Genomic DNA, 442,508 nt, shown 5'->3' with positions numbered 1-442,508 from the left:
CTCAACACCGATTTCTATGGCCGCGGCCTTGCCCGCGTCATCATCATGCTGCCCTGGGCGGTGTCGCTGACCATGACGGCGGTGGTCTGGCGCTGGGCGCTCAGCGGCGAAAGCGGCATGCTGAATTCGGCGCTGCTTGGCCTTGGCCTGATCGACCACAACATCCAGTGGCTGGCCAGCGCCGAGACGGCGTTCCCGATGCAGGTGCTGATCGGCATATTGGTGACGGTGCCGTTCACCACGACGATCTTCCTCGGCGGCCTGTCGTCGATCCCGGACGATCTCTACGAGGCGGCGGCGCTCGAGGGCGCCACGCCGCTGCAGCAGTTCCGCGAGATCACCTTTCCGCTGCTGAAGCCGTTCATCAACATCGCCATCGTGCTGAACACCATCTACGTCTTCAACTCCTTCCCGATCATCTGGGTGATGACGCAGGGCGGGCCGGCCAACTCGACCGACATCCTGGTCACCCACCTCTACAAGCTCGCCTTCCGCATCGGCAAACTGGGCGAGGCCTCGGCGGTGTCGCTGGTGATGTTCGCCATATTGCTGGTCTTCACCATGATCTATGTGCGGTTGGCGATGCGGGAGCAGCGCGCATGACAAATAAGCTCATGACGGGCAAGCTCAAACGCACCGTCATCGCCTGGCTGCTTTTGGCGCCGCTGATCGTGGTGACGATCTTTCCCTTCGCGGTGATGTTCCTCACCGCGGTCAAGCCGCGCCAGGAGGTGCTGTCGCCGACATGGTGGCCGAGCGAGTTCCGCTGGTCGAATTTTGCCGACATGTGGGTGGCGACCGGCTTCGGCCAGGCACTGGCCAATTCGCTCTATGTCTCGGTCATCGCCACCGTCGGCGCCATCCTTATCTCCGTTCCCGCGGCCTACGCGATGTCGCGCTTTCGCTTTGCCGGCTACGGCGCCTTCCGCCAGTTCCTGCTGATCTCGCAGATGATCTCGCCGATCGTGCTGGTGCTCGGCCTGTTCCGGCTGATGGCCGCATGGGGGCTGGTGGAATCGACGACGGCGCTCGGCTTCATCTACATGGCCTTCAACGTCGCCTTCACCGTGTGGATGCTGCAGAGCTATTTCGACACCATTCCGCGCGACCTCGAAGAGGCCGCCTGGATGGAAGGCGCCGGCCGCTGGCTGACCTTGCGCAAAGTGTTCCTGCCGCTCTGCCTGCCGGCCATCGCGGTCACCGCCATCTTCACCTTCATCAATGCCTGGAACGAGTTCGTCGTGGCGCTGACCATGCTGCGCAGCCAGGAAAGCTATACGCTGCCGATCCAGGTCTTTTCTCTCGTCGCCGGTCGCTACACGATCGAGTGGCATCACGTCATGGCGGCGACACTGCTGGCGACATTGCCGGTAGCGATCCTGTTCATCTGGCTGCAGCGCTACCTCGTCCGGGGCCTGGCGCTCGGGGCCGTCAAATAGCCTGATATCGTGGAGTTTTCATGCGCATCTTCACCGCCTCGCTGGCGACGGAAACCAACACCTTTTCGCCGGTGCCGACGGACCGGGCCTCGTTCGAGATGGCCTTCTATGCAGGACCGGGCAAGCATCCGGAGACACCGACGCTGTGCTCGTCGCCGATCGTCGCCTTGCGCCGGCGTGCGGCCAAGGAAGGGCTGACCGTGATCGAAGGCACCGCGACCTGGGCCGAGCCCGGCGGCCTGGTGCAGCGGCAGACCTTCGAGGCGCTGCGCGACGAGATCCTCGACCAGTTGAAGGCGGCACTGCCGGTCGATGCGGTCATTCTCGGGCTGCACGGCGCCATGGTGGCGCAAGGCTATGACGATTGCGAAGGCGATCTGCTGGAACGTGTGCGGGCGATTGTCGGGCCTGACGTGGTGATCGCCTCGGAATTCGATCCGCACAGCCATCTGACGCCCAAGCGCGTGGCGGCGTCCGATATCATGGCCTATTTCCTCGAATTCCCGCACACCGATTTCTACGAGCGCGGCGAACATGTCGTCGAGCTTGGGCTGGCGGCCGCGCGCGGCGAGATCAAGCCGGTCATTTCGACGTTCGACTGCCGGATGATCCAGGTGCTGCCGACCAGCCGCGAACCGATGCGCTCCTTCGTCGACCGCATCAAGGCGTTGCACGGCAAGGACGGCGTGCTGTCGGTTTCCGTCATCCACGGCTTCATGGCCGCCGACGTGCCGGAAATGGGCACGCGCATCCTTGTCGTCACGGACAATGACAAGGCCAGGGGCGACGCGCTGGCGGAGAGGCTGGGACGCGAGCTCTACGAACTGCGCGAAAAGACGGCGATGACGATGCTCGATACCGCCGACGGTATCGACCGGGCGCTGGCGGTGCGTGCAGAGAACCCCGGCAAGCCGGTGGTCATCGCCGACATCTGGGACAATCCCGGCGGCGGCGTTCCCGGCGACGGCACCTTCGTGCTGCGCCAGATGCTGGCGCGCGGCCTCGACAATGTCGGCGTGGCGACGATCTGGGACCCGATCGCGGTGACCTTCTGCCTGGCGGCCGGCGAGGGCGCGGTCATCGACCTGCGTTTCGGCGGCAAGGCCGGGCCGCAGGCGGGTGAGCCGATCGACGCCCGCGTCAAGGTGCTGAAGGCTGTTGCCGAGGGCTGGCAGAGTTTCGGGCCGAGCCGGGTGACGCTCGGGCCGACCGCGCTGATCCGCATCGAAGGCACCGAGGTCGATATCATCCTCAACACCAACCGCACGCAAACTTTCGAGCCGGACATTTTTTCCAATATCGGCGTCGATCCGCTGGCCAAGGATATGCTGCTGATCAAGTCGACCAACCATTTCTATGCCGGCTTCGAGCCGATCGCGGCGGAGATCATCTACGTCACGGCGCCGAGTTCATATCCCAGCAATCCGGCGGTGACGGATTACAAGAAGCTGAGGCGGCCGGTGTGGCCTAGGGTGGCGGATCCGTGGAGGGATGAGGCTCACCCTTCTCCCTTTGTGGGAGAAGGTGTCGCCGAAGGCGACGGATGAGCGACTATCTGAGGTGTCAAGTTGCATTTGCGAATTCGTTACGCGCGTCGCGTGCTTTTGCATTGAGAATGACGAGCAGCTTGCGGGCGAGCGCAATGCGGATGACCATTTTCTCCTTTCCGGCAGTCTGCAACCGTTGCTTGAAAGCTGCCAGATGCGGATCATATTTGGCAACGATGCTGGCAACGAGAAAGAGGACGCCGCGCGGCCCTGCCCGACCGCCGCGCACTGGTCTTCGACCGCTGCGCTTGCCACTGTCATTGGCGATCGGCGCCAGGCCGGCCAACTTGGCGATGGCCTTGTTGGAGAGGATGCCGATCTCCGGCAACTGCGCCATCAGCCGCGCCACGGTGCGAGAGGCAACACCCTTGAGCGAGCGGAAGGCTCGGTCGAGGCATGCCCACAGCGGATCGTCATCGATGAGCGTGGCGATCTCACCTTCGAGCCTGCGGCTCTGGCGCGCAAGCAGCGCGATCACTTCATCGAGGCTGGCGATAGTTTCGGCGTCGGCGGTGCTCTTGCGCTGCTTTTGAATGGTGAGATCTCCTCCCACCTGGGAAAGCCGCGCAACCAGCGCCTTGAGCCGCTGCTGGGCCGCGCTCGGCGGCGGCGTCGGCTTGAGCCGCTTGACGGCACCATAACGGGCAATCACGGCGGCATCGATTCTGTCGGTCTTCTCCAGGAAACCCATTGCCTCGGCGAAGTAGCGAACGCTCCTCGCGTTGGCCATGCCGCAGGGTTGGCCCATCTCCCACAAGAGCAGGAAGGCCAGCCGTTCGTAGCCGCCACTGGCCTCCATGATGACGAGTTCGACATCATGGTTCTGACACCAGGCGGCCAGATCGGCGATGCCTGCCGCATCGTTGGCGAAGCGGTTTGCCGCTCCCATCGGCTCGATATGGGCGTCGAGCCAGTCCTTCGAAATATCTATTCCACAGAGGGTCGTGTTCACGGTAACCTGCCTTGTGCGTGCGATTGGAGCCAAGCGACTATTCGGTCGTGCGTGACGAAGACGAAGATCCCAGGCTCATCCACGGTTGTAGCCGCAGGGGTGTCGGGCGACTTCGCCAAGCCTCGAATCGGATGGCCGTCCGGTTCGAGGCTCAGTCGCTTCCATCGCACAAAGTCTCCTCCGTGCAGATACAAGGGGTACTCCAGCGGAGTGAGGCGTTAGCGTTCCCTGGAACACCCGCGCGCCATCCACCTTCTCCCACAGGGGGAGAAGGAAAAAGCCGGCGCTACACCAGCCCGCGCTTCACCATCATCGCTTCCGGCGAAGGCATCTTGCCGCGAAACGCCGTGTACAGCTCTTCCGGATCCTTCGAGCCGCCGGCGGCGTAGATGTTCTTGCGCAGCCTTTCGGCCAGTGCCGGGTTGAAGGGATCGCCGGTTTCCTCGAAGGCGGCGAAGGCATCGGCATCCAGCACTTCCGACCACATGTAGGAATAGTAGCCGGCCGAATAGCCGTCGCCCGAGAAGACATGGCCGAAATGCGGGGTGCGGTGGCGCATCGCGATGGTGTCGGGCATGTCGAGTTTTTCCAACGTTTCGGCTTCGAAACGAAGCGGCTCGAGCGGAGCATCGGGCCGGGCGTGATAGGCCATGTCCATCAGGGCGGAAGACGTGAATTCCACCGTGGCGAAGCCGGCGCCGAAGGTCCGCGTGGCCAGCATCTTGTCGAGCAGCGCCTTCGGCATCGGCTTGCCGGTCTTGACGTGCAGCGCGTGCTTTTCAAGCACCGCCGGCACCGTCAGCCAATGCTCGTAGAGCTGCGAGGGCAGTTCGACGAAATCGCGGCTGACCGAAGTGCCCGCAACCGACGGCCAGGTGACGTCGGTCAGCATGCCGTGCAGCGCGTGGCCGAATTCGTGGAACAGCGTCTTGGCCTCGTCGACCGACAGCAGGGCCGGCTCGCCGGCCGGCGGCTTGGCGAAGTTCATGATGTTGTAGATCACCGGCTTCGAGCCGTGGCCGAGTTTATAGCCGGACTTCAGCGCGCTCATCCAGGCGCCGGAACGCTTCGAGGGCCGCGCGAAATAATCGGCGAGGAACAGTGCGCGCTCGCTGCCATCGGCGTTTTTCACAACGAAGACGCGCGCATCCGGGTGCCAGGCGGCGATGTCCTTTCTCTCCTCAAAGGTGATGCCGAACAGTTTGGTCGCGACGTCGAAGCAGGCGTCGATCACCCGGTCGAGCTGCAAATAGGGTTTCAGTTCCGCCTCATCGAAAGCGAATTTTTCCGCGCGCAGCTTCTCCTGGTAGAAGCGCCAGTCCCAGGCGGCGAATTTCTCGTTGCTGCCGGCTTGCGCCGCCAGCCGCTCCAATTCCTTCTGGTCGGCGGCGGCCTTTTCCAGCGCCTTTTCCCAGACCGGATCGAGCAGGTCGTGCACCGCCTTCGGCGTCTTGGCCATGGTGTCGTCGAGCTTCAGCGCGGCAAAGGAGGCGTAGCCGAGCAGCCTGGCCTTTTCGGCGCGCAGCTTCAGCATGTCGCGCACCACTTCGGTGTTGTCGCTGGCGCCGCCATTCTGGCCGCGCATGGTGAAGGCTTTGAAGGCGATCTCGCGCAGGTCGCGGCGTTCCGAGAAGGTCGTGAACGGCTCGTAGATCGAGCGCGACAAAGTGACGGCGTAACGCCCCTTCTGGCCGCGCATCTCGGCCGCCTCGGCCATCGAACTTTTCAGGAAATCCGGCAGACCGGCAAGGTCAGCCTCGTCAAGAAACAGCGCCCAGTCGCGCTCGTCGGCCAGCACGTTCTGGCCGAAAGCCGTACCGAGCGAAGACAGCTCCTCATTGATCCTGGCAAGCCGCTTCTTGCCTTCGGCATCGAGCTGGGCGCCGGAGCGGACGAAACCCTTCCAGGTCTTCTCCAGCACCCGCAGGGTCTCGGCGTCGAGGCCGAGGTGCTCGCGGCGCTGGTAGAGGTCGTCGATGCGGGCAAACAGCTTCTCGTTCATCGAGATCGCCGAAAAATGCCTGGACATCTTCGGCGAGATGTCGCGCTCCAGCGCCTGGATGGTCTCGTTGGTGTAGGCGCCGGCGCGGCACCAGAAGATCGACGAGACATGATCGAGTGCCTCGCCGCCAAGTTCCAGCGCGGCAAGCGTGTTCTCGATGGTCGGCGCGTCCTTGTTGCCGGCCATCGCATCGATCTCCGCCTCATGCGCCTTCAACGCCGCGTCGAAGACCGGGGAAAAATCGCCGTCACCGATATGGGCAAAATCGGGCAGGCCGAGCGGCCCCTGCCACGCGGTCAGCGGATGGGCGGCGAGGTCGACGGTTTTCGTGGAGGGCATGAAGGGTCCTTCGCTGGCGTCAAGGAGGAGGGTGTCACCGATGTAGGACGCGGTCCGCGTGCCCGCAATATGGCAGTTGGCCGACCCGCCTCAATAGGCTTCGCAGTTTTCGGCGATGGCCGCCTGCGAGCTGGCGGTGATGCGGTTGTCGGTCACCGCGAAGGTTTCCTGCATCAGCATGTCATTGTCGGGGAAGTCGTAGCAGGCGATCACCGTGGTGATGCCGTCCTCGCTCTTCTCGATGCGGTGGCGGATCGCGGCACCGGCAACCGCGCCTTTCCATTCGTCGAGCGCGGCGATGAATTCCTGCTTGCTCTGGACGACGCCGAGGTCTTCGAGCTTGATGCGGACGTCGTCGGCAAGCAGGTCGGCGAGTTCGGTGCGGTCGGCGACCAGCAGCGCCGAATACCAGCGGCTGATGATGGCGCCGTCATCGGCGCGCGCGGCAACGATCGCTATCAGCAGGGCGGCGGCGGTGAAGACGACCGGCCGGACGTTCCTCACCGGGCGCGCCTTACCGTTCATTCCAGCACCGGCCGCTCGAAATCGCCGGTCTCCTTGTTCATCACCCAGAGCTCACCGGTCGAAATGTCGAACCAGGCCCCGTGCAGCGACAGCCGCCCCTTGCCCTCGAGGATCGAGACACAGGGAAAGGTCCGGAGGTTGGCGATGGAATAGCGGATCGAGATGCGTTCAAGCGCTGTCTGGCGCTCGGCCGCCGTCATGAAGGTGCTGGAAGAGACCGTTTCGGCGGCGGGCGCGATCAGGCTCATCCATTTGCCGATGAAATCGCCGGGAGACAGCGGCGCGGCATTGGGGTCGAGCGCGGCGCGGATGCCGCCGCAGCGGCCATGGCCCATGACGACGATGTTCTTGACCTTGAGGCTCTGCACCGCGAATTCGAGCGCCGCCGAGGTCGAATGGAACTCGCCGTCCGGCTCGTAGGGCGGCACCAGATTGCCGACATTGCGCAGCACGAAGAGTTCGCCCGGCCCGGCGTCGAAGATCGCTTCGGGGGCCGCGCGGGAGTCGCAACAGGCGACGATCATCGTTTCCGGGGCCTGCCCCTCGCGGGCGAGCTCGCGATAGCGGCCGCTCTCGGTGAGGTAACGGCCATTCATGAAATTGCGATAGCCGGCGAGGAGGTGTTCGGGAAGATGAGGCATGGGCGGCTAAGGCCTTTCCGGGGTTGGAGGCGGCAGCTCGTTGCGGTCGAGAAAGCCTCTAGCGGCAAAAGCCTGTCACGAGCAATGCAGAATTGTGGGGTCTGGCCATAAACGCCATGCACATAGGCGGGACGTCCGCCGACATTGTCATGCCCAGATGGCGACCGGTATGCCAAAACCGTCAGCGAGTGGCGGGTTGGGAAATGGCTTCGCGCTGCCGCTGGCGATGCGGCCGGCGATCAGCATCATGACCGCCGCATCGAGGAAATCGTCGGCGGCCGCGCCACGCGGCGGTGGCTGGTCGAGGAAGTCCATGGCATAGCCATGCCGGCACAGCAGCGCCTTGCGCTCCGCCATGCCGGCCGGATTGACGCTGCCCTTGATCTTCTTGGGCAGCTGCATGGCCTGGTCGCCATTCAGGCGGCAGAAAGCGACTTCGGGATGCGATTCGAAGACGCGGCCGCGCAGATCGGGCCGCGCGATCAGCAGGGCGTCGATCTCGCGGATCTTCGAAAAGATGCCGAAGGCCTGGATCGAAACGCCGCGCGGCGGGTCGGATGTGGCCCTTGCCACCGCGCTTGCCCTGCGATGCGCGGCATACCAAGCTTCGATTGTGGTGAAATCGCTGGTGTCGGCATAGAGCGCGGCGCGGGACGGGATCGAAAACACGCTGGACTGGCGCGCGCCGAGCAGCGGCCTGACCAGCGCTTCCGGTCCGCGGCCGCCTTTGCTGGACAATTCGGGCAGGCCGATCGGCATGTCGACGGCGACAACCGCATTGTCGGGAGTTGCCGCGAGCAGCGCCGCGAAACTGGCGAAGATTTCAACCGATGGCGCTGAACCAGGGTTACGAGGTGTCGAACCGGGGTTACGAGGTGTCGAACCGGGGTTACGACGTATCGAACCGAGTTCGCGCCGCACGGCGATCCAGCCGGCCTTGCAGCCGTCGGCGCCGACGAGTACGGCCCCGGCCGAAGTCACGCCCGGCGATCCCGCCCCGGATGCGTGAGATGGCGCAGCTGCACCATGGCCATCGGGTGCGACAGGCTCTGCGCATCGGTTTCGAGCTGCAGCTCGTCGCCGCCGCGTTTTGCCGTGCGCGCCAGGATCTCGTAGACCGCCGCGGTGGTCGATTGCAGCGCCTTGATCGGTGGTTGGCCGGAAAGGATGCGGGCGAGGTAGACGGCCGCCGTCAGATCGCCCAGGCCGTTCGGCGGCTTGTCGATCAGGCGATGTTCGGCCAGCAGCGCCTGGGTGCCGTCGAGAAGCAGATTGCCGGTGCCGCCAATCATCATCGATTGTGCCGAGGTGACCAGCATTGTCGACGGCCCGGCGTGGAGTGCTGCCGCGATCACCGATTTGAGGTCTGGCAGCGGCGCGCCGGCCATCCATTCCAACTCATAGCGGTTGGGCGTGGCGATGTCGGCGATCGGCATCAGCCGGTCTCGCATGGCGGCGGCGGTGGGCTCAGGCACGTAGAGCCCGCCGGAATCGCCCATCACCGGATCGCAGATATAGACGGCATCAGGCGTCCTGGCCTTGACCGCGGCGACCAGCGAGGCGACGGCCTCGGCCTGGCCGGCCTCGCCGAGATAGCCCGACAGAACCGCGCCGACCTCGCCCAGCCATGGCGCGCGCTCGAGGTCGGCCATCAGCGCCTTGAACTGGTCGAGCGGCGGCACGATGCGCGTCGCGCGCCCATGACCGGGATGCCAGGGCAGGATGATCGTCGGAACCGCCCAGACTGGAAAGCCAAGTGTTTCGAGCGCAAAGACGGCAGCGCGGTTGCCGACCGAACCACGGGCGACATGGCTGGAAATGACGATGACCGCACGCGGCGCGTCGGGTTTTTCGGCGCTCATTGTCTTTTGATTCCTAGCTGCCCCGGGTGAGGAAAAGCACGAGCCAGACCATCAGGCCCAGCGCCAGAAGCAGGCCGAGTATCCTGCCAATGCGCGTGCCCCAGACCTCGATCGGGTCGGTGCGGTCGGCGTCGGCGGCGGCGACATGGTCGCGCACGCCTTTCGTCGTCCGCGCCACGAAGGAGGCGCCCGCCGGATCGGTCTCCTGCGCGACGCGCTCGAGGATGCGGCGCGATTCCCTGTCGCTGTCGTGGCGTTGCGCCATGATGATGTCCCGTTTTGACCGGACCTTATCGCGTTCGCGCGGCCAATCACAGGGCCTTGCGGCAAGGCGATGGATGCCGTCGCTGGTCCAGAGGCCGAGGCCGTTTTCTTGCGCGCCGATTGTGGTAATGCTTCGCATGCAACTTCTATCGAGGGACCCCATCATGCTTGCCCAGCGCCTTGCTCGCCCATCGCCATTCCGCACGCTGCCCGCCTTCCTGATGATGGCAATCGTCCTGCCGCTGCTTGCCGGCTGCGGCTACAACACGATCCCGACGGCGGAGGAAAACGCCAAGGCGGCCTGGAGCGAGGTGCTGAACCAGTATCAGCGCCGCGCCGACCTCATCCCCAATCTGGTCGAGACGGTCAAAGGCTATGCCTCGCATGAAAAGGACACGCTGGACGCGGTGGTCGAGGCGCGCGCCAAGGCGACGCAGATCACGGTGACGCCGGAAACGCTGAAGGATCCCGAAGCCCTCAAGAAGTTCCAGGATGCCCAGGCCGGGCTGACCAGCGCGCTGTCGCGGCTGATCGCGGTGTCGGAGGCCTATCCCGACCTTAAGGCCAATCAGAATTTCCTGGCGCTGCAGGCGCAGCTCGAGGGCACCGAGAACCGCATCGCGGTGTCGCGGCGCGACTACATCCAGGCGGTCAGGGACTATAATCTGACGCTCAAGACCTTCCCGTCGGTGCTGTGGGCTACCTTCTGGTTCCGCGGCAACGAGCCCTTCGCCAACTTCACCGTCGACGAAGACAAGATGCAGCCGCCGAAGGTCGATTTCGGCACGAAGCAGGGCGGGTGAACGATCAAATTAGCGGGTCTGGTCCTTGTTGACCTTGAGTTCCGTCACACCCCCCTCTGTCCTGCCGGACATCTCCCCCGCAAGGGGGGAGATCAGCTGTCGTTTCGGCTTTCGCCAATTTTCGGCGTTTGAAGGTTTGGGCCGACGGCAAAGCTGCCAATCTCCCCCCTTGCGGGGGAGATGGCCGGCAGGCCAGAGGGGGGTGCGAAGGAACGCCGCCCTCAATTTTCTTGGCCCGCTTTTCCTCCTTGTCTTCTTCCTCCCCCTAACTGCCCTCGCCGCCGATCTCCCGGCGCTTACCGGCCGCGTCGTCGACAATGCCGGCATCATCGATGCCGGCACCAAGGCGGCGCTGACACAAAAACTCGCCGACTTCGAGACCAAGGGCTCCGACCAGATCGTCGTGGCGACGATTCCCAGCCTCGACGGCGAGGAGATCGAGCCCTATGCCAACCGGCTGTTCCGCTTCTGGAAACTCGGCCAGGCCGGCGAGAACAACGGCGTGCTTCTGCTGGTCGCCAAGAACGACCACAAGATGCGCATCGAGGTCGGCTATGGGCTGGAAGGCACGCTGACCGACCTGCACACCAAGCTGATCATCGAGAACGACATGGTGCCGGCGTTCCGCGCCGGCGATTTCCCAGGCGGCATCTCCAAGGCTGTCGACGACATGGTCATGGTGCTGGAAGGTCATCCGGAGGAGCTGGAAGCGCGCGGCAAGCGCAACCAGCAGGCGCCGTTCAATTCCGACGACCTGTTCTTCGCCATTTTCATCAGCATCTGGGCGATCATCTTCTTCGGCAGCATCGCCGCCTCCATCCTGCCGCCGATCTTCGGCAAGAAGCTTGGACCCGGCCGCTATCGCTGGCTCGGCATGACGTTCGAGCCCGGCCGGCGCTCCTCAAGCGGCGGCTGGTCCTCCGGCAGTTCCGGCGGCGGCTGGTCTTCGGGCGGCGGTGGCTTTTCCGGCGGCGGCGGTTCGTCCGGCGGCGGCGGCTCCTCGGGAAGCTGGTGACGGCATGACGACACGCCGCCTGCCGAGGCCCGGCTATTTCAACCCGACGATCCACGTTGTCCTGGGTGTTCTGGCGCTGCTGTTGTCCTGTTTCGCGGGTTTTGCCGCCGAATTGCCAGCGCTCACCGGCCGCGTCGTCGACAATGCCGGTATCATCGATGCCGGCACCAAGGCGGCGCTGACACAAAAACTCGCCGACTTCGAGACCAAGGGCTCCGACCAGATCGTCGTGGCGACGATTCCCAGCCTCGACGGCGAGGAGATCGAGCCCTATGCCAACCGGCTGTTCCGCTTCTGGAAACTCGGCCAGGCCGGCGAGAACAACGGCGTGCTTCTGCTGGTCGCCAAGAACGACCACAAGATGCGCATCGAGGTCGGCTATGGGCTGGAAGGCACGCTGACCGACCTGCACACCAAGCTGATCATCGAGAACGACATGGTGCCGGCGTTCCGCGCCGGCGATTTCCCAGGCGGCATCTCCAAGGCCGTCGACGACATGGTCATGGTGCTCGAAGGTCATCCCGAGGAACTGGAAGCGCGCGGCAAGCGCAATCCGGCCGACAGAAGCACCCCCATCGATCCGATCGTCGCGGTGTTCCTGATCCTATGGGCGACGATGTTCTTCGGCGGCCTGGCGATGGCGTTCCTGCCGCCGATGTTCGGCACCAAGCTGTCGCCGGGCGTGTATAGATGGCTGGGCATGACGTTTCGTTACGGCAGGGGGCCGAGCGGATCCTCGGGCCGCAGCGGCTGGACGACGGGTTCGTCGGGTGGCGGCTGGTCGTCGGGGAGTTCCGGCAGCAGCTGGTCGTCAGGATCGAGCAGCAGCGGCGGCGGGTTCTCGGGGGGCGGCGGCTCGTCCGGTGGTGGCGGTTCTTCAGGAAGCTGGTGAGACAATGGCAACACGACCGATCAGTCCCGAAGATCACGAGCGCATCGCCGATGCGATCCGCGCCGCGGAAACCAAAACCGACGGCGAGATCTACTGCGTCGTCGCGCATGCCAGCGACGGCTATTTCGCTCCGGCCGCCATGATGGCGACGCTCGGCATGCTGGTCGTCAGCCTCGCCGTCGCCTATGGGCTGGAGGCGTGGTGGCTCACCATCCGCCTGCCGCATTTCGTCGTCGCGCAATTGCTGGCGCTGGCCTGCGTGCTTGCCCTGTTGTGGGCTGTTCCCGGGCTGCGCATCCATATGGTGCCAAGGCGGCTGCGCTATCAGGCGGCGCACGCCAATGCGATCAAGCAGTTCCTCGCCCGCAACGTCCACCGCACCACGGCGCGCACCGGCGTGCTGGTCTTCGTCTCGATCGCCGAGCGCTATGCCGAGGTGGTCGCCGATTCGGGCATCGACGCCAAGGTCGGCCAGCATGTCTGGGACGGCGTGGTGCGTGACCTGACGGCGCATGCCGCCGACGACCGGCTTGCCGACGGCTTCGTCAAGGCTATCGAGCAGGTGGGGTCGGTGCTGGCCGAGCATTTCCCGGTCACGTATGGCGATACCAACGAGCTGGACGACCATCTGGTCGAAATTTGAGAGCCTGCTGGTAGACACCACTTTACCGATCCGGCCTGTTTGCGGACAGGCTTTGCGCAATGTCAGCAATGTCAGGATCGGCTGTGAGAAAGCGGCCGGCGGGTCACCCGGACTCTTGCAATCGGCCGATGCGGGTTTATGGTTAACAAATCATGAATACGCTGACGATCGACATCCGGAAAGCCGACCCGCGCGATGCAGGCGCCATTGCCGAAGTGCATCTGGAAGCATGGCGCGGCGCCTATTCCGGCATCATTCCACACCGCACGCTGACGTCGATGATCAACCGCCGCGGCGCCGACTGGTGGGCCAATGCGATTCGCCGCGCCGCCACCGTTCTGGTCGTCGAAATCGGCGGCACCATCGCCGGCTATGCGACGATCGGCAAAAACCGCGCCCGGGAACTCAAGCAGCAGGGCGAGATCTACGAATTGTACCTGCGCCCGGAATATCAGGGCATCGGTCTTGGCCGGCGGCTGTTTTCGGCGGCCAGGGCGCGTCTTGCCGACCATGGCCTGAAGGGCATGGTGGTGTGGGCGCTGGAAGACAACCAGAACGCGCTGGCCTTCTATGCCGGCGCCGGCGGCCGCGATGTCGCCGAGGGCGTCGAGATCTTCGAGCAGAAAGCGCTGAAGAAGGTCGCCTTCGTCTGGGAATGACCGCCGATCGCGCAAAGCAAGGCCGTACGTGGTGCGTATCCCCGTGAAATCACGACGCTGAAACATCTTGTGGCGATGATTGAACGCATGTGACGCCATCGCGTCCCGCTTGACGTTCACCAGCACCATTCGCCGCATTGCGCCCTTGTGCGCCGCCCGCTATCTCCTCCCAACCGAGAGAGGGACAAATCCATGCGCATTGAAGCCATAGCCACCGGAAAGAATCCGCCCGAAGACGTCAACGTCATCATCGAAGTGCCGATCGGCGGCGAACCGATCAAGTATGAGATGGACAAGGAGGCCGGCACGCTGTTCGTCGACCGCTTCCTGCACACCTCGATGCGCTATCCCGGCAATTACGGCTTCGTGCCGCACACGCTGTCGGGCGACGGCGATCCGATCGACGTGCTGGTCTGCAACACGCGCGCGCTGGTGCCGGGCTGCGTCATCAATGTGCGGCCAATCGGCGTCTTGATCATGGAAGACAATGCCGGCCAGGACGAGAAGGTCATTGCCGTGCCGTCACCCAAACTGACGCTGCGCTACGAGAACGTTACCGAGTATACGCAGCTGCCCGACATCACCCTGCAGCAGGTGCAGCACTTCTTCGAGCACTACAAGGATCTCGAGCCCGGCAAATGGGTCAAGATCGAAGGCTGGCACGATTCCAAATATGCCAAGAAGATGATCGTCGACGCGATCGAACGGGCGAAGAAGAGCAAGTAGTCCGAGTCCGAACGGTCAGTTATCCACCCGGCCGAAAGCCGGCACATTGCCGATGACGGTGTGCCGGTCCTTGCCGCAGGCGAAGGTTCGCGCCTTCTCGTCGGCGAGTTTTCGCGCCTGGTCGTTGGCTTGCGGGTTGCCGGTGGCCAGCACAAGGCCGACCGTGCAGCTTTCCCGCGCATCCATCTGGCCGACCTTGGCGACAAGCAGCACGTCTGTCGATTTGTTCTGATCCTCGGCATTGCTGATCGTGCGGCGGTGGATGACCGCGAAGGGCACGGCCTTGTCGCCATTGGTTTCGATGCGCCATTCAACTTTGGCCGCGGACGAATTGAAGCCTGAAAAACTCTCCCAGACGGACGTCATGTCGCCGCCGGGCGGAAAACCGTAGAACAGCGATTCACGGGCGTCGTCATAGGCGATGAGCACGGGATAGCCGCGATAGCCCGAACAGGCGAGATCGGCCCAGTCGCCATCGCCTTCTGCGGCCTGCGCATAGGTCACGCAATCCTTCTTCGAATCGAGGTCGGTATAGGTGCTGGATATGTCGCCGGCACGAGCCACCTGACACAGGCCGGCAAGCGCAAGCAGGATCAGAATGGCACGCATGACGACAATCTCCAGTTAGGCCGGAGCAACGTATCGCCAAACGCTATTTCTTCAAGCTCGCTTCTATCAGCAGATCGGCGTTCGTCGCCACCGACTGAGCGGGGCCGCCGAGACCAAACAGCTGGCCGCTGATATAGGCGCCTTCGATCAAAAGCAGCAGCCCATCACCCAGAGTGTCGGGGTCCTGCGCGCCCATCGCGGCGGCCATGGCGCGCAAGCGGCGGCGCAGCTCCTGCTTGTTGGCCTCGCTAACGACACGCGCCGGATGGCCGCGCTCGGGATATTCCACGGCCGCGTTGGTCATGCCGCAACCGCGGTAGTCGGGCTTTTGCGTGCGCTTGCCGACGCGGGTCAGGAAGGCGCCGATCTGCGCGCGCGGGTCGCCGGGATGGGCGTCGACCGCCTCGTCGAAACGCTCCCAGAATTCGTGGTCATACTGACGCAGATAGGACGCCGCCAGCTCGTCCTTCGACGGGAAACTTCGGTAGAGGCTGGGTTTGGTGACGCCGGCGCGTTTGACGATCTCATCGACGCCGATTGCCCTGATGCCGCGCCGGTAGAAAAGGTCATACGCCACGTCGAGGATCTTCTTGGCCGCCTTCGGCGGCGCCGATGCATGATCGTCGCTGATGGACAGTTCAATATTTTTGTCAGTTGGCATCATGGAACTCGATTGACAATGTTACCGATCGGTACGTATACGTGCTCCCATCTTGCAACGTACCGGTCAGTAACATGATAGCTCAATCCCGTCCGTTTGGCCAGCGTTACGCCTTCGTGGTGGTCGGTGTCATCTTCCTTTGCCTGCTGATCGCCGCCGGGTTGCGCTCGGCGCCCGCCGTCATGATGCTGCCGCTGGAAAACAGCTTCGGCTGGCGGCGCGATGTCATCTCGCTGGCCGCAGGCGTCGGCATCCTGCTCTATGGTCTGACGGGCCCGTTCGCCGCCGCGTTGATGGAGCGGATCGGGCTGCGGCGCACGCTGATCGCATCGCTGCTGGTGATGTCGGGCTCGACCGCTCTCAGCCTGCTGATGACCAAGCCCTGGCATCTCTTCATCACTTGGGGCGTCTTCTCGGGCATCGGCTCCGGCGCTGTTGCCAGCGTGCTTGGCGCCACCATCGTCAACCGGTGGTTCAAGACCAATCGCGGCCTGGTCATGGGATTGATGTCGGCCTCCAGCGCCACCGGCCTGCTGGTGTTCCTGCCGCTGCTCGCCTCGCTGGCGCAATCGGGCGGCTGGAAGCCGGTCGCCATCGCCGTCGCGGTCGCCACGGCCTGCCTGCTGCCGCTGGTCTGGCTGCTGGTGCCGGAGCGTCCGGCTTCGATCGGCATGGTGCGCTATGGCGCCGAGGCCGACGACGTGCCGCCGGTGCCACCGGCATCGCAAGGCAATTTCCTGGCGCATACGCTCAATACGCTGCGCCGCGCCGCCGGCACGCGGGTGTTCTGGTACCTGTTCGCCACCTTCTTCGTCTGCGGCTTCACCACCAACGGGCTGGTCGGCACGCATCTCATCGCCTTCTGCGGTGACATGGGCATCGGCGAGGTGCAGGCCGCCGGCCTTTTGTCGATGATGGGCATTTTCGACCTGATCGGCACAACGCTGTCGGGCTGGCTCACCGACCGTTTCGATCCGCGCAAGCTGCTCGGCGTCTATTATGCCATCCGCGGCCTGTCGCTGATCTACCTGCCCTATTCGGGCTTTTCGGCGACCAGCCTGATCATCTTTGCCGTGCTCTACGGCCTCGACTGGATCGCCACCGTGCCGCCGACGCTGCGGCTCGCCAACGAGGCGTTCGGCGACCGCAGCGGCCCGATCGTGTTCGGCTGGATCGTCGCCGGCCATCAGGTGGGTGCGGCCACTGCGGCCGCCTTCGGCGGCACGATGCGCGAGCTGCAGGGCAATTACGAGCTCGCTTTCCTCATCGCCGGCATGACGGCCATCGCGGCGGCCTGTATCTCGCTGCTGATCAACACCAGCCGGCCGGCGTTCGACTCGGAACCGCAAGCCGCCTAAGGCGGGATAAGGCTAAATTCAGTCAAGGCGATCTGACGGCCGTCAGATCGCCTTGACTGTTCCAGGGCGTGTCAATGGTTGCCGCTGTCAGGGACGGCAATTATGGGCGGTCAATCCGGGTAGCAGACCATCGGAATGTTCGGCCACACCGCGCTGTCGCAGTTGGCGCTGACTTGCCTCTGTTTGAAGGCGGTGCTGACCGGTCCCGTCACCATCGGGTCAACGCCATCAGGCGCATCGGCAAAGGCCTGTTCGGCGGTCTGGGTGTCTGACTGCGCAACGGCGCGCGCGCCTTTCTGGGTCGCGGCAGCCGACTGCGCGGCGTTGGCCGCCAGCAGCAAGGCAAAGGCCACCGAAGCGATGAGCGGCCAAAATCTGTTGAGTTTATCGGTCATGACGGTCGAACTGCCCGGGCCCTGAAAGGTTCCCGCCTTGGTTAACAAAATCATCTCACACGCAGATGCTTAAGATTTGATGAGTATTTGGTGTCGCGCTTCCCCTTTCGCAACTGCGAAAAACCCTGTATGAGCCGCGCAACCGAAAGAGGCAGCGCCTTTGGCCTGCTGCCTGCAACGCTTCCGAGACCCAGAACATGAAACTCCGTAATATCGCGATCATCGCGCACGTCGACCATGGAAAGACCACCCTTGTCGACCAGCTTTTGAAGCAGTCCGGCTCCTTCCGCGACAATCAGCGCGTCGCCGAGCGCGCCATGGATTCCAACGACCTGGAAAAGGAGCGCGGCATCACCATCCTGGCCAAGGCGACCTCGGTCGACTGGAAGGACACCCGCATCAACATCGTCGACACACCCGGCCACGCCGATTTCGGCGGCGAGGTCGAGCGCATCCTGTCGATGGTGGATTCGGCCATCGTGCTGGTCGACGCCGCCGAGGGCCCGATGCCGCAGACCAAGTTCGTCGTCGGCAAGGCGCTCAAGGTCGGCCTGAAGCCGATCGTCGTCATCAACAAGATCGACCGCCCGGACGCCCGCCATGTCGAGGTGGTCAACGAGGTGTTCGACCTGTTCGCCGCGCTCGACGCCACCGACGAGCAGCTCGACTTCCCGATTCTCTACGGTTCTGGCCGCGATGGCTGGGTTTCGGAAAATCCGGAAGGCCCGAAGGACCAGCAGCTTGGGCCGCTGTTTGATCTCATCATCAAGCATGTGCCGGCACCGACCGTCCATCCCGGTCCGTTCCGGATGATCGGCACCATCCTGGAAGCCAACCCCTTCCTCGGCCGCATCATTACCGGCCGTATCGAATCCGGCACGCTGAAGGCCAACCAGGCGGTCAAGGTGCTGCACCATGACGGCACCCAGATCGAAACCGGCCGCATCTCGAAGATCCTGGCTTTCCGCGGCCTCGAGCGCCAGCCGATCGAGGAAGCCCAGGCGGGCGATATCGTCGCCATCGCCGGCCTGTCCAAGGGTACCGTCGCCGACACGTTCTGCGACCTAGCGGTGACCGAGGCGCTGCATGCGCAGCCGATCGATCCGCCGACCGTGACCATGTCCTTCCTGGTCAATGACAGCCCGCTCGCCGGTACCGAAGGCGACAAGGTGACCAGCCGCGTCATCCGCGACCGCCTGCTGCGCGAGGCCGAAGGCAATGTCGCGCTGAAGATCGAGGAATCGCCCGACAAGGATTCGTTCTTCGTCTCCGGTCGTGGCGAATTGCAGCTCGCCGTGCTGATCGAGACGATGCGCCGCGAAGGCTTTGAAATCGCCGTGTCGCGCCCGCGCGTGGTCATGCAGAAGGGCGAGAGCGGCGAATTGCTGGAGCCGGTCGAGGAAGTCGTCATCGACGTCGACGAAGAGCATGCCGGCGTGGTCGTGCAGAAGATGTCGGAGCGCAAGGCCGAGATGGTCGAACTGCGCCCCTCCGGCGGCAACCGCCAGCGCATCGTCTTCCACGCGCCGACGCGCGGCCTGATCGGCTACCAGTCGGAGCTTCTGACCGACACGCGCGGCACCGCCGTGATGAACCGGCTGTTCCATGCCTACGAGCCCTACAAGGGCGAACTGCCCGGCCGCACCAACGGCGTGCTGATCTCCAACGAGCAGGGCGAATCGGTCGCCTACGCCATGTGGAACCTGGAAGACCGCGGCCCGATGGTCATCGATCCGGGCGTCAAGGTCTATCAGGGCATGATCATCGGCATCCACTCCCGCGACAACGACCTCGAAGTGAACGTGCTGAAGGGCAAGAAGCTGACCAACATCCGCGCCGCCGGCAAGGACGAGGCGGTCAAGCTCACCCCGCCGATCCGCATGACCCTGGAACGCGCGCTGGCCTGGATCCAGGACGACGAACTGGTCGAAGTGACGCCGAAGACCATCCGGCTGCGCAAACTCTATCTCGACCCGAACGAGCGCAAGCGTTTCGAGAAGTCGTCCAAGGCGGTCGGCGCGGCGTAATTTCTTCTTCCGACGATTTCCGAGAGGGGCGGGGCACTAGGTGCTCCGCCCCTTTCTCGTTTTACCCGCCGGCTGCGGAGATGATCGCTTCGTGGTCCGGCTCGCCGGCCAGGTCGATCCGGACCGTCATCCCCTGGCGGGCCGGCTTGCGTAGGGCTTTGTCGCCGTCCGGATCGACGATCAGCAGGCGTCGTTCCTCCAGCGCCTGAAGCCGCGAGCGCGAGATGCCAAGTTCGCTGGCGAGCAGACGATCAAGCCGCAGCGATGTCGGCATTTCCAGCCCAAGCCGGAGTTCCAGCGCCGCCGCGCGGTCCCTGGCGCCGCCTAGCAACCGCTTATGCACGGCGACATCGGGAAACTCCTCGACGCGCCCGACCTGGTTGCGCAAGGCGACCATGTCGAAGGCATGGCGCCGCGCCAGTCCCGGGTCGTTGCTTTCGAACGCCTGCAGCAGGGCCGGTTCGATGTCGCGGCGGTTGCAGCGTTCGAAAATGCCGAAATTCCAGGAATTGTCGCAGTCGACGCAGCGGTAGATCAGCCACACGTCGATGCGCTTGCCGTTGGCGTTGACGCGGAATTTTCCGCTGCAGCGATAGGCCTTCATGCCGCCGCAGCGATTGCAGTTGATCAGCGGTTGAGGTGCGATTTGGGGCGCGATCGCCCAGTGGATGCGTAAAGTGCCGGACATGCCGGTAAGCCCTTCCCGTCGGGAAGTTCATCAGGTCGGCACGATCGAGATGCCCATGCGGGCGCGGCGTGGCGGTAGGCTGTGGGGATGGTCAGGTGTCGCCGGCGGAAAGCGCGCGACAGCGGTTCAGCAGTGCCAAACCGGTCTCGAACCGCCGCCCAGAAGAACACATGAATATAAGCCAGGCACCGCGGATGCGGCGCCATGCGAGTGTGTTGGGGGAGTTGACGAGACCGGCGGTTACTGAGGCAAAGTGAAGCTCAAAATTGTTTCGTGGCAGGTCTTCTAGCCGTAGCCAACGAGGACGGCAAGGCAGACCAACGAATGATGGCTTCCGACTTTATTCGGGGCATTCGGAGACGTCCGGCGGGAAACTACCGTCGGTTCCATGCACTGGCGATCACCGATCTGATGGCGCTGGTGCCCAGGGGAGGTACGCTTTCTATGTCTTCAATGGTTCGCAAGACGGAATAGTGATCGATCCTTTCGGAGTATCGCCCTGGTTCAACTCGAAATCCGTAGAATAAAGTAAATATATGATTCTCTGTATGGTAGTCGTCTTCATCGAATGTCACGATAAAAAGGCTGTTATTTTTCTTCGACCAAGCCGCGTAGCCCCCAAGGTAAGTTTTTAACCAGGCATCCGCCGCCTCTATTGTGCCATCATGCATGTCATTTTCGAGATTGGGGATTACGAAGCTAACGGATGGTAGCTTCGCATAGTCGCGAGGGAACTGGGCCAAAGGCTTCTCAAATCCCTTTGAATCCGCAAACGATTCCCAAGGATTGTGTTTTCGCGGCGATTTGGCTTCGACGTAGCCCGTGAACGTCTTGCCGTGAGCTCGAAGACGAGCGGCCAGGTTCGGTGCTGCAAAGCTATGCATGCCATCGTCATGGACGCCTTGTGTCAAGCCGCTGAACAGGGCGAAGTAATCGGGTTGGCTGGGGTGAGCAACCCCGTAGGACCGATCGAACAGAGCGCCGCCTTTTGCCAGCCTGTTCAAATAGGGAGCACCTCGCCCCGCCAGAGAAATCTGCTCAAAGGTGTGGTTTTCCATGATCACGACAACGACGTGATCATATTTCGGCGGCTTCCTTGACGATGTTACAGCCTGCGGCGCTCCGGTCAGCGTCATGACGGCTACCAGGACAGCCGGCATGGAGAACCGTCGAAGGACAGCGCGCCAACTTTGCACAGCCACGAGAACTCCTCCTCCCGCCTGCTCGGCAAGATCAACCTGACTGCAAGCCACCGACGTTGCAAGCGGCGATGTCGATCGGATATCGTCCGCCCTTCAACCGCTTGGAAGGCAGTGCCATGCATCTCACCTCGCTCCTGATCTTCGCCGCCGCCTTGTTCGTTGCCGCCGGCTCGCCCGGTCCGTCGATCGCGGCACTGGTCGCACGCGTCATCGCGAAGGGCTTTCGCGACGTGTTCCCGTTCCTTCTCGCCATGTGGATCGGCGAGGGCATCTGGCTGTCGCTGGCGGTGTTCGGACTTGCCGTCGTGGCGCAGACCTTTCACTTTGCCTTTGTTGTCGTGAAATGGGCAGGCGTCGCCTATCTCGCTTACCTTGCCTGGAAGATGTGGACGGCGCCCGTCGACGCGAAAGAAGGCGAGATGCCGCGCGAGGATTTAGCCGTGAAGCTGTTCTTCGCCGGCATGGCCGTGACGCTCGGCAACCCCAAGATCATGATGTTCTACCTGGCGCTGCTGCCGACCATCATCGACCTCGCTTCGGTCAGCATCGTCGGCTGGGTCGAGCTGACGGTGACCATGGCGGTGGTGCTGATCGCCATCGATCTCGCCTGGGTGCTCGCCGCGGCGCAGGCGCGCAAGCTCTTGAAGAGCAAGCGCGCCATGAAGATCGCCAACCGCGTCAGCGCCACCACGATGGCCGGCGCCGCTGCCGCGATCGCGGCGCGGTCTTGAGCATGATCCTGAGGCGAGGCGTCAGGCCATCATATTGATGATCGGTGCGATCTCGACGTTGCAGTTCGGCATGGCCAGCATCGGGCAGCCTTTGGCCTTTTCGGCGGCATCGTCGATGTCTTTGGCCTCGATGATCGAGTAGCCGCCGGTCGGGTTGCTGCCGCCGTTGTTTTCTATCTTGCCGCCAGGCAGGACGGTCTTCGACATGCCGACTGGATTGCCTGGATCGACAACGGCCGAGCCAAGCTTTCCGAACCAGCCTGTCCAGGCGTCGGTCATCGCCTTTCGCTCGGCTTCGCTCGTCGGCATCTTCCCGGAGCCGTGATAGACGTAGAGAAACTTCGCCATGTTCTCCTCCCTTGATGAGCGGCATTGAACCGGCATGCGGTCATGCCGCCTGCCGATCATCGGACCAAACCGACAAACACGCAACGGAAATGAGGGGTGGCTAATATAAGGCGCGGCTAGGGCCCGCCTCAACGCGCCATGGCGTGGTACTCGTCGTTCGGCCGCATGTCGATTGCCGCCGCCACCCGGTTCGACATATTGAAGAAGGCCGCGGTCGAGGCGATGTCCCAGATGTCGCGGTCGCCGAAGCCGACCTTTCGCAGCGCTGCCCGGTCGGCCTCGACGATCTTGGCCGGCTCCTCGGTCAGCTTGACGGCGAATTCGAGCATCGCTGTCTGCCTGGGGGAAAGCGCGGCGGCACGGAAGTTCATCACCATCATCTCGCCGAGCGCCGGGTCGCCCGACAGCTGTCGCACCGCGGCGCCATGCGCGGTCAGGCAGTAGTAGCAATGATTGATGGAGGACACGGCAACGGCGATCATCTCGCGCTCCAGCTTCGACAGGCCGGACTCGCCCAGCATCAGGTCGTTGTACATGTCGGTGAAGGCGCGCAGTTTCTTGTCGTCGAAGGCATAGGCCTTGAGCACGTTGGGAACCAGGCCGAGCTTCTCCTGGCATTTGGCGAAATAGGCCTTTGTCGGCTCGCTCAGCTCTCCCGAGGCCAGATCCAGTGCTGAAATTTTGCCGGTCATGGGTCACTTCTCCTCGTCGGGCGCTGTCTTGTGATCGAATTCCGATAATTCATGGCAAGCCGTCAAACCTTTGTCGCCAAACAGCGGTCATCTGCTACGATAGTCGTAAAAGCATTCGACGGGAGGGAATAGCGTCATGGCCAGCGTGAAATCCGCAGCGAAGCCGAAGAAAAAAGCCACATCGGCGACAAAGACCGAGGAAAGGCCAGCCAGGCTTGCCGATTACCTGCTCGCCCGGGCACCGGCGGAAGACATCGCCGCCTATGAGGCGGCCGATCTCGAACGCGCCGCCGACCTCGCGGGCCAAGCGGTCGCCGGCCACAAGAAGGGCGCGTGCGTGGTTGCCGTCGAGACCGATTCGGGCGTCGTCCGCGAAGGCCGCCCGGTCACGGTCATCACCGTCGTCAACGACAACATGCCGTTCCTGTTCGATTCCATCCTCGGCGAGATCACCGAGACATCCGGCGAGCCGACCCTGGTCACCCACCCGGTCATCACCGTTCGCCATGGCAAACGCGGTGTCGAGGAAATCCTCGGCGACGGCAATTTCGCCAAGGACGATGGCAGCCACGACCGGCTGAGCGTCATCCATGTCCACATACCGCGGCTGACGGTGGAAGCGGCAAACGCCCTGACCGAGCGGCTGCGCAAGATGCTTGGCCAGGTCCATGCCGCCGTCAAGGACTGGAAGCCGATGCTCGCCCGTCTCGACCAGGCGATCTCGGAATTCCGCTATTCGGCGGTACCGCTCGACAAGAACAGCGTCGCCGAGGCGATCGCCTTCCTGGAATGGCTGCGCGACGACAATTTCACCTTCCTCGGCATGCGCGAGTTCAAATACTCCGGCGGCGAGGAAAGCGGCAATCTCGAGCGGGCCGACAAGCCCGGCCTCGGCATTTTGTCCGATCCCGATGTGCTGGTGCTCAGGCGCGGCACCGAAGCGGTGACGACGACCCCTGAGATTCGAGCCTTCCTGCATGGGCCGGAGCCGCTGATCGTCACCAAGGCCAATGCCAAGTCTTCCGTGCACCGGCGCATCTATCTCGACTACATCGGCGTCAAGACCTATACCCCGAAGGGCACGCTTGCCGGCGAACTGCGTATCGTCGGCCTGTTCACCTCGACCGCCTACACGCGCTCGGTGATGAAGATCCCGTATCTCAGGTCCAAGGCCGAAACCATCATCGCCAAGTCCGGCTTCGACCGGCACGACCACTCCGGCAAGGCGCTGATCAACGTGCTGGAAAGCTATCCGCGCGACGAACTGTTCCAGGTGCCGGTGCCGATCCTGCGCAAGCATGCCGCGGCCATTCTCGGCCTGATAGAGCGGCCGCGCGTCCGGGCGCTGGTGCGCGCCGACCAGTTCGACCGCTTCGTCTCGATCCTCGTCTTCGTGCCGCGCGACCGCTACGACAGCGTCGTGCGCGAGAAGATCGGCGCCTATCTGAAAAACGTGTTCGAAGGCCGGCTGTCGGCCTACTACCCGGCCTTCCCCGAAGGCGGGCTGGCGCGCGTGCATTTCATCATCGGCCGCTCCGGCGGCAAGACGCCGAAGGTCGAGCAGGCGACGATCGAGGCGGCGATCCGCGACATCGTGCGGACATGGGAGGATGCCCTTTCCGACGCGGCGGATGCGGGTGGCGGCGACCAGGCGTTGAAGGCCATCGCCGCAAGGCTGCCTGAAAGCTACCGCGATTCCTTCAGCGCCGCGGTGGCGCTGGCCGATGCCGGGCGCATCGCCAGGATTAGCGCCGATAATCCCATCGCCATCGACTACTATCGCCATGCCGAGCAGAAGCCGCACCAGGCGGCGCTGAAGATCTATCACCATGGCAGCCCGGTGGCGCTGTCGCGGCGCGTGCCGGTGCTGGAAAACATCGGCTTCCGCGTCATCAGCGAGCGCACCTTCGAGGTCGGCGACGATGCGACCGACATGGTCTTCATCCACGACATGGAACTGGAGAACAGCTACGGCAAGCCGATCGACCTTACCGATGGCGGCGCGCTGTTCGAGGACGCCTTCCTGTCGGTGTGGCGCGGCGATGTCGACAATGACGGCTACAATGGCCTCGCCCAGACCGCCGGCCTGTGGTCCGGTGAAATCACCATTCTGCGCGCCTATGGCCGCTATCTGCAGCAGGTCGGCATTCCGCAAAGCCAGGATTTCATCGCCGCGGCGCTCAACCGCTATCCCGATATCGCGCGCGGCCTGCACGCGCTGTTCATTGCCCGGCTCGGCCCGACGGCGGAAACCGAGGGCGTGGTGGCGGCAAAGCACCTCAAGGCCAAGATCAAGGACGCGCTGGAAGATGTGCCCAACATCGATGACGACACCATCATCCGGCGCTACCTCAATCTGATCGAAGCCTCGCTGCGCACCAATCATTTCGTTGCCGATACGAAGCAGAAGAGCCAGTCGCTGGCGATCAAGCTCGAGTCGCAGGCGGTCGAGGGTCTTCCGGCGCCACGACCGTGGCGCGAGATCTTCGTCTACGGTTCCGAGGTCGAAGGCCTGCATCTGCGCTTCGGCCCGGTGGCGCGTGGCGGCCTGCGCTGGTCGGACCGCGCCCAGGACTACCGCACCGAAGTGCTCGGCCTGGTCAAGGCGCAGCAGGTCAAGAACGCCGTCATCGTGCCGGTCGGCGCCAAGGGCGGCTTCTTCCCCAAGCGCCTGCCGGTGGGCGGCAGCCGCGACGCGATCTTCGAGGCTGGTACCTCGGCCTACAAGAATTTCGTCTCAAGCCTTTTGTCGATCACCGACAATATCGGGCTGGACGGTGTCATTCCGCCGGCCGGGGTCGTGCGCCGCGACCAGGACGATCCCTATTTCGTCGTCGCCGCCGACAAGGGCACGGCGACCTTCTCCGACACCGCCAACGCCATCTCCGAGAAACATGGCTTCTGGCTCGACGATGCCTTCGCCAGCGGCGGCTCGGCCGGCTATGACCACAAGAAGATGGGCATTACCGCCAAGGGCGCCTGGGAAGCGGTCAAGCGGCATTTCCGCGAGATCAACCGCGACATCCAGACCTCGCCCTTCACCGTCGTCGGCGTCGGCGACATGTCGGGCGACGTTTTCGGCAATGGCATGCTGTTGTCGCCGCAGACAAGGCTGATCGCCGCCTTCGATCATCGCGACATCTTCATCGATCCCGATCCCGACATGACGGCCTCGATGGCCGAGCGCGAGCGCATGTTCGCGCTGCCGCGTTCGAGCTGGCAGGACTATGACAAGACCAAGCTGTCGGAAGGCGGCGTCATCGTCTCGCGCAGCCAGAAGTCGATCACCTTGCCGGCGGCCGCCGCGGCGGCGATCGGCCTCAGCAAGACCACCGCCACGCCGGCCGAGATCATGACCGCCATCCTCAAGGCGCCGGTCGACCTCCTGTGGTTCGGCGGCATCGGCACTTACTTGAGGGCCTCCACCGAAAGCAATGCCGAGGTCGGCGACCGCGCCAATGACGCCATCCGCATCACCGCGCTCGACGTGCGCGCCAAGGTGATCGGGGAGGGCGCCAATCTCGGCGTCACGCAGCGCGCCCGCATCGAGTTCGGCATGAATGGCGGTCGCTGCAATTCCGACGCCATCGACAATTCGGGCGGCGTCAACTGCTCCGACGTCGAGGTCAACATCAAGATCGCGCTGGCGTCGGCCATGCGCAAGGGATCGCTGACGCGCCCGGCCCGCAACAAGCTGCTGGCCGAGATGACCGGCGAGGTCGGCGGGCTGGTGCTCTCCAACAACTACCAGCAGACGCTGGCGCTTTCGATCGCCCGCAAGCGCGGCCTTGCCGACATCGCGCACCAGGCCCGCTTCATGTCAGCGCTCGAAGCGCGCGGCCTGCTCGACCGCGCCGTGGAGACGCTGCCGTCGCCGGCTGCCCTTGCCGAGCGCGAGGCGCGCGGCGAGCCGCTGACCAGGGCCGAACTCGGCGTGCTGCTCGCCTATGCCAAGATCGTGCTGTTTTCCGACATCGTCGCCAGCGATGTGCCTGACGATGCGCATTTCGACCGTGACCTGATGGGCTATTTCCCTGACCGGATGGCGAAGAAATACGCCGCCGAAATCCACGGCCACAGGCTGCGCCGCGAGATCATCGCCCGCGTCGTCGCCAACGACCTGGTCAATCGCGGCGGCCCGTCCTTCGTGAACCGGCTGCAGGAAGCCACCGGGCGCACCGCCGCCGACGTGGTGCGCACCTTCGCCGTGGTGCGAGACGGCTTTGCGCTGCCGGCGCTCTATAGCGAGATCGATGCGCTCGACAGTCAGATCGACGGCCAGGTGCAGCTCGATCTCTACCAGATGGTCAGCCGGCTGATCTACGTGACCAGCGGCTGGTATCTGAAGAACGATGCCGGCACGGCGCCGCTCGGCCAGCGCATCGCCGAGCTGCAGGACGCGCGCAAGGCGCTGGAGCCGAAGCTCGTTTCGCTGCTGCCGGCTTTCTCGCGCGAGCGGATCGAGGAGAAGCGGCACGGGCTGTTCAAGGCTGGCGCGCCGGAAAAGCTGGCCGAGCAGCTGGCGCTGAGCGAGGTGGCCGAACTCATCCCCGACATCGCGCTGACGGCGCGCACGGCCGGTGCTGACATCGTCGCGGCGGCACGAGCGTTCTTCGCGGTCAGCGATGCCTTCCGCATCCCGCGTGTCGAGGACGCGGCGCGCTCGATCACGCCTTCGGACTACTACGACCAGTTGGCGCTATCGCGCGCCACCGACACGATCGGCGCGGCGCGTCGCGGCATTGCGGTGACGGCGCTCACCGGCCATGCCAAGGCAGCGGATCCGGTGGCGGCCTGGCTGGAAGCCGGCGGCGAGCGCGTGGCGCGCATCCGCGAGCGTCTGCAGGCGCTCACCGAAGGCGGCGAGATCACCGTGTCGCGGCTGTCCGTGGCGTCTGGGCTGATGAGCGATCTGACCGGGATGTGAGGGTTCTTGCGGAGGTTCGCGCCGCCCCTCATCCGGCTGCCGCCGTTCGTTGTTCGAAAAGCCAAGCAATTGGCTTTTCGTCCGCTACGCGAGCCACTCCTCACCTCCCGTATAGTGACAGGGAGAAGGGAACTGGTCGCGAGGCCGGCGCCCATTCTGCGACGTCGACAATTGGCGAAAGCCTTCGCGACAGCGTCTTTCTCCCCGTCACTATACGGGGAGAAATGTCCGGCAGGACAATGAGGAGCGGCGCAACGCTTGTCATTTGCATGGGCATCAGAAACATGCAGACATGGCGCCCGACGCGGGTGGGGCCGAGGGAATCATCATGGCGGTAGAGACAATGCAGCGGGCGTCCGGGCGCGGCATCTGGGGATGGATGTTCTTCGACTGGGCGGCGCAGCCGTTCTTCACGGTCGTCACCACCTTCATCTTCGGTCCGTATTTCGTCTCGCGCATGGCTGGCGATCCCAACACCGGCCAAGCGGTCTGGGGCTACGGGATCGCCGCGGCAGGGCTGGTCATCGCCGTGCTGTCACCGATCCTCGGTTCGATCGCCGACCAGACCGGGCCGCGCAAGCCGTGGATCGCTTTCTTCGCCGCGATCAAGATCACCAGTCTCGCTCTGCTCTGGTTTGCCGCACCCGGCTCGAACCTGTTCCTGGTCGTTGCGCTGTTTTCGCTGGCTTCGGTGGCGGCGGAATTCTCCACCGTGTTCAACGATTCGATGATGCCGCGGCTGGTGCCGAAGAGCGAGATCGGCCGCATCTCCAACACGGCCTGGGGGCTCGGCTATCTCGGCGGCATGATCGCGCTGATCTTCGTCGTCACCTGCCTCGCCGGCTCGCCCGAGACCGGCAAGACGATCATCGGCATCGACCCGCTGTTCGGCCTCGACCCGAAGCTTGGCGAGGATGCGCGTGCCACCGGGCCGCTGTCGGCCGGCTGGTATTTCCTGTTCATCCTGCCGATGTTCTTCTTCACGCCGGACGCCATCAAGGGCATTCCGATCGGGCCGGCGGTGCGCGAGGGCCTGTTGGAACTGAAATCCACGCTGGCCGAGGTGCGCAGGCGCGGCGGCATCTTCCGCTTCCTCGTCGCCCGCATGATCTACCAGGACGGCGTCAACGCGCTGCTGGCGCTCGGCGGCACGTTCGCGGCTGGCATGTTCCATTGGTCGATCACAGAGATCGGCATGTTCGGCATCATCCTCAATGTCGTCGCCATCTTCGGCTGTTGGATCGCGGCACGCCTCGACACCGCGCTCGGCTCCAAGGCCGTGGTGATGATCGCACTGGTCATGCTGTCGGTCGCCACCATCGGCGTCGTCTCGACCGGCCCAGGCTTCACGTTGCTCGGCCTGATCCAGCTGCCGACCACCGATTCGGGCGGGCTGTTCGGCACGGCGGCCGAAAAGGCCTACATCATGTATGGCCTGCTGATTGGCCTTGCCTTCGGCCCGGTGCAGGCGTCGTCACGCTCCTACATGGCGCGCAGCGTCACGGCGGCGGAATCCGGCCGCTATTTCGGCATCTATGCGCTGGCCGGGCGGGCGACCAGCTTCCTGGCGCCGTTCCTGGTGGCGACCATCACCGCGCTCAGCGATTCGGCGCGGCTCGGCATGGCCGTGATCATCCTGTTCCTCGGCATCGGCATGGCGATCCTGGTCAGGACGCCCTATCCGGCGGATCGGCCGGCGGAATAGCGCCTTACTCTCCCCTTGTGGGGAGGGTGGATCCGCGAAGCGGAGCGGGGTGGGGGTCAGCGCCATCACCCCACCCCGGCGCGCTCGCAAGCGAGCGCACCGACCCTCCCCATCAAGGGGAGGGTAAACGTGCTCAGTGCCGGAAATGCCTCACGCCCGTAAACACCATCGCGATGCCATGTTCATCGGCCGCCGCAATGACGTCCTTGTCGTTCATCGAGCCGCCCGGCTGGATGACGGCGGTGGCTCCGGCGGCGACCGCGGCAAGCAGGCCGTCGGCGAAGGGGAAGAAGGCATCGGAGGCGACGACCGAGCCCTTGGTCAGCGGTTCGACCATGCCGGCGGCCTCGGCCGCGTCCAGCGCCTTGCGGGCGGCGATGCGGGAGGAATCGACGCGGCTCATCTGGCCGGCGCCGATGCCGACCGTGGCGCCGTCTTTTGCATAGACGATGGCGTTCGACTTGACGTGCTTGGCGACGCGGAAGGCGAATTTGAGATCGGCCATCTCCGCCGGCGTCGGCGCGCGCTTGGTCACCACTTTCAGTTCGAGATCGTCGACCACGGCGTTGTCCCGGCTCTGGACGAGCAGGCCGCCGGCAACGGATTTGACGGTCGTGCCGGGCGAGCGCGGGTCGGGCAAGCCACCGGTGACCAGCAGGCGCAGGTTTTTCTTCGCTGCAACGATCGCCGCGGCCTCGTCCGTGGCATCGGGCGCGATGATCACCTCGGTGAAGGTCTTCACGATGTCCTGCGCCGCTTCGGCGTCGAGGGTGCGATTCATTGCGACGATGCCGCCGAAGGCCGAGACCGGATCGCACGCAAGCGCCTTGGCGTAGGCCGATTTCAGCGATGTGCCCTCGGCGACGCCACACGGGTTGGCGTGCTTGATGATGGCGACCGCGGCGGAGCGGCTGGGATCGAACTCGCCGGCCAGTTCGAAGGCGGCGTCGGTGTCGTTGATGTTGTTGTAGGAGAGCTGCTTGCCTTGCAGCTGCCGCGTCGTGGCGACGCCAGGGCGCTTGTCGCCATTGACGTAGAAGCCGGCGCTCTGGTGCGGGTTTTCGCCATAGCGCATCACTTCGGTCAGCCTGCCGCCGAAGGCGCGCCAGGTCGGGTGCTCGATCTCCAGCGCCTCGGCGAACCAGCTGGAAATCGCCGCGTCATAGCTGGCGGTGCGCGCAAAGGCCTTGGCCGCCAGCTTCTTGCGGAAATCCAGCGACAGCGAGCCGATGTTCATTTCCAGTGCGTTCAGCACCGAGGCGTAGTCGCCTGGATCGGTGACGATGGCGACATAGGCGTGGTTCTTGGCCGAGGCGCGGATCATCGCCGGGCCGCCAATGTCGATGTTCTCGACGATTGCTGCATAGTCGGCGCCGGAGCGGCGGACTTCCTCGAACGGATAGAGATTGGAGACGAGGAGGTCGATCGGCTCGATGCCGTATTTGCGCATCGCCGCCGCATGCTCGGGGTCGTCGCGCACGCCAAGCAGCGCCCCATGCACGGAAGGGTGCAAGGTCTTGACGCGGCCATCCATGATCTCGGGAAAGCCGGTGAGTTCGGAGACATCGCGCACCGCCAGGCCGGCCTCGGCGATCGCCTTGGCGGTACCGCCGGTCGAGACCAGTTCGACGCCGGCCGCGGCCAATGCCGTGGCGAAGTCGATGAGGCCGGTCTTGTCGAACACCGAAAGCAAGGCACGGCGTACGGGAACGAGGTCCGGGGCGGGAATTTTCTTGGCGGCGACGGCCATGGGCTGGCGGCCTTTCACGGCTGGAGGGGCAAGCCCGCGCCGTAGCACATGACATCAGGAAATCAAGCGGCAAGCTTGGTGGTGGCCGGCACTCTCAGTTGTTTTCCGGATAGCCGGCAATGCTGGTGCGCGTCAGCTGCCAGTGGACTTCGGACACGTCGGAGGCCTTGAAGGCAAGCACGATCTGCCGGCTGCGGCGCGGGCCGCCGAGACCGGCGAAATAGATCGATTCCTCGACCTCCGGCACCACTTCGCCTGAGGTGAACACCCAGCTGTCGGCCTGGTCGGCGGTCAGCACCAGCCGGTCATGTTCGTCCTGCAGCAAGTTGATGTCGGGATGGACATGGAAGCGCACGGTGATGAAGTCGCGGCCATTGTTGCGGATCGCGGCATTGCCGGGCCGCTGGAACCGGTCCCTGCCGGCCAGGACATTGCCGTTCGACGACAGCTTAAGCTCGCGCTCGTGCAGGAAGCCGAAGCGCGCGACGTAGCCGTCATGGCGGGCGATGAAGCCCTGGATGCCCTTCTGGTCGATGCGCTTGCACTGCACCTGCTGCGGGCCGCCGATCAGCGGCGAGCCCAGCAGGCCGTTGACGCGCAGCGAATGGCTGAAGCGCGCCGACGAGGTGTCGTTGATGGTGGCGGTCGAGTGCGCGGCGGTGGCGCGCGCCAGCGGCCGGAACTCGGCGGCGCCATAGGTGTCGATGCCGGCATTGACGATGTAATGCTGGCGGCCGGACGACAGTTCGAAGGCGAGGCAGCCGGCGTGCGCCGCGTTGGACACGTCGACCGGCGGCGGCAGGCCGGTGTCGGCGATGACGGTGACCCCGCCCATCGACAGCCGCTCATAGCCCGAATGCGGCGCGTGCAGCAGCGGCGCGCCGGCGGTGTCGTCATGCCGCAATATGGTGGCGATGCGGTCATGGATGGTGGCGCCCATGCCGTTGAAACGGGCGAGGCTGCCATCCTGGTGGCGGAAGAAGCGCAGCGCCGGCAGCATGCGGTCGATGGCGCCGATCAGCGCCTGCGGCGGGGTTTCCGCCTGGTTGGCGTAGGTCTGGCGCAGCGGCAAAAGGTCGGCGAGGATTTCCAGCACCGACATCGGATTGCGTGAGATATGGCCGCCATCGGCGAGGATCTGGCGGTTGAGTTCCTCGGCGAGGTTGCGGGTGGCGCCGCGCAGCGCCGAAGCCGGCGCCGGCAGGGAAAGGGCGGCGAAGGCAAGTGCTATGCGGGCGCGCAGCCGGTCCTTGCCGTCGGGCATCTCGCGCGCCATCGACCTGAGATAGCGGATCTGGACGGCCAGCGATTTCAGGAAGGCGCGATAGAAGGGGAATTCGGCGCCCTGCAGCACGACGGAGGAATGCTGCAGCCAGGCGATGATGCGCTTGGCCGTCGTCCCGGGCTCCCAGGCGATACCGGCAATGTTGTTTCCGTGCATGGCGATCCAGTCGGACACCAGGGCACGCGCATTGGCGGCGGCAAGTTCGGTGCCGGCGGCGCGCATGTGGCGCAGCCAGCGAAAGCCATGCAGCGTCTTCTGCCAGCCATGATTGGGCACGTTGATCTGGAAGGGCGACTTGCCGCCGGTCTCTACCAGGTGCCCCGACAGGGGATAGCGGCCGTAATAGATCTCCAGCGCGATCTGCGGGTCGGCCAGCCGCAAGTCCGGCGGTGCAATCAGCACGCGTTCGGGCGTGCGGCCGGAATAGCGCCAGCGATAGACCGGCCCGGCGCGCAAGCGCCGGCGCGTCTTGCGCCAGAACTCCTTCGCGACAAGCGTCCACAGACGCGTCGTGTTGCTGGCAGCCAGTGCCAAAAGCCCTCCTGGTCCGTCCTCTATCCCGGCGCAAGCTTATATGATTCAAGAACTTATGCGAAGGCGGATTTCTTCCAACCGACCCACTTCACGCGGCCATGGCCGGGATCGTCCCTAAAAAAGTCGTCTCTGCCGCGACTTATGTCCTCTTGCGGCGGCGGCGAAACTCGCTGGGCGAACGGTTTTCGAGGTCGTGAAAGATTGCTCTAAAGAGCGCGGCGCATGCGCGCAGCGAAGAAGCCGTCCAGCCCCGAGCGCTCCGGCGTGCCGAGATCAAGGTCGGCGGGCGTGGTGCGCAGCGTGCCTTGCGCCGTCAAGAAAGGGTCGATGCCGGCGACCTCGCCTTGCCGCAGCGGATCGTCGACTGCGGTTGTTTCGTTGAGAAAGGCACGATGCAAATCTTCGCCTTCGAGCGGGTCGAGCGAACAATTGGAAAAGACTATCCGGCCACCGGGCCTGACCAGCGTGACGGCGCGGGTGAGCAACCGCCTTTGCAGGTCGGCGAGCTTTTCGACATCGGCCGCCGTCTTGGTCCATGGCACGTCGGGATGCCGTCGCACCGTGCCCGTCGATGAGCAGGGCGCGTCGAGCAGCACCGCGTCGAACAGCTCCGCCGGCTCGTATTTGAGCAAGTCGGCCTGGACGATCTCGGCTGACAGGCCGAGACGGTCGAGATTCTGCGCCAGCCGGGCCAGCCGGTTCTTCGATGTGTCGACCGCCGTGACCCTGGCACCGGCCAGGATCAGCTGGGCGGTCTTGCCGCCGGGCGCGGCGCAGAGGTCGGCGACACGCAATCCGCTGACATCGCCGAAGAGCCGCGCCGGCAGGCTGGCAGCCGCATCCTGAACCCACCAGGCACCTTCGGCGAAGCCGGGCAGGTCGGTGACGGCTCCGGCAAGATTTTCCACGCGCACCGTGCCGGTCGGCAGCACGATGCCGCCAAGCTTTTCGGCCCAGAGTTCGGGGTCGGCCCTGACCGAGAAGTCGACGGGCGCCTCGTAACGGTGCGCGGCGAGGATCTGCTTCGCCTTGTCGGCGCCATAGGCGGCCTTCAGCCGGTCGGAGAACCATTCTGGCGCTTCGTCGGTGACGGCAAGAGCGGCGGGCAGTTCCGTCTCCTTGGCACGCGCCAGCGTGCGCAGCACACCGTTGACCAGGCCGGAAAAGCGCTGGGTGCGCGGATCGGACTTGGCATGGGTGACCGCGAGGTCGACAGCGGCGCTGTCGGGAATGTCGAGGAACAGGATCTGCGCCGCGGCCACATGCAAGATGTGTGACAGCGCCGTAGCGTTGGGCGGCAGCGGCTTTTCCAGGCGTCGCGCCAGCAGCCCGACGATGGTCATGCGGAAGCGCAGCGCGGTGACCAGAATGGCCCGCACCAAGCCACGGTCGCGCAAATCGAGCGCCTTGTATTGCGGGTGGCCGTTCTCGTGGTCGGTCAGTCCGTCGAGCGGTGTCCTGGCGTCTATGACGGCGGCCAGCAGCCGCGCCGCCGCCTTGCGGGCGGCGAGACCGGCGACGAATTCGCCGCCGTCTCTATGGTCCTGATCGCGTGAGCCTGTGCGTCGAGGTGCTCCCACGCTCACGACCATCGGCCCTTGGGCCCGGTCGGGTTGCGCCCCCATGGGTTGGCCTTCGGCCTTTCCGGCTCCCCCGGCTGTTCCGCTTGAGGGGCCTGGCCCCACGGGCCGGACGGCTGCTGTTCTTCGGCGTGCCGAGGCGTAGGGCGCGGGGCGGCCTGGGTGCCGCCCGCCATCTGCCGCGCCATTTCCTGCAACGCGGCGATGCGGTTCTCAGTGCTGGGGTGGGTGGAGAACAGATTGTCCATACGCTCGCCGTGCAGAGGATTGATGATGAAGAGATGCGCCATCGCCGGATTGCGCTCCGCATCGGGGTTGGGAATGCGTTCGGCGCCGCGAGCGATCTTGTCAAGCGCCGATGCCAGCCACAGCGGGTCTCCACAGATTTCGGCACCACGCCGGTCGGCCTCGTATTCGCGGGTGCGGCTGACCGCCATCTGCACGATCATCGCGGCAAAAGGCGCCACGATCATCGCCGCCAGCACGCCGACAAAACCGAACGGGTTGTTGTTGTCGCGGTTGCCGCCGAGGAAGAAGGCGAAATTGCCGAGCATCGAGATGGCACCGGCAAAGGTGGCGACGATGGTCATGGTCAGCGTGTCGCGGTGCTGGACGTGCGCAAGCTCGTGCGCCATCACGGCCGCGACCTCTTCATGGGTCAGCCGCTGCAACAGTCCGGTGGAGGCGGCGACCGCCGCGTTCTGCGGGTTGCGGCCGGTGGCGAAGGCATTGGGCTGCGGATTGTCGATCAGATAGGTCCGGGGCATAGGCAGCCCGGCCTGCTTGGCCAGCGCCTGGACGATGGCGTAATATTCGGGCGCGTTCTTCTCGTCGACCTCGACGGCGCGGTTCATCGACAGCACCATCTTGTCGGCGTTCCAGTAACTGAACAGATTGGTGCCGGCGGCGATCAGCAGCGCGATCATCATGCCGCCCGAACCGCCGATCAGGAAGCCGACGCCCATGAACAGCGCCGTCATCGCGGCAAGAAGCATGGCGGTGCGAAGTGTGTTCATCGTCTGCTCCTGTCGTGGTGGTGGCAAAAAGGGGTCGATCGTGACAGCGCCGCGCGTCCTTTCGGACGCGCAAAGGACGCTGTAAGGTTTTATTTGCGCATGATCCTTTCCGAAAATCGATTCCGATTTTCGGGGTCATGCGTGGGTTCATGGCTATATGATGGGAAACACCTGACGCTGTTTCAATCCGCGTGGAATATCGCATGACCGACGAAACCAGTAAAACGCCAGCCGGCCCGGATGACGATGTGCCGGCAAGAGACCTGTCGCCCGCCGCGCGGCGCGCACTGGCCGAGGCGGAGGCACGGCGCACCGCGTATCGCGAGAAGGAAGCCGGCCTGCCGAAAGAAATCGGCGGCCGGGGCGGCAAGGAACCCGGCCGTTATGGCGACTGGGAGGTCAAAGGCCTGACCAGCGATTTTTAGGGACTGGTCTCAAGCAGCGTCGCGCTGGGCCTCGAGCGCCAGCCAGCCGCGCTCGTCGATGGTGATGCCGACATTGTCATAGCCCGCGATCGCGGCATGGGGCGTCGGCAGCGGATGCGAATGTGTGGCGCTGATCACCATGACTGCGGCTTGCGCGGCCTCGGCCGCCGCGATGCCGGCCGGAGCATCCTCGAACACCAGGCAGTCGCGCGCATCGAAGCCGAGCCGTTGTGCGCCAAGCCGGAAGCAGTCGGGGGCCGGCTTGCCCCGGGAGACGTCTTCAGCCGCGACGATGACCGCGGGGACAGGAATGCCGGCAGCCTCCATGCGCGCTAGCGCGAGGGAGCGCGGCGCCGAGGTGACGATCGCCCAGCTTTCGCCAGGCAGCGCCTTGAGAAACGCCACGGCGCCGGCGATCGGGACAATGCCGTCGAGATCGGCCGCCTCGGCCTTCAGCAGCAGGTCGGCCTCATGCGCCGGGTCGACGCCTGGAAGAGCAAGGTTGGTGATGGTCTCGATCGCCCGCACGCCGTGGATCGTCGGCAGGAAGGCGGCGACGTCGAGGCCATGGCGACGCGCCCAATCGCTCCACACCCGCTCCGCCGAGGCGATGGAATTGATGAGCGTGCCGTCCATGTCGAAAAGGAAGGCCGCGAATTTTCTGCCAGCAAACATGATTTTCCTTGAAGTCCGGGGGAGCGTGTCGAGGGAGGGCGCAACCGTAACGTCAAGGCGCGGGCATGGAAAGGCATGAGGGCGTATTTTGCGGCGGTCCAGGGAACCACTGCCATCTCGCGACGTTTCAACGGCATTCTTTTCCATGACGATCGAAGGGGACCTGTGATGCTGATCCGGCTCGGCTACGAAATCGCCATTGAATGCGCAGAGGCCACCCCGGTGATTTCGCTGCTCGAGATCCACAAGGACAGGCAAGCCGACATCAAGCGGCAGACCCGGGTGCTGACATCGCCTTCGGTGCCGACCAAGCTCTACCATGACCTGCATGGCAATGGCTGCCGCCGCTTCACCGCACCAGCCGGCACCTTTCGCATCCTCTATGACGCAGTGATCGAAGACAGTGGCGAGACGGACGAGGTCAACACGCTGGCCCGGGAAGTGCCAGTGGCCGAATTACCCGACGAGGTGCTCTTCTATCTCCTGGGCAGCCGCTATTGCGAGACCGATCACCTCAGCAGTCTCGCCTGGCAGCTGTTCGGCCATCTTCCCTCCGGCTGGGCACGGGTGCAGGCGATCGTCGACTATGTCCACAACCGGCTGTCGTTCGGCTATGGCTATGCGCGTTCGACCCGCACGGCGGCGCAGGCGCATGAGGAGCGGGTTGGCGTCTGCCGCGACTTCGCCCATCTGGCGATCACGCTCTGCCGCTGCATGAACATTCCAGCGCGCTATGTGAACGGCTATCTCGGCGATATCGGCGTGCCGATCGATCCGGCGCCGATGGATTTCTCGGCCTGGATGGAAGTGTTCCTCGACGGCAAATGGTACACGTTCGATCCACGCCACAACCGGCCCAGGACCGGTCGTGTCGTCATCGCACGCGGCCGCGACGCCACCGACGTGCCCTTGCTGCACAGTTTTGGTCCACACCGGCTCAGCCTGTTCAAGGTGTGGACCTATGAGCAGGAAGGCAATCTGTTCAATCCGCCCCATCACGGTATCGACAGGACGGTCAGCGCACAGATGCTGGCCTAAGGCATGTTGATATTCAGGTGATGCCGGCCTGCAAATGGCTGATACCTGCGCTTCCGGTGCTCACGTACGAATAGTACGCTCCGCTCCGGTTCTCGGCATCAACCATTTTCGGCTCGGCCTGACCTGAATCTCAACACACCTTGGTTCCGTTCGCGCCCCAACTTACTCAGCTATCTCGGGACAACTGCTCCTCTTCGGCACAGAAGGCCTGTGCCGCAACAGGACGTCGCGGAGCAGTCCGCGATTGCTTCGATTCCAGCATGGTAAGCAGTCCGTAAACGCGGATGAAGCCGTGACTTTCCGTTTACCAGTCATTCACCTTCGAAGCAGCCGAAATTCAACAAAAACAATAGGTTGACGGGTCACAGCGCGTTTCCGGCGCTCGACCGGCGACTTCCGGCCGGAATCCTGCATTGCCATCATTGCGGCGACGAGGCCGAGGCAAGCGGAGGCTGTTGGATGCGAAATTACGGGGGTCTTGTTCACGCGGTCGGCGGGTTCGCCAGACACAGGGGTGGAAATTTCGCAATCCTGTTCAGCTTTGCTGCCTCGGTCTTGGTGCTAGCCGCCGGCTTCTCGGTCAACGTCGCGCAGCTCTATAATGCCAGATCGAGCCTGCAAGGCGTGGTCGACGCCGCGGTGACATCGACGGCGCGCGACCTGACGACCGGGGTCATCAAGGAGGCCGACGCCAACAAGGCGGTGCAGAACTTTCTCGTGGCCAACAGCATGGCCGGCATCCTGACGGCTGACCAAGTCGTGCTGGACAGGCTCACCGTCAACCCGACGGCCAGAACCGTGCAGGCGGATGTCCATGTCGATGTCAGCCTTTATTTTCCGCTGTTCGGCATCAGCGACATGCGGCGCGTCGGCGCTTCCACCACAGCACTCTATTCGGACAAGCAGGTCGAGGTCGCCATGATGCTCGACATCACGGGATCGATGGCGAAAAGAGGTAACGTCGACAAGATCGGCGATCTGAAAGCGGCGGCGAAAAACGCGGTCCAGACGATGCTCCAGAACCAGGACCCGAAGAACCCCCGCATCCGCGTCGCGATTGTGCCTTACGCATCTGGCGTGAACGTCGGCAATCTGGCGGAGAACGTCTACGCCGAGGGGCAGGCGAGTTCTGATCTGCCGCCGGTCGCCGGCAGTTCGCTTCTCGTCGCAAAGACGGGAAAGACGACGTTGCCGTCCTTCGGCGACTACAAATCCATTGTCGGCGCGGCAATGCCAAAGACCGACAATTGCGCGACGGAGAGGAAGGACAAGAACGGCAATGCGGATTTGAGTGATGACGGCCCGGACACGGTTCGCACCCACAAGACCGGCAAGAACTACTATGCCCTGGTCAACAGGGATGATCATCTGGGTGGCGGGAGCATGAACAGATGCCCAGACGCAGAAGTGATCCCGCTGACGGCCGATTCCGGCGCTTTGCTTGATTCGATTGGTGCCTTCCGGGCCGATGGTTATACGGCCGGCGCGATCGCCATCCAGTGGACCTATTATATGCTGTCACCGCAATGGCGGGCTGCGATCAAGAATGCCGGTCTCGGCAACGGCGCCTCGGATGCCAATGCGAAGAAGATTGCCAAAGTCGCGATCCTGATGACCGACGGCCAGTTCAATACGGCCTTCGCCGGAGCCGGGGGGAACTACAACGGCCAGGGCAACCTTGCACGTGGCAACGCCGAAGGCCTGTGCGGCAACATGAAGAATGATGGCATCGAGATTTTCGCGATCGGCTTCGATCTGAACGACAAGGACATGTCACCAACCGAGCGGGACCAGGCAAAGGCGGTGCTGAAGGGCTGTTCGTCGAAAGACGCCTCCGCCGCGGACAGGCATTATTTTGAGGTGTCCACCGGAGTGGAATTGGACGCCGCCTTCCAGGAAATCATCCGCAATACCGAAAAGGTCGCACTGACCCAGTAATCCGCAAAAGGAAAAGGCCGCCGCTTCTTTCGAAGCCGGCGGCCTTCCGTGTTTCCGTCCATGGCGCGGCCTGTGGCGACAACCCTTCGGGTTACCTGCCGCGCATCTCGCGCCTTAACGGGAAGACTGCTTCCCGAAAGTGCAATCCGCTGAGGCCACGTTCTGGAAAACGAAATCACTCGACATCGGATCACCTCCTTTCGATTTGTTGAACACATCCTCATGATGGGGTGCGTCGCAGCAAATGACATGGCGGGCTGAAAAAGGCGTCCCGCCGGAAAATGCGGCGCAGTCGGGCCAGCGTGCTTCGGCTTGCGATCCGCAGCCCAAACAGACAACATGGCGTTATCGGTCACGGGAGGGACCATGGACGCCACCGAGAGAGCCGCGCGCATCGTTCGAACCGTGATCGGGGCGCTGAAGCCGGGTTTTGCCGTCAGGCTGTGGACCGGGGAACGGATCGGCCCAGCCGGCGGCCCGGTGCTTGCCATCAACGACCAGGACATCGTCTGGCAACTGGCCCGCCGGCCGAATTTCTCGACGCTGCTCGAAATGTGGATTTCCAAGGCGATCGATGTCGAGGACGGCTCGCTGTTCGATCTCTATGCCCTGCCGTCACAGGGCAAGCTGAGGCTGAAGGCGCTGCCCAAACTGGCGATCCTGCGCGACCTGCCGGCCGTACTGTTTTCGCGGCGGCAGATGACGAAACGGGCCGATCTTGCCGGGCGCAACCCTTTCGTCAGCGGCTCGAACAAGCAGGCGATCGAGCATCACTACGACATTTCGAACGCCTTCTACCGGCTCTTCCTCGACGAGCGCATGGTCTACACCTGCGCCTATTTCACCGATTTCACCAACGGCATCGACCAGGCGCAGAAGGACAAGCTCGACCATATCTGCCGCAAGCTCAGGCTGAAGCCGGGCGACCGGCTGCTCGATATCGGCTGCGGCTGGGGCGCGATGCTGATCCACGCCGCCAAGCACTATGGCGCCATCGGCCATGGCGTGTCGCTGTCGGAGGAACAGACCCGGCTGGCGCGCGAGCGCATTCGTGCCGAGGGGCTGGAGGACAGGATCACCATCGACATCAAATCCTACACCGAGCTCGACGGCAGCTATGACAAGATCTCGTCGATCGGCATGTTCGAGGCGGTCGGCCTCGCCAACCACGCCACCTATTTCTCGACCGTCCACCGGCTCTTGAAGCCGGGCGGCATCTACCTGCACCATGCCATCACGAGGCGCGGCAAGGGCGGCACGCGCAAGACCTTGCGCAAGGGCGCCGAATACAAAGCGCTGATCAAATACATCTTCCCCGGCGGCGAGGTCGACACGATCGGCATGACACTCGGCAATCTCGAGGCGCACGGGTTCCTCGTCGCCGACGTCGAGAATTTGCGCGAGCACTATGCCCGCACCTGCAGGCTGTGGGCCGAGCGCCTGCACGCGCGTTTCGATGAGGCGATCGCCGAGGTCGGCGAGCCCAAGGCACGGCTGTGGCTGCTTTATCTGACCGGCTGTTCGATCACCTTCGATCGCGGCTCGGCGCAGATTTTCCAGACAGTCGTCACCAAGCGAGCGCGGGGGCCAAGCGGCCTGCCGCCGACGCGAGCGGATCTTTATCGGTAGCTACAGAAAACGCATCGCGTCGCCGACCTTGATACCGGCCGGCCGATCCACCGTGCAGTAGACGCCGAGATTGTGCGCGTTGTGGCGGACCAGATTGCGCAGGATCGCCGGGTCGTCGTCGAAGCCGTCCTGGGCGATGATGGTGAAACCGCAGCGGCGGCAAGGCTCCGAGATGGTCACTAGCAATTCGCCGATGGCGAGCTTGCGGCCGATCCATTCCGTTTCGGGAAACGAGCCATCGACCGCCGCCATATCGACGACGATGTTGGGGCGGAAGCGGCGCGGGTCGGCGGCGCCATCCGGATGCAGCGCCTTCAGCCGCGCCAGCGACGCCGTGGTCAGGAGGTGGATCGGCGCCTTGCTGTAGCGGGCGGCGGTGACCGGACCGGCATAGGCAGGCGGGGCATTCTCCCGGCCGAACGGCCGGATCGAGGCGGCGAAGCCGAGATAGGCCGATACTGCGCGGTCGCATTCGACCCCGGGGGCGCTCAGCCAGTCGCCGTCAGGGACGGCGATCTCAAGGTTGCGATCATTGGCCAGCCGGGTGCGGATGCGCGGCACCTTGTGCCATTTCGCCTCGCGGTCGGGCCTGGCGATCTCATTGTCCGAGACATCGACGAGGCCGAACATGCGGTCGCCTGCCATGCCCGCCGGTTCGACCAGAATGGCGTCCTGGCGCTCGCCGGCGAGCGAGCTTGCCGGATAGCGCCAGAGCTGCGCGACAGTGCCAATATCATTCATTGCGATGGTCTCTCGTTCGCCGGGCTTCCCGCGACCTTCGACCAGTCGTTTTCAGCCCTTCTTGTTCTGCCGGTTGGCGATGAGATCGTCAACGACGGCCGGATCGGCGAGCGTCGAGGTGTCGCCAAGGGTGGCAAAATCGTCCTCGGCGATCTTGCGCAGGATGCGGCGCATGATCTTGCCGGAACGCGTCTTGGGCAGGCCGGGGGCGAACTGGATCTTGTCGGGCGAAGCGATTGCGCCGATCTCCTTGCGGACATGGGCGATGAGCTCCTTGCGCAACTCCTCGGTCGGCCCCACCCCCTTCATCAAGGTGACATAGCTGTAGATACCCTGGCCCTTGATGTCGTGGGGATAGCCGACGACGGCGGCCTCCGACACCTTGTCATGGCTGACCAGCGCCGATTCGACCTCGGCCGTGCCCATGCGGTGGCCGGAGACGTTGATGACGTCGTCGACGCGACCGGTGATCCAGTAGTAGCCGTCGGCGTCGCGGCGGCAGCCGTCACCGGTGAAGTACTTGCCCTTGTAGGTGGAGAAATAGGTCTGCACGAAACGGTCGTGATCGCCATAGACGGTGCGCATCTGGCCCGGCCAGGAATCGGTGATGCAGAGATTGCCGTCGGCGGCTCCTTCCAGCACCTTGCCTTCGCCGTCGACCAGCTGCGGCTTGACGCCGAAGAAGGGCCGCGTCGCGGAGCCTGCCTTGAGGTCGGTGGCGCCCGGCAGCGGCGTGATCAGGATGCCGCCGGTCTCGGTCTGCCACCAAGTGTCGACGATCGGCACCTTGCCGTTGCCGACGACGTTGAAATACCACTCCCAGGCTTCCGGGTTGATCGGCTCGCCGACCGAACCGAGCACGCGCAGCGATTTGCGCGAGGTCTTCGTCACCGGGTCGTTGCCGGCGCCCATCAGCGCGCGCAGCGCGGTCGGGGCGGTGTAGAAGATGTTGACCTTGTGCTTGTCGATGACTTCCCAGAAACGCGACTGCGACGGGTAGTTCGGCACGCCCTCGAACATCAGCGTGGTGGCGCCGTTGGCGAGCGGGCCATAGACGATGTAGCTGTGGCCGGTGACCCAGCCGACATCGGCGGTGCACCAGTAGATATCGCCGTCATGGTAGTCGAAGACATATTGGTGGGTCATCGACGCATAGACGAGATAGCCGGCGGTGGTGTGCAGCACGCCCTTCGGCTTGCCGGTCGAGCCTGAGGTGTAAAGGATGAACAGCGGGTCTTCCGCCTTCATCTTCTCGGGCTTGCACTCGGCTTTCACCGTCGCGACCTCGTCGTGATACCAGAGGTCGCGGCCTGGCGCCCAGCCGATCTTGCCGCCGGTGCGGCGCACGACGAGGACGTTCTTCACCATGACGAAGTTCTTCGCGGCGATGTCGATCGCCTTGTCGGTGTTCTCCTTTAGCGGAATCGACTTGCCGCCGCGCAGGCCTTCATCCGACGTAATGACGAAGGTCGATTCGCAGTCGACGATGCGGCCGGCCAGCGCATCGGGCGAGAAGCCCCCGAAGACGATCGAATGGATGGCGCCGATACGCGTGCAGGCCAGCATCGCATAGGCGGCTTCCGGGATCATCGGCATGTAGATGGTGACGCGGTCGCCCTTCTTGACGCCGTGCTTCTTCATCACATTGGCGAGCCGGCAGACATGCTCGTAGAGCTCGTTATAGGTGATCTTCTTGTCGTCGTAGGGGTTGTCGCCTTCCCAGATGATGGCGGTCTGGTCGCCGCGCTTCTTCAGATGGCGGTCGATGCAGTTGTAGGAAACATTGGTCAGCCCGTCCTCGAACCATTTGATCGAGACCTTGCCGTCGAAGGAGGTGTTCTTGACCTTGCTGAACGGCTTGAACCAGTCGATGCGCTTGCCGTGCTTGCCCCAGAACTTGTCCGGGCTCTTGATGCTGTCGGCATACCATTTCAGGTAAGTGTCGTTGTCGATCAGCGCATTCTTCTTCCACGCCGGCTGGACGCGATGGACATGAACCTCGGACATTCCTGACTTTCCTCCCAAACCATACGCCGGCTTGAACCGCCGGCGGGATCGCGGCGAAGCGGCCGCGAATTCGGCGGCATTATTACCAGTTCCGGCGTTCCGGCAATATTAGACGTTGGGTTTGCGTGGCGGGATGCCGCAGGGGCACGGGCTCGCGTTGTCAGCACTCAGGTTAGCTCGCTGCTAACTGTATGTTTTCGCGTCGAAAAGCCTGTTTCGATCAGGAAAAATCAATAGACAGTTAAGCAACGGCGCGCACAATCTGACGTTGGGAGGAAAGGAGATTCAACCAAGGGACCGCCAAGGGGGCAGCAATGCGCGACCATGCCGAAATGGACCTGATGCTCAAAGGCTATGGCCTGACCACGGCCAAGATTCTTTATCATTTCCCCGATCATCCGCATCTCCTGCAGAGCTTCATCTGGCAGGACTACGACATCGCTCCGACGTTTCCGGTGCTGATCAAATTCATCGAATTCTGGAAGGCCAAGCTGGATGGACCGCTGCACTCGGTTGTCTACACCCACCAGAAGCTGATCGCGCCGAATGAATGGCGCAAGGTGGATGGCGAGTTCGTACTGCATTAAGGCGCAGAAGTGTTGACGGAGTGCTTGCGTGATGTATCGCATGCGTTGGTGGTTAGCGGAAATGCGCCCATCGTTTCGTCATCCTCGGGCCTGACCCGAGGATCCATGCCGTGACCTTTGCCGTGGAGTGCAACGGAGCAGAATTCTGCACCGTTGCAACGCCTTGAAGTCGCGGCATGGATCCTAGGGTCTCCGCGACGGAGCTGCGCTCCTGCTTCGCCCTAGGATGACGAACCTCCGAGACCGTGGCCAACTACCAGCGCTTGCGCTGACTCAGCCGGCGCTCAAACGGCCGGCGGGTTCAGCCTGGCGAAACCTTCCTGGCGGCGATAGGGGAAATACGGGTAGGGCGCAGTCACTTCGCTTGCGGCGTCGAGTTTCTTCACCTGCTCCGGCGTCAGCGACCAACCGACGGCGCCGAGGTTCTGGCGCAGTTGCTCCTCGTTGCGGGCGCCGATGATGACGGAGGAAACGGTCGGGCGCTGCAACAGCCAGTTGATGGCGATCTGCGGCACGGTCCTCCCGGTTTCCTGCGCCACCGCGTCCAGCGCATCCATCACCCGGTAGAGATGTTCGTCCTCGACCGGCGGGCCAAAGCTTGCGGTGTCATTCAGCCGGCTCTTTTCCGGCAGAGGCTGGCCACGGCGAATCTTGCCGGTCAGCCGCCCCCAGCCGAGCGGGCTCCACACCAGCGCGCCGACGCCCTGGTCGAGGCCGAGCGGCATCAGTTCCCACTCATAGTCGCGGCCGACCAGCGAATAGTAGACCTGGTGCGCGACATAGCGCGGATAACCGTGCTTATCGGCCTCCGCCAGCGACTTCATCACTTGCCAGCCGGAGAAGTTGGAGACGCCGACATAGCGCAGCTTGCCGGCGCGCACGAGCTCGTCCAGCGTCGACAGCACCTCCTCGATCGGCGTGCCGGCGTCGAAGGCATGCAGTTGCAACAGGTCGATGTAGTCGGTGCCGAGGCGCTTCAGCGCGGCGTCCACGGATTTGATCAGGCGCGAACGCGAAGAGCCGTAATCGGCCGGCCCGTCGCCCATCGGCAAGGACGTCTTGGTCGAGATCAGCACGGCATCGCGCCGGCCCTTGATGGCTTCGCCGAGCACCTCTTCCGAGGCGCCGTTCGAATAGACGTCGGCGGTGTCGAACAGATTGACGCCGGCGTCCAGGCAGATGTCGACCAGCCGCCGCGCTTCCTTGGCGTCGCTGTTGCCCCAGGCGCCGAACAGCGGGCCGGAGCCGCCAAAGGTTCCCGCGCCGAAGGAGAGTGCGGGCACTTTCAGGCCCGACGCGCCGAGACGTCGATAGTCCATGATTTTGTCCTTTCAATTGCTGGATGAAGTCAGTTGCCGGCTGCTCAATTCTTGATCAGTTGGCCGAGATCGATGGCCGCGGCCATGGCCCGGTTTCCCTTGTCGCCCGGATGGAGGTGGTCGCCGGAATCGAACTCCGGCAGCAGGCGTGTCGGGTGCACGGGATCGCGGAGCAGCAGGTCGAAGTCGACGACCGCATCGAAGGCACCGCTGGTTCTGATCCAGTTGTTGACCTTCTGGCGCAACGCTTCTTTTTCAGGCGTGTAGTAGGCATCGAGCGGCGTGCCGCTCAGCGCGCCCTCAAAGGGCGTCAACGTGCCGCCGATGATGATCAGATTATGGGCGTGGGCCTGGGCTGCGAGTTGCAGGTATCCAGTGGTGAGTGCCGCCAGAGAGGGCAGGGATTTCTCAGGTGCGAATGGCGTGCCGGGCCAGCTGATATCGTTGATGCCGATGAGCAGGATGACTGCCTTGACGCCGGGCTGAGCCAGCACGTCACGGTTGAAGCGCGCCGAAGCCTTCACGCCCATCGCATCATCCAGCAGCCGCGCTCCGGATATGCCTGCGTTGAGCACCGACACTTGCTTCGAGACGAGGCGCTCGGCGAGGACGTCCGGCCACCGGTTGTCGGCGTCCAGCGTGGCGCCATTGCCGTCGGTGATCGAATCGCCGATGGCGATGACGGCGCCATTATTTGCCGGCGCATCGACCAGGATCTCGCTGACCAAGGTACGCGCGTCGGTGGTCTGCGCGGCCGCGATGGTTTCGGAAGCCGTCTGGTTGCCGTCGCCGATATAGGCGGTCTGCTTGCCGTCCCAATGGAAGGTGGCGATCGGTGTGGGCTGCGGCAGATAGACCGATATTGAAAGGCGGCTCAAGGCGTCGAGGGGCAATTCCACCGGATCGCTGACCAAAGGCGCGCCTGCCGGAACTGTTGCCTTTGCCTGACCGCCGAATGTGACGGCTCGATCGGTGCCGGCGGTGATTTTCGAGTCCTCGCCAGCTCTCGCCGCACGTATTTCGCCGATCTGGATCGGCACGTTTGAATATTCGTTCGACAGGACGATGCGGAACCGCCTGCCGCCAACGCTGGTCCTGACCGTCTGGCGTATGGTCTGGTTCTCGAGCTTTGGCACCATTTTCACCGGCAAGGCAAAATCGGTTCCCCATGTCGGTTGAGGGCTGGCCGTCCAGGTGCCCACCCAATCCTGTTTCTCGTTGGCAATTGCCGGGCTGACCATCGACGAAGCCGCCAAAGCGAGCGCGCCCAGCGTCAGGCGCGTTGCCAGCAGGGCAACGGTGGTGCGGCGGATCGGAAGCGTCATAGGGTTCTCCTCTCGGGTCTGGTTTCGGGGCGTCTGTCGACGGTCGATATCGGTGCTGCCATCACTTCATGGAGGCGGTGCCGGCAGCAGCCGGGATCAGCCGCTCTTCATGTCTGTCGAGGCGCAGGGCCAGCCCGGCCACGGCGAGTGCCGCGACCGGCAGCAAGGCGGCGACCCAGGTGAGGGAACCCAGCCCAAGGCCATGGGCGATGACCGCGCCGCCGAGCCAGGCGCCGGCGGCATTGCCGAGATTGAAGGCGGCGATGTTGAAGGAGGAGGCAAGGCTCTGGCCGGCGCCTTGCGCCTTGTCCAGCACCCACATCTGCAACGGCGCCACGGTGCCGAAGGCGGCGGCCCCTAGCAGACCGACATAGATGACGGCCAGGACCTGGCTGTGGATGGCGAAGCTCATGGTGGCGAGCACCGCCGCCAGCACCACGAGACTGCCCAGCACCGCCGGCACCAGCCAGCGGTCGGCGACCTTGCCGCCGGCGAGGTTGCCGGCGATGAGACCGCCGCCGAAGACGAGCAGGATCGGCGACACGGCGGCTTCCTTGAAGCCGCTGATCTCGGTCAACAGCGGAGCGATGTAGGTGAAGACGGCGAAGACGCCGGCATAGCCAAGCACGGTGGTAGCAAGGCCGAGCAGGACCGGCGTGCGACGCAGCACGGCGAGATCGGCGCGCAGGTCGCTCTTCTCGGGCGCGACCTGGCTGCGCGGCACCAGGGCCAGGATGACGGCGAAGGCCGCGAGGCCGACCGCGGTCACCGCCCAGAAGGTCGCGCGCCAGCCGAAGGCCTGGCCGAGCCAGGTGCCGAAGGGCACGCCGAGGATGTTGGCGATGGTGAGCCCGGTGAACATCAGCGCGATCGCCGACGCCTTCTTGTTGGGCGCGACCAGGCCGGTGGCGACGACAGAGCCGACGCCGAAGAACGTGCCATGGGCAAAGGCGGTGATGATCCGGGCGCCCATCAGGGTCCAATAGTCGGGCGCCAGCGCACAGGCGAGATTGCCCAGCGTGAAGATCGCCATCAGCGCCAGCAGCACGGTCTTGCGCGGCCAGTTGCCGGTGGCGATGGTGAGCAGCGGCGCGCCGATGACGACGCCCAGCGCATAGCCCGAAATGAGCTGGCCGGCAGCCGAGATCGAGACGCCGAGGTCCTTGCTGACATCGATCAGCAGACCCATGATGACGAATTCGGTGACGCCAATGCCAAAGGCACCGGCGGCGAGGGCGTAGAGAGCAAGAGGCATGGCGGTTCCCACTTTGGCAACGACGAGCGCCTTGTCCAAACCGCGCTCCGGCCCGAAAGATCGTGTCGCCATGCACTGTGAACCAGACTTGTGTTGGGCACATTTTCTGTGAAATAGATTCACAAATGGCCAGACCCGACATCAACCGCTCCGGCGAGATCGAAGTCTTCGTGCGCGTTGTCGAGGCGGGCAGCTTCTCGGCGGCTGCGCGCACGTTGCGCATGACGCCATCGGCCGTCAGCAAGCTGATCGCGCGTCTGGAGGCTCGGCTCGGCGCGCGGCTGGTTAGCCGTTCGACACGCAAGCTGCAGCTGACGCCGGAGGGAACGGCGTTCTACGACAGCGGATTGCGTATCCTGGCCGACATGGCAGCGGCCGAGCGCGAGGCGGCGGCGGGTGCCGCACCGCGCGGGAGGCTGCGCGTCAACACCTACGTGCCCTTCGGCGTGCACCGGCTGATCCCGCTCTTGCCGCGCTTCCTTGAACGCTATCCCGAAATCTCGATCGATCTGGTGCTGACCGACAGCGTCATCGACCTGATGGCCGAACGGGCCGATGTCGCAATCCGCGCCGGGCCGCTCGGCGAATCGCGGCTGGTGGCGCGCAAGCTCGGACAGAGCCCGGTGGTGGTGGTTGCGGCCCCGTCCTATCTCGAAGCGCACGGCAAGCCTCTGACGCCGGCCGACCTCGATGGGCATAATCTCATGGGCTTCGGCTTCGTCAGGCATATCGATGGCTGGCCGTTTGTCGACGCTGAAGGCCGCGCGGTCATGGTCCCGATCACCGGCAACACGCTGGTCAGCGACGGCGAGGCGATGCGGCTGATGACGCTGGCCGGAGCCGGGATCTCCCGGCTGGCGCGCTGGCATGTCGCGGCCGATATCGCTGCCGGGCGGCTGGTGGCACTGCTGGAGGATTTCAATCCGGGCGACGAGGAGGCGACCCACGCCGTCTATGTCGGCCAGGGCCGGCATCTGCCGGCGCGGGTGCGGGCCTTTCTCGATTTTCTGGCCGAGACCGTGCGGCTCTGAGGAAACGCAGGTTTTCAAGGTCCGTTCGACAACCCGACAGGGGCGGGATATGGAATCCCCGTCCGTTCATCATCACGGGCGCCTCGCGCCCAGGCACGGAGCGCGTTGGCATTCAGGAGGCGTGAATTGGTCCGCTCGTCCTTGGTCACGGCATCCCTGCTTGCCATCGTGACATGGCTGCATGCTCCGACGATCTGCGAGGCTGCCGAGGCCGCCCCACCTGCCGCGAACGCCAGCGATGACGACGTCAAGCAACTGCTCTCTGTGGTTCTGGCGGAAACGGAGCATTTCTGGGGCGCCACCTTCAAAGCTGGCGGATCGACCTATGAGGAGCCCAAGCTGGTGCTGTTCACCGGCTCCATCGCAACCGCATGCGGTGCTGTTTCAGGGACATCATACTGCGCGGCCGACCACAGAATTTATCTCGATCCGGCGTTTCCCGGGCTTCGAGAGATTGGGTCGACCGGTGACTTCGCCAAGGCGCTGATTCTCGCCCGAGAAGTTGGGCACCATGTGCAGAATATCTCCGAAGTTCCACACCCTGATGTAACCGACGGCAACCAGCAAGCCGCGATCATCCGATCGGAACAGGTCGAGCTCCAGGCCGATTGTTTTGCAGGACTGTGGAGCCGCTATGTCCGGGACCGGCACCTGCTTGAAGATACCGATCTGACGCAGGCCAGGGGGCTCCTTCGAGCTCTCGGAGACGATCAGCCCGCCAACGCCTCAAGAAATTCGACGGCGAAGAGGTACGGCACCTCGGAACAGAGGATCCGCTGGTTTGATCGAGGCCTTGCCGGAAAAGCCATCGCGGACTGCAACACGTTTGCCGATCCGCTTTGATGCCGACCCACCCGTCGCCCTGCCGGGCGAGTTGCGCCATTACTGGCCGATAGACTTCGAGGCGTTCCTGATCGCGCGGCCCTGGCGAAGCGCGAAAAGGCCGCGCGTCCGAAGGGACGCGCGGCCTTTTGGAAATCGCGTCGTGTCGGAGACGGACTACCCCTTCGCCACGAACGGCGCCGGGCGACGGCCGGCCGCCTGGCGCTCCAGCATCCAGCCGGGATATTCGGACGGCAGCGCGCTGACCTCGTCGAGCCTGGCGAGATCGTCCGCGTCGAGCTTTACTCCCGTCGCGGCAAGGTTCTGTTCGAGCTGGTCCATGCGGCTGGCACCGATGATGACGCTCATCACGAAGGGCTTGGCCAGGACATAGCCGAGCGCCACCGTGGCAACGCTGACGTCATGCTTCCCGGCAATCTCGCGCATGACGGCGACGGCCGCCCAGGCGCGGTCCTCGTTGACCGGAGGGAAGTTGAAGGATGCGCGGCGGCCCTCGCCATTGCCCGGCGCGCCAGGACCGTATTTGCCGGAAAGCAGGCCGCCCGCCATCGGCGACCACACCATCAGGCCGAGTTTTTCTTCGCTGATGAGCGGCACGATCTCGCGCTCGAGGTCGCGTCCGGCGATCGAATAATAGGACTGGATGGTCTCGAAGCGGGCGAAGCCCTTGCGGTCGGCGATGCCGAGCGCCTTGGCGATGCGCCATGCCGCCCAGTTGGAAACGCCGACATAGCGGACCTTGCCGCTGGCAACGAGGTCGTCCAGCGCCCGCAGCGTCTCGTCGATCGGCGTCACCGCGTCGGTACCGTGCAGCTGATAGAGATCAATATGGTCGAGCTGCAGCCGTTCGAGGCTGGCATCGACCGAATCCATGATGTGGCCGCGCGAGGAGCCACGCTCGTTCGGACCCTGGCCCATGGTGCCATGCACCTTGGTGGCGATGACGACATCCGAACGTTTGACGCCGAGGTCCCTGAGCGACTGGCCGAGCAGGCGCTCGGACTCACCGAAGGAGTAGACGTCGGCCGTGTCGAAGAAATTGACGCCGGCGGCGATCGAGCGGCCGACGATCTCGTTGACGCCCTTCTGGTCGAGGCTGGCGATCAGGCCCCATTGGGCATTCTGGCCGGCGGCGCCGAAAGTCATGGTGCCGAGGCACAGTTCGGAGACGAACATCCCCGTATTTCCAAGCTGGTTGTAACGCATGGCGAAGGCTCCAGGAGAAATGTGTGATGACACAAAACAAATAGGAACGGAACGTTTCGTTTCCAGCCGTGGCGCAACCGGCTTGCCGAACTGGCCCAAAGGCGTGCGTATCAGCGGCTGCCGAAGATCGCCGAGCCTACCCTGACGCTGGTGGCGCCGAAGGCGATGGCCGTCTCGTAGTCGCCGGACATGCCCATCGATAGTTTTTCGACGCCGGCCTCGCGGGCAAGCTTTTCCAGCAGGGCGAAATGCGGGCCGGGGTTCTCGTCGGCCGGCGGGATGCACATAAGCCCTTCGATGGCGAGGCCGTGGACATCGCGGCAGCGGGCAACGAAGGCGATCGCGGCGCGCGGCTCGATGCCGGCCTTCTGCGGCTCGGAGCCGGTGTTGACCTGGACATAGAGTTTTGGCGCGCGGCCTTGCCTGGCGATTTCCTTGGCGAGTTCGGCGGCGATTTTCTCGCGGTCGACCGTCTCGATGACGTCGAACAGCGCCACCGCCTCCTTGGCCTTGTTCGACTGCAGCGGACCGATGAGATGCAATTCGATATCGGCGAAGGCCTGCTTCAGATCAGGCCATTTGCCTTGCGCTTCCTGCACGCGGTTCTCGCCGAAGACCCGTTGGCCGGCCTCGATCACTGGCCGGATGTCGGCGGCGTCAAAGGTCTTGGAGACGGCCACCAGCGTCACCGCGCCGGCCTCGCGGCGGGCTTCCCGCTCGGCGGCGGCGATCTTCGCCTTGACCGCGAAAAACTGCTGAACGGTGTCACCCATGTGCAAATCCCGCTGTTTTGACCCGCGTTTTTAGCCGCTGCGATGCCCATATGGTTGACGGGTTTGCCAAACCATGGTGAACACCCGGACCACATTCCTTGGACCGCCGGGCCAGTCGCCCGCGGTTCGCGCCTGCTTTTAAGTGAAAAACGTCCCATGGCAACCGAACGATACAATCCGCGCGCGTCAGAACCCAAATGGCAGAAGGCCTGGGCCGAAAAGAAGCTGTTCGAAGCGCACAATGACGATCCGCGCCCGAAATACTACGTGCTCGAGATGTTCCCCTATCCGTCGGGGAAGATCCACATCGGCCACACCCGCAACTACACGATGGGCGACGTGGTGGCGCGCTACAAGCGGGCCAAGGGTTTCAATGTGCTGCACCCGATGGGCTGGGACGCTTTCGGCATGCCGGCCGAGAACGCGGCGATGCAGAACAAGGTCCATCCCAAGGAATGGACCTACCAGAACATCGCCACCATGCGCGAGCAGCTCAAGGTCATGGGCCTGTCGCTGGACTGGGCGCGCGAATTCGCGACCTGCGACGTCGACTACTACCACCGCCAGCAGATGCTGTTCCTCGATTTCGTCGAGAAGGGGCTGGTGACGCGCAAATCCTCGAAGGTCAACTGGGACCCGGAGGACATGACCGTGCTCGCCAACGAGCAGGTCATCGACGGTCGCGGCTGGCGCTCCGGCGCGCTGGTCGAACAGCGCGAGCTGACGCAGTGGTTCTTCAAGATCACCGACTTTGCGCAGGACCTGCTGGATTCGCTCGAAGGCCTCGACGAATGGCCCGAAAAAGTGAAGCTGATGCAGCAGAACTGGATCGGCCGTTCGGAAGGCCTGCTGATCCGCTGGCCTCTGGCCTCTGACGTTGCCGGCGAACATGAGCTGGAAGTCTACACGACGCGGCCCGATACCATTTTCGGCGCCTCCTTCATGGCTGTCGCCGCCGATCATCCGCTGGCCAAGAAGGCGGCCGAGACCAATCCGGCGCTGGCGAAGTTCATCGACGAAGTCCGCCATATGGGCACTTCGGTGGCCGCACTAGAGACGGCCGAGAAGAAGGGCTTCGACACCGGCATCCGTGTCGTCCATCCCTTCGACGACAGCTGGACGCTGCCTGTCTACGTCGCCAATTTCGTGCTGATGGAATACGGCACCGGCGCCATCTTCGGCTGCCCGTCCGGCGACCAGCGCGACCTCGACTTCGCCAACAAATACGGCTTGCCGGTGATCCCGGTGGTGATGCCGGAGGGCGGCGATGCGAAGTCGTTCCAGATCACGGAAGAAGCGTATGTCGACGACGGCGTGATGATCAATTCGCGCTTCCTCGACGGCATGACGCCGGACCGCGCCTTCGACGAAGTGGCGAAGCTGCTGGAGCAGAAGACGATCGGCAACCGGCCTATGGCCGAGCGCAAGGTGAATTTCCGCCTGCGCGACTGGGGCATTTCGCGTCAGCGCTACTGGGGCTGCCCGATCCCGATGATCCATTGCGAGGATTGCGGCGTGGTGCCGGTGCCGAAGGCCGACCTGCCGGTCAAGCTGCCCGACGATGTCGATTTCGACCGGCCGGGCAACCCGCTCGACCGGCATCCGACCTGGCGGCATGTGAAGTGCCCGCAATGCGGCAGGGATGCGCGGCGCGAGACCGACACGATGGACACGTTCGTCGATTCGTCCTGGTATTTTGCCCGCTTCACCGCGCCCTGGGCCAATGAGCCGACCGAGCCCAAGGCCGCCGACGACTGGCTGGCGGTCGACCAGTATATTGGCGGCATCGAGCACGCGATCCTGCACCTGCTCTATTCGCGCTTCTTCACCCGCGCCATGCGCGCGACCGGGCATCTCGACCTTGCCGAGCCGTTCAAGGGCCTGTTCACGCAAGGCATGGTGGTGCACGAGACCTACCGCGTCGGTGGCGCCTCGAACAATGGCCGCTGGCTGTCGCCGGCTGAGGTCAGGATCGAGGATGCCGAAGGCAAGCGCCGCGCCATCGAGATCGCCACCGGCGAAGAGGCGGCGATCGGCTCGCTCGAAAAGATGTCGAAGTCGAAGAAGAACACGGTCAGCCCGGAAGACATCACCGACGGCTACGGCGCCGACACCGCGCGCTGGCTCATGCTGTCGGATTCGCCGCCCGAGGGCGACGTCGAGTGGACCGACGATGGCGCCGCCGGCGCGCATCGCTTCATGCAGCGCATCTGGCGCCTGGTGTCTACGGCAGCCGAAACGCTGGCAGGCGTCGAGCCCGTGGCGGCCAATTCCGGCGAGGCTGCAGCGGTCTCCAAAGCCGCGCACAAGATCCTGAAGGCGGTCGGCGAGGACATCGAGAAGCTCGGCTTCAACCGTGCCATCGCCCGCATCTATGAACTGGCCAATGTGCTGACAACGCCGCTCAACCAGGTAGCGGAAGGCAAGGCCGATCCGGCACTGCAGGGCGCCTGCCGCGAGGCGGTGGAGATCCTGGTGCATCTGATCGCGCCTGTCATGCCGCATCTGGCCGAAGAGTGCTGGGAGACGCTCGGCGGCACCGATCTGGTCGCCGAACGGCCATGGCCGGTCTTCGACCCGGCGCTGGTCGTCGACAACGAAGTGACCTATCCAGTGCAGGTCAACGGCAAGAAGCGGGGGGATTTGACAATTGCCCGCGACGCGGACCAAGGTGCGGTCGAAAAAGCGGTACTGGCTCTCGACTTCGTGCAGAAAGCACTCGAAGGTAAGGCTCCGCGCAAGGTGATCATCGTGCCGCAGAGGATCGTCAATGTCGTTGCCTGATCGGGAAAAGACAGAGCTGAGCCGTCTGCTGCGCCGCGTGGCGCTTGTCGGCTCGCTGGCGCTGGTTTCGGCCTGCACGGTGCACCCGCTCTATTCCAGCGCGCCGTTGTCGACGGGCGCGAGCGCCAATGCCGAGCTGGCGTCGATCGCCATCAAGCCGGTCAGGACGCGTTATGCCCAGCAGGTGCGCAACAATCTGATCTTCGGCTTCGGGCGGGGTGCCGGCGAACCGGCGTCGCCGCTTTATTCGCTTACTCTCAGCGTGACCGAAGCTGTTGAATCCTCGGCCCTCGTGCAGGTCGGCACCGATGAGGACGAGCCGACCGCCGGCTCGGTGACGCTGACCGCCAACTATACGCTGACCGATGCGAAAACCGGCGCCGTCATCACCGTCGGCAAGCGCTCGATCACCTCGTCCTTCGACAGGCCGCGCCAGGAATTTGCCTCGTACCGGGCGCAGATCGATGCCGAGAACCGCGCCGCGCGCGAACTGGCCGAGGCGCTGCAGCTGTCCATCGCCCAGGATCTGGTCCGGCACGGGAAGGCGGCCAGCTAGCGCCACCTTCTTTTCAGGGAAAACGCTGCCTCGATCCTGGTGCATGGCCCGCTTCGCGATGGCCGAGCGTTCTCTTTTTGACCCGACGCATGTGCGCGAGCGGATGATCGTGAGGTGACGATCATCGGCTCGAATCCGGCTCGTGTGCCATCGCCGCGAAAGATATTTTTCGGCCGCTCCAAAAGCGCTGACGGGAAGCAACTGTTAACCACTCGCTCCCTATTGCTCAGCAGACATTTCAGAGTGAGTCTTGAGAATGGAATCCAAGCGTTTTCCTCGGGTCAATTCATTGAAGCCAGCTTCGCCCGATGACCCCGAGGGAAAGCGTTTCAACGGCCCGGGCGGCAAGGCGGGCGGCCAGCAGACCGGCGCGGCCGCGGCCGGCAATTTCCCGCCACCTGTCGATCTCGGCGGCAACGAAAGCCCCGCCTGGCAGGAATATTTCTTCCTGGCGCCCAATGTGCGGTTTACCCGCACCCCGGACTATGAAGCCAGCCCGCGCCATCCGCGCCAGGTCACCTCCGAGCAAGGCGAACCGCCGGCGCGGCAAGCCGTCGCACAGCCTGCCGCGGCCGCGACGTCGTCCGCAGTCTCATCCTCGTCATTGTCTGCGGCGATGAAGAGCCGGAACGCCGCTGTGGAAGCCGCCCGGCCGCCCGCCGGCGACAAAGCCGCGATGCATGAAAGATCGCCGGCCTCCGTTGCGCCAAGGCATGCCAGCGAAAAGGCGCGGACCGTCGTGACGGCCGGTCCGAGGATGGCCGCAACAGCACGGGCATCCGCACCGGCCGCGTCTGCCCAGGCAATGGCGGCGCCAGTCAGGACGACAGGCCGCGAAACCGTCCGCTGGCCCTATCTGTCGGATCACGTCTTCTTCGAGCTCATGGCGCCCTACATGATCGAAGGTTCGTCGCAGACGTCGCGAGCCGTCCCGGTCCCGCGCGCCGCCGCGCCAGTTGCCGCCGGTCGGATCGATGTCCGCGCCGCGCCCTCGGCCGACCCGACCGCGTCGTTCCGCGTCATCGACTGGCTTCCAGGCCAGCAAGCCCCTGCCGCTTTGCCGGATGTCCGGCCGGCCAACTCCAACGAAGCCGCGGTTCAGCCGGTAGCGGGTGGTGTGCCGAAGCGAGCCCAAGCGCGGATGGCAACCTCTGTTGTCGCGGGCAAGGCCGCTCCGGCGCAGGTCGCGCAAGGCGCCGAGGAGACCGTGCAGGCTCCGGCCGTGCGCGCCTCTTCGCCGCTGCCTTTGGTCGGCAAGATCGTGCCGGCCACGACCGGCGAGGCGTATGAACTTCCCTCGGAAGAGCTGCTGCAGCAGCCGCCGGAAGGGCAGGGCTTCTACATGTCGCAGGAGCGGCTCGAGCAGAATGCCGATCTTCTGGAAAGCGTGCTCGAGGATTTCGGCGTGCGCGGCGAGATCATCCACGTTCGCCCCGGTCCAGTCGTCACCCTCTATGAGTTCGAGCCGGCGCCGGGCGTCAAATCGTCCCGCGTCATCGGCCTTGCCGACGACATCGCCCGCTCCATGTCGGCGATTTCGGCGCGCGTCGCCGTCGTGCCCGGCCGCAACGTCATCGGCATCGAGCTGCCGAACGAGACGCGCGAGACCGTCTATTTCCGAGAACTGATCGAATCGCAGGGTTTCCGCAAGACCAGCTGCAAGCTGGCGCTTTGCCTCGGCAAGACGATCGGCGGCGAGCCCGTCATCGCCGAACTGGCGAAGATGCCGCACCTGCTCGTCGCCGGCACCACCGGCTCCGGCAAGTCGGTCGCCATCAACACCATGATCCTGTCGCTGCTCTACCGGCTGAAGCCGGAAGAATGCCGGCTGATCATGGTCGATCCGAAGATGCTGGAGCTCTCCGTCTATGACGGCATCCCACATCTTCTGACGCCCGTCGTCACCGATCCCAAGAAGGCCGTTACGGCGCTCAAATGGGCGGTGCGCGAGATGGAGGACCGCTATCGCAAGATGGCGCGGCTCGGCGTGCGCAACATTGACGGCTACAATGAGCGCGCCGCCCAAGCCCGCGACAAGGGCGAGGCGGTCGTCATGACCGTGCAGACAGGCTTCGAAAAGGGCACCGGCGAGCCGCTGTTCGAGCAGCAGGAAATCGATCTGGCGCCGATGCCCTACATCGTCGTCATCGTCGACGAGATGGCTGACCTGATGATGGTCGCCGGCAAGGAGATCGAAGGCGCGATCCAACGCCTGGCGCAGATGGCGCGCGCCGCCGGCATACATCTGATCATGGCAACGCAACGCCCCTCGGTCGATGTCATCACCGGCACGATCAAGGCCAACTTCCCGACCCGCATTTCCTTTCAGGTCACCTCCAAGATCGACAGCCGCACCATCCTGGGCGAGCAGGGCGCCGAACAGCTGCTCGGTCAGGGCGACATGCTGCACATGATGGGCGGCGGGCGCATTTCGCGCGTGCATGGCCCCTTTGTCTCCGACGCCGAGGTCGAACACGTCGTGGCGCATCTGAAGGCGCAGGGCCGCCCGGAATATCTGGAGACCGTGACCGCCGACGAGGACGAGGAAGAGGTCGACGACGATCAGGGCGCGGTCTTCGACAAGGGATCCGTCGCGGCCGAGGACGGCGATTCCAGCTATGACGAAGCGGTCAAGGTGGTGGTGCGCGACAAGAAGTGTTCGACGTCCTACATCCAGCGCCGGCTCGGCATCGGCTACAACCGCGCCGCTTCCCTGGTCGAGCGCATGGAGAAGGAAGGCCTGGTCGGCGCGCCCAACCATGTCGGCAAGCGCGAGATCATCATGGGCCGGCGCCCGCCGGCGGCCGCGCCTGACGATGACGGCACGGAATGATCGGCGGCCCTTTCGACAATCGGACATCTTCCGACGGATAATAAAAAAGGCCGGTTGCCCGGCCTTTTCTCATTGAAACGGTACGATCTCAGCCGATCTTCTGGCCGGTCTTGGCCCAGTCGGCGAGGAAGGCGGCGAGACCCTTGTCGGTCAGCGGATGGTTGACCAGCGCCTTCAGCGTCGCCGGCGGCGCGGTGATGACGTCGGCGCCGATCAGGGCCGCCTGCTTGACGTGGTTCACCGTGCGCACCGAAGCGGTCAGAATCTCGGTCTGGTAATCGTAATTGTCGTAGATCTGGCGGATCTCCTGGATCAGCTCCATGCCGTCCGAGCCGGTGTCGTCGATGCGGCCGACGAAGGGCGAGATGAACGAGGCGCCGGCCTTGGCGGCGAGCAGCGCCTGGTTGGCCGAGAAGCACAGCGTGACGTTGACCATGCGGTTCATCTGGGTGCGGATCGTCTTGCAGGCCTTCAGGCCGTCCAGCGTCAGCGGCACCTTGATGCAGACATTGGGCGCGATCTTGGCCAGCACCTCGGCCTCCGCCATCATGTCCTTGTACTCGGTCGCCACGACTTCGGCCGAAACCGGACCCTGGACGATGTCGCAGATCTGCTTGGTGACGTCGGCGATCTTGCCGCCGGATTTGAGAATCAGCGACGGATTGGTGGTGACGCCGTCGAGCAGCCCCAGATCGTTGAGTTCACGGATATCCTTGATGTCGGCGGTATCGACAAAAAATTTCATGGCGGGTCTCCTGAAGATTCTTATGTGCATGCCATGCACATTCGGGGTCGGCCTTTGATCTAGACCAAAGTCAGGGCAAGGTCACGCCTCATGATCGAAGATTCGCCCTTTGTCGCAGCCGCGCCGGTGCTGGTGCCGATGCCTGCCGAACGCCCTTACACCTATGCCGTGCCGGCCGGCATGCGCGTCGTGCCGGGGTCAATCGTGCGCGTGCCGCTCGGGCCGCGCCAGGTCGCCGGGATCGTCTGGGACGCCGCGGTCGAGACTGTCGATGCGAAAAAACTGCGCCCGATCGAACAGGTTTTCGACTGCCCGCCGATCGACCGTTCGATGCGCCGTTTCGTCGACTGGGTGGCGCAATACACGCTGTCGGCGCCCGGCATGGTGGCACGCATGCTGCTCAGAGCGCCGGAGGCGTTCGACCCGGAACCCTGGATCGAGGGGCTGCAGCGCACGCTTATCATTCCCGACCGGATGACGGATGCGCGGGCGCGTGTGCTGGAGACGGCCGAAGGTGGGTTGGCCTGGACGCGATCGGGCCTCGCGCATGCGGCCGGTGTGTCGTCGACGGTGATCGAGGGGCTGAAGGCGCAAGGCGTGTTCGAGGCGGTGATGATCCCGCCGCGCCCGGTCGTGGCAGCACCTGATCCGAGCTATGCCGTGCCGGAATTGATGCCGGACCAGAGCGACGCCGCATCGATGCTGCGCGCCAATGTCGCGGCCGGCGCCTTCAACGTCGCGCTGCTCGACGGCGTCACCGGGTCTGGCAAGACGGAGGTCTATTTCGAGGCGGTGGCGGCGGCGCTCGACCAGGGCAAGCAGGTGCTGATCCTTTTGCCGGAAATTGCGCTGACCCACGCTTTCCTCGAACGCTTCCAGCAGCGCTTCGGCGCCAAGCCGGGCGAATGGCATTCCGACCTGCCGCCCAGGATGCGCGAAAAAGTCTGGCGGCAGGTGGCGGAAGGCACGGTGCGCGTCGTTGCCGGCGCGCGCTCGGCGCTGTTCCTGCCGTTCAAGGAGCTTGGCCTGATCGTCGTCGACGAGGAGCACGACCCTGCCTACAAGCAGGAGGACCGTGTCTTCTACAATGCGCGCGACATGGCGGTGGTGCGCGGCCATATTGGCGGCTTTCCGGTGGTGCTGGCGTCGGCGACACCTTCGGTCGAGAGCCGCGTCAATGCGAGCCAAGGCAAGTACAACAGGGCCATCCTTTCCGCCCGCTTCGCCGAGGCGGCGCTGCCGCAGCTGAAGTCGATCGACATGCGGCGCGCGCCACCGGCGCGTGGCGGCTTCCTGTCTCCGGTGCTGATCGACCATATGCGCAAGACGCTGGAGAAGAAGGAACAGTCGCTCCTGTTCCTCAACCGGCGCGGCTATGCGCCGCTGACGCTGTGCCGCGTCTGCGGCCACCGTTTCGGCTGCCCGGTCTGTTCGGCCTGGCTGGTCGAGCATCGCTTTCGCGGCCAGCTGGTCTGCCATCATTGCGGGCACAATGAACGCCGCCCCGAAGCCTGCCCGGAATGCGGTACGCTCGACCATCTGGTCGCCTGCGGCCCGGGTGTCGAGCGCATCGCCGAGGAGGTCGTCACGCATTTCCCCGATGCGCGCACCATCGTCTTGTCGTCCGACCTGATGGGCGGGGTGCGGCGGCTGCGGCTGGAACTGGAAGCGATCGCCGATGGCGAGGCCGATATCGTCATCGGCACGCAGCTCGTGGCCAAGGGCCACAATTTTCCCAACATGACGCTGGTCGGCGTCGTCGATGCCGATCTCGGTCTTGCCAATGGCGATCCGCGCGCCGCCGAGCGCACCTTCCAGCTGCTCAGCCAGGTGACCGGCCGCGCCGGCCGCACCGGCAAGAAGAGCCTCGGCCTGCTGCAGACTTTCCAGCCCGACCATCCGGTGATGCGGGCGATCGTCTCGGGCGATGCCGAGGCTTTTTACGAGCGCGAGATCGCCGAGCGGGAGCGGGCGGCCCTGCCGCCCTTCGGCCGGTTGGCCGGCGTCATCGTCAGCGCGGTGACGCGAGCGGAAGCGGAAGGGCATGCACGCGGCCTGCGCCGCGCTGCGCCCGAGGCGTCGGACCTGTTCGTGCTGGGGCCGGCGGAAGCGCCGCTCTCCCTGCTCGGCGGTCGCCACAGGTTCCGCCTGCTGATCCAGGGCGAACGGCGCGCCGACATGCAAGGATTTATCCGCGCCATGCTGGCCAATGGGCCGAAGCAGCGCGGCTCGGTCCGGGTGCAGGTCGACATCGACCCGCAGAGCTTTTTGTAAGGTCGCCATATCGGCGATAGGCTGCTGGCCAGCGAGAAACGGAAGATCACATGAAAACCCTTGGCTTGCTCGGCGGCATGAGCTGGGAATCGACCGCCATCTACTATCGCCTGCTCAACGAGATCGTGCGCGATCGCCTTGGCGGGCTGCATTCGGCGAAGCTGCTGCTCTGGTCGTTCGACTTCGCCGAGATCGCCGAGCGGCAGCATCATGGCGATTGGGACGGCGCCGGCGTGCTTCTGATTGATGCCGCGCGCAAGCTGGAGGCGGGCGGCGCCGAAGGGCTGCTATTGTGCACCAACACCATGCACAAACTGGCTGACCAGGTGCAGACGTCCGTCTCCATCCCGCTGATCCACATTGCCGATGCCACGGCGATGGCGATCGAGCGCGCCGGCATGCGGCGCCCGGCGCTGTTGGCGACGCGCTTCACCATGGAGCAGGATTTCTACAAGGGCCGGCTTGCCGAGAAATACGGCCTCTCGCCAGTGGTGCCCGATGCGGCCGGGCGCGACATGGTGCATCGCGTCATCTATGAGGAGCTCTGCCAAGGCATTGTCAGCGAAGCCTCGAAGGCCGCTTATGTGGAAGAGGCCGAACGCCTGCGCCGCGAAGAGGCCGCCGACAGCATCATCATGGGCTGCACCGAGATCACCATGCTGATCGGACAGGATGATTTTGATATTCCGGTGTTCGACACGACACGCATCCATGCCGAGGCGGCGGTGGAATTCGCTCTGGCTTGATGCGTTTCTCCTAAAGTGCCTGATGCCACCTGGCGCGCATTCTTTCCTTCGCTAGAATGCCGGCAATTTCAAAACAGGCATTTTGAGGGGACAAGATGGATTTTGCGCTTCCATGGCCGACGAGCCAGGGCGAATGGCTGGCCTGGTCGAGCGCCGTCTTCACCGTGCTCCTCGGGCTTCTGTTCTTCCTGGCGCCTGGCTTGGCCTTCCGCATCCTGCGCCTGCAGGCGAAGCCGGAGAAAGCGGCGGCGATCGCCGAGGGGCGCGGCAGGATGTCGGGCTTCTATCTCGGCGTCGGCCTGTGCTGCATCCTCTTGGCGCAGCCGCTGGTTTACATGGCGCTCGGCTTCTCCTGGCTGTTCACGGCCTTCGGCCGGCTGCTGTCGATGATGTCGGATGGCGCCAACACACCTTTCAATTGGGTTTCCATTGTGGTGGAATTGGTCCTGGCGGCGTTGCCGCTTGCCTTTGCCTTCGGCTTTGTGCCTTGAATCGCTAGCTATTCCGTGGCGCGAGGCGAGACTCTTTCGCCGGATGCGACAATAGTGCCTGAAAAGCATGCGGAACGACGCATTGCGGTCTTAAAATGCCTGTGCTAGACGGCAATCGACTTTCGGCCGGGGATAGCGGAAGCCGCGCCTCCGTGCTTGAAAAAATGCAGTAAGGTCAAAGATTTAGCCAGAGTTTTTGCTCGCGCCAACAATCTGCGGCCTGTCAGACAAGAGAAAAGACGGTCCGTGGCCCAATCGTCATCGCCAATCTCAGGTGTCGCAGAACGCTACGCGGGTTCGCTGTTCGAACTCGCCCTGCAGGCAAATTCCGTGGCCAAGGTCGAGTCCGACCTCAACAGTTTCGAGGCGATGCTGGCTGGCAGTTCCGACCTGACCCGGCTGATCAACAGCCCGGTGTTCTCCAGCGAGGAGCAGGCCAAGGCCATCGCGGCGATCGCCGACAAGGCTGGGATCACCGGCCTCACCGGTAATTTCCTGCGCGTCGTCGCCCGCAATCGCCGGCTGTTCGCCGTGCCCGGCATGATCAAGGCGTTCCGCCAGATCGCCGCCGAACACCGTGGCGAGACCGCTGCTGAAGTGACGTCGGCTCACGAGCTGACGGCTGCCCAGCAGACCGAACTCAAGGCGGCGCTGAAAAGCGTTGCCGGCAAGGACGTGGCCATCTCCGTCACCGTCGATCCGTCGCTGCTCGGCGGGCTGGTGGTCAAGATGGGCTCGCGCCAGATCGATACGTCGCTCAAAACCAAACTCAATTCGCTCAAGCTTGCACTGAAAGAGGTCGGCTGATGGACATCCGCGCCGCGGAAATTTCCGCAATTCTGAAAGACCAGATCAAGAATTTCGGCAAGGAGGCTGAGGTCTCCGAAGTTGGACAGGTGCTGTCCGTCGGTGACGGTATCGCCCGCGTCTACGGCCTCGACAATGTCCAGGCCGGTGAGATGGTCGAATTCCCCGGCGGCATCCGCGGCATGGCGCTCAACCTCGAAGCCGACAATGTCGGCGTCGTCATCTTCGGCGCCGACCGCGACATCAAGGAAGGCGACACCGTCAAGCGCACCGGCGCCATCGTCGACGTTCCGGTCGGTCCGGGCCTGCTCGGCCGCGTCGTCGACGCGCTCGGCAATCCGATCGACGGCAAGGGCCCGATCAAGGCGACCGAACGCAAGCGCGTCGACGTGAAGGCGCCCGGCATCATCCCGCGCAAGTCGGTGCATGAGCCGATGTCGACCGGCCTCAAGGCCATCGACGCGCTGATCCCGGTCGGCCGCGGCCAGCGCGAGCTGGTCATCGGCGACCGTCAGACCGGCAAGACCGCCATCATCCTCGACACGATGCTCAACCAGAAGTCGGTGCACGACAACGGCCCCGAGAAGGAAAAGCTCTACTGCGTCTACGTCGCCGTCGGCCAAAAGCGCTCGACCGTCGCGCAGTTCGTCAAGGTGCTGGAAGAGCGCGGCGCGCTCGAATATTCGATCATCGTCGCCGCCACCGCTTCCGATCCGGCGCCGATGCAGTTCCTGGCGCCGTTCGCCGGCTGCACCATGGGTGAATATTTCCGCGACAACGGCATGCATGCGCTGATCAGCTACGACGATCTGTCGAAGCAGGCCGTCGCCTATCGCCAGATGTCGCTGCTGTTGCGCCGCCCGCCGGGCCGCGAAGCCTATCCGGGCGACGTCTTCTATCTGCACTCGCGCCTGCTCGAGCGCGCCGCCAAGCTCAATGACGATCTGGGCAATGGCTCGCTGACGGCTCTGCCGGTCATCGAAACCCAGGCCAACGACGTGTCGGCCTACATCCCGACCAACGTGATCTCGATCACCGACGGCCAGATCTTCCTCGAAACCAACCTGTTCTTCCAGGGCATCCGTCCGGCCGTCAATGTCGGCCTGTCGGTGTCGCGCGTCGGTTCCTCGGCGCAGATCAAGGCGATGAAGCAGGTTGCCGGCTCGATCAAGGGCGAGCTCGCGCAGTACCGCGAAATGGCGGCCTTCGCGCAGTTCGGCTCGGATCTCGACGCCGCCACGCAGCGCCTGCTCAACCGCGGATCGCGCCTGACCGAACTCCTGAAGCAGCCGCAGTTCTCGCCGCTGAAGACGGAAGAGCAGGTCGCGGTGATCTTCGCCGGCGTCAACGGCTATCTCGACAAGCTGCCGGTCAACCAGGTCGGCAAGTTCGAGCATGGCCTGCTCAGCCACATGCGTGCGGCGGGCAAGGACGTTCTCGACGCCATTCGCAAGGAAAAGGCGCTGTCGGACGATCTGCGCGCCAAGCTGAAGGCAGAGATCGACGCTTTCGCCAAGACCTTCGCCTGAGCGAAGCGACAAGACGGGATCAGGTTTGAAGCATGCCTTCATTAAAAGACCTTCGTAACCGTATCGCCTCGGTCAAGGCGACGCAGAAGATCACCAAGGCGATGCAGATGGTCGCCGCGGCGAAGCTGCGCCGTGCGCAAGAGGCAGCGGAAGCGGCGCGCCCCTATTCGGAGCGCATGGGTTCCGTGCTGGCCAACATCACCCAGGCAATCGGCGGCGGCGGCGATGCCCCGGCGCTGATGACCGGCACCGGCAAGGACAACGTGCATCTGCTCGTCGTCTGCACCGCCGAGCGTGGCCTGTGCGGCGGCTTCAATTCGCAGATCGCCCGCCTGGCCCGCGATCATATCCGGCGGCTTCTGGCCGACGGCAAGCAGGTCAAGATCATCTGCGTCGGCAAGAAGGGTTTCGATATCCTGCGCCGCGACTATGCCTCGATGATCCTCGACCGTGTCGACCTGCGCGAGGTCAAGACGCTCGGCTTCGTCAATGCCGACGCGATCGCCAAGAAGGTCATCCACCTCTTCAACGAGGGCGCCTTCGACATCTGCACGCTGTTCTATTCGCAGTTCAAATCGGTGATCAGCCAGGTCCCGACCGCGCAGCAGATCATTCCCGCCGGCGTCGCTTCGGCTCCCGCCGCGGCGGTGGATGGCGGCAATGCCGTCTACGAGTACGAGCCGGAGCCGGGCGAAATCCTCTCCGACCTCATCCCGCGCAACATTTCCGTGCAGGTTTTCCGGGCGCTGCTCGAAAACGCGGCCGGCGAAATGGGCGCCAAGATGAGCGCGATGGACAATGCGACGCGCAACGCCGGCGAGATGATCAACAAGCTGTCGATCACCTATAACCGCCAGCGGCAGGCGCAGATCACCAAGGAACTGATCGAAATCATTTCGGGCGCCGAAGCGCTCTAGGCGCGGTTCGCGGGCCATCGGCCCGCTACCGGACCGCGTGAGAAACAAAGGACGAAAAAGGGTAAAGACGATGGCGAAAGCAGCGACCCCCAAGACGGCGGCCCCCAAGGCCGCAGCCCCCGCAAAGGCGGCCAAGGCTCCGGCAGCCGCCGCGAAGGCAGCTCCGGCAAAGACGGCGGCAGCGCCGGCCAAGGCCTTGGCGGCCAAGACTTCGGCCGTGGCCGCCAAGGCAACCGGCGTTGTCGGCAAGGTCCGCCAGGTCATCGGCGCCGTCGTCGACGTGCAGTTCGGCGATCACCTTCCGGCGATCCTGAACGCGCTCGAGACGACCAATGTCGGCAATCGTCTGGTGCTCGAAGTTGCCCAGCATCTGGGTGAAAACACCGTTCGCTGCATCGCCATGGACTCCACCGAAGGTCTGGTGCGCGGCCAGGAAGTGCGTGACACCGGTGCGCCGATCACCGTGCCGGTCGGCCCGGGCATGCTCGGCCGCATCATCAACGTCATCGGCGAGCCGGTCGACGAAGAGGGTCCGGTCGACGCGATCGAAATGCGCTCCATCCACCAGCCGGCTCCGACCTATGTCGAGCAGTCGACGGAAGCGCAGATCCTGATCACCGGCATCAAGGTGCTCGACCTGCTGGCACCTTACGCCAAGGGCGGCAAGATCGGCCTGTTCGGCGGCGCCGGCGTCGGCAAGACCGTGCTGATCCAGGAACTGATCAACAACATCGCCAAGGCACACGGCGGCTATTCGGTGTTCGCCGGCGTCGGCGAGCGCACCCGCGAGGGTAACGATCTCTATCACGAGTTCATCGAATCCGGCGTCAACAAGAAGGGCGGCGGCGAAGGCTCCAAGGCGGCTCTCGTGTACGGCCAGATGAACGAGCCGCCGGGCGCGCGCGCCCGTGTCGGCCTGACCGGCCTGACGGTGGCTGAATATTTCCGCGACCAGGGCCAGGACGTGCTGTTCTTCGTCGACAACATCTTCCGCTTCACGCAGGCGGGTTCGGAAGTGTCGGCTCTGCTCGGCCGTATCCCGTCGGCCGTGGGCTATCAGCCGACGCTCGCCACCGACATGGGCGCGCTGCAGGAACGCATCACCACCACCACCAAGGGCTCGATCACTTCGGTGCAGGCCATCTACGTGCCCGCCGACGACTTGACCGATCCGGCACCGGCGACCTCGTTCGCCCACCTTGACGCCACGACGACGCTGAACCGCGCCATCGCCGAGAAGGGCATCTATCCGGCGGTCGATCCGCTGGACTCGACCTCGCGCATGCTCGACCCGATGGTTGTCGGTGAAGAGCACTATGCGGTTGCCCGCCAGGTGCAGTCGATCCTCCAGCGCTACAAGTCGCTGCAGGACATCATCGCCATCCTGGGCATGGACGAGCTGTCGGAAGAGGACAAGCAGACCGTGGCCCGCGCCCGCAAGATCGAGCGCTTCCTGTCGCAGCCTTTCTTCGTCGCCGAAGTATTCACCGGCGCGCCGGGCAAGCTCGTCGACCTCGCCGACACCATCAAGGGCTTCAAGGGCCTCTGCAACGGCGACTACGATCACCTTCCGGAAGCTGCCTTCTACATGGTCGGCGGCATCGAGGAAGCGGTCGAGAAGGCACAGCGCCTGGCGGCCGAAGCGGCCTGATGAAAGATGGAGGACCCGAATACGCTCAAGGCGATCGGGTCCGGTTACTTCGACTCAGCGATGAGTTTCTTTCTGGTCTTCCAGAAGAGGACGTCGCAGAGCTAAACACCCTCATCGGTCGGGAGTGGACTGTGGAGGAGTGGCACGAGGAACTCGGTCAGTTGGAGATCTCCAACGCTCTGAGCCAATCGGCAACCATACATTTTGCGTGGGTGCCGCCCGAATGGGTTGAACGGATACGATAATGGCTGAAGCTTTCAAATTCGAACTGGTCTCGCCGGAACGCCTGCTGGTTTCCGAGCAGGTCGAATCCGTCGTCATTCCGGGCGCCGAAGGCGAGATGACCGTGATGGCGCATCACGCGCCGGTCATGACCACGATCAAGCCGGGTGTCGTCACGGTGAAGACCGCCTCGGGCGGCGAAGAACGCTATGTCGTGTTCGGCGGTTTCGCCGACATCGTCCCAGCCGGCTGTACGCTGCTGGCGGAATCAGCTGTCGCGGTGAAAGATGTCGACCGGGCCGATCTCGCCCGCCGCATCCAGGAAGCCAAGGAAGATGCAGCCGACGCCAAGGACGACCAGGCGCGCAGCAAGGCCGAGCAGTTCCTCAGCCAGCTGACCACGCTGGAAGGCGCGATTCTTCCGGCCTGAAATCCGCATCAGATGACTTGATGAAAAGCGGGGCTTTGCCTCGCTTTTTTCGTTTAGATGCCCAAGGCGGCGAAGGCCAGAATCGGACCGTCCCGCCGCAAATGCACCAGATGCACCGCCGTGAGCTCGATCAACGTCTGGCGTTCGGCGTGATCCCTGGCAAAGCCGGCCAGGTCGAACACGGCCGTTACGGTTTCGTTCGCCGGCAATTGCTGGTCCAAAAGTGCCGTCAGCGCCGCATCGAGCGGATCGGTGAAATGGTTTTCAGGCAAGGTTTTTCCGCGCGCGGCGCAGGCGGCGATCCAGGCCGCCACCACCAGCGTGAGATGCACGAACTCGGTGCCGGCTTCGAGGCACTCGATGGCGGAAGCGATGATGCGCTGCGGCAGTTTCTGGCTGCCATCATTGGCGATCTGCGCCGTGCGGTGGGCGAGCGCGGTGTTTGAAAAACGCTCGGCAAGCTCGGCTGTGTAGGTCGCCGTATCCAATCCGGCATCTTCAGGCAATGTCGGGATGGCCTCGGCCCAGAGCCCGTCGACAAATCGCCGGATCGCCGGATCGGCGAAAGCGCGGTCGACGGTGGCATGGCCGCTGAGCAGGCCGAGATAGGCGATGCCTGAATGCGCGCCGTTGAGCAGCCTGAGCTTCATGTCCTCGAAGGGGCCGACATCGCCGACCATGGTGACGCCGAACTTTTCCCAGTCCGGCCTGCCGGCGGAGAAATTGTCTTCGACCACCCATTGGCGGAATGGCTCGGTCATCACCGGCCAAGCATCGTCGACACCGAGTTCGCCGGCAATGCGTGTCCGGTCGGCGTCGGTGGTTGCCGGTACGATGCGATCGACCATGCTCGACGGGAAGGCGACCTGGTTTGCGATATGGTCGGCGATTCCGGTGTCGCCTGCTGCGGAGAGGCTGCCGTCGCGCAACGCAGCGAATTCGGTCAGCAGCCGGTGCAGCGTGGCGCCGTTGGCAGGCAGGTTGTCGCAGCACAGCACGGTGAAGGGCGGGGTGCCGGTGGCCAGTCTGCGGGTAACCGCCTCGGCGAGGAAGCCATGCGCCGTCCTCGGCATTTGCGGATTGGCCAGATCGTGGATGATGTCGGGATGGGCGGTGTCCAATCCGCCGCCCGCGGCCCTGAGATAGGCTTTTTCGGTGATGGTCAGCGTGACGATGCGGGTGCGCGGATCGGTCAGCGCGGCCAGCACAGCGCCCGGATCTTCCGGCGCCACCAGCATCGACTGGATAGAGCCGATGACGCGCAACTCCTCCTCGCCACTGCTGCGGATCGCCAGCGTGTAGAGCCCGTCCTGCGGCGACAGCGCGTCGCGCGTATCGGGGCTGCGCAAGGAGACGCCGACGATGCCCCAGCCCGTTTCGCCCGCCGCCAGGCACTCGTCGACATAGGCGGCCTGATGGGCGCGATGGAAGGCGCCGACGCCGAGATGCACGATGCCTGGAGCAACGCGGCCGCGGTCATAAGCAGGGATTTTGGTCCCGGCGGGCAGCTTGTGGAGCGTGGCGTCGGATAGATGGCTTCTGGTCATCAGCATACCGGGGCTGGGGGCTGTGGATGACAGGCGGGGTAACACCTGTTCGAGCCTGCCGCAAGGATGCCGCTTTGCCGACGCACATTGACATCGCCTAGGCCCGAACGTACCGGTATCCAGACTGGAGGAGCCGCTTTCCCCATGGTCGCGCTGACCGATCCGGACCTGCTGTTTCCGCCCGAAGCGCATTCGCGCTCGCTTGCCCGCGGCCTTTACGCCGGCATCAAGGACCTTCCCATCGTCAGCCCGCACGGCCACACCGATCCGCGCTGGTATGCGCTGAACGAGCCGTTCCCGGATCCAGCGCAACTGCTCATCGTGCCCGACCACTACATCTTCCGCATGCTGTTCAGCCAGGGCGTGCGGCTGGAGGATCTCGGCGTGGTCAGCCTGGATGGCGCGCCGGTGGAGACCGACGGCAGGACGATCTGGCGGCGCTTTGCCGAGCACTATTACCTGTTTCGCGCCACGCCGACCCGGCTGTGGTTCGACCATGTGCTGGCGCATCTGTTCGGCATCGAAGAGCCGCTGGATGCCACGACGGCCGACCGCCACTACGACACGATCGCGACGGTGCTGCAGTGGGAGAATTTCCGCCCGCGCGCCCTGTTCGAGCGCTTCAACATCGAGGTCATCGCCACGACCGAAGGCGCGCTCGACGATCTCAAATGGCATAAGATGATCCGCGACAGCGGCTGGGAAGGCCGCGTCGTCACCGCCTATCGGCCGGACGCGGTCATCGACCCCGATTTCGAAGGCTTTTCGGCCAATCTCGACCGGCTTGGCGAGATCACCGGCTGCGACACCGGCAGCTGGGCCGGCTATCTCGACGCGCATCGGCAGCGGCGCGCCTTCTTCAAGGATTATGGCGCGACCTCGTCGGATCATGGCCACCCGACGGCGGAGACCGCCAATCTTTCCGACGCGGCGGCGCAGGAGCTGTTCAACCGCATCCGCCGCGGCTCGGAGGATGAGCGCGAGCGCAAACTGTTCCGCGCCCAGATGCTGACCGAGATGGCCAAGATGAGCCGGGATGACGGGCTGGTGCTGCAGATCCATCCCGGTTCCTGGCGCAATCATTCGCCTTCTGTCTTCCAGAGGTTCGGCCGCGACAAGGGTTTCGATATCCCGATGCGGACCGACTATGTGACGGCGCTGAAGCCGCTGCTCGATTGCGTCGGGCTGGAGCGTGAGCTGACGGTTATTCTCTTCACGCTCGACGAAAGCAGTTACGCGCGCGAGCTGGCGCCGCTGGCCGGTGTCTACCCGGCGCTGAAGCTTGGCCCCGCCTGGTGGTTCCATGACAGTCCGGAAGGCATGCGCCGGTTTCGCGAGATGACGACGGAAACGGCCGGCTTCTACAACACTGTCGGCTTCAACGACGACACCCGTGCCTTTCCCTCGATCCCGGCCCGCCACGACGTGGCGCGGCGAGTCGACTGCGCTTTCCTCGCGCGCCTCGTCGCCGAGCATCGGCTGCGCGAGGACGAGGCGCATGAGCTGGCACGGGACTTGGCCTATACGCTGGCGAAGAAGGCGTACCGGCTTTGATGGCGGCGGCCCAATATCTCAACGGCGCCGGTGGTTGGATCAGCGTGACAGGCTGACATGAACAGCACCGGCATCGATCTCTCCGCCTTCAGCCTGGCCGGCAAGCGCATCCTGGTCACCGGCGCCAACACCGGCATCGGACAAGGCATCGTCCTCTCGATCGCGCGCGCCGGCGGCGCGGTGGTCGGCGTCGGTCGTTCGTCGATGGACGATACGGCGAGCAAGGTCGCGGCCATCGGTGCCAGGTTCGAGGCGGTGAGCGCCGACCTTGCCGACACGGCGGCCGCCGGTCCGATGCTGGATCGGGTGTGGGACGAAAGCGGGCCGCTCGACGGGCTGGTCAACAATGCCGGGATCATCCGGCGCGCCGATGCCGTCGATCTGGCCGAGACCGACTGGGACGACGTCATGGACGTCAATTTGAAGACGGTCTTTCTGCTTTGCCAGTCCTTCGCCAGGCGCGCGCTTGCCGAAGGTCGCCGGGGCAAGATCGTCAACATCGCTTCGGTGCTGAGTTTCCAGGGCGGCATCCGCGTCGCCTCCTACACCGCCTCCAAGCATGGCGTGCTCGGCATCACCCGGCTGCTCGCCTGCGAATGGGCGGCCAAGGGCATCAACGTCAACGCCATCGCGCCGGGCTATGTCGAGACCAACAACACGCAGGCGCTGCGCGCGGACCCCGACCGCAGTGCCGCCATTCTCGGGCGCATTCCGGCGGGGCGGTGGGGCGAGCCGTCGGACATTGGCGATGCCGCCGTCTTCCTGCTGGCACGGGCTTCCGACTATATGCACGGCGCGGCGGTGCCGGTGGATGGCGGCTGGCTGGCGCGATGAGGAGAGGACGATGACGAAGCCCAAGATCTTCGCGCATGCCGATGAGGGCGCCTGGACTCCGACGCCAGACGGCAACAGGCGGCGCGTTCTCCTCTCCACCGATGAGCTGATGCTGGTCGAATTCGGCTTTGACAAGGGCGGCGTCGGTGCCTTGCATTCGCACCCGCATGTCCAGTCAAGCTATGTCGCCGAAGGCCGTTTCGAGGTGACCATCGACGGGAGGACGGCGATCCTTGAAGCCGGCGGCAGCTTCATCGTGCCGTCCGGCCTGGTGCACGGCGTCAAGGCGCTGGAAGCGGGACGGCTGGTCGATAGCTTTACGCCGCACCGTGCCGATTTTCTTGCTATAAATCAAAGAGATAGCCCGTGATGTCGTCCGAAGCCGCTTCACACTTTTCGGCATCATGCTTTGGCCGATGATTTGCCTAGCCAAGACTGGACGATCGAGTGCGGGCGAATGACCCGCGCCCCAAAAGAGGCGCGGGTTGTTGCCTGGGCGCTTGTGGCGCCGCGGTACTCAAGACATGACCGCAGGATGTGAAGCCTGCCGCATCGTGGTGAAGATCAGCTTAATGCGCCGTACAACCGATGGCTGTCCCAGAGCGGTTCCTGGAATTGCTCTGGGTCAGGTGATGTGCCGGAGAAGGCCGAAAAGCCGCTCGAACGTCTTGCCGTAGGGCGGGCGCAGCAGGGCGCCGGCGCTCAGGCGCGACTGCAGGAAAACCGGCTTCTCCTTGCTGAAGGTGCGGAACCCCCATTCGCCGTGATAGGCGCCCATGCCGCTGGCGCCGACGCCGCCGAAAGGCTGGTTCTCCTGCACCAGATGCAGCATGCAGTCGTTGATGGTGACGCCGCCGGCGGCGGTCTCGCGCAGGATGCGCTTGCGGTTGGTGCTGTCCTTGCCGAACCAGTAGAGCGCCAGCGGCCGGTCGGCCTGGTTCACATGGCTGATCGCCTCGTCGATGGCGGCGTATTCGACGATCGGCAGCACCGGACCGAAAATCTCCTCGCGCATCAGCCGCAAATCCGGGCCGGCATTGCTGACCAGGGTCGGCAAAAGCTTGCGGCTCGTGGCGCCGAAGTCTTCGCCGGCCGGGTTGATTTCGACGACATCGGCACCGGCATCGCGGGCTTCCGCGATCATGGCGCGCAGGCGTTGAAAATGGCGGTCGCTGATGATGGCGGTATAGTCGGGGTTGTCGCGCAAGGTGGGATAGAGCCGCGCCACCGCCGCAGCGAGCTTGGCGGCGACCGTGCCGGACTGTCCCTTGGGCACCAGCAGATAGTCCGGCGCGATGCAGGTCTGCCCGGCATTGAGCAGCTTGCCATAGGCGATGCTGGCCGTTGCCGCATCGAGATCGCAGGAGGGATCGAAGATCGCCGGCGACTTGCCGCCGAGTTCGAGCGTGACCGGGGTCAGGTTGGCGGCGGCGGCGACCGCGACCTGTCGGCCGACCGCGGTCGAGCCGGTGAACAGCAGGTGATCGAACGGCATCGAGACGAAAGCCTTGCCCATCTCGGCATCGCCGGTGATGACGCTCAACTCGTCGGGCGAAAAATGTTCGCTGGCCAGTCCGGCGAGCAGCGCCGAGAAGGCCGGCGTCAGTTCGGACGGCTTGACCAGCACGCGGTTGCCGGCGGCGAGCGCTGCCGTGACCGGCGCGACGGCAAGCTGGAAGGGGTAATTCCACGGCGAGACGATACCGACGACACCAAGCGGCTGCGGCAGGAGGCGATTGCGGCCCGGCAGGAACGGCAAGGTGGTGGCGACACGACGCTCGCGCATCCAGCCGCTCAGATGAGACAGTGTGTGGCGGATGCCGGCGCGCACGACAAACAGTTCCGCAAGGCGCGTCTCATGCGCCGAGCGGCCGCCGAAGTCGGCGTCGATCGCGGCGCAAATGTCGGCCTCATGCCGCTCGGTCAGGGCCAACAGGCGCTTCAGGCGGTCTTTCCGAACGCTTAGATCCGGAAAGGGCTGCTTTTCGAAGGCGGCGCGTTGCAGCTGGAACCGTTCGCCCAGGACATCCTGTCTCACCTGCAGCATCGCGCCCTCCCTGGCTCGTCCGACCAAGCTTACATCCTGGCGCGTGAAGGAATCCAGCAGGGGTGCGGGTGTCGCAGGGGAAGGCGTGCCTTCGCCAGCCGCTGCCAATCAGTCCGCCGTCAACATGGGATGACTGTTCCGGTTGTGTTCCGAGGGCGGCTGCGCTACTCCAAAGCGTCACGCGGAGAGCATCTTGATCGATTCCCACATCCTCTCCCATCCCCGAAAAATCGCTTCCCGTCCGGTGTCCGCCTGATGTCGGCACAGGCAGCGAGTGTTCGGGCGGAGGATCCCAAGCAGCGCGTCCTGAAGGACGTGTTCGGCTTCGACGATTTCCGCCCCGGCCAGGCAGATGTCATGGACGCGCTGCTCGGCGGGCGCCATGTGCTGGCCGTCATGCCGACGGGTGCGGGCAAATCGCTCTGCTACCAGGTGCCGGCGCTGGTCATGGGTGGGCTCACCCTGGTCGTGTCGCCGCTGGTGGCGCTGATGCAGGATCAGGTCGCGGCCTTGCGGCTGGCGGGCGTTGGCGCCGATACGATCAATTCCTCGCTCGACCGGGAGGCCAATGTCGCCGCCTGGCGACGCGTGGCATCAGGCCAGACGCGGCTGCTCTATCTGGCGCCGGAACGGCTGATGACCGAGCGCATGCTCGAGGCGCTTTCCAGGCTCGAAATCAGCCTGATCGCCATCGACGAGGCGCATTGCATCTCGCAATGGGGTCCGGCGTTCCGGCCTGAGTATGAGGATTTGTCGCGCCTGCGCCACATCTTCCCCAACGTGCCGATCATCGCGGTGACGGCGACGGCGGACGAGAGCACGCGCAGCGATATCGAGGCGCGGCTGTTCGCCGAGCGGGTCGAAACGCTGGTGCTGGGTTTCGACCGGCCAAACATCAAGCTCGCCATCGAATCCAAACAGGACAGCAAGCGGCAATTGCTGCGTTTCATCGAGCGTCACCCGGGCGAGAGCGGCATCGTCTACTGCCTGTCGCGCAAGAAGACGGAGGAGATGGCGGCCTTCCTCGAGAAGAACGGCGTCACCGCGCTCGCCTATCACGCCGGCATGAGCAAGGACGCGCGCGAGGCCAATCAGAACGCCTTCATGACGCTGTCCGGCGTCGTCATGGTGGCAACCATCGCCTTCGGCATGGGCATCGACAAGCCCGACGTCGCCTATGTCTTCCACACCGACATGCCGGGCAGCCTGGAGGCCTATTATCAGGAGATCGGCCGTGCCGGCCGTGACGGGCGCAAGGCCGAGGCGCATATGCTGTATGGGCTTGGCGACATCCGCATGCGGCGGCTGTTCATCGACGACGAGGATGCTGCGGTCGAGCACAAGAAGGGCGCGCATCGCCGGCTCGACACCCTGATCGGCTATTGCGAGACTGCGCAGTGCCGCCGCCAGGTGCTGCTTGGCTATTTCGGAGAAGAAGCCGAGCCCTGCGGCAATTGTGACAACTGCCTCGAGCAGGTGCCGCGCGCCGATGGCGGCGCGGAAGCACGCATCATCCTGGCCGCGGTCGCGCAGAGCGGCGAGCGCTTCGGCGCCGCCCATGTCATCGATATCCTGCTCGGCCATGAGACCGAGAAGATCGTGGCCCGCGGTCACCAGAAGCTTGCCAGCTTCGGCAGCGGCGCGGCGCACAAGAAGGATCTCTGGCAATCGCTGATCCGGCAGCTCGTCGCCGGCGGTTTCCTCGAGCCGGATCCGAGCGGTCATGGCGGCCTCGCCATCGCCGAGAAAGGCCATGCGCTCGGCCGTGGCGAGATCCCGTTCCACTATCGTGTCGAGATGCGCAGCCGCGCCTTGCGCAAGATGCGAGCCGCGGAGGGTTCGGGTGCCGAAGGCGTCGATGCTTCGCTGCTGGCGACGCTCAAATCCCTGCGGCTGCGCCTCGCCAAGGAACGCCAGGTGCCGGCCTATGTGGTGTTCTCCGACCGCACGCTGATCGACATGGCCGAACGCCGCCCGCGCGACCTCGACGCCTTTGCCGAGGTCAATGGCGTGGGAGGGGCCAAGCTCAAGGAGTTCGGGGAGATTTTTCTGAAGGCGATTGCCGCGCACCGGTCCGAAGGATCGGTCTGAAAGCCCTAACCAGATCCTGCAGCAATCGTCACATCTGGATCGACGCCATCGACGGTCAGGCGGGCGTTTGCCCCTCAATTCGCCTTCCGCACATCGCGCCCAAAAAGCTAGATCAACCCGCCGCTACCGTGAATGAGCGGCGGGATTTTGTGTTGGAACTTTAGTTAGAAAGCGGCCCAGCATCGTGTTAGCTAAAATACAAGGAATCAAACCAGCGTGAATGCTTTGACGGCTTGCGCAAAGCAACCAACCCCTCCGCCGCTCGTTGACCTAAGCTGGGATGATCCCTGGCCACCTCTTGGCCCGCCCTTGGTCCCCATTCCGGGCGGGCTCTTTTTGCCTATTGGGCGCCAGCATTTCGATGCCGGGCAAGAACGCATCCTCAGCTCGTCCCTTGCTTTTTCGAGGAAGGTCGCCGCCGTGCAGTTGCCGGGGAGACCAAATACCTTCGTCGCGACCGCTCGACCTCGCGTCGCAATAAAAGTTTCGGAACCATTTTAGTGTATGCTAATTGAATCGCGATTGTCGCGGCCAGTTTATGCGTTTCGCCACAAGATTTCGGGAGGAATGAAAAGGTGAGCGGCAAACCCGATGATCCACCAATCGAACGACGCTCACTTCCCCGGGCGGCCGTTCTAAAGGATGGAACCATCATCACGGAGGATACGACGATCGCTTGCTCCGTCAGAAATCAGCACGCTCATGGTGCGGAGCTACGGGTGGAGCCGGGCGTGGTTGTTCCCGAGCGGTTCGTCCTGTACGTCCCTGCGGATGGTGTCGAATATCGTGCGGTGGTGCGATGGAGGAAGAACGAGCGGCTTGGCGTACAGATCCATTGAAACAGGACGCCATTGACTAATCGGACGACGGAACCCAGGCAACTGGCCGAATTTATCGCGTCATCAGCACTCGCGGAGTGCGCGATCCTCGATGCGATTGGTCATTGGTGGCGGGAGAAGTGGTGCAAAACAACGAACCCTGAAAACGTGTGGAACATCAATGTGTTAAGGCGATCTCTCGGCACCGTTAGCGTTATCAAAGAGCGTTCAAAGGAGATAATATCGCTGTACGAGAGCGGCCTGGGGCAGAGTCGGATTGCCAGGATGATTGGAATAGGAGCAACTTCAGTCCATCGCGTCCTAGTCGCATCGGGCATCGAAAGACGGCCGACAGGTGGCCAGAAGAAACGACACTCATAGTAGTGCTTCTGCAGGAATGTGTCGAGATTTGGCACCGAATTCAAATGCAGCGTCGAACGAAACGAATCCTTTGGCCACTGGCTAGCCGGAAATGACTTAAGTCCGCCAAACCCAGGCATCCGATGTACGCTATGTGATTGGCTGCTTTCCTGCGAAACCACACAACAGGCGGAGTTACGTCGAGGTGCGATCGACGGGGCTCCATCAACAAGATCGAGGCGAAAGGCATTCCAGACGTCATGCTGAAAGGTCACTTTTCAGTTTCCCATTTTCGGACCGATATATTTTTTGTGGGGGGCGGCGGTCCCGAACCGCCTTGCCCATTGGCTTGACCTCCCCCGGGGACTATCCAAACTGAGTCTCAAAGGGATGATGGGGGAATTGATACCAGCGGGTTTACCCACATGGGTCCAGTGGCACAGTAACAGCACTTGTGGCGGCCGCTGTGGATCGTCGCTTATCGACAGTGGCGAACCGCCCGTGAGAAGCTAGTCCTAGACCTTTTTGATCGCCGTTTCGATTTCTATGCCAAAACGAAGGAGGCGATCGAACAACTTCTCGGAAATCCGCAGGTCTTTCTGGGGGGCACGTAGGGAAAGCGGGTTGGAACCCATCAAATTAATGTCTCGGCTTGGGCCAATTCCTGTTTGGTGATGACGTGGTGAGATGCACGAGTGTACAGCGCGATGGTCAATTTACGGTTGGGGCACACGATGTCATCGATGGACGACGCATCGAAGGACTGGTCTCAGGTGATCCACCAAAATTTCAAAGTCGTGACTGCCTTCTACGATGAGTTTCCGGAGATCGCCGCGCCCTATATGCGCATGACGCAGAAGCTGTAGGCTACCGCCGACGGACGCTAGGAGGGCCGATGGTCGAAGGTGAATTCCACGTCGTGGCGCATTGCCCCGTCTGCGGGGTGCCTGCGGAAGCCTGGCTTGACGAAGTGCCCGCTCCGGACCTCACTGCCGAGTCTGCGGCCGACGCGATCTCGACCGGAGATATCGAGCTCGAATGTGAGACCTGTGGGAACGAGTTTCCGGTAACTGTCACGGCTCATTTGTTCGGAAGATGGGAAGCACATCTAACCGACGATCCCAAGACGAAGGTCGAAATCGAACGCCTCGACTATTCCTACGACGACTGGCTCGAGGACATGGAGCCGGAGCCTCATCCTCGCGAGATATTCGACGCGGCAATTGGCGAATGGTTCAATCTACTTCGCGGAATGGGCGATAGGAAATCCGGGGCAGCCGGCATCAACCGAATGCTACTCGTCCAACTGTTTTCGATCCTCGAGGCGTACCTCTCGGACGCTGTTATCAAACTCGCCTTCGATGATTTGAAAGTCGCCAAAGCGATCGTCGAAAGCCATCCTGAACTGAAAAAGCAGACCGTGACCCTGATAAAGGTGGCCTCAGAACCGAACTTCGTGCGTGACACGGTAATCGCGCAGCTTCGGCAGACTCAGTTCCACCGCTTTGAGTTTCTAAACGGGATACTACACAAAGCTATTGGCCATTATTTATTGCCAAAGGAAAAGGTGATGCGTGACCTGGTCCTTCTGTCTGTCCAAAACCGTCACCATTGCGTTCATCGAAACGGCCGTGACGCTGATGGCAATACCTTGGACAGCCTCACTATAGATTACCTAACCCAGTTAGCTGGATGCTTCATGGCGATGGTTGCAGACCTGGCACCGGCCATCGAAGAGCTGGAGGCGAAACGCAACTTAAGTCTAGATGTACCTTGGTGACTTCGGGCGAGCGAAACCCTGATCACGCGCGGTGCATTGGCTGTGGTGGGGCTTGCAGAAGGACCGGAGATTGCACCAAGCCAGCCGCAAGTGGGGGAAACTGCGGACGCTGAGGATGTGGTCGACTTCATTGGCGCGATCGACGCACAGCCAGGATGCGAGCACTTGGGGTGCGCAGCCAGGATCCAGGCCGCACGGGCGCCGTCTTCCTCAATCTGTGCGACGGTCTTGGGTGCCGCGCTCATATGGCGATCTCCGGCACGCCGGCATCGGTGAGGAGCTGGTAGAGCTCGGCGACATTGTTGCGCGCACCGCGTTCCTGGCAGAACGCGAAGATGGCGCGCTGCTTGGCGCGCGAGAGGGCGATGAAGAAGGCCGCTACTCCCTCGGGATCTCCGGGAACATGCGCCCACCAGGCTTGGTCATCGAGGCCAACAAACACGATCGTGTCATATTCCAATCCCTTGCTTTTGTGCACGGTCATCATCGGGATCTGGTTGACGCCCTCGAAGGCGTCGAGACATGCGGTCCAGTCGGGGGCGCCATCGGCCGACGCGAAGAAATGCAGGCAGAAGGCCTCAAGGATGATTTGGAGGAGGTCACCGACACCGTATTCGGCATAGGTTCGGGCGATGGCTGCCAGATCGAGATATTCAAAGACTCGCGTCGCGAAGTCAGCGGCACTATTCCGAGAGGGAGCAGTCGCCGCCATTTCGGCGCGAAGCGCGGCAAGGAAGGCGGTCAGATCTGCCTCGACCTTCGCCGCGCCGATGTCGTCGTCGGCTACGACCGCCCGGAGCGCCAGAACTTCGGACGAGGCCAACTGCCAGGCCGCAGGCGCGCGGCGTGTCGCTCCGAGGCGGAATATTGCCATCGCGAGGCGACAGAGGTCGTCGGAGAGGAGATCCTGAAGCGAGGTTTTCCCGAGAGCGTGGCTCTCGTTGCGGACGCGCAGGCCATCCGCGACATCTTGATGTCGGTCAATGCATCCCGGCTTCGCCCCCGCATAGTGGAGGATGACGAGTTTTATTTTCGATCGTCTATCGCGTTTCATCGTTCAAGGATCGGTCAATGATCAGGTTCGCTATTGTTTTCGAGCTGGCAGGCTTGTTGGCGTCACTGGCCTCAGCATCGCAGGCGCGCCCTCTCAACTCTTCGGAGCGGGCGGAGTTCGCGAGGGACTTCTCCGTCGGATGCATGACAGGACCGCACATCAAGTCGATGATCGAGAGCCTTGGCGGCAAGAATCGCGAGCGACGCGAGTACTGCGACTGCGCAGGCAGTTATTTTGCCCGGAAACTGACCATCGAGCAGGCGTCCAATTCCAAATCCGTCGCGCCTTCACTGCACGCTCAGGCTCGCGACTACTGCGTGAAGAAGTTGTTTGGTGGAAACCGGAAAGCAAAGTAGTCGGCCAGGGCGCTTTCGGCCAGGTTGGAAACTTAGCTATTTCCGCCATGGTCGATTCACGAGCGGCTACGGCGCTGCGCCCTCGATTGAGGTTGAACTTCAGTGTCACGCCCGGCCGCCGATGTTCTGGGTCACAACATGAAGTGTTCCCGCAGACACGTTGAGGTCGAACGGAGCGAAACATTCTGCGATCCGAAGCCAGAAGCCTTCGGGTCTGGCGCTCCGCATCACGGCCACAGATATGCCCCAACTGAGCGACACGTTGCTTGAGCAACGTGTCGCGAATGTTTCTGCCCGCCATACGCCTTCGGTCGATTGCTTCGGTCCGAATGATGACGCCGCGCTTCCCTGCGGACCGGCGGTGCTATCGGCCTTGCATCACTCGCGTGTCCTGCGGGCTGTGTGTTACGATGTCCTCGTAGCTCAGGCGGCCATTGGCGATACCGTTGATGAAGCGCGTGCAATAAATTCTTGCGACATTGCTTCTCGGACTGACATTCATCTTCTTCGCCCAGAAGACCTTGTGGTCGGCTGACCATCGATTTGACTCGCGGTAGCAGCCGTCGATGGCGTCGCGCCTCATTGCAGGGCTGCCGCGCAAGAACTCCTGCTCTTTCGGATAGAAGCTCTCCTCTGACTCGCACCCGGCCAACGCCGCAGAAATGACGATCGCTGAAACGATAGAGACCAGTCCCATTTTCCTCTCCCTTGCCGTCGACACGAGTTGCTTTGAATCGGCGTCCACGACATCGTGACCCGTTCCGCCCCGCATGCGGCATCTGAAGAGCGCAACGAGCGATGTCTTGGCGATATGGAGGGTGACAAGCTACCTGCCTTGCATGAGGCGAATAAACCGCGGGCTTAGTGTCCTCATGTCCTCGGAGGTTACGCGGCCACTGGCGATACCGTTGACTGCTCGCGTGCACCAGATTCTTGCGATATTGCTTCCGGCCCGGACGTTGAGGCTTTTCGCCATGTTTCTCGCCCACTCGGCGTCGTGGCCGGCCAAGGTCGGCCTTATGTGGCGGTAGCACTCGTCGATGGCATAGCGCTTCATGGCAGGGCTGCCGCGCAAAAGCTCCTGTCCTTGCCGATAGCCGTTCTCCTCCGACACGCACCCGGCGAGCGTCGTAGAGATGACCATTGCTGAAATGATAGAGGACAGTCTCATTTTCCCCTCGCTCGCCACCAATTCTAACGGTATGCGCCTTTTTTTCGACTTATAAGAAGAGAAGCAGCAAACGCCCCGCTACTGCGCGTGTTTGGCGACCAGCTTGGCGAGCAGCTGATCTTCTTGCACGTTCCCAGCCTTGAACTCGTTGACGATGTCCAGCGTCAGAACCTCAGCCTTGTACGACTTGGGTGCGTACCCGAGCTTCCCGCGGAGCTGGTTAAAAACCCTCTGCATCATCCTCACGTCCTCAAGCGAAACTGAAGAGAGGAATTCGCGCGCGACCATTCGAGCGGCCTTGCGTCATCTCAAACAGGGCACGGGATTGGCTGCTTGAACCCCTTGTAGCCCTTCACGGGACAGTCGCAGTTGGGGTCGAACTTCCCTAGCGGTTCATGTCGCTTACACCCGAGTTCTGTCTTATAGGCATGGTTTGGAGGGGGGCCATAGCAGCTTTCGCTCACGCATCCGCAAAGCGTCAGGCCGAGTGCGGATAGGACGAGGACTTTCATGTGTAACTCCCGACTGTCGACAACACATGCGATCGCTTGTCGCATGTCGCAGGAGCGGCGAATTTGTCGAATATCAAATCTGCTAAAGTTTAATCGTGTCTCCTCCGCCTTGTACCTGCCCGCACGGCGTTAGTAGACCGCAACATGCCGAACTTGACTTCCATCTTGTCGTCGATGGAACGGCTAGAGGACTGCGGCTGCTAGCTGGGGGCCAGCGAGGGGGCCAGCCCGCACTTCAGAATGCGAACGAGAGTCCGTAGCGGTATCTTCTCCGACATCGGACCTTACGGCCGTGCCGACCTCGGACACACAAACACCTTCAGCGCGGCGAGCAGCGCCTTCGGATCGGATCGAGCCTGGTAGACCGGCGGAGGTGCCGGGCCGCGTTTGAGAAGGATGTAGATCGCTTCCCATGCCGCGCGAGCGGAATACTCAATGGTGAACGCCACGTCGCGCGACAGCTCTACGTACTGGCCAAGGAGACCGAGATTGGTCGCGCCCTTCGGAACCGGAGGAGGGCGGTCGGAGTGCGGCATCCAGATGTTGTTTGCGTAGGGTAGATCGCATGGGATGTAGATTGACGTTTCAATGATCCGGTCACGGTTCCGATCGAACTGCAGTTGCCGCAGCACTTCCTCCAGGATCTCTTTGCCGGTGCATTGGTCCATGCGCTTCTGCACGTATTTCCCGGTCATTTCCGGAAGCAGGCCGTAGCCCCACCAAAGGTAGGTGCCGTCCGGCTGGCCGATGATTTCGGGCTGATGGAAGACCGAAAGCGACAGGACCCAGGGCGAGTCGATCAGGCTCACCAGCCCGCCGCGTCCTGTCTCTCTGCCCGTTAGCGCATGGCGGATGCGCGCCCGGAGTTCGGCAATCCCGCCGCGTTCTTCGGCGATGCGCATGTGCCCAACTCGCACTGGGTGAGCTTCACGGTCACGACGACTGGCACGGAATTCCTCGACGTCCGCGACGTCGGCCTCGCACCGTCGCTCGACCATATCACCGTCATCCAGCTGGATTATGAATGGGACGGCATGGCGACCTCGATTGTGGTGGCGCCGGAGGACATCGTATTGCTGACCTTCGGATCGCAGGCCGTCGACATGTCAGTCGGGTCGATGACCGCGCCGCCGCCGCGGCAGCGCGAAGGACGCTCCTGGGCGCTCTGGAAGCGTTGTACCCGCTCTGCGCGTCGCCGCCCAGAAAAAAGCCGCCGCCCATCTGGGCATCGGCCTCGTAGATCGTGATGTCGGGACGGGCACGCCGGCGTGGCGGATGAGATAGCCGGCCGCTGCCAGTCCTCCAAAGCCGCCACCGACGATATGGGCCTTCATCGATCCAGCCTCTGGATTACCTTGCGCTCGTCTTTAAGCATGCTCAACGTCGAAAAAACGAGTACCCTTCCTGCGCAACGGCACATTTCCTCACTTGGCCATACGGTCCATCGCGCGTCTGAGCTCTTCAAAGACCGGAACTGCCAGGCCATGGACCGGAAACCAGAACTTTCCGTTGTCGGTAGATACGAGAATGTTGCCTGAGTTGCCCGATGCCCAGATCGTCGGTCCAGCCGTGATGGCGAGCGAATAGATCGTCAGCCAGTTCTGCGGAATCCCTTCGAAGCGCTGGAGGTGCCAGCATTCTCCGCCATCCGTGGTGGCGAATATCATCCCGTGTAGGCCGGCTGCCCAGCCGTGCGAGCTGTCGGCAAATCTAACCGCATTGAGCCTGACTTCGTCGACTGGAAAGTGAGGTGGAAGCTGTATCGTCTGCTGGTGCCAGGTCTTTCCGCCGTCGTCCGTGCGCATTACGAGGGCATCGTTGCCCACAACCCAGCCGGTTCGCTGATCGACGAAATGGATGGCGCGGAAGCGCTTGCTAGCGTCGTGAAACAGCAAGGTCCAATTCTCGCCGGCGTCAGTGGTTCCGGCAATCTCCCCGCCAAGACTGACCGCCCACCCGTTCGATCCGACAAACTGGATTGCATTGATCGGACTTGCCGCTGGCGTGCTTTGTGGCGACCATGCCCATTGAGAGATTTCACGACGGTAGATTGCATTTGGCTCGTCGCCGGCGACCCAGCAAGTGCGTGCCGCATCGCAGAATACGGCATCCGGAACGTGAAAATATGCGAGCGGAGATGTCTCCCAGTTCTCACCTCCGTCTCGGGACTCGAGAATACCTGCCGGACCGACAATCAGGCCGAACCGGTCATCGGCAAAATGCATGCTTCGAAACATCCCGTCTTCGGGCGTGAGACCGGGCACCCACGCGTCAACCAGCCGGGTGTCGGTCCAGGTCACCCCTCCATCGGACGTCCTGTGGAAGCGTCCGTTCCAGTCCATTGCCCATCCTAGCGCTGAACCATTGAACTGGATCGCATGCAGATACTCCTGGTCCCGCTCGCTCTGCGGCTTCAGTTTCTCAAGGGCCGGCGCAGCCGCAGCGAGGACCTCCGCCTGCTGCTGTTTCGACAATGCGCCAAAGCGAGCCAGCGTCTCATGTGCGGTCTCGCGCATTGTCGCCAGGTCCGACTTGCGCTGCTGCATGGTGGCCGCCGCCGCCTCGGCTGGTCCCCAGGGGCGCTTTCTTCGCGCTGCATCGAACAGTGTCGCCTGCACCCAGCTGCCGATCGCGGCGTCGGCGCTCGATTGCGGCTGGGAAACGCAGGGCTTCGGCTCGCCCGCATGGGCGTTGCTTGAGGTCAACATGAGAATGATAGACGCGATACGTGCGAATGAAGCGTTTGTCAGACGAGACATTGACTGATCTCCCACCAAACGACGCATGCTGCTCTTTTTTTGCGCGCGGGTGATTGATTCACGTCAATGAAGTGGAGCCAAGGTTCGGCAGGATAGCCGCCGCAAACCGGAGACTACTTGCACCATGAATGCCGCAGTCAGACTTCTACTGGCTGCCCTGCTTGTGTCGGATACTGTTCCGGAGCGCATATGTCTGCGGAGAACGCGCGGGCGACGCCATCATGCCCGGTCATCTACCGTATCTGACTGCGGGGCTTCTGGGTGCTGCCGCCGGTCGGGGATAACAACGCATTGACCCCCTATGGGATCCTTCCTTTGGCGACGGTGCTGCTCATGACATCGGGGCAGCTTCCATGTTGGCGTCCATTTTCCTGATCCTCGTCGGGATGCCTGGCGCCGCGCGATTTGACCCGCGTCAAGGCGCCGGCATCGGAGAGGCAGGATTGTCGCGGCGACAACCGGAAGGGACCCACTCATGGATGCCCGGATTGGATTCGTGGCGGCGGCCCTGCTTTTGTTGGGGGCCACCCAGCAGTGCATGTCTGCGGAGAACGCGCAGGCGAGGCCATCATGCCCCGTAATCTACCCCGATCGCATCTGGCTACGAGGATTTTCGGTGCAGCCGCCCGTTGGGGACCGGTGGTGCCGGGCTTCTCTCAACGCCGGCAACTGGGCTTTGCTCTATTGGAGAGAGAGCGGCTGGGAAAGCGAGACCGGCTGGGAACGTCCGCCGAGGGCGCGGGATCGTACCCATGGCTTCTTGATGTGGGCGCGTCCGGATGAGGTTGATGGCGGTGTGCCGAACTCGATCGCGCAGCTGACGAGTTTCGCCAAGAAATGGATAGGCGCGGGCGGAATCAGCGTTGTCCAGCTTTCCGGCAAAACCCGGCTGACGCTGAAGCGGCTGCCCGGGGCCACGTTGAAACGCGGCCGCGCTGAGCGGGACGACAGTCTGGGAACGCAATGCGTCCGCTATGACCTGGAGTTCGATGAACGGAACAACAAGCTGTTCTCGGGCAATGTGGTAACGTACGAAACGATCGGCTTTCTCTGCCTGGATCTTCTGCATCCCGATGAAGTGATCGACCTCAGTTTTTCGGAGTGGTTCGTCAAGGATGAGCCACCCGCAGTCTCGTTGATGAAAAGCCTCGAGCCGGAGGCCGACTCATTCGTTCGCAGCCTTTGGATCGACAGGCCAAGTGATGCCGCAACGGTCGAGCGCTACACGGCAGCTGCCGACGCGGGATCGGTCCAGGCGCAGTTCGGCTTGGCTTTGCATTTCCAGCTAAACGGCCAGTTTGTCGATGCCGCAAAGGGGTTTCGCGTTGCCGCGGAGAAAGGCCATCCAGGAGCCCAGAACAATCTCGCCGCGATGTACGCGGAAGGCAAAGGCGGCCTGCCGCGTGACGCAGCGCTGGCCGCCCACTGGTTCCGCCTGTCTGCCGAGCAAGGTGTTCCGGAGGCGCAGTACCGGCTTGCCGGACTCTACTTCTCAGGAGACGGCGTTGAGAAGGATGCCGCCGAGGGAATGAAGTGGCTGCGCCGCGCGGCCGACCAGGGATTACCGATGGCGCAGATTAGCTTCGGGAAGAGGTGTCAGGAAGGCGACGGCGTGCAGTCGAATCCGGTTCGCGCCTATATCTGGCTCAAGCTCGGGCTTTGGCGAGCTACGGACGCTGACGAGCGGAAGCTCGCAGAGGAACTGCTCAAGAAACTAACCGTGGCACTGACGCCGAACCAGGTCGTGTATGCGGAACGGCGTGCGGCAGCGTGGAGGCCGGGCCAGGAATAGAAACGGTACTCGGTTGGCCGATGGAGCCTGAGTCCTTAGCGGCCATCGGCCGATTCGTCTTTCAATTCCCTGCAGCTCCGATTGACGCGTATCAAGGAGCGGGCGCCGGAGAGGCCGGCGGAAAACGGTTTGGGTATCCCGGAGAAGCCAGGAGAGCAGTGCGTTTGTCAGCGATCCGGAGGGAAATGCGAACGGTCTTTATCATTTCTGCGATGGTCATTTGCGCAGCGCTGCTGGATGCGAGGTGGATGGCGTTAAATCCGACCGCTCCAGCGTCGAGATCCGCCATTTGGGTTGCGCTTGGGTGACTTCGAAATCAGTTGTTGTGGTCACTCGGCGCGAGTGACCGATGAAACAGCGCCGATTGGTGGGCCGTCAAGACTTGCCCCTGGGTAGGTAATGGGTTGCTGGTCGCCAGTGCTCATTATTGTTCGTATTATTCGCCCACTCGGCCGTGCTGCCTTTTTTGCTGGCACAGAAGAATAAGTTGTTTGGCAGCGCAAAATTTCGCGCCTACCGAATAGGCGCGGCCGATTTGCATCTTTCCGTAGTTTATGCGCTGCCGGCGATACCAATGAGATCGCCACTACTGATAAAAGAGACGACTTAAACGCGACATTTCTCCCAGCGGTTCTTTTGTCCACCTAAAAGATCATGTCAGTGAACGTAATAATACCAGTTGGATATGCGTTGACCGAAATTAAAGCGCGAGAAATTTGCACGAAACGGCAGCTTTGGAATTTTAGCAATTCTTGATATGGGACAAATCCACCGCTCCGGCCACGTCCGACAAGCGCCCACGCAATGTTGGTCAGGAGTTAAAGATGATGAAATATCTCGCCTTTGCTGCGCTTGGACTGGTCCTTTCGGGATGTGTCAGCGAAAGCTGCAAAGGCCCTCTCAGAACCATCCCTGCAAGATGGAACGGGACTGCAAGCTTCACGAACCTCGCGGGAAATGTGCCCAGCCTGCGATTGCGCCATTAAGGGTTACAAGAACTTTAAGCAACCGATCCTGTGCATTAGTCTCAAATCATCGAAGAAGCTCCGCGCTACCATCCGTCTGCACTCCGTGATTCACACTGGACAGGGTATTGGCGGGCTGAAGCCCTTGTAACCCTTTGCGGGGCAATCGCAGTGGGGATCAAACTTCCCAAGGGGTTCGCGGCGCTTGCACCCGCGTTCCGTCTTGAAGGTATGGCCGGGAAGGTAAATGCATGAATTCTCGCTGACGCAGCCGGCAAGCACCAAGCCCAGCGAAGCGACTAAGAAGACTTTCATTTGCTTTGCTCCTGACAGATCGACAATAACGAAAGCGCTTATGGCATGTTGTCGAATCAACCCCTTTGTCCGAGATCAAATCTCTGATGGCGGCAGCCGGAGAGAGCCAAGGCTATCATCCTCACGACGTCACAAAAGCTATATAAAAGAGATACTTAGCGGATGCATTCCGGCCATCCCTCAAACCCAATCACCAGATTAGTCGGGCTTTTTCTCATTATGTTTGATCGAGCCTTGCCCGGATGTTGGCTGCGGCTTGTACCGTGACGTCCGGGACTTAGCGGTCCAGCGCGGTCACAATGGCAAGAACACCTTTGGTCTTCCTCGATGGTCACCCTGTTTGGGTCGCCACGAACGGCACTGCACTGCCTTGAAGCTGCATAATTCGCCTGCAGGAGTCAGCTATTGTTGAGAGGAATTCCCGCCGACGTTATCATTCCAGCTCAATGTCGGTATATCGCTCTTATCCCCGACTTACGCTGGGTTTGTCGGCCTCTATCTGCGAAAGCTTTGTCCGTTCCTCGTCCAGCAACTGCAAAAGCATCTTCCGGGTCGCGAGGTCGGATTCCGTCTCCAGCCTCTCTTCGAAGTGCTTGATGTTTTCCAGGTGCACAAACTCAGCGTATCTGTGCGGCATCAGCCCCCCCCTCGACGAACCGAAACGTGCCTTAGGCACCTTTAAGTCAGCGGCGCCTAGGTGCATAAGCGCCTCGGAATGGTGACGGTTGAGTACACGTTGCTCCGATCGCGCAAAGCTGCGCTTACGCGCAATTTGTGCCCCGACGAGGTTCGGCGTCTGCCCGGTACCGTGCACAGCCATTTCTTGAGTGCGACTATGTGGCTTTGCTTGCCATTTTGATACGCGCACAGCCTACTTATTGCCTCATCGCCGGTCACGATAAGGCTTCGACGACTGAGAGTTAGCTGCGCTCCCGCCTTTTCCAGGAGAGCGCCATGGTAACCCTCTCGCCAAATCATTCATTGTCGTCGCTGACGCCGGAAGCGTTCGAATTTCTACGCCCTCACCTGAGAACCGTAGAATCGGTGCAAGGAGCCGTCCTGGTCGAAGGCGGCGGCGAGATTTTCAAGCGTATTTTCCCCATGGCGGGATCATTTCCATGGTGGCGAGGCTCGAAGCGAGCAGGTCAGCCTGTTTGATCCTCATCAAGGCCACAACCAGCTCATCCAGGCAGTCTGAAACCGGAGGGCTTTCGTTCTGGAAAGGTGCGACAATGAACGACAATATTTTACGGCAGAACATCATCGATGAATTGGAGTTTGAGCCCAGCATCGACGCGGCCAATATCGGCGTCGCCGTGGACAACGGCGTGGTCACGCTAACCGGTCATGTTTCGACCTTCGCCCAGAAGGCTACCGCGGAAAATGCGGCACTTTCCGTCAAGGGTGTGAAGGGCCTTGCGCAGGAAATCGAAGTGCGGCCTTACGGTTCAAATGTCACCACAGACGAGGAGATCGCCAAGCGTGCTCTCCACACCATCTCCTGGAACACGGTAATTCCCGAAGGAGCTGTTCAGGTCAAGGTCCAGAATGGCTGGGTAACCCTGACTGGAAAGGTCGACTGGCAATACCAGAAAGCCGGCGCTGCCAACGCCATTCAATATTTGGCGGGCGTACTCGGTGTCTACAACAACATCGAGGTGAAACCCCACGCGTCAGTGTCTGATGTCAAGAAGCGCATCGAAGATGCACTGAAGCGCAATGCCGAAGTCGAGGCGAAGGCAATAAATGTAACCGTGTCCGACGGCAAAGTCCGGCTCGACGGCAAGGTGCATACCTGGGCCGAGCGGAGTGCGACGGTAAGGGCCGCCTGGGCCGCGCCCGGGGTTCACCTGGTCGAAGACCGCATTATGATCGCGTGAAGTGATTTGGATGTTAAGGGAAGCGAAACATGCCGCTTCCCTTCTTCTTCTGCAGGCCTGACGGCAGTGTGGAGCGTCGCCACTCGAAAGGTCGGCACAACCTTGAAGCTAACCGACAGCCTCGATCCAGGTCCTGGATTGGCACGATCGAAGTGAACGTCGTGTTCCACCGCTGGTTTCGCGAGCGGAGAATCTTATCGACTCGGATTCGGGGCCGTTGGCGTTCCTTCGCGACCGCAGCTTGACGACGATCAAGTCTCTTCTCACGCCTGCCGCTAGAGTGACATGTAGTGGAGTGACATCATGAGAGATTTCAAAGGGAAGACTGCGATCGTGACCGGGGCCGGATCAGGCATCGGCGCGGCAATTGCAATTGAACTGGCGGCACGCGGTGCGCATGTCATTGCCGCAGACATTGATTTAGTGGCTGCAGAAACAACGGTGACGAAAATTGCTTCGACGCTTGGCAATGCGCGTGCCTTTCGGGTCGATGTCGCCGATCCGGGCTCGGTCGAGCAAATGGTGGCGTTCGCGGTCGAGACATTTGGCGGGCTCCAACTCGCCGTAAACAATGCCGGCATCGGCGGGCCAAGCGAGACCACGGCCAATTATCCCCTTGATGACTGGCGCAAGATTATCGATGTCAATCTGAACGGCGTTTTCTACGGTCTGAAATACGAGGTCGCCGCCATGCTGAAATCGCGCGGAGGCGCGATCGTCAATATGTCGTCTATTTTAGGCTCGGTTGGTTGGGAGAATGCCTGTGCCTATGTCTCGACCAAGCACGCGCTCATCGGGCTGACAAGGACGGCCGCCATGGAATATGCCGGCGACAATATTCGCATCAACGCCGTTGGTCCCGCCTTCATCGATACGCCATTGCTGACGAAAAACCTCGATGCCGAAACGATCGGACAATTGGCGGCCTTGCATCCAGTAGGTCGCCTGGGGACACCGGAGGAAGTCTCGGCGCTGACGTGCTTCCTGTTGTCAGCCAACGCCAGCTTCATCACCGGCAGCTACCATCTGGTGGATGGTGGGTACACCGCCAAATGATTCAGTTGCCACTGAAAAATGCCCACTGCAGTCGTACTGAAATCTATATCCGAATGGGAGTGCGACACATATCGCTTCCCTCTCGCTGTTGATGGGAGGCAGTCGCGCGGCTGACTTGGCGCAGCGTTCGCGCAAGTCATGGCAATCGACCTATCTATGATAACCCTCTGCTGATCTGATTGAGCGCTTATAGGGCGGGTGGTTGGTGATGTTTAGGAGTTTCGCCTTTTCTTCGTCAAGCAGCTTCAAAAGAAGCTTCCGAGTTGCCGGGTCCGTTTCCGTCTCCAGCCTCTTTTCGAAGTGCTTGATGTTCTCGCGGTGCACGAACTCAGCTTCGCTGCTTGCCATCGTGCGCTCCTCCTCTTGGAGCCTTTCAAGGCTAGGTAAACTACGCCCTTCGCGCCAATGGGTCTAGAGCGTCGCCCAGCCCAGGGGAAGGCGGCAATCCGAGACAGCCTTCAAAACTTTATCAACAATTCAGCCAAGGCCAGGAATTCACCGCAGACTGACAAGTCGCCGGCGTTTCTCTCGGGTCGTCGGCTCAAGCGAGCTTGTGACCCGCCGCCTGAATCGCGAACCGCCGTCTCCGTCTTGATTATCGCCCCGGATTTTTCGCGCGCGTGGTTTTGGGCGGACCAGCCGGCACCGAGAAGGGCATGCCAAGGTTGATGGATGTCGGCGGTACGCTACCCGTCGTCGAGAAGGGCACCACGGCCGGTGCTGGCGATGCGCCGACACGGACGTCTGCAGTTGGATCCTCGGCAAGGAGTTGTTGCGCGGCTATTTCCTGTGTCCATACGGCAAGGACGCTCTGCTGCGTTGTCACGGTGACGACGCAGTAACCTCGGGGATCCAGGACGAAAAGCGCAGCGCCGTCTTCGCTATGAATTTTTTGGAAAGCCCGGTCGATGACTTGCAGGCAGGCAACCAGGCGCTCCAAGTCCGGCAGGTGTGTGTGGCGAAGCATATCCACAAGCCTGAAGGCTTGCACGCCGCCTTCAGTGATCTTCGCGCCTTCGCGGCCAAGTTCGAAGAAGACGTTGACGACAGGCAGCATACCCCTGACCGAGTCATAGACCGCCATGGCTTCCTGGGGACTGCATGCCACCAGGTGCGACGCGTCGGAGGCCATCGTGTCGGAAACTGGGTGCAGGCCCAGCGAACGGGCGATCTCATGTTCTAGCCATTGCCGCACTTCCGGCGGAGCGGATCGAATCTGTTCAGGGCTCAGTGTGATACCGACCATTTTGAAGTCTCCCATTCGCCTGGTGTCGCCACGACAACAGAGAGCCGACACCACGACCTTGATCCGCATCAATCAACGGGCGAGTGACCTTTGGTTGCACGCAACCTTCCGCGTCGGGTCACGAGAGACAGAGATGGCAGTGTAGGACGGCAGACCAATGTTTAACGGCAGGACGCTTCGCGTTGGCAGGCCACCTGCGCCGATCATCTTGTTCGTTTGATCCGGCTCAAAGCACGCCGTTGCCGATCGCGCTTAAAAAAAGCCCTGCCACCTGCAAAGGAGAAGGAGCGTCACATGAGCTACAAGGATATCCTGGTCTTCCTCGACGGTTCTGTCGAAAACGCGGCACGAGTGGATTTTGCCCTTTCTTTGGCGAGGGCGCATGGTGCGAGGTTGACGGGCGTCGATGTCGACTCCGCGGCGGCGTTTGTCGGCGAGTGGTCCGAACGCGCGAAATCGCTTGAAGAAACATTTCACGCAAGCGCCGAACGGTTCGGTGTGGACGTCCGCTTCAGGGTCGCAGAGCAGAGCTCGGGCGACTGGAAGAGCTACTATACGCCGTATGCGGATCTGGTGATCGCCAGCCAGCCCAATCCCGAGGTCGCCGACAAGATCCTGCCCGAAGTGCCAGGGGATTTGCTTATGTCCGCGGGCGTGCCGATGATCCTACTCCCACGGGACTGGCGTCCGACGCCAGTTGGAGAAGAGATCGTGATTGCCTGGTCACCAAGCGGACAGGCCGCGCGCGCTGTGCACGATGCGATGCCCATACTGACCCAGGCGCGAAAGGTAACCGTATTCAAATTTGCGCCTCCGGCCGACGCAAAGGATGCGGATGTTGACCTGCTGCGCGACCATTTGCGTATGCATGGCGTCAAAGCCGAGACCGACCGCTGGACGGACACTGGCGATCTATCGGCAATCGAGGCGCTATTTGCTTCGCGAGCAATGGAGGAGGCAGACCTTATCGTTGCCGGCGCTTACAGCCATTCGCGAATCCGTGAGGCCTTGTTCGGCGGGATGACCAAATCCCTGCTCGACCAATTCTCCTTGCCGGTGTTCGTCTCGCACTGAATGCGAACCCAATTCGGCAAGGGTCGGGCCACCACAAGCAGGTGAGAACTGGGTGACGGCAGCGGCTGGTACGGCTTGTCAGGTTGAGCCACTTCCCAAATTTTCCGTCTCCAGCTTCTTTTCAAAGTGCTTGAGATTCTCGCACGAACTCAGCTTCTGGCCATCGTGCGCTCCTCCCTCGTGGAGCATTTATGCGCTGCGTAAACTACGCCTTTCCTAAGTTTGAACTCGAAATAGCGAGGCCGAAAACGGGTTGGCAGCGTCACGACAAGATCGGTGACCCGTATCCACTTGGCGCAAGTGCCTCGCAGAGTAACCCTGTGTCCGAGGGCCTTCTCCGCCGCCTCGAAGGGCGTTCGCCCGCGGGCGTCCAACGTCGAAACGACGGATACTCCATCCGGCGGCGATGGATCGCAGCGTCGGAACCCAACCCGGCTATCGAGTATGAGATGGCTGGATAGCAACACAATGGGTCGGCGCTGCCCGAAAGCTCCAGGTTTGGCACTGTTCTCCGCTCAGGTTTGGCACTGTTCTCCGATCCGAGGCCGGCTTGCGCTTCGATCGCTGTCAACAGAGAAGGGCGAAAGCGGCGGGCGTGGCGCCTGCTGCGCGCGTTGGAGCCTCTTGTATTCCGCATCCAGCAAACGGGAAATATGCCGACGCTTGGGTGGATCAAGTTGGGCAGCCATCAGTCCTTGCCAGTAATAGGCAATGTTCGCCTTATGGATCAAAGCCGCCTTCGACTGTGCCATGGATGCTGAGGCTGAACTTTACCAAGGTTCCGAAATATAAGCGAAGATTTGCCGCCGCTCAAGTTCCTGCGCGACTGCCTCGGGAAGCCGACAGCAGTTGCAGTGGACCGCATGCCCCAAATGCCAGAACAGACCGTCATTGGAAGTCTGCTCGGCGGGTGCTGGGTTTTCGCTATGCCACTGCACGTTGACGGGTCTGGCAAACCTAAAATGTAATCGCTCGTGCAACATCGAAGGCCTCCCTTTTTGGAGAAGCCTATCTTCGGGCACGTCTGTCGGGGTTGATCTGAGTCAAGCGTGTCCACGGTCGCGCGATTTATCGTTCCCGCTTCCGTTGAATGATTTAGCGCCGGATGTCGAAGATGACGCTTTCTGAGAGCCTGACTTCTGTCGATCTGACTTTCCAATGTCCGACCTGCAAATTCCCCATCGTCAAGCGCGGGAGCTGGTTCCGCGTCGTGTCCAAATATCGATGCGAAGGTTGCGGGCGCACGATCCGGATTGGCTACCCTGAAAAGCAAAGGCTATTCCAAAAGCACGCCCACCTAGGCGGCTCTGCGCAAACCAGTCGCTTTCGTGGTGCGACTTAGATCTACTCCCTAGCGCACCGCTCCAATCGGGTCTGGTTGCGGCCAATATAAGAGCTTCAGGATTGATCGTGCTACGTTGGGAATGCACTATACTCGATATACAACGGACTGGTGGCCGGTCCAGATGCGGCCAGAGCTTAGTGCAGAACGTTTGTCTGTTCACCACCATGCCTATCTTGAATGCCAACGCCTCTTCTTTCCGCTTTCAGAGCCGGCGGCCGGCAGTGGCGATGCCGATCGTCAGGATCCTTCGTTGTCTCTAACGTCGGAGAGATAGCCTTGTCATTGGACGCCTTGGTTCAGCGAATGCGCAGTATACCGTTGGGCGACGCCGAGCGAGATGCTCTGGCGAGAACGATGACGAGCACAAGGAGTTACAGCCGTGGCGAGACCATCTTTGATTCCGACGAGGATAGTTCAGAGCTTCACATAATGTCGGAGGGCTGGGCCGCCCGCTCCGTTTCGTTCAAGGACGGATCCCGGCAGATTACGGATTTTCTTATCGTCGGCGATCTGTGCGACCTATCGGCATTGGGGAAGGGTTCTGTCGGACGCGTGGCCGCACTCACCCCGGCCGTGGTTACGGTTCTGAATCGGCAGGCCGTGACCGCGGCGATGGCTAGCCATCCCAACCTCGCGAGAGCTTTCATAAGTATCGCCTTGATCGAACAGGCAACCTTGCGGGTTTGGCTGGCATATATGGGGCGGCACGAGAAAACGACGCATCTTGGACATCTCTTTTGCGAGCTGCATGCCCGCCTTCGACGCGTCGATCTTGTGGGGGATCATTCCTTCGATCTGCCATTGACCCATGAGGTCCTGGCTGACGCCACGGGAATGAGTGGCGTTCACCTCAACCGCGTCCTGCAACAGATGCGCAAGGACGGGTTGATCACCCTTCACAAGCATCATTTGGAAATACTTCAGCCACAGCGGTTGCGGGAACTGGCGGAGTTTGATCCTGGTTATATCCGCCCTTTATAGCCATGGGACGGTTGAAGTTGGGAGTTGTTCTCACCATCCACAAGACCACCCCATGTCCAGTCACCGAGCAGTTGGCTGGAGCGAGTCGCCAACTTCCTGCTTGCGCCACGGCGAGGGACGGCGCTCCGCGCGGGACCACTTAGGGGAAACACCGATCAGTCCCTCGTCGGGATGTCGCCCGTTCGCCTCGCCATTCCGCAATAAGCCGGACGCAGCCCGAACGCGATAGCCCAAACAGTGGCAGCGTACTCAACGGGCAATTCCATGCTCGCGAGACCAACCCATGTAAGTGTTTTCTCGGAGCCTATCTGCATAAATGCATGCTCGCAATTGAGGGTGAGTGGGCATTCGTACGCCGATAACAACGACATCTGACACATAGGGACACTGAGGAGGGAGGTTGCCACGTCGAGGCTCCTGCACTGTAGCGCGGGTTCGAGATGAGGTGCCTCCGACCTATTGGCGACGACTTGTTGATGCGCCGCAGGTTTAGCCGCACGCTCAAGACGGCTGCGGCTAAGGGAGGAGGAGATGAGGCGCGATGCAATCGCGGCCATCCATAAAGCTATCTCGCCGTAACCCCGACAAAGGGGGGCGCACCTTGATTGGTGACTGGCTACCCACCTTCACTTGATAACTGCGATTTCGGAGCCCTCGAAAAAGCAGATCTCCTCCTGAAATCGGAGCGCGTTGCCCCAACATGCGCCCCGGTAGGCCGGCGCCTTCGCCCACTCTACCCCAATGAAGGCGCCGGCCGCTCCCACATGCGAGGTGGTGATGGTGATGAACGGCCGCAAATTCGTCCACGCCGACCGTTCGATGATATCGCCCTTGAGCAGAGCCGGTCGAGGCGACGACAGTCAGCGTTGCGCCAAGCGGTCACTCAGGAGTGGAACCGAATCGCTTCGTCCAGCATCTAGAGCCCCTCATTTGGGGAACACTCTCTCCAGGGGCCACGGCACTGCCATTGATTTGGATCAATGGCGCCAACCCTACTTCGAGATATTTTCTTAGAAAATTTTGCGAGCTGCCCTTGCGTTACAGGTCGTGGAAATCGCTGGCGCCTGCTGCCCATAAAAAGGAAACGTGGAAAGGACAAACCTGATGTTTGGCGACAAGGAGACGCGCCTGGTCGAGGCTGGACTGCTTCTGGCGGTCCCTGTTTCAATCTTGGTGGCGGTGTTGCTCGCCGGTCTTTCGTTGGCCTGAAACACGGACTATCTATTTTCACGTTCCTTGGGATGAGGCCCCCTTGAGTACTGGCGAGATGAACTTCTCTGAAGACGATCGATGAGCACCACATCGACCGGGCATTGAACCCGCGGGTTTCATCCCTCGCTGTAGGGTCAGGTCATTCTTGAGAGTGTTGAGCCGATAGCCGAGCCAAGTCGAGAATAGTTCGTCTCAACTTAATAGTTGGAGGAGCCTATGAACGGCAAGATTTTCGATAAGCCCGTTTTGGTCAAGAACGGGCAGCATATTATCGAGGAGATTGAAAGCTTGGCTGATGCTTTCCAGTTCCTTGAAAAGTGGCCGGAGAGCCGACGGGGGCCGATCTACCAGACTGCTATTCGTGCCTGTCAGCGCGCCTGTGATGGTTACGTGCCACTTTCCGTTGCGCGCGACGCATTCGCCGGGTTTGCCCGATCAGTCAAGATTTCTAGAAGACGTAAGCACGGTGCTGCCGTGGACAGAGAGGACGAATTCCGGCCGCGGCGGCGTACCAATATAAACAGGCGATCGCCATTGGCACTGAGGGCTATAGCGCGCCGATCAGGTGCGCTGAGGACCACCAGCCGAGGCAATCAAGCTTGAGGCTTCCTGAGCAAGGTGGATCACCCGATGGATTGCAAATAATGCTCCCGAGAAGACGAAGGCCGATGGCTTCTCTGTCGAAGACCGCACAGCCAAGGTGATCGCAGACCCAAATCTGTCGGCATCAAGCTCTGCGAGATCCAAGAAGTCGATCCCACACGCCTGCTTTGCGCCAACGCACGAAGCGATTGTCGCAGGTGCTGCGGGTCCATAGCGCTCTGGGAGGTTGCGCCATGGCGCACCGGATCGCAGCACCCAGAAGATGCCAGTCAGCCCGCGGCCAACCTCGACGCGGGAACGCCCTCGGCTTCCGAACGGTGATCAGCTGCGAGTTCCCGATGTTGGGCTGCCAGGCTCTGCAAGGTCTGCCGTTTCATTGGCCTGACGCCCGGACTTGGTCTCACGATTTTGCCTCGGCTCCGGCACGGTTCTCCGCTAGGCAAGTTGAAGATGGTCGGTAGGATTCCCGGGCCATGCGGCGGCTCGCATCCTTGACGCGCGTCAATCCATTAGCCCTCCAAACCGGATAGAAGAAAACATGCGTTTCTTCGCTCTCAAAGGTTCGGAACAACTTGGCGCGGCCGTAGCGCAAGTGCTTTCGATCGAACTCGACCCTCATGAAGAGAGAGATTTCGAGGATGGGGAACACAAGGCTCGCCCGCTGGTCAGCGTACGCGGCAGGGATGTCTACGTGCTGCACAGTCTGGCTGGAAACGGCGGCGCCTCTGCCAACGACAGACTGTGCAAGCTCCTTTTCTTCCTGGCGACATGCAAGGAGAACGGTGCTGCGCGTGCAACGGCAGTCGTTCCCTATCTCGCCTATGCGCGCAAGGACCGGCAAACCAAGGCGCGCGATCCCGTCACCACGCGCTATGTCGCGCAACTCTTCGAGGCTATGGGCACCGACCGGATCGTCACGCTCGACGTCCACAATTTCGCGGCTTTCCAGAATGCCTTTCGATGCGAGAGCGTGCATCTCGATACGCGAAAGTTGTTTGCTCCGCTGATAGGCAAGCTGGCCGGCGACCTGCCGGTGACCATCTTCTCGCCCGATGGGGGTGGCGTGAAACGCGCGCAACTGCTCAAAGAGGTTCTGGAGGCAGAGAGCGATAAAGAAATCGGATTCGGCTTCATGGAAAAGCGCCGCAGCCGGAACGTGGTTTCCGGCGAACTGTTCGCTGGCGACGTCGTCGACAATGCCGTCTTCATCGTCGACGACATGATTAGCACCGGTGGCACCATGCTGCGCGCAGCACTTGCGTGTCGCGAACGCGGTGCCCGGGCCGTTCATGCGATCGCCACGCACGGACTGTTTGGTAAGGGTGTCGAAATGCTGTTCGGCAGTCAGGCGATAGACCGCATCACCGTCACTGACAGCGTGGACTTGGCGTCAGCTGCCAAAGCCCGTCACCCGCAAGCGCCCCTGGACATTCTGCCGATCGGTCGCCTGATCGGCAAGACAATCAGGCGTCTCCACACACAGGGGTCGATTTCCGACCTGATCGGGATTGATGACTGAAAATCTCGCGCTCCGCCTGCCTGATGTAGCCGATCGCCTGCGGGCGCCATTTTTCTGGATGACGGATAGGTGTCTCAAGGAGATGCGCGAGCCCCAAACGGGCCTTTAGCAACGCTCGGAAACCGCCATAGAGCGCCAGCAATTCGGCATCAGGGCGGTCCGGCAGCCGGCCCTCCAGAGCCTTGACCAGGAGCGGCCGAATCCATGGCGCGCCAAGCATCTCGCATTCCAAGCCGAGATAGTTGATCTCGTCATAGGGATCGACGATGCGCATCGATCGGTTGAACTCGAGGCAGTCGATGATTTGGGGTGGCTGACCAATGCAGACGTGTTCGGGGCGCAGGTCACCATGCCCCTCGACGATGGCGCCGCGAAGGATTCGTGCTTCGATCCGAGACCTTAATCGCTGCAGCAGACTGTCTACTGTGTCCAAAGTGCCGGACACCATTTCCACCAACGCGAATTCGGGCCGGAGCAGAATGGCGCGGTTGATGCGCTGCTCTTCAGAAAGGTGGCGCAGATAGGCGCCGCCGCCGTCAATTTCAGCTTGGCGTTGCGCATAAAAGGCCGCCAGCGCTTTGGCGACGTCGTCTATCTCAGTCGCCGCCAGGCGTCCGAGGGCGATGCGCTCGTCCAGCATGTCGCCGTGCGGCAGGCGCTTCATTTCGACCAGCCAGTCTACGACGCGGCCACCACCGCCGAGGGTTAGTCGGCCTGATAGGTCGCGGCGAAGAGGAACGACCCGCCGATAGGTTTCGGCGGCTAGGCGAGCGTTCAGCCGCAATTCCTCGCCACAGTAGAAGTGCCGCTTCGTGATGGTGCTGAAGTCGAGGAACGCATGCCTGACCGGCTTCTTGAGCTTGTAGACCAGATCGTCCGTGAGGAAGACCCAGGACATATGCGTCTCGCGGACATCCACATGTGTCGTTCCAACCCCGTATGCCGCCGGATCGCTGAGAAAGCTCACCTTCGCCGCCAACTCCGCAAATTGCCGATGTCCCATCATCATCATCGTCGGCACAATGGTGGCCAGAAGCGATCCGTACTTTGACGCGTGTCAAGGACGTGCCCGCTGGCCGTGACATTTTGGGTGCAATTCCGGCTGCATGTCATGGAGCGCAACACCATCGGCGATCTTTGTCTGTATCTGGATGGCGTTTTTCCGCGGGTTCGCCGGCAAGGCATGGCCTGATCAATATCGGCAAGTCGAAAGCGCAGGTCTATCTGCAGGCAAGACCGGATTGACTTTGAAGACGTGGCGGGCGGCCGCCCGCAATGCGAGAGAGGCTTGATCCCATGCTGTTCGCAGATCGCTCCGAGGCAGGAAAACGGCTTGGCAAGGCCCTTGATCGCTATCGAGGCGATAATGTCGTGGTACTGGCCTTGCCCCGCGGCGGCGTCCCGGTGGCGGCAGAGGTCGCCTCCCATCTGAAGGCTCCTCTCGACCTGCTTCTGGTGCGTAAGATTGGAGTACCAACCCACCCCGAACTTGCCATGGGCGCGATCATCGACGGCGATGATCCCATCGTTGTGCGCAACGAAGATGTCATTCGTCTAGCCTGGGTTTCGGCGGCAGAGTTTGACAAGTCATGCGAAAGGGAACTCGCCGAGATCGAGCGCCGACGTCGTCTCTACGTCGGCAATCGCCATCATGTCGATGTCAAGAGCAGGATAGCAATCATAGTCGACGACGGGATCGCAACGGGCGCAACCGTTCGGGCTGCGATCCGCGGCCTACGACGGCGCAAGCCCTGCAGCATCGTAGTGGCCGTTCCTGTCGCCCCGCCTGAAACGATCGAGGAACTGAGGAAAGAGGCCGACGATGTCATCTGCCTTGAAGAGCCCGAATTTTTCCAGGCGATCGGCCTTTATTATCGCGATTTCCATCAATTGAGAGACGAGGACGTGATCGCCTTGATGGGCGCTGCACAGGGCAGGGCATCTGCGGGACGCTCGTCGTCGGTCGACGAATAGTGCTTCAGCTATCCCCGATGGGTGGACAGCGCCCATGATTGCAATCATCGCTGAAAGCGGCCGATTTGGACTTCAAAATCGGCATGCCTAACGACTACATTTGTGTTGAATGCTTCGAGGGCCATGCGTTTTTCCAGAGGCGCTCATCATTGAAGCTCAAGCAACGGCACGGGCTGCCCGTTGACGTGAATCAAAATGGCTTTGGGTGCCTGTGCTAACATTCATGCTGTTGGGTGGCTGGTGGCGTCGTCGTTGTACGCTGCCTTGAGCCTATCCATTTGAAGTGAGTGTTGGAGACATGACGCTACCCGATAAATCTCGCACCGCTCTTGTGGCTGACATAGGCGGGACCAACGCGCGGTTCGCGATTGCGGACATCGATGAGCTCACAATCAAACATTTCGCCAGTTTCCAGTGCGACCTGTTCCCATCGCTCCAGGCCGCGGTCAAAGCCTACATGGATTGCATCCCGCATCGGCCCTCGATCGCTGGTTTTGCGATTGCCGGTCCCGTTGCGGAAGAGACCGTCCGCATGACAAATCTTCCATGGTCCTTCTCGCGCAAGGATCTGTGCTCGGCAAGCGGCGCCAAGTATGTTCATTTGGTCAATGATTTCGAGGCGCTCGCCCTGTCTCTGCCCTTTTTGGGCCCACACGACCTCCACAAGATCGGCGGAAGAGAGCCCGTGGATCGCGCGCCGAAGGTCGTGCTTGGACCTGGCACGGGTCTGGGCGTCGCGGGCCTTGTCCTGTCTCCGTCAGGATGGATCTCAATTGCCAGCGAAGGAGGCCACATTTCCTTTGCGGCCGAAGATGCGGATGAGCTCTTACTCATCAAGCGCATCGCAAAGAACGAAAAGCACGTGTCGGCAGAGCGTCTGATTTCGGGTCCAGGGCTCGTGCAGATCTACAAGGCGCTGGCCGAGACGCAGGAGGGGGCAGCGGTACTGGCCTCGGCACCTGAGATCGTGGAGCAGGCACTGCACGCCGAGAATCGTCTCGCCCTTGAGGCTCTCGGATATCTTGAGAGATGGCTCGGCCGTTTCGCCGGAGACATGGCCCTTGTCTACGGTGCCCGGGGCGGCGTCTATCTTGGCGGAGGCATCCCCGCGAGGGTTTTCGACCCTTCAGAAGCCACCGCTTTCCGTTTGGCATTTTTCCACAGGGAGTTTCAATACAAGGGGCGCCTGTCGTCATTTCTTGAACCGATCCCGATCTTTGTGATCAAGGCGCTGGATGCAGGATTGCGAGGCGCGGCAGTGGCGCTGTCTCAAGCCGAATTTCTGTCAGAAGGCATTAGCAGTGCTTCGGGCGGTAGGTCCGCGTCAGATCTTGTTCGACAGCCTGGCTAACAGGCCTCGACATCCGGCAGTTTTGTTCGGTGGTGGCAGCCCCTATTTTGACTATGCAGCCACGCTGAGGTCGAACACATCCTTTCGACGGCAAAGCTCAAAGCCGGGTCTCATAATTGCAGCCGCACCGGCTGCAACACCCAATCTGAGGGCGTCCTCAGGGGCCTTACCTTCCGAAAGTGCCCAGATCATCGCTGCTAGGAAGCTGTCTCCCGCGCCGACGGTAGAACGCGCGCGCACCTTGATCGCAGGTACGCGGAGTACACCTTGGGCGCTGGCAAGGAGTGCGCCGTCCGCCCCCATGGTAACCGCGACCAGCTCTGCCGCGCCACGGGCAACGATGTCGGACGCTGCTTGGCGGACACCCAGTTCATCCAGTTTGTGGCCGACGAACTGCTCCAACTCCCCAAGGCTCGGTTTCACCAGGAAGACACGAGAATGCATGAGTGTCGTCCCGAGACCGGTGCCAGAACTGTCGAGAACAAATCTTGCACCACGCGCTGCTGCCAACTTGGCCATTCGGCCGTAAATGTCGGAAGCTGTGTTTTTGGGGAGACTTCCGCTCGCGATAACGTACTGCCCTGCGTGAGATGAAATTATATCCAGACACGGCTTCAATTCTCCGGGGCGCACCGAAGGCCCTTCGGGAACAAAGCGATATTCGAGGCCCGTGCTGCGCTCGCGAACCATGAAGCTGATCCTGGTATCGCCCTTGATCGGCACAAGACGACCGAGGACTCCTTCCTTTTGCAACAGGCGAGCCAGTAGCGAGCCTGTCTCTCCTCCTGCAAGGAAGTAGGCTTCGGCTTCTCCTCCTAATGCCGTGATCACGCGGGCGACATTGATGCCACCACCGCCGGGATCAAATCTTGTGTCGGTGGTTCGCACCTTGCGAGTGGGATGCACAGTTTCCGTTTCGCTTGACATGTCGACCGCTGGGTTCAGCGTAATGGTCAGGATTTGTGTCACTTCGCCAGATCTTCCTCACCCAGCCACCGCCGCCTAATCACGTAAGTCGATGCGCTGAAGCAGGTTGCGCAACTGGTCGGTCGGCGCTTTGACGTGGCTCAAAGATATCGCACTCGGCTCAAATTCTTGATTGGGATCAAGGCTTATGCAGGTGAATTCCGCAGAGTGTCCCGATGCGTAGGGAGAGTGCGGTGAACGCAGGGTCTGCACTTGTAGATAGGCTTACGGCCCGATTTGACGAGGTCGGACGCGGCGATGTCGGCCATGTCGGAGGCAAGAATGCTTCGCTGGGCGAGATGGTGCAGGCCTTGGCACCAAAAGGCATCCGTGTACCGCCTGGTTTTGCGACGACGGCCAAGGCCTATCGGGACTTTGTGCACGCGAACCGCCTGGAAGAGCGGATCCAAGCACAGCTGGGCGAAATGATTGCTGGAAAGGCATCCCTTGCCGAGACGGGCAAGGCCATTCGGGAATTGTTTCTGCATGGCGACTGGCCCGAGGAAACCGCGACCGCGATCAAGATCGCCTATCGCGCGCTTTGCCGGAGCATTGGAAAAGCAGAGGTCGATGTCGCCGTGCGTTCGAGCGCGACCGCCGAGGATTTGCCCGTCGCGAGCTTCGCCGGTCAGCAGGAAACCTTCCTGAACATTCGTGGTGAGAATGCTCTGTTGGTGGCATGCCGCCGTTGCTACGCATCGCTCTTTACCGACCGAGCCATCAGCTATCGCCAGGCAAAAGGGTTCGATCACATGAGTGTCGCACTTTCAATTGGCGTGCAGCAGATGGTCCGTTCGGATCTTGGCGGATCGGGCGTCATGTTCTCGATCGACACGGAAACCGGCTTCAAGGATGTCGTCGTGATCGACGCCGCCTGGGGGCTGGGCGAAAATGTCGTACAAGGCGCCGTCGATCCCGACGAATACCAGGTCTTCAAACCTCTGCTCTCCGCACCCGCTCTTGTGCCCATCATCGGCAAGAAGTGCGGCGCCAAGGCGCAGAAGATGATCTACGCCGCCGGCGACAACCCAACCCGAAACGTTCCAACCTCGAAGATAGAGCGGACGGCTTTCGTGCTTGAAGATCATGAGATCCTGTTGCTCGCCAGGTGGGCAACTGCGATCGAGGCCCACTACCGCTGTCCCATGGACATGGAATGGGCAAAGGATGGGGAGACAGGCGATATCTTCATCGTCCAGGCTCGGCCAGAGACGGTCCAATCCCGTCGCGAAGCGGCAGCTTTCCGATCTTACACGATCACGCGAAAGGGGAGAAAGCTCATCGCAGGACTTGCGATCGGCGATGCGGTCGTCACGGGCCGCGTCTGCCTGATCGAAAATGCCCGCGACATCGCCAACTTCGTCGACGGTGCAATTCTCGTCACAGGAACCACCGACCCTGACTGGGTACCAATCATGAAGCGGGCGGCAGCGATCGTCACCGACCACGGCGGGCGCACCTCGCACGCTGCCATCGTCAGCCGCGAACTCGGCTTGCCAGCAATTGTCGGCACCGGCAACGCGACCGAATTGTTGCACGGTGAGCAGACCGTAACGGTGTCCTGCGCCGAAGGCGATCAGGGATTTGTCTATGAAGGGACGGCCGACTTCGACACCGAAATCGTCGACATGACCAACCTTCCACAAACGCACACCGAGATTATGCTCAATCTCGCGAACCCTGCCGCCGCGCTGCACTGGTGGCGTCTTCCAGCCGACGGGGTTGGTCTTGCCCGCATGGAGTTCGTGGTAAGCAACCATATCCGCATTCATCCGATGGCGCTTGTGCACTACGACCAGCTCAAGGACGAAGCTGCCAAGCGCGAAATCACGGAATTGACGGTCGGCTATGCGGACAAGACTGAGTATTTTGTCGACAGGTTGGCGCGAGGGCTGTCGCGCATCGCCGCGGCGCTCTACCCAAAGCCCGTCATTGTGCGCATGAGCGATTTCAAGACCAATGAATATGCCGGACTGATAGGGGGCGCCCAGTTCGAGCCAAAAGAGGAAAACCCGATGATCGGGTTCCGGGGCGCGTCCCGGTATTACTCCCCGCTTTACCGAGAGGGCTTCGCACTTGAGTGCCGAGCCATCCGCCGGCTGCGGAACGAAATGGGATTTCGAAACGTCATCGTGATGATTCCGTTTTGCCGTTCGACGCATGAGGCCGACCAGGTGCTCGAGGTCATGGCGGCGAACGGACTAAGGCGCGGCGAAGATGACCTGCAGGTTTTCGTCATGTGCGAAATCCCGTCCAACGTCATTCTAGCGGCGGAATTCGCAAAACGCTTCGACGGCTTCTCGATCGGATCGAATGATCTCACACAGCTTACTCTTGGGGTCGATCGTGACTCTGCCGAGCTCGCGAACCTCTTCGACGAACAGGATGCGGCGGTGAAATGGATGATCTCGAACGTCATCAATGCGGCCCGCAAGTCTGGCGCCAAGATCGGTCTCTGCGGGCAAGCGCCGAGCGATCATCCCGAATTCGCGACGTTCCTCGTCGACTGCGGCATCGACTCGATCTCGGTCAGTCCCGACAGCTTCATCGCGGTGAAGCGAAAGGTCGCCATGGCGGAGACCGCGACCAGAAAAAGTGAGGCAAGACAATGAGAGCCAGCGACATCATGACCATGGGGGCGACGACGGTCCGCCCCGACACCACGATCGAGCATGCGGCGCGCGTCATGCTTGAGCACCGCATCAGCGGCCTGCCGGTCGTAAACGCACAAGGAAAGCTGCTCGGCATCGTTACCGAACGCGACCTGTTGCGTCGGGAGGAGATCGGAACCGCGCGCCATCGCCCGCGATGGCTGGAGATCTGGCTGAATAGGAGTCAGCTGGCGCGAGAGTATGCTCAGGAGCATGGGCGTGAGGTCGAGCACGTCATGAGCCGCGACGTCGCAAGCGTTGGCCCGGATGCGCCGGTCAGCGAGATCGTCGACCTGATGGAAAAGCGTGCCATCAAGCGGCTGCCGGTCGTCAGCGATGGCAAAGTAATCGGCATCGTCAGCCGCTCCAACCTATTGTCGGCGCTGTCGCACCATGTCGGTGAAATCCCCTTATCGGTCGTCAGCGACTTGGAAATCCGCAAGCGCATTATGGAGGAAGTTGAAAACAAGGCCTGGATGCTTGACGTCGCGATCGACGTCGTCGTTCACGACGGTGTCGTCCATCTCAATGGTACGGTCGCGGATGAAAATGTGCGCGCCGCGATACGCGTCGCAGCCGAAAACACGTCGGGCGCCGTCCGCGTGGTCGACAATATCCGCGTTGTTACCCCCGCCGCGGACGATACGTGAGTGTTCCTTGGGGGTGCAATGAAATGGCTTGTAGACAGAATTGATCCGCATGCGAACGTTTGATTGGATCAAGTGACGAGCTTCGTGTTGATGATCGCCACCCAATATCTCGACAACGCTGCCGAGGATTTTCGTCGGCGCTCCCGCCGCAATATGGCTTTGGCCGCATTTAGGATTGGCTGGACATTGCATCCTCTTCGGTCTCGGTTTTTTGATTGCCCCCAAGAGTGGGAACGCGCCAGCGAACCACTCCAAGACCAGCGAGCGCCAGCGCTGTAAGACCTGCGCCCGTCAAAAAGGTCATTTGCGGTCCAAAGATTTCCCAAAGCATGCCTGCCAGCAGGCTCGCCGCCAGCAACGCGAAGCCACCCGCAAGGTTGAACATGCCGAAGGCAGTGCCCCTGAGTTCCGGCGGCGCAGTATCACTGACGAGCGTTGCCAGAAGCCCTTCCGTGAACCCCAGATGCAAACCCCAGAGGGCCACGCCGAGCGCAACACCGGGAAGGCTTCCGGCGCGCGCCAGCACAAGGTCTGCAGCAATGAGGATCGAGAAACCGACAATTATCATTGTCAGGCGATTGACGCGGTCTGAGAGCGCGCCCGCCGGATAGGCCGCGAGCGCGTAGATTACATTCATGACCACAAATATCAGTGGGATGAGAACGGTTGGCAAACCCATGCCTTGTGCGCGCACTAGGAGAAAGGCCTGACTGAACCTGGCCAAGGTGAACACGGTTGCGACACAGACAACAAGCCAGAAGGACGAACCCAGCCGTCGCAGCTCTGGCATGCTCAGGGGAGCCCGCACCTGACGCAAGTCTGCAGGTCGAACCGGCTCACGAACGGCAAGGGCAAGGACGCCAACCGCGAGTGCGCCGGGAAGAACGGCGACCCAGAACACGATCCGAAACTGATTGGAGGTCAGCCACATCAAGCCAATTGCCAGGAGCGGCCCGACAAATGCGCCTACCGTGTCGAGAGATTGACGAAGACCAAAACTCGCGCCTCGCAGGTCTGGCGGTGCGATATCGGCAATCAGAGCATCACGGGGGGCGTCTCGGATTCCTTTGCCGATCCGGTCGACAAAGCGTGCTGCCATAACCCATCCAACTGACGAAGCCAGCGGGAACACCGGCTTGGTGACGGCCGCCAGAGCGTAGCCGATGATGGCCAATAGCTTGCGTTTTCCCAGCCAATCAGACAGCGCACCGGAGAAGACTTTGGTAATGGCAGCCGTCGCTTCGGCAACGCCTTCTATCGTCCCGATCGCCACCATCGATGCCCCCATGACGGTCACGAGATAGATTGGCAGCAAAGCGTGGCCCATCTCCGAGGAGACGTCCATCAGCAATGACACGAAACCTAGCGCCCAGATTTCCGAGGAGATGGTCCGAAGGCCTGTGCGAGCACTTTCTGAGGCCGTAGGGTGTTCCATCGCTCCCTTTCTCACCAACTCGATACTGGGACCGCCTCCGTGCCAACCTTGGGGACCGATTATCGCTTCCAGTTCGTCGCACCTGCCAACTTGCTCATTTCAAGGATCTGCTGACACGCGAGACTGATCCCGAACAGAGGCGGGTCATTGAAGGCCTGCTGGAACTGGAGCAACAAAAACTCAAAAATGGCGGAGCGTCAGGCCGCAAGCAATCGCCATCTTCAATCGCTGCGCTAAGGCCAAGAGCGCGCCGGTCAGGCGCGCTGAAGTTCTCTAGCCACGGCAATCACGCGGCCTTGACCGTGATCTTCTTCTCGGCCTTCTGGGCTTCGGCGGTCTTGGGCAGCTTCACCGTCAGCACGCCCTTGGTGAAGCTTGCATCGATCTTGTCGGCGTCGACCCCGTCAGGCAGCTGGAAGGAACGCTGGAAGGAGCCGTAGCGGCGCTCGGACAGATAATAGTCCTTGTCCTTCTCTTCCTTCTCTTCCTGCTTCTCGCCCTTGATCGTCAGCGTGTGGTTGGAGAGCTTGATCTCGACATTCTTCTCGTCGATGCCGGGCAGCTCGGCCGTGATCTCATACTGCTTTTCCTTCTCGACGAGGTCCATCGCCGGCGCCACCGGCCAGTCCGCGCTGCGCAACGACGGCAGCTCACGACCGAAAAGGGAGCGGGTCGAGGGCAGCCGGAAGTCGAAAGCGTGGAAGTCGTCGAACAGCCGGTCGATTTCGCGACGCAGGCTTTCGAACGGTGCCGTCCAGTTGTCGGACCGGGCAGGGGCAGTGCCTTTCTCTGTCTTGACGGGGAGTTTGGTGGCAGCTTCAGCCATGGTTCTTCTCCTAGCATTTGGGGTTGAATGCGAGCCCGCCGTCTCGACCCTTTCGCCTCAGGTTTCCCTGGGAGCCGGTGAGAGAAGCGGGCCCGCTTGTCAGGGCTGTAAGAGGGAGCTACGCGCCCAACCACTTCCCGATCTCGGGTCGTTACCGCCCCGCGTGGCCACATCCAGCCTGACATGAGCTGCATCAAAGCAGTTGTGGAGTGGCCGCTCATTGATCGGGATCAATGGCGCGAGAAAAAGCCGCTCGCCGGAACTCGAATTGAGAGGCGCGACCATCAAAGGATAGCGCGGTGATTTGAAACGCCATCCCTCGGCACCGCACGGCAGTCCGATGATCAAAGGTGCTGGCGCTCAAGTTCGGCGCAGGAATAGCTGAGTGCGGACAAATCCATCGGTGAGATGGTTTGCGAGCAATGGCGTCGAACGAAAGCTCGGAAATCAGCGACTACAGTTCTTCAAGAACCGGGTCGTCGGCATGATCCTCCAGGATCGCGGCGGACCGATCGTCGGAAGGCTTAGAGGCGGGTTGGGTTCGGTGACCTGGCATCGAATATTGCGCCATTTCGTGCTGTGACAAAAGGGAATGGAGCCGTGACTGTATTGACGCCGGTGATTTGCAACCGAGCCCGATCAGTCCCAGATACCAGCCTCGCTTGCGGCATCACTGCGAATGGCGTTCCAGCACATTGATGCGGTCCTCGGTTATCCTGCCGTCTACGACCTGGATGATCCGGTCGCAGCGGCCGGCGAGATCATGGTTGTGCGTGACGATCAGGAAGGTCGTGCCGCGCTCCCTGTTGAAGCGCCGCATCAATTCGAAAACCGCATCGGCTGAGGCCGTGTCGAGATTGCCGGTCGGTTCATCGGCGAGCACCAGCAACGGATCCATGGCCAAGGCACGGGCTATGGCTACGCGCTGCTGCTGACCGCCCGACATGTTCAGCGCCCGATTGTTGCGCCATCTGCCGAGGTCGACCCAGTCCAGGAGCTCGTCGGCGCGCCGTTCCATAGCGGCGTCCGGTCGGCCACGATCCAGCAGCATCGGCATCATGACATTCTCGCGAGCGGTGAAAGCAGAGATCAGGTAATGGTACTGGAACACGAAACCGATCGTGTGGCCGCGCAGGCTGGTCAAGGCGGCTTCCGACAATTCAGTCGTGTCCTCGCCATGGATCGATAGACGCCCGGAGGTCGGGCGATCGAGCAGGCCAATGATATTGAGCAGCGTGCTCTTGCCTGATCCGGATGGCCCCATCAGGGCGACAAATTCGCGCGGGTGGATGGTGACGTCTATGCCGTGCAGCACTTCGGTCTCGACCGGGGTGCCGACATTGTAGGATTTGCGAATGCCTTCGAGAGCGAGCAGATCAGCCATGGATGGCATCCACCGGATCGAGGCTTGCGGCGCGCAGCGCCGGCACGATGCCGGCTATCACCCCGGTAATGGTGGCAAGGGCCGCCGAAGATACGAACAGGCTCGGTTGGATATAGAGGGGGAACAGTTCGGAGCCATCGGCCTGTCGTGCGTAGCGGTGCCAAACCATCAGAGCGCCGGCGCCGACAAGCGCTCCGGCCAATGAGCCGACAAAACCGAGCACGCCGCCCTGGATCAGGAAGACCCTCAGGATTTGTCCGCGCGCGCAACCCATGGCGCGCAATATGCCGATGTCCTTGGAACGCTGAAGCACGGACACCACCAGGACGGCCGCAATGCCGAACGCCACGGACAGGCCGACAAAGATGCGGATCAGGGCACTGGAGAGGTTTTGGGCCCGGATCGCAGTGAATATCTGGGCGTTGGTCTTGATCCAGCTGTCGGCCTGCACCGGTAGCGTCGCCTGAATGTCCTGAGCAATGGTTTCCGCCGCATAGACGTCGGTGACAGTGAGGTCGATCGTCGTCACGCCGCCGAGCAGCCCGAGCAGGCTCTGAGCCGTCCGCAGCGCGACATAGGCGTTGCGCGCGTTCGCGCCCTTGTTGCCGAGATCGAATATTCCCTTGATTGTCAGTGTGCGGCTGCCGCCAATGGCGGTCGTTACGTTGATCTTGTCGCCGATCGTCGCGCCGATATCCTTGGCGAGTTCGAGGCCGACGAGGATGTCGTCGGAGCCAAGCTCTGAATTGCCGGCGACGATGTAGTTCGGCACACGAACGATGCGGAAATAGTCGTCGGCCTGCATTCCAAAGATGCCGATGCTGCGGCTGGCATCGCCGCGTACGGCAAGTGCTGAACCGGATACGGTCGGCGTTGCGATCACCACATCCGGCCGGGCGCGCATCGCGGCGAGGATCGTCTGCCACTGATCGATGGAAAGGATGCGCTGCGTCGGCTGCTGGACGATCGCGGCCTCGATCACCCCATCATGCCATCTCAGTGGTCGGGCGACTTCCTGTGGCGCCAGGAGCTGGATCTGCGGCTGAGAAGTGAGCACGCGATTGGTGAAGTTGGTCTGCACGCTGGTCAGCATCGCCGACATGAACACGATGACACCGACGCCGATGGCGATGCCGCTGAGGATGAATCCCGACTGCATGCGGCCTTCGGCGAGAAACCGCAGTGCTGCGATCCAGGCAAATGTCAGCCAGGGTTTCATGACGCCACCGGCCTGATGCGCTGGCCGGCCCTGACGCCGGCGGCGATCGGAACGACCAGATCATCCTGCGCAAGTCCTTCAAGGACCTCTATCTGGTCGCTCGTGCGCAGGCCGAGCCTGACCGCCTGCTCGCGTGGGCGGCCGTTGCGAACGACGAGAACCCAAGGCGAAGCGGATGTCGGGTCATGCACCGCGCGCGCCGGAACGACCAGCGTCGAGGCGCGCTTGTCGATTTCTATGTCCACGGAGACGGTCATGTCCTGGCGCAGATAGGGCGGCGGAGCTGTTGCGGTGAGCTTCACCTCCACCGACGCGCGCGTGATGTCGATGGACGGGTTGATGTACGACACCTTGGCGTCGAAGCGATGGTCTGGATAGGCGTCGGCTGAGACCAGTGCGTCCTGACCTACCCGAAGGAGACCGAGGTTCTTCTCGTCGATCTGCAACACCAACTGGACATCGCCGGCGGGCGCCAGCACGAGGAGGGCGTTTCCGGGCTGAACAATGGCGCCACGCTCGACATTGCGGGTGATGAGTGTGCCGTCTCGCGGCGCGGCGATGGTCGCATAGCCAAGGCGCGCTTGCGAAGTCGCGACATTGGCCTGTGCCTGATTGAGCTGGGTCAGCGCCATCACGTAGTCGCTGCCCCCGGGCTGTGCGGTGTAGACGGAGAGCTCGGCCGTGCGGACCTGGGTGCGCGCGACATCAAGATCCCTGGTGGCGGTGTCGAGCGTCTCGCGGGTGCCGAAACCCGCCTTGGAGAGCTGTTCGGCCCTTTGGTAGGCCGCCTGGGCATTGACCAGCGTCGCCTCGGCCTGCTTGAGCGCCTGCTGCGCGGCCGGCAGCGTGAACTCCCGCAGCTGCCGCATCCGCGCCTCCGCCTGCGCGGCGGCGCCTTGCGCCTGGACGACCGCGGATTTCAGTTCGCTGGACTCCAGGACAATGAGCGGCTGGCCCCGTTTGACGATCTGGCCCTCGTCGACCAGCACCTCCGCGACCGTGCCGGTGTACTGCGTTCCGATATTCACGCGATAGGGCGTCTCGACGTGGCCGCTCGCCACGACGGTCCTTGTGAGATCGCCGCGGATCACGCGATAGACGACGACTTCCGGGCCGACAAGCCAGCGCGCCAGCGCCAGGGCAAGAGCGACCGCCAGCAAGGCCAGCCCGCCAAGCAGCCATTTGTGCAGCCAGACAAAATGCCTGGCCGCCGACATGCGCAGCCTGTGGGATATGTCGGGATGCAAATCTGTGTTGGTCTGCAGCATGGCGGCCTCGAGGGGTGAAATCGCCCAAGTGATTATGGCGGCACGCGCCTGCCACCTTGTGCCAGATCAATTCTGACCTTCGGCTTGCCAGTTTCCGATCGCGCGGCCGATCTCGGTTGGCAGTATCGCCTTAAGCTGGCGGGTCGACCACGATCCCGGACAGTGGCTCGACCCAGTACAGGTGGTCGGTCACGGCCTTTACGCCGGCGACGTTTTCTGCCGCGACAAGCGCGGCCTGGCGCTCGCGCTCGTCGAGGATCGCGCCATTCAGTTCGGCAATCCCCTTGTCGACCCTGACATGGATCATGCCTGTTCCAGCCCATGGCTGGGCGGCAAGTTCCGCAACGATCTTCTGACGGATCTGTTCGTCGGTTGCCAACGTCGAGCCGCCCTTTGGAAGAGAGCGAAGCAATGCGCGCAGAAGATCGGAACGTGTGACGATGCCGACAACTTTTCCGCCCTCGACCACCGGAATGCGTTTGACCTGGTGGCGCGTCATGAGTTCGACGACGTCCTCCAATGCGCTTTCAGGGGATGTCGTGACGACGTTCTCGGACATTACCTCGTCGACCCGACGGCCGTTGGCATGGACATACTCCTCGGCGACACGTCCTGGGCTGACGAGAAACTCCAGCCAGCGCGGGCGCTTGCGTTTCGTGCCCAGCTCGCCGCGGCGCAGAAAATCGCCTTCACTGACAATCCCGACCAGCATGCCATCGCTGCGGATGACGGGAAGGCCGCTGATCTTGCGCGACAGCATCAGCCCGGCCGCGTCGGCAATCGACGCCGACGGTTCGACGCCAATGACTGGGGAGGTCATTATCGATAAGGCTTGCATGTTCGTCTCCTTCGAAATTTACCCTTGTTCGGCTTGCCGCCGTGGGACCACGACAGCATGGAACAGCTGGGCTCTTCTTATTCCCTGGGCAGGCGGGCGCTTTGACCGGCGTCAAGGCAGGATCTCGACCGAGGTTGCAGTTTTCGAACCCAATCCTGCAAAATCTGGTTCGAGCGTCGAACGATGGACAACAAGCATAAATTCAACATCGGCTACGTCGTGGCCGCTCTTCTGCTGATCGGCTTGCTTCAATCCTGGCTCGCGTATCGCGATACCGCTCAGCTTTCCTACAGTGACGTCATCCGCCTCGCGCAGGAGGGCAAGGTTGCGTCCGTCACGCTCACCGAGACCATGATCGAAGGTGCGTTCAAGGAGCCGGAGGATGGCAAGACCACATTCCTTGCCAATCGCGTCGACCCTGCGGCAGCCACGGTTTTTGAGAAGGCCGGCGCCAAGGTCAGCGGCGCTTCCGACAGCAACTGGCTGACGACAATTCTCTCCTGGATTCTGCCAGCGCTGATCTTCGTCGGCATCTGGATGTTCTTTTTCCGCGGCTTCGCCGACAGGCAAGGCATGGGCGGCCTGATCAACATCGGCAAGTCGAAGGCGAAGGTCTATCTGGAGCGCAAGACCGGAGTGACTTTTGAAGACGTGGCGGGCGTCGATGAAGCCAAGGCCGAACTGCAGGAAATCGTTTCCTTCCTCAAGGACAAAGACAAGTACGGTCGCCTTGGCGCGCGTATCCCCAAGGGCATCCTGCTGGTCGGGCCGCCCGGAACCGGCAAGACACTGATGGCGCGCGCGGTCGCAGGCGAGGCGGGGGTGCCCTTCTTTTCCATCTCAGGCTCGGAATTCGTCGAGATGTTCGTCGGCGTGGGGGCAGCGCGGGTGCGGGACCTGTTCGAGCAGGCCCGGCAAGCTGCGCCCTGCATCATTTTCATCGACGAACTTGACGCGTTGGGACGTGCCCGCAGCCCGTTCGCGGGTTACGGCGGCGGTGACGAGAAAGAGCAGACATTGAACCAACTGCTGTCGGAACTCGACGGTTTCGATCCGCGTGTCGGTATCGTGCTGCTGGCCGCCACCAATCGGCCCGAAATCCTGGACCCGGCCTTGCTGCGGGCAGGGCGCTTCGACCGGCAGGTCGTTCTGGACCGGCCTGACCGCAAAGGTCGGGAGGCGATCGTCAAGGTCCACATCCAGAAAGTCTCAATCGCTCCTGGCGTCAGCGCGGACGAGATTGCCGCGATAACGCCCGGTTTCACCGGGGCCGACCTTGCCAATCTGGTCAACGAGGCGGCCATCGTCGCCACGCGACGCGGCGCCGACAAGGTGACGATGGATGACTTCACCAATGCGGTCGAGCGCATCGTCGCAGGGTCGGAACGCAAAAGCCGATTGCTGAAACCGCAGGAGCGTGAGCGTGTCGCCTTTCACGAAATGGGGCACGCCCTGGTGGCGGTCGCGAAGAGGAGCGCCGATCCGGTGCACAAGGTATCCATCATCCCGCGCTCGATCGGCGCTCTCGGCTACACCATGCAGCGTCCGACCGAGGATCGGTTCCTGATCACGGTCAGTGAACTGAAGGACCGCATGGTCGTCCTCATGGGCGGCCGCGCGGCGGAGGAAGTCATATTCGGCGAAGTTTCGACCGGGGCGGCCGACGACCTCGCGAAGGTCACGGACATCGCCCGTCAATGTGTCACCCGTTTCGGCATGGACCCGACGGTAGGGCAGGCAGTCCTCGAAGAGCAGCGTCTGCAATGGCTTGGCGACGGCCCTGGCCTGCCGAACAAAAAGGACTATTCGGAGGCCACGGCGCGTGAGGTCGATCTGGCAGTCCGCGGTATGATCGATGAGGCCTTTGCCAATGCCAGGGATTTGCTTCGCGAAAGGATCACCGACCTGCGCGCTGGCGCGAGGCTGCTGCTCGAGAAAGAAACGCTGACGCCTGACGACTTCGCTCCGCTGCGGCGAACCGAGATGCTGGCCCCGGCGGCGTGAAGGCGATGCAGGCGGAGATCCTGGTCCGCATTGAACAAACGAGGAGAGTGTCATGAAACACAAGCTTCAGCAGAAGATGATCGACATCCTGGCGCGTTGCATGGACATGACGATCGCAACGAACCGCTCCGATGGCTCGCCCCAGGCGACGGTGGTCTCGTTCGTCCATGATGGTTTGCTGCTCTATTTCGGCTGCGGCGCCGGCTCGCAGAAAGCAGGGAATATTTCTCGCGATCCGCGCGTTTCGGTCGCCATGACCGCACCCTACGACAACTGGCTGGAGATCAAGGGGCTGTCGATGGCGGCGACCGCCACCGAGGTCGTCTTGCCTGCCGAGCTCACAGAAATAGGACGCCTGATGGTGCAGCGCTTCCCGCAGATTTCGACCATCCAGCCCTCTGAGGCCGCACCCGCGAAGCTCTTCAGAGTACGGCCCACGATCGTCTCCTTGCTCGACTATTCTCTGGGTTTTGGTCATGCCGATCTCGTCAAAGTCGAGGCTGAAGACATCGCCGAAACCCTGGACAGCATGCAACACCATTGGCTTGCGGGCACTTCCGCAACCTCGTGACGACCGCGCCAATCGTCCGACCACCTGACTATCTGACCCGGCATTGAGCAGGATCAATGAGCAGGAGCGCCAAGGGTGCTTTGTTGTCGCCGCGGGCGACAAGTCCGCTTCAACAAACAGGAGACAGACCAATGACGGATCTAACATTGCGTCAGAACATTCTCGATGAGTTGGAATTTGAGCCGAGCATCGACGCCGCCCACATCGGCGTCGCCGTGGAAGATGGCATCGTCACCCTCACCGGACATGTTTCTTCCTACTGGGAAAAGACCACTGCCGAAAATGTGGTCAAGCGGCTCAAGGGCGTGAAGGGTATCGCCGAGGAAATCGAAGTCCGGCTGATTGGACAGAAGGGGACCGCGGACGACGAGATCGCCAGGCGTGCGGTCAATGCCGTGACCTGGAATGTCTCCATCCCGAGGGACAAGGTGCAGGTCAAGGTCCAGGACGGCTGGATCACGCTGACCGGGAAAGTTGAATGGCAATACCAGAAGAACGCGGCGGCCGAGGCCGTGCGCGGGCTGGCCGGCGTTGTCGGCGTTGCCAATCAGATCGAAATCACCCCACGTGCCTCGGTACCCGACGTCAAGAAGCGCATCGAGGATGCGCTGAAGCGCGATGCGGAAATCGAAGCCCAGGCGATCCGCGTCAACGTGCGGGATGGCAGGGTGACGCTTGAAGGCAAGGTCAAGGCATGGTCCGAGCGCCAGGCAGCGGAACGCGCCGCTTGGTCGACGCCGGGCGTCCGGATGGTGGAAGACCGGATTGCGATCGTCTGATGGCTCGACCTGGTTGACGCGGCGGCTCAAGCGGCCGTCGCGCCGATAGTCCGAGGCACGCGCCACCGCGAAGTGCATCTGGCGGTGAGGATCGCGGCCAATGATGGCGAGCAACGCCTTCATTCTATGTCAAGGAGTAACAACATGATTATGACGACTGGCACGCTGGTCGCGGTAACCGAGGGCGAGAAGTTGCGCCTGTTTCGCAACAAGGGCCACGAACCCCAGATCGATCTGGTTGAATTGGGCGAGCCGACGCTCAAAACGGCCAACACCGGGTCGGGCGGTCGCCACCGCAGTTCCACCGCCAATCCGGACGACTCTCGCCTGCGGGAAGACGATTTTGCCGCTGCCGTTGCCGAGTATCTCAATCGGGGGGCGCTGACGGAAGCGTTCGAGCATGTGGTGGTGGTTGCCGATCCGCGCACGCTCGGCGAACTGCGCAAGCATGTCGAGCCTTCGCTTAAAGCGAAACTGGCGGGTGAACTCGGCAAGGATCTCGTGAAGCACTCAGTCGAAGCCATCGAAAATACGTTGGCGGCGGCTTGAGTAGTCCGCACACCCCATAACCAGGCTGCTATCGACGACCGTCGCTGGTGTGGCGGGATGTTGGCTTCACGCACCTATGACTGGCAAGGGATCGCTGGCGGCAGTGTTTTTCGCCAGTGGCGTCCGCCGCAAATCCCCAGCCAAGAATCTCGGGATCCCTGCACAACCGATAGCTGTCAGCCATTGCCGCTAAACGAGCGAGAAGTCCGAGCCCAGGAAGACGAGAAATTGCCCTGTGATCAAAGGAATTCGCAGCACCGGACCGTCGTCGCTGCTGTCCTGAATCGGTGATCCCGTGACACAAGGGTGTACCTTCAGGATCGCTTTCCAGATCGTCGGAAAATCCGCCCCTTTGCTCTTCTCAGCGTTGCACGCGTTGAGAAGCCCCGTAACGCTGTCCGTCATTGAAACCACATTGCCTAAGTGCTTGATCCCAAATCCTATGAATGAATGCAGCTGGGACTGTCTTGATCTCGATCAATTTGCCCGGTTTGCTCGGATAGGCACCCAATCCCTGCCTTCCTTGCGATAATGGCGTTTCACGGCAGCCCAGGCGACGCGATAGGCTGTTTCCTCACGCTTTTCGCCTTGGTCGGCATATTCGTCGCAGGCGCTGTTGAAGGCGGCGCGAAAGATCTCCTGGGCATGCGGGGGCAGGTGGGTCCTGATGGGCGGTGGAAGATCTTCCTCGGTCGCATAAGGCATTGCGGTCCTCACTTCCAGGCCCAACCGACGCCTACGCAGGTGGCTGACGAACAGGCCAAGGCACGTCGAGGGGCGGCGATCAGTTTGACAGGAAGCGGCAGAGCTGGACGTCGTCGAGCAGCGAGCGGGTAACGCCGCCGAACACCCATTCCCTGATCCGGCTGTGTCCATAAGCGCCTGACACGACCAGGTCGGCCTTGGCGGAACTCAGGAAGTCGATCAGCTCGTCGCTCTCGTCATCGGCCTTCAGCACTTCGGTGCGAGCCGTGATACCGTGCCTGGCCAGGAAGGTCGCTACATCCTTTATGCCTGCCGTCGTTCGGTCACCCGGTTCGGAATCGATACTGACCACGATCACATCATCCGCCATCGCCATCAGCGGCACGGCATCGGCCACCGCGCGCCTGGCTTCGCGGGTATCCTTCCAGGCAACCACGATCCTCCCTGTCGGTGCCTGCTCCGCGCCGACCGACGAGATCAACACTGGCCTGCCGGCACGCAGCGCGAGGCCGCCGGGATCGACAGTCCGATAGGAATCGCCGGAGGAAGCCCCTTCAGGAGCTCCAGTGATGATGATATCCGCGCTCCTTGATGCCGCGACCAAGGCATGGTTGGGATTGTCGAGCATGTTGCGCCACTCCGTCGCCACCGAACCGGCAACCAGACCGTCAAACTCGAGGCGCCGCTCCTCGAAACGCTTCTTGATATCGTCCCTCAACTGCTGCCAGACCTCGGCGGCTATAGCGGCACCCTCGGGCGCCATCGTCACGGGCAAGGGCGCATCGGCCGCACAGAAGCCGATCAACCGAGCCTTGGAGCGCCTGGCAAGATCGATGGCGATCCTGGTGACGGGCGCGATCGGGCCATCTATGCCCACATTCAGCAGAATGGATTTGTACCCCATCGGTGATGCTCTTGGTCGGTATCGGTCGGATCGGCTTAATCTAGCCCGTCCCACGCATTGCGATCCTTGATGCCGATCAAGTTGCGACCTCAGGGCATATGCGACTCGAAATGGATGGTCTCTCCGTCCACCACGAAGGTACCCTTTCCAATATGGTGCATGGTCTTGGGCCTTGGCTGCCCCGGATCAACCCAAGCCTTCACGACCTCGAGGACGAAAAGATTGTATTTGTTGACGAGCCGGGTATCGACCACGCGGCATTCGAGATTGGCAAAGCATTCAGCGACCAAGGGCGCGGCGACACGCTCGCCGGGCAGCGGCGTCAGCCAGGTCGTCGCGAACTTGTCTTTGTCCCGGCCTGAGCAGTTGCCGGCCGCCACGACTTTCTCCGCCAGCCCCACGGCCGGGATAGCGATCACGCACTCCTTCGTGTCGCGCAACGCGCCAAACGAGAAATCGCCACTCGACACGACACAGGCAATCGTCGGCGGTGTAAACTCCACCATCATGTGCCACGACATGGTCATGACATTGGCGCGGCCTCTCGCCCGGGTTGTCAGCAGAGCGACTGGACCCGGCTCGATCAGCCGATAGACATCTGCAAGCGGCAGTTCCTTCATCTTCGCACCTCCGTTGTATTCGATATTGCCAAGCGCAAGGCGGCCGTCACCGCGGCGAACAGCCTGCATGTGGCGTGTCAGTTCGAGAACAAGCGGTTGACGGAGCCATTGCTGAGCAGGGAGCGGGTCATTCCACCAAAGGCCCATTCACGCAGCCGGCTGTGACCATAGCCGCCGGCGACGACAAGGTCGGCACCCATGCCGTGGGCGAGTTCGATGATGGTTTCGCAAGCATCCCCATGATCCGGGTCCAGGACTTCCGATCTCGCCTTGATGCCATGCCTCATCATGAACCGGACGACGTCGCCGACACTTTCGCGCGCATCCCTCTGCTTCTGTTCTTCGATCGTCGCCACGAGCACATCTTGTGCGCCGGTCAGAAAGGGCAATGCATCGGTGACTGCTCGCCGAGCCTCGCGAGTATCCTTCCACGCCACCAGAACCTTCTCGGGGTCAGGTGGAACAAGCCGGTCAGCCGCGATCAGCACAGGCCGCCCAGCCGACAGCACCAATGTTCCGATGTCGACCACCCGGTTGTGATCAGCGCCGGAGACCGGCGTTCCCGTCACGACGAGATCGGCGGCGCGGGCGTGCATCGCGAGCAGGCGTGTCGGATCCCCGATCTCTTCACGTAAGGTGGCGCCGTCTCCGACGAGAGACAAGAATTCCTCCTTGAGGATCTTCAGGCGATCCTCGATCTCGATCCGACGTTCACGCATGATTTCCGCCGCCGCCATCCCACCATCGTCACCGGGAACAAAGACATATGAATCGGCCGCGGCAAAACCGATCAGCTTGGCTTCGAAGCGTCGCGCCAACTCCAGCGCATAGTTCGTTCGCGGCGCTGCCGGAGAATCGACATCGAGTTGAACCATGATGGTGTTGAAGATCATTTTCGTGCCCTCCGATGAGATTTGTCGCAGGATCACCTGAGGTCCGATCGTGCGCCTTGATGCGCATCAAAGTCTGCCGATCTCGGCGGATCGCGCCTTTCGCCTCCATCTGAATTGTGGTCTCGCCGCCCTACATTGGCATCTCTGGTTCGAGGGCGCGTTCTTTCGTCGGTTCCGGTATTTCGGTCATGGTCGCTTCGGTTAAGAGCAGGACGCTCGCCACCGAGACTGCGTTCTCCAGTGCGATGCGAACGACCTTGGTCGGATCGATGATGCCGGCTTCGACCAAGTCGACATATTCCTTCTTTCCCGCATCGAAGCCGAAATTGCCGGTGCCTTCGAGCATCTTGGCAATGACAACGCCGCCGTCGACCGCGGAATTCTCGGCGATCTGCCGGACCGGTGCTTCGAGTGCCCGCTTGAGAATCTGCACGCCCGTGCGCTCGTCGCCTTCGCAATTCTCTTGCTCGTCGGTCACGGTCTTGATGCAGCGCAAGAGGGCGAGCCCGCCGCCTGGCACTATGCCTTCGGCGATCGCAGCCTTGGTGGCGCTGATGGCATCGTCGAGCGCTTCCTTCTTCGATTTCATCTCGGCCTCGGTCGGCGCGCCGACCTTGATGACGGCGACGCCGCCCGCAAGCTTGGCCAGTCGCTCCTGCAGCTTCTCGCGATCATAGTCGCTCGTCGTATTGTCGATCTCGCGCCGAATCTGTTCGACACGGCCCTTGATCGCCTTTGCATCTCCGCCGCCGCCAATGATCGTCGTATTGTCCTTGTCGACGACAATCCGCTTCGCGCGCCCCAACTGCTCCATGGTGACGTTTTCCAGCTTGAGCCCGAGATCCTCGGAGATGACCTGTCCGCCGGTCAGGATGGCGATATCCTGCAACATGGCCTTGCGGCGATCGCCGAAGCCTGGCGCCTTTACGGCACAGTTCTTGAAGGTGCCGCGGATCTGATTGACGATGAGCGTCGCCAGTGCCTCGCCTTCGACTTCCTCGGCGATAACGAGCAGGGGGGCTCCGGACTTCGCCACAGCCTCGAGCAGCTTGATCAGATCATTCAGCGAAGCGATCTTCTTTTCGACGATGAGCACGAGCGCGTCTGCGAGGACCGCTTCCATCTTCTCGGGATCGGTCACGAAATATGGTGACAGGAATCCGCGATCGAACTGCATGCCCTCGACGACGTCGAGGACGGTTTCCGTGGTCTTCGATTCTTCGACCGTAATGACGCCTTCGCCGCCGACCTTCTCCATTGCCTCGCCGACCAACTGACCGATGAGAGGATCGTTGTGCGCGGAGATCGTTGCCACCTGTTCTTTCTCGCGACGGGTCGAGACAGGCCGAGATATCTGCTTGAGCGTTTCGATTGCCCGTTTGGTGGCGCGGTCAAGGCCTCGTTTTATGTCGATCGCGCTGGCGCCGGCGACGACGTTGCGTACGCCGTCGGCGAACATCGCATGGGCCAGAATGGTCGACGTGCTGGTGCCGTCACCGACCATGTCCCCGGTTTTCTCCGCCGCCTGCCTGAGCATCCGCGCCCCAAGATTTTCCTCGGGATCCTTCAGGTCGAATTCCTTGGCGATGGTCACGCCGTCATTGCAGACTGTGGGAGCGCCCCATTTCTTTTCGATCAGAACCGATTTCGAACGCGGCCCGAGCGTCACGCGTATGGCGTCGGCGAGCTGGGTTGCGCCACGAAGAATCTTTTCGCGCGCTGCTGATCGAAACAATACCTGTTTGTGAGCCATGACCGCCTCGGTGCTATGATCCGCCTTGGCTAGCAGGGGTGAGTTCGGCCGGCTTTGATACGCATCAATCCAAGCGTCAGCGGTAGAGACCGGCGATGCTCGAGAAATTCAGCCTCTGATCCTCATCCTACCCTCACATTCGGCGCCCTGTGAGCATTGATCACTATCTCCGGCCTTTGACGGTGATCAATGATGACCTGCGCAACTGCCTGCTTGATGCTTCGGGGCCCATGCAGGAAGCAGCCATGCGCGGATTTACGAGACGTCTCTTTCTGACAGCGGCTGCGCTTCCCGTTGCGTTGGCATGCCGGCCAGCATCCGCCGATAGCGCCACGGCCCTTCCGGAGGCAATGAGGCTCGGAGGAATGCCCCTGCTTGAGGCCTTGTCCCTCAGGCGCTCGATCCGGCTCTTTGACGACAAGTCGATCGAAGAGGGGGACCTCTCGACTTTGCTGTGGTGCGCTTTTGGTCTGAACAGGCCCGCTACCGGCGGTCATACGGCGCCGTCATGGCACGGCTCGATGGAGACCGCGATCTACGTGGCGGACGGACAGGGAGTGCGCCAATTCGATCCAATGATCCAGGCGGCTCCCATCGTGCTTGCGGAAGATATTCGCATGAGGACAGGTGCCGAGCCCTTCGTTGGAACCGCGCCTGTTGTGCTGATCTATGTCGCCGACCGCGCTCGCATGTACGAAGCAAGCGCCGAGGAACAGATCCAGGCTGCGCACGTCGACACAGCCATCGTGGCACAGAATGTCTATCTCTATTGCGCCTCTGTCGGTCTTGGCACTTGCCTGGTGAGCAGCGTCGACAAACGAGGTTTGGCCCAACTTCTCAAGCTGCCCAAGTCACAGATCGTCACGTTTGTCCAACCCGTCGGATATCCGAAGCCCGCGGTCTAAGCGTAGCGGTTCGATTTTGACTCAGCGTGCCGCCCGGTCGGCCGGAGCGCTTCCTTGGGCTCCTGATGGGGATGTCACGGCGCATGAGAAGCCGTTGGCGCAGGATAGAGCGCCTCTCCGGCTGCGGCATGCCAGTTCAGTATACCCTCCCAAATTTCCTCCGCCGTTTCGGCAAACCAGAAGAGGTCGCGATCCTCCGGATCGATGACTCCTTCCTCCACCAGGAAATCCATGTCGATGGCACGGCGCCAGAACTCCTTGCCAACCAGGACGACTGGAATTGGCTTGATCTTGCGGGTCTGAACAAGGGTGAGGGTTTCGAACAGTTCGTCCAGTGTTCCGAACCCGCCGGGAAAGGCGACAAGGGCCTTCGCGCGTAGCAGGAAATGAAGTTTGCGGATGGCGAAATAGTGCACCTGAAAACAAAGCTCCGGGCTGACATACGGATTGGGGTATTGTTCATTCGGCAAGCTGATGTTGAGCCCTACCGAAGGCATGGAAAGATCGAAAGCGCCCCGGTTGGCAGCCTCCATGATCCCGGGACCTGAACCCGTCATGATCACGATTTGGTGATCCAGCTGATCGCGATTGGCGCCGCTGACCAATCTGCCAAATTGACGTGCGACATCGTAGTAGCGCGCCTTCGATGCAATTCGTTCGGCCGCCCTGAGACGCAAGCTCACGTCGGCGGGCGGTTGCACCAGTTCCGTGCTTCGAAGTGCGCTAAGGTTGCGCCGCGCCGCAACTGGTTCGCAGATGCGCGTACTGCCGAACACGACAATCGTTCCGCGAATGCGGTGCTGACGCAGCAACATCTCTGGCTTGAGGTAGTCGATTTCGAGTCGCGGCCCACGCGTATCATCGCTTTCGAGAAAGGCAGGATCTTCGACTGCCAATCGATAGCTGGGGCTGGCCAGTATGGCCTCAATCCGGCCAGCCGCTCCAGGGTCGTCTGCCGGAGTCTTGCGGGTCTGCCCAGGCAACGGCAGCTGCCGCTGCAGCGGGTGGGGTGGTGGGGGGACGGAGATCACCCGCAGCCTGCGTTTTGATCTACCAGCCTCGGATCGGTCCATCTTGATGGCTTTCCTATTCAGTTTGAACGGCGCATCCGCAATCTCGACATCATACACAGTGGAAGCGCCAACACATCGAGCGTCGCGCCGAGCCGTGTTGGAGCGCAACACTGGAGCGATCAAATCCTGGATCGATAACCGGTCGGTGCCTCGTACCTCTCCAGGGGCAGGTGTTGCAGCATGTCCCGCCGTCCGCGGCTCTTCTTTCCGTTAAGTCTCTTCGCCAGCATCAGGGGAGACAGCAGACGAAGCTTTGAGATGCATCAAAGCGCGACCTGTGTCGGCGCCTAGATTGGCGGCAATCGGCTTTTGGAGCGTGTCATGGAACTGATGGAAGCGTTGCGCACTCGGCGTGCCGTGAGGGAATTCACGGACGAACCTTTGGATGAAACCGTAGTGCAAGATCTGATCGGAGCGGCCATCCTGGCGCCGAGCGCCATCAACCGTCAGCCATGGAGCTTCGTCGTCGTGCCCGGAGCCGAGCGTCTACGCAGGCTTTCGGCGGAAGCCAAGCGCCATGTGCAACTGCACTTGCCCGCCGGATCCCCGTTGGCGATGCATGCAGCCGACCCGGCTTTCGAGATTTTTCACGGCGCGGCCGCACTCATCATCATCTGCGCTGCAGATGGTGAGAGCCAGTCATTCGAGGACTGCTGCCTGGCCGGGGAGAATTTCATGCTTGCGGCGCATGCGAAGGGTCTCGGGACGTGCTGGATCGGTCTGTCGCGACCGTGGCTCAACGATCCGGCAGTCAAGGCGGAACTCGGCATTCCGGCAGAGTGGCACGCCGTCGCGCCCATCATTCTGGGTCATCGCAGGTCGCTTCCATCACCAACGCCACGGCAGAAGGCCAAGATCGTATGGAGCCGCTGACGCGCCGCATGCGATCGAGGTCACTTTCGTGGGCGATGCCAACGTGCCGTCAACCGGCGTTGGCGAACCAGGATCGGTACCGACGGCCGCCGCGATCGCCAATGCTGTCTACGCCGCGTCTGGCAAGCGCATCCGACGCCTCCCGATCGCAGCGGCACTGACCTGAGCGATGGCGCCCATCTCAACCTGGTTCGAAACAGTGGCTCCGTGAACAACGAAGATTCCACAGCCGCGGTCATCGATCGCCTTCGGATGCTTCGGTGTCGGATCGGCCCAGGCCGAGCACCAGCCGACCATATCTGCTCGCGAATGCGATCCCGCGGCCCGTCCTGAGTCCGGTCAGCCGCCAAACCCGAACACCTCGACGCTCTGGAGCCTATTCCCTGGCTTCTCGCCCCGAGATCTCCTCTATAGCTATCCGGAAGAATATGTGGCGGGCATCGTCGGCCAGGGGAGGGGTGAGTGGTTTCAGGGCGCCAGGATCCCACCAGCTGGTGTGGGTACTCAGCAATGACCAAGCACGATCCCGCTGGCGCTTGTGACCGATCCTCTCGGGCAACTCTTCGTAGCGTCCATCCGCGACGACGCTCTTCCACTGACGTCTTGGCAACGGACTCTCGACGAGCACGGACACTTGCGGATTGGAACGCATCCAGTCGATCTTCTTGCCTGGAATAGAGAATGCGTAAAATGCCTCATCAGCGTATGCATAATAGATCGGGACCACATAGGGGCGCCCGTCCTTGGCGCAAGCCAAGCGGGCCAAATGATGCCCGGCCAGCAATTCTCGGCATTCGCTCATGCTTAGGGCACGTATCAACATTGTCGTCTCCAGAACGGTTAGGAACCGAAAGCTTTGCCAGGCAACCGGCGCGTCAATCTTGGCAGACTCTACGCTCCCATCGCCTGATGGAAGCTCTCTTTTTTCTGGGGTCGGCCTCGACGCTTCTCGGAGGGAGAGACCGTGTCGCAGCTTAGTTTCTGGCCGATTACCCAGTTCCTCATTTTGCTCACTCTCGCGAACGGAGTGCCCGTGATCGCCAAGAAAATGCTTGGCGACTGGCTTGCTTGGCCAATTGATGGCGGTTGTCTTTTCTGGGACGGGCAACCACTTCTGGGTCGGTCAAAGACGGTCCGCGGGTTGGTCCTGGCAATCCTTGCAACGGCGATGGGCGCTCCCATGATCGGGCTCGACATCGAAACCGGAATGCTCGTCGGTTTCACCGCCATGGTCGGCGACATGTTGTCCAGCTTCCTCAAACGCCGCCTGAGATTGGCTTCGAGTGCCCAGGCCCCTGGTTTCGATCAAGTGCCGGAATCCCTGTTGCCCTTCCTCGTAGCCAGGAACCTCGTCGGATTTTCGGTCTGGGACATCCTAATCGGTGTTGGAGCGTTTTGGATCGGGGAACTGTTGGTGTCCCGGTTCCTCTATATGCTGCATGTCCGAGACAGGCCCTATTAGTTCTCACTTACCGGCGATCGGCGATTTATTTCGAGCTTGCGGATCGCATCGCGAAGCTCGAGCGCCGGCAACTTGGTGAAGTCCTTGGCGATCTCTGCGGTAATGGCTTTGCGGAGGCTTTCCGGAAATGCCTGACGAAGGTCGCCTAACATCTGGGGAGCGGCAACGACGACGAGTTGGTCAAAATCCTTTGCAAGATGATGATTATGCAGCGTGTCGGCCAACGTTGACGCAAAGGCTCGATCCTCCTCGCGCACGGGCTCAGAATGGTACTCCATCGCCGATCGGCGCGTCCCGACAGAGGCGAAGCTGCGACCAGGCCTGTCGGCCATGATTTCGCGCAGTTGCCGTCGTTCCGCGTGAAAAACCAGCTCATCACCGTCACCGGACGGTTCCCCCGCCGATGAGACATCGCGCAGTATTCGCGCGCGTGCTCCATCCGCGACCAAAACCCAGATCCTTTGCCGTCTCATGATAGCCTCGTTAAAAACAGCCATCATAATCATACTATGGCCAAGACTTTTGTTGTTGATCGAGGTCAATGTTGCCCTTGCATCCTCATCGCTGATGCGTCGTCCGCAGCGCCGTCTAGCCAATGACGGATCGAAGCTCGCCTTGACACACGAATACAGCTTGCGTCGGGTTCGGGCTTCGGCACCTGGCCTGTTGATGCGTGTCCATCGAGCTTCGATCCGCAGGCGAGCACGTCCGCCTGTTTGATCCTTGTCAACGCGACAGCCAGCTCATTCGGGCAATCTGATAGAAGGAGGGTTTTCGCTTGTAGAAAGGGTGCGACAATGAACGACAATATTTTACGGCAGGACATCATCGATGAATTGGAGTTTGAGCCCAGCATCGACGCGGCCAATAACGGCGTCGCCGTCGACAACGGGGTGGTCACACTAACGGGCCATGTTTCGACCTTCGCCCAGAAGGCTACCGCGGAAAATGCGGCACTTTCCGTCAAAGGCGTGAAAGGCCTGGCACAGGAAATTGAAGTGCGGCCTTACGGTTCCCACGTCACCACAGACGAGGAGATCGCCAAGCGTGCTCTCCACACCATCTCCTGGAACACGGTAATTCCCGAAGGAGCTGTTCAGGTCAAGGTCCAGAATGGCTGGGTAACCCTGACTGGAATGGTCGACTGGCAATACCAGAAAGCCGGCGCTGCCAACGCCATTCAATATTTGGCGGGCGTACTCGGTGTCTACAACAACATCGAGGTGAAACCCCACGCGTCAGTGTCTGATGTCAAGAAGCGCATCGAAGATGCACTGAAGCGCAATGCCGAAGTCGAGGCGAAGGCAATAAATGTCAGCGTGTCCGACGGCAAGGTCCGGCTCGACGGCAAGGTGCATACTTGGGCCGAACGGAGTGCATCGGTAAGGGCAGCGTGGGCGGCCCCTGGGGTTCACCTGGTCGAAGATCGTATCATGATCGCGTGACAAGGCTGAATGCTAAGGGAGGCGATTGTGTCCGCTTTCCTTTTTTGCAGGCTTGACGGCGGTGATAAGAGCGACGCCGCTCAAGAGGACCGGCGGAAGATCTTAGATATCAACCTGAACAGTGCTTTCTACGGCCTGAAATATGAGATCGCCGCCACGCTCATCAGTTTGCCGCTGAAAACTGCTCGCTGCGGTCGTACTGCGATCTGTATCTGGATGGAGTGCGATGCGTATCGCTCGCCTCTCGCTGATGGGAGCCAGTCGCGCGGCTGAGCCGGCCGCAAAGTTTGCTGACGCCGTGGCAATCGACCTATCTATCATAATCCTCTGCTGATCTGATTGATTGAAGCGCGTCTGCAGTGGCCACGGCACTGGCCGACGGCATCGAAACGAACGTGGCACGGTGCATGAAGTCCGATCCAAACGCGCTTCTGGGCAATGATTGTGATGTAAATCAAATCGTTGACGCAGGAAAATGAATAGGAGGGTTCCATGATTGTGTCGTCCTCTGCAAAGGAAAGACATTGCGCGTTTCCTGGTTCTCCCTCGCGGTCCTATTGATTGAACTCTTCCCGGCAACGCATGCATTTGCGGCAAAAGTCGAAGTTCTGATCGATCTTTCACAGCAAAGGATGATGGTCGAGGTGGATGGTGGAGATCGCTACAGCTGGCTGGTCTCAACGGCGCGGCGGGGATACCGGACGCCAGTCGGGCACTTTCACCCGGTTAGGCTTGAGAGGACGTGGTTTTCCACGCGGTATGATTTATCGCCGATGCCATATTCGATCTTCTTTCGCGGCGGATATGCCATCCACGGCACGAACGAGGTCGGCAAACTTGGGCGCCCGGTATCTCATGGTTGCGTGCGGCTTCTCCCCGCTAACGCACGTCGCCTCTTCGAACTGGTCAGACTATACGGCAAGGGCGCGACCGAAATAACAATCAGGCCATGAGATCAGCTACGGGCCGCCACGAACGGCACTGCACTCCCTTGAAGGTGCATAATTCGCCTGCAGGGGTCAGCTATTGTTGAGAGGAATTCCCGCCGACGTTATCATTCCAGCTCAATGGCGGTATATCGCTTTTATCCGCGACTTATGCTGGGTTGTCGGCCCTGCGTGTCGCAGCCTCTATCTGCGAAAGCTTTGTCCGTTCCTCGTCCAGCGACTGCAAAAGCGTCTTCCGAGTAGCGAGGTCGGATTCCCTCTCCAGCCTCTCTTCGAAGTGCTTGATATTTTCCAGGTGCACAAACTCAGCGTATCTGTGTGGCATCAGGCCCCCCTAACGGGCCGAAGCGTTTAGGAGCATCTGTAAGTCAGCGGCGCCCAGATTTGCGCTTTACGCGCAATTTGTGCCCTGGCGAGGCTCGGCGTCTGCCCGGTACCGTGCATAGTCATTTCTGGAGTGGCGGAGTATCTGGCTTGCTTGCCAATTGCCGGGTGCGCAGCTACTTTTGCCTCATCGCCGGTCACGAATTGAGGCGCCGGCGACTGAGAGTTAGCTGCGCTCCCGCCTTGTCCAAGGGAGCGCCATGGTCGCCGTTTCGCCCAATCGTCTATTGTCGTCGCTGGCGCCCGAAGCGTTCGAATTTCTACGCCCCCACTTGAAACCCGTCGAATTGGTGCAAGGAACCGTCTTGGTCGAAGGCGGCGGCGAGATTGCTCAAGTGTATTTTCCCCATGGCGGGATCATTTCCATGGTGGTGAGGCTCGAAACGGGAGCGACTGTGGAAGTCGCAATGGTTGGCAGTGACGGCCTGTTCGGCGCCTTTGCCGCACTGGATGGCAAGATCTCTCTGAACACAGCCATCATTCAACTGTCCGGAAACGCATCGGTGCTGGAGACCTCCCGTCTGCGGGCGGCGGCCGACCAAAGCGCGCCCTTTCGCGCGCTCCTTATGCGGCACGAACAGGTCATCTTCGCGCAAGCGCTGCAGTCAGCTGCGTGCAATGCGTCTCATACGGTCCAAGCGCGCTTGTCGCGCTGGCTGCTGCGTGCCCGCGATCTCTCCGGAAGCGACACCCTGTCATTTACACAGGAGTTTCTGGCTCAGATGCTGGGCACTCAACGCAACAGCGTGTCCATCGTTGCGAATACGCTCCAGCACGCCGGCCTGATCCGATATCACCGGGGGCACATCGAAATCATCAATGTGCCGGGCCTATTGGAGAGCACTTGCGAGTGCTACGGCACCGTCAAGGCATATTACGACAAGCTCCTGCGCGGCCACTAAGCATGCTGCATGAGGCTCAGAAGTCGCTCTCAACATCTTGAGTAATACCGAGTGGGGGGAATCTGTCACCGAAGTTGCCCCTAAAGCGTCGATCGCTACTACCGGGATTCCGTCTCTTTTTGCGCCTCGTTAATCTACCCGTTGCGCGCGTTGAAGCTTCTTGGTTTCCGCGTCCAGCAAACGGGAAATCTGCCGACGCTTAAGGGGATCTAATTGTACGGCCATCAGTCTTCGCCAGTAATGGGCGACGTTCGCTTGGCTGTTGCGGACGTTCATCCTTGGGTGGGAACTACCGCTTCTGGCGCAACTTGCCCGTTTGAACGAACCGTCGCGATGAGACGGACGAATTAACCATGTACGGGCTCTGGGCTTGAGATCCAATCCGGATCCCGATCGATTGCGCGTGCTTCGCTAGCGGAGCAGCAACAGGCGGCCCCCGCTGGTGTTAGAAGCACCAACGCAGGCCTGACCCGCAACCTGGTAAGAGGTCTTGGGCTATGAGAAGTGATAGATGGCATTTCCGCCGTCCGGAAGGGGACCGGCGGAGTTCGACGGTACGGCAATCGGGTCATAGACGACATTTGGGACAATCGACTGGATCGCCACCGCCTGGAGCCTTCGACAACGACATCGACAGGCTGGTCGATGAAGCCATGAAGGCGGCGCTCGCCGGAGAGGTCCGGGGCGACATCACCTTCGGCGAGTATGCGTCGCTCTTCGGCTTCTTCCGTTCGGCGGTGATGCAGGAAGGCCGGTTGTTGGAAATGGCCGTCGAGCTAGCCGTCCAGCGGAACCCCAATCTGAAACTATTGCCGACGAAAGCGATGCCGATCGTGCCCGCCGCGCAGGAGATGCTGAAGCGGACGCCGTCTGAGGAGATCAAGGGTGTGCGCTTTCCGTCTCGAGTGCATTCGACCGAGACCTACAAGCCTGACCTGTTTGTGGTGAACAGAACAACACACAGCGGGCTAATCCTGGACATCAAGCGAAGCCTCGGCTCCTACCGTCCTCAGGAAGTGGACCGGCTGCGGTTCAGGATGCTGGCGGTGGCGGCGATAGCGCCGGAATGGGTGGCTGAACACCAGGGGCCGCTCCTGGTGAAGATCGAGACCGCTATCGTCGACGGAGCCGATCAGGTGTCCGATCCCGAGCGGGGTGTCTTCCGACTTTCGGAGATCGACGACCTTCTCGAATCCGAGGGCGCTGCCGGCTCCATCAGGCTGATCCGGGAAGCGTTCTCCGGTCGGGTCCAGGATGAGCTCGCGCGCCGCTGCCGGACGCTGGCGGGCGACCACGTCGAACCTGACAAGTACCTCGACGGAGCGAATCCCGCGGGCGACCATCCGCCAGTTGGGCACGAACAGGCCTCTGTCGTTCCGTTGCAGGCGTCCGTGACGCAACAGTCCCGCTTCGGATACGCCCGAAGGCCGAGCCTGCACTGACGCCAAAGGCGATTCCAGCGCTCCATTGTCGACATCACCGACCGCAGCATGCTGCGGAACGGGAGGAGTATGTCCCCATGAGAAAACCCGTCCCCTGGAAGGAGCCTTCGCGGCTCACAGTCGAAGCGCCAAGTACCAGGAAACAGAAGCAGGCGAATCCTGCAGGCGTGGGCAACGGCGTCGGAGCAGCCCCAAGGTCGAAACCTAGGAGGTCGCCCGCATCGGCAACCCACACCGTGGCGCCAACCGTCAAGCCAAGGAAGGCGACTGCCTCGCTTCCGCTTCTGATGCTCCTCGGACACAGCGAATCCTGTGCCGAGCTCAGGCGCGCCGGCGGCATCACGGCTTGCGACTGCAGGATCAAGCCTATGGAAGATCCTGCTGTGACGGTGGGTCTCGTCATCCATTATGCACGGATCAGCCTCGCCCAGCGGGTACCCATTCCGACCGTCATCATCGAACTGCTGACTCGACGGATCGAGGAAGGTGATCCGGCCTGCATCATGGTCGCCGAGTGGTGCGACGCGTCCGGGCTCCTCAACCTGAAACCTTTGACGCGCTCGAAGCGGAGGCCTGGGTGATGGATATCCGTCTTGCAAATCATCTCCTTTGGCGTCTCCGCCACCGCGCGGAGGCTGACGCCATCGACCATGCCGTGGAAGGTGGAATCCTTGTTGAGAGGCTTCGGACGTCGGAAGGGCGGAAGTTGCGGACCTTCACGCCGGGGCCAGCTGTCGCCGGCAAATCGCAGGCCGAGATCTCGCGTCTGATCCAGCATAGCGGCAATGGCGGTCCCAGATCTGGCAGAGCGACGGAAGACGACGTGTACGGCATTGCGATGGAGGATTTGGAGAGTTCAGCCGGTCGCGGTACCAAAGGACTCCGGAAGGGCAGCGGTGCGTCGCGATCCTTTGCAGACCGTCTTCCGGATACGGCAAACCTGCTCCGCACTGTGCGCCGGTCGGCGGAGCCTCTGCGCGCGCTAGACGTCGCTACCATGCTGCTCGTCGCCCAGTCGATCACCATGAGCGCGACACCGGTCGACGAAGTCCTGGAGGCGCTGCGTTTCCCCAGTCCCATCATGACTATCACCGGGCGCGTCGCAGGATTCGAGGAAGCATTCCTCGACCTGCTCGGGCGGGGGCTGGTTCTTCCCGGCATCGTAGCATCTTGCAACGGCAATAACGTCGCGAGGGATGGTTATGGACTCCGCTTCGCCCAAGTCCCCGGTGATCCCCGCTGGCGGGTGGTCACCTTCCAGGGGCAAGATTTCGAGGCAGGTGATGAACAGCAGGCCGAGCGATGCGTCGCAGGCGCCGCCCGGAGTGTCTATCCGATCCTTGGCGTTGCCGAGAGCGATGATCGACTTCCGGAGCTCCTCCGACACGCCGCCCGGATCAATCTGACCTGCGGTCCGATGGACATGGGCATCATCCGCCAGACCATGCGCGCGGTTCTTGGAACAGTGTCGGAAGCTGGCATCGCCCACGCCCATGCATCAGCGCTGACGCTCTCCGATCTGGCGCTCGCGATCCGGCCAGGAACGTCCGTGCGACGCGCCCTTGACCTTCTGGATGACCTTGCCCGCATGCGGCTCGCATCTGCCGTCGAGCAGGAGACTGGCAGCGGCACTACAGACAAGGATTCCGGCCGAAAATCATCCAGCGGCACGAGGGCCTCAAAATCCGGGCGCGACAATCCAGGATCGGGCAGCGCGCGCCGCCATCCGGCCGTGCTGACAGGCACCGAACGGGACCGCTTCATTCCCCGCGTGGAAACGCTGACCGGGTATGGCAAGGCCAAGGATTGGGCACTCGGCCTGAAGGAAGACGTCGAGTTGTGGCGGGCAGGAAAGCTCACTTGGGAATCCATGAGTGTGAAGCTCTTGCTCAGCGGTCCACCAGGAACGGGCAAGACAAGCTTCGCAGAGGCGCTCTGCAACAGTTTGCAGATTCCGCTGATTGCGACTTCGGTCGCGACCTGGCTTGAGCCCGGCTATCTTGGGGACGCCCTGAAACGAATGAGTGCAGCCTTCGCCGAGGCGGAAGCCGCCGCGCCATCGATTCTATTCATTGACGAAATCGACGGCATCGGCAAGCGGGGCACCGAAGGGGAATGGTCGACCTACTGGAACACAATCGTAAATCGCGCGCTTGAGCTTCTGGACGGCGTTGCAAAATCGTCTGGCGTCATCGTCATTGGCGCTACCAACCGCCCATCCGCGATCGATCCCGCCATTGTCCGTTCTGGAAGGCTTGAGACGCACATCATTATCCCAAAACCCGACACGACGGCGCTGGCAGGAATCCTACGCCATCATCTGAAGGGGGATCTCACCTCCGTAGTCGCCAGTGCCCCTGCGCGGCCGTCGGGCACGGATCGCGATCCAAAATCCGAAATCTCCGACACTACAGACAAAAGGGCGTTTCAATGCTGACGTTCAAACCTGGCAGCCAGATTCAGAGCTGGGCATTCGAGGTCGAACTGGGCCGGCTGTCGGCGCTTGTTTCCGATATGGAGCAGGTGGGCCTTGGCACTCCGGTCGAAGACTTGGTCGAAAATGCTCCACGCCTCGACAGCTGGCTTGTCGGTGGACGCTCGAGCCCGTGCCTCGTCGGGCTTTCCACGGGCCATCCGAGGCTCACGGGCGATGAGCGGCCGATCACCACCTCGGACCTGTGGCTGATGTCGACGGACGGGAAGTGGGCTCGCACTTTGTCGCGCTGGTACAAACTTGGCAGGCATGGCCGCTCGTTCGGTGACTCGTGAAACGCGGGATGCCCCTATTCTCACTGCTCCAGGGAGGCGTACATGACTGTTGACGAAAGCCCTGCGGGCAACGCCGCAGTCCCCGAAGTTCTCCGCGCACTGGCGCTGAAGGCGGCGGGGCTGACCGGAGCCGACATTGAAAGACTGGTCCGAGAGGCGCGCCATAAGGCGCGTCGCGAACAGCGTGCTCTCGTGTACTCCGACCTCTTCGACATCCTCACTTCCGGTCGTCCCCAAAGGCCACATACACTGCGGTGGCGAATGGCCGTTCATGAGTCCGGGCACGCTATTGCCTACCTCACTCTCGGGATCGGCAAAATCACCGCGATCACTATCGACAGTGCGGCCGGCGGTTACATCGAAGCCGAGATTCCCGACCTAAACGAAGAGACCGAGGATTTGGGTGGCGCAGTGCTGGTGATGAGAATGGCCGGACGTGCGGCGGAATATGAAATTCTGGGATCGGTCACCGCAGGTTCCGGCGGTTCTTCCACCAGTGATCTGGCAACCGCAACGGCGCTGGCCACTCAAATGGAAACTGTCTTCGGCTTTGCAGCGGAGATGCCCCTTCTACATCGACCGATGGAAGACCGCTCCACGCTACTCACCTACCATCCTTCGCTGGCGGAACGGATCAATGACCGACTTGAGGGTGCCTATGCGCGCGCGCGCAACCTGATCCGGCGCAACAGTGCCGCAATCGAGTTCCTCGCCGAGGCTCTCATCAGGCATGGAACGCTGGAAGGGAATGATCTGAATGCGGTTCTCATCCGGGTCCGTAGTCGGATGATTCATGCTGGATTCTCGGCATGAGCATGATTTCGTACGATGGTGGACGGTCGAGTGACTTCGACTTCTCGTTTCGGTCTTCGCTGCTGATCTACAATCCGCTGATTGCCGAGCGCGTCAAACTCCACCTCTTCGTGGCGGTGGACCGGACCTCGAAGTTCGCCTTCGCTCGGCTGATGGCAGAAGGCGACCACCGTCACCGGCAAGACCTTCCTTGAGGAGTTCGTCGAAGCTGTCCCCTACAAAATCCACACCGTGCTCACCGATAACGGCCATACAGTTCGCCGACCTTGCCCCAAGAACCGGGACGGCACCACCGCAAGCTGGCGCGGTTAAGGGCACGAATGATCCCAGAGAGGCCCGTTGGTTAGTGCGGGGCGACCCGACTCTGGCGCATTGGCAACGCTGCAGGCGTCGGGAGGACTTTCGGGCGATTGCCCATCCGCCGCGCACTGACGGAGCAGAGCAGTGAAAAAGCCCGAAATTATTTTCGCTCGCAAGAGGATATATCCGTCCGCCCGAGCAGTCTCAGACCCTCAGTCGGGCCTCCTTTGAGCAGAACGAAGACGGGGTATCCGACTGGCCTCATCAAGGATTCGTGCCCCGTCCATTTCATGAGAGCGCCGGAGCAAGCACCGGGTGCTGGGGGGCGGCCGGAATCCTTTGCCGGAAGGATTAGATCCTTGCGGTGGACACTTTGCATGCAATTGTTGACACTATAGATGACATTGGTCCGCGAAAGGATTCGCTCATCTCCAATGTACTCATATTAATCGTGGTCGTTAAGGCTGAATACGTTCTCAAATATTCGCCAAAATCCGGACAAATGGCTCGGATAGGCGAAACAACGCTTCATTCAATGGGATTGACATGCCGACCAATATACAGAATGACTTTCTATCGTGAGTACTGAAAGACTGATTGAGACCAACTGGGCGAGACCCGCCCGCCACCGGAAAAGACAGAGAAATTTCCGAGGAGCAACCTGGGGAGACCCTGAGAATGACGAGAGCCCCACGAACTGGAATCTATTGCCGGTCCGCCACTGAGGACCAATCCCACCCCGCATCAAACGTCGCGGTCCAACAGGCGGAGTTGACCGCCTACTGCGTCAAAATGGGTTGGCAGGTGGTAAAATGTTGTCTCGACCAGGCAATATCGGGCCATTGCTTCGAACGTCCTGCGCTTAATGAGCTCCTGGCAGCGGTTAAAACCAAACCGCGCAGGTTCGACATAATACTTGTCCGTGATTTTTCGCGGCTGGGACGTTCAATAATCGCCCAGCGCCAGATTGTGAAGATAATAAAAGGTGCTGGGATAGAAATTAGAACGCCGCAGAGCGAGCAAATATCATCGTATTGGCCTTATTTCGTGGACAAAAACTTTCTCTAAATTCTCAGAGACACAAGCGGGAGGATAAATAATGCGTATTCATTTCGCAACCGATGCACGTCCGAGAAGCATGGCCAAGAAGTTAAGGCGGCGTGGCGTGGAGAAGGGCATTGAACTCAAGTTGACTGCAGCCAAACACGCCATGGCGCGAGTCTACGGCTATCGGAACTGGATGGAGTTGGTCTCTACACTAAACACCAGTCCACCATCTCCGTGGGATTCTTACATCGATCTGGACGAGGTACTCCTGCGGAAAAATTACCAGGTGAAAGCATTGGCGTACAAACTTGGCATTGAAGAGATCACAGCTGCGGAACTCATCGCTGAGCTGCAACCGACCGAAGCGAACGCCGGGTCTATGCGCCCGCAGGTTACGCCCTTTCAACCCAGCGCTGTGACGGTAGTCACGAAAACGCGACGCAGAGCTCCGTCTAAATCGGACAGCACGATCCGCATTTTTGATTTCGTCGCGATCGCGTCCCAACCGTCAGACCCCAACAGTAGCTGGGAGGAATAACCGCATTCGAAGGGGAGTTAGTGGTCGCCGCCCGCCAGTCTGTTCCGAGGGCCAAATGTGTGTGAGGCGTTATGTCATTAGGTAAGAGATCATCAAAGAGCTCCGGACCAAGCGGGCCGGGCACCGATCAACCTGTCGTCTTTCCGGAAGCGCCAAGATCACCGACGCGCCGCAAGATTTTGGACCGAACCAGACGATCGCCACTAAGTCCCGCATCTCGTCGGAGCGCGATCGCCGTCACCAACCGTCGCGGCGCTTCGCGCAGACGCCGGCCGCACATCGTGCAAATCTTGATGCCTCTAGTCCCGACCGTCACTGAGGGCGAAATCGAAACCTTAGAGGTCATTCTGAAAGGTGCCATCAGTTTTGAGAACTGGGAGCCCAGGATCATACAATAGCCCGCTTCGCTCCAAAGCCCCTCTCGCCAAGGTGAAACCGACCATACAGCTACCTGAATAGAGGGAAGGACCACCTGTCAAGCAGGTGGTTTCACCCCACTACAAGTCTGGAGAAATACATGGCTAAAAGAGTAAAATCCTCTGCAAAGGGAGTTTCTACATTTTCATTTGCAGATATCGTTGGCACGTCAAAAGTACGGAAGCCGGAGACCATCGCATCGCGGCGCGCACGGCTGCGCGGAAAGGATATCCTATCCAGCTCTACTGCACTGAAGACCATCCGCGTTGCACTTTATCTGCGTGTTTCGAGCGACAAAAGCGTCCAAAGCAATCTTTCCATACCTGATCAGGAAGCCCAGCTAAGAGCGCTCTGCAAGCAGGAGGGGTGGATCATTGTTGCTGTCTACATAGAAGAAGGCGTTTCGGCGAAAACGGCTGCCCGCCCGCAGTTTCAGAGGATGATTGCTGACTCGCAATCCCAAGAAAGGCCCTTTGAGAAAATTCTCATTCACAATACGTCTAGGTTCGCCCGCTCGTCGAGCGATTATGCAATTTACGAGAAACTGTTGGTTCAGCACAACATCGAGATCGTCTCCGTTTCTCAAACCTTTGCAAAAGACGCGGGTGGAATGATTTCAAAGCGGATTTCTAATCTCTTTGATGAGTTTCACTCGCTCCGATCGGCTGTGGATTCAATTCGGGCAAGGCGCCGAATGGTTGAAATTGGCCATTGGCCTGGTGGTCCTCCGCTCTTTGGATATCGACTGATTCCAGCAGGAGATAATCCGTCAAGAAAATGGGTGGCAATCCGGCATGAAGAGCGCGGCGTGGTTGAAAGGATCTACTCAATGGCCCTTTATGGCGACGGCGAAGGGCCGCCACTTGGGTTACAGGCTATCGCTAAGTGGCTCAACAAACGAGGCTACCGGACCCGCGATGGTGCACGCTGGGGTGGCCAAGCAATCCACAAGATGCTTACAAACCCGGCCTATTACGGCGACTACTACTGGTTCGTGAATCCATCAGAGAACGAGTTTATCGAGGACCAGGATCCCATACTGATGGGCATCCCAGCGATTGTAGCTCGTCAAATGTTCGAAGAGGTTCAACTGCTCCTTGAGAGACGCAACCCAAAGATGCATGGGGCGAAACTCATAAGCAGTCCACTACTTCTAGCGGGAATCGCCCGGTGCAAGTGCGGCGCATCAATGACGTTGGGGACGGGCACGGGGAAGCTTGGCGTAGTGTATCGGTACTATCGGTGCAGCGCAGACAGTCGGGGATTAGATCGTTGCAGTGGACCGCGGATTCCGGAAGGCACGCTTGATTCCGCGGTCCTCGATTCCCTAAAGGACCGGATCCTTGACGAAAATCGCTTGTCAGACCTGCTCATCCGACTGAGCGAACGCGACGCACGGCAGCGCACCCGTGCCGACGGGAAGATCCCTGAATTTCAGGCGCGAATGAAGGCCGCGGAAACGGCCTTGCAAGGTATTATGGCGACTGCAAAGCTCGCACCATCCATTACTTCCCAGCCTACCTTCCAAAGGGAGCTAGAGTTGGTGTCAAGCGAATTAGCGGCAGCTAGTCACCTGATGTCCGAAGCGCTTGCGAAAGGTTCCGAACGCTCTGAGGTAACTCCTGCGAGGATAGCTTTCTTCCGATCCCAAATGGAAGAACTGCTGTTTGGATCAAATCGAGCGGTTGCGAAAATCTATTTGGCCACGATCGTCGCACAGGTTGAGGTGGGCGAGCGGTTCGTGCGTATCCACGGCCGCGTCTCGGATCTGAGGGATGCAGTCAGCGCGACGGGGCAAAGCGAGGGCGGTGTCGGTGGCGTACCCGGGGTTCGTAGATATGTTCGCAGATGGCGGAGAGGGAGGGACACTCTCCTCCAAGGGTCTGAACCCCTTGCATCCCTTGACATCCGGTCTTTCGAGACTCATCTGTGGGGCACCAGCGTGGGGCACCGGGGTGCAGAATGGCAAGCCAAGAACAATATCTCGAATGGCACGGGCAGCAGTGGCGCGTCCGCATAAAGGTGCCGGCAAAGGTGCGGGATTTGATTGGTCGAGGCAAGCTGACGCATCCGCTCCACACAGGTGACCTCAAGGAAGCGAACGCAAGGAAGTGGCCCATCGTGGCACGCTTGAAGGCGGCCATCGCGGCAGCCGAGAGGGCCTTAGCGACCAATGATCCGGTGGAGGCGGAGGCTCTGCGGCATAGGCTCACTATGGACGAAGAAGGCACCCAGTACGCTATCAACCTTCGGGCTCATGAGCTTGAGGCCACCAAGGGCCTAGACACGGCGAAGGCCTTCTTCGCGCTTGCCAGCGGACAGGTCACGCCGCTTGACCACCATGCAACCGAGTTCCTCAAACACCAGAATTACCGTCTCAAGTCTGAAGGGGATTTCCGAAGGGTACTGGGCTGGCTTGGGGATTGGCTCCGCGATAGCCAACTCCCTGTCGCCCTTGAAGCCGTTAGACGGGTGGATGCCGGCAAGTTCCTGTCTGAGTCTCTTCTGGTCGGCAGGGGTCGCCAGAAGGCCACAGCCTATCTCGGGTTCATACGGCAGTACTGGACGTGGCTGCTCGACAAGGGGCACCTGCCAGCCGGGGAGAACCCCTGGGCAGGCCAGAGGCTTCCAGCAGAACGCCGCCAATCACGCGAAGCGGAGACCGATAGTGGCAAGCGTCCGTTCACTGATGCGGAGATGACCAAGCTGCTCAACGGCGACGGCGGACCACTGCTCAATGACCTGATGCCCATTGGAGCGTTAAGCGGAATGCGCATCGAGGAGATTTGCCAGCTCCGCGTTTCCGATTGCCGAGATGAGATGTTCAGCGTTTGGGCGGGGAAGACGGATAACGCCCGCCGTACCGTCCCGATCCACAGTGGGCTTAAGGAGATCGTAAAGCGGCGCACGACGGGCAAGATGGACAGCGATTATCTGTTTGATGACTTGCCGCCAATTCCCAAATCGCGAGAGACCCGTTCCGACCCTGCGGCCAAGCAGTTCACCCGGTATCGCCGCAAGGTGGGGGTGGATGAGCGTCCGAACGACAAGGCGAAGAGCAATGTGGACTTCCACTCGTTCCGCCGCTGGTTCATCCGCAAGGCGCGTGATGCCATGCTTGCAGGAGGGGCAGGGTTTGACGAGTGGACTTTCACGTGGGTGGTTGGGCATACGGACAGCGAGCGGGCGAAGAGCCTAGACCTCAGCCAGCACGGCTACGCGGGGATGGACCGGGAGGAGGCGAAGAGGGCGCTTGTTGAGGCTGTCAAACTTCCGCCTACGCCCACATAGCGCAGAAGACACACTCCGGCGGTCTGAGCACTTGCTGCTTTGCGAGCAATTTCGGTGTAAGCGCTTGAAAGACCTTCAGAGCGGTGAGTCGTTAAATGCATCAATTTACGAGAGTGCAATTTTCGCGCTTCAAGGCCTTTAAGGCTTTCCGCTTGGATATTAGGCATTTCAACATTCTTGTCGGCCCCAACAATGCGGGTAAGTCAACGATTTTGACAGCCTTCAGAATTCTCGCCTCGGGAATACGAAGAGCGTTGGCGCGGAAGGCAACAATGGTGAGGGGTCCGCAAGGCGTGGTCCACGGCTACGAACTTGACTTATCACTTATCTCGGTAGCCGAGGAGAACATCTTCTACAACTACGAAGCCGACGAGCCAGCTTCAGTGGAATTTCATCTCTCCAACCAAAACTCCCTTACGCTCTACTTCCCCGAGCAGGGTGTTTGTAGGCTGATCCCAAACGCAAACGGAAAGATCATTGCTAGCCCGTCCAACTTCAAAAAACACTTCGACTGTGAGATTGGGTTCGTGCCGATCCTTGGCCCGGTTGAGCATCAAGAGACGCTGTTTGAAAAGGAGGCGGCGCGACTGGCGCTATTCAACTACAGGGCCGCCCGGAATTTTCGAAATATCTGGTATCACTATCCCGAGAAATTCGATGCGTTTCGTTTAGCTTTGCAAGAGACCTGGCAAGGCATGGACATCGAACGTCCCGAAGTTGATAGGTCCCATGGCAAGCCGATTCTCCGTATGTATTGCCCCGAGGATCGGATACCGCGTGAGTTGTTCTGGTCTGGTTTTGGCTTTCAGGTCTGGTGTCAGATGTTGACTCACATCATACAGTCGAGCGACGTTTCTCTTTTTTTGATAGATGAGCCGGACATCTACCTTCACTCGGAGTTGCAGCGTCAGCTATTGGCTTTGCTACGTAATTTAGGCCCTGATGTTCTCCTTGCCACCCATTCGACCGAAATAATAGGTGAAGCGGAGACCGATGAAATAGTCCTAGTTAATAAACATCGGCACTCCGGGCGTAGGATTAAGAGTTCCTCGCAGATCGAGGAGGTCTTCAGTGCTCTCGGCTCTAACATGAACCCTATTCTAACTCAGTTAGCTAAAACTAGAAGAGCTTTATTCGTGGAGGGCAAAGACTTCCAAGTTCTTGGGAAGTTTGCGAGGAAGATCGGCGCACTCAACGTTGGTCATCGGAAAGATTTTGCGGTTGTGCCAGTCAACGCCTTTAGCCCGGAACGCATCAGGAGTTTAAAAGCGGGCATGGAGGTGACGTTGGGCACACCTATCGTCGCGGCTGCAATATTGGACCGAGATTACCGGTGCCCTCAGGAATGCGAGGCCGTGATTGAGGCTTGCGCGGAATTCTGTCAGTTCGTCGTAGTTCACAATCGAAAGGAGGTTGAGAACTTTCTGTTAGTCCCCGCCGCGATCGACAGGGCTATGACGAGAGGGATGGCAGAGCGCTCCCAGCGGTCAGGCATTCGGACGGATTACTCCGACAGTATCAGCAGCTTTCTTGAGGAGCACTGTGAAGAGCGCAAGAGCTATGTGTTGTCACAAATCCTATCCGAACGCAGACGATTTGGGCGATCGACAGGGAGTTCTGAACACGAGACCGCCATGACCGAACGAGCTCTGAACGAATTCGGCAAGGTCTGGGGAGAATTTCAAGGACGACTGAATGTTGTACCGGGCAAGGATACGCTCGGCGCTGTCAACAAGTTCTTGCGCGACAAGTACGGGTCGAATGTGAGTCCGATGGGTATAATTGATGCTATGTCGCGCGATGAAGTTCCCAGCGAGGTTGTGGAGTTGGTTGAAATGCTGAAGAAATTTTCGGCAGCCAAGGCGCAACGCCCTAGCTGAAAAATGGGTAGCAAATGCGACACGTCACCTTGTGGTAGGCGAGTTCGAGCTTTCCCCCCGGTGGGGTGGGTGGCGCCAATTTTTGAGTATCATCATTCGCTCGGTCGACAAGATGTTCTCTGAAGTGCTTTTCCCCATAGCTTTTGAATGACGGAAACCGATAGGCGGTCCGCAGGGCTGCGGCTATTTCAAGTGCTTCAATTCCCATGGCCGCGCATTCGTCCAGGCAAGTATCAGTCGCATCGGAGGGCGAGACATGTTCGAACGTAAAATCGACCAGCCCTTGGGATTGAGCAAGTCGTCCAGGCAGGGTCAACGCTTTCTCGGCGAGCGATATGTCCAATGCACGCCAGCCATCATCGTCGGTCGGATATGCAGGAGTAGGCGGCATTTTCTGCCAGTCCTTCCCGGCCCTGCCACCTGACGTGTTGTAGAGGTCAATGTCTGAGAACCGGGAGAAGCATTCGTCTGAGAAATTCTCAAGGGCAACTGCGATGCGCAAGCCAACGTATGCGGCGTTGCGCTTCCTCTGCCCCCTGTCACGCAACCAACCTGCTACGATATCTACGAGTGCCGCACCTATGCCTGCACCAAGCAAGGCCGACATGACAGCCTGCCAATCGAATGTCATCTGGAGACCCCAAGTTTTCAGTGCACTCTAACAGCAAATTGCTAAGTCAGCGACGTAGTGCGTAGCCCTACTCACAATCACCTAGTCTCACTAGGGCAAGCCCATGTGAGTCTGCCAAATGGCTCGCTGCGATGTCTCACATGAATGGTCTCTTGACATTTTCCCGTTGTGTCTCACATAATGGTCTCACTTGATCGCCAATGGGAGACCCAATGCTATGACCACATCCGCACTAGTCGGCTACGCCCGCACTTCCACCACTGACCAAAAGGCAGGCCTTGAGGCCCAGCTTCGCGACCTTGAGCAAGCCGGATGCACCAAGGTGTTTCGCGAAGAGATTTCGTCTGTGGCGACCAAGCGGCCACAACTTGCCGCCGTGCTTGAATGGGTGCGTGAAGGCGACTCTTTGGTGGTGACCAAATTGGACCGATTGGCCCGTTCCGTGGCTGACCTCGTGGACATCAACAAACAGCTCAAAGCTAAGGGGGTGGGGTTGCGCATTCTCGGCATGAACCTGGACACCGCCACCGCGCAGGGCGAACTTATGGTCAACGTTTTTGCAGCCATTGCCCAGTTCGAACGCGAGCTAATGCTTGAGAGGCAACGCGAGGGCATCGCGAAGGCCAAGGCAGAGGGGAAGTATGCGGGGCGGCAACCCACTGCCCGCGCCAAGGCAAAGGACGTGTTGAGGATGCGGTCGGAGGGGAAATCTGTTACCGATATTGTGACGGCTTTGGGGATCAGCCGGGCCAGCGTTTTTCGGATAATGGCAGAACACACGGAGGCGGCGCCAACGAGCTAGGTGGATGGGGGTGGGGAAATGCATGTGAGGGCAAGATGCCACGTGGCGTGCCAGAGTTCTGAGGGGTGGAATGCGCGACGAAGTTCTAGGCTCTTCAAGACGCGTGGCTGAGCGAGAGCTTGAGGGGGTTCGCAAACGGCTCGACGACGCGACTGCTGAGGCCTTCCATGCGGGTAGTTTGCACGGGTCAAGGTATTTCCACGTCTTGGCAGAGCGCTCTCGCGAAGGTTTCCGTCAGCTCTGTAATGCCTCCTCCAGTCAGATCGCAAAGATCGAAGGCGCGGGGTCGCTACGATATGCAACCGCACTTGACGAGATGCTGAATGGGTTCCGGCGTGAGGTGCTGGAAATGTTCCCATTGCCCGGCGCTGGCCGCCAAAGCTCGGCATTCGACACATTCGCTCGCGAAGTCTTCGCGAACCTTGAGCAGCAGCTAGCTCAGGAACAGGCTGGAGCAATTGAGGATTTGCGACTTGGCGTTGCGGGAGGAGAAAGCGTGACTAAACACCCAAGTGTGAATGTCGACAATCGAGGAGGTTCGGCTCAAATTGCTGTGGGCGGTAGCGGCAATTTGCAGACTGTGCATGGGAATCTCCAGGCAGCGAGCGGAATAGACACGCGGTCACTCCTAGATATCCTTGAACTTGTCCGGGCAGAAGCACGTGAGGCCCCATTGGAGATGGAGCACAAGGATGCGATCGAAGATGCTGTTGTTGCCTTGGAGCATGAGGCGAAAGCGCAGGAACCCAACAAGGGGCGAGTAAAGCGGCTGCTGACAAGGATTGTAGACATCGGCAGGGAGCAAGGCGTCCCAATGGCACGTTCGGTGCTTGAGGAGTATTTGAAGAGCCTTGTGACGGGTGCCTAGGGGCATTGTGAAAGAGAACGATCTCGCCAATGTGCAACCTCTACAATATCACCACGTCGCAGGAAGCCATCCGCCAATGGACCCGGACCTTACGCGACATCTTGGGCAACCTTGAGCCGTCCATTGACATCTATCCCAACCGCCCCGGCCCGGTGGTGCGCAATGCGGTGGACGGGCAGCGGGAACTGGCCAACCTCCTGTGGGGCATGCCGACACCTGTCGAGCGGATGAAGGGCAAGGCGGACTACGGCACCACCAACATTCGCAACCCGCAGTATGGCCATTGGCAGCAGTATGTTGGCGTCGAGAACCGTTGCGTGGTGCCCGTGACAAGCTTCGCGGAACCCAGCCCAACGCCCGGCGACAAAGACCCTGAGACGGGCATCCAGCGGAACTACTGGTTCGCGCTCAATGAGGACCGCCCGCTGTTCTTCTTTGCCGGCCTCTGGACGCCGTGGCAGGGGGTGCGCAAGGTCAAGGACGGCCCGGGCGACTTTGAGCTTTACGGATTCATGACGACAGCGCCTAACGCGCTCATCAAGCCGATCCACGAGAAGGCCATGCCGGTGATCCTGACCACACAGGAGGAGACCGAGACCTGGCTAACTGCTCCGTGGTCGGAGGCGAAGCGGCTACAGCGCACGGCACCGGATGATGCCTTGGTGATTGTCGAGAAGCCGGCCACACAGATCAAGTTCCCACAACAGGCACCGCCAGCGCCAGCCCAAGGCTCGCTGTTCTAGCCTCTCGCCTTTTGCAGGATCCAAATATAGCCTTTCGGCGGGTGGTCTTGGTCAATGAACTGAGTCCTGACCGATGTGTCCATTCGACTGCACCGCTTGCATCTGAACTTGATGCCCTCCAACGGCTTGTTCCACCCCACCACCTTGACCACATCGTTCGCCCTAAAGCGGCCCACGTGGTAGCAATGGCCACATTCCACGATTAGCAACATGTTGGCCTTTGCGGCCCGCCCAACGCTGTCCATCGACCCGGCCATAGCTCACTTCCGAGTCAAGTAATCCTCGGGCAGCGGAAGAAGCCCAAGATGCCCTGCCCGGTAGTCGGGTTCCTTCTCCGCGACAGCCGCGAGCACCTCGTGCAACTTATCGACAAGCCCGCAAAGCTGCCAGAACAGCGGACCGCTTGCATTGAGGTGGACCTGTGCTGCGAGTAGCGTCTTGCGAAGACTCAGCGCGTCTAAAATGATCGCCTCCGCGTCTCGTGCAAATAGCCTGTCATAGCGGCTTTTTCGTCTGCCCATTTGCGGCTCTCCGTCCTTTGGGTAACCGCCCCACCCGTTATCCAAATAGGAACGCATTCCTCGCCGAGTCAATTCGGTCTTGACAATTTTGTTCCCTTTTTGTTCACTACACAGATGGAGCTTTTAGGAGCAACCGCCATGGACCACATTGTGACGCTGGACAGCCGCCAGGAGGCCGCCCTAAAGGCAATCGCCGACAAGTTCATTGCCCAGCACAAGAGCGACCCAGTGAAGGCGCTCAAGGAAATGATCGTGCTCAATGGGCATCTTCAGGACCGGCTTGACGCGCTTACCGCACCACGCCGTGCCACACGCTAGGAGGAAGGGGAACCGCTATGGGCACAATGCATTTTGACGCCGAAGCCAAAGCCGAGTTGCATTCAGAAGCCGTGAAGCTCATCGCCCGCTACGATAGCCCTCTTGAGACCGTGAAGGCGCTCATGGCCTACAACTGCGAGCTTGAGACTCAGATACTCGCCATCGCCCACCGGCATCCGGGGATAGTTTCCATCGGCTACGACGACACACCGCCTGTTGTTGGGTGATCGGAGCGAGCCCAATGCACGACCTTATCGCTTTCATTGGCAGTAACGCGGCGCTGGTCATCGCCAACCCGGCGGCCTTCGCCACGTTTGCCGTGCTGTTCGGCGGCGGCGGCTTTGCCGTTGGGCGCTATTTCTTGACGGAGCGCATTGCCAATCTAGAAAGCCGAATTGCGCGGCGCGACGAGGAAATCACAGACCTCAAGGCTAGGCAGAAAGCGCCTGAGCCAGACGCCTCTACGGTGCCTCTATTCGAGATGACTGAGGTTCTTCCTCCTCCACCGCTCAACTTAAACGGGCTTCTAGTCCAGCGGAAAGAGAGCCTTCATGTCAGATAACTTGATGCGCCAGCAGAAGGCACCGAAGCTAATTGTCGTCACCGCCTTCGATCGCGACGAGACCGGCGACCTTCAGCCTGTCTTTGGGCCAGCCGAGCAGCAGACCGAGGAGCGGGCCGTAAGGACCGCAAAAGGCCTTGCTACGAAACATGCCGGCGTCATTGCGTGGTCGCGTGATGCCAACCCCTCGCTTGGCGAATACGGGGAGCCCACGACGCTCTTTGTGGGTGGCGACGTGCCTGACATGGAGTGATAGCGCTAGTACGCATTGCACTGTCGCCAAGGCCGGTCGCGGCCCTCGACCACGTCCCTTGGTTCGTGACCTTGTCTTAGCCTTGGTCAACCCACCTGACCGTGGTCCTGCCGTGGCCGTTAGTGATGCCCTCGTCGTGTCCTCATCCGTTGCCCCTGTCATGCCCCTCAGCCTTGGCCGCTGCGGTGCCCCCCGTAGTAGTGGCTCCTGCCTTGCCCCTTGGTTGTGGCCCTGCCGTACCCTTGGTCGTGCGCCTGTCGAGGCCCCTCGGTGTTGCTCCTCAGTAAAGCCTCTTAGTATTGCCCCTAGCAGTGCCCCTGGTAGTGCCTCTAGGTAGTGCCCTTGGCAGTGCCTCCTGGTAGTGCTCCTGGTAGTGCCTCTAGGTAGTGCCCTTGGCAGTGCCTCTTAGTAGTCCTACTTAGTAGTACCCTTGACAGTGCCTCTTGGTAGTGCTCCTTGTAGTGCTCATCAGTAGTGACCCTTAGTAGGTCCCTTAGTAGGTCCCCTTAGTAGTGCCCATGCTCCATAGAGTACTGGTGCGGTGAAGGGAATCGACATCCAATGGCACCATTTGTTCTCATATTTCATAAACATTTCTTATAGAGATCACATTTAGCGACTTGAAATATCCCAGCCTGCGCATATGTGCGTGACGTAAGCCCAAATAATCGAGGCTCAACGAACAGGCAGAAACGGCGAACGCCGAGAGGAGTCAGGTAATATATGGAAAGTCGCCATCTAGCGGCCGTCGGAGCGGGCGGAAGGAAGCTTACTGCTATAGCAATCGCCTCAGTGTCATCACCCAAGCCGGGGTACTCTGGTGTGAGCGTGTCCGCTTGGCAGATTTTTGATTCTGAAACCGGTGAGGCTGAAGAACATCGGCTGATAGCAAGTAGGGGTGCCAATCGTCATCAATGGTACGCGCTGATAATGGCTGTACGTGGCGTGGTGGAAAGCTGCCGACCAGGCGACGAGGTGACCGTAGAAATCTCAATGTTTGATCTAGCCTCGGCGTTCCAAGCCCGAGGGCGGAACTCGTCCGGGAGATACGTCAAGGACGGCGCGGAGATTGCAGAGGTTATCACGTTCGCGTCTGAACAGGGCGTGGTCCTGATTGTGAACCATGCGCCGGTCGGATCACGTCAGAAGGCCCTAAAGAAGGAGGCGCTCAAGCTTAGCAGGGAACGGCTCGCCGGGCTCAGTGAAGACCAAAGGGCGTCAGCCCTTCCCCCTCCGGCCAAGAGAAAATTCGATGATTCGGACTACTAGCGGGGCAGTGATTGACGCTAGGCTCAAGGCTGCGGCTCGCACAGATCGACAAAGCTGCACCGTTCCCGGCTGCCAACGTCCATCTTCGTCGTCCAGTGGAAAAGGCCTATCCAGTTTCCATTGTCGCTATCACGTACAATACAGATCCCGCCACGGATCGCACTGGTGCCCGACCTATCGTGCGAGCGACCTTGCGCCATATGTCATGGCGTCATTGCGTTGGCTTGAAGGCAAACGAGATACTAGCTCAATAGCCACGGCTTTGCAGGATTTAAACATGACGCTGGCTTCCGCCGGCCGAGTGGACCCAGCAATGTATCTGCGGGGGCAGCCAGCTGCCTACAGGGCTCGTGTTGCATTCGCGCGGCTACGTGAGGCCGGCATCGATCCCCGCCGCCTGTTGGCCATTTATCTGGGCGTGGGTGCCCTTATTGAGGATGACTTTGGGTCTCATCGCACTCGCGAGTTCAGAATCGTCCAGGCGGCGAAGGCGGTGCATCGGTTGGCGAGCGGCACGCATAGGCGGTGGGAGATGTTCAACCCGCTATGCCCGGATGTTCACACCGAGCTTCATGCTTACCCACGGTCGTCTGGCATCGTGCTGCGAAAGATTGGGGCGACACTGGAGAGAGCCGGCGAACCGCTCGCTCGCGAAGCAGTCCCTGAAATCATCGCCGCGAAGACCAAGCGCTTCGGCGTTCATCCCTCCCATCTCCCCGGTTGGCGGCCATCGTGGGATAAGCGCGGGCGCTAGCGGAATGGTACGCGAATGCAAACAATCGAGTGATGTGGTTGAGCTATCCGGGTGCTCACATGTTGAGCGCGAACGGCTGCCAAGAGCGAGCTTAGGTCCCCCCACATGCCTTGTGGTTCCCTGATGCCTCCTCTCAGCAGCCGAGCAAAGGCCCGCCTCAGAGCCAAGGGGGATGGGGATGATTTGATAGCTCCCCCCACCACCCCAGACATTTTGTTTGACCCTTGGGCAACTTCAAGCGGCCCTAAGCTTTCCGCCATCGCCGCCGAGGTGACGCAAGCCGTTCTTTATGCCACCTCCAAGGAAGCCGGAAGCCGCGTAAGGATACCTAAGGCTGAGGTGGTGGAGAGGACGGGAATGGTTGTCTCCTCCATCATCGCCAACCTTAAGTTCCTCCATGTCGACCATAGGTGGGGGCAGTACCTCGCCTTGCCCATGAAGCACACCGCATTGACCCGCTATGACCGCACTGGCTTTGGCATCATGCCCAAGGTGGTGGAGGGGATGGAGAGAGCCGGGCTCATCATGCAGCATCCACCTGTGGCCCATGTGCGAAGGACAGGCATAGAGGCCACTGGGTGGCTGAAAACTGACCTGATGGCTGCCCAGGTTCGTGTTGGGGACATAGGGCGAGCCGAGGGTGAGGAGGTCATAAGGCTGTCTGCGCGGTCAGGCAGGGACCAGTACGGCAACAGGCTGCCTTCCGTCTTGGTGAACTATGAGGACACTGAGGAGACCGTTAGGCTGAGGGCGGAGATGGATGAGATCAATGCCTTCCTCGCCACCCAACGGATTGAGATCGATGGGCAGCCTCAAGCTGCCTACAAGCTGACCCGTCGCTTCCTACTACGGTCGCCATCAGACCGCACCGCGTTCAACCTTCATGGTAGGCTTTACGGTGCCTTCTGGATATCGATGCCTAAGGCTCAACGAGGTGGTCTAACGATCAATGGGGAGCCCATCGCGGACCTCGACTACGCCAGCATGTTCCCTAGGCTAGCTTATGCCCGGGTAGGCACTGAGCCGCCAACAGGGGACCTCTACGCCATCCCAGGTCTTGAGGAGCATCGCGCAGGGGTCAAGGCGGGGCTCTCCGCTCTCCTCTCGACTGAGACTGAGATGACCCGATTGCCTCCTAAGGTGAAGGATGCCTTGCCGACTGGATGGACAGCCTCAAGGTTTCGCGAAGCCGTCGCCACGAAGCACCCTGCCTTGGTGCCGCTCTTTGGCAGAGACATCGCAATGGACCTGATGTTCACCGAAAGCTGCATCCTGGTTGCCGTCTTGCTGCGGCTGTCGAGGATGGGGATCGTAGCCTTGCCGATGCATGATGGGATTATGGTCGCCGCATCCTATTCGATATACGCAATTCAGGTGATGCAGCAAGTTGCGCGGCAGACACTAGGATTAAAGCTTCCAGTCGTGATTAAGTGAGCTGACAGCGACGAAGGTTTGTTCCGAGGCGCAGGCTTCGAAACGTTGGGGGGAACATGTTAAGGAGATTGCAATTTCGAATTGGCTCCCGGCCGGAAGGGGAGCCTTTGACACTGCCGATAGAGCCGTCCGTCACAATTTTTGTCGGCCCTAACAACTCTGGAAAAAGCTTGACGCTAACTGAAATTCAGCAGGGCATAGTTCATGGCCATTTTCGAAATACGTCCATTTTGGCGGAGATGGAGTTCTCTCCGCTAACAGTCGACGAAGCAGACGCATACTCGACGGCTATCAGCACTCCTCCAAACACGAACGAGAACTTGAGCCCAGATCACATAGTTTCAAATCTTCCAAACGGACGGCACCATCTTCATTTGCCAATGCTCAGGGCTAACCTTATGGAACCGCACAGGGACCTCGAGTTTTTCGCACGGTACTACGCGGCCCACAAAATGCTCAACCTCGATGGCCAAACACGAGTTACTCTCTGCAACCCCCAGGAGCGCGGCGATCTAAAGAATCCGGATGCGCCCTTAGCGAGGCTCTTTACCAATGATGGCCGCCGCAGGCGCTTGAGCAACCTAGTGCACGACGCAATCGGACAATTTCTTGTAATCGACGCCACGGTAGGAAGCCAGCTTCAGGTCCGTTTCGCTGACGAACTTCCCGAGGACGAAAGGTCACTTAACGACGCCAACTTGGAGTTCATGAAGAATGCTAGGGCGCTAGCAAGCGTTAGTGATGGGGTGAAAGCCTATGCTGGCATACTTCTGCAAATGCTCGCTGGTGACCCTAAGGTCATAACAATCGATGAACCTGAGGCGTTCCTTCACCCGGCTTTGGCTAGGTCGCTGGGAACAGAGATTGCCAACGCTGCGGTTAACGAAAACAAGATCGTCTTCGCGTCGACACACAGCCCACAATTTGTGATGGGTGCCATTGAATCAGGAGCCCGGGTCAACATTGTTCGGCTTACCTATTCCCAAGGGGTGGGTACAGTCCGATTACTCTCTAATGACGGTCTGCGGAGGCTGATGAACGATCCCCTGCTAAGATCGACTGGAGTGCTGGAGGCCATTTTCTACAATTTCGTTGTTGTCACTGAAGCCGATGCCGACCGCGCTTTCTATGGTGAGGTTAACCAGCGGCTTGTTAGTACCGGAGATCATCGGGGAGTAAAGGCTGGTCTATTTCTTAATGCCAACGGTAAGGACACGGTCCCTAGGATTGTCGCCCCGTTGCGTGCCTTGGGAATTCCTGCAGCAAGCATTGTTGACCTGGACGTCCTCAAGGAGGGGGGAGAGGTATGGACGCGTCATCTCTCGGCGGCGGGGACTCCGGACGGTGAACGCGGCGCCTATGGTCAACGACGCACAGCGGTACTTGCAAGCTTGACTGCCCTTGCTCCCGTCAACTTCAAGACAGGAGGAGGCATTAACTTACTATTGGGTGGGGAGCGAGAGGCTGCGGAAAACCTTATTCACGACCTGGCTCGGTATGGACTGTTTTTGGTGTCAGTTGGCGAAGTTGAAGCTTGGCTGACGGGGCTTAACGTACCGCGCTCAAAGCAGAAATGGCTAAGAAAGATTTTTGAAGCGATGGGAAGCGATCCTGCTGCTCAGGGATATGTGCGACCAGCAGATGGAGATGTCTGGAACTTCATAGGGCAACTGAAGGAATGGCTTTCAGATGTTGCGCGAAGGGGCATCCCAAACTAGGTCCATCAAACAATCTTGGGGCACCAGCGTGGGGCACCGGGGTAAAGCTTCGCCTCATAAAAACTAGTTAAATCAATGGATAATGGTGGAAATGGCAATTTGGCGGAGAGGGAGGGATTCGAACCCCCGATGGGCTTGCACCCATGCCGCATTTCGAGTGCGGTGCATTCGACCACTCTGCCACCTCTCCGCGGTCATGGTCGGCCGTTGCCGGCGCGGCGCACTAGATAACGGCTGAACGGGCAGGTTACAAGGCCAAATCCACCGATATTTGGCTTGTCATCCGGCCTGCCGGGCAAGCAGCTGAAACAGGGCAGGTCTTTGCGGTCGAACCCACGCGGTTTCACGGGCCAACCACGCATACCCGCCGCCAGGTGAAGGCAACGCCGGTCGGTCAAGTCGACATGCCTGGTCTTTGCCGGCCAATGACCTCCCCGGCAACGGCTGTTGCCTTGACTCCCACGCAACCTTCGGTTAGGGACAGCGCGCAATCGGCGTGGAGGGTTCTTCCGCGCCGCTTGTTTTTTGAACCCGCAGACTGACAAAAAGACGGCCGAACCGCCTCAGGCGGTTCATCGAGGCCGACCGAACAGCGAAAGGCAAAAAATGTTCGCAGTCATTAAAACGGGCGGTAAGCAGTATCGCGTTGCCGCCAACGATCTCCTGAAGATCGAAAAAGTCGAAGCCAATGTCGGCGATATCGTCGAGATCGGCCACGTGCTCGCGCATGGCGAGGGCGAGAATGTGACGTTCGGCGCGCCGTTCGTCGATGGCGCTCTGGTCACCGCCGAAGTCGTCGAGCAGGGCAAGAACCGCACGGTCATCGCTTTCAAGAAGCGCCGCCGTCAGAATTCGCGCCGCAAGATCGGCCATCGCCAGCTTTTGACCACCGTGCGGATCTCCGAGATCCTGCTGGGTGGCGCGAAGCCCGCCAAGAAGGCCGCCGTGAAGGCGGAAGCCAAGGCCGAGGTTGCTGCCGAGGCTGCGCCGAAGGAGGCCAAGGCCAAGAAGGAAGCTGCCCCCAAGGCAGACGTGACGGCCGAGACCGCCGCCGCGCCGCTGTTCAAGGCGCCGAAGGGCGAGCCGGACGACCTGACCGTGATCAAGGGCATCGGCCCGGTCGCCGCCAAGGATCTCAACGAGCAGGGCATCATCACCTTCGCGCAGCTCGCCAAGCTGACCGACAAGGATGTCGCCAAGATCGACGAGCACATGCCGTTCAGCGCCGACCAGATCAAGGACTGGCGCGAACAGGCCAAGGAACTGGCGAAGAAGTAATTTTTCCGGCGAAACATCCGCCGGATCGGACTTGAAACGGAACGCGAACGCGTTCATAAGGCCTTTTAGGCGCCTTGCGGCGCAACGGAGTTAGTTAGATGGCACACAAGAAAGCTGGCGGCTCGTCGCGCAACGGTCGCGACTCGCATTCCAAGCGTCTGGGCGTGAAGAAGTTCGGCGGCGAAGCCGTCATCCCGGGCAACATCATCATTCGTCAACGCGGCACCACCTGGCATCCCGGCGTCAATGTCGGCATGGGCACGGACCATACGCTTTTTGCGCTCGAATCCGGCGCAGTCACCTTCAACAAAAAAGCCAACGGCCGAACCTACGTATCGGTCAACCCGATTACCAAAGCCGCGGAGTAGCCGGTTCCGCACTAGAACACCGGCGCCCATCTCGGGAACCGGTGTCTGGCAATGCCAGGAAAAGGATCAGGGGAGATGGGTTTTCCATCTCCCCTTTTTTCTTGCCTGGAGGACTAAAATGGTTGCCGAAGCGGAAGACTCAGAAGACGAAAGTTACGCGATAGACTGCCCGGTGCTGGTCACCGAGCGGCTGGTGATGCGGGCGCCGCGCGAGAGTGACATCGCGCAACTGGTCGAGCTTGCCGACAACCGTCATGTCGCCGAAATGCTGGCGCGCATGCCGCACCCCTATGGCGAGGCCGAGGCCCGCGCTTTCCTGGCCATGACACGGTCGCGCCGCGCCGGCATCGCCTATGCCTTGACGCTGGCCGGCACCGACACTTTCGTCGGCTGCGCGGGGCTCAACACCACCGATCGCGGGCTGGAGCTCGGCTACTGGATCGGCGAACCCTACTGGAAGCGCGGCTATGCGACGGAAGCCGCCCACGCCCTGGTCGACCTCGCCTTCCAGAAGACATCGGTCCAGGTGCTGCATGCCTCGACGCGGGTCATCAATCCGGCCTCGCGCCGGGTGATCCACAAGTGCGGCTTCCAGTATGCCGGCCAGGGCATGCTGAACTCGATCGTCGCCGGCCAGGTGCCTGTCGAGCGCTACAGGCTCGACAGGAAGACGTGGATCAGCCTGCGCAACTGGGTGCATTTTTGATGGATGGCGCTTTGATGGATGGCGCCGGGCAAGCCAATGGCCGATGACAGCAACGATATTGAAACGATCGCGATCGCGCCGATAACGCCGGGTCGCATCGAAAGCTTTCATCGCGCGCTTGATCTCGTTGCGCGTGAGCGGAAGTACCTGTCCTTCCTCGAGGCGCCGCCACTCGACCAAACCCGGCGATTCGTGTTGGACCGTATCGTGGCCGGCGATCCAGGTTTCGTCGCCGTTGTTCACGGCGAGGTGGTCGGCTGGTGCGATATCTCACGCCATGACCGGCTCATCCATGCGCATCGTGGCAGCCTCGGAATGGGGATTGTTGCCTCCCATCGCGGGCGTGGCCTCGGACTGCGGCTTATCAATGCCACCCTGGCGCAGGCACGCAAGGTCGGCTTTGCCCGCGTCGAGCTGTCCGTACATGCCGACAATGCCCGTGCAATCGCCCTTTACGACAAGGTGGGGTTTGTCAGGGAGGGCGTGCAGCGCGACGCTATCCGTATCGACGGGCACTACGGCGATACGATCATGATGGCGATCGTCGAACGCGAAAACGCAGCCGGATGAGGTGCGTCAGCCCAGTTCGGCCCACACCGGCAGGTGGTCCGAACCGGTTGCCTGGTGGTCGACCCACAGGCGCTTCAGCGATCTGGCAAGCGAGGCGCTGGTGAAGACGTAGTCGATGCGCTTGTGGCGGCTGGTGTTCGCCGGGTCCTTGGGGTCGACCCAACTGGCGAGATCGTCGCCGGCGACGTTGAGGCGCACGGCGGCGTCGACGGCGAAGTCGGCGGTCAGCGGCATACCGAACTGGTGATCCGGCCGGCCGGCCAGTTCGACATATTCGGGCGAGCCTGCCAGCATGTTGAAATCGCCCATGGCGACAAAGGCCTCGGGGTGCGGCAATTCCGGCAGTCCGATCTCGGCGACGCCGGACAGCGCGCCGCCTTCGAGCGCGTAGTTCAAAAGGCGCCGGCGCAGGAACTGGATCTGGCTCGCGCGTTCGACCGGGCTACGGTGATCGAGATGGATGGAATAGAAGCGTATAAAGCCAAGCGGCGTCTCGATCAGCGCTTCCAGCGCGCCGCGCTGGAAGTTCATCATCTCGAAGCTGCGGCTGCGCGGCAAAAGCAGGTTGCGCGACAGATGAATGGGCGTCTTCGACAGCATCATGTTGCCGAGCTGGAAGGTTGTGGTGATGGCGCGGCCGTTGTCGATGCGCGAGCCGATATTGGCCTCGAAATTGCTGCCATAGACGGCGAAATAGTCCGGCAGCGCCTCGCCGATCTCGGCGACCATGTCGCGCCCGCCGTTCCTCGGATTGTTGCGGGTGACCTCCTGCAGCGCGATCACATCGGCGCCGCGCACCGCGTCGGCAATGCGCGCGACATCGTATTGCCCATCAAGGCCGATGCCGTACTGGATGTTGTAGGTTACAAGCTTCATGCCAACATGTCTCCGGCCGACCCCAAGCGGCCATTGTCACAAAACGGTCTCGCCCTTGACCGCGCCTTGGTTTAGAGCAAGGCCCAAGGTTTAGAGCAATGCCGCAAGGCCAATAAAAGAAACTGCAATCCCATGAAATTTCTCGATCAAGCCAAGGTCTATGTTCGCTCGGGTGACGGGGGCGCCGGTTCGGTGTCGTTCCGGCGCGAGAAATTCATCGAATTCGGCGGGCCGGATGGCGGCGATGGCGGCCGCGGCGGCGATGTCTGGCTGGAAGCGGTCGATGGCCTGAACACGCTGATCGACTATCGCTACCAGCAGCATTTCAAGGCCAAGACCGGCGTCCACGGCATGGGCCGCAACATGACCGGCGCAAAGGGCGCCGACGTGACGCTGAAGGTGCCGGCGGGAACGCAGGTGTTCGAGGAAGACAATGAGACGCTGATCTGCGACCTCACCGTGGTCGGCCAGCGCTTCCTGCTCGCCAAGGGCGGCAATGGCGGCTTCGGCAACCAACATTTCAAGACCTCGACCAACCAGGCGCCGCGCCGCGCCAATCCCGGCCTTCCCGGCGAGGAGCTCAACATCTGGCTGCGGTTGAAGCTGATCGCCGATGCCGGGCTGGTCGGACTGCCCAATGCCGGCAAGTCGACTTTCCTGGCGGCGGTCACCGCGGCCAAGCCGAAGATCGCCGATTATCCGTTCACGACGCTGCATCCCGGCCTCGGCGTCGCCCGCATCGACGCGCGCGAATTCGTCATCGCCGACATTCCGGGCCTCATCGAGGGCGCGCATGAGGGCGTTGGCATCGGCGACCGTTTCCTCGGCCATGTCGAGCGCACGCGCGTGCTGCTGCATTTGGTTTCGGCGCAGGAGGAAAACCCGGGCAAGGCCTACAAGACCGTGCGGGCCGAGCTCGATGCCTATGGCAATGGCCTGACCGAAAAGGTCGAGATCCTGGCGCTCAGCCAGGTCGACACGCTCGATGCCGATGAGCGCAAGAAGAAGGTCGCCTCGCTGAAGCGCGCCGCCGGCCGCGCGCCGATGCTTCTGTCAGCCGTCACCGGCGAAGGTGTCGAGGCCGTTCTGCGGGCGCTGATGACCGTGATTGCCGAGGCGCGCGCGGAGGCCGCGCCCGTGGTCGAGACGCGCTGGGAAAAGTAAGACCATGCAGTCGCTGAAAAAATACCGGCGCATCACCGTCAAGATCGGCTCGGCGCTGCTCGTCGACCGCGCGAGCGGCCTGAAGCGCGACTGGCTGGACTCGCTCGCCGACGACATCACGGTGCTTGCCCAGGGCGGCGCCGAAATCCTCGTCGTCTCCTCTGGCGCCATCGCGCTTGGCCGAACGATCTTGGGCCTTGGCAAGCGCGCCTTGAAGCTCGAGGAGAGCCAGGCGGCCGCCGCCGTCGGGCAGATTGCGCTCGCCGGCGCCTGGTCGGATGCGCTCGGTAAGGGTGCGCTGAAGTCGGGCCAGATTCTTCTGACCCTTGGCGACACCGAGGAGCGCCGCCGCTATCTCAATGCGCGCGCGACGATCTCGACGCTGCTCAAGATGAAGGCGGTGCCGGTCATCAACGAGAACGACACGGTGGCCACGTCCGAAATCCGCTATGGCGACAATGACCGGCTGGCCGCGCGCGTTGCCACCATGATGGGCGCCGACCTTCTGGTGCTGCTCTCCGACATTGACGGGCTCTACACCGCACCGCCGGCGCGCGATCCGCAAGCCAAGTTCATTCCGGTGGTCGACCGTATCACGCCGGACATCGAGGCGATGGCGGGGGCTGCCGCCTCCGAACTGTCGCGCGGCGGCATGCGCACCAAGCTCGATGCCGGCAAGATCGCCACCGCCGCCGGCACCGCGATGATCATCACCTCGGGCACGCGGCTGTCGCCGCTGATGGCGATCGAGCGCGGCGAGCGCGCCACCTTCTTCCGGCCGAGCGCCAATCCGGTCAAGGGCTACAAGACCTGGATCGCCGGCCAGCTCGAACCGGCCGGCCGGCTGACGGTCGACGCCGGCGCCGTCGGTGCGCTCGCATCGGGCAAATCGCTGCTGCCGGCCGGCGTCAAACTGGTCAGCGGCAATTTCTCGCGCGGCGATACCGTGGCGATCCTGTCGCCAGAGGGCCGCGAGATCGCGCGCGGGCTGGTTGCCTATGATGCCGCCGATGCCGTAAGGATCGCAGGCCTGAAGACGGCCGAGATCGAAACCGTGCTCGGTTACGAAGCGCGTTCGGCGATGATCCACCGCGATGATCTCGTGGTGAGTCACGCGGGAGGCGGCATAAGCGGAGGATGAGCCATGCTGAAGCTGCATGAAAAATCCGGGGATGACACCGTGGCGTTGATGGCCGATATCGGCCGCCGCGCCCGTGCCGCCGCCCGACCGCTGGCCATCGCCACCACCGCCGCCAAGAATGCCGCGCTGCTTGCCATGGCGGACGCGATCGTCGCCCGCGAGCAGGACATTCTCGACGCCAATGCCATCGACATCTCGAATGGTGAGGAGTTAGGGCTTTCCGCCTCCTTCATGGACCGGCTGAAACTCAATCCCGCGCGCATCCGCGCGGTGGCCGACGGCATCCGCGAAATCGCCGAACTCAAGGATCCGGTCGGTGACGTGATCGCCGCCTGGGAACGGCCGAACGGCCTGCGGATCGAGCGCGTGCGCACGCCGCTCGGCGTCGTCGGCGTCATCTATGAGAGCCGGCCGAACGTGACGGCGGATGCCGGTGCGCTCTGCCTCAAGGCCGGCAATCCGGTGATCCTGCGCGGCGGTTCGGATTCGCTCAATTCGTCCGCTGCCATCCATGCCTGCCTGGTCGAGGGCCTGAAGGCCGCCGGCCTGCCGGAAGACGCCATCCAACTGGTGCCGACCACCGACCGCGCCGCTGTCGGCGAGATGCTGAAGGGGCTAGGCGGTGCGCTCGACGTCATCATCCCGCGCGGCGGCAAAAGCCTGGTCGGGCGGGTGCAGAGCGAGGCGCGGGTGCCGGTCTTCGCCCATCTCGAAGGCATCTGTCACCTCTACATCGACCGCTCCGCCGATCTCGACATGGCGGTCAGGATCGCCGTCAACGCCAAGATGCGGCGCACCGGGGTCTGCGGCGCCGCCGAAACGCTGCTGGTCGACCGCGCTGTGGCGTCCACGCATCTGGCACCGATCCTCGATGCGCTGCGCGCCGCCGGCTGCGAGATCCATGCCGATCAAGAAGTGCTGAAGGTGTTTTTCGACGCCAAGCCGGCGACCGATGCCGACTGGGTGACCGAATATCTCGACGCCATCATCGCGGTGAAGCTGGTCGACGGCATCGGTGGCGCGATCGAGCATATCGAGACCTTCTCCTCGCATCACACAGAGGCGATCATCGCCGAGGACGCGAAGGCCGTGGAACGGTTCTTCAACGAGATCGATTCGGCGATCCTGCTGCACAATGCCTCGACCCAGTTCGCCGATGGCGGCGAGTTCGGCATGGGCGCCGAGATCGGCATCGCCACCGGCAAGATGCATGCGCGCGGGCCGGTCGGTGTCGAGCAGCTGACCTCGTTCAAATATCGCGTGCGCGGGTCGGGACAGGTGAGGCCTTGATTTTATTTTGCCACTAGAGCGTGAACCGTTGCGCCCAGGCACCCCCCTCTGTCCTACCGGACATCTCCCCCGCAAGGGGGGAGATCGGCTGGAATTTCCGGTTTCGCCAATCATCTGCGTTGCAGGATTTGCTCCTGCAGTCGAACTGCTAATCTCCCCCCTTGCGGGGGAGATGGCCGGCAGGCCAGAGGGGGGTGCCTAGCGCGATGCCATCCTCTTCCCCCCAGGCTGCCCCCTCCGCCTACCTGAAGATGCCGCATGCCGAAAAAGGTCTCGCCGTCGGCCTGTTCGGCGGCTCGTTCAATCCGCCGCATGCCGGCCATGCCCTGGTCGCCGAGATCGCGCTGAGGCGCCTGGCGCTCGACCAGCTTTGGTGGATGGTGACGCCGGGCAATCCTCTGAAGAGCACGCGCGAATTGGCGCCGCTGGCCGAGCGGCTGCAACTGTCGGAGCAGATCGCCAAGAACCCGAAGATCAAGGTCACCGCCTTCGAGGCGGCGCATCATGTGCGCTATACCGCCGACACGCTGGCGCTGGTCAAGGCGCGCAACCCGGGTGTCGACTTCGTCTGGATCATGGGCGCGGACAGTCTGCGCGATTTCCATCGCTGGCAGCGCTGGCGCGAGATCGTGCTGACGTTCCCCATCGCGGTCATCGACCGGCCGGGCGCGACGCTGTCGTTCCTGTCGTCGGTCGTCGCCAAGACCTTCGACTATGCCCGCATCGATGAAGGCGACGCGCCGCTGCTCGCCCGCATGAAGGCGCCGGCCTGGACCTTCATCCACGGCCCGCGCTCGTCGCTGTCGTCGAGCGCGATCCGCAAGATGGCGAAGGGGTAGGACCTGCACGGTCTTCCTTTCTCCCAGGGGAGAAGGGAAGACCGCCGATGTCGTTTTTGCAGGGGCTTTTCGCTGCCGCATAGGCGATCTTGTCTGAACATGGCCACTCCCGTGAAGCACAATACCAAAATCGATCCGGTGCATGGCAGTGCGCCGACGCCGCTGATCGCGATCGCCAGTGTCATCGTGTCGATGGCGCTGATCGCCATCGGCAACGGGCTGATGTTTGCCTACATCCCGGTGCGGCTCGGCGTCGAGGGCTTCGATCCGACCTGGGCCGGGCTGATCGTCACCGGCCTGTCGGCCGGCGGTCTTGCCGGCTGCATCCTGACCGGACCGCTGGTGCGCAGGGTCGGCCATGCCCGCGCCTTCATGGTGCTGTCGGCGCTGATCGCGCTTTCCAACGCGGCCATCGGTGCCGGTCCGCACCCCGTGCTGTGGATCGGCGCGCGCGCCCTCTACGGCTTTGCCATATGCGGCCTTTTCATCGTCGCGCAGAGCTGGCTGAACGATGCCGTGGCCAACGCCATACGCGGCCGGGTGATGGCCTTTTTCTACGTCGCCTATGTCGCCGGGCTCGGCGTCGGCTATGCGACGCTGGCGCTGGTCGACATCAAAACCGCGGACGCGCCCTTGATCGGCATTGCCTTCACCGCCTTGTCGATCCTGCCCGTTGGCATGACGCGGCTGGCGCAGCCGCCGGCGCCGCAGGCCGCCTCGGTGGCGCTGGGCCGGGCCTGGCGGATTTCACCGGTCGGCGTTGCCGGCATGCTGGCGGTCGGTGGCCTGTCCATGTCGATTTCCGGTTTCGCGCCGATCCATGCCACGGCCAAGGGCTATAGCCAGGCCGATGTGGCATTGCTGCTTTCGGTGATGCCGCTCGGCACGCTGATCCTGCAGCTTCCCTTCGGCTGGATATCCGACCGCACCGATCGCCGCTACGTGCTGATCGGGGCATCCGCGCTGGCCGCGGTGGCCGGCATGTTCGCGCTCGGTTTCGACGGCGGCGCGCTGCCGGCGCTGCTGGTGATCTATGTCTTGTGGGACGGCGCCTCGGAATCGATCTATTCGCTGTCCAGCGCGCATGCCGCCGACCGCGCCGGCAAGGACGACATGGTGGCGCTGTCCAGCTCGCTCCTGTTTGCCTGGTCGCTGGCCGGGTTCGTGGTGCCGGGCATCGTGACGGCGCTGTCGGCCGCCTTCGGCACGCAGGCCTTCATCTATGTGGCTGTTGTCATCGCCTGCGCCTTCTGCCTGTTCGTGCTGTTGCGCGTGTTCACCACACAGGCCGCCACCGAGACCGGCAGCTTCGCACCAATGACGGCGCAGGCGCCGCTGCCGGTCGAACTCGCTTATGCGCCGGACGAGACGGTAGGCCGGACCAAGGACTGAACCGGTTTTCCTTCGCACGGCCGTAGGAAAGGTGCTCTGGACGCCTCCCGACTGCTTACTGCTTACGGGTCTCTTGTGCCGGCGCTTCCGGTGGCGGCAATGGGATGGAGATGCCCTCGCTGTCGAAAGCCTGCTTTGCACGCTTCGTCATGTCGATATTCGTGGAGAAGTAGTCGGCCGCCGAAGTCCAATAGCGCAAGGTAAGCGAAACGGTCGTATCGCCGAGGCTGGCCACGAAGGCGATCGGCGCCGGTTCACGACGGATGCGCTTGTCGGCGCCGGCAAGGGTAAGCAATGTCTTCTGGGCGCCGTCGATGTCGTTCCACGAACCGATGCTCAAGCTGATGTCGCTGCGGCGCACCCCATTGCGCGAAAAGTTGCGCACCGGCTGGTTCCACAGCGTCGAATTGGGCGCCAGTATGTAGACGCCGTCGGCGGTCCTGAGCCTGGTGGCGAACAGGCCGATCTCCTCGATCGAACCTGAAATGGCGCCGACCTCGACGGATTCGCCGATGCGGAACGGCCGCAGCGCCAGAAGCATGATGCCAGCGGCTATGTTCTGCAGCGTGCCTTGCAGCGCCAGGCCGATGGCAAGGCCGATGGCGCCGATCGCGGCGATGATCGAGGCGGTCTGCACGCCGAACTGGCCGAGCACCATGATGACGACCAGGATCAGGATGGCGTAGCGGACGATCTTGGAAAAGAAATGCCGCAGCGTCGCGTCGAAACCGTGGATATGGCCGAGGCCGGCAAAGATCGAGCGCTCGGCGAGGCCGGCGACGATGTAGCCGACCACCAGCAGGATGATGGCGCCGATGGCCGAGAAGGAATAGGAAACGATCAGCGTGCTGAGCTGCGCCAGGCCGGCCTGGACGGTAAGAAGGGTGTTTTGCGGGTCGATCGGCATGGCGGGATTCCGGTTGGTCGGTCAGCCGATAACCCATGCCAGACGCCTGGGTTCCGATTTTTTTGCCTCCCTTTGGAACAAGCGGGCAACCGGCGAGTTCGCGTGACTTGGGGCTGCGTCTTGAAACTGTCAGGGAACTCTGCCTATCTAAGTGGTGTCACCTGCTTTTGGGGGTGATTTGGTTGTTCTTGCTGCGAAAGGAAATACACTGAGAACAGCACTGCGGAAGAAGGCCGACATCGTGCCTTCGCCGGCCGGGATCAGCGTAAACGACGCCGTGTCCCGCGCCATCAACACAGTCCTTGCCAGTCTGGAAGACTCCAAGGCCGAAAACATCGTCTCAATCGACATTCAGGGGAAATCGAGCCTCGGCGACTACATGGTCGTCGCGTCGGGCCGATCGCACCGTCATGTCTCGGCTGTCGCCGACCATCTCCTCAAGGCGCTCAAGGATGCCGGCCTCGGCACGGCGCGCGTCGAGGGGCTGTCCGGCGCCGACTGGGTCCTGATCGATTCGGGCGACATCATCGTCCATGTCTTCCGCCCCGAAGTCCGCGAATTCTACAATCTCGAAAAGATGTGGCAGGCGCCGGATCTCGAGGAAGAGACCCTCCACTAAGCCGCCTTTGTTTTGATGCATGTCATTGTCCCAGAACCGCTTCCCACTTTGGGTGACGTGCATTAGCGGCTTATAGAGGCGAGGATGAAGATTTCAGTTCATGCCGTGGGCCGAATGAAAGCCGGCCCCGAGCGGGAGTTGGCCGACCGCTATTTCGAGCGCTTCGCCAAGAGCGGGCCGGCGGTCGGGCTTGAATTCGCCGGGATAACCGAGATCACAGAGGGCCGGTCGCAGAGCGCTGTCGAGCGCCAGCGCGACGAAGGCTCCCGACTGCAGGCGCAGCTGCAGCCGGGCACGGCGCTGATCGTGCTCGATGAGCGCGGCAAGAGCCTTTCCTCGCAGGATTTAGCCAATCGCATCGGGCAGTTGCGCGACGGTGGGCGCAAGGCGCTGGTGCTGGCCATAGGCGGCGCCGACGGCCACGATCCGCCGCTGCGCGACCAGGCGGATCTGGTGCTGTCGTTCGGTGCGCTGACCTGGCCGCATCAACTGGTGCGGGTGATGCTGGGGGAGCAGCTCTACAGGGTGGCGACGATCCTTTCCGGCCACCCCTATCATCGCGCATGAGCCTGCCGCACAGTTGGCGCCAGCGGTGATTCGTTGCCCATTGCCCGGATTTCCGCCCCAATGCCGAGCTAGATTCAGAATCTGTGGTTTGATGCATGTCGTTGCCCAAAATGGGGACCACTTTGGGCAACATTCATTCGGGGACGGGCTGGTCAAACATGGTTGATGGTTCGTTAACGAAGCCGCGGATAGTATAGATCGCGAATGTCTGAGGGCTGGAAATCGACAACGGGCCCGACAGGGGGCTCCTGGCGCGCGCGCTGCGGCATCGCGGTGGCGGCGCTCTTTTTGTCGTTCCATGGCGCGCGGGCTGAAAACACGCTCGACACGGCGCCCGATCCGGACCAGAGCCGCGCCGAGTACGAGCAGGTTTCCAAGGAAATAACGCTGTCGTCGGAACGGCTTGCCAAGCTCGCCGCCGATATCGCCGCGGTCAAGAAGGACCATGCCTCGATCACCGCCGCGCTGATCCAGTCGGCGATGACCGAGCAGAAGCTTGGTCAGGACATCGAGGACATCGGCGCCAAGCTGGAAGGGCTGAAAGACCGGCAACAGAAAATCCGTGCCTCGCTCATGGCGCGGCGCGACGTGCTGGCCGAGGTGCTGGGCGCGCTGCAGCGCATGGGGCTCAACCCGCCGCCGGCGATCCTGGTCAAGCCGGAGGACGCGCTGTCGTCGGTGCGCAGCGCCATCCTGCTCGGCGCCGTGGTGCCGGAGTTGCGCCAGCAGACCGACAGCCTGCTGGCCGACCTCAAGGAGCAGACCCGGGTAACGGCCTCGATCGAGGCCGAGCGGGCGCGGTTGACGGAAGCGGTCGGCGAGCAGGTGGCGGAAAAGAAGCGGCTCGGCATGCTGCTGGAAGCCAAGCAGAAGCTCGAGGCCGATACGCAGGCGCAAATGGCGGCCGAACAGCAGCGTTCCGAGCAGCTGGCGGCCAAGGCCTCCAGCCTGAAGGACCTGATCGCCTCGCTCGAAGCGCAGGCCGACAAGGCCCGCAAGGCCGCCGATGCCGCAAAGGCAGCCGCCGCGGGCCAGCCGGGTGACGTTCCGAACAGTGATGGAAACGATGGCGGCGACAAAACGGCATCGCTGGCGTCGCTGCCGGTTCCCGAAGGCAACCGGCTCACCGCGACGGCCCCCTTTTCGGCGCTGCAGGGGCAGATCGCGCTGCCGGTCACCGGCCGCATCAAGCGCCGGTTTGGCGCGGACGACGGTAATGGCGCGGTGATGCTTGGCGACATGCTTGCGACACAATCGGGAGCCATCGTCACCGCTCCGGCGGATGGGAATGTGCTTTATGCGGGGCCGTTTCGCTCCTATGGTCAACTCTTGATCCTCAATGCTGGCGACGGTTATCATGTCGTTCTGGCGGGGATGAGCAGAATCAGCGTCGTGACTGGCCAGTCAGTGCTCGCAGGAGAGCCGGTCGGTGCGATGGGAGAGGCCCGGGTGGCAAGCACCTCGGTTTCGAAGAATGGAAATGCCACGCCGGAACTCTACGTCGAGTTCCGCAAGGATGGAAAACCCGTCGATCCGACCCCATGGTGGGCGGACCGTTATTCTGGAAGGACGTGAAATGATGCGGAAACTGTCGCTTCTGTTTGCCGGTGCGCTGATGGGCGCATCCGCCATGAGCCTCGTCTATGGTGCTCCTGGCTCGTCGGCGAACGCTGCGGGATCGGAGACCTACAAGCAGCTGGCGATCTTCGGCGACATCTTCGAGCGGGTGCGGGCGCAATATGTCACGCCGCCCGACGACAAGTCGCTGGTCGAGAACGCCATCAACGGCATGCTTTCCTCTCTCGATCCGCACTCCTCCTACATGAATGCCGAACAGGCGCAGGATATGCGCGTGCAGACCAAGGGCGAGTTCGGCGGCCTCGGCATCGAGGTCACCATGGAGAACGACCTGGTCAAGGTGATCACGCCTATCGACGATACGCCCGCCGCCAAGGCTGGCGTGCTGGCCGGCGACTACATCGCCAAGATCGACGGCGAAGAGGTTCGTGGCCTGACGCTCAACGACGCGGTCGAAAAGATGCGTGGCCTGGTCAACACGCCGATCAAGCTCACCATCCTGCGCCAGGGCGCCGACAAGCCGATCGAGCTGACGGTGGTGCGCGACATCATCAAGGTCAAGGCGGTCAAGTTCCGGGTCGAGAACGACATCGGCTACATGAAGATCACCTCCTTCACCGAAAAGACCTATGACGACCTCGAGAACGCCATCGACACCATCAAGAAGCAGGTGCCGGACGACAAGCTCAAGGGCTATGTGCTCGACCTGCGCCTCAATCCGGGTGGCCTGCTCGACCAGGCGGTGAGCGTGTCCGACGCCTTCCTGAAGCGCGGCGAGATCGTCTCGACGCGTGGCCGTGATCCGAAGGACGTCACCCGCTTCGACGCCAAGCCGAAGCAGACCGACGACATCAACGGCAAGCCGATGATCGTGCTCGTCAATGGCGGCTCGGCCAGCGCGTCCGAAATCGTCGCCGGCGCGCTGCAGGATCTGCGCCGCGTCACGGTGGTGGGCACGCAGTCCTTCGGCAAGGGTTCGGTGCAGACCATCATTCCGCTCGGCGAGAATGGCGCGCTGCGGCTGACGACGGCGCTCTACTACACGCCATCGGGCAAGTCGATCCAGGGCAAGGGCATCACGCCCGACATCAAGGTCGACCAGCCGCTGCCGCCGGAACTGCAGGGCAGGGACCTGACGCGCGGCGAATCCGATCTCAAGGGCCACATCAAGGGCGCCGACGAGAGCGCGACCGGCTCGGGCTCGGCAGCCTATGTGCCGCCGGATCCCAAGGACGATCTGCAGCTGATCTTTGCCGAGAAGCTGCTGCGCGGCGAGAAGACCGATCCGGCCTTCCCGCCCAATCCGGAAAAGGCCGTGCTCAACCAGTAACGGTTTGGTCGGCCGGGTCTGGCCGCCTGAACGAAGCAATGCGATGCTGCCGGGACCGAAAGGTTCCGGCAGTTTGATTCGGGGAGGCAAGACCAGGCCTCCGGATGCGGCGCCAGGGGGCGCCAGGGTTGATGAATTCGCGCATGTCGTCGAAGGGGTCGCCTTCGCAACCATGCGCCCCGGGGACAGGGCTTGGCTGATATCGGCAAGGACATCGAACGCCCGCTTGGACAGACGCTCCGGGCGCCGCGCGCTGCCCGCAAGTTCAGCACTGGCGTGGTTGCGTCGACCGTTGTCGTGCTGGCGCTGGTCGGCGGCTCGGCCGCGATCGCGCTCCGGGAAAAGCCGTTTCGAAAGCCGCAAGAGGTCGCCGTTTCGACGCCGAAAGTGACGGCTGCGGCCGAGCCGGCCGCCGCGCCATCCGCTCTGGCCCCGGTGGCGGCGCCAAAGGTTGAAACGCCGTCCAAAACCGGTGGTCCTCAGATCATCCATGTGCAGAAGGAGGAGGGCGATGGCCCTCCGCAAGCCGCCATCGTCATCCGTGATCCATCGAGCATTGGGCAGAACCTGAAGATCGCGCATCTTCCCGACAAGGCGCTGATCGAAGCCAGCGACACCGGACCGCTGCCGATACGCTCCGCCGATGGAAGGCGGCCTTTCGATGTCTATGCACGGCCGTGGTCCGGCGCGCGCGGGGCGCGGGTGGCGATCGTCATCGGCGGGCTGGCCGTCTCGCAGACCGGCACCCAGGCTGCGATCGCCAAGCTGCCGGCGGAAGTGACACTGGCCTTCGCGCCGCAAGGCAACAGCATCGGCCGCTGGATGCAAGCCGCCCGGCAGGGTGGCCACGAGATCGTCATGCAGGTGCCGCTCGAACCGTTCGACTATCCCAACGTCAACCCCGGCCGCAACACGCTGACGGTGGCGGCGAGCGCCGAGGAGAACCTCAAGAGTTTGCACTGGGCGCTGTCGCGGACGACGAACTACACCGGCGTCATGAACTATATGGGCGCGCGTTTCTCCGCCGACGCGGCGGCAATGGGGCCGTTCATGGCCGAACTCGGCAAACGGGGTCTGGCCTATATAGACGACGGTTCGTCGGCGCGCAGCCTGGCGCCCGACCTGGCGCTGAAGGACGGCGTGCCCTTCGTAGCCGGCGATACGGCGATCGACGCCGTGCAGGATCGCGGCGCAATCCTGAAGAAACTCGACAGTCTCGAAGCCACAGCGCGGGCCAAGGGCACTGCCGTCGGCATCGGCTCGGCCTTCGATCTCACGGTCGACACCGTGTCGTCCTGGATTGCCGAGGCCAGGAAGCGCGGCATCGAGATCGTGCCGATTTCAGCGGTGGCGATCGATCCGCAAAAGGGTTAGCCATCGCAAGATGGCTGGAGAGACTGACTGATGCCGAAGACGAAAATAGTCGACCGCGAAACGCTGCCCTATCGTCCCTGTGTCGGGCTGATGATCCTCAATGGCGAAGGCCTGGTCTGGGTCGGGCATCGCATTGCCGAGCCCGACAGCGAATTCGCCGGCACGACGCAGCTGTGGCAGATGCCGCAAGGCGGCATCGACAAGGGTGAGGAACCGCTGCAGGCGGCCGAGCGTGAGCTTTATGAGGAGACCGGCATGCGCAGCGTCTCGCTGCTCGCCGAGGCGCCGGACTGGATCAATTACGACCTGCCGGATCATCTCGTCGGCATTGCCTTCAAGGGCCGGTATCGCGGCCAGACGCAGAAATGGTTCGCCTTCCGCTTCCATGGCGAGAGCAGCGAAATCCACATCAATCCGCCGCCCGGCGGCCACACCGCCGAATTCGACAAATGGTCGTGGCGGCCGATGCAGGATCTGCCCGACCTGATCGTGCCGTTCAAGCGCAAGGTCTATGAAGAGGTGGTGGCGGCGTTCAGCCATCTGGCGCGGTAATCGCGCGTCGAGGTTGCCGCGTTGGTGCGAGGGTCGTATTGATGGCCGATGCAATGAGGGTCGCCATGAACGACGCCGTCAACCGGTCCGCTGCGAAAACCGTCACCGGGTGGCCGGTCAGCGAGGCGGCGGCCGGCGCGATCCTGACGATCGATCTCGGCGCGATCCGTGAAAACTACCGGCGGCTGAAGGCGCGGCTGGGCGGCGTGGCCTGCGCGGGCGTGGTCAAGGCCAATGGCTACGGGCTTGGCGCCGCCCAGGTGGCGGCGGCACTGACCCGGGAAGGCTGCGACATCTTCTTTGTCGCTCTGCTGGCCGAAGGCATTGCGCTGCGCAAGGCGATCGGAACCGGGCCGGATATCTATGTGCTGAACGGGCTGCCGCCTGGCTCCGAGCCGGAAGCGATGGCGGCTGGGCTTTGCGCGGTCATCAACAGTGGCGCGCAGTTGAAGGCCTGGCGCGCGGCGGCGCAGGCTGCCGGTCGCCGGCTGCCGGCTGCCATCCAAGTCGACAGCGGCATGTCGCGGCTCGGCATGGCGCCGGCCGAAGTCGAGGCGCTGGCTGGGGATAGCAGTGCGTTCGACGGCATCGATGCCAAATATGTGATGAGCCATCTGGCCTGCGCCGACGAGCCTCACCATCCGGCCAACGAGCAGCAGCGGCTGGCCTTTGAACGGCTGCGCGCCGTGCTGCCCGAGGCGCCTGCCTCGCTCGCCAATTCCTCCGGCATCTTCCTCGGGCCGTCCTACCATCACGATCTCGCTCGGCCTGGTGCCGCGCTCTACGGCATCAACCCGACGCCAGGCGAGCCGAATCCGATGCTGCCCGTGGTGCGGCTGCAGGCCAAGGTGGCGCAGACGCGCCGCGTCGAAAAGGGCGCCGGCATCGGCTATGGCCACAGCTATCACGCGGACGCTCCGCTGAGCCTGGCGACGATTTCGTTCGGCTATGCGGATGGCTTGCTGCGCCGCTCCGCTTCGGCGGCCTGGTTCGGGGGCGTGCGCCTGCCTTTCCTCGGGCGTGTGTCGATGGATTCGATCATTCTCGACATATCGGCCCTGCCGCCCGGCAGGCTGCGCGAGGGCGATGTGGTCGAGCTGCTCGGTCCCTCGCAGAGCGTCGACGATGCCGCCGGCCATGCCGGCACCATCGGTTATGAAATCCTGGCCAGTCTCGGCCCGCGCTTTCACCGCCACTATGTCGGCGGTTGAGCGGTTTGGCCGCGCTTGACAAGCGGGCGCCTGTCGGCAAGGTTCGGGGCATGAGCAACCTCGCTTACACCAGAACCTTGTTCAGGGTCTGCCCGATCGCGGGATCGTAGCCCCGGCGCGGCCGCCTTCTGGCGTCCGTCCGTATCGGGGCATCCATACATCCAAACCGCCATCAAGCCGTACAGCCCTTCGTGGCTGCCGGCTTTCATCACGCCGCCATCAGTGCGGCGGCAAGCGCGCATCCATTCGATGCGCCGATCCAAGAGGTGTGCCATGCAACATGCAACAGGACCGCGTCCATCGAGTCGGATTGTGATCAGCGACACCGACCATGACAGGTTGACCGGCCTGGCGAGAGCCTTGCTCGACCGTGCCCCCGAGACGGCCGAGGAACTGCTCTTCGAGATGGACCGCGCCGTCGTCACGGACGCGGCGGCGATGCCGGCCGACGTGGTGCGTATGGGTTCGATCGTGACGGTCCGCGGCGAAGGCGGGGAGACCCAGCGCATCATGCTGGTCTATCCCGGCGACGCCGACATTGCCGAAAACAGGATCTCGGTGCTGACGCCGATGGGAACGGCGCTCATCGGGGCGGCGGCCGGGCAGGCGGTGTGCTGGAGCAGTCGGGGCGGCCGTGAGCTGTCGGTGACCGTCGAAGCCGTCGACACGCCGGACTCCGGCGCCCAGCGGCGCTGATCGTGGAGGCGGTGATGAAGAACACGAATTGCTGCCTGACGACGAAGGACCGCGCCGTCCTCGAAGTCATGCTGGAGCGCCGGCGGGCATTCGCGGATCCGATCGTGCGCATGCTCGAACACAAGCTTTCAAGCGCCGATATCGTGCCGATCGATTCGGTCGGCCCCGATATCGTCACGCTGAACAGCAGGGTGGTGTTCAGCGTCGATGCCGGTCACGCCGAGACGCGTACCCTGGTGCAGAACGAGGGGCGCGGGCCGGTGGGCTCCAGCCTGTCGGTGGCAACCAGGCGTGGGCTGTGCATGCTTGGCATGGCGCAGGGCCAAGCGGCTTCGATCGAGCACGCCGACGGCCGGCGGGAGTCGATCCTGATCAAGGCCGTGCTCTACCAGCCGGAGGCTGCCCGGCGCGCGGTCAGCCAGAGGGACCGGGCCGACGGGCGGCGACCGCACGGGCTCACTCTCGTCTACAGCGCCGCAGACGATTGGCGGCCTCTTGGCGAGACGCCCGGAATGCGGCAGACAGAAGACGACGACCCCGGTCCCTCGGCGGCGTGAATGGGCAACAGCGCATGGTTCTCGAAAATCGGCATCGATTTTCATTTGGGATCATGCGCAAATCGAGAAATGCGGTCGCGTCCACGGGCGTCCTGAGGACGCGCGGCGCGGCAAGGAGTGAACGATGCAGATCATGGTGCTGGGCGGCGGCGTCATCGGGGTGACCACGGCCTATTATCTTGCCGAGGCCGGCCACGAGGTGACGGTGCTCGACCGCCAGAAAGGCCCGGCGCTGGAAACCAGTTTCGCCAATGCCGGCGAGATTTCGCCCGGCTATGCCTCGCCCTGGGCCGGCCCCGGCATTCCGCTCAAGGCGATCAAATGGCTGTTGATGAAGCATGGCCCGCTGGTGGTGCGGCCGGCCTTCGATCCGCATATGTGGACCTGGCTGGTCAAGATGCTGCGCAACTGCACCGCGGAGCGCTATGCCATCAACAAGTCGCGCATGGTGCCGCTGGCCGAATACAGCCGCGACACGCTGAAGGCGCTGCGCGAGGCGACCGGCATCACCTATGACGAGCGCAGCCGGGGCACGCTGCAGCTGTTTCGCACGCAAAAGCAGCTCGACGGCACCGGTGGCGATGTCGATGTGCTGAAGAAATATGGCGTGCCCTACGAGATCCTCGACCAGGACGGCTGCATCGCGGCGGAGCCGGCGCTGGCCGGCGTGCGCGAGAAATTCGTCGGCGGGCTGAGGCTGCCGCATGACGAGACCGGCGACTGCAGGATGTTCACGGAGAAACTGGCCGAGCTCTGCGTGGCGCGGGGCGTCAAGTTCGAATACGACACGACGATCTGGCGCGTCCTGCGCAGCCGCAACCGCATTGCCAATCTCAGCACCAGCAAGGGGTTCAAGGCCTCCGAAGCCTATGTGATGGCGCTGGGCAGCTACTCGGCCGGCTTCATGCGCCGGATGAAGCGGTCGATCCCTGTCTATCCGGTCAAGGGCTATTCGATCACCGTGCCGATCAAGGATGCCTCCCTGGCGCCGGTGTCGACCGTGATGGACGAAACCTACAAGGTGGCGATCACCCGGCTGGGCGACCGCATCCGCGTCGGCGGCACGGCCGAGATTTCAGGCTTTGACCTCAGGTTGCACGAATCGCGGCGGCGCACGCTCGAACATTCGGTCGGCGATCTCTTTCCGGGCTCCGGCGCCATGCGCGAGGCGACCTTCTGGTGCGGCCTGCGGCCGATGACGCCGGATGGGCCGCCGCTGATCGGCCGTACCGAGCTTTCCAATCTCTTCCTCAATACCGGCCATGGCACGCTCGGCTGGACCATGGCCTGCGGCTCGGCCAAGGTGCTGGCCGACATCATGTCGAACAAGGTGCCTGACATCGATGCCCGTGCCCTGGCGCAGGAGCGCTATCTGAAATAGGCGGCGCGGGAGATCAGAACGCCTGCTTGACCCAGGCTTCGTCGAACAGCAGCCGATAGATCCACGGGATCGTCACGTTGCTGGAAACCGGATTCGAATGGGCGAGATAGTCGTCATAGATCGGCTTCATCCTGACGTAGAAGGCGGGATCGAGCACCATCATGCCGTTCTCTGAATCGTGGAAGAAGCTGCGGTTGTTGAGGTTGACCGAGGAGATGGCGACCAGCCTTTCGTCGATCATCATGATCTTGGAATGCAGCACCACGTCGGGCGCCTTGAACTCGCGGATGTTGATGCGGTCGCCATATTTCTCGACGAACAGCTTGTTGAGCGCGGTGAGGAACTTGCCGCCAATATCGCCCTTGAGATCGATGCGGCCGACAATGTCGATCTTGACGCCGCGGGCGAGCGCCCGGTCAAAAGCATGGGCGAGGCTCGGCGTCAGATTGAGGTAGGGATTGACGATCTGGATATGCTGCCGGGCGGCATCGACCAGCTCGACGAAATAGTCCTCCAGCGCATGGTCGTCCTCATAGGGCACGGAGATGAAATGCCGGGCATTGCCCTGGGGGCGGCCATTTCCATGGACCGGGATGGAGAAGGGGCGCGCCAGATTGGTGTCGGCGTCGCGCAACCATATCGTCGATAGATGCGCGGCGAGCGTCTCGACCGTCGCCCGGTCGGCGAACTCGATGTCGAAGTCGCTCCAGTTCGAATAGTAGTTCAGCGAAAAGCCGTCGGTCTTGCCGTATTGCTGCAGGTCCGGATAGCGCGACAGGTCGATCGGACTATGGAACAGGAAGCCGTCATGGATGTTGCGGCCGCCGATGATGACGCGCGAGCGCGCAGGGTCCACAGCCAGCGTCGCCAGCATCTTGATATGATGGGTCTTGTGCAGCTGTGAAATCTGCTCGTCGATCGGCGCGCCATGATCGGCGCGCCAGCGGTATTCCTGCAATTCGACATTGGGGAATTCGGCCGCCAGCCGGTGCAGCATGGCGTCGTCCTTTTCGCGCTCCAGCACGTCGGTGACCAGTATGCGCACCTTGGTGCCAAGGGCGGCATGATGGCGGATCAGCCGCTCGATGATGCAGCCGGAGAAGTCCGCCTTGAATTCCAGCGACGACAGATAGATCAGCTTCAGCCGTGGCGCCCTGGAGAAATCGAGAGGCAGCTCCGGGTCGCCTTTGTCTATCGCCGCATCGGACAGCGGTGCGCCCATCAGCGCCTCGACCTTGGCGTTGAAGCCGTCGCGCGACTTGCGCAGCAGCCTGGGCTCGCCGACGGGTAGGGCGCAGGTCTGCGACAGCCAGCGGCTGGCATAGAAGGCGCGCTCGAGCGCGTCGAGGCCGGCGCTTTCGGGGACCGGGCAGCGCTCGTAGCGGCTGTCGAAGCTGGCGAGAGCCGGATCCGCGGTCTCTTCGCGCCGGATGGCGAGCGGCGCCCCGGTCGGGACAAGGCTGGAGCGGATCCTTGCCGTGCAGCGGTTCAGGCTGTCGCTGGGAAACAGGCTGACCGTGTCGTCCTCGCCGGACAGGCGAAAACGAAATGCCGCGCCGGCGGCGATGGTGCGCGAGGCTCCGGCGGCGCGGATCGCCAACGCGCCGTCGCAGGTGGCCTCGATCTCGACCGGCTGCTCTCCGGCCTGGCGCACGACGATCTCGGTGCTTCGCGCCTGCAGGCCGGAGAAATCGAAACTCTTGGGTGACGAGGGCCGTGCCGCCGCATCGATGTAGAGCGTCTGCCGCGACACCCGCCAGCGTCCGTCGAAATGGCCCACGCCGCTACCGCCATTTGCCGACGGCAGATGCGTCCTGGCGAGTGGTTCGGCCAGTTGCTGCAGCGTCGAATAGGTCGCCCGGAAGCCGCTGTTCTGCACATCGCGGCGGTTGCGCCCGAACGGGCCGGTACCGTTGGCGCGATCCATGGCGCCGAGCTGATTGTGGGCGAGCAGCGCCAGGAAGCGTCTTTCGTAGTCGCTGGCGCCGGCATCGCCAAAAAACTGCGACGCGGCGACCTGCGGCCCAGGCGTGCTGGCCGACAGAGACGGCCGCGCGCAGGCCGCCTGTCCCGGCAGGAGATCGCAGGCATCGCGGCCTGTGCCGGCACAACCGGCAAGGGCGGTCAGCCCGAACAGGGCAAGGATGATAAATGCGTGGCGATTCACCCGGTGGCTCCGGCCTTCATGGCGCTCAACTGAGCCGGGTCGCGCGGCGGCATGAAGCCTTGGGGAAACACCTTGCAGACGGGGATGGCGAAGGTAGCGATCAGCAATTCCGCCTCGCCGCGCATCTTGCGTGGCGCCGTCTTGTCATCACGGATCGCCCGGGCGGAGGCGACGAGCGCGCCGTCGCAATCGCAATGATTGTGGCGCGCGATGTAGCAGGCATCGTGGGTCTGGCACGCCGCGTCGAGGCGGTCGACCGGCCGGGCCGACATATCGCCGGTGCGGGTGCCGGGGCCGCAATAATTGCCTAAGACGAAAGGCGAGGGGCGCGCCATGGCGTAACGGATCGGCTTGGGCAATTCGGCTTCCGGCACTTTTGTCCACGGGTTGGCGCAGGCCGAAACGAAAATCAGCGGCAGGATGGCAAGAACGGCTCGCATTTCTTCCGCGCCAGCTTTCTGAACGATTCCCCACCGGCGGCCCTGCCAATGGCCGGCGCCCGCATGCCTGATGCCACACTGGCCGGTTTTGTGGCAAGCAAAAGGCGGCGTGTATCACCAGACCGTGTTATTACCGCAGCGATACAACCTGCCGGGCGCATCGACCCCGTCTGGCATTTCGCGAGCACCAGTGATGCGTATCGGCTTTGCGGTTACAGCTGTCGTATTTCTGTCCTGCATCTCGGCGGCCAATGCCGCCGACAAGACCGTTCACGACAAGGACAACGGATTTTCCCTGACCTTTCCGGAAGGGTGGAGCAACGAGGCGCCTTCCGGCAAGACGATGCGGCTGAAGATAAAATCCGGCGATCAGGGCCTGACCTGCCGGATATCGGTCGGTCACTATGATCCGCAGGCGTCCGGTTCACCCGCCGACCCCAAGGCATTTCTCGAAGCGGGCTGGTCGCCGCAGGCCTGGCAAGAGATGGTGGGAGCCGCCTTTACCTCGGCCGCCTTCAGCAACGAAAAGTTGATCCGCTTTCCCGACGGCTATCCGGCACGAATGGCCGATATGGATTTCCAGGTCGGCGACGGCAGCGCCAGCTTCCCCGGTCACGCCAAGGTCGTGCTTTCGCTGCGCGGCACCCACTTCGGTCTGGTGACTTGCGGGCTCACGGGCGACAGCCTCGAGCAAATGAAGCAGAAGTGGGCGCCACTGGCCGACGAGGCCGAACGGGTGGCGAGTTCGTTCGTTCTCGATGGGCCCTGAGCGCTTACAGGAAGAGACTTCTTTCCCGCTCCACCGCCTTGGTGATGAAGCCGGCGACGATCTGGATGCGGCGCAGCGGCCTCACCGATTCATGATAGACCAGCCAGTAGGCACGGCGGATGGGCGCCACCACATCGACGGCCACCAGCTCCGGCATCGAGCGCGCGACGAAGGTGTGCAGGATGCCGATGCCGGCGCCCGAGCGCACCGCTTCGGCCTGGCCGAGTGCCGAGGAGATGGCGAAGCTGGTGCGCCAGTCCGCGCTGAATTCGGCCGCGTAGTCGAGCGAAGGGCTGACGATGAGATCCGGCACATAGCCGATGAGGGTGTGTCGGCCGAGTTCGGCCGCGGTTTTTGGCAGGCCATTGGCCTCGGCATAGGCGCGCGAGGCAAACAGGCCCAGCGAATAGTCGACCAGCTTACCCGCTACCAGCCGGCCCTCGGTCGGCCGCTCGACGGTGATGGCGATGTCGGCTTCGCGACGGGACAGCGAGAAGGAGCGCGGCACCGGCACGAGCTGGATCGTCAGCTCGCGATGCAGTGCGGTCAGTTCGCCGAGGCGCCTGGCCAGGAAGGCGACGCCGAACCCGTCCGGCGCGCCGATGCGCACGGTGCCGGAGATATCGTCGCCTTCGCCTGATATGGTCGAGCGCGCGGCGATCATGTCACCCTCCATGCGCTCGGCAATGTCGAGGAAGCGCTCGCCGGCCGGCGTCAGTTCGCTGCCGGTGGTCAGACGGCGAAAGAGCTTTGTGCGCAATGCGTCTTCGAGCGCGGCGATGCGGCGCGAGACGGTGGCGTGGTTGAGCTCCAGCCGCTTGGCTGCGCCCAGGATCTGGCCGGCGCGTGCCACGGCGAGGAAGATGCGGACGTCATCCCAGTTCATGGGAATCCCCAGGAGATATCTTGCGGTCCTCCATTTGCGAGAATTGATGCGCGCCCGTCAATCGTTATCTATTTGCTGCACAACGGTTGCGTTCTTCCTCGCGTTGCCTTCGCCATCGCAAAGGCGGACAATGCGTCCATCACAAACAAGGGAGAGATATCATGATCGAATACGGTCATTTCATCGGCGGCAAGCGTGTCGCCGGCACCAGCGGCCGCAAGCAGGACGTCATGCAGCCGATGGACGGCTCCGTGCGCGGCACGGTGGCGCTGGCCTCGCAGGCGGAACTGCGCGCGGCGGTCGAGAATGCCAAGGCGGCGCAGCCGAAATGGGCCGCCACCAACCCGCAGCGCCGCGTTCGCGTCTTGATGAAATTCCTCGAACTGGTCGCCCGCGACTATGACGAACTGGCCGACATACTGGCGCGCGAGCACGGCAAGACCATCGCCGACGCCAAGGGCGACATCCAGCGCGGCCTCGAAGTGGTCGAAGTCTGCATCGGTGCGCCGCACATGATGAAGGGCGAGTTCACCGATGGCGCCGGCCCCGGCATCGACGTCTATTCGATGCGCCAGCCGCTCGGCGTCGTCGCCGGCATCACCCCGTTCAACTTCCCGGCGATGATCCCGCTGTGGAAGATCGCCCCGGCGATCGCCTGCGGCAACGCCTTCATCCTGAAGCCGTCGGAGCGTGATCCGGGCGTGCCGATCCGCATCGCCGAACTGTTCCTCGAGGCCGGCCTGCCGGCTGGCATCCTCAACGTCGTCAACGGCGACAAGGAAGTCGTCGACGCCATCCTCGACGATCCCGACATCAAGGCCGTCGGCTTTGTCGGCTCAACGCCGATCGCCCACTACATCTATTCGCGCGGCACCGCGGCGGGCAAGCGCGTGCAGTGCTTCGGCGGCGCCAAGAACCACATGATCATCATGCCTGACGCCGATATGGACCAGACCGTCGACGCGCTGATCGGCGCCGGCTACGGCTCCGCCGGCGAGCGCTGCATGGCGATCTCGGTGGCTGTGCCGGTCGGCAACGACACGGCCAACCGGCTGATGGAAAAGCTGATCCCGCGCGTCGAGAGCCTGAAGGTCGGACCGTCGACGGATTCGGCCGCCGATTTCGGCCCGCTGGTGACGGCGCAGGCGCTGGAGCGGGTGAAGGGTTACGTCGATACCGGCGTCAAGGAAGGCGCCAAGCTGGTCGTCGATGGCCGCGGCTTCACGATGCAGGGCTATGAGAACGGCTACTATATGGGCGGCTGCCTGTTCGACAATGTCACGGCGGACATGCGCATCTACAAGGAAGAAATTTTCGGGCCGGTGCTCTCGGTGGTACGTGCACCGACCTATGAGAGCGCGATCAAGCTCGCCAACGACCATGAAATGGGCAATGGCGTCGCCATCTTCACCCGCGACGGCGACGCCGCGCGTGATTTCGCAAGCCGTGTCCAAGTCGGCATGGTCGGCGTCAACGTGCCGATCCCGGTGCCGATCGCCTATTACACGTTCGGCGGCTGGAAGGCGTCGTCCTTCGGCGACCTCAACCAGCACGGCCCGGACGCCTTCCGCTTCTACACCAAGACCAAGACGGTGACGTCGCGCTGGCCATCCGGCATCAAGGATGGCGCCGAGTTCGTCATCCCGACGATGAACTGATTGGGAAACGTTCCAAAACAAGAAAGAGGCGGCTCATCCCGCCTCTTTCTTTTTTGTCGGCCGCTTGCCTCCGTCAGACCGTCGGTATGGTGCCACCGTCGATGACGTATTCGGCGCCGTGGATCGCCGAGGCGCGGTCCGAGACAAGGAATGCCACGAGTTCCGCAACCTCTTGCGGCCATGCCGGCCGGCCGATCGGGATGCCGCCCAGCGCATCCATGATGCCCTGGCGGGCGGTTGCCTCATCCGAGCCCGTGTGGGATGCCAGCCGCTTCACCATGGCTTCCGAAGCAGTGGTGTGGATCCAGCCCGGCGCCACGGTGTTGACGCGGATGCCTTTGGGGCCGAGTTCCTTGGACAGCGCCTTGCTGTAGGTTGAAAGGGCTGCCTTGGCCGCCGCATAGGCGATGGTGGATTCGTGCAGCGGCAGGCGGCGCTGGATCGACGACATGTGAACGATCACGCCTGAACCTTGCTCGATCATATGCGGGACAAGCAGGCGATCGAGCCGCACCGCCGCCAGCAGGTTGAGGTCCAGTTCATCTTGCCAGGCCTGCTCCGACAGTCCGGCAAATCCTCCTCCTGGGCTCTTCGAACCGCCGACGTTGTGAACGATGATGTCGACACCACCAAGCTGCTCCATGACACCCGCGGCGACCTTTTCGACGCCTGCCAGAGTGCTGATGTCGGCCCGCATGAACAGCTTCGGCTGGCATGCTTCCGTCGCCGAGCGAGCGGTGGTTGCAACCATCGCTCCCGCCGCCGAAAGCCTACGCACGATGGCCTCGCCGGCACCCTTTGTGCCCCCGGTGACCAGAACGCGCTTGCCGGCAAATTCCCGATCGTCGACCGCAAATTTCTGGACGAAGGTCATGCGCCGATCTCCAGCCGCGCGATCCGGTCATCGGCCAGTGTGAAGACGTAGTGGAGTGTCGCGGGGCTGCCGGGGAAATTTCCAGACACGATGCCGGCGATCCGCCATTTATCGCCGTTGACCGTCACGTCGGCGACCTCGACGGACACCCGGTATTTGCGTGTCGTTGCCTCCATCCAGCCGCGGATGGCGACTGAGCCTCGATGGGGTTCGCCTTCGTCCTTGACCGTGGCGTCTGACGAGAAAGGCACGAGCATGGCGTCGATGTCGTGCCGGTTCTTGGCGGCAAAATAGTCGGCCAGCGGCTGCGGAAGGTTTGCGGTCATGGTGTCGTCTCCGGTGCGGGGTTGCCGCCGCCCATCGAGGCCGGCGGCGCTTGTCCGGCTTCTAAAATGAGATATACTGGTGAAATGACAAGAACCGACGAAAAAGTAAGGTACTTACCTGAGAGTAAGCCCGAGACGTTGACGCCGTTGTCGGCGGCGAGCGGCGTCGAGAATGTGCTGCGCATCCTCGAGGGCCGCTGGAAGCTGGTGATCCTGTTTCACCTGTTCGGCGGCAAGGTGCTGCGCTTCTCCGACCTCGAACGGGCGATCCCGGCGATCTCGCAGAAGATGCTGATCCAACAGCTGCGGCAGATGGAGGCCGACGGCATCGTTCGCCGTATCGTCCACCACCAGGTGCCGCCGAAGGTCGAGTACTGCCTGACCGATTGGGGCCAGGCGCTGTGCCCGGCCCTCGACGCCTTGCTGAAATGGGCGGCACTTCGCGAACCGACGGAAGTCTGACGCCGATCGTTGCTCTGCAACGCGCCGCAAGCTCCGAAGCGATGCTTGTTTTCAGATCGGGGCCTCACCATATCGATTCCAGGGAATGATAAGGTTCCCTGACGACAGACCGGAAACCAGAAGGAGTGACGTGATGAAGACGTCGAACCCGGCCTGGAGCGTCCCGGTGCGTTGAGGCTGCCCCATGTGCCTCCCTTTGCCGGAACGCCAAGGCGAAGGAGGTGCCAGATGGCACACAGTTTTTCGTTTCGATGGATCAGGATAGCCGTGATCGGCGCCGCGCTGGCGCTGTCGGCGCTTTCGGCGCAGGCGCAATTCATCTGCGGCGGCCACAGTGACCTCGTCGCTGGACTGGCGCAGGCCTTTCAACAAAAGCAGCTCGGTTACGGTGTGGTCGGACAATCCGCCATTGTCGAGATCTATGTTTCGGCAAGCGGGACCTGGTCCATGCTGGTGACCGACGTGCAGGGCCGAAGCTGTATCTTCGCGACCGGTGAGGGATGGGAGAGTACCGCCATCGCCGCCGCGCAAGGGATCTGATCGCCCGATCAGCGCGTCGCGGCGACCTCGGCATGGCCACGCAGCAGAGCCATCAGCCGCTTGGCATCCTTGGCGGCTGCCTCCTCGTCGCCGTCGAGGATCGAGCGGATCAGCGCGACATGATGCTCGGCTGACTCGGCCAGGCCCGTATCCGCCTTGTAGCGGAACCAGAAGCGGCGGCTGTGGGTCTGCAGCGGCGCGGCCAGCCGCGCGGCGAAGCGGTTGTCAGCGGCCATCGCCAGCGCCTCGTCCAGCGCCTTGTCGGCCTGGATGAAGGCAAGCACATTGCCCGAGATGACCGCCTTCTGCATGGCCAGCGCCGCCTCGTGAAACAGGTCGGCGGCCTCGCGGGTGACGAAGCGGGCGGCCGAGCGGGCCAGCACCACCTCGACGCCGCGTCGGGCGTCGAGCACGCGCAGCCAGTCGCCGGGATGCAGCGGCGCGATCGCGATGCCGGCGCGTGGCCTGACATCCAGCAGCCCTTCCCAGGCCAGCCGCTGGATCGCCTCGCGCACCGGCGTGCGGCCGAGGTCCAGCTTCTCGATAAGCGCTCCTTCGGTGACAAAGCTCGACGGCGCCAGTTCCAGCGTGACGATCATGTGCTCGAGCACGCGGTAGGCCCTGGCCGCCGCCGGCTCGGACGTCATGGTTGCTTCCATGGATATCAAAGGCGATCTCCTGATATATTTTGGATATATCATAACGGATTCCGCATTGACAGTGAGTTTCTTAACAGATATACGGCTGATATATCAGATGGAGACACGATTATGTGGACCGGAGTTTTCCCCGCCGTCACGACCAAATTCACCGCCGACGACCGGCTCGACCATGCCGAAATGGAGCGCTGCTTCGGCCTGCAGATGGAGGCCGGTTGCGACGGCATCATCGTCTGCGGCTCGCTCGGCGAAGGGCCGATGCTGTCGCCTGACGAGAAGATCGAGGTGCTGAAGACCGCGCAGAAAGTCGCCGGCAAGAAGCCGGTGCTGCTGACCGTCAATGAGGCGGGCACCCGGGAGGCCGCCGCTATTGCCAGGCGCGCCGCGAGCGAAGGTGCCGATGGCCTGATGGTGGTGCCGAGCCCGATCTACCACACCAATGCGGAAGAGACCGTCGCGGCGCTGCGCGCGGTCGCCGAGGCCGGCGACCTGCCGGTCATGATCTACTCCAACCGGCTCGCCTATCGCGTCGACGTCACCGTCGACCAGATGGAGGAGTTGGCGTCGGACAAGCGCTTCGTCGCCATCAAGGAATCCTCCGACGATATCAGGCGCTCGACCGAGATCATCAACCGGCTTGGCGACCGCTACGATCTGTTCACCGGTGTCGACAATCTCGCCTTCGAGGCGCTGTCCATCGGCGCCATCGGCTGGGTAGCCGGCCTGGTCACCGCCTTCCCGCGCGAGACCGTCGCCATCTTCCAACTGATGAAGCAGGGCCGCCGCGAGGAGGCGCTCGCCATCTACCGCTGGTTCCGGCCGCTGCTCGACCTCGACGTCTCGACCTATCTGGTACAGAACATCAAGCTTGCCGAAGTGCTGGCAATCGATACCAATGACCGCGTGCGCATGCCGCGCCAGCCGCTGTCGGGCGAGCGCCGCAAGGCAGTCGAGAAGATCATACGGGATGCGCTGGCGGTGCGGCCGAAGCTGCCGTCGCTCCAGACGTCTCCTCTATCGGCGGACAGACTGGTGGCAGCCGAATAAGGGACAGCACCGACGTGCCAGAAAATTCCAAATCCCCGGAACAGGAGCAGCGCTCCGCCGCTGGGGCGCCTTCTCCCCGTGAATGGGGACAAGGGAAAGATATCGCCATTGTCGGCGGTGGCATCATCGGCATCTGTGCCGCTGCCTTCCTTGTCGAGGCGGGGTGCAGCGTAACAATCTTCGACCGCACCGGCATCTGCGAGGAGACGAGCTCCGGCAATGCGGCGGCCTTCGCCTTCTCAGACGTGCTGCCGCTGGCGCACAAGGGCATGATCAAGCACCTGCCGAAATGGCTGGCCGATCCGCTCGGCCCGCTCAGCATTCCGCCCGCCTACCTGCCGCGGCTGCTGCCCTGGCTGATCCGCTTCTGGCGCGCCGGCGCGCCGGCGAAATACGAAGCCAGCCTCGCCGCCCAGGCCGGCATGATGAAGCTCGCCGAAACCGAATGGATGGGGCTGCTCGATCGCTCCGGCACGCGGCCGATGCTGCGCGAGGACGGCTCGCTGGAGCTCTACGAGAGCGAAGCCGAGTTCCGCGCCTCGCTGTCCGGCTGGGCCGCGCGCGAGCGCTTCGGTATCGGCTTTCGCCATGTCGAGGGCGAAGGCCTGGCGGGTTTGCAGCCAGGCCTCTCCCCGCGCTTCATCAAGGGCACCTTCGTGCCGGGCTGGAAGACGGTGGCCGATCCAAAGCTGCTCGGCAAGGCGGTGTGGGCTTACGCCGAGGCCAAGGGTGCCCGCTTCGAGAGGGCTGGGATCGATCGGGTCGCGGCGGACCAGGATGGCGCGACACTGACGTTGGCCGATGGCACGACCAGGCAGGCAAGGCACCTTATCGTCGCTGCCGGCGCCTGGTCGCATCTTCTGGCGCGGCAGCTTGGCGACCGCATTCCACTGGAGACCGAGCGCGGCTACAACACGACGCTGCCCAGGAGTGCCTTTGACGTGAAGCGGCAGCTGATCTTCTCCGGCCATGGCTTCGTCATCACGCCGCTGGAGACGGGCCTGCGCGTCGGCGGCGCCGTCGAGCTCGGCGGCATCGAGCGGCCGCCCAATTTCAACAGATCGAAGGCGCTCCTGCAGAAGGCGCAGCAGTTCCTGCCCGGGCTCAATCCCTCGGGCGGGCGCGAATGGATGGGGTTCCGGCCCTCGCTGCCGGATTCGGTGCCTGTCATCGGCAAGGCCTCGGGAAGCCGGCCGGTGGTCTATGCTTTCGGCCACGGCCATCTGGGCCTGACCCAGGCCGCGGCGACCGCACGGTTGATCCGGGAAATCATCCTGGGGCAGGTTGCGTCTGTTGATCTTGCCCCCTTCAGTCCACAACGGTTTTGAATTTTTCGAGGAACGACATGGCCAAGAAATCCTTCTTCTGCATCGACGGCCACACATGCGGCAATCCGGTGCGGCTGGTCGCCGGCGGCGGCCCGCTGCTCGAGGGCTCGACGATGATGGAACGGCGCGCGCATTTCCTTGCCGAGTATGACTGGATCCGCACCGGGCTGATGTTCGAGCCGCGCGGCCATGATGTGATGTCAGGTTCGATCCTCTATGCGCCGACGCGCGAGGATTGCGACATCGCCATCCTGTTCATCGAAACCTCCGGCTGCCTGCCGATGTGTGGCCATGGCACCATCGGCACGGTGACGATGGCCATCGAACACGGGCTGATCAAGCCGAAGACGCCGGGTGTGCTGAGGCTCGATACGCCGGCCGGGCTGGTCATCGCCGAATACAAACAGGTCGGCGAATATGTCGAGGAAGTGCGCATCACCAATGTGCCGTCTTTCCTCCATGCCGAAGGTCTGACGGTCGAATGTCCCGGGCTCGGCGAGATCACCGTCGATGTCGCCTATGGCGGCAATTTCTACGCCATCGTCGAGCCGCAGAAGAACTACCGCGACATGGCGGATTATTCCGCCGGCGACCTCATCGCCTGGAGCCCGGTGGTGCGGCAACGGCTCAACGAGAAATATTCCTTCGTGCATCCGGAGAACCCCGGCATCAACAGGCTGTCGCACATGCTGTGGACCGGAAAGCCGACGGTGAAAGGGGCTGATGCCCGCAATGCCGTGTTCTACGGCGACAAGGCGATCGACCGCTCACCGTGCGGCACCGGCACCTCGGCGCGCATGGCGCAACTCCATGCCAAGGGCAAGCTCAGGGCAGGCGATGCCTTCGTGCATGAATCGATCATTGGTTCGCTGTTCAAGGGCAAGGTCGAAAAGGAGGTCACCGTGGCGGGCAGACCGGCGATCATCCCCTCGATCGGCGGCTGGGCGCGGATGACCGGACTGAACACCATCTTCATCGACGACCGCGATCCGTTCGCGCATGGTTTCGTGGTCAAGTGAGGAGAATCCTGACCTTGCGGAAAGGAGTGTGACGAAAAGACGAACCCTGTCAGGAACGCAACGAATCCTCTTATCACCTAATTTTGACGGCGATTTCTTCGAAACGGGGTGCATGATACGGCCGAATCGTCAAAGACATTGCGTTATGCCAATGATAGGGTCCGCGATAGTCCAGGGGTCGGGTGCAGAAAACGGGCGGTCGGAACGACGTGAATCGGAAACACGCGGGGCGGTCAAAAAAAATCACGTTGCAATCCGGGCTCGAAACTTTACGACTAGGGGAAATACGAAAAGGAATGCGTCTGCATGGGCGACATTCCAGGGGAGCCATGTACACATGCAGTATTTTGTCCAGCAGCTTATCAACGGGCTGACGCTGGGATCGATCTATGGGCTGATCGCAATCGGCTACACGATGGTCTACGGCATCATCGGCATGATCAACTTCGCCCATGGCGACATCTTCATGGTGGGCGCCTTCACGGCGCTGATCGTCTTCCTCATCCTCGGCGCGCTGTTCTATTCGGTGCCCGTGGTCATCGCGCTGCTGGTCATGATGATCGTGGCGATGCTGCTCACCAGCCTCTACAACTGGACGATCGAGAAGGTGGCCTACCGGCCGCTGCGCGGTTCGTTCCGGCTGGCGCCGCTGATCACCGCCATCGGCATGTCGATCGCGCTGTCGAACTTCGTCCAGGTGACGCAAGGTCCGCGCAACAAGCCGATCCCGCCGATGGTTAGCCAGGTCTACAACATCAACGGCGTCAGCGTGTCGCTGAAGCAGATCATCATCGTCATCGTCACCGCGCTGCTCCTGGTGGTGTTCTGGTACCTGGTCAACAAGACCTCGCTTGGCCGGGCGCAACGCGCCTGCGAACAGGACCGCAAGATGGCGGCCCTTCTGGGCATCGACGTCGACCGCACCATCTCCATCACCTTCATCATGGGCGCCTCGCTTGCCGCCGTCGCCGGCACGCTGTTCCTGATGTATTATGGCGTGGTGGCCTTCTCCGACGGTTTCGTGCCGGGTGTGAAGGCATTCACCGCGGCGGTGCTTGGCGGCATCGGCTCGTTGCCGGGCGCCGTGCTCGGCGGGCTGCTGATCGGCTTCATCGAGAGCATGTGGTCGGCCTATTTCTCGATCGACTACAAGGACGTCGCGGCGTTCTCGATCCTGGCGATCGTGCTGATCTTCCTGCCTTCCGGCATATTGGGCCGGCCAGAAGTCGAAAAGGTCTGAGATCATGGCCGTGACCGTATCTCGTGAGAGCGACAGCGTCGCCACCCCCACCCAACGCGCGCTTAAGGAAGCGTTTTATGCCGGTGCCATCGCGCTTGGCCTGTTCGTGCTGTTCATCGGTCTGAAGACCGGTCAGAACATGTCCAATGAACTGGTCCTGACTCAGCGTTGGGGCCTGCTCGCCGCCGTGGTGATCGCCACGGCCGTCGGCCGTTTCCTCTATGTCGCCTATGGCCAGCCCTTCATGGCCAACCAGAAGATCGCCAACGTCGCCACCGGTCTGTTGCCGGCCAGCGTGGGGTCACGGTTCTTCACGCTGCCGGCGTTCATCGTGGCTGTCGTCGCGATGGTGCTGCTGTTCGTCTTCAATGGCTCCCTCGCCGGATGGGTGGGAGCGGAACCTGCCGGCTATCTGCAATTCCTGCGCGCCCTGGCGGTCATCTATGTGCTGGCTTGCGTGATCTACTACTTTCGCGCCTTCATCCATGCCAACTTCACCAAATTGGGCATCACAGCGCTGGTGCTATACCCGATCCTCGTGGTCGCGGTGCTGTCGCTGAACGCCTGGTCGATTGCTGGAGGGCTGCAGGGCTCGCTGAAATGGGTCGACAATTTCGGCATCCAGATCCTGATCTATGTGATGCTGGCCTGGGGGCTGAACATCGTCGTTGGCCTCGCCGGCCTGCTCGATCTCGGCTACGTCGCCTTCTATGCACTGGGCGCCTATGCCTATGCGCTTCTTGCCACGCAATACGGCCTGTCGTTCTGGATCCTGCTGCCAGCCGCGGGCTGCATGGCCGCTCTGTGGGGGGTGCTGCTCGGCTTCCCCGTGCTGCGCCTGCGCGGCGATTATCTGGCGATCGTGACGCTCGCCTTCGGCGAGATCATCCGCCTGGTGCTGATCAACTGGCGTGAGGTCACCAACGGGTCGGCCGGTATCTCCGGCATTCCCAAGGTTTCCTTCTTCGGCCTGATGACCTTCAACGTGTCGGATCCCAACTACATTGCCAAGGTTCTGCACATTGCGACCTCGAGCGCCTACTACAAGATCTTCCTCTACTATCTGATCCTGGGCCTGTGCCTGCTTACCGCCTTCGTCACCATCAGGCTGCGCCGTCTGCCGGTCGGCCGCGCCTGGGAGGCCTTGCGTGAGGACGAGATCGCCTGCCGCTCGCTCGGCATCAACACCACCACCACCAAGCTGACTGCCTTCGCAACCGGTGCCATGTTCGGTGGCTTCGCCGGCTCGTTCTTCGCCGCGCGGCAAGGCTTCGTCAGCCCGGAATCCTTCGTTTTCCTGGAATCGGCCATCATCCTTGCCATCGTCGTTCTCGGCGGCATGGGCTCGCTGGTCGGCATTGCGGTTGCCGCGATGGTGATGATCGGCGGCACCGAGGCGCTGCGCGAACTCGACTTCCTCAAGCAGATCTTCGGGCCGGACTTCACCCCCGAACTCTACCGCATGCTTCTGTTCGGCATGGCCATGGTCATCGTCATGCTGTGGAAGCCGCGCGGCTTCGTCGGCAGTCGCGAACCGACCGCCTTCCTCAAGGAGCGAAGGGCTGTCTCAAGCTCCTTCACCAAGGAGGGCCACGGCTGATGAACGCGACCACGCAAATGAACGACGCCATCCTGCAGGTCGACCATCTGTCGATGAAATTCGGCGGCCTGGTCGCCATCGGCGACCTCTCCTTCACCGCCAGGCGCGGCGAGATCACGGCGCTGATCGGGCCTAACGGCGCCGGCAAGACCACCGTGTTCAACTGCATCACCGGCTTCTACAAGCCGTCCGAAGGCATGATCACGCTCAACCGGGCCGACGGCTCGACCTATCTGCTGGAGCGGCTGCCCAACCATGAGATCCCGGCGCGCGCCAAGGTGGCGCGCACCTTCCAGAACATCCGGCTGTTCTCGGGCATGACGTTGTTGGAGAACCTTCTGGTTGCCCAGCACAACAAGCTGATGAAGGCATCGGGCTATACGGTGCTTGGCCTGTTCGGCTTCAGCGGTTACCGCAAGGCGTCAGCCGAGTCGATGGAGCTGGCCAGGCATTGGCTGGAGAAGGCCGATCTCGTCGATCGCGCCGATGATCCGGCCGGCGATCTGCCCTATGGCGCGCAGCGGCGCCTCGAGATCGCGCGTGCCATGTGCACGGGTCCGGAACTTCTGTGTCTCGACGAGCCGGCGGCGGGCCTCAACCCGAAAGAATCGGCGGCGCTCAACGAGCTCTTGATGGACATCAAGCACAACACCGGCACCTCGATCCTGCTGATCGAGCACGACATGTCGGTGGTCATGCAGATTTCCGACCATGTCGTGGTGCTGGAATACGGCCGCAAGATCTCCGACGGCAATCCGCAGTCGGTGCGCACCGATCCGCGCGTCATCGCCGCCTATCTCGGCGTCGACGACGAGGAGGTCGAGACCGTGCTGACCGAGGTCGGCGACGAGGACGTCATCGAGCAGCTCGACATTGGGCCGGATGCGGCGCATGGCCCGGGTACGTCGTCATCATACCTGGCCGGACCTGTGACCGACACTGTCGGACACAGCGATGGCGAGCGCGTCACGGTGTCGAAAGGCGCCTCGAAGGCGGCACAGGTCGATGCCCGCGCGGCAACCGTGGTGAGCAAACCCGTCGCAAAACCGGCCGCGCCGGCCAAGCCGGCGGCGAAAGCAGCACCGAAGAAGACGGCCGCCAAGGCGCCCGCTGCAAAGGCCGAAGGCATTTCGAACCGCCTCGCCGCCCCTCGTGGCGGCAAGGCCGACAACCTGACCCGCATCAAGGGTATCGGCACGGTCAACGAGAAGAAGCTCAACGAGCACGGCATCTTCCACTTCGACCAGATCGGCGCCTGGAAGAAGGCCGATGTCGAGGCTGCCGAAGCCTATCTCGCCTTTGACGGGCGCATTGCGCGCGAGGAATGGGTCAAGCAGGCCAAGCTGCTCGGTCGGGGCAAGGACACGGAATTCTCGCGCCGCGTCGATGCCGGCAAGGTGGCGACCAGCCATGCTTCCGCAAAGACTACCGGTGCGGCCAAGCCTGTGTCGGGCAAGCGTGGAGGGGGCAAATAATGGCCGGGACAACGCTGCTCGATATCAAGGGCGTGGAGACCTACTACGGCAACATCCGGGCGCTGAACGGCGTCGATGTCACCGTCAAGGAGGGCGAGATCGTGGCGCTGATCGGCGCCAACGGCGCCGGCAAATCGACGCTGATGATGACCATTTTCGGCGCTCCGCGCGCCCGCACAGGGACCATCACCTTCGCCGGTACCGACATCACCCAGTTGCCGACGCACGAGATCGCGCGCATGCGCATCGCCCAGTCACCCGAAGGCCGGCGCATCTTTCCGCGCATGACGGTGATGGAAAACCTGCAGATGGGCGCCAGCCTCGACAACCTCAAACACTATGACGAGGACGTCGAGAAGGTGTTCACGCTGTTCCCGCGGCTCAAGGAGCGCATCGCGCAGCGCGGCGGCACGCTGTCGGGCGGCGAGCAGCAGATGCTGTCGATCGGACGCGCGCTGATGGCGCGGCCGAAGCTGCTTCTGCTCGACGAGCCGTCGCTGGGCCTGGCGCCGCTGATCGTCAAGCAGATCTTCGATGCCATCCGCGAGCTGAACCGCACGCAAGGACTGACCGTGTTCCTGGTCGAGCAGAACGCGTTCGGCGCGTTGAAGCTCGCCACGCGCGGCTACGTCATGGTCAACGGCAATGTGACGATGAGCGGCACCGGCAAGGAACTGCTCGCCAATCCGGAAGTGCGCGCCGCCTATCTCGAAGGCGGACATCACTGAGTTTGGAGCGGAATGTGCATCCGGTATCCCGCTCCAACTTGTTTGTTTGTCGCATGATCCTTGTCCGAAAAGTCTGCAACTTTTCGGGATCGTGCTAGGGAGACTTCATCATGCAGGGCATTCTCTATGAGGAACCCTCGATCTGGCAGTTCTTCTTCGTCACTTGCCTGCTCGGCGGCTGGGCGGCCTGGATGACCGGCAAGGCCAGCGCCCAGACATGGCGCTCCTTCATCCAGCTTTTCGCCTATCTGCTGGGTCTCGGCATCGGCATCCGCTTCATCCATCATGCGCTGTTCGACGGCACGATGTTCTCGCTGCAGTACTATATCGTCGACACCATCGTGCTGATGATATTGGGCTTCGTCGGCTATCAATACACACGAACCAACCAGATGGTCACACAGTATAATTGGCTCTACGAAAGAGCTTCAATCTTGAGCTGGAAACCGAAAGGTTGAGGTTCATCATTAACGCCGGGTCAGGGATGAATCGGCGTGACAAGTGCCTGAAAATCGGCAAACTATGCTTTCTGCGATAAGGGTGGGCATCGCATGAAAGCTTCATCCACGCCCACTCCGTTAATGGGAGCGTTTAAATGAAAAAGTCACTTTTGTCCGCCGTCGCCCTGACCGCGCTTGTCGCGTTCGGCGGCAACGCGTGGGCTGATGTAATGTTCGGCGTTGCCGGTCCGATCACCGGTCCGAACGCGGCCTTCGGCGCACAGCTGCAGAAGGGCGCAGAGGCGGCGGTCGCTGCGATCAATGCCAAGGGCGGCATCAACGGCGAGCAGATCAAGCTTGAAGTCGGCGACGACGTCTCCGACCCGAAGCAAGGCATATCGGTTGCCAACAAGTTCGTCGGCGACGGCGTCAAGTTCGTGATCGGCCACTTCAACTCGGGCGTCTCGATCCCGGCCTCGGAAGTCTACGCCGAAAACAACATCGTCGAAATCACCCCGGCCGCGACCAACCCGAAGTTCACCGAGCGCGGTCTGTGGAACGTGTTCCGCACCTGCGGACGCGACGATCAGCAGGGCAGCATCGCCGGCGCCTATATCGCCGCGAACTTCAAGGATGCCAAGGTCGCCGTCGTGCACGACAAGACCCCTTATGGCCAGGGCCTCGCCGATGAAACCAAGAAGGCGATGAACGCCGCCGGCGTCAAGGAAGTGATGTATGAAGGCGTCAATGTCGGCGACAAGGACTTCTCGGCGCTCATCGCCAAGATGAAGGAAGCCGGCGTCACCCTGATCTATTGGGGCGGCCTGCACACCGAAGCCGGCCTGATCATCCGCCAGTCGGCGGACCAGGGCCTCAAGGCACCAATGATGTCGGGTGACGGCATCGTGACGGACGAACTCGCGGCGATCGCGGGCGACGCCGTCGCCGGCACGCTCAACACGTTCGGACCCGATCCGCGCCTGATCCCGGCCAACAAGGAACTCGTCGAGAAGTTCCGTGCGCAGGGCTTCGAGCCGGAAGCCTACACGCTCTACGCCTACGCCGCCGTGCAGGTGGTCGCCGAGGCGGCTGCTGCCGCCAAGACGAACGATCCGCAGGCCGTTGCCAAGGCGATGCATGAAAACGGCCCGTTCCCGACCGTTCTGGGCGATCTTGCCTATGACGCCAAGGGCGACCCGAAGCTGCCGGGCTACATCATGTACGAGTGGAAGAAGAAGGACGACGGCAAGTATTCCTGGTTCCCGAAATAAGCTGCTCTGACAGGTCTGAAATCCAAGATGCCCGGCGCAACGCGCCGGGCATTTTCTTTTGGCGCGTTCGGTCGGCCGATGATCTTTCTTGCCGGCTCCCCTCAGGCGGAGAGATCGCATCCAGGATCGAAATTGTCGCCATTGTTCCGTCCGTTGGGGCTAAGGCGTGCGAGTGTTGGCCGGATAATTGATTTAAATCGGTTTAAACCGGCGCTGATTTTGTTTGCACTGCAGCATTTTCACGCTAATCATTGCACCGATTTCCCGTCCCTTCCGCTGCTGGAGCCCAGTCCTTGGCCATCACGAAGATCCTCGTCGCCAACCGGTCAGAAATCGCCATCCGCGTCTTTCGCGCGGCCAATGAACTGGGCCTCAAAACCGTGGCGATCTGGGCCGAGGAAGACAAATATTCGCTGCACCGCTTCAAGGCCGACGAGAGCTACCAGGTCGGGCGCGGTCCGCATCTCATCAAGGATATGGGGCCGATCGAGAGCTATCTGTCGATCGAGGAGGTGATCCGCGTCGCCAGGCTCTCGGGCGCCGATGCCATCCATCCCGGCTACGGGCTTCTGTCCGAAAGCCCCGAATTCGCCGAAGCCTGCGCGCAAGCGGGCATCACCTTCATCGGACCGAAGCCGGACACGATGCGCCGTCTCGGCAACAAGGTCGCGGCGCGCAATCTCGCCATCGAAGTCGGCGTGCCTGTCATTCCCGCCACCGATCCGTTGCCGGACGATATGGAGGCGGTCAAGAAACTGGCCAAGGAGATCGGCTATCCGGTGATGCTGAAGGCCTCCTGGGGCGGCGGCGGGCGCGGCATGCGTGCCATCCGTTCCGAGGCCGATCTCGCCCGCGAGGTCACGGAAGGCAAGCGCGAGGCGAAGGCCGCTTTCGGCAAGGACGAGGTCTATCTCGAAAAGCTGATCGAGCGCGCGCGCCACGTCGAGGTGCAGGTGCTTGGCGACACGCATGGCAATGCCGTGCACCTGTTCGAGCGCGACTGCTCGATCCAGCGCCGCAACCAGAAGGTCGTCGAGCGGGCACCCGCGCCCTATCTCGAAATGGCGCAGCGCGAGGAGCTTTGCGGCTACGCGCTGAAGATCGCGCGCGAGACCAGCTATATCGGCGCCGGCACGGTCGAGTTCCTGCAGGATGCCGATACCGGGAAATTCTATTTCATCGAGGTCAACCCGCGCATCCAGGTCGAGCATACCGTCACCGAGCAGGTGACCGGCATCGACATCGTCAAGGCGCAGATCCACATCCTCGACGGTTTCGCCATCGGCACACCGCAATCGGGCGTGCCGGCGCAGAAGGACATCAGGCTGAACGGCCATGCCTTGCAGTGCCGCATCACCACCGAAGATCCCGAGCACAATTTCATCCCGGATTACGGCCGCATCACCGCCTATCGCGGCGCCACCGGCTTCGGCATCCGGCTGGATGGCGGAACCGCCTATTCCGGCGCCGTCATCACCCGCTTCTACGATCCGCTGCTGGAGAAGGTGACGGCCTGGGCGCCGACGCCGGCCGAGACGATTGCCCGCATGAACCGGGCGCTGCGCGAATTCCGCATCCGCGGCGTCGCCACCAACCTCACCTTCCTCGAAGCGATCATCAACCACCCGAGCTTCGCCGACAACTCCTATACGACCAAGTTCATCGACACGACGCCGGAGCTGTTCCAGCAGGTCAAGCGCCAGGACCGCGCAACCAAGCTGCTCAACTACCTGGCCGATGTCAGCGTCAACGGCCATCCCGAGACGCGCGGCCGGCCGATGCCGAAGGCCGATGCGGCAGCACCGGTCGTCCCCTATCTCAACGGCAATGTGCCGGGCGGCAGCAAGCAGAAGCTGGACGTGCTCGGTCCGGAGAAATTCGCCGGCTGGATGCGCGAGCAGAAGGAAGTTCTGGTCACCGATACCACCATGCGCGACGGCCACCAGTCGCTGCTGGCGACACGCATGCGCACGCATGACATTGCCAATATTGCCGGCACCTATGCGCGCGCCCTGCCGCAGCTTCTGTCGCTCGAATGCTGGGGCGGCGCGACCTTCGACGTCGCCATGCGCTTTCTCACCGAGGATCCTTGGGAGCGGCTGTCGCTGGTGCGCGAGGCGGCCCCCAACCTGCTGCTGCAAATGCTGCTGCGCGGCGCCAACGGCGTCGGCTACACCAATTATCCCGACAATGTCGTGCAGCATTTCGTCAAGCAGGCGGCGAGCGGCGGTATCGACCTGTTCCGCGTCTTCGACTGCCTGAACTGGGTCGAGAACATGCGCGTCGCCATGGATGCGGTCGGCGCCGAGGGCAAGCTGATCGAAGCGGCGATGTGCTATACCGGCGACATTCTCGATCCGGCGCGGGCCAAGTACGACCTGAAATACTATGTCGGCCTGGCCGGCGAACTGCAGGCCGCCGGCGCCCACATCATCGCCGTTAAGGACATGGCGGGCCTGTTGAAGCCGGCGGCGGCCCGCGTGCTGTTCAAGGCGCTGCGCGAGGCGACCGACCTGCCGATCCATTTCCACACCCACGACACGTCTGGCCTGTCGGCGGCGACCGTGCTGGCGGCGGTGGAGAGCGGCGTCGACGCCATCGACGCGGCGATGGATGCCTTCTCCGGCAACACGTCGCAGCCTTGCCTGGGCTCGATCGTCGAGGCGCTGAAGGGCACCGAGCGCGACCCAGGCCTCGACCCGCAATGGATCCGCAAGATCTCGTTCTACTGGGAAGCGGTGCGCAACCAGTATGCCGCCTTCGAAAGCGATCTCAAGGGGCCGGCCTCGGAAGTCTATCTGCATGAAATGCCGGGCGGACAGTTCACCAACCTCAAGGAGCAGGCGCGTTCGCTCGGGCTGGAAACGCGCTGGCACGAGGTGGCGCAGACCTATCACGACGTCAATCTGATGTTCGGCGACATCGTCAAGGTGACGCCGTCATCCAAGGTCGTCGGCGACATGGCGCTGATGATGGTCAGCCAGGACCTCACCGTCGCCGATGTCGAGAACCCGGCCAGGGATATCGCCTTCCCGGACTCGGTCGTCTCGATGCTGCGCGGCGATCTCGGCCAGTCGCCCGGCGGCTGGCCGGCGGCGCTGCAGAAGAAGGCGCTGAAGGGCGACAAGCCGATCACGGCGCGGCCCGGCTCGCTCCTGAGGCCCGCCGATCTCAAGGCCAGCCGCAAGGAGATCGAGGAGAAGCTCGAGCGCAAGCTCTCGGAATACGAGTTCGCCTCTTGGCTGATGTATCCGAAGGTGTTCACCGACTTTGCCGGCGCGCAGGAGACCTACGGGCCGGTCAGCGTCCTGCCGACGCCGACCTATTTCTACGGCATGAAGTCGGAAGACGAGATCTTCATCGACATCGAGAAGGGCAAGACGCTTGTCGTGCGTTGCCTCGCCATCGGCGATGTCGACGACAAGGGCATGGTCACCGTGTTCTTCGAGCTCAACGGCCAGCCGCGGCGCGTGAAGGTGCCGGACCGGGCGCATGGCGCCTCCGCCGCCAAGGCGCGCCGCAAGGCCGAGCCCGGCAACGAGGCGCATGTCGGCGCGCCGATGCCGGGCGTGGTTTCCGCCCTTTCGGTCGCCACCGGCCAGGCGGTGAAGGCCGGTGACGTGCTGCTCTCCATCGAAGCGATGAAGATGGAAACGGCCCTGCATGCCGAGCGCGACGGCACCGTCGCCGAAGTGCTGGTCAAGACCGGCGACCAGATCGATGCCAAGGATCTGCTGATCGCCTTCGCTTAAGACCCGGCAAAGAGCGGGCAGGCTGTCGGCTTCTGTCGGCAGCCCTCATGCCTTGTTCGATAACAGCTTGACCCGCCGCCGCCGGTCGGGCATCGAACCGGCTCAAATTTGCCGCCGTCTTTCGCCGAGTCGCGGCCCAGAACCAATTTTGGAGAAAAACATGGCCGACGATATCACCGAGACCAGCCAGACTGTTGCCGCCGGCCAGCTGCGTGCCCTCATCGAACGCATCGAGCGGCTCGAGGAAGAAAAGAAGACGATCGCCGACGACATCAAGGAAGTGTTCGCCGAGGCCAAGGGCACGGGGTTCGACACCAAGGCGATACGCACCATCATCCGGCTGCGCAAGAAAGACCAGGCCGAGCGCCAGGAAGAGGACGCCATCCTCGATCTGTACATGGCCGCGCTCGGCATGGTGTAACATTAGAGCCTGTTCCATCCCGATCAAATCGGGATGGGGCTCTATGTTTTGTTTGAGCATGATCTTTTCCGAAAACCGGAGTCCGCTTTTCGGGATCATGCTCTAACCGCCCGGTGCCCGATGCGGTTACCGGAGATACGGTTTGAACCATGAGCGAATTCGATTTCGGCGGCCGTCGCGCCTCGGAGTTCCGCCATCGCGGCTTCTGGTCGCTGTTCGCCGAACGGCATCCGGAGGAAAGAGCCCGGCTGGCGCGGCGCGGGCCTTGGTTCTGGCAGCGCGGGCTGCCTGATTTCGCCCTGGTCATTTCCATGTATGTCGCGCCGGCGCAGAACCATGTCGGCGTCTTTTTCGGCCGCAACGAAAAGTTCGGCGCCACGCAAAGCTGGTCGCGGTTGAAGCCGTTCCAGCCGGCGATCGAAGAGAGGCTCAACCTCAGGCCGGAACAAAGTTGCGAGGGCCTCGGCATCAATTCGATGTGGCGGGTCAACTGCTTTGCCGAGGACAACTGGCCCGCCATGACCGACTGGCTGGTGACGGAATGCTCGCGCGTCGAGCGCGCCGTTGTCGATGTGCTCGGACAGGGGTAGGGCGCCGGTGTCCCCGGAAGGCGCCGGATCCTTCTTCCGCTCGCGCTGGCTTGGCCAGGTGCCGATCGACCGGCTGTTCTGGCGCGACATGCTGCTGGTCGGGACGGGGATCAGCATTGCCTCGTCCGTGGTCGCTCTGATCCTGCTTGGGCTGAAGATGCCGCTCGGGCTCGTGCTGGCGGTGCATTTCGCACCGGTGCCCTACAACATCTTTCTCACCATCGCGGTCTGGCGGACGGCCGAGAAATCGGGCGCCAAGGCCTCCCTGATGCTGCTGGGCTCGGCGCTCTGGCTCATCGCCACGGTTGTGATCTGAGCAGGCGGAACGCAGCATGAAAAAGGGCGGCCGAAGCCGCCCTTTGCTGAAAGCCTGCGCGATGCCCCTTCAGGCCGCCGGCTCGAAATTAAGCGCCACGCCGTTGATGCAATAGCGCAGACCGGTCGGCGGCGGGCCGTCCTCGAAGACGTGGCCGAGATGGCTGCCGCAGCGCGAGCAATGGCACTCGGTGCGGACCATGCCATAGCTGCGGTCGACGGTGGTCTCGATCGAGCCGGGCACCGGGTCGTTGAAGCTCGGCCAGCCGGTGCCGCTCTCGAACTTCAGCTTGGATTCGAACAGCGGCTGGTCGCAGCCGACGCAGGAAAATGTGCCGGCGCGCTTCTCGTAGAGCAAAGCGCAGCTGCCCGGCCGCTCGGTGCCGTGATTGCGCATGACCGCATATTGCTCCGGCGTCAGCCGGGCGCGCCATTCGGCATCGGTGCGGGTGACGGGGTAGGTGTGGGTGTCCATCTGATCTCCTCAGCCTTGGCGGCTCGTTCTTTGTTGCAACCTCATATTCGCAACAAATAGGCATTTGTTACAAGGTTTGCCCGCATTCTCGCTCGCCATCATCATCCTATCGCCGCGAGATAGCGCGCGACAGAGGTGGCCAAGGCCGTTTTGCCACCGCCGATGATGTTCAGGTCCCACCATGCCCCGCGGATATCGTCGAAGGCGAATGGTTCCAATGCCGCCGCTATGCGGCGCACGGCCGCCGCGTTGAGCGGTATCTGGTTGGGATAGCTGTACATGAAGCTGACATGGCGGCGCGTCGGCGTCACCTGCACCGTGTCGCCGGTCAGTAGGGCGTTGCCGCCCTCGCGCTGCCAGTGCAGCACCTGGCTGCCGGCAAAATGGCCGCCGCAGCGGACGAGCGTGAGCGACGGATTGAGGACGAGCGTCTCGCCTTGCCAACTGACGATCGAGGGATGCGGCCGCATGATCCATTGGCGGTCGTCGGCGTGGAGATAGATCGGCACGCCGCCAAACGCTTCGCTCCAACATGCCATCGCCGAGTAGAAGTGGCAGTGCGAAATGGCGATGGCCGCCAGGCCGCCGCGGCGGTTGATCTCGGCCACCGCCTCGTCGCTGACCATCGAGATGCAGTCCCACAGCACATTGCCATGCGGCGTCTGCACCAGCTGCGCCCGCTGGCCGATAGCAAAGCGCGGCTCGATGCCGAAGCCGAGCACGCCGGCATCATCCCGCATCACCAGTCGATGCCCGGCAGCGAGCTCCTGCGGCGCGATCCAGGCCTGGCCTTCCCAGCGCACGAACTGCCGCTCGTCCTCGCAGATCGGGCAGTGTTGCAGCGGCGTCTCCGTCGCCGCGAATTGGACGCCGCATTGCAGGCAGAGGAAGCAGGTCATGGTGGCTCCGGAAATTGCTCAGTGTTTTCTGGAAAGCTGCTTCGTTGCGCTTTCGAGCCCGGCCAGCGTCAGCGGGAACATGCGGCCGCCGAAGATGTCGCGGATCATGGCGATCGAATGGGTGTAGCCCCAGTTCTTTTCGCTTTCGGGGTTCAGCCATACCGCATTCGGCCATTGCTGCAGCAGGCGGCCGAGCCAGACGGCGCCGGCCTCCGGGTTCCAGTGCTCGACCGAGCCGCCGGGGTGGGCGATCTCGTAAGGGCTCATCGAGGCGTCGCCAACAACGATCACCTTGTAGTCCGGTCCATACTTATGGAGGAGATCGAAGGTCGGAATCACTTCGGCATGACGGCGGCGATTGTCCTTCCACACGCCCTCGTAGAGGCAGTTGTGGAAGTAAAAATATTCGAGCTGGCGGAATTCCGCACGCGCCGCCGAAAACAGCTCTTCGACACTTTTGATGTGGTCGTCCATCGAGCCGCCGACATCGAAGAACATCAAAAGCTTCACCGCGTTGCGGCGCTCGGGCCGCGTCTGCACGTCGAGATAGCCATGTTCGGCGGTGGCGTGGATGGTGCCGGGCAGGTCGAATTCCTCCTCGGCGCCCTCGCGCACCCAGCGGCGCAGCCGCTTCAGCGCAATCTTGATGTTGCGGGTGCCGAGCTCGACGGCATCGTCGAAATTGCGGAACTCGCGCTTGTCCCAGACCTTCACGGCGCGGCGGTTGCGGCTTTCGTGCTGGCCGATGCGCACGCCTTCGGGATTGTAGCCATAGGCGCCGAAGGGCGAGGTGCCGCCAGTGCCTATCCATTTCGAGCCGCCCTGATGGCGGCCTTTCTGCTCCTCCAGCCTTTGCTTCAAGGTCTCCATCAGCTTTTCGAAGCCACCGAGCGCCTCGACCAGCTTTTTCTCCTCCTCGGTCAAATGCTTTTCGGCAAGCCGGCGCAGCCATTCTTCCGGGATGTTGGCAACGTCCACCGCATCCGGTCCGCCCAGCGCTTCAATGCCCTTGAAGACATGCGCGAATACCTGGTCGAAGCGGTCGATGTGGCGCTCGTCCTTCACCAGAGCGGCGCGGGCCAGGTAATAAAAACCCTCGACGTCATAGTCGACCAGCCCGGCTTCCAGTCCTTCCAGCAGTGACAGATATTCCCTGAGCGAGACGGGAACACGTGCGGCCTTCAGTTCGAGGAAGAAGGGGATGAACATTGTCTATCTACAGCAGATCATACTCGATGAAGCCGGTGCGGCGCGCCACGTGGTCGTAGAGCTTGCGCGCCGTGGCATTGGTTTCGTGCGTCATCCAGTAGACATTCTTGACGCCGATCTTTGCCGCTTCCTGCTTTACGGCATTGATCAGCGCCGCACCGATGCCCTTGCCGCGCACGTCCGGGTCGGCGAACAAGTCCTGCAGGTAGCAGTTGTTTTTCTCGGACCAGCCTGAGCGATGGTAGAGATAGTGGGTGAGGCCGACCGCCTTGCCGTCGAGCGTGGCGATAAAACCCTTCGGCTCGAATTCGCCTTCCGTGAACAGCCGCTTCCAGGTGACGGCATAGACCTCTTCCGGCAGCCTGGTTTCATAGAAGGTAAGGTAGTCGGTCCACAGGCGCTTCCAGTCGGCGTGGTCGGACTGTGCGAGCGGGCGGACAATAATCTCGGACATTTCATCTCCTGCGAAAGGTTGTGGCCGAAGCTGCCGTCCTGTCCGGCCCGCGGCAACGGTCCACGGTCGGGGAAAGCGCTATTGCTGTCTTCTGGCCATGAAGGCCAGGCGCTCGAACAGATGCACGTCCTGTTCGTTCTTCAGCAGTGCGCCATGCAGTTTGGGCAATGCGTTCTTCGGGTCGGCGCGCAAATCCTCGGGCGCGATGTCGTCTGCGACCAGCAGGCGGATCCAGTCGAGCGCCTCGGAGGTCGACGGCTTCTTCTTCAGGCCTGGGACCTCGCGGATCTCGTAGAACTGGGTAAGTGCCGCGCGCACCAGATTCTGCTTGATGCCGGGATAATGGACGTCGACGATCCTGTGCAGCGTGTCGACGTCGGGAAAGTGGATGTAGTGGAAGAAGCAGCGGCGCAGGAAGGCGTCCGGCAGTTCCTTCTCATTGTTGGAGGTGATGATGACGATCGGCCTGATAGCAGCGCGGATGGTCTCGCCGGTCTCGTAGACGAAGAACTCCATCCGGTCGAGTTCCTGCAGCAGGTCGTTGGGGAATTCGATGTCGGCCTTGTCGATCTCGTCTATGAGGAGCACGACCTTCTTGCCGGCCGCGAAGGCGTCCCACAGCTTGCCGCGCTTGATGTAGTTCTTGATGTCGTTGAACCTGGCATCGCCAAGCTGGCTGTCGCGCAGCCGTGACACGGCGTCATACTCGTAAAGGCCTTGCTGCGCCCGCGTCGTCGATTTGACGTGCCATTCGATGAGATCGAGGCCAAGTGCCGCCGCCACCTGGCGGGCAAGCTCAGTCTTGCCGGTGCCGGGCTCGCCCTTGACCAGCAGGGGCCGCTCCAGCGCGATCGCCGCGTTGACGGCCACCATTAGATCCTTGTCGGCGACATAGGCCGCCGTGCCTTCGAAACGCATTTTTGCTCCTTGGTTCACCCTGTGACCGTAAGGACGCCGCCCGGCCTGTGCAAGGGTGCGGCGCGGATGGCGAATAAAGCCGCCGAGACTGCCTGCGTCACTGGCGCTTGACCGCTGAGCGGCCTATATTGGGAGGGACGGTCTGTGCTTCCCGGCAGGAGAACATTTTCCCCGGGGCCTTAACGATCCTTAGGGAGCTGTCCCTGGGAAGACCCGTGGGTTTTCTCACACGGCGCCCACCTACTTTGTAGGTTCCCGGGATCGCTCTCTCCACCGGTTGTGTGGATCGTCACTTCTTGCCCCTGTATCCACGCATTTCGGTGGATGATGCGGTGGAAAACGTCGCTCCCAACACGCCATCCCGATCCGGCCTTTTCTATCGTCCGCGCATGACATCTCTCAAAGACCAGAAAAAACAGCTGCGACTCCAGGCGCTTGGACGCCGCGACGCGCTCGATGAATTCTGGCGGGTGGAGATGGCGCTCGAAATGGCCGAGACGGCGCGCGATCATCTCGCCATCGAGCCCGGCCAAATCGTCTCCGGCTTCTGGCCGATGCGTTCGGAAGTCGACGTAAGGCCCTTGATGTTTGCCTTGCGTGAACAGGGCGCGAGGCTTTGCCTGCCCGCCATTCTCGACAAGACCACGATCGTCTTTCGCGAACTGGTGCGCGGCGCGCCGATGGTCGACATGGGCTTCGGCACGGTCGGGCCCCATGAAGAGGCCGAGGTGCTCGATCCCGAGGTGATGCTGGTGCCGCTCGCCGCGTTCGACGCGCGCGGCCACCGCATCGGCTATGGCGCCGGCTATTACGACCGCGCGATCGCGAAGCTCGTCGACAAGGGGCATACGCCCCGGCTGATCGGCATCGCCTTCGACTGCCAGGAGGTGGCACAGGTTCCGGACGAGAACCATGACGTGATCATCCCGGAAATACTCACCGAGAGCGGGTTGCGCCGCTTCACGCCAAAATTGTAGATAATGGAGGCATGATCTTTTCGCGGATGTCATGCAGCTTTTGCTTCGCTGACTTTCGGTGCGGGATCATATGAGACTTCTATTCCTCGGTGACATGGTCGGAAAAACGGGACGCACGGCGGTGTGGGAACAACTGCCCGGCCTGATATCGGACTTCAAACTCGATTTCGTCATCGTCAATGGCGAGAATGCCGCCGGCGGCTTCGGCATCACCGAGGAGATCTTTCGCGAGACGATCGCGGCCGGCGCCGATGTCGTAACCACCGGCAATCATGTCTGGGATCAGCGCGATGCGCTGGCCTTCGCGCCGCGCGAAGAACGCTTCCTGCGTCCGTCGAATTTTCCCAAAGGGACACCCGGGCGCGGCTCCGGCGTCTACATCGCCAGAAGCGGCGCGCGCGTGCTGGTCGCCAACATCATGGGCCGGGTGTTCATGCATCCCGAACTCGACGATCCGTTCCAGGCCGGCGAACGCGAGCTTGCCGCCTGCCCGCTGGGCGAGCAGGCGGATGCGGTGGTGATCGACTTCCATGCCGAGGCAACCTCGGAAAAGATGTGCTTCGCGCATTTTGTCGACGGCCGCGCCAGCCTAGTCGTCGGCACCCACACCCACCAGCCGACCGCAGACCACCAGATCCTCAATGGCGGCACCGGCTATCTGTCGGATGCCGGCATGTGCGGCGACTATGATTCCTCGCTCGGCATGGACAAGGAGGAACCGCTCAACCGGTTCCTGTCGAAAGTGCCGAAGGGGCGCTTCGAGGCAGCGACCGGCCCGGCGACCTTGTGTGGGGTCGGTGTCAATATTTCCGATCGTACCGGACTGACCGAGAAGATCGCGCCGTTTCGTCGCGGGCCCAGACTGGAAGAAACGGCTCCATCCTTCTGGTCATGACATTGATATAGGCGCGCGCAGTACCTAACTGCCGACGACATCTGCTTCAGATCGTTAAAAGAGGGGACAACGACCTCCATGCAGCTTATCGAATTTCTTGCGCCGCATTTTCAATTCGTTTCCGATCCAACCGCATGGGTCGCCTTGCTGACGCTGGTGGTGCTCGAGATTGTGCTCGGCATCGACAATCTGATCTTCATCTCGATCCTGACCAACAAGCTGCCGGAAGCGCAGCGGGCTCGCGCCCGCCGGCTCGGCATTTCGGCCGCGCTGGTCATGCGGCTGGTGCTGCTGGCCACCATCTCGATCATCGTTCAGCTGACGACGCCGGTCTTCACCGCCTTCGGCCATGGCTTCTCCTGGCGCGACCTGATCCTGATCGCCGGCGGCCTGTTCCTGGTGTGGAAGGCGACCAAGGAGATCCATCACACGGTCGATCCCGACGACCACAAGGACACGATGATGGGTGAGACGCTCAAGATCTCGCTTGCCGGCGCGATCTTCCAGATCCTGCTGCTCGACCTCGTCTTTTCGATCGATTCAATCATCACCGCCGTCGGCATGACCGACGAGATCGCCATCATGTACATCGCCGTGATCGTGGCCGTCAGCGTGATGATGCTGGCGGCGGGTCCGCTGGCCAACTTCATCGCCAAGAACCCCAGCATCGTCATGCTGGCCCTGGGCTTCCTGTTGATGATCGGCATGACGCTGATCGCCGACGGCATGGGCTACCACGTGCCCAAGGGCTACATCTACGCGGCGATGGGTTTCTCGGCCCTGGTCGAGGGGCTCAACATGCTGGCGCGGCGGCGCAGGAAAGCGAAGCCCGGCGACGGGCATTGAGCATCGGGGTGCTGGGGCATCTAACGCCCCGGCACGCCCTTCGGGTGGCGGTCGCCTATCAGGCCAAGCGTCAGACCCTGTTCCAGCCAGGCCTTGGCGCCGGCCAGCACCAGCGTGAAGCCACCGGTCGAGCCGATCGCTTCCTTAACCTGCTCGTCGCCCGTCCCGGCGAAACCGAAGTTACGGACCTCGAGAAAGGTCGCATCCCCGGGCATTTCGTTGAAGGTCCAGACCACCGTGGTCGGCGGATCGCTCCATTGCATGACGATCCTTTCGTTCCTGACGATCTCGCTGGCCTTGGCTGTCGTCGAGACGCCATACATGCGCCATTCCCAGCGGACCTCCTTGCCGCTGTCCAGCCGGTCGCTGCCATGAGTGAACCAGAATTTGGTGGTGACGGCTGGATCGACGATGGCCTCGAACACTTCGGCGACAGGCCGCCGGATCAGCATGCCGGCTTCGGCTGTCGGGGTTTCGCGGATCTCCATGGCGGTCTCCTTTCTGGCCTTGGCGCTCACCAGGCGTCGGGCTCGCGCAGCATGTGGACGACGCTGGCCGGGTTGGTGATCCAGCCGCCGCGAAAGCCTTCGCCCAAGGGCTCGATGGCATCGCAACGCACGACGCCGGCCTCGGCGAGGTGTGCGGCAGCGGTCGTGAAATCCTCGGTGAACAGTTCCAGCCAGACCTCGGCCTGGCTCAACATCGGCGCCTCGTCGATCCATAGGCGGTTGGGCCCGAGCTCGAAGCCGATCGCCGGAGCCTTGGCGGTGAATGGCTTCAGGCCGACGATATCGCGGTAGAAGGCGATCGTCGCCTCAAACTGATGCGGCGGCACCTTCATGGCGATGTTGATGCCGCCGGTGATTTTCGTCGTCATTGCTGTCTCCATTGCGCTGCGCTTGGGTGTCTTCGTGATCGTTTCGGCCAGGTTCGGTCAGGCCAGGTTGACTTGCCAGGAGACACCAAACCTGTCGTTCAACCACGCAAAGCGGCGGCTGAAACCGTAATTGTCGGGTGGCATCAGGAACCCGCCATCCTTCGCCAGTGCGTCGACGATGCGGTCCAGTTCCTCCGAGGAGGAGCAGTCGATATAGAACGAGACCGACGGCGTGAAGCCGAAGGCGTGGTGCACGGGGCTGTTGAAGACCATGACGTCCAGGCCGGCGATCGAAGCGCGCGCCAGCTTCAGCGTCCCTTCCGGGCCATCCTCACCGGCGCCATAGCGGGTGATGTCGAGGATGTTGCTGCCGGGAATGGTCTCGCAATAAAGCGCCATCGCCTCCTCGGCCTTGCCCTCGAACATCAGGAACGGTGTTACTTTCGTCATCGCTGGCCTCCGTTTTCGCTGCTCAAACATTGGTCTCGTTGGCGGGTTCGCCCTTCATCTCGCTGCGGTAATAGCCGTCGCGCAGATTGATGCCGTATTCGACATTGGCCTTCATGCAGGCCAGCATCTGCGACCAGCCCTCGCAGTTGAGGTAGGATTTCTTCAGGCCGACCGCGCCTTCCTGCCAGCCGCTTTCGGCGATGGTGACGAAGGTGCCGCCATCGTCCAGCTGTTCGAAATTCATCTCGATGCGGGTCTTGTAGGCCGGCTTGCCGTCGGCGTCGGTGGCGTCCCAGCGCAGCACGATACGGCTGTCCCTGACCACCTCGTCGACCTCGACCGGCACCGTGCCCCACCAGACGACGCTGATGCCGGTCTTGAGCGGCGCGCTGGCGCCGCCGATGGTGGTGAAATAGCCGCTCAGCTTCCTGGGGTTGATGACGGCGTCGAAGACTTCGGCGACCGGTTTGCCGATGCGGCCGGAAACGCGGAATCCAAGAGACATATCCACAGCTCCATCCTTGATCGGTTCGACGATATGTTATATAAACATAACATGTCAAGTCGATCGCAAGATGACAATGTTTTCAAGGCGCTGGCGCACCCGCGCCGGCGCGAAATGCTCGATCGGCTGAAGGACGAACCGAAGACCACCGGTATGCTGTGCGATGCCTTCCCCGACATCGACCGCTGCACCGTCATGCTGCACCTCAAGGTGCTGGAGGAGGCGGAGCTGATCGTTGCGCACCGCGACGGACGCGAGCGCTGGAACCATCTCAACGCACTGCCGATCAAGCAGATCCACGACCGCTGGATCAGCCAGTATGCCGGCCATGCGCTCAGCATCATCGACCGGCTGAAGTCCGATCTGGAGGCATGAGCGCCTGTAGACGTCCTTGTTGGCTGCCGGCAGCACGGCGCGGCTGGACGAATTGAGCCGATTTATCTATAAGCCGGCCATTCCGGCAGAGAACGCCGTGCTTCCACGGGTTGCACCTGGGACGCTCTGAAATTTGAATTCGAGCATTTTGCAAGGGCGAGGTGATCCACCTGGCTGCGAGATGCTCTAGCCGAACACGACAGGGGTGCCATGGCTGGCCATTCACAGTTCAAGAACATCATGCACCGCAAGGGCCGTCAGGACGCGGTGCGGTCGAAAATGTTTTCCAAGCTGGCGCGCGAAATCACCGTGGCCGCCAAGAGCGGCACGCCCGACCCATCGATGAACCCACGCCTGCGGCTGGCGATCCAGAACGCCAAGGCGGTGTCGATGCCGAAGGACAACATCCAGCGCGCCATCAACAAGGCGTCGATGGGCGATGCCGAAAACTACGAGGCCGTGCGCTATGAGGGCTATGGCCCAGGAGGCGTCGCCGTCATCGTCGAGGCGTTGACCGACAACCGCAACCGCTCGGCGTCGAATGTGCGCGCGGCCTTCACCAAGGCCGGCGGCGCGATGGGCGAAACCGGTTCGGTGTCCTTCATGTGGGACCGCGTCGGCGAGATCTATTATCCGGCATCGGCCGGCAGCGCCGACAAGGTCATGGAAGCGGCGATCGAGGCCGGCGCCGACGATGTCGAAAGCGACGAGGAAGGCCACACGATCTATTGCGCCTTCGAGAATCTCGGCGAGGTGTCGAAGGCACTGGAAGCCGCGCTCGGCGAAGCTGAATCGGTGAAGCTGATCTGGCGGCCGCAGAACAATGTTCCGGTCGACGAGGAACGGGCACAGTCGCTGATGAAGCTGGTCGCCACGCTCGAGGACGACGATGACGTGCAAAGCGTCTACGCCAACTTCGAAGTCGACGACGAGACCTTGGCCAAGCTCAGCGCGGCGTGATCGGTTGGGATGACCAAGGCTCAATCGATATGAGCGAAGCTCAATCCGATAGGAGCGAGACGCCGTCGCCCGCCATCCGCATCACCTATTGCACGCAGTGCCAGTGGCTGCTGCGTGCCGGCTGGATGGCGCAGGAACTGCTCTCGACCTTCGGCACAGATCTCGGCGAAGTGGCGCTTGTGCCTGGCACCGGCGGCGTCTTCACCATCTCCTGCAATGATGTTTTCATCTGGGATCGCAAGCGCGACGGCGGCTTTCCCGATGCGGCAAAACTCAAGCAGCTGGTGCGCGACGTGATCGACCCCGATCGCGATCTCGGTCATTCCGACCGCAAGGGCAACACGTCAGAGGGGCACACGCAAAAAGACCCCGCCTGAGCGGGGCCCTTTGTGTTTCGCAAAACCTCTTCACAGCAATGCGAAGATAAAGCAGGCCATCGCCATGATGGCTGTGATGGTGCGGACGTGGTTCCACATCACCCATTGGCTCAGATGGTTGGCCCACACGGCGGCGCCATTGCTGCTGGCCGGGTCGATGGCGGCAAGCGCATCGTTGAGCGGCACGTTGAAGACCATGGTCACGATAGGGTTGCCGATCACGTAGAGCACCGCGCCGGCAAGCAGCCAGTACGAGCCGGACTGGCTCCAGCCCATGAGGGCGGCCGCGATAAGCACCAGACAGAGCAGGCCGGTGCCGAAAAGCGCCGTCATGAAAGTCGGCGTGATCACCGTGATGTTGATCGAATTCATCGCGGCGATGCCTTGCGGGACGGGCAGCCGGGCAAGTGCCGCCATGACGAAGTTGGAAAAGGCGAAGAAGACGCCGCCGACGACGCCCGAGCCGATTGCGGCGATGATGGTGAGGGCGGGAACAAGCTTGCTCATCTCAATTACTTCAGATTCGGCTAGCGGCGGTTTCGGTTGCGTAGGCGGAAAAGTCTTTCGGTGCCCGGCCGAGCACGCGTTGGACGCCGTCGGTGAGCGATTCGTTGCGGCCGTCGAGCACCTTGGTGAACAGCTCATCGAGCAGCCAGACGATTTCGGATGGCAGTTCATGCGACGCGACAGCGGCCGTGAACTCGTCATGCGAAATTCTGACAAAGCGGATGTCGCGTCGGGTCGCCTTGGCAATTTCGGCGACCGCGTCGGCAAAGCTCAACAACCGCGGCCCCGTCAGCTCATAGAGCTGGCCGACATGACCGGGCTCAGTCAGCACCGCTTCGGCGGCGTCAGCGATGTCGTCGACATCGACAAAGGGTTCGCCGACAGGTCCGACCGGCAGTGCCACTTCGCCCGCCAGCAGCGGCTCGACGAGGAAGCCTTCGCTGAAATTCTGCGAGAACCATGCGCAGCGCAGGATCGTCCAGTCGGCCCCGGAAGCCTTCAGCATCTCTTCGGCGCGCTGCGCCTCATGCTCGCCGCGGCCCGACAACAGCACCAGCCGGCGAACGCCATGCTCCATGGCAAGGCGGGTTAAGGCATCGATCACTTCGGCGGCGCCCGGCACGGCGATGTCGGGATAGTAGCTGATGTAGACCGCGCTGACGTCCTCGAGTGCGGGAGCCCAGCTTGCGGGAACCTCCCAGTCGAAGCGCGGCGTGCCGGAACGGGAGCCGATCCGTACCGGAATGCCGCGCGCCGTCAGCCGCTCGGCAAGACGGCGGCCGGTTTTGCCGGTGCCGCCGAGGATAAGAATTGGTTTGGTGTCGCTCATGGTGGTTTTCCTCTGCTTGAAAACATGAGTAATCCTCACATTTGCAAAACGTGATAAACCCTCGTATTTTGTGTGTCAAGCCATTCTCTCGGCGATTGTGCCGAATGCGTTGTTGGAGACAGTCCATGGAAGGCACGCCGGCCAACGAGCAGATCGCTTCGCCACGGCGGGCGCCAAGCCAGCAGCGCAGCCGCGAGCGGGTGGAGCGCATGCTGGCCGCGGCCTCGGCGCTGATCACCGAGCAAGGCAGCGATGCCATGCGCATGGGCGAAGTCGCCGAACGGGCAGGGGTGTCGATCGGCTCGCTCTACCAGTTCTTTCCCGACAAGCGGGCGATCATCTGGGCGCTGGCCGAGCGCTACACCGCCGAGAGCCAGGCCTGCATCTCGGCCGCGCTCAAGGATGTCGGCGACGCCGAAGGCCTGCGGCGGGCTTTCTCGGAGTTGGTCGATATCTATTACGGGCTATTCCTGGCCGAACCGGTGATGCGCGACATCTGGTCGGGCACCCAGGCCGACAAGGCGCTGCGTCAGCTCGAACTCGCCGACAGCCGGGCCAATGCCGAATTCCTGGTGGCGGTGCTGAGGCGATTGCGTCCCGGCGCCGACCCTGTCTCGCTGGAGACCACGGCGTTCCTCGTCTGGCAAATGGGCGAGGCCGCGATGCGGCTGGCCATCTCGGTCGAGCGGCAGGAGGGCGACAGGCTGGTCGCAGCCTACAAGCGCATGGCGCTGCGGGAATTGTTGGACGGGTAGAATGCCTCCCCATCCTCCCCCTCGTGGGGGTTCGAAGGACGGGCGAAACCCGCGCCCCGCCCCCGGCAAGTCGGTGTGCGAAGGGGCGGCGTCAGACCCGCACCCAGACCCTCGGTCCCCCTCACTACAAGGGGGAGTTCGGGGGATGAGGGCCAGCTCGAGGCGCGTCACCTCATCGCAACAAAAAACCCGCCACAAGAGGCGGGTTTTTGATCTGCGACAATGCCGAAGTGGGCTTAGAGGCCGAAACCTTCGAAACGCTTCTTGAACTTGGAGAGGCGGCCGCCGCGGTCGAGCAGGGTCTGCTGGCCGCCGGTCCAGGCCGGGTGGGTGGTCGGGTCGATGTCGAGGTTCATCGTATCGCCTTCCTTGCCCCAGGTCGAACGGGTCGTGTATTCGGTGCCGTCGGTCATGACGACCTTGATGGTGTGGTAGTCGGGATGAATAGCGCTCTTCATGGTTCGGTTCCTGGCTTGCCGGCGCGGCTGACGGGCATGAGCCTGCGTCGATGCGCCTCTTTTTAAAACTCGAAGCCGTAGCTATTGAGTAGCCACGGCTTCTAAAACAGTCGGCGAGCCTATACATCAGCCGAAATTGAATCACAAGGCCGCGTCAACCGCATATTGATGGCGCGCACGAAAAGGGCCAGAGGAAAACGGTCATGGCGGACATCAGTGGCGATGCGGACGAGCGTCGGCGCTCGCTCAAGCCGCTCAGGCGCCTGTTCCCCTATCTTGGCCGCTACCGGAAACTGGTCATCGGCGCGGTGATCTCGCTGACGGTCGCGGCGGCGACGACGCTGGCCTTGCCGCTGGCGGTGCGGCGCATGATCGACCACGGCTTTTCGGCATCGGATTCCAGCTTCATCGCCGAATATTTCGGCATGCTGGTGGTGATGGCCGCGGTGCTGGCGGCGGCGTCGGCCTGCCGCTACTATTTCGTCATCACGCTCGGCGAACGTGTTGTTGCCGACATCCGCAACGACGTGTTCAGCCATGTGACGACCCTGTCGCCATCCTTCTTCGATACGTCGCAGTCGGGAGAGATCGTATCGCGGCTCGCGGCCGATACGACGCAGGTCAAATCGGCGGTCGGCGCCACCGCCTCGGTCGCGTTGCGCAACGTCATCCTCGGCCTCGGAGCCGTGGCGATGATGGTCTTCACCAGCCCGAAGCTGTCCGGCCTGGTCATTGCCGCCATCCCCGTCATCGTCTTGCCGCTGGTCGCCTTTGGGCGCTCGGTGCGTCGCAAATCGCGGCTGGCGCAAGACACGTTGGCCAATGCGACGGCCTATGCCAGCGAGCAGATCGGCGCGGTGCGTACACTGCAGGCCTTCACCAATGAAAGACTGGTCACCGGTCGCTTTTCGTCCGCCGTGGAGGCTGCCTTCGAGGCGGCGCGCGCCTCGATCTTTGCACGCTCGTTCCTCACTTTCTTCGCCATCTTCATGATCTTTTCCTCTGTCGTGGCGGTGCTTTGGTTCGGTTCGCGCGACGTGCTCGAAGGCACTCTGTCGCCGGGCACGCTTGGCCAGTTCCTGCTCTATTCGGTGTTCGCCGCCGGCGCGCTCGGCGCGTTGTCGGAAGTCTGGGGCGAACTTTCCCAGGCGGCGGGTGCGGCCGAGCGGCTGACCGAGATCCTGGCCGAAAAGCCGGCGATCCAGGCGCCGTCCGATCCGAAGCCGTTGCCGGCGGTCGCCAAGGGCGCGATCGTCTTCGACAACGTCTCCTTCTCCTATCCGGCGCGACCCGACCGTGCCGCCGTCCACGGCCTGGGTTTCCAGGTCATGCCCGGCGAGACGGTGGCCATTGTCGGCCCCTCGGGAGCCGGCAAGAGCACCGTGTTTTCGCTGATCCTGCGCTTCTACGATCCCGAAAGCGGCCGGATCCTGATCGATGGCGTCGACGTGCGCGAAGCCGATCCGGTTTCGGTGCGCGAGCGCATCGCCATCGTGCCGCAGGACGTCACCGTCTTCGCGGCGAGCGCGCGCGACAATATCGGCTTCGGCCGACCGGGTGCCAGCGAAGCCGAGATCGAGGCGGCGGCGAAGGACGCGCTGGCCGACGAATTCATCCTCAAGCTCGAGAACGGCTATGACAGCCAGGTCGGCGAGCGCGGCGTCACGCTGTCCGGCGGCCAGCGCCAGCGCGTGGCGATCGCCCGCGCCATCCTGCGCGACGCGCCGATCCTGCTGCTCGACGAGGCCACCTCGGCGCTGGATGCCGAAAGCGAGACGCTGGTGCAGACAGCGCTGGAACGGCTGATGCAAGGCCGCACCACCATCGTCATCGCCCACCGGCTGGCGACGGTGCTGAAGGCCGACAGGATCCTGGTCATGGATGGCGGCCGCATCGTCGAGGAAGGCACGCATCAGAGCCTGGTCGCCAGGGGCGGCATCTATGCCAGGCTGGCCAAGCTGCAGTTCGAGACCGGCGCCAGCGCCTTCAGGGGCGCGGCGGAGTAGACAGGCGCTTCTGTCCTGTCGGTTCCTTCGATCGCTTTACGCGGTTCCATACCGTTTGCGCAGGTGATCGACGAAATACACGGCGTTGAGCTTTTCGCCGGTGGCGCGTTCGAGCAGGTCCGGCGTCGACCAGCGCGAGCCCTGCGACCATATCTTCTTGCGGCGCCAGTCATTGATGGCGGTGAAATTGCCTTTCGCGAGATCGTCATCGGCTGAGGGATGTTCGCGCGTCAGCGCGGCCCATTGCTGCGCCGCCATCATCGCGCCCAGCGTATAGGACGGGAAGTAGCCGAAGGCGGCACCCGGCCAGTGCACGTCCTGCATCGGCCCGTCGGCCGGGTTGTCCAACGTGGAGAGGCCGAGATAGTCGCGCATCTTGGCGTCCCAGGCTTCGGGCAAATCGGCAACCTCGAGCCTGCCCGAGACCAGTTCCTGCTCCAGTTCGTAGCGCAGGATAACGTGCAGGGGATAGGTCACCTCGTCGGCGTCGACGCGGATCAGCCCGCGCTCGACGCGATGCACATGCGGCAGGAGATCGTCGAGCGACCAGGCCTCGCCGAGATGTTTGTCCACCACCGGCAGCGCCCAGCGCCAGAAGGCGGGGTTGCGGCCGATCTGCTTTTCGACGAACAGGCTCTGGCTCTCATGCACGGCCATGCCGCGCGCCTTACCGAGCGGCCAGTGCGACCACGCCTTCGGCAGGTTCTGTTCATAGAGCGCATGGCCGGTCTCGTGCAGCACGCCCATCAGTGCCGACAGGAAATCCGACGTCTTGTAACGGGTGGTGATGCGCACGTCGCTGGGCACGCCGCCGCAGAAGGGATGGTGCGACACCGACAGCGAGCCGTGCGTCAGGTCGAAGCCGACGGCTGCCATCATGGCAAGGCCAAGTTCGCGCTGCTTGTCGATCGCGTAGGTGCCTGAGAGCGGCTTCAGCGGATGCTTGCGCAGCCGCGCTTCCTGGATCGCCAGAGCCTCCGGGACGAAGCCTTTGAGGAAGGCTTTCAAATCGGCGAAGACGGGCGTGATGTCTGATGTACGGTTGCCGGGGTCGAATTGCTCCATCAGCGCATCGTAAGGGGCGAGGCCGAGCACGTCGGAGCGCAGGGCCGCCTCTTCGCGCACCAGCGCCACCACGCCTTCGAGCGCCGGCTGGAAGCCCGCCCAGTCGTTCTTGGCGCGCAGGTCGCGCCACAGCTGCTCGCAGCGCATGCGCGCCGTCGTCTGGCGTTCGACGAATTGGACCGGCAGGCAGGTCAGGTTGGTGTATTGCCGCCGCAGTTCGCCGAGCGCCGCACGCTGCTCGTCGTCGAGCGCCTCGCCTTCGGCGGCGGCGATCCAATCGGCGATTTCCGGGGCGGTCGCCCTGGTGTGGTACATGCCGGCGAGTGCCGCCATCGCCTCGGCGCGCTTCTCGCCGCCACCGACGGCCATATGCGTGGCTTCGTCGGCGCCGAGGATGGCCAGCGCATGCTCAAGCGCTTCGAGCTTGTGGCCGAGGTCATCGAGTTTCTGAAAGGACATAGCGGCTTCCGTGATTGAGACGGCGCGAAAAGACACCAACGCAAAAGCGTTGGCAACCCTAAGAGCGGTTCACCGTTCCATGGAAACGGCAAACCGCTCTAACTCTTTGTTTTGATGCAATTCCCAAGGGAAAGCGCTGCGCGCTTTTCCCGGGAAAACCGCCTCACACTTTTCCTGGAATTGCCCAGATGCCGTCCGGCGGATGCACCTTGCGCAAGCGATGCCAGACATGAAATGCTGCCGGCAACGCGTGAAGGGGGAGCAAATGATCGGCAACATCCTGGTCGGGCTGGTGGCCTTGATCCATGTCTACATCGTCTATCTCGAGATGGTGCTTTGGGACACGCCTCGGGGGCACAAGACATTTCGCCTGACGCCCGAATTCGCTAACGCATCGAAGGTGCTCGCGGCCAATCAGGGCCTCTATAACGGATTTCTCGCGGCCGGCCTGATCTGGGGGCTGTACCTCGGCGCCGCCGGTTTTCAGGTCAAGGTCTTCTTCCTGTTGTGCGTCGCCATTGCCGGCCTCTACGGCGCGGCAACGGTCGGCCGCAAGATCCTGTTCATCCAGACCGTGCCGGCGGTGGTCGCCCTGATCGCGATCTGGCTTGGTTGGTAGGCAAGCCGGAATGGTGAGGAAAAAGGACGCCCGCGGGATTGGGGTCCCGAAGGCGCCAGATGGTCCCTTCCTCTTGGACCTTGCCGGATGGCTTCAGCCGTTCGGATAGGTTCCGCCGTCGGCGCCGTCACCCATCAGGAAACCGCTGCCGGTGTCGACCCGCAGCTGCTGGTCGACATTGTCGAGACGGCGCAGCAGGTCATGATACTGCGCGGCCGGAATCCTGCCGTGATCCGACGCGGCTATCTTCTCGGCCGCCTGGCTGATGCGGGCGGTACGCATCTCCAGGCGCTCCGCCACCGCCGGAGTGATGTTGTTGGCCTGCCTCGCGTCGACGATGCCGTGGCGGACACCCTGGACCTGTTCGATGAGAGCCTCGACGCGCGGGCCGGTCATGTCTGTCGGGTCCGTCGCGTCGAGAGCGCCCTTGTGATGGCCCCCGGCATAGGCGCCGGCGAGCGGAATGGCGATAAGGAATGCGGTCAGTGCTGCAGTTCTAAGCGTAGGGTTAAAAGAGCGCATCGTCGCGTCTCCTCCAGAAGAGGAAGGCAGCGGTTCTTTCGTCTACCTTCCAGCCGCGGGCCGTCGGGTTCCGTCGCGTCGCGATGGGAGGCATCGCCGGCGGTTCTCGGCCCTGGGCGGCAAGCTAGGAGCGCTCCGGCGCCAAGTGTAATTAAAAAAAGATAATCTTTTCAGGCCTTGCCGGCTCCCGTCTGCGCCCTAGAGTTGAGCCGGCGAACAAATTCGCGTGAGTTCGCGTGATGAGAAATCAACGTTCGGTGAGCTTCAGTTCAATGCGGCGGTTCTTGTTGCGCGCCTCGTCGGTGTCGGCGGGGTCGAGCGGCTGGAACTCACCGAAGCCGGCGGCGACCAGGCGGTTGGCCGGCACGCCGTTCTCAATCAGGAACTTGACCACCGAGGTCGACCGCGCCGTCGACAATTCCCAATTGTCGCGGTAGCGGCCGGTGCCGGAGAGCGGCTTGTTGTCGGTATGGCCGTCGACGCGCAGCACCCAGTTGATCTCGGGCGGGATTTCCTTCTGCAACTCGATGATGGCGTCGGCGAGCTTCTTCATCTCGACCTTGCCGGCATCGTTGATCACCTCGGAGCCGGTCGGAAACAACACTTCCGACTGGAACACGAAGCGGTCGCCGACGATGCGGATGTTTTCGCGATCGGCGAGGATCTCGCGCAGGCGTCCGAAGAAGTCGGAGCGGTAGCGGTTCAATTCCTGCACGCGCTGCGCCAGGGCGACGTTCAGCCGGCGGCCGAGATCGGCGATCTTGGTGTTGGAATCGCGGTCGCGGGCTTCGGACACATTGAGGGCGTCTTCAAGCGCGCCGATCTGCTTGCGCAGCGCGGCGATCTGCTGGTTGAGGATCTCGACCTGGCTCAGCGCCTGCTGGCTGATCTGGCGCTGGCTGTCGAGTTCGCCCGAAAGCGCCGCGGCGCGCTGGTTGGCCTGGTCGCCGGCGCCCGCGCCTTGCGCCAGCAACTGTTCGAGCCGGCTTTTCTCCGCCTCGGCCGCCGACAGCGACGCCTGCAGATTGGCCAGCGAATCATCCTTGTCCTGCGCCGTCGAGCGCTCGAGCGCCAGCAACTGGGTCAGTTCGTTGATTTGCGAGTTGAGACGGGCGAGCACCGTATCCTTGCCGGAAATCTCGCGGCCGAGCAGGAACTGCGCCAGCACGAAGACGGTGAGCAGGAACATGATGGCCAAAAGCAGCGTCGACAGCGCATCGACAAAGCCCGGCCAATAGTCGATGCGGCGATCGGTACGCCGGCCCCTGGCAAGCGCCATGTCAGTGCACCCCGGGCTTCTTCAGGGCGTCGGCAATCTTTTCCAATGTGTTGCGCATCGCCTTCTGCTCATCGGACTGGGCCTCGACCCAGTCGCGCATGATCTGCTGCTCGGAGCGCATGTTCTTGACCAGGCCGGAAATGCCGTCGGCGAGATTGGCCATCGCGGTGGCGACGCGCGGATTGGAGCCGCCGCCATTCTCCTGCATGCTGCGCAGCCGCTCCGACAACAGACGGATCTCGTCGGATGGTTCGCTCTTGGCCGGATCGGAGACGACGATGTCGGAGGAAAGATCGGTGACCGAGGACAGCCAGTTCTCAAGCTCGGTGTAGAAGCGCGTCTGGGCGCGGCCCGCCTGCAGGTCGAGGAAGCCGAGCACAAGCGAGCCGGACAGGCCGAACAGCGAGGACGAGAAGGCGGTGCCCATGCCGGCCAGCGGCGCCGACAGGCCCTGTTTCAAGGAATCGAGCACCGCCGCGGCGTCACCCGTGCCGGGGTCGAGCGATTCGATGGTCTCGCGGATCGAGCCGATCGTGTTCAACAGGCCCCAGAAGGTGCCGAGCAGGCCGAGGAACACCAGGAGGCCGACCAGGTAGCGCGAGGTGTCGCGGCTTTCGTCGAGGCGCGTGGCGATGGAATCGAGCATGGTGCGCATCGAGGAGGTCGAGAACGCCATGGTCGAGGAGCGGCCGATCATGGCTTTCATCGGCGCCAAAAGCACCGGCTCGGTGGTCTCCGAGCCGGCGCGGAAGGAGTTGAGCCAGCGCACCTCGCGAAACAGCCGGCCAACCTGGGCGAAGGCAAGCAGGATGCCGACCGCGAGCACGCCGATGATCAGGCCGTTGAGCCCGGGATTGGTGACGAAGGCCGTCGAGATCTGGCGGGTCAGGATGGCGGCAATGAAGGCGACGATGGCCAGGAAGATGACCATGGTCAGCAGGAACACCTGCGGACTCGACAGTTTATGTGGATCGTAGATCAGTACGTCGGAGCGCCTGCCCATGCCGAAGGATCTGAGAAAAGCCATCCGTGCCCCGTTTTCGCTGCCGCTGCCGCCGATCACGTCGTTCGCGACTCTAAACGGAATTGTGACCAAATTGAATGGCGCTTGGCAATATTGCCGCAGGCGGATCAGAAACGGTTTATCACCAGGCAGTCGACCATGGCCGCCAGATGCAGGCCCGCGCCAGTGACGACGAAGCCGTGCCACAGGGCGTTGTGGAAGCGCAGACCCTTCCAGGCGAAGAAGATGACGCCGCAGGAATAGACGACGCCACCGGCGACGATGAGCACGATCGACGTCGTCGGCAGCGTCTCGACGAGCGGCTTGACCAGGACGATGCCGCTCCAGCCGATGGCGAGATAGAAGACGATCGCCAGCCGGTCGAACCGGCCGGGAAAGCACACCTTGAAGGCGATGCCCATCGCCGCCGCAATCCAGACCAGCACGATCATCCAGCGGGCCAGCGGCGAAGCGTCGAGCTGAGCCAGAAAAGGCGTGTAGGTGGCGGCGATGAGAAGATAGATCGCGGCGTGATCGAAGCGCCGCAGAACCCATTTGGCCGGTGACGTCACCGGCCACAGATTGTAGGCCAGCGACACCGAGAGCACGGTCAGCAGCGAAACGACATAGAAGGCGGCGGCGATGTACTCGCCCGGTCCGACGCGAAACGCCGCCAGCGCCAGCAACGCCGAGCCGGCCGCGATCGCCAGCACGATGCCGACCGCATGGACAATGCCGTCGGCGATCATCTCCGCGCGGGAGTAGTGCCAGCGCCCGACAAACGGGATTTCGAGTTGCGGCGGGATATTGGTCATCGATCGTCCTGCGTCACCCTATATCTGGGCAACCGCCGGACAGTATTTCAAGCTTAGGTGGCGGTTTTGCGACCGCGGCCGTTCAGCGCGGCGGGAGGGCTTTAGCGGGATGCCAGGGGCTTTTTCACCGTCTTCAGCAGCGCACGCTGGATGACCTCGTTGCCGGCAACGACGGAGCCGTTGTCCAGCATGTCCTGCCCGCCATCCATGTCCGAGACGAAGCCGCCGGCTTCGCGGATCAGGAGCATGCCGGCGGCAATGTCCCAGGCCGACAGGCCGGTTTCCCAGAAACCGTCCATGCGGCCGGCAGCGATATAAGCGAGATCGAGCGCGGCGGAACCGAGACGGCGCACGCCCGAGACCTCGGCCATGACGTTGCGCAATTCCACGAGGAAATTGCCGTGGTGGCCGCGTCCCAGATGCGGCATGCCGCAGCCGATCACCGTGTCGACCAGCTTGATGCGGCCGGCCACGCGCAGCCGGCGGTCGTTCATGAAGGCGCCGCCACCGCGCTCGGTCGTGTAGAGCTCGTCCATGGCCGGATTGTAGATGACGCCGGCGACGATCTGGCCCTGGCGCTCCAGCGCGATCGAGACGGCGAACAGCGGAATGCCGTGCAAGAAATTGGTGGTGCCGTCGAGCGGATCGACGATCCAGCGGTGCTGGCTGTCTTCGCCTTCCACCGCGCCACGCTCTTCCATCAGGAAACCGTAGCCCGGACGCGCCTTCGACAATTCGGCAAAGATGATGTCCTCGGCCTTGCGGTCGGCCTGGCTGACATAGTCGCCAGGTCCCTTCAGCGAGACCTGCAGGTTCTGGACCTCGCCGAAGTCGCGCGACAGCGAGCGGCCGGCCTTCATTGCGGCCTGGACCATGACGTTGAGAAGGGCTGAGCGTGCCATCGTATGTCTTCCTGCTGCAGCGCGTCAGTCGGCGCGGCGCACGTAAGTGATTTCGTTGGTGTCGACGATGATGCGTTCGCCGGCGCCGATGAAGGGCGGCACCAGCACGCGGATGCCGTTCTCCAGCACCGCCGGCTTGTAGGAGGATGCCGCCGTCTGGCCCTTCACCACCGGGTCGGCCTCGGTAATGGTGAGGGTGACATAGTCGGGCAGCGAAATGCCGATCGGCCTCTCCTCATAGAGCTGGACCGTCACCATCATGCCGTCCTGCAGGAAGGCGGCGCGGTCGCCGACGAAATCCTTGTTCAGTTCGAGCTGTTCGTAGCTCTGGGTGTCCATGAACACCAGCGCGTCGTCCTGTTCGTAGAGGAAGGAAAAATCCTTCAGGTCGAGGCGGATCTGTTCGACCGTCTCGGCCGAGCGGAAGCGCTCGTTGAGCTTGGTGCCGTTGATCAGATTCTTCAGTTCGACCTGGTTGTAGGCGCCGCCCTTGCCGGGCTTGACGGTGTTGGTCCTGACCGCCACCCACAGGCCGCCATCATGCTCGATGACGTAGCCGGGACGGATTTCGTTGCCATTGATCTTGGCCATGATGATGGGATCCGGAATGAGATTTTCGCTGGGACAAGCGATTTAGGGGCTCCCAAGACCACAAATCGTCCGGAGAGGCAAGGGAGCGGGCAGCAATGGACCCGGCGCCGGGCGATCGCACCTGCCGCCATCAGGGCAGGCGGTTTGCCTTCTGCAGGGCCTGCTTGGTCTGGTCGTCGCTCAGGCCCTGCAGGAAATCGTCCATGTCGGGATCGATGAGACCGGCGCGGCGGGCGACGACGTACCAGGCGCCGGCGAGCACCAGGTCCGGGTCTGTGCCGATGCCTTGCATGTAGAGTTTTGCCAGCCGGTTCTGCGCCGCGACGTTGCCGCCCTCGGCTGCCTGCTTCGTCCAGCCGAAAGCCGATTTCAGGTCGCGGGCGCCGCCGCGGCCCTCGATCATCCAGGCGGCGAGATCGATCTGCGCGGTGTCGTAGTTCTGCCGCGCGGCCTGCGCGAGAAAGCGTCTCGCCTGCGCGTCGTCGCGCGGCTTGCCGCCGACGCCGTTGGCATAGATCTGGGACATGGCGTATTGCGCGTCGGCGAGGCCGGTCGCGGCGGCGCGCTCATAATAGGAAACCGCCTTGGTCAGGCCCGCGTCGCCGGGATCCTGCTGGACCAGCATCTGCGCGAAATTGAACTGCGCCAGCTGGTTGCCGGCTTCGGCGGCGGCCTGCATCAGGGCGTAGGCCTCTTTCGGATCCTTCTTGACGTAACGGCCGTCGAGCAGCATCAGCGCATACTGGAACTGCGCCTCAGGCACACCCTGTTCGGCGGCAAGCGCATACCATTTCGAGGCTTCCGCCGCATTCAGCGGCACGCCTAGCCCGCGCGACAGGATCTCGGCCACCAATGTCTGCGCCGCCGGGTCGCCGTTCCGGGCGCGAGTCAGCGCCAGATTATAGGCCGTTTTGTAGAGCCCGCGCTGGAAAGCGCCATAGGCTGCGTCCGCCGGCTTGGCGCCGAAGCGGTCGGGATTGATGCTGTCGACCGAGGGCAGCGGTGCCGGCTCCGCCGTGGTGGCGGGCTGCGGCAGCTGCTTTTCGATCGGCTTGTCGGTGTGCACGCCGGTTTCAGGCTTGGGCTGCGGCTGGGGTACGGTTTCGGCGGCGGCGGCCTGGATCATGACCGCTGCAAGCAAGGCCTGAAGGGGAAACCTTACCGGAGCCACATCAGTCCTCGAAGCGCGGCGCGGTTTCGTCGAGCAATGCGTTGGCACGGGCCACGGCGGTTTTCGGATCGACGCCCTCGGCGAACACCGCGCTCGACAGCGCGACGAACTCGGCGCCGGTGGCGGCCACGTCCTCGACGGAAGCCAGATCGGATCCGGCCATGACGATGCAGGGGATCTGGATCATCTGCGCCCACCACTCGCCCAGCGACAGGTTGCGCGGATGCGGCTCCGGCTTGTTGTCGTAGCCGAAGCGGCCGAAGAAGATGTAGTCGGGCCTGACCTCACCAAGCTCGAGCGCGTCGTCGCGCTTCTTGGCACCGCCGGCGCCGACCATCATCTTCGCCTGGAAATGTTCGATCGTTTCGGCGAGTTCGGCCTTGGATGTCTCGACATGGATGCCGTCGGCCTGGACACGGCCGGCGATGCGGGTATCGCCGGCGATGATCACGGCCACGCCCGCGGCCTGCGCCGTCGGCACAATCTGTTCGGCAAAGGCCTGGAAGGAAGCCTCGTCCATGCCGTTTTCGGGCAGGATCAGCGAGGCGACGTCGCCGCCGTCGAATGCGGAGGCGATGCGGGCGGCCGGCACGCCGGGCGGCGCGATCAGCACGATGCGGCAACGATTTGGGGGTGTGGCGTCGTTCATGGTTCTTCGATCCCGGGTTTCGCCTATGCCGGGCGAAGATGGTTGCATTGCGGCATAGAGCAAACTGCCCGCTTTGAACAGGCGGGCAGTCGGGATCGCGTTTCCTGACCGCGGGGCGGCAGGCGTGCCTGCCCTACTTGGCCGGCTCAGGGCTCGCGGTGACCGGTTTCGATTTCCACAAGGACCAGCCGAGGTTCATGCCGGCGGCAGCCACCAGGATGGCGGCGGCGCCGGCGACCTGGCTGAGATGCAGCCGATGGCCGAAAGCCACGACATCGACCAGGATGGCGACCACCGGATAGATGAAGGACAGTGATCCCTGCAGATGCGTCGGCAGCTTCTGGATCGCGCCGTACATCAATATGTACATCAGGCCGGTGTGGACGATGCCGAGCGTCGCCAGCATCGCCCAGCTCCACGGGTCGGCGGGAAGACGCGAGAGATGGGCGAAGGGCGCCAGCATGACGACGCCGACGCAGACCTGTATCAGCGCGATCAGATGCGGCGGCGTGCCCTTGAGCTTCTTGGTGACGATGGCCGCGACGGCCCAGAAGAAGGCCGCGGCCAGGGCCATGAGGATGCCGGCAAAATAGTTGGTGCCGACATCGCCGGCATCAGGTGTGGCCTCGACGATGAGCACCATGCCGGCAAAGGCTATTGCCAGCCATGTCAGCTTGGTCAGCGTCAGCCGTTCGGCGAAGAAGAGTGCACCGAAGCCGACCAGCATGAAGGGCTGGGTGTTGTAGACGGCGGTGGCGATCGAGATCGACGCGCGGGAGAAGGCGCTGAACAGGAGCAGCCAGTTGATGACGATGGCCGCGCCGCCAAGCGCGGCGAGGCCGATGACGCGCGGCGGCAGCCTGCCGCCCAACAATCCCAGGCAGGCGCAGATGATCAGCAGCGTCACCGCGCCGAACGCGCAGCGCCAGAACACCACATCCATGATCGGCTGGCCGGACATGACGACGAACCATCCGATCGTCCCGAGGATGGCCATTGCGGCCGACATTTCGACCGTGCCACGTACCGTATCGTTCATGATAACCTCTGAGCCCATTTTGAGGCGGCATAATCTCATGCGGGTTGGGCGCTTTCCATCTGATTGGAAAGGCTGTATGGAGGCCTGACCTAATTATATTAGGTTCCTGCCACGAATTTGTGAAAAATCTGAAATGCTTGACGATCTCGACCGAAATCTCCTCGAAATCCTAGTCAGGGATGCGCGGACCTCGCTGAAGGAGCTGGCCGCGCAGGTCGGGCTGTCGTCGCCAAGTGTTTCGGAGCGGCTGCGGCGGCTCGAGGAGCGCGGCGTCATCCGGGCGTTCACCGTCGAAATCGATCCGCTGGCGCTCGGCTATACGCTGCAGGCGATCGTGCGTATCCGGCCTTTGCCGGGCAAGCTGCACATCGTCCAGAAGCTGATCGAGGAGATCGCCGAGTTCGGCGAATGCGACAAGGTGACGGGTGACGACTGTTTCGTCGCCCGGCTGTTCGTGCGCTCGATCGGCGACCTCGACGGCATTCTCGACCGCATCGCCGACAAGGCCGAGACCAGCACCGCCATCATCAAGGCGCAGCCGATCCGGCGGCGGCCGCCGCCGCTCGGTGCGCCGTCGGCCCCGTCGTCTTGACTCCACATGGCTGTGGTGGACAGGCGCGACCAGTCCACTAAATCTCAGCCCGCCGGATGATTGGCTGAGAGACGAGGTAGACATGGCGCAGAATATCTACGACCAGCCGGATTTCTTCGCGGGCTACAGCAAGCTTGGCCGGTCGATCGACGGCCTGGAAGGCGCCGCCGAATGGCCGTCGCTGTGCGCCATGCTGCCTCAAGTGGGCGGCTTGCGGATCGTCGACCTCGGCTGCGGTTTCGGCTGGTTCTGCCGCTGGGCGCACGAGCATGGGGCGAGCCATGTCCTGGGGCTGGACGTGTCGGAGAAGATGCTGGCCCGGGCGAGGGCCGCCGGCCCGGACACCGGCATCACCTATGAACGGGCCGACCTCGACAAGCTCGACCTGCCGCAAGACAGCTTCGGTCTCGCCTACAGTTCGCTTGCGCTGCATTATGTCGAGGATGTCGCGCGGCTGTTCGGGACGGTGCATCAGGCGCTGTCGGCCGGCGGCCATTTCGTCTTCTCGACGGAGCATCCGATCTACATGGCTCCGACCAGGCCGGGCTGGGCGGTCGATGCCGAAGGCCGAAGGACATGGCCTGTCGACCGCTATCTGGTGGAGGGCCCGCGCAAGACCGACTGGCTGGCCAAGGGCGTGGTGAAACATCATCGCACCATCGGCACGACGCTGAACGCGCTGATCCGGACCGGTTTCGCGATCGAGCATGTCGAGGAGTTCTGTCCGACAGACGCGCAGATCATGGCCAAGCCGGAACTCGCGGAAGAGCTGGAACGGCCGATGTTCCTGCTGGTCTCGGCCCGGCGATAAGGCACGAGCCGGACATTGGCAGGTGTTCGGCAACCGGCCCGCATTTACAGTCGCCCAAAGCGCAATTCTCGGCTATTCAGGCGATGACGCCTTCCCTCCAGACCAGTCCCTCCCCATGTCAGGCCTGCTTCTCGATCCGTGGTTCTACGCGGCTGCCATTCCGGCGGTCATTCTGGTCGGCCTGTCCAAGGGCGGGTTTGGCGGCGCTGTCGGTTTCGTCGGCGTGCCGCTGATGGCGCTGACCATGCCGCCGGTGCAGGCGGCCGCCATCCTGCTGCCAATCCTGTGCCTGATGGACATCGTCTCGGTTTGGACGTGGTGGGGCGTCTATGACCGCAAGATGCTGGTCGACATGATGCCGGGCGCCGTCATCGGCATCGGCATTGGCTGGTTGACGGCGGCCTTGGTCACCGAGGAAGCGGTGCGGCTGATCGTCGGTGCCGTCGCCATCATCTTCGTGCTGCGCTGGCTCTATCTGCAGTTCCGCCATGGCGCCGACCACGCCGCCGAACCCAACCGCGTGGCTGCCGCGATCTGGGGGACGGTCGCCGGCTTCACCAGCTTCGTCGCCCATGTCGGCGGCCCGCCCTTCCAGGTCTATGCGCTGCCGATCCGGCTCGACCCCAAGGTCCTGTCGGGCACGGCCGCGATCTTCTTTGCCGCGACCAATGCGCTGAAGCTCATACCCTATTTCGCGCTCGGCCAGTTCGACACCGCCAACCTGACGGCGTCGGCCGTGCTGATGCCGCTGGCGCCGCTTTCGACTATCGCCGGCGCCTGGCTGGTGCGGCGCATGCGGCCGGAGATTTTTTATCCCTTCACCTACGCGACCGTGGCGGTCGTGGCACTGAAGCTTTTGTGGGACGGCCTCGCCGGCTTGATGTAGACAGGCGAGGCGGCTGTTCGGCCGCTCTCACCGTCAGGGAGATCAGGCGGCGCTTTCCACCAGCCGGCGGCTTCCGCCGAAGGCCAGCGTGGCGCCGACCACCAGGACCAGTACCATGCCGGCGAGGATGCCGATGTCATGCGTGGTCGGCTTGAGCACCATGTCGGCGACGATCACCAGCATCACCGCATAGTCGAAGCGAGCCGCGCTCATCATGCGCTGGCCAATGGCAAGCACGGAAGGTGTCACGCCCTCCTTGGCGATCATCGCGCCCATGCGCTCGCCGGTCGGCTTGAAGATGAGCATGCCGATCGAGAAGGTCGTGGCGTAGCCTGCCAGGCCGATGATGATCCACAGGTCGGAGAAGCCGACCCAGAAGCCGCACATGATGAGGCCGAAGAGCAAGGTCAGCATCGACATCGGTGCGAAGAAAAGGCCACCCAGCTGACCGCTGGCGCGCATCGCCTGCAACTTGTCCTCGATGTTGCCGGCGCGCTCGGCAAGCACGCCGAGGAGGAACAATACGAAGCCGCCGCCGACCCACAAAATGGCTGAGACGACGTGAAGGAATTTGACGATGGAATACCAGTCCATTGTTTGCTCCTGGGACATTTCTTGTTGTTCGCAGCCGGGCGAATATGCACCAGCCGTCAGAGGAGCGGGCGTTTAGCGTAATGCCTGTTTCGGCACGATGTCGCGGAAAAACAGCTTTTGTTTCGGCGGTTTTCGATCAGCGCTGATTCTCGACAACCACCGATGCGCGGCTTCATTTTCCGCTATTGTCGGATGCGTCAGGGGGAGCGCGACATCGTCTGGAAACAGTACCGATGCTAGTGCGCCGAGGCCGGGAGCCCGGTGGCGACAGCAGTCGCCGGACGATCAACCCATTCCCGCAACGGGAAGAGGCAATGAGGGGGAACATTATGCAAGGGGTAGCACGCAATTTCTTCACGCTGGCCATCATCTATGCGCTGTGCGGCATGGCGCTCGGCATCCATATGGCGATCAGCGAAGACCATGGCCAGATGCCGACTCACGCTCACATTATGGTGGCAGGCTGGCTGATGTCGGCGGTCTTTGCCTTCTTCTACCATCTGTTTCCTACGGTCGGGCTAAAGACGATCGCCGTCGTACACTTCTGGCTGACCGCGATCAGCGGAATTGGGCTCATGATCGGCCTCTTCATTCTGCTTGCCGGCACGCCCGCAATAGAACCGCTGCTGGGGATAGCCTCGATCGGCTTCTATGCCGGCATGCTGCTGTTTGCCTTCATCGCTTTGCCGGTGGTCTGGAAGAAAGCCTGAGCCTGAAGCGAGCTTCGGGTCTGTGCTGTTACGGCACAGGAATGGGGCGTTCGGTCAAAAAACATCGGTGCCGTTAAAGGTTCATTAAGCTTTACAGGCGTTTACTATGCGCATCCAGTGATCTGGATTCTTACCGAGTGGTTGGAGCCACTTTGTTTGACGCCTCCCTGTTAAACTCCTGAGAGCCGCCTTATCCGCGGCTCTTTTTTTGTCCGCATTCCGGTGGCACGCCGGGTGTCGGTCCGCTGTTAACCTTCTGTTAAACATGTGCTTGCCTTCACCCCCGGCGAAGCGCATTTTCAAGCTTCAGTCAGATAGGGTGCCGGGTGTATCGGCAGTGAACCGAATCGGCCGGTTGCAAGTGCAGGGGCGTATCAATGAACGAGCCTTCGAAGGGCAGTGCGAAAACCGTCAAACTGGCGGAGCGCCGGGTTTTTTCGCATTCCTTCAAACCGCTCTACCAGGAAGGCATGGGGCTGGTCGAACAGGCGGCCGAGTATCTCGACGGCAAGGGCCGCGCCGAGGCCAAGAAGCTGTCGCGCCTGGCGGCCACGCTCTACGCGGCCGAATCGATGCGGCTGACGACCAGGCTGATGCAGGTTGCCTCCTGGTTGCTTTTGCAGCGCGCGGCCAATTCCGGCGAGATGACCCGCGACCAGGTCGCTTCGGAAAAGTCCAAGGTGCGCCTCGATACCGCTTCCGCGCATGACGAAGCCGCCGGCTGGGCCGAACTGCCCGAGGAGTTCCTCGACCTGGTCAACCGCTCGCTTCGCCTGCAGGCATTGGTGCGCCGCATGGACGACGAGATCTACGGCGCCGGCGCGGTAGTCGACATGCAGCCCATGGGCCGCCGGCCCAATCCGGTTTCCGACCAGATCAGCCTGCTCAACACGGCGTTCGCCCGCAACTGAGCGGCTTCGGAATATTTCCAGCTCGACAGGCCTCCGTTTCCGGTTTGTTCACATTTCGCTGGCATCGCTGTCCCCCGGAGGTAAAGTGACCGGATGGGGGACGCGATTCGCATCATCGGCATCGATCCGGGGCTCAGACGCACCGGCTGGGGCATCGTCGAGAGCCTCGGCAATTCCTTGCGCTTCGTCGCGTCCGGCACCGTGCGCTCCGAGGACAAGGCGGCGCTGGCGACGCGGCTCTGCCAATTGCATGACGGGCTCGCCGAAGTCCTGCATGCGGCAATGCCGCATGAGGCGGCCGTCGAACAGACTTTCGTCAACAAGGATGCCGTGGCGACGCTGAAGCTCGGCCAGGCGCGCGGCATCGCCATGCTGGTGCCGGCGCGTGCCGGCCTTGTCGTCGCCGAATACGCGCCCAATGCGGTGAAGAAGGCGGTCATCGGCGTCGGCCATGGCGACAAGAAGCAGATCCACATGATGGTGAAGGTGCTGCTGCCGAAAGCGACCTTCGATACCGAACACGCCGCCGACGCGCTGGCCATCGCGATTTGCCACGCGCATCACCGCCAGAGCGCCGCCTACCGGATGGCGCTTGCCGGCTAGCGATGTTCTTGACTTGTTCACGTTGAGCGGATAAGTAATACCTTGGAGGTATTACCATGCGCGTCACCACCAAGGGGCAAGTGACAATCCCCAAGCCGATAAGGGACCATCTGGGCATCGGTCCGGGTTCCGAGGTTGAGTTCGTGGCCACCGACGGGGGCGTTCAGCTGGTTGCCGTCAACGAGAACCTCTCCGAGGAGGAGAAATTGCGCAGGCTCCAAGATGTCCTCGACCGGATGGAGGGGACGTTGGACCTGGGGGGCATGACCACCGACCAATACATGGAGTGGTTGAGGGGGCCGCGTGAAGATCTCGACGTTGATTGACACAAATGTCCTGATCGACGTTTGGGGACCAGCCGGGCCGATGAAAGAATGGTCGGCATCGGCGATCGCCTTCTGCCGCCGCGACGGTGCGTTGGTCGTCAATTCGATCATCTGGTCCGAGTTAGCACCGCTGATCGCGACAGAGGCCGCACTTCGAAAAGCCGTCGACATGCTGGAGATGGATCGCGAACTTGTGCCCTGGGACGCGGCATTCCTTGCCGGCGTCACGCATTCCCGCTATCGCCGGGCCGGTGGCATCAGGGAAAGGACCTTGCCGGATTTCTTTATCGGCGCTCATGCAACCGTTGCCGGGCATCGTCTTTTGACCCGCGACGCCGCGCGTTATCGCAGTTACTTTCCCGACCTCGACATCATTTCTCCGGAAACCCACCCATGAGGGCCCATCTTCCATGAAAGACCCGGCATGATAGGCAAGCTCAAGGGCACGCTGGACGAGATCGACGAGGATCATTGCCTCGTCGACATCCACGGCGTCGGCTATGTCGCCTATTGCTCGGCGCGCACGCTGGCAGCGCTGCCTTCGCCCGGCGAAGCGGTGGTGCTGTTCATCGAGACCTATGTGCGCGAGGATATGCTGCGCCTCTATGGTTTCCAGTCGCAGCTTGAGCGCGAGTGGTTTCGGTTGCTGATGAACAATGTGCCGGGTGTCGGCGCCAAGGTGGCGCTGGCCATCCTGTCGACGCTGGCGCCGGCCGACCTCGCCAATGCGATCGCGCTGCGCGACATCGCCATGGTTTCCCGCGCGCCTGGCGTCGGCAAGAAGGTGGCCGAGCGCATCGTCACCGAATTGAAGAACAAGGCGCCCGCCTATGCGGGCGCCGCCTCCGGCACCATCGGCCTGAAGCAGGAACTCGGTGAAGGTGTCGCCCCGGCCCCGATCACCGACGCGGTCTCGGCACTGGTCAATCTCGGCTATTCGCGCGACACCGCCGCCAATGCGGTGGCCGCGGCACTGAAGACGGCAGGCGAGGACGCGGATGCCTCGAAGCTGATCCGCTTCGGGCTGAAGGAACTGGCGCGGTGAGGGCTCGCTTGTCCCTCCTCTTGCCATATGCAAGGAAGACAGTATGAGCCTGTCGCCCCGTCTCATTGCGCCGGAAAAACGCGGCGAGGATGCCGATCAGACCTTGCGGCCGCAGACGCTCGCCGACTTTGTCGGCCAGGCGGCGGTGCGGGCCAATCTCAAAGTCTTCATCGAGGCCGCCAAGGGCCGCAACGAGTCGCTCGACCATGTGCTGTTCGTCGGACCGCCGGGGCTGGGCAAGACGACGCTGGCGCAGATCATGGCGCGTGAACTCGGCGTCAATTTCCGCTCGACCTCCGGACCGGTCATCGCCAAGGCCGGCGATCTCGCGGCACTGCTGACCAATCTCGAAGAAGGCGACGTGCTGTTCATCGACGAGATCCATCGGCTGAACCCGGCGGTGGAGGAAATCCTCTATCCGGCGATGGAGGATTTCCAACTCGACCTGATCATCGGGGAGGGGCCGGCGGCGCGTTCGGTCAAGATCGACCTCGCCCGTTTCACGCTCGTAGCCGCCACCACGCGGCTTGGCCTGCTCACCAATCCGCTGCGCGACCGGTTCGGCATTCCGGTGCGGCTCAACTTCTATACGGTCGAGGAATTGGAGCAGATCGTGCGGCGCGGCGCGCGCATCCTGCAAATGCCGCTCGGCGACGACGGCGCGCTGGAAATCGCGCGGCGCGCGCGCGGCACACCGCGCATCGCGGGGCGGCTGTTGCGCCGCGTGCGCGACTTCGCCTCGGTCGCCGGCGACGGCCATGTCGATCGCCTGATCGCCGACGAGGCATTGACCCGGCTGGAGGTCGACGCGCTCGGGCTCGATGCGCTCGACCGCCGCTATCTCTCGATGATCGCCCGCAATTTCGGTGGCGGTCCGGTCGGCATCGAGACGATCGCCGCTGGGCTGTCCGAGCCGCGCGACGCCATCGAGGACATCATCGAGCCCTATCTGATCCAGCAGGGTTTCATCCAGCGCACGCCGCGCGGCCGCATGCTGACGGCCAATGCCTGGCGCCATCTCGGCCTCGATGCGCCGAAGGATTTGGCGCAGCAGCAGATCAACCTGTTCCAGGAAGAATAGCCCCCAACCGTTCAGGCGCGGGTTCCCAGACCATCGATCAAGGATATGTGACCCGTCTTGCGCAAAATCTGCGCGTCTTCGCCGATTTGCCGGCGTAATCGTGGATTTTATCGGACGCGTGCGGGCAACCGCTGCGATCGAGGGGCCGGGAGCCAGTCCATGATCACCAGACGCGGGTTCCTGCGCTTCATCGGCGGGTCGTTCCTGACGGCTGCCGCGCTCGGCGCCTATGCGGTCGGCATCGAGCCGATGCTCTTGACCCATGTGAAGCGCTACGCGCTGACGCCGCCGCACTGGCCTGATGGCCTGAAGGTGCGGGTTGTGGCGCTCGCCGATATCCATGCCTGCCGACCCTGGATGACGCAGGAACGGATTGCTTCGCTCGCCGAAGACGCCAATGCACTGCAGCCGGACCTCATCGTGCTGCTGGGCGACTATATTGCCGGCATGCCGCTGGTGACGGGGCCGGTGACGCCATCGCAATGGGCGTCCGCGCTGTCGGGCCTCAAGGCGCCGCTCGGCGTGCTGTCGATCCTCGGCAATCACGATTGGTGGAACGATGGTTTCGCGCAGCGCGCCGGAGCCGGCCCGACCATTGCGCGCAAGGCGCTGGAAAAGGTCGGCATCCCGGTGCTGGAGAACGATGTCGTTCGCCTGGAGAAGGATGGCCATGGTGTCTGGATCGCCGGCCTGGCCGATCAGCTGGCGTTGCTGCCGGCCAGGAAGGGCGACGGGTTCAGGGGGCTCGACGATCTCGACGGCACGCTGGCCAAGGTTGGCGACACCGCGCCGATCATCCTGCTCGCCCACGAGCCTGATATTTTTCCGACCGTCCCGTCGCGGGTTTCGCTGACCCTGTCGGGCCACACCCATGGCGGGCAGGTGCGATTGTTCGGCTATTCGCCTGTCGTGCCGTCGCGTTTCGGCAACCGCTACGCCTATGGCCACGTCGTCGAGAACGACCGCAATTTGATCGTCTCAGGTGGGCTCGGCTTCAGCATCATGCCGGTGCGCTTCGGCGTGCGGCCGGAGATCCTGCAGATCGACCTCGGCTGATCTGAACAACAGCTCTCAGTGAAGCGAGCGGATCACGTCCATCACATCCGGCTCGACCTTGTCGCCATTGAAGGCATCGACGATGCCGAAGGCGCCGCCATAACTCCACACCGACCATGAGAAACCATGCGCCTCGGCGCGGGCGATCATGTCCTTGACGTAAGCGGCGCGGTACGGCGCCGGCATCACATAGGCATTGCCGTATTCCTGGCGGATCATGCCGAACTCGCCCAGCGTGATGTTTTCGGGCTTGGTGCCGTTGGCCTTCGCCCATGCCTCGACCCTTTTGAACGGCGCGTCCATCAGGCCGAGCAGCTTGCCGGGGCTGTCCATGCTGCCGACCTGTTCGTCGAGATAGGCAAGCAGCCCGCTCTGCCGTGTCCATGGCGCCTCGGTCTTGATCCGGCCGCGGATGGTGTCGAGCGTCCCGTCGAGCTGCGCCTTCGGCACGGCGTCGAGCGGATAGGGCAGGCCGGTCACGTAGGGGATAAAATCGCCGGCCCAGGTCGCGCCCTGGTGGGTGAGCAGGAACGGATCATAGGAGTGGAAAGTCCAGATGACATTGTCGTCGGGGATCGCCTTGGGATCGATCTTCTCCAGGGACGAGGCGGCGGAATAGCAGGCGCCGGTCAGCACCAGCGTCAGTTTCCCAGCCGACGATCGTGCCGCGGCGAACAATTCGCGCTGGCGGTCCGGCCACAGGCTGGTGCCGTCGCTGTCGCAGTCGACGATCGGTTCGTTCATAAGCTCGAAGGCGACTTGGCCCGGATCTTCGCCGGCCAGGGTGCGGGCCATCTTGCGCACCATGTCGATGTAGCGGTCAAAGGTCCGCGGATCATCCATCACCTGCGCCATGCCGATCTTGCGGCTGCCGCCGGCCGGGATCAGGTGCATGTCGACGATCACCTTCAGGCCGGCACGGTTGATCATGCGCACCGAGTCCAGCACGCTGGCATAGAGGTCATGGCGCAGCGCCGTTGTCTGGTCGGACAGGAAAGGCGACGGGTCTACCGGCATACGCAGGAAATCGAAGCCTGCTTCCTTGAGCGCTCTGAGATCGTCATCTCCAAGGAATTTGCGCCATTCCGGATAGGGCAGTATGGTCCTGGCGTCGCCCCATTGATCCTCGCCGGGCCAGGTGACCCACTGGTCGAGATTGAGGCCGCGCTTCATCGTGAAAGTCGCTGCCTGGCCAGGCAGCACCAAGGCCATGAGCACCAGCAGCGCCGCCATCAAACTCTTGATCATCGCCGTCAACGGTGCCATCCGATGCTTTGTCGCGCGGAGAACAGGTGCCTCGTCGGGACTTAAAAAGGAAGCGCAATGGACGATCATGGTGAATTGGCGACGCTGCTGGCCGGGCTTTCCGGCGCGCTGACGGCGTTCGGCCACCGGCTGATGGCGCGGGTCTATTATGCCGACACCGATTTCTCCGGCGTCGTCTACCATGCGCGCTATCTCGAATTCCTCGAGCGCGGCCGCTCCGACTATCTCAGGCTCACCGGCGTGCATCACACGGAGCTCGCCGACGGCAAGCATGGCGAGAAGATCGTCTGGGTGGTGCGGCGCATGGAGATCGATTTCCGCAGCCCCGCCCGCATCGACGACATCCTGACCGTCGACACCCGCACCGACACCATTTCCGGCGCGCGCATCTTCATGGCGCAGCAGCTCAAGCGCGGCGACGAGGTGCTGGTCGAAGCCAAGGTCGAGGCGGCGATCATCGGCGAGAATGGACGACCGCGGCGCTTTCCCAAGGAATGGGTCGCGGCGTTCATGCCCAAGTTTCGTGTTTCGCCTGATTAAACGGTTGGCCCGACAACGGAGCTTGTGTGCCTCCTGAAAATGGTATGACAGTGTCATACATTGTGCTACAAGGTAGGACAGGGAAGACATTCGCCATGAGAACCAGCAAACCAATAAGCGTGACGCTCGGCCGCCAGCAAAGCAGCCTGGACGCCCGCTTGGCGTCGGGAGCTTATGATTCCGCGAGCGAAGTCATGCGTGCCGCGCTTCGCGCCCTTGACCGCGAGGAGCAGGTCATCACCGCCATCATGCGAGCCAAGGTGCAGGAAGCTCTTGACGATCCTCGCCCGGATATCCCGGCCGAGGACGTGTTCAAGGCATTGCGCGAGCATCATGCAGACCGCCTGAAGGTCGCCAAGCGTGACGCATAGGGTCGTTTTCAGACCTTCGGCGCAGTCCGACCTCTTTGCCATTTACAATTACATCGAAAAGGAAAGCGGTGCCGCGCGCTCCGGTGGCTATATCGACAGCATCGAGGCCGCGTGCATGGCGCTATCAAGGTTCCCGGAACGCGGCTCCGTTCGCGATGCCATCGGATCCGGAATCCGGGTTGTCGGCTTTGAACGGCGTGCTTCCATCCTGTTCCGGGTCGACGGGCAGCAAGTGCTGATCCTGCGCGTCCTCTATGGCGGGCAGGACTACCCCACCGACCACGTGGATGAGACGGACTCCTAGGGAGTGGAAGCGCATCGGTCTCGCCACCAGGCGCGGCAATGCGCCGCGCCTTATTCACTAACCCATCCTTAACCATAACGGTTCATGAAGAGATTGGTGAAGATTGGCGCTATCCAGCGCCTTCCTTTCACCAATATTTGCCCTGAAAAGGCCGCTAACGGCACGGTTTGGGGCGTCCGGTAGCTTCGTGCGAACCGACCACAAGGGATGCCAGGGGCCAGCCGCCAGCTTCGCCCGGAAATCTTAAGGACGTAACGATGGAAAATATCGCACTCGCCGAACCGGGCGCGCAATTGTCGATTTGGGCGCTGTTCATGCAGGCCAGCTGGGTGGTCAAGCTGGTCATGATCGGGCTGCTCTGCGCCTCGGTCTGGACCTGGGCGATCATCATCGACAAGCTGGTTGCCTATGGCCGCATGCGGCTGGCGCTGAACCGCTTCGAGCAGGTCTTCTGGTCCGGACAGTCGCTGGAGGAGCTCTACCGCACGCTCGCCGACCGCAAAACCTCTGGCATGGGCGCCATTTTCGTCGCCGCCATGCGCGAGTGGAAGAAGAGTTTTGAGAAGGGCGCCAAGACGCCGCTCGGGCTCCAGACCCGCATCGACAAGGCGATGGACCTGGCGCTGACCCGCGAGATGGAGAAGCTGGAGGGTCGTCTCGGCTTCCTGGCTACCACCGGCTCGGCGGCCCCGTTCATCGGTCTGTTCGGCACGGTCATCGGCATCATGACGTCGTTCCAGGCCATTGCCGGCTCCAAGAACACCAGCCTCGCGGTGGTTGCGCCCGGTATCGCCGAGGCGCTGCTGGCGACGGCCATCGGCCTGCTCGCCGCCATCCCGGCGGTCATCGCCTACAACAAGCTGTCATCGGATGCGAGCAAGCTCGCGGTGCGCATGGAAGGGTTCTCCGACGAGTTCTCCGCCATACTCTCGCGCCAAATCGATGAAAAAGTCGCGCCGAAGGCCTGAGGAGTAGCTGATGGGTATGTCCGTAGGCATGGCGGGACGCGGCGGGCGCGGCCACAGGCGGCGCGGCCGTCACCATGGGCTGATGTCGGAGATCAACGTCACGCCGATGGTCGACGTCATGCTGGTGCTGCTGATCATCTTCATGGTCGCCGCACCCATGCTGACGGTCGGCGTGCCGATCGACCTGCCCGACACGCAGGCTAAGGCGATGAATGCCGACACGCAGCCGATCACCGTCTCGATCAACGCCGCCGGCCAGATCTATCTCCAGGAAACCGAGATCCCGATCGAAGAGCTGGTCGCCAAGCTGCAGGCGATCTCGAAGACCGGTTACGAGGAGCGCATCTTCATCCGTGGTGACAAGTCCACCGACTATGGCACGGCGATGAAGGTGATGGCCCGCATTTCGGCCGCCGGTTACAAAAATATCGGCCTGGTTTCGCTGCAGGAACAGGATCAGTAGACAAGAAGATGAAGACCGGCCTCACCACATCGGTGATCTTGCACACGGCGGTGCTGGCCTTCGGCCTGTTCACCCTGTCGGCGCCGGCCGCGCTCCCGTCCGCCGATGTCGAGTCGGTCGCGGTCGATATCGTGCCGATGGAGGCGATCGCGCAGACGCTGCAGGGCGACAAGAAGGCCGTGATGCATGAAAAACCGGCGCCACTGCCGACGCAGCGCCCGGATATCGTGCCGGCGTCGCAGAAGGTCGGCGAAAACAGCGTCGATACCGACAAGCCGATAACGCCGGAAGCCAAGCCGAAGCCCGTCGACATGACCTCGGCCCCGCCGCCCGCGCCGACTCCCAAAGAGACGCCGAAGACCGAGGACGTGCCGAAGCCGCAGGAAAAGCCGAAGCCCATTCCGGCGACCGAAGTGGCGCCTGCGCCGACGCCCAAGGAAGAGGTCAAGCCCGAGCCGGTCAAGCAGACCGAGCCGAAGCCGACGCCGGCCAAGCCGGCGCCGACCCCGCCGCCGCAGGACAAGACCGCAGCCATCGATCCGACACCCGAGGTCAAGCCGGATGCCGTCGCCGAGGCCATAGCCAAGGATCCGCCGACCGAAGAGACGCAATTGCCGAGCTCGGCGCCCGCGCCGGAAGCGCGGCCGAAGCCGCAGCCGGCACAGGCCGAAAGCGCCAAGGCGCCTGAACGCAAGGATGCCGACAAGCCGGTCAAGGAAGCGTCGTCGAAACCGAAATCCGACGACAAGCAGTTCAACGCGAACGAAATATCCGCGCTCCTCGACAAGCAGAAGCCCTCCGGCGGCGGGGCCAAGCGTTCTACGCAGCAAGCCTCGCTCGGCGGCGACAAGGACCAGGGCCAGAAACTGTCGAAGTCGGAGCAGGGCGCCCTGGAAAGCCAGTTGGGTGGGTGCTGGACGCTGCCGGTTGGCCTCGAGGGCTCGGAGAACTTCGTCGTCGTCGTGCGCTTCAACCTCGACAACTCCGGCAAGCTCGATGGCCGTCCCTCCGTCGAAAAGTCGAGCGGCAACCGGCAGTTCGATGAAAGCGCGGTGCGCGCGGTGCAGAAATGCGACGTGGCCGGCTTGCAGGTTCCTGCCGGCAAGCAGGACATCTGGAACGACATCCGGGTCACTTTCGATCCAAGGGAAATGCTCGGCCTCTAGGCCTGGCGCCCAACCAATCAAAAGAAGAGAAGCGAGAAGATATGAGATCCTTCCTCAAGCCGCTCCTGACGATTGCAGCCATGGCGCTGGGCATGACCGCCATTGTCCCCATGCCGGCATGGGCGCTCGTCGAGCTCAACGTCAACAAGGGCAATGTCGAGCCGCTGCCGATCGCCATCACGGATTTCCAGGGCGGTGACGCGCTTGGCGCGCAGATTTCCCAGATCGTCACCGCCGATCTGAAGCGTTCCGGCCTGTTCGCGCCGATCGACAAGAGCGCCTTCATCGAGAAGATCTCGAACCCGGATGCCGCACCCCGCTTCGACGACTGGAAGGTGATCAACGCCCAGGCGCTGGTCACCGGCAGCGTCAGCAAGGAGGCCGATGGGCGCATCCGCGCGCAGTACCGGCTTTGGGACACTTTCGCCGGACAGCAGATGTCGGGTGAGCAGTTCTTCGCCAACGACGCCAACCAGCGGCGCGTCGCCCACATCATCGCCGACGCCATCTACGAGCGGCTGACCGGCGAGAAGGGCTATTTCGACACGCGTGTAGTATTCATCGACGAATCCGGCGCCAAGAACGCGCGCAAGAAGCGTTTGGCCATCATGGACCAGGACGGCGCCAATGTCCGCTATCTCTCGGACGGCCGCTCGATCGTGCTGACGCCGCGTTTCTCGCCGAACCGGCAGGAAATCACCTACATGTCCTATGAGAGCGGCCAGCCGCGCGTCTATCTCCTGCAGATCGAGACCGGGCAGCGCGAACTGGTCGGCAATTTCCCCGGCATGACCTTTGCGCCGCGCTTCTCGCCCGACGGCCAGAAGGTGATCATGAGCCTGCTGCGCGACGACGGCAATTCCAACATCTTCGCCATGGACCTGCGCAGCCGCTCGACGACGCGGCTGACCAATTCGACGGCAATCGACACATCGCCTTCCTATTCGCCCGACGGCAGCAAGGTGGTGTTCACCTCCGACCGCGGCGGCCGCGCGCAGATCTATGTCATGGGCGCCGACGGCTCGGGCCAGACCCGCATATCCTTCGGCGACGGCGTCTATTCGACGCCGGTGTGGTCGCCGCGTGGCGATCTTATCGCCTTCACCAAGCAGACCGGCGGCGAATTCCAGATCGGCGTCATGAAGACCGACGGTTCCGGCGAGCGCATCCTGTCGTCCGGTTTCCAGCAGGAAGGACCGACCTGGGCGCCAAACGGCCGCGTCTTGATGTTCTTCCGCGACTCCAATGGCGGCCCGAAACTGGTTTCGGTCGACCTCACCGGCCGCAACGAGCAGCCGATTCCGACGGCGAATTTCGCGTCGGATCCCGCCTGGTCGCCGCTGTTGGAATAGCGTCGGCCGAATTGCCACACATGCTGAAAAGGGGCCGTTTCGGCCCCTTTTCCATGCCTTCGTCGCGTTTTGGCCGCATTTCCGCCTAGGGTCCGCGCCAACTGTGACCCTGGCTTAAAAGGTTGCGGACGGGCAGCCTAAACCAAATTTTAACCGTGTTTCTTGAATGCCGGTTAACCCAAACGTGGTTACTGGGTGATCAACGAAATCACTCGAAATGCGAAGGAGAGGCGGCATGGGCCGTATCGCAGCACTTACCAGAAACCCGGTCATGATCGCGCTGGTGGCGATGCTCGCCATCGCCGGTTGCGCTTCGAAGAAGACGCCCAACAGCGCCGCTGATCTTGGCCTCAACGGTGCCGGCGCCGCAACACCCGGCTCGGCGCAGGACTTCACCGTCAACATTGGCGACCGTATCTTCTTCGATACAAACTCGTCCTCGATCCGCGCGGATGCGCAGACGACGCTCGCCCGCCAGGCGCAGTGGCTGAACCAGTACAAGCAGTACGCCATCGTCGTCGAAGGTCACGCCGACGAACGCGGCACGCGCGAATACAATCTGGCGCTCGGCGCCCGCCGCGCCGCCGCCGCCCGCGACTTCCTCGTTTCCAAGGGTGTCGCTTCCAGCCGCCTGAAGACCATTTCCTACGGCAAGGAACGTCCGGTCGCGGTGTGCGACGACATCTCCTGCTGGTCGCAGAATCGCCGCGCCGTTACCACGCTCAGCGGCGCCGGTTCCTGAGTTGGCCGCGCGTCGAGAGACGCGATCGCGCCGGCTGGCAAAAATGCAACACAGCTTCGCGAAAGGCGGCCTTCGGGCCGCCTTTTTCATATCCGGGTGACCGAAACAAAATTTGGCCGAAGTCTCGCGTCCTGCTATGAGCCGAGGGCGCCTGGCTGGTCCCATCCTGATTGGAAGGCGCGAACAGACTAACGACACACCGCGAGAGGCACATGCATTTGAGATCGGTTCTGAGCGGCACGCTTGCGGCGCTGCTCCTATCAGGCTTCACCGCCCTGGCAAACGGTCCGGGGGCAAGCGGCCCAGGGCAGTCAACCGACAGCGGCTTTTCCTTCCATCTGCCGAGCCTCGAGTTGCCGAGCCTCTTCGGCGACAAGAAGAAACCCGACCAGGTCCAGCTCGCGCAGCAGTCGAACGGCGCCGGCGCCACCGGGCTCGAGGACCAGCTGCGCCAGATGAACGGCAAGATCGAAGAGCTCAATTTCCAGATCCTGCAGATGCAGGAACAGATGCGCAAGCAGCAGGAAGACAACGAGTTCCGCTTCCAGCAGCTTGAAGGCGGCGCACAAGGCGGACAGCCTCCGGCGCAGAAGAAATCCGATGCCACCACCGACACCAACACCGACGTCGCGGCAGCCCCGGCAACCCAGGCTCCGGCCGATGCCGGCGCCGCGGCCGGCGGCAATCAGTCCGCGGGCGGCAAGACGGTCGAGGACGTCATCGTCGAATCGCCCGATGGCGACCCCGGCAAGGTGATTCCCGGCACGGGAGCCCCGGAAAAGACCTTCGGTTCCATTACCGTCGACAAGAACGGCAATGTGATCGATGCCGGCGGCAACACCCAATCGACCGCGCCGACACAAGACGCTGCTCCGGCCACCAAGGCCCCGGCCAAGGCCGGCAAGTCCAACGGAACGATCGTCGCGGCGCTGCCTTCCACCAACGACCCGGAGGAGCTTTACCGCAATTCCTATCAGTTCATCCTGTCGGGCGACTACGGCACCGCCGAGCAGGGTTTTCGCGATCATATCTCGCGCTTCCCGCGCGATGCGAAGGCGGCGGACGCGCATTACTGGCTGGGTGAATCGCTGCTTGGCCAGCAGAAATACCGCGACGCGGCCGAGGTCTTCCTTGCCGCCAGCAAGGACTACCCCAAGGCCAAGAAGGCGCCCGACATGCTGTTGAAGCTTGGCGTGTCACTGGTCGGCCTCAAGCAGCACGACGTCGCCTGCGCCACCTTCAGCGAAGTCGGCAAGCGCTACCCCGATATCTCCAATGCACTCAAGGAACGCGTCAAGCAGGAGAAGGCCCTGGCTGCGTGCTGATTTTTCCCAGGCATGTCCTGGTCCCGGGACCGGGACCGTTTTTGGACGACATGCGTTGATGCTCGATACCGAGCCTGATCTTTCGACCAGACTTTTTTCGCCTATCGATTTTACCCGCGGCGCCATTGCGGCCGTGTCCGGCGGCAGCGACTCGACCGCCCTGCTTCTCCTTCTCAAACAGTATCTCGACCGAACCGCATCGCCCGCGAAACTGCTGGCCGTGGCCATCGACCATGGCTTGCGTCAGGGATCGGCAGCCGAGGCGCAAGCCGTGGCGAAGCTGTGCGCCGAGCGCGGCATTGCCCACCGCACCCTGACGTGGTCCGGGCGCAAGCCATCGACCGGTCTGCCGGCGGCAGCGCGCGAAGCGCGCTACCATCTGCTGGCCGAGGCGGCGCGCGCGGAAGGCATCGGCCTGATCGTCACCGGTCATACCGCCGACGACCAGGCTGAAACGGTGCTGATGCGGCATGCACGGGAGCGGGAGCTCGCCGACATGGCAGGTCGTGGGCTTGCCGGCATGGCGCCGGCCACCCTCTATGATTGGCGCGAGTGGATCGTTCGGCCGCTTCTGGGGATGCGGCGCTCGGCGCTTCGCGATTTCTTGCGGCATGAACATGTCGGCTGGGCCGATGACCCGACCAATATCGACGAGGCCTTCGAGCGGCCGCGCGTGCGCGCAGCACTTGCCGGCGAAAGTGTCGGCTATATGGAAAATGCGCTGCTGCTCGCCGGCCAGGCCGCCGTCGAGCGCAGGCAGCTTGGCGTCAGTGCAGCCGGTCTGATCCATCGCTTCGCCAGCCAGCCGAGCACGGGCCTCATCCGGCTCGATCCCGCTCTGCTGACCGCGGAAGACGACCGGGCGGCCGTCTATGCGTTGCGCATCCTGCTGGCCACAGCCGGAGGCGTTGCCTTCCTGCCGGACCAAGCGCGCAGCGAGGCGCTGTTGGGCCGGCTGAAGACCGGATTTCTTTGCGCCACATTGTCGCGGACGGTGGTCGATTTCCGGCGTGCCGGCCTCTTCCTGCGCCGCGAGGCGCGGGGTTTGCCGCCCGCCGCAATCGCTGTCAACAACACCGTCTGGGACGGCCGCCGCCACATCACATTGAACGACAGGCCCGGCGCATTGTTGATCGCACCGTTGGGTGCGACAGCAGCGAGGCGGCTGGCGATCGATGAGGGAGAAACCCCGGCAAGCCTGATGCGCGCCGCAATGGCCGCGGAACCGACATCGCGGCAAGCCCGTGAAAACCCTGGTTTGCCGCCGCGTCAGCCGGGGCCACCAGCGTTCGCGGCGCGACCGGTCGTGTCGCCTTTTTCCCGCTTTCTGCCGTCCTTCGATCTGGCGCCGGCGCGGGCTGTCGCCGAGCTGATCGGCGCGTCACCGCTTCCCGCTTCGCCATTGGGCGGCCACGGTGCCGATTGATGGTGGTCGAAAGCTTAACCCAGACATGCTGTTCTGCTTGGCAAGGGGAGACGCTCTCCCTATGTTAGGCTCAAGTTTCCTCTCATGATGCTGTCCGTGCGCGGACGCCAACGGGACAATTGATGAATCCGAACTATCGCAACCTCGCGCTCTGGGCGATCATAGCGGTCCTGCTCATCGCTCTCTTCAATCTGTTCCAGACGCCGCAGACGCGCGGGGCTTCGAGCGATGTGCCTTATTCGCAGTTCCTGCAGGATGTCGCGGCCGGCCGGGTTAAGACGGTGACCATTGCGGGCGCCCGCATCACCGGCACCTACACCGACAATTCCACCGGCTTCCAGACCTATTCGCCCGGCGATCCCCAGCTGGTCTCGCGGTTGCAGGACAAGAACGTCACCATCAATGCGCGGCCAGAGACCGACGGTTCCAATTCGCTGTTCGGCTACCTGATCTCCTGGCTGCCGATGATCCTGATCCTCGGCGTCTGGATATTCTTCATGCGCCAGATGCAGTCCGGATCAGGGCGCGCCATGGGTTTTGGCAAGTCGAAGGCCAAGCTTCTGACGGAGGCGCATGGCCGCGTCACCTTCCAGGACGTCGCCGGCGTCGACGAAGCCAAGGAAGATCTGGAAGAGATCGTCGAGTTCCTGCGAGATCCGCAGAAGTTCCAGCGCCTCGGCGGCAAGATTCCGCGCGGCGTGCTTTTGGTCGGCCCTCCCGGCACCGGCAAGACGCTGCTCGCCCGCTCGGTCGCCGGCGAAGCCAATGTGCCGTTCTTCACCATTTCGGGTTCGGACTTCGTCGAGATGTTCGTCGGTGTCGGTGCAAGCCGCGTGCGCGACATGTTCGACCAGGCCAAGAAGAACGCGCCCTGCATCATCTTCATCGACGAAATCGACGCGGTCGGGCGCCATCGTGGCGCCGGCCTCGGCGGCGGCAACGACGAGCGCGAGCAGACGCTGAACCAGCTGCTGGTCGAGATGGACGGCTTCGAATCCAACGAAAGCATCATCCTGATCGCCGCCACCAACCGTCCCGACGTGCTTGATCCGGCGCTGCTGCGTCCGGGCCGTTTCGACCGCCAGGTGGTGGTGCCGAACCCCGACATCGTCGGCCGCGAGAAGATCCTCAAGGTGCATGTGCGCAACGTGCCGCTGGCGCCCAATGTCGACCTCAAGGTCGTCGCGCGCGGCACGCCGGGCTTCTCCGGCGCCGACCTAATGAACCTGGTCAACGAATCGGCGCTGATGGCGGCGCGGCGCAACAAGCGCCTCGTCACCATGGCCGAGTTCGAGGACGCCAAGGACAAGATCATGATGGGCGCCGAGCGCCGCTCGTCGGCCATGACCCAGGCCGAGAAGGAGCTGACCGCCTATCACGAGGCTGGCCACGCCATATTGGCGCTCAACGTGCCGTCGGCCGACCCGCTGCACAAGGCCACCATCATCCCGCGTGGCCGTGCGCTCGGCATGGTCATGCAGTTGCCGGAAGGCGACCGTTACTCGATGAGCTACAAGTACATGATCTCGCGCCTTGCCATCATGATGGGCGGCCGCGTTGCCGAGGAGTTCAAATTCGGCAAGGAGAACATCACTTCGGGCGCCTCTTCCGACATCGAGCAGGCGACCAAGCTGGCGCGCGCCATGGTCACGCGCTGGGGCTTCTCCGACAAGCTCGGCCATGTCGCCTATGGCGACAACCAGGAGGAAGTGTTCCTCGGCCATTCGGTGGCGCGCACGCAGAACATCTCGGAAGAGACCGCGCAGATCATCGACGCCGAAGTGCGCCGCCTGATCGACGAGGCCTATTCGACGGCAAAGTCCATCCTGACCAAGAAGAAGAAGGAATGGATCGCGCTGGCGCAGGGGCTGCTCGAATACGAGACGCTGTCGGGCGACGAGATCAAGCAATTGATCGCCGGCGAGAAGCCCGCGCGCGACCTCGGCGACGACACGCCGCCCAGCCGCGGCTCGGCCGTGCCGAAGTCCGGCGGCCGCCGCAAGAAAGGCCCCGAGCCCGAAGGCGGCATGGAGCCACAGCCGTCGAGCTGAGCCAGGGCGGACAGCAGATCCTCGGGAACAAGCCCGAGGATCACGGCTCAACGTCTGCGTGACCGCTTCATCCGCGGTATTCGATTTTTATGATTCAGCTTTCAGCCGCGCATTGCACAGGCTGTAATAACCGCCGCCCTTCTGGATCCAGCGAAGGCCGTTCAACGTACCCGCCTCCTTGTTGCCGTGGTAACCCTGCAGGCAGGTCTTCATCCGCGCCTTCGCGGGCTTTTCGGTCTTGAACTCGGCGGCGAGGGTGGTTGGGAATGTCACGCCTGCCGGCGCTACAGTGGGGGCGACCGCCGCGTCGGTTTCCTTTTTCGGCTGCGGCGCGGTTTTGACGGTATCCCCGCTGACACTCTCCGCAGCGGGCGTCGCGCATTTCTCCTTGCGGAAAGCGGCCCAGTCCATGCCGTTCAGAGTGCCGCCTTCTTTGGCTGTCCGATAGGTCTCGCCGCATTCCTTCATCGTCAGTGCGCTTGCAGGGGCGACGCTCCAAGCAACCGATGCCGTCACAGCCAATACCGCCAAGTTTAAATTGGGCATAAGATCCTCCCGGTTGATAACAAGTTAGACATCCTTTTGTATACTGTTTGTTCCCGATATGTTCAATCGGAATCTTTGGGAGCTAGCGATAAGCCCGGCGGTGGGCAGTGTGGGCGAATTGATGCCGACAGTTCCCGCGATAGTGCGAGCAAGGCCCGCGGGCGTCGTCGCGAGCAACAAAAGGCCCGCGAAGCAGATGCATCGCGGGCCTTTGCCTGTCCTTGCCAGACTTTCCGTCTAACTCAATTCGATCTCAACCGGCTCATGCCTCATCGATCCGGGGGAATGCGTAGCTTAACCCTTCAGCTTGGCATTGCACAGGCTGTAGAAGCCGCCGCCCTTCTGGATCCACTTCAGGCCGCCAAGCGCATTGGCGTCCTTGAGGACATAGTACTGGTCGAGGCAGGTGTGCATGCGGCCCTTTCCGGGGGTCTCGCTGGCATATTTCGGCGAGATCGCGGACGGGAAGGTGACGCCCTTGGGCGCCGCCGTCGTCGGCTTCGCCGGCTCCTTGGTGTAATTTGCTTCGCTCGGAGCTGGCACGCTGTCGTCATCGGAGGCGGCGGCGCCGCATTCGGCCTTGCGGAAGTCGTTCCACTTCTGGCCCTTCAGCGTGTTCGCCGTCTTCGCCGCCTGGTACTTGGTGCTGCACTCGGCCATGGTCAGGCCCTTGCCTTCGGCGGGAGCCGCGGCTGCCTTGGTGGTTGCCGGCTTGGTGGTGTCAGCGGCGGCGGATGCGCCGGCGGCGCATTCGGTCTTGCGGAAGTCGTTCCACTTCATGCCGTTCAGCGTGCCGGCGGCCTTCGCCGCCTGGTACTTGGCGCTGCATTCCTTGGCCGTCAGGCCTTTCGCGGCGCCCGCGTCGGCGGCCGCTGCCTTGGCCGCCTTGGCCGGCTTGGTTTCGGCTGCCTTCTTCGTGTCGGCCGGCTTGGTGTCCGTGGTGGCGGCGGCATCGGTGCCGCATTGCGCCTTGCGGAACTGGTTCCAGGTCTGTCCGGCCAGTGTCCCCGCATCCTTGGCGGCGTTATACTTCGTGCTGCACTCGGCCATCGTCAGTGCGTTGGCTGGCGCGGCCAGGAACAACGTCACTACGGCGAGGCCGGTCAAAGTGGCAAGTCGGTGGATGAGCATAGCGTTTCTCCGTTGCAGCAGCCCATTATACGTCCCAGCGAATCAATAACGCTCAACGGTCGGTTGCGCCAGATGCTAAGTGGCGTATATATCGCCCAAAGCTTGCTCCTCCCGATAAGGTGATGAAATCATTGCCCCTTGCCGGGTCAACAACAAGATTTTCCGCGTGCAGCTGCGGCGTATAGCTCGCAGAACTGGTATATTGCAGCGCCGCGGTGCCGTCATGTTGCGCTGCTGCCTTGTTGTGTGCAGCGCACAACAATGATTTTCTAAGGATTGGTAACATATAATCACACAATGTGATCATGGCGCGCCGGTCAATTATGGCATTAAAATGCCCGGCAAAGAACCTTCAGGAATTGAACTCGCATGGCAGGGAATTACTTCGGCACGGACGGCATTCGCGGGCGCGCCAACAAGTTTCCGATGACCGCGGAAATCGCCATGCGGGTCGGCATGGCCGCCGGCCTTTCGTTCCAGCGCGGCAGCCACCGCCATCGCGTCGTTCTGGGCAAGGACACCAGGCTTTCCGGCTACATGATCGAGAATGCGATGGTGGCGGGTCTCTGCGCCGCCGGCATGGACGTGTTCCTGCTCGGCCCGATCCCGACCCCGGCCGTCGCCATGCTGGTGCGTTCACTGCGCGCCGATATCGGCGTCATGATCTCGGCTTCGCACAATCCCTATTACGACAACGGCATCAAGCTGTTCGGGCCGGATGGCTACAAGCTTTCGGACGAGATCGAAGAGCGCATCGAGAGCATGCTCGACAAGGATATCGAACTGACACTCGCCGATTCCGACGGGCTTGGCCGCGCCAAGCGTGTCGACGGCGTGCATGACCGCTACATCGAGTTCGCCAAGCGTACATTGCCGCGCTCGATGTCGCTTTCGGGCCTCAGGATCGTCGTCGATTGCGCCAATGGCGCGGCCTACAAGGTGGCGCCCGAGGCGCTGTGGGAGCTCGGCGCCGAGGTCGTGGCCATCAATGTCGAACCCAACGGCTTCAACATCAATAAGGAATGCGGCTCGACGCATCCGGCCGGCCTGCAGAAGAAAGTGCATGAAGTGCGCGCCGATATCGGCATCGCGCTCGATGGCGATGCAGACCGGGTCGTCATCGTCGACGAGAATGGCGCGATCGTTGACGGTGACCAGATCATGGCGATGATCGCCGAGTCCTGGCACCAGAGCGGACGGCTTGCCGGCGGCGGCGTGGTTTCGACGGTCATGTCCAATCTCGGCCTCGAACGCTTCCTCGGCGACATGAAACTGCAATTGCACCGCACCAAGGTCGGTGACCGCTATGTCGTGGAGCACATGCGCGCGCATGGGCTCAATGTCGGCGGCGAACAGTCCGGCCACATCGTGCTGTCGGATTTCTCGACCACCGGCGACGGCCTGGTGTCGGCGCTGCAGGTGCTGGCCTGCATCAAGCGCCAGGGACGCCCGGTCAGCGAACTGTCGAAGAAGTTCGAGCCGGTGCCGCAACTCTTGAAAAATGTCCGTATCGCCGGCGGCAAGCCGCTCGAGGAAGATCCCGTCAAGGCGGCGATCGAGGATGCGCGCAATCGTCTCGGCAAGACCGGGCGTCTGGTCATCCGTCCGTCCGGCACCGAGCCGCTGATCCGTGTCATGGCCGAGGGCGACGATCCGCAACTGGTGGAGGCCGTCGTCAACGACATTGTCGAGGTCATTTCGGAGACCCGCAGCGCCGCCTGACCTCCCCCGTGCCCTCAGGCGTTACGTCGCTGCCGTCGCATCCAGCCCGCCCCTGAGGCGGGCTTTTTGTTGGCCGGAACCGGTCTTCTTGTTTGTCGAAATCATTCCCCAATTCCTCGAATTTTAGAGATTCGTGGTTAATCGACAGGGTTAAACGCCTTTTAACTTTTCCAATTCATTATCCACGCCTGAAAGCCAATCTCGTTCGGCCGCGATCGCGTTCCGAGGGTTCCTAGGGGTGACAAGCATGTTCAATACAGCAAGAAAGGCCCTGTTCGCGTTGCTGTTCGCGGGCCTGGCCTGGCCGGTGTTCGCAGCCGACCTGCCTGAGCCGCAGGTCGAAGAGGCACCGCCACCGGTCTACGAACAGCCGGTCGACGTCGGCGGCTGGTATATCCGCGGCGACATCGACTATCACAAGTCCGATGTGCGCGGCATCGACTACATGACCTACGGCATCGATCCCTGTAATTGTACGGTCATACCGGGCGGCAAGAGTTTCGATTACGGCAAGCTCAAGGGCGGCTTCTCGCTCGGCGGCGGCGTCGGCTACAAGATCAACGATCACCTGCGCACGGACGTGACCGCCGACTACTGGTTCAAGTCGAACTTCAACGGCGGCACCTCGGATCTCGTCTCGACGTCGACCGAAGTGTCGAAGATGAGCGCCCTGCTGCTCTTGGCCAATGCCTATGTCGATATCGGCACCTGGCACGGCATCACGCCTTATGTCGGCGCCGGTATCGGCGGCGCGCGCGTCAAGTGGGATACCGTCTACGATCCGAACACCACCGAGACCAACCCCGGAGCATCCAACTGGCGCTTCGCTTATGCTCTGATGGCCGGTGCCTCCTACTGCTTGACCGACAAGATCATCCTCGATGCGGGCTATCGTTTCTCCCATATTCAGGGCGGCCGCATGTTCGAATGGGATGCGAGCAGCGCCGGCCCGGGTTTCGACCGCGGCATCAACACCCACGAGGTGCGCGGCGGCCTGCGCTATCAGTTCGGTGGCAACAATGGGTGCGCGGCACCGGTGGTGGCCTACCAGCCCGAACCTGAGCCGGTCTACACCAAGTAAGAAATCTCCAAGTAAGAAATCTACTGCCTCCAATATACACGAACCGCCCGGCTTGACCGGGCGGTTTTCGTTTGAGCTGTCGCCAATGAAGTGCCCGGACAGGGAGGGCAATTTAGAGCGCCATGCATTAGCTGAAATGAATTCGCTAACGCTCTATTAGCCTTAACCGTGACTTAACCACTATGGTTAACAATGCTTCCTGAAACGATGGCTGCCGTGTTGATCGCAGGTGTCGTCAAATCCGGGAGTCGGGACTATGACACTCACATCGCGTATTGTGCTGGCGCTTGCCGGACTCGGTCTCTTGCCGCTGACGCCGGCAATCGCTGCCGACTACGATCCGCCGATCTACACCGATCAGGCGCCCGACTATGTGCCGGTCGAGGTCGGCTCCGGCTGGTATCTGCGCGGCGACGTCTCTTATCTGGTGCAGAAGAGCTTCAAGAACGATGATTTCGCCTTCACGCCGGCGAGCTTCGACGAGAAAGAAGATCCGATCTTTGCCAGCATCGGCTTTGGCTATCACTTCAACGACTATCTGCGCGCCGATCTCAATCTCGGCTATCTGCCAGGCAACAAAATCGGCGTTGGCTATGACGATACACTGAGCGTTGTGCCGCCGGCAACCTCTACCGTCGCATCGGCGAACCTGAAGAATTACGCCTACTCGCTCATGCTCAACGGCTATGTCGACCTTGGCACTTATGTCGGGATCACCCCGTATGTGGGCGGTGGCGTTGGTATCGTACAGAGCACGCGCCAGCTCTCGGCCAACTATTTCACCAACAATGGCGACCCCACCGACGATTTCGTCCAGACAGACGACAAGACGAAGTACTCCTTGGCCTATACGCTGAATGCGGGCCTTGCCTACCAGGTGTCGAAAAACGTTTCGGTCGACCTCGGCTATCAGTACTTCTCCGCCCCGGATGCCGAATATGTCACGGCCGCAAGTCTGACCTCCTTCCCGGTCCACAAGGGCATCAGCAATCACCAGATCAAACTCGGACTGCGCTACGATCTCTGGTAGACAAGGGACCGGGCGAGACTTTAGCGGCGGATCCCAGCGGTCCGCCGTTCGCGTTTGAGATCACGCGATCCTGATCGCGGACTGCCGGTATCCCGGCAGCGACAAAAACTTTCCTCTTGACGCCCGAGGCCTGAACGCATATCGCCGTCCGTGGGCCACCCCTCCCCAACGAGGGGCCACTATCTGGAAGGATAGACCACGATGACGACGCATACGAAGCCCGGACTCCGTCCGGCAAACCCCAATTTCTCCTCAGGTCCTTGCGCAAAACGCCCCGGCTGGTCGGTCGAGGCGCTCAAGAATGCCGCGCTCGGCCGTTCTCATCGCGCCAAGATCGGCAAGACCAAGCTCGAACAGGCGATCGAGCTGACGCGCGAAATCCTCCAGGTTCCGGCCGACTACCGCATCGGCATCGTACCGGCGTCGGACACAGGCGCCGTCGAGATGGCGCTGTGGTCGCTGCTCGGCGAGCGCGGCGTCGACATGGTCGCCTGGGAAAGCTTCGGCTCCGGCTGGGTCACCGACGTGGTCAAGCAGCTGAAGCTGCCCGACGTGCGCAAGCTCGAGGCCGGCTATGGCGAATTGCCGGATCTGGCCAAGATCGATTTCGACCGCGACGTGGTCTTCACCTGGAACGGCACCACGTCGGGCGTGCGCGTGCCGAATGGTGACTTCATCCCGGCGGATCGCAAGGGTCTGACCATCTGCGACGCCACTTCGGCGGCTTTCGCGCAAAAGCTCGATTTCGAAAAGCTCGATGTCGTCACGTTCTCCTGGCAGAAAGTGCTGGGCGGCGAGGGCGCGCATGGCATGCTGATCCTGTCGCCCCGCGCCGTCGCACGGCTGGAGGGCTACAAGCCTTCATGGCCGCTGCCGAAAATCTTCCGCCTGACCTCCGGCGGCAAGCTGATCGAGGGCATTTTCAAGGGCGAGACCATCAACACGCCGTCGATGCTGTGTGTCGAGGACTATCTCGACGCGCTGCACTGGGCGAAGTCGATCGGCGGCCTCGATGCACTGGTCGCCAGGGCGGATGCCAATGCCGCCGTGCTCGACGGATTTGTCGACAAGTCCTCCTGGCTCGGCCATCTCGCCGTCCAGCCGGCGACGCGGTCGAACACCTCGGTCTGCTTGTCCTTCACCGATGCCGATGTGGCGGCGCTCGACGCCGACGGTCAGGCGGCTTTCGCCAAGGGGCTGGTCTCGGCGCTCGACAAGGAAGGCGTCGCCTATGACATCGGCTCCTATCGCGACGCGCCTCCCGGCCTGCGCATCTGGTGTGGTGCGACGGTCGAGACATCCGATCTCGAGGCGCTGCTGCCCTGGCTCGACTGGGCCTTCGCCGCGCAGAAGGCGTCGCTGAAAGCGGCGGCCTGAGACTTTCCATGGCGGCCCGCGGGCCGCCCATTCCCGGATCAATCCCATTTCAAGGAGGCCGCCATGGCGCCCCGCGTTCTCGTCTCTGACAAACTCTCTCCCACCGCCGTGCAGATCTTCAAGGATCGCGGCGTCGAGGTCGACTATCTGCCCGACCTCGGCAAGGACAAGGAAAAGCTGCTCGAGGTGATCGGCCAGTATGACGGCCTTGCCATCCGCTCGGCGACCAAGGTCACCGAAAAGCTGATCAACGCCGCCACCAGGCTCAAGGTCATCGGCCGCGCCGGCATCGGCGTCGACAATGTCGATATCCCGGCGGCGAGCCGCAAGGGTATCATCGTGATGAACACGCCCTTCGGCAATTCGATCACGACAGCCGAGCACGCCGTGGCGATGATCTTCGCGCTGGCGCGCCAGATCCCGGAAGCCAACGCCTCGACCCATGCCGGCAAGTGGGAGAAGAACCGTTTCATGGGTGTCGAGATCACCGGCAAGACGCTGGGTGTCATCGGCTGCGGCAATATTGGCTCGATCGTCGCCACACGCGGCGTCGGCCTGAAGATGCATGTCATCGCCTTCGACCCGTTCCTGTCGGACAAGCGTGCCGAGGAGCTCGGTGTCGACAAAGTCGAGCTCGATGAGCTGTTCGCGCGCGCGGACTTCATCACACTGCACACGCCACTGACCGACAAGACGCGCAACATCATCGACGCCGGGGCAATCGCCAAGATGAAGAACGGCGTGCGCATCATCAATTGCGCGCGCGGCGGGCTGATCGTCGAGGCCGATCTGATCGCGGCGTTGAAGAGCGGCAAGGTGGCGGGCGCCGGCATCGACGTGTTCGAGGTCGAGCCGGCCGAGCAGAACGCCCTGTTCGGCATGGAAAACGTGGTGGCGACACCGCATCTCGGCGCCTCGACGGCGGAAGCGCAGGAGAATGTCGCGCTGCAGGTCGCCGAGCAGATGGCCGACTATCTGATCAAGGGCGCGGTCTCCAACGCCATCAACATGCCGTCGATCACGGCGGAAGAAGCGCCGCGGCTAAAGCCCTTCGTCAAGCTCGCCGAAGTGCTCGGCGCCTTTGTCGGCCAGGTTACCGAGGATCCGATCACGGAGGTCGAGATCCTGTTCGACGGCTCAACCGCGACGATGAACACGCGCGCGCTGATCAGCGCGACGCTGGCCGGGCTGATCCGGCCGCAGGTCTCCGACGTCAACATGGTTTCGGCGCCGATCATGGTGAAGGAGCGAGGCATCATCGTCGCCGAGGTCAAGCGCGACAAGTCAGGCGTGTTCGACGGCTATATCAAGCTGACGGTCAAGACCGAGCACAGGACGCGCTCGATCGCCGGCACCTGCTTCTCGGACGGCAAGCCGCGCTTCATCCAGATCAAGGGCATCAACCTCGACGCTGAGGTCGGCCAGCACATGCTCTACACCACCAATGCCGATGCCCCCGGCATCATCGGCCTGCTCGGCACGGTGTGCGGCGAGAATGGCGTCAACATCGCCAACTTCCAGCTTGGCCGCAACCGGCCGGGCGGCGACGCCATAGCGCTGCTCTATCTCGACGCGCCGTTCCCGGAAAAGGTGCTGGAGCAGGTGCGGGCGCACAAGTCGATCGACTCGGCCAAGCGGCTGCAGTTCGACGTCGGCGGCATCTGATCCAGGCTTTTCGCCAAGATTAGCAGGCGCGGCGTTTGTCGCGCCTTCTTGCTGCTCAGCGCACTTTGGCCGACCGGGTCATAGCGCTCTTGCGCCCGCTATGTTCGGCAAGCCCGATGCCGCCCAGCACGAGCACAAGCGCCAAGGCCTGATAGAGCTGGAACGTCTCGCCGACGATCAGCACCGAAAGCAACGTGCCGAAGATCGGCACCAGGTTGATGAACAGGCCGGCGCGGTTGGCGCCGATCAGCTCGTTGCCCCTGATGTAGGTTATCTGCGAGACGACCGAGGCGCCGATCGCGGTGTAGACGATGACCGTCCAGCCGCGTGCGTCGGGCATGATGGCCTTGCCGGCGACGACCTCCCACAGCAAGAAGGGCAGCGAGGTGATGAGCGCGGCGATCGACATGGCCAGCATCAGGCTTTGCCAGCGCAGCGCCGGCTTCAGCCGCAGGCCGACCGAATAGCCGCTGTAGAGGACGACCGCCACCAGCATGATGGCGTCGCCGAAATTGAGCTCCAGGGTCAGCAGCCGGCGCGGATCGCCGTGGGAAGCGGTCAGGATGACGCCGGCAATGGTCAGTACGACGCCGGCGATCTGCGCCCAGTTCACGCGCAGCCGGAAGAAGACGAAATTGGCCGTCATGATCAGGATCGGCATCGCCGCCTGTTCGATCGAGACATTGATCGCCGTCGTGTAGTTGAGTGCCGTGTAGAAGATCACGTTGAACAACGTGAAGCCGCTGGCGCCGAGTGCCGCCAGAACGAGCCAGTGCCGGCGCACCACAGGCCAGTCCTCCTGGATCGTGCGCCAGCCGATCGGCAGCAGGATCGCCACCGCCAGCACCCAGCGCAGGAAGACCAGCATCATCGGCGAGACGTGGTCGACCGCCAGCTTGCCGGCCACCGAATTGCCACCCCACACCAAGGTGGTGAGCAGCAGGAATAAGTAGGCGCTTCGATGCATCGCGGGATTCCGGCCGCGACGGATGCGTTGCGGTGTTTGCCGGCCTATTGCCCCTCTCAGCCCAAGTAAATGATGTCAAAGCCGAAAATTGTTGTGCCTCAGGGCATTTTCGGCGGCAAAGAAAGGTCGCACTCGCGAGGTCTTGACGCTATAGAGGCCTGTCGTTTCGAACCATATCCAAGCCGCTCGGCGGCGTCTCAAGGGAAAAGAAACATGGCCAATGTGGTGGTCGTCGGCTCGCAGTGGGGTGACGAAGGCAAAGGCAAGATCGTCGACTGGCTGTCGGAGCGCGCCGATGTCGTGGTGCGTTTCCAGGGCGGCCACAATGCCGGCCACACTCTGGTCGTCGACGGCAAGGTCTACAAGCTGTCGCTGTTGCCGTCGGGCGTCGTGCGGCAGGGCAAGCTGTCCATCATCGGCAATGGCGTGGTCTTCGACCCGCATGCTTTCGTGGCCGAAGTGGCGAAGCTCAAGGCGCAGGGCGTCGAAGTAACGCCGGATCGCCTGAAAATAGCCGAAAACACAGCGCTTATCCTGTCGCTGCACCGGGAGCTGGACGGATTCCGCGAGGACGCCGCGTCGAATTCCGGGACGAAGATTGGCACGACCCGCCGGGGCATTGGTCCGGCCTATGAGGACAAGGTGGGTCGACGCGCGGTGCGGGTGATGGATCTGGCGGATTTGGAAACGCTGCCCCTGAAGGTCGACAGGCTGCTGACGCATCACAATGCGCTGCGCCGCGGGCTTGGCCATGGCGAAGTCACGCATGACGCGATCATGGCCGAATTGACGTCGGTCGCCGACGAGATCCTGCCCTATATGGACCGTGTCTGGAAGATACTCGACGACAAGCGCCGCGCCGGCGAGCGAATCCTGTTCGAGGGCGCGCAAGGCACGCTGCTCGACATCGACCACGGCACCTATCCGTTCGTCACCTCGTCCAACACGGTGGCCGGCCAGGCCGCCGCCGGCTCGGGCGTCGGTCCGGGCGCCATCGGTTATGTGCTCGGCATCACCAAGGCCTACACGACGCGCGTCGGCGAAGGTCCGTTCCCGACCGAACAGAAGAACGAGATCGGCGAATTCCTCGGCACGCGCGGCCATGAGTTCGGCGTCGTCACCGGGCGCAAGCGCCGTTGCGGCTGGTTCGACGCGGTGCTGGTGCGCCAGGCTGTCGCCGTCAACGGCATCAAGGGCATCGCGCTGACCAAGCTCGACGTGCTCGACGGGCTGGACGAGATCAAGGTCTGCACCGGCTATCGCCTCGACGGCGAGATGATCGATTACCTGCCTGCGAGCCAGGGCGCGCAGGCCCGTGTCGAACCGGTCTACGAGACGCTGGAAGGCTGGAAAGGCACCACTGCCGGCGCGCGCAGCTGGAACGACCTTCCGGCCCAGGCCGTCAAATATGTCCGATACATAGAGGAGTTGATCGGCGCGCCGGTGGCACTCCTCTCCACCAGCCCGGAACGGGACGATACGATACTTGTGACCGATCCGTTTCAAGACTAGTTTCTGAAGCCTTTCCGGGCATCACGGCTGATTTGCGGGGGCCGGCGCGGAAGCAAAATACAGGTCGACTGAAGCATGGCAGATTTTGTTGCTGTTCTGAAAAAGGCGCTCGACAAGCACGGTGACGAGACGCCCGAAAAGCGTACGCGCATCTATGACAGCGTTCGTTCCATGCTGGCCAAGAAGCTCGCGGAATATTCGCCGCCGCTGGCCACCGAAGCCATAGGCGCGCAAAAGCGCTCACTGGAAAACGCCATTACGAGCGTCGAGCGCGAGTATGCCAAGAGCGTGCCGGAAACGGACCCGCTCGCGGAGCTGGAGCACATCTTTTCCTCGATCGATCGCAACAAGAACCAGCCGAGCCACACGCGCCAGCCGGTGAAGGCGGAGCCGGCGTGGCCGGCACCGCCCGCCGCCAAGGCCGAGCCTTACCGTCCCGCGCCGCCGCCTGCCGCCACGCCGGAACCTTACCAGTCCGCGCCTTCGCCCGTAGCCAAGGCCGAGCCAAGCTGGCAGAAACCCACGCCGGTGCAACCGGTGGCCCCCGATCTCGCCGATCCTGCCTTGCCGGGCATGGATGCGGACCAGGACGATGACCGCGCCGATGTATTCCCGAACGATGAAGAGCCGGCGGCAGCCGACACTTTCCGCCTGCGTCCGGCCGAGCGCAAACGCAGCTATGGCGGGCTGATCGCCGCCGTCGTGGCCTTGCTGGTCGTTGCCGGCGGTGGCTATGGCATCTGGCTCAACAAGGACGCCTTCAGCAAGATGCTGGGCCTGGACGGCAGCAAGGTCGTCGCCAAGACCGAACCGGTGAAGCCGGCGCCGGCCAAGCCGGCGACCGACGCCCCGGCGGCGCCAGCGCCCGCGGCAGGTGCCGAGGCGACGAAATTCACGCAGCGGCTGACGCCCGAAGGTGGCGAAACCGACCCCGGCCCGGCTGGTGGCCAAACCGGTATAGGCGAGGGTGAATCCGTCGCCGCGCTGACGACACCGCCATCGGCGACGAATGCGCCGGCCAATCCGCCCCCGGCTGCAGCCGCGGCAGCACCTGCCGCGACCGCACCCGCGGCGGGCGCCGCGCCCGCCGCAACCCCGCCTGCCAACGGAACTACACCCGCCGCCCCGGCCAATGCTGCCGCTACGCCGCCCGCCCCAGCGGGCGCCACGCCCACGGCACCGGCTGCCCCGGCGGCGGCGGCCTCGGTGCCGGTCGGCCAGAAGGCGATCTTCTATGAGGAGCGCACCAGCACCGCGCAGGGCTCGGCCGAGCCTGGCAGCATCGTCTGGTCGCTGGTGCAGGAATCGCCCGGTGGCGACCTGCCGCCCGAGCCGGCGATCCGCGCCGAGGCGACCATACCCGGCAAGGACATCCAGTTGCGCATGACCATCCGCCGCAACACCGACCAGACGCTGCCAGCCAGCCACATCATCGAGATGATCTTCCTGACGCCCGACGGTTTCGAGGGCGGCGGCGTCGACAACATATTGCGCGTCGCGATGAAGAGTTCCGAGCAGGATGCCGGCAGCCCGCTGATCGGTATACCGGCCAAGATCGCCGACGGATTCTTCCTCGTCGCGCTCAACGACACCAAGGCCGACGAGGACGCCAACATGACCTTGCTGCGCGGCCAGGACTGGATCGACGTTCCGGTCGTCTACAAGACCGGGCGCCGGGCCCTGCTGACCATGGAAAAAGGCATTCCCGGCGAGAAGGTGTTCGACGAGGCGATCAAGGCCTGGCAGGCGAAGACGGCAGGCTGAGAAGGCGGCGTAACGGCCGCCTTCGTTCAGAAGCCTTGTAACAGTATGTCGAGCGCGGCGACGATGTCGTCGTGGTGCTTCGTCAGGTTCAGCCGACTTTCACCCAATTCGCTCGCTGGAACGGTGGCAATAAGGTGCGTGGCCATTACCAGCTTTCGGCCGTTGATCTCGAAGGTCGGATGAAGCTTTCGCATCGGCGGCGGCACTGTTGCAACGGGCAGAAGCGGGACGACTACCCGCGTCTTGAAATTGTCGAGCAGGTCGGATTGAACGTCGAGCAGATAGTTGCCTTCGATGCGGCCAGCGAAGACGTCATAGCGAGGCATCAGAACTGCCGGAACTCTTCCAGCGGAATGCCGTGTTTCTCGAAGTAATCGTTCCAGGCATCTATGGTCGCGCGGTTCTCAAGTTTCCACAGCCGCGCTTTTTCCGCCGCAACCGCCTCCGCGATGCCGGCTTCCGCGGCGCGTGAGACATTCACGTCAAGCCCCTTGGCTTCCCTCATGAGGTTCGAGTCGATCGACAGATTGGCTGGCTGACGGATCGCATTCAAGGCAATCTTGCGCATAATAGCCTCCGCAACATGCGCATAATGTATGCGCATCTTCATGCGGGGGCAATAATGGAGTGGCTCTGGCTGCGGGTGAGAGGGCCTGGCCCTCCGCTATGGCTCCCAGCCCTTCGGGCGTTCAATCCTTTCCAAAGGTCCACTGGATCTTTCGATTCGCCTGAAGGCGAACCGGGCTTTCACCGTTCGTCGCTTCAATCGACAAATCGTTGTCGATCGATTGGCCTACGGCCGAACGCTCCTCACCCTTCCATCTCCTCGCGCAGCATCTCCAGCTCCAGCCACTCTTCCTCGAGCGCGGCCAGCGTCGCGCGTTCCTTGTCGAGGGCGGCGATGGTTTTCTGGAAGGAGGCCGGATCGCGCTCGTAATAGGCCGGGTCGGCGATGTTGTTCTCCAGGCGCGAGATCGACGCGGTCACCGCCTCGATCTTCTTGGGGAGCGATTCCAGGGCGAATTTCTGCTTGAACGACAGTTTCTTCGCCGGCCCTTTTGGCGCCGCCGGCTCGCTCTTGCCTTGCGCCTGTGCATCAGGGGCTTCGGCCCTGGCGCGCGCCTTGCGGTCGTCGAGCCTTGTGCCGCCGCGTTGCGCCAGCATGTCGGAATAACCGCCGGCATATTCGACCCAACGGCCGCCGCCATCCGGCGCGATGATGCTGGTGACGGTGCGGTCAAGGAAATCGCGGTCGTGGCTGACCAGGATGACGGTGCCGGCAAAGCCGGCGACCAGTTCCTGCAGCAGTTCCAGCGTCTCCATGTCGAGATCGTTGGTCGGCTCATCGAGCACCAGCAGGTTTGCCGGTCGTGCCAGCACGCGCGCCAGGATCAGCCGCGCCCGCTCGCCGCCGGACAGTTCGCGCACCGGCGTGCGCGCCTGCTCCGGCTTGAACAGGAAATCCTTCATGTAGGAGACGACATGGCGCTGCTCGCCATTGATGACGAGGTTTTCGCCGCGTCCGTCGGTGAGGTATTGCGCCAGCGTCTCCTGCGGGTCGACTGCCTCGCGCTTCTGGTCGAGCGTGGCGATTTCCAGATTGGTGCCGAGCCGCACCGAGCCAGCATCCGGCGCCAATTCGCCGGTCAGCATCTTCAAAAGCGTCGTCTTGCCGGCGCCGTTCGGTCCGACGAGGCCGACGCGATCGCCGCGCTGGATGCGGGTCGAGAAGCCCTTGACCACGGCGAGGTCGCCAAAGCTCTTCTCGATGTTCTTCGCTTCGATCACCAGCTTGCCGGATTCGGCGGCGTCGCTCGCCACCATGGTCGCGTTGCCTTCGGCGCCCCTATGGCCGCGGAAACGCTGGCGCATGGTCTGCAACTCGCCGAGGCGGCGCATGTTGCGCTTGCGCCGCGCCGTCACGCCATAACGCAGCCAGTGTTCTTCACGCACGATCTGGCGGCCAAGCTTGTGCTGCTCGCGCTCTTCCTCTTCCAACACCTGGTCGCGCCATTCCTCGAAATGGCCAAAACCCTTGTCCAGCCTGCGGGTCTGGCCACGATCGAGCCAGACGGTGGCGCGCGACACGCGCTCCAGAAAGCGGCGGTCGTGCGAGATGACGATGAGTGCCGAGGAGGTGCGCACGAGCTCCTCTTCCAGCCATTCGATGACCGACAGGTCAAGATGATTGGTCGGCTCATCAAGCAGCAGGATGTCGGGTTCCGGCGCCATGACACGGGCCAGGGCTGCGCGCCTGGCCTCGCCACCTGAGAGATCACCCGGCCGTTCCTCGCCGGTGAGGCCAAGATGCTCCATCAGATAGGAGGCGCGGTAGGGATCGTCGGCTGGCCCGAGGCCTGCCTCGACATAGGCACGCACGGTGGCGAAACCTTCCATGTCGGGCATCTGCGGCAGATAGCGGACGGTTGCCGAGGGCTGGCGAAACACCTCACCGTCCTGCGGCTCGATCAGGCCGGCCGCGATCTTGAGCAGCGTCGACTTGCCGGACCCGTTGCGGCCGACCAGCGCGATCTTGTCACCGGCCGAAGCCGTCAAGGCAGCACCGTCGAGCAACGGTGTGCCGCCGAAGGTCAGTCTTATCCCGTCGAGATTGAGAAGAGGCGGGGCCATGTCAGCTTTCAGGTAGTGGATACGGATGCGCGAGCAGCAGCGCGCGGCCGTGGCCGAGCGCGATGTCGAGGCGGCCCCGGACCTCGTTGGAAATGGTCAGCGACGAGCCGAACGCCACTACGACCTGGTTCAACGGCCATTTGGCGCCGGTGACGGTCAGGCCGGCAAGTTCGGAAAAGCCGAGGATCGAAAACAGCGTGCCGTCGGCATAGTCGAAGCCGGCCGTTCCCGACAGCAACGGGACACCTTCCTGGGCGCCGCTGGTCAACAGCACCTCGGTTCCGGCTTCGGCCAGGCGCAGGGCGAGCGCCAGATGCAGGAAAGCGTGGTCGGCGCGCTTGCCGCCGAACGCGCCCGCCAGCACCAGGCTAGTCGCGCCACGCTCGAGGGCTGCGGCAATCGCCAATTCGCCGTCGGTCTTGTCCTTCTCCGCCGGGAAGGTTCGGCGGGGCACTGCGGCGAGGTCGGCGGGGAGATCGGCCGGCACCGAATCGAAATCACCCACCCATAGTTCCGGCACAAGGCCGAGCAGCCGGGCATGGCCGATGCCGGCGTCGGCGGCAATGATGCGCGAGCCGTCGACCTGGCGGTCGAGCCGGGGCGTGCGGATGAGATCGCCGCCAAGCAGGATGGTGAATGTGCTCATATCCGGTGGCCTGTACCAGCCCGGCAGCGGAAACGGAAGGCCGGCAAACTGCCACTTGCGCGGTTCCCCGGCCCGGCCTATGTGTCGAAACGCTCTAACGGGGTGCCGGACGCGATCTTCGCGGACCGGCTGAGAGGCAGTCTCGCCAACCCGCTGAACCTGATCCGGTTTGTACCGGCGGAGGGATTAGACGTTTCGGACAGTCCGGCGCCTCAATTCCTTGCAATTCGAACGAAGGAGGCGCCGATGCGCACGCTTTTATACGCTCTTGTCTCGACCATGGTCGTGGCGCTGTCCGGGCCGGCCTTGGCCAAGGACAAGCTCACCGTCTACACCTATGAAAGCTTCACCGCCGACTGGGGGCCAGGCCCGGTGGTGAAGAAGGAATTCGAGGCCGAATGCGGCTGCGACGTCGAGTTCGTCTCGGTCGCCGATGGCGTGGCCCTGCTCAACCGCGTCAAGCTAGAAGGCGCGTCAACCAAGGCCGACATCGTACTTGGCCTCGACACCAATCTCACCGCCGATGCCAAGGCCAGCGGGTTGTTTGCCCCGCATGGCGCGGTCTCCGATGTCAACGTGCCGGGTGGCTGGAGCGACGATACTTTTGTTCCCTTCGACTACGGCTATTTCGCCGTCGTCTACGACACCGAAAAACTGAAGACGCCGCCGAAGAGCCTGAAGGAACTGGTCGAAGGCAGTGCCGACGACAAGATCGTCATCCAGGATCCGCGCACCTCGACGCCGGGCCTCGGCCTGCTGTTGTGGGTGAAGTCGGTCTATGGCGACAAGGCGCCGGAAGCCTGGGCCAAGCTCAAGACGAAGGTGCTGACCGTGACGCCGGGCTGGAGCGAGGCCTATGGCCTGTTCACCAAAGGCGAGGCGCCGATGGTGTTGTCCTACACGACCTCGCCGGCCTATCACATGGTCGCCGAGAACACGCAGCGCTACCAGGCCGCTTCTTTCGAGGAGGGCGAATATCTGCAGATCGAGGTCGCGGGAATCACCACGAACGGAGCCAAGAACCCGCTGGCGGCAAAATTCATCGCCTTCATGACCGGGCCGAAATTCCAGGACGCGATCCCGGAGACCAACTGGATGTTCCCGGCCGGAAAGACCGACAAGCCGCTCAACCCGGCCTTCGACAAGCTGGTCAAGCCGACCAAGACCCTGCTGTTCAGCCCCGAAGAGGTTGCCGCCAACCGCAAGGCCTGGGTGGATGAATGGCTGGCGGTGATGAGCAAATAGGCAGAGTGGTGACGCCGGCGCAAACCACGGATTCACGCGTCAGCGCCGGCATCATCGCGCTCGCCGCGATCACGCTGCTGATCGGCGGCGCATTCGCGGGCCTGCTCGTCGAAGGCGCCCATGATTTTTCGGGAGCCTGGGCGGCCTTCGATCCCTACCTGCTGCGCGTCGTGCGCTTCACGCTTTGGCAGGCAGTCCTCTCGACCCTGCTTTCGGTGATCCCGGCGCTGTTCGTGGCGCGCGCCCTGTCGCGGCATCCGCGTTTCTTCGGCCGCGCCTTCATCCTGCAACTCTTCGCCGTGCCGTTGGCGCTGCCGGCGATCGTCGCGGCGCTTGGCATACTGGCGCTGTACGGCCGTGCCGGCTATTTCGCCGGCCTGTTCAGCGCCGCCGGCAGCCAGGGTTGGCCAGGCATCTATGGCTTGTCCGGCATTCTCGTCGCCCACGTCTTCTTCAACCTGCCGTTGGCGACCCGCCTGTTCCTCGAGGCGCTGCAGACGATTCCCGCCGACCAGTGGCGGCTGGCAAGCCAGCTCGGCATGGCGGCGGGGCCGGCCTTCCGGCTGATCGAATGGCCGACGCTGCGCGCCGCTCTGCCGGGTGTCGCCGGGCTGGTCTTCATGCTCTGCATCACCTCCTTCACCATCGTTTTGACGCTTGGCGGCGGACCGGCGGCAACGACGCTGGAGGTCGGCATCTACCAGGCGCTGCGCTTCGATTTCGATCCGGCGCGGGCGGTCGCCCTGACATTGCTGCAGATTGCCTTGACCTTCATCGTGGTGCTGGCGCTGACGCGGCTTGGCGCCAATGTCGTCGGCGACACCAACCTGCCGGTGGCGCCGCGCCGTTATCTCTCCGTCGACACGACCGAGGCGTCACTCAACGCCGTGCTCATCGTGCTGGCGCTGCTGTTCGTTATCGGACCGATGGCCGCGACCGTCTCGGCAGGCTTGGGCGCCGATCTCGGCCGGCTCGCCGGCGAGGCCGCTGTCCGGCAGGCGACGCTGACCAGTGCGGTGCTCGCTTTCCTGTCGGCGCTGCTTTCAGTGATGCTGTCGTTGGCGCTGACCATGGCGCGACGGGCACTCGCGTTGAGGCGCCGCGCCGGTCGAAGGACACTGCTCGAACACGCCACGGATACCGGCGCCGGTTTTGTGCTGGTCGTGCCGCCGATCGTCATCGGAGTCGGCTGGTTCCTCCTGCTGCGCCATGCCGGCGACGTCTTTGCCATCGCCCCGGTCATGGTCGTCACCGTCAATTCTGTCATGGCGATGCCTTTCGCGCTGCGCGCCGTCCGTCCCGCCTATGACGCGGCGAGCGAGCGCCACGAACGGCTCTGCGCGCAGCTCGGCATTTCCGGCTGGGCCAGGCTGCGGCTGGTCGACTGGCCGTCATTGCGGCGGCCGCTCGCCACCGCCTTCGCCTTCGCCATGGCGCTGTCGCTCGGCGATCTCGGCGTTATCGCGCTGTTCGGCAGTGATTCCGTGCAGACCTTGCCTTACCTTCTCCTGGCGCGCATGGGCAGCTACCGCACGCAGGACGCCGCCGGCCTGGCGCTGTTGCTTGGCCTCGTTTGCCTCGCCTTGGTGCTGGCGGCGGACTGGCTGGGAAGAGACAAGGTCCGCAATGTCTGACGGAGCGATGAGAGGGAAGGGTGTTCCGGTGCGGCTGGACAAGGTCTCGTTCAGCTATGGCGAGGCGCCGCTCACCTTCGATGTCGCGTTCGCGGCGGCGGAAATCACCGCCATCATGGGGCCGAGCGGTTCGGGCAAGTCGACGCTGCTCAATCTGGTCGCCGGCTTCGAGACGCCGCAGTCGGGCCGCGTGCTGATCGGCGGGGCCGATGTCGGCGCAGCGCCGCCAGCCGCACGGCCGGTGTCGATGGTGTTTCAGGAAAACAACCTTTTTGCGCATCTCTCCGTCGAGCAGAATGTCGGGCTCGGCCGCTCGCCATCGCTGCGGCTGACCGAAGCCGATCGAACCGCCATTGCCAAAGCGTTGGAACGCACAGGCCTTGGCGGCAAGGACAAGCGGCTGCCGCGCGAACTCTCCGGCGGCGAGCGCCAGCGTGTCGCCCTGGCGCGCGTGCTGGTGCGCGATCGCCCGGTGCTTCTGCTCGACGAACCCTTCGCTTCGCTCGGGCCTGCCTTACGCGACGATATGCTCGACCTGGTTGCCGGCGTGCATGCGGAGCGCGGCATGACGGTGCTGTTCGTCACGCACCAGCCACAGGACGCCCGCCGCATTGGCCGCAATGTGGTGTTTCTGGACAATGGCGCCGTCGCGGCCACCGGCAGCGCGGACGATTTCTTTGTTGGGACTGGTCCGGAGGCGTTCCGGCGCTATGTCGGTGCAGGTGCCGGCAATGCCGTATCACGAGATATTGCCCGGAAGCGGACATAATTTACGGTCAAACCGGCATCAGGCAACGGGGCGCTTGCTTGCCATGGCAGAAGTAGTGTGGCTAGGTCCGCCCTATTGGTTTGGCACAAGCCGTGATTTGCCTACGGTACTCGTCACACGCCCCTAGGGACGTGTGACGAGTACCGTAGAAATTTGTTTTTGCGCATGACAGGTTCCGGAGATCGCCCCCGATTTTCGTGGTCATGCGCCGGGACCTGAAAGGAAGCCGCTCTGGCGATCGGCGTCGACAAGCTACGAATGAACCCGCTAGCGCGCTTTCTGGCGCTGGCCGGCTTTGCCGTGGCGCTCGCAAGCTGCCAGATGTTCACGCCTCCGGAAGTCCAGGAATCCGGCTTCCAACCGTCCGACAAGCCGATCACGGTCGACAATGTCAGTGCCAACAACAAGCTCGCCGAACTGGCCAAGGCGCAGCATCCGCGCATCCTGGCGACCTATGGCGGCGAATATTCCGATCCCAAGCTTGAGCGCATGGTCGCCAAGGTCGTCGGCAATCTGACCGTTGTGTCGGCGAACCCGACCCAGACTTACCGCATCACCATCCTCAATTCGCCCAACGTCAACGCCTTCGCACTGCCGGGCGGCTATCTCTACATCACGCGCGGTCTGCTGGCGCTGGCGAATGATTCGTCCGAGCTCGCCGCCGTCATCGCGCATGAGATGGGCCACGTCACCGCCAATCACGGCCTGCAGCGCCAGCAGCTGGAGGCCGAGGAAGGCCTGGCGACCAAAGTGGTTTCCGACGTGCTCGGCGACAGCCCGACCGCCAAGGCGGCTTTGATCCGCGGCAAGCTCCGGCTGGCGCAGTTCTCGCGCAACCAGGAGCTGGAGGCCGACGCCATCGGCATCAAGTCGATCGGCGAAGCCGGCTACGACCCTTATGCCGCCGGCCGCTTCCTGCAATCGATGTCGGCCTATACCGATTTCCGCTCGATCAGCGGCGCCACCGACGCCAGCCTCGACTTTCTGGCGACGCACCCCAACACGCCGCAGCGCATCGACCTGGCGCAGCGCCATGCCCGCCAGTTCGGCGCGCCCGGCGTCGGCACGCGCGACCGCGATTCCTTCCTCGCCGGCATAGACGGCCTGCTCTATGGCGATACGCCGGAGGAAGGCTATGTTCGTGGCGAGACCTTCCTGCATCCGGGCCTCGGCGTGTCCTTCACGGTGCCGGACGGTTTCATCATCGACAATTCGGCGGCGGCGGTGACGGCGACCGGGCCTGGCGACATAGCGATCCGCTTCGACGGCGTTTCGATAGACAAGAACCGCGCCTTGACCGACTACATCAGAAGCGGCTGGGTGGCCGGTCTGGACGACAGCAGCGTCAAGCAGGAAACCATCAACGGCAACGAGGCCGCGACGGCGCATGCCAGTGCCGAAGGCTGGCAGTTCGACATCGCGGTGATCCGTGCCGGCGGCCAGGTCTACCGGCTGCTCACCGCGGCACCCTCGGCCAGCACCTCGCTGGAGACGGTGGCACGCTCTGTCAGCGGGTCGTTCCGTATCCTGAGTGCCGCTGAAAAGGCGGCCTTGAAGCCGCTGCATATCCGCGTGCTTACCGTGCAGCCGGGCCAGACCATGGGCTCGCTCGCCGCGCAGATGGTCGGCGTCGACCGCAAGCTCGATCTGTTCCGGGTGCTCAACGCGCTGTCGCCGGGCGCCGCGGTTTCGACCGGCGACAAGGTCAAGATCGTCACCGACAAATAAGAGTACGCAGCAAACTCACTTCGCTGGACGCTTGCCGCGGCTTTCTGTGCTTCCGGTGCTCATGGACTTAGAGACCACTCCGCTCCGGTTCTCGAAAACCAAGCCATTCGACTCAGCGGAGCGAGTTTTGACCGCACTCTTGTGCCGTGCCGTTGAAAGTCAGGCGGCCGTCGCCAGAAATTCCGGGTTCTGCTTCACCAGCGCCACTTTGAGCTTTTCCATGGCGCGGGCCTCGATCTGGCGGACGCGTTCCTTGGATATACCGAGCGTCTCGCCGAGAGCCTCGAGCGTGGCGCCCTCGTCGTTCAGCCGGCGTTCCTCGATGATCCTGAGTTCACGCGCGTTCAGCGCATGAAGCGCCTCCCGCAGCCAAAGCGAACGGCGCGCGATATCGATCTTGTCGCCGACGATCTCGTCGGGCAGCGGATCGTCGGAAACCAGGAAGTCCATCCGCTCGGTCGCGCCCGCATCGTCGGCAAGCGGCATGTTGAGCGAGGAGTCGGGCGCCGAAAGCCGTGAATCCATCATCGCCACGTCAGCCTCGGACACGCCAAGCGCCACCGACACTTCGCGGTAGAGGGTCGTGTTGGAAAGCGGCTCGGCGCCGTTCGCCAGCCGGGCGCGCAGGCGGCGCAGGTTGAAGAACAGGGCTTTCTGCGCGGAACTGGTTCCGCCGCGCACGATCGACCAGTTGCGCAGGATGTAATCCTGCATCGAGGCACGGATCCACCACGTCGCATAGGTCGAAAAGCGCACTTCGCGTTCGGGCTCGAAGCGGGCGGCGGCCTCGAGCAGGCCGACATGGCCTTCCTGGATCAGGTCTCCGAGCGGCAGGCCGTAATGGCGGAATTTCGAGGCCATGGAAATAACCAGCCGCATATGGGCGACAGTGATGCTGTGCAATGCGTTCTGATCGTTGTCTTGCTTCCAGAGCAAGGCCAGCCGATGTTCTTCGTCGCGTTCGAGATAGGGAGCCTTCATTGCCGCGCGGACCATGATCCGTCCTGCCGTGTCTTCCATCATGAGGCGCTCCCTGGCTCCGGCGATCTAACCGACGTTACGAACTTGGCAGGGCACCGGTTGAAATCGCGGCGTCGCGCCCTAGAACAGCCAAAACTGCCATGCGCGAGAAAGGTTCCGCTGGCGCGGGTCGGCGAGGGTTGCTGTCCGGGCGATTTCGACGCGGTTGCCGGGGACGGTCAGACGCTGCAAGAGATCATATTTAGAGAATTTGGTTTCAGGAATTCTTTGTTTTTGAAATCTGATTCCTTATTCTTTCGGCTCGCATCTGTCATTTTCCAGCCCTCACAGCAGGCCAGACATCAGGCCAAGGACGGGATCACAAAAATATGAAATGGCTCAAGTCGCTTATCGTCGCCGGAACGCTGCAGGCCCTGGCGGTCACATCAGGCCATGCCGGCGCCAATCTCGATCAGATCAAACAGGCCGGAATCATCAAGATCGGCACGGAAGGCACTTACGCGCCCTTCACCTATCATGACGCGTCCGGCGCGCTGGTCGGCTTCGACGTCGAGATCGCCAAGGCGATCGCCGACAAGCTCGGTGTCAAGGTCGAGTTCCTGGAAGGGAAGTGGGACGGGCTGATCGCCGGCCTCGACGTCAAGCGCTACGACGCCGTCATCAACGAGGTCGGCATCACCGACGCGCGCAAGGCCAAGTACGATTTCTCGGATCCCTACATCGCCTCCAAGGCGGTGCTGATCGTTCGCGGCGACAACAACGACATCAAGACCTTCGCCGATCTCAAAGGCAAGAAGTCGGCGCAGTCGCTGACCTCGAACTTCGGCAAGCTGGCCGAGGCGAACGGCGCCGAACTGGTCGGCACCGACGGCTTCGACCAGTCGATCCAGCTGCTTTTGACCGGCCGCGCCGACGCCACCATCAATGACAGCCTGTCGTTCCTCGACTTCAAGAAGCACAAGCCCGACGCCAATGTGAAGATCGCCGCGCAAGAGGAAAACGCCGACTATTCCGGCGTCATCGTGCGCAAGGGCGATCCGGAACTGGTTGCCGCCATCAACAAGGCGCTGGCCGATATCAAGGCCGACGGCACCTACAAGAAGATCGCCGACACCTATTTCGGCCAGGACGTTTCGAAGTAACTTTGAGTGGGGCCGTTCGTCGCCCCTGCAACGCATCCAGCGGCGGGCCGTCTTTGACGGCTCGCCGCTTTTGTCGTGATATGGCCGGCGCATTCGCGCCTCGATGAAGCCATCTCGACCATTCTGGAGGGTCTTTCGTGCCGCACTGGCTGCAACTGATGCTGGAGTCGCTGCCTTCGCTGCTCTGGGCCGCCTTGATCTTCACTGTACCGCTGACGCTGTTGTCCTTCGTGCTGGGCCTGACGGTTGGCCTCGGGGTAGCACTCGGCCGGCTGTTCGGGCCGAAGCCGCTGGTCATGCTCGTGCGCTTCTATGTCTGGATCTTCCGCGGCACGCCGCTGCTGGTGCAGCTGTTCCTGATCTTCTACGGCCTGCCGTCAGTCGGCATCCTGCTCGATGCTTTTACCGCAGCGCTGATCGGCTTCACGCTCAACATCGGCGCCTACACGTCGGAGATCATCCGCGCGGCCATCGGCTCGGTGCCGAAGGGCCAGTGGGAAGCCGCCTATTCGATCGGCATGACCTGGAGTCAGGCGATGCGGCGCACCATCCTGCCGCAGGCCGGCCGGGTCGCGGTGCCGCCGCTCTCCAACACCTTCATCTCGCTGGTCAAGGACACCTCGCTGGCCGCCGCCATCACCGTGCCCGAGATGTTCCAGGCGGCGCAGCGCATCGTCGCCACCACCTATGAGCCGCTGATCCTCTATGTCGAGGCGGCGATCCTCTATCTGGCGATGAGTTCGGTCCTGTCGGCCCTTCAGACGCGACTGGAGGAGCGGCTCAACCGCTATGGCGGCTTCCTGGAGGCACGCTCATGATCGGCCTCACCAACATCGAAAAGCGCTTCGGCGACAATCTCGTGCTCAAGGGCGTGACGGTCGCGATCGCCGAAGGCAGCGTCACGGCACTTGTCGGCCCCTCGGGCGGGGGGAAAAGCACGCTGTTGCGCTGCATCAACCTCCTGGAAATCCCGACTTCGGGCACGGTGCGCATCGGCGACGAGACGCTCGAGTTTCGCCCGGGCATCAAGGTGCCGGCCGCCGATATCAGGCGGCTGCGCCTGCAGACCGGCATGGTGTTCCAGAATTTCCAGCTGTTCCCGCACCGCACCGCCATCGAGAACGTCATGGAAGGGCTGGTGACGGTGCTGAAATGGTCGCCTGAGAAGGCGCGCGAGCGGGCGCTCGCCTTGCTGGAAAAGGTCGGGATGGCGCACAAGGCGGATGCCTGGCCGGCGACGCTGTCAGGCGGCCAGCAGCAGCGCGTGGCGATCGCCCGCGCCTTGGCGCCGTCGCCGAAGGTGCTGCTATGCGACGAACCGACTTCGGCGCTCGATCCGGAACTGGCGCAAGAAGTGGTCGACGTGCTCGGCAAGCTCGCCAGCGAAGGCACGACCATGGTGATGGCGACGCATGATTTGCGGCTTGCCTCCAAGATCGCCCAGGAGGCGGTGTTCCTTGATGCCGGCGTCATCGTCGAGCAGGGTCCGTCGGCGACCTTGTTCGGCAATCCGGAGCGCGAACGGACCAAGCGCTTCATCGCGACGCTGAAGCAGGAGGCGGAGAAGGAAGGCGGAGGTCAAGCATAGGCCCAGCCATTTCCTTGTCCGAGAACCAAAAAACCCGGCGCGAGGCCGGGTTTTTCGTGAACTTAAAGGCTCAAGAGCTCAGGCAGCTTCTTCCTGCTCGGCTTCCTCATTGTCGGCCTTGGCGCCGCGCTTAGGGCCCTTGTTGAGGTTGACCTCGATCAGGCGCACGGCTTCGGTTTCCGACATGCGGTTGACGGCCGCGATCTCGCGGGCCATGCGGTCGAGTGCCGCTTCATAGAGCTGGCGCTCGGAATAGGACTGCTCCGGCTGGTTGTCGGCGCGGTAGAGGTCGCGCACGACTTCCGAGATCGAAATCAGGTCGCCGGAATTGATCTTGGCATCATATTCCTGGGCGCGGCGCGACCACATGGTGCGCTTGACGCGGGCGCGGCCCTGCACGACCTTCAACGCGCGCTCGACATAATCCTCTTCCGACAGCTTGCGCATGCCAATGGAGGTCGCCTTGGCGACCGGCACCTTCAGGCGCATCTTGTCCTTCTGGAAGTCGATGACGAACAGTTCCAGCTTATGGCCGGCCACTTCCTGCTCGTCGATCGACACGATCTGGCCAACGCCATGCGCCGGGTAGACGATATACTCGCCGGTCTTGAAACCGTGACGCGCACCAGTGGACTTCTTCTGCGGGGTGATCGTTGCCATTACGCCCTGAACTCCTTGTTATGGGCCGGCGGCGGTGCCGGCTGAACTCGTGCGACCGGGGAAACCGATCGTTAGCCGCACAACAGATGAACCCACCGGAAAGGTCGGGACCGGCAAACCGCACGAACTGCGACCGCCTGACCCAGATCGCTCTGGTCCGGAATGGGATTTTCACCTTTCAGTGATTTGGGGCGTCTGCGCCATAAATCGACGTTGTGTCACCGGCATGTTTCGCTGATGTAGCACAAAAAGTCGGAAGAATCAAGGTTTTGCTGCGTAAGCGAAGGCCACAACCAATCGCCGCCTGTCAAGGCGGTTAATCCGATGTGCCTGTTACGCTGCGTCATACAAGCCTTTACGGCTGTATTGTCAATCGCCTTCGCCAGGCTCGGCGGAGAAGTATTTCTCGAACTTGCCGGCCTCGCCATCGAAGGTCTTGGCGTCTTCCGGCGGCTCCTTCTTGGCGGTGATGTTGGGCCATTTCTCGGCATATTCGGTGTTGATCTGCAGCCATTTGTCGAGGCCTGGCTCGGTGTCGGGCTTGATCGCGTCGGCCGGGCATTCAGGCTCGCAGACGCCGCAGTCGATGCACTCGTCGGGATGGATGACGAGCATGTTCTCGCCTTCGTAGAAACAGTCGACCGGACAGACCTCGATGCAGTCCATATATTTGCATTTGATGCAATTGTCGGTCACGACATAGGTCATCGGTCGGCTCCGGGACGTCCCAGCTTAATGGGCCAGTTTTCTTGGGCTTTTTCCGTGAGGTAACGCCTTTGTCTCTCGCTTGCAAGGGTTGCCATGCCCGACCGCTTCGGCGTTGGCGGAATGGAATTCCAGGCGGCAGGCGCGGCGAGGGCGGCTGATGTCTTGTGGAGCATCTTGTTTGCCGGGTTCGGTTCCGTCCTGCGCCCGCCGTTGCCCGGGGATTTCGGCCCGCGGTCTGGCCGGCAAGCCTCAATCGTCACCAAGCAAGCGGTCGGTCTGGCGGCGCTCTCTTTTGGTCGGGCGGCCGCTGCCGGCCTCGCGCAGCGCCGGTATGGCGTCGGGAAGCGCCTCGCCCTTCGGTGTGGGCGGCGGCGACATGTCCTCGTAGAGGGTGCGGGCTTCCTCCGCCGGGCCGCGCCGGACACCCGCGCCAAGCACCTTCCAGACGAAAATGCGCCGGTCGAGCGTGATGGTCAGCACGTCACCCGGCTTGACCAGATCGGAGGCCTGCGCTGCTTTGTCGCGATTGATGCGCACGCGCCCGGCGACGACGAGCTTCGCCGCCAGTGAGCGCGATTTCACCGCGCGCGAGAAGAACAGCCATTTGTCGATGCGCTGGCGGCCTTCGGCAACCATCGAACCCTACCGAGCCTACTTCTTCAGCTGGTCGCGCAAGGCGGCGAGCTTGGCGAAGGGCGAATCCGGATCGAAGCGCACCGGACGTTCTTCGCGCGGCTTCGGCTGGAAAGCGGGCTTTGCGCCTCCCTTGCCGCGATCGGGACCGCCCTTGCCCTCGGGCCGGCCACCCTTCCAGTCGGGTCGGCCTTCGCGGCGCTCGGGACGCTCGCCCTGCGGGCGGCCGTCACGGCGCTGTTCGCCTTCACCCTGCGGCTTGGGCTTGAACTTCGAACGGTCGAAGCGCGGCTTGCCGGTCCCGTCGCGCCGACCCTCATGGGCGGGACGTTCTCCGGGCGCGGCCGTGGCCGGTGCGCCGGCGGCATCGGCGGGTGCATTGTTTCGGCCGCGCGCTTGTCCATTGCGCTGGCGGTTGTTGCGACCTTCGTGATGGCGGGGGCGCTGTTCGAAACGGCCCTGGCGCCACAGCAGGATCGGCTTGGGCGCTTCGGCTTCGGCGATGGGCTCGCCGGTGGCCGCTTCGGCCACCACGGCAGGCTCGTCCGAAACCGCTTCCGTCGCCGGTGCAGCTTCGGAAACTGGCTCCGCCGGCGCCGCCTCGATCGACTCGGCTTCCGCTTCCGGCGCGGCAACAGGTTCAGCAACCGCTTCGGCGACAGCAATCTCTGTAGCGGGTTCTTCCACGGCTTCGGCTGGAGCTTCCGGTTGCGCTTCCGCGATCGGCTCCGCTGTCGTTTCCGCGATGACCTCGGCGGGAGTTTCGAGCGCGGTCTCGGCAACAGCCGGTTCCGAACCTTCGACCGCCGCCTCCTCGGCCGCGTCCGTAGCGGCTGCCTCGCCTGCCTTGGCCTGCTCGGCGCGCGCGGCTTCTTCCGCCGCGAGTTTCGCGGCAGCGGCTTCACGCGCGGCGGTGTCCTGCGCCTCGAGCCGCGCCTTCACCTCCGCCGCCGGCTTCGGCTCGGCGCGGTAGCCGAGGCCCTTGAGAATCTCTTCCATGTCGTCGGCGGTGGCACCAAGGATCGACATCATCGGCGGCGTCACCATGAAGGAATGGCCGTCATAGGCGCCGTCCGGACGCTGGCCGAGGCCGGGCTTCCAGTTGGTCGCCGGACGGATGAGGTCCGCCAGCCGCTCCAATATGTCGATGCGCACGGCGCGGCGGCCGAGATTGCGATAGCCGGCAAGCTTGTAGAAAGCCTTGTCGAAGGCAGGATCGATGACCACGGAGGTACGGCCGGACGCCAGCGCGTGGACGACGTCGCCGAAACCAGGCTTGTCCTTGCCGTCGTTCCGCAGCGCCCACAGCAAGGTCACCAGCCCGGCGGGGGCCGGCTTGATCAAAGCGGGCACGAAGACGTGGTAGGCGCCGAAGCGCACACCAAGGCGGCGCAGGGCCGCGCGACCCTCCTGGTCGAGCGACTTCATCTCCTCGGCGATATCGCGGCGGTTGATGAGGCCGAAATTCTCGACCAGCTGGAAGGCAATGCCGCGGCCGATGCCGGAAATCTGGTCGGCGTTCTTCAGGTCGACGAGCGGCTTCAGCAGCGTTTCGATCTGGAAATTGACGAAGCGTTCGGCGCGCGCGGCGACCTTGTCGCGCGCCGGGCCGGTCAGCTGTTCGTCGGCCAAAAGCACAAGGCGCGGCTTCAGCGCGTCTTCGCCCGAAACCAGCGTGCCGATCGGCGCGCCGATCCAGCGTAGCGTGCCGTCCGAGCCTAGCGCCAGGTCGCCATTGGCGCAGGCGCCGAAGCGTTCGGCGCGCGCCTCGAACTCGGCGGCAAGCGCCTTTTGCGCGGCTGTGCGCACGGCCTTGGCGTCTTCGCCGCCGGCGGTCTGGTCGGCGGTGAAGCGGAACCCTTGCAACTCGCCGACATGGTGGCCTTCGACAAGGACGGTTCCGGTAGGACTGATTTCGGCTTCAGGCATGGTATTTTCTCTAAGGCGCCGCATGAGGACGGAAGTCCTGCGGTCTACGAAGCGTTTCGTCAACCGCTCATGCAGCGCATCCGACAATCTGTCTTCGATTTCGCGCGTCTTTTCCTGCCAGTGTGCCTGATCGGCCAGCCAGCCGGGCCGGTTCGACACGAATGTCCAGGTGCGGATTTGGGCAATACGGTGCGACAGCGTGTCGATGTCGCCCTCGGTGGTGTCGGCGCGGCGCACCTGCTCGGCCATGTAGTTCTCGTCGACATGGCCATGACGGGCGAGGTCCATGTAGATGGAGGCGATGAGGTCGGCATGCTGGGCAGGCGCGATCTTCCTGTAGTCGGGCAGCGCGCAGGCTTCCCACAGCAGCGCCACGCGCTTGGCATCGGTGGCGAGCGCGCGGATGTCCTCGTCGCGGGAGAGATATTCGAGCGCCTGTGCGTCGACCGCCGGCAGGGCGCGCGTCAGGCCCTCGACCGGCGCGTTGGTCTCGATCGAGCGCTTCAGCGCATCGAGGCTGGCGAAGTCGAAATGCGCGGTGCGCCACTGCAGCACCTTCACCGGATCGAAGTCGTGGCCCTCGATCTTCTTGACGAGGTCTTCGTCGAGCGGGTCGACCTGACCGGTGACACCGAACGTGCCGTCGCGCAGATGCCGGCCGGCGCGGCCGGCGATCTGGCCGAGTTCGGCCGCCGTCAGATTACGGTACTGGTAGCCGTCGAATTTGCGGTTCTGGGCGAAGGCGACATGGTCGAGATCGAGGTTGAGACCCATGCCGATGGCGTCGGTGGCGACGAGATAGTCGACATCACCCGACTGGAACAGCGCCACCTGGGCGTTGCGGGTGCGCGGCGAAAGCGCGCCGAGCACGACGGCGGCACCGCCCTGCTGGCGGCGGATCAGCTCGGCGATGGCATAGACCTCGTCGGCGGAAAAGGCGACGATCGCGGTGCGGCGCGGCAGGCGGGTCAGTTTCTTCGAACCGGCATAGGCCAGGTGCGACAGCCTTGGCCGCGTCACCACCGAGACGCCCTTCAGCAGGCGCTGCAGGATGCCATGCATGGTGGCGGCACCAAGCAGCAGCGTTTCCTGGCGGCCGCGCAGATGCAGGATACGGTCGGTGAAGATGTGGCCGCGCTCGAGGTCGCCGGCGAGCTGCACCTCGTCGATGGCGACGAAGGCGGCGTCGGTCTCGCGCGGCATGGCCTCGACGGTGCAGACCGAATATTTGGCGCCTGGCGGCTGGATCTTCTCCTCGCCGGTGATCAGCGCGACCTTGTGGGCGCCGACCTTTTCGCAGACGCGCGCATAGACTTCCCGGGCCAGCAGCCTGAGCGGCAGGCCGATGACGCCGGTTTCGTGCGCCACCATGCGCTCGATGGCGAGATGGGTCTTGCCGGTGTTGGTTGGGCCAAGCACGGCGGTCACGTCGCGGCCCGACAAGATCAGCGGCTCAGTGTGTTTCGGCTGGATGTTCATCGACCTGGAAATAAGGCTTTCTGGCCTCTGGTTGTCGGGAGCGTGCCTCAACTGGCGCGTATGACAGGCGACACATAGGGATTTCGGGCGCGAAGCGAAAGCGGAATGTTCCACCGGCGGCTTCGAAAGCAACTCTGTCTGGCGCTAAATTGGCTGCTGCTTAACTGATGGAACGAGTCTGGAACGAATCAGCTACGAATCGGCGACTCGCTCAGATTCAGCTTTTGTTCACGGCTACATATGGATTTTGTGATGCTGAGTCTCACCACATGCTGAATCGTGGAACTGGCCCGTTTTATGCTGGGTGAGCCTTGTCCTTAACCTTTGCCGGCAAATGACCGAGGCAGGTCAGGGGCTATCGCTCAAGATTATGAAATTGTTAATCTTTCTGAATTTGCCGTTAAGGAAAAACAGCTGATTCCGGGGCATTAACGTTAACTTCCGCTCAAAGCCGGAACGAATCGGCGACAAATCAGCGCCAACGGGATTTTCCCGTTTTGTTCCCTCAATATCTTGTGTTGCGAACAGTTTATCCACCGAGGATTCACAGGCTTGTCCACAGGGTTCGCACAGACGGCGCTGTCGCCATTAACCTTTGCGTGCCGGATTGGGGCATCGCGCCGTGGCGGGGTATTTTTCCGGCCTCCAAGGCGTCAGCGGAAACGGACCGGTTCCCCGGTCCGTTCGTCACAATCCGAAGCCGTTGGACGTCTCAGACGAAGTACTGGCCGCCATTGGCAGTGATGGTCGAGCCGGTGATGAAGCCGGCATCCTGCGAAGCGAGGAAGACGACGCAGCGCGCGATCTCTTCCGGCTCGCCGAGGCGGCCGACCGGGATCTGCGGCAGGATGCGCTCGTTGAGCACCTTCTCGTCGATGGCCTTGACCATTTCGGTGGCGATGTAGCCGGGGCAGATGACGTTGACGGTGATGCCCGCGCGGGCGCCCTCCTGGGCGAGCGCCTTCGAGAAGCCGATGTCGCCGGCCTTGGCGGCGGAATAATTGACCTGGCCGGCCTGGCCCTTCTGGCCGTTGATCGAGGAGATGGTGATGACGCGGCCGAACTTGCGATCGCGCATGCCGTTCCACAGCGGATGCGTCATGTTGAAGACACCGGACAGATTGGTGTCGATGACTTCTTTCCACTGGTCGCGGGTGATCTTGTGGAACATGGCATCGCGGGTGATGCCTGCATTGTTGACCAGCACCGAGACCGGGCCGAGGTCGGCCTCGACCTGTTTGATGCCGGCGGCGCAAGCGTCATAGTCGGCGACCGACCATTTGTAGACCGGGATGCCGGTCTCGGCCTTGAACTTCGCCGCCGCTTCGTCGTTGCCGGCGTAGTTCGCGGCAACCGAATAGCCGGCGGTCTTCAAAGCGATCGAGATCGCCGCGCCGATGCCGCGCGATCCGCCCGTGACGATTGCTACCTTGGTCATGCATTTCCCCTTTTGATATCGCCCTGTTTTCGGGCTTGGCAGGCACTGGATTCTGAACGGGCGGCTCGCGCCGCCCGCTCATCGTTTTCTCACAGCGCTTCAACGCACATGGCGACGCCCATGCCGCCGCCGATGCACAGCGTGGCGAGGCCCTTCTTGGCGCCGCGGCGGCGCATCTCGTAGACCAGCGTGTTGAAGACGCGGGCGCCCGAGGCGCCGATCGGATGGCCGATGGCGATGGCGCCGCCATTGACGTTGACGATCGAGGGATCCCAGCCCATGCCCTTGTTGACGGCGCAGGCCTGCGCGGCAAAGGCCTCGTTGGCCTCGACCAGGTCGAGATCGCCGACCGACCAGCCGGCCTTCTCCAAAGCCTTGCGCGAGGCGGGGATCGGGCCGGTTCCCATGATCGCCGGATCGACACCGGCGGTTGCCCAGGATGCAATGCGCACCAGCGGGGTGATGCCGCGCCTTGCGGCCTCCGCTTCGCTCATCAGCAGCGCGCCGGCGGCTCCGTCATTGATGCCGGAGGCGTTGGCGGCGGTCACCGAGCCGTCCTTGTCGAAGGCCGGCTTCAGCTTGGTCATGGCGTCGAGCGTGGCGCCGTGGCGGATGTATTCGTCCTGGTCGACAATGGTGTCGCCCTTCCTACCCTTGATGGTGAAGGCGACGATTTCGTCCTTGAATTTGCCGGCCTTCTGCGCGGCCTCGGCCTTGTTCTGCGAGGCCAGCGCGAACTGATCCTGATCGTCACGGGTGATCTGGAACTGGCGTGCGACGTTTTCGGCGGTGTTGCCCATGTGGTAGCCGTTGAAGGCGTCCCACAGGCCGTCCTTGATCATGGTGTCGATCATCTTGTAGTCGCCCATCTTGACGCCGGCGCGCAGGTGCTCGGCGTGCGGCGACAGCGACATCGATTCCTGTCCGCCGGCAACGATCACCTTGGCGTCGCCGGTGGCGATCTGCTGCATGCCGAGCGCGATGGCGCGCAGGCCCGAGCCGCAAACCTGGTTGAGGCCCCAGGCAGTGGTCTCCTTGGGCAGGCCGGCAATGATCGAGGCCTGGCGGGCCGGGTTCTGGCCCTGGGCAGCGGTCAGCACCTGGCCGAGAATGACCTCGTCGACCTCGGCTGCCTCGACACCGGCTCGCGACAAAAGCTCCTTGATGACGACAGCACCGAGTTCATGCGCCGGCGTGGCCGCGAAAGCACCGTTGAAGGAGCCGACGGCCGTGCGCGCGGCACTGGCGACAACGATGGAATTGGCAGAGGACATTTTCTTCTCCAGACTTCGAGCTGTCGTGTTTTCAGGCATTGTTGGCAACTTTTCTTGCCCTTTCCATGACCCAAGTCAAACCGGAAATCGGCATGGCGCCCATGCACGCCAAGCAGGTCGCGCGCCGCCATGCCGGCGGGCGGGCCGCTGCTGCGCAGCATATTTTGCCTGCTATGCAGCATTATATGATCCCGCACTGCACAAACTGCTTGGAATTATGAGGCTTTTGCGCATATCCTCAAAAAGGGCGCAATCGTTACCGGCTGCTTACTCAGGCGTGCCGGTGTCCGGGGAGGATGCAGATGGCCGCAAAAGACGACCCGATCATTATCAAGAAATACGCCAATCGCCGCCTCTATAATACGGGGACGAGCACCTATGTGACGCTCGAAGATCTGGCCGACATGGTCAAGAAGGGCGAGGAATTCACCGTTCAGGACGCCAAAACCGGCGACGACATCACGCATCCGGTGCTGACTCAGATCATTTTCGAGCTGGAGAACAAGGATGGGCAGAACATGCTGCCGATCCCGTTCCTGCGCCAGCTGATCGCCTTCTACGGCGACCAGATGCAGATGATCGTGCCGAGCTTCCTTGAACAGTCGATGATCGCCTTCTCCAAGGAACAGGAGCGCTTTCGCGAGCAGATGAAGGGCGCCATCGGCAAGTCGCCGCTCGATGTGATGAAGATGGCGACGCCGATCAAGGCACTGGAAGAACAGACGCGCCGCAATATGGAAATGTTCCAGAACGCGATGCGGCTGTTCACGCCTTTCCCGCCCGCGGGCTCGGCGCCGGCCGCGGCCCCCACTGAGCCGGTCAGGAAGGACGCGCCGCCGGAGAAATCCGACGATCTGCAGCAGTTGAAGGACCAGATCGCGGCCATGCAGCGCAAGCTCGACACGATGTCGTGAACCGGCTAGCCGGCAAGGCTTAGGCCAGATCCGGCTGTGCCTTGCCCATCAATGGTCGGGTGCCGCAATTCCCACGTTTCGCAAGGCGCCGACATCCGCCGCTCGAACGGACGGACGATATCAGCCGCGCCGGCTGGATCATGCCCGCAGAGCGCCAGGCTCCCTGCCTGAGGCGAAAGGAAGCTCTTCGTCCTGCCAGCCTGAAATGCCGCCGATCATGATCTTGACCGGCAGGCCGAGGCTGGCCAGTTTGAAGGCCGCCCGGTCCGCGCCATTGCAATGCGGCCCGGCGCAATAGACCACGAACAGCGTGCCTGCCGGCCATTCAGCCATCCGCTCGGCCGATATCTCGCGGTGCGGCAGGTGCAGCGCACCCGGCACGTGACGGCGCTCATAGGCATCCGGCGAACCGACCACGTGCAGAAGCACGAAGTCCGGCTTTCCACCGCGCAGCGTCGCGGCGACGTCTGAACAATCGGTCTCGACGGAAAGCCGGCGCAGGAAATGGTCGCGCGCAATCTCCGGCGAGGCCGCTGGAACGTCTGTCGCATAGCTCATCAGGGGTCTCCATCACTGATGGAGCTTGTCTCCATCTTTTCGGATGGAGCTTGTCTCCATCGCTGATGGATCTGAGGTAGCGCACCGGACCGGGCGATTGCAGCTGGCAGCTTTGCCATATATCGTCAATATCATGCCAAATGTGCCTCCCGCCAATCCGCTGGTCGTTGCCGTTGCCTATGACAAGCTATGCACGTTCGAGTTTGGCGTGGCGGCCGAGATGTTCGCTTTGCCCAGACCCGAGATGGGTGCGGATTGGTATCGTTTTGCCGTCGCCGGCATCGATGCCGGCGAAATGCGTGCGATGGGCGGCGTGCGCATCGTCGCCGATGGCGGACCCGATCTGATCGGCGAGGCCGGCACAGTGATCGTGCCGGGATGGCGCGGTGTGGACTGTCCGGTGCCGCCCTTGCTGATCGAGGCGCTTCGCAAGGCCAGTGAGCGGGGCGCGCGCATCCTGTCCATCTGCTCGGGCGTCTTCGTGCTTGCCGCGGCCGGCCTGCTGTCGGGCAAGAAGGCAACCACGCATTGGCGCTACAGCGACAGGCTGAGGGAGATGTATCCCGACATCACCGTGGTCCCTGACGTTTTGTACATCGATGAGGGAAATGTACTGACATCGGCCGGCAGCGCTGCGGGCATCGACCTGTGCCTGCATCTGGTACGGCGCGATTTCGGCACAAAGGCGGCCAACATGGTGGCACGCCGCCTGGTCGTGCCACCGCACCGCGACGGCGGCCAGGCGCAGTATGTAGAGAGTTCCGTTCCCGAGCCGCACGAACGCGGCCGGCTTGGACCGTTGATCGACAGAATGCGCGCTGACATTGCCGACGACTATTCCGTCGCCACCCTGGCCGGTCTTGCCGGGATGAGCGAGCGGACATTTTTGCGCCGGTTCGCGGCCGCGACCGGTGTCACGCCGGCGCGATGGCTGCTTTCAGAACGACTTTCGCGGGCGCGCACTTTGCTGGAAGACACGAGCATGCCGATCGAGCGGATTGCCGAGACCGCCGGCTTTGGCGCTGCGGCGACGCTGCGGCATCACTTCCGCCGGCAATTCGCCACGACGCCCGCTGCGTACCGGGCGCGGTTCGGGACCAATGCCAACTCCGCCTGACGGCTGACAAAGTTGAGCCCGGGCGCGAAACCGCATCAGGCAAGAAGCTGTCAGGGCAACAGCCCTTCATAGCGGCCGCGTGGCCTGATGATGCTGCCGCTCATGATCTGTTCGACCATATGGGCTGCCCAGCCGACGCTGCGCCCAAGCGCGAACAGATGGAACGGCGCATCGCGCGGCAGGCTGAGGCTGCGCGTCAGCACGGCCAGGGCAAAATCGATATTCGGCTGGGCGCCGGTCGCTGCGATGGCGGCGATCTCCAGCAATCGCAAGGTCTCATCGGTGTTGCCAATGGCTGCCAGGAGTGCCGTGGCCCGGGGATCACCCTCGGGATAGAGTTGGTGGCCGAACCCCGGCAGCGGCCTGTCGTGGCCGAGCCAGCGCCGGATCGCGGCGTCGGCGCCATGCCGCGCCGCATCTTCAGCAAGCTGCATCACTGCTTCGCCGGCACCGCCATGGCGCGGACCGGAGAGTGTTGCCAGACCCGCCAGCAGGCAAGCGGCGGGCGAGGCGCCGGTGGAGGCCGCGACGCGGGCCGCGAAGGTCGATGCATTCAGCTCGTGATCGGCGAGCAGCACAAGGGCGCGCCGGATCGCATCGGCGCCACCCTCATCGACCGACCAGCCCCGTGCCAATCGCCGGTGCACCGGATCGGCCCCCGCCTCGGCACCGAGGGCGCCGGCCAGCACGCCGATTGCGCGCGCGGCGTCGGCACATATCGAGGCGGCGCTGCGTCCAAGCAAAGGCCGAGCCTGGCCGGCCAGCAAGGCAAGTTGCGCAAAGGCCGAGGCTCGGCCGGGCTGGCGTGGCGCATCCGGCAGCGGCGCTTCAAAACGGACCGGTTCAGGCAAGGCCCAAAGCACAGCGGCGGTTTCTTCCAGCGAGGCATGGTCGGACAGCATGGCGGCGTCCCGGCCCCGATAGATGAGGTGACCGTGCCGGACGGTCGAAATCGCCGTTGCGATGGACGGCTCGCCCCAGGCAATCGCGCTTTCGGCGATGGCCGAGGGGCTGCGTCCGCGCGCCCGGCGTGTTGCCAGCGCCGCGATGTCGTCGGCGCGATACTGGCTGCGGCGTGGATCGGCGCGGTCGGGACGCATGCCGATGCGCCCGCGGCTGACATAGGCATAGAGCGTCTGCGGCCGCACCCGCAGCCTTTCCAGCGCCTCTTCCCGCGATAGCCATTCCGACATTTTCGGCTCTGATATTGATTCTATTGATCAAGATTGATGCTTGGGTTGACCAGCCTTATCTCCGATCCGGAAAAGGTTCAAGGAGACAAGGCTATGGCGAATGGACTCGATGATGTGGTGGCGGCCGAAACCGTGTTGTCCGACGTGGATGGTCTGGGCGGCCGCCTGACGATCCGTGGTCATTCGCTGGCGGAACTGGCCGGACGCTGGAGCTTTCCGCAGGTCGTCCGGCTGTTGCTCGACGGCTTCTTCGAGGATCTGCCCGGCGATACCGAACTGGCTGCGCAACTGGGCGAGGCGCGTGTCGAGGTGTTTGAGCGGACCCGGCCTTCGCTGTCGCTGCTGGCGCCACTCGACATCTACAGCGCCATGCGCGCCGGCATGGCTCTGCTGCCAGACGGCGAAACACTGGCGGACGGGCTGCGGCTGATCGCGGCGCCCGCCGTGCTGACGCCTGCCTTGCTGCGCCTGCAGCGCGGCGAGCAGCCGGTCGCGCCGGATGGCAAGACCGACCATGCCGCCGACATGTTGCGCATGCTCCAGGGCTCCGTTCCGTCGCCGGCATTGGCAAAAGCGCTCGACACCTATCTGGTGACCGTCTGCGACCACGGCCTCAACGCCTCGACCTTCGCCACGCGCGTCGTTGCTTCGACATTGGCCGGCCTGACCTCGTCGGTGATGGCCGGGCTCGGCGCGCTCAAGGGGCCGCTGCATGGCGGCGCGCCCGGCCCGGTGATCGAGATGCTCGATGGGATCGAGGCGCATGGCGATGCGGCCGGCTGGCTGCGCAACGAGATCGCGCAAGGCAGACGGATCATGGGGTTCGGCCATCGTATTTACCGCGTGCGCGATCCGCGCGCCGATATGCTGAAAGCAGTCGTGCGGCAGCTTGGCGGCGAGGGCGAGACCGGCCGCCGGCTGGCTTTCGCCGAGGAGGTCGAAAAGACGGCGCTCGAGGTGTTGCGGATCGCCAAGCCGCAGCGTTCGCTGCAGACCAATGTCGAGTTCTACACCGCACTGGTGCTGGAAGCGGCTGGCTTCCCGCCACAGGCCTTCAGCAATGTGTTCGCCGCCGGTCGCGTTGCCGGCTGGATCGCGCATGCGCGCGAGCAGCAGACGACCGGACGGCTGATCCGTCCGCAATCGCGCTATGTCGGCCCGGTGCCCGATCTGGTCGCCTAGGCATCTCTGATCCAAGGACACAGCCTCTCCGCTTCGAGCGGAGGGGGCTTTTCTCTCATGACCGAAATTTCATGTGATCACGCGACCGTGTTCGTGTTCTTGCCTTGGTCCGTCCTTATATGCTGCACTGCAACATAGGCCGCCGATAGCTGCTTCCTTCCGTGACGTTGGGGCAGGCTGGCGCATAAGGACGACAGGAACGCCATGACGAAGAACGGCAAGGCGGAGGAAAACAAGAAGATCAACATCGCACTTCAGGGCGGTGGTTCGCACGGTGCATTCTCCTGGGGCGTGCTCGACCGGCTGCTGGAGGACGGCAGGCTGGAGATATCGGCGGTGTCCGGCACCAGCGCCGGCGCCATGAACGCGGTGGCGCTGGCCGATGGATTTGTGCGTGGCGGGGTCGACGGTGCGCGGCAAAAACTCGACGATTTCTGGCGCGCGGTGGCGGCGAAGGGCCGGTTCAGCCCGGTGCAGCGCATGCCGTGGGACGTCGCCTGGGGCAATTGGTCGATCGAGAACACGCCGGGCTATGTCTTCTTCGACACCATGTCGCGGGTGTTCTCGCCCTATGTCGCCAACCCGCTCGGGCTCAATCCGCTGCGCGACGTGGTGGCGCAGGAGATCGATTTCAGCAATGTGCGCGCCTGCAAGTCGATGGAACTGTTCATCTCCGCCACCAATGTCGAGACCGGGCAGCTGCGGGTCTTTTCCGATGGCGAGATCGACCTCGACACGGTTATGGCCTCGGCTTGCCTGCCGCAATTGTTCCGCGCCGTCGAGATCAAGGGCGTGCCCTATTGGGATGGCGGCTATGGCGGCAACCCGGCGCTCTATCCGTTTTTCAAGACGGCGGCGACCGAGGATGTGCTGCTGGTGCAGATCAATCCGGTGGTGCGCGAAGGAACGCCCAGGAGCGCCAACGAGATCCAGAACCGCATCGACGAAATCACTTTCAATGCCGGGCTGCTGCGCGAATTCCGCTCGATCGCCTTCGTCAAGGAACTGATCGCCGCCGGCCGGCTGCCGCATGGCGAGTATCGCGACATCCGCATGCACCGCATCGATGCCGACGAGGCTTTCAAGGACCTGTCGGCGTCATCGAAGGTCAACGCCGAATGGGCCTTCCTGACCTATCTGCGCGATCTCGGCCGCACCGCCGCTAGCGACTGGCTGGAAGAAAACTACGATGCCGTCGGCAAGCGGCCGACGCTCGATCTCTCCGGCGAACTCGATGACGGTTTCAAGCCGGTGCGCGGCCCCGCACCCGGCCGGCGGGTCAAGGAATTCCTCGCGGTGCGCAAGAACCCGGAAGCGGAGCGCCGCCGCGCCTGAGCGGAACCCCGACACGCCTAGGCTTCATCAGGCTTTCAACGCCAGGTCGATCACCTTGACCAGGGCGGTGGCCGCCTGCCGCTGCCCCTCGGGATCGCTGATCCGCGCCTTCATGCCTTCCAGCCCATCGAGCAGCATGTCGGCAAGCAGTTGCGTCGACAGCCCCCTGGCCGCCAGGTCGACGCCGTTCCTGGCCGCCTCGCCATGGATCGCGGCGGCGATATGTTCGACAAGGCCGCCGCGCCAGCACCCGACGAGATCGCCGAGGCTCGATTTCATGTCCAGCAATTCGGCGCCATGAGGGGAGGCAACGACGGCGCTCATCATCGAGATGAAAGCTTCGTCGATGGCTCGCATCATGCGCTCGGTGAAAGCATCATCGCCGGCCAGAGCCATTTTTGCCGCCGCGACCGAGCGCGACAGCACCATCATGGCGATAGCGCGGAAAATGTCGGTCTTGTTCTTGAACTGAAGATAAAGCGCCGGACGCGACATGTCGGCGGCGCGGGCAATGTCGTCCATGGTGGTGCGGGAGAAGCCATAGGCCAAAAACACCTTCATTGCGCCATCCAGGATACGGACGCGTTTGGGGTCGATGGCGGCGATGTCTTCGTTCTGATTCATGGAGCGACATTATCCTGCAAAATCTCAATTGACAAAATGACGGAATTTGTCAATCTGTATCGAGACGAAGCGACCCAAGAGGGACGCTTCGCTCCAGGGCTGTGGACGACAACAAAAGGGTATCCCATGCGCCTCACCGTCGACGGGCAGTCATTCGACATCGACGCCGATCCGGCCATGCCGCTGCTGTGGGCGCTGCGCGATCTCATCGGCAAGACGGGACCGAAGTTCGGCTGCGGCATTGCCGCCTGCGGCGCCTGCACGGTGCATGTCGATGGTCAGCCGGTGCGCTCCTGCTCGCTTCCGCTCGGCCAGGTCAGCGGCGCTGTCACCACCATCGAAGGCATCGGCACGGCGGACAGGCTGCATCCGGTGCAGCAGGCATGGCTGGAGGAACAGGTCGCGCAATGCGGCTATTGCCAGGCCGGCCAGATCATGAGCGCGGTGGCGCTGCTCGACGAGATCGCCGACCCGAGCGACGCCGATATCGACAACGCCATGGGCGGCAATCTCTGCCGCTGCGGCACCTATCCGAAGATCCGCTCGGCCATCAGGAAGGCCGCGGCGCTCAAGACGGCGGGGCTCTGATCATGGCCAGTGTCGGAAAGATCGCCCGCCGCACGTTCCTGATCGGCGCGGCCGCTGTCGCGGGCGGCGTTGCCGTCGGCTACTACTATTATCGCAAACCGTTTCCGAACCCGCTCGAGGCCGATCTCGGCAAGGGTGAGGCGACCTTCAACCCCTATGTGAAGATCGGCGCCGACAACACCATCACCATCGTCGCGCCGCGTGCCGAGATGGGGCAAGGCATCTCGACAACGCTCGCCGTCATGGTCGCCGAAGAACTCGATGTCGGTCTCGACCAGATCAAGGTCGAGCACGGCCCGGCCTCCTACGCCTATTACAACGCGGCGATCCTCGAGGAGGGCGGTCCGTTCGCCTTCTTCGACGAGGGCATGACGGCGCAAGCGGTGCGCTCAGGTCTCGGTGTGGTCGGCAAGTTCCTTGCTGTCCAGGCCACCGGCGGTTCGGCTTCAGCGCGTGATGGTTTCGACAAGATGCGCCAGGCGGGCGCCGCAGCCCGGCATCTGCTGATCGCGGCCGCGGCGCAGAAACTCGGCGTTGCCGCCGCCGATCTGGAAACAGCCAACGGTTCGATCCTGCACAAGGCATCGGGCAAGTCGCTGACCTATGGCGCGGTTGCCGCGGCTGCCGCCACCATGGCGCCGTCGGCCGAAGTCAGGCTCAAGGACAGAGTCGACTGGAAGCTGCTGGGAAAGCCGCAGAAGCGCATCGACATGCTGGCCAAGGTCACCGGAGCGCCGATCTTCGGCATCGATGTCAGGCTGCCGGATATGCTCTACGGCACGGTGAAGATGAGCCCGCGCTTCTGGGCCAAGCCAGTCAAGGCTGATCTCGCCAAAGCCGAGAAAATGCCCGGCGTGATCAAGATCGTGCCGCTCGAGACGAATTACGGCCACGGCTTCGGCATCATCGCGCAAAATACCTGGGCGGCCTTCAGGGCGGCCGACGCCATCGACGCCCAATGGGCGGATCCCGAATATCCGCTCGGCAGCGCTGCCATATCAGACGTGCTGAAACAGGCGCTCGGCACCAAGGGGTCGGCAATGCGCGACAATGGCGATGTCGATACCGCCTTCGCCGACGCGCCGCGCGAACGGATGGTCGAGGCGGACTATGCCGTGCCCTATCTGGCGCATGCGACCATGGAGCCGATGAACGCCACGGCGCGGTTCAGCGATGGCGCCCTCGACATCTGGTGCGGCAACCAGGCGCCGACCCTGGTGCGCCAGCTCTGCGCCAACGCGGTCGGCATCGGGCAGGACAAGGTCACTGTCCACACTACCTTCATGGGCGGCGGTTTTGGCCGCCGTACCGAGATGGACTTCTCGCTTTGCGCCGCGTTGATGGCGAAGGAGACAGGCGGGCGCCCAATCAAGGTGACCTGGACGCGCGAAGAGGACATGCGCCACGACGCCTACCGGCCGGCCGCGGTCGGCAAGTTCCAGGCGCGGCTTGGCGACGACGGCATGCCGGTCGCCGTCGACATGAAGATCGCCTCGCCGTCGGTGATCGCCAGCACCTTGCGCCGGCTGTTTCCCTCGATACCGCCGGTCGGTCCCGACAAGTCCATTGTCGATGGGGCCTATGACCAGCCCTACACCATTGCGAACTATCGGGTGAGCGGCGTCGCGGCGCCCGTCTCGATTCCCGTCGGCTTCTGGCGCTCGGTCGGCAGTTCTATCAACGGCTTCTTCCATGAAGGGTTCATGGACGAGATCGCCACCGCCGGCAAAATCGATCCGGTCGAGATGCGCAAGAGATTGATGGCCGCCTATCCCTCGGCGGTGAAGGTCGTCGAGAAGGTCGCCGCGATGGCGAAATGGGGCGAGGCACTGCCCGCCGGCAAGGCCAAGGGCATGGCTTTCACGCTATCTTTCGGCAGCTGGGTCGGCGAGATCGTCCAGGTGGCGGACACCCCGGCGGGCATCCGCATCGAGAAGGTATGGATCGCCGCCGATGTCGGCACAGCGCTCGATCCGGGCATCATCGAGGCACAGCTGATTTCCGGCGCCATCTATGGCCTGTCAGCGGCAATGGGACAGCAGATCACCTTCGCCGACGGCATGGTCGAACAGTCGAACTTCCACGATTTCGACGCCATGCGGATCTTCCAGTGCCCGACCTTCGAAGTCGCCATACTGGAGAATTTCCACAAGATGGGCGGCGTCGGCGAGGTTGGCACACCGCCGGCGGCACCGGCGCTGGCCAATGCCATCTTCGCGCTCACCGGCAAGCGCATCCGCACGTTGCCGCTGTCGACAATGGTGGCCTTCGCATGAAGAAGCTTCTCATCATGCTGACGCCTGCTGCCATCTTGTTTTCGGCGGCGCCTTTCGCAACCGCACAGGAGAGCCAGACATCACCGAGCCCGACGGTCGACATGGCCAAGGGCCTGTCCGAATGGGACAAGATCTATGCGGTGTTCTCACATCCGCGCTGCGCCGATTGTCATGTCGCGGACGACCGGCCGCGCTGGTCGGGTGCGCATTACGGCGCCACATCTGTGCACGCCTTCAACGTCCAGCGCGGCACCGACGGATCGGGCTTCGGCAATCCGGGCCTGCGCTGCACAACCTGCCATTTCTCCAGTAATTCCAATGCGTTGAACGGACCACCCGGCGCCGAGGGTTGGCATTTGGCGCCGGCCGAGATGGCCTGGTTCGGTAAATCCTCGGCCGAAATCTGCGCCCAGATCAAGGATCCGGCGCGCAATGGCGACCGCAAATTGACCGATGTCGCGCTGCATGTCCGCGACGATAAACTTGTCGCCTGGGGCTGGGCGCCGGGCTCGGATCGTGAGCCGGCTCCGGGCTCTGCCGAAGCGACCTATCAAGCGATCGAAAACTGGATGGCGGCGGGTACACCTTGCCCGATGCCGTAATGGCCTTGCAACTTTAAGGCTATATTGCAGTGCAACTTTGATGTAGAAGCGGCGCTCGCCGATCACGGCAATTTGAACACGGTCAGGCGCGCACCCATATCGGCGACGCGCCCGCGTCATGAAGGCGCGGTGCTGGCTGAACCCGCAGTGGAAAAATGACGATGCCTAAAATCAGGTTTCACAAGCTTGCAGCCATTGTTGTGCTCATTGGTTTCGCGGCGTGGATGGCGACAGGCGAATTCTCATCGGTCGGCAGCGTAGCGGCCAACAAGGCCAAGGCGGCCGAAGTCGAGCAGGGCAAGGCGCCGGACGCGAGCAAGCCAAAGACGGCGGAAGCCGAACCGAAGGCGCCGTTGCGCACCGTTGCCGTGGTGACGCCGCCGCGCAAGACCTATGCGCGCGCCATCCGCATTTCCGGCCTAACCGAGGCTGACAAGCGCGCGGTTCTGGCAACCCGCGTCGCCGGCGTCATCGACAAGCTGCCGGTCAAGCAAGGCGATCATGTCAAGACCGGCGACCTGGTGCTGATGCTGGCGGCGGAAGAAAAGATCTCGAACGTCGACAACGCCAGGCAGTTGCTGGTGCAGCGCAAGGCCGAGCTCGATGCCGCCGAGCGGCTCGCCCGGACCGGCAATCTGCCCAAGCTGCAGCTCGACACCGCCCGCTCCAATCTGACCCAGGCGCAATCCCTGCTGGATACCGCGCAGGCCGAACTCGACCGCAACGAGGTCAAGGCGCCGTTCGACGGCGTCATCGACCGGGTGCCAGTGGAGCTTGGCAGTTCGGTCATGCAGGGCAGCGAGGTGGCGACCATCCTCAAGCTCGATCCGGTGATCGCCCGCGGCGAGATCAGCGAGCGCGACCTCGGCTATCTCAAGATCGGCGACAAGGCCGGCGTCCGGCTGGTCAGCGGCCAGACCGTCGAAGGCACCGTGCGCTACATCAGCCGCGATGCGTCGTCGGCGACCCGTACCTTCCGCGTCGAGGTCGCCATCCCCAATGCCGACGGCTCGGTGCCGGCCGGCATGACGGCGGAAATCCAGCTCAGCGCGCTGCCGACCGACGCGGTCCTGCTGCCACGCTCGGTGGTGACACTGGGCGACAAGGGCGATCTGGGCATCCGCGCCGTCGGCAAGGACAACAAGGTTGCGTTCTTCCCGATCGACCTGGTCGACGACACCCCGACCGGCCTCGTGCTTGGCGGCATCCCGGCCGATGCGCGCATCATCGTCGCCGGCCAGGAACTGGTGAAGGAAGGCGATGAGGTCAAGCCGGTCGAGGCCGACCAGGCGACCATCAACAAGCTGATCGGCGAAGCCACCGCCGGGACGCAGTAGCGCAGCGACGCCGGCGCCGGGCTCTGCCCGGCGATGTCAGTCCGTTCGCCACTCCCGAAAGCAACAGGCATAAGTCATGGATATCGTCAGACTCGCAATCAACAATGCCCGGCTGACCATCTCGGTCCTGGTCTTCCTGCTGATTGCAGGCTGGGTCGCCTATCAGTCGACGCCGAAGGAAGCGGAACCCGACGTTCCGATTCCGATGATGTATGTCAGCCTGATCTATCAAGGCATCTCGCCGGAGGATTCCGAGCGCCTGCTGCTGCGGCCGATGGAAAGCAAGTTGAAAAGCCTGAAGGGCCTCAAGGAAATGCGCTCGGCCGCCTTCCAGGGCGGCGGCTATGTGCTGGTCGAGTTCCAGCCGCAGACCAATCTGGCGACGGCACTGCAGGATACACGCTCCAAGGTGCAGGACGGCAAGGCCGATCTGCCGCAAGCGGCCGAGGAGCCTGTCGTCACCGAGGTCAACATTTCCGAATTCCCGGTGCTTGTCGTCACACTGTCGGGCGAATTGCCCGAACGCGTGCTGGCCGCCGCGGCGCGCGAACTGCGTGATCGCATCGAGGAGGTGCCCGGCGTTCTCGAAGGCTCGCTGCAGGGCTCGCGCGACGATCTCGTCGAGGTCGTCATCGATCCGATGAAGCTGTCTTCATACGGGCTGCAACTTGACCAGCTGATCGGCGCCGTCGGCGCCTCCAACAGCCTGGTCGCCGCCGGCAATATCGAGGGCTCGCAAGGCAAATACGCCGTCAAGGTGCCGTCGCTGATCGAGACGCCGGAGGATGTCGCGGCGCTGCCGGTGGTTGCCGGCCCCAATGCCGTGGTGCAGGCCAAGGACATCGCGACGATCCGCTCGACCTTCGCCGACGCCACGACGATCACGCGCCTCAACGGCAAGCCGGCCATCGCCATCGAGGTCAAGAAGCGCATCGGCGCCAATCTGATCGATACGTTGACCAAGGTGAGGGCGGTGTCCGACGCCTTCGTCAAAACCATGCCCGAGGGGATGCACGTCACCTACACGCAGGACAAGTCGGTCTTCGTCAACCAGCTGCTGGGTGATCTGCAGAACCACGTGATGATCGCCGTCATCCTGGTGTTCATCGTCATCCTCTACGCGCTGTCCGGCCGTGCCTCGCTGCTCATCGGCCTCGCCATCCCGTCGTCCTTCCTGATCGGCATCCTGCTATTGGCGATGATGGGCTACACGATCAACATGATCGTGCTGTTCAGCCTTATCCTGGCGGTCGGCATGCTGGTGGACGACGCCATCATCGTCACCGAATTCGCCGAACGGCGGATGAGCGAAGGCATGCCGAAGCAGGAAGCCTTCGCGCTTGCCGCCAAGCGCATGGCCGGACCGGTCATCGCGGCGACGATGACGCGTATCGCCGCCTTCTCGCCGCTGCTGTTCTGGCCAGGCATCATCGGCGACTTCATGAAGTACATGCCGATCACGCTGATCGTCACGCTGTCGGCGTCGATGCTCTATGCGCTGGTCTTCGCGCCGACGCTTGGCGCGATCTTCGCCAAGGCGCCGGAGCATCACGCCGACGACAATCGCGACGGCTGGTACATGGCGGTCGTCAAGCAGGCGGTGCGCTTCCCCATCACCGTGCTGGTGCTCACCGTCGTCTTGCTGGCCGGCATCTTCGTTGGCTATTCGAAGTACGGCGCCGGCGTCGAGTTCTTCCCGAGCGTGGAGCCCGACTACGGCCTGCTCTATGTGCATGCCCGCGGCAACCTTTCGCTGGCCGAAATGGACACGGCGACCAAGATCGCCGAAAACCGGCTGCTCGGCTGGCCGGGCCTCAAGTCGGTCTATACCCGCGTCGGCAAGTCCGAAGGCGGCGGCCAGGATGTGCCCGAGGATGTCGTCGGCGTCATCCAGTACGAATTCATCGACTGGCGCGAGCGCAAATCGGCGAACCAGATCCTGAACGATCTGCGTGGCGTCATGGCCGGCATTCCCGGCGTCGACGTCGAGGTCCGCGTCCCGGAAGCCGGTCCGCCGACCGGCAAGCCGATCCAGATCAGGCTCTCGGCCATCGACCCAAAGGGATTGGACGAGAAGGCGCGTGCGGTTGCGGCGCGCATCGCCAAGGTTCCCGGCGTCATCGACGTTTCCGACGGCCTGCCGCCGCCCGGCGTCGACTGGGCACTCGAGGTCGACCGCGCCAAGGCTGCGCAGTACGGCATCAGCCCGACCTCGGTCGGGACGGTGGTGCAGCTCGTCACCAACGGCCTGAAGCTGTCGGAATACCGGCCTGCCGGCGCCGACAAGGCGGTCGACATCCGGCTGCGCTTGCCGGAGGACCGGCGCACGCTGTCGACGCTCGACGAGCTCAGGGTGCAGACCTCGCAAGGGTCGGTGCCGATTTCGAACTTTGTCGTCCGCAAGGCCAAGCCAAGCGTCGGCATCCTCAACCGCATCGACGGCGCCCGCACCGTTGTGGTGCAGGCCAACGTCGCCGCCGGCAAGCAGGTCGCCGCCGTGCAGCAGGAGGTCACCCAGGCCGTCACCGACATGAATCTCGGCAGCGGCATCCGCTGGAAACTGGCCGGCTCGAACGAGGACAGCGCCGAAGCCAGCGCCTTCCTCAGCAAGGCCTTCGGTGCGGCGATCTTCCTGATCTTCCTGGTGCTTTTGGCGCAGTTCAACAAGTTCACCAGCGTCTGGCTGGTGCTGTCCTGCGTGGTCATGGCGACGATCGGCGTTTTCCTGGGACTGCTGATAACAGGCGAGACGTTCGGCATCGTCATGTCGGGCATCGGCGTCATCGCGCTGGCCGGCGTGGTGGTGAACAACAACATCGTGCTGATCGACACCTATGACCGGCTGCGCGAAGAGGGCTGGGACAAGATGGATGCCGTGCTGCAGACCTGCCGCGAGCGTGCGCGACCGGTGGTGCTGACGGCGGTGTCGGCCATCCTCGGCGTGCTGCCGATCGCCTTCGGCCTCGGGCTGGAGATCTTCCATCACGAGACGACGATCAACGCGCCGTCGACGCAATGGTGGATTTCGCTGTCCTCGGCGATCGTCTTCGGCCTCTCCTTCGCCACGGTGCTGACGCTGGTGGTGACGCCGTCGATGCTGATGGTGTTCACCCGCGCCAAGGTCAAGCCAGGCGCACGGCGCGGCCTGATCAGCCGGCTGTTCCGGCGCGGCAAGGGCGAAATCTCGTCGGAGACGCCGACGGCGGACGCCGGCGCGGAACCCGCGATCGCCTTTCCAAAAGCCGCCGAGTAGGCAGGCTTGCCAATCTGAAAGGCAAAGGCCGCCCGGAACAACCGGGCGGCCTTTTGCATTGTTCCCCCGGCGTCATACGAAAGCATCGTCCTTGGGCAAACTCAATGCAGGGAATTTCTCATGCCGATCAGCACCCTTGTCATCATAGTCCTGATCCTTGTCCTGATCGGCGCGGTGCCAGCCTGGCCGCATTCGCGCTCCTGGGGTTATGGACCCTCTGGCATTGTCGGTGTGGTGCTGGTGGTGATCCTGGTGTTGCTGCTGATGGGGCGGCTCTGAGCCGCCTTTTCGGTTCGTGACAGGCATGGCCAGACGGCTTAACTCAGGCAGCCTTCATGCTCTTCACAGTGGCGATGCCGATGTCCTCGAGGGCTTGGGCGACCGCCTGATCGAGCGGCGTGTGCGGGACTTCGCCGATGATGCCTTCCAGCCGCGTCGAGGCCAACCGATGCGGCTCGAAGCGCAGGTAGGACATCGAGACGATCTCGCGCCACATCGCCACGAACGGGCTGCCGGCGCGCAGCACCCACCAAGGCATCGAGGTCATCTTGAGCGGCCGGTCAAGCGCCTTTTCTGCAGCGGCCTTGATCTCAACATCGGTGACGGCATGGCCTGGAAAGTTCAGCGCCTCATAGGAGCCGAGCTTGTCGAGATTCTTGGCCAGTGCGACGAAGGCCACGGCGAAGTCCGGCAGATAAGCCCATTCATGCACGAGGTCGGCGGGACCGGGCGCGGTGTAGACGCCCTTGCTGATCTTGGCGGCGACGACCAGGTCGAACCAGGAGCCGCTGCCGGTGCCGCCGAAGAAGTCGCCGGCGCGCAGCAGAATGGTGCGCACCCGGCTGGCCTCTGCCTCGTGGCGGAACAGATCCTCCATGGCGCAGCGGATACGGCCCTTATCGGTGGTCGGATGGAACGGCGTGTCTTCCGTGATCACCGCCGGCATAGGCGAGCCGTAATTGTAGACGGTGCCGGGGAACAGATGCAGCGCGTTGTTGGCATGGCAGGCGGCCATGACGTTCTCGGCCATCGGCAAGCATTTGCCCCAGTCGGTGTAGATCGGGTTGAGGCCGTTGAAGATGATATCGACGCCCTCGGTGGCACGGATCAGCGATTGACGGTCCAGCGCATCGCCGGCAACCGCCGTGGCGCCTTCGAGCTCGGCCGGCACATTGCCGGTGCGGGTGACGGTGCGGACGTCGAAGCCGGCGTCGATGAAGGCCTTGGCAACCACGCGGCCGAGCCGGCCATTGGCGCCGAGAATTGCGATCTTGGTCATTGTTCGTCTCCTTGTTTAATTTGAAGCAACGGGGGTTTGAGGCGGCGGGACGCGCCCGCCGCTTTCTGGATCTTCCGCGGACCGCCGTTCAGCGGCTGCCGAAGAGGTCGCGGTTGCTGCCCTGGGGCTTCTGATCGGTGATCTCGGATTTCTCGATCGAGGTAGTGGTCGTGGCGTCGGTGCTGGCGACGACAGGCTGGCTGGCGTCGTTCGAGCCGAACTTGTCGCTGCCGGCAAAAGCCGTGCTGGCGGCGATGAGGAGGGCGGCGGCGGTGAGAGCGATCTTGGTCATTTTGAATTCTCCTGGTTGGTGGTTGCAGTCCGTATCGGTGTTTGCAGGGCGAATATGATTGCCTCACTGATGAATTGAAATTGACCATGGATGCAGTTCTGATATTCATTATTGAATGGCTGATATCGACTGGAACTTGATCAAGAGCTTCGTCACGGTCGCGGAAACCGGCAGCTTGTCGGCTGCCGCGCGCAAGCTGTCGGCCAGCCAGCCGACGCTTGGCCGTCACATCGGCGAATTGGAGCAGGCGCTCGGTGTCACGCTGTTCAGGCGCGGGCGTAGCGGCTATGCGCTGACGGAAGCCGGCGCCACGCTGTTCGAACGCGGCAAGACGGTCAGCGAGCAGGCGAGCGCGTTTTCACGCCTGGCGCTGGGTTCGGTCGAGGCAATCGAAGGCACGGTGCGCATCGCCGCCAGCGAAGTGGTGGCGGCCTATGTGCTGCCCGACATGACCGCACGGCTCGGCATCGAGGAACCCGGCATCGAGGTCGAGATCGTTGCCTCGAACCAGGTCGAGAACCTGCTGCGACGGGACGCCGACATCGCCATCCGCATGGTCAAGCCGGCGCAGAACGAACTGGTGGCACGCAAGGTCTGCGACATCCCGCTCTGCGCCTGCGCGGCCATTTCCTATCTCGACCGGCGCGGCCGCCCGCTTGGGCCGGCCGACCTTACCGATCACCCCTTGATCGGCTTCGACCGCAGCGACGAGATGATCCGGGGCTTTACGCAATTCGGCCTCCCGGTCACCCGGAGCAGTTTCCGTTTCAGGGCGGACAACCAGGTCGTCCTGTGGGAGGCGGTGCGGGCGGGAAACGGCATTGGCCTCGGTCAGGAGCCGCTGGCCGATCGCGACCCGCTGGTGGAGAAGGTGCTGCCCGGCCTGCCGCTGCCAAGCCTGCCGGTATGGCTGGCGATGCATCGCGATGTGCGCAGCAGCGTGCGCATCCGCCGTGTGGCGGATTTTCTCCACGAGGAGTTGAAGCGCTATTCGGCGGGCACGGCGGCGAATTCGGCGCGGTGAGCGAGGCCCGCCATCAGCAAGACGACCATCAGCAGCACCGACATGGCGATGAAGATCGGTCCGAAGCTGGAATGCTCGGCGACGAAGCCGATCGCCGACGGCGCCACCAAGATGCCGGAATAGCCCATGGTGGTGACAACGCTCATGCCGGTGCCCGACGACATGCCTTCCTGGTTGCCGCCCGCCGAAAAGATGATCGGCACCATATTGGCGATGCCTAAGCCGCAAAGGGCAAAGGCCGCGATGGCGAGCCAGGGCGAGGGCGACAGGCCGGCGATCAGCATGCCGGTGGCGGCGACGACAGCCGAGCCGCGCAGCGTCGTCACCGCGCCGAAGCGGTTGCGCACGCCATCGCCGAAGAAGCGCATGATCGCCATGACGCCGGAAAAGGCGGCATAGGCAAGGCCGGCGACGGCAAGGTCGGCGCCGAGTTCTTGTCGCAGATACAGCGCCGCCCAATCGAGCACCGCGCCCTCGGAGATCATCGTCAGCAGAGCCATCAGGCCGATCAGGTAGACCAGCGGGTTTGCCGGCAGCGTGAATTTGTGATGCTCGGCCGCCTGTGGCCTGTCCTCGGCGACGAGATAGCCGACCGCCATCGCGATCGCCGCGAAGGCAAGCACGGTCACGACCGCGGCATGGGCGAGGTGGCCATAGTGCTGGATGGCAAAGCCGCCGAGGCCGCCGCCGGCGAAACCGCCGAGGCTCCAGAAGCCGTGCGAGGAGGACATGATGGCGCGCGACATCTTTCGCTCCACCACCACCGCATTGGCGTTCATGGCGACATCCATGCCGCCGATCGAGCCGCCGAAAATGAACATGGCGATGGCCGCCAGCGGCACGTTGGGCGCCAGCGCCACGACCAGCAGGCCGAGGCTGCCGCACAGGCCGAACCAGCGCAGCACGGTGCGCGAGCCATGTTTCGAGATCAGGTGGCCGCACCAGGTCATGGCGGTGACTGCACCGGCGCCGAACAAAAGGATCAGCAGGCCAAGCGTGAATTTCGAAATGTCGAGCCGGGTCAGGAACACAGGGATCTGCGGCGCCCAGCTACCGGTCAGGAAGCCATTGGCGAGGAAAATGGCCGCCACGGCCCATCGCCCGCGAATGGCAGTCTGCATGGCGTTTTGCGCATACATGGCTCGAATCCGGTCAAGAAATGGCTTTGCGCGGCAAATTAGATCGATTCAATTTTCAGTCAAGCACTCATTGCTCAAAGTTCTGGGCCAAGCGGAGGGCCAGCTGGCCACGTCTTCGTGCGGTGCCGCTGCGCATGTCCTGCCATCAAGGAAGGCCGGCATCCATGCTTTCTTGAGACCAGCGGCCAGATGAGAGATGATCCGTTCTGCGCCGCCGCCGGTGGCACGCTGCCCGGCCATGCCGAAGCACGGCGATCAAGCGTGGTTGCACCACCATTTGAAGACTTAAAGGAGTATCGATTGCCGTCAACACGGACACCAAAAGACACATTCCTCGCATTGGTGCGCGGGATTTGCGAAGCAAGCCCAGATCTGCCGGAATTGTATGCGGAGAACACGTCGGTCGTGCACCCATTCGACCCATTGAAACGACCTGAGCTTGTCGGCCGCGAAGCACTTCAGCGACATTTTGGGGCAATGAAGGGCACCCCGACGATTAGATTGGAGCCGACGAATATTCATGTCCATGAGACTGCCGATCCGGAGGTCATCGTGGCTGAATTCAGCTATGCGGGGCACGTGATCGAAAGCGGCCAGGCTGTTTCCTATCCCTGTATCTTCGTCATGCGCGTGCGAAATGGGGAGATTGTAGAATTGCGAGACTACGTTGATCACGTTGGATCGGCCGAAGCCCGTGGCATGCTAAGCGATCTTATGGAGAAGATCAGGCAAACACGCCTGACCAGTTCTGCCGAGGCCGGCTAGACCAGCCAGTTCTTGACGCCAGCCGTGTCTTAGTGATCTTTCGGCCGTCTGGCCTCGAATTCGGCTTTCTTGGCGTCCGACGCTTCGGTCTGGTTGAGAGCCTGCCACTCGGCATAGGGCATGCCGTAGACGATCTCGCGCGACTGATCCTTGGAGAGATCGACACCTTCGGCATTGGCCGCCTCGCGATACCAGTTCGACAGGCAATTGCGACAGAAACCGGCGAGGGTCATCAGGTCGATGTTCTGCACGTCGCTGCGTTCCCTGAGGTGCTCGACCAGCCGGCGAAAGGCGGCGGCTTCGAAATCGCGCTTCTGCTCGTCGCTGAGTTTGGTCATCGGAACCTCCGTCATAGCGGCCCGGTGCGCGAGCCGAATATTTTTACCGCATGTATATCGGGACGGCGGTCTATCGCGTCAACGATTGGCGCCAGGCGCTCGGCCCAGGCAAGCGCGCCTTGCTGGTCCGCTATCAGGTCCTGGCGGATCTCGATCAGCGCGTGGGCATAGCCGTTGACGATGGCGTGCCTGAACATGGTGTCGCCACGCAGCGCGCCGTCATAGGGCTCGTTGTCGCCGACGATCAGGTTCTTGTCCTGCGCCAGCATATCGATCAGCGGGCGCGCAACCCGGTCGTCCAGATCCCATAGGATGCCGACGTGCCACGGACGTTGCCTGCCCTGCATCACCGGGGTGAAGGAATGCACGGAGAAGATGAAGGGCGCCCGGCCGGAAGCCTGCGCGACCGAGGCGATCATGGCGCCGACGGCGTCGTGGTAGGGCCGGTAGAAGCGGTCGAGCCGCCTCTCGCGCTCTTCCGGCGCGATGGGATAGTTTCCCGGCACCACCGTGCCGTCATAGAGCTGGCGGATGAGCGTCGGATCGTCCTCGCCGCGATTGGGGTCGATCAACAGCCGCGAAAAATTGGCGATGACCGCCGGCACGTCGAGCAAGCCGGCGAGTTCGCGCGTCACCGCTTCGACGCCAATGTCATAGGCGATGTGCCGGTCGAACTCCGCCGCGGGCAGGCCGAGGCTGCCATAGTCGTCGGGCAGGTCGCGGCGGGCATGATCGGCCAGAAGCACGATGCCCCGCTTGCGGTCGCCCTCGACAATGTCGAAAGGCGCGAAAACTGTGGATCGGGTCATTGGCGGGAAATGGTCTGTTCGCTGGCTTCCGGGGAGGGTGCTATCGTCATTCCACGAAGACGACGCGTGCGCAATGCCGTTGTTTGGCCAAGGTTTATCGGGAAATCTGGCAAAGGGCGACGGATAGTGCGCCGGGAGCCTTCCTAAATCGATTGGAATTGATCAAAACGGCGCGTTGACATGCGCCCGGACTTTTCCGAAAAGGGGCGCAGAGAGATGCAGATGTGGTTCTTGAGGGGTTTTCGGATGGGTTCCGCTGGCAGGCAGCGCATGCGCTCTGCCTTTGCCATGCCGTTCCTGACCGTGGCCGTCGGCCTGTCGGCGATGGTCATGGCCTCGCCGGCGCGCGCCGATTTCCGTGTCTGCAACGCCACGCAGAACCTGGTCGGCGTCGGCATTGGCTATCGTGCCAAGGCCGGCTGGATCACCGAAGGCTGGTGGCACATTGAAGGATCGAGCTGCAAGACGTTGATCGAAGGGCCGCTGTCATCAAGGTTTTACTATCTTTATGCAGAAGACGCCGAGCGCGGTGGACGCTGGGACGGCCCGATCAACATGTGCGTGGCTGAAAAAGAGTTCAAGATCGCCGGCGTAAACGACTGCGTCGCCCGGGGCTTTCAGCGCGCCGGATTCCAGGAATATGACACGGGCGAACAGGCAAGCTGGATGGTCCAGCTGACCGATGAACCCGCAACGGGAGGCGCACCAGCCGCCCCGGGAACCAACAGTCAATGAGACGCAGCCGCAAGGTCAAGATCCTAGCCACAATCGGTCCGGCATCCTCCTCCGAGGAGATGCTGCAGAAATTGTTCGAAGCGGGCGCCGATGTGTTCCGCATCAATATGAGCCATACCGACCACGAACTGATGCGCACGCTGGTCGGCCGCATCCGCGCCGTCGAGGAAAAGGTCGGTCGGCCGATCGGCATCCTCGCCGACCTGCAAGGGCCCAAGCTGCGCGTCGGCAAGTTCGCCAATGGCAAGGAAGTGCTGACGCCAGGCCAGACCTTCACGCTCGACGACAATCCCGGGCCCGGCACGTCGACCAGGGTCTATCTGCCGCATCCGGAGATCCTGAGTTCGGTCGAGCCCGGTCACCGTCTTTTGATCGACGACGGCAAGCTCGAGCTGAAGGCGGTGAAGAGTGACGGCAAGTCGATCGTCTGCACGGTCGTCGCCGGCACGACGATTTCCGATAAGAAGGGCGTCAGCCTGCCCGATACCGACCTGCCGGTCGGCGCGCTGACCGAGAAGGACCGCAAGGATCTCGACGCGGTGCTCGCCACGGGCGTCGACTGGATTGCGCTGTCCTTCGTGCAGCGGCCCGAGGATCTGGCCGAAGCGCGCAAGATCGCGCGCGGCCGCGCCCTGATCATGGCCAAGATCGAAAAGCCGCAAGCCGTCGCCCGGCTGGCTGAGATCATCGAACTGTCCGACGCGCTGATGGTCGCCCGCGGCGATCTCGGCGTCGAGATGCCGCTGGAAGCCGTGCCCGGCATCCAGAAGCAGATCACGCGCGCCGCGCGCCGCGCCGGCAAGCCGGTGGTGGTCGCCACGCAGATGCTGGAATCGATGATCACCGCACCGGTGCCGACCCGCGCCGAAGTCTCCGACGTCTCGATCGCTGTCTTCGAGGGCGCCGACGCCATCATGCTGTCGGCGGAATTGGCGGCGGGTGCCTATCCCGTCGAAGCGGTAGCGATGATGAACCGCATCGCGACCAAGGTCGAAACCGACCCGACCTATGCCGGCATCATCAACGCCCAGCGCTCCGAGCCGGAAGCGACCGGCGCCGACGCCATCTCACTGGCCGCCCGCGAGATCGCCGAGACGCTGAAACTCTCGGCGATCATCACCTACACGGCATCCGGCACCACCGGGCTGCGCGCCGCGCGCGAACGGCCCCAGGTGCCGATCATCGCGCTGTCGCCGATCCTCAACACCGCGCGGCGGCTGTCGCTTCTGTGGGGCACGCACTGCGTCGTCTCGCCCGATGCCACCGATCTCGACGACATGGTCAACCGCGCCTGCCGCATTGCGCTGGAAGAAGAGTTCGGCAAGCCGGGCGACCGCGTCATCATCACCGCTGGTGTGCCGCTGAGGACGCCCGGCTCGACCAACATGCTGCGCATCGCCTATGTCGGCTCGGAAAAGCAGGGCAGCCGCTAAGCAGCTGATTTTGAGACTGAAGCGTGTCGCGCGGTTTCGTGCGGCTCGCCGTGGCTGGAATACAAAGCGCGGGACAATGATCCCAGCCTTCATCTAGCCTTTGGCCGTCGCGATCCTGAGCGCTCTTGCCGCGGCCTCCGTGTGGTCCCTGCGCTGAAGAAACCGACGCGCACGGAGAACTGCGTCATATAGATACTGATCCGGACCCAACATCTTTCGCCGGTTCAATTCGGTCGTGTCGAGCAGGTCGAAATAGACCTTCTGGATCGTGCAGTGCCAACCGGCACTGTGGGAGGTCCAGCCCTTTCGATGGTGCTCCAAAAGGCGCTCGCGGTCGGAGTAGCCGTGGTAGTCGAAAGCGATGACGCCGTTCGTCACATAGACATGGTTTCCTGAAAAGCCCTCGGCCGGGATGATCCGCTCCGCATAAAATCCTTCAAGCGGGGGATGCTTGAGGAAAGTGCCTGCAAGAATGTGGCATGCGCCGTAGCCGAAGAAGATGCGATCCGGCAGCGCCCATCGCTTTTCCGGGTTTTTCTTGATGCCGTGCTTGAGGACATACATCTCAGGTCGGCGCGAGTTCGGCCTGGGGCTCCTTGATGTCGGCGCACTTGCCCACACCATAGGCATCGCCGGCGATCCGCGCCTCGACCGTTCTGGCCATCGCCTCCAGGTCGACATCCCCGCCGGCTACCTTCTCGATGGCGCCGACGACGAGGTCCGAGGCGATCCAGTCCGGCTTGTGGCCGAGATTGTGCACCCAGACGAGCTCCGCGCCCGGTATATCGCGCGCCAGGCCGACGGAATGGATATGGGCATAGACGACCTTGTCTCGGTCGCCCGAAATGACCACGGTCGGCGCGCGGATCTCTTTGTAGTGCGGCGCGGCGCCAAGCGTATAGCGATAGAGGCCGGCGACGTCGGTGGCGTTGGCGCGAAAGGCCGCAGGCCGCAGCACCAGCGGGATCGCGGCCGTGCCGAGATAGTCGTCCGGCACCTTGTTGGGCGAGAAAACGCAGGTCGTTGCATCGGCCATCTGAAATGTGCCGGCGGGATAGGCGAGCGTTTCGGAGAAGAGCCGGCCGATCACCGGAACGGTGGTCAGATCGTAGTACCAGGATGTCGCGCCGCCCGGCCAGGGATGGGTCGCCGGCGCCAGGAAGACGAGACCGAGCGTCCTGTCGGCATGCTCGCGGCCGAAAGCCGCCGTCACCACGCCACCGAAGGAATGGCCGACGATGATTGCCTTCCTGATGCCGAGGCGGTCCATCAAGGCAGCGAGGGTATGGGCCTGTGCTGACGGATCCTCATTGTTGCCGGGTCCGCGCCCCGACCAGCCGTGACCCGGCCGGTCGAAGAACAGCATTTCGGCGCGGCCCTCGAGCAGCGGCCGAAGCGGCAGCATCTGATCCCCGAGATTGGCGCTGGCGCCATGGATGAAGACGATCGGCGGCAGCTCCGGATTGGCGGCGGCTGGAATGTGGACATAATGGATGCGGGCGCCGCCGATGTCAGCGAATTCGCCAATGGGTGGATCGCGGCGCTCGATCAGCCACGAGCCGACGCGGGTCACGCCGACCAGGGCAAAGACGAGCGCGAGAAGGAAGGCGAACGCGGCGGAGATCAGGTTCATGTGGGGAGATACGGGGGTGGCGTGGGATAAGTTTGAGTAGGCAGTAGGCAGTAGGTTGGTGTTTGCCGCCCAATCCTTCCCCTACTGCCTACGCCCTATTCCCTGCACTAAATTCCTTCGCCGGCAAGCTCTTCCGAAAGCGTGGCGACCTGGTCCTGGGCGCTGCGCATCATCGGATAAATGGCCAGCACCTTCTGCCAGGCCTCGAGCGCCGACTGCTTGTGGCCAGTCAGCGCCATGATCTGCGCCAGGCCCGACAGCGCGCCGAAATGGCGCGGCTCGAGTTGCAGCGTGTGGTCGATGTCGGACATCGACTTGCCGTAGTTTTTCATCATGAAATGCACCGTGGCGCGCCGGTTCCAGCCTTCGGCATAGGTCGGCTGCAAGGTCACCACCTGGTCGAGCAAATCGAGCGCGACGTCGAATTTCTGATTGTCCATCGCTTTTTGCGACCACAACATCATCAGGTCGATCGAGGCGCTGCCGGACTGGAACCATTCGCCCCAGATGTTGCCGGCGATGCGTTCGGCCGCCTTTTCGTTGCGTTCGCGCTTGAGGTCGGAAAACAGCTTGTCGAGCCGGGCCTGTTTGGTCATCGGCGCGGCGGGAGCCTCCGGGGCAGCCGGCGCCGCCGGCTGGTCGTCCGCGGCCCTGGCCGGCACGCTTGTGGCGCCGGAAACAAGCAGGGCTGTCAAAAATGCAAAAAGAATCCGCATCGCCCGATCCTAGTCCCGGGCGGCGGAACAGCAAAGTGATTTTAGCGTGAGAAGGTCGGCAGGCCGACAAGCATCAAGGGGCGGAGGCGAAAAGCCTCCGGCCTAAAGCTCAGCCCTGGCGCGCCTTATAGCGCGGGGCGGTCTTGTTGATGATGTAAACGCGGCCCTTGCGGCGAACCAGCTGGTTGTCGCGGTGACGCGCCTTCAGCGCCTTGAGCGAATTCTTGATCTTCATGGTCTTGCCTGTCGGTGCGGACCCGGTTCCGGGTCGAAATTTTAAGGCGCGCCAGAAGACGCGCCTTTTCAACGGTGGGTGGCTCATAAACGAGGAGCCTTGCCCATGTCAACCGCAAGCATGCTCCACACCTCCATATCATCAAATATCCGCCATATCAGCCGCTCGGCATTGCACGGTTCCGGGCGGGCTGGGATGATGCGGTGTATTTCAAGTGATTTGGGGTCGATCATGCGCCGAATATTGCTGTCCGCCTGCCTTGTCGTCCTGGCGGGAACGTCGATCGTGCGCGCACAGGAATGCGACCGCTCCGACGACAGCCAGCAGATGATGAACATTTGCGCCGGCGAGGACTACCAGGCCGCCGACGCCAAGCTCAATGCGGCCTATCAGGACCTGATCAGCTCCGATGATGCCAACGGCAAGAGATTGCTGCAGGTGGCGCAACGCGCTTGGATCACTTTCCGCGACGCCGAGTGCGCGCATAGCACAGCCGCCAGCGTGGGCGGCTCCATCCACGCGATGGAGGTCTCGCAGTGCCTGACCAGGCTCACCAATGACCGCATCAACCAGCTTGCGGCCTCGGCCAATTGCAGCGAAGGCGATGCCAGCTGCGCCAGCCCCAACGAGGGCAGCGACGAGGTGCAATAGCTCGTTTTGAGCTAAGTACGGCGGCTGATGCGGGTGAAATGGCCCATCTTGCGGCCGGGCCGTGCTTCGGCCTTGCCATAGAGATGCAGCATCAGATCGGGCTCGGCGAGCAGGGTGGGCACGCGCAGCACGTCGTCGCCGATCAAATTTCCCATCACGCAGTCGGAGTGGCGCCCCGGGCTGCCCAGCGGCAGGCCGGCGACGGCGCGGATATGCTGCTCGAACTGCGAAACGATGCAGGCCGCCTCGGTCCAATGGCCTGAATTGTGGACGCGCGGCGCGATCTCATTGGCCAGCAGCGAACCGTCGGAAAGCACGAAGAACTCGACGCCGATGACGCCGACATAATCGAGCGCCGACAGGATTTTTGCCGCGGCCGTTCGCGCCGCTTCAGCCGTTTCAAGTTTGACGCCGGCCGGCAGGGTCGAGGTGTGGAGAATGCCGTGGCGGTGGACATTCTCGGCCGGGTCGTAGGCAGCCACGGCGCCATCCAGGCCACGCGCTGCAATCACCGAGATCTCGCGCTCGAAGGGCACGAAGCTTTCCAGGATCAACGGCACATTGCCCATCGCCTCGCAGGTGCCGGCGAAGCCTCCCGTTTCCATGTTGCGGAAGACACGCTGGCCCTTGCCGTCATAGCCCATGCGCCGCGTCTTCAAGATGCCGGTGCCGCCGAATGTCCTCAGCGCCGCCGTCAGTTCCTCGTCGGTGTCGACCGGACGAAAATCGGCGGTGGCAATGCCGATGCCGTTGAGGAATGTCTTTTCACTCACCCGGTCCTGCGCCACGTCGAGCGCGCGCGCCGGCGGATAGACCGCTACCTTGGCGGCAAGCGCTTCGGCCGCGGCGACGGGAACATTCTCGAACTCGTAGGTGACGACGGCACTTGCCGCCGCCAGCTCGGCAAGGGCGGCCGGGTCGTCATAGGCTGCCGTGACCTGCCGGTTGGCGACCTGGGCGGCCGGGCAATCCGGCTGCGGCTCCAGCACGATGGTGCGGTAACCGAGGCGGGCGGCGGCCATTGCCAGCATGCGGCCGAGCTGGCCGCCGCCGATGATGCCGATGGTCGATCCGGCGGGCAGGCTCACGGCGTGTCCGTCGGTTCGTCGGCGACCTTGGCGGTCTGCGAGGCGCGCCAGGCATCGAGACGCTGGGCAAGCTTGTCGTCGTTGAGCGCCAGCACGGCGGCTGCCAACAGGGCCGCATTGGCCGCGCCGGCCTTGCCGATGGCCAGTGTCCCGACAGGAATGCCGGCCGGCATCTGGACGATGGAGAGCAGCGAATCCTGGCCCGACAGCGCCTTGGATTCCACCGGGACGCCGAACACCGGCAGCGGCGTCATCGCCGCCGTCATGCCGGGCAGATGCGCGGCACCGCCGGCGCCGGCGATGATGACCTTGTAGCCGGCGGCCTTGGCGCCCTTGGCGAATTCATAGAGCCGGTCGGGCGTGCGATGCGCCGAGATGATCAGGCGCTTGTGCGGGACGCCGAGCGCCTCCAGCGTTTCGGCCGCCTGGCGCATCGTCGCCCAGTCGGACTGGCTGCCCATGATGATGGCGACGTCGGCGCGTTGATCGTTCAAGCTTGTTGCTCCCCGGCGACAAAGGCGCGCCTTAGCGGAATTCGCGCGGGGCCGCAAGGATATCAGGCCACCGGCAAGGCCGGTGGCTATAATCCAGCCTAAACCGCCGCTTTGCGGAAGCGGGCGACGAAGTCGTCGAGTTCGGGCCGTTCCATGTCGGAGATCGCCCAGTAAGAGAAGGCGCCGTCGCTCCAGTGCACCATCGAGAAGCCGCCGGACGAAAGGTCGTCCGGCTGGGTGGTCTTGCCGCCCTGCTGCGGTTCGGCGACCAGCGTGATCAAGTGTTCGCGGTGGCGGTAGACCAGGGCCGGCACCGGCCGGCCGGATATCACCTCGACCCGGCCGCCGATCAGCGCGTAGCCGTCCTGGGCAAGGTCGGGCGCCGGCGGCGAGACGCCAATGCGGGCGTCGAGCCAGGGCTTGACCGTATGGCGGTCGGACGAGACGATGTCGATCGGGCTCGCGGCAAGCAGGCTGCGGCGATGGCCGCTGGCGACCGCGGCGGCAAAGCCGTCATCGACGCCGCTCTGCATCACCCATTGTGTCGCCCCGCTGGCCAGCACCGCGCTGATCATGATCGACGCGGCCATGGCGCGCCAGTCGAACGAGCCGAAGCGGCGCGCTCTCGGCGATGGCCGCGCCTGGGATGGACGTGTCCCGGCTTCCCGCCGCTGGCCGCCGCCAGCGCCGGCAATCAACCCCGGCAGCGTCGACGGCGTGCCCCGCTGCGGCTCGGCCTCGACCGGCGCCTGCCGTTCGGTGCCCGCCATGCCGATCGACGCGATGCGGGCGCGAAACGCGTCGCTGACATCGGGGCGCGGCAGGCGGCTGACAGCGCCTTGCAAGGCGACAATGCGGGCATGCTCGGCGGCAAGCCTGGGGTCGGCGGCGATGCGACGCTCGACGGCAAGAGCGGCTGCCGCATCAAGCTCGCCATCGACAAGGGCATGGATCATCAGTCTGATACCTTCGGGATCGTTGGGCAGCCCGTCGTCGTGCGTCATGGCGCTCTCCCCAATTCAGACGCCAGCAGGCCACGGGCGCGGGCCAGCCTGGACATCACCGTGCCGATCGGCACGGCAAGCATGGCCGATATCTCGCGATAGCTCATGCCGTTGATATCACGCAGCACCAGCGTCTCGCGAAATGGCTGCGGCAGAGCCGCGATCGCCGCCTCCAGTGCCGCCGTATCGGCTTTGGCGATCAGGCTCGCCTCCGGGCCGTCCTCGTCGGGCATGCTGGTGCCGTGCGCCGCCGCCATGTCATCGAGGTCGCCTAGATCGCCGACGGCCATCATGGCACGCGGCCGGTTGCGCGCCATCCAGGTGTAGGAGGTGTTGCGCACGATGGTCAGCAGCCAGGCGCGGGCGTTGCCGCCAGCGTAGCCTGATATGCCGGCATGAGCCTTGATGCAGGCATCCTGCACCACATCCTCGGCATCGGCCGCATTGCCGGTCAGCCAGCGGGCCAGCGCCAGCGCATCGCCGAGATGCGGCAGCACCACTTCGTTGAAGCGTTCTGCCAGGGCCCTCTCGCTCAAAGCGGCACCATGATCCGATACTCCAGGCCGTGCCGCCTCAAGATGCGACGGCGACCTTGCCCTGCTCGCAGGGGCAAAGCCCCCGGAAGCAGGCAGAGCCGCCTGCCTTGCCGAAACTGAATTCATCTGCGTCACCGCTGTCAAGCGCCACAAAGGAGAGCCTGACGATCATCCTGCTTGCCAGCGCATCGCGACGGCTGCCGCCGTGTTCGCTGTCCTTGCAATGATGGGGCATGCCGGTCTCCTCAACGCCAGTGGTGGCGTATGCCGAGGAGACTTGTCGCGGCGCCGATTTATTCCCACAGCCCGCGATCCCGCTGTTCACAGTCGCGTGATCACTGATGGTTTGGGATGATTGGCCTAGCGCTCAATCCGGCCAGCGCAAGACGCCGGACGAATCCTTGCGGGCGGCCTTCATCGCATCGGCGGGACGGTCCTTCGCGGTCAACACTGCACGCAACCGCTCGGCGACGATCTCGGCCTCGCCGGGATGCAGATTGCAGGGGTCGAGGAAGAAATGGCCGCGCTCGACTTCGTGGTTGCGCACGATGATCGGCGGTGAGCCAGCCGCCAGCGCCGAGGCGAGGCCAGCGGCGCTGAAGCGGCTCTCCGGCGAGATGAATATCTGCAGCCGGTCGAGCGGGTTGGCAGTCGGGTCCGGGATGATCTTGGCAAAGATGCCCGGCAGTCCCTGCAAAGCGTCCTTCCAGAGGTTGAGCGCCGCCTCCTCGCGCCGGCGGATGCCGGCGTGATCGCGCTTCTCCCAGGCTTCGAGTGCCGCCATGGTGCCGGCGATGCTTTCCTTGCCGACCTTCATGGCCCGCGCCACGCCGCGGTTCTGCAGATAGGCGGCCCGCACCAGATCCTTGCGGCCGGTGACGATGCCGCTGGTCGGGCCTGAGAGGAATTTGTGGCCGCTGTAGATGACGACGTCGGCGCCGCGCGCGAGAAAACCGCGCAGATCATATTCGGACGCTGCATCGACGATCACCGGCACGCCCTTGGCGTGGCAGATCTCGCAGAATTCCTCCAGCGACAGCATGCCGTACTGCACCGTGTGGTGGGCCACGACGTAGAGGCCGGCCGCCGTGCGCTCGTTTATCGCTTCGCGCACATGATAGTCCTGGGTGACGCTGACCGTGCCGGCGGGCACCACCCTGGCGCCGGCGACGCGGATCGACTGGTCGATCGGGGCGCCGTAATTGACGATGTGGCCGAGCTGGATGACGACCTCCGATTTGAGGTCGCCGGTGTCGTCAGGCAGGCGCTCGATGGCGAGCAGGCTGGTTCCCGTCATCGCGCCGGCGATCGCCATGGTGATGCCGCTGGCGCAGCAGGCGGTGATGAAGCCGGCCTCGCCGCCGGTGAGGCGCGCCACCACAGTGCTCGCGGCGCGCTGCAGATCGTCCATCTCCACCCATTGCGAGGCCATTTCCGCCATGGCGCTGATCGCCTCCGGGACGATGATCGATGCGCCGAGCGCGGTCATGGTGCCGGAGACATTGATGATCGGCCGCAAGCCCAGCCGTTCGCGGATGGTGGTGTTGGAGCCGGTGTCGGAATAGGTTTTCATGTGAGCGGATCCCGTGAGTGGCAGGTCAGGCGGCGATCTCGACGACCGCCTCGATTTCGACAGTGATGTTTCCAGGCAGCGAGCCGACGCCGATCGCCGAGCGGGCGTGACCGCCGATCTTGTCGAAGACATCGGCGAACAGGTCCGAACAGCCATTGACCACTTTCGGGTGGTCGCTGAAAGTCGGCGTCGCGTTGACGAAGCCGAGCAGCTTGACGACGCGCACGATGCGGCCGAGATCGCCGGCGGCGGCATGCATGACGGCCAGCAGATTGAGCCCGGTCAGGCGCGCGTGCTCATAGGCCTGCTCGACGGTGACGTCCTCGCCGACCTTGCCGGTGCAGAGCGTGCCGTCGGCGCGCAGCGGCCCCTGGCCCGACAGGAAGATCAATCGCCCGCTCTCGGCATGGGTGACGAAGTTGGCGATGGGCGTCGGCGGCTCGGGCAGCGTCAGGCCGAGTTCGGCGAGCCGGATGTAAGGCGTCATGGAAGCAGGCTCCTTGGGACGGCAACGGCCGTCCAATGTCAGAAATGCGAGGCGCGGAAGCGCGCCAGGAAGGTGCGGAGGCGCTCATTGCTGGTTTCCGCCGCCAGGATCTCCTTGGGCGGCCCGACGGCGCTGACGCCGCCATCGGCCATGAAGACGATGCGGCTCGAAGCGTCGCGGGCGAAGGCCATTTCATGCGTCACCATCAGCATGGTTATGCCGTCCTCGGCGAGGCTGCGCACCACGGCCAGCACCTCGCCGACCAGCTCAGGGTCGAGCGCCGAGGTGATCTCGTCGAGCAAAAGGATTTTCGGCTCCATCGCCACCGCGCGCGCGATGCCGACGCGCTGCTGCTGGCCGCCGGAGAGCTCGGCCGGCAGGCTGTCGGCCTTGTGGGTGAGGCCGACGCGGCCGAGCCAGTGTTCGGCGATCTGGCGCGCCTCGGCCTGGCTCTTTCCCCGCACCTTGGTCAGTCCAAGCATGATGTTGCCGGCGGCGGTGAGGTGCGGAAACAGGTTGAAGCTCTGGAACACCATGCCGGTCTCGGCGCGCATCGCGGCCAAGTCGCGTTCGCTGCGGCGCTGGCGCGTTCCGGCCTCGCGATAGCCGACCTCCTTGCCGTCGATGCGGATCGAGCCTAAGTCATAGCTTTCGAGGAAGTTTACACAGCGCAGCAGCGTGGTCTTGCCGCTGCCGGAAGGGCCGATGACGGTGACCACTTCGCCGCGCTTCACCTGAAGGCTGACGGAACGCAGCACCTCGACGGCGCCGAAGGCCTTGGAGACATCGCGCACGTCGAGCAGCGCGGGACTGGCGTTTGTGGCGTCGGACATCGTGCTATTCCCGAATGAAGGCAAAGCGCCGCTCGAGCCGCCGGCTGGCGAGCGAGAGCGCGTAGTTGACCGCGAAATAGATGAGCGCGCCGAGGATATAGAGCGGCATCGCCTCGTAGGTACGGCCGATGACCTGGTTGATGGCCTGCATTAGATCGGTGATGCCGAGCAGCGAGACCAGTGCGCTGCCCTTGACCGCGTCGGTGACGCCGTTGATCCAGGGCGGCAGGAAGCGCCTGAACGCCTGCGGGAAGATGACGGAGGTGAGCCGCTGGCGGAAGGTCAGCCCGATCGCCATCGCGGCCTCGGACTGGCCTTTCGGGATCGAGGCGACCGCGCCCCTGAGATATTCGATGACCTGCGCCGTCTTGAACAGGGTGAGTGCCAGCACGGCGGCCCAGAAGGACGGCAGATGCAGCCCGATCGCGGGCAGGCCGTAATAGACGAAGAACATCAGCACCAGGATCGGAATGCCGCGGATGGTGTCGGAGAAGATGCGCACCGCCCAGCGCAGCGGGGCGGGGCCATAGACCAGGCCGACGCCAAGCAGGACGCCGGCGACGAGCGACAGGGTGACGACCAGCAGCGACACCCAAAGGGTCACGGCGAAGCCCTTGGCGAGGAAGGGCAGGGCGTAGAGGATCTGGCTCGCCATGTCAGCGCGCCGCCCGGAACCGGCGCTCGACTAGCCTGAGCCCGAAAAGCAGGATGTAGCCGGTCAACAGATACATCGCCGTCGTCACCAGATAGACCTCGACGATGCGGAAGGTGTTGAAGTTGATCCACTGGGCGCCGAAGGTAAGTTCCGGTACCGAGATGACCGAGGCGATCGAGGTGTCCTTGAACAGCGAGATGAAGGTGTTGGACAGCGCCGGCAGCGTGATGCGCAGCATGGTCGGGAGGCGCACATGGATGAGCCTTTGCCAGGGCGTCAGGCCGATCGCCTTGCCGGCATCGAGCTGGCCGCGCGGGACGGCCTCGAGGCCCGAGCGAAACACCTCGACCAGATAGGCTCCGCTATAGACAGACAGCGTCAGGACGAACGAGGTCGGCGCGCTGTAGGCCAGGTCGACCACGGTCGGCACACCGTAGAAGACGAGATAGACGAGCAGGATCAGCGGCACGTTGCGGATGAATTCGACATAGGCGGCGATGATCGCGCGCACGACGCGTCCGGCCGAGACGTACCAGACCGCGAGCACCAGGCCGATGACGGTGCCGATCGCAATCGAGATCACCGCAAGCTCGAGGCTGAGCAGCAGACCGCCCCACAGCTTGTCGAAATGCCGCCAGATCAGGTTGAAATTGAGGGCATAGCCCATGCGTCCGCCTCGGTGTGAGGGCCGTCGAGTGGATTGCGGAAGGGCTGGAATGCCGCCCTTCCGCGATCCGGGATCAGATGACCGGGAAGCCGGGGTGGCGTGCCGGCGGCTCCTGGCCGAAATAGTCCTTGAAGGCGGCATCGTAGAGCGCCGATTCATGGCCGAACATGGCTATGGTGAAGGTCTGGTTGACGTAGGTCAGCCAGTCGAGATCGCCCTGCCGCAAGGCCGCGCCGTAGAGCATCGAATACCAGCTCTTGCCGGCATCGAAGTATTTGTCCGGATTGCGCGAGGCGAGCCAACGCACGGTGGACAGATCGACAGCTGCCGCGTCGGCGCGCTTGGATTCCAGCGCCTGCAGCACGTTGGCCTGCGTGTCGATCTGCAGCACCTGTGCCTGCGGCAAGGCATAGTGGACGGAGCTTTCGGCATCGACATTCTGCAGGATGGAGATGCGCGTCGCCGAACCGCCGGCAAGCAGCTTGTCGAAGGTCTTGTTCTCGGCGGTGGGCAGCGTCAGCAAGGCGACGCCTTCGACGTAGTACGGCCGGCTGAAGTTGATCAGCTGCGAGCGCTGCGCCGTCATCGTCATGAACTGGATGGTGATGTCGACCTTGTTGGTGGTGACGTTGGGGATGCGCTGCGCCGGGTCCTGCATGACGAACTCGACCTTGGTCGGATCGTCGAACAGTCCTTTGGCCAGGATGCGCCCCATGGTGATGTCCATGCCGACCAGTTCGCCGGCATCGTTCTCGAAATGCCAGGGCGCGTTGGTGCTGCCGGTGCCGACGATAAGCTTGCCGCGGTCGAGCACGGTGCGCAGCAGGCTGTCGGATGCGGCCTGGGCGGCCGCCTTCTGCGCATCGACGGTTGCCAGCACGCCGGCTGTCGCCAGTCCCGCCATTCCCAATTTCAGAAAATCACGTCTTCCGGATGTGTCGTTCACGGCGACCTCCTTTCGTGTTGTGTTCCCCATGCACAGGCAAGACACACGTCGATGATTTCAAAGCGATTGTCTCTTACAAGAGACGCATGTATCCTGTACAAGACAGATACTAACACCAGGAATTGACAATGCAAGATGGCAATGCCTTGGTCGTTTCGGCCGACGAAAAGACGACCGCCTCCCGCGAGAAGGGCCTCAACCGGGTGCTCGAGATCCTGGACTTCCTGCACGCGACGCAGCGGGCGATCGGCATCGGCGACCTTGCCAAGGGGGTGAACGCACCGCGCTCGACGACCTACACGCTGGTGCGGTCGCTGGTCGACGCCGGTCTGCTGGAAATGGCGGGCGACGGCAACCGCGTCTATTTCGGCAAGAAGCTCTATCTCTATGGAATGGATTATGTGCGCGGCAACGACCTACTGCGTCGCGGGCGCCAGGAGGTCGACCATCTGTCGCGCGAGACCGGAGAGACATCGGAACTGTGCATGCTGCAGAGCGGCCGCTATACGATCGTCCACTCCAGCCCAGGTACCAGGCCGTTCCGCATCAGCTCCGCCACCGGCCTGCAGATACCGCTGCCGTGGACCGCGTCTGGCCGGCTGCTTCTGGCGGGGCTGGAGCGGGCCGAGGTCGAAGCCATGGTGTCGGAAGACGATCTCGTGCTGCCCGACGGCCGCAAGCTGCGGCTCGACGATTTCATCGACGACATCGCCAAAGCTGGGGTGACCGGCTACTGCGTCACCTCGGGCCTGGTCGATGCCTATACGAAATGTCTTGCCGTGCCGGTCTTTTCAGCGCCGGGCAAGGTCGAGGCAACGATGTGCCTGGTGGTTCCCATCGACACCTCCGACGAGCGGACCGGCAGTCTCATCGGCCTGCTGCGCGATCGCGCGGCCAGGTTGTCGATCGGCGGATAGGGAAAGCGTTCAGGCGATGATGTCTGGAATGATCTTGTCTTCCAGCTTCATCAGCCGGTCCTTGAGCGCCAGCTTCTTCTTCTTCATGCGCTGGATTTGCAGCGGGTCGCAATTGGTGGCGATCATCGCGTTGATCGCCGCATCGAAATCGGCGTGTTCCTGCTTCAGCCGGGAAAATTCGAGGCGAATATCGGCCTGTTCCTGATCGGACATTCTCTACCGTCTGCACGTCTGCGGCGCCCAAAAACTGGGCCTGATTGGGCGGGGGTGGCAATTTCTGCCACCGGCGCGCAGGCCATATCACATTTCACCTTGTCGTGGAATGCTACCACGCAGCATTCGACATCGCAGTCGGAAGGTGGCAAAGTGTCATTGTGCCGTCACAGAACGACCTGCGGTGGACGCCCCGTGACGGCTGCAATCGAGGAAAACCATGAAAGGGAGAACCAATCATGTCTCTTGCATCCCATCTTGATGAGTTGCAGCGGAAACACGGCGACATCGAACGCGAAATCGATGACGCGATGAACCACCCGTCGGTGGACGACCTCGAAATCGTGAATCTAAAGCGACGCAAGCTGGCACTCAAGGATGCGATTGAGAAACTGAAAGCGCAACCGACCACGCATTGATGCCCGACTGACATAGCCGCCGCTATGCGGTCTCCTTGCCGGCGGCAACCGCCGCCGGTGCTGTCGCTTTGATTTTCAACGCCAAGTCATAAGCCGCAGCTAACATCCCTCCGATCCCCCTTTTTGCCCCTGGCCATAGCCGGGTCTTGTCCTGTTTCAGCTCGCCGGCTGGGATCAATTGCTGCCAGTGGCGACCTGTCGCCATTGACAAGCCATCTTTGCTCCTCCACCTCATGCCCGAACCTCAGCGCATCGGCCCCGGGGAGTGCTTGTGCGTCCGAGTGGACGCACGGGGCTTCAGAGACAAAAGGCTGCCGGCATGACCGGATATTTTTCCTTTCCCTTCCCCCGCCGCACGTCGGTCGGCGTCGATGTCGGCGGCGTGGCCGTCGGCGGCGGCGCGCCTGTCGTGGTGCAATCGATGACCAACACCGACACGGCCGACATCGATCAAACCGTCGCGCAGGTCGCGGCACTGCACCGCGCCGGCTCCGAGATCGTGCGCATCACCGTCGACCGTGACGAGAGCGCCGCCGCCGTGCCGCGCATTCACGAACGCTTGCTGCGCCTCGGGATCAATGTGCCGCTGGTCGGCGACTTCCACTATATCGGCCACAAATTGCTAGCCGACCATCCGGCCTGCGCCGAGGCACTGGCCAAATACCGCATCAATCCGGGCAATGTCGGCTTCAAGGACAAGAAGGACCGGCAGTTCACGGATATCGTCGAAATGGCGATCAAGCATGACAAGCCGGTGCGCATCGGCGTCAATTGGGGCTCGCTCGACCAGGAGCTTCTGACCCGGCTGATGGACGACAACCAGGACAAGGGTTTCTCGCTCACGGCGCAGGAAGTGATGCGCGAGGCGATCGTGCAGTCGGCTATCCTGTCGGCCGAGATGGCCGAAGAGATAGGCCTTGGCCGCGACAAGATCATCCTGTCGGCCAAAGTCAGCGGCGTGCAGGACCTGATTGCCGTCTACACCGAGCTTGCGACCCGCTCCGACCATGCGCTGCATCTCGGCCTCACCGAGGCCGGCATGGGTTCGAAAGGCATCGTCGCCTCGTCCGCCGCCATGGGCATCCTCTTGCAGCAAGGCATCGGCGACACCATCCGCATCTCGCTGACGCCGGAGCCGAACGGCGACCGCACACGCGAAGTGCAGGTGTCGCAGGAACTTTTGCAGACCATGGGGTTCCGCCAGTTCGTGCCGATCGTCGCGGCTTGCCCCGGCTGCGGCCGCACCACCTCCACCGTGTTCCAGGAGCTTGCGCAGAACATCCAGGCCGACCTGCGCAAGAACATGCCGGTGTGGCGCGAAAAATATCCCGGGGTCGAGAACCTCAAGGTCGCGGTGATGGGCTGCATCGTCAACGGCCCGGGCGAATCCAAGCATGCCGATATCGGCATTTCGCTGCCCGGCACCGGCGAGACGCCGACAGCGCCCGTCTTCGTCGACGGCAAGAAGGCGGCGACGCTGCGCGGACCGTCGATCGCGGCGGATTTCGAGAAAATGGTCGCCGACTACATCGAGCAGAGGTTTGGGCGCGGCGGCAAAGCCGCGGCGGAGTAGACGAAATGCAGCGTTTCCTCAGGGTGACGCTGGTTCTGCTTTGCGCCCTGGGTTGCTCGACATCCGTTCAGGCCGATCCGCCGCAATCGGCCAAGCAGCGGCTGATCGACAAGGTCTGCAACCTGATCCAGGCCCATGCCGACCAGAACGGCCTGCCCCGGGATTTCTTTGCCCGGCTGATCTGGAAGGAAAGCCGTTTCGATCCCAATGCCGTCAGCCCCGTCGGCGCCGAAGGCATCGCCCAATTCATGCCGGGCACCGCCAAGATGCGGGGCCTCGAGAACTCCTTCGACATCAACCAAGCGATCCCGGCGTCGGCGAAATATCTCGCCGAAATGAAAACCAGCTACGGCAATCTTGGCCTTGCGGCGGCCGCTTACAATGCCGGCGAAAGCCGGGTGTCGCGCTGGCTGGGCTCGGGCGGCTTCCTGCCGATGGAGACCGAGAGCTATGTCTTCGACGTCATGGGCGAGCCGGTCGACAAGTTCACCGACCCCGCCTATGCCGGAAAAATCGTGCCGCTCGATGCCAAGACGGATTTTGCCGTCGCTTGCCGCAAACTGCCTGTCATCATGTCGCAGACCGTGGCGATGGCCTCGATCAACGTCAAACCATGGGGCGTCCAGGTGGCCGGCAATTTCCGCCGCAGTGCCGCTATCAGCCAGTGGCTCAGGGTCAGGAGCCGGTTTCCGGCGCTGCTTGCCGGCCATGATCCGGTGGTGAGCCGGGTGCGCACGCCGATCGGCCGGCGCGGCATCTATGCGGTCAGGATCGGGATCGACGATCGTGCCGCCGCCAATGTCATCTGCCAGAAATTGCAGAGCGTCGGCGGGGCGTGCGTGGTGGTGCGCAACCGGTAGGCTGGTCCGAGAGAGGCGTTTAACGATGACAGCCAGGATCGTTCTGCTCAATGGCGTCGGCAGTGCCGGCAAAAGCTCGATTGCCAGGGCGTTGCAGACAATAACCGCCGCGCCGTTCCTGCATGTCCAGATGGACAGTTTCCTCGAGATGCTGCCCGAGGCCTTGCAGAACCATGCCGATGGCTTCTCCTACGAAACCGTCCGACAGGACGGCAAACCCGCGGTCGTGATCAGGGCCGGGCCGGTGGGCGAAAAAACCCTGCGCGGCATGCGCCACGCCATTGCCGCCATGGCCGGGCAAGGCAACGACCTGATCGTCGACGATGTGCTGTGCAACGGCGAACTATCGGACTATGTCAAACTGCTGTCGGCCTTCGATCTCCATCTGGTCGGCGTGATGGCGCCGCTGCAGGTTCTGGAAGCCCGCGAAGCCCGGCGACCCGACAGACTGCCGGGGCTGGCGCGCTGGCAATATCCCCACGTGCACGCGGGGATAAGTTACGACCTCGAAGTCGACACCAGCCTGCTTACACCGTTGGAGTGCGCCCGTCGCATCCAGCAGCGATTTCAATTATAGGCGGCGGTGAACTGGCCGGGGTTGCCTGCCTGCGATGAACGACGAGGGCAGCGGGATGTTCGACGCCTACATTATCTGCGGCACGCCGAGAACCGGCAGCACCTTGCTGTGCAAGCTCCTGGCATCCACCGGGACATCGGGCGATCCGCACTCCTTCTATCGGCGGCAGGACCTGCCGGAATGGGCCGAGGAGTGGAAACTGCCAGCCCGCGACACGATGGGCGAGCTTGAATTCGACGTTGCCTATCTCGATGCGGCAATCACCGCCGGCAAGGGCGGGACAGGCATCTTCGGCCTGCGCCTGATGCGCGAAAACCTGGATGAGCTTTCGGCGATCCTCGACCGGATTTTCCCAGGGCTGGCGTCGGACGCGGCGCGTTTCGGAAGAGCTTTTGGCCGCATTCTCTACATACATCTGTCGCGTGAGAACAAGCTTGCGCAGGCGATCTCGCTGATCAAGGCACAGCAGACCGGTCTTTGGCACATTGCGCCCGACGGCACCGAGATCGAAAGGGTCGCACCGGCGCAAGAACCCCACTATGATTTCGAGCGGATCAAAGGGGAACTCGCCAAACTCGAAGCCTATGACACGGCGTGGAACATCTGGTTCGCGGCGCAAGGCATAACGCCGCTGCGCATCGGCTACGATCGTCTCTCCGCCGATCCGGCGGCGACCTTGCTGGCCATCTGCGAGGCCCTCGGCGTTCAACCGCCGAATGCCAGGAACATCCGGCCGGGCGTCGCAAAGCTCGCCGACGAGACAAGCCTCGACTGGATGCGCCGCTATCGTCAGGACGCGGCCGGCTGAGTATGGGGCCCGAGCAAGGCCGCAGCCTCGACGGCGGCGTGGATTGCGCCTGTCGCGCATGACAAGCATTTGGGCTATAGGCCGCGGCATGACCGATCCGATCTACAATGATCCCGACTTCGTTCAGTTCTACGACATCGAGAATCAGGATGGCCGCGCCGATTTCGACTATTGCGTCGGTCGTGCCCGGGATGGCGGCTCGGTTCTCGATCTTGGTTGCGGCACGGGTCAACTGGCCGCCGAGATGGCCCAAGGGCGCAACGTCACCGGTGTCGATCCCGCATCGGCCATGCTCGATATCGCGCGACGCAGGACCGGCGGTGACAAGGTCGACTGGGTTGTCGCCGACGCGCGAACGGTGCGGCTCGGGAGACGGTTTGATCTGGTGCTGCTCACCGGTCACGTTTTCCAGGTTTTCCTGACCGACGAGGATCAGCGGGCGGTGCTGCGTACCATCGCCGAACATCTCGGTCCCGGTGGGCGCTTCGTCTTCGACACGCGAAATCCCGCCGTGGAGGCGTGGCTGGAATGGACGCCGCGGCGCTCCGAAAGGATGGTGGAGCATCCTAGCCTTGGCACGGTCAGGGCTTGGTATGATGCCGACTGGGATGCCGCCAGTGCCGTGGTCACCTATTCGACCTTCTATGAAATTCCGGGCGGCAGGCCGATTCTGGGCGCGGAATCGAAAATAGCGTTTCCGAAGAGGGAAGATCTTGCCGGGATGCTGGATGACGCCGGCCTGCTGGTGGAGCAATGGCTCGGCGACTGGCAAGGCGAACCCTATGCGGACACCTCGCCGGAAATCATCCCGATCGGTCGGCTGCGCTGATCAGGCAGCCTGGCCGGATGTATCTCACGCCGTCTTGGCCACCACCGTCTCGCTGAGCCAGGTGCCGATTTTCGTCCCCAGACGATCGGGCGAAACCGGCTTCGGCAGATAGTCGTCCATGCCGGCATCGATGCACTTGTCGCGATCGCCCTTCAGCGCGTGCGCGGTGACGCCGATGATCGGGATGTGGCCGCCCGACGAGGTCTCGATCGCCCGGATGGCGCGGGTTGCCTCGTAGCCGTTCATCTCGGGCATCGAGACATCCATCAGGATCAGTTTCGGATGCAGCGACCGGTACATCTCGACCGCTGTACGGCCGTTGCCGGCGATGCGGTAACTCAGACCGAGCCCGTTGAGGATCTGGCCGAACACCAGCTGGTTCACCTCATTGTCCTCGGCGATGAGGATGTCGATCGGGCCGTTCGGCGTGGCGGTCGATTCCGGCGCTGCCATGACCGGCATGGCCGGGCCACGGATGACGGTGAAGGCAGGAGGAGCCGCCTGCGGGACCGGCTTCGGCTGGACCGGTTCGCGGATGAACTGCGCCTTGCCGACCTGCGAGCGGGCCTTCTGGATGACCGAGATGACCGTGCCGAGCAGGACCGCCGAGCGCGCCGGCTTGGTCAGATGCGCCGATATGCCGAAGTCGATGATCATTTTGCCGAAATCGACCTGATCGACCGAGGTCAGGATGACGATCGGAATGGCTGACAGCCGGCTGTCGGCGGCGATGGCCCGGGCGACATCGGCGCCATTCATGCCGGGCATTTGGTAATCGAGGATGATGCAGTCGACGCTGGCGCCGAGCTGGCAGGCCCGATCGAGGAAGGCCAGCCCCACCGCGCCGCTTTCGGCGGCAGCGCAGTCGAAGCTCCAGCTTTTGAGCTGCTCGAGCAGGATTTCGCGGTTGACCGGATTGTCGTCGATGACCAGCACGCGCGCGCCGGTGACGTCGACCGGCACGATCGCATCACGCGCCTCGGCATGATGCACGGGAAGCGGCACCGCGAACCAGAAGACGGAGCCGCGCCCGATCTCGCTCTCGACGCCGATCTTGCCGGCCATCAGGTCGACGAGGCGGGCGGCGATGGCAAGGCCAAGGCCGGTGCCTTCGTGACGCCGGGTCGACGAGCCGTCGACCTGCGCGAATTTCTCGAACACGTTCTGCAGTTTCTCGGCCGGGATGCCGATGCCGGTGTCCTCGACGCGCAGCCTGAGCTGGACGACATCGTTGATGGTTTCGCCGCCGACATCGATCAGCACGTGGCCCTTCTCGGTGAACTTCACCGCATTGCCGACCAGATTGGTGACGATCTGCCGGAAGCGGCCGGCGTCGCCGACGACATGGGCCGGCAGGCGCGGATCGACGCGCACGATCAGTTCGAGGTTCTTCTCGGCGACGCGTGCCGAGACCAGTGTCGCTACGTCCTCGACCGCTTCGGTGAGACGGAAAGGGGCAGGGTCCAGGGTGAGCTGTCCGGCGTTGATCTTGGAGAAATCGAGGATGTCGTTGATGATGGTGAGCAGCGCATTGCCGGATTTGACGATGACGTCGGTGAAGGTCTTCTGGCGCGGGGTCAGTTCGGTCTTGGCCAGCAGTTCGGCCATGCCGAGCACGCCGTTCATCGGTGTGCGGATCTCGTGGCTCATATTGGCAAGGAATTCCGACTTGGCGCGATCGGCGGCCTCGGCCTTGAACAGGGATTCAGCCGACTGGGCAAAGGCGCGGCGGATCGCCTGCTCCATCGGCCGGAAGATCCAGAAGGCGACGATGGCCAGGACGCCGAACAACAGGCCGCTCGCCCACAACAGCAACCGGTCGCTGGACGCGTCGGCCAGATGGCGCTCTTCATCCATCGCGGTGCGGACGCGGACCAGCATCGGCTGAACGAACAGGTCGTTCTGATTGCGGATTTCCCTATAGCTCCATTCATCGGCCTTCTGCGCCACCGACATGAGATTGAAGTTGCGCACCATGTCATGCGCCGACCAGAACAAATCGCCGTTGACCGACGCGGTTTCGAGTTCGTTGAGGGTCTTGGCCGACAGGCGCGAGCGCAGCGCGGCGAACTGGGCGGTCAGCGTGTCGATCTCACCGGTCAGGCGTTCGGAATGGTCGCGGGCCGAAGCGGTCAGCGCATCGCGCGTTTCGTTGCGCCAGGCGGAACCGGTGGTCTCGGCGAAGCTGGTGGCGTTGCGCAGGTCGCGGGTGAAGACGACGAGGTTGCTGCTCAGCGCGTCAACCTCATGACGGAAGGAATTGACACGGTTGAGCGCGACCATGATGGCCGCGGAAGCCAGTGCGAAAATCAGCAATCCTGAAAGATAGCGAATCCGGACAAACCGGATGAAGGAAGAATATTCCGGCATGCGCAACCCCAACACATACGCATTATTTTAACGACCGGGATTACGCTTCATTTACATTAAGATTTCGTTCGCGCGACCGCCGCGATTGCTCGTTCGTACGGCGATGGGGCGATCAGATCGACGCGGTGATGCCGCCGTCGACATAGAGGATATGGCCGTTGACGAAGGACGAGGCGTCGGAGGCCAGGAACACGCAGGCTCCGACCAGTTCCTCCACCTTGCCCCAGCGGCCGGCCGGGGTGCGCTTTTCGAGCCAGCCGCTGAAAGCCGGATCGGCGACAAGGGCGGCATTCAGCGGCGTGTCGAAATAGCCGGGGGCGATGGCGTTGCATTGCAGGCCGTGTTTGGCCCAGTCCGTCGCCATGCCCTTGGTCAGGTTGCCGACCGCGCCCTTCGTCGCCGTGTAAGGGGCGATGCCGGGGCGGGCGAGTGCGGTCTGCACGGAGGCGATGTTGATGATCTTGCCGCGGCCGCGGCTGATCATGTGGCGCGCGACCGCCTGGCCGACATGGAAGACGCTGGCGACATTGGTCTGCAGCAGCCGCTCGAAAGCATCGGCGGGAAAATCCTCGAGCGGCGTGCGGAACTGCATGCCGGCATTGTTGACCAATATGTCGATGGGGCCGCCGGACAGCTCGAAATTGTCGATCGCGGAACGGACACCGTCATGATCGGTCGCGTCGAAAACAAGTGTTTGCGCCCCGGGGATCTGCGCCGCCGCGGCGCCGAGCTTGGCTGCGTCGCGGCCGTTGAGGATCACGTTCGCGCCGGCTTGCGCCAGGCCCTTGGCAAGAGCGAACCCAATGCCTTGCGACGAGCCGGTTACGAGCGCCCGGCGCCCGCTGAGATCGAACAGATTGGCCGGCATCGAAGCTAATCTCCCGTTTGTCTCTCAACCCGCACCGACATCGGCGGGCACTCAGCTGTTGCGCGTCGCGATGAAGGTCGCAGCCTGCTTCAGCAGTGCCGCCTGGTCGCCAAAGGGGTCGAGCAGCGCGTGCGCCTGCCCGACAAGGCCGTGCAACTGGCTGCGCGCCCAGTTCGCGCCATGCAGCGCCACCAGTGTTCCCTTGCCGGCTGCGGCATCCTTGCCGGTCGCCTTGCCCATCTGGCTGGCGTCGGCGGTCAGGTCGAGCAGGTCGTCGGCAAGCTGGAAGGCAAGGCCGATGGCCGAGCCGAATTCGGCCAGTCTTTCGCGGTCCTCGGCCGCAGCGCCAGCGATGATGGCGCCGGCCTCGCAGGCGAAGCGGATCAGCGCGCCAGTCTTCATCGCCTGCAGCGTTATGATGCCTGCCTCGTCGGGCGGCGTCTGCTCGGCTTCGAGGTCGAGCTTCTGGCCACCGACCATGCCGCCGGCTCCGGCCGCACGGGCAAGCGCCAGCACCAAGGCCGCCCGCCGCTCCGCCGGCAGCACGGTTGCCTCGCCGGCGACGATGTCGAAGGCCAGCGTCAGCAAGGCGTCGCCGGCCAGGATCGCGGTTGCCTCGTCGAAGGCCTTGTGCACTGTCGGCTGGCCACGGCGCAGATCATCGTCATCCATCGCCGGCAAATCGTCATGGATCAGCGAATAGCAATGCACGCATTCGAGTGCCGCCGCGACGCGCAGTGCTGCTTCGCCGTCGGCGGAGAAAAGGGCAGCACTTTCCATGACCAGGAGGGGGCGCAGGCGCTTGCCGCCGTTCAGCACGCCATGGCGCATCGCCGCCATCAGGCGATCGGGCCGCGCGATCTCGCCCGAAAGCGGGCGATCGTCGAGCAAGCGCCGCAGCAGCACCTCGACGGCCGCTGCCCGCCTGATGAGCGCCATTTCGAACGCCATTTCGTCGTCATTCGTCATGGTCGGGACCGGTAGCCGACACTCAGACGTTGCGCAAGAAGGCAAGCGCCATTATGCCGGAGCGAGGAGAAGCACGGGTTGGGCGGCTTGGCGGAACCGATCGTCGATCATGAAACCGAAAAGCTGGACATGGCGACGAGATCGCGCGGCTTGAACCGCCGCGGTCTCAGGCGCTGGGTCCGGCGCGGCCTTGTCGTGGCCGCGGTGCTGGCGCTCATCCCGACAGTGCTGACCTTCCTTTACCTACCGTCCTTCGTGCACCCGGTATCGACGCTGATGCTGAAGGACCTAGCGACTTTCTCCGGCTATGACCGGCGCTGGGTGTCGATCGACGATGTCGCGCCGGTTCTGGCCCATTCCGTCATCATGTCGGAGGACGGGCAGTTCTGCTTCCACCGCGGCGTCGATCTCGGCGAATTGCGCGGCGTCGTCGACGATGCGCTGGCCGGCGAGGCGACGCGCGGCGCCTCGACCATCACCATGCAGACGGTGAAGAACCTTTTTCTCTGGTCGCGCCCACTGGGCTCGGTGCGCAAGGTCGTCGAACTGCCGCTGGCGGTCTATTTCGACGCGGTGATGTCGAAGCGCCGCATCATGGAGATCTATCTCAACATCGCCGAATGGGGGCCGGGCATCTACGGCATCGAGGCGGCGGCGCAGCACCATTTCGGCATTCCGGCAAAACAGCTGTCGCGCCGGCAGGCCGCACTTCTCGCCGTCACCTTGCCCAATCCGATCGCCCGCAATCCGGCCAAACCCGGGCCGGGCCTCAGACGGCTCGCCAATCTGATCGAGCGGCGCGCCGGCCGCTCCGGCGCCTATGTCGGCTGTCTGGAGTAGGGCGTGTCGATGTTCAGGTGATGCCGGCCTGCAAACGGCTGACACCTGCGCTTCCGGTGCTCACGTACTTCAAGTACGCTCCGCTCCGGTTCTCGGTATCCTCGTTTTCGACTCGGCCTGACCTGAACCTCAACACGCCCTAGCCTAGCCGACTCAAAAAAATTCATGGCAGCGCTGGCCAAAACGGTGTCAGGCGTGTATAGGCACCCGACTTTCTCAGATTTAGGCCCCGACATGGCCCTTTCACGAGGGCGGGCGGGGCTTTTGACCATGTAGTGGAGCATATCCATGGCCGTTCCGAAACGCAAAACCTCTCCGTCCAAGCGCGGCATGCGCCGCTCGGCCGACGCCCTCAAGGCCCCGACCTATGTCGAGGACAAGAATTCCGGCGAAATGCGCCGTCCGCATCACATCGACCTGAAGACCGGCATGTATCGCGGTCGCCAGGTGCTGACCCCCAAGGAAGGCTGAAACCAGCTTTTTTGAAGGATTGAGTTACAAAGGACCGGCCTCTGGCCGGTCTTTTTGCGTTTGGCGAACCTTAACGGGCTCGGGCTACGACCTCCATCCCGAGGATCCTGATCGGCAGCTTGAAGCTGCCTCCAGCGGCGTGGCCAAGCGTGTCGGATTGGCGCGCCGCTTGATCCTCTCTGCCTGACGACCATCGACGCGACTTCCCCAAATCAAACTCAGCTTTCCAGCATCATTGCGACCATTGAATCCTGTGCTCGTTGTTTTTCGACGCGGGTGGGATTGTCATGGATGGTTTCTTATGCAATTTTCTTAATAATAGTCGGAAATCGACACCAATGGGGAATTACATGTGGGATTTCGTCAGCACGAGTGATCTCGACGACACCGAGCAGGCGGTGCTTTCCCAGCTCAAGGTCGATGGACGGATGTCGAGCGTCGATATTGCTAAGCGCATCGGCGTCACCGAAGCGACAGTGCGGCGCAAGATGGCGCGCGTCCTCGAGGATCCGGACATCTGCATCCAGGCGGTCGTGCGCCCCTTGCGCAGCGATGTCGGCATCGCTGCCATTGTTGGGTTCGACGTCGACCGCGAGCACATCATCAGCGTCGCCCGGAAACTGTCGGAATACTCGTTCGTCGACAGCGTCTACGCCATGACCGGGCCGTTCGACATCATCATCCAACTCACTTTGCCATCGACGACCAGCCTGCACGACTTCCTCGTCAGCGAACTGGCGAACGTTCCCGGAATCAAGGATTCCGAGAGCTACATGATCGGCCGCGTGTTCAAGCACTCAGGCCGGGCCTACCAGCGCAGCAAAACCGAAGAAAAAAAAGAGGGTAACAATGGGTGAGTTCCTGTCCGCATCGCGCCGCCGCGTCCTGTCTCTGCTTGCCGCCGCGCCGCTCTTCCTGTCCTTCGCATCCGCCGCTCATGCCGATGGGCTGGTCGACCAGATCAAGCAGCGCGGCACAATCGTCGTCGGCACCGAGGCTGCCTTCGAACCGTTCGAGTTCGTCCGTGACGGCCAGATCGTGGGCTACAACAAGGACATTCTTGACTACGTCGTCAGCCAGCTCGGCGTGAAGCTCGACCAGCTCAATTTGCCCTTCCAGGGCCTGCTGCCGGGCCTGCTGGCCAAGAAGTTCGACCTGATGGCGACGTCGACCGGCATCAACGCCGAGCGGGCGGCGAAATACGCCTACACAAGGCCGACGGGCTCGTTCGAGAACGTCATCGTCGTTCGTGCCGACGAGGAGCGCATAAAGAAACCCGAAGACATCAACGGCATGGTGGTAGCGACGCAGCTTGCTTCTTCAGTGCAGCCGGTCATCGAGGCCTATGACAAGGAGCTCAAGGACAAGGGCGGCAAGGGGGTCGGCGAGCTGAAGCTGTTCACCTCCTTCCCCGAGACGCATGTCGCTCTCGCCTCCGGCCAGGTCGATGCAATCGTCATCGCCTCGCCTTCGGCGGCGGTGCTGATGAAGAACGTCCCGGACACCTACAAGGTGGTCGGCTCGATCGGCGAGTTCTCCTACCTGTCCTGGGTGGTACGGCCGGAGGACAAGGACCTGCGTGAATTCATCAACGCCAAGATCGGCGAGCTGAAGGACAGCGGCAAGTTGAAGGAGCTGCAGCTGAAATGGTTCGGCTTCGAAATGAAGACGCCAGACCAGGGCTATCTTCCGCCCGGCGCGCTCTGAGCTCTCGCGACCCCTGAACTTGTCTGGCGCGGCGCAAACGATGGGCTGTCGTGGCCATCGACGGCGCCAGGCGGTGCTCCTCCGTTCGAGCTGAAAAATGCTTCATTTTTCAAAGACGCTGACCTTCCTGCCGCAATTCTTCACCGGCGCCGGCATCACGCTCGGCGTCTCGGCGCTGGGGTTCATCGTCGGCACAGTGATCGGCTTCGGCCTGCTCGCCTGCGGCCGGTCGCGCTGGCGGGTGGTCCGCTGGATCGGCGCGCTCTACACCAGCTTCATCCGTGGCACGCCACTGATCGTGCAGATTTTCGTCGTCTACTACGTGCTGCCGGGCCTGGTCGGCATCGACTTGCCGCCGCTTCTGGCGGCGTTCTGGCGCTCAGCTTCAACAGCGCGGCCTTCGTCGCCGAAATCCTGCGTGCCGGGCTGACCCGCATTCCCGCCGGTCAGTATGAGGCGGCCAAGGCGCTCGGCCTGAAGCCTGTCGTGACCTGGTTCAAGATCATCATGCCGCAGCTGTTCGGCGCCATCATTCCGCCGATGGTCAACGAGTTCACCATGCTGGTGAAGGCCTCGTCCATCCTGTCGGTGATCGCGGTGGTCGAGCTGACCCGCACCGCGCAAAACATCATGAATGTCACCTATCGGCCGGTCGAAGCGTTCTGCGTGGCGGCGGTGTTGTATTTCATCGTGCTGTTCTCCTGCAGCCTTTTGACCCGGCATCTGGAGCGCAAGGCGGAGGGAGCGCGCGCATGACGTTCGACTTCTCCGTCATCGCGGACAATTGGCAGATCCTAGCCAAGGGCTTTGGCACCACGGTGCTGATGTGCACCGTGTCGCTGCCGCTCGGCTTCGCGCTCGGGGTCGTGCTGGCGCTGGTCAAGTTGAGGGGCGGGCGGCTGCCGGCTGCCGTCGTCTCGGCCTACGTCGAAATCTTCCGCAACATCCCGTTCCTGATCCAGATCTTCCTCCTGTTCTATGCCCTGCCGATGTTCGGCATCCGGCTTTCGCCGGTAGTGGTTTCGATCGGCGCGCTGTCGGCCTATGCCAGCGCCTATTCCGCTGAGATCATCAGAGGCGCGATCCAGTCCATCTCTTATGGCCAGGTCGAAGCCGGCTATGCGTTGGGGCTGCGCTACCTCACCATCTTCCGCAAGATACTGATACCGCAGGTGCTCGGCTACATCCTGCCGGCCGCCACCAATCTCACCATCACGCTGATCAAGGAATCGGCAATCCTGTCGGCGATCACGGTTCCCGAACTCACCTACATGGCCCAGAACATCATCGGCCGCACCTTCTCGCCGGTGGAGATCTTCACCGCCATCGCATTGCTGTACTGGGGTTTGACCGCCCTCGTCGCGGCAGTCTCTCGCAGCCTGGAGCACAGGCTGCAGCCGCATCTCGCAGCCCGCCGTGGCGCCTGATCCAAAAGCCTTCAATGCAGAGGAGACCCCATGTCCAAACTCACCACCTCGCCTCGCGATGTCTTCCAGACATTCCTGAACTTCCCGCTGGTCGAGGATCTCGACACGCTGAAGGCCGATGTAGCCATCATTGGCATGCCCTATGGCGATCCCTATACGATCGACGAGCTGATCAACGACCAGACCAACGCGCCGACGGCGGTGCGGCGCGCCTCGCAGCGCATCAGCCAGGGGCTCGACCGCTATGATTTCGACATTGGCGGGCCGGTCTTCGCCGGCCAGGACATCAAGGTGGTCGATGTCGGCGACGTGCCCGGCAATGCCGCCGATCATGTCGGGCACTACAAGAGAGCTGAGGCGGCGATCCGAAAGATCCGCGCCGCCGGCGCCCTGCCGATAACCATTGGCGGCGACCATGGCATTCCGATCCCGATCTTCCGTGCGTTCGACGGCGAAGGCCCGATCACGCTGGTGCAGCTCGACGCCCATCTCGACTGGCGCGACAATGTCAACGGCGTTAAGGAGGGTTATTCCAGCACCATCCGCCGGGCCTCGGAGATGGCGCATATCAAGCACATCTTTCAGGTCGGCATTCGTGGCCAGGGCAGCGCACGCACCGAAGAGGTTGAGGCGGCCCGCGCCTACGGCGCCAACATCATCACCACCAATGAATGGCAGGATATCGGTACAGCGGCGCTGCTCAAACGCATTCCAGACGGCGGCCGCTACTACCTCACCATCGATGCCGACGGACTTGACCCGGCGGTTATGCCGGCGGTTGAGGGGCCGCAGCCGGGCGGCATCAGCTACCGCCAGACGATCGAGCTGATCCAGGGGCTGGTCGGCAAGGGCCGTCTCGTCGGCATGGATATCGTCGAAATCGCGCCGGCGCGCGATGTCAACGAGATCACCTCGATGACGGCGGGCCATATCATCCTCAATGTCATCGGGGCCGCCGTGCGCGCCGGTTACTTCAAGCGCTGAGCCTCTGGCTCAAGCTTGCACCATGTCGACCGGGCAACCGGCTGACATGGTTGTTGCATCCGGTCTTCGACCGTGTTTGCGGCTTCGCACGAAAAATCTTGACGGCGTGGCTGTGGCGCATTCTACAGAAGGTGCCCCCATATGGAGACGCCAGATGTTCGGTGCCGTCCCGCTCTTGATCGTGCCTTTCATTCTCTACAATCTTGGCCTGCTCGGAATTTTCGGCGGCGGCGACGACCCGTGGGGGAGCGAGATCTTCTCGTTCCGCATGATGTCGGGCGGGGTGTTCTCGATGACGCTCGGCGACCTGATGATACTGATCGCGCTGATCTTCCTGTTCCTCGAAATGGTGAAGTCGGCGCGCACGACCAGCGCCTCGATCATGGACCATCTCCTGTCGACGCTGGTCTTCGTCGCCTTCCTGGTCGAATTCCTGCTGGTCAAGGGCGCGGCGCACTCGATCTTCTTCACGCTGATGATCATCGCGCTGTTCGACGTGATGGCCGGGTTCGCGGTGTCGATGCGGTCGGCGAGCCGCGACATCAATTTGAATTAGGTCCTCAGCGCAGACGTTTGGCTGGCGCTTGCGCTGACAGTCGGCGGAAACGTCCATCGGGTCGTCATCCTGGGGCGTAGCAAGGAGCGTAGCGACGCAGCGCAGACCCCAGGATCCATGCCGGGACTCCGAAGCGTCGCCACGGTCCAGAATTCTTCTCCGCTGTACCCGTCAGCAAGGTCGCGGAATGGATCCTCGGGTCTCCGCGACGGAGCTTCGCTCCAGCTCCGCCCGTGGATGACGAAGTTTCAGCCCGGATCCGCGGTGAAACCGGCGGCCTCGATGCCGGCGATGGCCGCGGCCTCGTCATTGTCCGACGTGTCGCCCGAAATGCCAACGGCGCCGATGATAGTGCCGGCCTTGTCACGGATCAGCACGCCGCCGACAACCGGCAGCACACGTCCACCCGACACGTCCGAGATGCCGGCGACCAGATGCGGGCGCTCCTTGGCGAAGGCCTCGACCTTGCGCGAGCCCATGCCGATGGCCAGCGCGCCATAGGCCTTGCCCGCCGACATTTGCGGGCGCAGGAACGAGGCGCCGTCCTGGCGCTCGAAGGCGACCAGATGGCCGCCAGCGTCAAGGACTGAGACGCCGAGCGGCTTGAGCTTGAGTTCAGCGCCCTTGGCGAAGGCGGCATCGATGATTTGCCGGGCCTTTTCGAGCGGCAGTGCGGTCATGGCAATCTCCTGTTGGGAAGGGGACAATCATCGACGGTCAGCCGGCCGAAGCAATCCCGGTTTCGGTTGAAATTGCTTCTTGTGAAGCGGTGGGATGAGGGGCCGCTGCCGCCAGGGTGGTGCCGGCGAGCGACTGGATCGACAGGCGAACGGTGTCGGCGGGTCAGGCCGGGTTGCCGAAGGGCCGTGCGGCTATTTCTTCTTGGCGCGGGCAGGCTTCTTGGCGGGCGCCGCCGGCGCGTTGGCTAGGTCTTCGGCTTCCTTGGCCAGCCGCAGAGCCCGCAGCTTGTCGGTCTTGGCCTTGCGGGCGTCGCTCTCGGCGGCATATTCCGCCATCGCCTTCTGGCGGACGGTGGCCGCCTCTTCCTGCTTCTTGAAGCGCAGATCGGCGCGCGCGCGGGCGGCATCCCGAGAGTTCTCAACCAAGACCTTATCCAATCCCGTGAATTGTGGTTTCTGCTTCTTCTAGCAGAGCCGGCCTCGAAACGGGGGAAAATAGTTGGTTAGGCGGCCGGGCTGGCGCCGAGAGCCTTGCCGGCGACCACGGCTTGATAGGCGGCCTGCAGGGTCACACGGACAGAAGGACCGGATGCCGTGTCGAGCGCCATACCCAGATGCTCATGGCGCAACTCGTCCATGAATTTCTCCCACATTGGCGGTCCGCCCTTTTCCAGCAGTTCGGCGCGGATCGAGAGTTCCTCGCTGGTTGGCAGCCAGACGCGGCCCCAAGCGCCGAGATGGGCCAGGATCGGCACCAGCGTGATGGCCATCTCGGTCAGGCTGTAGATCGCCTTCTGCTTGTGACTGGGATCGTCGGCCTTGGTCAGCATGCCCAACTCCATCAGCCGCTTCAGCCGGTCGGCGAGGATGTTGGAGGCGATGCCTTCGATCGATCCGTTGAGCAGTTCGCGGAAATGCCGCCTGCCGCCAAAAATCATGTCGCGAAGGATGATCAGGCTCCAGCGGTCGCCGAACACTTCCAGCGACAGGTTGATCGGGCAGCCGGACCGGCGATCGAGGCTCATTCGATTCTCTCCACGCAAAACCAGTTGCATTATCGTATCAGTTTTATTATGGTGCAACCGATTGCAAAATGCAATCAGATTAGGAGACTGAGTGATGACGACGATCAATCGCCCCGAGATCAAATCCGAAGTCTTCGGCGATCCCGAAAATCCCGCGCTGCTTTTGATCATGGGCGCGATGGCCTCGATGCTGTGGTGGCCGGAGGCGTTTTGCCGGGAGCTGGCGGATGCCGGCTTGTATGTGATCCGCTACGACAATCGCGATACCGGCCGTTCGACCAAATATCCGCCCGGCAAGCCGCCCTACACATTCGACGACATGGCGGACGATGCGATTGGTGTGCTCGACAGCCACGGCATCGGGAAGGCCCATGTCGCCGGCATGTCGATGGGCGGCATGATCGCGCAACTCGTGGCGCTCAAGCACCCCTCCCGTGTCGCGTCGCTGACGGTGATCAGCAGTTCGCCGGTGGGGATGGACACTTCGCATCTGCCGCAGACAACCGACGCCTATATCGAGCACTCGGCCGCGGGCGCCGATGTCGACTGGTCGGACTGCGGCCAGGTGATCGATTTCGTGGTCAAGGATGCGCGGGCGATCGCCAGCACCATACATCCGTTCGACGAAGCCCGGATGAGAGCCTTCATCGAACAGGACTACGACCGCTCCGGCGGGTTCCTGAGCGCAACCAATCATTTTTCACTCAAGGGTGGCGATGCGTGGAAGGGGCGGTTGCCGGGGATGGCCGCGCCACTGCTGATCATCCATGGCACTTCAGATCCGATCTTTCCGGTCGAACATGGCGAGGCGCTGGCCAAAACGGTCGCCAGCGCGAAACTCCTTCGTATCGCGGGCGGCGGCCATGAGCTTCATCCGCAAGACTGGCCCGACATAGAAGCCGCCATCGTCGCCCATATCAGGTCCAACTGAACCATCGCAGGCGGTCTTGACGGGCAAGGCATGTCGCAATAGTTAAGTAAATGCTTCAGTGTTGATCTCCCGATCGACGAACCACGAAACAGAAGAGCAAAGAATGTCCCTGACGCTGCATTTCCATCCGCTGGCCTCTTTCTGCTGGAAGCCGCTGATCGCGCTCTACGAGAACGCCACCGCCTTCAACCCGGTCATCGTCGATCTCGGCGACGAGCACTCGCGAGCGGCTTTCCTGAAGATATCGCCGAGCGGCAAGATGCCGGCGCTGCGCGATGATGCGCGCGGCCGCACGGTGCTGGAATCGACCATCGTCGTGGAATATCTGGCCGCGCACTATCCGAGGCCGGTCGAACTCGTTGCCGCCGACATTGACCTGGCGCTGGCGGTCCGCCAGGCCGACCGCTTCTATGATTTCTATGTGCAGGAGCCGATGCAGAAGATCGTTGGCGACCGGTTGCGACCGCAAGACAAAACCGATCCGTTCGGCGTCGAGCAGGCGCGCGACCAGCTGCGCAATTCCCATCGTCGAGCAGGAGATGCAGTCGAAGACCTGGGCGGTGGGCGACGCCTTCAGCCTGGCCGATTGCGCGGCGTCTCCGGCACTCTTCTATGCCAACAAGGTCGAGCCGTTCGGTGACAAATATCCCGCCGTGAAGCGCTATCACGACCGCCTGCTGCAGCGCCCTGCCTTTGCCAGGGTGATCGAGGAGGCGCAGCCCTACTTCAAGTTCTTCCCCTACAATGACGGCTGACCGCGATGCTCCACGATCCCGCCCAGCTCGACCTGATGTTCCAGGCGCTTGCCGATCCGGCGCGGCGGCAAATGGTCGACCGGCTGTCGCGCGGTCCGGCCTCGGTCACCCAGCTGGCCGAGCCGCTGGCAATGTCGCTGTCGGCTGTCGTCCAGCATCTCAATCTTCTGGAAGCAAGCGGCCTGGTGCGCACGCAGAAGGTTGGACGGGTGCGGACTTGCCAGATCGAGCCCAAGGCGCTGAGGGCGGCCGAGCACTGGATCAACGAGCGGCGCCTCTCCTGGGAACGCCGGCTGGATCGGCTCGGCGATTTTCTGGCGGAAACCAAAGACGAAAACTGAAGGAGGCCATCATGACCGAACCATCGGTGACCCACGCAACAATCGTGCTGGAGCGCATCTACGAAGCCTCGCCGGCGCGGGTGTTCCAGGCCCTTGCCGACCCACAGGCGCGCGCCCGCTGGGGAACGCCGTCGAAAAATGTCGACCTGGTCTACGACAAGGCCGATTTCCGTGTCGGCGGGCTGGATATCAGCCGCTGCGGGCCGCGCGGCAGCCTGATTTACCGCGTCGAGACCCGCTACATCGATATCGAGCCGGAGCAACGCATCGTTTCGACCGAGCTCGTTTGCGAGGGTTGGAACCGGCTTTCCGTCTCGCTGGTCACGGTCGAGCTTCAGCCAGTGGGGACGTCAACGCGGCTGGTGCTGACCGACCAGATCGCGGCCTTTGGCGGCAAGGACATGATCGCCGGCAGCCAGGCAGGGTTTAGCGCTGCGCTGGACAATCTGGCGGTGGAACTCCGGCATCAGCCGGTTGATGCCTGAAGCCTAAGCGCCGGCAGGACCTATTTCGGCAAACCAGTTTACCAACAAGGACCAGACATGATCGAACGATCCGTCGTCCATTCCACCTTCATCATAGAGCGTCTCTATCCGGCGGCGCCGTCGAAAGTCTTCTTCGCGCTCAGCAACGCGGACGCCAAGCGGCGCTGGTTCACCGATCCCGACAATCCGATGCCGGGCCGTTTTCAAATGGACTTTCGCATCGGCGGCAAGGAGGTCAATGCCGGCGGGCCGAAAGATGGCCCGATCCACGTCTACACAGCCACCTATCAGGACATCGTGCGGGACCAGCGCATCGTCTACAGCTATGACATGCTGTTCGGCGAAACCCGCATCTCCGTGTCGCTGGCCACGATCGAACTTTTTGCCGACGGCAAGGGCACGCGGCTGGTGCTGACCGAGCAGGGCGCTTTCCTCGATGGTCACGACACATCGTCGTCGCGCGAGCACGGGACCGGAGTGTTGCTCGATTTGCTCGGCGCTTTTCTGAACGAGAAGACCTGAAAGTGGCTGATCGCTCGCCCGCCAGAAACGGTCAGGCTTCCCAGAATTGATCGAGCCAGATGTTGAGTCTCAGGAAGCCGGCATTGCTTACCGTGTAAACGCGCCGCGTGCCTTCAGCCTTGGCGTTGACCAGTCCGGCGTCGAGCAACACTTTCAGATGCTGTGACACGGCCGGGCGTGAGACTGGAAGTCCGGACGCCAACTCGTTGACGGTCTTCGGACCGCGTCGAAGTTCTTCCAGAAGGTGGCGCCGATTGGGGTCGGCGATCGCCATGAAGGCGTCGGAAAACATCATGCCTCATTTGTGAGGCAAAGTTTTTCGAATCTCAACTGTCCACTTCTGCTTTTCTTCTTGGATCAAGCCGCAATGCTTCCGGCGTCACCGAGCGGTCGGCCGGCTGCGTCTTGAAGGCGTCGCGATCGCCGATCGGCACCGGGGCGCGGCGGCTGATGCGCAGCAGCGTGTAGCCTGCCAACGACAGATGTGCGAAGGCGGTCGCCAGGAACAGGCCCTCCGGGCGCATCCAGCCCATCAGCGCCGCCGCCAGCAAGGGCCCGATCATGGTGCCGAAGCCGTAAAGCAGCAGCAGTCCGCCGGACACCTTGACGAAGTCCTCGGCACGGGCGTGGTCGTTGGCATGCGCTACGGCGATCGAATAGAGCGTATAGGCGAAAGCGCCGTAAGCGGCGGTGGAGACGATGACGAAAATGCCGGAGCGCGGTTGAAACAGGAAGATCAGGAGCGCGAACAGCGCCGCGCCGAAAGCAGCACCGGCCAATACGAAACGCCGGTCGGTCTTGTCGGAGAGACGTCCGGCCGGCAGCTGCATGGCGGCACCGGCGACGACGACAAGGCTCATCATCAAGGCGATCTCGGCGGTGGAAATGCCGATGCGGGCGCCATAGACCGCACCCAGCGTGCCCCAGGCACCGTTGGCGATGCCGATCAAAACGCAGGCGATGGCCGATACCGGCGAGTTGGCGTAGAGCCCCTTGACGTCGAGCTTGACGTCCTGCAGCGGCTTGGGGTGCGACGCCGTCGAAACCGCGGTCGGGATCAGCGACAGGCAGAACAGTATGCCGGTGATCATGAACAGTGACGCCGATTTCACGTCGCCGCCGGCGACGATCATCTGGCCGCCCATGATCGAGGCATAGGTGACCATCATATAGAGGCCGAAGACGGTGCCGCGGTTCTCGTTGGTGGCCTTCTCGTTCAGCCAGCTTTCGATGACCATGAAGGCGCCGGCCATGGTGAAGCCGGTAAAGGCACGCAGCAGGATCCAGACATATTCATCGATGATCAGGCCTGTGAGCAGGGCCACGATGGCGCCGGACGCGGCGAAGGCGCCGAAGGCGCGCACATGCCCGGCGCGGCGCACGATGCGCGGGGCAAAGAAGCAGCCGGTGACGAAGCCGCCGGCCCAGGCCGTGCCCATCAGGCCGAGCGATGCGGTGGAGAACCCTTCCACCTGGCCGCGCAGGGGAAGCAGCAGCCCATGCAGACCCGATGCCGCCAGCAGGAAGGCAGTGCCGCGAAGTAGGGAGAGGATCGGTCGGTAGGATGCGAGCATTTATTGATCCGGCTGGACTCTGGAGGGACTCAAGGTCTGAAGACAGTCGCATTCGGGCTTTTCGGCGGCGGGGCTGTTCCACCGGTCTGCCTATCCGCGGCGGAACAGTGCCTCGGCGGCCGATTTGGTGTTGTCCTTGGCCTTGAGCTCCGCCTCCAGCCTGGCGATTTCGTCGCGAAGGATGCCGATGCGCTCCGACAGTTCACCGACGGAAAGCAGCGACAGGTCCTGCCCGATCTCGTGCGGGCGCGCCTTCTTCTTGGGTTCGTCGTCGAAGATCGCCATCGTTGCTCCTCCTCCGCCACACCAGATTGGCCATTTGCCTGATTTGGCAATCAGCATACATAGGGCAAGGGCGTCGATGCAAACAGCCGGTAAGAATGCGGCGAGGAAAGACGGGAAACTTCATGGCGAGCGTACAAAAAATTCCGGCAAGGATGACGGCAATCGCGATCTCGGAACCGGGTGGCCCACGGGTGCTGAAACCGGAAACGCGCGATGTGCCGCAGCCCGGCCCGGGCGAGATCCTGATCAAGGTTCATGCCGCCGGCGTCAACCGGCCCGATGTGCAGCAGCGCAAGGGCGCCTATCCACCGCCGCCCGGCGCATCGGACCTTCCGGGCCTCGAAGTGTCGGGCGAAGTGGCTGCCCTTGGCGACGAGATATCGCGCTGGCGCATCGGCGACCGGGTGTGCGCGCTCACCCCCGGCGGCGGCTATGCCGAATATGTCAAGGTTCATACCGGCAGCGTGCTGCCGCTGCCCGCCGGTTTCACCCACACGGAAGCAGCGGCCGTGCCGGAAAACTATTTCACCGTCTGGCACAATGTGTTCGAACGCGGCGGCCTGACGAAGGGCGAGACGCTGCTGGTGCATGGCGGCTCGTCGGGCATCGGCACGACGGCGATCCAACTGGCCTCGGCCTTCGGCGCCTATGTCATCACCACCGCCGGATCCAGGGAGAAATGCGACGCCTGCCTGAAGCTCGGCGCCGACCGGGCGATCAATTACCGCGAGGAGGATTTCGTCACGGCGGTCAAGGAGGCGACGGAAGGCAAGGGCGCCAATGTCATCCTCGACATGGTCGGTGGCGACTATGTCCAGCGAAACTACGAGGCGGCGGCGGTCGAGGGCCGCATCGTCCAGATCGCCGTGCAGGCTGGTGCCGTCGCCAGCGCCGATTTTTCCAAGATCATGGTCAAGCGGCTGACCCATACGGGGTCGACGCTCAGGCCGCGCACCGTCGAGTTCAAGGCGGCGATCGCGGCGGCACTGGAGGCACAGGTGTGGCCACTGCTCGGCACGCGCAAGGTCGCACCCGTCATGGACATGATCTACCCGCTGACCGATGCCTGGCGCGCGCATGAGCGGATGGAAGAGGGCGAGCATATCGGCAAGATCGTGCTCGACGTCGGCTAGGACGTATCGATATTCCGGTGAGGCCGGCCTGCAAATGGCTAATACCTGCGCTTCCGGTGCTCGCGTACGAAAAGTACGCTCCGCTCCGGTTCTCGGTACCAACCATTTTCGACTCGGCCTGACCGGAATCTCGACACGTCCTGGGACAGCGCCCTTCGCCCCTGCCTACAAGATGAACAGAGGCTTAATGGTGCAATGCAGCATTTGCATCATTGCTATGCAAAATCGGCCGTTCAAGTCCTCATCGATGATCACTATCTGTGCAGCATCGAAACGAACACCCCATCAGGAGGACTACCATGAACCCGATCCGCGCTTACCGTAACTGGCGCATGTACAACGAGACCGTGCGCGAACTGAACCGTCTCAACGCCCGTCAGCTCAGCGATCTCGGCATCAACCGCGCCGACATCGAACGGATCGCCCGCCAGGCGATCTGATATCAAGCATGACCCGGCCGCAGGGCCGGGCTCATGTTGAGAAGTAGAGCCGTCGCAGACGTTCCCCGTTTCCGGTTCCGAGCCCGCTGGACCTTGTCCAGCGGGTTTTGTCTTTTTGGGACCAGTGCAATTGCCTGGCGATTCCAGGAGCGCGCGCGGCACTTGCGCGGCCTGCCCAAAAGTGCGGGTCCCCTTGGCTAATGTCGCTGGCGGCCCAGCCATCCGAACGTGCTTGCCTGCTCCCGAACCCATCGGAGCGGCCGCGCTTCCAAAAACATTGCGAAACGGCAAGGGAACGGTTATACAGGCCGCGAATTTCCCATTTTGGTGGCTCTAAACCACCGCCCGCGCGGGAACGCGGGCGAACGAGAAGGATTTTTCTAATGGCCAATACGCTGTTGATGCCCAAGGCGACCGCCGTCTGGCTGGTCGACAACACCGCGCTCTCCTTCGAGCAGATCGCGCAGTTCTGTGGGCTGCATCCGCTCGAGGTCAAGGCGATCGCCGACGGCGAATCGGCGCAAGGCATCAAGGGCATGGACCCGATCATGACCGGCCAGCTGACTCGCGACGAGATCGCGCGCGCCGAGAAGGACCCGAACCAGCGCCTGAAGCTTTCCGACCCTAAGGTGCGGGTGCCGGAATCCAAGCGCAAAGGCCCGCGCTACACGCCGCTGTCGAAGCGCCAGGACCGGCCGAACGCCATCCTGTGGCTGGTGCGCAATCATCCCGAACTCAAGGACGCGCAGATCTCGCGTCTCGTCGGCACCACCAAGTCGACGATCGAGCAGATCCGCGAACGCAAGCACTGGAATTCGGCCAATCTGCAGCCGATGGATCCTGTGACGCTGGGTCTCGCCTCGCAGATCGACCTCGACATGGAAGTCAACCGCGCCTCGCGCGGCCGCGAACAGGCGCAGCCGGTCGGCGACACGCTGCTGCCGGCGGCCCTGACCGAGCGGCTGGTTCCGGCCCCCGAAAAGCCGAAGGACGAGGATGCCGAACTCGACGCCAGCGCCGTGTTCGCCAAGCTCTCGGCGCTGAAGTCGAAGAACGAAGACGCTGACGACGAGTAAGGTCTGCGACAGTCCAAAAAAAGCCCGCTTCGAGCGGGCTTTTTTATTCCATATGCAATCTCAGTTTCGCGCCACGCGGTCCGGCGCCATACCGTAATCCTCGCTGCGCTCCACGGCCCGGTAGAAGTCGGCAAGCTGCTTGCCGCGCTCCGGCTTGAAGATGCGGCCGGCGATCACCACCGAGGCGATGCGGTCGATGCGGAAGGCGCGGAAGTCGTCGCGCATCTCGCACCAGGCGACCAACGTCCACACCTTGCCCCAGAACCACAGGCCGAGCGGCCTGATGTCGCGCGCGGTGCCGCGCCCGGCCTCGTCGCAATAGTCGATGGTCAGCACCTGGCGCTTTTCGACAGCACGCTCGATCAGATCGATCGCCTCGCGGGCGGCGTCGCTGACCACCCACATCGGCGTGTGGATCTCGGTACGGGCGATGCGGTCCTTCTCGGCATCGGGCAGCACCGCGCCGATCTTGACCAGCGCCTCGTCGGCGGCCCGTGCCATGGCGGCGCCGCCAAAGGCGCGCACCATGCGCGCACCGGCAACCAGCGCCACGATCTCGTCACGCGTGAACATCAGCGGCGGAAGATCGAAACCCTCCCTCATCATGTAGCCGACGCCGGCCTCGCCGTCGATCGGCACTCCCGTCGACTGCAGGTCGGCAATGTCGCGATAGATCGTTCGCTCGGAAACCTCGAGCCACGTGCCGAGCTTCTGGGCGGTGACCAGACGGCCACCCCGCAGATGCTGCACGATCTGAAAAAGCCTGTCGGCGCGGCGCATCGTTTGCTTCCCCAGTGTTGTTGCTGGAGCGTCTCCTGGACCGGAGCCGCTTCCAGACGGCATTCATTACGGTTTCAGTCCTTCGCGCTTGCGCTGCGCGGCGACGAATTCCGCGCCAAAGGACAGTTTCTTCGTTGTCGGCGTCTTCGCATCGAGTACGCGCCAGAAGGGCGCGATGTCGCTCATCGTCATGCCGCGCTCAAGGTCTTCCTTGGCGGCCTCGGCAACCGTGCGCAGATGATAGCCAATAGTCACCGGACATGTCACTTCGGCGCCGTGTTCGATGGCAAGGGCCGTGCGCAACGCGCGGACATCCATCTCGACGCCTTTCGGAATCGAACGGATGAAAGTGTCGACCTGGCGCGCGGTAGGCACCAACATCGGCTGGCCTTCGACCACGTCACCCACCGTGCGTGGCGTCGGTTTCACGCCGTGGATGCCAGGCGTGTTCAGCCTGTCGTTCCAGCTCTTCATCGATCTTTCTCTCGGCCGGCCATGCGCATTAACCCACCATCGCACGTGTCTCCTGACAGCATACTGTCAGGAGGCTTCAGCATATTCCCTGGCAAACAACGTCCGCATCTGCGCGAGATCGCCGCCTCGTTCGGGATAGAGCGTCTTCAGAAAGGCAAGGGCAAAGGTGCCAGGCGCCGAACCCGGCGCGGACACGATCTTGCCATCGGCGACCGCATGCGGCACGTCCTGATAGTTGCTGTCGCCGGCATAACCGGCTTCGTGTCCGTTGATCCAGTCGCGGCGATTGCTGGTATGTTTGGCTTGTTCGAACATGCCAGCCCGGGCCAGTGCCAGCGTACCGGCGCAGATGCCGCCGACGACGCCGCCGCGCGTTGCAACGGCATTGAGCAGTTGAGCGACATCCGGCGGCGTCTTGCCCGCCCATTGGTCGGAACCGATGACGGCGACTGCGTCGAGATCGGCATTCTCGTCGACGCCGGCCGAACGGTCGGGCGTCAGCCGAAAGCCGCTGATCCCGGTCACCGGCTTGCCTCCAGGGGTCAATGACACGGCACGAGCACCGAACCACTCAACCGCCGAGGCTGCCAGCAAGCCGTATTCCCAGTCGGCAAAACCTTCGATGAAGACGAAGCCGATTGTCTTCTGATCAGGCATAAGCTCGCTCCGTCCCCCAACGCGCCGCGTCTTTGTTTTCATGCATGTCGCACCCCAAAAACCGGAGGCCACTTTTGGGCGACATGCATTGATATCTGGGCATTGGCGCGCCCCATGTCCAATATCGATGTCGAAAAATTCGCCTCAATTGCCGCGGGAGCGACGTTCCGCATACATATCGGGCCAGCCGATATCCTTGCGGATGTCCGCGGGCAGCGCGTTCATGAAACGCTGCGTGCGAATTTCGTTGCGCATGGTGCGAACCTTGCCGACATAGTGCTGCATGCCGCGCAGGATGGTGAAACCGTTCATGGCTATTCTCCTCTCTCTAACTGGAGGCAGTATCGCACACCCCTCCTGACAGCAGTCTGTCAGGAGGGTGGCAGGGCGCGCGGCGATCGTTCCGGCTGGTGGAAATTGTCCTCAGCCCGTGATCTTCGGCCCAGTTGCGAATGGAGGATTGTTCACCGCGAGGCTGCCTACGGAGCATCATTGTTCAGTTGGAGACGACGGACTGTCGGGATAGGCGACCTTCAGCGAGGTGACCGGAGTTCTGATATGAAGGGAGAAAATTCTTCCCCAAAACCAGGGAGACGACCATGAGCCTGCAACTGACAGGAATCCACCATCTGACCGCCATCACCGCCAACGCTCCTGGCAATCTTCATTTCTATACGAAGGTGCTGGGCTTGCGGCTGGTCAAGAAGACGGTGAACCAGGACGACACGTCGGCCTATCACCTTTTCTATGCCGACGGCGAAGCGACGCCAGGCACCGACCTGACCTTCTTCGACTGGCCGGTTGGCCGCGAACGGCGCGGTACCCACAGCATCGCGCGGACCAGCCTAAGGGTCGGCAGCCCGGAGAGCCTGGCCTGGTGGAAGCAGCACCTGGCCGGCGAAGGCATCGTGACAGGAGAGATTGCCGACATCGGCGGCTATCCGTCGTTCGATTTCGAGGATCCCGAAGGCCAGCGCCTGCGGCTCGTCAGCGATGGCGGCAAGGGTGGCAGCCATCCCTGGGCGCAAAGCCCGGTGCCGGCCGATTATCAGATCCGCGGGCTCGGGCCGATCGTCATCAGCGTCCCCGACATCACAAACACCGAGGCGGTGCTGACCAGGGTGATGAACATGCGCAAGGGCCGCGACTATGCTTCGCCGGATGGCGAAGGCCAGGTCCATGTCTTCGAAATGGGCGCTGGCGGGCCGGCGGCGGAGCTTCATGTCGCCGTGCAGCCCGGGCAGGCTCCCGCAAGGCAAGGCGCCGGTGCGGTTCACCATGTCGCCTTCAGGGCGCCGGACCAGGAGACGCTGCATCAATGGACCGCCCGTCTGGCCGAATTCCGCCTGCCGTCTAGCGGCGAGGTCGAGCGCTATTACTTCCGCTCACTCTATTTCCGTGAGCCCAACGGCATCCTGTTCGAGATCGCCACAGACGGGCCGGGTTTCACCGCCGACGAGCCGCTGGAAACGCTGGGCGAAAGCCTGGCCCTGCCGCCGTTCCTCGAACCGAAGCGCGCCTCGATCGAAGCCGGCCTTAAGCCGCTGAAGTAGATCGCCGCCTGAAAGGTGGGCGCCGCGTTTCCGGTTCGGGACGCGGCCCCTGTTCTTTCCCAGAGATCGAACAAGGCGCTTTGACAGCCGGCAACGTTGCTGATCAAAAGCGGCATGACGAAACTCCTCGCCCTTGTCATCATCGGCTTCATGGTGATCCAGCTGATCAAACCGATCGGCTGGCCAGGGCTCAAGCGCCGCGGCGATTTCTGGAAGCTGGCGCTGCTGGCCATGGCCGCAATCTCGCTGGCGGCCGTGCTCGGGCATTTGACATAGGTCTGCAGGCCGCATCGGCCGTCGGTGTTCAGCTGGCGAGCACCAGGCCGACGAGATGCTCGGCCCAGGCGCGGTAGCCCGCCTCCGAGGCGTGGAAGCCGTCCGAGGCGAAACCCTGTTCGGGATTGGTGATCGGCAGGCGCGGGGCCGGCACCGCGCCGCGCTCCAGGCAAAGCCGTTCACCCATCCGGTTCATCGCGGTGGCGCGGATTTCGAGGATCTTGCCGAGCAGCGGCGGCATGGCCGGCGCCCGCGTGAACTCCAGCACCGGCGACCACACGACGCGTGCCTCCGGCCATTTGGCGCGCAGGCCATAGAGCAAGCCGCCGAACTCCTTCTTGAAGCGCGGCACCGAATGAAAATTCTTGGTGTCGTTGGTGCCGATGGCCAGCACGATATGCGTCCATGGGTCGGCCGACAGGTTGGGCAGGACATGGTCGCGGATCTGGCCCGATGTCGCCGAATTGAAGCCGGCGGCGCGCCAGCGCACGGCGCGGCCGGTGCGCTGCGCAATCAGCATGGCGAGCTGCGCGGCAAGCCCGTCCTCGGAATTGCCGATGCCGACCGAGGCAGCCGAGGAGTCGCCCAGCACCAGAAGCGAGATATCAGGCGCCTTGCCAGCGAGTTCGTGCATGACCGGTCCCTGTGCCGGCAGCATGCGCGTGGTGCGGCGGCGCACGCCGAGCCCTTGCCAGACATAGACGGGGAAGGCAAGCCAGGTGAGAGAGGCCGGGAAGCGCATGGCGGAACCGTGGAATGATCTGCGGCAGGCTTAGCGCATGTTTGGGCCGAGGTGAACGGATCCTTGCATGGCCGGCCGGTGCCCTAAGGGTATATGTCGTCCTGTTGCGACCTGTTCCCATATTCATCGTGCAGCCGCACCCAGTCCATGAAGGTCCCGTAAGGACCGGTCTCATCACGACCTTTCGGAGCGATGTCGAGATACTGATAGGCGCCGATGAACTGCTCGCTGCCGCGGGCGCGCGACATGAAGGTCAGGAAGATGTCACCGGTTTCGCCCTTGTAGAAGACAGTGGTGCCGGGCAAGTCCTTCGACGTCAGCACCGGTGTTTCGAAATTGTAGACCGCTTCGCCGGATGCGATCTGTTTGTCGGTGAAGGACACCTGCATATCGAAGTTGAAGTCGGACGCATAGGAAGACACCCAGTCGAATGTCCAGCCCATGCGCTGCTTGTAAGGCAGCAGCTCGGCCAGCGGCGCCCGCGATATGGTGACAAGCGACACGTCATGATGCCTGAGATGCCGGTTGGCGCCATCGATATGGTCGGCGACGAAGGCACAGCTTTCGCAGTGATGGGTGGAACCAGGCGCGAACACGAAGTGGTAGACGATCAACTGGCTGCGGTTGGCGAAAAGCTCGGCCAGTTTCTTCGGCCCTTGCTCCGTCTCAAAGACGTAGTCCTTCCTTAGTTTCAGCCAGGGCAGTTCCCGCCGCTCGGCCGCAACACGTTCCCGCAACCGCGTCAGTTCCTTTTCACGCGCCAGATGCCCCTTGTGCGCCTGGAACCAGTCCTCGCGTGAAACGACCTTGTTGCGATGCATGAACCTCTCCCTGTCTCTCATCCCAAGGACGTTCGGGACGAGCGCAAACCGACATCGCCGGCAACGCCCAGAGGAAATAAGGATGAGGAGGTCTTCCCCCAAATCGCAGACAACGAAAACCCGGGCGCGTTGGCCCGGGTTTGAACGGTGACGGAAGCGGTGTGCTCAGGCGGCCTGTTCGAGGCTCGCCTTCCATTTTCCGAGTGCGGCCAGATAGTTCATGTGGGCGCGATGGGTGAAGGCGGCCTGGCCGGCGGCGACGTTCGACGCCTTGCCGCTCCATGCCTTCTGCGGGGCAGCCTGCAGTGCGCGGCCATAGGAGAAGGTCAGCTTCCACGGATGCGGCCCGATGGCATTGATGGCGTTGAGGTTGGCGGTTGCCTCCTCGTCCTCCTGGCCGCCGGAGAGGAAGGCGATGCCCGGGACCGCCGCCGGCACCGTCTCGCGGAACAGTTTTATGGTCATCTCGGCGACCTTTTCGGGACTGTCCACCGTGCCCGACGTCTTGCCCGACAGCACCATGTTGGGCTTGAGGATCGTGCCTTCCAGCACGACGCGCGCCGCATGGAGTTCATCATAGAGCTTGATCAGCGTCGCCTTCGAGACCTCGTAGCAGGTGCCGATGTCGTGGGCGCCGTCCATCAGCACTTCCGGCTCGACGATCGGCACGATGCCGGCTTCCTGGCAAAGGGCGGCATAGCGGGCGAGCGCATGGGTATTCGCGCTGATCGAATTGGTCGAAGGCACGCCCTTGCCGGTATCGATGTCGATCACCGCGCGCCATTTGGCGAAGCGGGCGCCGAGCTTGTAGTAGTCGGCAAGGCGCTCACGCAGGCCGTCGAGGCCCTCGGTGACGGTGTCGCCGGGAAAGCCGGCCAGCGGTTTGGCGCCAGCATCGACCTTGATGCCGGGGATGGCGCCTGATGCCTTGATGATGTCGACCAGAGGCGTGCCATCCGCGGCCTTCTGGCGGATGGTTTCGTCATAGAGGATGACGCCGGAAATGTATTTGGTCATCGCGTCCTTGGCGCGGAACATCATCTCGCGATAGTCGCGGCGACTGTCGGCTGTCGATTCAACGCCGATGACATCGAAGCGCTTCTTGATGGTGCCGGAACTTTCGTCAGCGGCCAGCAGGCCCTTGCCGTTGGCCACGATCGCGGCGGCTATGTCTTCGAGACGTTCGCTCATCATGCTTCTCCTGAAAGGGGTTCGTTCCGCGCTTAGCGGAAGTCTACCGCCAAAGGAATGGCATCGGAAAGCTCGAATCGATTGAAAGTCCCGGGCGCCTCTTTGTGTTGATTGCCTTGCTTGTTCCAGCCGCATTTCTGTGGCGCCAGGCGTTTCCGCCTGGCTGCAAAATGCGCTTCAGTCTTGACGCAATTCCCAAGGGAAAGCGCTACGCGCTTTTCCCGGGAAAACCGTTCACAGTTTTCCCGGAACTGCTTACCGCTTCAGCACGTCGACGCCGGGCAGCGGCTTGCCTTCCATCCACTCCAGGAAGGCGCCGCCGGCGGTCGAGACATAGGTGAAGTCGTCGGCGACGCCAGCGTGGTTGAGGGCCGCCACCGTATCGCCGCCGCCGGCGACGGAGACCAGCTTGCCGGCCTTGGTGCGCGCGGCCGCGTGTTTTGCCGCCGCCACCGTGGCGTGGTCGAACGGCTCGATCTCGAAGGCGCCGAGTGGCCCGTTCCAGACCAGCGTCGCGGCGCGCTCGATCCATTCGCCGATCGTCTTCACGGTCTTCTCGCCGACATCGAGGATCATGCCATCGGCCGGCACTTCGGAGATGGCGACGGTCTCGCAGGCGGCGCCCGCCTTGAATTCCTTGGCGACGACACCGTCGACCGGCAGGATGATGGCGCAGCCGGCTTCGGCCGCCTCGATCATGATCTGCTTGGCAGTGGCGGCAAGGTCATGCTCGCACAGCGACTTGCCGACATTGGTGCCGCGCGCGGCAAGGAAGGTGTTGGCCATGCCGCCGCCGATGACTAGCGCGTCGACCTTCTTCACCAGGTTCATCAAAAGGTCGATCTTGGTCGAGACCTTGGCGCCGCCGACGATGGCGACGACCGGGCGGACCGGGTTGCCCAGACCCTTCTCCAGCGCTTCGAGCTCGGCCTGCATGGTGCGGCCAGCAAAGGAAGGCAACAGATGCGCCAGCCCTTCTGTGGAAGAGTGGGCGCGGTGCGCCGCGGAAAAGGCGTCGTTGACGAAAATGTCGCCATTGGCCGCGAGCCGCTCGCTGAAGGCCGGGTCGTTCTTCTCCTCGGCCTTATAGAAGCGCGTGTTTTCGAAGAGCAGCACGTCGCCCTTGTTCATGGCCGCGACGGCACTTCCCGCTGTGTCGCCGACGCAATCCGAGGCAAAGCCGACGGGGCGGCCGAGCACCTCGGCGGTTGCCCTGGCGATCGGCTCCAGCGAGAATTCCGGCGATGGCCCATCCTTAGGCCGGCCGAAATGGGCGAGCAGGATGACCTTGGCGCCCTTGCCCGACAGTTCGGCGATGGTCGGCGCGATGCGTTCGATCCGGGTGGCGTCGGTGACCTTGCCGTCGGCGACGGGAACGTTGAGGTCGACGCGCACCAGCACGCGCTTGCCGCTGATGTTGCCGATATCGTCCAGTGTCTTGAAGGCGGCCATGCAGGTTCCTTTCCTCGGGAAAATCGCCGGGACCATACCCCGCATCCGTGCCGATGCAAGGCTTTGGCCGCGATGCGGCGCGAAATTTTGAGGCGGGCGGGAACACAGTCGGTGAAGATCGCCCGGTGATGACGGGGCAGGGCCAGCAGTCGCCCTTCTCAGCTCCCGGTCGTGGCTTTTTCAACCGGCGGCTTGGGGGCGTCCTCGGCCTGTGCTGCCGCTTCCTGCGTCTCGGTCGGCTTGCGCCAGTTGCGGATGAAGGCGCCGAGGCGGTCGCCCATCTCGCCGGCACTTAGGAACACCGGCACCCGCGCCACCGGCGCGGTCGGCTCGAAGGAAAGACCGAGACCCGTGATCCTGCCCTTGTCGTCGACATCCCTGACGATCAGCTCGATCGAGCCGATCAGCACGCGATCGGCATATTCGGCATGGCCGCCGAGCCGCGCCGTGACCAGAGCGCCGACGGTGAGCTTCTGCTCCGCCTCGGTCAGGCCCGGTGCGTAGGCGGCTTCCAGTTCGGCGCCGGAGCGTGCCGGGTCGACGGCGAAGGCGCCGAAGAAATCGGCATCTTCCGGGTCGACCACCGCGCGGCTGGCGAACAGCTTGTCGAGCAGGCGCGGATAGCGGTCCGGCACGAAAATGTAGACTTGGTCGCCGGCGGCGAGCCGGCCCATGTCCTGGAAACGCATGGAGCGGCCGTCGCGCAGTACCAGGGAGGGCCGCGCCCAGCGCGGAATGCGCTCGCCGCGCGCCACCGGGCTGCCATGCGCCACGCGATAGGCAAGGAGCTCGTGGTGGGCGGAGCCGGGGAGTTCGAGTTCGACCTTGTCGAGTGGGCCAAGGCGGGCCGGCACGATGAGGCCAAGGCGACGCGCCAGCGGGCCGACCGTCCAGCCCTGGATGACAAGCGACACCAGCACGATGATGAAGGCGGCGTTGAAAATGGTGCGGCCGTTTTCCAGCCCGCCGAGCAATGGGGTGATGGCGAGCAGGATCGAAACCGCGCCGCGCAGGCCGACCCAGGAGACGAAGGCGACTTCGGGGCGCGGCAGGCGGAAAGGGATCAGGCAGAGCCAGACAGCGATCGGGCGGGCGATGAACATCAGGAAAAGGCCAAGCGCTATCGCCGGCACCATGATCGCCGGAAATTGCGAAGGGGTGGCGAACAGGCCGAGGATCAGGAACATGATGATCTGCGCCAGCCATGACATGCCGTCCTGGAAACGCTTCAGGATGGTGACGGCGCGGATGTCGGAATTACCGGCAATGAGGCCGGCGATATAGACCGCCAAGAAACCGGAGCCGCCGATGGCGCCGGCGGCGGCGAAGACCATCAGCGACAGCGTCAGCACGAAGATCGGCAGCAGGCCGTGGTCGAGATTGAGCCGGTCGACGAGACGCACGATGGCAAGGCCGCCGAGTGCGCCGACGACGGCGCCAAGGCCCATATTGACGAGGAAGCCGAGGATCAGGCTGGTGACCAGGACATTGGTTTCGGGGTTGGCATGGGCGGCGATGACCTCGACCAGGGTGATGGTCAGAAAGATAGCGATCGGGTCGTTGGTGCCGGATTCCACTTCGAGCGTCGAGCGCACGCGCTCACGCAGATTGATCTCGCCGGCGCGCAGCAGGAAGAACACCGCCGCGGCGTCGGTCGAGGCGACTGCGGCGCCGAGCAGGAAGGATTCCAGCCAGCTGAGATCAAGCAGATAGTAGGCCGCCGCTCCGAACAGGCCCGTGGTGAGAAGCACGCCGAAGGTCGCCAGCGACAACGCCGGGCCGGCCGCTTGCCGCAAGGCGTTGAGCGGTGTGCCGAAGCCGGAATCGAACAGGATGACCGCCAGCGCCAGTGAGCCGGCAAAATAGGCGATACGGGCATTGTCGAATTCGATGCCGAGGCCGTCGGTTCCGGTGGCGAGCCCGATGCAAAGAAAGAGCAGCAGGAGGGGGGCGCCGAAGCGGAAGGCGATCAGGCTCGAAAACGCGGCGGCGACAACGAGCGCCGTGCCGACCAGCGTGACGAGATAGATCGCATGCTCCATCCGTGATTTGCCCCTCGAATTCCTTTGTCTTCTCGCTTTACGGGAGAGTGGGGCGAAGGCATGGCCAGTGCAAGGCGCGGGGGTGGTTTTTTGGGGCTAGCCGTTGATTTTCCGGTGGTTCGGCGTTGCTGCTCCGGCAAATGAAAAACGCCCGGACGAAGCCGGGCGTTTCAGGTGTCGAGAAGACGGGTCCGCGATCAGGCGATGGTCTTGCCGAAGGCGACGGCGGTGTCGCCCATGCGGTTGGAGAAGCCCCACTCATTGTCGTACCAGGACAGCACCGAAACGAAGTTGCCGTCCATCACCTTGGTCTGGTCGAGCGCCATGATCGAGGAACGCGGATCATGGTTGAAGTCGATCGAGACATTCGGGTGATGGGTGACGCCGAGAATGCCCTTCAGCTTGCCGTTGGAGGCGGCGATGACCGCTTCGTTGATTTCCTGCACCGTGGTGGCGCGCTTGGCGATGAACTTGAAGTCGACGACCGAAACGTTCGGGGTCGGCACGCGGATCGAGATGCCGTCGAGCTTGCCCTTGAGGTCGGGGAGCACGAGGCCGATCGCCTTGGCCGCACCGGTCGAGGTCGGAATCTGCGACAGGGCCGCTGCACGGGCGCGGTAGAGATCCTTGTGCATGGTGTCCAGCGTCGGCTGGTCGCCGGTGTAGGAATGGATGGTCGTCATCATGCCTTTTTCGATGCCGACCGTCTCGTGCAGCACGGCGGCCAGCGGCGCCAGGCAGTTGGTGGTGCAGGACGCGTTCGAGATGACGATATGGTCCTTGGTCAGCTTGTCGTGGTTGATGCCGTAGACCACGGTCAGGTCGGCGCCATCGGCAGGTGCGGAGACCAGCACGCGCTTGGCGCCGGCGGTCAGGTGCGCGGCGGCCTTGTCGCGGGCGGTGAAGATGCCGGTGCATTCGAGCGCGATGTCGACGCCGAGCTCCTTCCACGGCAGCTGCGTCGGATCCTTGATGGCGGTGACCTTGAACTTTTCCTTGCCGACGGTGATCTGATCGCCGGACACCGACACTTCATGCGGGAAACGGCCGTGCACGCTGTCGTAGCGCAGCAGGTGGGCATTGGTCTCGACCGGGCCGAGATCGTTAACGGCGACGACGTCGATGTCCTTGCGGCCGGATTCATGGATGGCGCGCAGGATGTTGCGGCCGATGCGGCCGAATCCGTTGATGGCAACTCTGACGGTCATTTTTCTCTCCCTGGGAGCTGGAAGGCTGACGATGGGTCCGCAGCTTCATAGCGGCGGACGGCCAAAGAATCCAGCCAAAGCGACGCAGACTTAAATCGATTAGGTTGGGCCAGTCCGGCGAAATCGCTTTGCGCGGCCTCGCCGGGGCATTTTTGTTTTGTGCATGCCGTTACCCCAAAACCGCGACACGGTTTTGGGCGACGTGCACGGCCTTACTTGGCGTGCAGGCGGGCTTCCGCCGCCTTGGCCGCCGCCTCGGCGGTGATGCCGAAATGCGGGTAAAGCTGTTCGATCGTGCCCGAGGCGCCGAAGCCGGTCATGCCGACGAAGATGCCGTCCGAGCCGATGAGATGATCCCAGCCCTGGCGGATGCCGGCTTCGATCGCCATCTTGATCGGCGCGTTGCCGATCGTCTTCTTGCGGTAGTCGTCGCTCTGCTTGTCGAACAGTTCGAAGCAAGGCACCGACACGACGCGGGTCGGGTGGCCGTGCTTCTCGAGCAGGTCGCGGGCGCCGAGCGCGATCTCGACCTCGGAGCCGGTGGCGAAGATCGTCACCGCCGCCTCGCCGCTGGCCGCGGCCAGTTCGTAAGCGCCCTGGCTGCTGAGGTTGTTGGCCGAATGCTCGGTGCGCACGGTCGGCAGGTTCTGTCGGGTCAGCGCCAGCGTCGACGGCGTCTTTTCGGATTCGAGCGCGATCTGCCAGCATTCCGCGGTCTCCACCGCGTCGGCGGGGCGGAAGACATTGTGGTTGGGAATGGCGCGCAGGGCCGCCAGGTGCTCGACCGGCTGGTGGGTCGGGCCGTCTTCGCCCAGACCAATGGAATCATGGGTCATGACGAAGATCGAGCGGATGCCCATCAGCGAGGACAGCCGCATCGAGGGGCGGGCATAGTCGGAGAAGCACATGAAGGTACCGCCATAGGCGATGAGGCCGCCATGCAGCGTCAGCCCGTTGATGGCCGCCGCCATGCCGTGCTCGCGGATGCCGTAGTGGACATAGCGCTGGCCGTAATCGTCCGGCGTGATGTTTTTGGTCTGGCTGGTCTTGGTGTTGTTGGAGCCGGTCAGGTCGGCGGAGCCGCCGATGGTCTCCGGCACGGCGCCGTTGATGACCTCAAGCGCCATTTCCGACGATTTGCGGGTGGCGACCTTCGGCTTGTCGGCCGAGAGCTTCTTCTTGTAGTCGGCGATGACGGCGTCGAAATTGGACGGCAGCTTGCCGGCGAGGCGGCGCTCGAACTCGGCCTTCAGCTTCGGCTCTGCCTTGGCGAGACGGCCTTCCCAGTCGGCGCGCGGCTTGGCACCGGCCTTGCCGGCGGCGCGCCAGGCATCGAGGATGTCGGCCGGAATCTCGAAGGGCGGCGATTCCCAGTTGAAGAACTTGCGCGCGCCGGCGATCTCGTCGGCACCGAGCGGCGAGCCGTGCGCCTTGTTGGTGCCGGCCTTGGTCGGGGCGCCGAAGCCGATGGTCGTCTTGCAGGCGATCATCGTCGGCTTGTCGGAATGGCGGGCCGCCTCGATGGCATAGGCGATGGCTTCCGGATCGGTGCCGTCGATATGGCTGGCGTTCCAGCCGGAGGCCTGGAAGCGAGCGACCTGGTCGGTGTTGTCGGCGAGCGAAACCGGGCCGTCGATCGAGATGTTATTGTTGTCCCAGAAGACGATCAGCTTGTTGAGCTTGAGATGCCCCGCCAACGCGATGGCTTCCTGGGAAACGCCTTCCATCAGGCAGCCGTCGCCGGCCAGCACATAGGTGTAATGGCTGACCAGGTCGTTGCCGAAGGCAGCGTTCATGATGCGCTCGCCGAGCGCGAAGCCGACCGAATTGGCGAGGCCCTGGCCGAGCGGGCCGGTCGTCGTCTCGATGCCGGTGGCGTGGCCGTATTCGGGATGGCCGGCGGTCTTGGAGCCGAGTTGGCGGAAGTGCTTGATCTGGTCGAGGGTCATGTCCTCGTAACCGGTCAGATGCAGCAGCGAATAGAGCAGCATCGAGCCATGGCCCGCCGACAGGATGAAGCGGTCGCGGTCGGGCCAGTGCGGGGCCTTGGGATCGTATTTCAGGAAGCGGGTGAACAGCACCGTGGCAATGTCGGCGCAGCCCATGGGCAGGCCGGGATGGCCGGAATTGGCCTTCTCGACGGCATCCATGGAGAGAAAGCGGATCGCATTGGCCATCCGGTCATGTTGTTCACGCGACGTCATGGTTCCTCCAAAGGTGGGGGTTTGGGGGCTTGGGAGCGCCCTTGAAAAGGTGCGCGACACATAGCAGGCGCGGGCTTTTAGTCAACAAATCGGGCGCAGATTTGCCGGTCTTGTGATGCTGACTGTGGCCCTACATTAGCGTTAGCAGGGGACAGTCGCGAGAGCTTTGTTGACGTTGCCTTCACCCGGTGCCTAATGTTTCAGGGATAACGCGTTCTGAACGCGAACGATTCGGTGATGGGCAGGGCACAGGACGAAGGCCATGACCGGGGAAACCACACTCAAGGAAGTCATCGCCAGGCTGGGCAAGGCCATCGAGGGGCTGGAAAACGCCGTCGCGGCCAAGCTGGAGCATGAACGCGATTACTCGGAAGCCGAGGCCGAGGTGCAGCGGATGAATGCCGACCGCTCCAGGCTGGCGCAGGAACTCGACAATTCCGAAGCGCGCGCCGAACGGCTGGAGGACGCCAACAAGGAAGTATCGCGACGGCTGGTGACCGCCATGGAAACCATCCGCGCCGTGTTGGACAGATAGGAGCTGGCCCATGGCACAGGTCACGGTTTCAATCGACGGCAAACAGTATCGGATGGCCTGCGACGAAGGCCAGGAAGATCATCTGATCGACCTCGCCGAACGCTTCGACCGTTATGTCTCGCATCTGAAGGATTCTTTCGGCGAGATCGGCGACCAGCGGCTGACCGTCATGGCCGGCATCATGGTGATGGACGAGCTCTCGGAACTGCAGAAGCGCGTCAAGGGCATGGAAAGCGAGGTGCTGACCTTGCGCAAGACGCGCGACGAGGCGCTGACCAAGGCCGACAAGAGCGACAGCGTGCTGACCAACGCGCTTGGCGCGCTGGCGCAGCGGATGGAAGACCTCGCCACGTCGCTGGCCGTGAAATCCTAGACTTTCGCGACGCCGACAGCGAAATTTCCATATTCCCCCAGAAATGGCGAAAATTTTTCGCGGCCAGCATCACTGCCGGCGACCGCACCGTTTTGAAGGTCGCAGATGGAGTGGTAAAAGGGTTGCCGCCCGCCAACGAGCGGCATTCACAGGGGTAGGAACCATGAGCCTTCGTATCAACGACATCGCGCCGGATTTCACGGCCGAGACCACGCAGGGGACGATCAGCTTTCACGACTGGATCGGTGACGGTTGGGCAATCCTCTTCAGCCACCCGAAGAATTTCACACCGGTCTGCACCACCGAGCTCGGCACGATGGCCGGGCTGGAAGGCGAGTTCAAGAAACGCAACGTCAAGATCATCGGCATCTCCGTCGATCCGGTTGCGAGCCACGACAAATGGCAGGCCGACATCAAGACGGCGACCGGCCAGACGGTGCACTATCCGCTGATCGGCGACAAGGACCTCAAGGTCGCCAAGCTCTACGACATGCTGCCCGCCGGCGCCGGTGAGACCTCCGAAGGCCGCACGCCGGCCGACAACGCCACCGTGCGCTCGGTCTATGTCATCGGGCCGGACAAGAAGATCAAGCTGGTGCTGACCTATCCGATGACCACGGGCCGCAACTTCGACGAGATCCTGCGCGCGGTCGATTCCATGCAGCTCACCGCCAAGCATCAGGTGGCGACGCCGGCAAACTGGAAGCAGGGTGAGGACGTCATCATCACCGCTGCCGTTTCCAACGAAGATGCGATCAAGCGTTTCGGCGCCTTTGAGACCATCCTGCCTTATCTCAGGAAGACCAAACAGCCGTCCGCCTGAAGCGGACGCCGGAACGGTTTTTGCCTTTTCCGCCCTTGCGGGCCAAGTCATGCTTGACTGGCCCGCAAGGGTGGACAACCATACTCCTGTTGGAGCCTGGCGGAGAAAAACGTTCCTGCTGGCTGGGTTGGGGAGTTCGGTTTGGACTTGGCTTTGGCAAAACCTGAGGTCAGGGGCTTTTACGACAAGCCGACCGGTGCCATTCAGTATGTCGTCACCGATCCGGCGACAAGGCGATGCGCCATCATCGATCCGATCCTCGACTTCGACGAGAAATCCGGCGCGACGGGTACGAAGAGCGCGGATGCCCTGCTCGATTTCGTCGGGGAGAACGGGCTGGAGCCCGAGTGGATCCTCGACACCCATCCGCATGCCGATCATTTCTCGGCCGCGCACTATCTGAAACGCAAGACCGGGGCGCGGACGGCGATCGGTAACAGGATCGTCGACGTCCAGAACCTGTGGAAGGCGATCTACAACTGGCCGGATTTTCCCGCCGACGGTTCGCAGTGGGACAGGCTGTTCAGGGAAGGCGAGACGTTTCGGATCGGCAGCCTACCGGTCAAGGTGCTGTTCTCGCCGGGACATACGCTGGCCTCGATCACCTATGTGGCTGGCGACGCCGCCTTCGTGCACGACACGCTGTTCATGCCCGACAGCGGCACGGCGCGAGCTGATTTCCCCGGCGGCAGTGCCGCGCGGCTGTGGCGCTCGATCCAGGACATACTGGCGCTGCCCGATGAGACGCGCGTCTTCGTCGGCCATGACTATCAGGCCGGTGGCCGCGAGCCCTTGTGGGAGAGCACGGTTGGCCTGCAGAAGGCCAAGAATATCCATCTTGTCGCCGCGCACAGCGAGGCCGAATTCGTGGCGCTGCGCGAGGCTCGCGACAGAACATTGCCGATGCCGCGGCTGATCCTGCACGCGCTGCAGGTCAACATGAATGGCGGCCGGCTGCCGGAGCCGGAAGCCAATGGCCGACGGTATCTGAAGTTTCCGCTGGATGCGCTGTGAAAGTGATGCTCCGCGCGGGTAGTCCCTTCTCCCCGTCATTATACGGGGAGAAGGTGGCGGCAGCCGGATGAGGGGCGGCGCCAACGTCCGTTATGATCGCGCCGCTGGCTCTGTGGCGGTAAACCCGCAATCCCGGCGCTGCCCCTCATTGTCCTGCCGGACATTTCTCCCCGTATAGTGACGGGGAGAAATGTCGGCCGCGCCGGTTTCGCCAAATCGCTGGCGTCACAAAAAAAACGGCGTCAGTTTCCTGACGCCGCCTTGATGTTTTGTCGCCGAAGCTGGGCTTAAGCCGCCGGCTGAGCCTCGATGGTGCGCAGCGCCTGGGTCTGGCGCTTGGCGGCGGCCTTGACCGCATCCTGCACCTTCTCGAAGGCACGCACCTCGATCTGGCGCACGCGCTCGCGGCTGATGTCGAACTCGGCCGACAGCTCTTCCAGCGTCAGCGGCTCCTCGGCGAGGCGACGCGCCTCGAAGATGCGCCGCTCGCGCTCGTTGAGCACGGCAAGAGCGCCCGACAGCATACCGCGCCGGTTTTCCAGCTCGTCCTGCTCGATCAGCATCTCTTCCTGGCTTTCGTGGTCGTCGACCAGCCAGTCCTGCCATTCGCCGGACTCACCTTCCGTCGCCCGGATCGGCGCGTTGAGCGAGGCATCACCGGACAGGCGGCGGTTCATCGACACCACCTCGGCTTCGGAAACGTTCAGCCGCGTGGCGATCTCGGCGATCTGGTCGGGCTTGAGGTCACCGTCATCCAGCGCCTGGATCTTGCCCTTCACCTTGCGCAGGTTGAAGAACAGACGCTTCTGGTTGGCGGTCGTGCCCATCTTGACCAGGCTCCACGAGCGCAGGATATACTCCTGGATCGAGGCCTTGATCCACCACATGGCGTAGGTCGCGAGGCGGAAACCGCGCTCGGGTTCGAATTTCTTGACGGCCTGCATCAGGCCGACATTGCCTTCCGAGATCACCTCGCCGATCGGCAGGCCGTAGCCGCGATAGCCCATGGCGATCTTGGCGACGAGCCGCAAATGGCTGGTGACGAGCTTGTGCGCGGCGGACGTGTCTTCATGCTCGGCATAACGCTTGGCGAGCATGTACTCTTCCTGCGGCTGAAGCATGGGAAAGCGGCGGATTTCTTCCAGGTAGCGGCTGAGGCCGCCTTCGCCGGAAACAATACTAGGTAGTGACTGGGCCATGATAGCGCCCCCTCTCTATTGGAGTGATGCCCCCGAAACGCGGCGGGCATGTGACGCGAACACCAAAGGGCTCGCTCGCGGCATAAGGTCTTATACAGGAACAAAACCAGAAAAGACAGGCATTTGTTCAACACGAAACAGTGTGTCACGCTGAAGTGAACAATGCCAGTCAGGTTTTTTGATGGCTGGTTTCGAGCTTGTTGATGGCGGGGTTTAGAGATTGCGAAAGCCGCTGACGAGTTCCTCCATGTCCCCCGGGATCGGCGCCTCGAACCTCACCAGTAGATGGGTATCGGGATGGCGAAATGCAAGGAGCCAGGCATGCAAAGCTTGCCGTGAAAATGCCTTGACCTGACTTTTCAGGGGTTCCGGCAGCCGGTTGGCCTTGGTGCGGAAGGCCTGGCCGTAGTCGGGGTCGCCGATGACCGGGTGGCCGATATGGGCCATATGGACACGGATCTGGTGGGTCCGGCCGGTTTCCAGCCGGCATTCGACCAGGCTGGCGGTGGCGAATTCCTGCTGTTTTTCGCCGAAACGCTCCTGAACGGCAAAGTGGGTGACTGCATGGCGGGCATCGTCGCGGCCTTCCGGCACCACGGCGCGGCGCACCCGGTCGGCGGCGCGGCCAAGCGGCGCGTCGACCGTTCCGGTCGGCCGCTGCGGTATGCCCCAGACCAGCGCCAGATAGGCGCGTTCGAGATCGCCGGTCCGGCCGTGATCGGCGAAGGCCTCCGACAGCGCCTTGTGGGCGCGGTCGGTCTTGGCCACCACCATGACGCCGCTGGTCTCCTTGTCGAGGCGGTGGACGATGCCCGGCCGGCGCACCCCGCCAATGCCAGACAGGCTGTCGCCGCAGTGATGGATCAGAGCGTTGACCAGCGTGCCGGTCCAGTTGCCGGCGCCGGGGTGCACGACCAGCCCCGCCGGCTTGTTGATGACGATCAGCGCGTCGTCCTCATAGAGCACGTCGAGCGCGATGGCCTCGCCCTGCGGCGCGGCCGGCTCCGGTTCCGGCATGGCGACCGACACGCTTTCGCCCGCGATCATCTTGCGCTTGGTCTCGTCGGCCGGCTTGCCGTCGATGCTCACAGCGCCTTGCCTGATCAGCATCTGCACGCGGCTGCGCGACATATCAGGGCCGAGGCTGGCCGCCAGCCATTGGTCGAGGCGCTGGCCGGCCGCATCCGCGCCCACCACCAGCACCGTCGGTTCGGCCGCGATGAATCGATCCTCTATCAATTCGGGGGCCTCTTCGTTATGAGCGCTCATCGAAAACCGTTCCGGAATATTTGCCATGGCCCGGCCCGATGCCGACGATGACTCTTTTGCTGCCAAAGGCGGGGAAAAGCCACTCGACCCCGAGGTCGAAAAGATGCGTGGCAAGCTCGTCCGCTTCATGGCCATCAATCTCGGCCTGCTGTTGCTGGCTCTTATGGTGGTGATCGCGGCGATTGTCTACAAAGCCCGCAAGGCACCGCCGGCAAGCCCGCCGCTGGCCGGTGACATCCAGGTGCCGGCCGACGAGCCGCTCAGCGGCGACATCGTGCTGCCGGTCGGGGCGAAAGTGGTCAGCCAGTCGCTGTCCGGCAATCGCATCTCCATCGACGCCGAGCTTGCCGACGGCGGCCGTGCGATCTTCGTCTATGATATCGCCGAGCGCCGCCTGATTGGGCAGTTCGCAATTCGCAGCAAATGACCGGCGGCAATGCAACAAGCAAGTTTGCCGCAGAAATGAACAGGCCTCAGTCATGACAGGCTTCGCCGGACATCGTCGTGTCGCGACCGTGGCGCTGGTCGTCGCCAATTATGACGAGGCGATCGCCTGGTATGTCGGGCGGTTGGGTTTCCTGCTCCTCGAGGACGTCGATCTCGGCGGCGGCAAGCGCTGGGTCACGGTCGCGCCGGCCAACGGGCAGGGCGCCAGGCTGCTGCTGGCGGAGGCGTCCGACGAGGCGCAAAGGAAAAGTATCGGCAACCAGACAGGCGGCCGGGTCTTCCTGTTCCTCGAAACCGACGACTTTGCGCGCGACCATGCGGCGATGCTGGACAACGGTGTCGAATTCCGCGAGGCGCCGCGTTTCGAACCCTATGGCACGGTCGCGGTTTTCGCCGATCTGCACGGCAATCTCTGGGACCTGATCGAACCGAAACGCTAGGCTTGCGGCCAGCTTTTCTTCGATGTGGTAAAGCTGGCCAACCCCAGTTGCTTTTTCCCAGCCGTCAGCCTATATCGCCGGTTCTTGAGCGCGCCCATCGTCTAGCGGTCAGGACACCGCCCTCTCACGGCGGGAACAGGGGTTCGATTCCCCTTGGGCGTACCAAGGTTCCTTCTGGCTACATTGGCAACTTTTATGGCTCGGCTCCCGCCGAGCATGCGCCTGACCGGACGCTGACTGTCAATGGCATCGCTCACCTTGCGCGAGGAAGGTACAGGGATGATGATGACAGCCCGCAGGCCCAGTCGTATCGATCGACCAAGACCTGCGCCGACTTCCAGGGGCCTGTCAAAATAGATGTTGCCTTCATGATCGACACACCCAAGGGTCAGGACCCCGATGAGACCAACGAGCGGGGTTTGCAGGCGATTGAGGCGCGTAGAGTTCCCTTGCCCGTCGGCTACCGACAGGGTGTGATCTCCGCGATCACCGTGTTGCTCGGGTTTTCGCTTCTTTTCCTGCGGTATTGGAATTTCGAAGCTGATGGCGGATGGACGACGGCCTCGATCCTGGCGACGCTGCTGCTCGCGCTGTCCATCGTCCTCCAACTCGTCGCACTGTGGCGTTCGCTGCTCCCGCGCGACGACGACGAGCCGGTCTATCAGGTCACGCTGCGCTGGTTCCTCGCCTCGATCATCGCTCTCCTTGCGGGCGTGCTGCTGGCCGGGCTGATCGCTTCGCACGTCTTCAATTTTTGATCGGCGCAATGCCGGGCCGGTCGACCATCGGCTATGCGCCGTAAGGTTGTCGTGTCGACTGCACGGAAAAGCCCCGCCGACCGGGAGTCAAGCGGGGCCCTTGGAGTAGCCGCAAAGGGGACTAGCTTCGGACTACTCATTGATCCGTAGGATCATCTTCAATGTAGTCCACACGAAGAGATGCCGCATCGCTCGAATAAATGAAGGAAACAACCCTTTCCACATTTCAAGGCCATTCTTTCTACGAATTAGATGGCCTGCACAATATTCGAGGACGCAGCTTTGCGACCAGGAGCGGTTTCACCGTCCTGCAAAGATGGGACTTGCCGCTTCTGGCGCGGCGAGGCCGATTGCATTAGCATCAGGTGATGGATCTTAGAGGCACGGTTCAAACGGCGCGCAGAACGCCGGGTGCCAGGCAGATCCTGACGACCAATCGATGCCGCGGGGAGAAGGCCAATGCAGAAACTGCAAGCGCAAGGCGTCCACCACATCACGCTGGTCGGCGCCGGGCGCCAGACCTCGATCGATTTCTGGGAAGGCGTGCTCGGCATGCCTTTCATCTTCGAGCAGCCCAACCTCGACAAGGCCAGCGAGAGCCATCTCTATTTCGATCCGGGCGACGGCCGGCTGATCACCATCTTCACCGATGAGAGCCGCGTGCCGCAGAAGCGACGCACGCCGACCGACCCGGGCTGCGTCCACCACATCGCGTTCGCGGTGTCGCGGGTCACCTTCCTGCAGGCGGTCGCCCGGCTCGACGAGCGCGGCATCAAGCACAGCGGCGTCAAGGATCGCGGCTTCATGGATTCGATCTATTTCGAGGATCCACTCGGCCTGCTGATCGAACTCGCTTCCTACCGCTTCGAGCCGCCGGCGGGTTTCACCCATGCCGATGTGCTGATGCAGGCGCACAGGCTGCGTGTCGGGCGCGGCGACTACAATATCGCCGAGGTGCATCTTGCGGACGCGATCCAGGCGCTTGTCGAGAGCTCCCGTGCGACCTTGTCGGACGACCGGGCGCCGAAGAATCCATACTGACGGCCAACAAAACAAAGGGAGGACAAACATGGCAAAGACAGTGACCAAGAGTGCTGGGAAATCGGCTGCCAAGGCAAAGGCAAAAGCAGCCGCGAAGCCGGCAGTAAAGGCAGCCGCAAAGGCCGCACCGAAGGTGGCCGCGAAAGCCGCAGCAAAACCGGCGGCGCAAAAGCCGGCGCCCAAGACCGCCAAGGCCAAGTCGGCGAAAAAGCCGGCGTTGAAGCTCAGCATGCTGAAGCCGAGCGTCAACAACATGACAGTGCGGGTGTTTGCTCGCGCGGCCGGGTTCGACGCCGCCGAGACCGACGCCTGGGGCCACACGCGTTCGCCCGAATATCTGGCGCGCAATCCGGCGCATCTGACGCCGATGATCGAGGACAAGGGGTTGCCCAGGGGCGTGCTCTGGGAAAGCTGCGCCATCATGCAGTATCTCGCCAACAAGCACGGGCTGGAGAAATTCTATCCCAAGGCGCCGGCCAAGCGGGCGATGATCGACAGCGCCATGTTCTATCTGATCGGTACGCTCTACCCCTATGTGGCGCGCGCCACCTATCCGGCGCTGGGTTTCCCGCAATATGCCGGCGAGGTCGGCCACAGCGATGCCCATCCCGACAAGAAGTCGGAAGCACAGAAGGCCGCGATGGCGGCGATCGCCGAGCCGCTGGAGGTCTTCCATAGCTTCTTCAGGGACGGCAAGCCGTTCATCGGCGGCGCGAATCCGTCGATCGCCGACATAAGGCTGGCGGCGACGCTCGAATTCCTGGCGGTCATCGACTATCCGCTGCCCAAATGGGCGCAGGAGTACATGGCGGCCATCGAGAAGAAGCTCGGCAAGGCCTATGCCGAGCCGGCCGGCGACGTGCGCGGCTATATCGCCTATGTGCGGTCGCAGGCGAAGGCTTCAGCTTAAGGATTCGTTAACCAAAGCCCTGTCTACTGGCGGGAATTCACCGCGCGACCACGGATGTACTGGCGCAATATCGGTGGAAGGAAAGGTCGGCTCAGTGCCGGCCTTTTTGCTTTTTCGGACCCCATGCCGGGACATCGCGCGACGGTGACAGGCAATGCGAAGCATCAACTTTTCGCGTCGGGATATTGTCATCGCCGACGTTGTCTCTAACATTCCGTTGAGCGGATCCGGCTTGGAACGTCGGCCTGGAGCGAGATGAGGGCTTGCGATGAAATGCGTGGCAATGCTGACGGTCGCCGGTGGAATGCTGGCCGGGACGCTCATCCCGTCTCAGGCAGCAGTGCTCAATACGATGGATGATGTCGGGGATGCTATCCAGGCCTGCTGGACGCCGCCGGCGGATGCCGGAAATTCGACCGTAACCTTGAGTTTCAGCTTTAAGCGCGACGGCTCGCTGATCGGTCCGCCGCGGCCGACCGCCGCCAAAGTGGCCGGCGATGACAAGGCGCGAAAGGCGTTCATCGACGCGGCCATCGCCGCCGTCAAGAATTGCACGCCTCTGAGTTTGTCACCGGCTTTGGCGCAAGGCATTGGTGGCAACGTCTTCACGTTGCAACTGGTTTCCCCAAAGAAATAGCGGCTGGCGCCGCCGCTTCGGAGCCAATTGCTCAGTGGCTCAGGCGCCGTGCCTTGGCATGCCGCGCCAGATCCGGGGTCTCGAAGACATAGTCGCTCCAGGCCGATTCCGGGATGTGCCCGGCCAGATAGCACTCAAGCAACAGGCTTTCCTCGGGATTGAGCGGTCGTGGCGCGCGCTCGTGATCCAGCCCGAGAGAATGAAAAAGGTTTCTTGTCAGTTCCGACACCGTGAAGTGGATCGACATCTGCGTTCTCTCCCTATGCCTTCAACGCGGCAGTCAGGCAAAGGTTTCAGCGTCAAGCGTCGGTAACGTCGGATTGATCGTTCGCCCCGAGAGCCACGCCCCGGTGATTCCGATAGTCGCCGGCATGGCTGCTTGGTTTTGTGGTTCGTCTCAATCTTGAAATAAAAATGTAATATCGAATTTACAGGAGCCATTCTACTACACTAAATGAAAGTCTTTTCGATCATGAAAGCTTCAATTATTAGGTATTGCTCATTTAGCTGAACCTTATCCAAGTCGAAAGAATGTGATTCCAGGCTATCAGCAGCAAGGACCATGTCGTCCCGATGATCCGTTTCTGGCTTCTCATGATGATCGCGCTGGTGACGGTGGCCGCCCTTGTGCTCGGCACGACGTCTTCCTACGCGGATAGTTGCAGCGCGATCAGAAGTCAGTTGCTTTCTGGCGGCCGCAGCAGCGGCGTGAGCCCCGAACTGGCGCAGTTGCGCCGTCAGCTTGCGGCGATCCAGGGCCTGGAGAGGCAGCGCCGGTGCACGGCGCAAAGTGCCGCGGGTGGCTTCTTCAATGCATGCGCCGACCTTGGCAGAAACCGGACGGAAGTGCAGCGCCGGATGGCCGCCGCGTCCAGTTCCGGCCGGGACCTTTCAGGCCTGCAGGCACGCCTCGCGGCGCTTGGCTGCGGGGCAAAGGAGCAGCGCCAGGCGCCGAAGAGCCAATCCGCGCAGGCAGCGGCGGGGCCAACATATGCCGGCAATACGATGCTGTTTTGCGTGCGCCTGTCGGATGGATACTTTTTTCCCGCGCCCAAATCGCAATTCGCCGGCAGCGACGATGTCAGGGACATGGCCGATCAGTGCCGTTACATCTGCGATGACCCGGCCGTCGATCTCTACACGCTCAGCGACGCCAGTCTGGAAACCGAAAAGATGGTCGCGCTCGATACGCGCAAACCCTATATCGAACTGCCTTCGGCTTTTCGCTACCGTGACGATGCCAATTTCAAGGCCTGCGACGTCAAGCGCTATTACCGGCGGGTAGCCGAATTGAGGGCAAGGACGGTGACGCCCACAAACATGACCAATGCCATCATTCCGTTGCCGCAGCCAAAGCCGGATTTCGACAGTGTCGCGGCAATCCCGCAATCCGGCACCGAGGCCTCTGGGGCCGCTCAGTTGCAGTCGATCGAAGCCGGTACGCGGCCGGTGCGTGTGGTCGGCCCGGCCTTCTTTCCGGCTGAATGACCTCTCCTCTCTGGAATAACCGCCTGCAGCGTGCCGTCATGATGAAGCCGGCTATGGGACTCGTCTGGAACGGAGGGGCGCTCACGGCGTTGTGATCGACAACAGCCGGGAGAAACGCCATGGCTACGTTCAGGGAAATGCGGGTTCTGGAGATCGTCGAAAACGGCTCCCTGACCCATGACGAGAAGGTCGCGGAACTGCGCGAGATCGAATCCGAGGCCCGCGGCCTGCAACGAGCCGCGTCGGAGAGTTCCATGGGTGATGATGACGGCTGGCAGGACGATCTGCGCCAGGTTCGCCTTGCGCTCGACAAGCTTGGCGCGAAGGAACCGAAGAAGGGCGCGGCATCGCTGTAAGGCTGCGGGGAACTCTCCCCGAATTGAGCCTATTCGCAGACCATGCGAACGCGCTCGCCTGGTGCGCTCACATTCCTGCATGCCAGTTGCTTTTCCGGGCCTGGCGGCGGGGGAGGCGGCGGTGAATATCGCGTCTGATGCCGTCTGTGCCCGGCAGGTTTCGAAACCCTGCGTTCGGCAAACTGTCCGGGCGGCTGCGGCGACGCCGGAAAGGCGCCGTTGTCGGCCGGCGGCACGTAGTCGACATTGGGTGGCGGCCGGTCCCAGAAGCGCCTGGCGTCGAGCGGCCGCGGGATGATGACCGTGCCGTCATAGCTGCGCGCACAGCCGCTGCCGAAAAGCAGCGCTACGCCCAGCAAGAAAGGCCCTATCCGTCGATACATTAGCAACACCCCTGCGCGGCTTATAACGCGGGCTTGGCCCGCCCGACAACCCGACGGATTAACGCAGAAAGAGCATGCCGGTTGCGCCGTTAAGGTTAGCGGATCGTTAATGCTTCTCGGGCACATTCCGCCGACGAACCGCGGAGGGAGGGTTCGGCCTTGATTTTCGGGTGGGGACAGGATGGCGGAAGCGGACGAAGCAACCGGCGCGCGCGGCAAGCGTAGGCCTGAAAAGCCGGTGCATCGCGGCGACGCGCCGCCATGCGCGGACATGGATTCGCCCGACGCGCTTCGCCAACTGCTCGAGGCAGGCTCGGACTGGGTCTGGGAGACCGACGCCGAACTGCGGTTCTCCTGGCTCTCACCCACCTACCAGGCGGCCACAGGCATCGATCCGGCTGATGTGCTGGGCCGGTTCCGCTTCGATTTCCTCAACCAGGTCCTGAAGGGTAATCACAGCGCCACGGCGCATCTGGAGGATCTGCAGGCGCGCCGGCCGTTCCGCGACTTCGTCTATGAACTGAAGGGTGGCGGCGCCGACTGCCGCTGGGTGCTGACGTCAGGCTTCCCACGGTTCGACAACGAAGGAAAATTCGCCGGCTACCGCGGCATAGGCCGCAACGTCACCGCACTGGCCGGCGCCTTCGAAACCATGGAGCAAAACCCGTTGTCGGGCAGCGATCCCGACCGGCATCTTGCCGATCTCGAACGGACGATGGACGCCATGCACATGGGCGTCGTGCTGCTCGATGGCAAGCTCGACACGCTGATCGTCAACAAGGCCTATCGCGACCTGTCCAGCATTCCGGACGGCGCTGTGACCGTTGGCGCTCCGTTCAGCCAGTTGATGGAACTGAACCGCCGCAACGGCATCTATGGCGATATCGACGAACAGCAGTGGCAGCGCTACCTCGCCAGCCGTATCGAGGAGATTCGCGCCGGCTCCGTCGCGCCTCGCGAATTTGTCCATGCCAGCGGCAGGACGATGATGTTCTCGGTGACGGCGCTGTCCGGCGGCAAGCGGCTCTTGACCTACTATGAGGTCACCGAACTCAAGCGTCGCGATGCCGAGATCGAAGGCGCCAACGCCAAAATCGCCGAGACCTTCGTCAATCTCCGCACCATGGTCGATGAGATGCCGATCGGTGTTCTCGTGCTGGATGCCGATATGCGCGCCGAAGTCATCAATCGCGCCTTCTATGACTTCTGGAGGATCGATCCAGGCCGCGCCGGGATCGGCTCCGCCTTTCGCGAACTCATGGAAGCCAGCCGCGCCATTGATCCTTACGGCGCCGATGACGTCGCCTGGCAACGCCATACCGCCGAGCGCGAAGCCGAAATCAGGGCCGGTGTCGCCGGCTCAAGACAATTGCCGCACAATGACGGGCGCACACTTGTCGCATCGCTGGCGCCGCTGCACGGCGGCAAGCGGCTCATCTCCTATGTCGACGTCACCGACATGAAGGGGCGCGAGACCGAGGCACAAGATGCGCGCAAGCACCTCGCCAGCGTGCTGGAATCGCTGCCGGCCGGCGTCATCATCTACGACCGCGACGACAAGTTCGTCTTCGCCAACCGCAAGCTGCAGGACACGCTGCCGGCGCTGAAGCCCTTCTGGCAGCCTGGCTGCAGCTTCCGCGAGGCGTTGGAATTCGGCCAGTCGATCGGCTATTTCCGCTCGAGCGGCGATGCCGAGATCGACAAGCTGTACGGGGTCGAACCCGAACGCTGGCTCGACGGCATACTGGCCCGCTACCACCTGCCGAATTCTTCCTACGAGCGCCTCAATGCCGATGGGCGCTGGTACCAAGTCTATGACATGCGCACCGATGACGGAACGTTCATCGGCGTGCGCGTCGACATCACCGACATCAAGAGCCGCGAGGCGGCGCTGCGCGACTCGATGCGCCAGATCGATCTCTTCCGCCACGTCATGGACGAGTTGCCGGTGGCCGCCTTCATCAAGGCGCAGGACCTGAGCATCGAATTCGTCAACAAGGCCTGGTGCGCGCTGACAGGCATCGCCAAGGAAGACGTCATCGGCCGGACCGACCGTGAGCTGTTCGGCACACAAGACGCGGAAAGCTACAGCAATGACGACACCGAGGTCGTCGTAACCGGCAAGGGCCTCGAGGTCGAAGAGCCCGTCACCCATCGTGACGGCACCGTGCGACAGTTGATGACGCGCAAGAGCCGCCTGGTGGCGACCGACGGATCGGTGCATCTGGTCGGCTCCAGCACCGACATCACCGACGTCAAGGCGCGCGAGAAGGCTCTGGAAGAGAGCATGCGCGAGAACGAGGTGTTCCGCAGCCTGATCGACAATGTACCGGTGTCGATCTACGCCAAGCGTTCCGATCTCAGGCAGTTCTATGTCAACAAGGGCTGGTGCGATCTGACCGGCCTCAGCAGGGAAGACGCGATCGGCAAGACCGACATCGAGATTTTCGGGGAGGACGGCGAGGCTTTCGTGGCCGGCGATCTGGCCGTGCTGCGCACCGGCGACACCCAGGAGGTCGAGGAGACGGTGCGGCTTGCCGACGGCACCGTCAGGCATCAGTTCGCGCGCAAGGGTGCAATGATCGCGTCGGACGGTTCGCTCTACCTGATCGGATCGACCACCGACATCACGGAACTGAAGATGCGCGAGGCGGAGCTCAGCGAGGCGCGCCAGCGTGCCGTGCTCGCCGACCGCGCCAAGTCGGAATTCCTCGCCAATATGAGCCATGAGATCCGCACGCCGATGAACGGTGTGCTGGGCATGGCGGAACTTCTGGCCAAATCCAATCTCGATCCCAAGCAGAAGACGTTCACCGACATCATCGTCAAGTCGGGCAACGCGCTGTTGACCATCATCAACGACATCCTGGATTTTTCCAAGATCGATGCCGGCCAGATGGTGCTCGATCCGGCGCCCTTCAACCTTGCCGAGGCGATCGAGGACGTGGCGACGCTGGTGTCGACACGCGCCAAGGAAAAGGATCTCGAACTCATCGTGCGTGTCGAGCCGAGGCTCGAAAACCTGTTCGTCGGCGATGTCGGCCGCATCCGGCAGATCGTCACCAACCTGGTCGGCAATGCGGTGAAATTCACCGACGAAGGCCATGTGCTGGTCGACGTGACCGGTGAGAGGGTTCCGACCGGAACCAGGCTGACGATCTCGGTCACCGACACCGGGATCGGCATCCCCGAGGAAAAACTGAAGCTGGTGTTCGAAAAATTCAGCCAGGTCGACACCTCCTCGACACGGCGGCATGAGGGCACCGGGCTTGGCCTTGCCATCACCTCACGGCTGGTCGAACTGATGGGCGGCACCATCGGCGTCGAGAGCGCCGAGGGCAAGGGCTCGACCTTCTGGTTCACCGTGACGCTGCCCAGGGCCGGACAGAGCGGGCAGCGCATCATGCCGGTGGACGTGACGGGCGCACGCGTGCTGATCGTCGACGACAATGCCGTCAACCGGGCCATCCTGACCGAGCAGATGACCTCGTGGACGTTCGATTCCTGCGCGGCCGAAAGCGGCGCGGAGGGCCTCAAGGTGCTGATCGCGGCCGCCGCCTATGGCGTGCGTGTGGATTGCGTCGTGCTCGACTACCAGATGCCCGAGATGAGCGGCGCCGAAATGGCGCGCATCGTGCGCAGCACCGAAGGCCTCGCGGACACGCCCATCATCATGCTGACCTCGGTCGACCAGTCGCTCGCCAACACAAGCTACCGCGATCTCGGCATCGATGCCCAGCTGATCAAGCCGGCACGCTCCTCGGTGCTCCTGGAGACGCTGGTGGCGACCATCCAGCGCCATCGCCACGCCACGGACAGCCAGGCCATCCAGCCGCTTGCAGCCGAAAGGCCTGATGCTCCCCAGCCGCAGCCGCTGGCGCTGTCCGAACAACGCGCGCAATTGCAGCCGCCGCCGGTTCGGCCCCGGCTGCCCGCCACTGGCGGTGATGGACACAGGCTGGACATACTGGTGGCCGAGGACAATGAGGTGAACCAGATGGTCTTCACCCAGATCCTTCGCGAGACCGGCCATAGTTTCGAGATCGTCGGCAATGGCCGTAAGGCGCTCGACGCATTCGGCAAGCTCAATCCGTGCATGATCCTGATGGATGTCTCGATGCCGGAGATGAGCGGGCTCGAGGCGACCGCCGCCATCCGCCAGCTGGAGCAGGAAACAGGCATGCATGTGCCGATCGTTGGCGTGACCGCGCATGCGCTCAAGGGCGATCGCGAACGCTGCCTGGAGGCGGGCATGGACGACTATCTGCCCAAGCCGATCAGCCCCAGGGCCCTGCTGGAGAAAGTCGAGCGCTGGCTCGGCGCCGGGCGCCAGGTCCAGCGCAACGCGGGATAGCAGGGCGTCGCCCGGTTCCAAGAGGCAAGCCGAGGGAATCAATCGCGGATTCTGCTGCTACCCCTGCGTGCAATGCCTATGGTGCGATCGCACCATACCAAAGGCGGCGCCGACCCGGGACAATGGCAAAATCGAATTCCGCCCTTGCAGTTACGGGCGGGAGCAGCGACCGCCGGCAACAAACAGCGTCAACCTACCCCAACGGACCTGTTTTTGGCGATGGCCCGGCCATGACACGCTCTGGCCTTGAGCAACGCGCTCCCGTCCGGATTTTCTTCATCCGACAAAGCCCCGTCGAATCCGGCGGCGGCTCCGGCCGGTGGATGGCTCAAGTCCCTGATTCCGGGCGCAAACTCGGATCAGGCCACGGCGATCCGACGCGACCGCCTTTTGCAGTGCCGGCGACGCGTTACCGGGCTGACACGAAACTGTCATGCGACTGTAATAATCCAAGGCTATTGGCCTCAGCGGGCGCTGGTTAGCAATGGCGCCGAGAGACCATCTTCCGAACAGGAGCAGGCCACATGAGACATTTCATCCGCTCGGCGGCCGTTGCGATCGCAATGGCTACAGCGTCTACCTTCACCCTTTCCGCAGCCATCGCAGCTGACCTTTCCGGCGCTGGTTCGACCTTCATCTATCCGGTGTTCGCCAAGTGGGCCGACACCTACAAGAAGGACACCGGCATCGGCCTCAACTATCAGTCGATCGGTTCGGGCGGCGGCATCAAGCAGGTCATCGCCAAGACCGTGACCTTCGGCGCCACCGACAAGCCGATGTCCGACGCCGATCTGGAAAAGAACGGCCTCGTGCAGTTCCCGATGGTGATGGGCGGCATCGTGCCGATCGTCAACCTGACCGGCGTCAAGCCGGGCGAACTCGTCCTCGACGGCAAGACGCTCGCCCAGATCTATCTCGGCGCCATCACCACCTGGGACGATGCCGCGATCAAGGCGCTGAACCCCGGCCTCACCCTGCCGTCGACCGCGATCGCCGTCGTGCATCGTTCGGACGGCTCGGGCACCACCTTCAACTTCACCAACTATCTGGTGAAGCTCTCGCCCGACTGGAAGGACAAGGTCGGTTCGGACACCGCCGTCGAATGGCCGACGGGCGTCGGCGCCAAGGGCAGCGAAGGCGTTGCCAACACCGTCAAGCAGACGGACGGCGGCATCGGCTACGTCGAATATGCCTATGCCAAGCAGAACAACCTGTCCTATTCCAAGATGCTGAATGCAGCCGGCAAGGTCGTCGAGCCGTCGCTCGAATCCTTCGGCGCGGCCGCTTCGAATGCGGACTTCAAGGGCGCCAAGAACTTCAACGTCATCATCACCAACGAGCCCGGCGACACCACCTGGCCGATCGCGGCCTCGACCTGGGTCCTGATCCACAAGGCTCCGGATGATGCCGCTGCCACTGGCGAAGCCCTGAAGTTCTTTGCCTGGGCCTACAAGGACGGCAAGGAAACCGCCAAGGCGCTCGACTATGTCTCGATCCCCGACAGCGTCGTCGACCTGATCAAGGCTTCGTGGAAGGCCGACATCCAGGCCGGCGGCAAGCCCGTCTACGTTGGCGAGTAACATCCTCCAAAGGAGCGCCGCGCCCGCGGCGCTCCTTTTCCTTCAACTGAAAGAGCCGAGCTTGACATGAGCGCTGTCCAGGAAGCCTTGCCAGCCGTTAGAAGTTCGCGCGATGCCACCGTTCGACGGTTCGCGCTGACCGACGCAATCTTCCATGCGACAACCCGCGCCGCCGCGATATTGGTGCTGGTTCTGCTCGGCGGCGTTGCGATCTCGCTGTTTGCCGGTTCCTGGCAAGCCCTGTCGACCTTCGGCTTTTCCTTTCTGACCAGCGAAAGCTGGAACCCGGTGACGGAGAAGTTCGGCGCCCTGGCACCGATCTACGGCACCATCATTACCTCGGCCATCGCCATCCTGATCGCCGTGCCGCTCGGTATCGGCATCGCCATCTTCCTCACCGAGCTTTGCCCACGCCCGCTGCGGCGTCCGATCGGCATGGCGGTTGAACTGCTGGCCGGCATCCCTTCGATCATCTACGGCATCTGGGGCCTGTTCGTGCTGGCGCCGTTCCTGCAGACGACGGTGCAGCCCTTCATCATCAGCGTGTTCCACGGCATTCCCGGCCTCAACGGCCTGTTCGCGGGCCCACCTTATGGCATCGGCCTGCTGACCTCGGCGATGATCCTGGCCATCATGATCCTGCCGTTCATCACCTCGATCACCAAGGACGTCTTCGATACGGTGCCGTCGGTGCTCAAGGAATCGGCCTATGGCATCGGCTGCACGACCTGGGAGGTCACGCGCCGGGTCGTCATTCCCTACACTCGCATCGGCATCATGGGCGGCATCATGCTCGCTCTCGGCCGCGCGCTCGGTGAAACGATGGCGGTGACCTTCGTCATCGGCAACGCGCACCGCATCTCGACGTCGCTGTTTGCGCCGGCAACGACCATCTCGGCGACCATCGCCAACGAATTCACCGAAGCGGTCGGCGATCTCTACACCTCCTCGCTGGTCGCGCTCGGCCTTATCCTGTTCGTTATCACCTTCCTGATCCTTGCCATCGCCCGCTACATGCTGATGCGCATCGACGCCCGCACGGGAGCCTGACCGATGTCGACAGCCGCATCGCTTCACCAAAGCCGCAAGCGCAAGAATGGCGTGATGATGACGCTGTGCGTCATCTCTGCCGGCATCGGCCTTGCCTGGCTGGCGCTGATCCTTGGCGCCTTGCTCTACAAGGGCCTGGCCGGCGTCTCCCTCTCGGTCTTCACGGAAATGACGCCGCCGCCCGGCGACGCCGGCGGCCTGCTCAACGCCATCTACGGCAGCATCGTGATGACCATCATCGGCATCATCGTCGGCACGCCGATCGGCGTGCTGGCCGGTACCTATATGGCCGAATATGGCCGCTTCTCGAAGCTCACCACGGTGGTGCGCTTCATCAACGACATCCTGCTGTCGGCGCCGTCGATCATCATCGGCCTGTTCGTCTATGAGCTTATGGTGCGGCCGATGGGGCATTTCTCGGCGATCGCCGGTGCCGTAGCACTCGCCATCCTGGTCATCCCCGTCGTCGTGCGCACCACCGAGGACATGCTCAACCTGGTGCCCAACGCCTTGCGCGAAGCCGGCACCGCGATCGGCGCGCCGCGCTGGGTGGTCATCCGCTCGGTTGCCTATCGCGCCGCGCTTTCGGGCATCGTCACCGGCATATTGCTGGCCATCGCCCGCATCTCCGGCGAGACCGCACCGCTTCTTTTCACGGCGCTGAACAACCAGTTCTGGTCGAGCAATCTCAACGCGCCGATGGCCAGCCTGCCTGTCACCATCTTCCAGTTCGCTCTCAGCCCCTATGAGGAATGGCAGCAGCTGGCCTGGACCGGTGCACTCATAATCACATTGACGGTTCTCGCGCTCAGCATCTTTGCGCGCAGCCTGACCGGACGCAGAGAGGACAAATGAGCCAGATGTTGTCTCCAGACATGACGATCGCCGCCGAGGCGGTGACCAAGGCCAAGATCGAGGTCAAGAACCTCAACTTCTACTACGGCCAGTCGAAGGCGCTGAAGGATATCACGCTGTCGCTGCCCGAGCGCAGCGTCACCGCCTTCATCGGCCCGTCGGGTTGCGGAAAGTCGACGCTGCTGCGCGTCTTCAACCGCATCTACGAGCTTTATCCCAAGCAGACCGCCGAGGGCCAGGTGCTGCTCGACGGCCAGAACATCCTCGACCGTTCGCAGGATCTCAACCTGCTGCGCACCAAGATCGGCATGGTGTTCCAGAAGCCGACGCCGTTCCCGATGTCGATCTACGAGAACATCGCTTTCGGCGTCAGGCTCTACGAGAAGATCAGCAAGGCCGAGATGGACGGCCGTGTCGAGCAGGCGCTCAAGCGCGCGGCGCTGTGGACCGAGGTCAAGGACAAGCTCAATGCCAGCGGCCTCAGCCTGTCGGGCGGCCAGCAGCAGCGGCTGTGCATCGCCCGCACCGTGGCGGTGAAGCCGGAGGTGATCCTGCTCGACGAGCCGGCCTCGGCGCTTGACCCGCTGTCGACCGCCAAGATCGAGGAGCTGATCGACGAGTTGCAGGCCGACTACACGATCGTCATCGTCACCCACAACATGCAGCAGGCGGCGCGCGTCTCGAAGCAGACCGCCTTCATGTATCTGGGCGAACTGGTCGAGTTCGACCGCACCGAGAAGATCTTCACGTCGCCTCGCGAGAAGCGCACGCAAGACTACATCACCGGCCGCTTCGGCTGATCGCACGCATACGAGGACCAGGATCATGGCCGAACACACAGTCGCAGCCTTCGACGAGGATCTCGGACAGATCAGCAGGCTGATCAGCGACATGGGCGATCTCGCCGGCTCGATGGTCGGCGGCGCCACCAAGGCACTGCTGAACTCCGACAATGCTCTCGCTCAGCGCGTCGTCTCCGACGACGCCATCATGGATGCGCGCCAGCGCGAACTCGACGACCGCGCCATCACGCTGATCGCCAAGCGCCAGCCGATGGCCGACGACCTGCGCCATGTCGTCGGCTCGATCCGCATGGCCGGCGACCTCGAACGCATCGGCGACCTTGCCAAGAACATCGCCAAGCGCGTCGGCACTGTCGGCCTCAGCGCCACGCCGCGCGACCTGTCGCATTCCATCGACGCCATGGCGCAGCTGGTGTTGATCCAGGTGCAGGGTGTGATCGAGGAGTATGCGGCGCGCGATGCCGCGGCACTGGCGAAGCTGCGCGCCGACGACGAGCGCATCGACGTCAAATACACCTCCGTCTTCCGCGAATTGCTGACCTATATGATGGAAGACCCGCGCAACATCACGGCTTGCACGCATCTGTTGTTTTGCGCCAAGAATCTCGAACGCATCGGCGACCATGTGACCAACATCGCCGAGAATGCGTACTATGTCCTGACCGGCACGCAACTGCCCGCCAATCGTCCAAAACAGGACGAGACGGCGATGTCGGCGCCGGCGGCCTGAGCGCAGGGGTAATCAATCGATGATCGCACCACGCATCATGGTGGTGGAGGACGAGGAGCCGCTCGGCGTGCTCCTCCGCTACAATCTGGAATCGGAGGGTTACCAGGTCGAGGTGGTGACCCGCGGCGACGAAGCCGAAATCCGCCTGCAGGAGAACGTGCCCGACCTCCTTGTGCTCGACTGGATGGTGCCGGCGGTGTCCGGCATCGAACTCTGCCGGCGCCTGCGAATGCGGCCCGAGACCGAGCGGCTGCCGATCATCATGCTGACCGCCCGGGGCGAGGAAAGCGACCGTGTACGTGGGCTCTCCACCGGCGCCGACGACTATCTGGTCAAGCCGTTCTCGACGCCGGAATTCATGGCCCGCGTCAAGGCGCTGCTGCGCCGCGCCAAGCCGGAAGTGCTGTCCAGCGTGCTCAAGGTCGGCGATATCGTGCTCGACCGTGAATCGCACCGGGTCTACCGCAAGAAGAGCGAGATCCGGCTCGGGCCGACCGAATTCCGCCTGCTCGAATTCATGATGCGGCACCCCGGGCGCGTGTTCTCGCGCAGCCAACTGCTCGACAATGTCTGGGGCGAGACGATCTACATCGACGAGCGCACCGTGGACGTGCATGTCGGCCGGTTGCGCAAGGCGGTCAACAATGGCCGCATGCCGGATGTCATCCGCACCATCCGTGGGGCGGGCTACGCGATCCGCGAGGATTGAGCACGAACTGACTCAGGCGACGTTTTTCTTCGCGGCAGGGCCTGCTTTCGTTTGCACGCCGGGCGCGAAAATCTCCTGGTCGACGAAGGTCAGCGCGCGCATGGCACAGCCTTCGCGGATCAGCGGCAGTTCGTTCGGCTCGGTGTCGAAGGAGATCGATTTCGAGTGCTGGCCGCCGGCGGTCTGGGCGATGGCCTCGCGCAATGCCGGCTCGATCAGGTCGAAGGCAGCGGCGCTGACGCCGACCATGGCGACGGGCGCGGGATCGATCAGCGCAAACAGGCTGCCGAGGCCGTAGCCGAGTGCCTCCCCGGCCTTGCGGTAGGCTTCGCGCTCGGGCCCGTCCCGTTCCCGTGCCGTCGCGGCCAGCGCCCGCATCTGCGCGTCGCTGACATCGGCCACCGGCTCGGTGTCCTCGCTGAGCTGCCTGGCGTTGCGCCAGATGGCGTAATTGCCGGCATAGGCCTCGACACAGCCGCGCCGCCCGCAGCGGCAGAGCGCGCCGCCCGGCCGGTGGATCATGTGGCCGAATTCGCCGCCTGAGGAATGGGTGCCAGTGAACAGCTCGCCCTTCAGCACCAGCCCCATGCCGATGCCGTGCGAAAGCAGGATGGCGATGAAGTCGTCGCGGTAGCGCTCGGGATCGCGCCAGCGCAGCGCCACCGCCATCATGTTGCAGTCGTTTTCCATGGTGGCGGGGATACCGAACTCTGCTTCGAGTATGTCTGCGAAGGCGATGTCGGTCTGCGGTGTGATCGGCGACCACAGCATCGCCCGGGCCTCGGTGTCGGTGATGCCCTGGATCGCCAGCGCGATGCGGGCGACGCTGCGTACGTCGATGTCGGGATCCTCGAGGCGCCGCCGCACTATGGCCACGCACTCGCCGATCAGCGCCTCGCGCGACATGGTCAGCGTGTCCAGCCGGCGCTGTTCCTCCGATATCACCTGGCCGGCATAGTCGATGACTGCGACCGACAGGAAATTCAGCGACAGCACCACGGTCATCACAGCCGCGGCCTCCGGATTGAGGCCGAGGCCGACCTGCGGCCTGCCGCGTTTCAGCGCGCCGGCCTCGCTCGGCTTGCCCTCGGCCAGGATGCCTTCACCGATCAGGTCGGAGGAAATCGCCGATATGGTCGAATGGCTGAGGCCGGTGGTCGCTGCGATCTCGGTGCGCGAGGGCCGGCCGGCCCGGCGCACGGCCGCGATCACCATGGCGCGGTTGCGCCGGCGCAGATCGTCGTGGCGGATTCCGACCGACATGTTTTTTCACATCCTCCCGGTCGCCGCGGTTCTTCCGGTCCTCCCTCGAACGCTGCCGGCGATACGGTCAAATACTGGCAGAAGCGGCCTGTGCTGTCATTTATTTATTGCGAAGCTCGAAAAAAATTCAGAGGGACATCAAAATCCATCAGAATCGTTGTTGACAGCGTTCCGGTGTTGGATCAGTGTTTTTTCGAGGCTCGAAAAAATAGGGCCTCTGTGCCGGCCTTAGGGCCAGTTGGTCGCGCCATACGCGGCGCAGGGAGGAATATCATGAAGAGATTCACAGCCGCCATCCTGGCGGGTGTCGCCATGTCGCTGACGCTTGCGTCGGTCGCGCAGGCGAAGGACAAGGTCATCGGCGTTTCGTGGTCCAACTTCCAGGAAGAGCGCTGGAAGACCGACGAGGCCGCCATGAAGAAGGCGATCGAGGCCGCCGGCGACAAGTATATTTCCGCCGATGCGCAATCCAATCCCGGCAAGCAGCTTACCGATGTCGAGAGCCTGATCTCGCAGGGCGCCAATTCGCTGATCATCCTGGCCCAGGATGCCTCGGCCATCGGCCCGGCCGTGCAGAAGGCGCTGGACGAAGGCATTCCGGTCGTCGGCTATGACCGGCTGATCGAGAACAAGGACGTCTTCTACCTGACCTTCGACAACAAGGAAGTCGGCCGCTTGCAGGCCAGCGCGGTGTTCAAGGCCAAGCCGGAAGGCAACTATGTCTTCATCAAGGGCTCGGGCGCCGATCCGAACGCCGACTTCCTGTTCGCGGGCTCGATGGAAGTGCTCAAGGCTGCCATCGACAGCGGCAAGATCAAGAATGTCGGCGAGGCCTATACAGATGGCTGGCTGCCCGCCAACGCCCAGAAGAACATGGAGCAGTTCCTGACCGCCAACGACAACAAGGTCGACGCGGTCGTCGCGGCCAATGACGGCACCGCCGGCGGCGTCGTCGCGGCGCTGACGGCGCAGGGTCTTGCCGGCACCGTGCCGGTTTCGGGTCAGGACGGCGACCATGCCGCGCTGAACCGCATCGCGCTTGGCACCCAGACCGTGTCGGTGTGGAAGGACGCGCGCGAACTCGGCAAGAACGCCGCCGAGATCGCCTCGCAGCTGGCCGACGGCAAGAAGATGACCGACATCGCCGGTGTGAAGGACTTCACGACGCCCGGCGGCAACACCGTCAAGTCGCTGTTCCTGACCCCGGTGGCCATCACCAAGGACAATCTCAACGTCGTCATCGACGCCGGCTGGATCAAGAAGGACGAAGTCTGCGCGGGCGTCGCCGCCGGCAGCGTCGCCGCCTGCAACTAAAACGGCGCAATACCGTTCGATATCGACGCCGCGGCCCAAAAGCCGCGGCGTTTCTCAAGGGGCTTCCCGCTTCAAATGACCGCGGAAAGCAAATAGCATCCATGTTCGGTACCCGCGCCAGACGGTAAACCGGTGGGAGGATAGCATGACCGACACGACCTCTAATCAACCGGTCGGCAGCACTACAGCGGACAAGGCGCGTGCATCCGAACTCAGCGCCGTCGGACGGTTCCTCAAGGCTACCGAACTCGATACGCGCATGCTCGGCATGGTCGGTGCACTGCTGGTCATCTGGGTCGGCATCCATATCCTGTCGGGCGGGCTTTTCCTGACACCGCGCAATCTGTGGAACCTGTCGGTGCAAACCTCGTCGGTCGCGATCATGGCGACCGGCATGGTGCTGGTCATCGTCATGCGCAACATCGACCTCTCGGTTGGATCCGTCGAAGGCGTGATCGGCATGATCATGGGCGTGGCGCAGGCTGAATTCCTCATCCGCGTCGTCGGTTTCCAGCTTGGAAACCCCTGGCTCTGGATCATCGCGCTGGCGGCTGGCGTGGCGCTTGGTCTCCTGATCGGCGCGTTCCAGGGCTTCATCATCGCCTATATGGAGGTTCCGGCCTTCATCGTGACGCTGGGCGGCCTGCTGGTCTGGCGCGGCATGGCATGGCTGATTACCAGCGGGCGCACGGTCGCGCCGCTCGACACGACTTTCCAGCTGATGGGCGGCGGACCACGCGGCTCGATCGGCGCCACCGCCAGCTGGATCGTCGGTGTCGTCGCCTGCGTGGCGGTCGCCTTCATGCTGCTCAACGGCAGGTCGCAGCGCAAGCGGTTCCACTTTCCGCTGCGCCCTGTCTGGGCCGAGACCTTGCTTGGCGTGGTTGCCTGCGCCGCTATCCTTGGCGCCGTCTGGATCGCCAATTCCTATCCATGGCCGATCGGCATCGTGCGCCAGTATGCCCAGCAGAACGGCATTACCGTTCCCGAAGGCGGGCTGTACATCGCGCATGGCATTGCCATACCGGTGCTGATGGCGGTGGCCGTGGGCATCATCATGACCTTCATCACCAAGCGCACGCGTTTCGGCCGCTACGTCTTCGCTATTGGCGGCAATCCGGAGGCGGCCGAACTTGCCGGCATCAACACCCGCTGGGTGACCATGAAGGTGTTCATGATCATGGGCGTGCTGGCGGCGGTCAGCGCGGCGATCTCGTCGGCCCGGCTCAACGCGTCGACCAATGCGCTGGGCACGCTGGACGAGCTTCTGGTCATCGCCGCCGCCGTAATCGGCGGCACGTCGCTCGCCGGCGGTTCCGGCACCGTGATGGGCGCCATGCTGGGCGCGCTTCTGATGCAGTCATTGCAGTCGGGCATGGTGCTGCTCGGCATCGACTCGCCGCTGCAGAGCATCGTCGTCGGCGCCGTGCTGGTCATCGCGGTGTGGCTCGACACCGTCTATCGCAAGCGGGTTTAGGGGAGAAACGATCATGGCCGACAAAATCGCTCCCGCAACTGCCCCCACAACTGCGGCCCCTGGCACGCCGCTGATCGACATGCGCAACATCTCGATCGCCTTTGGCGGCATCCGCGCCGTCGACGATGCCTCGATCGATCTTTTCCCCGGCGAGGTCGTGGCGCTGCTCGGCCATAACGGCGCCGGCAAATCGACGCTGATCAAGATCCTGTCAGGCGCCTACAAGCGCGATGCCGGCCAGATCTTCGTCAATGGCGAGGAGGCTTCGATCTCCAACCCGCGCGACGCCAAGAAATACGGCATCGAGACCATCTACCAGACGCTCGCCTTGGCCGACAACGTCGACGCCGCTGCCAATCTGTTCCTCGGCCGCGAACTGATGACCGGCTGGGGCACACTCGACGACGTTGCCATGGAGGCCGAGGCCCGCAAGGTGATGGGCCGGCTCAATCCGCGCTTCCAGCGCTTCAAGGAGCCGGTGATCAAGCTGTCGGGCGGCCAGCGCCAGTCGGTGGCGATCGCGCGCGCGATCCTGTTCAACGCCCGCATCCTGATCATGGACGAGCCGACGGCAGCCCTTGGTCCGCAGGAGACGGCGCAGGTCGGCGAACTGGTCAAACAGCTAAAATCCGATGGTATCGGCATCTTCCTGATCAGCCATGACATCCACGACGTCTTCGAGCTGGCCGACCGGGTCTGCGTGATGAAGAACGGCCAGGTCGTCGGCACCGCGCGCACCACCGATGTAACCCAGGACGAAGTGCTCGGCATGATCATCCTGGGCAAATGTCCTCCGGGCGCCATCCCGGGGCCGGGCGCGCTGAAGATCGCCGCCTGAGGCCTGCCGACCGCCCGAAATGCGCTGATCGGCATGGCCGGTTGCCGCTCACGTGATATGCCAGTGATCGCGATGGCTTGGCCTTGCCATTGTGTTGGCCTGACGACTTGCCCATAAAGGTCCGGTATTGCTCATGGACCGCATCATCCGTTGAAGAAACTTTTTCCAATCGTTGCGTTCATCGCCGTAGCGCTGATCAGCATGACCATGGCGGGGTTCGCCTATTTCGCGACGCAGGAAGCCTCCCGCATCAAGTTCGAAGCGGCGGCCGACGACGCGCTCAACCGGATCGAGAGCCGTATCGATCTGCATTTGTCGCTGCTGCGGTCGACACAGGCCCTGTTCGACGCCCGCAATGGAGATATCTCCCACAGCGAGTTCAAGGCGTTTTTCAACGCGCTGGACATCGACAACAATTTCGCCGGCCTGCGGGGCATCGGATTCCTCAGGCTCGTCAAGACGGGGGACGAGGCGGCGGCCGAACGAGACATCCTGCACGATTTCGGCGCCAGCCATCCGATCTATCCGGAGACGACGCAGCCCTGGCGCACGCCCATCATGCTCTTCGAGCCGCTGGATCCGTCCAGCCAGACGGGCATCGGCTACGACATGTTCAGCGAACGAGTGCGGCGCGCGGCGATCGAGCAGGCGATGGCCGACGACAAGCAGCACGCGAGCGGACTGGTGCAACTGGGCCAGGGCACAGGCGCGACACAGACCTTCCCCGGCTTCCTGGTTTTCGTGCGGCTCAACGTCGAAACCGCGCCGGAGGTCATCAACGCATCGCGATCCTCGACCGCGGGCTTTCTCTATGCGGCCTTCCGGGCGCGGGACCTGTTCCAGATCGCGCTCAGTCGCGCGCCGCTGCTGCCGGTCAACACCGAGATCTATGACGGTGCGGTGAACGGCGACAATCTCTTGTTCCGTTCGGAGACGCCGCCGGCCTCCGCCTTTGGCGACCGGCTCCTGGTCACCCGCAAGCTCACTGTGGCCGGCCGCCCGTGGACGGTGCTGTTTCGGCCGACCAGCGCCTTCTCGCAGCCGTCTTCGCGCGCCATCCCTGTGATGCTGGGGCTGTTCGGCCTGCTCGCGGCGGGCGCCATCGCGCTGGTGGCGCGCTATCAGGAGCGCGCCTATGAGGCGGCCTCGCGCCTGCACGAGACGACCGAAAAGAGCCTGCTCGAAAAGGACCTGATGCTGCAGGAGATGAAGCATCGCATCAAGAATTCGATCACCCGGGTGCTGGCGATCGCGCGGCAGACGGCGTCGCGGGCGACCGACGTCAACGAGTTTTCGGCGTCTTTTTCGGCCAGGCTGCAGGCGATGGCAGCCTCCCAGGACATGCTGACGCGCTCGCGCTGGCAGAAGGCCGATCTCGCCGACCTCCTGCGCATCGAGCTTGGCCAGGTGTTCGGCAAAGACCTGCCCGAGGGGTTGTTGTCGGGACCGGAGGTGCTGCTCGACGAGACCACGACGCAGGCGCTTGGCTTGACCTTCCATGAGCTGGCGACCAATGCGCTGAAATATGGCGAAGCCGGCAATTCCGCCAATTCGCTCAGGAGCGACTGGGCGCTCAAAGTCGAGTGGTCGGTGGAAGGGCGCGGGCGGGAGCGGACACTGGCGCTGAACTGGCGGGAGGCCGGGAAGAAAAAAGTCGAGGCGCCGGCCGAGACCGGATTCGGCACCAAGCTGATCGACCTCAACGTCACGCGCGAACTGCGCGGCACGATCAAGCGCGATTTTCAGGCCGACGGTCTGAAGGTGGAAATCAAAATTCCGCTGACAGGCTGAGACGAATATTCAGGCCGACAGCAAATGGCACGCCCATACGTGCAAAATCCGGAGGCCGGCGAACCGGCCTCCGGATCGAAGTTTCAACTATCGCCGAATCAGTTGCAGCGGGCCGTGTAGATCCGGCCGCGATGATCGCGATACTGGCAATAACCATTGCGCAGGTTGCGCACCAGCAGGCCGGACCCGGCACCGACAGCTGCACCGATCAGCGCGCCCTTGCCGCCGCCGACCAGACCGCCGATACCGGCGCCAATCAAGCCGCCGCCAACCACGTCCTGCTCGGTCGAGGTGCAGCCGCTGAGAGCGGCAACCGCAACCATGGCAATAATCATCTTCCGCATAGAGTCACTCCTCACTTTGTGTCCACACTTTGGTAAGCTCCAGCAGCCATTTAGCATGAAATGACGACCTTTGCTGCGCGAATTTATTCTTGGCTAAGATAGTCTTTTTCTGGGCGCATCGCATTCGATGCCATGACAAGGCTGGAAATGGCAAGAGAGGCGTCGAGGCTGCCGTCGGGACGCACCTTCCAGACGACCTGGTCGTAGTCATCCTCGAGTGCTGGATCGACAGCGAGACATCTGGCGACGATGTGCTGCGCCTGCCCCTGCACGTCGCCCATGGCAAACGGCCGTTCGGCGGTGCATTCGTCGGCGGTTTCGAAAATGCTCACCGGCACCTGCAGCTCACGACAATCGGTCATCGAGTTGCTGCAGCCGATGACAAGCAACAATGCAGCGATGTGTTCCATGGCGACATGCCCTCTCGCCACAACAACGGCCCATATCGGCCAAAAGTTCCTGAGCGGTCGGGGTGACATGCGAATAATGCCGGCGCTGAACCGGTTAACAGCGCGCACTGTTGCCAGCAGGGGTTCGGTCAGGTCAGCTGGAACATAGCGATGAGGAGAATTGTCGAGGCCGCCGCCAGGACGATGCCCCACAGCAATGTGTGATGCGGCGAGCTAAGCGGTTCCGCGGATGCTTCGTGATCCTGGAATTCGCCCATCGAAACACGGGCAGCCTGTTCCAGTCTGTTCATGTCGGCGACCGCCAAGCATTCCTCCCACACCGTGCCGCAACCCAGCGGATTGCAGCGGCATCTGGGAAAAACAGCATCCGCCCTATGGTGAACAGCCGGTTAAGCATCGTTGATTGCGGCCAGAGCCGGATGATTTCTGGTCGGATCGACCTGAAATCTGAATCCGCCTCTAAATCAAAGAGATAGCGCAAGATCTCTGGGCAAGCGGTCTCCCTTTGTCCAGACATCACGCTCTAGTCGTTCACTGCGTCTCGAAATTGCTGTGTGGGACGACAAGACGGTATTCAAGGCGGCCGTCCGCGATGTCGAGGCTTGCGGTTCCGCTCAGGGATGCCGGCACCACCCGCTCCAGCGCGACGCTGCCGAAACGCTTTTGGCTCCCTCGGCCGCCATTGGTTCCTATGGCTTCGGCCCATGTCAGCGAGAGTGTGACCTCGCGAGGGGCGATGATCTCGAGATTGGCGGTCACTTCGACGAATCCATCCGGTCGGGACAGGGCGCCGTAGCTGACCGAGTTGACTGCGAGTTCATGCATCGCCAGGCCGATATGCAGTGCGGCATTGGGATTGAGATAGGGGTTGGCGCCCCGGAGGCGAAGGCTATGCGATGTGTTCGTGCCATAGCGGCCGACCTGGCTCGTCACCAATTCATGAAGCGCCGCACCTCGCCAGTTGGAAGATGTCACCAGATCCTGGGAGGAGGAAAGCGACTGCAGCCGGCCGCGAAAGCGCGTGAGGAAGTCGCCGATGCCGTCGGAATAGCGACCGGTCTGCGTCGCGATGCTCTGGATGATCGCCAGCAGATTCTTCGAGCGGTGGCTGACCTCGCGCAGCAGCGTCGTCAGCGTCTGTTCGCGCCGCTTCTGCTCGGTCGTCTCGACCATGGTGGTGACGACACCTTGCACGTCGCCGGCGTCGCCGCGGTCGGCATCGACCCAGACCTGGAACCAGCGTACGCCGTTTTCGACAGGAACACTGATCTCAAGGCGCTCCGGGTTGCCGGTGGCGACCACGTCGCGCTTGGCGGTGCTGATGCGGTCGGCCTGCGCCATCGGCAGGATGCCATTGCCGTCGGAGTTGTCTGAAATCCAGGGCGCGCGCATGTTGCGGGCCCAGACGGTTTTCATGTCGCGATCCTGATAGAGGACGGAAATGCCGGCATTGTGCAGTGCGTGAAGAAGAGCCCGGCCAAGCTGCATGCCACTTTCGGCCGGATGCATGGCGATGACTTCGTCACTCCGTGCGCCTTCCGTCTTATCTGCAGTCCTGGAACGCATCGGTCGATCTGTCCACCCAACTCACGCTGAACGGCTCACTATGAAATGGGTTCCCAAATGAAGTTTCCGAGGAGCCATTCCCCCCAAAAACGGTCCGCCGGACGGTCTCCTTTGAAGGATACCGCCCGGCGGTGGCTGGAAACCGTTTGAGGGGTGCGGCTTCCAGTGTTCGCTCGGAGAAGCGTTCGCCTCACGCCCGTCTAAACAGGCCGGCCAGGAGCGAAATGACCAGGAAGGCGAGAAAGATGAAGAACAATATCTGCGCTATGCCGGCGGATGTACCGGCGATGCCGCCGAAACCAAGCGCGCCGGCGATAATCGCCACAACGAGAAATACGAGCGCCCAGTAAAGCATGGTTCATCTCCTTCCGAATGCTGCAGGGAAAACGTGGGTGGGTGCGGTTTGTTCCACCCTTTGCCGAAAAAGGCGATGCTTGCAAACCGTTAGAGCAACTCCAGGAAAAGTGTGAACGATTTTCCCGGGAAAGCGCGTAGCGCGTTCCCTTGGGAATTGCGTCAAAACAACAACTTAGAGCAGCTCGACGTTTCCCTGACACGGTGAACTGCTCGAGGCAAAGCGCCTCGAAATTCGCGACGGATGGGTCCGGTTTGGCAAAAAAACCGCCCGACGCATTCGCATCGGGCGGCCTTTGGGTTTGGCTTTCCCGGCTGGAAAGGCAGCGACTTATGCGGCGGCCTTCGCCTGACGATCGAAGAACAGCGCCTGGCTGATCAGTGCCTTGACCATGTCGGGATTGAACGGCTTGGTCACCAGGAAGGCCGGTTCGGGGCGTTCGCCGGTCAGGAGGCGTTCGGGAAAGGCAGTGATGAAGATCACCGGCACAGAGGTTGACGACAGGATCTCGTTGACCGCCTCGATGCCCGAACTGCCGTCGGCGAGCTGGATGTCGGCCAGCACCATCTTCGGCCGCGTCTTGCCGAACATCGTCACCGCTTCGGCGTGCGTGCGCGCGGTTCCAACGACACGATGGCCGAGGCTCTCGACCATCTCCTCTATGTCCATGGCGATCAGCGGTTCGTCCTCGATGATGAGCACATCGGTCGCCACCTGGCGGGAAATCTCGTTGCTTGCCTGGGCAAGCAGCTCGGAGAATTGCTGGTCGCCGACGTCGAGGATCTCGGCTGCCTCGTCCTCGCTGAAACCCTCGACGGCAACCAGCAGGAAGGCCTGGCGCGGAAGGGGCGCGATGGCGTTGAGATTGGCGGCGGCGCGCTGTTCCCACGCCGATTGGGCCTGCTCCTGCGGCACGCGGATGGCGACGGACGTGAAAAGCTTGGCGAAGACCTTGTACAGAGCGATACGGTCGCTCGATGCATCGGGGAAGATGTCGACATCGGCGATGATGGCCTCAAGCATCGCAGCGACCAGCGCGTCGCCGCTCTCTTGCGATCCCGAGACGGCGCGCGAAAAGCGGCGCAGGAACGGCAGGTGCGGTGCGATGGTAGCGGATAAACTCATGATAAGACGTCTCCCTCAGTATGACGCGATTGCCCGGATTGCAGGTCAAGCTGATTGCAAGCCCCGCTAATACAACGCGGGTTTTCTCAAAAAGTTCCGGCCGATATGGAACGAAAAGCCGATAACGGCGTTTTGCGGTCGGGATGGGCAACCAGACGAGGGAGCCGCTTGCCTTGTGTCGAGTTGAGTATGAGCGGCCTAGTGCTGGGAATATAAGGGCGAAATGAAGGATATGACGAAAGATATTTTGGCTGGCGCCGAGGGCAGGCGCCGGAACGGCGTCGGTGACCCGCTCGGGGCCAACTCCGAAATCGGGCGCAAACTCAAACAATATTATGACGAGCTGGTCTCTGACGATGTGCCGGATCGCTTTGCCCAGCTGCTCAGCCAGCTGGAACAGGCCGAACCCGCACAGAAGAAGGACTGAGCCATGCCAGCGGTCTCCCAAGGCTTCAAGACCGATCTGCTTGGGGCAATCCCGAGCTTGCGGGCCTTTGCCGTGTCGTTGACGCAGAATGCCGACAAGGCCGACGACCTCGTTCAGGAAACGCTGGTCAAGGCCTGGGACAAGCATGAGAGCTTCCAGCCCGGCACCAACCTCAAGGCATGGCTTTTCACCATCCTGCGCAATGAATTCTATTCGCAGATGCGCAAACGCGGCCGCGAAGTGCAGGACAGCGACGGCATCATGACGGCCAGGCTCGCGGTGCATCCGGCCCAGCACGGCCAACTCGATCTCAAGGACTTTCGTGGCGCTCTCGAGCAGTTGCCGGAAGATCAGCGCGAGGCCATCATCCTCATAGGCGCATCGGGCTTTTCCTATGAGGAGGCCGCTGAAATCTGCGGTTGCGCGGTCGGAACGATCAAGAGCCGCGTCAGCAGGGCGCGCACGCGCCTGCAGGAGATTCTCAAGATTTCCGGCGAGGACGAATACGGTCCCGATGCGATCTCGGCCCAGGTCACGGGGACTGCGGCGCATTGACGTGAGATCCGGGTAGCGGACCCGGATCGATCTCACCCCGGAGAGCCGCGTCCATAGGCCAGCGCCACCGCTTCGACGAGATCTTCGCCCGAATAAGGCTTGGTGACGAGCTTCACCCCTGGAAAGGATGCCTTGATCTCGTCCGCATCGGAATAGCCGGAGGCAAACACGAAAGGCACGCCTGTCTCACGCAGGCCGGCGGCGAATTCGAGCGTCGAGGTGCCGCCCAGCATCAGATCGACGATGGCCGCGTCGAATTGCGTTGCCACCTTTCGGCCATCGATCTCGGCCAGGTCGCGGGCAACCACCACCTCGCCGGCGCCGTGGTCGCGGCAGAGCTGCTCGACATCCATGGCGATGAGGAATTCGTCCTCCAGGACGAGAATTCGCAATCCGTCAAGCAAATTGGGCACGGTAGTGGCTCCTTGAAACGCCGGGAGTCATGATCGCAATTCGGCGCGCTGTCATTTAAAAAAGACATGGCCCTAGCGCGGAACTCCGATCCTGGCAAAACGTTTTAGACATACCTGCTGACCGGCAGGCTTTCGAAGAGGGGTCGAAATGCCAGGCCAGAATGGGCGCTCCCTATCGAGTCGACAATATCCTTGCGAGCAGTGCCCTTTGCGGCCATTGCCGGTTTTCCGCGAGTTCGAAAAGCAGGAGCTGGCCTTCATCAGTACCTTCAAGAAAGGGGAACTGGCGGTCGACAAGGGCGCCACGGTCATCGTGGAAGGAAGCCACAGCGCTCATCTCTACACGGTACTGTCCGGCTGGGCGTTCCGCTACAAGCTGTTGCCGGACGGTCGCCGGCAGATCCTCAACTATCTCATGCCCGGCGATCTCATCGGCCTGCAAGGCAGCGTCATGGGGGAAATGCAGCATTCCGTCGAGGCCCTGTCGCCAATGCTGCTTTGCGTCTTCGAGCGCGACAGTCTGCATGAACTCTACCGCAACCATCCTGGTCTCGCCTACGACATCACCTGGATCGCGTCACGCGAGGAACGCATGCTGGACGAGAACCTGCTCAGTGTCGGCCGCCGCAGCGCGATCGAGCGCGCCGCCTATCTGATTGCCTTCATCGGCAGCCGTGCCAAGGTCGTGGGGCTGAACGGCAAGCAATCCATCCAGATTCCGATCACGCAACAACATATCGCCGACACGCTCGGCCTTTCGCTGGTTCACACCAACAAGACGATCCGCAAGCTGATGGATCGCAAGCTGATTCTCTGGCGCGATGGTGGTTGCGAGGTGGTCGATGCGGAAGGGCTCAAGCAACTCGCCGGCTGGGAAGGGCTGGGCGAGGGGCGTCGCCCGCTGATCTGAGACGCGTTTCTGGCCATGGATTGGCGATTGGTGCGCATGCGCACGTTTTCGGCTAGAGCAGTTCACTGTTTCACGGAAATAGCGAACTGCTCTATCTCTATGTTTTGACGCAACTCCGGACGGAAAACCGTTTCACACTTTTCCTGGAGTTGCTCTAGTTTGTCCCAATGCCGGAACCTTGAGGCGCAAGGCGCGTTTGAAATCGAGCAATCACAAGGAGTTAAGCAATGGCAACCGCCGCAGGAAAGACCGCCAACGAGGCGCGGGCGAATTCGGACCTCGAAGCCGATATCAGGCAGTTGAAGGCCGATATCGACAAGCTCACCAAGCAGTTGGCCAAGACCGGTGAGCACGGTTATGGCACTGCCCGCCGCGCGGCCACCGAGGGTGTCGAGCAATTGCGCGCGCAGGGCGAAGCGGCCTTCGACAGTCTTCGCGGCAGCGCCAAGGACATCGAGGCGCAGTTGCTGGCAAATGTCCGCGAGAAGCCGGTGACGTCGCTGGCGATCGCCGCCGGCGTCGGCTTCCTCTTCGCGCTGCTCGCACGTCGCTAGTTCCCCAAATGGGACTGTTGGCATCCCTGCTCTCGGGTTTCGCCTCGGGTGAAACCGTGGCCGCCATACGTCGCGCACGTACGGCGGCCATCGTCTATGCGATTGTCGCTTTGGCGGCATTGTGCGGTCTCGGCTTCCTGGTCGGGGCAGCCTATATCTGGGCCGCCGCCCGCTATGGATCGTTCGCCGCCGCGCTTGGCTTCGGTGTCGGTTTTCTGGTGATCGCCGGGCTCGTTCTCCTGGTCCATCGTTTGACGTCGGGCGCCCGTGCCCGCCGCGAGGCAAGGCGGCGCAGTGCTGACATGAAGGCGCTCGGCATCACGGCTGCACTCGCCGTGCTGCCGACCTTGCTCAAGGGAAAAGGTGGCCTCGGTGTCCTTCTGGGCCCGGCCGTGGCGCTCGCCGCCTATGCCATCTACCGCGAGAATGTGAAGCCCGACGATCCGGATGCCGGCGAGGGGAAATAACGCCCCGGCCTGGGATCAAAGATCCGTCACTTGGACAGATCTTCCAGCGGCATCGATATTTCGGCGAACACGCCTTCCGGCCGGAATTCATGGGTCACTTCGCTTGAAATGACCTTGGCCAGGCTGCGGCGGATGAGGATCGAGCCGAAGCCGTGGCGCTCCGGCGGGGCGACTGCAGGGCCGCCGCTTTCGCGCCAGGTCAGCACCAGGCGCCGGTTGCCCTTCCTGCCTTGCGTCTTCCAGCCGAGATCGACCTTGCCCGATGCAATCGACAGCGATCCATGTTGCAGCGCGTTGTTTGCCAGTTCGTGCAGGATAAGCCCGAGCCCGACGGCCTGGTCCGGCGACAGCAAGAGATCGGCGCCGGAGATCGTGATACGCGGCTGGTCGGCGGTGTCGAACGGCCTGATCTCGATCTGGACGAGTTCGCGGATGCCGATGCCGCGCCACTCGCGGTCGGACAAAAGGTTGTGGGCGATGCCCAGCGCCTGAAGCCGGGCGCCGAAGGCATCGAGGAATTCGCTGGGCTGGCGGGCATGACGCACGGTCTGCGTCGCCAGCGCCTGGACGGTCGCCAGCGTGTTCTTGACGCGATGGTTAAGCTCGCGCAGCAGAAGCCGCTGCCGCTCCTCGCCGAGCTTGCGTTCGGAGATGTCGTAGTTGACGCCGAAGATCAGCGTCGGCTTGCCATCGCCGTCGCGCTCGATGACGCGGCCGCGCGTGGCCACCCAGCGCGGCGGATGAAAGCCCTTCACCCGGTATTCGCCGAAATAGTCGTCGCTGCCGGACAGGGCATCGCGAAAGCGGGTTTCGGTCTGGTAGACATCGCGCGGGTCGATGGCGGTCAGGATGTCGCGCGCTCGCAGCCGGGTGGAGCGCGGCAGGTTGAACAGTTCCGATAGCCGGACATCGCATTCGATCATGTCGGTGCGGATGTCCCATGCCCAGCTGGCGAGCGAAGCCGCGTCGAGCGCGATGGCGCGCCGCTTTTCCTCGCGCGCCAGGGCTGCTTCGGCAATGGCGCCGCTGCGGGTGGCGTCCTTCAAGGTGAACAGGCTGGCGGCGAGGCCGGCCAGCCTCTTCAACTGGTCGAGCTTGGCCCCGGAAGGATAGGCGTGCGGTTTGCGGTCGAGCACGCACAGCGTGCCGATCCTGGCGCCTGCCACCACCATCGGCGCGCCGGCATAAAAGCGCACATGATGTTTGCCGGTGACCAGCGGGTTGGTTCTGAAGCGCGGGTCCGTCGTTGCGTCCGTCACCACCATGGGCTCGTCGCCGGCGGCGATGGCATGGGCGCAGAAAGAGATGCCGGTCGCGGTTTCGGCCTCGTCGAGGCCAAAGCACGACTTGAACCATTGCCGCTCGATGTCGACGAGTGTGACAAGGGCGGTGGGCGCCTGCATCACGGCCGCGGCAAGGCTGGTGATGCGGTCGAAATCCGGGTCAGCCGCCGTATCGAGCATCTCCAGCCCGTGCAGCACGGCCAGCCGGTCTTCGGCATTGACCGCCAGCGCCACCTCGGCCGGCAGGCTCGCTCGTATTTCTACCTTGTTATCCACCCCAAACCCCAAATGCCCATGCCGGTCTTCGCCGTCCTGCCGACGCACCGGCCCGTGACAAGCTTGCCTCCCGGAACCATCCTAGCGAGGAACCGTTACCCGACCGTGATTTGCCGAGTGCGCCGACGGGCGCAAAACGAAACAGGGACCGGCCATGACCAAGATCATTCCCGAGGACAAAGCGCGGCAGGGGCGGTGGGGCTGGCATGGCCTGCGCATCTTGATCGCCGGGCTGCTTCTGGCCTTTGCGGCCTGGGGCATCGCCGAAATCTATGGTGAGGTGGTCAAGACACCGGCGACGCAGCAAGGAAGCGCGCCGGGCGGCTAGATTTTCGGCCGTCATGGTTGGAGATTGCATCAGGCGGCCTTTGCCTCGGCGATGCTGGCCGGCACCAGGACATTCAGCGCGCCGGGCTGGATTTCGATCGTCGTCTCACGCTCGAGCCTGACCAGTTCGCCATCCATGACGGCGCGGAACTTTCTGCTGCCGGAATGGATTTTCAGGACGGTGCGGTCAGCCTGGTGAATCTCGACATGTTCGTTGTCGCGCCATTTGCCGCGCGCCACGTTGAATAGGAATTTCATCAGTTCGGCGCGCTGTTGCGCCACCGTGACGTAGATGCCGAGCACGCCGCCCGAAGGATTGTCCGCATAGGGCAGATGGCCTTCACCGAACAGATTGTTGGTGACGCCGATGCCTGAGATGCGCGCCGTCATCTCGGCCTTGCCGATAGCGAGCGTGACGTTCATCGCCGGCGGGTTCTTGATTGTCGCCCATGCCGCCTTGGCCGAAGCGCCGATCTTGCCCAGGCGCGAGCCGAATTCCATTCCCTGACGCAGTTGCACCATCTTCGCATGCATGCCGATCGAGAATTGATGAACGAAGGGACGGCCATTGGCGGTGGCCATGTCGACGGCGATGATCTCACCGTCGGCGAAGGATTTCAGCGCGGCATCGAGCGACTGCGGAATGCCGAGGCCACGCGCGAACAAGTTCATGGTGCCGGCCGGCAAGATGGCAAGCGCCTTTTTCTTGCCCATCAGTCTCGCGGCCGCCGCTGAAATGGTTCCGTCACCGCCACCCGCCAGCACGACATCGACGGCGCGGCGCGAGGCGGCGCTGTCGAGGCTCTCCACGACGTCCTTGCCGGCAACCACTTCGATACTCAGCGAATGGCCTGCCGTTTCCAGCGTCTGGCGCATCCTGTCGGAGAAGGCGGCGAGGTCGGTGGTGCGCAAGGTGCCGCCATCCCGGTTCAGCACCGCTGCAAATTTCATGCCCCGCTCCGTTATGTCAGTCCTAAACGGGCCAGGACGAACCCAGCCGCAGGCTGAAACGTGGCGATGCAGGAAAGGTTCCGTTCGAAACGGCGCAATTCAGCGCGTGTTCATCAGCGCCCGCGCAACTGCTGCGTGTTTTTCCTGTGCGAAATCCACGCCAGTTTTGTCGGAACAACGGCATGGTCACGACGTTGTGAACCCGTGGAGATGCCACGCCCGATCTTCCCAGCGACGGTTCAATCGGGCGCGGCGTGCATGAAATCACGCACCAGGAGAGACTACCATGATACGCACCCTTTTAGCCACGACCGCACTCGCAACGTTGATCGCGACGGGCGCGCTCGCGCAAAGCGGCACGACCCCTGCTCCAGCCAACCCACCTGCCGTTCAGGAGCCGGCCGCGGCCGCTCCGGTGCCGCGCGCTGAAGGCAGCATCGTCACCAACATCATCGGCGAGTCCGTCTATAACGGTACAGGCGATGATGCAGAGAACATCGGCAAGGTCACTGATGTCGTCTTCGACAAGGACGGCATGGCCAAATCCGTCGTCATCGGCGTCGGAGGCTTTCTGGGTGTCGGGGCGAAGAATGTCGCCTTCGACTACGACAAGCTGCAATGGGCCGAAAAGAACGGCGACCGTTGGCTGGTGGCCCAGACAAGCAAGGACGAACTGACGGCGCATCCGGAGTTCGACAGCAAGCCCTACGGGCCTGCGCCGGCTCCTGCCACTTCCACCGACGCCGCAGCACCGAAAGCGCCTGCGACGACGGATACCGCACAGGCTCCTGCAGCCGCTCCGGCCGAGCCGATGAAGCGCGCCGACGGCAACCTCGCCACCAACATCATTGGTGAGACTGTCTACAACGGCACCGGCGACGACGCGCAGAACATCGGCAGCGTAAACGACATCGTGCTGTCCAAGGATGGCAAGGCCGAATCGCTGGTGATCGGCGTCGGCGGCTTCCTCGGCCTCGGCGCCAAGAACGTCACCTATGATTTCAACAAGGCCCAATGGGCGGAGAAGAACGGCGACCGCTGGCTGGTGGCGCAGACCACCAAGGAAGAGCTGCAGGCGCAGCCGGATTTCAACCGCAAGGCCTATGATCCGGTGCCGGCAACCACGGCATCCAATGAGCCGGCGGCAACAGCTCCAGCCGCGACCACGGCTCCTGCCGCCGCGACTGCGGACAAGACGGCCGAAGCACCGGCGGCTACAGCCCCTGATGCCAGCGCACCTGACCAGACACAGACCGCAGCCATCGACAAGTCGACGCTGACCGAGATGCCGATTGGCGAAATCAGAGGTGAAGATCTGAAGGGCGCGACGGTCTATGGCGCCAATGACGCCAAGGTCGGCGAGATCGGCGATGTTGTGCTGACGCCCGATAAGAAGACGGATGCGGTGATCGTCAATGTCGGCGGCTTCCTCGGCATCGGTGAGAAGGAGGTTGCGGTCGGCCTGGATAATCTGAAGTTCATGACCGACAAGAACGGCAAGAAGTATCTCTACACCACCTTCACCAAGGAACAGCTCGAGGCGCAGCCTGCCTATGATAAGGGCAGCTATGCCGAGAAGCGTGACCAGCAGCGCCTGATTGTGAAGTAGGGCAGTAGGGCAGTAGGGCAGTAGGGCAGTAGGGCAGTAGGGCAGTAGGGCAGTAGGCAAGCCCTATTCCCTACTGCCTAATCCCTTGCTGACATGTCCCACCACGCCATTTTCCGTCAGCTCCGCCAGCGCCAGCGACTGGTCGAGATGCTCGGCCCGCCAGGCGAGAAGCCGCTCGGCGAATTGCAGGCGGGTGGACAGATGCGCAGGGCTGGTGGCGAGGTTGGTCAGTTCGCCAGGGTCTGCCTCGACGTTGAAAAGCAGGGGTGGCAAGCCGCCGCCAAAATGCACGTATTTGAATTTTTTGGTGCGGATGACCGCCAGGTTGCACTGGCGCGAGGCAATGCCGAAATGCGCTTCGGCGTCGCCGTCCGCGATCGAGCGGAAATCGAACTCCCAATGCGCGGCGTCACGCCAGGTGGCGGGGCTTCCGCCGCTCAGGAATGGTTTCAGCGAGCATCCGTCGAGATGCTGTTCGGGGGGCTCGCCAAGCAGGTCTATAAGCGTGGGCAAGATGTCTACCGCTTCGGTGAAGCGATCGACCGTGCTGCCGGCCGCCTTGCGATGCCGCGGGTCGCGAATGATCAGCGGGATGTGGTAGCTGCCGTCGAAGTAGCCGCCCTTGCCCAGCGCGTAATGGTCACCCATCATCTCGGCGTGGTCCGAGGTCAGCACAATGATGGTGTCGTCCCACGCGCCTGAAAGCTTGAGCGCCTGCCATATCAGGCCAAGCTGAGTATCGACCTCCGAGATCATGCCGTAATAGATCGCCCGGATACGGCGGAAATCATCCTCGCTCCAGTCGTGCACCTTGCCAGCGGCGCCGGGGCGGAAATTCGCGCGATACCGCCGGCTGAGATCATAAGCGAGATAGGGATGGCCCTGCGCTTCGGCCCGCCAGCTTTCCGCCCGGTGAAAGGCCGGGCCGTCGGCCGGATCGTATAGCGTGTTGTAGGGCTCCGGCACGATGAAGGGCGGGTGCGGACTGATGAAGGACAGATGCGCGAACCAGGGCGTGGTCTGTTCCTGCTCGCCGAGCCAGCGGATGAACTCACCGGCAAGGAAGGCCGTCGGCGTATGGTCCTTCGAATAGATTGGCGGCGCCTCGGTCACGGTGTCATCGTCTTCCTCGCCTGCAGGACGATGGATGTCAGGAGATCCGGCACTGGCATCAATACCCTGCTGCTTCAGCCAGGAGAGCCACTGCTTCTGATGCTCCGGCAGCAGCTGGCGTACCGTGAATCCCGGCAGCACGCCTTCATAGCTTCTCAGCCTTGGATCACCTGAGCTCAGCAGGCGCGGGTCGAGCGCCACGTCGGTGTAGCCGAACAGCGTCGGATCGTAGCCGATGCTGCGCGCGTGCTGCGCGATGTTGCCATGACGGGCGTCCAGCGGTGAGCCGTTGCGGCAGACGCGGTTGTTCATCTGGTAGAGGCCGGTGTAAAGGCAGGCACGCGCCGGCGAGCAAGGGGCCGCGCCGCCATAGTGCTGCTTGAACAGCACGCCCTCGGCGGCCAGCGCGTCGGCATTCGGCGTCCTCACCACGGGATGGCCGGCGGCCGACAGGCAATCACCGCGCCATTGGTCGCAAGTGATCAGGAGAACGTTCGGGCGCCTGGCTTTTCCTGTCACTCGCGATACCTTTCGCTGCATGGTCGAATGCCATTCATGGAACCGATTTCCGGGAAGGGCGCAAGACCGCCCGTGTTAGCCGTTTGGTGAACAAGGCTCTTTCGACTGTTCACTTTTACAGCACAGTCCATTCTGTGTTTGCCGCCTTTGCCGCAAGCGGTGGTGTCCTCATATTGGCGTGGACAGCGGCGAGGGCCGCACAAACAACAAGGGAAGGAGCAAGACAATGCTCGACCAGATCAAGGGCCTGCATCACGTCACCTCGATGGCGAGGGATGCCCGGCAGAACAATGATTTCTTCACCCACAAGCTCGGCCTGCGCCGCGTCAAGAAGACGGTCAATTTCGACGCGCCCGACGTCTACCATCTTTATTATGGCGACGAGGTTGGCACGCCAGGTTCGGTTATGACCTATTTTCCGTTTCCCAACATCGGCAAGGGCCGTCCCGGCGTCGGCGAAGTCGGCACCACGGTCTACTCCGTCCCGGAAGGCACGCTCGCCTATTGGGAAAAACGCTTCGCCGACCAAGGCGTGAACGGTGTTTCCCGCGAGGAGAGTTTTGGTGAGAAGCGGCTCAGATTTGCCGGCCCCGATGGCGACGGTTTCGCGCTTGTCGAGGACAAGGCCGACAGCAGGGCGCCGTGGAACAAAGGCGGCATTGCGACCGATGAGGCGATCCGCGGCTTCCACTCGGTTTCGCTCAGGCTGAAGGATGGCGGCGCCACCGAGGAGCTGTTGAAATTCATGGGCTACGAGGAAGTCGACAAATCAGGCAATGTCAGACGGCTTGCCGTGAAGAACGGCAACGGCGCCGATGTCGTCGACATCGAATCGCTGCCGACCGCGGCCTTCGCCGACCTTGGCGCCGGCTCGGTGCATCACGTCGCCTTCGCCGTCGAGAACCGCGCCAAGCAGCTCGAAGTGCGCAAGGCGTTGATGGATACGGGCTACGGGGTGACGCCGGTGATCGACCGAGATTATTTCTGGGCGATCTATTTCCGCACGCCGGGCGGCGTTCTGTTCGAAGTCGCCACCAACGAGCCGGGCTTCGACAGGGATGAGGACACCGCACATCTGGGCGAAGCGCTGAAGCTGCCGACGCAGCACCAGCATTTGCGGCCCTATCTCGAACAGCATCTGCAGAAGCTGGAAGGCTGAGCCATGAGCAAGGACGCTTACATCCATAAGGTGCTGCCCGGTTCGCCGGGCGGCCCCATGCTTTTCGTCTTTCACGGCACCGGCGGTGACGAGAGCCAGCTTCTGTCGCCGGGGCGCGATCTCGTGCCCCAGGCCACCATCATCTCGCCGCGCGGCGATGTGTCCGAATATGGCGCGGCGCGCTTCTTTCGCCGCACCGGCGAAGGCGTCTACGACATGGACGACCTGGCGCGGGCAACCGACAAGATGGCCGCCTTCGTCAAGGCGCATGTCGAGGCTGCGAGGCCCTCGATAGTGCTTGGCCTCGGCTATTCCAACGGCGCCAACATATTGGCGTCCGTGGTGTTCGCCGAGCCCGAGCTGTTCGACGCCACGGTGCTGATGCATCCGCTGATCCCGTTCGAACCGCAGGTCCAGGGCAGCCTCGCCGGCCGTCACATGCTGCTGACCGCCGGCAAGCGCGATCCGATCTGCCCGCCGAACCTGACGACGCGGCTCGAGGCCTATTTGCGTGCCGACGGTGCCGATGTCACAGTGGAATGGCACGAAGGCGGGCACGAGGTGCGGCCAAATGAAATCGAAGCGGCCCGGCGGCTCTTTGCCGGTGTCGCTCAAGGAGTTTAGACATGCCCGACCAACTGCCTGAAATCGAACTGGAAGACCACGGCTCCAAGGGGCGCTATGTGCTGCGTGGTCCTGGAGGCGCCGAGGCCGAGATGACCTTCACCAAGATCGGTGAACACCAGATCATCATCGACCACACCGAGGTGCCGGACGCGTTTCGCGGCCAGGGTGCCGGGCTTAGGCTCGTCACCCGCGCCGTTGAGGATGCGCGCGCGGCGGGCAAGAAGATCATCCCGCTTTGCCCGTTCGCCAACGCCCAGTTCCGCCGCCACGCGGAATGGGCCGACGTGCTGAAGCACTAGAGCGTTTCACCGTTTCATGGAAACGGCGAACCACTCTAACTCTTTGTTTTGACGCAATTCCCTAGGGAAAGCGCTACGCGCTTTTCCCGGGAAAACCGCTCACACTTTTCCTGGAATTGCTCTAGGAAGCGCAGGCACGTCATCGATAGGCCGCGAGGGGATAAAATGGCAGTCCCCGCTGCCGGTTGGCTTTGTCATTTGCCGCGACCAGATATCTTGCCTAGATATGATGTCTCGCCGTGCCGACAAACGAACTGAATGATCCCCCGATGACCGAAACCGACCTCGTCCCCGTCTTCGACGGCCACAACGATACGCTGCTCAGGCTGTATCAATCGAAGGACAGGGACGTCGAAAAACTGTTCGTTGAAGGCAAGTCGGGCGGCCATATCGACCTGCCGCGCGCTAAGGCTGGCGGCTTCGCCGGCGGCATGTTCGCGATCTTTCCGCCGCCGGTCGAAAAAGCCAGGCGCAGCGCCGTACCCCTGGCGCCGAGCGACAGCGAGCCGCTGCCGCCGGAGGTGCCGCGCGCCGATGCGCTCAACTCGACGATCGCGATGGCCTCGATCCTGTTTCGGCTGGAACGGGCCGGGGCGCTGGCCGTCTGCCGCACTGCTGGCGATGTGCGCAACGCCATGGCCAAAGGCACGATCGCCGCGGTGTTCCACATCGAGGGCGTCGAGGCGATCGATCCGGAACTGACCATGCTCGACGTGTTGCACGCCGCCGGCCTGCGCTCGCTCGGCATCGTCTGGAGCCGGCCGAATGCCTTTGGCCACGGCGTGCCGTTCCGCTTTCCGTCCTCGCCAGATACCGGCCCGGGGCTGACCGACGCCGGCAAGGCGCTGGTCAAGGCCTGCAACGAACTGAAGATCATGATCGATCTTTCGCATCTCAACGAGCAGGGTTTTCGCGATGTCGCCGGTCTCAGCGACGCGCCGCTGGTCGCCACCCACTCCAACGTGCATGCGCTCTGCACCCATTCGCGCAATCTCACCGACTGGCAGCTCGGCGCCATACGCGAGTCCGGCGGCATGGTCGGGCTGAACTTCGCCACCGGCTTCCTGCGCGAGGACGGCCGCATGAATGCCGACACCAGCCTCGACATCATGGTGCGTCATGTCGATTCCCTGCTGCAGGCGCTGGGCGAGGACGGCGTCGGCCTCGGCTCCGATTTCGACGGGGCGATGATCCCGGCCGTCATCGGCGACGTCGCCGGCCTGCCGAAGCTGATCGATGCCTTGGCGGCGCGTGGTTTTGGCCGTGCCCTGATCGAGAAGATTGCTTACCGCAACTGGCTGAGCATGCTCGAAAGAACCATTGGGTAGCGCGCAGGCGCTACTCGAAGCCGATCCTTTTGAGCCAATCCTTGCCGACGCCTCGGTCGCTGATGATCGGCAGCGGGTTCTCCGAATCGAGCCGCGCGCAGATGCGGTAGACCTCGAGCGTCTCGGCGCTCATCTCGCCGCGCTTGTAGAAGAACATGGCGGCGGCATAGCGTGTGCGGCCGGACCATTTTTCGCCGAGCGGCGTGTTGACCAGCTCCCACTGCTCGGCCGCCTCCAGCTCTGCTTCGTCGGCCATAATCAGAAATCCGCCGGCGGATTGGCGGTGCGGCGGTCGAGCTTGATGAAGGGCCGCGCCACCACCTTGGCCCGTTTCATCAGCTTCTGATATTGCAGCTCTCGCATGGCGTAGATCTCGACCCAGAGGTCTTCGACGACAGTATCACCATAGGGCCGCGCCAGCGAGGCGATGGCGATGTTGCGCTTGGCCATCGGCGACCACATGGCGGCGCTGACCAGGCCAACCTCCTGGCTCTTCTTGTGATAGACGATGGCGTGTTCGGCCGGGATGTTGCCCTCGATCTCCAGCCCGACCAGCACATGGCGCAGCTTGCGTTTGGCGCGCGCCTCGAAGATGGCGCGGCGGCCGTTGAAATGGTCTTTCTGCGGATCGATCATGAAACCGAGACCGATCTCGTCGGGCCTGCGCAAGCGATCGGCGCGGATGGCGTGCTCTGCGGTGGTGAAGTCGGCATTGGCAACGATCAGCCCGGCCTCGAGCCGCGCGCGGTTGAGCGCGGTGTAGCCGATGGCCCTGATACCGCGCAGCTCGCCCGCGGTCATCAGCCGGTCCCAAAGGCTCAGCGCTTTGTCGGCCGAAACGAACAGTTCGTAGCCGAGATCGCCTGTGAAGCCGGTGCGCGAGATGGTGACGGTTGTATCGTCGTGCGGGAAATCCATGAGGTCGAAAACCTTGAGTTTTTCGACTCCGGCGAAACCGGCGTCGCGGAGCACGGCGAAGGAGGTCGGCCCTTGCAGAGCGAGTCCGGCAACAGCTTCGGTTTCTTCGTCGACGGTGACGTCGAAACCAATGGCGCTGTCGAGCAGCCACGGCAGATGCCGCTCCTGCGAACACAAGCGGAAACGCGCCGGCGACAGGCGAAACAGCGTGCCGTCGTCGAGGACAAAGCCCTCGTCGTCACACCATGCCGTGTAATGGACACGGCCGGGCCTGAGCCTGGTGACGTCGCGCAAGGTGACACGGTCGAGGAAGGCTTCGGCATCCGGCCCTTCGATCCGGTATTTGGTCATCGGCGAGATGTCGAACAAAGCCGCCTGGCTGCGGATGGCAAAGTATTCGAGTTCCTCGTCCCACAGCGAATGCGGCGCGCGATAGCCGGCCCAATTGTACCAGTCCTGGGTTTTGGCCAGTGCGTCGAGGCGCGGCTGGAACGGTGTGCCGAGGCGCAGCGTGCGGAAATGAGATTGCGCATCGATGCGGGCCGAGACAGCCGCATCTTCTGTCTTTGCAACGGGCCTCTTCCTGGTTGCCTGGGCCATGACCTATCCCTTCATCGCAATGATGCGTCGCGCGGCGTTGAGGCCTGGGGCGCCGGAGACGCCGCCACCGGGATGCGAGCCGGCGCCGGCCAGGAACAGCCCTTCGAGCGGCGTGTCGTAGCCCGACCAGCCGGAGACGGGCCGCGAGATCAGCATCTGGTCGGCCTGCAGCTCGCCGTGGTGCCAATGGCCGCCGGGCATGCGGTAGCGCGCCTCGATATCGGCCGGTGTCAAAAGCTCGGCGTGAACAACGCTCTCGCCGATGCCAGGCGCGTAAGCCTCGAGCTGCGCCATGATGGCCTCGAGGAATTTCGGCTTGCCCGCAGCCCAGCCCTCCTTCAACGCATAGGGCGCGTATTGCACCACCGCTGAGAGCACACAGGCGCCATCAGGAGCGAGCGATGGATCGGCGAGGCTGGGCAGCGTGATTTCCATCACCGGTTCGGGCGAGAATTCGCCATACTTGCTTGGGTTGAAAGCGCGCTCAACATGATCGGGCGAGGGCGCGATGACCAGCCGGCCCTTGTGAGCGGCGGCATCGGCGCCGGTGAATTGCGGCGACCGGTCGAGCGCCAGGTGAAGTTTGGCGGCATCGCCCTTCATGCGGATGTTTTTCATCTTGCGCACGAAGCCGGTGTCGATCTCGCAAGGCCCGACAAGGTCGAGGAAAGTGGTCGCCGGATTGATCGCCGAGACAACAGTCCTGGCGCGCAGTTCCTCGCCCGTCTCGAGCGCGACGCCAACGGCACGGCCTTTCTCGACGATGATTCTTGCCACCGCAACGGATGTGCGGATGGTGACGCCGGCCTTCTCCGCCGCGGCGCGAATGGCGGCGACGACTGCGCCCATGCCGCCTTGCGGCAGGACCTGCGCACCCGCCGCTCCGCCGGCCTCGCCAGCCAGGCGATAGTAGAGGCCGAGCAGCGAGGTCGGCGAGCGCGGGCCGAGATGGCTGCCGAGCGTCGCGTCGAAGGCGAGCAGGCCTTTCAGCCTGTCATCTTCGAGCTGCTCGTCGAGCAGGTCGGCGACGTTCATCAAGAGCACGCGCAGGAAGTCGCGCATGTCTTCCTTGCCGAGTTTTTTCAGCGCCAGGGCGGTCTGGCCGAGCCCTGCGGTCTCCAGCAACGACATGGCGGCGAGATCGGGCGGGCGGCGCGACAGGAAGGGCTTCAGCATGCCGGCATAGCGCAGCAATTGCGCGCGCAAGTCTTTCCAGGCCGACTGTTCGGAGGAACTGGTGCCCGTCAGCACCTCACCATAGGCGCCATGCAGCATCAGCGCCGGGCCGTCCTTCCACAGTGCCACCGACGGCAGGAAGTCGGCGCGGGCGAATTGCAGCCCATGCCTCTCCAGGTCCAGCGTCTTCACCACATCGGGATGCAACCGGTTCAGCAGATGAGCGACCGACGAGACGCGAAAGCCCGGGGCAAATTCCTCGGTGCGCGCGGCGCCGCCGACTTCGCTTCCAGCCTCCAGCACCAGCACCTTGCGGCCGGCTTTGGCCAGCGTGGCTGCGGCGACGAGGCCGTTGTGGCCGCCGCCAATGACGATTGCATCAAATGACGTCATGGGCTGGGCTCATATGCGAGGTGGATTTGGCGAGATCGCGCAGGATTTCGGCGGCTGAATTGCGGCCGGGCGCGCCCATGACACCGCCGCCCGGGTGGGTCGAGGAGCCGCACATATAGAGGCCGCCGACCGGCGAGCGGTACTGCGCGTAGCCTGGCACCGGGCGGTTGAACAGAAGCTGGTCGAAGGTCAGTTCGCCCTGGAAAATATTGCCTTCGGTCAAGCCGACCTCCGCTTCGATTTCGCGCGGCGTGCGCACCTCCATATGGACGATGCGGTCGCGGAAGCCGGGCGAGTACTCGGCGATCTGCGCAATCACGCTCTCGGCGAAACCGTCGCGATCGGCATCGGTCCAGTCGCGGCCGTTCACCTTGGGCGGCGCGTATTGCACGAAGCAGCTCATGAAGTGCTTGCCTGATGGAGCCATGGTCGGGTCGAGCGTCGTCGGGATGACCATGTCGAGGAAGGGGTCCGCCGACCAGCGCCCGGCCTTCCAGTCGTCATAGGCGCGCTCCATGCGCTCCATCGAATCTGTGAAATGCATGTCGCCGCGATAGACCGGTGAATCCTTCGGCAAAGCGGGGAATTCCGGCAGGGAATCCAGCGCGATGTTGACCTTGCCGGAGGAGCCGCGGATCTTGAAGTTCTTCACCCGGCGCAGGAAAATATCGGGCAGTTCCTTCTCCTCGACGAGCTTCAGGAAGGTGCGCTTCACGTCGGCATTGGAGACGACGAGCTTGCCGTAGATTTCCTCACCGCCGGCCAGCACCACGCCCTTGGCCTTGCCGCGGCTTACCAGCACATGGTCGACCTCGGCGCCGGTGCGGATGGTGCCGCCCGAGGCCTTGAACGACGCGGCGAGCGCCTTGGTGACGGCACCCATGCCGCCGCGCGCATAGCCCCAGGCACCGACCGACCCGTCGACCTCGCCCATATAGTGGTGCAAGAGCACATAGGCCGTGCCGGGCGACATCGGCCCGAGCGCGGTGCCGATGATGCCGGACAGAGCGAAGTTCGCCTTGATGACATCGGTCTCGAAATACTCGTCGAGGAAGTCCGAGATCGACATCGTCCAGAAGCGCAGCGTCAGCGCCATCTCTTCGGCCGACAGGCCGGCGAATTTCTTGCCGAGATAAAGAAGCTCGCCAAGGTCGCGCGGCTTGAGGCTGGTCGGGTCGGGCGCGGTGCGCATCAAAAGAGGCTGGATGAAGCGGCACTGCCGCGTCACGTCGCGGGCGTAGCGGTCATAGGCTTCGGCATCGCGCCTGGAGAAGCGGGCGAATTCGCGCCGATGCACATCATGGTCGCGGTAGTTGGCGAGATAGTCTCCGTCGCGGGTGAACACCGCGCCGCCTTCATAGGAAATGACCTGCAGGCCGAAGCGCGGCAGTTCGAGGTCGCGCATGATCTCGGGGCGAAACAGCGAGCAGACATAGGAGCAGTTGGAATAGAGGAAGCCCGGCGTCAGCTCGCGGCTGGTGGCCGCACCCCCGACCCAGTCGTTCTTCTCCACCACCAGCACGTCGAGCCCCGCGCGCTGCAGGTAGCAGGCATTGACCAGGCCATTGTGTCCGCCGCCGATGACGATCGCGTCCCAAGCTTTCATTGTGGCCCAGTCTCTTTGTTTCCAAGCAATTCCCAAGCGAAAACCGCCCACATTGTTCCTGGAATTGCTCTGTGCGACCCGCTGTTCATTTTTGCGTGATCTGTTCCCGAATGCGCGGAATTTGGCACGGTATCGGGCATTCTGTCCAGTCATTCTGAATGAATGTTCAACAAATGATATTGCGTTTTCCCCGGCATGCGCTAGGCTTTGCCGGTGTTCGAAACGGGCATTCATCGATTGGGGATCGAGGGCTGATGATCGCAACGGCAGATGCCGAGTATGACGATACCACCATCCGCTTCCTCGAGGCGCTGTGGGGCGATGGCTACCTGTCGCCGGGCGGCCCTGAAGAGGTCGACCGGGTTGTCGAAGGGCTTTCGTTCGAGGGCAAGACGGTGCTCGACATTGGCTGCGGCTCCGGTGGCATCACGCTGCATCTGGTCGAGCGCCATGGCGCCGCCCACGCCACCGGCTTCGATGTTGAACAGCCGGTGATCGAGGCGGCCAGGCGGCGAGCCGCCGCGCACGGGCTCTCGGACCGCGCCAGCTTCGTCCAGGCGCCACCCGGAGCGCTGCCTTTCGCCGATCGCTCCTTCGATGTCGTCTTTTCCAAGGACGCACTGCTGCATGTGCCTGACAAGGACGGCCTGTTCGCCGAGTTCTTCCGCGTGCTGAAACCGGGCGGCGTCTTTGCCGCCTCCAACTGGATGATCGGGCATGACGGCGAACCTTCACCCCAGATGAAGGCCTATATCGCGGCGGAAGGGCTGTCCTTCGCCATGGCCTCGCCGGCGCGCTATGCGCAAGCGATGCGGCGCGCCGGCTTTGCCGATGTCACCGTCACGGACCGTAACCCCTGGTACCGCGAGGTGGCGCGCGGCGAGCTGGAAAGGCTGAAAGGACCGCTCTATGCGCCGGTTGCCGCCGTGGTCGGCGCTGCCTATGTCGACAAGAACATCCGAACCTGGGAGGCCATGCAGAAGGTGCTTGACAGTGGCGAGCACCGTCCCACTCATCTGCGCGGTTGGAAGCCGGATGCGATTGGATAGCCGGCGATGCTGGAGACGATCACACCCATGAAAACGGCAGATGCCAAGGATGCCCTCCTTGAACCGGCGGGGAAAGCCGAGACCGAGAAGCGCGGACGCAAGGCTTCGAAGGAGGTCCGTCAGCTGCAGCTGATCGAGGCGACGATCGATTCGCTGGCCAAGCGCGGCTATGCCGAGACGACGATGGCTGATGTCGCCGATGGCGCGGGCCTGTCGCGTGGCATCGTCAACTTCCATTTCGAGAGCAAGGAAAAGCTGCTGATCGCGACGCTGCAGCACATGTATGATGAGTATTCGGCGCATTGGCGCGCCTCTCTTGAGAAGGCAGGCGACGATCCGGCGCGGCAGCTGCAGCAGCTGGTATGGGCCGACTTCGACCGCTCGATCTGCAACAAGCGCAAGCTCGCTGCCTGGCTGGCCTTCTGGGGCGAGGCCAAGTCGCGTCCGACCTATCAGGCGCTGAGCAGTTCGCGCGATGCCTATTACCAGCAGGTCTTCATCGATCTGTGCGCGACGCTCAAGCAGAGCGGCTCATATGCCTATGAGCCGCAGGTGATGGCGCTGGCGCTGTCGGCCATGCTGGAAGGGCTGTGGCTGCGGCTGATGATGGGCACAGAGGACACAACGCGCGAAACTGCCTTGCAGGCCGCCAACGCTTTCTTGGCCGCTGCCTTCCCGAAGCATTACGGTTAGCAACAGCCGGCCACCAAGACCGGCAAGACCAAAAGAGGATGGAACAGCATGAAGAACCTTAGCCGACGCCTGACATTGACATTGGCGCTGGGCGGCGCGCTTGCGGCTTCGGCGGCAGCGTTTGCCGTTGCCGCCGACAAGGACCTGATCGTGTTCGACTGGTCGGGCTACGAGGATGCGAGCTTCCATCCGAAATATGTCGAGAAGAACGGCAATTCGCCGACCTTCGCCTTCTTCGGCGACGAAGACGAGGCGTTCGAGAAGGTGCGCTCGGGTTTCAAGGCCGATCTCGGCCACCCCTGCTCGCAGAGTGTGACGAAGTGGCGCGAGGCGGGTCTCCTGCAGCCGCTCGACACGTCGAAGATCACGGGCTGGAAGGACCTCAATCCCGGCATCATGGCGATGAAAAATCTCGCCACCACCGATGACGGCAAGGCGTGGTTCATGCCTTGGGACTGGGGCAACACGCAGCTCACCTACAACGCCTCCAAGATCGACGCCAAAGAGGTCCAGTCGCTGAAGGCGTTTGCCGATCCGAAGTTCAAGGGCCGGGTGTCGATCGGCGACAATGTCGACGACGCCTATGCGCTGGCGAGCCTCGCCATCGGCCTGAGGGACTGGACCAAGATGACGGACGACCAGTTCAAGCAGGCTTCCGACTTCCTGCGCCAGGTGCACAAGAACGTCCGCTCCTACTGGACCGATACCACCGATATCGTGCAGCTGTTGAGCGGCGGCGAGGTCGACCTCGCCTGGGCCTGGAACGATGCCACGGTGCAGTCCGTCAAGGCGGGCGTGCCGATCAAGTCGGTAAAGGATACGAATGAAGGCATCTCGACCTGGGTCTGCGGCTATGTGCTGTTCAAGGACGCGCCCGGCAACATTGACAAGGCCTATGACTATCTGAACGCCATCAACGATCCGGAGACCGCCAAGGTGCTGGTCAAGGACTGGGGCTATGGCCAGGCCAACGCCAAGGGCATGGCCGGCGTCGATCAGGTGATCCTCAAGGAAAAAGGCTATGACGACGTGCAGAAATTCGTCGACAAGACACTGTTCCAGTCGCCGCTGCCATCCGATCTCAAGCTGAAGATGATCGCCGAATTCGAGAAGATCAAAGCCGGGTATTGAGCGGTGGTTAAAGGTGCTGCGCAGACCTCGAGTTTCCCATCATTTGAGACGTTTGCGCCGCCCCTCACCTGCCTGCCGGCATCCGCTCCCCGCATAGTGACTGGGAGAGGGGCGCTCTCATCGATGGTTTCGCCAATCTCCAGCGTTGCAGGAATAGCACCGAGGCTGCCGTCAGCCCCTTTCTCCCCGTCACTGTACGGGGAGAGATGCCCGGCAGGACAATGAGGGGCGGCGCTGACGTTGGCAGGCTCGCCAAATCTCACGAATTCTCTTAACCTCGCGCGAAATCTTCAACGGGGGAATTTCGCCATGACGCCAATGCTACGCCGCCTGGCGCTTGCCGCCGCCTGCGCGATCGGCGCCGGCGCGGCCTATGCCTGGGCGGAAGGCGGCGGCGATCTCGTGGTGTTCGACTGGTCCGGTTACGAGGACGCGCTGCTGCATCCCGCCTATACCGCCAAACACGGCGCCGAGCCGACCTTCGCCTTCTTCGGCGACGAGGACGAAGCCTTCGAGAAGATGCGGGCGGGCTTCAAGACCGATATCGCGCATCCTTGTTCGCAAAGCGTGGCGAAGTGGCGCGACGCGGGCCTGCTGCAGCCGCTCGACACGTCAAAGATCACGGGCTGGAAAGACCTCAATCCCGGCATCATGGCGATGAAGAACCTCGCCACCACGCCCGACGGCAAGGCCTGGTTCATGCCGTTCGACTGGGGCAACACGGCACTGCTCTACCGCACCGACAATGTAACGGCCGATGAGGCGCAGTCGCTGCGGATCCTGGCCGATCCGAAATTCAAGGGTCGCGTCACCATCGGCGACAATGTCGACGATGCCTACGCGCTGGCGAGCCTGGTCATCGGCCTGAAAGACTGGACCAAGATGACCGACGCGCAGTTCAAGGAGGCGTCCGATTTCCTGCGCCAGGTGCACAAGAACGTGCGTCTCTACTGGACCGACTCGAGCGATATCGACCAGGCTTTTTCCGGCAATGAGGTCGACCTTGCCTGGGGTTGGGGCCAGACACTGATCGCGATGAGCGGGCAAGGTGTTCCCATCGCCATGAACCGTGACACCAAGGAAGGCATGTCCTCCTGGGTGTGCGGCTACGTGCTGATGAAGGACGCGCCGGGCAAGCTTGACCAGGCCTATGATTTCCTGAACGCGGTCAATGCGCCCGACATTTCGAAATACATGGTCACGACATTCGGCTACGGCCATGGCAACAGCGCCGGCATGGCTGCGATCGACCACAAGGTGCTGGCCGAGCGCGGTTTCGACGATATCGACAAGTTCCTCGACAAGACCCTGTTCCAGCAGCCGATCGCGCCCGAACTGAAGAAGCGCATGGTCGACGAATTCGAGAAGATCAAGGCCGGCTATTGACAGACGAATTGGAAAGAACTGACGTCGTCATCGTCGGTGCCGGCTTCACCGGCCTGTCGGCGGCGCTTGAGCTGAAGCAGGCTGGCATCGATTTCGTGCTGATCGAGGCGCGCGATCGTGTCGGCGGACGGGTGGAGGCCGTTCGGAATGGACTTGGCGAGCGCATCGACAGCGGCGGCCAATTCCTGTGCGAGGACATGCCGGAAGTGATGGCGCTGGCGAAGGCGCGCGACAAGACATTCGTCGAAACCTATGTCGAGGGCGACTTCACCACACATCCGTCGATGCAGCCCAAGGACGCCAAGCAGACCTATTACGGCGCGATGGCGATCCGAGAGCGCATGAACGGCATCGAGCCGGACGACCCGTCGATTGCCGGCATGAGTGTCGCGGGTTGGCTGGAACAACAGCATGATCCCATCGATGCCAAGACGGCTTTCCGCTCGATGATCGAAGGCCTGTGGTGCCTGCCAATGGACAAGGTGCCGCTCTGGCACCTGATCGACAATGACCGGCGCATCACCAACGAGGTGCCCGAGCTGCAGTATTCCCTGCGCGAGACCATGCAATCGCTGGCCGAGGATCTGGCTGGCGACCTCGGCGACCGGGTGCGGCTTGGCGAACCGGTCACGCGTGTCGAGCACGGGTCGCAAGGCGTTCGTGTCGTCACGGGCAATGGCGTGATCCAAGCGCGTCAGGTGCTGGTCGCCCTGCCGCCGGCGACGGCCGCGAAGCTCGTTTTCGCGCCGGCCCTGCCGGCGACACTCGCGAAGGCGCTTGGCGTCTGGGAGAGCGGCGCGGTGATCAAGATCCTGGTGCGCTATCCCAAGCCATTCTGGCGCGAGCAGGGTTTGAGCGGCATGGTGATGTGGCGCGATCTGCCGGGGCTGTTTGCCTGCGACGCCAGCAGGGACGCGGAGCATGCCGCGCTCGTCGTCTTCGTCGGCGGGCCGCTGGCGCTCGCCTGGCGTGCGCTGGACGAGGCGGCGCTGCGGGTGGAAGTGGTCACCCGATTGCAGAAGGCCCTCGGGCCGGATGCCGGCGATGCCGTCGATTTCAGCTCACGCGACTGGATAGGGGATCGCTGGAGCGGCGGCGCCTATAGCGACCTCATCGTCGACGTGACGGCGAGGGATGCCGAGCGAACGATTCTTTCGGGTGCGCCGCCGGTGCATTTCGCCGCTTCGGAACTGTCGCCGTCATTCCCCGGCTATGTCGAGGGCGCGATCGTCGCCGGGCGTATCGCGGCGCGCAAGATCTTGGCGCAGCTTCAATCCCCCATCGCCACCAGCGCCTCGGGATCGTAGGCAAGGCGGATCGGGGTGCCGACGGGAATGTCGTCGGCGCCGAAATCGTTGGTCTCGGTCACCGACAGCGGCTTTTCCAGCCCCGGTATCTCGACGATCAGATGGGTGATTTCGCCGAAATAGTGGCGTTCGACCACCTTGCCGGCAACCTCGAATTTAGCCGTCGCATTGTCCCACAGCACGCGCAGACGCTCGGGGCGGATTCCCAGCGTGGCCGCGCCGCCATTGCGCACGAAGGCCTTCGGCTTGTCGGTTTTCACTCGGCCGAATCCCAGAGTGTCGACGATCAGCGAAGCGCCGTTCTCCTCGACGATCTCGGCCTTGACGAAGTTCATGCCGCCGAGGAAGTCGGCGACCTGGCGGTTGACCGGGCGCTGGTAGATTTCCTTGGGCGAGGCGACCTGCGCGATCCTACCGCCGAACATCACCGCGATGCGGTCGGACATTGCGAGCGCCTCATACTGGTCATGGGTGACCAGCACGAAGGTGATGCCGACGGCCTGCTGCAGGCGGCGCAACTCGACCTGCATCTGCTCGCGCAATTTCTTGTCGAGCGCCGACAGCGGTTCGTCGAGCAGCAGCACCTTGGGCCGCATGACCAGCGCGCGGGCGAGCGCCACACGCTGGCGCTGGCCGCCGGACAGTTCTGTCGCCAGCCGCTTGCCGAGCCCGGTCAGAGAGACCTGCGCCAGCGCCTCCTCGACGCGGCGTTTCTCCTCGCCGCCCTGCAGCTTCAGCCGCTTCAGCCCATAGGCGACGTTCTGCTCGACATTGAGGTGCGGGAAGATCGCGTAGCTCTGGAACACCATGTTGGTCGGCCGGCGGTTGGCAGGGATGCCTTCCATCGGCTGGCCGCCGACCGCGATCGATCCGCTGGTTGGGTTGTCGAAGCCGGCGATCATGCGCAAAAGCGTGGTCTTGCCGCAGCCGGACGGGCCGAGCAACGAGAAGAATTCGCCCTCCCTTATGGTCAGGGACGCGTCGTCCAGCGCCTTGAACGATCCATAGCTGCGGGTGACGTTGCGGATCTCGATCATGGCTCGGTCAGATTGGGCTCGGTGAGATTGGGCCCGATCGGATTGGGGGCGCTCGATCTGCGGCTGTTCAGGCATAGAGGCCTCCCTCGTTCCGGGTGCGTCTGGCCGCGCGGCGGCGCAGGATTTCGGCGATTGTCATCAACAGGAAGGAGGCAACCAGAAGCAGCGTGCCCAGCGCCAGCACGCCGGGCAGTTTCGAGGCGAAGCGCAACTGGCCCCAGATGTAGATCGGCAGCGTCGCTTCGGTGCCGGTCAGGAAGAAGGCTATGATGAACTCGTCGAGCGAGATGGTGAAGCAGACGAGCAGGCTGGAGATGATGGCCGGCGCCACCATCGGCAGCGTCACGCGGCGGAAGGTGCCGAAGGCGCTTTCGCCGAGATCGGCGGAGGCTTCCTCCAGGCTGCGGTCGAAACCTTCGAATCCGGAGGTCAGCACCGTCATCGAATAGGGAATGCAGACCAGCACATGGCCGAGCACGACGGTGAACAGGGAGAGGCTGAGGCCTAGTTGCAGCATGACCAGCAGCATCGAGATGGCGACGATCACCTCGGGCAGCACCAGCGGCGCCATGATCAGGCCGTTGATGGCGCGGCGCCCGGGATAGCGGTAGCGGGTGATCGAACGGGCGGCGAGGATGCCGAGCACGGTGGCCAGAACCGAGGCGCAGACGCCGACTTTCAGGCTGTTCCAGGCGGCATCGAGCAGGGCCGGTGTGTGCGGCAGGTCCGCATACCATTGCAGCGTGAAGCCGGTGAGCGGGAATTTCGGCGTCGGCGCCGTGTTGATCGAGAAGATCGGCAGGAAGATGACGGGCAGGTAAAGGAAGACGATATAGAGGAACGCATAGACGGACAGCCAGCCGCCTGACAGGAAGCCCCGCGCCCTCATCGTGCCAGCCTCTGCAGTGCGCGGATGATCAGCACCGTGGCGCCGGCCATCAGGGTGACGATCAGCATGGTGGTGACGGAAAGGGCGGCCCCAAGCGGCCAGTTGGCGGCCTTGCCGAACTGCGCCTGGATGGCGTTGGCGATCATGACGCCGTCCTTGCCGCCGACCAGCTTCGGCGTGACATAGTCGCCGACGGTCGGGATCATGACGATCAGCGCCGCCGAGATGACGCCCGGCGCCGACAGCGGCAAGGTCACGCGCAGGAATGAACGCAAGGGACCATCGCCGAGATCGGTGGCTGCCTCGACCAGCGTGCGGTCGACTTTTTCCAGCGAGACGAAGATCGGCAGGATGGCGAAGGCCGCCCAGGCGTGGGTGAGGGTGATGATGACGGCGCTCGAATTGTAGAGTAGCGCCGTCGACGGCTCGTCGATGATGCCGAGGCCCATCAGGCCGGAATTCAAGACGCCATTGTAGCCGAGGATGACCTTCCACGACATCACGCGCAAGAGATAGCTGGTCCAGAACGGAATGGTGATGAGGAACAGCCACAGGCTCTTGTGGCGGCCGCCATGGAAGGAAATGAAATAGGCGATCGGGTAGGCGAGGATGACGGTGAACAGGCTGACCGTCAGCGAGATGTAGAGCGAGCGCCACAACAGATCGCGGTAGATCGGCTCGGTCAGCGCCACGCGGTAGTTTTCCAGCGTGAAGGTGCGGTCGATGGTCAGGTAGTGCTGCGTCCAGAAGGAGTGGGCGATGACCACCAGGATCGGCAGGACCAGCAGGATGAGGGCGTAGAGAAAGGTCGGGCTGATCAGGGCAAAGCCCTGGACGGGTTCGGATTGCAGAAGGGCATTTCGTCTGGCCCGCGTCATGCGCAACGGGGGCGACCCTTCCACAGCCGCCGTCATTGCCAGACTCCGGGCGGCCAGACTCCGGGGAGCAGGGCTCCGGGCGTGATCTCGGTTGCTGGCCTGGACTGTTCCGCCATGCGGCATCCCATTGTGCTGACGCCGGCTGTTTGTTCCCACTTATCCTTGGAACGCGATCGAAAACAAAACCGGTGACCACTTTTGCTGGTCGCGTTCCTAGCTTGCCGGCTTTCTTTCATCATGCGCGCATCCTTGGATTGAAATCAAGCGCTATTTCTGAGATATTGATTGAACGGACATTCAAAATTAGGTGAAGAAAGCCGCCATTTCCGGCCTTTGCCGCCGAGTTTGAAGCTCAAGAAAAATCGACAGAGATGTGGAGACGACAATGGCTGCGGTGAGGGACCTGAAGGCGACCGAAATGGCGGCGTCCGGTGGCGACGATGCCATTGAACTGGGCAAGCGCCATCTCATCCAGCCCTGGCCTTATGCCGGTTCCGTCGGTGCGGAAGCCCGCGCGCTGATCGGCGAGGGCGACGGCATCTACATCACCGACAGCACCGGCAAGCGGCTGATCGACGGGCCTGCCGGCATGTGGTGCGTCAATGTCGGCCACCGCCGCGAGGAACTGGCCAGGGTGATGTACGAGCAGGCGATGACGCTGTCCTACAACACGCCCTGGTACACGATGAACGCGCCGTCGGCCGAACTTGCCATGCGCATCGCTGGCCATGCGCCTGATGATCTAAGCCATGTCTTCTACACGACCGGCGGCTCGTCGGCCGTGGAGACGGCGCTGCGCTTCATGCAGTTCTACAACAATGTGCGCGGCCGGCCGGAAAAGAAGCTGATCCTGTCGCGCGGCGGCGCCTATCATGGCTCGACCTATCTGTCGGCCTCGCTCAATGGCCGCCCGCGCGACCGCGACTGGATGGACGGCGCCGACGAGCTGGTGATCAAACTGTCCTCGCCCGATCCGTTCCGCCGCCCGCAAGGCATGAGCCTTGCTGCCTTCACCGACTTCCTCGTCGATCAGTTCCGCGACACTGTCGCCCGTGTCGGCGCCGACAAGATCGGCGCGTTCGTCGGCGAGCCCGTGCAGGCATCGGGGGGTGTCGTGATCCCGCCGGACGGCTATCTCAAGCGCATCCGCGAGATCTGCCGCGACAACGATATCCTCTATGTCTCCGACGAGGTGGTGACGGGCTTCGGCCGGCTTGGCCATGTCTTCGCCTCGGGCGACGTGTTCGGCATCGATCCCGACATGATCACCTTCGCCAAGGGCGTCACCTCGGGCTATTTCCCGCTCGGCGGCGTCATCATCTCGGAACGGCTGCTGCAGGAGTTGCGCCGTTCGAACCATCCCGACGCGATGTTCGGCCATGGCCTGACCTATACCAGCCACCCCGTCGGCTGCGCCGTGGCGTTGAAAAACCTCGACCTGCTGGAAGAGAGCGTGCTTTCGCACACGCGCGCCGTCGCGCCCTATTTCCAGGCGCAGCTGAAGACGCTGGAAGAGCTGCCGCTGGTCGGCGAGGTGCGCGGCGCCGGATTGATGGGCTGCGTCGAATGCGTCGCCGACCGCGAAAGCAAGGACCCGCTGCAGCTCGACAAGGATGTCGGCAAACGCATCGACGCCCACTGCCATGAGCTCGGCCTGCTGGTGCGGCCGCTGATCAACATGTGCGTGATGTCGCCGCCGCTGATCATCACGCGCGAACAGATCGACGACATGGTCGGCATCTTGCGCGAGGGCATTTCGCGGACCATGGATGATCTGAGGAAAGAAGGCGTGTGGCGGGGGTAAAATTATCCCTTCTCCCCGTTCACGGGGAGAAGGAAGCTACGACCGCGACCTCAGCGCGTCGTTCAAATTCCACATGTCCTTCTCCTCCGGCGCCGTCTCCAAGCCCAGCACCGGCAGCATCTTGCGCAGATGATCGTGGTGCGTGCGCACGCCATATTCGAGGTCGGAGAGATAAAAGCCCTCGAAGGCTTCGGACAGCATGGATTCGTTCGACCACACCGACAGCTGGACATCTTCCGACATGGTGTCGCGGTCGATGCGGAAGGAGAGGTAGCGGGCGGCGGCCTGCTCGCGGCTTTCGTCGCGGTAGCGGTAGATGGCGCCGCGCAGCAGGGTCTCGCCCGTCGACAGCGGAAACTCCTGATAGAACTGCACGGATTCCGGCATCACCGAAATGACCGCGTTGGGGAAGATGCCGTAATAGACCCAGGCCTTCTTCAGATAGTCCGGCAGATGCGCCGGCTCCGGCGCGATCTTGACGTAGTTCTTGACGCTCCAGCGGCGGCCGGCATGCGGATTGTAGGTGGCGAAGGAGCGCGACACGCCATTGATGAAGGGCTCGTCGAAATAGGTCGCGCCATAAAGATCCTGCAGGGCAGGGTGGGCCATGGCGACGTGATAGCCCTCATTGTCGACATCGCGCACCGACTTCCAGTTGACCGGCGTCTTCTGGGTCCAGATGCCCCAGGACGGCACCATGCCGGCGGCCTTGTAATGCGCGAATTCGGGCTCGATCGGCTTCATCAGCTCAGCGACCGAAGGCTGCGGTCCGCCATTGCGGAAGCGGATGAAGATAAAACCCATCCAGACTTCGAGGTCGAGCTGCATCAGGCCGAACTCGGTCTTGTCGAGATCGGGGAAGGAGCGCGGGCGCGCGGCGCCGCGTAGCGTGCCGTCGAGATTGTAGACCCAGCCATGGAACGGGCACACCAGCGCGTTCTTGCAATTGCCCTGGCTGTCGGCGACGACACGGCTGCCGCGGTGGCGGCACATATTGTTGAAGCCGCGCACGACGCCGTCCTTGCCGCGCACGATCAAGGCGCGTTCGCCGACCACATCCATGGTCAGATAGTCGCCGGCGTTCGGGATGTCGCAGACATGGCCGACGATCTGCCAATGATTGCGGAAAACATGCTCCTTCTCGAGCTCGAGAAGGGCATCGGAATGGTAACTCCAGCCCGGTAGTCCCCGCCGGTCCCAATCGTTGGGGATCGCCACGTCACGGAGGTGCGGGTTCATAAAACGTCTCTTCTTTTTGTTGAATAATCATTCAATAAAATCATATTTTGCATTGAAATGCAATGGTTTGTGAAAACTCGAAAGATTTCGTGCCAAAGTCCAGGCGTCGTCCTCCGCTGAATTCGATGCGGCTGCTGCGCGAGAAAATCGCGGAGAATCCGGGTGTTAGCCCCGGTTTCCGAAATGCCATTTCAGCGTGACTTCGCAAAGCGCACGGGCTGCAGAACAGGTCGCCTTGCCGGTGGCAAGAACGTTCGCCGCGCTCTGGCCCATCGCTGTGCGGCAGGCGCCTGGGTTGGGACTGCCTGGCGGGAGCCGACCTGGGATTACCTTGCTCGCTAAGTGTGAGGCGGAATGACCGATTTTGCCCGGTTTTGCCCGAAACTGCTGTTTCAATTCCGTTACATTGCCAGAGCTACGCCAATTTTGTGCTGTTACAAAGTGCGATTAAGTTCGTTTCATCATCAAAAAGAAACGCAGCGAAGGGGAAGGCAATGCATGCGAAAATCGAGATCGTCACCAGCGAACACCGCCTCCAGGCTCCAGAGCGCGTTGATCGCCGCCCGAAACTGGCGCTACGCCAATGCGCCAACGACCACCCCATGGCCATGTTCATGGGGCTGGCTGCTTGCGCCGTCATCGGCATGGCGCTCACGCCGACGGTCGGGCCGGCCTTCGCCTCGCTGAATCCGCCGGCCAATGTGGTCGACGGGGCGCCGACGACAATCAAGACCGCTCGGCTGCCGATGCCGACGCTCGACTTCGCCTGCAAGGGGCAGGCATGGGGTGCCGAGAGCGTCGATTGCCTGCGCGCCATCGCCGAACAGTCCGGGACGCACAAGGCCCGCGCGATCCGCATGATCGCCAATGCCGCGCCGCTGACCAACACGCCAAACATTTTCTGATTTCCGTCGAAGCGTGATCCCGGAACCGTTCCCTTTCGGGATCCTGCTCTGACCTCCCCGAGCGCTCCTCCAGCGCTCCATTCAGCTCCCGCCGCACAGTCGGCCGGGAGCTTCTTTTTTAGCCTTTCAACGCGGCCTGCTCGGCGATGGATGAAAGCACGCTGCGCACGTCCAGCGTGCTGAACGGCTTTTCCAGGATCTGCGGCCGCTGCTGCGCCGGCAAGGCTTCGATTTCCGCCTTGGCGCCGATCAGATCGCCGGTGACCAGCACGAAACGCCGTGCCAGTTCGGGCCGCTCGGCAAGCAGTTCGCGGTAGATGGCCATGCCAGATGTGCCGGGCATGCGCAGGTCCGAAAAGACGATGTCGGGCGGCATGTGGCCGCTCAAGGTGGCGGCACCCGATTCCCAGACCGGCGCGATGCGCGACTTGATGCCCATCAATTCGAGAATGTCGGACAAGGAGCCCGCGACATCAGGCTCGTCGTCGATGATCAAGGCATGACGCAGGCCGCTTGAGCGTGGCTGGCTCTCGCCGGCCGCGGCGATGCCCGCCGAAATGGCCGGCAACTGGACAACGAAACGCGCGCCTCGAGGCAGCACTTCCTCGAACCAGACACTGCCATTGTGCCGCTCGATGATCGATTTCGAGATCGACAGGCCGATGCCGGTGCCAACACCGACCGGCTTGGTGGTGAAGTAGGATTCGAAGATGCGGTTGCGGATCGCTTCGGGAATGCCGGGCCCGTTGTCCTCGACCGAGAAGCAGGGATTGTCGCGATCGCTGCGGAAGGTCCGCACCTTGATCAGCCGGTCGCCGGCAATGCCGGCCAGTGCGTGCTGGCTGTTGATGAGGAAATTGGCCGCCACTTGCGTCACGTGGTCGGCGTCCGCCATGGCCAGCAGCGGACCCGGCGCGAAATCGGTGTCGATGATGATGCCGCTCGAGCGTGCGCCATAGGCGGTCACCTCGAGAGCGGCGCGGATCACCTGGTTGAGATCGGTCTCGGCCTGGGCCGCGGGATGCAGCCGGACCATCGACAGGAAGCTCTTGACGATGCGGCCGCAGCGCTCGGCGGCGGCACGCACCTTCTCGGCACGAACCTTGGTCTGCGGGTCGGAGGCGAATTCGTGCAACAGCGTCGATTGCGCGACCACCACCGCCAGTGGATTGTTGAGCTCGTGCGAAACACCGGCAAGCAGCGAGCCCATCGCCGCCATCTTCTCGTTCTGGTGCAGCTTCTCGCGCTGCCGGTTGATCTCTTCCTCGGCACGCAGCCTGTCGCGCAGGTCGCGGATCGAGCCGAAGATCAGGCGGCGGTCGGCGACGCGCATCTCGGTCGCCGTCAGCTCGATAGGAAACACCTCGCCGGCGGCATTCTGCGTTACGGTCTCGAGCCGCTGGCCGACCATCGGCGCGCCGCGGCCCGACATGTAGTCGGCACCCGAGGAATAGCCCTTGCGGTAGTATTCCGGCACGACGGTGTCGAGCAGGTCCTTGCCGAGGATGTCGCTGCGCTGGAAGCCGAACATCTTTTCGGCGGCAGGATTGAATTCGATGATCGAGCCCGCCTCGTCGATGACGATGATGGCGTCGAGCGAAGCCTGCAGCATGGTGCGGCGGATCACTTCGCTGGCATGGGCGTCGGAGGGCGAGTGCTCGATGGCGTCGCCGATGGCGAGCGCGATGATGTGCAGCGTCGCCTCCTCCTCGTCGGTCCACTCGCGCTCGTCGACGCAGTCATTGACGGCGAGCGTGCCCCACAGATGGCCATGGGCGAAGACCGACACCGACAGGAACGACTTGATGTTCTGCTTTTCGAAATCGGTTCTCAGGAACCCTTCGAGATTGCGCGTGTGCCCGGCAAAGATCTTGCCCTGCCGTTCGTCCTCGGCGACGCGCTCCAGCAGGGGGTCCGAATTGACGATCGACTGCATGATCACGGTCGGCGAGGCCAGTTCTCCGCCAAAGTCGGGGTCGATCCAGTAGGCGGCAACCGACTGGGCAAAACCCTGGCCCGGCAGTTCGCGCAAGCGGAACAGGATGCCGCGCTGGCATTCGATGGCCCGGCAAAGGGTTTCCAGTATGCCGTCCATCTCGCGCTGCCAGTCGCCGGCCTCGCGCAGCCGGCGAACGACGCGCACGGCCGCCATCGCAGCGCCCTGCCTGAAACCCTGCATATCCCTGCTTGTTGCTTCGCCCGTCATTTTCAGCCGTTGTTCTAAAGTATGCCTATCCGATCGGCCCAATTCGATCGGCGAGCAACGGCTGTGAACCTGAGACCCTGTGGGCCTGGCGCTCAGTTGCTGTCGCCGGTCGGCAGCGAGAAGATATAGCCTTCGCCGCGCACCGTGCGCAGAAATTTCGGGTTGGCCGGATCCGCCTCGATCTTCTTGCGCAGGCGCATGATGCGAATGTCGACGGCGCGCGATGATTCCGGATCCTCGGTGAAGCCGATTGCCTCCGAGATCGCGGCGCGGGTCAGCAGCCGGTTGGCGCGGGTCAGGAAAACCTCCAGCACATCGAATTCGCTCTTGGCCATGTCGATCACTGTGCCATTGGCGCCGGTGACCAGCCTGCCGTCAAGATCGGCCTGGAACGGGCCGAAGGCGACGGAACGGCGGTCCGTCCTGATCTTCCTGTCGAGCAGTTCCGTCGGCTGCGGAACGCGGCGCAGCACGCTGCGCACCCTCGCCAGCACTTCGCGCAGTTCGTATGGCTTGACGATATAGTCGTCGGCGCCGAGCTCCAGCCCGACGATGCGGTCGAGCGCCGTGCCGGCGGCGGTGGCGTAGATGATGCCGATCGGCATTCTCGAGCGCAGCCAGCGGCCGAGCGACAGCCCGTCCTCGCCGGGCATGGCGATGTCGAGAATGGCCAGATGAAAGGCTTGGGTCTCGATCAGGCTGCGCGCGGCGGCTGCGGTTTCAGCGGTCGCCACATCATAGCCGGCGGCGCCGAGATACTCGGCAACCGCGTCCCTCAGGTCGGGCTCGTCCTCGACGATCACTATTCTTGCCCGCACGATGCTCTCGCTCCCACTTTCAGTGGAAAGTAGATTGGGTATAAACATCATGTCCAGCACTCATATCCGGTTGCAAGGGAACGGTTGAAAAACATGGCTGCACGAGCGGTTATTGCGCTTGTTTCCGTCGCCGACGTGGTCGCGACCGAACTTGCCGACCATCTCGACCGGCGTGGCCATGATGTGCGGCAGGCGCGACAGCCCTGGGAGGCGGAATCGCTGCTGGCGGGCGGAGGCATCGATGTCGTTGTCGTCGGTGACAGTCTCAGCCAGGCGGAAGGGCGGGATCTGCTCAGGCGTTATGGCGGCCAAGGCGAGGGCGGCCGGGACGGACCCGATTTCATCCTGATCTGCCGGCCGTCCGATCTCGTCGACAAGGTGCTGGCGCTCGAACTGGGTGCGGCCGACGTCGTCGAAAGCCCGCTCAATGTCAGGGAGCTTGCCGCCAGGGTCGGCGGCCTGCTGTCGCGTCGTGGCAGGGGCACGCAGGAACTGATCGTGCTGGAGAACGCGACCGTCGATCTGAGATCGGCCATCGTCATGCACCGGTCCGGTACGGAGGAACAGCTTTCGCCCGGCCAGGTGGCGCTGCTCAGGCTGTTCCTGGCGAGCCCCCGCAAGGTGCTGACGCGTGACGACATCATCGCCGCGGCACCGGCCGAGAATGCCGACGCCTTCGATCGTTCGATCAATTCGCGCATCGTGCGGCTGCGCCGCAAGCTCGACACAGAGACCATCACCACCATACGTGGCGCGGGCTACCGGTTCGATCCGCCGCAGCAATTCACCGACTGAGGGCAGCGTACGCGGGCTATCTTTCTGGCTGAGCATCGGATTTTCCTCCTGCCGATGCTCCCGCGGTTCAGCGCACCACCAGCAGCGACGGACCCGATGGCATGTCGCTGCTCACGACGAGTACGTTTGCGTGGGCTCGCTCCTTGAGGAGCACGGTGGCCAGGGCGGCAAAGCCAAGCAGGCCCTGCGCATAGAGCAGTGCGGAAAGCACAGAGGCGGCGAATTTCGTCTTCATCGTTCCAACTCCCCAGAATTCTTCAAAAATGAGTATGTCGCGGGTCGCTTCAGGAAACTCCCGAAGTGCCCGCGCCGCTCACGGAGCCCCCCGCTGCGGCGCGGGCCTTCGGTCCTCGCGGCAGCAAGTTGCCGGAGGGGCCGCGCAATGCCAGCAACCGAAGGCCAACCCGCCAGAGGGCCTTGAGCCGGATGATGCGCAGGCTGGAAACAATCCAGACCGAGGCGGAAAACAGGGCGACGTGCAGGGTAGAAATCTCGCTCGAACTCATCGCCGCCAGCCTTGCCTCGGAGCCGCCGGCAACCGTGCCGACACCGCCTATGACTGCTGCTGCGATGCTGATCCTGAAGAGCCAGGATCGCGTGTTCGTTTTCGTTCCCATGGTCGTTGCCGTCTGCTTTCGTTACGTCAACCTTGCGGTCAGCCCGTATCCGGATCATGCCGCCCGAAACCGCGCTTTGTTGCCGATTGGTTTCGAGATTGCCCATCGATCTTTCATATAGACGCAATTCGAACTTTCGTTTTGCGGGGAATACCTATGTGCTGCACATCGCTGCCGTCGTCGGGATGCGATCGTCGTCGCTATGGCCGCTTGGCCTGTTAACCAGAGGAAACAGATTCGAAACACAAACGAGCATTTCGCGAAATCTCGCCGAAACATGCCGCAACGATAACCCGCTCATCGAATTGGAGCCGGCCTGACCGGCAGAGAGAGGGGACATCATGCACACCACCATTTCCGCCAAGCTCATCAACATCACCGCCGCCGCGCTCACGGGTGCAGCACTTCTGTTCGGCGCCAACGCAGCCCATGCCGCCAACAAGATCGTGGCGCGGGTCTCGCTTTCGCAGCAGATCATGGAGGTCTCGGTCGATGGCCGGCCGACTTTCGCCTGGAAGGTTTCCACCGGTGACCGGGCGCATGTGACGCCGACCGGCTCGTTCAAGCCGACGCGCATGCATGAGATGTGGTACTCGAAGAAGTACGACAACGCGCCGATGCCGCATTCGGTGTTCTTCAGCGGCGGCTACGCGGTGCATGCCACCTATGCCATCAAGCGCCTCGGCCAGCCGGCCTCGCATGGCTGCGTGCGGCTGCACCCGGACAATGCGGCCGATTTCTATCAGCTGGTCGAGACCTTCGGGCCGGCCAACACCAGCATCGTCATCGTCAAGTAGCAGGCTGTGGGCAGGCCGGCGGACTGCCGCGCCTGTTCAGGACTCCTGCCGGACCATTCCGGCGGTATTGAGCGCAGCCAAAAAAAGAGGCCGGATTTTTCCGGCCTCTTTTTTGTTCTTCGGCTTCTATCAGTCCGGCAATGCCGGCATCAGCCTCGGATCCGGCTTTTCAGCAAGATGCGGCAGGTCCTTGCTGGCGATGAAGGTGTAGAACATCGGCACGACGAAGAGCGTGAACATGGTGCCGACCAGGATGCCGGTGAAGATGACCAGGCCCATCGAATAGCGGGCAGCAGCACCGGCGCCGCTCGATGTGATCAGCGGTACGACGCCTAGCGCCATAGCCGCCGTCGTCATCAGGATCGGCCGCAGGCGCACCTTGGCCGAGGCGATGATGGCGTCGCGCCGCCGCAGGCCATGCGCCTCGCGCTGCTGGTTGGCGAATTCGACCAGCAGGATGCCGTGCTTGGTGATCAGGCCGATCAGCGTAATCAGACCCACCTGCGTGTAGATGTTGAGCGTGCCGAGACCGAGATTGAGCGGCACGATCGCGCCGAAGATCGACAGCGGCACCGCCATCATGATGATGAGCGGATCGCGGAAGCTTTCAAACTGCGCCGCCAGCACCAGGTAGATGACGATGACGGCTGCTGCGAAAGCGATCAGGATGGTGTTGCCCTGTTCCTTCTCCTGCCGGGACTGGCCGGAATAGTCGATGAAGAAGGTGTCGGGCAGGCTCTCCCTGGCAATGTCCTCGAGGACCTTCAAACCGTCGCCCGTGGTGACGCCGGGCAGGGGCAGCGCCGAGATAGTCGACGAATTCAGCTGGTTGAACTGTTCGATCGCCGCCGGCGAGGCATTGTTGGAGATATTCACCACCGCCGACAGCGGCACCATCTCGCCCGTTGCGCTGCGCACGAAATATTCGCCGAGCTTTTCGGGGTTGTCGCGGAATTGCTGCGGCACCTGGGGGATGATGTCATAGCTGTTGGAGTCGCGGTCGAACTGCGCCACTTCGGCACCGCCGACCAGCAGCGTCAGCGTCCGGCCGATATCGGCGATCGGCAGGTTCAGCGCGGCGGCTCGGTCGCGGTCGATGGTGACCGTCACCTGCGGCGAATCGTAAGACATCGAGTTCTGCACGACGATGAAACGGCCGGAGGCCTGTGCCTTGTTCTTGATCTGCTCAGCGGCCTTGTACACTTCCGCGGAATCGCCGGTCGAGCGCACGACCAGGGCGATCGGCAGGCCGCCACCGGAGCCCGGCAGCGTCGGCGGTGCGAAGACGAAGGCCTGCACGCCCGCCACCTTCGCGATACGAGCCGTGATGTCGGCCTGCAGTTCCTTCGAATTGCGCTTGCGCTCCGCCCAATCCTTGAAGGCAAAGCCGACAAAGGCGCTGTTTGTCGTGCCACCGAAGGCGACCGCCGAGAACTGCGCCCGCGTTTCGGGAATATCCATCACCAGTCCGAGCATCTGGTTCACATAGGTTTCGGTGTAATCCGATGTCGCATAGGTCGGCGCGGTCACGAGCGAGAGCAGGAAGCCCTGATCCTCTTCGGGCGCCAGCTCGCTCGAGGTCTTGGTGAACATGAAGCCGGTCACGCCGACGAGCGCGAGCACGATGATCAACGTCAAAGGACGATAGTTCAGCGAACCGGTGACGGCACGCTCATAGACGTGCTCGACCCGCGCGAAAATGCCGTCGACAATGCGCTGGAAACGGCCCGGCGTGCCGGCCTTCAAGAGACGCGCCGACATCATCGGGGTGATGGTGACGGCGATGACGCCCGACAGCACCACCGAGCCGGCGAGCGTCACCGCGAACTCGCGGAACAGCGCGCCGGTCAGGCCGCCGGTGAAGGCCAGCGGCGCGAACACGGCGGCCAGCGTCATGGTCATGGCGACGATGGCCGAGGCGATCTCGCGCATGCCGCTGAACGCCGCCTGCATCGGCGTCATGTGGTCTTCTTCCATGTGGCGGTGGATGTTCTCCACCACCACGATGGCATCGTCGACGACAAGACCGATCGCCAGCACCATGGCCAGCAGCGACAGAAGGTTGATCGAATAGCCGACCGCAAACAACAGGAAGCAGACGCCGATCAGCGACAACGGAATGGTGATGATCGGCATCATCACCGAACGGAACGAGCCGAGGAACAGAAGGATGACCACGACGACGATGGCAACAGCCTCGCCGATGGTCTTGAACACCTCCTCGATCGAGGCGCTGATCTGCCCGGTCGCGTCGTAGACGACCTCGATCGTCATGCCTTTCGGCAGCGTTTCCTGGATCTGCGGCACAAGCTTGGTGAGCGCTGCCGCGGTGGTCAGCGGGTTGGCTGCAGGGGTTGGGAAGATGGCGAGGAAGGTGCCGGGCTTGCCGTTGAACGAGACCCTGGTGTCGGTATTTTCAGCGCCGAGTTCGACGCGGGCCACGTCGCGCAGCCGCACCACATTGCCGTCGGTCGAGCGCAGGGGCAGTTCGGCGAAGGCTTCCGGCGTCTGCAGCGTCGAGCGCACGGTGATCGACGAAACGACATATTCGTTCTGGGTGTTGCCGGGCGCCGACAGGAAGTTGGAATTGTTGATCGCCGTCAGCACTTCCGCCGCCGTTACACCGCGTGCGGCAAGCCGGACAGGGTCGATCCAGACGCGCATCGAATATTGCTGGGCGCCGAAGATCTGGACGTCGGCGACACCTTCGACCGTCGACATGCGGGGCCGGATGACGCGCTCGATATACTCCGTCAGCTGCTCCTTCGTCATGTTCGGATTCTGCATCGAGATGTACATCATCGCGAACTGCTGGCCGGTGCCCTTGACGATGACAGGGTCCTTGGAAGCGTCCGGCAAGGTGCCGCGCACGCCCTGGACCTTGGACAGCACTTCGGTCAGCGCCACGTCGGGGTTGGAGCCGAGCTTCATCTGCACCGTCACGGTGCTGGAGGACGGACGGCTGGACGAAGTGACGTAGTCGATGTTCTCGGTCGAGGCGACGGCGCGCGCGATCGGGGCGGAAATGAAGCCCTGGATCAGGTCGGCGCTGGCGCCCGGATAGGCCGTCGTAATCGTGATCGCGGTTTCGTCCACCTTCGGATACTGGCGGATCGACAGGTTGAAGATGCCCTGGAAACCCAGGAGCAGGATCATGCAGGCAAGGACCGTCGACAGGACGGGCCGGCGAATGAAGAGATCGGAAAAGCTCATTGCTGGTCGGCCTGCTTGTTCGCCGATTTGGTCGGGTCGATGGTGTTGTCGACATTGACGGACATGCCGTTGAAGAGGCGGTTCTGACCTGCCGTGACGACCTCGTCGCCGGCCTTCAGCCCTTCGACGATCTCGACCATGCCCTGATTGCGGCGGCCGGGCTTGACGAAGACCTGAGACAGCACCAGCGCGGGCTTGTCGCCCTCCGCCGCCGGCTTGGCCGGGTCGGCAGCCGGTTTGGCGGCGTCGGGAGCGGCTTTGTCAGCCGGCTTTGCAGCGTCGGCGGCAGGCTTCATGGCATCAGCCGCCGGCTTCATGGCATCGGCAGCTGGTTTCATCGCGTCCGCCGGCTTGGCATCCGCCGGCTTGTCGGTGGCCGCCGCGGCCGGCTTTTCTTCCGGCTTGGCGGGCTGCGCCGGCGCAGCGCCGGCGGGCTTGGCCGGCTGCACCACGAAGATGTAATCGCCATAGAGGCTGGTGGTCAGTGCCGTCTGCGGCAGCGACAGCACGTTCTGCTCCTCGGGCAGTTCGACACGCACCTGCACGAACTGGCCAGGGGTCAGCTTGCCGTCGGGATTGGCGACTTCCGCCCGGATGTTCACCAGCCGGCTGGACGGGTCGATCTTGGGGTCGATGCCGCGGATTTCGCCGGCAAACGGCATGTCCCCGCCGCTCAAGCCCAGCCGAACCGTCTGGCCGATCTTGAGCAGCGGGAGCTGCTGTTCGGGGACCGAGAAATCGACCCGCATCGTGTCGAGATCCTGCAGTGTCACCACGGCGGTGCCGGGCGCCATATACTGGCCGATATCGATCTTCGGAATACCGACCGTGCCGCCGAAAGGCGCCGTCAGCTGCTTCTGGTCGAGCACGGCCTGCAGCTTGGTGACCTGAGACGCCGAAGCCGAGGCCGCCGCACGTGCGGTGTCCAGCGTCGAATCGGAGCCGACGCCGCGCCTGGTCAGTTCGATGGCACGGGTCAGCGATACCTGATCGAGGGCGGCCTGCGCCTTCTGCGCGTCGAGATCGGCGCGCTCGACGGCATCGTCGAGCTGCAGCAGCACCGCATTGGCCGCCACCTTCTGGTTGGCATGGAAAAGGATGTCCTTGACGATGCCGGTGGTCTCGACCGTTAGGTCGACGCCGCGCACGGCTCGCACCGTACCGATCGCCTCGACGCCCGGCGTCCAGCTCGACGGCTTGGCGATGGTCGTCGACACTGTCGCAGCCGGCGGCTTCATCGTGGCGAAATACTGCTTGATGCCGTTGTCGCGCAGGAAGTTGAAGCCGACGATGCCGCCGACCACAACGACCAGCACGGCCAGAACGAGAATGATGACGAAGAAACGGAGTATGCGCTTGAACAAGGAAGTCCCCTCAGTCGAAATCCGGCGCGAAGCGCGGACATCGGGACACATATCGACTGCGGGTCCCGATTTCAAATAGTGGCGGCTTTACTGTACCGTCTGGACGGTCTTGTCAATTGGGCCTAAGCTTGCGAAGGGAGGCGCCATGAGAGCCCGACGACCGAACTCGCGCGAGAAGATACTCGCGGCGGCGGCTGACGTTGCCCGGGAATCCGGGCCCGGCAGCCTGTCGCTGGATGCCGTCGCCAGCCGCGCTGGCGTGTCGAAGGGTGGGTTGCTCTACAATTTTCCGACCAAGGCCAAATTGATGCAGGGGCTGGTCGAAGGCTATCTGCGCGACTTCGAGCAGGCGCTGGAGACCGCCAACAGCAACGACGATGGCAAAAATCCGCTCGCCGTCTACATCAGGCTGTCGGCCGATGATTGCGAGGAAAAGCGCCCCTCGGCCTCGTGGATCTTTTCGGCGATCGCCGAAGATCCCGATTTCATGACGCCGATAAAGACATTCAAGCGGCAGCTTTTCGAACGGCTGAAGGGCGAAACATCAGACCTCAAATCGCTGCTGGTCTGTTACCTCGCCATCGAGGGGCTGCGCAGCATGAACCTTTTCGATTCCGACGTGCTGTCGAAGGACGAGCGGGAACTGCTGGTGGCGTCCTTGCTGGAAATCGCCGGTTCGCCCGATGCGGCGCAAGCCCCCGCGACGTAATCCTGAAAGCCTTCAGCCGGCAGGCACCGGTTTTTCCGGGTCAGACTCAAAAAGCCTTGCCGGTGTCAGGGTCGAAGAGCCGCAGCGCGTCCTCGCTGAAGGCGAAGCTTGCCGCCTGACCTTTCGCGACGCGGGACGCCGGCGGCAGGCAGGCCGTCAGCCGTTGTGTGCCGATCCGTGCGGTGGTGACCAGTTCGGGACCGGTCAATTCGACGACTTCAATTTCCACCGGCACTGACGGCGCGGCCGCATCCGCCGCGACCCGCAGTGCTTCGGGCCTGATGCCGGCCACAACCCGCGCTCCGTCCTGGACCGCGTCGCGGAAACGGGCGGGCAAGGGCAGGCTCGCCTTGGCGCCATCGATGGCCAGCGTGGTCCCTTGAACCGTCGCCTGCAGCATGTTCATCGACGGTGCGCCGACAAAGCCGGCGACATAGAGCGTTGCCGGCTCGTTGTAGATCTCCTCGGGCGTGCCGAGCTGCTCGATCCTGCCGTCGCGCATCACCGCGATGCGGCTCGCCAGCGTCATTGCCTCGATCTGGTCGTGGGTGACGTAGACGACGGTGGTCTGCAGCATCTGGTGCAGGCGCTTCAGCTCGGTGCGCATTTCCAGGCGCAGCTTGGCGTCGAGATTGGACAAAGGCTCGTCGAAAAGGAAAACCTGCGGCTTGCGCACCAGCGCCCTGCCGATGGCGACGCGCTGGCGCTGGCCGCCGGAAAGCTGGCTCGGCTTGCGGTCGAGCAGGGCTTCGATTTGCAGCAGTCTTGCCGCCTCGGCCACCGCCTTTTCGCGCTCGTCGGCGGCGACGCCGCGCATCTCCAGCCCGAAGCCGATGTTGCGGCGCACGGTCAGGTTCGGATAGAGCGCGTAGGACTGGAAGACCATGGCGATGTCGCGGTTCTTGGGGTGAACGCCAAGGATCGAGCGGCCGCCGATCAGCACGTCGCCACTCGTCGCTTCGGCGAGGCCGGCGATGATGTTGAGAAGCGTCGACTTTCCGCAACCCGACGAGCCGAGCAGCACCAGGAATTCGCCGCTCTGCAGTGCGATGTCGATGCCTTTCAGCGTTTCGACGCTGCCGTAATTCTTGCGGACGTTGCGGATTTCAAGCGCGCTCATGCGTGGCTTCCCTTGGATGCATCGGTTCGCCGTAGTTACGGGGCAAGGTTGATATGGCGCGCGACGCCACCCGCGTCGCGGCTGCAAGCGAGGCGGTCAGTGTCTGGTCCTGCGCCAGTGCGGCCAGGAAGGCCGCATTGAAAACATCGCCGGCGCCGATGGTGTCGATGACCTTGACGTCGGGCGCGGTCGCCGTGACCAGCGCTCCGCCCGGGCCGATGGCGATCGCCCCTTCGGGGCCGCGCTTGACGACGGCGGTCGCGCCCTTCTTCATGCTGGACTGGATTTGCCGCGCGGCCTCGACCGGATCGGGCAGGCCGGCCAGGGTCACGGTCTCCACCTCGTTGAACAGAGCAAGGTCGCAGCGCGCGAGCCAGGTGCGCGCCGCCTTGCAGTTCGCTGGGGTCCAGCCTTCAAGCGGCCAACCGGTGTCCAGCGCCACCGCTATGTCGTGCCCGTTCGCCCAGTGGAAGAACGCTTCGTAGTCGCGGGTGAGGTCATCGGTGAGGAAGGAGCCGCACAGCAACGCATAGCCGCCGGCGAGGCGCTTGCCGTCGAGCACCGAAAATACGTCGGCAAGGCTGAAGCGGGGCAGGTGGCCGCGCGTGGTGAAAAACGTCCTTTCGCCGTCGGGATGGGTCATGCCGACCGAAAGCGTCGTGCTCTCCGGGCGCACCGGCCATTTGTAGGCGCGGCTGCCGAACGCCTCGCGCAGCCAGCGGCCGAACTGATCGTCGCCGACATTGGCGGCGATCTCGAAATCAATGCCCAACGCCTGCCAGGCGAGCCCGGTGTTGCCGGCCTGTCCGCCAACGCGCAGATCGTCGTGATCGACGACGGTTTCGGTGCCTGCCTTCGGCCATGGCGCGACCGGGCCGACAATCAGGTCGACATTGACATTGCCGATCACCGCGAGCGGACGCATCACTCGCTCCTGGTGATCTTGGTCGAGCGCACGGGCGTACCGGCATTGTCGACGCGACTGTCGGCGAAGGCGATCATCAGGCGCTGTGCCACCGGCAGCATGGCGAAGATCGCGGCGAGACCCGAAGCCGGCTTGAACGAGAGCGTGACGGCGCCCGCGACCGGCGATTGCCCGGAAGCGTCGAAGATGATCAGCGGCGCGCCGGCCTCGACCACGGAAAGGGCCATCGCCGTCACCAGTTCCGCTGTCGGATCGTTGCCGCGAAACAGGATGATTCCGATTTTTGGGCCGAGCATCTCCATCGGTCCGTGCCGCAACTGGCCGCCTTCGAGCGAGAAGCAGGGCAGCCGCGACAGTTCGGTGAGGCCGAGCGCCAGCGCCTCGGCGACGCCCTGCAGGCGGCGGCCGGAGGTGACGATGGTCGTTACCTCCTCCAGCGCTGCGAGCGCTTGCGTGATGTCGTTGTCCTGCTTCTGATCCAGTGCGCCAAGAGCGGCACTTGGGTCCTCACCCAACGCAGCCAGGATGGCCAGATGCAAGGCGAAGGTCACGGTCAGGCTGCGGGTGGCGGCGAAGGCCAGTTCGGTGCCGCCGGCGCCGACCAGGCAAGGCGCGGTGCGGGCGAGAAAGGAGCCGCCCTCGAGCGTCAGGCCGAAAATATCAGTAGTGCTTCCGGCTTCCGCAAACCACCTGACGACCTCCGCGCTCTCGCCGGACTGCGAGGTGACGAGCACCGTCTTGCCGTCCAGCGGCACCGGCTGGCCGAGCTGTTCCGAGAGCGGCAGTGCCAGCGCATCGATGCCGAGCGCGCGATAAAGCGGTTCGACGGCGCGGCCGACGGCATGCGAACCGCCCATGCCGAGCAGCAGCAGCCGGCCGGTCTTCCTGATCGAGGCGGCGACGATTGCCGCCATGGCAGCGTTGTTCTCGAACGAAGCACGCGCATCCGCATGCTGGCGCGCCATCTCGTGGTCGATGGCGACCAGTCCGGCCGGTCTAGATCTCGTTGCAGTCATCGTCATCCTTTCACACCGCCGCTGGTCAGGCCCGAGATCAGCGCCCGCTGCATGACGAGGCCAATCAGTACCGGCGGCAAAGCGGCCAGCACGCCGGCGGTGGCGATCAGCCCGTAGTCGGAAACACGGCCGCCGGCCAAATCGGCGATGGCGACGGTCAAGGTCTTGGCGCGCTGGTCGGAGGTGAACAGCAGCGCATAGAAGAATTCGTCCCAGGCAAGCAGCACGGCAAACAGCGCCGATGTCGCCATGACCGGCGCCGCCAGCGGCAGAGTGATGATGCGCAAGGTCTGGAACAGGCCGGCGCCGTCGATCATCGCCGCCGCCTCGATCTCGCGCGGAATCGAGTCAAAACCGGATTTCATCAGCCAGGTGGTGAAGGGCGCCAATATGGTCAGGTAGACCAGCGCCAGGCCGAAGACATTGTTGAGCAGGCCGAGATGCGACAGGCCCATATAGAGCGGCACGGCGAGCGCCACCGGCGGCAGCATGTAGGTGGCGATGACCATCGACAGCGACCAGCCGATCGCCGGCGTGCGCGAGACCGCCCAGCCGGCGGGGATGGCCAGGGCGAGTGCGGCCAGCGTCGCCATGCCAGCGATCTCCAGGCTGTTGCGCAGCGACGAGGTGAAGGCGGCGCCGGCGCTGTTTTCGGTGGTCGACAGCAATGTCTGGTAGCGCGAGAAGTCGGCCGCCTGCGGCCACCAGCGCAGCGGCTTGGCAGCAAGGTCGGCGGCCGGCGAAATGCTCATGATGAACAGCCAGGCGATCGGCGCCAGGATGATGGCGGCGAGCAGCAGCGCGCAGGCATAGATGAAGATGGTGAAGGCGGGGCTTTTGCGTTCCATCAGGCGGCACTCCCGGCGGTCGTCCTGACCAGCGCCGCATAGGCGACGGCGAGCACGGTGACGAGCAAGGTGACGATCAGCGCCAGCGACGCGCCGGAGCCGGCGCGCTGGAAGGAGAAAGCCTCCTGGTAGACAAGGATCGACAGCGTGCGCGTGCTGTTTGCCGGGCCGCCGCGGGTCATCACCCAGATGATGTCGAAGACCTTGAAGGCCTCGATGGTGCGCAACACCAGCGCCACCATAAGCGGGCCGGCGAGATAGGGCAGTATGACGAAGCGGAAGCGGTTGAACGGCCCCGCGCCATCGACAAGCGAGGCGGCGGTGATATCGCGCGGCACCGCCTGCAAGGCGGCGAGCGCGATCAACGCCACCAGCGGAAAGTTCTTCCAGCAGTCGGCGACGATCAGGGCCACCAGCGCTGTTCCCGGCTCACCCAGCCAGGAGCGGTAGGCGTCGATGAGATTGAGTTGCGTCAAGGCGGCGTTCAGCGCGCCATATTCGGGATTGTAGATCAGCCGCCACAGCGTGGCGTTGACCACGGTCGGCAATGCCCAGGGCAGGATCATCAGGGCGCGCAGGATGGCCCGACCGTGGAACTGCTGATTGAGCAGCAACGCGGCGAGAACGCCGATCACCATTTCGGCGGCAACGGAAATGACGGCGAACAGCGTCGTGGTGACCAGCGTGCGCGAAAAATTCGAGCTCGACAGCATGTTGGTGTAATTGTCGAAGCCGACGTAATTGCCGCCGGTGCCGACCAGCTTGGCGTCGGTGAAGGAAAGACCGACCGTATCGACCAGCGGCCAGCCGATGACGGCGACCATGACCACGAGCAGCGGCAGCATCAGCAACCAGGCACGGGTCGTCATCCAGGTGCTCGACATCGGAGCAACCTCTCCCTAGCGATCTTGGTTTCAGACATAGCACGGGCGGCACTCGCGCATGACCCCGGAAGTCGGAACCGACTTCCGGAAAGGATCATGCGCAAGATCAGAAGCGCTACAGCGTCCTTTGCGCGTCCAAGGGACGCGCGGCGCTGTAGTGCCGCCCGCAACTGGAGAAAAGTGCTTAGAGGCCGCTGTTCTTGGCGGCCGTGGTCAAGGCATCCTCAGGCGAGGACTGGCCGAGCAGCGATTCCTGGATCGCCTGCTGCAGCGCGGTCGACAGTTCCTGGTATTTCGGCGTGGTCGGACGCGGATACATGGCGGCAAGACCCTGCTTGGCGGCGGCGATCAGCTCTTCCTGGCCCTTGGTGACGGCCGGGTCGTCATAGGACGAGGCCCAGATCGGCAGCGACAGCTTGGCATACTGGTTCTGCGTCGCCTGCGAGGTCATGTATTCGATGTATTTCCAGGCTTCGTCCGGATGCTTCGAGACCGCGGTGACGCCGAGGCCCATCGAACCGTTGACGGCCGACACCTCGCTGATGCCGGTGACGCCCAGTGCCGGCACGACGCCGACCTTGCCCGCCACCTTCGAGTCCTTCGGGTCGTTGGCCATGTTGTACATGTAGGTCCAGTTCAGCGCGAAGGCGGCATCGCCGTTTTCGAAGACCTTGCGCACGTCTTCTTCCAGGAATTCCTTGGAATTCGGGTTGGTGAGGCCGGACTTGTAGCTGTCGACCATGTATTTCAGCGCCGAGAGGCCGCCGCCATTCTGGAAGTCCGGCTTGCCGTCCTTGAGGAAGTCGCCGCCATAGGCGCTGACCAGCGTGGTGTAGTCGCAAATCGCGGCCTCGGCCTGCGACCAGCTCCAGGCGATCGGCGTCTTCAGCAGGCCCTTGTCCTGTATGATCTTGGCCTGTGCGCCAAGCTCTTCCCAAGTCTTCGGCGGTGTCTTGATGCCGGCCTTCTCCAGGATGTCCTTGTTGTAGAACAGATATTTGGTGTCGAGGATCCACGGCATGCCGTAGTATTTGCCGTCGTACTGGACCGTGGTCCAGGCGCCGGGCAGCACACCCTTCTTCATGTCGTCGGTGATCTTCGACGAGACGTCGACCAGCACCTTGTTGGTGGCGTATTCGGCCGGCCAGATGACGTCGAACAGCACGACGTCGTAGCCGCCGCCCGACCCCTGGGCCAGCACGGTCTTGTCGTGCAGGCCTTCATAGGGAACGAATTCGAGATTGACCTTGACGTCCGGATTGGCCTTGGTGAAGGCGTCCGTCATGGCGCGCACATCGGCCTCGCTGTAGGCGGCCTGCGCCATGAACAGCGCATTGAGCGTCGTTTCGGCGAAAGCGTGAGGGACGAGCAGTCCTCCGGCGAAGACCGCGCCGACCAGTGTTTTGGTGATTGTCTTAAGCATCTTCTTCTCCCATTTCCGGCGTTGACGGGTCGGCGATGCGGGCGTTTCGCTTCGCCTTCCCGGGTCCATGTCGCGTGACCTGATGCTTACCCGGCCGACCAGTGGCGACAGGCGGAAGGCCTTGGCCATCTTGTTTTGGGACATTCGGTTTGCATTAAGTCAACTCGCTTGACTTAATTAGTCGATCAATATTCTAATGGAGTCAAGAGGGGAAAAGCCGGTGGATGACATCAGCCCGATCCGCGCCAAAAGCGGCACCAATCAGGAAGGCACCAGCGCACACAACCGCCGGGTCATGATCGAGGCGCTACGCCTAAATGGCGCCCTGTCGCGGGCCGACCTGGCGCGGGCGACGCAGCTCACCAAGCAGGCGGTCTCCAACATCATCGAGGATCTCGAAAGCGACGGCCTGGTCGTCGCGCTGGACGCGGTGCGCAAGGGCAGGGGGCAGCCGTCTACCCCTTACAGGCTGGTGCCCGAAGGCGCCTTCGCCATCGGCCTGCATATCGACCGCCATCTGACGCGCGCGGTGGCCGTCGACCTGATGGGCAGCGTGCTGGCGCGGGCCGAGGCGAACCTGCCTTTCGATGAGCCGTCGAAGGGCGTCGAGATCATCCTGAAGCTGATTGCAGGTGTGCGCCGTGACCTGGCCGGCATTTCCGCGCAGTCGGAAAAACGGCTGGTCGGTCTCGGCGTTGCCATGCCCGGTCCTTTCGGACTGAAGGATTCGGACGACAAATGGATGATGCCGGCCTGGCAGAAGTTTCCGCTGCTGGAGACGCTGGCCAAAGGCACGGGGCTGAATGTCGGCCTGCAGAACGATGCCGCCGCCTGCGCCACTGCCGAACGTATCGTCGGCGCGGCGCACGGCGTCGACCACGCGGTTTGTCTCTATGTCGGCTACGGCATCGGCGCCGGGCTGATCCTCAATGGCGAACTCTATAGCGGCGGCCATGGCAATGCCGGCGAAATCGGCATGGCGCTGCTGGCGCCGGCTGGCCCAGGCTCGACGCCGCTCGAGCACCGCGCCTCGCTGGCCTCGCTCTACCAGCATCTCGACCTCAATCCGGCGGACAGCGATATCTACGAACAGATAAACGCCCTGGTGCTGGCCGAGGATACGAAGATGATGGCCTGGATCGACGGGGCCGCGCATGATCTGCGCTGGAGCGTGCATCTCATCGAGACGATCTTCGATCCGCAGACTGTGATCCTGACCAGCGGTGCGCCGGAAGCGCTGGCGCGCCGGCTCGTCGAGGCGATGCACCCGCTGCTGCCGTCGATCGCCGACCGGCCCGGGCGGAATTTGCCGCGCCTGCAGCTCGGCACCACCGACCCCTGGTCGATCGCGCTCGGTGCGGCCGCGGCGCCGATCAGCCGCGCCTTCGATCCGCTGTTCTCGGCGATCCTAAAGACGCGTTCCGCTCCGGCATAGGAGCTCCCGAGGCCGAAGCGTCTCGGCGTCACACAGGGTTCATCGTGCGGACATAGCGTCTTTCCCAGTTCTTTGCTGCAATGCAATAGGAGTGGGACATGGTGGACATAGTTTCTAGTGAGGCGGGCATTCCGAGACCGGATCATCCGCTGCACAGTTCGGGCGGCGCGACGTGGTTTCTGCCGGCCTTCGGCGTGCTGGTGCTGGTCGGCGTGGTCTATGTCGGCTACGCGCTGAGCCAGGACCTGGCGGTGGCCAAGACCGTGCCGTGGATCCTGCTCGGCATCGCCTTGCTGATCGCGCTCGGCTTCGAATTCGTCAACGGCTTCCACGATACGGCCAATGCGGTGGCGACCGTCATCTACACGCGCTCCCTGCCGGCCGAATTCGCCGTCATGTGGTCGGGCGTCTTCAATTTCCTCGGCGTTCTCACCTCCAGCGGCGCGGTCGCCTTCGGCATCCTGTCTCTGCTGCCGGTCGAGCTGATCCTGCAGGTCGGCTCCTCCTCCGGCTTTGCCATGGTGTTCGCGCTGCTCGTCGCCGCCATCCTGTGGAACCTCGGCACCTGGTTCCTCGGCCTGCCGGCTTCGAGCTCGCACACGATGGTCGGCTCGATCATCGGCGTCGGCCTCGCCAACCAGTTCATGGCGCCGTCCGGCAGCGCCACCAGCGGCGTCGACTGGTCGCAGGCGACCAATGTCGGCGTGACCTTGCTGGTGTCGCCGATCATCGGCTTCTTCGCCGCCGCGGTCCTGCTCTATGCGATGAAGCTGCTCGTGCGCAATCCGGCGCTCTACGAGGCACCGAAGGGCAACACGCCGCCGCCTTGGTGGATCCGCGGCCTGCTGATCTTCACCTGCACCGGCGTCAGCTTCGCGCATGGCTCCAATGACGGACAGAAGGGCATGGGCCTGATCATGCTGATCCTGATCGGCGTGGTGCCGACGGCCTATGCGCTGAACCGCACGCCCGACATCAACTATCTCGAAGCCTACAAGTCGGCTTCGGCCAATGTTGAAACGGCGCTTGGCAAATATGCGAAGCCTGGTGTCACCGTCACGGATGCCAAGGATGCCAAGGCAGCCGTCCAGGATGCCGTGCGCACCCGCAGCTGGAGCGACAAGACTACGGTCGCCTTGCAGACCTATATCCACAACACGACGGCTGGACTGCAGCCCTATGCGTCGGTCGACAATGTACCGACCGATCTGGTCAGCAACGCCCGCAACGACATCTATCTGATCGGCGAGGCGCTCAAGCTGATCGACAAGAAGCAACTGCTGCCGATGCAGGCCGCCGATCTCAAGGCGGTGACCGACTACCACAAGGCCGTCGACAATGCGACGAAGTTCATCCCGCTCTGGGTGAAGATCGCGGTGGCGCTGGCGCTGGGTCTCGGCACCATGGTCGGCTGGAAACGCATCGTCGTCACTGTCGGCGAGAAGATCGGCAAGAGCCACCTGACCTATGGCCAGGGTGCGGCGGCCGAACTCGTCGCCATGGTGACCATCGGCATGGCCGACCGGCTCGGCCTGCCGGTTTCGACCACCCATGTGCTGTCGTCGGGCGTCGCCGGAACGATGGCCGCCAATGGCTCGGGCCTGCAGTGGTCGACGGTGCGCAACCTGCTGCTGGCCTGGGTGTTGACCCTGCCGTGCTCGATCGCGCTTGCCTTCGTGCTGTTCATCGTCTTCCGCCAGGTGTTCTGAGCGGAGCGCAGTGCACTACGCAAAAACGGCGCCGCTTGCGGCGCCGTTTTCGTTTGGGGTCTCAGAGGATAGAGGAAAAGTCCCGGCCTCTACGCTGGCCTGTCGATTTCAGGTCGGGTCTTCGCGATGCAGATCGTGGATGGTGACGCCGTCAGCATTGGCCGGCATGGTCAGCCATTTGCGATGGCGCAAGGTGCGCTGCGTGTCTTCCAGGCCGGTCTCCCAATGCTCGCGCATCGAGGTGCCGGAGAACTCGTAGTCCTTGGCGTGACCTTCATAGCCCTTGTGCTGGTAGATCAGGTGCACGATGTTGACCAGGCCGGCATCCGAATAGTCCGCGATCAGCGCTTCTTCCGCCGGTGTCAGCTGCTCCTTGGGTACGCGCTTGAGCGCATCGAGCAGGCGCATCTTCAGGCCATGGATGCGCTTGAAATTGTCGGTGTTCTGGCGCGTGCGGCTGGAATACATGATGTCCTTGTGGCGCGACTGCACGTCCGGCATGCTGCGCGGCAGCACACCGCGCGCGCTGAACAGGTCGACCTGGAACACCAGCGACGAACGGTCCTCTTCCTGGTCGAGCAGATATTGCAGCGGCGTGTTGGAGACGATGCCGCCGTCCCAATAGTACTCGCCTTCGATGCGGACCGACGGAAAGGCCGGCGGCAGCGCGCCGCTGGCCATGATGTGCTCGGGTCCGATGCGGACCTTGTCGGTATCGAAATAGACGAAGTTGCCGGTGCGGACGTTGACCGCGCCGACGCTCAGCCGCTTCTTGCCGTCGTTCAGCACATCGAAGTCGATCAGGCTTTCAAGCGTGTCTTTCAGCTCGGCGGTGTCGTAGAAGCTGGTGGCGCCCTCGGCACCCTGCGGCTCGAACCATGGGTTAGGGTTGCGCGGCTTGAAGAAGCCGGGCTGGCCCATGGTCATCGTCATCCAGGACGAGGTACGGTTGCGGATGTCGCGGTAGATGTCGCCTTCGGGCGTGTAGCTCCAGATCTTGCGGCCCGAGATCGTCTGCCAGAACTGTTCGAGCCGCTGCAGGCGGCGGCTGGGTTCATTGCCGGCGATGATCGAGGCGTTGATGGCGCCGATCGACACGCCGGACAGCCAGCTCGGCTCGCAGCCGGCATCGGCCAACGCCTGGTAGACGCCGGCCTGGTATGCGCCGAGCGCGCCGCCGCCCTGGAACACCAAAGCGATGCGGTCATATTGCGCCGAAATCTCCGCGATCGTGGCGGCGGCTTCCTTGTTTCGGTGGCGTTCAAGCACGAATTTTCTCCGGCTGGGTTGTGCTGGTTGCGAGCCGGCTGCGATCACTGAGATAGTCGTGGACGACCTCGCCCAACCCAAGCGTCAAATCGGCCTTGAAGTGGACTGCGGAGACGATGTCGAGCACCGGCAGCTTCGCCACGTCGGCCATGACGTGGGGCCGCAGGTCCAGTGCCGCCGGCGCCGTCCAGGCCTCCTTCAGCATGATGTCGGTGAGATAATAGCGCACCAGCTCGCAGATACGCGGCGTGCCGTCGACATGCGGGATGATCTTGATCAGGAAATTGGGCGCGGCGAGCGATGCGAGCACGGAATCGTGATCGGCTTCCCGGTGTTTGTAGCCCATCGTGCCGGTGGCGCACAGGACGCTGCCATAATGCAGCGTGCCGACGATCACCTCGCCTTCGTGGACGATCTTGGGATTGGCCAGTTTCTTCGGAAAGCCCCACAGCTCGCGGCCGCCGGCAATCGGCGCGTCGTCGTCGAGATACATCGAGTGGACGTAACCGCCATGCTGGCCCTTGTGCTTCACCGGAATGACCTGGCCGGTCTCGGTGTAGTCGCCGAATCCGGTGGAGTCAGGCATGCGGATGAATTCATACTTGACCAGCGGTTCGTCGATTTCCAGGGGCGCCGGCACCACGGCCTCCAGCGCCTCGCGTGTCGTGCGATAGGTGATGATGATGTATTCGCGGTCGAAGAAACGGTAGGGACCGGGCGGGAAGGACGGGTTGGTCAGCGGCATCGCATAGGCGCGCTTCACGACATCGGCGATTTCCAAGCTGCACCCCCAAGGTTCCGTCGGATGAATTTCGTTCAGGAATAACCGCGCGAATGCGCAGCCGATTATGTTGCACGGCACCATGACAGTGCCGTGTCAGGCAAGCGACCGTGGTTTCGCAGCGGACGGGGTCGTGCCGGCGCTGCCGTCTGGCTGTAATCGCACCGACATATGGCTCTGTCATTGTCATGTTGCGACGCACAATTATATGCTCTCATTCCCTCCCTCCTCTCGCGAGATCACCATGGGTTCCCTGTCTTCGAAGAATTCCCTCGTCACCGGCTCGACCAGCGGTATCGGCCTGGCCATTGCCCGCGCCTTCGCCGCCGAGGGCGCCAACGTCACCATCAATGGTCTTGGCGACCCTTCGGCCATCGAGCAGGAGCGCTTGGGCATCGAGAGGGATTTCGGCGTCAAATGCCGCTACTCCGACGCCAACATGATGGATGGGGCGGCGGTGAGCGCCATGGTGCATGATGCCGAGGCGGCGTTCGGCAGCCTCGATATCCTGGTCAACAATGCCGGCATCCAGCACGTCGCGCCGATCGAGGAGTTTCCCGACGACAAATGGGAAGCCATCATCCGCATCAATCTTCTGGCGGCCTTCTATGCCATCAAGGCTGCGGTGCCGGGCATGAAGGCGCGCAAATGGGGCCGCATCATCAACACGGCTTCGGCGCACGCGCTGGTCGCCTCGCCGTTCAAGTCGGCCTATGTGTCGGCCAAGCATGGCATTGCAGGGCTGACCAAGACGGTGGCGCTGGAAGTCGCGCAGGACGGCATCACGGTCAACGCCATCGCGCCCGGCTATGTCTGGACGCCGCTGGTCGAGAAGCAGATCCCCGACACGATGAAGGCGCGCGGCATGACCGAGGAACAGGTCAAGCATGACGTGCTGCTCGCCGCACAGCCGACGAAGGAATTCGTCACCGTGGAGGAACTTGCGGCGTTGACACTGTTCCTATGCTCGGATGCGGCTAGGCAGATCACCGGCACGACCCTGCCGATGGACGGCGGCTGGACGGCGCAGTAGAGGGGGCAATCGAGGCGTTGCGTTTTCTGATTGGCGCCACGCGGCGCCGGCGGGAAGGGTACGGTCAGGTCCATGAAAATCATCCAGCTCTCCGATCCGCATCTGATGACGCCGGGTGGCCTGCTCTACGGCTCCGATCCGCTGGCAAGGCTGGACGCCTGCCTTGCTGACATCGGCCAGAACCACGCCGATGCCGAAATGGTGGTGATCTCGGGCGACCTGACCAATGATGGCGAGCGCGCCGCCTATGCGGCGTTGCGCGACAGGCTGGCGCGATTTTCGCAGCCCTGCCGGCTCATGCTCGGCAACCATGACGACCGGGCGCTTTTCCTCGAAATGTTCCCCGATGCCGCCGCCGAGCAGGGGTTCGTGCAGAGCGTGTTCGATGGCACAGAGGGCAGGCTGATCCTGCTCGACACGCTGGACAGCGGCCATGTCGAGGGCAGGCTGTGCGCCGCGCGGCTCGAATGGCTCGATGAACGGCTGCGAGAGGCGGGGTACCGGCCGGTCCTCCTGTTCATGCACCACCCGCCGTTCCGGATACACATGCCAGTGCTCGACGAGGTCAGGCTTGCCGACGCCGATACCTTCCATGACATGCTGTCGCGCCATGGCAATGTCCGCCACATTTTCGCCGGCCACGTCCATCGGCCGATCGCCGGCAGCTGGCGCGGCATTCCCGTCAGCACGCTGCGCAGCACCAACCACCAGACCGCCCTCGATTTTTCGCAGCGCTGGAGCCTGGGTCACGAGCCGCCCGCCTATGCGGTGATCTTCATCGATGCCGAGGGGGTGATCGCGCATTTCCACGATCTTCCCGTCGCCGGATAATGTGCCGCCAACAGAGGGGGACAAGGACGCGATAGCGCCATCGCGCCATGTCTTTCTTCGTGTTTTAGGAGCATCTTGTGCAACCGTAGAGCAATCATGCGCGCCGAGAGTGCCATGCCCAGCGACACTGAGGAAGCATCGCCGATCTCGTTCTATGAGGTTATGACCGCCGAGGCGTCGGTTGTTACACGGCGCCGGGAACTGGTTGCGGCCAGACGCGCACCGGACATCAAGACCGTGAACGGGCCTGTCGCCAAGCCGTCAGCCACCCAAGTCAATGTGGCAGGGGCGGACAAAGAAGACGAACGCGGCAACCTCTATCCCGTGGTCAAGACGGACCGCGACCTGACTGGTCTGGCGTGCTCGGGCGGTGGCATTCGTTCGGCGGCATTTTGCATGGGGGTGCTGCAGGCGCTGGAGTCCATCACAGAAAAGGACCGGCCGAAAGTGTTCGAGAATATCGACTATATGTCGACGGTTTCCGGAGGCGGCTACATCGGCACGTCGCTGGTCGCCGGGTTGATGCAGACCAATGGCGAGTTTCCGTTCACAAGCACGCTCGGCGGTCCTGAAACCCTCGAGACACAGCACATCCGGGACTACTCCAACTATCTGGCGCCGAAGGGAATGATCGATGTCGTCGTCGGCCTCGTTGTGGTGATGCGTGGGCTGCTGATCAATGCGATGATCTTCCTAGCCGCGCTGTTGACGCTCGCCTGGTTGACCATCCTGATCAATCCGACCGAAACGTCGCTGCGGCTACCCATTCTTCACAAGCTGACCCAGAATTCAGGGAACGTGTTCTATTGGTCGATCCTGATGGCAGTGGTCCTGGGACTCGTCCAGATCGGCTATTCGATATTTGCCTTTCGGCCTTCCAGCCGGACCGACCGCATGACGACACTTGTCGAGCGAGAAATGGCCAGCAGGATCTTGGCGCTCTTCTTCATCGTCTGCCTGCTGATCGCCTTCCTCGAGTTTCAAGCCTATGTCCTGGCGGGCTTCTTCGATGCGGCCACGGCGCCAGACGATTGTTCCGAGATCAACTGGGTCGGCTGCATCCTGATCCACGCCCCTACGTCTCTCAAAGGGCTCTGGACCGTGCTTGCCGGCATGTCGGCGGCCCTTGCTGCCTTCGGCAACAAGCTGATTGCCGTAGCGGCGGCCTCGAAGAGCGACGATTCGTGGACCGGGACGGCCAGGCATCTTGCCTCAAAGATACTGCTCTACTGTCTGGCAATGGTCGTGCCGATATTGCTGTGGTGCATCTATCTGGGGCTTTCCTATGCGGGGATCGGCGCTGGAGACACGGTCATTGGAAACACCAGGATGACCTATGCGGTTCTGGCCGGTGTGCTCATCGTCCTGTCGTTGCTGGTGACACCCAACGCGAATTCCCTCCACGGATACTATCGGGACCGCTTGAGCAGGGCGTTTCTCTGGCGCCTGGACAAGCTGAAAGAGAGTGCCAGGAACGAGCTTGCCGAAAAGAGCCACATCCTTGCTGATTTGAGAAAGCGGCTGAAAGACAGGCAGGCTCGGAAACGGTCAACCGATGTCGATCAGTTCAAGTTGACTTCGCTCAAGCCCGGATCTCCGGGAAAGTGGGCCGATTCCGTCTGGTTCTCGCCGTACCTGCTCATCAACACTGCGGTCAATCTGGAGGGATCGCCCTATCTCGGTCGCCGTGGTCGCAGCGCCGATTCCTTCGTCTTCAGTCCCATCTACACCGGCAGCCAGGCCACTGGCTATGCCGCGACGATCTCGCTCGAGCGCGCTGACCGCAATCTCAATCTCGGCACGGCAATGGCCATCTCCGGCGCGGCGGCGTCGGCCAATATGGGCGCAAATACGATCCGGATCCTGACGTTCAGCCTTGCCGCACTGAATGTCCGCCTGGGGTACTGGCTTCCAAATCCGCGATTTCTCCGCGGTCGTACCGGCCTGCGGCGATTGCTGGCTAATATCGCACCCTGGTACTTTGCCAAGGAGGCGATTGGCAGGGTCGATGAACTGACGAGCAACGTCTACCTGACGGATGGCGGCCATTTCGACAATCTAGGCCTGTATGAACTGCTGAAACGGCGCTGCAAGGTCATCGTCGTTGCCGACGCGGAAGCGGACCCGACGCTCGACTTCAACTCGCTTATCCGGGTCGAACGCTACGCGCGAATTGATCTCGGCATCCTCATAGATCTGCCATGGTCCGAACTGCGTCGCTCCAATGCCCTGGCGACCGAGGACAGTCTTGTCAACGCCTCGACCGACGAGGCGCGGTTCCAGGGGCCGCACGTGGCGATCGGTCGTATCGACTATGGCGGAAACGAGCACGGTGTCCTGATCTACATCAAGTCCTGCATGAGCGGCGACGAGAGCGACATGATCCGCGATTATCGAAGACGGTATCCGCAGTTCCCGCACCAAACCACCCTGGATCAGTTCTTCAACGAGGAACAGTTCGAGGTCTATCGCGCACTTGGCTTCCACGCGACCCGCAATTTCTTCACCGGCAAGGATCATTTCGCCAGCTTGAAGAGCTGCCCGGTTCCGGACTGGCCGGGCGCTGTGGGGAAGGCACTGACCGAACTCAACGTGCCTGGCGACGCCGTGGAGAAGATCGTGCAGCGCCAGCAGGATGCGATGATATAGCGCCGCCATGGGCGACCGGCCCGGCGATGCGTTCGATGTCGCCGCATGACGATCCCCCGCGCGTTCCATCACGCAGCCGAGAACCTCGTGAGCCCTGTCGATCGAGAGCCCTGCCGCATCGCCGGTCGGCTGATCCCCTGAAAGCACGGAGTTGCGCGGAGGCGACAGGTCCTGGTCCGGTTCGCCGCTGGAAAGGGCTCCGGAAGGAGGTGCTGGAAAGTTCCCAAAAGCACACAGTTTTGGACATTAGTCTTGACAGAAATACAGATGTTCAATACCCGTCAGGCGAATGAACAAGCCTGCAATGTGGGAGGAATGAGCGGTATGGCTTCCAATATTTCGTTGACGGGCCTTGCCCGCGATCTCGATGAGCGCGGCAAGTCGGGCAAGCCCATCCGCATCGGCCTGATCGGCTCCGGCGAGATGGGAACCGATATCGTCACCCGCGTCGCCCATATGTCCGGTATCGAGATCGGCGCGATCTCGGAACTGAACCTGCCGGCCGCCAGCAAGGCGGTGGACATCGCCTTCCAGGAAACCGGCCATGCGCGTGAAGTGTCGAACGCTTCGGCGATGACAGCTGCCATGGAGGCCGGCAAGGTGGCGGTCACCAATGACGCCAGCCTGGTCATCAACAATGATCTGATCGACGTGGTCATCGACGCGACCGGCGTCCCCGCCGTCGGCGCCGAAATCGGCCTGCGCGCCATGGAACACGGCAAGCATCTGGTGATGATGAATGTCGAGGCCGACGTCACCATCGGCGCCTATTTGAAGAGTGAGGCCGACCGGCTCGGCGTCACCTATTCGCTGGGCGCCGGCGACGAGCCGTCCTCCTGCATGGAGCTGATCGAATTCGTCTCGGCCATGGGCCATCCGATCGTTGCCGCTGGCAAGGGCAAAAACAATCCGCTCAACATCGACGCCACGCCGCCCGCCTATGAGGAAGAGGCCAAGCGCCGGCATATGAATGTGCGCATGCTGGTCGAATTCGTCGATGGTTCGAAGACCATGGTCGAGATGGCGGCGATCGCCAATGCCACCGGGCTGGTGCCCGACAAGGCCGGCATGCACGGCCCGGCGGCGACGCTCGGCGAGCTCTCGAAAGTGCTGGTGCCCGAAAAGGACGGCGGCGTGCTGTCCAGGGTCGGCGTCGTCGACTACTCGATCGGCAAGGGTGTGGCGCCCGGCGTCTTCGTCGTCGCCGACATGTCACATCCGCGCATTTCGGAGCGCATGGAAGATCTGAAGATGGGCAAGGGTCCGTATTTCACCTTCCACCGCCCCTATCACCTGACCTCGCTCGAAGTGCCGCTGACCTGCGCCCGCGTCGTGCTCTACGGCAAGGCCGACATGGTGCCGCTGGCCAAGCCCGTTGCCGAAGTCGCCGCCGTGGCCAAGAAGGACATGCAGCCGGGCGAGAAGCTCGATGCGATCGGCGAATATTGCTACCGCGCCTGGATCATGACGGCGCCCGAAGCCCATGCCGCCAAGGCCATTCCTTGCGGTCTGCTGCAGGGCGGCTCGGTCACCGCGCCGATCAAGAAGGGCGAGCTCATCACCTATGCCAATGCCGCCCCGGCTCGGGGCTCCAAGATCGCCGAACTGCGCGCCCGCCAGGACAAGCTCGTCTACGGAACCGCGGGAGCCTGATCATGGCCGGAGCCAGCAAAGCCGTCGCGGACAGTCGCGCCAACCTGCCTTTTGTCTATCGCCAGTACAGCGCCGAGCAGCTCAAGCAGGTGCTCTACAAGATGTACCTCATCCGCCGCTTCGAAGAGGGCGCCGAGGAAAGCTACATGCGCGGCCTGATCCACGGCACCATGCACCTGTCGATCGGCCAGGAAGCCAGCGCCATGGGCATCTGCATGCCGCTTGGCGAGGATGACCAGATCACCTCGACGCATCGCGGCCATGGCCATTGCATCGCCAAAGGCGCCGAGGTGAAGCGCATGTTCGCCGAGTTCTTCGGCAAGACCACGGGCTACTGCAAGGGCCGTGGCGGCTCGATGCACATTGCCGATGTCGCCAAGGGCAACCTCGGCGCCAACGGCATTGTCGGCGGCGGCATTCCGATCGCCGTCGGGGCGGCACTCTCCTCCAAGATGATGAAGACCGGCAAGGTCGTCGTCTCCTTCTTCGGCGACGGCGCCAACAATGAAGGCGCCTTCCACGAGGCGCTCAACATGGCGGCGGTCTGGAAGCTGCCGGTCATTTTCGTCTGCGAGAACAATGGCTACGGCATGTCGACCTCGACCGCCCGTTCCACCGCGGTCAAGAACATCGCCGACCGCGCCGCCGCCTATTCGATGCCCGGTGTCATCGTCAACGGCAACATCTTCTCGGAAGTCGCCGAGGCCTCCTACAAGGCCGTCGAGCGCGCCCGCGCCGGCGAGGGGCCGACGTTGATCGAATCCAAGACCTACCGCCATCGCGGCCATTCCAAGAGCGACCGCAACCGCTATCGCACCAAGGAAGAGATCGAGGACTGGATGTCGAACCGCGACCCGATCACGCTGTTCGAGAACGAGCTGCGCGAATTCGGCTTTATCGACGACGAGGGCATCGAGGCCATTCGCAGTGGGGTGGCGCAGGAGATCGCCGACGGCATCGAGTTCGCCAAGGTGAGCCCGTCGCCTGACGTCAGCGAGACCGGAAATTACGTGTATACGGAGCAGGCGTGATGGACGCGATGGTGCGTGAACTGAGCTACGCCCAGGCGATCCAGGAAGCCATGGCGATCGCCATGGACATGGACGAACGCGTCTTCCTGATGGGCGAGGATATCGGCGTCTATGGCGGCGCCTTCCAGGTGACCGGCGATCTGGTCGAGCGCTATGGTACCGAGCGAGTGATCGACACGCCGATCTCGGAACTGGGCGGCGCGGGCGTGGCGGTGGGTGCGGCGCTCACCGGCATGCGGCCGATCTTCGAATTCCAGTTTTCCGATTTCGCCACGCTCGCCATGGAGCAGATCGTCAACCAGGCGGCCAAGATGCGCTTCATGCTGGGCGGCGAGGTTTCGGTTCCCGTGGTGATGCGCTTTCCCGCCGGCTCGGGCACGGGTGCGGCGGCCCAGCACAGCCAGAGCCTGGAAGCCTGGCTCGGCCACGTGCCAGGGCTCAAGGTCATCCAGCCGGCGACGCCCTATGATGCCAAGGGCATGCTTTTGGCGGCGGTCGCCGATCCCGATCCGGTGATGATCTTCGAGCACAAGCTGCTCTACAAGATGAAGGGACCGGTGCCCGAAGGCTATTACACGGTGCCGATCGGCAAGGCCGACATCCGCCGCGAAGGCCGCGACCTCACCATCGTCGCCACCTCGATCATGGTGCAGAAGGCGCTCGACGCCGCCGCCACGCTGGAAGCCGAAGGCATCGACGTCGAAGTCGTCGATCTCCGCACCATCCGGCCGATGGACAAGCAGACCGTCATCGACAGCGTCAAGAAGACGTCGCGGCTGATGTGCGTCTACGAAGCGGTCAAGACGCTGGGCATCGGCGCCGAGGTCAGCGCGATGATCGCCGAGAGCGAGGCGTTCGACTATCTCGATGCGCCGATCGTGCGGCTGGGCGGCGCCGAGACGCCGATCCCCTACAATCCGGAGCTCGAAAAAGCCACGGTGCCGCAGGTTCCCGACATCATCACCGCCGCGCGCGACCTCGTCAAAGGGGTTCGCTGAGACATGCCGACCGAAGTCATTCTTCCCAAGGTCGACATGGACATGGCGACCGGACAGATCTCGCGCTGGTTCGCCGAGGAAGGCGCCCAGGTCAAGAAGGGCGACGTGCTATTCGAGATCGAGACCGACAAGGCGGCGATGGAGATCGATGCGCCGGCCAGCGGCGTGCTGCGCGACGTCACCGGCAAGGAAGGCGTCGACATTCCCGTTGGCGCGCCGGTTGCGTGGATTTATGCCGATGGCGAGGCCTATGCGGCCAAGCAAGACGCGGCGCCAATCTCCCCCCTTGTGGGGGAGATGTCGGCGAAGGCGGCAGAGGGCGGCGCTGTCCCGCCAACGTCGCATTCTGTCACGCCCCCCTCTGCCCTGCCGGGCATCTCCCCCACAAGGGGGGAGATCGGCCAATCGCCGTCAGGCATACGCGCGACACCGCTTGCCCGACGTTTGGCCCGTGAGGCAGGTCTTGCCCTTGCCAGCATCATCGGCACCGGCCCTTATGGCCGCGTGGTCAAGGCGGACATTGACGCGGCGGTTGCCGGCGGCGCGAAGGCTGCACCCGAAGCCGAGGTCGTGCCCACCGCTGCGCCAGCAACGCCGGCTGCTTCTGCCCCTGCAGTGAAGGCGATGTCGGACGACCAAGTGCTGAAGT

444 protein-coding genes, 2 tRNA genes, 1 other RNA gene, 3 pseudogenes and 1 riboswitch (2 of these 451 running past the window's edge) are annotated in these 442,508 nt (G+C 62.9%); of the genes and pseudogenes, 265 read left to right on the top strand and 185 right to left on the bottom strand.

All coding sequences use genetic code 11. The features are described 5' to 3' along the window. The 3 genes in view from ACLGL5_RS04905 to ACLGL5_RS04895 are tightly spaced (at most 20 nt apart) and all read left to right on the top strand, a layout consistent with a single transcriptional unit that may run on beyond the window. Positions 1 to 603: the 3' portion of a carbohydrate ABC transporter permease gene (locus ACLGL5_RS04905; RefSeq protein ID WP_069090451.1), read on the top strand. 267 nt of this gene lie to the left of the window's left edge; the window shows 603 of its 870 coding nt (coding positions 268-870); its start codon lies off the left edge, out of view; its stop codon occupies positions 601 to 603. 11 nt (positions 604 to 614) lie between these two features. Then, positions 615 to 1,439 (top strand): carbohydrate ABC transporter permease, encoded by an 825-nt coding sequence (locus ACLGL5_RS04900; RefSeq protein WP_038653518.1) that lies wholly within the window; start codon positions 615 to 617, stop codon positions 1,437 to 1,439. Between the two features lie 20 nt (positions 1,440 to 1,459). Then, the gene (locus ACLGL5_RS04895; RefSeq protein WP_069090450.1) at positions 1,460 to 2,986 is read left to right on the top strand and encodes a M81 family metallopeptidase; all 1,527 of its coding nucleotides are present in this window, start codon (positions 1,460 to 1,462) and stop codon (positions 2,984 to 2,986) included. Positions 2,987 to 3,002: 16 nt separating this feature from the next. Here ACLGL5_RS04895 and ACLGL5_RS04890 read toward each other — a convergent pair whose 3' ends face one another. From ACLGL5_RS04890 to ACLGL5_RS04860, 7 genes are all read right to left on the bottom strand, one after another. Further along, positions 3,003 to 3,938, bottom strand: a complete 936-nt coding sequence (locus tag ACLGL5_RS04890) for an IS110 family RNA-guided transposase (protein ID WP_010910050.1) — start codon at positions 3,936 to 3,938, stop codon at positions 3,003 to 3,005. 286 nt (positions 3,939 to 4,224) lie between these two features. After that, on the bottom strand, positions 4,225 to 6,279 hold the full coding sequence (locus ACLGL5_RS04885; protein WP_069090449.1) for a M3 family metallopeptidase: 2,055 nt from the start codon (positions 6,277 to 6,279) through the stop codon (positions 4,225 to 4,227). Positions 6,280 to 6,369: 90 nt separating this feature from the next. Then, positions 6,370 to 6,804: a hypothetical protein gene (locus ACLGL5_RS04880; protein ID WP_069090448.1), complete on the bottom strand. Its 435-nt coding sequence runs from the start codon at positions 6,802 to 6,804 to the stop codon at positions 6,370 to 6,372. Further along, positions 6,801 to 7,445, bottom strand: coding sequence for a carbonic anhydrase (locus ACLGL5_RS04875; RefSeq protein WP_038650395.1), 645 nt, complete (start codon positions 7,443 to 7,445; stop codon positions 6,801 to 6,803). Before ACLGL5_RS04875 ends, ACLGL5_RS04880 begins: the two co-directional genes overlap by 4 nt. 147 nt (positions 7,446 to 7,592) lie before the next feature. Continuing rightward, on the bottom strand, positions 7,593 to 8,426 hold the full coding sequence (locus tag ACLGL5_RS04870) for a DUF429 domain-containing protein (protein WP_069090447.1): 834 nt from the start codon (positions 8,424 to 8,426) through the stop codon (positions 7,593 to 7,595). After that, positions 8,423 to 9,307, bottom strand: a complete 885-nt coding sequence (gene pdxY, locus ACLGL5_RS04865; protein ID WP_038650394.1) for a pyridoxal kinase PdxY — start codon at positions 9,305 to 9,307, stop codon at positions 8,423 to 8,425. The genes ACLGL5_RS04870 and pdxY overlap by 4 nt, the downstream gene beginning before the upstream one ends. Positions 9,308 to 9,320: 13 nt before the next feature. Then, entirely contained in the window at positions 9,321 to 9,572 is a 252-nt protein-coding gene (locus tag ACLGL5_RS04860) for a hypothetical protein (RefSeq protein ID WP_027047520.1), read from the bottom strand. Between the two features lie 163 nt (positions 9,573 to 9,735). On the opposite strand from ACLGL5_RS04860, the gene ACLGL5_RS04855 reads away from it, so the two are divergent. The 6 genes from ACLGL5_RS04855 to ppa all read left to right on the top strand — a co-directional run bounded on the left by ACLGL5_RS04855 (position 9,736) and on the right by ppa (position 14,309). Further along, the gene (locus tag ACLGL5_RS04855) at positions 9,736 to 10,374 is read left to right on the top strand and encodes a LemA family protein (protein ID WP_019861892.1); all 639 of its coding nucleotides are present in this window, start codon (positions 9,736 to 9,738) and stop codon (positions 10,372 to 10,374) included. A 202-nt stretch (positions 10,375 to 10,576) separates the two neighbouring features. Then, entirely contained in the window at positions 10,577 to 11,389 is an 813-nt protein-coding gene (locus ACLGL5_RS04850; protein ID WP_171903229.1) for a TPM domain-containing protein, read from the top strand. A gap of 4 nt (positions 11,390 to 11,393) precedes the next feature. After that, positions 11,394 to 12,281 carry a TPM domain-containing protein gene (locus ACLGL5_RS04845; protein WP_069090445.1) on the top strand — a complete coding sequence of 296 codons (888 nt, stop codon included), beginning with the start codon at positions 11,394 to 11,396 and terminating at the stop codon, positions 12,279 to 12,281. 4 nt (positions 12,282 to 12,285) lie between these two features. Continuing rightward, a complete protein-coding gene (locus tag ACLGL5_RS04840; RefSeq protein ID WP_069090444.1) occupies positions 12,286 to 12,924 on the top strand; it encodes a TPM domain-containing protein in 639 nt (212 codons plus the stop codon). A 152-nt stretch (positions 12,925 to 13,076) separates the two neighbouring features. Beyond that, positions 13,077 to 13,583, top strand: coding sequence for a GNAT family N-acetyltransferase (locus ACLGL5_RS04835; protein ID WP_010912199.1), 507 nt, complete (start codon positions 13,077 to 13,079; stop codon positions 13,581 to 13,583). 192 nt (positions 13,584 to 13,775) lie between these two features. Beyond that, entirely contained in the window at positions 13,776 to 14,309 is a 534-nt protein-coding gene (gene ppa, locus ACLGL5_RS04830) for an inorganic diphosphatase (RefSeq protein ID WP_038650389.1), read from the top strand. A 15-nt stretch (positions 14,310 to 14,324) separates the two neighbouring features. Here ppa and ACLGL5_RS04825 read toward each other — a convergent pair whose 3' ends face one another. Both ACLGL5_RS04825 and ACLGL5_RS04820 read right to left on the bottom strand, forming a co-directional pair. Further along, entirely contained in the window at positions 14,325 to 14,918 is a 594-nt protein-coding gene (locus ACLGL5_RS04825) for a hypothetical protein (protein ID WP_069090443.1), read from the bottom strand. 43 nt (positions 14,919 to 14,961) lie between these two features. Further along, positions 14,962 to 15,579, bottom strand: a complete 618-nt coding sequence (locus ACLGL5_RS04820; RefSeq protein WP_038653515.1) for a TetR/AcrR family transcriptional regulator — start codon at positions 15,577 to 15,579, stop codon at positions 14,962 to 14,964. Between the two features lie 74 nt (positions 15,580 to 15,653). On the opposite strand from ACLGL5_RS04820, the gene ACLGL5_RS04815 reads away from it, so the two are divergent. Continuing rightward, the gene (locus ACLGL5_RS04815) at positions 15,654 to 16,937 is read left to right on the top strand and encodes an MFS transporter (RefSeq protein WP_069090442.1); all 1,284 of its coding nucleotides are present in this window, start codon (positions 15,654 to 15,656) and stop codon (positions 16,935 to 16,937) included. 110 nt (positions 16,938 to 17,047) lie between these two features. Here ACLGL5_RS04815 and ACLGL5_RS04810 read toward each other — a convergent pair whose 3' ends face one another. Then, complete coding sequence (locus ACLGL5_RS04810) at positions 17,048 to 17,332, bottom strand: hypothetical protein (protein WP_223217841.1); 285 nt, start codon at positions 17,330 to 17,332, stop codon at positions 17,048 to 17,050. Between the two features lie 197 nt (positions 17,333 to 17,529). Here ACLGL5_RS04810 and typA point away from each other — a divergent pair, with 197 nt between their 5' ends. Beyond that, on the top strand, positions 17,530 to 19,359 hold the full coding sequence (typA, locus tag ACLGL5_RS04805) for a translational GTPase TypA (RefSeq protein WP_064981351.1): 1,830 nt from the start codon (positions 17,530 to 17,532) through the stop codon (positions 19,357 to 19,359). A 61-nt stretch (positions 19,360 to 19,420) separates the two neighbouring features. Here the strand turns inward: typA and ACLGL5_RS04800 are convergent, their stop codons facing one another. Both ACLGL5_RS04800 and ACLGL5_RS04795 read right to left on the bottom strand, forming a co-directional pair. Beyond that, the gene (locus ACLGL5_RS04800; RefSeq protein ID WP_069090441.1) at positions 19,421 to 20,047 is read right to left on the bottom strand and encodes a DUF1062 domain-containing protein; all 627 of its coding nucleotides are present in this window, start codon (positions 20,045 to 20,047) and stop codon (positions 19,421 to 19,423) included. Positions 20,048 to 20,421: 374 nt separating this feature from the next. Next, positions 20,422 to 21,183 (bottom strand): alkaline phosphatase family protein, encoded by a 762-nt coding sequence (locus tag ACLGL5_RS04795; RefSeq protein ID WP_245306995.1) that lies wholly within the window; start codon positions 21,181 to 21,183, stop codon positions 20,422 to 20,424. A 182-nt stretch (positions 21,184 to 21,365) separates the two neighbouring features. Here ACLGL5_RS04795 and ACLGL5_RS04790 point away from each other — a divergent pair, with 182 nt between their 5' ends. Next, positions 21,366 to 21,980 (top strand): LysE family translocator, encoded by a 615-nt coding sequence (locus ACLGL5_RS04790; RefSeq protein WP_494372946.1) that lies wholly within the window; start codon positions 21,366 to 21,368, stop codon positions 21,978 to 21,980. 21 nt (positions 21,981 to 22,001) lie between these two features. Here ACLGL5_RS04790 and ACLGL5_RS04785 read toward each other — a convergent pair whose 3' ends face one another. Together ACLGL5_RS04785 and ACLGL5_RS04780 are read right to left on the bottom strand one after the other, a co-directional pair. Next, complete coding sequence (locus ACLGL5_RS04785) at positions 22,002 to 22,328, bottom strand: YciI family protein (RefSeq protein WP_027047514.1); 327 nt, start codon at positions 22,326 to 22,328, stop codon at positions 22,002 to 22,004. Positions 22,329 to 22,456: 128 nt separating this feature from the next. Further along, complete coding sequence (locus ACLGL5_RS04780) at positions 22,457 to 23,020, bottom strand: peroxidase-related enzyme (protein WP_038650381.1); 564 nt, start codon at positions 23,018 to 23,020, stop codon at positions 22,457 to 22,459. Between the two features lie 136 nt (positions 23,021 to 23,156). Here ACLGL5_RS04780 and ACLGL5_RS04775 point away from each other — a divergent pair, with 136 nt between their 5' ends. Next, positions 23,157 to 27,947, top strand: a complete 4,791-nt coding sequence (locus ACLGL5_RS04775; protein ID WP_069090439.1) for an NAD-glutamate dehydrogenase — start codon at positions 23,157 to 23,159, stop codon at positions 27,945 to 27,947. Between the two features lie 328 nt (positions 27,948 to 28,275). Further along, positions 28,276 to 29,652: an MFS transporter gene (locus ACLGL5_RS04770; protein ID WP_027047513.1), complete on the top strand. Its 1,377-nt coding sequence runs from the start codon at positions 28,276 to 28,278 to the stop codon at positions 29,650 to 29,652. A gap of 133 nt (positions 29,653 to 29,785) precedes the next feature. Here the strand turns inward: ACLGL5_RS04770 and purH are convergent, their stop codons facing one another. The 4 genes from purH to htpX form a co-directional block, all read right to left on the bottom strand. After that, positions 29,786 to 31,402: a bifunctional phosphoribosylaminoimidazolecarboxamide formyltransferase/IMP cyclohydrolase gene (purH, locus tag ACLGL5_RS04765; protein ID WP_069090438.1), complete on the bottom strand. Its 1,617-nt coding sequence runs from the start codon at positions 31,400 to 31,402 to the stop codon at positions 29,786 to 29,788. Positions 31,403 to 31,496: 94 nt separating this feature from the next. Continuing rightward, positions 31,497 to 33,221, bottom strand: a complete 1,725-nt coding sequence (locus tag ACLGL5_RS04760; RefSeq protein WP_019861872.1) for a heparinase II/III family protein — start codon at positions 33,219 to 33,221, stop codon at positions 31,497 to 31,499. Positions 33,222 to 33,427: 206 nt separating this feature from the next. Beyond that, positions 33,428 to 34,813: an RsmB/NOP family class I SAM-dependent RNA methyltransferase gene (locus ACLGL5_RS04755; RefSeq protein ID WP_069093212.1), complete on the bottom strand. Its 1,386-nt coding sequence runs from the start codon at positions 34,811 to 34,813 to the stop codon at positions 33,428 to 33,430. Continuing rightward, a complete protein-coding gene (gene htpX, locus ACLGL5_RS04750; protein ID WP_069090437.1) occupies positions 34,804 to 35,817 on the bottom strand; it encodes a zinc metalloprotease HtpX in 1,014 nt (337 codons plus the stop codon). The genes ACLGL5_RS04755 and htpX overlap by 10 nt, the downstream gene beginning before the upstream one ends. 203 nt (positions 35,818 to 36,020) lie before the next feature. On the opposite strand from htpX, the gene ACLGL5_RS04745 reads away from it, so the two are divergent. Beyond that, the gene (locus tag ACLGL5_RS04745) at positions 36,021 to 36,242 is read left to right on the top strand and encodes a DUF1674 domain-containing protein (RefSeq protein ID WP_027047512.1); all 222 of its coding nucleotides are present in this window, start codon (positions 36,021 to 36,023) and stop codon (positions 36,240 to 36,242) included. A gap of 9 nt (positions 36,243 to 36,251) precedes the next feature. Here the strand turns inward: ACLGL5_RS04745 and ACLGL5_RS04740 are convergent, their stop codons facing one another. Next, positions 36,252 to 36,917 (bottom strand): HAD-IA family hydrolase, encoded by a 666-nt coding sequence (locus tag ACLGL5_RS04740; protein ID WP_069090436.1) that lies wholly within the window; start codon positions 36,915 to 36,917, stop codon positions 36,252 to 36,254. A 168-nt stretch (positions 36,918 to 37,085) separates the two neighbouring features. Here ACLGL5_RS04740 and ACLGL5_RS04735 point away from each other — a divergent pair, with 168 nt between their 5' ends. The 3 genes from ACLGL5_RS04735 to ACLGL5_RS04725 all read left to right on the top strand — a co-directional run bounded on the left by ACLGL5_RS04735 (position 37,086) and on the right by ACLGL5_RS04725 (position 41,522). Next, positions 37,086 to 37,955, top strand: coding sequence for a transglutaminase-like domain-containing protein (locus ACLGL5_RS04735; protein ID WP_019861867.1), 870 nt, complete (start codon positions 37,086 to 37,088; stop codon positions 37,953 to 37,955). Between the two features lie 459 nt (positions 37,956 to 38,414). After that, positions 38,415 to 39,893: a pilus assembly protein TadG-related protein gene (locus ACLGL5_RS04730; RefSeq protein ID WP_069090435.1), complete on the top strand. Its 1,479-nt coding sequence runs from the start codon at positions 38,415 to 38,417 to the stop codon at positions 39,891 to 39,893. Between the two features lie 366 nt (positions 39,894 to 40,259). Further along, entirely contained in the window at positions 40,260 to 41,522 is a 1,263-nt protein-coding gene (locus ACLGL5_RS04725; protein WP_069090434.1) for an SAM-dependent methyltransferase, read from the top strand. On the opposite strand, the gene ACLGL5_RS04720 is transcribed toward ACLGL5_RS04725, so the two are convergent. Together ACLGL5_RS04720 and acs are read right to left on the bottom strand one after the other, a co-directional pair. Further along, on the bottom strand, positions 41,523 to 42,263 hold the full coding sequence (locus ACLGL5_RS04720) for an MOSC domain-containing protein (protein ID WP_069090433.1): 741 nt from the start codon (positions 42,261 to 42,263) through the stop codon (positions 41,523 to 41,525). It abuts the gene before it with no gap. 51 nt (positions 42,264 to 42,314) lie between these two features. Next, the gene (gene acs / locus ACLGL5_RS04715) at positions 42,315 to 44,270 is read right to left on the bottom strand and encodes an acetate--CoA ligase (RefSeq protein ID WP_019861863.1); all 1,956 of its coding nucleotides are present in this window, start codon (positions 44,268 to 44,270) and stop codon (positions 42,315 to 42,317) included. A 314-nt stretch (positions 44,271 to 44,584) separates the two neighbouring features. Between acs and ACLGL5_RS04710 the strand changes: the two genes are divergently transcribed. Beyond that, positions 44,585 to 44,857, top strand: coding sequence for an usg protein (locus tag ACLGL5_RS04710; RefSeq protein ID WP_019861862.1), 273 nt, complete (start codon positions 44,585 to 44,587; stop codon positions 44,855 to 44,857). A 284-nt stretch (positions 44,858 to 45,141) separates the two neighbouring features. Here ACLGL5_RS04710 and ACLGL5_RS04705 read toward each other — a convergent pair whose 3' ends face one another. The 3 genes from ACLGL5_RS04705 to ACLGL5_RS04695 all read right to left on the bottom strand — a co-directional run bounded on the left by ACLGL5_RS04705 (position 45,142) and on the right by ACLGL5_RS04695 (position 48,756). Then, complete coding sequence (locus ACLGL5_RS04705) at positions 45,142 to 46,176, bottom strand: aldo/keto reductase (RefSeq protein WP_038650367.1); 1,035 nt, start codon at positions 46,174 to 46,176, stop codon at positions 45,142 to 45,144. A gap of 44 nt (positions 46,177 to 46,220) precedes the next feature. Beyond that, positions 46,221 to 47,501, bottom strand: coding sequence for an SGNH/GDSL hydrolase family protein (locus ACLGL5_RS04700; protein WP_069090432.1), 1,281 nt, complete (start codon positions 47,499 to 47,501; stop codon positions 46,221 to 46,223). A gap of 61 nt (positions 47,502 to 47,562) precedes the next feature. Then, a complete protein-coding gene (locus tag ACLGL5_RS04695; protein ID WP_069093211.1) occupies positions 47,563 to 48,756 on the bottom strand; it encodes an MFS transporter in 1,194 nt (397 codons plus the stop codon). A gap of 125 nt (positions 48,757 to 48,881) precedes the next feature. Here ACLGL5_RS04695 and ACLGL5_RS04690 point away from each other — a divergent pair, with 125 nt between their 5' ends. Beyond that, on the top strand, positions 48,882 to 49,787 hold the full coding sequence (locus ACLGL5_RS04690; protein ID WP_032932139.1) for a LysR family transcriptional regulator: 906 nt from the start codon (positions 48,882 to 48,884) through the stop codon (positions 49,785 to 49,787). Between the two features lie 126 nt (positions 49,788 to 49,913). Then, positions 49,914 to 50,630: a neutral zinc metallopeptidase gene (locus ACLGL5_RS04685; RefSeq protein ID WP_069090431.1), complete on the top strand. Its 717-nt coding sequence runs from the start codon at positions 49,914 to 49,916 to the stop codon at positions 50,628 to 50,630. Between the two features lie 156 nt (positions 50,631 to 50,786). On the opposite strand, the gene ACLGL5_RS04680 is transcribed toward ACLGL5_RS04685, so the two are convergent. Further along, positions 50,787 to 51,836 (bottom strand): aldo/keto reductase, encoded by a 1,050-nt coding sequence (locus ACLGL5_RS04680; protein WP_032932138.1) that lies wholly within the window; start codon positions 51,834 to 51,836, stop codon positions 50,787 to 50,789. A gap of 110 nt (positions 51,837 to 51,946) precedes the next feature. Further along, the gene (locus ACLGL5_RS04675; protein WP_069090430.1) at positions 51,947 to 52,609 is read right to left on the bottom strand and encodes a YggS family pyridoxal phosphate-dependent enzyme; all 663 of its coding nucleotides are present in this window, start codon (positions 52,607 to 52,609) and stop codon (positions 51,947 to 51,949) included. 156 nt (positions 52,610 to 52,765) lie between these two features. Between ACLGL5_RS04675 and leuS the strand changes: the two genes are divergently transcribed. The 3 genes from leuS (at position 52,766) to ACLGL5_RS04660 (ending at position 58,782) form a co-directional block, all read left to right on the top strand. Further along, positions 52,766 to 55,393 carry a leucine--tRNA ligase gene (gene leuS, locus ACLGL5_RS04670; RefSeq protein ID WP_038650359.1) on the top strand — a complete coding sequence of 876 codons (2,628 nt, stop codon included), beginning with the start codon at positions 52,766 to 52,768 and terminating at the stop codon, positions 55,391 to 55,393. After that, positions 55,380 to 55,949 carry an LPS assembly lipoprotein LptE gene (lptE, locus tag ACLGL5_RS04665; RefSeq protein ID WP_069090429.1) on the top strand — a complete coding sequence of 190 codons (570 nt, stop codon included), beginning with the start codon at positions 55,380 to 55,382 and terminating at the stop codon, positions 55,947 to 55,949. The genes leuS and lptE overlap by 14 nt, the downstream gene beginning before the upstream one ends. Before the next feature lie 256 nt (positions 55,950 to 56,205). Further along, positions 56,206 to 58,782 (top strand): DNA translocase FtsK, encoded by a 2,577-nt coding sequence (locus ACLGL5_RS04660; RefSeq protein ID WP_069090428.1) that lies wholly within the window; start codon positions 56,206 to 56,208, stop codon positions 58,780 to 58,782. A gap of 88 nt (positions 58,783 to 58,870) precedes the next feature. Here ACLGL5_RS04660 and fsa read toward each other — a convergent pair whose 3' ends face one another. After that, on the bottom strand, positions 58,871 to 59,527 hold the full coding sequence (fsa, locus tag ACLGL5_RS04655) for a fructose-6-phosphate aldolase (RefSeq protein ID WP_010912160.1): 657 nt from the start codon (positions 59,525 to 59,527) through the stop codon (positions 58,871 to 58,873). 90 nt (positions 59,528 to 59,617) lie between these two features. On the opposite strand from fsa, the gene ACLGL5_RS04650 reads away from it, so the two are divergent. The 8 genes from ACLGL5_RS04650 (at position 59,618) to ACLGL5_RS04615 (ending at position 68,594) form a co-directional block, all read left to right on the top strand. Beyond that, complete coding sequence (locus ACLGL5_RS04650) at positions 59,618 to 61,801, top strand: primosomal protein N' (RefSeq protein WP_069090427.1); 2,184 nt, start codon at positions 59,618 to 59,620, stop codon at positions 61,799 to 61,801. Positions 61,802 to 61,851: 50 nt separating this feature from the next. Then, on the top strand, positions 61,852 to 62,547 hold the full coding sequence (locus ACLGL5_RS04645; RefSeq protein WP_069090426.1) for an aspartate/glutamate racemase family protein: 696 nt from the start codon (positions 61,852 to 61,854) through the stop codon (positions 62,545 to 62,547). A gap of 95 nt (positions 62,548 to 62,642) precedes the next feature. Continuing rightward, positions 62,643 to 63,038 carry an AGROH133_08824 family phage infection protein gene (locus ACLGL5_RS04640; protein WP_069090425.1) on the top strand — a complete coding sequence of 132 codons (396 nt, stop codon included), beginning with the start codon at positions 62,643 to 62,645 and terminating at the stop codon, positions 63,036 to 63,038. A 246-nt stretch (positions 63,039 to 63,284) separates the two neighbouring features. Continuing rightward, a complete protein-coding gene (locus ACLGL5_RS04635) occupies positions 63,285 to 63,845 on the top strand; it encodes a F0F1 ATP synthase subunit delta (protein WP_064981313.1) in 561 nt (186 codons plus the stop codon). After that, on the top strand, positions 63,845 to 65,374 hold the full coding sequence (gene atpA, locus ACLGL5_RS04630; RefSeq protein WP_019861845.1) for a F0F1 ATP synthase subunit alpha: 1,530 nt from the start codon (positions 63,845 to 63,847) through the stop codon (positions 65,372 to 65,374). The genes ACLGL5_RS04635 and atpA overlap by 1 nt, the downstream gene beginning before the upstream one ends. Before the next feature lie 32 nt (positions 65,375 to 65,406). Further along, positions 65,407 to 66,291: a F0F1 ATP synthase subunit gamma gene (locus ACLGL5_RS04625; protein WP_010912153.1), complete on the top strand. Its 885-nt coding sequence runs from the start codon at positions 65,407 to 65,409 to the stop codon at positions 66,289 to 66,291. A gap of 70 nt (positions 66,292 to 66,361) precedes the next feature. Further along, positions 66,362 to 67,942, top strand: coding sequence for a F0F1 ATP synthase subunit beta (gene atpD, locus ACLGL5_RS04620; protein WP_069090424.1), 1,581 nt, complete (start codon positions 66,362 to 66,364; stop codon positions 67,940 to 67,942). Between the two features lie 244 nt (positions 67,943 to 68,186). Beyond that, positions 68,187 to 68,594, top strand: coding sequence for a F0F1 ATP synthase subunit epsilon (locus ACLGL5_RS04615; RefSeq protein WP_010912151.1), 408 nt, complete (start codon positions 68,187 to 68,189; stop codon positions 68,592 to 68,594). 53 nt (positions 68,595 to 68,647) lie between these two features. Here the strand turns inward: ACLGL5_RS04615 and ACLGL5_RS04610 are convergent, their stop codons facing one another. Next, on the bottom strand, positions 68,648 to 70,147 hold the full coding sequence (locus ACLGL5_RS04610) for a mannitol dehydrogenase family protein (RefSeq protein WP_069090422.1): 1,500 nt from the start codon (positions 70,145 to 70,147) through the stop codon (positions 68,648 to 68,650). Positions 70,148 to 70,285: 138 nt separating this feature from the next. Here ACLGL5_RS04610 and uxaC point away from each other — a divergent pair, with 138 nt between their 5' ends. The 3 genes from uxaC to ACLGL5_RS04595 are packed head-to-tail and all read left to right on the top strand — an operon-like array spanning position 70,286 to position 72,899. Further along, complete coding sequence (gene uxaC, locus ACLGL5_RS04605) at positions 70,286 to 71,695, top strand: glucuronate isomerase (RefSeq protein WP_069090421.1); 1,410 nt, start codon at positions 70,286 to 70,288, stop codon at positions 71,693 to 71,695. A 57-nt stretch (positions 71,696 to 71,752) separates the two neighbouring features. Then, complete coding sequence (kduD, locus tag ACLGL5_RS04600; protein WP_069090420.1) at positions 71,753 to 72,529, top strand: 2-dehydro-3-deoxy-D-gluconate 5-dehydrogenase KduD; 777 nt, start codon at positions 71,753 to 71,755, stop codon at positions 72,527 to 72,529. A 10-nt stretch (positions 72,530 to 72,539) separates the two neighbouring features. Further along, positions 72,540 to 72,899: a cupin domain-containing protein gene (locus ACLGL5_RS04595; RefSeq protein ID WP_069093210.1), complete on the top strand. Its 360-nt coding sequence runs from the start codon at positions 72,540 to 72,542 to the stop codon at positions 72,897 to 72,899. A gap of 255 nt (positions 72,900 to 73,154) precedes the next feature. Here ACLGL5_RS04595 and ACLGL5_RS04590 read toward each other — a convergent pair whose 3' ends face one another. Next, a complete protein-coding gene (locus ACLGL5_RS04590; protein ID WP_069090419.1) occupies positions 73,155 to 74,576 on the bottom strand; it encodes a coniferyl aldehyde dehydrogenase in 1,422 nt (473 codons plus the stop codon). 255 nt (positions 74,577 to 74,831) lie between these two features. On the opposite strand from ACLGL5_RS04590, the gene recQ reads away from it, so the two are divergent. From recQ to ACLGL5_RS04570, 4 genes are all read left to right on the top strand, one after another. Next, positions 74,832 to 76,667 carry a DNA helicase RecQ gene (gene recQ / locus ACLGL5_RS04585; protein WP_069090418.1) on the top strand — a complete coding sequence of 612 codons (1,836 nt, stop codon included), beginning with the start codon at positions 74,832 to 74,834 and terminating at the stop codon, positions 76,665 to 76,667. Positions 76,668 to 77,242: 575 nt separating this feature from the next. After that, positions 77,243 to 77,506, top strand: a complete 264-nt coding sequence (locus ACLGL5_RS04580; protein WP_081295926.1) for a PilZ domain-containing protein — start codon at positions 77,243 to 77,245, stop codon at positions 77,504 to 77,506. A gap of 1,082 nt (positions 77,507 to 78,588) precedes the next feature. Then, positions 78,589 to 78,711: a hypothetical protein gene (locus ACLGL5_RS04575; RefSeq protein ID WP_276315473.1), complete on the top strand. Its 123-nt coding sequence runs from the start codon at positions 78,589 to 78,591 to the stop codon at positions 78,709 to 78,711. A 29-nt stretch (positions 78,712 to 78,740) separates the two neighbouring features. Continuing rightward, positions 78,741 to 79,625 carry a hypothetical protein gene (locus tag ACLGL5_RS04570; protein WP_069090417.1) on the top strand — a complete coding sequence of 295 codons (885 nt, stop codon included), beginning with the start codon at positions 78,741 to 78,743 and terminating at the stop codon, positions 79,623 to 79,625. Positions 79,626 to 79,866: 241 nt separating this feature from the next. Here ACLGL5_RS04570 and ACLGL5_RS04565 read toward each other — a convergent pair whose 3' ends face one another. Next, positions 79,867 to 80,118, bottom strand: coding sequence for a 3'-5' exonuclease (locus ACLGL5_RS04565; protein WP_494372945.1), 252 nt, complete (start codon positions 80,116 to 80,118; stop codon positions 79,867 to 79,869). A 69-nt stretch (positions 80,119 to 80,187) separates the two neighbouring features. Between ACLGL5_RS04565 and ACLGL5_RS04560 the strand changes: the two genes are divergently transcribed. Both ACLGL5_RS04560 and ACLGL5_RS04555 read left to right on the top strand, forming a co-directional pair. Next, a complete protein-coding gene (locus ACLGL5_RS04560; RefSeq protein WP_240565022.1) occupies positions 80,188 to 80,700 on the top strand; it encodes a hypothetical protein in 513 nt (170 codons plus the stop codon). Next, positions 80,697 to 81,035: a hypothetical protein gene (locus ACLGL5_RS04555; protein WP_038647176.1), complete on the top strand. Its 339-nt coding sequence runs from the start codon at positions 80,697 to 80,699 to the stop codon at positions 81,033 to 81,035. Before ACLGL5_RS04560 ends, ACLGL5_RS04555 begins: the two co-directional genes overlap by 4 nt. 364 nt (positions 81,036 to 81,399) lie before the next feature. Here ACLGL5_RS04555 and ACLGL5_RS04550 read toward each other — a convergent pair whose 3' ends face one another. The 4 genes from ACLGL5_RS04550 to ACLGL5_RS04535 all read right to left on the bottom strand — a co-directional run bounded on the left by ACLGL5_RS04550 (position 81,400) and on the right by ACLGL5_RS04535 (position 83,620). Further along, on the bottom strand, positions 81,400 to 81,732 hold the full coding sequence (locus tag ACLGL5_RS04550; protein ID WP_141700873.1) for a hypothetical protein: 333 nt from the start codon (positions 81,730 to 81,732) through the stop codon (positions 81,400 to 81,402). 129 nt (positions 81,733 to 81,861) lie between these two features. Next, the gene (locus tag ACLGL5_RS04545; RefSeq protein WP_141700872.1) at positions 81,862 to 82,206 is read right to left on the bottom strand and encodes a hypothetical protein; all 345 of its coding nucleotides are present in this window, start codon (positions 82,204 to 82,206) and stop codon (positions 81,862 to 81,864) included. Positions 82,207 to 82,284: 78 nt separating this feature from the next. Next, the gene (locus ACLGL5_RS04540; protein WP_038647170.1) at positions 82,285 to 82,494 is read right to left on the bottom strand and encodes a hypothetical protein; all 210 of its coding nucleotides are present in this window, start codon (positions 82,492 to 82,494) and stop codon (positions 82,285 to 82,287) included. Positions 82,495 to 83,002: 508 nt separating this feature from the next. After that, on the bottom strand, positions 83,003 to 83,620 hold the full coding sequence (locus ACLGL5_RS04535; RefSeq protein WP_038647168.1) for an oleate hydratase: 618 nt from the start codon (positions 83,618 to 83,620) through the stop codon (positions 83,003 to 83,005). Here ACLGL5_RS04535 and ACLGL5_RS04530 point away from each other — a divergent pair. Further along, positions 83,564 to 83,965 carry an oleate hydratase gene (locus tag ACLGL5_RS04530; RefSeq protein ID WP_069090415.1) on the top strand — a complete coding sequence of 134 codons (402 nt, stop codon included), beginning with the start codon at positions 83,564 to 83,566 and terminating at the stop codon, positions 83,963 to 83,965. The two genes, ACLGL5_RS04535 and ACLGL5_RS04530, sit on opposite strands and share 57 nt — an antisense overlap. 177 nt (positions 83,966 to 84,142) lie before the next feature. Here ACLGL5_RS04530 and ACLGL5_RS04525 read toward each other — a convergent pair whose 3' ends face one another. Further along, the gene (locus tag ACLGL5_RS04525) at positions 84,143 to 85,477 is read right to left on the bottom strand and encodes a WD40/YVTN/BNR-like repeat-containing protein (RefSeq protein WP_069090414.1); all 1,335 of its coding nucleotides are present in this window, start codon (positions 85,475 to 85,477) and stop codon (positions 84,143 to 84,145) included. 475 nt (positions 85,478 to 85,952) lie between these two features. Here ACLGL5_RS04525 and ACLGL5_RS04520 point away from each other — a divergent pair, with 475 nt between their 5' ends. The 4 genes from ACLGL5_RS04520 (at position 85,953) to ACLGL5_RS04505 (ending at position 91,485) form a co-directional block, all read left to right on the top strand. Beyond that, positions 85,953 to 87,269 carry a tetratricopeptide repeat protein gene (locus ACLGL5_RS04520; protein ID WP_051726817.1) on the top strand — a complete coding sequence of 439 codons (1,317 nt, stop codon included), beginning with the start codon at positions 85,953 to 85,955 and terminating at the stop codon, positions 87,267 to 87,269. 2,234 nt (positions 87,270 to 89,503) lie between these two features. Next, positions 89,504 to 89,707, top strand: a complete 204-nt coding sequence (locus tag ACLGL5_RS04515) for a hypothetical protein (RefSeq protein WP_141700870.1) — start codon at positions 89,504 to 89,506, stop codon at positions 89,705 to 89,707. A gap of 74 nt (positions 89,708 to 89,781) precedes the next feature. After that, positions 89,782 to 90,429 (top strand): BON domain-containing protein, encoded by a 648-nt coding sequence (locus ACLGL5_RS04510; RefSeq protein WP_202350319.1) that lies wholly within the window; start codon positions 89,782 to 89,784, stop codon positions 90,427 to 90,429. 303 nt (positions 90,430 to 90,732) lie between these two features. Next, positions 90,733 to 91,485 (top strand): SDR family NAD(P)-dependent oxidoreductase, encoded by a 753-nt coding sequence (locus ACLGL5_RS04505; protein ID WP_038647160.1) that lies wholly within the window; start codon positions 90,733 to 90,735, stop codon positions 91,483 to 91,485. 150 nt (positions 91,486 to 91,635) lie between these two features. Here ACLGL5_RS04505 and ACLGL5_RS04500 read toward each other — a convergent pair whose 3' ends face one another. Together ACLGL5_RS04500 and ACLGL5_RS04495 are read right to left on the bottom strand one after the other, a co-directional pair. Then, on the bottom strand, positions 91,636 to 91,833 hold the full coding sequence (locus ACLGL5_RS04500; RefSeq protein WP_038647158.1) for a hypothetical protein: 198 nt from the start codon (positions 91,831 to 91,833) through the stop codon (positions 91,636 to 91,638). Positions 91,834 to 92,080: 247 nt separating this feature from the next. Further along, positions 92,081 to 92,731, bottom strand: coding sequence for a hypothetical protein (locus ACLGL5_RS04495; RefSeq protein WP_141700869.1), 651 nt, complete (start codon positions 92,729 to 92,731; stop codon positions 92,081 to 92,083). Between the two features lie 294 nt (positions 92,732 to 93,025). Between ACLGL5_RS04495 and ACLGL5_RS04490 the strand changes: the two genes are divergently transcribed. The 3 genes from ACLGL5_RS04490 (at position 93,026) to ACLGL5_RS04480 (ending at position 97,946) form a co-directional block, all read left to right on the top strand. Then, positions 93,026 to 93,805 (top strand): universal stress protein, encoded by a 780-nt coding sequence (locus ACLGL5_RS04490; protein ID WP_038647156.1) that lies wholly within the window; start codon positions 93,026 to 93,028, stop codon positions 93,803 to 93,805. 1,699 nt (positions 93,806 to 95,504) lie between these two features. Beyond that, positions 95,505 to 96,131 (top strand): Crp/Fnr family transcriptional regulator, encoded by a 627-nt coding sequence (locus tag ACLGL5_RS04485; RefSeq protein WP_171903228.1) that lies wholly within the window; start codon positions 95,505 to 95,507, stop codon positions 96,129 to 96,131. Positions 96,132 to 97,559: 1,428 nt separating this feature from the next. Beyond that, the gene (locus tag ACLGL5_RS04480) at positions 97,560 to 97,946 is read left to right on the top strand and encodes a DUF982 domain-containing protein (RefSeq protein ID WP_494372877.1); all 387 of its coding nucleotides are present in this window, start codon (positions 97,560 to 97,562) and stop codon (positions 97,944 to 97,946) included. Positions 97,947 to 98,088: 142 nt separating this feature from the next. Here the strand turns inward: ACLGL5_RS04480 and ACLGL5_RS04475 are convergent. Continuing rightward, positions 98,089 to 98,264 (bottom strand): annotated as a pseudogene (locus tag ACLGL5_RS04475) (transposase); the annotation flags it as partial. Positions 98,265 to 98,484: 220 nt separating this feature from the next. Here ACLGL5_RS04475 and ACLGL5_RS04470 point away from each other — a divergent pair. Beyond that, on the top strand, positions 98,485 to 99,465 hold the full coding sequence (locus ACLGL5_RS04470; RefSeq protein WP_038647149.1) for a ribose-phosphate diphosphokinase: 981 nt from the start codon (positions 98,485 to 98,487) through the stop codon (positions 99,463 to 99,465). Here the strand turns inward: ACLGL5_RS04470 and ACLGL5_RS04465 are convergent. Beyond that, entirely contained in the window at positions 99,410 to 100,477 is a 1,068-nt protein-coding gene (locus tag ACLGL5_RS04465) for a hypothetical protein (RefSeq protein ID WP_051726813.1), read from the bottom strand. The two genes, ACLGL5_RS04470 and ACLGL5_RS04465, sit on opposite strands and share 56 nt — an antisense overlap. Positions 100,478 to 100,761: 284 nt before the next feature. On the opposite strand from ACLGL5_RS04465, the gene ACLGL5_RS04460 reads away from it, so the two are divergent. Both ACLGL5_RS04460 and glk read left to right on the top strand, forming a co-directional pair. Continuing rightward, positions 100,762 to 101,439: a phosphoribosyltransferase gene (locus tag ACLGL5_RS04460; protein ID WP_038647147.1), complete on the top strand. Its 678-nt coding sequence runs from the start codon at positions 100,762 to 100,764 to the stop codon at positions 101,437 to 101,439. A 298-nt stretch (positions 101,440 to 101,737) separates the two neighbouring features. Further along, complete coding sequence (gene glk / locus ACLGL5_RS04455) at positions 101,738 to 102,790, top strand: glucokinase (protein ID WP_051726812.1); 1,053 nt, start codon at positions 101,738 to 101,740, stop codon at positions 102,788 to 102,790. A 51-nt stretch (positions 102,791 to 102,841) separates the two neighbouring features. Here glk and ACLGL5_RS04450 read toward each other — a convergent pair whose 3' ends face one another. Beyond that, complete coding sequence (locus tag ACLGL5_RS04450) at positions 102,842 to 103,759, bottom strand: 1-phosphofructokinase family hexose kinase (RefSeq protein WP_038647145.1); 918 nt, start codon at positions 103,757 to 103,759, stop codon at positions 102,842 to 102,844. A 191-nt stretch (positions 103,760 to 103,950) separates the two neighbouring features. Between ACLGL5_RS04450 and ppsA the strand changes: the two genes are divergently transcribed. Together ppsA and ACLGL5_RS04440 are read left to right on the top strand one after the other, a co-directional pair. Continuing rightward, on the top strand, positions 103,951 to 106,368 hold the full coding sequence (gene ppsA, locus ACLGL5_RS04445) for a phosphoenolpyruvate synthase (RefSeq protein WP_245306989.1): 2,418 nt from the start codon (positions 103,951 to 103,953) through the stop codon (positions 106,366 to 106,368). Continuing rightward, entirely contained in the window at positions 106,365 to 107,057 is a 693-nt protein-coding gene (locus ACLGL5_RS04440; protein ID WP_038647141.1) for a CBS domain-containing protein, read from the top strand. Before ppsA ends, ACLGL5_RS04440 begins: the two co-directional genes overlap by 4 nt. A 169-nt stretch (positions 107,058 to 107,226) precedes the next feature. Here the strand turns inward: ACLGL5_RS04440 and ACLGL5_RS04435 are convergent, their stop codons facing one another. From ACLGL5_RS04435 to ACLGL5_RS04410, 6 genes are all read right to left on the bottom strand, one after another. After that, positions 107,227 to 108,492 (bottom strand): MFS transporter, encoded by a 1,266-nt coding sequence (locus ACLGL5_RS04435; RefSeq protein WP_069090410.1) that lies wholly within the window; start codon positions 108,490 to 108,492, stop codon positions 107,227 to 107,229. 286 nt (positions 108,493 to 108,778) lie between these two features. Further along, positions 108,779 to 109,318, bottom strand: a complete 540-nt coding sequence (locus ACLGL5_RS04430; protein ID WP_038647139.1) for an Hsp20/alpha crystallin family protein — start codon at positions 109,316 to 109,318, stop codon at positions 108,779 to 108,781. Between the two features lie 670 nt (positions 109,319 to 109,988). Then, positions 109,989 to 110,702, bottom strand: a complete 714-nt coding sequence (locus tag ACLGL5_RS04425) for an ABC transporter ATP-binding protein (protein ID WP_038647137.1) — start codon at positions 110,700 to 110,702, stop codon at positions 109,989 to 109,991. Further along, positions 110,695 to 111,921 (bottom strand): FtsX-like permease family protein, encoded by a 1,227-nt coding sequence (locus ACLGL5_RS04420; RefSeq protein ID WP_069090409.1) that lies wholly within the window; start codon positions 111,919 to 111,921, stop codon positions 110,695 to 110,697. The genes ACLGL5_RS04425 and ACLGL5_RS04420 overlap by 8 nt, the downstream gene beginning before the upstream one ends. Beyond that, on the bottom strand, positions 111,918 to 113,138 hold the full coding sequence (locus tag ACLGL5_RS04415) for an efflux RND transporter periplasmic adaptor subunit (protein ID WP_141700979.1): 1,221 nt from the start codon (positions 113,136 to 113,138) through the stop codon (positions 111,918 to 111,920). The genes ACLGL5_RS04420 and ACLGL5_RS04415 overlap by 4 nt, the downstream gene beginning before the upstream one ends. A gap of 181 nt (positions 113,139 to 113,319) precedes the next feature. Continuing rightward, entirely contained in the window at positions 113,320 to 114,027 is a 708-nt protein-coding gene (locus ACLGL5_RS04410; protein WP_038647131.1) for a CBS domain-containing protein, read from the bottom strand. 183 nt (positions 114,028 to 114,210) lie between these two features. On the opposite strand from ACLGL5_RS04410, the gene ftsH (ACLGL5_RS04405) reads away from it, so the two are divergent. From ftsH (ACLGL5_RS04405) to ACLGL5_RS04390, 4 genes are all read left to right on the top strand, one after another. Further along, positions 114,211 to 116,031 (top strand): ATP-dependent zinc metalloprotease FtsH, encoded by a 1,821-nt coding sequence (ftsH, locus tag ACLGL5_RS04405; protein WP_069090408.1) that lies wholly within the window; start codon positions 114,211 to 114,213, stop codon positions 116,029 to 116,031. A gap of 52 nt (positions 116,032 to 116,083) precedes the next feature. After that, positions 116,084 to 116,602 carry a pyridoxamine 5'-phosphate oxidase family protein gene (locus tag ACLGL5_RS04400; RefSeq protein WP_051726808.1) on the top strand — a complete coding sequence of 173 codons (519 nt, stop codon included), beginning with the start codon at positions 116,084 to 116,086 and terminating at the stop codon, positions 116,600 to 116,602. Positions 116,603 to 116,733: 131 nt separating this feature from the next. Further along, positions 116,734 to 117,381, top strand: a complete 648-nt coding sequence (locus ACLGL5_RS04395; RefSeq protein ID WP_240565018.1) for a BON domain-containing protein — start codon at positions 116,734 to 116,736, stop codon at positions 117,379 to 117,381. Between the two features lie 150 nt (positions 117,382 to 117,531). Beyond that, positions 117,532 to 117,930, top strand: a complete 399-nt coding sequence (locus ACLGL5_RS04390; protein WP_338100926.1) for a baeRF12 domain-containing protein — start codon at positions 117,532 to 117,534, stop codon at positions 117,928 to 117,930. Positions 117,931 to 118,119: 189 nt separating this feature from the next. Here the strand turns inward: ACLGL5_RS04390 and ACLGL5_RS04385 are convergent, their stop codons facing one another. The 6 genes from ACLGL5_RS04385 to groL form a co-directional block, all read right to left on the bottom strand. Continuing rightward, positions 118,120 to 118,335, bottom strand: a complete 216-nt coding sequence (locus tag ACLGL5_RS04385; protein ID WP_038647125.1) for a hypothetical protein — start codon at positions 118,333 to 118,335, stop codon at positions 118,120 to 118,122. Between the two features lie 72 nt (positions 118,336 to 118,407). Beyond that, positions 118,408 to 118,635, bottom strand: coding sequence for a ChaB family protein (locus ACLGL5_RS04380; RefSeq protein WP_038647123.1), 228 nt, complete (start codon positions 118,633 to 118,635; stop codon positions 118,408 to 118,410). A 79-nt stretch (positions 118,636 to 118,714) separates the two neighbouring features. After that, the gene (locus tag ACLGL5_RS04375; RefSeq protein ID WP_038647121.1) at positions 118,715 to 119,539 is read right to left on the bottom strand and encodes a universal stress protein; all 825 of its coding nucleotides are present in this window, start codon (positions 119,537 to 119,539) and stop codon (positions 118,715 to 118,717) included. Positions 119,540 to 119,628: 89 nt separating this feature from the next. Further along, positions 119,629 to 120,159, bottom strand: a complete 531-nt coding sequence (locus ACLGL5_RS04370; protein ID WP_069093209.1) for a flavin reductase family protein — start codon at positions 120,157 to 120,159, stop codon at positions 119,629 to 119,631. Positions 120,160 to 120,236: 77 nt separating this feature from the next. Then, positions 120,237 to 121,052, bottom strand: coding sequence for a universal stress protein (locus ACLGL5_RS04365; RefSeq protein WP_038647119.1), 816 nt, complete (start codon positions 121,050 to 121,052; stop codon positions 120,237 to 120,239). Positions 121,053 to 121,182: 130 nt separating this feature from the next. After that, positions 121,183 to 122,805: a chaperonin GroEL gene (gene groL / locus ACLGL5_RS04360; RefSeq protein WP_069090405.1), complete on the bottom strand. Its 1,623-nt coding sequence runs from the start codon at positions 122,803 to 122,805 to the stop codon at positions 121,183 to 121,185. 365 nt (positions 122,806 to 123,170) lie between these two features. On the opposite strand from groL, the gene ACLGL5_RS04355 reads away from it, so the two are divergent. Continuing rightward, on the top strand, positions 123,171 to 123,710 hold the full coding sequence (locus tag ACLGL5_RS04355) for a nitroreductase family protein (protein WP_171903227.1): 540 nt from the start codon (positions 123,171 to 123,173) through the stop codon (positions 123,708 to 123,710). Between the two features lie 74 nt (positions 123,711 to 123,784). On the opposite strand, the gene ACLGL5_RS04350 is transcribed toward ACLGL5_RS04355, so the two are convergent. Then, a complete protein-coding gene (locus tag ACLGL5_RS04350; RefSeq protein WP_240565017.1) occupies positions 123,785 to 124,840 on the bottom strand; it encodes an LOG family protein in 1,056 nt (351 codons plus the stop codon). Positions 124,841 to 125,104: 264 nt separating this feature from the next. Here ACLGL5_RS04350 and ACLGL5_RS04345 point away from each other — a divergent pair, with 264 nt between their 5' ends. After that, positions 125,105 to 125,656 carry a nitroreductase family protein gene (locus ACLGL5_RS04345; protein WP_038647115.1) on the top strand — a complete coding sequence of 184 codons (552 nt, stop codon included), beginning with the start codon at positions 125,105 to 125,107 and terminating at the stop codon, positions 125,654 to 125,656. 376 nt (positions 125,657 to 126,032) lie between these two features. Here the strand turns inward: ACLGL5_RS04345 and ACLGL5_RS04340 are convergent, their stop codons facing one another. Beyond that, entirely contained in the window at positions 126,033 to 126,479 is a 447-nt protein-coding gene (locus ACLGL5_RS04340; protein WP_069090404.1) for a pyridoxamine 5'-phosphate oxidase family protein, read from the bottom strand. 141 nt (positions 126,480 to 126,620) lie between these two features. Here ACLGL5_RS04340 and ACLGL5_RS04335 point away from each other — a divergent pair, with 141 nt between their 5' ends. Then, positions 126,621 to 127,118 (top strand): CDP-archaeol synthase, encoded by a 498-nt coding sequence (locus ACLGL5_RS04335; protein WP_051726806.1) that lies wholly within the window; start codon positions 126,621 to 126,623, stop codon positions 127,116 to 127,118. Here the strand turns inward: ACLGL5_RS04335 and ACLGL5_RS04330 are convergent. Next, positions 127,115 to 127,660 carry a host attachment protein gene (locus ACLGL5_RS04330; protein ID WP_083246461.1) on the bottom strand — a complete coding sequence of 182 codons (546 nt, stop codon included), beginning with the start codon at positions 127,658 to 127,660 and terminating at the stop codon, positions 127,115 to 127,117. The two genes, ACLGL5_RS04335 and ACLGL5_RS04330, sit on opposite strands and share 4 nt — an antisense overlap. Positions 127,661 to 127,915: 255 nt before the next feature. Between ACLGL5_RS04330 and ACLGL5_RS04325 the strand changes: the two genes are divergently transcribed. The 15 genes and pseudogenes from ACLGL5_RS04325 to ACLGL5_RS04255 all read left to right on the top strand — a co-directional run bounded on the left by ACLGL5_RS04325 (position 127,916) and on the right by ACLGL5_RS04255 (position 143,293). Further along, positions 127,916 to 128,563, top strand: coding sequence for a BON domain-containing protein (locus tag ACLGL5_RS04325; protein ID WP_240565447.1), 648 nt, complete (start codon positions 127,916 to 127,918; stop codon positions 128,561 to 128,563). Positions 128,564 to 128,590: 27 nt separating this feature from the next. Further along, on the top strand, positions 128,591 to 128,836 hold the full coding sequence (locus ACLGL5_RS04320) for a hypothetical protein (protein WP_141700866.1): 246 nt from the start codon (positions 128,591 to 128,593) through the stop codon (positions 128,834 to 128,836). 251 nt (positions 128,837 to 129,087) lie between these two features. Further along, the gene (locus tag ACLGL5_RS04315) at positions 129,088 to 129,516 is read left to right on the top strand and encodes a L,D-transpeptidase (RefSeq protein ID WP_069090402.1); all 429 of its coding nucleotides are present in this window, start codon (positions 129,088 to 129,090) and stop codon (positions 129,514 to 129,516) included. Between the two features lie 578 nt (positions 129,517 to 130,094). Beyond that, positions 130,095 to 130,796 carry a Crp/Fnr family transcriptional regulator gene (locus tag ACLGL5_RS04310; RefSeq protein ID WP_038647105.1) on the top strand — a complete coding sequence of 234 codons (702 nt, stop codon included), beginning with the start codon at positions 130,095 to 130,097 and terminating at the stop codon, positions 130,794 to 130,796. A 653-nt stretch (positions 130,797 to 131,449) separates the two neighbouring features. Next, the gene (locus ACLGL5_RS04305; protein ID WP_069090401.1) at positions 131,450 to 132,238 is read left to right on the top strand and encodes a hypothetical protein; all 789 of its coding nucleotides are present in this window, start codon (positions 131,450 to 131,452) and stop codon (positions 132,236 to 132,238) included. A 368-nt stretch (positions 132,239 to 132,606) separates the two neighbouring features. Then, complete coding sequence (locus ACLGL5_RS04300; RefSeq protein ID WP_141700865.1) at positions 132,607 to 132,819, top strand: hypothetical protein; 213 nt, start codon at positions 132,607 to 132,609, stop codon at positions 132,817 to 132,819. Next, on the top strand, positions 132,819 to 134,675 hold the full coding sequence (locus ACLGL5_RS04295; protein WP_069090400.1) for an AAA family ATPase: 1,857 nt from the start codon (positions 132,819 to 132,821) through the stop codon (positions 134,673 to 134,675). The genes ACLGL5_RS04300 and ACLGL5_RS04295 overlap by 1 nt, the downstream gene beginning before the upstream one ends. After that, positions 134,669 to 135,007, top strand: coding sequence for a DUF6634 family protein (locus ACLGL5_RS04290; RefSeq protein WP_051726803.1), 339 nt, complete (start codon positions 134,669 to 134,671; stop codon positions 135,005 to 135,007). Before ACLGL5_RS04295 ends, ACLGL5_RS04290 begins: the two co-directional genes overlap by 7 nt. A 42-nt stretch (positions 135,008 to 135,049) precedes the next feature. After that, entirely contained in the window at positions 135,050 to 135,820 is a 771-nt protein-coding gene (locus tag ACLGL5_RS04285) for an ATP-dependent metallopeptidase FtsH/Yme1/Tma family protein (protein WP_051726802.1), read from the top strand. A gap of 95 nt (positions 135,821 to 135,915) precedes the next feature. Next, positions 135,916 to 136,069, top strand: a pseudogene (locus tag ACLGL5_RS04280) (IS481 family transposase); the annotation flags it as partial. Positions 136,070 to 136,798: 729 nt separating this feature from the next. Continuing rightward, positions 136,799 to 137,188 carry a recombinase family protein gene (locus ACLGL5_RS04275; protein ID WP_083246459.1) on the top strand — a complete coding sequence of 130 codons (390 nt, stop codon included), beginning with the start codon at positions 136,799 to 136,801 and terminating at the stop codon, positions 137,186 to 137,188. A 31-nt stretch (positions 137,189 to 137,219) separates the two neighbouring features. Continuing rightward, positions 137,220 to 137,705, top strand: coding sequence for a hypothetical protein (locus tag ACLGL5_RS04270; RefSeq protein WP_141700864.1), 486 nt, complete (start codon positions 137,220 to 137,222; stop codon positions 137,703 to 137,705). 517 nt (positions 137,706 to 138,222) lie between these two features. Then, complete coding sequence (locus ACLGL5_RS04265; protein WP_069090399.1) at positions 138,223 to 140,142, top strand: recombinase family protein; 1,920 nt, start codon at positions 138,223 to 138,225, stop codon at positions 140,140 to 140,142. Further along, the gene (locus ACLGL5_RS04260) at positions 140,085 to 141,413 is read left to right on the top strand and encodes a DUF6538 domain-containing protein (protein ID WP_494372876.1); all 1,329 of its coding nucleotides are present in this window, start codon (positions 140,085 to 140,087) and stop codon (positions 141,411 to 141,413) included. The genes ACLGL5_RS04265 and ACLGL5_RS04260 overlap by 58 nt, the downstream gene beginning before the upstream one ends. A 95-nt stretch (positions 141,414 to 141,508) precedes the next feature. After that, positions 141,509 to 143,293 (top strand): ATP-dependent nuclease, encoded by a 1,785-nt coding sequence (locus tag ACLGL5_RS04255; RefSeq protein WP_069090397.1) that lies wholly within the window; start codon positions 141,509 to 141,511, stop codon positions 143,291 to 143,293. Here the strand turns inward: ACLGL5_RS04255 and ACLGL5_RS04250 are convergent. Beyond that, complete coding sequence (locus ACLGL5_RS04250; RefSeq protein WP_494372875.1) at positions 143,286 to 143,924, bottom strand: hypothetical protein; 639 nt, start codon at positions 143,922 to 143,924, stop codon at positions 143,286 to 143,288. The genes ACLGL5_RS04255 and ACLGL5_RS04250 overlap by 8 nt on opposite strands. A 217-nt stretch (positions 143,925 to 144,141) precedes the next feature. Here ACLGL5_RS04250 and ACLGL5_RS04245 point away from each other — a divergent pair, with 217 nt between their 5' ends. The 3 genes from ACLGL5_RS04245 (at position 144,142) to ACLGL5_RS04235 (ending at position 146,337) form a co-directional block, all read left to right on the top strand. Further along, positions 144,142 to 144,726 carry a recombinase family protein gene (locus tag ACLGL5_RS04245; protein WP_069090395.1) on the top strand — a complete coding sequence of 195 codons (585 nt, stop codon included), beginning with the start codon at positions 144,142 to 144,144 and terminating at the stop codon, positions 144,724 to 144,726. Between the two features lie 70 nt (positions 144,727 to 144,796). Further along, positions 144,797 to 145,594 carry a hypothetical protein gene (locus tag ACLGL5_RS04240; protein ID WP_069090394.1) on the top strand — a complete coding sequence of 266 codons (798 nt, stop codon included), beginning with the start codon at positions 144,797 to 144,799 and terminating at the stop codon, positions 145,592 to 145,594. A gap of 29 nt (positions 145,595 to 145,623) precedes the next feature. Then, entirely contained in the window at positions 145,624 to 146,337 is a 714-nt protein-coding gene (locus tag ACLGL5_RS04235) for an SOS response-associated peptidase (RefSeq protein ID WP_069090393.1), read from the top strand. A 260-nt stretch (positions 146,338 to 146,597) separates the two neighbouring features. Here the strand turns inward: ACLGL5_RS04235 and ACLGL5_RS04230 are convergent, their stop codons facing one another. Continuing rightward, positions 146,598 to 146,858 (bottom strand): hypothetical protein, encoded by a 261-nt coding sequence (locus tag ACLGL5_RS04230; RefSeq protein ID WP_069090391.1) that lies wholly within the window; start codon positions 146,856 to 146,858, stop codon positions 146,598 to 146,600. Between the two features lie 138 nt (positions 146,859 to 146,996). Between ACLGL5_RS04230 and ACLGL5_RS04225 the strand changes: the two genes are divergently transcribed. The 8 genes from ACLGL5_RS04225 to ACLGL5_RS04190 all read left to right on the top strand — a co-directional run bounded on the left by ACLGL5_RS04225 (position 146,997) and on the right by ACLGL5_RS04190 (position 153,166). Further along, positions 146,997 to 147,176 carry a hypothetical protein gene (locus ACLGL5_RS04225; protein ID WP_069090390.1) on the top strand — a complete coding sequence of 60 codons (180 nt, stop codon included), beginning with the start codon at positions 146,997 to 146,999 and terminating at the stop codon, positions 147,174 to 147,176. A gap of 17 nt (positions 147,177 to 147,193) precedes the next feature. Beyond that, positions 147,194 to 147,403 (top strand): hypothetical protein, encoded by a 210-nt coding sequence (locus ACLGL5_RS04220; protein ID WP_069090389.1) that lies wholly within the window; start codon positions 147,194 to 147,196, stop codon positions 147,401 to 147,403. A 14-nt stretch (positions 147,404 to 147,417) separates the two neighbouring features. Further along, the gene (locus ACLGL5_RS04215) at positions 147,418 to 147,738 is read left to right on the top strand and encodes a hypothetical protein (protein WP_141700863.1); all 321 of its coding nucleotides are present in this window, start codon (positions 147,418 to 147,420) and stop codon (positions 147,736 to 147,738) included. After that, positions 147,728 to 147,991 carry a hypothetical protein gene (locus ACLGL5_RS04210; RefSeq protein WP_069090388.1) on the top strand — a complete coding sequence of 88 codons (264 nt, stop codon included), beginning with the start codon at positions 147,728 to 147,730 and terminating at the stop codon, positions 147,989 to 147,991. Before ACLGL5_RS04215 ends, ACLGL5_RS04210 begins: the two co-directional genes overlap by 11 nt. 723 nt (positions 147,992 to 148,714) lie before the next feature. Continuing rightward, positions 148,715 to 149,260 (top strand): hypothetical protein, encoded by a 546-nt coding sequence (locus ACLGL5_RS04205; RefSeq protein ID WP_141700862.1) that lies wholly within the window; start codon positions 148,715 to 148,717, stop codon positions 149,258 to 149,260. 277 nt (positions 149,261 to 149,537) lie between these two features. Beyond that, a complete protein-coding gene (locus tag ACLGL5_RS04200; protein WP_245306987.1) occupies positions 149,538 to 150,014 on the top strand; it encodes a hypothetical protein in 477 nt (158 codons plus the stop codon). A 123-nt stretch (positions 150,015 to 150,137) separates the two neighbouring features. Continuing rightward, positions 150,138 to 151,448, top strand: a complete 1,311-nt coding sequence (locus ACLGL5_RS04195; protein WP_141700861.1) for a hypothetical protein — start codon at positions 150,138 to 150,140, stop codon at positions 151,446 to 151,448. Positions 151,449 to 151,555: 107 nt separating this feature from the next. Continuing rightward, entirely contained in the window at positions 151,556 to 153,166 is a 1,611-nt protein-coding gene (locus ACLGL5_RS04190) for an ATP-dependent nuclease (RefSeq protein ID WP_171903226.1), read from the top strand. A 100-nt stretch (positions 153,167 to 153,266) separates the two neighbouring features. Here the strand turns inward: ACLGL5_RS04190 and ACLGL5_RS04185 are convergent. Next, positions 153,267 to 153,356, bottom strand: a tRNA-Ser gene (locus ACLGL5_RS04185). A gap of 416 nt (positions 153,357 to 153,772) precedes the next feature. Here ACLGL5_RS04185 and ACLGL5_RS04180 point away from each other — a divergent pair. The 4 genes from ACLGL5_RS04180 to ACLGL5_RS04165 all read left to right on the top strand — a co-directional run bounded on the left by ACLGL5_RS04180 (position 153,773) and on the right by ACLGL5_RS04165 (position 156,088). Then, on the top strand, positions 153,773 to 154,444 hold the full coding sequence (locus ACLGL5_RS04180; RefSeq protein WP_010912121.1) for a 50S ribosomal protein L21: 672 nt from the start codon (positions 153,773 to 153,775) through the stop codon (positions 154,442 to 154,444). A gap of 98 nt (positions 154,445 to 154,542) precedes the next feature. Continuing rightward, on the top strand, positions 154,543 to 154,812 hold the full coding sequence (gene rpmA, locus ACLGL5_RS04175) for a 50S ribosomal protein L27 (RefSeq protein ID WP_010912120.1): 270 nt from the start codon (positions 154,543 to 154,545) through the stop codon (positions 154,810 to 154,812). Positions 154,813 to 154,930: 118 nt separating this feature from the next. After that, a complete protein-coding gene (locus ACLGL5_RS04170; RefSeq protein ID WP_019861830.1) occupies positions 154,931 to 155,518 on the top strand; it encodes a GNAT family N-acetyltransferase in 588 nt (195 codons plus the stop codon). A 36-nt stretch (positions 155,519 to 155,554) separates the two neighbouring features. Next, on the top strand, positions 155,555 to 156,088 hold the full coding sequence (locus tag ACLGL5_RS04165; protein WP_027047506.1) for a GNAT family N-acetyltransferase: 534 nt from the start codon (positions 155,555 to 155,557) through the stop codon (positions 156,086 to 156,088). 6 nt (positions 156,089 to 156,094) lie between these two features. Here the strand turns inward: ACLGL5_RS04165 and ACLGL5_RS04160 are convergent, their stop codons facing one another. Beyond that, the gene (locus ACLGL5_RS04160; RefSeq protein WP_019861828.1) at positions 156,095 to 156,964 is read right to left on the bottom strand and encodes an endonuclease/exonuclease/phosphatase family protein; all 870 of its coding nucleotides are present in this window, start codon (positions 156,962 to 156,964) and stop codon (positions 156,095 to 156,097) included. A 132-nt stretch (positions 156,965 to 157,096) separates the two neighbouring features. On the opposite strand from ACLGL5_RS04160, the gene obgE reads away from it, so the two are divergent. The 5 genes from obgE to ACLGL5_RS04135 all read left to right on the top strand — a co-directional run bounded on the left by obgE (position 157,097) and on the right by ACLGL5_RS04135 (position 162,790). Further along, entirely contained in the window at positions 157,097 to 158,128 is a 1,032-nt protein-coding gene (gene obgE / locus ACLGL5_RS04155) for a GTPase ObgE (RefSeq protein ID WP_069090384.1), read from the top strand. 4 nt (positions 158,129 to 158,132) lie between these two features. After that, positions 158,133 to 159,269, top strand: coding sequence for a glutamate 5-kinase (proB, locus tag ACLGL5_RS04150; RefSeq protein WP_069090383.1), 1,137 nt, complete (start codon positions 158,133 to 158,135; stop codon positions 159,267 to 159,269). A gap of 3 nt (positions 159,270 to 159,272) precedes the next feature. Then, a complete protein-coding gene (locus tag ACLGL5_RS04145; RefSeq protein WP_494372874.1) occupies positions 159,273 to 160,559 on the top strand; it encodes a glutamate-5-semialdehyde dehydrogenase in 1,287 nt (428 codons plus the stop codon). Positions 160,560 to 160,810: 251 nt separating this feature from the next. Next, positions 160,811 to 161,398: a nicotinate-nucleotide adenylyltransferase gene (locus ACLGL5_RS04140; protein WP_019861821.1), complete on the top strand. Its 588-nt coding sequence runs from the start codon at positions 160,811 to 160,813 to the stop codon at positions 161,396 to 161,398. 99 nt (positions 161,399 to 161,497) lie between these two features. Then, on the top strand, positions 161,498 to 162,790 hold the full coding sequence (locus tag ACLGL5_RS04135; protein WP_069090382.1) for an MFS transporter: 1,293 nt from the start codon (positions 161,498 to 161,500) through the stop codon (positions 162,788 to 162,790). Between the two features lie 55 nt (positions 162,791 to 162,845). Here the strand turns inward: ACLGL5_RS04135 and ACLGL5_RS04130 are convergent, their stop codons facing one another. After that, positions 162,846 to 163,697 carry a mechanosensitive ion channel family protein gene (locus ACLGL5_RS04130; RefSeq protein WP_069090381.1) on the bottom strand — a complete coding sequence of 284 codons (852 nt, stop codon included), beginning with the start codon at positions 163,695 to 163,697 and terminating at the stop codon, positions 162,846 to 162,848. Positions 163,698 to 163,938: 241 nt separating this feature from the next. Here ACLGL5_RS04130 and rsfS point away from each other — a divergent pair, with 241 nt between their 5' ends. The 10 genes from rsfS to ACLGL5_RS04080 all read left to right on the top strand — a co-directional run bounded on the left by rsfS (position 163,939) and on the right by ACLGL5_RS04080 (position 173,562). After that, entirely contained in the window at positions 163,939 to 164,316 is a 378-nt protein-coding gene (gene rsfS / locus ACLGL5_RS04125) for a ribosome silencing factor (RefSeq protein ID WP_010912111.1), read from the top strand. Between the two features lie 84 nt (positions 164,317 to 164,400). Continuing rightward, a complete protein-coding gene (rlmH, locus tag ACLGL5_RS04120; RefSeq protein ID WP_019861817.1) occupies positions 164,401 to 164,883 on the top strand; it encodes a 23S rRNA (pseudouridine(1915)-N(3))-methyltransferase RlmH in 483 nt (160 codons plus the stop codon). 204 nt (positions 164,884 to 165,087) lie between these two features. Further along, positions 165,088 to 166,458 carry a murein hydrolase activator EnvC family protein gene (locus ACLGL5_RS04115; RefSeq protein ID WP_069090380.1) on the top strand — a complete coding sequence of 457 codons (1,371 nt, stop codon included), beginning with the start codon at positions 165,088 to 165,090 and terminating at the stop codon, positions 166,456 to 166,458. A 1-nt stretch (position 166,459) separates the two neighbouring features. Next, positions 166,460 to 167,791, top strand: coding sequence for a S41 family peptidase (locus tag ACLGL5_RS04110; RefSeq protein ID WP_038650335.1), 1,332 nt, complete (start codon positions 166,460 to 166,462; stop codon positions 167,789 to 167,791). A 192-nt stretch (positions 167,792 to 167,983) separates the two neighbouring features. Next, entirely contained in the window at positions 167,984 to 169,165 is a 1,182-nt protein-coding gene (locus ACLGL5_RS04105; protein ID WP_069090379.1) for a divergent polysaccharide deacetylase family protein, read from the top strand. 30 nt (positions 169,166 to 169,195) lie between these two features. Beyond that, positions 169,196 to 169,717, top strand: coding sequence for an RNA pyrophosphohydrolase (locus ACLGL5_RS04100; protein ID WP_019861812.1), 522 nt, complete (start codon positions 169,196 to 169,198; stop codon positions 169,715 to 169,717). 65 nt (positions 169,718 to 169,782) lie between these two features. Then, positions 169,783 to 170,928, top strand: coding sequence for an alanine racemase (alr, locus tag ACLGL5_RS04095; protein ID WP_069093206.1), 1,146 nt, complete (start codon positions 169,783 to 169,785; stop codon positions 170,926 to 170,928). 273 nt (positions 170,929 to 171,201) lie between these two features. Next, positions 171,202 to 171,624: a nucleoside diphosphate kinase regulator gene (rnk, locus tag ACLGL5_RS04090; RefSeq protein ID WP_069090378.1), complete on the top strand. Its 423-nt coding sequence runs from the start codon at positions 171,202 to 171,204 to the stop codon at positions 171,622 to 171,624. Positions 171,625 to 171,638: 14 nt separating this feature from the next. After that, a complete protein-coding gene (locus ACLGL5_RS04085; protein WP_069090377.1) occupies positions 171,639 to 172,181 on the top strand; it encodes a GreA/GreB family elongation factor in 543 nt (180 codons plus the stop codon). 124 nt (positions 172,182 to 172,305) lie between these two features. Further along, positions 172,306 to 173,562, top strand: a complete 1,257-nt coding sequence (locus tag ACLGL5_RS04080) for a D-amino acid dehydrogenase (protein ID WP_069090376.1) — start codon at positions 172,306 to 172,308, stop codon at positions 173,560 to 173,562. 13 nt (positions 173,563 to 173,575) lie between these two features. Here ACLGL5_RS04080 and ACLGL5_RS04075 read toward each other — a convergent pair whose 3' ends face one another. Continuing rightward, complete coding sequence (locus ACLGL5_RS04075) at positions 173,576 to 175,729, bottom strand: phospholipase D-like domain-containing protein (protein WP_494372873.1); 2,154 nt, start codon at positions 175,727 to 175,729, stop codon at positions 173,576 to 173,578. Next, positions 175,726 to 176,169, bottom strand: coding sequence for a phospholipase A2 family protein (locus tag ACLGL5_RS04070; RefSeq protein ID WP_069090375.1), 444 nt, complete (start codon positions 176,167 to 176,169; stop codon positions 175,726 to 175,728). The genes ACLGL5_RS04075 and ACLGL5_RS04070 overlap by 4 nt, the downstream gene beginning before the upstream one ends. Positions 176,170 to 176,278: 109 nt before the next feature. On the opposite strand from ACLGL5_RS04070, the gene ACLGL5_RS04065 reads away from it, so the two are divergent. Further along, positions 176,279 to 176,938: a hypothetical protein gene (locus ACLGL5_RS04065; RefSeq protein WP_494372872.1), complete on the top strand. Its 660-nt coding sequence runs from the start codon at positions 176,279 to 176,281 to the stop codon at positions 176,936 to 176,938. Between the two features lie 4 nt (positions 176,939 to 176,942). On the opposite strand, the gene ACLGL5_RS04060 is transcribed toward ACLGL5_RS04065, so the two are convergent. Next, positions 176,943 to 177,824 carry a LysR family transcriptional regulator gene (locus tag ACLGL5_RS04060; RefSeq protein ID WP_019861804.1) on the bottom strand — a complete coding sequence of 294 codons (882 nt, stop codon included), beginning with the start codon at positions 177,822 to 177,824 and terminating at the stop codon, positions 176,943 to 176,945. Between the two features lie 161 nt (positions 177,825 to 177,985). On the opposite strand from ACLGL5_RS04060, the gene ACLGL5_RS04055 reads away from it, so the two are divergent. Continuing rightward, positions 177,986 to 179,482 carry a CoA-acylating methylmalonate-semialdehyde dehydrogenase gene (locus tag ACLGL5_RS04055; protein WP_019861803.1) on the top strand — a complete coding sequence of 499 codons (1,497 nt, stop codon included), beginning with the start codon at positions 177,986 to 177,988 and terminating at the stop codon, positions 179,480 to 179,482. 73 nt (positions 179,483 to 179,555) lie between these two features. On the opposite strand, the gene ACLGL5_RS04050 is transcribed toward ACLGL5_RS04055, so the two are convergent. Both ACLGL5_RS04050 and ACLGL5_RS04045 read right to left on the bottom strand, forming a co-directional pair. After that, a complete protein-coding gene (locus ACLGL5_RS04050) occupies positions 179,556 to 180,356 on the bottom strand; it encodes an SDR family oxidoreductase (protein WP_069090373.1) in 801 nt (266 codons plus the stop codon). Beyond that, complete coding sequence (locus ACLGL5_RS04045; RefSeq protein WP_019861801.1) at positions 180,353 to 180,682, bottom strand: nuclear transport factor 2 family protein; 330 nt, start codon at positions 180,680 to 180,682, stop codon at positions 180,353 to 180,355. Before ACLGL5_RS04045 ends, ACLGL5_RS04050 begins: the two co-directional genes overlap by 4 nt. Positions 180,683 to 180,766: 84 nt before the next feature. Here ACLGL5_RS04045 and ACLGL5_RS04040 point away from each other — a divergent pair, with 84 nt between their 5' ends. Together ACLGL5_RS04040 and ACLGL5_RS04035 are read left to right on the top strand one after the other, a co-directional pair. Then, positions 180,767 to 181,144, top strand: a complete 378-nt coding sequence (locus ACLGL5_RS04040; protein ID WP_141700860.1) for a winged helix-turn-helix transcriptional regulator — start codon at positions 180,767 to 180,769, stop codon at positions 181,142 to 181,144. A gap of 267 nt (positions 181,145 to 181,411) precedes the next feature. Continuing rightward, positions 181,412 to 181,684: a hypothetical protein gene (locus tag ACLGL5_RS04035; protein ID WP_083246899.1), complete on the top strand. Its 273-nt coding sequence runs from the start codon at positions 181,412 to 181,414 to the stop codon at positions 181,682 to 181,684. An 8-nt stretch (positions 181,685 to 181,692) separates the two neighbouring features. Here the strand turns inward: ACLGL5_RS04035 and ACLGL5_RS04030 are convergent, their stop codons facing one another. Beyond that, positions 181,693 to 182,385, bottom strand: a complete 693-nt coding sequence (locus ACLGL5_RS04030; protein WP_064981273.1) for a GntR family transcriptional regulator — start codon at positions 182,383 to 182,385, stop codon at positions 181,693 to 181,695. A gap of 69 nt (positions 182,386 to 182,454) precedes the next feature. Here ACLGL5_RS04030 and ACLGL5_RS04025 point away from each other — a divergent pair, with 69 nt between their 5' ends. The 13 genes from ACLGL5_RS04025 to ACLGL5_RS03965 all read left to right on the top strand — a co-directional run bounded on the left by ACLGL5_RS04025 (position 182,455) and on the right by ACLGL5_RS03965 (position 197,570). After that, positions 182,455 to 183,390: a dihydrodipicolinate synthase family protein gene (locus tag ACLGL5_RS04025; protein ID WP_019861796.1), complete on the top strand. Its 936-nt coding sequence runs from the start codon at positions 182,455 to 182,457 to the stop codon at positions 183,388 to 183,390. 14 nt (positions 183,391 to 183,404) lie between these two features. Then, the gene (locus ACLGL5_RS04020; RefSeq protein WP_069090371.1) at positions 183,405 to 184,718 is read left to right on the top strand and encodes an NAD(P)/FAD-dependent oxidoreductase; all 1,314 of its coding nucleotides are present in this window, start codon (positions 183,405 to 183,407) and stop codon (positions 184,716 to 184,718) included. A gap of 17 nt (positions 184,719 to 184,735) precedes the next feature. Beyond that, the gene (locus tag ACLGL5_RS04015) at positions 184,736 to 185,737 is read left to right on the top strand and encodes a 4-hydroxyproline epimerase (RefSeq protein ID WP_069090370.1); all 1,002 of its coding nucleotides are present in this window, start codon (positions 184,736 to 184,738) and stop codon (positions 185,735 to 185,737) included. A 337-nt stretch (positions 185,738 to 186,074) separates the two neighbouring features. Beyond that, on the top strand, positions 186,075 to 186,977 hold the full coding sequence (locus ACLGL5_RS04010) for a branched-chain amino acid ABC transporter permease (RefSeq protein WP_019861793.1): 903 nt from the start codon (positions 186,075 to 186,077) through the stop codon (positions 186,975 to 186,977). A 4-nt stretch (positions 186,978 to 186,981) separates the two neighbouring features. Continuing rightward, entirely contained in the window at positions 186,982 to 188,577 is a 1,596-nt protein-coding gene (gene livM / locus ACLGL5_RS04005; RefSeq protein ID WP_019861792.1) for a high-affinity branched-chain amino acid ABC transporter permease LivM, read from the top strand. Then, entirely contained in the window at positions 188,577 to 190,052 is a 1,476-nt protein-coding gene (locus ACLGL5_RS04000) for an ATP-binding cassette domain-containing protein (RefSeq protein ID WP_064981260.1), read from the top strand. The genes livM and ACLGL5_RS04000 overlap by 1 nt, the downstream gene beginning before the upstream one ends. Continuing rightward, complete coding sequence (locus ACLGL5_RS03995; RefSeq protein WP_010912086.1) at positions 190,052 to 190,780, top strand: ABC transporter ATP-binding protein; 729 nt, start codon at positions 190,052 to 190,054, stop codon at positions 190,778 to 190,780. The genes ACLGL5_RS04000 and ACLGL5_RS03995 overlap by 1 nt, the downstream gene beginning before the upstream one ends. A 110-nt stretch (positions 190,781 to 190,890) precedes the next feature. Then, positions 190,891 to 191,238 (top strand): DUF6867 family protein, encoded by a 348-nt coding sequence (locus ACLGL5_RS03990; RefSeq protein ID WP_010912085.1) that lies wholly within the window; start codon positions 190,891 to 190,893, stop codon positions 191,236 to 191,238. A gap of 137 nt (positions 191,239 to 191,375) precedes the next feature. Continuing rightward, entirely contained in the window at positions 191,376 to 192,491 is a 1,116-nt protein-coding gene (locus ACLGL5_RS03985; RefSeq protein WP_019861791.1) for a branched-chain amino acid ABC transporter substrate-binding protein, read from the top strand. Positions 192,492 to 192,784: 293 nt separating this feature from the next. Continuing rightward, entirely contained in the window at positions 192,785 to 196,243 is a 3,459-nt protein-coding gene (gene pyc / locus ACLGL5_RS03980) for a pyruvate carboxylase (RefSeq protein WP_069090369.1), read from the top strand. Positions 196,244 to 196,403: 160 nt separating this feature from the next. Continuing rightward, positions 196,404 to 196,664, top strand: a complete 261-nt coding sequence (locus ACLGL5_RS03975; RefSeq protein WP_010912082.1) for a DUF2312 domain-containing protein — start codon at positions 196,404 to 196,406, stop codon at positions 196,662 to 196,664. A gap of 149 nt (positions 196,665 to 196,813) precedes the next feature. After that, positions 196,814 to 197,254 (top strand): hypothetical protein, encoded by a 441-nt coding sequence (locus tag ACLGL5_RS03970; protein WP_019861789.1) that lies wholly within the window; start codon positions 196,814 to 196,816, stop codon positions 197,252 to 197,254. A 7-nt stretch (positions 197,255 to 197,261) separates the two neighbouring features. Next, positions 197,262 to 197,570 (top strand): hypothetical protein, encoded by a 309-nt coding sequence (locus tag ACLGL5_RS03965; RefSeq protein WP_019861788.1) that lies wholly within the window; start codon positions 197,262 to 197,264, stop codon positions 197,568 to 197,570. A gap of 69 nt (positions 197,571 to 197,639) precedes the next feature. On the opposite strand, the gene msrB is transcribed toward ACLGL5_RS03965, so the two are convergent. The 5 genes from msrB to ACLGL5_RS03940 all read right to left on the bottom strand — a co-directional run bounded on the left by msrB (position 197,640) and on the right by ACLGL5_RS03940 (position 201,524). Continuing rightward, positions 197,640 to 198,044, bottom strand: a complete 405-nt coding sequence (gene msrB, locus ACLGL5_RS03960) for a peptide-methionine (R)-S-oxide reductase MsrB (protein WP_010912078.1) — start codon at positions 198,042 to 198,044, stop codon at positions 197,640 to 197,642. Between the two features lie 101 nt (positions 198,045 to 198,145). After that, a complete protein-coding gene (locus ACLGL5_RS03955) occupies positions 198,146 to 198,943 on the bottom strand; it encodes an MBL fold metallo-hydrolase (RefSeq protein WP_019861787.1) in 798 nt (265 codons plus the stop codon). A gap of 18 nt (positions 198,944 to 198,961) precedes the next feature. Further along, entirely contained in the window at positions 198,962 to 200,152 is a 1,191-nt protein-coding gene (locus ACLGL5_RS03950) for a vWA domain-containing protein (protein ID WP_019861785.1), read from the bottom strand. Between the two features lie 7 nt (positions 200,153 to 200,159). After that, a complete protein-coding gene (locus ACLGL5_RS03945) occupies positions 200,160 to 200,606 on the bottom strand; it encodes a GNAT family N-acetyltransferase (RefSeq protein ID WP_019861783.1) in 447 nt (148 codons plus the stop codon). Between the two features lie 78 nt (positions 200,607 to 200,684). Continuing rightward, positions 200,685 to 201,524, bottom strand: a complete 840-nt coding sequence (locus ACLGL5_RS03940) for an AAA family ATPase (RefSeq protein WP_069090368.1) — start codon at positions 201,522 to 201,524, stop codon at positions 200,685 to 200,687. A 136-nt stretch (positions 201,525 to 201,660) separates the two neighbouring features. Between ACLGL5_RS03940 and ssrS the strand changes: the two genes are divergently transcribed. The 4 genes from ssrS (at position 201,661) to ACLGL5_RS03920 (ending at position 204,242) form a co-directional block, all read left to right on the top strand. Beyond that, a non-coding RNA gene (ssrS, locus tag ACLGL5_RS03935) (6S RNA) lies at positions 201,661 to 201,816 on the top strand. A 97-nt stretch (positions 201,817 to 201,913) separates the two neighbouring features. Next, complete coding sequence (locus tag ACLGL5_RS03930) at positions 201,914 to 202,501, top strand: 5-formyltetrahydrofolate cyclo-ligase (protein ID WP_027047500.1); 588 nt, start codon at positions 201,914 to 201,916, stop codon at positions 202,499 to 202,501. A gap of 70 nt (positions 202,502 to 202,571) precedes the next feature. Continuing rightward, positions 202,572 to 203,396, top strand: coding sequence for a TIGR00282 family metallophosphoesterase (locus ACLGL5_RS03925; protein ID WP_019861780.1), 825 nt, complete (start codon positions 202,572 to 202,574; stop codon positions 203,394 to 203,396). Positions 203,397 to 203,474: 78 nt separating this feature from the next. Beyond that, positions 203,475 to 204,242 (top strand): TerC family protein, encoded by a 768-nt coding sequence (locus ACLGL5_RS03920; protein WP_019861779.1) that lies wholly within the window; start codon positions 203,475 to 203,477, stop codon positions 204,240 to 204,242. A gap of 20 nt (positions 204,243 to 204,262) precedes the next feature. Here the strand turns inward: ACLGL5_RS03920 and ACLGL5_RS03915 are convergent, their stop codons facing one another. Genes ACLGL5_RS03915 through ACLGL5_RS03900 form a run of 4 tightly spaced genes read right to left on the bottom strand, consistent with a single transcriptional unit; the run spans position 204,263 to position 206,074 of the window. After that, positions 204,263 to 204,730 (bottom strand): SRPBCC family protein, encoded by a 468-nt coding sequence (locus ACLGL5_RS03915; RefSeq protein WP_027047499.1) that lies wholly within the window; start codon positions 204,728 to 204,730, stop codon positions 204,263 to 204,265. A gap of 26 nt (positions 204,731 to 204,756) precedes the next feature. After that, positions 204,757 to 205,119, bottom strand: coding sequence for a glyoxalase/bleomycin resistance/dioxygenase family protein (locus ACLGL5_RS03910; RefSeq protein WP_019861776.1), 363 nt, complete (start codon positions 205,117 to 205,119; stop codon positions 204,757 to 204,759). Between the two features lie 57 nt (positions 205,120 to 205,176). Beyond that, positions 205,177 to 205,569: a VOC family protein gene (locus tag ACLGL5_RS03905; protein ID WP_020629069.1), complete on the bottom strand. Its 393-nt coding sequence runs from the start codon at positions 205,567 to 205,569 to the stop codon at positions 205,177 to 205,179. 22 nt (positions 205,570 to 205,591) lie between these two features. Continuing rightward, positions 205,592 to 206,074 (bottom strand): SRPBCC domain-containing protein, encoded by a 483-nt coding sequence (locus ACLGL5_RS03900; protein WP_069090367.1) that lies wholly within the window; start codon positions 206,072 to 206,074, stop codon positions 205,592 to 205,594. 51 nt (positions 206,075 to 206,125) lie between these two features. On the opposite strand from ACLGL5_RS03900, the gene ACLGL5_RS03895 reads away from it, so the two are divergent. The 3 genes from ACLGL5_RS03895 to ACLGL5_RS03885 all read left to right on the top strand — a co-directional run bounded on the left by ACLGL5_RS03895 (position 206,126) and on the right by ACLGL5_RS03885 (position 207,786). After that, the gene (locus tag ACLGL5_RS03895) at positions 206,126 to 206,449 is read left to right on the top strand and encodes an ArsR/SmtB family transcription factor (RefSeq protein WP_069090366.1); all 324 of its coding nucleotides are present in this window, start codon (positions 206,126 to 206,128) and stop codon (positions 206,447 to 206,449) included. 210 nt (positions 206,450 to 206,659) lie between these two features. Next, positions 206,660 to 207,409 (top strand): YebC/PmpR family DNA-binding transcriptional regulator, encoded by a 750-nt coding sequence (locus ACLGL5_RS03890; protein WP_010912066.1) that lies wholly within the window; start codon positions 206,660 to 206,662, stop codon positions 207,407 to 207,409. A gap of 29 nt (positions 207,410 to 207,438) precedes the next feature. Continuing rightward, a complete protein-coding gene (locus ACLGL5_RS03885) occupies positions 207,439 to 207,786 on the top strand; it encodes an Rdx family protein (protein ID WP_069093205.1) in 348 nt (115 codons plus the stop codon). A gap of 30 nt (positions 207,787 to 207,816) precedes the next feature. Here the strand turns inward: ACLGL5_RS03885 and ACLGL5_RS03880 are convergent, their stop codons facing one another. Both ACLGL5_RS03880 and ACLGL5_RS03875 read right to left on the bottom strand, forming a co-directional pair. Continuing rightward, positions 207,817 to 208,293: an anthrone oxygenase family protein gene (locus ACLGL5_RS03880; RefSeq protein WP_069090365.1), complete on the bottom strand. Its 477-nt coding sequence runs from the start codon at positions 208,291 to 208,293 to the stop codon at positions 207,817 to 207,819. A gap of 10 nt (positions 208,294 to 208,303) precedes the next feature. After that, a complete protein-coding gene (locus ACLGL5_RS03875; RefSeq protein WP_069090364.1) occupies positions 208,304 to 209,122 on the bottom strand; it encodes an NAD(P)H-binding protein in 819 nt (272 codons plus the stop codon). 125 nt (positions 209,123 to 209,247) lie between these two features. On the opposite strand from ACLGL5_RS03875, the gene ACLGL5_RS03870 reads away from it, so the two are divergent. Next, complete coding sequence (locus ACLGL5_RS03870) at positions 209,248 to 209,877, top strand: TetR/AcrR family transcriptional regulator (RefSeq protein WP_069090363.1); 630 nt, start codon at positions 209,248 to 209,250, stop codon at positions 209,875 to 209,877. Between the two features lie 236 nt (positions 209,878 to 210,113). Here ACLGL5_RS03870 and rpmE read toward each other — a convergent pair whose 3' ends face one another. Next, positions 210,114 to 210,335 (bottom strand): 50S ribosomal protein L31, encoded by a 222-nt coding sequence (rpmE, locus tag ACLGL5_RS03865; protein ID WP_010912060.1) that lies wholly within the window; start codon positions 210,333 to 210,335, stop codon positions 210,114 to 210,116. Between the two features lie 203 nt (positions 210,336 to 210,538). Between rpmE and ACLGL5_RS03860 the strand changes: the two genes are divergently transcribed. Further along, entirely contained in the window at positions 210,539 to 212,341 is a 1,803-nt protein-coding gene (locus ACLGL5_RS03860; protein WP_069090362.1) for an ABC transporter transmembrane domain-containing protein, read from the top strand. 36 nt (positions 212,342 to 212,377) lie between these two features. On the opposite strand, the gene ACLGL5_RS03855 is transcribed toward ACLGL5_RS03860, so the two are convergent. Continuing rightward, complete coding sequence (locus ACLGL5_RS03855; RefSeq protein ID WP_064981243.1) at positions 212,378 to 213,865, bottom strand: carboxypeptidase M32; 1,488 nt, start codon at positions 213,863 to 213,865, stop codon at positions 212,378 to 212,380. A gap of 265 nt (positions 213,866 to 214,130) precedes the next feature. On the opposite strand from ACLGL5_RS03855, the gene ACLGL5_RS03850 reads away from it, so the two are divergent. Next, positions 214,131 to 214,484: a DUF1304 domain-containing protein gene (locus ACLGL5_RS03850; protein WP_038650288.1), complete on the top strand. Its 354-nt coding sequence runs from the start codon at positions 214,131 to 214,133 to the stop codon at positions 214,482 to 214,484. A 93-nt stretch (positions 214,485 to 214,577) separates the two neighbouring features. On the opposite strand, the gene ACLGL5_RS03845 is transcribed toward ACLGL5_RS03850, so the two are convergent. The 9 genes from ACLGL5_RS03845 to ACLGL5_RS03805 all read right to left on the bottom strand — a co-directional run bounded on the left by ACLGL5_RS03845 (position 214,578) and on the right by ACLGL5_RS03805 (position 222,455). After that, positions 214,578 to 215,006, bottom strand: coding sequence for a hypothetical protein (locus tag ACLGL5_RS03845; RefSeq protein WP_069090361.1), 429 nt, complete (start codon positions 215,004 to 215,006; stop codon positions 214,578 to 214,580). A 247-nt stretch (positions 215,007 to 215,253) separates the two neighbouring features. Then, on the bottom strand, positions 215,254 to 216,285 hold the full coding sequence (locus ACLGL5_RS03840) for a peptidoglycan -binding protein (RefSeq protein ID WP_019861763.1): 1,032 nt from the start codon (positions 216,283 to 216,285) through the stop codon (positions 215,254 to 215,256). A 1-nt stretch (position 216,286) separates the two neighbouring features. Next, a complete protein-coding gene (locus ACLGL5_RS03835; protein WP_027047497.1) occupies positions 216,287 to 217,312 on the bottom strand; it encodes a MotA/TolQ/ExbB proton channel family protein in 1,026 nt (341 codons plus the stop codon). Positions 217,313 to 217,416: 104 nt separating this feature from the next. Next, the gene (gene trhA / locus ACLGL5_RS03830; RefSeq protein ID WP_069090360.1) at positions 217,417 to 218,103 is read right to left on the bottom strand and encodes a PAQR family membrane homeostasis protein TrhA; all 687 of its coding nucleotides are present in this window, start codon (positions 218,101 to 218,103) and stop codon (positions 217,417 to 217,419) included. A 101-nt stretch (positions 218,104 to 218,204) separates the two neighbouring features. Next, positions 218,205 to 219,005, bottom strand: coding sequence for an inositol monophosphatase family protein (locus ACLGL5_RS03825; protein WP_069090359.1), 801 nt, complete (start codon positions 219,003 to 219,005; stop codon positions 218,205 to 218,207). 24 nt (positions 219,006 to 219,029) lie between these two features. Continuing rightward, a complete protein-coding gene (gene efp, locus ACLGL5_RS03820; RefSeq protein WP_019861758.1) occupies positions 219,030 to 219,596 on the bottom strand; it encodes an elongation factor P in 567 nt (188 codons plus the stop codon). A 130-nt stretch (positions 219,597 to 219,726) separates the two neighbouring features. Further along, on the bottom strand, positions 219,727 to 220,722 hold the full coding sequence (locus ACLGL5_RS03815; RefSeq protein WP_083246450.1) for a tetratricopeptide repeat protein: 996 nt from the start codon (positions 220,720 to 220,722) through the stop codon (positions 219,727 to 219,729). A gap of 46 nt (positions 220,723 to 220,768) precedes the next feature. After that, a complete protein-coding gene (locus tag ACLGL5_RS03810) occupies positions 220,769 to 221,416 on the bottom strand; it encodes a thiamine phosphate synthase (RefSeq protein WP_069090357.1) in 648 nt (215 codons plus the stop codon). 133 nt (positions 221,417 to 221,549) lie between these two features. Further along, on the bottom strand, positions 221,550 to 222,455 hold the full coding sequence (locus tag ACLGL5_RS03805; protein ID WP_069093204.1) for a DMT family transporter: 906 nt from the start codon (positions 222,453 to 222,455) through the stop codon (positions 221,550 to 221,552). Between the two features lie 133 nt (positions 222,456 to 222,588). On the opposite strand from ACLGL5_RS03805, the gene ACLGL5_RS03800 reads away from it, so the two are divergent. The 3 genes from ACLGL5_RS03800 to ACLGL5_RS03790 all read left to right on the top strand — a co-directional run bounded on the left by ACLGL5_RS03800 (position 222,589) and on the right by ACLGL5_RS03790 (position 224,744). Continuing rightward, complete coding sequence (locus ACLGL5_RS03800; protein ID WP_019861752.1) at positions 222,589 to 223,047, top strand: Lrp/AsnC family transcriptional regulator; 459 nt, start codon at positions 222,589 to 222,591, stop codon at positions 223,045 to 223,047. Positions 223,048 to 223,129: 82 nt separating this feature from the next. Further along, a complete protein-coding gene (locus ACLGL5_RS03795; RefSeq protein ID WP_069090356.1) occupies positions 223,130 to 223,858 on the top strand; it encodes a class I SAM-dependent methyltransferase in 729 nt (242 codons plus the stop codon). Positions 223,859 to 223,973: 115 nt separating this feature from the next. Beyond that, positions 223,974 to 224,744 carry a sulfite exporter TauE/SafE family protein gene (locus ACLGL5_RS03790; RefSeq protein ID WP_064981233.1) on the top strand — a complete coding sequence of 257 codons (771 nt, stop codon included), beginning with the start codon at positions 223,974 to 223,976 and terminating at the stop codon, positions 224,742 to 224,744. Between the two features lie 42 nt (positions 224,745 to 224,786). On the opposite strand, the gene ACLGL5_RS03785 is transcribed toward ACLGL5_RS03790, so the two are convergent. Beyond that, positions 224,787 to 225,338 carry a DUF2269 family protein gene (locus tag ACLGL5_RS03785; protein ID WP_038650278.1) on the bottom strand — a complete coding sequence of 184 codons (552 nt, stop codon included), beginning with the start codon at positions 225,336 to 225,338 and terminating at the stop codon, positions 224,787 to 224,789. 329 nt (positions 225,339 to 225,667) lie between these two features. Here ACLGL5_RS03785 and ACLGL5_RS03780 point away from each other — a divergent pair, with 329 nt between their 5' ends. From ACLGL5_RS03780 to ACLGL5_RS03745, 8 genes are all read left to right on the top strand, one after another. After that, the gene (locus ACLGL5_RS03780; RefSeq protein WP_019861748.1) at positions 225,668 to 226,048 is read left to right on the top strand and encodes a hypothetical protein; all 381 of its coding nucleotides are present in this window, start codon (positions 225,668 to 225,670) and stop codon (positions 226,046 to 226,048) included. Between the two features lie 377 nt (positions 226,049 to 226,425). Beyond that, entirely contained in the window at positions 226,426 to 226,959 is a 534-nt protein-coding gene (gene rcdA / locus ACLGL5_RS03775; RefSeq protein WP_038650276.1) for a protease adaptor protein RcdA, read from the top strand. A gap of 93 nt (positions 226,960 to 227,052) precedes the next feature. Continuing rightward, on the top strand, positions 227,053 to 227,562 hold the full coding sequence (gene ruvC, locus ACLGL5_RS03770; protein ID WP_010912038.1) for a crossover junction endodeoxyribonuclease RuvC: 510 nt from the start codon (positions 227,053 to 227,055) through the stop codon (positions 227,560 to 227,562). A 56-nt stretch (positions 227,563 to 227,618) separates the two neighbouring features. Beyond that, on the top strand, positions 227,619 to 227,888 hold the full coding sequence (locus tag ACLGL5_RS03765) for an AbrB/MazE/SpoVT family DNA-binding domain-containing protein (protein ID WP_019861745.1): 270 nt from the start codon (positions 227,619 to 227,621) through the stop codon (positions 227,886 to 227,888). Next, entirely contained in the window at positions 227,866 to 228,285 is a 420-nt protein-coding gene (locus ACLGL5_RS03760; RefSeq protein ID WP_069090355.1) for a type II toxin-antitoxin system VapC family toxin, read from the top strand. Before ACLGL5_RS03765 ends, ACLGL5_RS03760 begins: the two co-directional genes overlap by 23 nt. 27 nt (positions 228,286 to 228,312) lie before the next feature. After that, positions 228,313 to 228,933, top strand: a complete 621-nt coding sequence (gene ruvA / locus ACLGL5_RS03755; RefSeq protein WP_038650268.1) for a Holliday junction branch migration protein RuvA — start codon at positions 228,313 to 228,315, stop codon at positions 228,931 to 228,933. Between the two features lie 43 nt (positions 228,934 to 228,976). Continuing rightward, positions 228,977 to 230,014 (top strand): Holliday junction branch migration DNA helicase RuvB, encoded by a 1,038-nt coding sequence (gene ruvB / locus ACLGL5_RS03750; RefSeq protein WP_069090354.1) that lies wholly within the window; start codon positions 228,977 to 228,979, stop codon positions 230,012 to 230,014. A gap of 159 nt (positions 230,015 to 230,173) precedes the next feature. Next, positions 230,174 to 231,070 (top strand): metallophosphoesterase, encoded by an 897-nt coding sequence (locus tag ACLGL5_RS03745; RefSeq protein ID WP_069090353.1) that lies wholly within the window; start codon positions 230,174 to 230,176, stop codon positions 231,068 to 231,070. 15 nt (positions 231,071 to 231,085) lie between these two features. Here the strand turns inward: ACLGL5_RS03745 and ACLGL5_RS03740 are convergent, their stop codons facing one another. Further along, positions 231,086 to 232,336: a glycoside hydrolase family 5 protein gene (locus tag ACLGL5_RS03740; protein ID WP_069090352.1), complete on the bottom strand. Its 1,251-nt coding sequence runs from the start codon at positions 232,334 to 232,336 to the stop codon at positions 231,086 to 231,088. Between the two features lie 57 nt (positions 232,337 to 232,393). Here ACLGL5_RS03740 and ybgC point away from each other — a divergent pair, with 57 nt between their 5' ends. The 11 genes from ybgC (at position 232,394) to ftsH (ACLGL5_RS03685) (ending at position 243,044) form a co-directional block, all read left to right on the top strand. Then, a complete protein-coding gene (gene ybgC / locus ACLGL5_RS03735) occupies positions 232,394 to 232,876 on the top strand; it encodes a tol-pal system-associated acyl-CoA thioesterase (RefSeq protein WP_494372871.1) in 483 nt (160 codons plus the stop codon). 95 nt (positions 232,877 to 232,971) lie between these two features. Then, positions 232,972 to 233,247 (top strand): type II toxin-antitoxin system ParD family antitoxin, encoded by a 276-nt coding sequence (locus tag ACLGL5_RS03730; protein WP_019861739.1) that lies wholly within the window; start codon positions 232,972 to 232,974, stop codon positions 233,245 to 233,247. After that, entirely contained in the window at positions 233,237 to 233,551 is a 315-nt protein-coding gene (locus tag ACLGL5_RS03725) for a type II toxin-antitoxin system RelE/ParE family toxin (RefSeq protein ID WP_019861738.1), read from the top strand. The genes ACLGL5_RS03730 and ACLGL5_RS03725 overlap by 11 nt, the downstream gene beginning before the upstream one ends. A 257-nt stretch (positions 233,552 to 233,808) precedes the next feature. Further along, the gene (gene tolQ, locus ACLGL5_RS03720) at positions 233,809 to 234,519 is read left to right on the top strand and encodes a protein TolQ (RefSeq protein ID WP_019861737.1); all 711 of its coding nucleotides are present in this window, start codon (positions 233,809 to 233,811) and stop codon (positions 234,517 to 234,519) included. A gap of 10 nt (positions 234,520 to 234,529) precedes the next feature. Then, the gene (gene tolR / locus ACLGL5_RS03715) at positions 234,530 to 234,982 is read left to right on the top strand and encodes a protein TolR (RefSeq protein ID WP_027047494.1); all 453 of its coding nucleotides are present in this window, start codon (positions 234,530 to 234,532) and stop codon (positions 234,980 to 234,982) included. Between the two features lie 8 nt (positions 234,983 to 234,990). Next, positions 234,991 to 236,148, top strand: a complete 1,158-nt coding sequence (tolA, locus tag ACLGL5_RS03710; protein WP_019861736.1) for a cell envelope integrity protein TolA — start codon at positions 234,991 to 234,993, stop codon at positions 236,146 to 236,148. 80 nt (positions 236,149 to 236,228) lie between these two features. After that, positions 236,229 to 237,500: a Tol-Pal system beta propeller repeat protein TolB gene (gene tolB, locus ACLGL5_RS03705; protein WP_223217914.1), complete on the top strand. Its 1,272-nt coding sequence runs from the start codon at positions 236,229 to 236,231 to the stop codon at positions 237,498 to 237,500. A 235-nt stretch (positions 237,501 to 237,735) separates the two neighbouring features. After that, positions 237,736 to 238,242, top strand: a complete 507-nt coding sequence (gene pal / locus ACLGL5_RS03700; protein ID WP_494372870.1) for a peptidoglycan-associated lipoprotein Pal — start codon at positions 237,736 to 237,738, stop codon at positions 238,240 to 238,242. Between the two features lie 212 nt (positions 238,243 to 238,454). Next, a complete protein-coding gene (ybgF, locus tag ACLGL5_RS03695; protein ID WP_069090351.1) occupies positions 238,455 to 239,567 on the top strand; it encodes a tol-pal system protein YbgF in 1,113 nt (370 codons plus the stop codon). Positions 239,568 to 239,625: 58 nt separating this feature from the next. After that, a complete protein-coding gene (gene tilS / locus ACLGL5_RS03690) occupies positions 239,626 to 240,993 on the top strand; it encodes a tRNA lysidine(34) synthetase TilS (RefSeq protein ID WP_069090350.1) in 1,368 nt (455 codons plus the stop codon). A gap of 122 nt (positions 240,994 to 241,115) precedes the next feature. Further along, complete coding sequence (ftsH, locus tag ACLGL5_RS03685; RefSeq protein WP_019861731.1) at positions 241,116 to 243,044, top strand: ATP-dependent zinc metalloprotease FtsH; 1,929 nt, start codon at positions 241,116 to 241,118, stop codon at positions 243,042 to 243,044. Between the two features lie 87 nt (positions 243,045 to 243,131). On the opposite strand, the gene ACLGL5_RS03680 is transcribed toward ftsH (ACLGL5_RS03685), so the two are convergent. Together ACLGL5_RS03680 and ACLGL5_RS03675 are read right to left on the bottom strand one after the other, a co-directional pair. Continuing rightward, on the bottom strand, positions 243,132 to 243,590 hold the full coding sequence (locus ACLGL5_RS03680) for a hypothetical protein (RefSeq protein ID WP_083246448.1): 459 nt from the start codon (positions 243,588 to 243,590) through the stop codon (positions 243,132 to 243,134). A gap of 294 nt (positions 243,591 to 243,884) precedes the next feature. Continuing rightward, positions 243,885 to 244,721, bottom strand: a complete 837-nt coding sequence (locus ACLGL5_RS03675; RefSeq protein WP_019861729.1) for a hypothetical protein — start codon at positions 244,719 to 244,721, stop codon at positions 243,885 to 243,887. A 369-nt stretch (positions 244,722 to 245,090) separates the two neighbouring features. Here ACLGL5_RS03675 and glmM point away from each other — a divergent pair, with 369 nt between their 5' ends. From glmM to serA, 5 genes are all read left to right on the top strand, one after another. Then, positions 245,091 to 246,443 carry a phosphoglucosamine mutase gene (gene glmM, locus ACLGL5_RS03670; protein WP_069090348.1) on the top strand — a complete coding sequence of 451 codons (1,353 nt, stop codon included), beginning with the start codon at positions 245,091 to 245,093 and terminating at the stop codon, positions 246,441 to 246,443. Positions 246,444 to 246,690: 247 nt separating this feature from the next. Beyond that, positions 246,691 to 247,524 (top strand): outer membrane protein, encoded by an 834-nt coding sequence (locus ACLGL5_RS03665; RefSeq protein WP_038650246.1) that lies wholly within the window; start codon positions 246,691 to 246,693, stop codon positions 247,522 to 247,524. Between the two features lie 256 nt (positions 247,525 to 247,780). Next, positions 247,781 to 248,554 (top strand): outer membrane protein, encoded by a 774-nt coding sequence (locus ACLGL5_RS03660; RefSeq protein WP_064981221.1) that lies wholly within the window; start codon positions 247,781 to 247,783, stop codon positions 248,552 to 248,554. A gap of 201 nt (positions 248,555 to 248,755) precedes the next feature. Further along, entirely contained in the window at positions 248,756 to 249,931 is a 1,176-nt protein-coding gene (locus ACLGL5_RS03655; RefSeq protein ID WP_019861725.1) for a phosphoserine transaminase, read from the top strand. 63 nt (positions 249,932 to 249,994) lie between these two features. After that, positions 249,995 to 251,596, top strand: coding sequence for a phosphoglycerate dehydrogenase (serA, locus tag ACLGL5_RS03650; protein ID WP_019861724.1), 1,602 nt, complete (start codon positions 249,995 to 249,997; stop codon positions 251,594 to 251,596). A gap of 55 nt (positions 251,597 to 251,651) precedes the next feature. Here the strand turns inward: serA and ACLGL5_RS03645 are convergent, their stop codons facing one another. After that, positions 251,652 to 252,563, bottom strand: coding sequence for a DMT family transporter (locus ACLGL5_RS03645; RefSeq protein ID WP_069090347.1), 912 nt, complete (start codon positions 252,561 to 252,563; stop codon positions 251,652 to 251,654). A 213-nt stretch (positions 252,564 to 252,776) separates the two neighbouring features. Here ACLGL5_RS03645 and ACLGL5_RS03640 point away from each other — a divergent pair, with 213 nt between their 5' ends. Together ACLGL5_RS03640 and ACLGL5_RS03635 are read left to right on the top strand one after the other, a co-directional pair. After that, on the top strand, positions 252,777 to 254,075 hold the full coding sequence (locus tag ACLGL5_RS03640) for an adenylosuccinate synthase (protein WP_010912013.1): 1,299 nt from the start codon (positions 252,777 to 252,779) through the stop codon (positions 254,073 to 254,075). Positions 254,076 to 254,150: 75 nt separating this feature from the next. Then, the gene (locus tag ACLGL5_RS03635; RefSeq protein ID WP_019861722.1) at positions 254,151 to 255,839 is read left to right on the top strand and encodes a hypothetical protein; all 1,689 of its coding nucleotides are present in this window, start codon (positions 254,151 to 254,153) and stop codon (positions 255,837 to 255,839) included. Positions 255,840 to 255,865: 26 nt separating this feature from the next. Here the strand turns inward: ACLGL5_RS03635 and ACLGL5_RS03630 are convergent, their stop codons facing one another. From ACLGL5_RS03630 to ACLGL5_RS03615, 4 genes are all read right to left on the bottom strand, one after another. Beyond that, positions 255,866 to 256,165, bottom strand: a complete 300-nt coding sequence (locus ACLGL5_RS03630; RefSeq protein WP_019861721.1) for a CcdB family protein — start codon at positions 256,163 to 256,165, stop codon at positions 255,866 to 255,868. Continuing rightward, positions 256,165 to 256,407, bottom strand: coding sequence for a type II toxin-antitoxin system CcdA family antitoxin (locus ACLGL5_RS03625; RefSeq protein ID WP_032921405.1), 243 nt, complete (start codon positions 256,405 to 256,407; stop codon positions 256,165 to 256,167). The genes ACLGL5_RS03630 and ACLGL5_RS03625 overlap by 1 nt, the downstream gene beginning before the upstream one ends. A gap of 242 nt (positions 256,408 to 256,649) precedes the next feature. After that, entirely contained in the window at positions 256,650 to 258,470 is a 1,821-nt protein-coding gene (locus ACLGL5_RS03620) for an ABC-F family ATP-binding cassette domain-containing protein (protein ID WP_019861719.1), read from the bottom strand. 1 nt (position 258,471) lies between these two features. Then, positions 258,472 to 259,116, bottom strand: a complete 645-nt coding sequence (locus tag ACLGL5_RS03615; protein WP_019861718.1) for a thiamine diphosphokinase — start codon at positions 259,114 to 259,116, stop codon at positions 258,472 to 258,474. An 88-nt stretch (positions 259,117 to 259,204) separates the two neighbouring features. Further along, positions 259,205 to 259,319, top strand: a riboswitch (TPP riboswitch). 43 nt (positions 259,320 to 259,362) lie between these two features. Here ACLGL5_RS03615 and thiB point away from each other — a divergent pair. The 4 genes from thiB to ACLGL5_RS03595 all read left to right on the top strand — a co-directional run bounded on the left by thiB (position 259,363) and on the right by ACLGL5_RS03595 (position 264,492). Further along, the gene (thiB, locus tag ACLGL5_RS03610) at positions 259,363 to 260,361 is read left to right on the top strand and encodes a thiamine ABC transporter substrate binding subunit (protein WP_019861717.1); all 999 of its coding nucleotides are present in this window, start codon (positions 259,363 to 259,365) and stop codon (positions 260,359 to 260,361) included. Beyond that, positions 260,337 to 261,995, top strand: coding sequence for a thiamine/thiamine pyrophosphate ABC transporter permease (thiP, locus tag ACLGL5_RS03605; RefSeq protein ID WP_069090346.1), 1,659 nt, complete (start codon positions 260,337 to 260,339; stop codon positions 261,993 to 261,995). Before thiB ends, thiP begins: the two co-directional genes overlap by 25 nt. Then, positions 261,988 to 262,764, top strand: a complete 777-nt coding sequence (gene thiQ / locus ACLGL5_RS03600; RefSeq protein ID WP_069090345.1) for a thiamine ABC transporter ATP-binding protein — start codon at positions 261,988 to 261,990, stop codon at positions 262,762 to 262,764. Before thiP ends, thiQ begins: the two co-directional genes overlap by 8 nt. Before the next feature lie 258 nt (positions 262,765 to 263,022). Next, complete coding sequence (locus ACLGL5_RS03595; RefSeq protein ID WP_019861711.1) at positions 263,023 to 264,492, top strand: M48 family metalloprotease; 1,470 nt, start codon at positions 263,023 to 263,025, stop codon at positions 264,490 to 264,492. A gap of 159 nt (positions 264,493 to 264,651) precedes the next feature. Here the strand turns inward: ACLGL5_RS03595 and ACLGL5_RS03590 are convergent, their stop codons facing one another. Then, a complete protein-coding gene (locus tag ACLGL5_RS03590) occupies positions 264,652 to 265,515 on the bottom strand; it encodes an RNA polymerase factor sigma-32 (protein ID WP_019861710.1) in 864 nt (287 codons plus the stop codon). 326 nt (positions 265,516 to 265,841) lie between these two features. On the opposite strand from ACLGL5_RS03590, the gene ACLGL5_RS03585 reads away from it, so the two are divergent. From ACLGL5_RS03585 to ACLGL5_RS03575, 3 genes are all read left to right on the top strand, one after another. Further along, on the top strand, positions 265,842 to 266,615 hold the full coding sequence (locus tag ACLGL5_RS03585) for an amino acid ABC transporter substrate-binding protein (protein WP_019861708.1): 774 nt from the start codon (positions 265,842 to 265,844) through the stop codon (positions 266,613 to 266,615). Positions 266,616 to 266,752: 137 nt separating this feature from the next. Next, positions 266,753 to 267,433, top strand: coding sequence for an amino acid ABC transporter permease (locus tag ACLGL5_RS03580; RefSeq protein WP_038650219.1), 681 nt, complete (start codon positions 266,753 to 266,755; stop codon positions 267,431 to 267,433). Then, positions 267,430 to 268,203, top strand: a complete 774-nt coding sequence (locus ACLGL5_RS03575) for an amino acid ABC transporter ATP-binding protein (RefSeq protein ID WP_019861706.1) — start codon at positions 267,430 to 267,432, stop codon at positions 268,201 to 268,203. The genes ACLGL5_RS03580 and ACLGL5_RS03575 overlap by 4 nt, the downstream gene beginning before the upstream one ends. A 78-nt stretch (positions 268,204 to 268,281) precedes the next feature. Here ACLGL5_RS03575 and ACLGL5_RS03570 read toward each other — a convergent pair whose 3' ends face one another. The 6 genes from ACLGL5_RS03570 to ACLGL5_RS03545 all read right to left on the bottom strand — a co-directional run bounded on the left by ACLGL5_RS03570 (position 268,282) and on the right by ACLGL5_RS03545 (position 276,324). After that, a complete protein-coding gene (locus ACLGL5_RS03570; RefSeq protein WP_010911999.1) occupies positions 268,282 to 268,863 on the bottom strand; it encodes a CarD family transcriptional regulator in 582 nt (193 codons plus the stop codon). Between the two features lie 369 nt (positions 268,864 to 269,232). Continuing rightward, positions 269,233 to 269,571 carry a ferredoxin FdxA gene (gene fdxA, locus ACLGL5_RS03565; protein ID WP_069090344.1) on the bottom strand — a complete coding sequence of 113 codons (339 nt, stop codon included), beginning with the start codon at positions 269,569 to 269,571 and terminating at the stop codon, positions 269,233 to 269,235. A 249-nt stretch (positions 269,572 to 269,820) separates the two neighbouring features. Further along, a complete protein-coding gene (locus ACLGL5_RS03560; protein ID WP_019861705.1) occupies positions 269,821 to 270,207 on the bottom strand; it encodes an RNA-binding S4 domain-containing protein in 387 nt (128 codons plus the stop codon). 15 nt (positions 270,208 to 270,222) lie between these two features. Further along, a complete protein-coding gene (locus ACLGL5_RS03555; RefSeq protein WP_069090343.1) occupies positions 270,223 to 273,612 on the bottom strand; it encodes a helicase-related protein in 3,390 nt (1,129 codons plus the stop codon). A gap of 712 nt (positions 273,613 to 274,324) precedes the next feature. After that, on the bottom strand, positions 274,325 to 275,050 hold the full coding sequence (gene phbB, locus ACLGL5_RS03550; protein WP_019861703.1) for an acetoacetyl-CoA reductase: 726 nt from the start codon (positions 275,048 to 275,050) through the stop codon (positions 274,325 to 274,327). Positions 275,051 to 275,139: 89 nt separating this feature from the next. Continuing rightward, complete coding sequence (locus ACLGL5_RS03545) at positions 275,140 to 276,324, bottom strand: acetyl-CoA C-acetyltransferase (RefSeq protein ID WP_020629066.1); 1,185 nt, start codon at positions 276,322 to 276,324, stop codon at positions 275,140 to 275,142. Positions 276,325 to 276,626: 302 nt separating this feature from the next. Here ACLGL5_RS03545 and phaR point away from each other — a divergent pair, with 302 nt between their 5' ends. Then, the gene (gene phaR, locus ACLGL5_RS03540; protein ID WP_027047491.1) at positions 276,627 to 277,238 is read left to right on the top strand and encodes a polyhydroxyalkanoate synthesis repressor PhaR; all 612 of its coding nucleotides are present in this window, start codon (positions 276,627 to 276,629) and stop codon (positions 277,236 to 277,238) included. Positions 277,239 to 277,376: 138 nt separating this feature from the next. Here the strand turns inward: phaR and ACLGL5_RS03535 are convergent, their stop codons facing one another. Continuing rightward, on the bottom strand, positions 277,377 to 277,796 hold the full coding sequence (locus ACLGL5_RS03535; protein WP_069090342.1) for a rhodanese-like domain-containing protein: 420 nt from the start codon (positions 277,794 to 277,796) through the stop codon (positions 277,377 to 277,379). A gap of 133 nt (positions 277,797 to 277,929) precedes the next feature. Here ACLGL5_RS03535 and ftrA point away from each other — a divergent pair, with 133 nt between their 5' ends. Further along, positions 277,930 to 278,913, top strand: coding sequence for a transcriptional regulator FtrA (ftrA, locus tag ACLGL5_RS03530; RefSeq protein ID WP_069093203.1), 984 nt, complete (start codon positions 277,930 to 277,932; stop codon positions 278,911 to 278,913). Between the two features lie 50 nt (positions 278,914 to 278,963). On the opposite strand, the gene ACLGL5_RS03525 is transcribed toward ftrA, so the two are convergent. Further along, positions 278,964 to 280,106: a citrate synthase gene (locus ACLGL5_RS03525; protein WP_069090341.1), complete on the bottom strand. Its 1,143-nt coding sequence runs from the start codon at positions 280,104 to 280,106 to the stop codon at positions 278,964 to 278,966. A 93-nt stretch (positions 280,107 to 280,199) separates the two neighbouring features. Here ACLGL5_RS03525 and ACLGL5_RS03520 point away from each other — a divergent pair, with 93 nt between their 5' ends. Further along, entirely contained in the window at positions 280,200 to 281,288 is a 1,089-nt protein-coding gene (locus ACLGL5_RS03520; RefSeq protein WP_069090340.1) for a citrate synthase/methylcitrate synthase, read from the top strand. Positions 281,289 to 281,492: 204 nt separating this feature from the next. Beyond that, the gene (locus ACLGL5_RS03515) at positions 281,493 to 282,623 is read left to right on the top strand and encodes a patatin-like phospholipase family protein (RefSeq protein ID WP_027047488.1); all 1,131 of its coding nucleotides are present in this window, start codon (positions 281,493 to 281,495) and stop codon (positions 282,621 to 282,623) included. A 27-nt stretch (positions 282,624 to 282,650) separates the two neighbouring features. On the opposite strand, the gene ACLGL5_RS03510 is transcribed toward ACLGL5_RS03515, so the two are convergent. Further along, complete coding sequence (locus tag ACLGL5_RS03510; protein ID WP_069090339.1) at positions 282,651 to 283,247, bottom strand: TetR/AcrR family transcriptional regulator; 597 nt, start codon at positions 283,245 to 283,247, stop codon at positions 282,651 to 282,653. A 126-nt stretch (positions 283,248 to 283,373) separates the two neighbouring features. On the opposite strand from ACLGL5_RS03510, the gene ACLGL5_RS03505 reads away from it, so the two are divergent. The 6 genes from ACLGL5_RS03505 (at position 283,374) to ACLGL5_RS03480 (ending at position 291,582) form a co-directional block, all read left to right on the top strand. After that, positions 283,374 to 283,835, top strand: a complete 462-nt coding sequence (locus ACLGL5_RS03505; RefSeq protein ID WP_019861693.1) for a (2Fe-2S)-binding protein — start codon at positions 283,374 to 283,376, stop codon at positions 283,833 to 283,835. A 2-nt stretch (positions 283,836 to 283,837) separates the two neighbouring features. Continuing rightward, a complete protein-coding gene (locus tag ACLGL5_RS03500; protein WP_069090338.1) occupies positions 283,838 to 286,111 on the top strand; it encodes a xanthine dehydrogenase family protein molybdopterin-binding subunit in 2,274 nt (757 codons plus the stop codon). Then, positions 286,108 to 286,713, top strand: a complete 606-nt coding sequence (locus ACLGL5_RS03495) for a hypothetical protein (RefSeq protein WP_019861691.1) — start codon at positions 286,108 to 286,110, stop codon at positions 286,711 to 286,713. Before ACLGL5_RS03500 ends, ACLGL5_RS03495 begins: the two co-directional genes overlap by 4 nt. Before the next feature lie 161 nt (positions 286,714 to 286,874). Further along, positions 286,875 to 288,050, top strand: coding sequence for an efflux RND transporter periplasmic adaptor subunit (locus ACLGL5_RS03490; protein ID WP_083246896.1), 1,176 nt, complete (start codon positions 286,875 to 286,877; stop codon positions 288,048 to 288,050). A gap of 76 nt (positions 288,051 to 288,126) precedes the next feature. Next, positions 288,127 to 291,303: an efflux RND transporter permease subunit gene (locus ACLGL5_RS03485; RefSeq protein WP_019861689.1), complete on the top strand. Its 3,177-nt coding sequence runs from the start codon at positions 288,127 to 288,129 to the stop codon at positions 291,301 to 291,303. Between the two features lie 120 nt (positions 291,304 to 291,423). Continuing rightward, entirely contained in the window at positions 291,424 to 291,582 is a 159-nt protein-coding gene (locus ACLGL5_RS03480; RefSeq protein ID WP_019861688.1) for a DUF3309 family protein, read from the top strand. 43 nt (positions 291,583 to 291,625) lie between these two features. Here the strand turns inward: ACLGL5_RS03480 and ACLGL5_RS03475 are convergent, their stop codons facing one another. Both ACLGL5_RS03475 and ACLGL5_RS03470 read right to left on the bottom strand, forming a co-directional pair. Then, entirely contained in the window at positions 291,626 to 292,582 is a 957-nt protein-coding gene (locus tag ACLGL5_RS03475) for an SDR family oxidoreductase (protein ID WP_069090337.1), read from the bottom strand. Positions 292,583 to 292,670: 88 nt separating this feature from the next. After that, positions 292,671 to 292,874, bottom strand: coding sequence for a DUF680 domain-containing protein (locus tag ACLGL5_RS03470; RefSeq protein WP_019861686.1), 204 nt, complete (start codon positions 292,872 to 292,874; stop codon positions 292,671 to 292,673). 115 nt (positions 292,875 to 292,989) lie between these two features. On the opposite strand from ACLGL5_RS03470, the gene ACLGL5_RS03465 reads away from it, so the two are divergent. After that, positions 292,990 to 293,898: a LysR family transcriptional regulator gene (locus ACLGL5_RS03465; protein ID WP_019861685.1), complete on the top strand. Its 909-nt coding sequence runs from the start codon at positions 292,990 to 292,992 to the stop codon at positions 293,896 to 293,898. On the opposite strand, the gene ACLGL5_RS03460 is transcribed toward ACLGL5_RS03465, so the two are convergent. Further along, on the bottom strand, positions 293,862 to 295,037 hold the full coding sequence (locus ACLGL5_RS03460) for an MFS transporter (RefSeq protein WP_069090336.1): 1,176 nt from the start codon (positions 295,035 to 295,037) through the stop codon (positions 293,862 to 293,864). The genes ACLGL5_RS03465 and ACLGL5_RS03460 overlap by 37 nt on opposite strands. Before the next feature lie 189 nt (positions 295,038 to 295,226). On the opposite strand from ACLGL5_RS03460, the gene ACLGL5_RS03455 reads away from it, so the two are divergent. Next, positions 295,227 to 295,802 (top strand): nuclear transport factor 2 family protein, encoded by a 576-nt coding sequence (locus ACLGL5_RS03455; RefSeq protein ID WP_494372869.1) that lies wholly within the window; start codon positions 295,227 to 295,229, stop codon positions 295,800 to 295,802. A 29-nt stretch (positions 295,803 to 295,831) separates the two neighbouring features. On the opposite strand, the gene ACLGL5_RS03450 is transcribed toward ACLGL5_RS03455, so the two are convergent. From ACLGL5_RS03450 to ACLGL5_RS03440, 3 genes are all read right to left on the bottom strand, one after another. Further along, the gene (locus ACLGL5_RS03450) at positions 295,832 to 296,140 is read right to left on the bottom strand and encodes a DUF1244 domain-containing protein (RefSeq protein WP_038653467.1); all 309 of its coding nucleotides are present in this window, start codon (positions 296,138 to 296,140) and stop codon (positions 295,832 to 295,834) included. Between the two features lie 11 nt (positions 296,141 to 296,151). Next, positions 296,152 to 296,949 (bottom strand): N-formylglutamate amidohydrolase, encoded by a 798-nt coding sequence (locus tag ACLGL5_RS03445; protein ID WP_038650197.1) that lies wholly within the window; start codon positions 296,947 to 296,949, stop codon positions 296,152 to 296,154. A 143-nt stretch (positions 296,950 to 297,092) separates the two neighbouring features. Further along, the gene (locus ACLGL5_RS03440; RefSeq protein WP_167626424.1) at positions 297,093 to 297,281 is read right to left on the bottom strand and encodes a hypothetical protein; all 189 of its coding nucleotides are present in this window, start codon (positions 297,279 to 297,281) and stop codon (positions 297,093 to 297,095) included. On the opposite strand from ACLGL5_RS03440, the gene ACLGL5_RS03435 reads away from it, so the two are divergent. Both ACLGL5_RS03435 and pyk read left to right on the top strand, forming a co-directional pair. Next, positions 297,196 to 297,684, top strand: a complete 489-nt coding sequence (locus ACLGL5_RS03435; protein WP_032920777.1) for a DUF1036 domain-containing protein — start codon at positions 297,196 to 297,198, stop codon at positions 297,682 to 297,684. The genes ACLGL5_RS03440 and ACLGL5_RS03435 overlap by 86 nt on opposite strands. After that, positions 297,681 to 299,117, top strand: a complete 1,437-nt coding sequence (pyk, locus tag ACLGL5_RS03430) for a pyruvate kinase (protein ID WP_494372868.1) — start codon at positions 297,681 to 297,683, stop codon at positions 299,115 to 299,117. The genes ACLGL5_RS03435 and pyk overlap by 4 nt, the downstream gene beginning before the upstream one ends. Positions 299,118 to 299,210: 93 nt before the next feature. Here the strand turns inward: pyk and ACLGL5_RS03425 are convergent, their stop codons facing one another. The 4 genes from ACLGL5_RS03425 to ykgO form a co-directional block, all read right to left on the bottom strand. Next, the gene (locus ACLGL5_RS03425; protein WP_069090333.1) at positions 299,211 to 299,681 is read right to left on the bottom strand and encodes a hypothetical protein; all 471 of its coding nucleotides are present in this window, start codon (positions 299,679 to 299,681) and stop codon (positions 299,211 to 299,213) included. A 1-nt stretch (position 299,682) separates the two neighbouring features. Next, entirely contained in the window at positions 299,683 to 300,750 is a 1,068-nt protein-coding gene (locus tag ACLGL5_RS03420; protein WP_069090332.1) for an alpha/beta fold hydrolase, read from the bottom strand. Positions 300,751 to 300,857: 107 nt separating this feature from the next. After that, the gene (locus tag ACLGL5_RS03415; RefSeq protein WP_019861676.1) at positions 300,858 to 301,466 is read right to left on the bottom strand and encodes a tetratricopeptide repeat protein; all 609 of its coding nucleotides are present in this window, start codon (positions 301,464 to 301,466) and stop codon (positions 300,858 to 300,860) included. Positions 301,467 to 301,575: 109 nt separating this feature from the next. After that, positions 301,576 to 301,701 (bottom strand): type B 50S ribosomal protein L36, encoded by a 126-nt coding sequence (gene ykgO, locus ACLGL5_RS03410; protein ID WP_006327841.1) that lies wholly within the window; start codon positions 301,699 to 301,701, stop codon positions 301,576 to 301,578. A gap of 231 nt (positions 301,702 to 301,932) precedes the next feature. On the opposite strand from ykgO, the gene ACLGL5_RS03405 reads away from it, so the two are divergent. Then, positions 301,933 to 302,352 carry a lysozyme inhibitor LprI family protein gene (locus ACLGL5_RS03405; RefSeq protein ID WP_027047485.1) on the top strand — a complete coding sequence of 140 codons (420 nt, stop codon included), beginning with the start codon at positions 301,933 to 301,935 and terminating at the stop codon, positions 302,350 to 302,352. Between the two features lie 11 nt (positions 302,353 to 302,363). Here the strand turns inward: ACLGL5_RS03405 and ACLGL5_RS03400 are convergent, their stop codons facing one another. The 11 genes from ACLGL5_RS03400 to ACLGL5_RS03350 form a co-directional block, all read right to left on the bottom strand. Further along, positions 302,364 to 303,440 carry a 5-(carboxyamino)imidazole ribonucleotide synthase gene (locus tag ACLGL5_RS03400; protein WP_069090331.1) on the bottom strand — a complete coding sequence of 359 codons (1,077 nt, stop codon included), beginning with the start codon at positions 303,438 to 303,440 and terminating at the stop codon, positions 302,364 to 302,366. Further along, on the bottom strand, positions 303,437 to 303,934 hold the full coding sequence (gene purE, locus ACLGL5_RS03395) for a 5-(carboxyamino)imidazole ribonucleotide mutase (protein ID WP_010911966.1): 498 nt from the start codon (positions 303,932 to 303,934) through the stop codon (positions 303,437 to 303,439). Before purE ends, ACLGL5_RS03400 begins: the two co-directional genes overlap by 4 nt. A 98-nt stretch (positions 303,935 to 304,032) precedes the next feature. Then, positions 304,033 to 304,938 (bottom strand): anti-sigma factor family protein, encoded by a 906-nt coding sequence (locus tag ACLGL5_RS03390; RefSeq protein WP_019861673.1) that lies wholly within the window; start codon positions 304,936 to 304,938, stop codon positions 304,033 to 304,035. Next, on the bottom strand, positions 304,935 to 305,474 hold the full coding sequence (locus ACLGL5_RS03385; protein ID WP_069090330.1) for a sigma-70 family RNA polymerase sigma factor: 540 nt from the start codon (positions 305,472 to 305,474) through the stop codon (positions 304,935 to 304,937). Before ACLGL5_RS03385 ends, ACLGL5_RS03390 begins: the two co-directional genes overlap by 4 nt. Before the next feature lie 37 nt (positions 305,475 to 305,511). After that, entirely contained in the window at positions 305,512 to 305,709 is a 198-nt protein-coding gene (locus tag ACLGL5_RS03380; RefSeq protein ID WP_019861671.1) for a hypothetical protein, read from the bottom strand. Between the two features lie 132 nt (positions 305,710 to 305,841). Continuing rightward, a complete protein-coding gene (locus ACLGL5_RS03375; RefSeq protein WP_038650183.1) occupies positions 305,842 to 307,047 on the bottom strand; it encodes an aminotransferase class V-fold PLP-dependent enzyme in 1,206 nt (401 codons plus the stop codon). 25 nt (positions 307,048 to 307,072) lie between these two features. Next, positions 307,073 to 307,534 carry a RidA family protein gene (locus ACLGL5_RS03370; protein WP_010911960.1) on the bottom strand — a complete coding sequence of 154 codons (462 nt, stop codon included), beginning with the start codon at positions 307,532 to 307,534 and terminating at the stop codon, positions 307,073 to 307,075. A gap of 38 nt (positions 307,535 to 307,572) precedes the next feature. Further along, positions 307,573 to 308,367, bottom strand: a complete 795-nt coding sequence (locus ACLGL5_RS03365) for an amino acid ABC transporter ATP-binding protein (RefSeq protein ID WP_494372867.1) — start codon at positions 308,365 to 308,367, stop codon at positions 307,573 to 307,575. Between the two features lie 4 nt (positions 308,368 to 308,371). Further along, complete coding sequence (locus ACLGL5_RS03360; protein ID WP_019861668.1) at positions 308,372 to 309,022, bottom strand: amino acid ABC transporter permease; 651 nt, start codon at positions 309,020 to 309,022, stop codon at positions 308,372 to 308,374. A 1-nt stretch (position 309,023) separates the two neighbouring features. Beyond that, positions 309,024 to 309,689 carry an amino acid ABC transporter permease gene (locus ACLGL5_RS03355; protein WP_010911957.1) on the bottom strand — a complete coding sequence of 222 codons (666 nt, stop codon included), beginning with the start codon at positions 309,687 to 309,689 and terminating at the stop codon, positions 309,024 to 309,026. A 73-nt stretch (positions 309,690 to 309,762) separates the two neighbouring features. Next, a complete protein-coding gene (locus tag ACLGL5_RS03350) occupies positions 309,763 to 310,593 on the bottom strand; it encodes a transporter substrate-binding protein (RefSeq protein ID WP_019861667.1) in 831 nt (276 codons plus the stop codon). A gap of 170 nt (positions 310,594 to 310,763) precedes the next feature. Here ACLGL5_RS03350 and ACLGL5_RS03345 point away from each other — a divergent pair, with 170 nt between their 5' ends. After that, positions 310,764 to 311,552 (top strand): IclR family transcriptional regulator, encoded by a 789-nt coding sequence (locus ACLGL5_RS03345; RefSeq protein ID WP_069090328.1) that lies wholly within the window; start codon positions 310,764 to 310,766, stop codon positions 311,550 to 311,552. Positions 311,553 to 311,561: 9 nt separating this feature from the next. Here the strand turns inward: ACLGL5_RS03345 and ACLGL5_RS03340 are convergent, their stop codons facing one another. Further along, positions 311,562 to 311,765 (bottom strand): YdcH family protein, encoded by a 204-nt coding sequence (locus tag ACLGL5_RS03340; protein WP_010911954.1) that lies wholly within the window; start codon positions 311,763 to 311,765, stop codon positions 311,562 to 311,564. Positions 311,766 to 312,004: 239 nt separating this feature from the next. Here ACLGL5_RS03340 and ACLGL5_RS03335 point away from each other — a divergent pair, with 239 nt between their 5' ends. From ACLGL5_RS03335 to ACLGL5_RS03310, 6 genes are all read left to right on the top strand, one after another. Next, a complete protein-coding gene (locus tag ACLGL5_RS03335) occupies positions 312,005 to 312,184 on the top strand; it encodes a YdcH family protein (RefSeq protein WP_010911953.1) in 180 nt (59 codons plus the stop codon). Between the two features lie 319 nt (positions 312,185 to 312,503). Then, positions 312,504 to 313,757 (top strand): flavodoxin-dependent (E)-4-hydroxy-3-methylbut-2-enyl-diphosphate synthase, encoded by a 1,254-nt coding sequence (gene ispG, locus ACLGL5_RS03330; protein WP_069090326.1) that lies wholly within the window; start codon positions 312,504 to 312,506, stop codon positions 313,755 to 313,757. 5 nt (positions 313,758 to 313,762) lie between these two features. Further along, positions 313,763 to 314,617 carry a lytic transglycosylase domain-containing protein gene (locus ACLGL5_RS03325; RefSeq protein WP_038650172.1) on the top strand — a complete coding sequence of 285 codons (855 nt, stop codon included), beginning with the start codon at positions 313,763 to 313,765 and terminating at the stop codon, positions 314,615 to 314,617. A 25-nt stretch (positions 314,618 to 314,642) separates the two neighbouring features. Further along, on the top strand, positions 314,643 to 315,194 hold the full coding sequence (locus tag ACLGL5_RS03320; RefSeq protein WP_027047482.1) for a phosphotransferase-like protein: 552 nt from the start codon (positions 314,643 to 314,645) through the stop codon (positions 315,192 to 315,194). Between the two features lie 55 nt (positions 315,195 to 315,249). Then, positions 315,250 to 316,002 carry a Stf0 family sulfotransferase gene (locus ACLGL5_RS03315; RefSeq protein WP_244839720.1) on the top strand — a complete coding sequence of 251 codons (753 nt, stop codon included), beginning with the start codon at positions 315,250 to 315,252 and terminating at the stop codon, positions 316,000 to 316,002. Positions 316,003 to 316,090: 88 nt separating this feature from the next. Then, entirely contained in the window at positions 316,091 to 316,831 is a 741-nt protein-coding gene (locus tag ACLGL5_RS03310; protein ID WP_069090325.1) for a class I SAM-dependent methyltransferase, read from the top strand. Positions 316,832 to 316,855: 24 nt separating this feature from the next. Here ACLGL5_RS03310 and ACLGL5_RS03305 read toward each other — a convergent pair whose 3' ends face one another. The 3 genes from ACLGL5_RS03305 to ACLGL5_RS03295 form a co-directional block, all read right to left on the bottom strand. Beyond that, entirely contained in the window at positions 316,856 to 319,201 is a 2,346-nt protein-coding gene (locus ACLGL5_RS03305) for a response regulator (protein ID WP_069090324.1), read from the bottom strand. A gap of 112 nt (positions 319,202 to 319,313) precedes the next feature. Further along, on the bottom strand, positions 319,314 to 320,069 hold the full coding sequence (locus ACLGL5_RS03300) for an SDR family oxidoreductase (RefSeq protein ID WP_019861659.1): 756 nt from the start codon (positions 320,067 to 320,069) through the stop codon (positions 319,314 to 319,316). A 51-nt stretch (positions 320,070 to 320,120) separates the two neighbouring features. Then, positions 320,121 to 321,038, bottom strand: a complete 918-nt coding sequence (locus tag ACLGL5_RS03295; protein WP_038650167.1) for a polyprenyl synthetase family protein — start codon at positions 321,036 to 321,038, stop codon at positions 320,121 to 320,123. A 78-nt stretch (positions 321,039 to 321,116) separates the two neighbouring features. Here ACLGL5_RS03295 and ACLGL5_RS03290 point away from each other — a divergent pair, with 78 nt between their 5' ends. The 9 genes from ACLGL5_RS03290 (at position 321,117) to ACLGL5_RS03250 (ending at position 327,023) form a co-directional block, all read left to right on the top strand. After that, positions 321,117 to 321,878, top strand: coding sequence for a biosynthetic peptidoglycan transglycosylase (locus ACLGL5_RS03290; protein WP_019861657.1), 762 nt, complete (start codon positions 321,117 to 321,119; stop codon positions 321,876 to 321,878). 288 nt (positions 321,879 to 322,166) lie between these two features. After that, positions 322,167 to 322,349, top strand: coding sequence for a 50S ribosomal protein L32 (gene rpmF, locus ACLGL5_RS03285; RefSeq protein WP_008873867.1), 183 nt, complete (start codon positions 322,167 to 322,169; stop codon positions 322,347 to 322,349). A gap of 260 nt (positions 322,350 to 322,609) precedes the next feature. Continuing rightward, positions 322,610 to 323,206: an Lrp/AsnC family transcriptional regulator gene (locus ACLGL5_RS03280; RefSeq protein WP_080643833.1), complete on the top strand. Its 597-nt coding sequence runs from the start codon at positions 322,610 to 322,612 to the stop codon at positions 323,204 to 323,206. After that, complete coding sequence (locus tag ACLGL5_RS03275; protein WP_038650161.1) at positions 323,199 to 324,056, top strand: transporter substrate-binding domain-containing protein; 858 nt, start codon at positions 323,199 to 323,201, stop codon at positions 324,054 to 324,056. The genes ACLGL5_RS03280 and ACLGL5_RS03275 overlap by 8 nt, the downstream gene beginning before the upstream one ends. A 97-nt stretch (positions 324,057 to 324,153) precedes the next feature. Beyond that, the gene (locus tag ACLGL5_RS03270) at positions 324,154 to 324,486 is read left to right on the top strand and encodes an ABC transporter permease subunit (protein ID WP_245306983.1); all 333 of its coding nucleotides are present in this window, start codon (positions 324,154 to 324,156) and stop codon (positions 324,484 to 324,486) included. Continuing rightward, a complete protein-coding gene (locus ACLGL5_RS03265; RefSeq protein ID WP_348628526.1) occupies positions 324,429 to 324,812 on the top strand; it encodes an amino acid ABC transporter permease in 384 nt (127 codons plus the stop codon). Before ACLGL5_RS03270 ends, ACLGL5_RS03265 begins: the two co-directional genes overlap by 58 nt. Next, positions 324,809 to 325,483 (top strand): amino acid ABC transporter permease, encoded by a 675-nt coding sequence (locus ACLGL5_RS03260; protein WP_019861653.1) that lies wholly within the window; start codon positions 324,809 to 324,811, stop codon positions 325,481 to 325,483. Before ACLGL5_RS03265 ends, ACLGL5_RS03260 begins: the two co-directional genes overlap by 4 nt. A 30-nt stretch (positions 325,484 to 325,513) precedes the next feature. Then, positions 325,514 to 326,467 (top strand): agmatinase, encoded by a 954-nt coding sequence (locus ACLGL5_RS03255; protein WP_019861652.1) that lies wholly within the window; start codon positions 325,514 to 325,516, stop codon positions 326,465 to 326,467. Positions 326,468 to 326,621: 154 nt separating this feature from the next. Further along, complete coding sequence (locus tag ACLGL5_RS03250) at positions 326,622 to 327,023, top strand: hypothetical protein (RefSeq protein WP_019861651.1); 402 nt, start codon at positions 326,622 to 326,624, stop codon at positions 327,021 to 327,023. 248 nt (positions 327,024 to 327,271) lie between these two features. Here the strand turns inward: ACLGL5_RS03250 and ACLGL5_RS03245 are convergent, their stop codons facing one another. The 3 genes from ACLGL5_RS03245 to ACLGL5_RS03235 all read right to left on the bottom strand — a co-directional run bounded on the left by ACLGL5_RS03245 (position 327,272) and on the right by ACLGL5_RS03235 (position 328,728). After that, entirely contained in the window at positions 327,272 to 327,703 is a 432-nt protein-coding gene (locus ACLGL5_RS03245) for a GlcG/HbpS family heme-binding protein (RefSeq protein ID WP_038650156.1), read from the bottom strand. A 192-nt stretch (positions 327,704 to 327,895) separates the two neighbouring features. After that, complete coding sequence (locus tag ACLGL5_RS03240) at positions 327,896 to 328,129, bottom strand: hypothetical protein (RefSeq protein ID WP_020629062.1); 234 nt, start codon at positions 328,127 to 328,129, stop codon at positions 327,896 to 327,898. A gap of 77 nt (positions 328,130 to 328,206) precedes the next feature. Then, on the bottom strand, positions 328,207 to 328,728 hold the full coding sequence (locus ACLGL5_RS03235; protein ID WP_019861648.1) for a winged helix-turn-helix transcriptional regulator: 522 nt from the start codon (positions 328,726 to 328,728) through the stop codon (positions 328,207 to 328,209). A 94-nt stretch (positions 328,729 to 328,822) separates the two neighbouring features. On the opposite strand from ACLGL5_RS03235, the gene ACLGL5_RS03230 reads away from it, so the two are divergent. From ACLGL5_RS03230 to ACLGL5_RS03210, 5 genes and pseudogenes are all read left to right on the top strand, one after another. After that, positions 328,823 to 329,659 carry an alpha/beta fold hydrolase gene (locus tag ACLGL5_RS03230; protein WP_069090323.1) on the top strand — a complete coding sequence of 279 codons (837 nt, stop codon included), beginning with the start codon at positions 328,823 to 328,825 and terminating at the stop codon, positions 329,657 to 329,659. A gap of 103 nt (positions 329,660 to 329,762) precedes the next feature. Beyond that, positions 329,763 to 330,414 (top strand): annotated as a pseudogene (locus tag ACLGL5_RS03225) (glutathione S-transferase family protein). Between the two features lie 5 nt (positions 330,415 to 330,419). Further along, a complete protein-coding gene (locus tag ACLGL5_RS03220) occupies positions 330,420 to 330,755 on the top strand; it encodes an ArsR/SmtB family transcription factor (protein WP_069090322.1) in 336 nt (111 codons plus the stop codon). A gap of 11 nt (positions 330,756 to 330,766) precedes the next feature. Further along, positions 330,767 to 331,240, top strand: coding sequence for an SRPBCC family protein (locus ACLGL5_RS03215; RefSeq protein ID WP_019861644.1), 474 nt, complete (start codon positions 330,767 to 330,769; stop codon positions 331,238 to 331,240). 57 nt (positions 331,241 to 331,297) lie between these two features. Then, the gene (locus ACLGL5_RS03210; RefSeq protein WP_069090321.1) at positions 331,298 to 331,762 is read left to right on the top strand and encodes an SRPBCC family protein; all 465 of its coding nucleotides are present in this window, start codon (positions 331,298 to 331,300) and stop codon (positions 331,760 to 331,762) included. A gap of 31 nt (positions 331,763 to 331,793) precedes the next feature. Here the strand turns inward: ACLGL5_RS03210 and ACLGL5_RS03205 are convergent, their stop codons facing one another. The 3 genes from ACLGL5_RS03205 to ACLGL5_RS03195 form a co-directional block, all read right to left on the bottom strand. Then, on the bottom strand, positions 331,794 to 332,057 hold the full coding sequence (locus ACLGL5_RS03205) for an ArsR/SmtB family transcription factor (RefSeq protein ID WP_019861642.1): 264 nt from the start codon (positions 332,055 to 332,057) through the stop codon (positions 331,794 to 331,796). A gap of 31 nt (positions 332,058 to 332,088) precedes the next feature. Next, on the bottom strand, positions 332,089 to 333,336 hold the full coding sequence (locus tag ACLGL5_RS03200) for an MFS transporter (RefSeq protein ID WP_069090320.1): 1,248 nt from the start codon (positions 333,334 to 333,336) through the stop codon (positions 332,089 to 332,091). A 90-nt stretch (positions 333,337 to 333,426) separates the two neighbouring features. Then, positions 333,427 to 333,621 (bottom strand): DUF1192 domain-containing protein, encoded by a 195-nt coding sequence (locus ACLGL5_RS03195; RefSeq protein ID WP_027047479.1) that lies wholly within the window; start codon positions 333,619 to 333,621, stop codon positions 333,427 to 333,429. A 122-nt stretch (positions 333,622 to 333,743) separates the two neighbouring features. On the opposite strand from ACLGL5_RS03195, the gene ACLGL5_RS03190 reads away from it, so the two are divergent. The 3 genes from ACLGL5_RS03190 (at position 333,744) to ACLGL5_RS03180 (ending at position 336,270) form a co-directional block, all read left to right on the top strand. Next, positions 333,744 to 334,754 (top strand): NAD(P)H-quinone oxidoreductase, encoded by a 1,011-nt coding sequence (locus ACLGL5_RS03190; protein WP_069090319.1) that lies wholly within the window; start codon positions 333,744 to 333,746, stop codon positions 334,752 to 334,754. Positions 334,755 to 335,053: 299 nt separating this feature from the next. Then, complete coding sequence (locus ACLGL5_RS03185; protein WP_064981134.1) at positions 335,054 to 335,194, top strand: DUF1127 domain-containing protein; 141 nt, start codon at positions 335,054 to 335,056, stop codon at positions 335,192 to 335,194. 383 nt (positions 335,195 to 335,577) lie between these two features. Beyond that, positions 335,578 to 336,270, top strand: coding sequence for a DUF1013 domain-containing protein (locus ACLGL5_RS03180; RefSeq protein WP_019861638.1), 693 nt, complete (start codon positions 335,578 to 335,580; stop codon positions 336,268 to 336,270). Positions 336,271 to 336,330: 60 nt separating this feature from the next. Here the strand turns inward: ACLGL5_RS03180 and ACLGL5_RS03175 are convergent, their stop codons facing one another. The 4 genes from ACLGL5_RS03175 to ACLGL5_RS03160 all read right to left on the bottom strand — a co-directional run bounded on the left by ACLGL5_RS03175 (position 336,331) and on the right by ACLGL5_RS03160 (position 338,493). Further along, entirely contained in the window at positions 336,331 to 337,050 is a 720-nt protein-coding gene (locus ACLGL5_RS03175; RefSeq protein WP_019861637.1) for a helix-turn-helix transcriptional regulator, read from the bottom strand. Positions 337,051 to 337,116: 66 nt separating this feature from the next. Next, positions 337,117 to 337,524, bottom strand: a complete 408-nt coding sequence (locus ACLGL5_RS03170; RefSeq protein ID WP_019861636.1) for a hypothetical protein — start codon at positions 337,522 to 337,524, stop codon at positions 337,117 to 337,119. A 66-nt stretch (positions 337,525 to 337,590) separates the two neighbouring features. Beyond that, the gene (locus ACLGL5_RS03165) at positions 337,591 to 338,181 is read right to left on the bottom strand and encodes a DJ-1/PfpI family protein (RefSeq protein ID WP_069090318.1); all 591 of its coding nucleotides are present in this window, start codon (positions 338,179 to 338,181) and stop codon (positions 337,591 to 337,593) included. A 144-nt stretch (positions 338,182 to 338,325) separates the two neighbouring features. Further along, a complete protein-coding gene (locus ACLGL5_RS03160) occupies positions 338,326 to 338,493 on the bottom strand; it encodes a hypothetical protein (protein WP_019861634.1) in 168 nt (55 codons plus the stop codon). Between the two features lie 287 nt (positions 338,494 to 338,780). Here ACLGL5_RS03160 and ACLGL5_RS03155 point away from each other — a divergent pair, with 287 nt between their 5' ends. Both ACLGL5_RS03155 and ACLGL5_RS03150 read left to right on the top strand, forming a co-directional pair. Next, positions 338,781 to 339,734: a ring-cleaving dioxygenase gene (locus ACLGL5_RS03155; RefSeq protein WP_069090317.1), complete on the top strand. Its 954-nt coding sequence runs from the start codon at positions 338,781 to 338,783 to the stop codon at positions 339,732 to 339,734. Between the two features lie 114 nt (positions 339,735 to 339,848). Continuing rightward, on the top strand, positions 339,849 to 340,010 hold the full coding sequence (locus ACLGL5_RS03150; RefSeq protein ID WP_080643995.1) for a hypothetical protein: 162 nt from the start codon (positions 339,849 to 339,851) through the stop codon (positions 340,008 to 340,010). Between the two features lie 28 nt (positions 340,011 to 340,038). On the opposite strand, the gene ACLGL5_RS03145 is transcribed toward ACLGL5_RS03150, so the two are convergent. From ACLGL5_RS03145 to tkt, 7 genes are all read right to left on the bottom strand, one after another. Further along, on the bottom strand, positions 340,039 to 340,752 hold the full coding sequence (locus ACLGL5_RS03145; RefSeq protein WP_019861631.1) for an SGNH/GDSL hydrolase family protein: 714 nt from the start codon (positions 340,750 to 340,752) through the stop codon (positions 340,039 to 340,041). 83 nt (positions 340,753 to 340,835) lie between these two features. Beyond that, entirely contained in the window at positions 340,836 to 341,573 is a 738-nt protein-coding gene (locus ACLGL5_RS03140) for a DUF899 domain-containing protein (RefSeq protein WP_019861630.1), read from the bottom strand. A 165-nt stretch (positions 341,574 to 341,738) separates the two neighbouring features. Beyond that, positions 341,739 to 342,764 carry a class I fructose-bisphosphate aldolase gene (locus ACLGL5_RS03135; protein WP_064981126.1) on the bottom strand — a complete coding sequence of 342 codons (1,026 nt, stop codon included), beginning with the start codon at positions 342,762 to 342,764 and terminating at the stop codon, positions 341,739 to 341,741. A gap of 255 nt (positions 342,765 to 343,019) precedes the next feature. Further along, positions 343,020 to 344,216: a phosphoglycerate kinase gene (locus tag ACLGL5_RS03130; protein ID WP_069090316.1), complete on the bottom strand. Its 1,197-nt coding sequence runs from the start codon at positions 344,214 to 344,216 to the stop codon at positions 343,020 to 343,022. Positions 344,217 to 344,374: 158 nt separating this feature from the next. Further along, positions 344,375 to 346,258 (bottom strand): potassium/proton antiporter, encoded by a 1,884-nt coding sequence (locus ACLGL5_RS03125; RefSeq protein WP_069090315.1) that lies wholly within the window; start codon positions 346,256 to 346,258, stop codon positions 344,375 to 344,377. A 197-nt stretch (positions 346,259 to 346,455) separates the two neighbouring features. Beyond that, a complete protein-coding gene (gap, locus tag ACLGL5_RS03120) occupies positions 346,456 to 347,466 on the bottom strand; it encodes a type I glyceraldehyde-3-phosphate dehydrogenase (RefSeq protein WP_019861626.1) in 1,011 nt (336 codons plus the stop codon). Positions 347,467 to 347,678: 212 nt separating this feature from the next. After that, positions 347,679 to 349,670 carry a transketolase gene (tkt, locus tag ACLGL5_RS03115; RefSeq protein ID WP_038650124.1) on the bottom strand — a complete coding sequence of 664 codons (1,992 nt, stop codon included), beginning with the start codon at positions 349,668 to 349,670 and terminating at the stop codon, positions 347,679 to 347,681. A gap of 262 nt (positions 349,671 to 349,932) precedes the next feature. Here tkt and ACLGL5_RS03110 point away from each other — a divergent pair, with 262 nt between their 5' ends. From ACLGL5_RS03110 to ACLGL5_RS03095, 4 genes are all read left to right on the top strand, one after another. Then, on the top strand, positions 349,933 to 350,205 hold the full coding sequence (locus ACLGL5_RS03110; RefSeq protein WP_006200774.1) for a DUF4164 domain-containing protein: 273 nt from the start codon (positions 349,933 to 349,935) through the stop codon (positions 350,203 to 350,205). 10 nt (positions 350,206 to 350,215) lie between these two features. After that, entirely contained in the window at positions 350,216 to 350,578 is a 363-nt protein-coding gene (locus ACLGL5_RS03105; RefSeq protein WP_019861624.1) for a cell division protein ZapA, read from the top strand. Positions 350,579 to 350,741: 163 nt separating this feature from the next. Then, complete coding sequence (locus tag ACLGL5_RS03100; RefSeq protein WP_019861622.1) at positions 350,742 to 351,401, top strand: peroxiredoxin; 660 nt, start codon at positions 350,742 to 350,744, stop codon at positions 351,399 to 351,401. 153 nt (positions 351,402 to 351,554) lie between these two features. Continuing rightward, positions 351,555 to 352,415, top strand: coding sequence for an MBL fold metallo-hydrolase (locus tag ACLGL5_RS03095; RefSeq protein ID WP_019861621.1), 861 nt, complete (start codon positions 351,555 to 351,557; stop codon positions 352,413 to 352,415). A gap of 287 nt (positions 352,416 to 352,702) precedes the next feature. Here ACLGL5_RS03095 and rpoH read toward each other — a convergent pair whose 3' ends face one another. After that, positions 352,703 to 353,614 carry an RNA polymerase sigma factor RpoH gene (rpoH, locus tag ACLGL5_RS03090; protein ID WP_019861619.1) on the bottom strand — a complete coding sequence of 304 codons (912 nt, stop codon included), beginning with the start codon at positions 353,612 to 353,614 and terminating at the stop codon, positions 352,703 to 352,705. Positions 353,615 to 353,827: 213 nt separating this feature from the next. Beyond that, positions 353,828 to 354,883 carry an RluA family pseudouridine synthase gene (locus ACLGL5_RS03085; protein ID WP_069093202.1) on the bottom strand — a complete coding sequence of 352 codons (1,056 nt, stop codon included), beginning with the start codon at positions 354,881 to 354,883 and terminating at the stop codon, positions 353,828 to 353,830. A 25-nt stretch (positions 354,884 to 354,908) separates the two neighbouring features. On the opposite strand from ACLGL5_RS03085, the gene ACLGL5_RS03080 reads away from it, so the two are divergent. The 7 genes from ACLGL5_RS03080 to ACLGL5_RS03050 all read left to right on the top strand — a co-directional run bounded on the left by ACLGL5_RS03080 (position 354,909) and on the right by ACLGL5_RS03050 (position 359,116). Beyond that, positions 354,909 to 355,310, top strand: a complete 402-nt coding sequence (locus ACLGL5_RS03080) for a fimbrial protein (RefSeq protein ID WP_069090314.1) — start codon at positions 354,909 to 354,911, stop codon at positions 355,308 to 355,310. A gap of 52 nt (positions 355,311 to 355,362) precedes the next feature. Continuing rightward, on the top strand, positions 355,363 to 355,770 hold the full coding sequence (locus ACLGL5_RS03075) for a VOC family protein (protein ID WP_019861616.1): 408 nt from the start codon (positions 355,363 to 355,365) through the stop codon (positions 355,768 to 355,770). A gap of 90 nt (positions 355,771 to 355,860) precedes the next feature. Then, positions 355,861 to 355,935, top strand: a tRNA-Glu gene (locus tag ACLGL5_RS03070). A 203-nt stretch (positions 355,936 to 356,138) separates the two neighbouring features. Beyond that, positions 356,139 to 356,528: a hypothetical protein gene (locus ACLGL5_RS03065; protein WP_202361444.1), complete on the top strand. Its 390-nt coding sequence runs from the start codon at positions 356,139 to 356,141 to the stop codon at positions 356,526 to 356,528. 459 nt (positions 356,529 to 356,987) lie between these two features. Beyond that, positions 356,988 to 357,569 (top strand): VOC family protein, encoded by a 582-nt coding sequence (locus tag ACLGL5_RS03060; RefSeq protein WP_019861615.1) that lies wholly within the window; start codon positions 356,988 to 356,990, stop codon positions 357,567 to 357,569. Between the two features lie 28 nt (positions 357,570 to 357,597). Further along, the gene (locus tag ACLGL5_RS03055; protein WP_020629061.1) at positions 357,598 to 358,479 is read left to right on the top strand and encodes a glutathione S-transferase family protein; all 882 of its coding nucleotides are present in this window, start codon (positions 357,598 to 357,600) and stop codon (positions 358,477 to 358,479) included. 268 nt (positions 358,480 to 358,747) lie between these two features. Further along, positions 358,748 to 359,116 carry a UCP034077 family protein gene (locus ACLGL5_RS03050; protein WP_069090313.1) on the top strand — a complete coding sequence of 123 codons (369 nt, stop codon included), beginning with the start codon at positions 358,748 to 358,750 and terminating at the stop codon, positions 359,114 to 359,116. 31 nt (positions 359,117 to 359,147) lie between these two features. On the opposite strand, the gene ACLGL5_RS03045 is transcribed toward ACLGL5_RS03050, so the two are convergent. Then, positions 359,148 to 359,363, bottom strand: a complete 216-nt coding sequence (locus ACLGL5_RS03045; RefSeq protein WP_019861612.1) for a hypothetical protein — start codon at positions 359,361 to 359,363, stop codon at positions 359,148 to 359,150. A 326-nt stretch (positions 359,364 to 359,689) separates the two neighbouring features. Here ACLGL5_RS03045 and ACLGL5_RS03040 point away from each other — a divergent pair, with 326 nt between their 5' ends. Together ACLGL5_RS03040 and ACLGL5_RS03035 are read left to right on the top strand one after the other, a co-directional pair. Next, positions 359,690 to 360,604 carry a DUF2865 domain-containing protein gene (locus ACLGL5_RS03040; RefSeq protein WP_069090312.1) on the top strand — a complete coding sequence of 305 codons (915 nt, stop codon included), beginning with the start codon at positions 359,690 to 359,692 and terminating at the stop codon, positions 360,602 to 360,604. Between the two features lie 119 nt (positions 360,605 to 360,723). Further along, positions 360,724 to 360,960: a hypothetical protein gene (locus tag ACLGL5_RS03035; protein WP_064981115.1), complete on the top strand. Its 237-nt coding sequence runs from the start codon at positions 360,724 to 360,726 to the stop codon at positions 360,958 to 360,960. 29 nt (positions 360,961 to 360,989) lie between these two features. Here the strand turns inward: ACLGL5_RS03035 and ACLGL5_RS03030 are convergent, their stop codons facing one another. Next, positions 360,990 to 361,319, bottom strand: coding sequence for a hypothetical protein (locus tag ACLGL5_RS03030; RefSeq protein WP_223217849.1), 330 nt, complete (start codon positions 361,317 to 361,319; stop codon positions 360,990 to 360,992). A 205-nt stretch (positions 361,320 to 361,524) separates the two neighbouring features. Here ACLGL5_RS03030 and ACLGL5_RS03025 point away from each other — a divergent pair, with 205 nt between their 5' ends. From ACLGL5_RS03025 to phoB, 7 genes are all read left to right on the top strand, one after another. Continuing rightward, the gene (locus ACLGL5_RS03025; protein WP_069090311.1) at positions 361,525 to 365,697 is read left to right on the top strand and encodes a PAS domain-containing protein; all 4,173 of its coding nucleotides are present in this window, start codon (positions 361,525 to 361,527) and stop codon (positions 365,695 to 365,697) included. A gap of 524 nt (positions 365,698 to 366,221) precedes the next feature. After that, complete coding sequence (gene pstS / locus ACLGL5_RS03020; protein ID WP_083246445.1) at positions 366,222 to 367,277, top strand: phosphate ABC transporter substrate-binding protein PstS; 1,056 nt, start codon at positions 366,222 to 366,224, stop codon at positions 367,275 to 367,277. Between the two features lie 66 nt (positions 367,278 to 367,343). After that, positions 367,344 to 368,327 (top strand): phosphate ABC transporter permease subunit PstC, encoded by a 984-nt coding sequence (pstC, locus tag ACLGL5_RS03015; RefSeq protein ID WP_019861606.1) that lies wholly within the window; start codon positions 367,344 to 367,346, stop codon positions 368,325 to 368,327. Between the two features lie 3 nt (positions 368,328 to 368,330). Continuing rightward, entirely contained in the window at positions 368,331 to 369,182 is an 852-nt protein-coding gene (gene pstA / locus ACLGL5_RS03010; RefSeq protein ID WP_019861605.1) for a phosphate ABC transporter permease PstA, read from the top strand. Then, the gene (gene pstB / locus ACLGL5_RS03005; protein ID WP_020629059.1) at positions 369,179 to 369,982 is read left to right on the top strand and encodes a phosphate ABC transporter ATP-binding protein PstB; all 804 of its coding nucleotides are present in this window, start codon (positions 369,179 to 369,181) and stop codon (positions 369,980 to 369,982) included. The genes pstA and pstB overlap by 4 nt, the downstream gene beginning before the upstream one ends. A 25-nt stretch (positions 369,983 to 370,007) precedes the next feature. Continuing rightward, on the top strand, positions 370,008 to 370,715 hold the full coding sequence (gene phoU / locus ACLGL5_RS03000) for a phosphate signaling complex protein PhoU (protein ID WP_010911897.1): 708 nt from the start codon (positions 370,008 to 370,010) through the stop codon (positions 370,713 to 370,715). A gap of 19 nt (positions 370,716 to 370,734) precedes the next feature. Then, positions 370,735 to 371,424 (top strand): phosphate regulon transcriptional regulator PhoB, encoded by a 690-nt coding sequence (gene phoB, locus ACLGL5_RS02995; protein WP_010911896.1) that lies wholly within the window; start codon positions 370,735 to 370,737, stop codon positions 371,422 to 371,424. A gap of 12 nt (positions 371,425 to 371,436) precedes the next feature. Here the strand turns inward: phoB and ACLGL5_RS02990 are convergent, their stop codons facing one another. Continuing rightward, positions 371,437 to 372,687, bottom strand: coding sequence for an ROK family protein (locus ACLGL5_RS02990; protein ID WP_019861603.1), 1,251 nt, complete (start codon positions 372,685 to 372,687; stop codon positions 371,437 to 371,439). A gap of 273 nt (positions 372,688 to 372,960) precedes the next feature. Here ACLGL5_RS02990 and xylF point away from each other — a divergent pair, with 273 nt between their 5' ends. From xylF to ACLGL5_RS02970, 4 genes are all read left to right on the top strand, one after another. After that, positions 372,961 to 374,001 (top strand): D-xylose ABC transporter substrate-binding protein, encoded by a 1,041-nt coding sequence (gene xylF / locus ACLGL5_RS02985; RefSeq protein ID WP_019861602.1) that lies wholly within the window; start codon positions 372,961 to 372,963, stop codon positions 373,999 to 374,001. 145 nt (positions 374,002 to 374,146) lie between these two features. Further along, a complete protein-coding gene (locus ACLGL5_RS02980) occupies positions 374,147 to 375,478 on the top strand; it encodes a sugar ABC transporter permease (RefSeq protein ID WP_069090310.1) in 1,332 nt (443 codons plus the stop codon). Between the two features lie 13 nt (positions 375,479 to 375,491). Beyond that, positions 375,492 to 376,316, top strand: a complete 825-nt coding sequence (locus ACLGL5_RS02975; protein ID WP_019861600.1) for an ATP-binding cassette domain-containing protein — start codon at positions 375,492 to 375,494, stop codon at positions 376,314 to 376,316. 150 nt (positions 376,317 to 376,466) lie between these two features. Continuing rightward, the gene (locus ACLGL5_RS02970; protein WP_069090309.1) at positions 376,467 to 378,107 is read left to right on the top strand and encodes a CHASE domain-containing protein; all 1,641 of its coding nucleotides are present in this window, start codon (positions 376,467 to 376,469) and stop codon (positions 378,105 to 378,107) included. Between the two features lie 98 nt (positions 378,108 to 378,205). Here ACLGL5_RS02970 and ACLGL5_RS02965 read toward each other — a convergent pair whose 3' ends face one another. The 6 genes from ACLGL5_RS02965 to ACLGL5_RS02940 form a co-directional block, all read right to left on the bottom strand. Continuing rightward, positions 378,206 to 378,451, bottom strand: a complete 246-nt coding sequence (locus ACLGL5_RS02965) for a YMGG-like glycine zipper-containing protein (protein ID WP_019861598.1) — start codon at positions 378,449 to 378,451, stop codon at positions 378,206 to 378,208. Positions 378,452 to 378,534: 83 nt separating this feature from the next. Beyond that, positions 378,535 to 378,861, bottom strand: a complete 327-nt coding sequence (locus tag ACLGL5_RS02960; protein WP_069090308.1) for a hypothetical protein — start codon at positions 378,859 to 378,861, stop codon at positions 378,535 to 378,537. Positions 378,862 to 378,989: 128 nt separating this feature from the next. After that, a complete protein-coding gene (locus ACLGL5_RS02955; RefSeq protein WP_171903221.1) occupies positions 378,990 to 379,166 on the bottom strand; it encodes a hypothetical protein in 177 nt (58 codons plus the stop codon). Positions 379,167 to 379,392: 226 nt separating this feature from the next. Next, a complete protein-coding gene (locus ACLGL5_RS02950) occupies positions 379,393 to 380,427 on the bottom strand; it encodes a sensor histidine kinase (protein WP_069090307.1) in 1,035 nt (344 codons plus the stop codon). 190 nt (positions 380,428 to 380,617) lie between these two features. Next, positions 380,618 to 380,782 (bottom strand): DUF1328 domain-containing protein, encoded by a 165-nt coding sequence (locus ACLGL5_RS02945; RefSeq protein WP_010911886.1) that lies wholly within the window; start codon positions 380,780 to 380,782, stop codon positions 380,618 to 380,620. Positions 380,783 to 381,112: 330 nt separating this feature from the next. Then, on the bottom strand, positions 381,113 to 381,907 hold the full coding sequence (locus tag ACLGL5_RS02940; RefSeq protein ID WP_010911885.1) for a response regulator: 795 nt from the start codon (positions 381,905 to 381,907) through the stop codon (positions 381,113 to 381,115). Between the two features lie 223 nt (positions 381,908 to 382,130). Between ACLGL5_RS02940 and ACLGL5_RS02935 the strand changes: the two genes are divergently transcribed. Both ACLGL5_RS02935 and ACLGL5_RS02930 read left to right on the top strand, forming a co-directional pair. After that, positions 382,131 to 382,334, top strand: coding sequence for a NepR family anti-sigma factor (locus tag ACLGL5_RS02935; protein ID WP_019861594.1), 204 nt, complete (start codon positions 382,131 to 382,133; stop codon positions 382,332 to 382,334). A 3-nt stretch (positions 382,335 to 382,337) separates the two neighbouring features. Continuing rightward, complete coding sequence (locus ACLGL5_RS02930; protein WP_019861593.1) at positions 382,338 to 382,889, top strand: sigma-70 family RNA polymerase sigma factor; 552 nt, start codon at positions 382,338 to 382,340, stop codon at positions 382,887 to 382,889. Positions 382,890 to 382,921: 32 nt separating this feature from the next. Here the strand turns inward: ACLGL5_RS02930 and ACLGL5_RS02925 are convergent, their stop codons facing one another. Next, a complete protein-coding gene (locus ACLGL5_RS02925) occupies positions 382,922 to 383,242 on the bottom strand; it encodes a response regulator (protein ID WP_051112925.1) in 321 nt (106 codons plus the stop codon). Positions 383,243 to 383,450: 208 nt separating this feature from the next. On the opposite strand from ACLGL5_RS02925, the gene ACLGL5_RS02920 reads away from it, so the two are divergent. From ACLGL5_RS02920 to ACLGL5_RS02910, 3 genes are all read left to right on the top strand, one after another. Continuing rightward, a complete protein-coding gene (locus tag ACLGL5_RS02920) occupies positions 383,451 to 384,212 on the top strand; it encodes a Crp/Fnr family transcriptional regulator (protein ID WP_069090306.1) in 762 nt (253 codons plus the stop codon). Between the two features lie 227 nt (positions 384,213 to 384,439). Further along, positions 384,440 to 384,766 carry an ElaB/YgaM/YqjD family protein gene (locus ACLGL5_RS02915; protein ID WP_069090305.1) on the top strand — a complete coding sequence of 109 codons (327 nt, stop codon included), beginning with the start codon at positions 384,440 to 384,442 and terminating at the stop codon, positions 384,764 to 384,766. 8 nt (positions 384,767 to 384,774) lie between these two features. Further along, the gene (locus tag ACLGL5_RS02910) at positions 384,775 to 385,233 is read left to right on the top strand and encodes a hypothetical protein (RefSeq protein WP_069090304.1); all 459 of its coding nucleotides are present in this window, start codon (positions 384,775 to 384,777) and stop codon (positions 385,231 to 385,233) included. Positions 385,234 to 385,259: 26 nt separating this feature from the next. Here the strand turns inward: ACLGL5_RS02910 and ACLGL5_RS02905 are convergent, their stop codons facing one another. Beyond that, positions 385,260 to 386,792 carry a sensor histidine kinase gene (locus ACLGL5_RS02905; RefSeq protein WP_069090303.1) on the bottom strand — a complete coding sequence of 511 codons (1,533 nt, stop codon included), beginning with the start codon at positions 386,790 to 386,792 and terminating at the stop codon, positions 385,260 to 385,262. A gap of 154 nt (positions 386,793 to 386,946) precedes the next feature. Here ACLGL5_RS02905 and ACLGL5_RS02900 point away from each other — a divergent pair, with 154 nt between their 5' ends. Continuing rightward, positions 386,947 to 387,120, top strand: coding sequence for a hypothetical protein (locus ACLGL5_RS02900; protein WP_081295889.1), 174 nt, complete (start codon positions 386,947 to 386,949; stop codon positions 387,118 to 387,120). A 29-nt stretch (positions 387,121 to 387,149) separates the two neighbouring features. Here the strand turns inward: ACLGL5_RS02900 and ACLGL5_RS02895 are convergent, their stop codons facing one another. Then, the gene (locus ACLGL5_RS02895; protein WP_027047468.1) at positions 387,150 to 388,070 is read right to left on the bottom strand and encodes a diacylglycerol/lipid kinase family protein; all 921 of its coding nucleotides are present in this window, start codon (positions 388,068 to 388,070) and stop codon (positions 387,150 to 387,152) included. Positions 388,071 to 388,356: 286 nt separating this feature from the next. Between ACLGL5_RS02895 and ACLGL5_RS02890 the strand changes: the two genes are divergently transcribed. Then, positions 388,357 to 389,679 (top strand): PRC-barrel domain-containing protein, encoded by a 1,323-nt coding sequence (locus ACLGL5_RS02890; protein WP_069090302.1) that lies wholly within the window; start codon positions 388,357 to 388,359, stop codon positions 389,677 to 389,679. Positions 389,680 to 389,742: 63 nt separating this feature from the next. On the opposite strand, the gene ACLGL5_RS02885 is transcribed toward ACLGL5_RS02890, so the two are convergent. Continuing rightward, positions 389,743 to 391,311 carry an alkaline phosphatase family protein gene (locus tag ACLGL5_RS02885; RefSeq protein ID WP_069093200.1) on the bottom strand — a complete coding sequence of 523 codons (1,569 nt, stop codon included), beginning with the start codon at positions 391,309 to 391,311 and terminating at the stop codon, positions 389,743 to 389,745. Between the two features lie 226 nt (positions 391,312 to 391,537). On the opposite strand from ACLGL5_RS02885, the gene ACLGL5_RS02880 reads away from it, so the two are divergent. From ACLGL5_RS02880 to ACLGL5_RS02865, 4 genes are all read left to right on the top strand, one after another. After that, the gene (locus tag ACLGL5_RS02880) at positions 391,538 to 392,470 is read left to right on the top strand and encodes a VOC family protein (RefSeq protein WP_038653450.1); all 933 of its coding nucleotides are present in this window, start codon (positions 391,538 to 391,540) and stop codon (positions 392,468 to 392,470) included. 3 nt (positions 392,471 to 392,473) lie between these two features. Continuing rightward, entirely contained in the window at positions 392,474 to 393,094 is a 621-nt protein-coding gene (locus tag ACLGL5_RS02875) for an alpha/beta hydrolase (protein WP_038650081.1), read from the top strand. Positions 393,095 to 393,096: 2 nt separating this feature from the next. Continuing rightward, positions 393,097 to 393,396 (top strand): GNAT family N-acetyltransferase, encoded by a 300-nt coding sequence (locus ACLGL5_RS02870; RefSeq protein ID WP_019861578.1) that lies wholly within the window; start codon positions 393,097 to 393,099, stop codon positions 393,394 to 393,396. A 269-nt stretch (positions 393,397 to 393,665) separates the two neighbouring features. Further along, a complete protein-coding gene (locus ACLGL5_RS02865) occupies positions 393,666 to 394,724 on the top strand; it encodes a dipeptidase (RefSeq protein ID WP_019861577.1) in 1,059 nt (352 codons plus the stop codon). 10 nt (positions 394,725 to 394,734) lie between these two features. On the opposite strand, the gene ACLGL5_RS02860 is transcribed toward ACLGL5_RS02865, so the two are convergent. The 4 genes from ACLGL5_RS02860 to ACLGL5_RS02845 are packed head-to-tail and all read right to left on the bottom strand — an operon-like array spanning position 394,735 to position 399,417. Beyond that, positions 394,735 to 394,980, bottom strand: coding sequence for a hypothetical protein (locus tag ACLGL5_RS02860; protein ID WP_019861576.1), 246 nt, complete (start codon positions 394,978 to 394,980; stop codon positions 394,735 to 394,737). A gap of 2 nt (positions 394,981 to 394,982) precedes the next feature. After that, a complete protein-coding gene (locus ACLGL5_RS02855; RefSeq protein ID WP_069090301.1) occupies positions 394,983 to 396,242 on the bottom strand; it encodes an aminomethyl transferase family protein in 1,260 nt (419 codons plus the stop codon). A 3-nt stretch (positions 396,243 to 396,245) separates the two neighbouring features. After that, complete coding sequence (locus ACLGL5_RS02850) at positions 396,246 to 397,811, bottom strand: phytoene desaturase family protein (protein ID WP_069090300.1); 1,566 nt, start codon at positions 397,809 to 397,811, stop codon at positions 396,246 to 396,248. Next, positions 397,798 to 399,417 carry a phytoene desaturase family protein gene (locus ACLGL5_RS02845; protein ID WP_064981074.1) on the bottom strand — a complete coding sequence of 540 codons (1,620 nt, stop codon included), beginning with the start codon at positions 399,415 to 399,417 and terminating at the stop codon, positions 397,798 to 397,800. Before ACLGL5_RS02845 ends, ACLGL5_RS02850 begins: the two co-directional genes overlap by 14 nt. A 254-nt stretch (positions 399,418 to 399,671) precedes the next feature. Between ACLGL5_RS02845 and ACLGL5_RS02840 the strand changes: the two genes are divergently transcribed. The 5 genes from ACLGL5_RS02840 (at position 399,672) to ACLGL5_RS02820 (ending at position 404,983) form a co-directional block, all read left to right on the top strand. Then, positions 399,672 to 400,466, top strand: a complete 795-nt coding sequence (locus tag ACLGL5_RS02840; RefSeq protein ID WP_069090299.1) for a methyltransferase domain-containing protein — start codon at positions 399,672 to 399,674, stop codon at positions 400,464 to 400,466. Between the two features lie 6 nt (positions 400,467 to 400,472). Next, positions 400,473 to 401,159 (top strand): transcriptional regulator BetI, encoded by a 687-nt coding sequence (betI, locus tag ACLGL5_RS02835; RefSeq protein WP_069090298.1) that lies wholly within the window; start codon positions 400,473 to 400,475, stop codon positions 401,157 to 401,159. 48 nt (positions 401,160 to 401,207) lie between these two features. After that, the gene (locus tag ACLGL5_RS02830) at positions 401,208 to 402,290 is read left to right on the top strand and encodes an ABC transporter substrate-binding protein (protein ID WP_494372866.1); all 1,083 of its coding nucleotides are present in this window, start codon (positions 401,208 to 401,210) and stop codon (positions 402,288 to 402,290) included. A 309-nt stretch (positions 402,291 to 402,599) separates the two neighbouring features. After that, on the top strand, positions 402,600 to 403,676 hold the full coding sequence (locus tag ACLGL5_RS02825) for an extracellular solute-binding protein (protein WP_069090297.1): 1,077 nt from the start codon (positions 402,600 to 402,602) through the stop codon (positions 403,674 to 403,676). After that, positions 403,673 to 404,983 (top strand): flavin monoamine oxidase family protein, encoded by a 1,311-nt coding sequence (locus ACLGL5_RS02820; protein ID WP_064981069.1) that lies wholly within the window; start codon positions 403,673 to 403,675, stop codon positions 404,981 to 404,983. The genes ACLGL5_RS02825 and ACLGL5_RS02820 overlap by 4 nt, the downstream gene beginning before the upstream one ends. Here the strand turns inward: ACLGL5_RS02820 and ACLGL5_RS02815 are convergent. The 3 genes from ACLGL5_RS02815 to ACLGL5_RS02805 form a co-directional block, all read right to left on the bottom strand. After that, entirely contained in the window at positions 404,947 to 406,020 is a 1,074-nt protein-coding gene (locus ACLGL5_RS02815; protein WP_019861565.1) for an ABC transporter ATP-binding protein, read from the bottom strand. The two genes, ACLGL5_RS02820 and ACLGL5_RS02815, sit on opposite strands and share 37 nt — an antisense overlap. Before the next feature lie 67 nt (positions 406,021 to 406,087). Then, positions 406,088 to 406,909 (bottom strand): ABC transporter permease, encoded by an 822-nt coding sequence (locus ACLGL5_RS02810; RefSeq protein WP_038650069.1) that lies wholly within the window; start codon positions 406,907 to 406,909, stop codon positions 406,088 to 406,090. Next, positions 406,906 to 407,823 carry an ABC transporter permease gene (locus ACLGL5_RS02805; RefSeq protein ID WP_032931941.1) on the bottom strand — a complete coding sequence of 306 codons (918 nt, stop codon included), beginning with the start codon at positions 407,821 to 407,823 and terminating at the stop codon, positions 406,906 to 406,908. The genes ACLGL5_RS02810 and ACLGL5_RS02805 overlap by 4 nt, the downstream gene beginning before the upstream one ends. Positions 407,824 to 408,172: 349 nt before the next feature. Here ACLGL5_RS02805 and ACLGL5_RS02800 point away from each other — a divergent pair, with 349 nt between their 5' ends. After that, positions 408,173 to 409,591, top strand: coding sequence for an aminotransferase (locus ACLGL5_RS02800; protein ID WP_494372865.1), 1,419 nt, complete (start codon positions 408,173 to 408,175; stop codon positions 409,589 to 409,591). A gap of 36 nt (positions 409,592 to 409,627) precedes the next feature. Here ACLGL5_RS02800 and ACLGL5_RS02795 read toward each other — a convergent pair whose 3' ends face one another. Beyond that, entirely contained in the window at positions 409,628 to 410,830 is a 1,203-nt protein-coding gene (locus ACLGL5_RS02795) for an aromatic ring-hydroxylating oxygenase subunit alpha (RefSeq protein WP_038650064.1), read from the bottom strand. Between the two features lie 494 nt (positions 410,831 to 411,324). On the opposite strand from ACLGL5_RS02795, the gene ACLGL5_RS02790 reads away from it, so the two are divergent. Further along, positions 411,325 to 411,735 (top strand): hypothetical protein, encoded by a 411-nt coding sequence (locus ACLGL5_RS02790; RefSeq protein WP_069090296.1) that lies wholly within the window; start codon positions 411,325 to 411,327, stop codon positions 411,733 to 411,735. A gap of 118 nt (positions 411,736 to 411,853) precedes the next feature. On the opposite strand, the gene ACLGL5_RS02785 is transcribed toward ACLGL5_RS02790, so the two are convergent. Both ACLGL5_RS02785 and ACLGL5_RS02780 read right to left on the bottom strand, forming a co-directional pair. Further along, positions 411,854 to 413,941: an ATP-binding protein gene (locus ACLGL5_RS02785; protein WP_069090295.1), complete on the bottom strand. Its 2,088-nt coding sequence runs from the start codon at positions 413,939 to 413,941 to the stop codon at positions 411,854 to 411,856. 92 nt (positions 413,942 to 414,033) lie between these two features. Then, positions 414,034 to 414,807, bottom strand: a complete 774-nt coding sequence (locus ACLGL5_RS02780) for a response regulator (protein ID WP_171903316.1) — start codon at positions 414,805 to 414,807, stop codon at positions 414,034 to 414,036. Between the two features lie 45 nt (positions 414,808 to 414,852). Between ACLGL5_RS02780 and ACLGL5_RS02775 the strand changes: the two genes are divergently transcribed. After that, entirely contained in the window at positions 414,853 to 415,554 is a 702-nt protein-coding gene (locus ACLGL5_RS02775) for a winged helix-turn-helix domain-containing protein (RefSeq protein ID WP_494372864.1), read from the top strand. Between the two features lie 67 nt (positions 415,555 to 415,621). Here the strand turns inward: ACLGL5_RS02775 and ACLGL5_RS02770 are convergent, their stop codons facing one another. After that, complete coding sequence (locus ACLGL5_RS02770) at positions 415,622 to 415,789, bottom strand: hypothetical protein (protein WP_083246442.1); 168 nt, start codon at positions 415,787 to 415,789, stop codon at positions 415,622 to 415,624. Between the two features lie 194 nt (positions 415,790 to 415,983). Between ACLGL5_RS02770 and ACLGL5_RS02765 the strand changes: the two genes are divergently transcribed. Together ACLGL5_RS02765 and ACLGL5_RS02760 are read left to right on the top strand one after the other, a co-directional pair. Next, the gene (locus ACLGL5_RS02765; RefSeq protein WP_171903225.1) at positions 415,984 to 416,292 is read left to right on the top strand and encodes a hypothetical protein; all 309 of its coding nucleotides are present in this window, start codon (positions 415,984 to 415,986) and stop codon (positions 416,290 to 416,292) included. Between the two features lie 220 nt (positions 416,293 to 416,512). Beyond that, positions 416,513 to 416,968 carry a L,D-transpeptidase gene (locus ACLGL5_RS02760; protein WP_069090292.1) on the top strand — a complete coding sequence of 152 codons (456 nt, stop codon included), beginning with the start codon at positions 416,513 to 416,515 and terminating at the stop codon, positions 416,966 to 416,968. Between the two features lie 129 nt (positions 416,969 to 417,097). On the opposite strand, the gene ACLGL5_RS02755 is transcribed toward ACLGL5_RS02760, so the two are convergent. Then, entirely contained in the window at positions 417,098 to 420,181 is a 3,084-nt protein-coding gene (locus ACLGL5_RS02755) for an efflux RND transporter permease subunit (RefSeq protein ID WP_069090291.1), read from the bottom strand. Then, positions 420,178 to 421,545, bottom strand: a complete 1,368-nt coding sequence (locus ACLGL5_RS02750; protein WP_027047463.1) for an efflux RND transporter periplasmic adaptor subunit — start codon at positions 421,543 to 421,545, stop codon at positions 420,178 to 420,180. The genes ACLGL5_RS02755 and ACLGL5_RS02750 overlap by 4 nt, the downstream gene beginning before the upstream one ends. Before the next feature lie 145 nt (positions 421,546 to 421,690). Between ACLGL5_RS02750 and ACLGL5_RS02745 the strand changes: the two genes are divergently transcribed. Further along, positions 421,691 to 422,254, top strand: a complete 564-nt coding sequence (locus ACLGL5_RS02745; protein ID WP_038650055.1) for a TetR/AcrR family transcriptional regulator — start codon at positions 421,691 to 421,693, stop codon at positions 422,252 to 422,254. A 46-nt stretch (positions 422,255 to 422,300) separates the two neighbouring features. On the opposite strand, the gene ACLGL5_RS02740 is transcribed toward ACLGL5_RS02745, so the two are convergent. The 6 genes from ACLGL5_RS02740 to ACLGL5_RS02715 form a co-directional block, all read right to left on the bottom strand. Continuing rightward, positions 422,301 to 423,374, bottom strand: coding sequence for an ABC transporter ATP-binding protein (locus ACLGL5_RS02740; RefSeq protein ID WP_064981063.1), 1,074 nt, complete (start codon positions 423,372 to 423,374; stop codon positions 422,301 to 422,303). Continuing rightward, positions 423,361 to 424,299, bottom strand: a complete 939-nt coding sequence (locus ACLGL5_RS02735; RefSeq protein WP_069090290.1) for a PfkB family carbohydrate kinase — start codon at positions 424,297 to 424,299, stop codon at positions 423,361 to 423,363. Before ACLGL5_RS02735 ends, ACLGL5_RS02740 begins: the two co-directional genes overlap by 14 nt. After that, positions 424,299 to 425,321: an SIS domain-containing protein gene (locus tag ACLGL5_RS02730; protein WP_069090289.1), complete on the bottom strand. Its 1,023-nt coding sequence runs from the start codon at positions 425,319 to 425,321 to the stop codon at positions 424,299 to 424,301. The genes ACLGL5_RS02735 and ACLGL5_RS02730 overlap by 1 nt, the downstream gene beginning before the upstream one ends. Beyond that, the gene (locus ACLGL5_RS02725) at positions 425,318 to 426,163 is read right to left on the bottom strand and encodes a carbohydrate ABC transporter permease (protein ID WP_069090288.1); all 846 of its coding nucleotides are present in this window, start codon (positions 426,161 to 426,163) and stop codon (positions 425,318 to 425,320) included. Before ACLGL5_RS02725 ends, ACLGL5_RS02730 begins: the two co-directional genes overlap by 4 nt. Then, complete coding sequence (locus ACLGL5_RS02720) at positions 426,163 to 427,047, bottom strand: carbohydrate ABC transporter permease (protein WP_069090287.1); 885 nt, start codon at positions 427,045 to 427,047, stop codon at positions 426,163 to 426,165. Before ACLGL5_RS02720 ends, ACLGL5_RS02725 begins: the two co-directional genes overlap by 1 nt. A gap of 184 nt (positions 427,048 to 427,231) precedes the next feature. After that, positions 427,232 to 428,470: an extracellular solute-binding protein gene (locus tag ACLGL5_RS02715; protein WP_069093199.1), complete on the bottom strand. Its 1,239-nt coding sequence runs from the start codon at positions 428,468 to 428,470 to the stop codon at positions 427,232 to 427,234. 220 nt (positions 428,471 to 428,690) lie between these two features. Between ACLGL5_RS02715 and ACLGL5_RS02710 the strand changes: the two genes are divergently transcribed. Both ACLGL5_RS02710 and ACLGL5_RS02705 read left to right on the top strand, forming a co-directional pair. Then, positions 428,691 to 429,905, top strand: a complete 1,215-nt coding sequence (locus ACLGL5_RS02710) for an ROK family transcriptional regulator (protein WP_069090286.1) — start codon at positions 428,691 to 428,693, stop codon at positions 429,903 to 429,905. A 98-nt stretch (positions 429,906 to 430,003) separates the two neighbouring features. Next, complete coding sequence (locus ACLGL5_RS02705) at positions 430,004 to 431,614, top strand: inorganic phosphate transporter (protein WP_038650037.1); 1,611 nt, start codon at positions 430,004 to 430,006, stop codon at positions 431,612 to 431,614. A 108-nt stretch (positions 431,615 to 431,722) separates the two neighbouring features. Here ACLGL5_RS02705 and ACLGL5_RS02700 read toward each other — a convergent pair whose 3' ends face one another. Both ACLGL5_RS02700 and ACLGL5_RS02695 read right to left on the bottom strand, forming a co-directional pair. Further along, entirely contained in the window at positions 431,723 to 432,883 is a 1,161-nt protein-coding gene (locus ACLGL5_RS02700; protein WP_069090285.1) for a patatin-like phospholipase family protein, read from the bottom strand. Then, on the bottom strand, positions 432,876 to 433,664 hold the full coding sequence (locus tag ACLGL5_RS02695) for an acetoacetate decarboxylase (protein ID WP_069090284.1): 789 nt from the start codon (positions 433,662 to 433,664) through the stop codon (positions 432,876 to 432,878). The genes ACLGL5_RS02700 and ACLGL5_RS02695 overlap by 8 nt, the downstream gene beginning before the upstream one ends. Positions 433,665 to 433,908: 244 nt before the next feature. On the opposite strand from ACLGL5_RS02695, the gene ACLGL5_RS02690 reads away from it, so the two are divergent. From ACLGL5_RS02690 to ACLGL5_RS02660, 7 genes are all read left to right on the top strand, one after another. Next, positions 433,909 to 434,697, top strand: coding sequence for a 3-hydroxybutyrate dehydrogenase (locus ACLGL5_RS02690; protein WP_069090283.1), 789 nt, complete (start codon positions 433,909 to 433,911; stop codon positions 434,695 to 434,697). Positions 434,698 to 434,769: 72 nt separating this feature from the next. Further along, on the top strand, positions 434,770 to 435,528 hold the full coding sequence (locus ACLGL5_RS02685; RefSeq protein WP_069090282.1) for a phosphodiesterase: 759 nt from the start codon (positions 434,770 to 434,772) through the stop codon (positions 435,526 to 435,528). A 114-nt stretch (positions 435,529 to 435,642) separates the two neighbouring features. Then, a complete protein-coding gene (locus ACLGL5_RS02680) occupies positions 435,643 to 438,177 on the top strand; it encodes a patatin-like phospholipase family protein (protein ID WP_494372863.1) in 2,535 nt (844 codons plus the stop codon). 324 nt (positions 438,178 to 438,501) lie between these two features. Continuing rightward, a complete protein-coding gene (locus tag ACLGL5_RS02675) occupies positions 438,502 to 439,830 on the top strand; it encodes an NAD(P)H-dependent oxidoreductase (protein ID WP_069090280.1) in 1,329 nt (442 codons plus the stop codon). A 2-nt stretch (positions 439,831 to 439,832) separates the two neighbouring features. Then, complete coding sequence (locus ACLGL5_RS02670; RefSeq protein WP_019861533.1) at positions 439,833 to 440,861, top strand: thiamine pyrophosphate-dependent dehydrogenase E1 component subunit alpha; 1,029 nt, start codon at positions 439,833 to 439,835, stop codon at positions 440,859 to 440,861. Continuing rightward, positions 440,861 to 441,859 carry an alpha-ketoacid dehydrogenase subunit beta gene (locus ACLGL5_RS02665; RefSeq protein ID WP_069090279.1) on the top strand — a complete coding sequence of 333 codons (999 nt, stop codon included), beginning with the start codon at positions 440,861 to 440,863 and terminating at the stop codon, positions 441,857 to 441,859. Before ACLGL5_RS02670 ends, ACLGL5_RS02665 begins: the two co-directional genes overlap by 1 nt. A gap of 3 nt (positions 441,860 to 441,862) precedes the next feature. After that, positions 441,863 to 442,508: the 5' portion of a pyruvate dehydrogenase complex dihydrolipoamide acetyltransferase gene (locus ACLGL5_RS02660; RefSeq protein WP_069090278.1), read on the top strand. The gene runs 725 nt beyond the window's last position; the window shows 646 of its 1,371 coding nt (coding positions 1-646); the start codon lies at positions 441,863 to 441,865; its stop codon lies beyond the right edge, outside the window.

Source organism: Mesorhizobium sp. U510, from assembly GCF_059180695.1.
The sequence above is the reverse complement of the archived record's forward strand: the minus strand, read 5'-3'. Positions and strand labels throughout refer to the sequence as shown.

Excerpts from the sequence above, each read along its gene's own strand:
- ACLGL5_RS04340 (WP_069090404.1), bottom strand. The coding sequence starts at position 126,479 with ATGTTGATACGTGCCCTAAGCATGAGCGAATGCCGAGAATTGCTGGCC.
- ACLGL5_RS03340 (WP_010911954.1), bottom strand. The coding sequence starts at position 311,765 with ATGTCCGATCAGGAACAGGCCGATATTCGCCTCGAATTTTCCCGGCTG.
- ACLGL5_RS03415 (WP_019861676.1), bottom strand. The coding sequence starts at position 301,466 with ATGCGGATTCTTTTTGCATTTTTGACAGCCCTGCTTGTTTCCGGCGCC.
- glmM (WP_069090348.1), top strand. The coding sequence starts at position 245,091 with ATGGCAGGGAATTACTTCGGCACGGACGGCATTCGCGGGCGCGCCAAC.
- ACLGL5_RS04530 (WP_069090415.1), top strand. The coding sequence starts at position 83,564 with ATGGCGGATGCGCGCCCGGAGTTCGGCAATCCCGCCGCGTTCTTCGGC.
- ACLGL5_RS03325 (WP_038650172.1), top strand. The coding sequence starts at position 313,763 with ATGCAGCGTTTCCTCAGGGTGACGCTGGTTCTGCTTTGCGCCCTGGGT.
- ftsH (WP_019861731.1), top strand. The coding sequence starts at position 241,116 with ATGAATCCGAACTATCGCAACCTCGCGCTCTGGGCGATCATAGCGGTC.
- uxaC (WP_069090421.1), top strand. The coding sequence starts at position 70,286 with ATGGTCGCGCTGACCGATCCGGACCTGCTGTTTCCGCCCGAAGCGCAT.
- ACLGL5_RS03595 (WP_019861711.1), top strand. The coding sequence starts at position 263,023 with ATGAACCCGCTAGCGCGCTTTCTGGCGCTGGCCGGCTTTGCCGTGGCG.
- efp (WP_019861758.1), bottom strand. The coding sequence starts at position 219,596 with ATGGCCAAGATCAATGGCAACGAAATCCGTCCCGGCTACGTCATCGAG.
- ACLGL5_RS02845 (WP_064981074.1), bottom strand. The coding sequence starts at position 399,417 with ATGAAAGCTTGGGACGCGATCGTCATCGGCGGCGGACACAATGGCCTG.
- ACLGL5_RS04720 (WP_069090433.1), bottom strand. The coding sequence starts at position 42,263 with ATGAATGATATTGGCACTGTCGCGCAGCTCTGGCGCTATCCGGCAAGC.
- ACLGL5_RS03065 (WP_202361444.1), top strand. The coding sequence starts at position 356,139 with ATGATCGACACACCCAAGGGTCAGGACCCCGATGAGACCAACGAGCGG.
- ACLGL5_RS03985 (WP_019861791.1), top strand. The coding sequence starts at position 191,376 with ATGAAAAAGTCACTTTTGTCCGCCGTCGCCCTGACCGCGCTTGTCGCG.
- ACLGL5_RS03310 (WP_069090325.1), top strand. The coding sequence starts at position 316,091 with ATGACCGATCCGATCTACAATGATCCCGACTTCGTTCAGTTCTACGAC.
- ACLGL5_RS04725 (WP_069090434.1), top strand. The coding sequence starts at position 40,260 with ATGGACGCCACCGAGAGAGCCGCGCGCATCGTTCGAACCGTGATCGGG.
- ACLGL5_RS02935 (WP_019861594.1), top strand. The coding sequence starts at position 382,131 with ATGAAGGATATGACGAAAGATATTTTGGCTGGCGCCGAGGGCAGGCGC.
- ACLGL5_RS04800 (WP_069090441.1), bottom strand. The coding sequence starts at position 20,047 with ATGTCCGGCACTTTACGCATCCACTGGGCGATCGCGCCCCAAATCGCA.
- ACLGL5_RS04235 (WP_069090393.1), top strand. The coding sequence starts at position 145,624 with ATGTGCAACCTCTACAATATCACCACGTCGCAGGAAGCCATCCGCCAA.
- ACLGL5_RS03055 (WP_020629061.1), top strand. The coding sequence starts at position 357,598 with ATGGCAAAGACAGTGACCAAGAGTGCTGGGAAATCGGCTGCCAAGGCA.
- ACLGL5_RS03795 (WP_069090356.1), top strand. The coding sequence starts at position 223,130 with ATGGCGCAGAATATCTACGACCAGCCGGATTTCTTCGCGGGCTACAGC.
- ACLGL5_RS02705 (WP_038650037.1), top strand. The coding sequence starts at position 430,004 with ATGGTGGACATAGTTTCTAGTGAGGCGGGCATTCCGAGACCGGATCAT.
- ACLGL5_RS02890 (WP_069090302.1), top strand. The coding sequence starts at position 388,357 with ATGATACGCACCCTTTTAGCCACGACCGCACTCGCAACGTTGATCGCG.
- ACLGL5_RS04200 (WP_245306987.1), top strand. The coding sequence starts at position 149,538 with ATGACGCTGGCTTCCGCCGGCCGAGTGGACCCAGCAATGTATCTGCGG.
- ACLGL5_RS04795 (WP_245306995.1), bottom strand. The coding sequence starts at position 21,183 with ATGACGCTGACCGGAGCGCCGCAGGCTGTAACATCGTCAAGGAAGCCG.
- ACLGL5_RS03615 (WP_019861718.1), bottom strand. The coding sequence starts at position 259,116 with ATGAGCACATTCACCATCCTGCTTGGCGGCGATCTCATCCGCACGCCC.
- ACLGL5_RS04305 (WP_069090401.1), top strand. The coding sequence starts at position 131,450 with ATGAAGGCGGCGCTCGCCGGAGAGGTCCGGGGCGACATCACCTTCGGC.
- ACLGL5_RS04375 (WP_038647121.1), bottom strand. The coding sequence starts at position 119,539 with ATGGGGTACAAATCCATTCTGCTGAATGTGGGCATAGATGGCCCGATC.
- ACLGL5_RS04575 (WP_276315473.1), top strand. The coding sequence starts at position 78,589 with ATGGACGACGCATCGAAGGACTGGTCTCAGGTGATCCACCAAAATTTC.
- ACLGL5_RS04290 (WP_051726803.1), top strand. The coding sequence starts at position 134,669 with ATGCTGACGTTCAAACCTGGCAGCCAGATTCAGAGCTGGGCATTCGAG.
- ACLGL5_RS04000 (WP_064981260.1), top strand. The coding sequence starts at position 188,577 with ATGAACGCGACCACGCAAATGAACGACGCCATCCTGCAGGTCGACCAT.
- ACLGL5_RS03200 (WP_069090320.1), bottom strand. The coding sequence starts at position 333,336 with ATGCTCGCATCCTACCGACCGATCCTCTCCCTACTTCGCGGCACTGCC.
- ACLGL5_RS04845 (WP_069090445.1), top strand. The coding sequence starts at position 11,394 with ATGACGACACGCCGCCTGCCGAGGCCCGGCTATTTCAACCCGACGATC.
- ACLGL5_RS04470 (WP_038647149.1), top strand. The coding sequence starts at position 98,485 with ATGCGTTTCTTCGCTCTCAAAGGTTCGGAACAACTTGGCGCGGCCGTA.
- ACLGL5_RS04060 (WP_019861804.1), bottom strand. The coding sequence starts at position 177,824 with ATGAACTGGGATGACGTCCGCATCTTCCTCGCCGTGGCACGCGCCGGC.
- ACLGL5_RS04740 (WP_069090436.1), bottom strand. The coding sequence starts at position 36,917 with ATGTTTGCTGGCAGAAAATTCGCGGCCTTCCTTTTCGACATGGACGGC.
- ACLGL5_RS03555 (WP_069090343.1), bottom strand. The coding sequence starts at position 273,612 with ATGAACATCCAGCCGAAACACACTGAGCCGCTGATCTTGTCGGGCCGC.
- ACLGL5_RS04385 (WP_038647125.1), bottom strand. The coding sequence starts at position 118,335 with ATGACGGACAGCGTTACGGGGCTTCTCAACGCGTGCAACGCTGAGAAG.
- rcdA (WP_038650276.1), top strand. The coding sequence starts at position 226,426 with ATGAACGAGCCTTCGAAGGGCAGTGCGAAAACCGTCAAACTGGCGGAG.
- ACLGL5_RS04660 (WP_069090428.1), top strand. The coding sequence starts at position 56,206 with ATGGAATCCAAGCGTTTTCCTCGGGTCAATTCATTGAAGCCAGCTTCG.
- ACLGL5_RS02720 (WP_069090287.1), bottom strand. The coding sequence starts at position 427,047 with ATGTCGAGCACCTGGATGACGACCCGTGCCTGGTTGCTGATGCTGCCG.
- ACLGL5_RS02975 (WP_019861600.1), top strand. The coding sequence starts at position 375,492 with ATGGCCGACAAAATCGCTCCCGCAACTGCCCCCACAACTGCGGCCCCT.
- ACLGL5_RS04615 (WP_010912151.1), top strand. The coding sequence starts at position 68,187 with ATGGCTGAAGCTTTCAAATTCGAACTGGTCTCGCCGGAACGCCTGCTG.
- ACLGL5_RS04110 (WP_038650335.1), top strand. The coding sequence starts at position 166,460 with ATGATGCGGAAACTGTCGCTTCTGTTTGCCGGTGCGCTGATGGGCGCA.
- ACLGL5_RS02690 (WP_069090283.1), top strand. The coding sequence starts at position 433,909 with ATGGGTTCCCTGTCTTCGAAGAATTCCCTCGTCACCGGCTCGACCAGC.
- ACLGL5_RS02865 (WP_019861577.1), top strand. The coding sequence starts at position 393,666 with ATGACCGAAACCGACCTCGTCCCCGTCTTCGACGGCCACAACGATACG.
- ACLGL5_RS03975 (WP_010912082.1), top strand. The coding sequence starts at position 196,404 with ATGGCCGACGATATCACCGAGACCAGCCAGACTGTTGCCGCCGGCCAG.
- ACLGL5_RS02685 (WP_069090282.1), top strand. The coding sequence starts at position 434,770 with ATGAAAATCATCCAGCTCTCCGATCCGCATCTGATGACGCCGGGTGGC.
- ACLGL5_RS04695 (WP_069093211.1), bottom strand. The coding sequence starts at position 48,756 with ATGCCTCTTGCTCTCTACGCCCTCGCCGCCGGTGCCTTTGGCATTGGC.
- ACLGL5_RS04345 (WP_038647115.1), top strand. The coding sequence starts at position 125,105 with ATGGAACTGATGGAAGCGTTGCGCACTCGGCGTGCCGTGAGGGAATTC.
- ACLGL5_RS03370 (WP_010911960.1), bottom strand. The coding sequence starts at position 307,534 with ATGACGCCTTACATCCGGCTCGCCGAACTCGGCCTGACGCTGCCCGAG.
- trhA (WP_069090360.1), bottom strand. The coding sequence starts at position 218,103 with ATGACCAATATCCCGCCGCAACTCGAAATCCCGTTTGTCGGGCGCTGG.
- ACLGL5_RS02735 (WP_069090290.1), bottom strand. The coding sequence starts at position 424,299 with ATGCGTCCGCTCGCGGTGATCGGCAATGTCAATGTCGACCTGATTGTC.
- ACLGL5_RS04645 (WP_069090426.1), top strand. The coding sequence starts at position 61,852 with ATGAAAACCCTTGGCTTGCTCGGCGGCATGAGCTGGGAATCGACCGCC.
- ACLGL5_RS04775 (WP_069090439.1), top strand. The coding sequence starts at position 23,157 with ATGGCCAGCGTGAAATCCGCAGCGAAGCCGAAGAAAAAAGCCACATCG.
- ACLGL5_RS03680 (WP_083246448.1), bottom strand. The coding sequence starts at position 243,590 with ATGCCCAATTTAAACTTGGCGGTATTGGCTGTGACGGCATCGGTTGCT.
- ACLGL5_RS03870 (WP_069090363.1), top strand. The coding sequence starts at position 209,248 with ATGGAAGGCACGCCGGCCAACGAGCAGATCGCTTCGCCACGGCGGGCG.
- ftsH (WP_069090408.1), top strand. The coding sequence starts at position 114,211 with ATGGACAACAAGCATAAATTCAACATCGGCTACGTCGTGGCCGCTCTT.
- ACLGL5_RS03940 (WP_069090368.1), bottom strand. The coding sequence starts at position 201,524 with ATGCGTTTCGAAGGCACGGCGGCCTATGTCGCCGACAAGGATCTAATG.
- ACLGL5_RS04495 (WP_141700869.1), bottom strand. The coding sequence starts at position 92,731 with ATGGTCGGTATCACACTGAGCCCTGAACAGATTCGATCCGCTCCGCCG.
- ACLGL5_RS03890 (WP_010912066.1), top strand. The coding sequence starts at position 206,660 with ATGGCTGGCCATTCACAGTTCAAGAACATCATGCACCGCAAGGGCCGT.
- alr (WP_069093206.1), top strand. The coding sequence starts at position 169,783 with ATGAACGACGCCGTCAACCGGTCCGCTGCGAAAACCGTCACCGGGTGG.
- ACLGL5_RS02815 (WP_019861565.1), bottom strand. The coding sequence starts at position 406,020 with ATGATCGAGATCCGCAACGTCACCCGCAGCTATGGATCGTTCAAGGCG.
- ACLGL5_RS03235 (WP_019861648.1), bottom strand. The coding sequence starts at position 328,728 with ATGAGCCTCGATCGCCGGTCCGGCTGCCCGATCAACCTGTCGCTGGAA.
- ACLGL5_RS04690 (WP_032932139.1), top strand. The coding sequence starts at position 48,882 with ATGGCCAGACCCGACATCAACCGCTCCGGCGAGATCGAAGTCTTCGTG.
- ACLGL5_RS04900 (WP_038653518.1), top strand. The coding sequence starts at position 615 with ATGACGGGCAAGCTCAAACGCACCGTCATCGCCTGGCTGCTTTTGGCG.
- ACLGL5_RS02785 (WP_069090295.1), bottom strand. The coding sequence starts at position 413,941 with ATGACGGGCGAAGCAACAAGCAGGGATATGCAGGGTTTCAGGCAGGGC.
- fsa (WP_010912160.1), bottom strand. The coding sequence starts at position 59,527 with ATGAAATTTTTTGTCGATACCGCCGACATCAAGGATATCCGTGAACTC.
- ACLGL5_RS04590 (WP_069090419.1), bottom strand. The coding sequence starts at position 74,576 with ATGCTGCAGGTGAGACAGGATGTCCTGGGCGAACGGTTCCAGCTGCAA.
- ACLGL5_RS03080 (WP_069090314.1), top strand. The coding sequence starts at position 354,909 with ATGGCCCGGCCCGATGCCGACGATGACTCTTTTGCTGCCAAAGGCGGG.
- ACLGL5_RS03730 (WP_019861739.1), top strand. The coding sequence starts at position 232,972 with ATGAGAACCAGCAAACCAATAAGCGTGACGCTCGGCCGCCAGCAAAGC.
- pstB (WP_020629059.1), top strand. The coding sequence starts at position 369,179 with ATGAGCCAGATGTTGTCTCCAGACATGACGATCGCCGCCGAGGCGGTG.
- ACLGL5_RS03255 (WP_019861652.1), top strand. The coding sequence starts at position 325,514 with ATGTCCAAACTCACCACCTCGCCTCGCGATGTCTTCCAGACATTCCTG.
- ACLGL5_RS04825 (WP_069090443.1), bottom strand. The coding sequence starts at position 14,918 with ATGCGTGCCATTCTGATCCTGCTTGCGCTTGCCGGCCTGTGTCAGGTG.
- ACLGL5_RS03180 (WP_019861638.1), top strand. The coding sequence starts at position 335,578 with ATGGCCAATACGCTGTTGATGCCCAAGGCGACCGCCGTCTGGCTGGTC.
- ACLGL5_RS03505 (WP_019861693.1), top strand. The coding sequence starts at position 283,374 with ATGCGCCTCACCGTCGACGGGCAGTCATTCGACATCGACGCCGATCCG.
- rlmH (WP_019861817.1), top strand. The coding sequence starts at position 164,401 with ATGAAGATTTCAGTTCATGCCGTGGGCCGAATGAAAGCCGGCCCCGAG.
- ACLGL5_RS03500 (WP_069090338.1), top strand. The coding sequence starts at position 283,838 with ATGGCCAGTGTCGGAAAGATCGCCCGCCGCACGTTCCTGATCGGCGCG.
- ACLGL5_RS02950 (WP_069090307.1), bottom strand. The coding sequence starts at position 380,427 with ATGCGTTCCAGGACTGCAGATAAGACGGAAGGCGCACGGAGTGACGAA.
- ACLGL5_RS02945 (WP_010911886.1), bottom strand. The coding sequence starts at position 380,782 with ATGCTTTACTGGGCGCTCGTATTTCTCGTTGTGGCGATTATCGCCGGC.
- ACLGL5_RS03465 (WP_019861685.1), top strand. The coding sequence starts at position 292,990 with ATGGCTGATATCGACTGGAACTTGATCAAGAGCTTCGTCACGGTCGCG.
- ACLGL5_RS02760 (WP_069090292.1), top strand. The coding sequence starts at position 416,513 with ATGCACACCACCATTTCCGCCAAGCTCATCAACATCACCGCCGCCGCG.
- ACLGL5_RS03570 (WP_010911999.1), bottom strand. The coding sequence starts at position 268,863 with ATGGCAACGATCACCCCGCAGAAGAAGTCCACTGGTGCGCGTCACGGT.
- ACLGL5_RS02790 (WP_069090296.1), top strand. The coding sequence starts at position 411,325 with ATGCATGCGAAAATCGAGATCGTCACCAGCGAACACCGCCTCCAGGCT.
- ACLGL5_RS02670 (WP_019861533.1), top strand. The coding sequence starts at position 439,833 with ATGGCCGGAGCCAGCAAAGCCGTCGCGGACAGTCGCGCCAACCTGCCT.
- ACLGL5_RS02770 (WP_083246442.1), bottom strand. The coding sequence starts at position 415,789 with ATGAAGACGAAATTCGCCGCCTCTGTGCTTTCCGCACTGCTCTATGCG.
- tkt (WP_038650124.1), bottom strand. The coding sequence starts at position 349,670 with ATGACGTCGCGTGAACAACATGACCGGATGGCCAATGCGATCCGCTTT.
- ACLGL5_RS02860 (WP_019861576.1), bottom strand. The coding sequence starts at position 394,980 with ATGGCCGACGAAGCAGAGCTGGAGGCGGCCGAGCAGTGGGAGCTGGTC.
- ACLGL5_RS03390 (WP_019861673.1), bottom strand. The coding sequence starts at position 304,938 with ATGACGCACGACGACGGGCTGCCCAACGATCCCGAAGGTATCAGACTG.
- ACLGL5_RS04460 (WP_038647147.1), top strand. The coding sequence starts at position 100,762 with ATGCTGTTCGCAGATCGCTCCGAGGCAGGAAAACGGCTTGGCAAGGCC.
- ACLGL5_RS03445 (WP_038650197.1), bottom strand. The coding sequence starts at position 296,949 with ATGACCCGATCCACAGTTTTCGCGCCTTTCGACATTGTCGAGGGCGAC.
- ACLGL5_RS03455 (WP_494372869.1), top strand. The coding sequence starts at position 295,227 with ATGAGAGATGATCCGTTCTGCGCCGCCGCCGGTGGCACGCTGCCCGGC.
- ACLGL5_RS02915 (WP_069090305.1), top strand. The coding sequence starts at position 384,440 with ATGGCAACCGCCGCAGGAAAGACCGCCAACGAGGCGCGGGCGAATTCG.
- ACLGL5_RS03355 (WP_010911957.1), bottom strand. The coding sequence starts at position 309,689 with ATGGGCTATGCCCTCAATTTCAACCTGATCTGGCGGCATTTCGACAAG.
- ACLGL5_RS03360 (WP_019861668.1), bottom strand. The coding sequence starts at position 309,022 with ATGGCGAGCCAGATCCTCTACGCCCTGCCCTTCCTCGCCAAGGGCTTC.
- ACLGL5_RS03215 (WP_019861644.1), top strand. The coding sequence starts at position 330,767 with ATGACCGAACCATCGGTGACCCACGCAACAATCGTGCTGGAGCGCATC.
- tolR (WP_027047494.1), top strand. The coding sequence starts at position 234,530 with ATGGGTATGTCCGTAGGCATGGCGGGACGCGGCGGGCGCGGCCACAGG.
- ruvB (WP_069090354.1), top strand. The coding sequence starts at position 228,977 with ATGAGCCTGTCGCCCCGTCTCATTGCGCCGGAAAAACGCGGCGAGGAT.
- ACLGL5_RS03780 (WP_019861748.1), top strand. The coding sequence starts at position 225,668 with ATGCAAGGGGTAGCACGCAATTTCTTCACGCTGGCCATCATCTATGCG.
- ACLGL5_RS02740 (WP_064981063.1), bottom strand. The coding sequence starts at position 423,374 with ATGAGCGCGCTTGAAATCCGCAACGTCCGCAAGAATTACGGCAGCGTC.
- ACLGL5_RS04145 (WP_494372874.1), top strand. The coding sequence starts at position 159,273 with ATGCTGAAGCTGCATGAAAAATCCGGGGATGACACCGTGGCGTTGATG.
- ACLGL5_RS04880 (WP_069090448.1), bottom strand. The coding sequence starts at position 6,804 with ATGAACGGTAAGGCGCGCCCGGTGAGGAACGTCCGGCCGGTCGTCTTC.
- ACLGL5_RS02765 (WP_171903225.1), top strand. The coding sequence starts at position 415,984 with ATGCGCAGGCTGGAAACAATCCAGACCGAGGCGGAAAACAGGGCGACG.
- ACLGL5_RS04425 (WP_038647137.1), bottom strand. The coding sequence starts at position 110,702 with ATGGCTGATCTGCTCGCTCTCGAAGGCATTCGCAAATCCTACAATGTC.
- ACLGL5_RS03525 (WP_069090341.1), bottom strand. The coding sequence starts at position 280,106 with ATGTCGGAATGGCTATCGCGGGAAGAGGCGCTGGAAAGGCTGCGGGTG.
- ACLGL5_RS04745 (WP_027047512.1), top strand. The coding sequence starts at position 36,021 with ATGACCGACGAAACCAGTAAAACGCCAGCCGGCCCGGATGACGATGTG.
- ACLGL5_RS02745 (WP_038650055.1), top strand. The coding sequence starts at position 421,691 with ATGAGAGCCCGACGACCGAACTCGCGCGAGAAGATACTCGCGGCGGCG.
- ACLGL5_RS04755 (WP_069093212.1), bottom strand. The coding sequence starts at position 34,813 with ATGGTCGTGAGCGTGGGAGCACCTCGACGCACAGGCTCACGCGATCAG.
- ACLGL5_RS04595 (WP_069093210.1), top strand. The coding sequence starts at position 72,540 with ATGACGAAGCCCAAGATCTTCGCGCATGCCGATGAGGGCGCCTGGACT.
- rnk (WP_069090378.1), top strand. The coding sequence starts at position 171,202 with ATGCAACATGCAACAGGACCGCGTCCATCGAGTCGGATTGTGATCAGC.
- ACLGL5_RS04790 (WP_494372946.1), top strand. The coding sequence starts at position 21,366 with ATGCATCTCACCTCGCTCCTGATCTTCGCCGCCGCCTTGTTCGTTGCC.
- ACLGL5_RS03175 (WP_019861637.1), bottom strand. The coding sequence starts at position 337,050 with ATGCGCCGCGCCGACAGGCTTTTTCAGATCGTGCAGCATCTGCGGGGT.
- ACLGL5_RS03660 (WP_064981221.1), top strand. The coding sequence starts at position 247,781 with ATGACACTCACATCGCGTATTGTGCTGGCGCTTGCCGGACTCGGTCTC.
- ACLGL5_RS04160 (WP_019861828.1), bottom strand. The coding sequence starts at position 156,964 with ATGAAGCTTGTAACCTACAACATCCAGTACGGCATCGGCCTTGATGGG.
- ACLGL5_RS02930 (WP_019861593.1), top strand. The coding sequence starts at position 382,338 with ATGCCAGCGGTCTCCCAAGGCTTCAAGACCGATCTGCTTGGGGCAATC.
- ACLGL5_RS04400 (WP_051726808.1), top strand. The coding sequence starts at position 116,084 with ATGAAACACAAGCTTCAGCAGAAGATGATCGACATCCTGGCGCGTTGC.
- ACLGL5_RS04705 (WP_038650367.1), bottom strand. The coding sequence starts at position 46,176 with ATGGACTATCGACGTCTCGGCGCGTCGGGCCTGAAAGTGCCCGCACTC.
- ACLGL5_RS04135 (WP_069090382.1), top strand. The coding sequence starts at position 161,498 with ATGGCCACTCCCGTGAAGCACAATACCAAAATCGATCCGGTGCATGGC.
- ACLGL5_RS03195 (WP_027047479.1), bottom strand. The coding sequence starts at position 333,621 with ATGGCGATCTTCGACGACGAACCCAAGAAGAAGGCGCGCCCGCACGAG.
- ACLGL5_RS04070 (WP_069090375.1), bottom strand. The coding sequence starts at position 176,169 with ATGCGAGCCGTTCTTGCCATCCTGCCGCTGATTTTCGTTTCGGCCTGC.
- ACLGL5_RS04225 (WP_069090390.1), top strand. The coding sequence starts at position 146,997 with ATGGACCACATTGTGACGCTGGACAGCCGCCAGGAGGCCGCCCTAAAG.
- ACLGL5_RS04265 (WP_069090399.1), top strand. The coding sequence starts at position 138,223 with ATGGCTAAAAGAGTAAAATCCTCTGCAAAGGGAGTTTCTACATTTTCA.
- ACLGL5_RS03345 (WP_069090328.1), top strand. The coding sequence starts at position 310,764 with ATGCAAGATGGCAATGCCTTGGTCGTTTCGGCCGACGAAAAGACGACC.
- ACLGL5_RS04820 (WP_038653515.1), bottom strand. The coding sequence starts at position 15,579 with ATGCCAACTGACAAAAATATTGAACTGTCCATCAGCGACGATCATGCA.
- ACLGL5_RS03275 (WP_038650161.1), top strand. The coding sequence starts at position 323,199 with ATGGGTGAGTTCCTGTCCGCATCGCGCCGCCGCGTCCTGTCTCTGCTT.
- ACLGL5_RS03375 (WP_038650183.1), bottom strand. The coding sequence starts at position 307,047 with ATGAAAACCTATTCCGACACCGGCTCCAACACCACCATCCGCGAACGG.
- ACLGL5_RS03585 (WP_019861708.1), top strand. The coding sequence starts at position 265,842 with ATGAAATGGCTCAAGTCGCTTATCGTCGCCGGAACGCTGCAGGCCCTG.
- ACLGL5_RS03470 (WP_019861686.1), bottom strand. The coding sequence starts at position 292,874 with ATGACCAAGATCGCTCTCACCGCCGCCGCCCTCCTCATCGCCGCCAGC.
- ACLGL5_RS03035 (WP_064981115.1), top strand. The coding sequence starts at position 360,724 with ATGGCTACGTTCAGGGAAATGCGGGTTCTGGAGATCGTCGAAAACGGC.
- recQ (WP_069090418.1), top strand. The coding sequence starts at position 74,832 with ATGTCGGCACAGGCAGCGAGTGTTCGGGCGGAGGATCCCAAGCAGCGC.
- ACLGL5_RS03450 (WP_038653467.1), bottom strand. The coding sequence starts at position 296,140 with ATGACCAAACTCAGCGACGAGCAGAAGCGCGATTTCGAAGCCGCCGCC.
- ACLGL5_RS04735 (WP_019861867.1), top strand. The coding sequence starts at position 37,086 with ATGCTGATCCGGCTCGGCTACGAAATCGCCATTGAATGCGCAGAGGCC.
- ACLGL5_RS04285 (WP_051726802.1), top strand. The coding sequence starts at position 135,050 with ATGACTGTTGACGAAAGCCCTGCGGGCAACGCCGCAGTCCCCGAAGTT.
- ACLGL5_RS04165 (WP_027047506.1), top strand. The coding sequence starts at position 155,555 with ATGGCCGATGACAGCAACGATATTGAAACGATCGCGATCGCGCCGATA.
- ACLGL5_RS03835 (WP_027047497.1), bottom strand. The coding sequence starts at position 217,312 with ATGGCTTTTCTCAGATCCTTCGGCATGGGCAGGCGCTCCGACGTACTG.
- rpmA (WP_010912120.1), top strand. The coding sequence starts at position 154,543 with ATGGCACACAAGAAAGCTGGCGGCTCGTCGCGCAACGGTCGCGACTCG.
- ACLGL5_RS02810 (WP_038650069.1), bottom strand. The coding sequence starts at position 406,909 with ATGAGGGCGCGGGGCTTCCTGTCAGGCGGCTGGCTGTCCGTCTATGCG.
- typA (WP_064981351.1), top strand. The coding sequence starts at position 17,530 with ATGAAACTCCGTAATATCGCGATCATCGCGCACGTCGACCATGGAAAG.
- phoU (WP_010911897.1), top strand. The coding sequence starts at position 370,008 with ATGGCCGAACACACAGTCGCAGCCTTCGACGAGGATCTCGGACAGATC.
- ACLGL5_RS04050 (WP_069090373.1), bottom strand. The coding sequence starts at position 180,356 with ATGACCTTCGTCCAGAAATTTGCGGTCGACGATCGGGAATTTGCCGGC.
- ACLGL5_RS03520 (WP_069090340.1), top strand. The coding sequence starts at position 280,200 with ATGGCGAATGGACTCGATGATGTGGTGGCGGCCGAAACCGTGTTGTCC.
- ACLGL5_RS02795 (WP_038650064.1), bottom strand. The coding sequence starts at position 410,830 with ATGAACCCGCACCTCCGTGACGTGGCGATCCCCAACGATTGGGACCGG.
- ACLGL5_RS04500 (WP_038647158.1), bottom strand. The coding sequence starts at position 91,833 with ATGGCAAGCAGCGAAGCTGAGTTCGTGCACCGCGAGAACATCAAGCAC.
- ACLGL5_RS02910 (WP_069090304.1), top strand. The coding sequence starts at position 384,775 with ATGGGACTGTTGGCATCCCTGCTCTCGGGTTTCGCCTCGGGTGAAACC.
- ACLGL5_RS03625 (WP_032921405.1), bottom strand. The coding sequence starts at position 256,407 with ATGCGCAAGATTGCCTTGAATGCGATCCGTCAGCCAGCCAATCTGTCG.
- ACLGL5_RS03895 (WP_069090366.1), top strand. The coding sequence starts at position 206,126 with ATGTCAAGTCGATCGCAAGATGACAATGTTTTCAAGGCGCTGGCGCAC.
- ACLGL5_RS02775 (WP_494372864.1), top strand. The coding sequence starts at position 414,853 with ATGGCTGCACGAGCGGTTATTGCGCTTGTTTCCGTCGCCGACGTGGTC.
- ACLGL5_RS04780 (WP_038650381.1), bottom strand. The coding sequence starts at position 23,020 with ATGACCGGCAAAATTTCAGCACTGGATCTGGCCTCGGGAGAGCTGAGC.
- ACLGL5_RS03140 (WP_019861630.1), bottom strand. The coding sequence starts at position 341,573 with ATGCATCGCAACAAGGTCGTTTCACGCGAGGACTGGTTCCAGGCGCAC.
- ACLGL5_RS03245 (WP_038650156.1), bottom strand. The coding sequence starts at position 327,703 with ATGACCGCACTGCCGCTCGAAAAGGCCCGGCAAATCATCGATGCCGCC.
- ACLGL5_RS03635 (WP_019861722.1), top strand. The coding sequence starts at position 254,151 with ATGGCAGATTTTGTTGCTGTTCTGAAAAAGGCGCTCGACAAGCACGGT.
- ACLGL5_RS04055 (WP_019861803.1), top strand. The coding sequence starts at position 177,986 with ATGATCGAATACGGTCATTTCATCGGCGGCAAGCGTGTCGCCGGCACC.
- msrB (WP_010912078.1), bottom strand. The coding sequence starts at position 198,044 with ATGGACACCCACACCTACCCCGTCACCCGCACCGATGCCGAATGGCGC.
- ACLGL5_RS04875 (WP_038650395.1), bottom strand. The coding sequence starts at position 7,445 with ATGCCTCATCTTCCCGAACACCTCCTCGCCGGCTATCGCAATTTCATG.
- ACLGL5_RS04245 (WP_069090395.1), top strand. The coding sequence starts at position 144,142 with ATGACCACATCCGCACTAGTCGGCTACGCCCGCACTTCCACCACTGAC.
- ACLGL5_RS03515 (WP_027047488.1), top strand. The coding sequence starts at position 281,493 with ATGACGAAGAACGGCAAGGCGGAGGAAAACAAGAAGATCAACATCGCA.
- ACLGL5_RS03800 (WP_019861752.1), top strand. The coding sequence starts at position 222,589 with ATGCTTGACGATCTCGACCGAAATCTCCTCGAAATCCTAGTCAGGGAT.
- rpoH (WP_019861619.1), bottom strand. The coding sequence starts at position 353,614 with ATGGCCCAGTCACTACCTAGTATTGTTTCCGGCGAAGGCGGCCTCAGC.
- ACLGL5_RS03050 (WP_069090313.1), top strand. The coding sequence starts at position 358,748 with ATGAAATGCGTGGCAATGCTGACGGTCGCCGGTGGAATGCTGGCCGGG.
- ACLGL5_RS03970 (WP_019861789.1), top strand. The coding sequence starts at position 196,814 with ATGAGCGAATTCGATTTCGGCGGCCGTCGCGCCTCGGAGTTCCGCCAT.
- thiB (WP_019861717.1), top strand. The coding sequence starts at position 259,363 with ATGCGCACGCTTTTATACGCTCTTGTCTCGACCATGGTCGTGGCGCTG.
- acs (WP_019861863.1), bottom strand. The coding sequence starts at position 44,270 with ATGTCCGAGGTTCATGTCCATCGCGTCCAGCCGGCGTGGAAGAAGAAT.
- ACLGL5_RS03170 (WP_019861636.1), bottom strand. The coding sequence starts at position 337,524 with ATGAAGAGCTGGAACGACAGGCTGAACACGCCTGGCATCCACGGCGTG.
- ACLGL5_RS03425 (WP_069090333.1), bottom strand. The coding sequence starts at position 299,681 with ATGTATGTCCTCAAGCACGGCATCAAGAAAAACCCGGAAAAGCGATGG.
- ACLGL5_RS03945 (WP_019861783.1), bottom strand. The coding sequence starts at position 200,606 with ATGTCCGAGATTATTGTCCGCCCGCTCGCACAGTCCGACCACGCCGAC.
- ACLGL5_RS03905 (WP_020629069.1), bottom strand. The coding sequence starts at position 205,569 with ATGACGAAAGTAACACCGTTCCTGATGTTCGAGGGCAAGGCCGAGGAG.
- ACLGL5_RS03645 (WP_069090347.1), bottom strand. The coding sequence starts at position 252,563 with ATGCATCGAAGCGCCTACTTATTCCTGCTGCTCACCACCTTGGTGTGG.
- ACLGL5_RS03930 (WP_027047500.1), top strand. The coding sequence starts at position 201,914 with ATGACATCTCTCAAAGACCAGAAAAAACAGCTGCGACTCCAGGCGCTT.
- ACLGL5_RS03230 (WP_069090323.1), top strand. The coding sequence starts at position 328,823 with ATGACGACGATCAATCGCCCCGAGATCAAATCCGAAGTCTTCGGCGAT.
- ACLGL5_RS04675 (WP_069090430.1), bottom strand. The coding sequence starts at position 52,609 with ATGGGTGACACCGTTCAGCAGTTTTTCGCGGTCAAGGCGAAGATCGCC.
- ACLGL5_RS03300 (WP_019861659.1), bottom strand. The coding sequence starts at position 320,069 with ATGCCGGCCAATCTGTTCGATCTCAGCGGGCGCCGGGCGCTCGTAACC.
- ACLGL5_RS03145 (WP_019861631.1), bottom strand. The coding sequence starts at position 340,752 with ATGCGCTTCCCGGCCTCTCTCACCTGGCTTGCCTTCCCCGTCTATGTC.
- ACLGL5_RS04390 (WP_338100926.1), top strand. The coding sequence starts at position 117,532 with ATGACGACTGGCACGCTGGTCGCGGTAACCGAGGGCGAGAAGTTGCGC.
- ACLGL5_RS03490 (WP_083246896.1), top strand. The coding sequence starts at position 286,875 with ATGCCTAAAATCAGGTTTCACAAGCTTGCAGCCATTGTTGTGCTCATT.
- ACLGL5_RS04255 (WP_069090397.1), top strand. The coding sequence starts at position 141,509 with ATGCATCAATTTACGAGAGTGCAATTTTCGCGCTTCAAGGCCTTTAAG.
- ACLGL5_RS04855 (WP_019861892.1), top strand. The coding sequence starts at position 9,736 with ATGCTTGCCCAGCGCCTTGCTCGCCCATCGCCATTCCGCACGCTGCCC.
- ACLGL5_RS03205 (WP_019861642.1), bottom strand. The coding sequence starts at position 332,057 with ATGATGTTTTCCGACGCCTTCATGGCGATCGCCGACCCCAATCGGCGC.
- ACLGL5_RS03270 (WP_245306983.1), top strand. The coding sequence starts at position 324,154 with ATGCTTCATTTTTCAAAGACGCTGACCTTCCTGCCGCAATTCTTCACC.
- tolQ (WP_019861737.1), top strand. The coding sequence starts at position 233,809 with ATGGAAAATATCGCACTCGCCGAACCGGGCGCGCAATTGTCGATTTGG.
- pdxY (WP_038650394.1), bottom strand. The coding sequence starts at position 9,307 with ATGAGCGCCGAAAAACCCGACGCGCCGCGTGCGGTCATCGTCATTTCC.
- ACLGL5_RS03060 (WP_019861615.1), top strand. The coding sequence starts at position 356,988 with ATGCAGAAACTGCAAGCGCAAGGCGTCCACCACATCACGCTGGTCGGC.
- groL (WP_069090405.1), bottom strand. The coding sequence starts at position 122,805 with ATGGCTCACAAACAGGTATTGTTTCGATCAGCAGCGCGCGAAAAGATT.
- ACLGL5_RS03040 (WP_069090312.1), top strand. The coding sequence starts at position 359,690 with ATGATCCGTTTCTGGCTTCTCATGATGATCGCGCTGGTGACGGTGGCC.
- ACLGL5_RS03840 (WP_019861763.1), bottom strand. The coding sequence starts at position 216,285 with ATGGCGCTTGCCAGGGGCCGGCGTACCGATCGCCGCATCGACTATTGG.
- ACLGL5_RS03885 (WP_069093205.1), top strand. The coding sequence starts at position 207,439 with ATGAGCGAAGCTCAATCCGATAGGAGCGAGACGCCGTCGCCCGCCATC.
- ACLGL5_RS04270 (WP_141700864.1), top strand. The coding sequence starts at position 137,220 with ATGCGTATTCATTTCGCAACCGATGCACGTCCGAGAAGCATGGCCAAG.
- atpD (WP_069090424.1), top strand. The coding sequence starts at position 66,362 with ATGGCGAAAGCAGCGACCCCCAAGACGGCGGCCCCCAAGGCCGCAGCC.
- ACLGL5_RS03135 (WP_064981126.1), bottom strand. The coding sequence starts at position 342,764 with ATGAGCGAACGTCTCGAAGACATAGCCGCCGCGATCGTGGCCAACGGC.
- ACLGL5_RS03805 (WP_069093204.1), bottom strand. The coding sequence starts at position 222,455 with ATGAACGATACGGTACGTGGCACGGTCGAAATGTCGGCCGCAATGGCC.
- ACLGL5_RS04410 (WP_038647131.1), bottom strand. The coding sequence starts at position 114,027 with ATGCAAGCCTTATCGATAATGACCTCCCCAGTCATTGGCGTCGAACCG.
- ACLGL5_RS04650 (WP_069090427.1), top strand. The coding sequence starts at position 59,618 with ATGATCGAAGATTCGCCCTTTGTCGCAGCCGCGCCGGTGCTGGTGCCG.
- ACLGL5_RS04625 (WP_010912153.1), top strand. The coding sequence starts at position 65,407 with ATGCCTTCATTAAAAGACCTTCGTAACCGTATCGCCTCGGTCAAGGCG.
- ACLGL5_RS04490 (WP_038647156.1), top strand. The coding sequence starts at position 93,026 with ATGAGCTACAAGGATATCCTGGTCTTCCTCGACGGTTCTGTCGAAAAC.
- ACLGL5_RS04365 (WP_038647119.1), bottom strand. The coding sequence starts at position 121,052 with ATGATCTTCAACACCATCATGGTTCAACTCGATGTCGATTCTCCGGCA.
- ACLGL5_RS03165 (WP_069090318.1), bottom strand. The coding sequence starts at position 338,181 with ATGCCTGATCAGAAGACAATCGGCTTCGTCTTCATCGAAGGTTTTGCC.
- ACLGL5_RS02940 (WP_010911885.1), bottom strand. The coding sequence starts at position 381,907 with ATGAGTTTATCCGCTACCATCGCACCGCACCTGCCGTTCCTGCGCCGC.
- ACLGL5_RS02895 (WP_027047468.1), bottom strand. The coding sequence starts at position 388,070 with ATGAAATTTGCAGCGGTGCTGAACCGGGATGGCGGCACCTTGCGCACC.
- ACLGL5_RS04180 (WP_010912121.1), top strand. The coding sequence starts at position 153,773 with ATGTTCGCAGTCATTAAAACGGGCGGTAAGCAGTATCGCGTTGCCGCC.
- ACLGL5_RS03480 (WP_019861688.1), top strand. The coding sequence starts at position 291,424 with ATGCCGATCAGCACCCTTGTCATCATAGTCCTGATCCTTGTCCTGATC.
- ACLGL5_RS03220 (WP_069090322.1), top strand. The coding sequence starts at position 330,420 with ATGCTCCACGATCCCGCCCAGCTCGACCTGATGTTCCAGGCGCTTGCC.
- ACLGL5_RS03860 (WP_069090362.1), top strand. The coding sequence starts at position 210,539 with ATGGCGGACATCAGTGGCGATGCGGACGAGCGTCGGCGCTCGCTCAAG.
- ACLGL5_RS03125 (WP_069090315.1), bottom strand. The coding sequence starts at position 346,258 with ATGGAGCATGCGATCTATCTCGTCACGCTGGTCGGCACGGCGCTCGTT.
- ACLGL5_RS04515 (WP_141700870.1), top strand. The coding sequence starts at position 89,504 with ATGGTAACCCTCTCGCCAAATCATTCATTGTCGTCGCTGACGCCGGAA.
- ACLGL5_RS02830 (WP_494372866.1), top strand. The coding sequence starts at position 401,208 with ATGAAGAACCTTAGCCGACGCCTGACATTGACATTGGCGCTGGGCGGC.
- fdxA (WP_069090344.1), bottom strand. The coding sequence starts at position 269,571 with ATGACCTATGTCGTGACCGACAATTGCATCAAATGCAAATATATGGAC.
- ACLGL5_RS04215 (WP_141700863.1), top strand. The coding sequence starts at position 147,418 with ATGCACGACCTTATCGCTTTCATTGGCAGTAACGCGGCGCTGGTCATC.
- ACLGL5_RS03675 (WP_019861729.1), bottom strand. The coding sequence starts at position 244,721 with ATGCTCATCCACCGACTTGCCACTTTGACCGGCCTCGCCGTAGTGACG.
- ACLGL5_RS04835 (WP_010912199.1), top strand. The coding sequence starts at position 13,077 with ATGAATACGCTGACGATCGACATCCGGAAAGCCGACCCGCGCGATGCA.
- ACLGL5_RS04140 (WP_019861821.1), top strand. The coding sequence starts at position 160,811 with ATGCCGCATGCCGAAAAAGGTCTCGCCGTCGGCCTGTTCGGCGGCTCG.
- ACLGL5_RS04015 (WP_069090370.1), top strand. The coding sequence starts at position 184,736 with ATGGCCAAGAAATCCTTCTTCTGCATCGACGGCCACACATGCGGCAAT.
- ACLGL5_RS02875 (WP_038650081.1), top strand. The coding sequence starts at position 392,474 with ATGAGCAAGGACGCTTACATCCATAAGGTGCTGCCCGGTTCGCCGGGC.
- ACLGL5_RS02840 (WP_069090299.1), top strand. The coding sequence starts at position 399,672 with ATGATCGCAACGGCAGATGCCGAGTATGACGATACCACCATCCGCTTC.
- ACLGL5_RS04440 (WP_038647141.1), top strand. The coding sequence starts at position 106,365 with ATGAGAGCCAGCGACATCATGACCATGGGGGCGACGACGGTCCGCCCC.
- ACLGL5_RS03790 (WP_064981233.1), top strand. The coding sequence starts at position 223,974 with ATGTCAGGCCTGCTTCTCGATCCGTGGTTCTACGCGGCTGCCATTCCG.
- ACLGL5_RS03850 (WP_038650288.1), top strand. The coding sequence starts at position 214,131 with ATGATCGGCAACATCCTGGTCGGGCTGGTGGCCTTGATCCATGTCTAC.
- ACLGL5_RS03495 (WP_019861691.1), top strand. The coding sequence starts at position 286,108 with ATGAAGAAGCTTCTCATCATGCTGACGCCTGCTGCCATCTTGTTTTCG.
- ACLGL5_RS03380 (WP_019861671.1), bottom strand. The coding sequence starts at position 305,709 with ATGCCCCATCATTGCAAGGACAGCGAACACGGCGGCAGCCGTCGCGAT.
- ACLGL5_RS03025 (WP_069090311.1), top strand. The coding sequence starts at position 361,525 with ATGGCGGAAGCGGACGAAGCAACCGGCGCGCGCGGCAAGCGTAGGCCT.
- ACLGL5_RS04545 (WP_141700872.1), bottom strand. The coding sequence starts at position 82,206 with ATGAGACTGTCCTCTATCATTTCAGCAATGGTCATCTCTACGACGCTC.
- ACLGL5_RS02980 (WP_069090310.1), top strand. The coding sequence starts at position 374,147 with ATGACCGACACGACCTCTAATCAACCGGTCGGCAGCACTACAGCGGAC.
- ACLGL5_RS02805 (WP_032931941.1), bottom strand. The coding sequence starts at position 407,823 with ATGACGGCGGCTGTGGAAGGGTCGCCCCCGTTGCGCATGACGCGGGCC.
- ACLGL5_RS04415 (WP_141700979.1), bottom strand. The coding sequence starts at position 113,138 with ATGTCGGCGGCCAGGCATTTTGTCTGGCTGCACAAATGGCTGCTTGGC.
- ACLGL5_RS03745 (WP_069090353.1), top strand. The coding sequence starts at position 230,174 with ATGATCACCAGACGCGGGTTCCTGCGCTTCATCGGCGGGTCGTTCCTG.
- ruvA (WP_038650268.1), top strand. The coding sequence starts at position 228,313 with ATGATAGGCAAGCTCAAGGGCACGCTGGACGAGATCGACGAGGATCAT.
- ACLGL5_RS03335 (WP_010911953.1), top strand. The coding sequence starts at position 312,005 with ATGTCTCTTGCATCCCATCTTGATGAGTTGCAGCGGAAACACGGCGAC.
- ACLGL5_RS02920 (WP_069090306.1), top strand. The coding sequence starts at position 383,451 with ATGCCAGGCCAGAATGGGCGCTCCCTATCGAGTCGACAATATCCTTGC.
- ACLGL5_RS04430 (WP_038647139.1), bottom strand. The coding sequence starts at position 109,318 with ATGGCTGAAGCTGCCACCAAACTCCCCGTCAAGACAGAGAAAGGCACT.
- obgE (WP_069090384.1), top strand. The coding sequence starts at position 157,097 with ATGAAATTTCTCGATCAAGCCAAGGTCTATGTTCGCTCGGGTGACGGG.
- ACLGL5_RS03640 (WP_010912013.1), top strand. The coding sequence starts at position 252,777 with ATGGCCAATGTGGTGGTCGTCGGCTCGCAGTGGGGTGACGAAGGCAAA.
- ACLGL5_RS02730 (WP_069090289.1), bottom strand. The coding sequence starts at position 425,321 with ATGACGATGACTGCAACGAGATCTAGACCGGCCGGACTGGTCGCCATC.
- ACLGL5_RS04220 (WP_069090389.1), top strand. The coding sequence starts at position 147,194 with ATGGGCACAATGCATTTTGACGCCGAAGCCAAAGCCGAGTTGCATTCA.
- ACLGL5_RS03655 (WP_019861725.1), top strand. The coding sequence starts at position 248,756 with ATGACGACGCATACGAAGCCCGGACTCCGTCCGGCAAACCCCAATTTC.
- livM (WP_019861792.1), top strand. The coding sequence starts at position 186,982 with ATGGCCGTGACCGTATCTCGTGAGAGCGACAGCGTCGCCACCCCCACC.
- ACLGL5_RS04555 (WP_038647176.1), top strand. The coding sequence starts at position 80,697 with ATGATCAGGTTCGCTATTGTTTTCGAGCTGGCAGGCTTGTTGGCGTCA.
- pyk (WP_494372868.1), top strand. The coding sequence starts at position 297,681 with ATGAGACGCAGCCGCAAGGTCAAGATCCTAGCCACAATCGGTCCGGCA.
- ACLGL5_RS02680 (WP_494372863.1), top strand. The coding sequence starts at position 435,643 with ATGCCCAGCGACACTGAGGAAGCATCGCCGATCTCGTTCTATGAGGTT.
- ACLGL5_RS03460 (WP_069090336.1), bottom strand. The coding sequence starts at position 295,037 with ATGTATGCGCAAAACGCCATGCAGACTGCCATTCGCGGGCGATGGGCC.
- pstA (WP_019861605.1), top strand. The coding sequence starts at position 368,331 with ATGTCGACAGCCGCATCGCTTCACCAAAGCCGCAAGCGCAAGAATGGC.
- ACLGL5_RS04860 (WP_027047520.1), bottom strand. The coding sequence starts at position 9,572 with ATGGCGCAACGCCACGACAGCGACAGGGAATCGCGCCGCATCCTCGAG.
- ACLGL5_RS03130 (WP_069090316.1), bottom strand. The coding sequence starts at position 344,216 with ATGGCCGCCTTCAAGACACTGGACGATATCGGCAACATCAGCGGCAAG.
- gap (WP_019861626.1), bottom strand. The coding sequence starts at position 347,466 with ATGACCGTCAGAGTTGCCATCAACGGATTCGGCCGCATCGGCCGCAAC.
- ACLGL5_RS04505 (WP_038647160.1), top strand. The coding sequence starts at position 90,733 with ATGAGAGATTTCAAAGGGAAGACTGCGATCGTGACCGGGGCCGGATCA.
- ACLGL5_RS04040 (WP_141700860.1), top strand. The coding sequence starts at position 180,767 with ATGACAAGAACCGACGAAAAAGTAAGGTACTTACCTGAGAGTAAGCCC.
- ACLGL5_RS04420 (WP_069090409.1), bottom strand. The coding sequence starts at position 111,921 with ATGAAACCCTGGCTGACATTTGCCTGGATCGCAGCACTGCGGTTTCTC.
- ACLGL5_RS04540 (WP_038647170.1), bottom strand. The coding sequence starts at position 82,494 with ATGGTCGCGCGCGAATTCCTCTCTTCAGTTTCGCTTGAGGACGTGAGG.
- ACLGL5_RS04115 (WP_069090380.1), top strand. The coding sequence starts at position 165,088 with ATGTCTGAGGGCTGGAAATCGACAACGGGCCCGACAGGGGGCTCCTGG.
- ACLGL5_RS03785 (WP_038650278.1), bottom strand. The coding sequence starts at position 225,338 with ATGGACTGGTATTCCATCGTCAAATTCCTTCACGTCGTCTCAGCCATT.
- ACLGL5_RS04230 (WP_069090391.1), bottom strand. The coding sequence starts at position 146,858 with ATGGGCAGACGAAAAAGCCGCTATGACAGGCTATTTGCACGAGACGCG.
- ACLGL5_RS02965 (WP_019861598.1), bottom strand. The coding sequence starts at position 378,451 with ATGCGGAAGATGATTATTGCCATGGTTGCGGTTGCCGCTCTCAGCGGC.
- ACLGL5_RS03320 (WP_027047482.1), top strand. The coding sequence starts at position 314,643 with ATGACAGCCAGGATCGTTCTGCTCAATGGCGTCGGCAGTGCCGGCAAA.
- phoB (WP_010911896.1), top strand. The coding sequence starts at position 370,735 with ATGATCGCACCACGCATCATGGTGGTGGAGGACGAGGAGCCGCTCGGC.
- ACLGL5_RS03365 (WP_494372867.1), bottom strand. The coding sequence starts at position 308,367 with ATGTCCGACGCCACAAACGCCAGTCCCGCGCTGCTCGACGTGCGCGAT.
- ACLGL5_RS04520 (WP_051726817.1), top strand. The coding sequence starts at position 85,953 with ATGGATGCCCGGATTGGATTCGTGGCGGCGGCCCTGCTTTTGTTGGGG.
- ACLGL5_RS03510 (WP_069090339.1), bottom strand. The coding sequence starts at position 283,247 with ATGAATCAGAACGAAGACATCGCCGCCATCGACCCCAAACGCGTCCGT.
- ACLGL5_RS03765 (WP_019861745.1), top strand. The coding sequence starts at position 227,619 with ATGCGCGTCACCACCAAGGGGCAAGTGACAATCCCCAAGCCGATAAGG.
- ACLGL5_RS04560 (WP_240565022.1), top strand. The coding sequence starts at position 80,188 with ATGCAGGCAGAAGGCCTCAAGGATGATTTGGAGGAGGTCACCGACACC.
- atpA (WP_019861845.1), top strand. The coding sequence starts at position 63,845 with ATGGACATCCGCGCCGCGGAAATTTCCGCAATTCTGAAAGACCAGATC.
- ACLGL5_RS03405 (WP_027047485.1), top strand. The coding sequence starts at position 301,933 with ATGCGCCGAATATTGCTGTCCGCCTGCCTTGTCGTCCTGGCGGGAACG.
- ACLGL5_RS04195 (WP_141700861.1), top strand. The coding sequence starts at position 150,138 with ATGCCTCCTCTCAGCAGCCGAGCAAAGGCCCGCCTCAGAGCCAAGGGG.
- ACLGL5_RS03990 (WP_010912085.1), top strand. The coding sequence starts at position 190,891 with ATGCAGGGCATTCTCTATGAGGAACCCTCGATCTGGCAGTTCTTCTTC.
- ACLGL5_RS03435 (WP_032920777.1), top strand. The coding sequence starts at position 297,196 with ATGGGTTCCGCTGGCAGGCAGCGCATGCGCTCTGCCTTTGCCATGCCG.
- ACLGL5_RS02925 (WP_051112925.1), bottom strand. The coding sequence starts at position 383,242 with ATGGATGTCGAGCAGCTCTGCCGCGACCACGGCGCCGGCGAGGTGGTG.
- ACLGL5_RS03825 (WP_069090359.1), bottom strand. The coding sequence starts at position 219,005 with ATGGCACGCTCAGCCCTTCTCAACGTCATGGTCCAGGCCGCAATGAAG.
- ACLGL5_RS04380 (WP_038647123.1), bottom strand. The coding sequence starts at position 118,635 with ATGCCTTATGCGACCGAGGAAGATCTTCCACCGCCCATCAGGACCCAC.
- ACLGL5_RS03855 (WP_064981243.1), bottom strand. The coding sequence starts at position 213,865 with ATGTCCTTTCAGAAACTCGATGACCTCGGCCACAAGCTCGAAGCGCTT.
- ACLGL5_RS02960 (WP_069090308.1), bottom strand. The coding sequence starts at position 378,861 with ATGGAACACATCGCTGCATTGTTGCTTGTCATCGGCTGCAGCAACTCG.
- ACLGL5_RS04840 (WP_069090444.1), top strand. The coding sequence starts at position 12,286 with ATGGCAACACGACCGATCAGTCCCGAAGATCACGAGCGCATCGCCGAT.
- ACLGL5_RS03810 (WP_069090357.1), bottom strand. The coding sequence starts at position 221,416 with ATGAACGACGCCACACCCCCAAATCGTTGCCGCATCGTGCTGATCGCG.
- ACLGL5_RS04535 (WP_038647168.1), bottom strand. The coding sequence starts at position 83,620 with ATGCGCATCGCCGAAGAACGCGGCGGGATTGCCGAACTCCGGGCGCGC.
- ACLGL5_RS04640 (WP_069090425.1), top strand. The coding sequence starts at position 62,643 with ATGGATTTTGCGCTTCCATGGCCGACGAGCCAGGGCGAATGGCTGGCC.
- thiP (WP_069090346.1), top strand. The coding sequence starts at position 260,337 with ATGGCTGGCGGTGATGAGCAAATAGGCAGAGTGGTGACGCCGGCGCAA.
- ACLGL5_RS04570 (WP_069090417.1), top strand. The coding sequence starts at position 78,741 with ATGGTCGAAGGTGAATTCCACGTCGTGGCGCATTGCCCCGTCTGCGGG.
- ACLGL5_RS04310 (WP_038647105.1), top strand. The coding sequence starts at position 130,095 with ATGGTCGCCGTTTCGCCCAATCGTCTATTGTCGTCGCTGGCGCCCGAA.
- kduD (WP_069090420.1), top strand. The coding sequence starts at position 71,753 with ATGAACAGCACCGGCATCGATCTCTCCGCCTTCAGCCTGGCCGGCAAG.
- ACLGL5_RS04480 (WP_494372877.1), top strand. The coding sequence starts at position 97,560 with ATGAACGGCAAGATTTTCGATAAGCCCGTTTTGGTCAAGAACGGGCAG.
- ACLGL5_RS02870 (WP_019861578.1), top strand. The coding sequence starts at position 393,097 with ATGCCCGACCAACTGCCTGAAATCGAACTGGAAGACCACGGCTCCAAG.
- ACLGL5_RS03420 (WP_069090332.1), bottom strand. The coding sequence starts at position 300,750 with ATGAACCTGATCTCCGCCGCGTTCGCCTTCCTTCTCGCGCTCGTCTTT.
- ACLGL5_RS02850 (WP_069090300.1), bottom strand. The coding sequence starts at position 397,811 with ATGACGTCATTTGATGCAATCGTCATTGGCGGCGGCCACAACGGCCTC.
- ACLGL5_RS04100 (WP_019861812.1), top strand. The coding sequence starts at position 169,196 with ATGCCGAAGACGAAAATAGTCGACCGCGAAACGCTGCCCTATCGTCCC.
- pstS (WP_083246445.1), top strand. The coding sequence starts at position 366,222 with ATGAGACATTTCATCCGCTCGGCGGCCGTTGCGATCGCAATGGCTACA.
- ACLGL5_RS02800 (WP_494372865.1), top strand. The coding sequence starts at position 408,173 with ATGGCTGCGGTGAGGGACCTGAAGGCGACCGAAATGGCGGCGTCCGGT.
- phaR (WP_027047491.1), top strand. The coding sequence starts at position 276,627 with ATGGCCGCAAAAGACGACCCGATCATTATCAAGAAATACGCCAATCGC.
- ACLGL5_RS02780 (WP_171903316.1), bottom strand. The coding sequence starts at position 414,807 with ATGTTTATACCCAATCTACTTTCCACTGAAAGTGGGAGCGAGAGCATC.
- ACLGL5_RS02755 (WP_069090291.1), bottom strand. The coding sequence starts at position 420,181 with ATGAGCTTTTCCGATCTCTTCATTCGCCGGCCCGTCCTGTCGACGGTC.
- leuS (WP_038650359.1), top strand. The coding sequence starts at position 52,766 with ATGGCAACCGAACGATACAATCCGCGCGCGTCAGAACCCAAATGGCAG.
- ACLGL5_RS04010 (WP_019861793.1), top strand. The coding sequence starts at position 186,075 with ATGCAGTATTTTGTCCAGCAGCTTATCAACGGGCTGACGCTGGGATCG.
- ACLGL5_RS03110 (WP_006200774.1), top strand. The coding sequence starts at position 349,933 with ATGACCGGGGAAACCACACTCAAGGAAGTCATCGCCAGGCTGGGCAAG.
- ACLGL5_RS04250 (WP_494372875.1), bottom strand. The coding sequence starts at position 143,924 with ATGACATTCGATTGGCAGGCTGTCATGTCGGCCTTGCTTGGTGCAGGC.
- ispG (WP_069090326.1), top strand. The coding sequence starts at position 312,504 with ATGACCGGATATTTTTCCTTTCCCTTCCCCCGCCGCACGTCGGTCGGC.
- ACLGL5_RS03045 (WP_019861612.1), bottom strand. The coding sequence starts at position 359,363 with ATGTCGATCCACTTCACGGTGTCGGAACTGACAAGAAACCTTTTTCAT.
- ACLGL5_RS04210 (WP_069090388.1), top strand. The coding sequence starts at position 147,728 with ATGTCAGATAACTTGATGCGCCAGCAGAAGGCACCGAAGCTAATTGTC.
- ACLGL5_RS02715 (WP_069093199.1), bottom strand. The coding sequence starts at position 428,470 with ATGCTTAAGACAATCACCAAAACACTGGTCGGCGCGGTCTTCGCCGGA.
- tolB (WP_223217914.1), top strand. The coding sequence starts at position 236,229 with ATGGCGCTGGGCATGACCGCCATTGTCCCCATGCCGGCATGGGCGCTC.
- ACLGL5_RS03545 (WP_020629066.1), bottom strand. The coding sequence starts at position 276,324 with ATGTCCTCTGCCAATTCCATCGTTGTCGCCAGTGCCGCGCGCACGGCC.
- ACLGL5_RS04525 (WP_069090414.1), bottom strand. The coding sequence starts at position 85,477 with ATGTCTCGTCTGACAAACGCTTCATTCGCACGTATCGCGTCTATCATT.
- ACLGL5_RS02855 (WP_069090301.1), bottom strand. The coding sequence starts at position 396,242 with ATGGCCCAGGCAACCAGGAAGAGGCCCGTTGCAAAGACAGAAGATGCG.
- serA (WP_019861724.1), top strand. The coding sequence starts at position 249,995 with ATGGCGCCCCGCGTTCTCGTCTCTGACAAACTCTCTCCCACCGCCGTG.
- ACLGL5_RS03160 (WP_019861634.1), bottom strand. The coding sequence starts at position 338,493 with ATGAACGGTTTCACCATCCTGCGCGGCATGCAGCACTATGTCGGCAAG.
- ACLGL5_RS02825 (WP_069090297.1), top strand. The coding sequence starts at position 402,600 with ATGACGCCAATGCTACGCCGCCTGGCGCTTGCCGCCGCCTGCGCGATC.
- ACLGL5_RS04170 (WP_019861830.1), top strand. The coding sequence starts at position 154,931 with ATGGTTGCCGAAGCGGAAGACTCAGAAGACGAAAGTTACGCGATAGAC.
- ykgO (WP_006327841.1), bottom strand. The coding sequence starts at position 301,701 with ATGAAGATCAAGAATTCGCTCAAGGCGCTGAAGGCGCGTCACCGCGAC.
- ACLGL5_RS04815 (WP_069090442.1), top strand. The coding sequence starts at position 15,654 with ATGATAGCTCAATCCCGTCCGTTTGGCCAGCGTTACGCCTTCGTGGTG.
- ACLGL5_RS04465 (WP_051726813.1), bottom strand. The coding sequence starts at position 100,477 with ATGATGATGATGGGACATCGGCAATTTGCGGAGTTGGCGGCGAAGGTG.
- purH (WP_069090438.1), bottom strand. The coding sequence starts at position 31,402 with ATGGCCGTCGCCGCCAAGAAAATTCCCGCCCCGGACCTCGTTCCCGTA.
- ftrA (WP_069093203.1), top strand. The coding sequence starts at position 277,930 with ATGCCAAATGTGCCTCCCGCCAATCCGCTGGTCGTTGCCGTTGCCTAT.
- ACLGL5_RS02725 (WP_069090288.1), bottom strand. The coding sequence starts at position 426,163 with ATGGAACGCAAAAGCCCCGCCTTCACCATCTTCATCTATGCCTGCGCG.
- ACLGL5_RS04295 (WP_069090400.1), top strand. The coding sequence starts at position 132,819 with ATGGATATCCGTCTTGCAAATCATCTCCTTTGGCGTCTCCGCCACCGC.
- ACLGL5_RS03590 (WP_019861710.1), bottom strand. The coding sequence starts at position 265,515 with ATGATGGAAGACACGGCAGGACGGATCATGGTCCGCGCGGCAATGAAG.
- ACLGL5_RS03295 (WP_038650167.1), bottom strand. The coding sequence starts at position 321,038 with ATGACGAATGACGACGAAATGGCGTTCGAAATGGCGCTCATCAGGCGG.
- ACLGL5_RS04885 (WP_069090449.1), bottom strand. The coding sequence starts at position 6,279 with ATGCCCTCCACGAAAACCGTCGACCTCGCCGCCCATCCGCTGACCGCG.
- ACLGL5_RS03315 (WP_244839720.1), top strand. The coding sequence starts at position 315,250 with ATGTTCGACGCCTACATTATCTGCGGCACGCCGAGAACCGGCAGCACC.
- ACLGL5_RS03875 (WP_069090364.1), bottom strand. The coding sequence starts at position 209,122 with ATGAGCGACACCAAACCAATTCTTATCCTCGGCGGCACCGGCAAAACC.
- ACLGL5_RS03910 (WP_019861776.1), bottom strand. The coding sequence starts at position 205,119 with ATGACGACGAAAATCACCGGCGGCATCAACATCGCCATGAAGGTGCCG.
- pal (WP_494372870.1), top strand. The coding sequence starts at position 237,736 with ATGGGCCGTATCGCAGCACTTACCAGAAACCCGGTCATGATCGCGCTG.
- xylF (WP_019861602.1), top strand. The coding sequence starts at position 372,961 with ATGAAGAGATTCACAGCCGCCATCCTGGCGGGTGTCGCCATGTCGCTG.
- ACLGL5_RS04700 (WP_069090432.1), bottom strand. The coding sequence starts at position 47,501 with ATGACGCTTCCGATCCGCCGCACCACCGTTGCCCTGCTGGCAACGCGC.
- ACLGL5_RS04080 (WP_069090376.1), top strand. The coding sequence starts at position 172,306 with ATGCAGATCATGGTGCTGGGCGGCGGCGTCATCGGGGTGACCACGGCC.
- ACLGL5_RS03620 (WP_019861719.1), bottom strand. The coding sequence starts at position 258,470 with ATGGCCCCGCCTCTTCTCAATCTCGACGGGATAAGACTGACCTTCGGC.
- glk (WP_051726812.1), top strand. The coding sequence starts at position 101,738 with ATGACGCTACCCGATAAATCTCGCACCGCTCTTGTGGCTGACATAGGC.
- ACLGL5_RS02675 (WP_069090280.1), top strand. The coding sequence starts at position 438,502 with ATGGCTTCCAATATTTCGTTGACGGGCCTTGCCCGCGATCTCGATGAG.
- ACLGL5_RS03440 (WP_167626424.1), bottom strand. The coding sequence starts at position 297,281 with ATGACCATCGCCGACAGGCCGACGGCCACGGTCAGGAACGGCATGGCA.
- ACLGL5_RS03150 (WP_080643995.1), top strand. The coding sequence starts at position 339,849 with ATGACGAAACTCCTCGCCCTTGTCATCATCGGCTTCATGGTGATCCAG.
- ACLGL5_RS03250 (WP_019861651.1), top strand. The coding sequence starts at position 326,622 with ATGTTCGGTGCCGTCCCGCTCTTGATCGTGCCTTTCATTCTCTACAAT.
- thiQ (WP_069090345.1), top strand. The coding sequence starts at position 261,988 with ATGTCTGACGGAGCGATGAGAGGGAAGGGTGTTCCGGTGCGGCTGGAC.
- lptE (WP_069090429.1), top strand. The coding sequence starts at position 55,380 with ATGTCGTTGCCTGATCGGGAAAAGACAGAGCTGAGCCGTCTGCTGCGC.
- ACLGL5_RS04355 (WP_171903227.1), top strand. The coding sequence starts at position 123,171 with ATGCCCCTGCTTGAGGCCTTGTCCCTCAGGCGCTCGATCCGGCTCTTT.
- tolA (WP_019861736.1), top strand. The coding sequence starts at position 234,991 with ATGAAGACCGGCCTCACCACATCGGTGATCTTGCACACGGCGGTGCTG.
- ACLGL5_RS04030 (WP_064981273.1), bottom strand. The coding sequence starts at position 182,385 with ATGATATATCCAAAATATATCAGGAGATCGCCTTTGATATCCATGGAA.
- ACLGL5_RS03190 (WP_069090319.1), top strand. The coding sequence starts at position 333,744 with ATGGCGAGCGTACAAAAAATTCCGGCAAGGATGACGGCAATCGCGATC.
- ACLGL5_RS03085 (WP_069093202.1), bottom strand. The coding sequence starts at position 354,883 with ATGAGCGCTCATAACGAAGAGGCCCCCGAATTGATAGAGGATCGATTC.
- ruvC (WP_010912038.1), top strand. The coding sequence starts at position 227,053 with ATGGGGGACGCGATTCGCATCATCGGCATCGATCCGGGGCTCAGACGC.
- ACLGL5_RS04550 (WP_141700873.1), bottom strand. The coding sequence starts at position 81,732 with ATGGGACTGGTCTCTATCGTTTCAGCGATCGTCATTTCTGCGGCGTTG.
- ACLGL5_RS03815 (WP_083246450.1), bottom strand. The coding sequence starts at position 220,722 with ATGATCCAGGCCGCCGCCGCCGAAACCGTACCCCAGCCGCAGCCCAAG.
- ybgC (WP_494372871.1), top strand. The coding sequence starts at position 232,394 with ATGGACGATCATGGTGAATTGGCGACGCTGCTGGCCGGGCTTTCCGGC.
- ACLGL5_RS04370 (WP_069093209.1), bottom strand. The coding sequence starts at position 120,159 with ATGAAGGAACTGCCGCTTGCAGATGTCTATCGGCTGATCGAGCCGGGT.
- ACLGL5_RS03260 (WP_019861653.1), top strand. The coding sequence starts at position 324,809 with ATGACGTTCGACTTCTCCGTCATCGCGGACAATTGGCAGATCCTAGCC.
- ACLGL5_RS04785 (WP_027047514.1), bottom strand. The coding sequence starts at position 22,328 with ATGGCGAAGTTTCTCTACGTCTATCACGGCTCCGGGAAGATGCCGACG.
- ACLGL5_RS02880 (WP_038653450.1), top strand. The coding sequence starts at position 391,538 with ATGCTCGACCAGATCAAGGGCCTGCATCACGTCACCTCGATGGCGAGG.
- ACLGL5_RS03665 (WP_038650246.1), top strand. The coding sequence starts at position 246,691 with ATGTTCAATACAGCAAGAAAGGCCCTGTTCGCGTTGCTGTTCGCGGGC.
- ACLGL5_RS03475 (WP_069090337.1), bottom strand. The coding sequence starts at position 292,582 with ATGACCAAGATCGCAATTCTCGGCGCCAATGGCCGGCTCGGCCGCGTG.
- rpmE (WP_010912060.1), bottom strand. The coding sequence starts at position 210,335 with ATGAAGAGCGCTATTCATCCCGACTACCACACCATCAAGGTCGTCATG.
- ACLGL5_RS03740 (WP_069090352.1), bottom strand. The coding sequence starts at position 232,336 with ATGGCACCGTTGACGGCGATGATCAAGAGTTTGATGGCGGCGCTGCTG.
- betI (WP_069090298.1), top strand. The coding sequence starts at position 400,473 with ATGCTGGAGACGATCACACCCATGAAAACGGCAGATGCCAAGGATGCC.
- ACLGL5_RS04240 (WP_069090394.1), top strand. The coding sequence starts at position 144,797 with ATGCGCGACGAAGTTCTAGGCTCTTCAAGACGCGTGGCTGAGCGAGAG.
- ACLGL5_RS03485 (WP_019861689.1), top strand. The coding sequence starts at position 288,127 with ATGGATATCGTCAGACTCGCAATCAACAATGCCCGGCTGACCATCTCG.
- ACLGL5_RS03105 (WP_019861624.1), top strand. The coding sequence starts at position 350,216 with ATGGCACAGGTCACGGTTTCAATCGACGGCAAACAGTATCGGATGGCC.
- pstC (WP_019861606.1), top strand. The coding sequence starts at position 367,344 with ATGAGCGCTGTCCAGGAAGCCTTGCCAGCCGTTAGAAGTTCGCGCGAT.
- ACLGL5_RS04275 (WP_083246459.1), top strand. The coding sequence starts at position 136,799 with ATGACGAGAGCCCCACGAACTGGAATCTATTGCCGGTCCGCCACTGAG.
- ACLGL5_RS04130 (WP_069090381.1), bottom strand. The coding sequence starts at position 163,697 with ATGCCGATCGACCCGCAAAACACCCTTCTTACCGTCCAGGCCGGCCTG.
- ACLGL5_RS03075 (WP_019861616.1), top strand. The coding sequence starts at position 355,363 with ATGACAGGCTTCGCCGGACATCGTCGTGTCGCGACCGTGGCGCTGGTC.
- ACLGL5_RS03920 (WP_019861779.1), top strand. The coding sequence starts at position 203,475 with ATGCAGCTTATCGAATTTCTTGCGCCGCATTTTCAATTCGTTTCCGAT.
- ACLGL5_RS04485 (WP_171903228.1), top strand. The coding sequence starts at position 95,505 with ATGACGAGCACAAGGAGTTACAGCCGTGGCGAGACCATCTTTGATTCC.
- htpX (WP_069090437.1), bottom strand. The coding sequence starts at position 35,817 with ATGAACACACTTCGCACCGCCATGCTTCTTGCCGCGATGACGGCGCTG.
- ACLGL5_RS03560 (WP_019861705.1), bottom strand. The coding sequence starts at position 270,207 with ATGGTTGCCGAAGGCCGCCAGCGCATCGACAAATGGCTGTTCTTCTCG.
- ACLGL5_RS04045 (WP_019861801.1), bottom strand. The coding sequence starts at position 180,682 with ATGACCGCAAACCTTCCGCAGCCGCTGGCCGACTATTTTGCCGCCAAG.
- ACLGL5_RS04510 (WP_202350319.1), top strand. The coding sequence starts at position 89,782 with ATGAACGACAATATTTTACGGCAGAACATCATCGATGAATTGGAGTTT.
- ACLGL5_RS03575 (WP_019861706.1), top strand. The coding sequence starts at position 267,430 with ATGATCGGCCTCACCAACATCGAAAAGCGCTTCGGCGACAATCTCGTG.
- ACLGL5_RS03210 (WP_069090321.1), top strand. The coding sequence starts at position 331,298 with ATGATCGAACGATCCGTCGTCCATTCCACCTTCATCATAGAGCGTCTC.
- ACLGL5_RS04680 (WP_032932138.1), bottom strand. The coding sequence starts at position 51,836 with ATGCGTTACAACCAGCTTGGAAATACGGGGATGTTCGTCTCCGAACTG.
- ACLGL5_RS04610 (WP_069090422.1), bottom strand. The coding sequence starts at position 70,147 with ATGCTGATGACCAGAAGCCATCTATCCGACGCCACGCTCCACAAGCTG.
- ACLGL5_RS02665 (WP_069090279.1), top strand. The coding sequence starts at position 440,861 with ATGGACGCGATGGTGCGTGAACTGAGCTACGCCCAGGCGATCCAGGAA.
- ACLGL5_RS03155 (WP_069090317.1), top strand. The coding sequence starts at position 338,781 with ATGAGCCTGCAACTGACAGGAATCCACCATCTGACCGCCATCACCGCC.
- ACLGL5_RS03995 (WP_010912086.1), top strand. The coding sequence starts at position 190,052 with ATGGCCGGGACAACGCTGCTCGATATCAAGGGCGTGGAGACCTACTAC.
- ACLGL5_RS03630 (WP_019861721.1), bottom strand. The coding sequence starts at position 256,165 with ATGCCTCGCTATGACGTCTTCGCTGGCCGCATCGAAGGCAACTATCTG.
- ACLGL5_RS02990 (WP_019861603.1), bottom strand. The coding sequence starts at position 372,687 with ATGTCGGTCGGAATCCGCCACGACGATCTGCGCCGGCGCAACCGCGCC.
- ACLGL5_RS04325 (WP_240565447.1), top strand. The coding sequence starts at position 127,916 with ATGAACGACAATATTTTACGGCAGGACATCATCGATGAATTGGAGTTT.
- ACLGL5_RS04770 (WP_027047513.1), top strand. The coding sequence starts at position 28,276 with ATGGCGGTAGAGACAATGCAGCGGGCGTCCGGGCGCGGCATCTGGGGA.
- ACLGL5_RS03535 (WP_069090342.1), bottom strand. The coding sequence starts at position 277,796 with ATGAGCTATGCGACAGACGTTCCAGCGGCCTCGCCGGAGATTGCGCGC.
- ACLGL5_RS03305 (WP_069090324.1), bottom strand. The coding sequence starts at position 319,201 with ATGCCGGAATATTCTTCCTTCATCCGGTTTGTCCGGATTCGCTATCTT.
- ACLGL5_RS04300 (WP_141700865.1), top strand. The coding sequence starts at position 132,607 with ATGGAAGATCCTGCTGTGACGGTGGGTCTCGTCATCCATTATGCACGG.
- ACLGL5_RS04025 (WP_019861796.1), top strand. The coding sequence starts at position 182,455 with ATGTGGACCGGAGTTTTCCCCGCCGTCACGACCAAATTCACCGCCGAC.
- ACLGL5_RS03955 (WP_019861787.1), bottom strand. The coding sequence starts at position 198,943 with ATGACCTGCTTCCTCTGCCTGCAATGCGGCGTCCAATTCGCGGCGACG.
- ACLGL5_RS03950 (WP_019861785.1), bottom strand. The coding sequence starts at position 200,152 with ATGTTCATCCCCTTCTTCCTCGAACTGAAGGCCGCACGTGTTCCCGTC.
- ppa (WP_038650389.1), top strand. The coding sequence starts at position 13,776 with ATGCGCATTGAAGCCATAGCCACCGGAAAGAATCCGCCCGAAGACGTC.
- ybgF (WP_069090351.1), top strand. The coding sequence starts at position 238,455 with ATGCATTTGAGATCGGTTCTGAGCGGCACGCTTGCGGCGCTGCTCCTA.
- ACLGL5_RS04435 (WP_069090410.1), bottom strand. The coding sequence starts at position 108,492 with ATGGAACACCCTACGGCCTCAGAAAGTGCTCGCACAGGCCTTCGGACC.
- ACLGL5_RS03350 (WP_019861667.1), bottom strand. The coding sequence starts at position 310,593 with ATGGCGGGACTGGCGACAGCCGGCGTGCTGGCAACCGTCGATGCGCAG.
- ACLGL5_RS04730 (WP_069090435.1), top strand. The coding sequence starts at position 38,415 with ATGCGAAATTACGGGGGTCTTGTTCACGCGGTCGGCGGGTTCGCCAGA.
- ACLGL5_RS04205 (WP_141700862.1), top strand. The coding sequence starts at position 148,715 with ATGGAAAGTCGCCATCTAGCGGCCGTCGGAGCGGGCGGAAGGAAGCTT.
- ACLGL5_RS04810 (WP_223217841.1), bottom strand. The coding sequence starts at position 17,332 with ATGACCGATAAACTCAACAGATTTTGGCCGCTCATCGCTTCGGTGGCC.
- proB (WP_069090383.1), top strand. The coding sequence starts at position 158,133 with ATGCAGTCGCTGAAAAAATACCGGCGCATCACCGTCAAGATCGGCTCG.
- ACLGL5_RS03900 (WP_069090367.1), bottom strand. The coding sequence starts at position 206,074 with ATGTCTCTTGGATTCCGCGTTTCCGGCCGCATCGGCAAACCGGTCGCC.
- ACLGL5_RS04085 (WP_069090377.1), top strand. The coding sequence starts at position 171,639 with ATGAAGAACACGAATTGCTGCCTGACGACGAAGGACCGCGCCGTCCTC.
- ACLGL5_RS04895 (WP_069090450.1), top strand. The coding sequence starts at position 1,460 with ATGCGCATCTTCACCGCCTCGCTGGCGACGGAAACCAACACCTTTTCG.
- ACLGL5_RS04395 (WP_240565018.1), top strand. The coding sequence starts at position 116,734 with ATGACGGATCTAACATTGCGTCAGAACATTCTCGATGAGTTGGAATTT.
- rpmF (WP_008873867.1), top strand. The coding sequence starts at position 322,167 with ATGGCCGTTCCGAAACGCAAAACCTCTCCGTCCAAGCGCGGCATGCGC.
- ACLGL5_RS03880 (WP_069090365.1), bottom strand. The coding sequence starts at position 208,293 with ATGAGCAAGCTTGTTCCCGCCCTCACCATCATCGCCGCAATCGGCTCG.
- ACLGL5_RS03915 (WP_027047499.1), bottom strand. The coding sequence starts at position 204,730 with ATGGAGATCCGCGAAACCCCGACAGCCGAAGCCGGCATGCTGATCCGG.
- ACLGL5_RS03925 (WP_019861780.1), top strand. The coding sequence starts at position 202,572 with ATGAGACTTCTATTCCTCGGTGACATGGTCGGAAAAACGGGACGCACG.
- tilS (WP_069090350.1), top strand. The coding sequence starts at position 239,626 with ATGCTCGATACCGAGCCTGATCTTTCGACCAGACTTTTTTCGCCTATC.
- ACLGL5_RS03185 (WP_064981134.1), top strand. The coding sequence starts at position 335,054 with ATGAACCCGATCCGCGCTTACCGTAACTGGCGCATGTACAACGAGACC.
- phbB (WP_019861703.1), bottom strand. The coding sequence starts at position 275,050 with ATGACCAAGGTAGCAATCGTCACGGGCGGATCGCGCGGCATCGGCGCG.
- ACLGL5_RS03100 (WP_019861622.1), top strand. The coding sequence starts at position 350,742 with ATGAGCCTTCGTATCAACGACATCGCGCCGGATTTCACGGCCGAGACC.
- ACLGL5_RS04710 (WP_019861862.1), top strand. The coding sequence starts at position 44,585 with ATGCGCGACCATGCCGAAATGGACCTGATGCTCAAAGGCTATGGCCTG.
- ACLGL5_RS02900 (WP_081295889.1), top strand. The coding sequence starts at position 386,947 with ATGACCAAGATCATTCCCGAGGACAAAGCGCGGCAGGGGCGGTGGGGC.
- ACLGL5_RS03845 (WP_069090361.1), bottom strand. The coding sequence starts at position 215,006 with ATGCGCTCTTTTAACCCTACGCTTAGAACTGCAGCACTGACCGCATTC.
- ACLGL5_RS04260 (WP_494372876.1), top strand. The coding sequence starts at position 140,085 with ATGGCAAGCCAAGAACAATATCTCGAATGGCACGGGCAGCAGTGGCGC.